The 454,853-nt window shown below is 64.3% G+C and carries 410 protein-coding genes, 1 tRNA gene, 1 other RNA gene, 4 pseudogenes and 1 riboswitch (2 of these 417 only partly in view); of the genes and pseudogenes, 209 read left to right on the top strand and 207 right to left on the bottom strand.

Going from position 1 to position 454,853, the window contains the following annotated elements; genetic code table 11:
* The 10 genes and pseudogenes from ligA to murB all read right to left on the bottom strand — a co-directional run.
* A protein-coding gene (ligA, locus tag ACVINW_RS22845) for an NAD-dependent DNA ligase LigA (protein WP_456753370.1) crosses the window boundary here: on the bottom strand, positions 1-1,714 show its 5' portion. It extends 434 nt beyond the left edge of the window; only the first 1,714 of its 2,148 coding nucleotides appear in the window; its start codon is at positions 1,712-1,714; the stop codon falls past the left edge of the window.
* A 6-nt stretch (positions 1,715-1,720) separates the two neighbouring features.
* Positions 1,721-3,391: a DNA repair protein RecN gene (recN, locus tag ACVINW_RS22840; protein WP_456753369.1), complete on the bottom strand. Its 1,671-nt coding sequence runs from the start codon at positions 3,389-3,391 to the stop codon at positions 1,721-1,723.
* 13 nt (positions 3,392-3,404) lie between these two features.
* Positions 3,405-4,313, bottom strand: a complete 909-nt coding sequence (locus ACVINW_RS22835) for an outer membrane protein assembly factor BamD (RefSeq protein ID WP_456753368.1) — start codon at positions 4,311-4,313, stop codon at positions 3,405-3,407.
* A gap of 258 nt (positions 4,314-4,571) precedes the next feature.
* Positions 4,572-5,534 (bottom strand): UDP-3-O-acyl-N-acetylglucosamine deacetylase, encoded by a 963-nt coding sequence (gene lpxC, locus ACVINW_RS22830; protein ID WP_456753367.1) that lies wholly within the window; start codon positions 5,532-5,534, stop codon positions 4,572-4,574.
* A gap of 350 nt (positions 5,535-5,884) precedes the next feature.
* Positions 5,885-7,666: a cell division protein FtsZ gene (gene ftsZ, locus ACVINW_RS22825; protein WP_456753366.1), complete on the bottom strand. Its 1,782-nt coding sequence runs from the start codon at positions 7,664-7,666 to the stop codon at positions 5,885-5,887.
* Positions 7,667-7,755: 89 nt separating this feature from the next.
* A complete protein-coding gene (ftsA, locus tag ACVINW_RS22820; protein WP_456753365.1) occupies positions 7,756-9,072 on the bottom strand; it encodes a cell division protein FtsA in 1,317 nt (438 codons plus the stop codon).
* On the bottom strand, positions 9,069-10,076 hold the full coding sequence (locus ACVINW_RS22815) for a cell division protein FtsQ/DivIB (RefSeq protein ID WP_456753364.1): 1,008 nt from the start codon (positions 10,074-10,076) through the stop codon (positions 9,069-9,071). The genes ftsA and ACVINW_RS22815 overlap by 4 nt, the downstream gene beginning before the upstream one ends.
* Positions 10,016-10,283 (bottom strand): annotated as a pseudogene (locus ACVINW_RS22810) (hypothetical protein); the annotation flags it as partial. The pseudogene ACVINW_RS22810 and the gene ACVINW_RS22815, both read right to left, overlap by 61 nt.
* 125 nt (positions 10,284-10,408) lie before the next feature.
* Positions 10,409-11,395: a D-alanine--D-alanine ligase family protein gene (locus ACVINW_RS22805; RefSeq protein WP_456753363.1), complete on the bottom strand. Its 987-nt coding sequence runs from the start codon at positions 11,393-11,395 to the stop codon at positions 10,409-10,411.
* 67 nt (positions 11,396-11,462) lie between these two features.
* Complete coding sequence (gene murB, locus ACVINW_RS22800) at positions 11,463-12,446, bottom strand: UDP-N-acetylmuramate dehydrogenase (RefSeq protein ID WP_456753362.1); 984 nt, start codon at positions 12,444-12,446, stop codon at positions 11,463-11,465.
* A gap of 20 nt (positions 12,447-12,466) precedes the next feature.
* Here murB and ACVINW_RS22795 point away from each other — a divergent pair, with 20 nt between their 5' ends.
* Entirely contained in the window at positions 12,467-12,802 is a 336-nt protein-coding gene (locus tag ACVINW_RS22795; RefSeq protein ID WP_456753361.1) for a GIY-YIG nuclease family protein, read from the top strand.
* Positions 12,803-12,858: 56 nt separating this feature from the next.
* On the opposite strand, the gene murC is transcribed toward ACVINW_RS22795, so the two are convergent.
* The 11 genes from murC to rsmH all read right to left on the bottom strand — a co-directional run bounded on the left by murC (position 12,859) and on the right by rsmH (position 27,535).
* Positions 12,859-14,262: a UDP-N-acetylmuramate--L-alanine ligase gene (murC, locus tag ACVINW_RS22790; RefSeq protein WP_456753360.1), complete on the bottom strand. Its 1,404-nt coding sequence runs from the start codon at positions 14,260-14,262 to the stop codon at positions 12,859-12,861.
* A 231-nt stretch (positions 14,263-14,493) separates the two neighbouring features.
* Complete coding sequence (locus tag ACVINW_RS22785) at positions 14,494-15,333, bottom strand: class I SAM-dependent methyltransferase (protein WP_456753359.1); 840 nt, start codon at positions 15,331-15,333, stop codon at positions 14,494-14,496.
* A 38-nt stretch (positions 15,334-15,371) separates the two neighbouring features.
* Positions 15,372-16,472, bottom strand: coding sequence for an undecaprenyldiphospho-muramoylpentapeptide beta-N-acetylglucosaminyltransferase (gene murG, locus ACVINW_RS22780; RefSeq protein ID WP_456753358.1), 1,101 nt, complete (start codon positions 16,470-16,472; stop codon positions 15,372-15,374).
* A 141-nt stretch (positions 16,473-16,613) separates the two neighbouring features.
* Positions 16,614-17,765: a putative lipid II flippase FtsW gene (gene ftsW / locus ACVINW_RS22775; protein ID WP_456753357.1), complete on the bottom strand. Its 1,152-nt coding sequence runs from the start codon at positions 17,763-17,765 to the stop codon at positions 16,614-16,616.
* Positions 17,766-18,665: 900 nt separating this feature from the next.
* Entirely contained in the window at positions 18,666-20,066 is a 1,401-nt protein-coding gene (gene murD / locus ACVINW_RS22770; protein ID WP_456753356.1) for a UDP-N-acetylmuramoyl-L-alanine--D-glutamate ligase, read from the bottom strand.
* A gap of 109 nt (positions 20,067-20,175) precedes the next feature.
* Positions 20,176-21,282, bottom strand: a complete 1,107-nt coding sequence (gene mraY / locus ACVINW_RS22765; protein ID WP_456753355.1) for a phospho-N-acetylmuramoyl-pentapeptide-transferase — start codon at positions 21,280-21,282, stop codon at positions 20,176-20,178.
* Positions 21,283-21,292: 10 nt separating this feature from the next.
* Complete coding sequence (locus ACVINW_RS22760; RefSeq protein ID WP_456753354.1) at positions 21,293-22,726, bottom strand: UDP-N-acetylmuramoylalanyl-D-glutamyl-2,6-diaminopimelate--D-alanyl-D-alanine ligase; 1,434 nt, start codon at positions 22,724-22,726, stop codon at positions 21,293-21,295.
* Entirely contained in the window at positions 22,723-24,192 is a 1,470-nt protein-coding gene (locus tag ACVINW_RS22755; RefSeq protein WP_456753353.1) for a UDP-N-acetylmuramoyl-L-alanyl-D-glutamate--2,6-diaminopimelate ligase, read from the bottom strand. Before ACVINW_RS22755 ends, ACVINW_RS22760 begins: the two co-directional genes overlap by 4 nt.
* A 123-nt stretch (positions 24,193-24,315) precedes the next feature.
* Complete coding sequence (locus tag ACVINW_RS22750; protein ID WP_456756475.1) at positions 24,316-26,073, bottom strand: peptidoglycan D,D-transpeptidase FtsI family protein; 1,758 nt, start codon at positions 26,071-26,073, stop codon at positions 24,316-24,318.
* Between the two features lie 11 nt (positions 26,074-26,084).
* Positions 26,085-26,537 carry a cell division protein FtsL gene (gene ftsL, locus ACVINW_RS22745; protein ID WP_456753352.1) on the bottom strand — a complete coding sequence of 151 codons (453 nt, stop codon included), beginning with the start codon at positions 26,535-26,537 and terminating at the stop codon, positions 26,085-26,087.
* 2 nt (positions 26,538-26,539) lie between these two features.
* The gene (gene rsmH / locus ACVINW_RS22740) at positions 26,540-27,535 is read right to left on the bottom strand and encodes a 16S rRNA (cytosine(1402)-N(4))-methyltransferase RsmH (protein ID WP_456753351.1); all 996 of its coding nucleotides are present in this window, start codon (positions 27,533-27,535) and stop codon (positions 26,540-26,542) included.
* A 582-nt stretch (positions 27,536-28,117) separates the two neighbouring features.
* Between rsmH and ACVINW_RS22735 the strand changes: the two genes are divergently transcribed.
* Positions 28,118-28,969: an N-acetylmuramoyl-L-alanine amidase gene (locus ACVINW_RS22735; RefSeq protein WP_456753350.1), complete on the top strand. Its 852-nt coding sequence runs from the start codon at positions 28,118-28,120 to the stop codon at positions 28,967-28,969.
* 248 nt (positions 28,970-29,217) lie between these two features.
* Positions 29,218-29,436 carry a hypothetical protein gene (locus ACVINW_RS22730; protein WP_456753349.1) on the top strand — a complete coding sequence of 73 codons (219 nt, stop codon included), beginning with the start codon at positions 29,218-29,220 and terminating at the stop codon, positions 29,434-29,436.
* 82 nt (positions 29,437-29,518) lie between these two features.
* Here ACVINW_RS22730 and ACVINW_RS22725 read toward each other — a convergent pair whose 3' ends face one another.
* Both ACVINW_RS22725 and ACVINW_RS22720 read right to left on the bottom strand, forming a co-directional pair.
* A complete protein-coding gene (locus ACVINW_RS22725) occupies positions 29,519-30,754 on the bottom strand; it encodes an RNA polymerase sigma factor (RefSeq protein WP_456753348.1) in 1,236 nt (411 codons plus the stop codon).
* Positions 30,755-30,870: 116 nt separating this feature from the next.
* Positions 30,871-31,224 (bottom strand): YciI family protein, encoded by a 354-nt coding sequence (locus ACVINW_RS22720; RefSeq protein WP_456753347.1) that lies wholly within the window; start codon positions 31,222-31,224, stop codon positions 30,871-30,873.
* A 147-nt stretch (positions 31,225-31,371) separates the two neighbouring features.
* On the opposite strand from ACVINW_RS22720, the gene rnpB reads away from it, so the two are divergent.
* Both rnpB and ACVINW_RS22710 read left to right on the top strand, forming a co-directional pair.
* Positions 31,372-31,786, top strand: an RNA gene (gene rnpB, locus ACVINW_RS22715) — RNase P RNA component class A.
* 160 nt (positions 31,787-31,946) lie between these two features.
* Positions 31,947-32,126 carry a hypothetical protein gene (locus tag ACVINW_RS22710; RefSeq protein ID WP_456753346.1) on the top strand — a complete coding sequence of 60 codons (180 nt, stop codon included), beginning with the start codon at positions 31,947-31,949 and terminating at the stop codon, positions 32,124-32,126.
* 22 nt (positions 32,127-32,148) lie between these two features.
* Here the strand turns inward: ACVINW_RS22710 and ACVINW_RS22705 are convergent, their stop codons facing one another.
* Complete coding sequence (locus ACVINW_RS22705; RefSeq protein ID WP_456753345.1) at positions 32,149-32,865, bottom strand: alpha/beta fold hydrolase; 717 nt, start codon at positions 32,863-32,865, stop codon at positions 32,149-32,151.
* Positions 32,866-33,072: 207 nt separating this feature from the next.
* Here ACVINW_RS22705 and ACVINW_RS22700 point away from each other — a divergent pair, with 207 nt between their 5' ends.
* Entirely contained in the window at positions 33,073-33,822 is a 750-nt protein-coding gene (locus ACVINW_RS22700; RefSeq protein ID WP_456753344.1) for a sulfite exporter TauE/SafE family protein, read from the top strand.
* A 30-nt stretch (positions 33,823-33,852) separates the two neighbouring features.
* On the opposite strand, the gene ACVINW_RS22695 is transcribed toward ACVINW_RS22700, so the two are convergent.
* The 4 genes from ACVINW_RS22695 to ACVINW_RS22680 form a co-directional block, all read right to left on the bottom strand.
* Positions 33,853-35,238 carry an MATE family efflux transporter gene (locus ACVINW_RS22695; RefSeq protein WP_456753343.1) on the bottom strand — a complete coding sequence of 462 codons (1,386 nt, stop codon included), beginning with the start codon at positions 35,236-35,238 and terminating at the stop codon, positions 33,853-33,855.
* 84 nt (positions 35,239-35,322) lie between these two features.
* Positions 35,323-37,122 carry an ABC transporter ATP-binding protein gene (locus tag ACVINW_RS22690; RefSeq protein ID WP_456753342.1) on the bottom strand — a complete coding sequence of 600 codons (1,800 nt, stop codon included), beginning with the start codon at positions 37,120-37,122 and terminating at the stop codon, positions 35,323-35,325.
* Between the two features lie 361 nt (positions 37,123-37,483).
* Positions 37,484-39,073 (bottom strand): DHA2 family efflux MFS transporter permease subunit, encoded by a 1,590-nt coding sequence (locus ACVINW_RS22685; protein WP_456753341.1) that lies wholly within the window; start codon positions 39,071-39,073, stop codon positions 37,484-37,486.
* 48 nt (positions 39,074-39,121) lie between these two features.
* Positions 39,122-40,354: an HlyD family secretion protein gene (locus ACVINW_RS22680; RefSeq protein WP_456753340.1), complete on the bottom strand. Its 1,233-nt coding sequence runs from the start codon at positions 40,352-40,354 to the stop codon at positions 39,122-39,124.
* 240 nt (positions 40,355-40,594) lie between these two features.
* Here ACVINW_RS22680 and ACVINW_RS22675 point away from each other — a divergent pair, with 240 nt between their 5' ends.
* The gene (locus tag ACVINW_RS22675) at positions 40,595-41,236 is read left to right on the top strand and encodes a TetR/AcrR family transcriptional regulator (protein WP_456753339.1); all 642 of its coding nucleotides are present in this window, start codon (positions 40,595-40,597) and stop codon (positions 41,234-41,236) included.
* Between the two features lie 318 nt (positions 41,237-41,554).
* The gene (locus ACVINW_RS22670; RefSeq protein WP_456753338.1) at positions 41,555-42,397 is read left to right on the top strand and encodes a GNAT family N-acetyltransferase; all 843 of its coding nucleotides are present in this window, start codon (positions 41,555-41,557) and stop codon (positions 42,395-42,397) included.
* A 25-nt stretch (positions 42,398-42,422) separates the two neighbouring features.
* Here ACVINW_RS22670 and ACVINW_RS22665 read toward each other — a convergent pair whose 3' ends face one another.
* On the bottom strand, positions 42,423-45,095 hold the full coding sequence (locus ACVINW_RS22665) for a flavin-containing monooxygenase (RefSeq protein ID WP_456753337.1): 2,673 nt from the start codon (positions 45,093-45,095) through the stop codon (positions 42,423-42,425).
* Positions 45,096-45,488: 393 nt separating this feature from the next.
* Here ACVINW_RS22665 and ACVINW_RS22660 point away from each other — a divergent pair, with 393 nt between their 5' ends.
* On the top strand, positions 45,489-46,820 hold the full coding sequence (locus ACVINW_RS22660; RefSeq protein WP_456756305.1) for an IS1182 family transposase: 1,332 nt from the start codon (positions 45,489-45,491) through the stop codon (positions 46,818-46,820).
* A gap of 122 nt (positions 46,821-46,942) precedes the next feature.
* Here ACVINW_RS22660 and ACVINW_RS22655 read toward each other — a convergent pair whose 3' ends face one another.
* The 4 genes from ACVINW_RS22655 to ACVINW_RS22640 form a co-directional block, all read right to left on the bottom strand.
* Entirely contained in the window at positions 46,943-47,647 is a 705-nt protein-coding gene (locus ACVINW_RS22655) for an SDR family oxidoreductase (protein ID WP_456753336.1), read from the bottom strand.
* Positions 47,648-47,714: 67 nt separating this feature from the next.
* A complete protein-coding gene (locus tag ACVINW_RS22650) occupies positions 47,715-48,098 on the bottom strand; it encodes a response regulator (RefSeq protein ID WP_456753335.1) in 384 nt (127 codons plus the stop codon).
* Positions 48,099-48,212: 114 nt separating this feature from the next.
* A complete protein-coding gene (locus ACVINW_RS22645; RefSeq protein ID WP_456753334.1) occupies positions 48,213-49,424 on the bottom strand; it encodes an extensin family protein in 1,212 nt (403 codons plus the stop codon).
* Positions 49,425-50,345: 921 nt separating this feature from the next.
* Positions 50,346-50,480 (bottom strand): hypothetical protein, encoded by a 135-nt coding sequence (locus ACVINW_RS22640; protein ID WP_456753333.1) that lies wholly within the window; start codon positions 50,478-50,480, stop codon positions 50,346-50,348.
* A 143-nt stretch (positions 50,481-50,623) separates the two neighbouring features.
* Here ACVINW_RS22640 and ACVINW_RS22635 point away from each other — a divergent pair, with 143 nt between their 5' ends.
* From ACVINW_RS22635 to ACVINW_RS22615, 5 genes are all read left to right on the top strand, one after another.
* Positions 50,624-51,382, top strand: coding sequence for a DUF2147 domain-containing protein (locus tag ACVINW_RS22635; RefSeq protein ID WP_456753332.1), 759 nt, complete (start codon positions 50,624-50,626; stop codon positions 51,380-51,382).
* A 322-nt stretch (positions 51,383-51,704) separates the two neighbouring features.
* A complete protein-coding gene (locus ACVINW_RS22630) occupies positions 51,705-52,775 on the top strand; it encodes a helix-turn-helix domain-containing protein (RefSeq protein ID WP_456753331.1) in 1,071 nt (356 codons plus the stop codon).
* Positions 52,776-52,888: 113 nt separating this feature from the next.
* Positions 52,889-53,533, top strand: a complete 645-nt coding sequence (locus ACVINW_RS22625) for an inner membrane-spanning protein YciB (RefSeq protein WP_456753330.1) — start codon at positions 52,889-52,891, stop codon at positions 53,531-53,533.
* A 121-nt stretch (positions 53,534-53,654) separates the two neighbouring features.
* Positions 53,655-53,981 (top strand): hypothetical protein, encoded by a 327-nt coding sequence (locus ACVINW_RS22620; RefSeq protein ID WP_456753329.1) that lies wholly within the window; start codon positions 53,655-53,657, stop codon positions 53,979-53,981.
* A gap of 159 nt (positions 53,982-54,140) precedes the next feature.
* Entirely contained in the window at positions 54,141-55,679 is a 1,539-nt protein-coding gene (locus ACVINW_RS22615; protein WP_456753328.1) for a FecR domain-containing protein, read from the top strand.
* 50 nt (positions 55,680-55,729) lie between these two features.
* Here the strand turns inward: ACVINW_RS22615 and ACVINW_RS22610 are convergent, their stop codons facing one another.
* From ACVINW_RS22610 to ACVINW_RS22600, 3 genes are all read right to left on the bottom strand, one after another.
* Entirely contained in the window at positions 55,730-56,557 is an 828-nt protein-coding gene (locus ACVINW_RS22610; RefSeq protein ID WP_456753327.1) for a class I SAM-dependent methyltransferase, read from the bottom strand.
* 105 nt (positions 56,558-56,662) lie between these two features.
* Complete coding sequence (locus tag ACVINW_RS22605; protein ID WP_456753326.1) at positions 56,663-57,073, bottom strand: hypothetical protein; 411 nt, start codon at positions 57,071-57,073, stop codon at positions 56,663-56,665.
* A gap of 80 nt (positions 57,074-57,153) precedes the next feature.
* Positions 57,154-57,459 carry a nickel-binding protein gene (locus tag ACVINW_RS22600; RefSeq protein WP_456753325.1) on the bottom strand — a complete coding sequence of 102 codons (306 nt, stop codon included), beginning with the start codon at positions 57,457-57,459 and terminating at the stop codon, positions 57,154-57,156.
* 155 nt (positions 57,460-57,614) lie between these two features.
* Between ACVINW_RS22600 and ACVINW_RS22595 the strand changes: the two genes are divergently transcribed.
* The gene (locus tag ACVINW_RS22595) at positions 57,615-59,429 is read left to right on the top strand and encodes a winged helix-turn-helix domain-containing protein (RefSeq protein WP_456753324.1); all 1,815 of its coding nucleotides are present in this window, start codon (positions 57,615-57,617) and stop codon (positions 59,427-59,429) included.
* On the opposite strand, the gene ACVINW_RS22590 is transcribed toward ACVINW_RS22595, so the two are convergent.
* Both ACVINW_RS22590 and asd read right to left on the bottom strand, forming a co-directional pair.
* A complete protein-coding gene (locus ACVINW_RS22590; protein ID WP_456753323.1) occupies positions 59,430-60,269 on the bottom strand; it encodes an NUDIX domain-containing protein in 840 nt (279 codons plus the stop codon).
* Between the two features lie 123 nt (positions 60,270-60,392).
* A complete protein-coding gene (gene asd, locus ACVINW_RS22585; protein WP_456753322.1) occupies positions 60,393-61,262 on the bottom strand; it encodes an archaetidylserine decarboxylase in 870 nt (289 codons plus the stop codon).
* Between the two features lie 34 nt (positions 61,263-61,296).
* Between asd and ACVINW_RS22580 the strand changes: the two genes are divergently transcribed.
* Positions 61,297-62,961 carry an aminotransferase class III-fold pyridoxal phosphate-dependent enzyme gene (locus tag ACVINW_RS22580; RefSeq protein WP_456753321.1) on the top strand — a complete coding sequence of 555 codons (1,665 nt, stop codon included), beginning with the start codon at positions 61,297-61,299 and terminating at the stop codon, positions 62,959-62,961.
* Between the two features lie 381 nt (positions 62,962-63,342).
* Here the strand turns inward: ACVINW_RS22580 and ACVINW_RS22575 are convergent, their stop codons facing one another.
* From ACVINW_RS22575 to ACVINW_RS22565, 3 genes are all read right to left on the bottom strand, one after another.
* Positions 63,343-63,960: a hypothetical protein gene (locus ACVINW_RS22575; RefSeq protein ID WP_057014961.1), complete on the bottom strand. Its 618-nt coding sequence runs from the start codon at positions 63,958-63,960 to the stop codon at positions 63,343-63,345.
* Positions 63,961-64,194: 234 nt separating this feature from the next.
* Positions 64,195-64,884: a class I SAM-dependent methyltransferase gene (locus ACVINW_RS22570; protein WP_456753320.1), complete on the bottom strand. Its 690-nt coding sequence runs from the start codon at positions 64,882-64,884 to the stop codon at positions 64,195-64,197.
* Positions 64,885-64,917: 33 nt separating this feature from the next.
* On the bottom strand, positions 64,918-65,973 hold the full coding sequence (locus tag ACVINW_RS22565) for a glycosyltransferase family 4 protein (RefSeq protein ID WP_456753319.1): 1,056 nt from the start codon (positions 65,971-65,973) through the stop codon (positions 64,918-64,920).
* A 138-nt stretch (positions 65,974-66,111) separates the two neighbouring features.
* Between ACVINW_RS22565 and ACVINW_RS22560 the strand changes: the two genes are divergently transcribed.
* The 6 genes from ACVINW_RS22560 (at position 66,112) to ACVINW_RS22535 (ending at position 74,245) form a co-directional block, all read left to right on the top strand.
* Complete coding sequence (locus ACVINW_RS22560; protein ID WP_456753318.1) at positions 66,112-67,494, top strand: TAXI family TRAP transporter solute-binding subunit; 1,383 nt, start codon at positions 66,112-66,114, stop codon at positions 67,492-67,494.
* Between the two features lie 114 nt (positions 67,495-67,608).
* On the top strand, positions 67,609-68,391 hold the full coding sequence (locus tag ACVINW_RS22555) for a sulfite exporter TauE/SafE family protein (protein ID WP_456756474.1): 783 nt from the start codon (positions 67,609-67,611) through the stop codon (positions 68,389-68,391).
* Between the two features lie 186 nt (positions 68,392-68,577).
* On the top strand, positions 68,578-69,267 hold the full coding sequence (locus ACVINW_RS22550; RefSeq protein WP_456753317.1) for a L,D-transpeptidase: 690 nt from the start codon (positions 68,578-68,580) through the stop codon (positions 69,265-69,267).
* A gap of 210 nt (positions 69,268-69,477) precedes the next feature.
* Positions 69,478-71,046, top strand: a complete 1,569-nt coding sequence (locus ACVINW_RS22545) for a DUF4403 family protein (RefSeq protein ID WP_456753316.1) — start codon at positions 69,478-69,480, stop codon at positions 71,044-71,046.
* A gap of 159 nt (positions 71,047-71,205) precedes the next feature.
* On the top strand, positions 71,206-72,420 hold the full coding sequence (locus tag ACVINW_RS22540; RefSeq protein WP_456753315.1) for an ABC transporter substrate-binding protein: 1,215 nt from the start codon (positions 71,206-71,208) through the stop codon (positions 72,418-72,420).
* A 427-nt stretch (positions 72,421-72,847) separates the two neighbouring features.
* Positions 72,848-74,245, top strand: a complete 1,398-nt coding sequence (locus ACVINW_RS22535; protein WP_456753314.1) for a glycerophosphodiester phosphodiesterase family protein — start codon at positions 72,848-72,850, stop codon at positions 74,243-74,245.
* A 67-nt stretch (positions 74,246-74,312) separates the two neighbouring features.
* On the opposite strand, the gene ACVINW_RS22530 is transcribed toward ACVINW_RS22535, so the two are convergent.
* On the bottom strand, positions 74,313-74,831 hold the full coding sequence (locus ACVINW_RS22530; RefSeq protein WP_456753313.1) for a PRC-barrel domain-containing protein: 519 nt from the start codon (positions 74,829-74,831) through the stop codon (positions 74,313-74,315).
* 352 nt (positions 74,832-75,183) lie between these two features.
* The gene (locus ACVINW_RS22525) at positions 75,184-75,561 is read right to left on the bottom strand and encodes a PRC-barrel domain-containing protein (RefSeq protein WP_021079972.1); all 378 of its coding nucleotides are present in this window, start codon (positions 75,559-75,561) and stop codon (positions 75,184-75,186) included.
* 346 nt (positions 75,562-75,907) lie between these two features.
* Here ACVINW_RS22525 and ACVINW_RS22520 point away from each other — a divergent pair, with 346 nt between their 5' ends.
* Together ACVINW_RS22520 and ACVINW_RS22515 are read left to right on the top strand one after the other, a co-directional pair.
* Positions 75,908-76,645, top strand: a complete 738-nt coding sequence (locus tag ACVINW_RS22520) for a response regulator (RefSeq protein ID WP_409902747.1) — start codon at positions 75,908-75,910, stop codon at positions 76,643-76,645.
* Positions 76,646-76,647: 2 nt separating this feature from the next.
* Positions 76,648-78,006 (top strand): ATP-binding protein, encoded by a 1,359-nt coding sequence (locus ACVINW_RS22515; RefSeq protein WP_456753312.1) that lies wholly within the window; start codon positions 76,648-76,650, stop codon positions 78,004-78,006.
* A 20-nt stretch (positions 78,007-78,026) separates the two neighbouring features.
* Here the strand turns inward: ACVINW_RS22515 and ACVINW_RS22510 are convergent, their stop codons facing one another.
* Positions 78,027-78,236 carry a hypothetical protein gene (locus tag ACVINW_RS22510; RefSeq protein WP_456756473.1) on the bottom strand — a complete coding sequence of 70 codons (210 nt, stop codon included), beginning with the start codon at positions 78,234-78,236 and terminating at the stop codon, positions 78,027-78,029.
* 366 nt (positions 78,237-78,602) lie between these two features.
* Between ACVINW_RS22510 and ACVINW_RS22505 the strand changes: the two genes are divergently transcribed.
* From ACVINW_RS22505 to thiC, 6 genes are all read left to right on the top strand, one after another.
* Positions 78,603-79,157: a transglycosylase SLT domain-containing protein gene (locus ACVINW_RS22505; RefSeq protein ID WP_456753311.1), complete on the top strand. Its 555-nt coding sequence runs from the start codon at positions 78,603-78,605 to the stop codon at positions 79,155-79,157.
* Positions 79,158-79,315: 158 nt separating this feature from the next.
* Positions 79,316-79,458, top strand: a riboswitch (TPP riboswitch).
* Complete coding sequence (locus ACVINW_RS22500) at positions 79,446-80,459, top strand: FAD-dependent oxidoreductase (RefSeq protein ID WP_456753310.1); 1,014 nt, start codon at positions 79,446-79,448, stop codon at positions 80,457-80,459. (Overlaps the previous riboswitch by 13 nt.)
* 7 nt (positions 80,460-80,466) lie before the next feature.
* Positions 80,467-80,664 carry a sulfur carrier protein ThiS gene (gene thiS, locus ACVINW_RS22495; protein WP_456753309.1) on the top strand — a complete coding sequence of 66 codons (198 nt, stop codon included), beginning with the start codon at positions 80,467-80,469 and terminating at the stop codon, positions 80,662-80,664.
* Positions 80,665-80,820: 156 nt separating this feature from the next.
* Positions 80,821-81,603: a thiazole synthase gene (locus tag ACVINW_RS22490; RefSeq protein WP_456753308.1), complete on the top strand. Its 783-nt coding sequence runs from the start codon at positions 80,821-80,823 to the stop codon at positions 81,601-81,603.
* Positions 81,590-82,198 (top strand): thiamine phosphate synthase, encoded by a 609-nt coding sequence (thiE, locus tag ACVINW_RS22485; protein ID WP_456753307.1) that lies wholly within the window; start codon positions 81,590-81,592, stop codon positions 82,196-82,198. The genes ACVINW_RS22490 and thiE overlap by 14 nt, the downstream gene beginning before the upstream one ends.
* Before the next feature lie 180 nt (positions 82,199-82,378).
* A complete protein-coding gene (gene thiC / locus ACVINW_RS22480) occupies positions 82,379-84,277 on the top strand; it encodes a phosphomethylpyrimidine synthase ThiC (protein WP_456753306.1) in 1,899 nt (632 codons plus the stop codon).
* A gap of 842 nt (positions 84,278-85,119) precedes the next feature.
* Here thiC and ACVINW_RS22475 read toward each other — a convergent pair.
* Positions 85,120-86,787, bottom strand: a complete 1,668-nt coding sequence (locus tag ACVINW_RS22475; protein ID WP_456753305.1) for a flavin-containing monooxygenase — start codon at positions 86,785-86,787, stop codon at positions 85,120-85,122.
* A gap of 157 nt (positions 86,788-86,944) precedes the next feature.
* Here ACVINW_RS22475 and ACVINW_RS22470 point away from each other — a divergent pair, with 157 nt between their 5' ends.
* From ACVINW_RS22470 to ACVINW_RS22460, 3 genes are all read left to right on the top strand, one after another.
* Positions 86,945-87,340, top strand: coding sequence for a hypothetical protein (locus tag ACVINW_RS22470; RefSeq protein ID WP_456753304.1), 396 nt, complete (start codon positions 86,945-86,947; stop codon positions 87,338-87,340).
* A gap of 129 nt (positions 87,341-87,469) precedes the next feature.
* The gene (locus ACVINW_RS22465; protein ID WP_456753303.1) at positions 87,470-87,946 is read left to right on the top strand and encodes an NUDIX domain-containing protein; all 477 of its coding nucleotides are present in this window, start codon (positions 87,470-87,472) and stop codon (positions 87,944-87,946) included.
* A 25-nt stretch (positions 87,947-87,971) separates the two neighbouring features.
* Positions 87,972-88,481, top strand: a complete 510-nt coding sequence (locus ACVINW_RS22460; RefSeq protein WP_456753302.1) for a mismatch-specific DNA-glycosylase — start codon at positions 87,972-87,974, stop codon at positions 88,479-88,481.
* Positions 88,482-88,655: 174 nt separating this feature from the next.
* Here ACVINW_RS22460 and ACVINW_RS22455 read toward each other — a convergent pair whose 3' ends face one another.
* Complete coding sequence (locus ACVINW_RS22455) at positions 88,656-89,090, bottom strand: hypothetical protein (protein WP_456753301.1); 435 nt, start codon at positions 89,088-89,090, stop codon at positions 88,656-88,658.
* 197 nt (positions 89,091-89,287) lie between these two features.
* Between ACVINW_RS22455 and ACVINW_RS22450 the strand changes: the two genes are divergently transcribed.
* Genes ACVINW_RS22450 through ACVINW_RS22440 form a run of 3 tightly spaced genes read left to right on the top strand, consistent with a single transcriptional unit; the run spans position 89,288 to position 90,571 of the window.
* Entirely contained in the window at positions 89,288-89,713 is a 426-nt protein-coding gene (locus tag ACVINW_RS22450; RefSeq protein ID WP_456753300.1) for a YeeE/YedE family protein, read from the top strand.
* Between the two features lie 2 nt (positions 89,714-89,715).
* Positions 89,716-90,180, top strand: a complete 465-nt coding sequence (locus ACVINW_RS22445) for a DUF6691 family protein (RefSeq protein WP_456753299.1) — start codon at positions 89,716-89,718, stop codon at positions 90,178-90,180.
* A gap of 4 nt (positions 90,181-90,184) precedes the next feature.
* On the top strand, positions 90,185-90,571 hold the full coding sequence (locus ACVINW_RS22440; protein WP_456753298.1) for a RidA family protein: 387 nt from the start codon (positions 90,185-90,187) through the stop codon (positions 90,569-90,571).
* 207 nt (positions 90,572-90,778) lie between these two features.
* On the opposite strand, the gene ACVINW_RS22435 is transcribed toward ACVINW_RS22440, so the two are convergent.
* Positions 90,779-91,540, bottom strand: coding sequence for an SOS response-associated peptidase (locus ACVINW_RS22435; RefSeq protein ID WP_456753297.1), 762 nt, complete (start codon positions 91,538-91,540; stop codon positions 90,779-90,781).
* A gap of 62 nt (positions 91,541-91,602) precedes the next feature.
* Here ACVINW_RS22435 and ACVINW_RS22430 point away from each other — a divergent pair, with 62 nt between their 5' ends.
* The 5 genes from ACVINW_RS22430 (at position 91,603) to ACVINW_RS22410 (ending at position 94,113) form a co-directional block, all read left to right on the top strand.
* Entirely contained in the window at positions 91,603-92,103 is a 501-nt protein-coding gene (locus ACVINW_RS22430; RefSeq protein ID WP_456753296.1) for a hypothetical protein, read from the top strand.
* Between the two features lie 56 nt (positions 92,104-92,159).
* On the top strand, positions 92,160-92,579 hold the full coding sequence (locus ACVINW_RS22425) for an NUDIX hydrolase (RefSeq protein ID WP_456753295.1): 420 nt from the start codon (positions 92,160-92,162) through the stop codon (positions 92,577-92,579).
* 85 nt (positions 92,580-92,664) lie between these two features.
* Positions 92,665-93,042 carry a TIGR02301 family protein gene (locus ACVINW_RS22420; protein ID WP_456753294.1) on the top strand — a complete coding sequence of 126 codons (378 nt, stop codon included), beginning with the start codon at positions 92,665-92,667 and terminating at the stop codon, positions 93,040-93,042.
* Positions 93,032-93,688, top strand: coding sequence for an HAD family hydrolase (locus ACVINW_RS22415; protein WP_456753293.1), 657 nt, complete (start codon positions 93,032-93,034; stop codon positions 93,686-93,688). The genes ACVINW_RS22420 and ACVINW_RS22415 overlap by 11 nt, the downstream gene beginning before the upstream one ends.
* Before the next feature lie 155 nt (positions 93,689-93,843).
* A complete protein-coding gene (locus tag ACVINW_RS22410) occupies positions 93,844-94,113 on the top strand; it encodes a hypothetical protein (protein WP_456753292.1) in 270 nt (89 codons plus the stop codon).
* A 6-nt stretch (positions 94,114-94,119) separates the two neighbouring features.
* Here the strand turns inward: ACVINW_RS22410 and ACVINW_RS22405 are convergent.
* Positions 94,120-95,455, bottom strand: a pseudogene (locus ACVINW_RS22405) (dihydroorotase).
* A 129-nt stretch (positions 95,456-95,584) separates the two neighbouring features.
* On the opposite strand from ACVINW_RS22405, the gene ygfZ reads away from it, so the two are divergent.
* The 5 genes from ygfZ (at position 95,585) to ACVINW_RS22380 (ending at position 101,140) form a co-directional block, all read left to right on the top strand.
* Positions 95,585-96,466 carry a CAF17-like 4Fe-4S cluster assembly/insertion protein YgfZ gene (gene ygfZ, locus ACVINW_RS22400; protein WP_456753291.1) on the top strand — a complete coding sequence of 294 codons (882 nt, stop codon included), beginning with the start codon at positions 95,585-95,587 and terminating at the stop codon, positions 96,464-96,466.
* The gene (locus ACVINW_RS22395; RefSeq protein ID WP_456753290.1) at positions 96,463-97,089 is read left to right on the top strand and encodes a DNA-3-methyladenine glycosylase I; all 627 of its coding nucleotides are present in this window, start codon (positions 96,463-96,465) and stop codon (positions 97,087-97,089) included. Before ygfZ ends, ACVINW_RS22395 begins: the two co-directional genes overlap by 4 nt.
* On the top strand, positions 97,086-97,697 hold the full coding sequence (locus ACVINW_RS22390) for a YfbR-like 5'-deoxynucleotidase (protein ID WP_456753289.1): 612 nt from the start codon (positions 97,086-97,088) through the stop codon (positions 97,695-97,697). The genes ACVINW_RS22395 and ACVINW_RS22390 overlap by 4 nt, the downstream gene beginning before the upstream one ends.
* 121 nt (positions 97,698-97,818) lie before the next feature.
* A complete protein-coding gene (locus ACVINW_RS22385; RefSeq protein ID WP_456753288.1) occupies positions 97,819-98,325 on the top strand; it encodes a tyrosine phosphatase family protein in 507 nt (168 codons plus the stop codon).
* 109 nt (positions 98,326-98,434) lie between these two features.
* Positions 98,435-101,140 (top strand): DUF2339 domain-containing protein, encoded by a 2,706-nt coding sequence (locus tag ACVINW_RS22380; protein ID WP_456753287.1) that lies wholly within the window; start codon positions 98,435-98,437, stop codon positions 101,138-101,140.
* A 12-nt stretch (positions 101,141-101,152) separates the two neighbouring features.
* Here the strand turns inward: ACVINW_RS22380 and ACVINW_RS22375 are convergent, their stop codons facing one another.
* The 7 genes from ACVINW_RS22375 to ACVINW_RS22345 form a co-directional block, all read right to left on the bottom strand.
* Positions 101,153-101,386 (bottom strand): DUF6894 family protein, encoded by a 234-nt coding sequence (locus ACVINW_RS22375; protein ID WP_050403167.1) that lies wholly within the window; start codon positions 101,384-101,386, stop codon positions 101,153-101,155.
* 136 nt (positions 101,387-101,522) lie between these two features.
* On the bottom strand, positions 101,523-102,101 hold the full coding sequence (locus ACVINW_RS22370; RefSeq protein WP_456753286.1) for a hypothetical protein: 579 nt from the start codon (positions 102,099-102,101) through the stop codon (positions 101,523-101,525).
* Between the two features lie 186 nt (positions 102,102-102,287).
* Positions 102,288-103,274 (bottom strand): acrylyl-CoA reductase (NADPH), encoded by a 987-nt coding sequence (gene acuI / locus ACVINW_RS22365; RefSeq protein WP_456753285.1) that lies wholly within the window; start codon positions 103,272-103,274, stop codon positions 102,288-102,290.
* A gap of 46 nt (positions 103,275-103,320) precedes the next feature.
* Entirely contained in the window at positions 103,321-104,565 is a 1,245-nt protein-coding gene (locus tag ACVINW_RS22360; protein ID WP_456753284.1) for an MFS transporter, read from the bottom strand.
* Between the two features lie 191 nt (positions 104,566-104,756).
* Positions 104,757-106,250, bottom strand: coding sequence for a cell wall hydrolase (locus ACVINW_RS22355; RefSeq protein WP_456753283.1), 1,494 nt, complete (start codon positions 106,248-106,250; stop codon positions 104,757-104,759).
* 412 nt (positions 106,251-106,662) lie between these two features.
* Positions 106,663-109,578, bottom strand: coding sequence for a pyruvate, phosphate dikinase (gene ppdK / locus ACVINW_RS22350; protein ID WP_456753282.1), 2,916 nt, complete (start codon positions 109,576-109,578; stop codon positions 106,663-106,665).
* A 91-nt stretch (positions 109,579-109,669) separates the two neighbouring features.
* Complete coding sequence (locus ACVINW_RS22345) at positions 109,670-109,825, bottom strand: DUF3096 domain-containing protein (RefSeq protein ID WP_076865695.1); 156 nt, start codon at positions 109,823-109,825, stop codon at positions 109,670-109,672.
* A 232-nt stretch (positions 109,826-110,057) separates the two neighbouring features.
* On the opposite strand from ACVINW_RS22345, the gene ACVINW_RS22340 reads away from it, so the two are divergent.
* On the top strand, positions 110,058-110,417 hold the full coding sequence (locus ACVINW_RS22340) for a DUF1236 domain-containing protein (protein ID WP_456753281.1): 360 nt from the start codon (positions 110,058-110,060) through the stop codon (positions 110,415-110,417).
* Between the two features lie 143 nt (positions 110,418-110,560).
* Here ACVINW_RS22340 and ACVINW_RS22335 read toward each other — a convergent pair whose 3' ends face one another.
* The 9 genes from ACVINW_RS22335 to ACVINW_RS22295 form a co-directional block, all read right to left on the bottom strand.
* A complete protein-coding gene (locus ACVINW_RS22335; RefSeq protein WP_456753280.1) occupies positions 110,561-111,661 on the bottom strand; it encodes a hypothetical protein in 1,101 nt (366 codons plus the stop codon).
* Between the two features lie 136 nt (positions 111,662-111,797).
* A complete protein-coding gene (locus ACVINW_RS22330) occupies positions 111,798-112,166 on the bottom strand; it encodes a GFA family protein (RefSeq protein WP_456753279.1) in 369 nt (122 codons plus the stop codon).
* Positions 112,166-112,762: a class I SAM-dependent methyltransferase gene (locus ACVINW_RS22325; RefSeq protein WP_456753278.1), complete on the bottom strand. Its 597-nt coding sequence runs from the start codon at positions 112,760-112,762 to the stop codon at positions 112,166-112,168. Before ACVINW_RS22325 ends, ACVINW_RS22330 begins: the two co-directional genes overlap by 1 nt.
* A 3-nt stretch (positions 112,763-112,765) precedes the next feature.
* Positions 112,766-114,862, bottom strand: a complete 2,097-nt coding sequence (gene glyS / locus ACVINW_RS22320; protein ID WP_456753277.1) for a glycine--tRNA ligase subunit beta — start codon at positions 114,860-114,862, stop codon at positions 112,766-112,768.
* Entirely contained in the window at positions 114,862-115,797 is a 936-nt protein-coding gene (locus tag ACVINW_RS22315) for a glycine--tRNA ligase subunit alpha (protein WP_456753276.1), read from the bottom strand. Before ACVINW_RS22315 ends, glyS begins: the two co-directional genes overlap by 1 nt.
* Positions 115,798-115,934: 137 nt before the next feature.
* A complete protein-coding gene (locus ACVINW_RS22310; protein ID WP_456756472.1) occupies positions 115,935-116,126 on the bottom strand; it encodes a hypothetical protein in 192 nt (63 codons plus the stop codon).
* Positions 116,127-116,242: 116 nt separating this feature from the next.
* Complete coding sequence (locus ACVINW_RS22305) at positions 116,243-117,178, bottom strand: S49 family peptidase (protein WP_456753275.1); 936 nt, start codon at positions 117,176-117,178, stop codon at positions 116,243-116,245.
* Positions 117,179-117,421: 243 nt separating this feature from the next.
* Positions 117,422-118,189 (bottom strand): tRNA1(Val) (adenine(37)-N6)-methyltransferase, encoded by a 768-nt coding sequence (locus ACVINW_RS22300; RefSeq protein ID WP_456753274.1) that lies wholly within the window; start codon positions 118,187-118,189, stop codon positions 117,422-117,424.
* Positions 118,182-118,409 (bottom strand): putative signal transducing protein, encoded by a 228-nt coding sequence (locus ACVINW_RS22295; protein WP_456753273.1) that lies wholly within the window; start codon positions 118,407-118,409, stop codon positions 118,182-118,184. Before ACVINW_RS22295 ends, ACVINW_RS22300 begins: the two co-directional genes overlap by 8 nt.
* 135 nt (positions 118,410-118,544) lie before the next feature.
* Between ACVINW_RS22295 and ACVINW_RS22290 the strand changes: the two genes are divergently transcribed.
* Positions 118,545-119,555: a polyprenyl synthetase family protein gene (locus ACVINW_RS22290; protein ID WP_456753272.1), complete on the top strand. Its 1,011-nt coding sequence runs from the start codon at positions 118,545-118,547 to the stop codon at positions 119,553-119,555.
* Positions 119,556-119,789: 234 nt separating this feature from the next.
* On the opposite strand, the gene ACVINW_RS22285 is transcribed toward ACVINW_RS22290, so the two are convergent.
* Positions 119,790-121,154 carry a class-II fumarase/aspartase family protein gene (locus ACVINW_RS22285; protein ID WP_456753271.1) on the bottom strand — a complete coding sequence of 455 codons (1,365 nt, stop codon included), beginning with the start codon at positions 121,152-121,154 and terminating at the stop codon, positions 119,790-119,792.
* Between ACVINW_RS22285 and ACVINW_RS22280 the strand changes: the two genes are divergently transcribed.
* Positions 121,153-121,326, top strand: coding sequence for a hypothetical protein (locus ACVINW_RS22280; protein WP_456753270.1), 174 nt, complete (start codon positions 121,153-121,155; stop codon positions 121,324-121,326). The genes ACVINW_RS22285 and ACVINW_RS22280 overlap by 2 nt on opposite strands.
* Positions 121,327-121,596: 270 nt before the next feature.
* On the opposite strand, the gene ACVINW_RS22275 is transcribed toward ACVINW_RS22280, so the two are convergent.
* Positions 121,597-122,436, bottom strand: coding sequence for an AraC family transcriptional regulator (locus ACVINW_RS22275; RefSeq protein ID WP_456753269.1), 840 nt, complete (start codon positions 122,434-122,436; stop codon positions 121,597-121,599).
* Between the two features lie 236 nt (positions 122,437-122,672).
* Between ACVINW_RS22275 and ACVINW_RS22270 the strand changes: the two genes are divergently transcribed.
* Complete coding sequence (locus tag ACVINW_RS22270; RefSeq protein ID WP_456753268.1) at positions 122,673-123,914, top strand: ABC transporter substrate-binding protein; 1,242 nt, start codon at positions 122,673-122,675, stop codon at positions 123,912-123,914.
* 305 nt (positions 123,915-124,219) lie between these two features.
* A complete protein-coding gene (locus tag ACVINW_RS22265) occupies positions 124,220-125,323 on the top strand; it encodes a mandelate racemase/muconate lactonizing enzyme family protein (RefSeq protein ID WP_456753267.1) in 1,104 nt (367 codons plus the stop codon).
* A 146-nt stretch (positions 125,324-125,469) separates the two neighbouring features.
* Here ACVINW_RS22265 and ACVINW_RS22260 read toward each other — a convergent pair whose 3' ends face one another.
* Positions 125,470-125,841 carry a hypothetical protein gene (locus ACVINW_RS22260; RefSeq protein WP_456756471.1) on the bottom strand — a complete coding sequence of 124 codons (372 nt, stop codon included), beginning with the start codon at positions 125,839-125,841 and terminating at the stop codon, positions 125,470-125,472.
* A 197-nt stretch (positions 125,842-126,038) separates the two neighbouring features.
* Between ACVINW_RS22260 and ACVINW_RS22255 the strand changes: the two genes are divergently transcribed.
* Positions 126,039-126,260, top strand: a complete 222-nt coding sequence (locus ACVINW_RS22255; protein ID WP_456753266.1) for a hypothetical protein — start codon at positions 126,039-126,041, stop codon at positions 126,258-126,260.
* 287 nt (positions 126,261-126,547) lie between these two features.
* On the opposite strand, the gene ACVINW_RS22250 is transcribed toward ACVINW_RS22255, so the two are convergent.
* Positions 126,548-126,982 (bottom strand): cupin domain-containing protein, encoded by a 435-nt coding sequence (locus ACVINW_RS22250; RefSeq protein ID WP_456753265.1) that lies wholly within the window; start codon positions 126,980-126,982, stop codon positions 126,548-126,550.
* Positions 126,983-127,301: 319 nt separating this feature from the next.
* Complete coding sequence (locus ACVINW_RS22245; RefSeq protein WP_456753264.1) at positions 127,302-127,958, bottom strand: glutathione S-transferase; 657 nt, start codon at positions 127,956-127,958, stop codon at positions 127,302-127,304.
* A 176-nt stretch (positions 127,959-128,134) separates the two neighbouring features.
* Between ACVINW_RS22245 and ACVINW_RS22240 the strand changes: the two genes are divergently transcribed.
* Positions 128,135-129,358 (top strand): polyhydroxyalkanoate depolymerase, encoded by a 1,224-nt coding sequence (locus ACVINW_RS22240; RefSeq protein WP_456753263.1) that lies wholly within the window; start codon positions 128,135-128,137, stop codon positions 129,356-129,358.
* A 193-nt stretch (positions 129,359-129,551) separates the two neighbouring features.
* Positions 129,552-130,346, top strand: a complete 795-nt coding sequence (locus tag ACVINW_RS22235; protein ID WP_456753262.1) for a substrate-binding domain-containing protein — start codon at positions 129,552-129,554, stop codon at positions 130,344-130,346.
* A 147-nt stretch (positions 130,347-130,493) separates the two neighbouring features.
* Here the strand turns inward: ACVINW_RS22235 and ACVINW_RS22230 are convergent, their stop codons facing one another.
* Both ACVINW_RS22230 and ACVINW_RS22225 read right to left on the bottom strand, forming a co-directional pair.
* Positions 130,494-132,230: a protein kinase domain-containing protein gene (locus tag ACVINW_RS22230; RefSeq protein WP_456753261.1), complete on the bottom strand. Its 1,737-nt coding sequence runs from the start codon at positions 132,228-132,230 to the stop codon at positions 130,494-130,496.
* Between the two features lie 61 nt (positions 132,231-132,291).
* Positions 132,292-133,110, bottom strand: coding sequence for a formate/nitrite transporter family protein (locus ACVINW_RS22225; RefSeq protein ID WP_050403146.1), 819 nt, complete (start codon positions 133,108-133,110; stop codon positions 132,292-132,294).
* A gap of 581 nt (positions 133,111-133,691) precedes the next feature.
* Here ACVINW_RS22225 and ACVINW_RS22220 point away from each other — a divergent pair.
* Positions 133,692-135,023 (top strand): IS1182 family transposase, encoded by a 1,332-nt coding sequence (locus ACVINW_RS22220; RefSeq protein ID WP_456756347.1) that lies wholly within the window; start codon positions 133,692-133,694, stop codon positions 135,021-135,023.
* A gap of 141 nt (positions 135,024-135,164) precedes the next feature.
* Here ACVINW_RS22220 and ACVINW_RS22215 read toward each other — a convergent pair whose 3' ends face one another.
* The 4 genes from ACVINW_RS22215 to ACVINW_RS22200 all read right to left on the bottom strand — a co-directional run bounded on the left by ACVINW_RS22215 (position 135,165) and on the right by ACVINW_RS22200 (position 139,459).
* Positions 135,165-135,911: a transporter substrate-binding domain-containing protein gene (locus tag ACVINW_RS22215; RefSeq protein WP_456753260.1), complete on the bottom strand. Its 747-nt coding sequence runs from the start codon at positions 135,909-135,911 to the stop codon at positions 135,165-135,167.
* A 155-nt stretch (positions 135,912-136,066) separates the two neighbouring features.
* Positions 136,067-136,492 (bottom strand): DUF4399 domain-containing protein, encoded by a 426-nt coding sequence (locus tag ACVINW_RS22210; RefSeq protein ID WP_456753259.1) that lies wholly within the window; start codon positions 136,490-136,492, stop codon positions 136,067-136,069.
* Between the two features lie 37 nt (positions 136,493-136,529).
* On the bottom strand, positions 136,530-138,053 hold the full coding sequence (locus ACVINW_RS22205; RefSeq protein ID WP_456753258.1) for an SUMF1/EgtB/PvdO family nonheme iron enzyme: 1,524 nt from the start codon (positions 138,051-138,053) through the stop codon (positions 136,530-136,532).
* A gap of 191 nt (positions 138,054-138,244) precedes the next feature.
* Entirely contained in the window at positions 138,245-139,459 is a 1,215-nt protein-coding gene (locus tag ACVINW_RS22200) for an MFS transporter (RefSeq protein WP_456753257.1), read from the bottom strand.
* 74 nt (positions 139,460-139,533) lie between these two features.
* On the opposite strand from ACVINW_RS22200, the gene ACVINW_RS22195 reads away from it, so the two are divergent.
* On the top strand, positions 139,534-140,346 hold the full coding sequence (locus tag ACVINW_RS22195; RefSeq protein WP_456753256.1) for an AraC family transcriptional regulator: 813 nt from the start codon (positions 139,534-139,536) through the stop codon (positions 140,344-140,346).
* Positions 140,347-140,504: 158 nt separating this feature from the next.
* Positions 140,505-141,857, top strand: coding sequence for a malonyl-CoA decarboxylase (locus ACVINW_RS22190; RefSeq protein WP_456753255.1), 1,353 nt, complete (start codon positions 140,505-140,507; stop codon positions 141,855-141,857).
* Positions 141,858-142,121: 264 nt separating this feature from the next.
* Here the strand turns inward: ACVINW_RS22190 and ACVINW_RS22185 are convergent, their stop codons facing one another.
* On the bottom strand, positions 142,122-143,174 hold the full coding sequence (locus ACVINW_RS22185; RefSeq protein ID WP_456753254.1) for a hypothetical protein: 1,053 nt from the start codon (positions 143,172-143,174) through the stop codon (positions 142,122-142,124).
* A 195-nt stretch (positions 143,175-143,369) separates the two neighbouring features.
* Here ACVINW_RS22185 and ACVINW_RS22180 point away from each other — a divergent pair, with 195 nt between their 5' ends.
* The 3 genes from ACVINW_RS22180 (at position 143,370) to ACVINW_RS22170 (ending at position 144,938) form a co-directional block, all read left to right on the top strand.
* Positions 143,370-143,591, top strand: a complete 222-nt coding sequence (locus ACVINW_RS22180; RefSeq protein ID WP_456753253.1) for a hypothetical protein — start codon at positions 143,370-143,372, stop codon at positions 143,589-143,591.
* A gap of 219 nt (positions 143,592-143,810) precedes the next feature.
* Positions 143,811-144,578 carry an outer membrane protein gene (locus ACVINW_RS22175; RefSeq protein ID WP_456753252.1) on the top strand — a complete coding sequence of 256 codons (768 nt, stop codon included), beginning with the start codon at positions 143,811-143,813 and terminating at the stop codon, positions 144,576-144,578.
* Positions 144,579-144,632: 54 nt separating this feature from the next.
* A complete protein-coding gene (locus tag ACVINW_RS22170) occupies positions 144,633-144,938 on the top strand; it encodes a hypothetical protein (protein ID WP_456753251.1) in 306 nt (101 codons plus the stop codon).
* A gap of 73 nt (positions 144,939-145,011) precedes the next feature.
* Here ACVINW_RS22170 and ACVINW_RS22165 read toward each other — a convergent pair whose 3' ends face one another.
* From ACVINW_RS22165 to ACVINW_RS22135, 7 genes are all read right to left on the bottom strand, one after another.
* Positions 145,012-146,181: a mandelate racemase/muconate lactonizing enzyme family protein gene (locus tag ACVINW_RS22165; RefSeq protein WP_456753250.1), complete on the bottom strand. Its 1,170-nt coding sequence runs from the start codon at positions 146,179-146,181 to the stop codon at positions 145,012-145,014.
* Between the two features lie 131 nt (positions 146,182-146,312).
* A complete protein-coding gene (locus ACVINW_RS22160; RefSeq protein ID WP_456753249.1) occupies positions 146,313-146,576 on the bottom strand; it encodes a DUF3297 family protein in 264 nt (87 codons plus the stop codon).
* A complete protein-coding gene (locus ACVINW_RS22155) occupies positions 146,573-147,049 on the bottom strand; it encodes a glutathione peroxidase (protein WP_456753248.1) in 477 nt (158 codons plus the stop codon). Before ACVINW_RS22155 ends, ACVINW_RS22160 begins: the two co-directional genes overlap by 4 nt.
* A gap of 1 nt (position 147,050) precedes the next feature.
* Complete coding sequence (locus ACVINW_RS22150) at positions 147,051-148,442, bottom strand: amidase family protein (RefSeq protein ID WP_456753247.1); 1,392 nt, start codon at positions 148,440-148,442, stop codon at positions 147,051-147,053.
* Positions 148,443-148,514: 72 nt separating this feature from the next.
* Positions 148,515-149,084 (bottom strand): c-type cytochrome, encoded by a 570-nt coding sequence (locus ACVINW_RS22145; RefSeq protein ID WP_456753246.1) that lies wholly within the window; start codon positions 149,082-149,084, stop codon positions 148,515-148,517.
* 118 nt (positions 149,085-149,202) lie between these two features.
* Entirely contained in the window at positions 149,203-150,477 is a 1,275-nt protein-coding gene (locus tag ACVINW_RS22140) for a PQQ-dependent sugar dehydrogenase (RefSeq protein WP_456753245.1), read from the bottom strand.
* Between the two features lie 167 nt (positions 150,478-150,644).
* Positions 150,645-150,902 (bottom strand): DUF6894 family protein, encoded by a 258-nt coding sequence (locus tag ACVINW_RS22135; protein ID WP_212021861.1) that lies wholly within the window; start codon positions 150,900-150,902, stop codon positions 150,645-150,647.
* Positions 150,903-151,226: 324 nt separating this feature from the next.
* Between ACVINW_RS22135 and pqqA the strand changes: the two genes are divergently transcribed.
* The 8 genes and pseudogenes from pqqA (at position 151,227) to ACVINW_RS22095 (ending at position 159,751) form a co-directional block, all read left to right on the top strand.
* Complete coding sequence (pqqA, locus tag ACVINW_RS22130; protein WP_035635412.1) at positions 151,227-151,307, top strand: pyrroloquinoline quinone precursor peptide PqqA; 81 nt, start codon at positions 151,227-151,229, stop codon at positions 151,305-151,307.
* A gap of 145 nt (positions 151,308-151,452) precedes the next feature.
* The gene (pqqB, locus tag ACVINW_RS22125; protein WP_456753244.1) at positions 151,453-152,382 is read left to right on the top strand and encodes a pyrroloquinoline quinone biosynthesis protein PqqB; all 930 of its coding nucleotides are present in this window, start codon (positions 151,453-151,455) and stop codon (positions 152,380-152,382) included.
* A gap of 20 nt (positions 152,383-152,402) precedes the next feature.
* A complete protein-coding gene (gene pqqC, locus ACVINW_RS22120; protein WP_456756470.1) occupies positions 152,403-153,158 on the top strand; it encodes a pyrroloquinoline-quinone synthase PqqC in 756 nt (251 codons plus the stop codon).
* Positions 153,159-153,168: 10 nt separating this feature from the next.
* Positions 153,169-153,477, top strand: a complete 309-nt coding sequence (pqqD, locus tag ACVINW_RS22115; protein ID WP_173638120.1) for a pyrroloquinoline quinone biosynthesis peptide chaperone PqqD — start codon at positions 153,169-153,171, stop codon at positions 153,475-153,477.
* Positions 153,474-154,704: pseudogene (gene pqqE, locus ACVINW_RS22110) on the top strand (pyrroloquinoline quinone biosynthesis protein PqqE). The gene pqqD and the pseudogene pqqE overlap by 4 nt, the downstream one beginning before the upstream one ends.
* Positions 154,694-155,665, top strand: coding sequence for a prolyl aminopeptidase (gene pip / locus ACVINW_RS22105; protein ID WP_456753243.1), 972 nt, complete (start codon positions 154,694-154,696; stop codon positions 155,663-155,665). Before pqqE ends, pip begins: the two are co-directional and overlap by 11 nt.
* Before the next feature lie 509 nt (positions 155,666-156,174).
* Entirely contained in the window at positions 156,175-157,677 is a 1,503-nt protein-coding gene (locus ACVINW_RS22100; RefSeq protein ID WP_456756469.1) for an ATPase domain-containing protein, read from the top strand.
* Positions 157,670-159,751, top strand: a complete 2,082-nt coding sequence (locus ACVINW_RS22095) for an ATP-binding protein (protein ID WP_456753242.1) — start codon at positions 157,670-157,672, stop codon at positions 159,749-159,751. Before ACVINW_RS22100 ends, ACVINW_RS22095 begins: the two co-directional genes overlap by 8 nt.
* Positions 159,752-159,842: 91 nt before the next feature.
* Here the strand turns inward: ACVINW_RS22095 and ACVINW_RS22090 are convergent, their stop codons facing one another.
* Complete coding sequence (locus ACVINW_RS22090; protein ID WP_456753241.1) at positions 159,843-160,223, bottom strand: response regulator; 381 nt, start codon at positions 160,221-160,223, stop codon at positions 159,843-159,845.
* 5 nt (positions 160,224-160,228) lie between these two features.
* Positions 160,229-160,570, bottom strand: coding sequence for a response regulator (locus tag ACVINW_RS22085; protein ID WP_456753240.1), 342 nt, complete (start codon positions 160,568-160,570; stop codon positions 160,229-160,231).
* 356 nt (positions 160,571-160,926) lie between these two features.
* On the opposite strand from ACVINW_RS22085, the gene ACVINW_RS22080 reads away from it, so the two are divergent.
* Positions 160,927-161,934 (top strand): PAS domain S-box protein, encoded by a 1,008-nt coding sequence (locus tag ACVINW_RS22080; protein ID WP_456753239.1) that lies wholly within the window; start codon positions 160,927-160,929, stop codon positions 161,932-161,934.
* Positions 161,935-162,235: 301 nt separating this feature from the next.
* On the opposite strand, the gene ACVINW_RS22075 is transcribed toward ACVINW_RS22080, so the two are convergent.
* The 3 genes from ACVINW_RS22075 to ACVINW_RS22065 are packed head-to-tail and all read right to left on the bottom strand — an operon-like array spanning position 162,236 to position 167,352.
* Entirely contained in the window at positions 162,236-163,429 is a 1,194-nt protein-coding gene (locus ACVINW_RS22075) for a DUF1501 domain-containing protein (RefSeq protein WP_456753238.1), read from the bottom strand.
* A 15-nt stretch (positions 163,430-163,444) separates the two neighbouring features.
* The gene (locus ACVINW_RS22070) at positions 163,445-164,989 is read right to left on the bottom strand and encodes a DUF1800 domain-containing protein (RefSeq protein ID WP_456753237.1); all 1,545 of its coding nucleotides are present in this window, start codon (positions 164,987-164,989) and stop codon (positions 163,445-163,447) included.
* Between the two features lie 35 nt (positions 164,990-165,024).
* Positions 165,025-167,352 (bottom strand): caspase family protein, encoded by a 2,328-nt coding sequence (locus ACVINW_RS22065; protein ID WP_456753236.1) that lies wholly within the window; start codon positions 167,350-167,352, stop codon positions 165,025-165,027.
* A gap of 195 nt (positions 167,353-167,547) precedes the next feature.
* On the opposite strand from ACVINW_RS22065, the gene ACVINW_RS22060 reads away from it, so the two are divergent.
* The 5 genes from ACVINW_RS22060 to ACVINW_RS22040 all read left to right on the top strand — a co-directional run bounded on the left by ACVINW_RS22060 (position 167,548) and on the right by ACVINW_RS22040 (position 174,354).
* Positions 167,548-168,219 (top strand): hypothetical protein, encoded by a 672-nt coding sequence (locus tag ACVINW_RS22060; protein WP_456753235.1) that lies wholly within the window; start codon positions 167,548-167,550, stop codon positions 168,217-168,219.
* A 241-nt stretch (positions 168,220-168,460) separates the two neighbouring features.
* Positions 168,461-170,260, top strand: a complete 1,800-nt coding sequence (locus ACVINW_RS22055; RefSeq protein ID WP_456753234.1) for an FAD-dependent oxidoreductase — start codon at positions 168,461-168,463, stop codon at positions 170,258-170,260.
* Positions 170,230-172,077, top strand: coding sequence for a 2-oxoacid:acceptor oxidoreductase subunit alpha (locus ACVINW_RS22050; protein ID WP_456753233.1), 1,848 nt, complete (start codon positions 170,230-170,232; stop codon positions 172,075-172,077). The genes ACVINW_RS22055 and ACVINW_RS22050 overlap by 31 nt, the downstream gene beginning before the upstream one ends.
* Positions 172,074-173,129 carry a 2-oxoacid:ferredoxin oxidoreductase subunit beta gene (locus ACVINW_RS22045; protein ID WP_456753232.1) on the top strand — a complete coding sequence of 352 codons (1,056 nt, stop codon included), beginning with the start codon at positions 172,074-172,076 and terminating at the stop codon, positions 173,127-173,129. Before ACVINW_RS22050 ends, ACVINW_RS22045 begins: the two co-directional genes overlap by 4 nt.
* A gap of 202 nt (positions 173,130-173,331) precedes the next feature.
* On the top strand, positions 173,332-174,354 hold the full coding sequence (locus tag ACVINW_RS22040) for an IS30 family transposase (RefSeq protein WP_456753231.1): 1,023 nt from the start codon (positions 173,332-173,334) through the stop codon (positions 174,352-174,354).
* Positions 174,355-174,357: 3 nt separating this feature from the next.
* Here the strand turns inward: ACVINW_RS22040 and ACVINW_RS22035 are convergent, their stop codons facing one another.
* The 4 genes from ACVINW_RS22035 to ACVINW_RS22020 all read right to left on the bottom strand — a co-directional run bounded on the left by ACVINW_RS22035 (position 174,358) and on the right by ACVINW_RS22020 (position 180,640).
* Entirely contained in the window at positions 174,358-175,548 is a 1,191-nt protein-coding gene (locus ACVINW_RS22035) for an ABC transporter substrate-binding protein (protein ID WP_456753230.1), read from the bottom strand.
* 225 nt (positions 175,549-175,773) lie between these two features.
* Positions 175,774-177,318, bottom strand: a complete 1,545-nt coding sequence (locus tag ACVINW_RS22030; protein ID WP_456756468.1) for a SpoVR family protein — start codon at positions 177,316-177,318, stop codon at positions 175,774-175,776.
* Between the two features lie 3 nt (positions 177,319-177,321).
* Complete coding sequence (locus ACVINW_RS22025; protein WP_456753229.1) at positions 177,322-178,593, bottom strand: YeaH/YhbH family protein; 1,272 nt, start codon at positions 178,591-178,593, stop codon at positions 177,322-177,324.
* Positions 178,594-178,696: 103 nt separating this feature from the next.
* The gene (locus tag ACVINW_RS22020; RefSeq protein WP_021080883.1) at positions 178,697-180,640 is read right to left on the bottom strand and encodes a PrkA family serine protein kinase; all 1,944 of its coding nucleotides are present in this window, start codon (positions 180,638-180,640) and stop codon (positions 178,697-178,699) included.
* Between the two features lie 521 nt (positions 180,641-181,161).
* On the opposite strand from ACVINW_RS22020, the gene ACVINW_RS22015 reads away from it, so the two are divergent.
* The 8 genes from ACVINW_RS22015 (at position 181,162) to ACVINW_RS21980 (ending at position 190,098) form a co-directional block, all read left to right on the top strand.
* Positions 181,162-181,791, top strand: a complete 630-nt coding sequence (locus tag ACVINW_RS22015; protein WP_456753228.1) for a hypothetical protein — start codon at positions 181,162-181,164, stop codon at positions 181,789-181,791.
* A 40-nt stretch (positions 181,792-181,831) separates the two neighbouring features.
* Positions 181,832-182,278 carry a DsrE family protein gene (locus ACVINW_RS22010; protein WP_456753227.1) on the top strand — a complete coding sequence of 149 codons (447 nt, stop codon included), beginning with the start codon at positions 181,832-181,834 and terminating at the stop codon, positions 182,276-182,278.
* A gap of 216 nt (positions 182,279-182,494) precedes the next feature.
* A complete protein-coding gene (locus tag ACVINW_RS22005) occupies positions 182,495-185,341 on the top strand; it encodes a bifunctional transaldolase/phosoglucose isomerase (protein ID WP_456753226.1) in 2,847 nt (948 codons plus the stop codon).
* Positions 185,342-185,352: 11 nt separating this feature from the next.
* Positions 185,353-186,336 (top strand): phosphogluconate dehydrogenase (NAD(+)-dependent, decarboxylating), encoded by a 984-nt coding sequence (gnd, locus tag ACVINW_RS22000; protein ID WP_456753225.1) that lies wholly within the window; start codon positions 185,353-185,355, stop codon positions 186,334-186,336.
* Positions 186,337-186,504: 168 nt separating this feature from the next.
* Positions 186,505-187,998 (top strand): glucose-6-phosphate dehydrogenase, encoded by a 1,494-nt coding sequence (zwf, locus tag ACVINW_RS21995; RefSeq protein ID WP_456753224.1) that lies wholly within the window; start codon positions 186,505-186,507, stop codon positions 187,996-187,998.
* A gap of 1 nt (position 187,999) precedes the next feature.
* Positions 188,000-188,752: a 6-phosphogluconolactonase gene (gene pgl, locus ACVINW_RS21990; protein ID WP_456753223.1), complete on the top strand. Its 753-nt coding sequence runs from the start codon at positions 188,000-188,002 to the stop codon at positions 188,750-188,752.
* A 54-nt stretch (positions 188,753-188,806) separates the two neighbouring features.
* Entirely contained in the window at positions 188,807-189,295 is a 489-nt protein-coding gene (locus ACVINW_RS21985) for a gluconokinase (RefSeq protein WP_456756467.1), read from the top strand.
* Positions 189,292-190,098, top strand: a complete 807-nt coding sequence (locus ACVINW_RS21980; protein WP_456753222.1) for an HAD family hydrolase — start codon at positions 189,292-189,294, stop codon at positions 190,096-190,098. The genes ACVINW_RS21985 and ACVINW_RS21980 overlap by 4 nt, the downstream gene beginning before the upstream one ends.
* A 7-nt stretch (positions 190,099-190,105) precedes the next feature.
* Here ACVINW_RS21980 and ACVINW_RS21975 read toward each other — a convergent pair whose 3' ends face one another.
* Both ACVINW_RS21975 and malQ read right to left on the bottom strand, forming a co-directional pair.
* Entirely contained in the window at positions 190,106-191,914 is a 1,809-nt protein-coding gene (locus ACVINW_RS21975; RefSeq protein ID WP_456753221.1) for a glycoside hydrolase family 15 protein, read from the bottom strand.
* A 15-nt stretch (positions 191,915-191,929) separates the two neighbouring features.
* Complete coding sequence (gene malQ, locus ACVINW_RS21970; protein ID WP_456753220.1) at positions 191,930-193,879, bottom strand: 4-alpha-glucanotransferase; 1,950 nt, start codon at positions 193,877-193,879, stop codon at positions 191,930-191,932.
* A gap of 203 nt (positions 193,880-194,082) precedes the next feature.
* On the opposite strand from malQ, the gene ACVINW_RS21965 reads away from it, so the two are divergent.
* Genes ACVINW_RS21965 through treY form a run of 6 tightly spaced genes read left to right on the top strand, consistent with a single transcriptional unit; the run spans position 194,083 to position 208,104 of the window.
* Positions 194,083-196,032 carry an alpha-1,4-glucan--maltose-1-phosphate maltosyltransferase gene (locus ACVINW_RS21965; protein WP_456753219.1) on the top strand — a complete coding sequence of 650 codons (1,950 nt, stop codon included), beginning with the start codon at positions 194,083-194,085 and terminating at the stop codon, positions 196,030-196,032.
* 10 nt (positions 196,033-196,042) lie between these two features.
* Positions 196,043-199,348 (top strand): maltose alpha-D-glucosyltransferase, encoded by a 3,306-nt coding sequence (treS, locus tag ACVINW_RS21960; RefSeq protein WP_456753218.1) that lies wholly within the window; start codon positions 196,043-196,045, stop codon positions 199,346-199,348.
* Positions 199,345-201,492, top strand: a complete 2,148-nt coding sequence (glgB, locus tag ACVINW_RS21955; RefSeq protein WP_456753217.1) for a 1,4-alpha-glucan branching protein GlgB — start codon at positions 199,345-199,347, stop codon at positions 201,490-201,492. Before treS ends, glgB begins: the two co-directional genes overlap by 4 nt.
* Positions 201,493-201,495: 3 nt before the next feature.
* The gene (gene glgX / locus ACVINW_RS21950) at positions 201,496-203,568 is read left to right on the top strand and encodes a glycogen debranching protein GlgX (protein WP_456753216.1); all 2,073 of its coding nucleotides are present in this window, start codon (positions 201,496-201,498) and stop codon (positions 203,566-203,568) included.
* The gene (gene treZ, locus ACVINW_RS21945; protein WP_456753215.1) at positions 203,565-205,316 is read left to right on the top strand and encodes a malto-oligosyltrehalose trehalohydrolase; all 1,752 of its coding nucleotides are present in this window, start codon (positions 203,565-203,567) and stop codon (positions 205,314-205,316) included. The genes glgX and treZ overlap by 4 nt, the downstream gene beginning before the upstream one ends.
* 4 nt (positions 205,317-205,320) lie before the next feature.
* Positions 205,321-208,104 carry a malto-oligosyltrehalose synthase gene (gene treY, locus ACVINW_RS21940; protein ID WP_456753214.1) on the top strand — a complete coding sequence of 928 codons (2,784 nt, stop codon included), beginning with the start codon at positions 205,321-205,323 and terminating at the stop codon, positions 208,102-208,104.
* 9 nt (positions 208,105-208,113) lie between these two features.
* On the opposite strand, the gene ACVINW_RS21935 is transcribed toward treY, so the two are convergent.
* Positions 208,114-208,422, bottom strand: coding sequence for a polyhydroxyalkanoic acid system family protein (locus tag ACVINW_RS21935; RefSeq protein ID WP_456753213.1), 309 nt, complete (start codon positions 208,420-208,422; stop codon positions 208,114-208,116).
* 166 nt (positions 208,423-208,588) lie between these two features.
* Here ACVINW_RS21935 and ACVINW_RS21930 point away from each other — a divergent pair, with 166 nt between their 5' ends.
* On the top strand, positions 208,589-208,753 hold the full coding sequence (locus tag ACVINW_RS21930; protein ID WP_082190472.1) for a DUF3309 family protein: 165 nt from the start codon (positions 208,589-208,591) through the stop codon (positions 208,751-208,753).
* A 162-nt stretch (positions 208,754-208,915) separates the two neighbouring features.
* Here ACVINW_RS21930 and ligD read toward each other — a convergent pair whose 3' ends face one another.
* A complete protein-coding gene (gene ligD / locus ACVINW_RS21925; protein WP_456753212.1) occupies positions 208,916-211,558 on the bottom strand; it encodes a DNA ligase D in 2,643 nt (880 codons plus the stop codon).
* 106 nt (positions 211,559-211,664) lie between these two features.
* On the opposite strand from ligD, the gene ku reads away from it, so the two are divergent.
* Positions 211,665-212,552, top strand: coding sequence for a non-homologous end joining protein Ku (ku, locus tag ACVINW_RS21920; protein ID WP_456753211.1), 888 nt, complete (start codon positions 211,665-211,667; stop codon positions 212,550-212,552).
* Positions 212,553-212,662: 110 nt separating this feature from the next.
* Here the strand turns inward: ku and ACVINW_RS21915 are convergent, their stop codons facing one another.
* The 7 genes from ACVINW_RS21915 to ACVINW_RS21885 all read right to left on the bottom strand — a co-directional run bounded on the left by ACVINW_RS21915 (position 212,663) and on the right by ACVINW_RS21885 (position 221,294).
* Entirely contained in the window at positions 212,663-212,905 is a 243-nt protein-coding gene (locus ACVINW_RS21915) for a DUF6496 domain-containing protein (RefSeq protein ID WP_456753210.1), read from the bottom strand.
* Positions 212,906-213,090: 185 nt separating this feature from the next.
* Positions 213,091-213,780, bottom strand: a complete 690-nt coding sequence (locus ACVINW_RS21910; protein ID WP_456753209.1) for a response regulator — start codon at positions 213,778-213,780, stop codon at positions 213,091-213,093.
* Positions 213,777-216,488 carry a DUF4118 domain-containing protein gene (locus ACVINW_RS21905; RefSeq protein ID WP_456753208.1) on the bottom strand — a complete coding sequence of 904 codons (2,712 nt, stop codon included), beginning with the start codon at positions 216,486-216,488 and terminating at the stop codon, positions 213,777-213,779. Before ACVINW_RS21905 ends, ACVINW_RS21910 begins: the two co-directional genes overlap by 4 nt.
* 39 nt (positions 216,489-216,527) lie before the next feature.
* Positions 216,528-217,133 carry a K(+)-transporting ATPase subunit C gene (locus tag ACVINW_RS21900; protein WP_456753207.1) on the bottom strand — a complete coding sequence of 202 codons (606 nt, stop codon included), beginning with the start codon at positions 217,131-217,133 and terminating at the stop codon, positions 216,528-216,530.
* A gap of 114 nt (positions 217,134-217,247) precedes the next feature.
* Positions 217,248-219,359 carry a potassium-transporting ATPase subunit KdpB gene (gene kdpB / locus ACVINW_RS21895; RefSeq protein WP_456753206.1) on the bottom strand — a complete coding sequence of 704 codons (2,112 nt, stop codon included), beginning with the start codon at positions 219,357-219,359 and terminating at the stop codon, positions 217,248-217,250.
* A gap of 24 nt (positions 219,360-219,383) precedes the next feature.
* On the bottom strand, positions 219,384-221,087 hold the full coding sequence (gene kdpA, locus ACVINW_RS21890; protein ID WP_456753205.1) for a potassium-transporting ATPase subunit KdpA: 1,704 nt from the start codon (positions 221,085-221,087) through the stop codon (positions 219,384-219,386).
* A gap of 117 nt (positions 221,088-221,204) precedes the next feature.
* Entirely contained in the window at positions 221,205-221,294 is a 90-nt protein-coding gene (locus tag ACVINW_RS21885) for a K(+)-transporting ATPase subunit F (RefSeq protein WP_016846764.1), read from the bottom strand.
* 380 nt (positions 221,295-221,674) lie between these two features.
* Between ACVINW_RS21885 and ACVINW_RS21880 the strand changes: the two genes are divergently transcribed.
* The 6 genes from ACVINW_RS21880 (at position 221,675) to ACVINW_RS21855 (ending at position 225,993) form a co-directional block, all read left to right on the top strand.
* Positions 221,675-222,139, top strand: coding sequence for a hypothetical protein (locus ACVINW_RS21880; protein WP_456753204.1), 465 nt, complete (start codon positions 221,675-221,677; stop codon positions 222,137-222,139).
* Between the two features lie 13 nt (positions 222,140-222,152).
* Positions 222,153-222,428 carry a hypothetical protein gene (locus ACVINW_RS21875; protein ID WP_456753203.1) on the top strand — a complete coding sequence of 92 codons (276 nt, stop codon included), beginning with the start codon at positions 222,153-222,155 and terminating at the stop codon, positions 222,426-222,428.
* A gap of 114 nt (positions 222,429-222,542) precedes the next feature.
* A complete protein-coding gene (locus tag ACVINW_RS21870; protein WP_456753202.1) occupies positions 222,543-222,797 on the top strand; it encodes a hypothetical protein in 255 nt (84 codons plus the stop codon).
* Positions 222,798-222,806: 9 nt separating this feature from the next.
* Complete coding sequence (gene dapA, locus ACVINW_RS21865) at positions 222,807-223,724, top strand: 4-hydroxy-tetrahydrodipicolinate synthase (protein ID WP_456753201.1); 918 nt, start codon at positions 222,807-222,809, stop codon at positions 223,722-223,724.
* A 113-nt stretch (positions 223,725-223,837) separates the two neighbouring features.
* Positions 223,838-225,232: an NfeD family protein gene (locus ACVINW_RS21860; RefSeq protein WP_456753200.1), complete on the top strand. Its 1,395-nt coding sequence runs from the start codon at positions 223,838-223,840 to the stop codon at positions 225,230-225,232.
* Positions 225,229-225,993 (top strand): slipin family protein, encoded by a 765-nt coding sequence (locus ACVINW_RS21855; RefSeq protein ID WP_456753199.1) that lies wholly within the window; start codon positions 225,229-225,231, stop codon positions 225,991-225,993. Before ACVINW_RS21860 ends, ACVINW_RS21855 begins: the two co-directional genes overlap by 4 nt.
* 9 nt (positions 225,994-226,002) lie before the next feature.
* On the opposite strand, the gene ACVINW_RS21850 is transcribed toward ACVINW_RS21855, so the two are convergent.
* Both ACVINW_RS21850 and ACVINW_RS21845 read right to left on the bottom strand, forming a co-directional pair.
* On the bottom strand, positions 226,003-226,167 hold the full coding sequence (locus tag ACVINW_RS21850) for a hypothetical protein (protein ID WP_456753198.1): 165 nt from the start codon (positions 226,165-226,167) through the stop codon (positions 226,003-226,005).
* 1 nt (position 226,168) lies between these two features.
* Positions 226,169-226,444, bottom strand: a complete 276-nt coding sequence (locus ACVINW_RS21845; RefSeq protein ID WP_456753197.1) for a hypothetical protein — start codon at positions 226,442-226,444, stop codon at positions 226,169-226,171.
* A gap of 262 nt (positions 226,445-226,706) precedes the next feature.
* Here ACVINW_RS21845 and ACVINW_RS21840 point away from each other — a divergent pair, with 262 nt between their 5' ends.
* Together ACVINW_RS21840 and lon are read left to right on the top strand one after the other, a co-directional pair.
* On the top strand, positions 226,707-227,114 hold the full coding sequence (locus ACVINW_RS21840) for an Hsp20/alpha crystallin family protein (protein ID WP_456753196.1): 408 nt from the start codon (positions 226,707-226,709) through the stop codon (positions 227,112-227,114).
* Positions 227,115-227,126: 12 nt separating this feature from the next.
* Complete coding sequence (gene lon / locus ACVINW_RS21835) at positions 227,127-229,505, top strand: endopeptidase La (protein ID WP_456753195.1); 2,379 nt, start codon at positions 227,127-227,129, stop codon at positions 229,503-229,505.
* A gap of 179 nt (positions 229,506-229,684) precedes the next feature.
* On the opposite strand, the gene ACVINW_RS21830 is transcribed toward lon, so the two are convergent.
* From ACVINW_RS21830 to mobB, 4 genes are all read right to left on the bottom strand, one after another.
* Complete coding sequence (locus tag ACVINW_RS21830) at positions 229,685-229,936, bottom strand: hypothetical protein (RefSeq protein ID WP_456753194.1); 252 nt, start codon at positions 229,934-229,936, stop codon at positions 229,685-229,687.
* A gap of 93 nt (positions 229,937-230,029) precedes the next feature.
* Positions 230,030-231,685 (bottom strand): OFA family MFS transporter, encoded by a 1,656-nt coding sequence (locus tag ACVINW_RS21825; RefSeq protein WP_456753193.1) that lies wholly within the window; start codon positions 231,683-231,685, stop codon positions 230,030-230,032.
* A gap of 323 nt (positions 231,686-232,008) precedes the next feature.
* Positions 232,009-232,278 carry a sulfurtransferase TusA family protein gene (locus ACVINW_RS21820; RefSeq protein ID WP_456753192.1) on the bottom strand — a complete coding sequence of 90 codons (270 nt, stop codon included), beginning with the start codon at positions 232,276-232,278 and terminating at the stop codon, positions 232,009-232,011.
* Between the two features lie 47 nt (positions 232,279-232,325).
* Positions 232,326-232,853 carry a molybdopterin-guanine dinucleotide biosynthesis protein B gene (gene mobB, locus ACVINW_RS21815; protein WP_456753191.1) on the bottom strand — a complete coding sequence of 176 codons (528 nt, stop codon included), beginning with the start codon at positions 232,851-232,853 and terminating at the stop codon, positions 232,326-232,328.
* A 624-nt stretch (positions 232,854-233,477) separates the two neighbouring features.
* Between mobB and ACVINW_RS21810 the strand changes: the two genes are divergently transcribed.
* Positions 233,478-233,789, top strand: a complete 312-nt coding sequence (locus tag ACVINW_RS21810) for a hypothetical protein (protein WP_456753190.1) — start codon at positions 233,478-233,480, stop codon at positions 233,787-233,789.
* Positions 233,790-233,952: 163 nt separating this feature from the next.
* Positions 233,953-236,514 carry a fused MFS/spermidine synthase gene (locus tag ACVINW_RS21805; RefSeq protein ID WP_456753189.1) on the top strand — a complete coding sequence of 854 codons (2,562 nt, stop codon included), beginning with the start codon at positions 233,953-233,955 and terminating at the stop codon, positions 236,512-236,514.
* A 130-nt stretch (positions 236,515-236,644) separates the two neighbouring features.
* On the opposite strand, the gene ACVINW_RS21800 is transcribed toward ACVINW_RS21805, so the two are convergent.
* On the bottom strand, positions 236,645-238,594 hold the full coding sequence (locus ACVINW_RS21800) for a molybdopterin biosynthesis protein (protein ID WP_456753188.1): 1,950 nt from the start codon (positions 238,592-238,594) through the stop codon (positions 236,645-236,647).
* Positions 238,595-238,603: 9 nt separating this feature from the next.
* Entirely contained in the window at positions 238,604-239,713 is a 1,110-nt protein-coding gene (locus tag ACVINW_RS21795) for a molybdopterin-binding protein (RefSeq protein ID WP_456753187.1), read from the bottom strand.
* Between the two features lie 306 nt (positions 239,714-240,019).
* On the opposite strand from ACVINW_RS21795, the gene ACVINW_RS21790 reads away from it, so the two are divergent.
* Positions 240,020-241,210, top strand: coding sequence for an ABC transporter substrate-binding protein (locus ACVINW_RS21790; RefSeq protein WP_456753186.1), 1,191 nt, complete (start codon positions 240,020-240,022; stop codon positions 241,208-241,210).
* Between the two features lie 125 nt (positions 241,211-241,335).
* Here the strand turns inward: ACVINW_RS21790 and ACVINW_RS21785 are convergent, their stop codons facing one another.
* Complete coding sequence (locus ACVINW_RS21785) at positions 241,336-242,316, bottom strand: TAXI family TRAP transporter solute-binding subunit (RefSeq protein ID WP_456753185.1); 981 nt, start codon at positions 242,314-242,316, stop codon at positions 241,336-241,338.
* Between the two features lie 119 nt (positions 242,317-242,435).
* Here ACVINW_RS21785 and ACVINW_RS21780 point away from each other — a divergent pair, with 119 nt between their 5' ends.
* Both ACVINW_RS21780 and ACVINW_RS21775 read left to right on the top strand, forming a co-directional pair.
* Complete coding sequence (locus ACVINW_RS21780) at positions 242,436-243,404, top strand: Bug family tripartite tricarboxylate transporter substrate binding protein (RefSeq protein ID WP_456753184.1); 969 nt, start codon at positions 242,436-242,438, stop codon at positions 243,402-243,404.
* A 112-nt stretch (positions 243,405-243,516) separates the two neighbouring features.
* Positions 243,517-243,592 (top strand) — tRNA-Ile (locus tag ACVINW_RS21775).
* A 238-nt stretch (positions 243,593-243,830) separates the two neighbouring features.
* Here ACVINW_RS21775 and ACVINW_RS21770 read toward each other — a convergent pair.
* A complete protein-coding gene (locus tag ACVINW_RS21770) occupies positions 243,831-244,664 on the bottom strand; it encodes an exopolysaccharide biosynthesis polyprenyl glycosylphosphotransferase (protein WP_456753183.1) in 834 nt (277 codons plus the stop codon).
* A 354-nt stretch (positions 244,665-245,018) separates the two neighbouring features.
* Here ACVINW_RS21770 and ACVINW_RS21765 point away from each other — a divergent pair, with 354 nt between their 5' ends.
* Positions 245,019-246,359 carry an O-antigen ligase family protein gene (locus ACVINW_RS21765; RefSeq protein WP_456753182.1) on the top strand — a complete coding sequence of 447 codons (1,341 nt, stop codon included), beginning with the start codon at positions 245,019-245,021 and terminating at the stop codon, positions 246,357-246,359.
* On the opposite strand, the gene ACVINW_RS21760 is transcribed toward ACVINW_RS21765, so the two are convergent.
* The 3 genes from ACVINW_RS21760 to ACVINW_RS21750 are packed head-to-tail and all read right to left on the bottom strand — an operon-like array spanning position 246,300 to position 248,305.
* The gene (locus tag ACVINW_RS21760; protein ID WP_456753181.1) at positions 246,300-247,646 is read right to left on the bottom strand and encodes a glycosyltransferase family 4 protein; all 1,347 of its coding nucleotides are present in this window, start codon (positions 247,644-247,646) and stop codon (positions 246,300-246,302) included. The two genes, ACVINW_RS21765 and ACVINW_RS21760, sit on opposite strands and share 60 nt — an antisense overlap.
* Entirely contained in the window at positions 247,591-247,980 is a 390-nt protein-coding gene (locus ACVINW_RS21755; protein WP_456753180.1) for a methyltransferase domain-containing protein, read from the bottom strand. Before ACVINW_RS21755 ends, ACVINW_RS21760 begins: the two co-directional genes overlap by 56 nt.
* Positions 247,868-248,305, bottom strand: coding sequence for a class I SAM-dependent methyltransferase (locus tag ACVINW_RS21750; protein ID WP_456753179.1), 438 nt, complete (start codon positions 248,303-248,305; stop codon positions 247,868-247,870). Before ACVINW_RS21750 ends, ACVINW_RS21755 begins: the two co-directional genes overlap by 113 nt.
* A 289-nt stretch (positions 248,306-248,594) precedes the next feature.
* Here ACVINW_RS21750 and ACVINW_RS21745 point away from each other — a divergent pair, with 289 nt between their 5' ends.
* Genes ACVINW_RS21745 through ACVINW_RS21735 form a run of 3 tightly spaced genes read left to right on the top strand, consistent with a single transcriptional unit; the run spans position 248,595 to position 252,486 of the window.
* Entirely contained in the window at positions 248,595-249,773 is a 1,179-nt protein-coding gene (locus tag ACVINW_RS21745) for a polysaccharide deacetylase family protein (RefSeq protein WP_456753178.1), read from the top strand.
* Positions 249,774-249,790: 17 nt separating this feature from the next.
* Positions 249,791-251,266 (top strand): oligosaccharide flippase family protein, encoded by a 1,476-nt coding sequence (locus tag ACVINW_RS21740; RefSeq protein WP_456753177.1) that lies wholly within the window; start codon positions 249,791-249,793, stop codon positions 251,264-251,266.
* On the top strand, positions 251,263-252,486 hold the full coding sequence (locus tag ACVINW_RS21735; protein WP_456753176.1) for an acyltransferase family protein: 1,224 nt from the start codon (positions 251,263-251,265) through the stop codon (positions 252,484-252,486). Before ACVINW_RS21740 ends, ACVINW_RS21735 begins: the two co-directional genes overlap by 4 nt.
* Here the strand turns inward: ACVINW_RS21735 and ACVINW_RS21730 are convergent.
* Genes ACVINW_RS21730 through ACVINW_RS21720 form a run of 3 tightly spaced genes read right to left on the bottom strand, consistent with a single transcriptional unit; the run spans position 252,483 to position 256,551 of the window.
* Positions 252,483-253,739 carry a polysaccharide biosynthesis/export family protein gene (locus ACVINW_RS21730; RefSeq protein ID WP_456753175.1) on the bottom strand — a complete coding sequence of 419 codons (1,257 nt, stop codon included), beginning with the start codon at positions 253,737-253,739 and terminating at the stop codon, positions 252,483-252,485. The genes ACVINW_RS21735 and ACVINW_RS21730 overlap by 4 nt on opposite strands.
* Positions 253,740-253,760: 21 nt before the next feature.
* On the bottom strand, positions 253,761-255,383 hold the full coding sequence (locus ACVINW_RS21725; RefSeq protein WP_456753174.1) for a hypothetical protein: 1,623 nt from the start codon (positions 255,381-255,383) through the stop codon (positions 253,761-253,763).
* A 43-nt stretch (positions 255,384-255,426) separates the two neighbouring features.
* Positions 255,427-256,551 carry a hypothetical protein gene (locus ACVINW_RS21720; RefSeq protein ID WP_456753173.1) on the bottom strand — a complete coding sequence of 375 codons (1,125 nt, stop codon included), beginning with the start codon at positions 256,549-256,551 and terminating at the stop codon, positions 255,427-255,429.
* 435 nt (positions 256,552-256,986) lie between these two features.
* Here ACVINW_RS21720 and ACVINW_RS21715 point away from each other — a divergent pair, with 435 nt between their 5' ends.
* Entirely contained in the window at positions 256,987-258,234 is a 1,248-nt protein-coding gene (locus ACVINW_RS21715) for a WecB/TagA/CpsF family glycosyltransferase (RefSeq protein WP_456753172.1), read from the top strand.
* A gap of 21 nt (positions 258,235-258,255) precedes the next feature.
* A complete protein-coding gene (locus ACVINW_RS21710; protein ID WP_456753171.1) occupies positions 258,256-259,485 on the top strand; it encodes a glycosyltransferase family 2 protein in 1,230 nt (409 codons plus the stop codon).
* A gap of 23 nt (positions 259,486-259,508) precedes the next feature.
* On the opposite strand, the gene ACVINW_RS21705 is transcribed toward ACVINW_RS21710, so the two are convergent.
* Positions 259,509-260,450 carry a glycosyltransferase family 2 protein gene (locus tag ACVINW_RS21705; RefSeq protein WP_456753170.1) on the bottom strand — a complete coding sequence of 314 codons (942 nt, stop codon included), beginning with the start codon at positions 260,448-260,450 and terminating at the stop codon, positions 259,509-259,511.
* A 432-nt stretch (positions 260,451-260,882) separates the two neighbouring features.
* Here ACVINW_RS21705 and ACVINW_RS21700 point away from each other — a divergent pair, with 432 nt between their 5' ends.
* From ACVINW_RS21700 to ACVINW_RS21685, 4 genes are all read left to right on the top strand, one after another.
* Entirely contained in the window at positions 260,883-261,704 is an 822-nt protein-coding gene (locus ACVINW_RS21700) for a response regulator transcription factor (RefSeq protein ID WP_456753169.1), read from the top strand.
* A gap of 580 nt (positions 261,705-262,284) precedes the next feature.
* Entirely contained in the window at positions 262,285-262,788 is a 504-nt protein-coding gene (locus tag ACVINW_RS21695) for a YciE/YciF ferroxidase family protein (RefSeq protein WP_456753168.1), read from the top strand.
* 93 nt (positions 262,789-262,881) lie between these two features.
* Positions 262,882-263,478, top strand: coding sequence for a hypothetical protein (locus ACVINW_RS21690; RefSeq protein WP_456753167.1), 597 nt, complete (start codon positions 262,882-262,884; stop codon positions 263,476-263,478).
* 23 nt (positions 263,479-263,501) lie between these two features.
* Positions 263,502-264,269, top strand: a complete 768-nt coding sequence (locus ACVINW_RS21685) for an SDR family NAD(P)-dependent oxidoreductase (RefSeq protein ID WP_456753166.1) — start codon at positions 263,502-263,504, stop codon at positions 264,267-264,269.
* A gap of 725 nt (positions 264,270-264,994) precedes the next feature.
* Here the strand turns inward: ACVINW_RS21685 and ACVINW_RS21680 are convergent.
* Entirely contained in the window at positions 264,995-266,182 is a 1,188-nt protein-coding gene (locus ACVINW_RS21680) for a DUF2252 family protein (protein ID WP_456753165.1), read from the bottom strand.
* Between the two features lie 169 nt (positions 266,183-266,351).
* On the opposite strand from ACVINW_RS21680, the gene ACVINW_RS21675 reads away from it, so the two are divergent.
* Entirely contained in the window at positions 266,352-267,731 is a 1,380-nt protein-coding gene (locus ACVINW_RS21675) for an inorganic phosphate transporter (RefSeq protein WP_456753164.1), read from the top strand.
* Between the two features lie 182 nt (positions 267,732-267,913).
* Here the strand turns inward: ACVINW_RS21675 and ACVINW_RS21670 are convergent, their stop codons facing one another.
* Positions 267,914-268,150, bottom strand: a complete 237-nt coding sequence (locus tag ACVINW_RS21670) for a hypothetical protein (protein ID WP_456753163.1) — start codon at positions 268,148-268,150, stop codon at positions 267,914-267,916.
* Between the two features lie 438 nt (positions 268,151-268,588).
* Between ACVINW_RS21670 and ACVINW_RS21665 the strand changes: the two genes are divergently transcribed.
* On the top strand, positions 268,589-269,242 hold the full coding sequence (locus ACVINW_RS21665) for a carbonic anhydrase (RefSeq protein WP_456753162.1): 654 nt from the start codon (positions 268,589-268,591) through the stop codon (positions 269,240-269,242).
* An 88-nt stretch (positions 269,243-269,330) separates the two neighbouring features.
* Here ACVINW_RS21665 and ACVINW_RS21660 read toward each other — a convergent pair whose 3' ends face one another.
* Complete coding sequence (locus ACVINW_RS21660; protein ID WP_456756466.1) at positions 269,331-270,281, bottom strand: cation diffusion facilitator family transporter; 951 nt, start codon at positions 270,279-270,281, stop codon at positions 269,331-269,333.
* A gap of 424 nt (positions 270,282-270,705) precedes the next feature.
* Here ACVINW_RS21660 and ACVINW_RS21655 point away from each other — a divergent pair, with 424 nt between their 5' ends.
* The 17 genes from ACVINW_RS21655 (at position 270,706) to ACVINW_RS21575 (ending at position 285,565) form a co-directional block, all read left to right on the top strand.
* Positions 270,706-271,230 carry an NADP-dependent oxidoreductase gene (locus tag ACVINW_RS21655; RefSeq protein WP_456753161.1) on the top strand — a complete coding sequence of 175 codons (525 nt, stop codon included), beginning with the start codon at positions 270,706-270,708 and terminating at the stop codon, positions 271,228-271,230.
* Positions 271,224-271,640, top strand: a complete 417-nt coding sequence (locus tag ACVINW_RS21650) for a zinc-binding dehydrogenase (RefSeq protein ID WP_456753160.1) — start codon at positions 271,224-271,226, stop codon at positions 271,638-271,640. The genes ACVINW_RS21655 and ACVINW_RS21650 overlap by 7 nt, the downstream gene beginning before the upstream one ends.
* A gap of 12 nt (positions 271,641-271,652) precedes the next feature.
* Positions 271,653-271,883 (top strand): hypothetical protein, encoded by a 231-nt coding sequence (locus ACVINW_RS21645; protein ID WP_456753159.1) that lies wholly within the window; start codon positions 271,653-271,655, stop codon positions 271,881-271,883.
* Positions 271,880-272,854, top strand: a complete 975-nt coding sequence (locus tag ACVINW_RS21640; protein WP_456753158.1) for a cupin domain-containing protein — start codon at positions 271,880-271,882, stop codon at positions 272,852-272,854. The genes ACVINW_RS21645 and ACVINW_RS21640 overlap by 4 nt, the downstream gene beginning before the upstream one ends.
* 1,479 nt (positions 272,855-274,333) lie before the next feature.
* Complete coding sequence (locus ACVINW_RS21635; RefSeq protein WP_456753157.1) at positions 274,334-275,605, top strand: DUF892 family protein; 1,272 nt, start codon at positions 274,334-274,336, stop codon at positions 275,603-275,605.
* Between the two features lie 90 nt (positions 275,606-275,695).
* Positions 275,696-275,818 carry a hypothetical protein gene (locus ACVINW_RS21630; protein ID WP_456753156.1) on the top strand — a complete coding sequence of 41 codons (123 nt, stop codon included), beginning with the start codon at positions 275,696-275,698 and terminating at the stop codon, positions 275,816-275,818.
* A 65-nt stretch (positions 275,819-275,883) separates the two neighbouring features.
* Positions 275,884-276,915: a cytochrome c oxidase subunit II gene (gene coxB / locus ACVINW_RS21625; protein WP_456753155.1), complete on the top strand. Its 1,032-nt coding sequence runs from the start codon at positions 275,884-275,886 to the stop codon at positions 276,913-276,915.
* The gene (gene ctaD, locus ACVINW_RS21620) at positions 276,912-278,825 is read left to right on the top strand and encodes a cytochrome c oxidase subunit I (RefSeq protein WP_456753154.1); all 1,914 of its coding nucleotides are present in this window, start codon (positions 276,912-276,914) and stop codon (positions 278,823-278,825) included. The genes coxB (ACVINW_RS21625) and ctaD (ACVINW_RS21620) overlap by 4 nt, the downstream gene beginning before the upstream one ends.
* The gene (locus ACVINW_RS21615) at positions 278,822-279,421 is read left to right on the top strand and encodes a cytochrome c oxidase subunit 3 (RefSeq protein WP_456753153.1); all 600 of its coding nucleotides are present in this window, start codon (positions 278,822-278,824) and stop codon (positions 279,419-279,421) included. The genes ctaD (ACVINW_RS21620) and ACVINW_RS21615 overlap by 4 nt, the downstream gene beginning before the upstream one ends.
* The gene (locus ACVINW_RS21610) at positions 279,418-279,771 is read left to right on the top strand and encodes a hypothetical protein (RefSeq protein WP_456753152.1); all 354 of its coding nucleotides are present in this window, start codon (positions 279,418-279,420) and stop codon (positions 279,769-279,771) included. Before ACVINW_RS21615 ends, ACVINW_RS21610 begins: the two co-directional genes overlap by 4 nt.
* Positions 279,759-280,754: a cytochrome c oxidase assembly protein gene (locus ACVINW_RS21605; protein ID WP_456753151.1), complete on the top strand. Its 996-nt coding sequence runs from the start codon at positions 279,759-279,761 to the stop codon at positions 280,752-280,754. Before ACVINW_RS21610 ends, ACVINW_RS21605 begins: the two co-directional genes overlap by 13 nt.
* Before the next feature lie 44 nt (positions 280,755-280,798).
* The gene (locus ACVINW_RS21600) at positions 280,799-281,542 is read left to right on the top strand and encodes a heme-binding protein (protein WP_456756465.1); all 744 of its coding nucleotides are present in this window, start codon (positions 280,799-280,801) and stop codon (positions 281,540-281,542) included.
* Between the two features lie 151 nt (positions 281,543-281,693).
* A complete protein-coding gene (locus tag ACVINW_RS21595) occupies positions 281,694-283,490 on the top strand; it encodes a PQQ-dependent dehydrogenase, methanol/ethanol family (RefSeq protein WP_456756464.1) in 1,797 nt (598 codons plus the stop codon).
* Complete coding sequence (locus ACVINW_RS21590) at positions 283,474-284,304, top strand: substrate-binding domain-containing protein (RefSeq protein WP_456753150.1); 831 nt, start codon at positions 283,474-283,476, stop codon at positions 284,302-284,304. The genes ACVINW_RS21595 and ACVINW_RS21590 overlap by 17 nt, the downstream gene beginning before the upstream one ends.
* A 3-nt stretch (positions 284,305-284,307) precedes the next feature.
* Positions 284,308-284,931, top strand: a complete 624-nt coding sequence (locus ACVINW_RS21585; protein WP_456753149.1) for a c-type cytochrome — start codon at positions 284,308-284,310, stop codon at positions 284,929-284,931.
* Positions 284,932-284,951: 20 nt separating this feature from the next.
* Complete coding sequence (locus ACVINW_RS21580; RefSeq protein ID WP_456753148.1) at positions 284,952-285,341, top strand: c-type cytochrome; 390 nt, start codon at positions 284,952-284,954, stop codon at positions 285,339-285,341.
* A 5-nt stretch (positions 285,342-285,346) separates the two neighbouring features.
* Positions 285,347-285,565 carry a hypothetical protein gene (locus ACVINW_RS21575; protein WP_456753147.1) on the top strand — a complete coding sequence of 73 codons (219 nt, stop codon included), beginning with the start codon at positions 285,347-285,349 and terminating at the stop codon, positions 285,563-285,565.
* A gap of 82 nt (positions 285,566-285,647) precedes the next feature.
* Here ACVINW_RS21575 and ACVINW_RS21570 read toward each other — a convergent pair whose 3' ends face one another.
* Positions 285,648-286,505 carry an SDR family oxidoreductase gene (locus ACVINW_RS21570; RefSeq protein WP_456753146.1) on the bottom strand — a complete coding sequence of 286 codons (858 nt, stop codon included), beginning with the start codon at positions 286,503-286,505 and terminating at the stop codon, positions 285,648-285,650.
* A 119-nt stretch (positions 286,506-286,624) separates the two neighbouring features.
* Between ACVINW_RS21570 and ACVINW_RS21565 the strand changes: the two genes are divergently transcribed.
* Entirely contained in the window at positions 286,625-286,945 is a 321-nt protein-coding gene (locus ACVINW_RS21565) for a low affinity iron permease family protein (RefSeq protein WP_456753145.1), read from the top strand.
* 1,285 nt (positions 286,946-288,230) lie between these two features.
* Here the strand turns inward: ACVINW_RS21565 and ACVINW_RS21560 are convergent.
* The 4 genes from ACVINW_RS21560 to ACVINW_RS21545 form a co-directional block, all read right to left on the bottom strand.
* Positions 288,231-288,542 (bottom strand): DUF6894 family protein, encoded by a 312-nt coding sequence (locus ACVINW_RS21560; protein ID WP_456753144.1) that lies wholly within the window; start codon positions 288,540-288,542, stop codon positions 288,231-288,233.
* Between the two features lie 432 nt (positions 288,543-288,974).
* Positions 288,975-289,310: a hypothetical protein gene (locus ACVINW_RS21555; protein ID WP_456753143.1), complete on the bottom strand. Its 336-nt coding sequence runs from the start codon at positions 289,308-289,310 to the stop codon at positions 288,975-288,977.
* A 176-nt stretch (positions 289,311-289,486) separates the two neighbouring features.
* Positions 289,487-289,732, bottom strand: a complete 246-nt coding sequence (locus tag ACVINW_RS21550; RefSeq protein ID WP_456753142.1) for a DUF3551 domain-containing protein — start codon at positions 289,730-289,732, stop codon at positions 289,487-289,489.
* A 259-nt stretch (positions 289,733-289,991) separates the two neighbouring features.
* Positions 289,992-290,300, bottom strand: coding sequence for an NUDIX hydrolase (locus ACVINW_RS21545; protein WP_456753141.1), 309 nt, complete (start codon positions 290,298-290,300; stop codon positions 289,992-289,994).
* A 322-nt stretch (positions 290,301-290,622) separates the two neighbouring features.
* On the opposite strand from ACVINW_RS21545, the gene ACVINW_RS21540 reads away from it, so the two are divergent.
* Positions 290,623-291,999, top strand: coding sequence for an Nramp family divalent metal transporter (locus tag ACVINW_RS21540; RefSeq protein ID WP_456753140.1), 1,377 nt, complete (start codon positions 290,623-290,625; stop codon positions 291,997-291,999).
* Between the two features lie 98 nt (positions 292,000-292,097).
* Here the strand turns inward: ACVINW_RS21540 and ACVINW_RS21535 are convergent, their stop codons facing one another.
* Positions 292,098-292,883 carry an SDR family NAD(P)-dependent oxidoreductase gene (locus tag ACVINW_RS21535; protein ID WP_456753139.1) on the bottom strand — a complete coding sequence of 262 codons (786 nt, stop codon included), beginning with the start codon at positions 292,881-292,883 and terminating at the stop codon, positions 292,098-292,100.
* A gap of 155 nt (positions 292,884-293,038) precedes the next feature.
* Here ACVINW_RS21535 and ACVINW_RS21530 point away from each other — a divergent pair, with 155 nt between their 5' ends.
* From ACVINW_RS21530 to ACVINW_RS21515, 4 genes are all read left to right on the top strand, one after another.
* On the top strand, positions 293,039-294,214 hold the full coding sequence (locus tag ACVINW_RS21530; RefSeq protein WP_456753138.1) for a zinc-dependent alcohol dehydrogenase: 1,176 nt from the start codon (positions 293,039-293,041) through the stop codon (positions 294,212-294,214).
* 43 nt (positions 294,215-294,257) lie between these two features.
* Positions 294,258-294,773: a hypothetical protein gene (locus tag ACVINW_RS21525; RefSeq protein WP_456753137.1), complete on the top strand. Its 516-nt coding sequence runs from the start codon at positions 294,258-294,260 to the stop codon at positions 294,771-294,773.
* A 34-nt stretch (positions 294,774-294,807) separates the two neighbouring features.
* On the top strand, positions 294,808-295,947 hold the full coding sequence (locus tag ACVINW_RS21520; RefSeq protein ID WP_456753136.1) for a DUF305 domain-containing protein: 1,140 nt from the start codon (positions 294,808-294,810) through the stop codon (positions 295,945-295,947).
* A 297-nt stretch (positions 295,948-296,244) separates the two neighbouring features.
* Entirely contained in the window at positions 296,245-297,042 is a 798-nt protein-coding gene (locus ACVINW_RS21515) for a Crp/Fnr family transcriptional regulator (protein ID WP_456753135.1), read from the top strand.
* Here ACVINW_RS21515 and ACVINW_RS21510 read toward each other — a convergent pair.
* Both ACVINW_RS21510 and ACVINW_RS21505 read right to left on the bottom strand, forming a co-directional pair.
* Entirely contained in the window at positions 296,946-297,977 is a 1,032-nt protein-coding gene (locus ACVINW_RS21510; RefSeq protein WP_456753134.1) for a hypothetical protein, read from the bottom strand. The two genes, ACVINW_RS21515 and ACVINW_RS21510, sit on opposite strands and share 97 nt — an antisense overlap.
* A complete protein-coding gene (locus tag ACVINW_RS21505; protein ID WP_456753133.1) occupies positions 297,974-298,282 on the bottom strand; it encodes a hypothetical protein in 309 nt (102 codons plus the stop codon). Before ACVINW_RS21505 ends, ACVINW_RS21510 begins: the two co-directional genes overlap by 4 nt.
* Before the next feature lie 336 nt (positions 298,283-298,618).
* Here ACVINW_RS21505 and ACVINW_RS21500 point away from each other — a divergent pair, with 336 nt between their 5' ends.
* From ACVINW_RS21500 to ACVINW_RS21420, 17 genes are all read left to right on the top strand, one after another.
* Entirely contained in the window at positions 298,619-299,713 is a 1,095-nt protein-coding gene (locus ACVINW_RS21500; RefSeq protein WP_456753132.1) for an inositol-3-phosphate synthase, read from the top strand.
* Positions 299,714-299,716: 3 nt separating this feature from the next.
* The gene (locus ACVINW_RS21495; RefSeq protein WP_456753131.1) at positions 299,717-300,310 is read left to right on the top strand and encodes a histidine phosphatase family protein; all 594 of its coding nucleotides are present in this window, start codon (positions 299,717-299,719) and stop codon (positions 300,308-300,310) included.
* Positions 300,307-301,410 (top strand): CgeB family protein, encoded by a 1,104-nt coding sequence (locus ACVINW_RS21490; protein WP_456753130.1) that lies wholly within the window; start codon positions 300,307-300,309, stop codon positions 301,408-301,410. The genes ACVINW_RS21495 and ACVINW_RS21490 overlap by 4 nt, the downstream gene beginning before the upstream one ends.
* Position 301,411: 1 nt before the next feature.
* Positions 301,412-302,200: a sugar phosphate nucleotidyltransferase gene (locus ACVINW_RS21485; RefSeq protein WP_456753129.1), complete on the top strand. Its 789-nt coding sequence runs from the start codon at positions 301,412-301,414 to the stop codon at positions 302,198-302,200.
* Positions 302,197-302,964 (top strand): TIGR04290 family methyltransferase, encoded by a 768-nt coding sequence (locus ACVINW_RS21480; RefSeq protein ID WP_456753128.1) that lies wholly within the window; start codon positions 302,197-302,199, stop codon positions 302,962-302,964. The genes ACVINW_RS21485 and ACVINW_RS21480 overlap by 4 nt, the downstream gene beginning before the upstream one ends.
* The gene (locus ACVINW_RS21475) at positions 302,961-303,914 is read left to right on the top strand and encodes a beta-xylosidase (protein WP_456753127.1); all 954 of its coding nucleotides are present in this window, start codon (positions 302,961-302,963) and stop codon (positions 303,912-303,914) included. The genes ACVINW_RS21480 and ACVINW_RS21475 overlap by 4 nt, the downstream gene beginning before the upstream one ends.
* Complete coding sequence (locus ACVINW_RS21470) at positions 303,902-305,110, top strand: phosphopentomutase (protein ID WP_456753126.1); 1,209 nt, start codon at positions 303,902-303,904, stop codon at positions 305,108-305,110. Before ACVINW_RS21475 ends, ACVINW_RS21470 begins: the two co-directional genes overlap by 13 nt.
* 211 nt (positions 305,111-305,321) lie before the next feature.
* Complete coding sequence (locus ACVINW_RS21465; protein ID WP_456753125.1) at positions 305,322-306,434, top strand: NAD-dependent epimerase/dehydratase family protein; 1,113 nt, start codon at positions 305,322-305,324, stop codon at positions 306,432-306,434.
* Positions 306,431-307,498: an NAD-dependent epimerase/dehydratase family protein gene (locus tag ACVINW_RS21460; protein WP_456753124.1), complete on the top strand. Its 1,068-nt coding sequence runs from the start codon at positions 306,431-306,433 to the stop codon at positions 307,496-307,498. The genes ACVINW_RS21465 and ACVINW_RS21460 overlap by 4 nt, the downstream gene beginning before the upstream one ends.
* Positions 307,495-308,781, top strand: a complete 1,287-nt coding sequence (locus ACVINW_RS21455; RefSeq protein ID WP_456753123.1) for a TIGR04295 family B12-binding domain-containing radical SAM protein — start codon at positions 307,495-307,497, stop codon at positions 308,779-308,781. The genes ACVINW_RS21460 and ACVINW_RS21455 overlap by 4 nt, the downstream gene beginning before the upstream one ends.
* A gap of 23 nt (positions 308,782-308,804) precedes the next feature.
* Complete coding sequence (locus tag ACVINW_RS21450) at positions 308,805-309,890, top strand: glycosyltransferase family 4 protein (protein WP_456753122.1); 1,086 nt, start codon at positions 308,805-308,807, stop codon at positions 309,888-309,890.
* The gene (locus ACVINW_RS21445; RefSeq protein WP_456753121.1) at positions 309,887-311,017 is read left to right on the top strand and encodes a CgeB family protein; all 1,131 of its coding nucleotides are present in this window, start codon (positions 309,887-309,889) and stop codon (positions 311,015-311,017) included. Before ACVINW_RS21450 ends, ACVINW_RS21445 begins: the two co-directional genes overlap by 4 nt.
* Positions 311,014-312,102: a CgeB family protein gene (locus tag ACVINW_RS21440; protein ID WP_456753120.1), complete on the top strand. Its 1,089-nt coding sequence runs from the start codon at positions 311,014-311,016 to the stop codon at positions 312,100-312,102. Before ACVINW_RS21445 ends, ACVINW_RS21440 begins: the two co-directional genes overlap by 4 nt.
* The gene (locus ACVINW_RS21435) at positions 312,099-313,220 is read left to right on the top strand and encodes a CgeB family protein (RefSeq protein ID WP_456753119.1); all 1,122 of its coding nucleotides are present in this window, start codon (positions 312,099-312,101) and stop codon (positions 313,218-313,220) included. Before ACVINW_RS21440 ends, ACVINW_RS21435 begins: the two co-directional genes overlap by 4 nt.
* A 10-nt stretch (positions 313,221-313,230) precedes the next feature.
* The gene (locus ACVINW_RS21430) at positions 313,231-314,295 is read left to right on the top strand and encodes a UDP-glucuronic acid decarboxylase family protein (RefSeq protein ID WP_456753118.1); all 1,065 of its coding nucleotides are present in this window, start codon (positions 313,231-313,233) and stop codon (positions 314,293-314,295) included.
* Positions 314,292-314,960 (top strand): NUDIX domain-containing protein, encoded by a 669-nt coding sequence (locus ACVINW_RS21425; protein WP_456753117.1) that lies wholly within the window; start codon positions 314,292-314,294, stop codon positions 314,958-314,960. Before ACVINW_RS21430 ends, ACVINW_RS21425 begins: the two co-directional genes overlap by 4 nt.
* Positions 314,961-315,785: 825 nt before the next feature.
* Positions 315,786-316,256, top strand: a complete 471-nt coding sequence (locus ACVINW_RS21420) for a hypothetical protein (RefSeq protein ID WP_456753116.1) — start codon at positions 315,786-315,788, stop codon at positions 316,254-316,256.
* Positions 316,257-316,519: 263 nt separating this feature from the next.
* Here the strand turns inward: ACVINW_RS21420 and ACVINW_RS21415 are convergent, their stop codons facing one another.
* Both ACVINW_RS21415 and ACVINW_RS21410 read right to left on the bottom strand, forming a co-directional pair.
* On the bottom strand, positions 316,520-319,507 hold the full coding sequence (locus ACVINW_RS21415) for an FAD-binding and (Fe-S)-binding domain-containing protein (RefSeq protein ID WP_456753115.1): 2,988 nt from the start codon (positions 319,505-319,507) through the stop codon (positions 316,520-316,522).
* A 180-nt stretch (positions 319,508-319,687) separates the two neighbouring features.
* Complete coding sequence (locus tag ACVINW_RS21410) at positions 319,688-321,457, bottom strand: thiamine pyrophosphate-dependent enzyme (RefSeq protein ID WP_456753114.1); 1,770 nt, start codon at positions 321,455-321,457, stop codon at positions 319,688-319,690.
* Between the two features lie 136 nt (positions 321,458-321,593).
* Between ACVINW_RS21410 and ACVINW_RS21405 the strand changes: the two genes are divergently transcribed.
* The gene (locus tag ACVINW_RS21405; RefSeq protein ID WP_456753113.1) at positions 321,594-322,037 is read left to right on the top strand and encodes a PPC domain-containing DNA-binding protein; all 444 of its coding nucleotides are present in this window, start codon (positions 321,594-321,596) and stop codon (positions 322,035-322,037) included.
* Complete coding sequence (locus ACVINW_RS21400) at positions 322,037-323,077, top strand: SDR family oxidoreductase (RefSeq protein ID WP_456753112.1); 1,041 nt, start codon at positions 322,037-322,039, stop codon at positions 323,075-323,077. The genes ACVINW_RS21405 and ACVINW_RS21400 overlap by 1 nt, the downstream gene beginning before the upstream one ends.
* A 41-nt stretch (positions 323,078-323,118) precedes the next feature.
* Here the strand turns inward: ACVINW_RS21400 and ACVINW_RS21395 are convergent, their stop codons facing one another.
* Positions 323,119-324,486, bottom strand: coding sequence for an alpha-hydroxy acid oxidase (locus tag ACVINW_RS21395; RefSeq protein WP_456753111.1), 1,368 nt, complete (start codon positions 324,484-324,486; stop codon positions 323,119-323,121).
* 223 nt (positions 324,487-324,709) lie between these two features.
* Between ACVINW_RS21395 and ACVINW_RS21390 the strand changes: the two genes are divergently transcribed.
* Both ACVINW_RS21390 and ACVINW_RS21385 read left to right on the top strand, forming a co-directional pair.
* On the top strand, positions 324,710-325,147 hold the full coding sequence (locus tag ACVINW_RS21390; protein ID WP_456753110.1) for a peptidoglycan-binding domain-containing protein: 438 nt from the start codon (positions 324,710-324,712) through the stop codon (positions 325,145-325,147).
* A gap of 189 nt (positions 325,148-325,336) precedes the next feature.
* Positions 325,337-326,110 (top strand): SCO family protein, encoded by a 774-nt coding sequence (locus tag ACVINW_RS21385; RefSeq protein WP_456753109.1) that lies wholly within the window; start codon positions 325,337-325,339, stop codon positions 326,108-326,110.
* Here the strand turns inward: ACVINW_RS21385 and ACVINW_RS21380 are convergent.
* The 6 genes from ACVINW_RS21380 to ACVINW_RS21355 are packed head-to-tail and all read right to left on the bottom strand — an operon-like array spanning position 326,076 to position 333,107.
* Complete coding sequence (locus ACVINW_RS21380; protein ID WP_456753108.1) at positions 326,076-327,149, bottom strand: hypothetical protein; 1,074 nt, start codon at positions 327,147-327,149, stop codon at positions 326,076-326,078. The genes ACVINW_RS21385 and ACVINW_RS21380 overlap by 35 nt on opposite strands.
* Entirely contained in the window at positions 327,146-327,676 is a 531-nt protein-coding gene (locus ACVINW_RS21375) for a c-type cytochrome (protein ID WP_456753107.1), read from the bottom strand. The genes ACVINW_RS21380 and ACVINW_RS21375 overlap by 4 nt, the downstream gene beginning before the upstream one ends.
* Positions 327,673-328,203 carry a DUF3341 domain-containing protein gene (locus ACVINW_RS21370; RefSeq protein ID WP_456753106.1) on the bottom strand — a complete coding sequence of 177 codons (531 nt, stop codon included), beginning with the start codon at positions 328,201-328,203 and terminating at the stop codon, positions 327,673-327,675. The genes ACVINW_RS21375 and ACVINW_RS21370 overlap by 4 nt, the downstream gene beginning before the upstream one ends.
* Positions 328,196-329,551 (bottom strand): NrfD/PsrC family molybdoenzyme membrane anchor subunit, encoded by a 1,356-nt coding sequence (gene nrfD, locus ACVINW_RS21365; RefSeq protein WP_456753105.1) that lies wholly within the window; start codon positions 329,549-329,551, stop codon positions 328,196-328,198. The genes ACVINW_RS21370 and nrfD overlap by 8 nt, the downstream gene beginning before the upstream one ends.
* Positions 329,548-332,454, bottom strand: coding sequence for a TAT-variant-translocated molybdopterin oxidoreductase (locus ACVINW_RS21360; RefSeq protein WP_456753104.1), 2,907 nt, complete (start codon positions 332,452-332,454; stop codon positions 329,548-329,550). The genes nrfD and ACVINW_RS21360 overlap by 4 nt, the downstream gene beginning before the upstream one ends.
* A complete protein-coding gene (locus tag ACVINW_RS21355; protein ID WP_456753103.1) occupies positions 332,451-333,107 on the bottom strand; it encodes a cytochrome c3 family protein in 657 nt (218 codons plus the stop codon). The genes ACVINW_RS21360 and ACVINW_RS21355 overlap by 4 nt, the downstream gene beginning before the upstream one ends.
* A 118-nt stretch (positions 333,108-333,225) precedes the next feature.
* Here ACVINW_RS21355 and ACVINW_RS21350 point away from each other — a divergent pair, with 118 nt between their 5' ends.
* From ACVINW_RS21350 to ACVINW_RS21330, 5 genes are read left to right on the top strand one after another with little or no spacing between them, the layout of a single operon-like run.
* Entirely contained in the window at positions 333,226-333,579 is a 354-nt protein-coding gene (locus ACVINW_RS21350) for a hypothetical protein (RefSeq protein WP_456753102.1), read from the top strand.
* 40 nt (positions 333,580-333,619) lie between these two features.
* Complete coding sequence (coxB, locus tag ACVINW_RS21345) at positions 333,620-334,558, top strand: cytochrome c oxidase subunit II (protein WP_456753101.1); 939 nt, start codon at positions 333,620-333,622, stop codon at positions 334,556-334,558.
* Complete coding sequence (gene ctaD / locus ACVINW_RS21340) at positions 334,555-336,162, top strand: cytochrome c oxidase subunit I (RefSeq protein ID WP_456753100.1); 1,608 nt, start codon at positions 334,555-334,557, stop codon at positions 336,160-336,162. The genes coxB (ACVINW_RS21345) and ctaD (ACVINW_RS21340) overlap by 4 nt, the downstream gene beginning before the upstream one ends.
* Positions 336,155-336,799: a cytochrome c oxidase subunit 3 gene (locus tag ACVINW_RS21335; protein WP_456753099.1), complete on the top strand. Its 645-nt coding sequence runs from the start codon at positions 336,155-336,157 to the stop codon at positions 336,797-336,799. Before ctaD (ACVINW_RS21340) ends, ACVINW_RS21335 begins: the two co-directional genes overlap by 8 nt.
* Positions 336,796-337,071: a cytochrome C oxidase subunit IV family protein gene (locus tag ACVINW_RS21330; RefSeq protein ID WP_456753098.1), complete on the top strand. Its 276-nt coding sequence runs from the start codon at positions 336,796-336,798 to the stop codon at positions 337,069-337,071. The genes ACVINW_RS21335 and ACVINW_RS21330 overlap by 4 nt, the downstream gene beginning before the upstream one ends.
* Position 337,072: 1 nt before the next feature.
* Here ACVINW_RS21330 and ACVINW_RS21325 read toward each other — a convergent pair whose 3' ends face one another.
* The 4 genes from ACVINW_RS21325 to ACVINW_RS21310 form a co-directional block, all read right to left on the bottom strand.
* Positions 337,073-338,302, bottom strand: a complete 1,230-nt coding sequence (locus ACVINW_RS21325) for a c-type cytochrome (RefSeq protein ID WP_456753097.1) — start codon at positions 338,300-338,302, stop codon at positions 337,073-337,075.
* Positions 338,295-340,073 (bottom strand): GMC family oxidoreductase, encoded by a 1,779-nt coding sequence (locus ACVINW_RS21320; RefSeq protein WP_456753096.1) that lies wholly within the window; start codon positions 340,071-340,073, stop codon positions 338,295-338,297. Before ACVINW_RS21320 ends, ACVINW_RS21325 begins: the two co-directional genes overlap by 8 nt.
* Positions 340,074-340,082: 9 nt before the next feature.
* Positions 340,083-340,811, bottom strand: a complete 729-nt coding sequence (locus tag ACVINW_RS21315; RefSeq protein WP_456753095.1) for a gluconate 2-dehydrogenase subunit 3 family protein — start codon at positions 340,809-340,811, stop codon at positions 340,083-340,085.
* Between the two features lie 239 nt (positions 340,812-341,050).
* Positions 341,051-341,254: a CsbD family protein gene (locus ACVINW_RS21310; protein WP_456753094.1), complete on the bottom strand. Its 204-nt coding sequence runs from the start codon at positions 341,252-341,254 to the stop codon at positions 341,051-341,053.
* Between the two features lie 215 nt (positions 341,255-341,469).
* Here ACVINW_RS21310 and ACVINW_RS21305 point away from each other — a divergent pair, with 215 nt between their 5' ends.
* From ACVINW_RS21305 to ACVINW_RS21285, 5 genes are all read left to right on the top strand, one after another.
* On the top strand, positions 341,470-341,958 hold the full coding sequence (locus ACVINW_RS21305; RefSeq protein WP_456753093.1) for a YciE/YciF ferroxidase family protein: 489 nt from the start codon (positions 341,470-341,472) through the stop codon (positions 341,956-341,958).
* A gap of 10 nt (positions 341,959-341,968) precedes the next feature.
* Positions 341,969-342,505: a DUF4142 domain-containing protein gene (locus ACVINW_RS21300; protein WP_456756463.1), complete on the top strand. Its 537-nt coding sequence runs from the start codon at positions 341,969-341,971 to the stop codon at positions 342,503-342,505.
* Positions 342,506-342,592: 87 nt separating this feature from the next.
* Positions 342,593-343,798: an MFS transporter gene (locus ACVINW_RS21295; protein ID WP_456753092.1), complete on the top strand. Its 1,206-nt coding sequence runs from the start codon at positions 342,593-342,595 to the stop codon at positions 343,796-343,798.
* Between the two features lie 82 nt (positions 343,799-343,880).
* Entirely contained in the window at positions 343,881-344,633 is a 753-nt protein-coding gene (locus tag ACVINW_RS21290) for a DUF72 domain-containing protein (protein WP_456753091.1), read from the top strand.
* 169 nt (positions 344,634-344,802) lie between these two features.
* Positions 344,803-345,234, top strand: coding sequence for a CBS domain-containing protein (locus tag ACVINW_RS21285; RefSeq protein ID WP_456753090.1), 432 nt, complete (start codon positions 344,803-344,805; stop codon positions 345,232-345,234).
* A gap of 228 nt (positions 345,235-345,462) precedes the next feature.
* On the opposite strand, the gene ACVINW_RS21280 is transcribed toward ACVINW_RS21285, so the two are convergent.
* Both ACVINW_RS21280 and ACVINW_RS21275 read right to left on the bottom strand, forming a co-directional pair.
* Positions 345,463-345,618 carry a hypothetical protein gene (locus ACVINW_RS21280; RefSeq protein WP_456753089.1) on the bottom strand — a complete coding sequence of 52 codons (156 nt, stop codon included), beginning with the start codon at positions 345,616-345,618 and terminating at the stop codon, positions 345,463-345,465.
* A gap of 170 nt (positions 345,619-345,788) precedes the next feature.
* Positions 345,789-345,947, bottom strand: a complete 159-nt coding sequence (locus tag ACVINW_RS21275; protein WP_456753088.1) for a hypothetical protein — start codon at positions 345,945-345,947, stop codon at positions 345,789-345,791.
* A gap of 201 nt (positions 345,948-346,148) precedes the next feature.
* Between ACVINW_RS21275 and ACVINW_RS21270 the strand changes: the two genes are divergently transcribed.
* Positions 346,149-346,868: a Crp/Fnr family transcriptional regulator gene (locus ACVINW_RS21270; protein WP_456753087.1), complete on the top strand. Its 720-nt coding sequence runs from the start codon at positions 346,149-346,151 to the stop codon at positions 346,866-346,868.
* Positions 346,869-347,125: 257 nt separating this feature from the next.
* On the opposite strand, the gene ACVINW_RS21265 is transcribed toward ACVINW_RS21270, so the two are convergent.
* Both ACVINW_RS21265 and ACVINW_RS21260 read right to left on the bottom strand, forming a co-directional pair.
* A complete protein-coding gene (locus tag ACVINW_RS21265; protein ID WP_456753086.1) occupies positions 347,126-347,974 on the bottom strand; it encodes a hypothetical protein in 849 nt (282 codons plus the stop codon).
* 303 nt (positions 347,975-348,277) lie between these two features.
* Positions 348,278-350,584 carry an FdhF/YdeP family oxidoreductase gene (locus ACVINW_RS21260; protein WP_456753085.1) on the bottom strand — a complete coding sequence of 769 codons (2,307 nt, stop codon included), beginning with the start codon at positions 350,582-350,584 and terminating at the stop codon, positions 348,278-348,280.
* A gap of 220 nt (positions 350,585-350,804) precedes the next feature.
* Here ACVINW_RS21260 and ACVINW_RS21255 point away from each other — a divergent pair, with 220 nt between their 5' ends.
* Positions 350,805-351,770 carry an SDR family oxidoreductase gene (locus ACVINW_RS21255; protein WP_456753084.1) on the top strand — a complete coding sequence of 322 codons (966 nt, stop codon included), beginning with the start codon at positions 350,805-350,807 and terminating at the stop codon, positions 351,768-351,770.
* 55 nt (positions 351,771-351,825) lie between these two features.
* Here ACVINW_RS21255 and ACVINW_RS21250 read toward each other — a convergent pair whose 3' ends face one another.
* Positions 351,826-352,902, bottom strand: coding sequence for a flavodoxin family protein (locus ACVINW_RS21250; RefSeq protein WP_456756462.1), 1,077 nt, complete (start codon positions 352,900-352,902; stop codon positions 351,826-351,828).
* A 261-nt stretch (positions 352,903-353,163) separates the two neighbouring features.
* Positions 353,164-353,508, bottom strand: coding sequence for a hypothetical protein (locus tag ACVINW_RS21245; protein ID WP_456753083.1), 345 nt, complete (start codon positions 353,506-353,508; stop codon positions 353,164-353,166).
* Positions 353,509-353,641: 133 nt separating this feature from the next.
* Between ACVINW_RS21245 and ACVINW_RS21240 the strand changes: the two genes are divergently transcribed.
* The 4 genes from ACVINW_RS21240 to ACVINW_RS21225 all read left to right on the top strand — a co-directional run bounded on the left by ACVINW_RS21240 (position 353,642) and on the right by ACVINW_RS21225 (position 359,756).
* Entirely contained in the window at positions 353,642-354,142 is a 501-nt protein-coding gene (locus ACVINW_RS21240; protein WP_456753082.1) for a DNA-binding protein, read from the top strand.
* A gap of 56 nt (positions 354,143-354,198) precedes the next feature.
* Positions 354,199-356,580, top strand: coding sequence for a phosphoketolase family protein (locus tag ACVINW_RS21235; protein WP_456753081.1), 2,382 nt, complete (start codon positions 354,199-354,201; stop codon positions 356,578-356,580).
* Positions 356,580-357,746, top strand: coding sequence for an acetate/propionate family kinase (locus ACVINW_RS21230; RefSeq protein WP_456753080.1), 1,167 nt, complete (start codon positions 356,580-356,582; stop codon positions 357,744-357,746). The genes ACVINW_RS21235 and ACVINW_RS21230 overlap by 1 nt, the downstream gene beginning before the upstream one ends.
* A gap of 132 nt (positions 357,747-357,878) precedes the next feature.
* A complete protein-coding gene (locus ACVINW_RS21225; RefSeq protein WP_456756461.1) occupies positions 357,879-359,756 on the top strand; it encodes a DUF4396 domain-containing protein in 1,878 nt (625 codons plus the stop codon).
* 425 nt (positions 359,757-360,181) lie between these two features.
* Here ACVINW_RS21225 and ACVINW_RS21220 read toward each other — a convergent pair whose 3' ends face one another.
* The 13 genes from ACVINW_RS21220 to ACVINW_RS21160 all read right to left on the bottom strand — a co-directional run bounded on the left by ACVINW_RS21220 (position 360,182) and on the right by ACVINW_RS21160 (position 370,803).
* Positions 360,182-360,514 (bottom strand): hypothetical protein, encoded by a 333-nt coding sequence (locus ACVINW_RS21220; RefSeq protein WP_456753079.1) that lies wholly within the window; start codon positions 360,512-360,514, stop codon positions 360,182-360,184.
* 189 nt (positions 360,515-360,703) lie between these two features.
* Positions 360,704-361,687 carry a dihydroxyacetone kinase subunit DhaK gene (dhaK, locus tag ACVINW_RS21215; RefSeq protein WP_456753078.1) on the bottom strand — a complete coding sequence of 328 codons (984 nt, stop codon included), beginning with the start codon at positions 361,685-361,687 and terminating at the stop codon, positions 360,704-360,706.
* A gap of 32 nt (positions 361,688-361,719) precedes the next feature.
* Positions 361,720-362,145 (bottom strand): hypothetical protein, encoded by a 426-nt coding sequence (locus ACVINW_RS21210; RefSeq protein ID WP_456753077.1) that lies wholly within the window; start codon positions 362,143-362,145, stop codon positions 361,720-361,722.
* A complete protein-coding gene (gene ptsP / locus ACVINW_RS21205; protein WP_456753076.1) occupies positions 362,135-363,754 on the bottom strand; it encodes a phosphoenolpyruvate--protein phosphotransferase in 1,620 nt (539 codons plus the stop codon). The genes ACVINW_RS21210 and ptsP overlap by 11 nt, the downstream gene beginning before the upstream one ends.
* Position 363,755: 1 nt before the next feature.
* Positions 363,756-364,058, bottom strand: coding sequence for an HPr family phosphocarrier protein (locus ACVINW_RS21200; RefSeq protein ID WP_456753075.1), 303 nt, complete (start codon positions 364,056-364,058; stop codon positions 363,756-363,758).
* 31 nt (positions 364,059-364,089) lie between these two features.
* Positions 364,090-364,482 carry a dihydroxyacetone kinase phosphoryl donor subunit DhaM gene (dhaM, locus tag ACVINW_RS21195; protein WP_146989240.1) on the bottom strand — a complete coding sequence of 131 codons (393 nt, stop codon included), beginning with the start codon at positions 364,480-364,482 and terminating at the stop codon, positions 364,090-364,092.
* Positions 364,479-365,102 (bottom strand): dihydroxyacetone kinase subunit DhaL, encoded by a 624-nt coding sequence (dhaL, locus tag ACVINW_RS21190; protein WP_456753074.1) that lies wholly within the window; start codon positions 365,100-365,102, stop codon positions 364,479-364,481. Before dhaL ends, dhaM begins: the two co-directional genes overlap by 4 nt.
* Before the next feature lie 21 nt (positions 365,103-365,123).
* A complete protein-coding gene (locus tag ACVINW_RS21185) occupies positions 365,124-366,149 on the bottom strand; it encodes an ABC transporter ATP-binding protein (protein ID WP_456753073.1) in 1,026 nt (341 codons plus the stop codon).
* Positions 366,142-367,239: an ABC transporter ATP-binding protein gene (locus tag ACVINW_RS21180; RefSeq protein ID WP_456753072.1), complete on the bottom strand. Its 1,098-nt coding sequence runs from the start codon at positions 367,237-367,239 to the stop codon at positions 366,142-366,144. Before ACVINW_RS21180 ends, ACVINW_RS21185 begins: the two co-directional genes overlap by 8 nt.
* Before the next feature lie 3 nt (positions 367,240-367,242).
* Positions 367,243-367,443 carry a hypothetical protein gene (locus ACVINW_RS21175; RefSeq protein WP_456753071.1) on the bottom strand — a complete coding sequence of 67 codons (201 nt, stop codon included), beginning with the start codon at positions 367,441-367,443 and terminating at the stop codon, positions 367,243-367,245.
* On the bottom strand, positions 367,440-368,402 hold the full coding sequence (locus ACVINW_RS21170; RefSeq protein WP_456753070.1) for a carbohydrate ABC transporter permease: 963 nt from the start codon (positions 368,400-368,402) through the stop codon (positions 367,440-367,442). The genes ACVINW_RS21175 and ACVINW_RS21170 overlap by 4 nt, the downstream gene beginning before the upstream one ends.
* Positions 368,399-369,373, bottom strand: a complete 975-nt coding sequence (locus ACVINW_RS21165) for a carbohydrate ABC transporter permease (protein WP_456753069.1) — start codon at positions 369,371-369,373, stop codon at positions 368,399-368,401. Before ACVINW_RS21165 ends, ACVINW_RS21170 begins: the two co-directional genes overlap by 4 nt.
* A 68-nt stretch (positions 369,374-369,441) precedes the next feature.
* Positions 369,442-370,803 (bottom strand): ABC transporter substrate-binding protein, encoded by a 1,362-nt coding sequence (locus ACVINW_RS21160; protein ID WP_456753068.1) that lies wholly within the window; start codon positions 370,801-370,803, stop codon positions 369,442-369,444.
* A gap of 84 nt (positions 370,804-370,887) precedes the next feature.
* Between ACVINW_RS21160 and ACVINW_RS21155 the strand changes: the two genes are divergently transcribed.
* The gene (locus ACVINW_RS21155) at positions 370,888-371,211 is read left to right on the top strand and encodes a hypothetical protein (protein WP_456753067.1); all 324 of its coding nucleotides are present in this window, start codon (positions 370,888-370,890) and stop codon (positions 371,209-371,211) included.
* A gap of 58 nt (positions 371,212-371,269) precedes the next feature.
* On the opposite strand, the gene ACVINW_RS21150 is transcribed toward ACVINW_RS21155, so the two are convergent.
* The 10 genes and pseudogenes from ACVINW_RS21150 to ACVINW_RS21105 all read right to left on the bottom strand — a co-directional run bounded on the left by ACVINW_RS21150 (position 371,270) and on the right by ACVINW_RS21105 (position 382,807).
* The gene (locus ACVINW_RS21150; RefSeq protein WP_456753066.1) at positions 371,270-372,778 is read right to left on the bottom strand and encodes a glycerol-3-phosphate dehydrogenase; all 1,509 of its coding nucleotides are present in this window, start codon (positions 372,776-372,778) and stop codon (positions 371,270-371,272) included.
* Positions 372,775-373,522, bottom strand: a pseudogene (locus ACVINW_RS21145) (class II aldolase/adducin family protein). Before ACVINW_RS21145 ends, ACVINW_RS21150 begins: the two are co-directional and overlap by 4 nt.
* Positions 373,523-373,557: 35 nt before the next feature.
* Complete coding sequence (locus ACVINW_RS21140; protein WP_456753065.1) at positions 373,558-374,598, bottom strand: 2-hydroxyacid dehydrogenase; 1,041 nt, start codon at positions 374,596-374,598, stop codon at positions 373,558-373,560.
* The gene (locus ACVINW_RS21135) at positions 374,591-376,171 is read right to left on the bottom strand and encodes an FGGY family carbohydrate kinase (protein ID WP_456753064.1); all 1,581 of its coding nucleotides are present in this window, start codon (positions 376,169-376,171) and stop codon (positions 374,591-374,593) included. The genes ACVINW_RS21140 and ACVINW_RS21135 overlap by 8 nt, the downstream gene beginning before the upstream one ends.
* A gap of 2 nt (positions 376,172-376,173) precedes the next feature.
* Positions 376,174-377,289: an ABC transporter ATP-binding protein gene (locus ACVINW_RS21130; RefSeq protein WP_456753063.1), complete on the bottom strand. Its 1,116-nt coding sequence runs from the start codon at positions 377,287-377,289 to the stop codon at positions 376,174-376,176.
* Between the two features lie 12 nt (positions 377,290-377,301).
* Positions 377,302-378,399: an ABC transporter ATP-binding protein gene (locus ACVINW_RS21125; protein WP_456753062.1), complete on the bottom strand. Its 1,098-nt coding sequence runs from the start codon at positions 378,397-378,399 to the stop codon at positions 377,302-377,304.
* A 4-nt stretch (positions 378,400-378,403) separates the two neighbouring features.
* Positions 378,404-379,261: a carbohydrate ABC transporter permease gene (locus ACVINW_RS21120; protein ID WP_456753061.1), complete on the bottom strand. Its 858-nt coding sequence runs from the start codon at positions 379,259-379,261 to the stop codon at positions 378,404-378,406.
* Positions 379,262-379,275: 14 nt separating this feature from the next.
* Complete coding sequence (locus ACVINW_RS21115; RefSeq protein ID WP_456756460.1) at positions 379,276-380,205, bottom strand: carbohydrate ABC transporter permease; 930 nt, start codon at positions 380,203-380,205, stop codon at positions 379,276-379,278.
* A 117-nt stretch (positions 380,206-380,322) separates the two neighbouring features.
* Positions 380,323-381,762, bottom strand: a complete 1,440-nt coding sequence (locus tag ACVINW_RS21110) for an extracellular solute-binding protein (protein ID WP_456753060.1) — start codon at positions 381,760-381,762, stop codon at positions 380,323-380,325.
* Positions 381,763-381,790: 28 nt separating this feature from the next.
* The gene (locus ACVINW_RS21105) at positions 381,791-382,807 is read right to left on the bottom strand and encodes a sugar-binding transcriptional regulator (RefSeq protein ID WP_456753059.1); all 1,017 of its coding nucleotides are present in this window, start codon (positions 382,805-382,807) and stop codon (positions 381,791-381,793) included.
* 136 nt (positions 382,808-382,943) lie between these two features.
* Between ACVINW_RS21105 and ACVINW_RS21100 the strand changes: the two genes are divergently transcribed.
* The 6 genes from ACVINW_RS21100 (at position 382,944) to ACVINW_RS21075 (ending at position 389,977) form a co-directional block, all read left to right on the top strand.
* A complete protein-coding gene (locus ACVINW_RS21100; protein WP_456753058.1) occupies positions 382,944-384,224 on the top strand; it encodes an FGGY-family carbohydrate kinase in 1,281 nt (426 codons plus the stop codon).
* Positions 384,221-385,090 (top strand): TIGR01459 family HAD-type hydrolase, encoded by an 870-nt coding sequence (locus ACVINW_RS21095; protein WP_456753057.1) that lies wholly within the window; start codon positions 384,221-384,223, stop codon positions 385,088-385,090. The genes ACVINW_RS21100 and ACVINW_RS21095 overlap by 4 nt, the downstream gene beginning before the upstream one ends.
* Before the next feature lie 9 nt (positions 385,091-385,099).
* Complete coding sequence (locus ACVINW_RS21090; protein WP_456753056.1) at positions 385,100-386,128, top strand: class II aldolase/adducin family protein; 1,029 nt, start codon at positions 385,100-385,102, stop codon at positions 386,126-386,128.
* 225 nt (positions 386,129-386,353) lie between these two features.
* Positions 386,354-387,811: an SLC13 family permease gene (locus tag ACVINW_RS21085; RefSeq protein WP_456753055.1), complete on the top strand. Its 1,458-nt coding sequence runs from the start codon at positions 386,354-386,356 to the stop codon at positions 387,809-387,811.
* Between the two features lie 32 nt (positions 387,812-387,843).
* Complete coding sequence (locus ACVINW_RS21080) at positions 387,844-389,121, top strand: CaiB/BaiF CoA transferase family protein (protein WP_456753054.1); 1,278 nt, start codon at positions 387,844-387,846, stop codon at positions 389,119-389,121.
* 22 nt (positions 389,122-389,143) lie between these two features.
* The gene (locus tag ACVINW_RS21075; RefSeq protein ID WP_456753053.1) at positions 389,144-389,977 is read left to right on the top strand and encodes a citryl-CoA lyase; all 834 of its coding nucleotides are present in this window, start codon (positions 389,144-389,146) and stop codon (positions 389,975-389,977) included.
* 11 nt (positions 389,978-389,988) lie between these two features.
* Here the strand turns inward: ACVINW_RS21075 and ACVINW_RS21070 are convergent, their stop codons facing one another.
* Positions 389,989-390,987, bottom strand: coding sequence for a LysR family transcriptional regulator (locus ACVINW_RS21070; RefSeq protein ID WP_456753052.1), 999 nt, complete (start codon positions 390,985-390,987; stop codon positions 389,989-389,991).
* A 128-nt stretch (positions 390,988-391,115) separates the two neighbouring features.
* Between ACVINW_RS21070 and ACVINW_RS21065 the strand changes: the two genes are divergently transcribed.
* The gene (locus tag ACVINW_RS21065; RefSeq protein ID WP_456753051.1) at positions 391,116-392,423 is read left to right on the top strand and encodes an MFS transporter; all 1,308 of its coding nucleotides are present in this window, start codon (positions 391,116-391,118) and stop codon (positions 392,421-392,423) included.
* Positions 392,424-392,479: 56 nt separating this feature from the next.
* On the opposite strand, the gene ilvA is transcribed toward ACVINW_RS21065, so the two are convergent.
* The 5 genes from ilvA to ACVINW_RS21040 form a co-directional block, all read right to left on the bottom strand.
* Positions 392,480-394,024 (bottom strand): threonine ammonia-lyase, biosynthetic, encoded by a 1,545-nt coding sequence (gene ilvA / locus ACVINW_RS21060; RefSeq protein WP_456753050.1) that lies wholly within the window; start codon positions 394,022-394,024, stop codon positions 392,480-392,482.
* 138 nt (positions 394,025-394,162) lie between these two features.
* Positions 394,163-395,353, bottom strand: coding sequence for a M24 family metallopeptidase (locus ACVINW_RS21055; protein ID WP_456753049.1), 1,191 nt, complete (start codon positions 395,351-395,353; stop codon positions 394,163-394,165).
* A gap of 19 nt (positions 395,354-395,372) precedes the next feature.
* Positions 395,373-396,785, bottom strand: a complete 1,413-nt coding sequence (locus tag ACVINW_RS21050; RefSeq protein ID WP_456753048.1) for an MFS transporter — start codon at positions 396,783-396,785, stop codon at positions 395,373-395,375.
* A complete protein-coding gene (locus tag ACVINW_RS21045; protein WP_456753047.1) occupies positions 396,778-397,596 on the bottom strand; it encodes an alpha/beta fold hydrolase in 819 nt (272 codons plus the stop codon). The genes ACVINW_RS21050 and ACVINW_RS21045 overlap by 8 nt, the downstream gene beginning before the upstream one ends.
* Positions 397,597-397,607: 11 nt before the next feature.
* Entirely contained in the window at positions 397,608-399,227 is a 1,620-nt protein-coding gene (locus tag ACVINW_RS21040) for an FAD-dependent monooxygenase (RefSeq protein ID WP_456753046.1), read from the bottom strand.
* A 109-nt stretch (positions 399,228-399,336) separates the two neighbouring features.
* Here ACVINW_RS21040 and ACVINW_RS21035 point away from each other — a divergent pair, with 109 nt between their 5' ends.
* From ACVINW_RS21035 to ACVINW_RS21000, 8 genes are all read left to right on the top strand, one after another.
* Positions 399,337-400,233 (top strand): LysR family transcriptional regulator, encoded by an 897-nt coding sequence (locus tag ACVINW_RS21035; protein ID WP_456753045.1) that lies wholly within the window; start codon positions 399,337-399,339, stop codon positions 400,231-400,233.
* A 196-nt stretch (positions 400,234-400,429) separates the two neighbouring features.
* Entirely contained in the window at positions 400,430-401,803 is a 1,374-nt protein-coding gene (locus tag ACVINW_RS21030; RefSeq protein ID WP_456753044.1) for an aromatic ring-hydroxylating oxygenase subunit alpha, read from the top strand.
* Positions 401,803-402,318, top strand: a complete 516-nt coding sequence (locus ACVINW_RS21025; protein ID WP_456753043.1) for an aromatic-ring-hydroxylating dioxygenase subunit beta — start codon at positions 401,803-401,805, stop codon at positions 402,316-402,318. The genes ACVINW_RS21030 and ACVINW_RS21025 overlap by 1 nt, the downstream gene beginning before the upstream one ends.
* Before the next feature lie 8 nt (positions 402,319-402,326).
* A complete protein-coding gene (locus ACVINW_RS21020; RefSeq protein WP_456753042.1) occupies positions 402,327-402,650 on the top strand; it encodes a non-heme iron oxygenase ferredoxin subunit in 324 nt (107 codons plus the stop codon).
* Positions 402,651-402,688: 38 nt separating this feature from the next.
* Positions 402,689-404,002 carry an MFS transporter gene (locus tag ACVINW_RS21015; RefSeq protein WP_456753041.1) on the top strand — a complete coding sequence of 438 codons (1,314 nt, stop codon included), beginning with the start codon at positions 402,689-402,691 and terminating at the stop codon, positions 404,000-404,002.
* Positions 403,999-404,592: a MarR family winged helix-turn-helix transcriptional regulator gene (locus ACVINW_RS21010; RefSeq protein WP_456753040.1), complete on the top strand. Its 594-nt coding sequence runs from the start codon at positions 403,999-404,001 to the stop codon at positions 404,590-404,592. The genes ACVINW_RS21015 and ACVINW_RS21010 overlap by 4 nt, the downstream gene beginning before the upstream one ends.
* A 147-nt stretch (positions 404,593-404,739) precedes the next feature.
* Complete coding sequence (locus ACVINW_RS21005; protein ID WP_021079000.1) at positions 404,740-405,021, top strand: hypothetical protein; 282 nt, start codon at positions 404,740-404,742, stop codon at positions 405,019-405,021.
* A 102-nt stretch (positions 405,022-405,123) separates the two neighbouring features.
* Complete coding sequence (locus ACVINW_RS21000; RefSeq protein WP_456753039.1) at positions 405,124-406,077, top strand: helix-turn-helix domain-containing protein; 954 nt, start codon at positions 405,124-405,126, stop codon at positions 406,075-406,077.
* 17 nt (positions 406,078-406,094) lie between these two features.
* Here ACVINW_RS21000 and ACVINW_RS20995 read toward each other — a convergent pair whose 3' ends face one another.
* A complete protein-coding gene (locus ACVINW_RS20995) occupies positions 406,095-406,961 on the bottom strand; it encodes a DUF2066 domain-containing protein (protein WP_456753038.1) in 867 nt (288 codons plus the stop codon).
* Between the two features lie 203 nt (positions 406,962-407,164).
* On the opposite strand from ACVINW_RS20995, the gene ACVINW_RS20990 reads away from it, so the two are divergent.
* Entirely contained in the window at positions 407,165-408,178 is a 1,014-nt protein-coding gene (locus ACVINW_RS20990) for a zinc-dependent alcohol dehydrogenase family protein (protein ID WP_456753037.1), read from the top strand.
* Positions 408,179-408,196: 18 nt separating this feature from the next.
* On the opposite strand, the gene ACVINW_RS20985 is transcribed toward ACVINW_RS20990, so the two are convergent.
* A complete protein-coding gene (locus ACVINW_RS20985) occupies positions 408,197-408,970 on the bottom strand; it encodes an enoyl-CoA hydratase-related protein (RefSeq protein WP_456753036.1) in 774 nt (257 codons plus the stop codon).
* A 123-nt stretch (positions 408,971-409,093) separates the two neighbouring features.
* Here ACVINW_RS20985 and ACVINW_RS20980 point away from each other — a divergent pair, with 123 nt between their 5' ends.
* Both ACVINW_RS20980 and ACVINW_RS20975 read left to right on the top strand, forming a co-directional pair.
* On the top strand, positions 409,094-410,683 hold the full coding sequence (locus ACVINW_RS20980; RefSeq protein WP_456753035.1) for a gamma-glutamyltransferase: 1,590 nt from the start codon (positions 409,094-409,096) through the stop codon (positions 410,681-410,683).
* Positions 410,684-411,506: 823 nt separating this feature from the next.
* Positions 411,507-411,821 (top strand): NIPSNAP family protein, encoded by a 315-nt coding sequence (locus ACVINW_RS20975; RefSeq protein WP_456753034.1) that lies wholly within the window; start codon positions 411,507-411,509, stop codon positions 411,819-411,821.
* Positions 411,822-411,893: 72 nt separating this feature from the next.
* Here the strand turns inward: ACVINW_RS20975 and ACVINW_RS20970 are convergent, their stop codons facing one another.
* The 4 genes from ACVINW_RS20970 to ACVINW_RS20955 form a co-directional block, all read right to left on the bottom strand.
* Positions 411,894-413,186, bottom strand: coding sequence for an NAD(P)/FAD-dependent oxidoreductase (locus tag ACVINW_RS20970; RefSeq protein ID WP_456753033.1), 1,293 nt, complete (start codon positions 413,184-413,186; stop codon positions 411,894-411,896).
* Between the two features lie 14 nt (positions 413,187-413,200).
* The gene (locus tag ACVINW_RS20965; protein ID WP_456753032.1) at positions 413,201-413,932 is read right to left on the bottom strand and encodes an amino acid ABC transporter ATP-binding protein; all 732 of its coding nucleotides are present in this window, start codon (positions 413,930-413,932) and stop codon (positions 413,201-413,203) included.
* Entirely contained in the window at positions 413,929-414,582 is a 654-nt protein-coding gene (locus tag ACVINW_RS20960) for an amino acid ABC transporter permease (RefSeq protein ID WP_456753031.1), read from the bottom strand. Before ACVINW_RS20960 ends, ACVINW_RS20965 begins: the two co-directional genes overlap by 4 nt.
* 184 nt (positions 414,583-414,766) lie before the next feature.
* Positions 414,767-415,534, bottom strand: a complete 768-nt coding sequence (locus ACVINW_RS20955; protein ID WP_456753030.1) for an ABC transporter substrate-binding protein — start codon at positions 415,532-415,534, stop codon at positions 414,767-414,769.
* A gap of 164 nt (positions 415,535-415,698) precedes the next feature.
* On the opposite strand from ACVINW_RS20955, the gene ACVINW_RS20950 reads away from it, so the two are divergent.
* Complete coding sequence (locus tag ACVINW_RS20950; protein WP_456753029.1) at positions 415,699-416,376, top strand: cupin domain-containing protein; 678 nt, start codon at positions 415,699-415,701, stop codon at positions 416,374-416,376.
* Between the two features lie 111 nt (positions 416,377-416,487).
* Here ACVINW_RS20950 and ACVINW_RS20945 read toward each other — a convergent pair whose 3' ends face one another.
* The 3 genes from ACVINW_RS20945 to ACVINW_RS20935 are packed head-to-tail and all read right to left on the bottom strand — an operon-like array spanning position 416,488 to position 420,299.
* A complete protein-coding gene (locus tag ACVINW_RS20945; RefSeq protein WP_456753028.1) occupies positions 416,488-418,755 on the bottom strand; it encodes a xanthine dehydrogenase family protein molybdopterin-binding subunit in 2,268 nt (755 codons plus the stop codon).
* A gap of 3 nt (positions 418,756-418,758) precedes the next feature.
* Positions 418,759-419,805, bottom strand: a complete 1,047-nt coding sequence (locus ACVINW_RS20940; protein WP_456753027.1) for an FAD binding domain-containing protein — start codon at positions 419,803-419,805, stop codon at positions 418,759-418,761.
* A complete protein-coding gene (locus tag ACVINW_RS20935; protein ID WP_456753026.1) occupies positions 419,802-420,299 on the bottom strand; it encodes a (2Fe-2S)-binding protein in 498 nt (165 codons plus the stop codon). The genes ACVINW_RS20940 and ACVINW_RS20935 overlap by 4 nt, the downstream gene beginning before the upstream one ends.
* Positions 420,300-420,452: 153 nt before the next feature.
* On the opposite strand from ACVINW_RS20935, the gene ACVINW_RS20930 reads away from it, so the two are divergent.
* Positions 420,453-421,100 carry a TetR/AcrR family transcriptional regulator gene (locus ACVINW_RS20930; protein ID WP_456753025.1) on the top strand — a complete coding sequence of 216 codons (648 nt, stop codon included), beginning with the start codon at positions 420,453-420,455 and terminating at the stop codon, positions 421,098-421,100.
* A gap of 105 nt (positions 421,101-421,205) precedes the next feature.
* On the opposite strand, the gene ACVINW_RS20925 is transcribed toward ACVINW_RS20930, so the two are convergent.
* The gene (locus ACVINW_RS20925) at positions 421,206-421,562 is read right to left on the bottom strand and encodes a hypothetical protein (protein ID WP_456753024.1); all 357 of its coding nucleotides are present in this window, start codon (positions 421,560-421,562) and stop codon (positions 421,206-421,208) included.
* A 453-nt stretch (positions 421,563-422,015) separates the two neighbouring features.
* On the opposite strand from ACVINW_RS20925, the gene ACVINW_RS20920 reads away from it, so the two are divergent.
* Positions 422,016-425,150: a multidrug efflux RND transporter permease subunit gene (locus ACVINW_RS20920; RefSeq protein ID WP_456753023.1), complete on the top strand. Its 3,135-nt coding sequence runs from the start codon at positions 422,016-422,018 to the stop codon at positions 425,148-425,150.
* Between the two features lie 15 nt (positions 425,151-425,165).
* Here ACVINW_RS20920 and ACVINW_RS20915 read toward each other — a convergent pair whose 3' ends face one another.
* The 3 genes from ACVINW_RS20915 to ACVINW_RS20905 form a co-directional block, all read right to left on the bottom strand.
* Entirely contained in the window at positions 425,166-425,612 is a 447-nt protein-coding gene (locus ACVINW_RS20915; protein WP_456753022.1) for a GNAT family N-acetyltransferase, read from the bottom strand.
* A 23-nt stretch (positions 425,613-425,635) separates the two neighbouring features.
* Complete coding sequence (locus tag ACVINW_RS20910; RefSeq protein ID WP_456753021.1) at positions 425,636-426,901, bottom strand: D-amino acid dehydrogenase; 1,266 nt, start codon at positions 426,899-426,901, stop codon at positions 425,636-425,638.
* Between the two features lie 106 nt (positions 426,902-427,007).
* Complete coding sequence (locus tag ACVINW_RS20905; RefSeq protein WP_456753020.1) at positions 427,008-428,336, bottom strand: aminotransferase class III-fold pyridoxal phosphate-dependent enzyme; 1,329 nt, start codon at positions 428,334-428,336, stop codon at positions 427,008-427,010.
* A 159-nt stretch (positions 428,337-428,495) separates the two neighbouring features.
* Here ACVINW_RS20905 and ACVINW_RS20900 point away from each other — a divergent pair, with 159 nt between their 5' ends.
* The 3 genes from ACVINW_RS20900 to ACVINW_RS20890 all read left to right on the top strand — a co-directional run bounded on the left by ACVINW_RS20900 (position 428,496) and on the right by ACVINW_RS20890 (position 431,137).
* A complete protein-coding gene (locus ACVINW_RS20900; protein WP_018273259.1) occupies positions 428,496-429,044 on the top strand; it encodes a cupin domain-containing protein in 549 nt (182 codons plus the stop codon).
* 67 nt (positions 429,045-429,111) lie between these two features.
* Positions 429,112-430,638: a lysozyme inhibitor LprI family protein gene (locus ACVINW_RS20895; protein WP_456753019.1), complete on the top strand. Its 1,527-nt coding sequence runs from the start codon at positions 429,112-429,114 to the stop codon at positions 430,636-430,638.
* 94 nt (positions 430,639-430,732) lie between these two features.
* Positions 430,733-431,137, top strand: a complete 405-nt coding sequence (locus ACVINW_RS20890) for a DUF4864 domain-containing protein (protein ID WP_456753018.1) — start codon at positions 430,733-430,735, stop codon at positions 431,135-431,137.
* Here ACVINW_RS20890 and ACVINW_RS20885 read toward each other — a convergent pair.
* From ACVINW_RS20885 to ACVINW_RS20875, 3 genes are all read right to left on the bottom strand, one after another.
* Positions 431,115-432,296: an alpha/beta hydrolase family protein gene (locus ACVINW_RS20885; RefSeq protein WP_456753017.1), complete on the bottom strand. Its 1,182-nt coding sequence runs from the start codon at positions 432,294-432,296 to the stop codon at positions 431,115-431,117. The genes ACVINW_RS20890 and ACVINW_RS20885 overlap by 23 nt on opposite strands.
* Before the next feature lie 384 nt (positions 432,297-432,680).
* Complete coding sequence (locus tag ACVINW_RS20880; protein ID WP_456753016.1) at positions 432,681-433,301, bottom strand: MarR family winged helix-turn-helix transcriptional regulator; 621 nt, start codon at positions 433,299-433,301, stop codon at positions 432,681-432,683.
* Positions 433,302-433,772: 471 nt separating this feature from the next.
* Complete coding sequence (locus tag ACVINW_RS20875; protein WP_456753015.1) at positions 433,773-435,326, bottom strand: porin; 1,554 nt, start codon at positions 435,324-435,326, stop codon at positions 433,773-433,775.
* 145 nt (positions 435,327-435,471) lie between these two features.
* Between ACVINW_RS20875 and ACVINW_RS20870 the strand changes: the two genes are divergently transcribed.
* Positions 435,472-436,131: a MarR family winged helix-turn-helix transcriptional regulator gene (locus ACVINW_RS20870; protein ID WP_456753014.1), complete on the top strand. Its 660-nt coding sequence runs from the start codon at positions 435,472-435,474 to the stop codon at positions 436,129-436,131.
* 131 nt (positions 436,132-436,262) lie between these two features.
* Here ACVINW_RS20870 and ACVINW_RS20865 read toward each other — a convergent pair whose 3' ends face one another.
* Both ACVINW_RS20865 and ACVINW_RS20860 read right to left on the bottom strand, forming a co-directional pair.
* Positions 436,263-437,414 carry an MFS transporter gene (locus ACVINW_RS20865; RefSeq protein WP_456753013.1) on the bottom strand — a complete coding sequence of 384 codons (1,152 nt, stop codon included), beginning with the start codon at positions 437,412-437,414 and terminating at the stop codon, positions 436,263-436,265.
* 191 nt (positions 437,415-437,605) lie between these two features.
* Complete coding sequence (locus ACVINW_RS20860) at positions 437,606-438,049, bottom strand: hypothetical protein (RefSeq protein WP_456753012.1); 444 nt, start codon at positions 438,047-438,049, stop codon at positions 437,606-437,608.
* A 268-nt stretch (positions 438,050-438,317) separates the two neighbouring features.
* Between ACVINW_RS20860 and ACVINW_RS20855 the strand changes: the two genes are divergently transcribed.
* The 4 genes from ACVINW_RS20855 to ACVINW_RS20840 all read left to right on the top strand — a co-directional run bounded on the left by ACVINW_RS20855 (position 438,318) and on the right by ACVINW_RS20840 (position 441,922).
* Positions 438,318-438,527: a hypothetical protein gene (locus tag ACVINW_RS20855; protein ID WP_456753011.1), complete on the top strand. Its 210-nt coding sequence runs from the start codon at positions 438,318-438,320 to the stop codon at positions 438,525-438,527.
* Between the two features lie 191 nt (positions 438,528-438,718).
* Positions 438,719-438,928, top strand: a complete 210-nt coding sequence (locus ACVINW_RS20850) for a hypothetical protein (RefSeq protein ID WP_456753010.1) — start codon at positions 438,719-438,721, stop codon at positions 438,926-438,928.
* Positions 438,929-439,235: 307 nt separating this feature from the next.
* Positions 439,236-441,368, top strand: coding sequence for a flagellar biosynthesis protein FlhA (gene flhA / locus ACVINW_RS20845; protein WP_456753009.1), 2,133 nt, complete (start codon positions 439,236-439,238; stop codon positions 441,366-441,368).
* Between the two features lie 353 nt (positions 441,369-441,721).
* Positions 441,722-441,922 (top strand): hypothetical protein, encoded by a 201-nt coding sequence (locus ACVINW_RS20840; protein WP_229188127.1) that lies wholly within the window; start codon positions 441,722-441,724, stop codon positions 441,920-441,922.
* A gap of 313 nt (positions 441,923-442,235) precedes the next feature.
* Here ACVINW_RS20840 and ACVINW_RS20835 read toward each other — a convergent pair whose 3' ends face one another.
* The 4 genes from ACVINW_RS20835 to fliI form a co-directional block, all read right to left on the bottom strand.
* The gene (locus tag ACVINW_RS20835; protein ID WP_456753008.1) at positions 442,236-443,210 is read right to left on the bottom strand and encodes an anti-sigma factor; all 975 of its coding nucleotides are present in this window, start codon (positions 443,208-443,210) and stop codon (positions 442,236-442,238) included.
* Positions 443,211-443,213: 3 nt separating this feature from the next.
* Positions 443,214-443,759 (bottom strand): sigma-70 family RNA polymerase sigma factor, encoded by a 546-nt coding sequence (locus ACVINW_RS20830; RefSeq protein WP_456753007.1) that lies wholly within the window; start codon positions 443,757-443,759, stop codon positions 443,214-443,216.
* 235 nt (positions 443,760-443,994) lie between these two features.
* Positions 443,995-444,414: a flagellar export protein FliJ gene (gene fliJ, locus ACVINW_RS20825; RefSeq protein ID WP_456753006.1), complete on the bottom strand. Its 420-nt coding sequence runs from the start codon at positions 444,412-444,414 to the stop codon at positions 443,995-443,997.
* A 105-nt stretch (positions 444,415-444,519) separates the two neighbouring features.
* Positions 444,520-445,845: a flagellar protein export ATPase FliI gene (gene fliI, locus ACVINW_RS20820; protein ID WP_456753005.1), complete on the bottom strand. Its 1,326-nt coding sequence runs from the start codon at positions 445,843-445,845 to the stop codon at positions 444,520-444,522.
* A gap of 367 nt (positions 445,846-446,212) precedes the next feature.
* On the opposite strand from fliI, the gene ctrA reads away from it, so the two are divergent.
* Positions 446,213-446,914 carry a response regulator transcription factor CtrA gene (gene ctrA, locus ACVINW_RS20815; protein ID WP_016848562.1) on the top strand — a complete coding sequence of 234 codons (702 nt, stop codon included), beginning with the start codon at positions 446,213-446,215 and terminating at the stop codon, positions 446,912-446,914.
* Between the two features lie 63 nt (positions 446,915-446,977).
* Here the strand turns inward: ctrA and ACVINW_RS20810 are convergent, their stop codons facing one another.
* From ACVINW_RS20810 to ACVINW_RS20800, 3 genes are all read right to left on the bottom strand, one after another.
* Entirely contained in the window at positions 446,978-448,570 is a 1,593-nt protein-coding gene (locus tag ACVINW_RS20810) for a S53 family peptidase (protein WP_456753004.1), read from the bottom strand.
* A 10-nt stretch (positions 448,571-448,580) separates the two neighbouring features.
* Positions 448,581-449,768, bottom strand: a complete 1,188-nt coding sequence (locus ACVINW_RS20805) for a hypothetical protein (protein ID WP_456753003.1) — start codon at positions 449,766-449,768, stop codon at positions 448,581-448,583.
* A 70-nt stretch (positions 449,769-449,838) separates the two neighbouring features.
* The gene (locus ACVINW_RS20800) at positions 449,839-450,198 is read right to left on the bottom strand and encodes a hypothetical protein (RefSeq protein ID WP_456753002.1); all 360 of its coding nucleotides are present in this window, start codon (positions 450,196-450,198) and stop codon (positions 449,839-449,841) included.
* Positions 450,199-450,307: 109 nt separating this feature from the next.
* Between ACVINW_RS20800 and ACVINW_RS20795 the strand changes: the two genes are divergently transcribed.
* From ACVINW_RS20795 to ACVINW_RS20785, 3 genes are read left to right on the top strand one after another with little or no spacing between them, the layout of a single operon-like run.
* Positions 450,308-450,712, top strand: a complete 405-nt coding sequence (locus ACVINW_RS20795; RefSeq protein ID WP_074132099.1) for a DUF350 domain-containing protein — start codon at positions 450,308-450,310, stop codon at positions 450,710-450,712.
* Positions 450,713-450,728: 16 nt separating this feature from the next.
* Positions 450,729-451,160, top strand: coding sequence for a hypothetical protein (locus tag ACVINW_RS20790; RefSeq protein ID WP_456753001.1), 432 nt, complete (start codon positions 450,729-450,731; stop codon positions 451,158-451,160).
* Between the two features lie 30 nt (positions 451,161-451,190).
* Positions 451,191-452,348, top strand: coding sequence for a glutathionylspermidine synthase family protein (locus tag ACVINW_RS20785; RefSeq protein ID WP_456753000.1), 1,158 nt, complete (start codon positions 451,191-451,193; stop codon positions 452,346-452,348).
* Between the two features lie 177 nt (positions 452,349-452,525).
* Here ACVINW_RS20785 and ACVINW_RS20780 read toward each other — a convergent pair whose 3' ends face one another.
* The 3 genes from ACVINW_RS20780 to ACVINW_RS20770 all read right to left on the bottom strand — a co-directional run.
* A complete protein-coding gene (locus ACVINW_RS20780; RefSeq protein ID WP_456752999.1) occupies positions 452,526-453,398 on the bottom strand; it encodes a CheR family methyltransferase in 873 nt (290 codons plus the stop codon).
* Positions 453,395-454,561, bottom strand: a complete 1,167-nt coding sequence (locus ACVINW_RS20775) for a protein-glutamate methylesterase/protein-glutamine glutaminase (RefSeq protein WP_456752998.1) — start codon at positions 454,559-454,561, stop codon at positions 453,395-453,397. The genes ACVINW_RS20780 and ACVINW_RS20775 overlap by 4 nt, the downstream gene beginning before the upstream one ends.
* A 75-nt stretch (positions 454,562-454,636) precedes the next feature.
* A protein-coding gene (locus ACVINW_RS20770; protein WP_021081912.1) for a response regulator crosses the window boundary here: on the bottom strand, positions 454,637-454,853 show its 3' portion. It continues 149 nt past the right edge of the window; 217 of the gene's 366 nt are visible here — the last part of the coding sequence; its start codon lies beyond the right edge, outside the window — the gene reads right to left on this strand; its stop codon occupies positions 454,637-454,639.

Genomic DNA, 454,853 nt, shown 5'->3' with positions numbered 1-454,853 from the left:
ACGAGCCGTAGCCGCGCGCCAGCGCCAGCGCGGTGGTCTCGCCGACATGGCGCATGCCGAGCGCATAGATGAAGCGCTCCAGCCCGATCCGGCGCCGGCTGTCGATCGCGGCGAACAGATTGCGCACCGAGGTCTCGCCGTAGCCCTCGATCCCCTCGAGCTTCAGCTTCGCGTTGCGTTTCGGCAGCGTGAAGATGTCGGCGGGTTCCTTGACCCAGCCTTCGTCGAAGAAATATTGCAGCTGCTTCACGCCGAGGCCGTCGATGTCGAAGGCGCGGCGCGACACGAACAGGATGAGATGCTCGACCTTCTGGAACGGACAGGCGAACTCGCCGCTGCAACGCAGCCGCGAGCCCTCCTCGCCGGTCGCGGTCTCCTCGCGCACCACGTCGGTGTGCAGCGGGCATGGGCACTTCTTCGGAAAATGGAATTCCTTGGCGCTCTTCGGCCGCTTGTCGAGCACGACGTCGACGACCTGCGGGATCACGTCGCCGGCGCGCTGGATCACCACGGTGTCGCCGATCCTGATGTCGCGCCCCTCGCGCAGCACCTCGCCCTTGTTGCCGATGCCCTTGATGTAGTCCTCATTGTGCAGCGTGACGTTCTGCACGATCACGCCGCCGACGCCGACCGGCTCGAGCTTGCCGACCGGCGTGAACGAGCCGGTGCGTCCGACCTGGATCTCGATGTCGCGCAGCACGGTCATGGCGCGCTCGGCCGGGAATTTGTGCGCGATCGCCCAGCGCGGCGTGCGCGACACGAAGCCGAGCCGCTCCTGCCAGTCGATGCGATCGACCTTGTAGACGACGCCGTCGATGTCGTAGTCGAGCTCGGCGCGCTGCTCCTCGATCTCGCGATGGAAGGCGATCAACTCCTCGACCGAGTGACACAGTCTGGTCAGCGGATTGGTCTTGAAGCCGCAGCGCTCGAACCAGTGGATCATGCCGGTCTGGGTCTCCTCCGGCATCGCGCTCATCTCGCCCCAGGCATAGGCGAAGAAGCCGAGCGGTCGCGAAGCGGTGATGCCCGGATCCTTCTGCCGCAGCGAACCGGCCGCCGAGTTGCGCGGATTGGCGAAGACGGTGTCGCCGGCGGCTTTCTGCCGCTCGTTGAGCGCGAGGAACGCCTTCTTGGTCATGTAGACCTCGCCGCGCACCTCGCAGATCTCGGGCACGTTGCGGCCCTTGAGCCTCTCGGGCACATCCTCTAGCGTGCGGATGTTGGCGGTGACGTCCTCACCCTCGGCGCCGTCGCCGCGGGTCGCCGCGGTGACGAGCTCGCCGCCCTCGTAGCGCAGCGACATTGACAGCCCGTCGATCTTCGGCTCGGCCGAAAAATCGATCTTGTCGTCCGGCAGCTTCAGGAAACGCGCAATGCGTCCGACGAAGTCGACCACGTCGGCTTCGGCAAACGCGTTGTCGAGCGACAGCATCGGCAGTGAATGGCGGACCTTCTTGAAGCGTCCCGACGGCGCGGCGCCGACCTTCCGCGACGGCGATTCCGCGGTGACGAATTCGGGGAAACGCTTCTCGATCGCATTGTAACGCTGCCGCAGCGCGTCGTATTCGGCGTCGGTGACGCTGGGCGCGTCGTCCTGATAGTAGCGCTTGTCGTGGCCTTCGAGCTCGAGCGCAAGCCGCATCAACTCGACCTTGGCCTGGGCCTTGGTGAGTTTGTCGACGTCGACCGGTGCCTTCTTCGCTTTGGCGGCCATCGGCGACTAACTCGCCGCCCTGAGCAGTCGTTCCGCGGCGGCCCTCGCCTCCGCGGTGATCTCGGCGCCGGCCAGCATGCGCGCGATCTCTTCGCGGCGATGGTCGGCGGCGAGCGCGTTGACGCGGGTGGCGACGCGCTTGCCCTTGTCGAGCGCATCCTTGGAGATCAAAAGATGCTGGCTGGCGCGAGCCGCGACCTGCGGCGCATGCGTCACCGCCATCACCTGCACCTTGCCGGCAAGGCGTGCCAGCCGCGATCCGATCGCGTCTGCTACCGCGCCGCCGACGCCGGTATCGATTTCGTCGAACACCAAAGTCGGCGCCGAGCCGCGATCGGCGAGCACCACCTTCAGCGCCAGCAGGAAGCGCGACAGCTCGCCGCCGGAGGCGACCTTCATCATCGGTCCCGGCTTGGTGCCCGGATTGGTCTGCACCCAGAACTCGACGCGGTCGATGCCTTGCGGCCCCGGCGCCGCCGCATTGCTCTCGACCTGGGTCATGAACTTGGCGCGTTCGAGCTTGAGCGGCGCGAGCTCGGCATTGACGGCCTTGTTGAGTGTCTCGGCCGCCTTGCTCCGCGACGCCGACAGTTTCGCGGCCGCAGCCGCGTAGCGCTTGTCGGCCTCCGCGGCGGCCGCTTCCAGCCTCTTGAGCTGGTCGGCTCCGGCATCGATCAGCGCGACGTCACCAGCGTATTGCGCAGCCAGCGCCGCCAGCAAATCGACCGGCGTCGAATATTTGCGCGAGGCGGCGCGCAGCGCGAACAGCCGCTCCTCGATGCGCTCGAGTTCGGCCGGATCGAAATCGGTCGCCGCCAGCGCGGCGTGGAGATGCTGGTCGGCCTCCTCCAGCGCGTTGATCGCGATATCGATCGCCTTCACCGCCGGCTCGATCAGCGCCGGCGCATTGGCGGCACGACGCTCCAGCCGCCGCACTGCGGCCGACAGCGCCGACACCGGCGAATGCGGGCCGCCGATCGCTTCCTGCGCCTCGCGCAGATCGGTCGCGACCTTCTCGCCCTGCATCATGGTGGTGCGGCGGTTGGCGAGCTCGGTCTCCTCGCCCTCCTTCGGCGCCAGCGTCTTCAGCTCCTGCGAGGCGTGGCGCAGATAGTCGGCCTCGCGCGCCGCGCGCTCCATGCCGGCGCGATGCTCGTCAAGCGCGGTAGCGGCGGTCCGCCTGACATCCCAGAGCGCTTCCAGCGCCGTGACGTCCTTCTCATGGCCGGCGAAGGCGTCGAGCAGCTGGCGATGGGTGGAGGCGTCGACCAGCGCGCGCTCGTCGTGCTGGCCGTGGATCTCGACCAGAACCGCGCCGACCGCCTTCAGGGTCTGCACGCTGATCGCCTGATCGTTGATGAAGGCGCGGGTGCGGCCGTCGCCGAGCTGCACGCGGCGCAGGATCATCTCACCGGTGTCGTCGAGGCCGTTCTCGGCCAGGATTTTCGCCGCCGGGTGGCCCTTCGGGACGTCAAACGTGGCGGTGACCTGCCCCTGCTCGGCGCCATGCCGAACCAGGCCGGCATCGCCGCGGCCGCCGAGCGCCAGCGCAAAGGCATCGAGCAGGATGGATTTGCCGGCGCCGGTTTCGCCGGTCAGCACCGCCAGACCACGGGAAAATTCGATATCAAGCCGTTCGATCAGGACGATGTCACGGATCGACAGACGGGCCAGCATGCGAGGACAATTCCTAGCCGAGACCTATCTTCTTGAAGGTCCTGCTGATCCAGGATCCCTGATTCTCGCTCGGCTCGAGACCGCCGGACTTTACTAGATTATAGGCGTCCTTGTACCAGCGGCTGTCCGGAAAATTGTGGCCGAGCACGGCGGCTGCGGTCTGCGCCTCGCCGACGATGCCGATCGCCATATAGGCCTCGGTGAGCCGGTACAGCGCCTCTTCGACATGGCGCGTGGTCTGGTACTGCGTGACCACGGTCTTGAAGCGGTTGATCGCGGCGGTGAAGTCGCGCTTCTCGATATAGTAGCGCCCGACCGCCATCTCCTTGCCGGCGAGCTGGTCGCGCGCGGCCTGGATCTTGTTCTTGGCCTGGGTGGCGTATTCCGAGGTCGGATATTTGCGCACCACTTCTTCGAGCGCGGCGATCGCCTTCTCGGTGCGGCTCTGGTCGCGCGAGATGTCCGGGATCTGGTCGAAATGCGACGCCGCGATCAGATACTGGGCGTAGGACGCGTCCGGGCTGCCGGGATGCAGCGTGACGTAGCGGGTCGCGGAGCCGATGCAGCTGTCATAGTCGCCGGCCTGGTAATACGAATAGGCCGACATCAACAGCGACTTGCGCGCCCAGTCCGAATAGGGGTGCTGACGGTCGACTTCCTCGAACTTCTTTGAGGCGGCCTTCAGGTCCTTCTTCTCGTTCATCATGTACAAGCCCTCATTGTAGAGCTTGTCCGCGGGCTCATCGACGAACGTGTCGTCCTTGGCCATGAACTTGTCCCACAGCGCGCCGGTGCCGCAGCCTGAGAGCGGCAGTGCCAGCACGATCAGGCCCGCCGCGAAACGCAGCGCGCGCGCGGCCTTGGTCAGGCCGGAGACGTCAGAAGAGGAGCGTGGTTCGAGCGCCATACGCATTGCCGACATGAATTGTAAAACCTGACGCCTGTGATGCGGTTAACGGCGACCCCACTCCACCCATGAACCGCGGTCATGGATGCAATATCTCTCGCGCCGTTGGTGCCGCATCAGGCAACCGCAGGCCTGTTTAACCGAAAAATGACCGTGGACCAACCGAATAGGGAGCCAATCCGCCGGGAATAAGGCGGCCTGACAAAGCACACAGCCTGCTGGGGTTATTACGGAAATTGGGCTCGACCGGCTGGGCGATCAGGATCTGGGCGATCAGGACACGTCCGGGCCGTAGGCCGGGGCAACGAGGCCACCCACGGTGCCTGCACCGGCCTCGACATGGCCGCGGACCGGCCGCCGCGCAGTCTCCGATTCGACCACCCGCCAGGCGCTGCGGTCGGCGAGCAGCGCCTTCAGCACCGCGTTGTTCAGCTTGTGGCCGCCCCGGACCGAACGGTAGCTGCCGAGCAGCGGCAAGCCGGCCAGCGCCAGATCGCCGATCACGTCGAGCACCTTGTGGCGGGCGCACTCGTCGGCGTAGCGCAGGCCCTCGGCATTGAGCAGGCGGGCCTCGTCGAACACCACGGTGTTGTCGAAGGAGGCGCCGAGCGCGAAGCCCGCGCCCCACAGCCGTGCCACGTCGCTCATGCAGCCGAAGGTGCGGGCACGCGCGACCTCGCGGCGGAAGCTTTCCGGCGACAGATCGAAGGAATAGGTCTGGCGGCCGATCACCTTGTTGGTAAAATCGATCTCGACTTCGGCGCGGAAGCCGCCGGCGAACGGACGCAGTTCGCCCATCGCATCGCCGATCTTGACCTGCACCGGTTTGAGCACCTGGATGAAGCGGCGGACCGCCGGCTGGGTCACGATGCCGGCCTGATCGATGGCTGCGACAAACGCGGCAGCACTGCCGTCCATGATCGGAACTTCCGACCCGTCGATTTCGATGGTGGCGTTGTCGACGCCCATGCCGCGCAGCGCCGCAAGCACATGCTCAGCGGTCGAGACCAGCGGCCCTTCGCGGTCACCGAGCACCGTCGCAAACTCGGTTGCGATCACAGCGTCGGCGGTGGCGGTCACTTCGCGGTCGGTACCGTCAAGACCGGTGCGGACAAAAATAAAACCTGCATCAACAGGTGCAGGGCCCAGCGTGAGACTAACAGGAAGACCGGAATGAACGCCCACGCCAGTCACGGTGGCTTGCGACCGAAGCGTTGTTTGACGGCTGAACTTCATTCGAAAATGCCCACTACCCGACTTCACTCAATACAAGTGGCCAAACTTCCCCAAGGCCGACTCGCTTGAGCTCCCCAAGTCCCGGCAGACCATAGTGATTGCCCTAAACCGCGCCAACTCACGCTTGTTTACCGATTGTTACCCCATCTCTGCCGCATTCGTGCCCGCGCTTAACCAAATTGCCGCAGCGGAAACGGCCGGCGGAGAGCCGCCATCCAATCATCCAAAGAATAATTAATCATTTAAAATCAGTTGCTTGTTTATCGAGCCGAACCGCCTGCCCGCCACAAGGAAAAGGCCCCGGCAGTTCCCCGCCGAGGCCTTCTTTGTCGCCAAGATTGTAACAAACTTCAGTTGGCCTGCCGGCGCAGGAAGGCCGGGATATCAAGATGGTCGTCACCCTGTGGCGCCGGGGCAACAGGCGCCTGGCGGCCATGTGCGTCCAACCCCTGCGGCGCGGGCCGCTTTGCATATTCCGATACCGGCGATTCGTTCGCCGAGATCTGCTGGGCGACGCTGCGGGCCGGCTTGCGCTCGGGCAGCGCCGGCATCGCAGGCATCGCCGGACCGGAGGCACGGGCCGCGATCGGCGGTTCGGTTTCTTCGTCGCGGCGGCCGAGGCCGACATTGGCCAGCCGCTGCAGCAGCGACAGCCGGGTCTTCTGCGGGTGTTCCGCCTCGCCGTCACCGCTGGCCTGGCGGATTTCCGCCTGCGCCGGCATCGGCAGGTCCTCGAATTTCGGCATTCGCGGGGCCCGCACCGGCGACCGCTCGGCTGCCTGCGGGATGAAGGTCTCGGGCGGCATCTGCTCGTGCTGCTCGGCCTTGGCCGCCTCGTGGTCCGGGAACAACGAGGGCTTCTGGGCAATCGGCCGCACCGTGACATCACCGTAGGACGCCGGCTGCATCGGAGCCTGGGGTGCGCTATCCGGGGCAACCGCCGCGGCGATCGCCGCCAGCGCGGCGCGCTCGACGGCCGGGCGCTGCTGGGCTGCGGAAGGAGCTGCGATCGGTGCAACGGTCACGCCGGTCGGCGGCTCCAGCTTCTGGGCCCGCTCGGCCATGCGCTGATTGTCGGCGCGCAGGCGGGCGGTCAGGTCGGCCAGCCGGCTCTCGGGCGAACCGCCCGACTGCTGCGCGGGAGCCTGGGCACGCGAGGCGATCGCGGCCTGCTCGATACCGGTTGCGACCACCGAGACGCGAATGATGCCGTCGAGCGATTCGTCGAAGGTGGCGCCGACGATGATGTTGGCGTCGGCATCGACCTCCTCGCGGATGCGGGTCGCGGCTTCGTCGACCTCGAACAGGGTCAGGTCCTTGCCGCCGGTGATCGAGATCAGGAGGCCGCGGGCGCCCTTCATCGACGAGTCGTCGATCAGCGGGTTGGCGATCGCAGCTTCGGCTGCGGTCAGCGCGCGCTTCTCCCCGGTGGCCTCGCCGGTGCCCATCATCGCCTTGCCCATCTCGCGCATCACGGCGCGGACGTCGGCGAAGTCGAGGTTGATCAAGCCTTCCTTGACCATCAGGTCGGTGATGCAGGCGACGCCCGAGTACAGCACCTGGTCGGCCATCGCGAACGCGTCGGCAAAGGTGGTCTTCTCGTTGGCGACCCGGAACAGGTTCTGGTTTGGGATGATCAGCAGCGTGTCGACCACCTTGTGGAGCTCGGAAATGCCGTGCTCGGCGGTGCGCATGCGGCGCTGGCCTTCGAAGTGGAACGGCTTCGTCACCACGCCGACGGTGAGGATCCCCATCTCGCGGGCGGCCTTGGCGATCACGGGCGCGGCGCCGGTGCCGGTGCCGCCGCCCATGCCGGCGGTGACGAACACCATGTTGGCGCCGGTGAGGTGATCGCGCAGCTCGTCCATGACTTCCTGCGCGGCCGCAGCGCCGACATCGGGCTGCGAGCCGGCGCCGAGACCCTGGGTGACCTGGGTGCCCATCTGGATGATGCGCTGCGCCTTCGACATCGTCAGCGCCTGCGCGTCGGTGTTGGCGACGACGAAGTCGACGCCCTGCAACCCGGCGGTGATCATGTTGTTGACGGCATTACCACCCGCGCCGCCGACGCCGAAGACGGTGATCCGCGGTTTCAGCTCGCTGATGTCAGGGGGTGTCAGATTGAGTGCCATGGTTGCCTCTCTCGATTATGCGCGCGTTGGTTCGCCCCGGCCGCTGGCCGCAGGAGCTGGTGAAAATGCAATGAGCCGGGGTGCGGTCATCAGAAGCCCTCGCGAAGCCATCGTCCGACCTTTCCGAAGTAACCGTCTGTCCCTGTCCGGAGCTGCCGCGTGCGCCGCGGTTCGACATGTTCAAGATGAGCGTATTGCGGGTAGACCAGCAGGCCCGTCGGCACCGAGAACGAGGCGCCCTTCGCCTCGTTCGGCAGCCGGCCGAAGCCGAGCGGGCGGCCGATGCGGACCTGACGGTTCAGAATGCGGGTGGCGAGCTCGACCGTGCCGGTGAGCTGCGACGCACCGCCGCTCAGCACGACGCGCGCCCTCGGCTCAGCCGCAAAGGGAGAATCCGCGAGCCGGTCACGGATCATTTCAAAAATCTCCTCGGCGCGATGCCGGACAATGTTCGCAATCGTGGCGCGGGACACGATTTGCGGTGTCTCCCGATCGTCGCCTGCAGTAGGGACGGACATCAGCTCACGCGAGTCCGATCCGCCGGTCAGCACTGTGCCGTATAAAGTCTTGATTCGCTCGGCGTCCGCAATGCACGCGCCGATGCCGCGCGCAAGATCCATCGTGATGTGTTGCCCGCCGAGCGCAAATCCGGATGCATGTACGAGGCGGCCGCCGGAATAGGTTGCGATCGTGGTCGAGCCCGCGCCCATCTCGACAACGGCTGCGCCGAGATCGGCTTCGTCGTCGGTCAGCACCGAGAGGCCTGCGACATAGGGGCTCGAGGCCATGGCCTCGACGTTGAGATGGCAGCGCTCGACCACCAGCATCAGGTTCTTGGCGACCGTGGCATCCGACGTCACCACGTTCATGTCGACGCCGAACTGGCGCGCCACCATGCCCCGGGGATCGCGGATGCCCTTGACGCCGTCGAGCGCGTAGCCGACCGGCAGCGCGTGCAGCACGGTGCGGCCGGCGCCGGCGGCATGCCGCATGCCGGCCGAGGTGACGCGGCTGATATCGTCCGAGGTCACCGAGCCGCCGCGGATATCGGCCGCGGCCTCAACCAGCTGGCCATGCTGCCGGCCGCCTGAGACCGACAGCAGGACGGATTCGACACGGACCTTGGCCATGCGCTCGGCCAGCGCCACGGCATGGCGCACCGCCTTCTCGCATTCGGCGAGGTCGACCACGGCGCCGGCCTTGACGCCGCGCGACTGGATTTGGCTGTAGCCGATCAATTCGACCGCATGGGTGCGGCCGCGCAGCGCCTCGTTCGGCGGCGACGGCTTGAGCCGCGCGATCATGCAGGCGATCTTGCTGGAGCCGACGTCGAGCGAAGCCACCATCGCGGTGCGCTTCTGCATCGGACGGGTCTTCGGGGTCAAATTGCGGTCGAGGCCGGTCATGCGCTGTCACCGGCCTTCTTCTTGGACTTCTTGTCCTTGAACAGTTCGTCGCGCGCCTTGCCGGCTTCCTCGGACAATTGCACGATCAGCCGATCGGGCAGCCGCATGTCGACGGCGACAATGTCGCGCGAGAACAGCTTCTCGTCCTTGTCGAGCTTGGAGAGTGCGGCGAGCGCATTGCCGACATCGTTCTCGGGCAGGCGGATGTCGAGGCCGTCCTTCAGACGCAGGCTCCAGCGCCGCTCACCGACGAAGATCGCGGCCTTGGTCACCGAACGCACCTGCGGATAACGGTCGAGCAGCGCCAGGAAGTCCTGCGCGCGGGTGTCGGCGCCCTTGCCCACGACCAGCGGCAGATTGAGGAAGCGGCGCGTGACGTAAGGCTCCAGCACCGCGCCGTCGGAGGCGATCACCGACAGGCGGCCGTTCTGCTGCCACAGCGCGAAGGCGGTGCGCTCGACGATGTCGATCTGCAGCCGGCCCGGATAGAGCTTGAGGATCGTGGCGTCCGCGATCCAGGGATTGGCCTTCAGCTTGGCGCGCACGGTATCGGCGTCGAGGAACAGCAGCGAGGAACGGCCGTTGACGCCGCCGATCGCAAGCACCTCGTCCTGGCTCAGCTGCTTGCGGCCGTTGATGCCGACGGTCGTGATGCGGAAGCCCGCGGAATTGGCCAGCGCGTTGCGGGTGTCGCTGAGCGCGGTGGTGAACTCCTCGACATGGCCGCCCTTGACGATGCCGAAGCCGAGGCTGCCGAACAGAAGCGCAAGCGTCGCGACCAGGCCGATGCGGCGCGGCAGATAGCGTTCGACCATCAGGATGTAGCGATTCGGCGGCTCGCGATCGATCAGCTGCGGCTGCTTGGCGGGACGGCGGCGGCGACGCGCCAGATGGGCGCCGACATACTCGCGCAGCAGCACCGCCGCTCCAATAGCGGCTGCTCTCAGGTCAGCTTGGGGCCCCAGCGATCGCAGCGATCGGGTGAGGCGTCCTGCACCATCCATTGCACGAACTCGTCACGTGTTGTGCCCGCAAACCCCGCGGGTCCCGGCACACATCACGTCTCGGCTAGACCGGTGGGATTAGAGTGGCCCCCTGTTCCCTGGTTGCGATCCTCGAAGCGGTAATCCGCGACAGCTCACGCCCCGGCAGCCAAGCGCTACATGCGCCGCCAGCGTTAACCTTCGGGCTTCCTGGTAAACAAACGGTAAATGAGTTCAGCCTGGAGTGTATTTTGATCAACGCTCTGAGTACTTTGCCGCGAACCCGTTAGCATTTTAGCAACAGGCCCCGGGTTCCATCCGGCCGAGTCGAGCGCCTTCCCGCCCGATCGGCCTTAACCTCCGGCGCGGCGGCGGGCGAGCGCGATCTGGTCGTTGAGGAAGTCGGCAAACGCGATGCCCTGTGCTTTCAAGGCTTTAGGGTACAGTGATGCCGCGGTCAGCCCGGGCAGCGTATTGGTCTCGAGGTAGACCGGGCCATTGGCCGACACGATGAAATCGCTGCGTGAGTAGCCGGTGCAGGACAAGGCACGGTGCGCCCGCAGCGCGTGGTCCATGATCGCGGTGGTCACCTCCGGCGCGAAGCGGCCGGGACAGATCTCCTGGGTCGACTTCAGAAGGTATTTGGCTGTGTAGTCGAACGCGCCCTCCCCCGGCACGATCTCGATCGGCGGCAGCGCGAATACCCTGCCGTCGGACTGCTCGAGCACGCCGCAGGTCGCCTCGACGCCCGAGACGAACGGCTCGATCAGATAGTCTTCGTGCTTCGCGGCGTTGCGGACCGCGACGAGATCCTGCTTGGCGTTGACGAAGATCAGCCCGTAGCTCGAACCGTCCTTCGCCGGCTTTGCGATCAGCCTGCCGTATTTCCCGAAGGCGTCGTCGATCTCGTCGACGGCAATGCCCTGCGGCGCGTTGAGGCCCGCGATCGCGGCGAAGCGCTTCGCCGACGGCTTGTCGAACGCCAGATGCGACGACGCCGAACCGGAGCCGGTGAACGCGACGCCGCGCATCTCGCACATCGCCTGCAATTCGCCGTTCTCGGCGCGGCCGCCGTGCAGGCCGAACACCAGCACACGCCGCTCGGCGCGCGCTTTGTCGAGCGCCTGGTCGAGCGCGATGCCGCGACCGTCGGGCTTGAAGTCGACTTCGAAGGGCCGCGTGTGGCCGAGCAGCTTCTCGGACGTCACCGCATGCACGGTGTCGTCGACATCCCAGAACCAGAGCTCCGCATCGGGCAGCGCGCGGTGCAGCGCCTGCGTGCTCGCCACCGAGACCAGCCGCTCCTTGTTAGTGCCGCCGAACAGAATGGTCACCTGCATGTTCTTTGCCTGTCGTTCGCTACGCCCGTCATTCCGGGGCGCGTGGAGCGCGAGCCCGGAATCCATTTCACCCCTTGTCTTGCGGCGCGATGGATTCCGGGTTCTCGCTTCGCGAGCCCCGGAATGACGACTCCGTTGAATTCCCGATCCGCTTGATTTCCCAGTGCAGCTCAATTCCGCTGGTTTGCCTGACCCGCTCGCGCACCGTCTCGCCGAGCGTCTCGATGTCGTGCCCGGTCGCGCTACCGGTGTTGATCAGGAAATTGCAGTGCATCTCCGACACCTGCGCGCCGCCGACCTTGAGGCCGCGGCAGCCGGCGGCGTCGATCAACTTCCAGGCGCTGTTGCCGGGCGGGTTCTTGAAGGTCGAGCCGCCGGTCTTCTCGCGGATCGGCTGCGCGGTCTCGCGATGGGTCTGCACCTCGTTCATGCGGGCGCGGATCGTCTCCGCATCGGTGATCGTGCCGCGAAAGCGCGCCGAGGTGAACACGATCGACGGATCGACACCGCTGTTGCGATAGACGAACTTCATGTCGGCATTGCCGAACACATGCTTGGTGCCGTCGCGACCGACGCCGGTGGCCTCGATCAGCACGTCCTTGGTCTCGCCGCCATTGGCGCCGGCGTTCATGCGCAGCGCACCGCCGACCGTGCCGGGAATGCCGAACAAGAATTCCATGCCGCCGATATCAGCCGCCGCCGCCGTTTCGGCGACGCGCTTGTCGAGCGCGGCGGCGCCGGCGGTGACGACATCGCCGGCCGCACTGGTTTCGCCGAACGCACGCGGCGCGAGCCGGATCACGACACCAGGCATGCCGGCGTCGCGCACGATCAGATTGGAGCCGACGCCGACGACATAGACCGGCAATTCCTGCGGCAGGCGCTTCAGGAAGTAGGCGAGATCGTCTTCATCCGCCGGCGTGAACAGCACCTGCGCCGGACCGCCGACGCGAAACCAGGTCAGCTCCGCCAGCGACTGGTTCGCCAGCAGCCGCCCGCGCAGCTCCGGCATCGCGGCTTTGAGGCCGGGCGTGATGTCGGGGAAGGTCATGCGTACCCCCTCCATCCGTCATGGCCGGGCTTGTCCCGGCCATCCACGTCTTGCAATATCTCCGCATGGCAGGGGGATACATCTATTTTCTGACCAACCGTCCGAACGGCGTGCTCTACGTCGGCGTAACGAGCGATCTCGTCCGCCGGACATTTGAGCATCGTTCTGGATTCGTCGATGGATTCACCAAGCGTTACGACTTGAAGCGGCTGGTCTATTTCGAGCAATTCGACGATATCCGCACAGCTATCCAGCGTGAACATACCATCAAGCATTGGCCTCGCGCCTGGAAGGTCCGCAAAATCATTGCAGCGAATCCAAACTGGGACGATCTGTACGACACGATCGTCCAGTGAAGACGTGGATGGCCGGGACAAGCCCGGCCATGACGGGGATGGATACGAGACCATCATCACCCCAGCGCCTTCAATTCGCCGGGCAGTGCGTAGGCCCATTGCGTGATGTTGCCGGCGCCGAGGCAGACGACGAGGTCACCGGACTTGGCGAGGCCGTGCACGATGCTGGCGAGTTCGCCGGCGTTCGGCAGCGGCACCACGTTGCGATGGCCGTGGGCGCGCAGGCCGGCGGCGAAATGGTCACGGTCGATACCTGCGATCGGCGCCTCGCCGGCCGGATAGACCTCGGCGACCACGACCGCATCGGCGTCGTTGAAGCAGGTGCAGAATTCCTCGAACAGCGATTGCAGGCGGGTGTAGCGATGCGGCTGCACCACAGCGACGATCTTGCCGTTGGTGGATTCCCGCGCCGCCTTCAGCACCGCCGCGATCTCGACCGGATGATGACCGTAGTCGTCGATCACGGTGATGCCGTTGGTCTCGCCGGTCTTGGTGAAGCGTCGCTTCACGCCGCCGAAGCCGGCCATCGCCTGGCGGATCACGTCGTCGGACACGCCGAGCTGGTGCGCGACCGCGATCGCCGCCGTCGCGTTGGACGCGTTGTGGCGTCCCGGCATCGGCAGCGTGATGTCCTTGATCTCGTGCGTCGTGCCTGACTTGCGATCGCGGATCGCGACGGTGAACTTCGAGCCGCCGCCCATCGGCGTGAGCTCCAGCAGCTGCGCATCGGCCTGCGGATTCTGGCCGTAGGTGATGATGCGGCGATCCTCGATCTTGCCGACCAGGCTCTGCACCACCGGATGATCGGTGCACATCACGGCAAAGCCGTAGAACGGAACGTTCTCGATGAAATTGCGGAACGCATCCTGGATCGCCTCGAAGGTCTTGAAATGATCGAGATGCTCGGGATCGATATTGGTGACGACGACGACGTCGGACGGCAGCTTCAGGAAGGTGCCGTCGCTCTCGTCGGCCTCGACCACCATCCAGTCGCCGGCCCCGAGCCGCGCGTTGGAGCCGTAGGCATTGATGATGCCGCCATTGATCACGGTCGGATCGAGCCCGCCGGCGTCGAGCAAGGTCGCGACCATCGTGGTCGTGGTGGTCTTGCCGTGGGTGCCGGCGATCGCGACGCAGCTCTTCAGCCGCATCAACTCCGCCAGCATCTCGGCGCGCCGCACCACGGGAATGCGCCGCGCGCGCGCCGCCATCAGCTCGGGATTGTCGCGCTTGATCGCGGTCGAGACCACGACGACATCGGCGCCATCGACATTCTCGGCGGCGTGGCCGACCGAGATCTTGGCGCCCTTCTTGCGCAGCCGGTCGAGGTTGTAATTGTCCGACGCGTCGGAGCCCTGCACGGTGTAGCCAAGATTGATCAGCACCTCGGCGATGCCGCTCATGCCGATGCCGCCGATCCCGACGAAGTGAATGGGTCCGATCTCGCGCGGCAGTCTCATGATCCGGTTCCTGACATCATCATCCGACCGGTGCGGGCTTCGCTGCGGAACGGACGATTGGGCCTCTTTGTGCGCCCCATATCGGTGGTGGCGCAGACTACTGGATGCCCCGCTTTTCCCGTGCGTGACAAGGGCTTTTTCCACTCCGCGGCCGCGGAAATGCCGCTGTTGTCGGCCAACGGCCAGTGCTTGATATCTGGCAACACGGACGTCTCCATGGCGGCCCGGGCGCTACGCCGCTCCCGGCCGCGCAGCGCGCGCGGCGAACTCGTCCTGCATCTCGATGACGCGAAGATAATTGCGCAGCCGGTTGGCCTCGAGCACGCGCAGCAGCTTGTTCTGGTGATAGGGCAGCACGAGCTCGGCCAGCTGTGCGCTCCAGGCGGCGTTCATGTCGAACAGCACGCCAAGGCCGAACACCGCGGGGATCTCGGCGAAGCCGAACTCCCTGCCCTGCGCCAGCTCCTCGCTCAGGAAATCGTCGATCGCGGTCATCACGCCGTTGCGCGCGCCGCCGGACGCGTTTGCGAATGCGGCAAGGCCCGCGCCGCGAAATCCGCGGCCCTCGACCAGCGCCGGACGATCCAGCGTGGCGCCGGCATTGAAACTGTGCGGATGACGATACGCTGCGGGAATCTGCTCGGGCGCGTAATACATGTCGCGCCGGCCGCAAGGCCAGCCGACATCGTGCAGGAAGACCAGGACCGGCTTGCCGGCGCGGCGGCTGATCGCCTCGATCAGCCGGAGCTCGTGATAGACGGTGTACCAGTTGTGATCGCCATCGACGATCCAGGCGTCGGCGGCATCCAGATCACCGAACGCGTCGAGGCTCGGCTTTGCGACGTGTCGCACGTCCGGATTGGCAGCCACCCAATCGAGGAATGCGCGCTTCGGCGCGGGATCGATGCTGGTGAGCCGGCCGCCGCGGGCCCGGCAGTGATCGGCAAGCAGCGCCGACATGCCGCCATACTCGGCGCCGATCTCGACCACATCGCGCGCCTCCGCCAGACGCAGCGCTTCGAGGATCAGGTCCGAGAACTCCGAGACGGAGTGGATCAGCAGATCCGTCATGATCTAACCCTCCCCCGGCGTCCTGCCGGATTGGCGCATCAAATGCCGGCCACCTTGGCAACCAGATCGGCGAGCCGCTCGGCGGCATCGAGCCGGCCGACGCCGCGCGCGGCCTGCGCCATCGCGGTCAGCCTCGAAGGCTCCGCGGCGAAGGCCGAGATCTCGGCGGCGAGACGCTCCGGCGTAAAATCGCTCTGCGCGATGCGCAGCGCGCCGTTGGCCTGCGACAGCACGCCGGCGTTGGCGAACTGGTCCTGATCGATCGCGCCGGGCAGCGGCACCAGGATCGAGGGCCGGCCGATCGCGGCGAGCTCGGCAATGGTGCCGGCGCCGGACCGCGAGATCACCAGCTGGCTCGAGGCGAGGCGCGCCGGCAGGTCGGCGAAGAACGGCGCCAGCTCGGCATTGATCTTGAGCCGGTCGTACACCGCGCGGACCCGCGCCATGTCCTCCTCGCGCACCTGCTGGGTGACGATCAGGCGGCTCCACAGTTCGGGCGCTAGCTTCTCGAGCGCCGGCGGCACGATGTCGCTCATCACCCGCGCGCCCTGGCTGCCGCCGACGACGAGCAGGCGCAACGGCCCGTCCACCTCGGGCGACGTGTATTTCACTGCAGCCGCGGCAAGGATCGCGGGCCGCATCGGCGTGCCGACCGTGGTCGCCTTGCCGGCCAGCGCGGGATCGCGATCGAGCACGCCGGGCAGCGAGGTCGCGATCGCGTTGACGCGGCCGGAGAGAAAACGATTGGCGCGGCCGAGCACCGCATTGGCGTCGTGGATGATGCCGGGAACACCGAGCATCCGCGCCGCCACCAACGGCGGCAAGGTCGGGTAGCCGCCGAAGCCGACCACGGCCGCGGGCTTCAGCCGGCGCACCAGATTGGCGGCAATGAGGGTGCCGTAGCCGAGCATCAGCACGGTCTGCGCCAGCGAGATCGGGTTGCGGCTGCGCACGGTGGCGCTCGGCACCAGGTCGATGCTTTCGCGGCCGAACAGGCCGGAGTAGCGCAGCGCACGGCCGTCGGTGGCAAGCCGCACCCGCAGGCCACGCCGGATCAGTTCCACGGCGAGCGCTTCGGCCGGGAACAGATGGCCGCCGGTGCCACCGGCCGCCAGCAGAATCAAGGGCGCGTTGTCCATGGCCGCCTTTTACATCGTCATTGCGAGCGAAGCGAAGCAATCCATAGCCCCGCAAAGCGGAGAGATGGATTGCTTCCGCCTTCGCCAAGGCTTCGGCGGACAGGTCGTCGCTTCGCTCCTCGCAATGACAACAAGGGTCACCTACGCGTAGGCGCGCTGGGCGCTGGCGCCTTCCATCGATTCGATTTCGGTGCGCGGCCGCTGCCGCGTCAGCGCCAGCATCATGCCGACGCCATAGGCGAGCGACACGAAGGACGAGCCGCCATAGGAGATGAACGGCAGCGTCATGCCCTTGGCCGGGATCAGTTGCAGATTGACCGCCATGTTGATGGTCGCCTGCACGCCGAACAGGATCGCAAGTCCCGACGCCGCGAAGCGCGAGAACATGTCCTCGGTGGCATAGGCCCGGGTCAGCGTGCGGATCACGATGAAGCCGAACAGCGCGACCAACATCAGGCAGAGGATGATGCCGAATTCCTCCGCCGCGACCGCGAACACGAAGTCGGTGTGGCTGTCCGGGAGGCTGCGTTTTGCAATTCCCTCGCCCGGGCCGAGACCGAACCAGCCGCCGTTCCAGAACGCCTCCATCGCGGTGTCGACCTGGAAGGTGTCGCCCGAGGCGGGGTTCATGAAGCGCTTGATGCGGCCGGCGACGTGCGGCACCAGCAGATAGGCGCCGAACAGGCCGGCGCCGGCGGCGCCGGCGAGCCCGAACACCCAGATCATCCGCATGCCCGCGATGAAGAACAACGCGCCCCACACCGTGAGGATCAGCATGGTCTGGCCGAAGTCGGGCTCCATCACCAGCAGCGTGACCAGCGTCATCAGCAGCACCAGCGCCATCGAGGTCGCCGGCATCTCCGGCCGCTTTGTCGATTCCGCAAACAGCCAGGCCGCGACGATCACGAAGGCGGGTTTGGCGGCCTCGGAGGCCTGGATATTGACGCCGAGCAGGGTGATCCAGCGCCGCGAGCCCTTGACCTCGGGCCCGACCAGGAGCGTGAGTACGATCAGCGCGATCGACACTGCGAATACGATCAGCGCGGTGCGCCGGATCTGCCGCGGCGTCATGAACGAGACGCCGATCAGCACGATCAGCGACGGCACCAGGAACATGACGTGGCGGTTGAAGAAGTGGAACGGATCGAGCCCGATCCGGGTCGCCACCGGCGGGCTCGCCGCCAGCGACAGGATGACGCCGGCCAGCATCAACGCGGCGATCGCCACAAGCAGCAGCTTGTCGACAGTCCACCACCAGTCCGAGAACGGGGTGCGTTGGTCACGGGCGAGCATGGGCGTCCCCAGATGGCAGAGATAACGTCCATTGGTGGCGCAGGATGGTTTCCAAGGGGTTAACGGGTTGGGTAACTTTTGAGGGAGGTGGATTGGGGCCCGCGGCCTCGAGCTGGCACCGTCATCCCCGCGCAAAGGCTTCGCCTTTGTCGCTGGAGGTGCGAGCAGAGCGAGCCTCGAAGGATGAACGGCCCGGCTGGTGGCCGTCGATCCTTCGAGACGCCGCTTCGCGGCTCCTCAGGACGACGGAACACAAGTTCGCATTCTCGCGACACATCTGTCCGAGCTTTGCTTGTCGTTTCGCCCTCTCCTTGAAGAGGGCGCAGGGAAAGCCGGGTGCCGATCGCACCCATGGGCCCCGTGCAATGGGTAGAAAGCACGGGGGTAGGACCACAGGTGTAACCGGAAACAACCCGGCTTTCCCTGCGCGATGGCTTACGGCTTATACGTGCTCTCCCCGGCGAGACTGGGCTTTTTTGTCACCGCCTTCACAACGCGCATTTGCGCAATCGGAAGAGACACCTACCGCTAGGGCGTCAGGCCTGCACGATTTCGCCGTCCGCTTCATGCGCATTCGTCGACTGCGCAATCGGCGTCCACCGCATCTCACGCCGCGTTCGTGACGATCGCGAAGCGCCCCTCGATCGGGTGAGACGGGTGGACTTATACACTGAGTTGCTCTTCGGATAAAGCGAAATATTTTCGTCGCGGGGGCTTGCGCCGTCGGGCAACTCAGATGTAAGGGCGCCCCTCTCTCCTTCGTCATTCCGGGGCTCGCGAAGCGAGAGCCCGGAATCCATTTCACCACACGTGATGCGGCCAGATGGATTCCGGCCTCGCGCCAAGTGGCGCGCCCTCAGATGCGCAATTGCGCATCGGGGAATGACGAGGGAATTGTGGTCACACCACCGGCTTCACGCCCGGCAGGGCCTGGACGATGTCGCGGAACGCCGTGCCGCGGATTTCGAAATTGCGGTACTGGTCGAACGACGCGCAGGCCGGCGACAGCAGCACGACGGCTTCCGCGAGTCCCGACGCCTCGGCATCGCGCGCGGCGCTGGCGATCGCGACGTCGAGCGTGCCGGACATATCATGCGGGACGCGATCGCCGAGCGTGCCGGAGAATTCCGCCGCCGCCTCACCGATCAGATAGGCCTTGCGGATGCGCGGGAAATATTCCGTCAGGCTGGTGATGCCGCCGGCCTTCGGCTTGCCGCCGGCGATCCAGTAGATGTCGGCGAACGACGACAGCGCATGCGCGGCGGCATCCGCATTGGTGCCCTTGGAGTCGTTGACGAACAGCACGTTGCCGCGGCGGCCGACCTGCTCCATGCGGTGCGCGAGGCCCGGAAAGCTGCGCAAGCCATTCTGCAACACGTCGGTGGCGATGCCCATCGCCAGCGCGCAGGCCGCGGCGCAGGCTGCGTTCTGCGCGTTGTGCAGGCCGCGCAGCGAGCCGATGCCGCCCAGCCGCGCGACCTCGCTGCGCGCCGCGCCCGATGCGCGCACGATGGTCTCGTGCTCGACATAGAGGCCGTCGGGCAGCGGGTTCTTCACCGAGATGCGCACCACGCGCTTGCCGGCGCGATCGAGCCGGTCGGCGATGTTGCGGCACCAGATGTCGTCAACACCAACAATCGCAGTGCCGCCCTGCTGCACGCCGGCGACCAGCCGCTCCTTCACCGCGGCGTAGTGTTCCAGCGTGCCGTGGCGATCGATGTGATCCTCGCTGATGTTGATCAGGATGCCGACCGAAGGATCGAGCGACGGCGCGAGGTCGATCTGGAAGGACGACATCTCGATGACATGGACGCGGCCCATCCGCGGCGGCTCCAGCGACAGGATCGCGGTGCCGATATTGCCGCCCATCTGGGTGTCGTAGCCGGCGACCTTCATGAGATGCGCGATCAGCGCCGTGGTGGTCGACTTTCCGTTGGTGCCGGTGATGGCGACGAACGGCGCGTTCGGCGCATGACGGCGCCGCTCGCGGCAGAACAGTTCGACGTCACCGATCACCTCGACACCGGCCTCGCGCGCCTTCAGCACGCTCCAATGCGGCGCCGGATGGGTCAGCGGCGCGCCGGGGGTCAGGATCAGCGCGGCGAAATTCGTCCACGACAGGTTACGCAGATCCGCGGTGGTGAAGCCGGCCTGCGCCGCCCTGGCGACGTTGTCGGCATTGTCGTCGGCCGCGATCACCTCCGCGCCCCCAGCCTTCAGCGCGTGGCAGCTCGCAAGCCCGGAGCCGCCGAGCCCGAACACCGCGACCGTCTTGCCGGAGAAGGAGGTGACCGGGATCATGGTTATCTCCCCGTCATTCCGGAAACCGCGCAGCGGTTATCCGGAATCTCGAGATTCCGGGTTCTCGCTACGCGAGCCCCGGAATGACAGTGAATGGGATGCCAAGCCATCAGCGCAACTTCAGTGTTGAGAGGCCGGCGAGTGCCAGCATCACCGAGATGATCCAGAACCGGATCACGATCTGCGGCTCGGTCCAGCCCTTCTGCTCGAAATGATGGTGCAGCGGCGCCATCCGGAACACGCGCTTGCCGGTCAGCTTGAACGAGGTGACCTGGACGATGACGGAAACCGCCTCCAGCACGAACAGGCCGCCGATCACGGCGAGCACGATCTCGTGCTTCACCGCAACCGCGGTTGCGCCCAGCATGCCGCCGAGCGCGAGCGAGCCGGTGTCGCCCATGAAGATCGAAGCCGGCGGCGCGTTGAACCAGAGGAAGCCGAGGCCTGCGCCGAGCACCGCGCCGCACAGCACCGCCAGTTCGCCGGTGCCGGCGACGTAGTTGATCTGCAGATAGTCCGAGAACACCGCGTTGCCGGTGAGATAGGAGATCATGCCGAAGCTCGCGGCGGCGATCATGACCGGCACGATCGCAAGCCCGTCGAGGCCGTCGGTGAGATTCACCGCATTGCCGGCGCCGACCATCACGAAGGCGCCGAAGATCACGAAGAACCAGCCGAAATTGATCACCAGGTCCTTGAAGAACGGAATCACAAGCGAGGTCGACGAGACGTCGCGGCCGAGCCGGACCAGCGCGTAGCAGGCGGCGAGCCCGATCACCGCCTCGATCAAGAGCCGCAGCTTGCCGGCGAAGCCGGAGTGTGACTGCTTGGTGACCTTCAAATAATCGTCATAGAAGCCGACGAAGCCGAAGCCGAGCGTCACCGCCAGCACGATCCAGACATAGGGATTGAGCGGATTGGCCCAGAGCAGCGTCGACACCACGAGCCCGGACAGGATCATCAGCCCGCCCATGGTGGGCGTGCCCTTCTTGGAGATCAGATGCGACTGCGGACCGTCGGTGCGGATCGGCTGGCCCTTACCCTGCCGCAGCCGCAAATGATCGATGATCCAGGGTCCGAACAGGAACACGAACAGTGCGCCGGTCACCATCGCACCGCCGGTGCGGAAGGTGATGTAGCGGAACACGTTCAGTGCGCTGCGGAATGCCCCAAACCCCGGAACGGTGTTGGACAGTTCGATCAACCAGTAGAACATTCAAGGAGTCCTATACCGCTTCTTCGTGCGCGGCCTTGTCGGGGAAGCGTTTTTCCAGCGCGCTGACAATGAGCTTCATCTTCGATCCGAGCGAGCCCTTCACCATGATCACGTCACCGGCACGGACCGCGGCGACCGCCTGCGCTTCGAGCGCCGCCGAGCTCTCGGCATAGCCTCCCCGCTTGCCGGTGGAAAGGGCATCCCACAGATTCCGCATCAGCGGACCACAACAATATACGAGATCGATGCGGTTGGCGGTCACGGCCTCATTGAGGCCGCGGTGCAATTCGGGCCCGGTCGGCCCGAGCTCGAGCATGTCGCCGAGCACGGCGATGCGGCGGCCGTGCGGCCCGGTCTTGGCCTGGCCGAGCACGTTGAGCGCTGCGCCCATCGAGGCCGGGTTGGCGTTGTAGCTCTCGTCGATCAGCGTCGCCTCGCCATGGCCGACCTCGAGCGTGCGGCGGAGGCCGCGGCCGGTCGGCGCCTCGAGCTGCGACAGCGACAGCGCCGCGCGCGCGACATCGGCGCCGAGCAGCGCGGCCCCGGCGAGCACCGCGAGCGAGTTCATCGCCATGTGGCGGCCGGGCATCCCGATCTTGTAGGTGATGTCGTGGTCGAGAATATCGGCATGCACCGCCGAGCAGGTCGCGTGCAGCGAGAGGTCGAGCAGCCGCGCCTCGGCGCGCTTGTCGGTGCCGAACGAGACGATCCGCGCGATGCCGGCGTTCTCGGCCTGCTGCTGCAACCGCGCGAACTGGCCGTTGTCGCGGTTGAGCACGACGGCGCCATTGGGCTCGACGCCGGAGAAGATCTCCGCCTTGGCGTCGGCGATCGCCTCGATGCCGGCGAAGAACTCCAGATGCACCGGCTCGACCGTGGTGATCACGGCGACATGCGGCCGCACCATCTTGACCAGCGGCGTGATCTCGCCGGCATGATTCATGCCGATCTCGAACACCGCAAAGCGCGCACTCGCCGGACAGCGCGCCAGCGACAGCGGCACGCCCCAATGATTGTTGAAGGATGCGACCGAGGCATGGGTCTCGCCCTGCGCCGACAGCACGCGGCGCAGCGCCTCCTTGGTCGAGGTCTTGCCGACCGAACCGGTCACCGCGATGATCTGCGCGTTGAGCCGCGTGCGCGAGGCATGGGCGAGGTCGACGAGGCCGGCGAGCACGTCGTCGACCACCAAGAGCGGCGCATCAGCGGGAAATTTTTCGCGCTGCGCGGCCTCGACCACGGCGAGCCCGGCGCCGGCCTTCAGCGCCGCCTCGACGAAGGCATGGCCATCATGGACTTCGCCCTTGATCGCGAAATACGCATCGCCCTTTGCAATGGTGCGGCTGTCGATCGAGAGGCCGGTGACGCCCTCCGGCAGTGCGCCCTGCGTCGCCGCACGCATCGCCGCCGCCATCGCATCCGAGGTCCACAACATCGTGCTCATTTTCTCTCCGCTGCTAACGCGGCGGCAACCGCCTCATGATCGCTGAACGGCAGCGTCGTGTTGCCGACGATCTGCCCGACCTCGTGGCCCTTGCCGGCGACCACCAGCGCATCGCCCGGCTCGAGGCCGGCAATGCCGGCGCGGATCGCCGCAGCGCGATCGCCGATCTCGCGCGCGCCCTTCGCGGTCGCCATGATCGCGGCGCGGATCGCCTCGGGCTTCTCGCTGCGCGGGTTGTCGTCGGTGACGATGATGTGATCGGCATTCTCGGCGGCGATCGCGCCCATGATCGGACGCTTGCCGGCGTCACGGTCGCCACCGGCGCCGAAGACCACGACCAGCTTGCGGCGAGCGTAAGGCCGCAGCGCCTGCAGCGCCTTGGCCAGCGCATCGGGCTTGTGGGCGTAATCGACGAAGATCGGCGCGCCATTATGCTCGCCGACGAATTCGAGCCGGCCCTTTGCGCCCTCGAGATGTTCGAGGCTGCCGAACACGTCTTCCGCCGCGCTGCCGGTGCCGATCGCAAGACCGGCGGCGACCAGCGCGTTCTCGATCTGGAATTCGCCGACCAGCGGCAGCCGGATCGCGTAGGTGCGGCCGCGATGCGCGATCGCGAGCTTCTGCGCAAAACCCTCGATCGCGGCCTCGGTGAGCTTGATGCCATCCGTGGCATCGGCGTTGCGGCCGACCGCGATGATGCGCAAGCCGCGCCCGCGCGCTGCGCCGATCACCTCCGGCGAGCAATCATGATCGGCCGAGATCACAGCCGCGCCGCCATCGGCGACGAGGTCGCGGAACAGCCGGAGTTTTGCGTTCAGGTAGTGCGCGACATCGGGATGATAGTCCATGTGGTCGCGCGACAGATTGGTGAAGCCGCCGGCGGCGATGCGCACGCCGTCGAGGCGATACTGGTCCAGGCCGTGCGAGGAGGCCTCGAACGCCAGATGCGTGACGCCGTCGCCGGCGATCTCGTCGAGCTGGCGATGCAGCGCGATCGGATCCGGCGTGGTCAGCGAGCCGTAGACGGTGCGCTTGTCGGAGACGAGACCGATGGTGCCGATGCTCGCGGAGGAATGACCGAGCCGCTGCCAGATCTGGCGCGTGAACGCGGCGACCGAGGTCTTGCCGCTGGTGCCGGTCACCGCCGCGATCGTCGCGGGCTGGCGCGGATAGAATGTCGCGGCGGCGAGCGCCAGCGCGCGGCGCGGATTGGGCGTCGTCACAAACGGCACGCGGAGCGCCGCCTGCGGCGGATGCTCGCCGGCAATAGCGACCGCGCCGGCGGCGATCGCCGCATCGACGAAGCGCGCGCCGTCGGTCTTGCTGCCGGCCAGCGCAAAGAACAGGTCGCCCGGCTTCACCGCGCGGCTATCGACCGCAAGCCCGCCGACGACAACGGCATCGGCACTTCGATCGCCCTTTGGATCGATCCTGGCATCGGCGCTGAAGAGGTCGCGAAGTCTCATGATCTTCCAGTCTGGCCGGCGCCGTTCTGGCGCCGTTATCTGAGCATGATCGATCCGGAACACCGCTTCGCAATTTGCGCTAACGCGGCCGTTCCGGTCCGGATCATGCTGTCACACTACGCCTTACTGGGTTGCTCTCGATGCCGCAAGAATAAGGCGGTCGGACGGCGGCAGGTCGAATCGCGGTTCGACGCCCAAAAGCGGCGCAATTCGGGCGATCACGTTGCCGCCGGTCGGCACCGCATTCCAGCCCGAGGTGATGAAACCATAGGTCTCCTTCAGGGGCTGCGGCTCGTCGAGCATGATCAGGAGCTGGTATTTCGGATTGTCGGCGGGCAGGATCGCGGTGAAGGCGTTGAGCACGCGCTTCTTGGCGTAGCGGCCGTTGATGACCTTCTCGGCGGTGCCGGTCTTGCCGCCGATATAGTAGCCCTTGACGTCGGCCTTCTTGGCGGTGCCGACCTCGGCGTTGAGCCGCATCAGATAGCGCATCTTGTCCGAGGTCTCCGGCTTGATGACGCGCTTGGCCAGCGCCATCGCCTCCTGCTCGGTGCGCTTCAGGAAGGTCGGCGGGATCAGATAGCCGCCATTGACCAGCGCGTCGATGCCCATCACCGCCTGCAGCGGCGCCACCGCGATGCCGTGGCCGAACGAGATGGTGACGGTGTTCAATTCGCCCCACTTCTTCGGCACGATCGGCGAGGCGCTCTCCGGCAGTTCGGTGCGCAGCCGCTCGAGCTGCCCCATCTTGCGCAGGAACGCCTTGTGCGCGTCGACGCCCATCGCGAGCGCAATGCGGCCGGCGCCGATGTTGGAGGAATAGTAGAACACCTCCTTCATGTTGATCATGCGGCCCATGTTGTGATCGTCATGGATCGCGAACTTGCCGTAGTGCAGCGGGCCGCGCGCATCCCACATCGAGTTGAGGTCGAACCGGCCGCTATCCAGCGCCATCGCCAGCGTGAACGCCTTGAAGGTCGAGCCCATCTCGTAGACGCCCGTGGTCAGGCGGTTGATGCGGTCGGGATCGTGCGCTTCCTTCGGATTGTTCGGATCGAAATCCGGCAGCGACACCATCGCCACGATCTCGCCGGTGCGCACGTTGGAGACGAGGCCGGAGGCCGCCTTGGCCTTGAACTTCTCCTTGGCCTTGATCAGTTCGTCGCGCAGCGCGTGCTCGACGCGCAGATCGACCGACAGCTCCACCGGCTTCTGCAGCCGGTCGGTGGCGAAGCCGGCGCGATGCAGATCGGCCAGACCGTTGTTGTCCAGCCACTTCTCCATGCCGGCGATGCCCTGGTTGTCGATGTTGACCAGGCCGATCAGGTGGGCGACCTCGTTGCCGGTCGGGTAGACGCGCTTGTTCTCGCGCAGGAAGCCGACGCCGGGAAGGCCGAGGCGATGGATGTCGAGCTGCTGCTTCGGCGTGATCTCGCGCTTCAGCCAGACGAAACCCTTGCGCGACGACAGGCGGTCGCGCACCTCGCCGGTGTCGAGATCGGGCAGCGCCCCGGTCAGAAGCTCGATCGCCTCGTCCTTGTCGATCAGGCGGCGCGGCTCGGCGAACAGGCTCGGCGCCTTGACGTCGGTCGCGAGAATGGCGCCGTTGCGGTCGGTGATGTCGGGCCGCGCCGTTGCGATCGCGTCCTGCGAGGCGGCGCGCCGTGCGCTATGGCTGTCGGCGCCGACGGCGAACAGCACGAGACGTCCGGCCAGCACGCAATAGACCGCCGCAAAGGCGATGATCGCAAGGCCGACGCGCGCGCGCGCCTTCGCGGCACGGTCGACATTGCTGCCGTACAGCAGCGTGCGGATCAGCCGCTGGCTCCAGGGCTCGGCGGATTTCGCGGCCGATTTGCTGGCGGGTGCCGGATCGGTCATGGCTGGTCCCGTCATTGCTGGTCTCCCCCGCCCTGCTCGGTGTCCTCGGTGGGCGCGGGCTGGTCGGCGGCCGGCTGGTCGGTCGCCGGCTTGTCGATCGATCCGGTGGTGCTGTCGGGCGCGGCGGCGGCCTCGATGGTGTCGATCATGGCGCCGATCGGATCGCGCGAACCGGGCCGCGTGAAGCTCGGCGGCCGTTCCGGCAGGTTCTTCAGGGAATCATACTGGTTGGCGTTGATCGGCTTCAGCGGCAGATGGCGCTCGGCAAGCCCCTGCAGCCTGAGCGGCGCATCGAGCTTGGCCCATTCGGCGCGCAAGGTGGCGATCGCATTGCGCTGCTCGCGGATCTCCGCATTGAGCTGCAGCACGCGTTCGACGCGCGCGGTCGATTCCATCTTGATGCGATAGACATACGACGCCGCGAAGATCAGCATGCCGATGACGAGGAGATGGAGAAGGCGCATCGTCAGCCTCCCCGCTTCAGGTCGGCGAGACGCGGCCAGGACGGCAGTTCGTCGTCCGCATGCGGCGGCGCCGCGGTGCGCTCGGCCGCGCGCAGTTTTGCGGAACGCGCGCGCGGATTCGCCGCGATCTCCGCATCGGATGGCACAACCGGGCGCTTGGTGAGGATCTGAAAGCTCGGCGCGGCCTGCGCGATCTCGGGCAGATGCCGCGAGCCGGCCGCGGCCTTGCCGCGCTCGGCGAGGAAGTTCTTGACGATGCGGTCTTCCAGCGAATGGAACGAGACCACCGCGAGCCGGCCGCCCGGCTTCAGCACGCGCTCGGCGGCCGCGAGCGCCAGATAGAGCTCATCGAGCTCCTCATTGACGAAGATGCGCAGCGCCTGAAAGGTCCGCGTCGCCGGATGGATCTCGTTCGGCTTGGCGCGCACGACCTTCGCGACGATGTCGGCGAGCGCGCCGGTCGTCGTGATCGGCGCCTCCTTGCGCGCGGCGACGATGGCGCGCGCAACGCTGCGCGAATGGCGCTCCTCGCCGAAGATATAGATGATGTCGGCGAGCTGCTTCTCGGAGGCGGTGGCGACGACGTCGGCCGCGGTCACCCCGCTCTGGGCCATCCGCATGTCGAGCGGGCCGCCGAGACGAAACGAAAAGCCGCGCTCGGCCTGGTCGAGCTGCATCGAGGAGACGCCGACATCCATCACGACGCCGTCGACCTTGTCGACGCCCTGCGACGCGCAGACCTCGGCGAGGTCTGAGAAGCGGTCCTCGACCAGCGTCAGGCGGCCGCCGGCGCCGTCGACCAGATCGAAGCCGCCGGTGATCGCGGTGCGGTCGCGGTCGATGCCGATGACGCGCGTGTCGGCGACGTCGAGGATCATGCGGCTGTAGCCGCCGGCGCCGAAGGTCGCGTCGACATAGATGCCGCCGGCGCGCGGCGCGAGATAAGCGACCGCCTCGCGGCCCAGCACCGAAATGTGACGCGGCGCACGCTCGCTCATGCGCAGTCCCCGGGCAGGGCCGCGTAACTGGCATGCAAGCTGGCTGCGCGCCGACTCATTGCGTCTCGAATCCTCGCGCCCGGAGCCCTTTCCGTTCCGATTGGATCGGAACGGGGCTCCGGATTCCTGCCTTGACGCGTTTTCTTCACGCGAACCGGTATCCACTTCGCTCGAAAACGCTCCAGACCGATCGTTCCGGTGAAGAAGCCGCCGCGCAATTCCAGCGCCAACTCCCGTGCTCGGCCGCAAGTCCTGATATCCGACCGGAATTGGGAGGGTTTCCATGGGATTTCGCGCAACAGCGAGGCTCAGCGTCCGTGGGCCGTCCCCCGAAACCGGTTCGGCACTTCACCTCTCAGTAACGGCACTTAACGTTAAGAAAACGTTGATGAAGGGTTAGCGGAATCGCGCGACTTTGACCCGCATTCGAGTGATAGCCTCCGCCTTCACTTCGGGCATCGTCGCAGCCCGTGGAACCGGCGGGGGCGATTGCGCGGCCCGCACGGTAAAGGAATAGTAAACGCCTATTTGTTTATCCATATGTCAAAATGCGTTCTCCTGGTTCGGGTTTGAGTGATTCGTATGGCTTCTGGTTCGTCTTCATCCGGCAACGCTGATTCGAAGCGTCAGCGCGTCCTTCCCGTTCCGAAGGGCGTGGCCGACGTGAAGACGTTCACGCCCGATTCCTCCGTTGCCTCCGATGTGATCCCGTCGGTGAATTTCGGCGATCGCGCGAACGGCCGGCAGCCCGACATGATCGTGCTGCACTACACCGGGATGCCCGACGTCGAAGGTGCGATCGCGCAGCTCTGCACCGCCGGCACCGAAGTCTCGGCGCACTACATCGTGCTCGAGGACGGCCGCATCGTGCAATGCGTGCCGGAGAGCAAGCGCGCCTGGCACGCCGGCGTCTCGGCCTGGGCGGGCGAAGACGACATCAACTCCTGCTCGATCGGCGTCGAGATCGTCAATCGCGGTCACGATTGGGGCTATCCGGATTTTCCGCTGCGCCAGATCGCGGCCGTGATCGCGCTGTGCCGCGGCATCATGCTTCGCCGCAAGGTGGTCGCGCATCGCGTGCTCGGCCATTCCGACGTCGCGCCCGGCCGCAAGAAGGATCCCGGCGAGAAATTCCCCTGGCACTCGCTGGCCAATTCCGGCGTCGGGCATTGGGTGCAACCGGCACCGATCGTGCGCGGCGACGCGCTGCAGCTCGGCGCGATCAGCGATGCCGTCTCCAACATGCAGGCCGCGTTCCGCCGCTACGGCTACAACATCCCGACCAACGGCAAGTTCGACGGCCCGACCATGGAGGTCGTCACCGCGTTCCAGCGTCACTTCCGCCCCGAGCGCGTCGACGGGATCGCCGACCGTTCCACCATGGCGACGTTGTACGCGCTGCTCGAGAGCCTGCCGCCGGATGCGGCGAGGTAGGCTCTCTCTTCCATCATTGCGAGCCAACGGGTCGCGCGAACGCGTGCCCGATGACAGGCTTCGCGAAGCAATCCATCCCGCCACTTGCGCGGACAGATGGATTGCTTCGTCGCTTCGCTCCTCGCAATGACGGATGAGATCAGGTTGCCCCTGTGCCCCTTTTTCCTGCCGATCGCGCATGCACTGATGGAACCTTTCGCGACGCGCTGTCTTCTTATTTTTGGGGCGGTCCGAGTGGAGATTCGTCCATGTTCAAAGCACTGATCGCGGGAGCTGTCGCCGTTGGCCTGATCGCCGCTCCGGCAGCCGCTATGACGACACAAGGCAAGTCCACGTCGACCATGCACAAGACCCACAAGATCCATCATGCGCAGAAGAAGATGGCACCCGGCACCACGACCGGCATGTCGAGTGGAACGACGACCGGGCAAGCGTCCGGCGGCGCCAAGGCAAAGACCGGGTACTGAGCACGTTCAAGGCCGCGCAGCACGCTGACGATCTCTGATCCGAGCTGCGTGTCCTCACGACCTCGCGCGGGCTGAGGTGATCTCACCCCAGCTCCGCGATCCTGCGGGCATAGAGCCGCCGCAACGGCTCGAGCTGGGTTGCGGCGGTGGCCGCGAGATACGCCTGCCGCGCGTCGTCCTTGCGGCCGAGGCGGCGCAGCAGATCGGCGCGCACCGCGGGCAGCTGGTCGTATCCCTTCAACGTGCCGCGCGCGGCCAGCGCGTCGATCAGATCGAGCGCGCGCGCCGGGCCGTCGACCATCGACACCGCGGCCGCGTGGTTGAGCTCGATCACCGGCGACGGGCTGATGCGCAGCAGCACCTCGTAAAGACCGGCGATCTGCGGCCAGTCAGTATCCTCATAGCTCGGCGCCCGCGCATGCAGCGCGGCGATCGCGGCCTGCACCGCATAGGATTGCGGCCGGCCCGGCATGCGCAGCGCCTCCTCGACCAGCTGCACGCCTTCGGCGATCTGCCGGACATCCCACAGCGAACGGTCCTGCTCTTCGAGCAGCACGATGTCGCCGTCGGCGGTCTGGCGGCCGGCGCGGCGCGCATCGTGCAGCAGCATCAGCGCCAGCAGGCCCTTGATCCCGCCGCGTCCCGGAATCAGCGCATCGAGCAGCCGCGCCAGCCGGATCGCCTCGCACGCGAGATCCGGCCGCATCAGATCGTCGCCCGCGGTCGCGGCATAGCCTTCGGTGAAGACGAGGTAGATCACCGCGAGCACGCCCGACAACCGCGGTTCGAGCGCCTCGCGCTCCGGCACCTGATAGGGAATGCCGGCGAGTTTTATCTTCTGCTTGGCGCGCAGCAGCCGCTGCGCCATGGCGTCCTCGCTGACCAGGAATGCGCGCGCGACCTCGACGGTCGTCAGGCCGCACACCGTGCGCAAGGTCAGCGCGACCTGCACCTCGGGCGCAAAGGACGGATGACAGCAGGTGAAGATCAGCCTCAGCATGTCGTCGTCGAGCGTCGCATCCGCCGGCTCGGGCGAGGCCTCCGCATCGAGCAGCAGTTGATGCGTCAGCTCCTGCTGCTTGCCGCGGAAGCTGACGGCGCGGCGGACCCGGTCGATCGCCTTGTTGCGGCCGACATTGACCAGCCAGGCCCGCGGATTGGACGGGAATTCGCCGATCGGCCAGCGCTGCAGCGCCACCGCGAAGGCATCCTGCAGCGCATCCTCGGCCAGATCGAAATCGCCGACGAGACGGATCAGCGTCGCGAGCGCCCGGCCCGCCTCGTCGCGAAACACCTTTTCGATCTGGCTCGGGGTCATGCCGAAGCTTTCGGAGAAACCGTCGTTCCGGGGCGCGCGCGCCGTCGCGCGAGCGAGCCCGGAACCTCGAGATTCCGGGTTCGTCCTTCCGACGCCCCGGAATGACAGCAATAAGGTTACTTGTCGTAGATCATGACAGGCCGGACTTCGATCGAGCCGGTCTTGGCGCCGGGAATCCGGGCTGCCAGGCCAAGCGCGGTGTCGAGATCCTTGGCCTCGACCAGATAATAGCCGCCGAGCTGTTCGCGGGTTTCGGCGAACGGACCGTCGGTCGTCAGCGTCTTGCCGTCGCGAACCCGCACGGTGGTCGCGGTCGACACCGGCTGCAGCCCGTCGCCGGCCTTGAAGTGGCCGCTCTGGATGATCGACTGGGTGTAGGCCCCATATTCCGCCGTCACCGCCTTACGGTCGTCGGCGCTCATACGACCATATTCCGCGTCGCTCCGGTAGATCAGCAGCAAATATTGCATCTCATCTCTCCTCTTGATCGGCTGGATCGCCGACACCCAGTCGAACGGGCGACAGGCCAAACGACATCTTGAGGATAATTTATTTCGGCCGTTTTGGCCGGTGTTATCCGCTTGACGGATCGGGCGGAAACGCCCATGCCGTTGGTGTCAGTCGGCCGGACGGCCGCTCCCGCAAGTGCCGAAAGGCCGCGGGGGAGGAAAGTCCGGGCTCCATCGACATGCGGTGCCGGATAACATCCGGCGGGGGTGACCCCAGGGAAAGTGCCACAGAGAACGAACCGCTCCCTCTCCGGAGGAAGTAAGGGTGAAAAGGTGCGGTAAGAGCGCACCGCGTTTCCGGCAACGGAGACGGCATGGCAAACCACACCGGGAGCAAAACCGAATAGGGACGGCAACGCGGTTAGTTCGCGCACGCGCGATAACACCGCAGGGCGATGTCAGGCCCGCTGTCCGGGTAGGTTGCCCGAGGCAAGGTGCAAGCCTTGTCCCAGAGGAATGGCCGTCGCGTACCATTCGCGAGAATGGTGCCCTACAGAACCCGGCTTACAGGCCGGCTGATATTCTAAAGCGTTTTCGAGCGAAGTGGATTTCCGATTCGCGTGAAGAAAATGCGTCTTGAAGATGGACCATGAGGGGCTCGGCGCAACACGCCGGGCCCCTCGCCATATCGGACACCACGATCGCGTCCCGTTTGCTAGAATGCCCCTCGCGGAGGATCGCAGATGGACCTTCAGAAGATCATGGCGAAGGCACGAGATATCGCCAAAAGCAGCGGCACAATCACGACCGAGCAACTCAACGGAATGTGCCCCAACAACATGGAGCCCGAAGATATCGCGGCGCTCTTTGCGGCTCTGCGGACTGAGGGGATTCGCCTCAAGGACGACGACGGAGAAAAGTGAGTGCGCCGGCGCGGCTCGGACGCTACGCTGCAATTTCCTGCATCAACGCCATCAGCGCCTCCGGCGCGGTGACGTTCGGCGAGTGGCTGGCGTCGATCTCGAGATAGCGCCAGCCGGCTTCGTTCTTGGTGCGCCTCGCGAACTGCCCGAACGTATCCGCCGGCGTGATCCGGGTGGCGTAGATGTAGCTGCGCGGCAGGGTGGTCTCGCCGTGCTTCAATCGCAACTTCTGCTCGAAGCATTTGATCGGCATGTCGACGCGCCGCGCAGTCAGCCATTCGACGTCGGCGGGAGACGTATCCGGCGGCGTCGGCATCGGCGGGATGCGCCAGCCGTCGTTGTTGCGGGCGGCCTCGCGCATGTTGGCGATCGCCACCTCGTTGAGATCGAACAGCGACTGGCCATCGCGCGGCACGAAGGCGTCGATATAGATCATCTGCGCGATGCGCTCACGCGCGCGGTCGGCGACGCCGGTTGCGACCATGCCGCCATAGGAATGGCCGACCAGCACGATGTCGCGCAGATCTTCATATGAGATGACGTTGAGCATGTCCTGGATATGCGCGTCGAGGTCGAGCCCCTGATGCGCGAGATGCGTGCGCTCGCCGAGCCCGGTGTAGCTCGGCGTGATCAGCCGGTGCCCGGCGGCTTGCATCAAGGGATGCATCTTCTTCCACGCCCAGCCCGCCGACCAGGCGCCGTGACAGACCAGAAAGGTTTTGGGCGAATGCGCAGTCATGGTGATGCTTCCATTTCGATTATCGTTGATGAGCCGCGATTTTGAAGTGTACCCACGGCTGCCGTCGTGTAAACGTCGCGGCAAAACACGTCCGTCATTCCGGGATGGTCCGAAGGACCAGACCTCAGATGCGCAAGGGCGCATCGGGGAATCTCGAGATTCCGGGTTCGATGCTGCGCATCGCCCCGGAATGACGATGAAGGGAGAATGCAACTGACCCCGGCAAGCTACGCGGTCCTGTTCTTCGGCGCGCTTGCCGGCGGCTTCGTCTCCGGCCTTGCCGGCTTCGGCACCGCGCTGATGGCGCTCGGCATCTGGCTCTATGTGCTGCCGCCGACGCTCGCAGTGCCGCTGGTGCTGGTCTGCTCGGTCATCGCGCAGGTCTCGACGCTGCCGTCGATCTGGAAGAGCATCGATTTCCGCCTGGTCTGGCCGTTCGTGATCTGCGGCCTCGCCGGCGTGCCGATCGGCATTTGGCTGATCGCCCGCGCCGACCCCGAGGTCTTCAAGCTGACGATCGGCGTCTTCCTGCTGGTGTTTCCGACCCTGCTGTTCCTGCAACGCAAGCCGATGTCGATTTCGTTCGGCGGCAAATGGGCCGACGGCGCGATCGGATTTGCCGGCGGCATCCTCGGCGGCCTCGCCGGACTGTCCGGTCCGCTGCCGATCCTGTGGGCGAGCGTGCGCGGCTGGGGCAAGCAGCAGCGCCGCGGCGTGTTCCAGATCTTCAACTTCACCATCCTCGCGGCCGCGCTGCTGGTCCAGATCGCAAGCGGCCTGGTGACGACAGAGCTGATCTGGCTGACTGCCTGCGCGTTTCCGGGAACCTTGCTCGGGGCCTGGCTCGGCTCACGGCTCTATCACGCGCTCAGCGACCGCAATTTCTCCGATGTCGTGCTGGTGCTGCTGTTCCTGTCCGGCGTCGCGCTGGTGTGGAACGGACTGGTGCCGAAATGATGAACCGCGGTCGCCAATTGGCTGAGCCGGTCATCCGACCGGCTCAAGACCAGCGCGTTCCGGCGCGACGTCGCGCGCCGGCGGCGCGAGACGCTTGCTGAGTTCGCGACGCAGCAGCCACACGCTCAGACCGGCCTGCAACGACGTCGATACGATCGACAGGTACCACACATACTCGATCCGGAAGCCGGGCCGCGTCGAGAGCCAGATCACCGGCACCGCATAGGTGACGAGCCGCACAACCGAGCTCAGCAGCACCGGCCTGGTGTTGCCGAGGCCCTGGAACATGCTGTTGCAGGTGAAGACCAACCCCTGCGCGACGAGGTTCATGGAGACGAAGTGCAGGAACTGGGCGGCGACCGCCATGGTCTCGCGATCGTTCGAGAAGCCGTCGAGCAACAACCCGGGTTTCCAATGCGCGAGAACGGTGAAGACGATCATCACGATGGTGCCGATCGACACCGCCTTGATGAAGGTCTCCCGCACGCGCGCGCCGTTGCCGGCGCCGAAATTCTGGCCGGCGATCGGTCCGGCGGCGAGCGCGACCGCCAATGCCGGCATCTGGATCAGGCCGAGCACGCGCGTCCCGATGCCGAACCCGGCCTGGGCTGCCGGCCCGAAATCGCGCAGCACGTAATAGATCACGCCCATCCAGGCAAAGATCAGCGCGAACTCGCCGCCGGCCGGCAGGCCGACATTGAGGATCCGCGTCCATTGCCGCAATTGCGGACGCCATTGCGCGGGATCGAACCCGACATAACGCTCCAGCTTGCGGAAATACACGAACAGCATCAGCACGCCGATCAGAACGGCGATCGAGCTCGCCAGGCCCGCCCCGGCAACCCCGAATGCGTGACCGGTGCCCCAGCCGGCGATCAGCACCGGCGCCAGTGCGATGTTGATGATGACCGCGACCGCCTGCACCAGCATGCTGGGCCGCACGATGCCGGTCGCCCGCAGCGCGGACGCCATCACCTGAATGAGGAATTGCAGCGCCAGGGCCGGCATGAACCACAACAAATAGGTGGTGCCCGCGTCGATGGTGGCCTGGTCGGCCGCGACCGAGCGCATGTAAGGGCGGGACAGCACGACGCCTGCAACAAGCGTCAACAGGGCGCACAGCACCGACAGTACCATCGACTGGTTGAACACGAGGTTGGCGTCGGCGCGATCGGTGCGTCCCACCGCGTGCGCGATCAGCGCGACGGTGCCGACGCCCAGCACCTGCATCAGCGCGTTGACCAGGAAACCGGCGTTGCCGGCCGCAGCCACGCCGGCGACGGCGGCCTCACCGAGACCGGCGACAAAATACAGGTCGACCAGCTGGCAGATCATGATCGTGATCATGCCGACCACGATCGGAGGAGCCATGGTCAGTATGTGACCCACAATGGAGCCGCGCGTAAGATCCTTCATCTCAATTCCATTCTCGAAATCGATTGTCGTATCCATTCCGGCGCGTGGCCGGCGGGACATCGCCCGCCGGCCACGCGCTCTCGCTTACTCCGCCGCCGCCTGTCCGAACTCGGTCGCCTGACGCTCGAACAGGCCGCGGTAGATGCCGCCCGGGCGAGCGGCCAGCACCTCATGCGTGCCCTGCTCGACGATCTCGCCGCGATCGAACACCAGGATGCGATCCATGCTGCGCACGGTCGACAGCCGGTGCGCGATCACGATCGAGGTGCGGCCCTTCATCAGCCGTTCCATCGCCTGCTGGATCAGCGCCTCGGATTCCGAATCGAGGCTCGAGGTCGCCTCGTCCAGGATCAGGATCGGCGCATCGGCCAGGAAGGCGCGCGCCAGCGCCACGCGCTGCCGCTCGCCGCCCGACAGCGTGACGCCGCGCTCGCCCACCAGCGTGCCGTACCCCTTCGGCAGCCGCATGATGAAGTCATGCGCATTGGCAAGCCGCGCCGCCTGCTCGATCGCCTCCCCGCTGGCGCCGGGCCGGCCATAGGCGATGTTCTCCGCCAGCGTGCGGTGAAACAGGATCGGCTCCTGCTGCACGATCGCGATCTGGCTGCGCAGTGATTGCTGCGTCGCCTGGGCGATGTCCTGACCGTCGATCAGGATTTTGCCACCGGTGACGTCGTAGAGCCGCTGCACCAGCTTGACGAACGTCGTCTTGCCGGAGCCGGAGCGCCCGACCAGACCGACGCGCTCGCCGGCATCGATGTCGACCGACAACCCGTCATAGAGCGGCCGGCGATGGCCGCCATAGTGGAAGGTGACGTCGTCGAACACGATGCGGCCACCCTGAATGTCGATCGGTTTGGCGTCGACCGCGTCGACAATGCCGAGCGGCTCGCCATGGATCTGCACCAGTTCCTCCATGTCGTTCACCGAACGCTGCAGGTTGTTGATGTGCATGCCGACATCCCGCAAGTACGCGTGGATGATGTAGTAGCTGGTCAGCACATAGGTGACGTCGCCCGGCGTGGCGCGGTCGGCCGCCCACAGCAGGATCGCGCCGCCGATCACCGAGGCACGGAAGCACAGCAGCACCACGAGCTGCGCCGTCGAGGTGTGGTTGTAGCGCAGCCAGGTCCGCCGCACCCGCCGGCGCCAGCGGCTGATGACGCCGTCGAGCCTGACGTCCTCGCGCGTCTCGGCGCCGAACGACTTCACCACCGCGTTGCAGGTCAAGGCATCAGCCAGCGTGCCGCCGACCTTGGTGTCCCACGCATTGGAGACGCGCGCGGCCGGCGCGACATAGCGCACCTGGAACACCATGGTCATCGCGACATAGATCACCGAGCCGACCGCGATCACCGCGCCGAGCTGTGGCCAGTGCACGCCGAGCAGGATCATCGAGCCGAGCAGCACCACGACCGACGGCAACAGCGCCATCAGGATGGTGTCGTTCAGCAAATCGAGCGCCCACATGCCGCGCGTGACCTTGCGCACGGTCGAGCCGGCGAACGAATTGGCGTGCCAGTCGGTCGAGAAGCGCTGCACGCGCATGAAGGCCTGCTGCCCGACATCGGACATCGTCTTCAGCGTGAACGGCACGATGGTCTGGATGCCAACGAGCCGCAGCAGCAGCGACAGCGCACCGAGCCCGACGATGGCGCCGAACGCCAGCATCGCCGCATGGCGCGCGGCGGCATCCGCCGAACCCGCGGTCAGGGCATCGACCAGATGGCCGGAGAACACCGGCATGAACAGATCGGCCGCGGTCGCGCCGAGGAATCCGGCGGTCACGGCGGTGGCGCGCAGCGGCTGCTCCAGCCAATGGCGGAACACGAATGGCAAGACGATCCGGATCGCGGCCGGCCGCTTGGTCTCGAGAGAGCTCATGACACATTCCGGCCACGCGAACATCGCGCCGGCCGGCTCCATCTGGGGCGACGTGCGGGCGGACTCCGGCCGCGGGTGTCGCGTGAAATTGTCGATAACGTATTGGGAAGTTTGGGTGATCGGGGATCAGGCCCGATCAGCGCTGGGACCTAGTGCGCGAGCGCGTCCAGCAGCATCGAACGCGGGCGCACGGTCTGCGAAACAAACGACATCATGTGCATCTCCCCGGTTCGTGAAACGATGCGCCGCTTATAAATGCATCACGCGCGATTGGCAAGATGACATAAGCGTGAGTGCGTCAATGTGTCGATCAGGCAACGCTGATCACGCCACCGGGCGCACAGCGCGCAAGGCGAAGCCCTCAATGCGCGTCGCCGCCGGCTGCGGTCATCGAGGGCGGCTTGTTGACGAACAGCACCAGCAGGCTGAGCGCGACGTAGAACAGCGACAGCATGAAGAAGGCATCGCCGTAGCTCATCACCTGGGCCTGGCGGTGCACGAGCTGCGACAGCTGCTTCATCGCCATCAGGGTGGAGTCGCCCATGCCCTGCAGGCGCTGGGCGAAGTTGTTGAGGGTCTCGACCGCCGTCGCGTTGCCCCAGGTCACGCGGTCCTGCAATCGCGAGATGTGCAGGTCGGTGCGATCGTTGAGCACCTCGTTGATCACGGCGAGCCCGACCGCGCCGCCGAGGTTGCGCATCAGGTTGAACAGGCCGGAGGCGTTCTTGACGCGATCCTGCGGCAGCGTGGCGAGCGCGATATTGTTGGTCGGCACCATCGCGCACATCATGCCGATGCCGCGCAGCACCTGCGGCAGCAGCAGTTCGTAGAAATCGTACTCGCGGGTGATCCAGGTCATCTGCCAGGAGCCGAGCGCGAAGGTGACGAGACCGAAGGCGATGATGTAGCGCAGATCGACCTTCTGCATCAGCCGGCCCACCACCGGCGCCATGAAGAACATCGTGATGCCGGAGATGAACATGGTCTCGCCGATCATCAGCGCGCTGTAGCCGCGGATCTCGGCGAGGTAGCGCGGATAGACGTAGGTCAGGCCGTACAGACCGATGCCGATGCAGAACTGCAGCACGCAACCGACCGCGAAATTGCGGTTGGAAAAGGCGTAGAGATCGACGATCGGCTCCTCCGCGGTCAAGACCCGCCAGAAGAAGGCGATCGCCGACACGAAACAGATCGCGACGCAGACCGCCACCGAGGTGTCCTGCAGCCATTCATATTGCGGGCCTTCTTCGAGGACATATTCGAGCGAGCCGAGGAAGCCGCCCATGAAGATCAGGCCCCACCAGTCGAAGCGCTCGAGCAGCGCGAAGTTCGGCTGGTCGAAATCGACCAGGATCAGCACGCCGGTCGTGATGATGACGCCGGGCACGATGTTGATGAAGAACAGCCAGTGCCACGACATCAGATCGGTGATGTAGCCGCCGACCGTCGGCCCAACGGTCGGTGCCAGCGTCGCCACCAGGCCGATGATCGGCGCCACGATGTAGAACTTGGAGCGCGGAAAGATGGTGTAGGCCGAGGCGAACACGGTCGGGATCATGCCGGCGCCGAGAAAGCCCTGCAGCGCGCGCCACAGGATCATCTGCTCGATCGAGGAGGCGAAGCCGCACAGCAGGCTGGACGCCGTGAAGCCGAACGCCGAGATCGCAAACAGCAGCCTGGTGCCGAGCGCGCGCGACAGGAATCCCGACAACGGAATCGCGATCACCTCGGCAATCAGATAGGCGGTCTGCACCCACGACACTTCGGTCGACGATGCCGACAGGCCGGCCTGAATCTCGGTGAGCGAGGCCGAGACGATCTGGATGTCCAGGATCGACATGAACATGCCGAACACCATGATGATGAACGCAACCACCCGCCTGGGCTGGAGCCGCTCGGACTCGGAGGCGCCGGTCATCATCGAGGGCGAAGCAGTGGTCGCGTCGGCCATGGGCTCATCAGGCTCCGAGCTTCGGACTGAGTCCGAGGCCGCAAGGCATCACTGCGGATGGATCATCATCGGCGAGTCGAGATCGGTGTCGGCGTCGGCATCGGCCGCACCCTCGCGGGTATCGACCGTGGTGTAGACCGACATGCCGGCGCGCAGCAGGCCTTGCCTGGCGACGCTGGCGGGCACGCGGATGCGGACCGGCAGGCGCTGCACGATCTTGGTGAAGTTGCCGGTGGCATTGTCGGGCGGCAGCAGCGTGAACACCGAGCCCGCCGCCGGCGAGATGCTGTCGACGATGCCGGTGAACTTGCGGAAGCCGTAGGCGTCGACCTTGATCGTCACCCGCTGGCCGGTGCGGATCCGCTTGAGCTGCGTCTCCTTGTAGTTTGCGTCGATGAAGACGCCGTCGAGCGGCACCACATTGCCGAGCCGCTGGCCGACATTGATGTAGTCGCCGGTGTTGACCAGGCGGTTGGAGAAGGTGCCGTCGACCGGTGCGCGCACCTTGGTGAAATCGAGATCGCGCTCGGCCTTGGCGAGCTGGGTCTGCAACTCGGCGAGCTGGGCGCGGGCCTCGGCTTGCTGCGCCTTGGTCACCTCGACATTGTCCTTGGCGGCATCATAGGCCGCCTGCGCGGACCGCACGCTGGCGGCGCCCTGGTCGCGGCCGGCTTCGGACACTTCAAAGGTGGCGCGCGAGGCAAAACCCTTGGTGCTCAGCGCCTGCTGGCGATCGTAATCGAGATCGGCGCGCTTCAGGCCGGCCTGGGCGGAGACCAGCTGGGCCTGCGCCTGCTCGACGGCGCTGACGGCGGCGCCGACCTGGCGGCCGATGCGCTCGATGGTCGCCTGCTGGGTCGCGATCCGGGTCCGCGCGGCATCGACCGCAATCTGATAGTCGCCGTCATCGATCCGGAAGATCACGTCGCCGGCCCGCACCAGCGCGTTGTCGCCGGGCAGGATCGCCGCGATGTGGCCCGCGACGCGCGCGCCGAGCATGGTGTTGTTGGCGCGGACATAGGCGTCGTCGGTCGAGATGTAGAAGCGCCCGACCATCAGGTAGTAGGTGGCATAGCTTGCGGCGGCGAGCGCGAGCAGGCCGACCACGCCCATCATCACGAATCTGCGCTTGCCGGATTTCGGTGCTGCGGCGGCGGGCGCAGCCTTCGGCTGTTCTGGCGCAGCAGCGGGCGGCGCCTCGGCGGGACGCTTGACCTCGTCACCGCGGCCCTGCTCGCCGAGATCGGCGGATGCGTCGCGCGCCTTCGCGTCCTCGGCCATCTCAGGCTCGGAACGAACAATGCGTGCAGCCTGATCCCGTGCTGCGGCCATAGCCGAGGCTCCCCACCAAAAACTCGATGCCCGCGATGGCGGAATAAGGGCCGTGCGGCGCATCGTCACCCCTAGGGATACCATTGACCGAACGGTTCGGTCAATCTACATTCCCATCGGATAGATTATAAGGCTTCGATTCTTCCCTTTCCCGTTCTGGGTTGAGTTCTTTCCCGAGAAGCTAAATCAATGGTTGCAGCGCCCCGCCCCTCCCTCCAGCCCATCGGCGAGGAGGAATCCTCGAAACGCCGCCAGATCCTGGACGGCGCCCGTAAGGTGTTCCTGGAGCTCGGCTTTGACGGCGCCAGCATGGGCGAGATCGCGCGTGCCGCCGGCGTCTCCAAGGGCACGCTCTACGTGTATTTCCCCGACAAGGCCGGGCTGTTCGCGGCGATCGTCGAGGAGGAAAAGCTCGAACAGGGCAAGGTCGCCTTCAACTTCGATCCGGCCCGCGACGTCGACACCACCCTCCCCGAATTCGGCCGCGCCTATGTCGCGCTGCTGTGCCGCCCAGGCGGCGGCTCGGCGATCCGCACCGTGATGGCGATCGCCGAGCGGATGCCCGAGCTCGGCAGCCGGTTCTACACCCATGTGATCGCCCACACCGTCGACCGCTTCGCCGCCTATCTCGAGGCGCGCGCCGCGCTCGGCGAGCTCGTGATCGACGACACCCAGCTCGCGGCCTGGCAATTCATGCAGATGTGTCAGGCGACGTTGTTCCAGGCTTTCATCTTCCAGGCCAATCCGTCGCCCTCGCCGGAGCGGATCGCGACCGTGGTCGACAGCGCGACGCGGGTGTTCTTTGCGGCGTACCGGCCGAAGGCCGGGTGAGGTCGACGCTTTTTTCGCGGACCAGCGTACTCTTCGTCCCGTCATGCTGAGGTGCTCGCGTAGCGAGCCTCGAAGCATGCGCGGCCCGGCTGGTGGCCGTCGCGCTTCGAGACGGCCGCTGTGCGGCCTCCTCAGCATGACGGACTGAGAATTTAAAGCGAGCAGCCTCCCCCACGCCGTCGTCCAGGATGATGCTGAATACATTCACACTCTCAGCATGACGGTGATGGACGTCGGCTCCTTAGACCGCCACGGGGGATTGTTCTCCGGCCGTCGATGTGCACGATCAATAACTCCGGCACGACGAGACCATCGACCATGAGCGACCTCACCATCCGGCATATGCGCCCCGACGAGATCGCGCTTGCGATCGACTGGGCCGCGGCGGAGGGATGGAATCCCGGTCTCGCCGATGCGCCCTGCTTCGCTGCCGAAGACCCGCAGGGCTTCTTGATCGGCGAGCTCGACGGCAAGCCGGCCGCGGTGATCTCCTGCGTCAATTACGGCGCGCGGTTTTCCTTTCTCGGCTTTTACATCGTGCGTCCGGATCTGCGCGGCCGCGGCCATGGCCTGAAGATCTGGAACGCGGCCGTCGCGCATGCGCGCCCGCGCGTGATCGGGCTCGACGGCGTGGCGGCGCAGCAGGCGAACTACCGGAAGTCGGGCTTCACGCTCGCCTACGCCAATGTGCGCTACGGCGGCAGCGTCGCCGCACCGCCCGCGCCGAGCGCGAACATCGTCGCGCTGACCGATCTGCCCATGGCGCTGATCGAGGCCGACGACGCCACGGTGTTTCCGGCACCGCGCCCGGCCTTCCTGCGCGCCTGGATCAATACGCCGGGACATATTGGACGCGCGCTGATGCGCGACGGCGCTCTCGCCGGCTGGGGCGTGATCCGCCCGTGCCGCAGCGGCTGCAAGATCGGTTCGCTGGTCGCCGACGACCGCGCCGGCGCCGAGGCCATTGTCTCTGCATTGCTGGCGAGCGCGGGCGGCGGCGACATCTTCCTCGATGTCCCCGCGGTCAATCGCGACGCCGTTGCGCTGGCGCAAGGCCTCGGGCTGTCACCGGTGTTCGAGACCGCACGGATGTACACCGGCGCGATACCACCGTTACGGATCGGTCGCGTGTTCGGCGTCACCACGTTCGAGCTCGGCTAGCGCCGCCGTTCTGATCCCGCCATCTCTAGTTCGCCGCGGCGTTGACCTGCGGCGCGGCGAAATTGTCCTGCTCCAGCTCCTCGGGCAGTCCGGCGAAGCGGCGCAGCGCCTTCGCCATCTTCACCCGCCCGGCGACGCCGGTGATGATGACGTCGACCATCACGAACGACGAGTGGAAGTGGCCGTTGCCCTTGAGCTGCTCGACCTTGACGCCGGCTTTGGCGAGCGCGTCGCCATAGGCATCCCCCTCGTCGCGCAGCGGATCGAACTCCGCGGTGGCGATGAATGCCGGCGGCAGGCCTTCGAGCTTGCCGCGCAGCGGCGCGACACGCGGATCGGTACGGTCGGCCGGCGAGCAGTACAGGTCCCAGAACCAGAACATCAGGCCGCGGGTCAGGAAATAGCCGGCCGCGTTGTCGATGTAGGACTGCCGGTCGAAGGAGGAGTCGGTGACCGGGCAGATCAGCAGCTGGCCCGCGATCTCCGGCCCGCCGCGATCGCGCGCCAGCTGGCAGGTGACGGCCGCGATGTTGCCGCCGGCACTCCAGCCCGCGACCAGCACGGGCCCTGCCCTGCCGCCGAGTTCGGCGGTGTGGGCCGCGATCCAGCGCGTCGCCGCATAGCCGTCCTCCGCCGCGGCCGGGAAGCGATGCTCCGGCGCGTGGCGATAACCGACGCTGACGATGATCATGCCGGTGCGCCGGCACAGATCGCGGCAGAACGGATCGTCCGACAGCTCGTCGCCGAGCACCCAGCCACCGCCGTGGAAATACACCACGATCGGATGCGGCCCCGGCGTCGCCGGCCGGTACAGTTTGTAGGGCAGCGGACCGTCCGCGCCCTGCAGCATGCCGGTGCCGACCTCGCCGACCGGCCGGCCGAACGGACGGCCCTTGTTGAACTCGGCGAGGAAGTCGCGCGCGCCCTGCGCGCCCATCGTCTCGATCGGCGGCAGGTTCATCTCCGCCAGCATGCCGAGCACCAGCTGCACATCCGGCTGCAGCCGCACCACCTCGCCATCATTGCATTGCTCGGCAACGCCAGGACCCGTGAGCCTGAAGCCGAGCATGCCGCGCCCGACCACCTCGTTGCAGATGCTGCGATACGGACCGACGCCGCCGGTGTAAGGCATCACGCCCTGCGGCTTGCCGGGCACGTTGGCGCCCGTGTACCAGGTGTTGGCGAGCCGGTGCAGCGTCAGCATCGCGCAGTCGGCCATGTGGCGTTCCCAGCCGGCCTGCGCGGTTTCGGTCGCCTCCATCGCGGTGAAGCCGGCGTCGCGCAGCGCCGCGATCCGCTCGACCACCCAGTCGACATGCTGCTCGATCGAAACCGCCATGTTCGACAGCACCGACGGGCTGCCGGGACCGGTGATCATGAACAGGTTGGGAAAACCCGCGACGGTGACGCCGAGATAGGTCTGCGGTCCATGCGCCCAGACATCGGACAGCGACTTGCCGCCGCGGCCGGAGATCGGATGCACCGCCATGATCGCGCCGGTCATCGCGTCGAAGCCGGTGGCGAACACGATGATATCGACATCGAAGCTGCGCTTGTCGGTCGAGATGCCGCCGGCGGTGATCGCCTTGATCGGCTCCTGCCGCAGATTGACCAGCGTGACGTTCGGACGGTTGTAGGTCGCGTAATAGTTGGTATCGAGGCAGGGACGCTTGGCGCCGAACGGATGATCGTGCGGCGCCAGCGCGGCGGCGGTCTCCGGATCCTTGACCACGGCGCCAATCTTCTCGCGGATCAGATCGGCCACCAGTTTGTTGCCGTCGACATCGACCGCCTGGTCGGCCCAGAGCTGGGTCAGGATGTGGACGAGATCGCCCGCCGCCCACGCCTTCTCGAACCGCTCGCGGCGCTCGGCTTCGCTCAATTGCCAGCTCACCACGGTCTGCTGCGGATAGGGCACGCCGGCCATCGACCAGCGCGCCTGCTCGCGATAGGCGGCGCGGTCGGTTTCGAAATAGGTCTTGCGATCCTCCGGCGCCGGGCCGTTGCCGGCAGGCAGGGCGAAGTTCGGCGTGCGCTGGAACACGGTGAGCTGCGCGGCCTGCTCGGCGATCAACGGGATCGACTGGATGCCCGACGATCCGGTGCCGATCACGGCGACGCGCTTGCCCTTGAGATCGACACCCTGGTGCGGCCAGCGGCCGGTGAAATAGATCTCGCCCTTGAAATCCTTGACGCCGTCGATCTCCGGCGGCTTCGGCGACGACAGGCAGCCGGTCGCCATGATGTAGTAGCGGCACGAGACGTTGGCGCCGTTATTGGTCGAGATCAGCCAGCGCGACGTCGCATCATCCCAGGTCGCCTGCGTGACCTTGGTGCCGAAGCGGATATCGCGGCGCAGATCGTAGCGATCGGCGACGAAGCCGAGATAGCGCAGGATCTCCGGCTGGGTCGCGTATTTCTCCGACCAGGTCCAGGCCTGATCGAGCTCGGGATCGAAGGTGTAGCTGTAGTCGATGGTCTGGATGTCGCAGCGCGCCCCCGGATATCGGTTCCAGTACCAGGTGCCGCCGACGTCGCCGCCTTCTTCGAGCGCCACCGCTGAGAAGCCCGCCTTGCGCAACCGATGCAGCAGATAGAGACCGGCGAAACCGGCACCGACCACCGCGACGTCGACCTGCTGCGTGGTTCCGCTCTGCGTTGAGTCCGAAGCGCGTGCTGCAACTGCTGCGTCTGGCATGCAATCCTCCCGGTTGTTTTGATTTGACGGAAGGCTAGCCCTGACCTTTCGGTTTGTCATCACGACAAACGCAATCTGAGGTCGCCGCAATTGTGACGTGCGCGCCCTGGAGCAGGATGCGCAGCGTGTGGACGCAAGTGGTGCGGTTCATGTTGCGGCAACGCATGTCAAAGTCGCGCGCTCGACTTCAGACCCGTCACCCTGAAGAGGCCGCGCAGCGGCCGTCTCGAAGGGTGGGCGGCCCCGACTGCAGCATCGGGGGCCGTGCATCCTTCGAGACGCGCGCAAGAGCGCGCTCCTCAGAGGGTGTGATTTTTTTGGGGTTTCAGCGAGCATTATAGCCGAAAGCCGGCGCGGTGTGATTCTCTGGCGATGATGGATTCGCGGGAGGTGATGTTGGCTGCCGATGAGTTGTTTGGGGACCTGCCGGAGCAGGCGAAGCCACCAGTCGAAGCGGGCTTGCCCGGCGCTCCGCGGCTGCGTGAGCCCCAGCGCGACCAGATTGCGCTGCGAGCGGTTGATATTGAGAGCCTGATCGGGGAAGACCATCCGGTGCGGCTGATCTGGTCTTATGTCGAAGAGCTTGATCTGAGTGAGTTGGAGGACCGGATCAAGGCTCGCGGCGATCGTCCCGGTCACCCCGCGACCTCGCCCCGGCTTTTGCTGGCGCTGTGGCTCTATGCCGCCAGCGAAGGCGTTGGCAGCGCGCGGGCGTTGGAGCGGCTGTGCGAGAGCCACGATGCCTATCGCTGGCTGTGCGGCGGGGTGTCGGTGAACTATCACCTGCTGGCAGACTTCCGGGTCGGCAACGCCGATCTGCTTGACCGACTGCTCAGTGAGCATCTGGCAGCGTTGGCAAAGGCCGGTCTCGTCGATCTGGAGACCTTGGCGCAGGATGGCATGCGGGTCCGGGCCAGCGCCGGGGCCGCCTCGTTCCGGCGCGAGGCGACGCTGGATAAGCATTTGGCGCAGGCTGAGGCCGTGGTGGAAGACCTCAAGCGCGAGGTCGACACACGCTCGGACGCCAGCAATAAGCGTGCCCGGGCAGCCAAGGAGCGGGCCGCGCGGGAACGCAGCGCGCGGGTGAAGGCGGCGCAGACGGCGCTCGCCGAGATCAAGCAGCAGCGCAAGGAGCGCGAAGAAAGTCGCGGCAACGGCAAGACGCCGAAGGAGCCGCGGGCCTCCACGACGGACGCCTATGCACGGGTCATGAAGATGGCGAACGGCGGCTTCCGCCCCGCCTACAACGTGCAGGTGACGAGCGTGGCCGGCGAGCAGATCGTCGTCGACACCAGAATTTGCAACATCGGATCCGATCGCGGCCTGATGCGTCCCATGCTGGAGCGGCAGCGTGCGCGGCCCGGAGGGTTGCCCAAGGACCATCTCGTCGATGGCGGCTTTGGCAGTGCCGAGGACATCGAATGGGCCTATGCCGAGGGCATCGATATCTTTTGTCCGCCCACTCAATCCAAGCACGGTACCGATCCCTATCTACCGCGGCGCGGCGACGGTCCGGGGGTGTTGGCCTGGCGTGCGCGAATGGCGAGCGAAGAGGGCAAGGCCCGATACAGGTCCCGGTCGATCTGCGAGTGCATCCATGCCCGCTGGCGCAATTGGGACCTGCGGCAATTGACCGTGCGCGGCATCGAAAAGGTCCGTGCCGTCGTGCTCTGGTACGCCCTCGTCAACAACATCCTGCAAGGCAACCGCCTCTCCAGAGCCTAAACAACGGGTCATCGCCGAACTCGAACTCAAACCTGCCAATTGCTGCGACGAACAGCCGCCAAAAACTCCGCAGGAGCCGAATCCGTCACAAGCTCTCAGGATGACGGATTCGCAGTCGTGTTTTATATCGACCGCATCAGACCGCCATCGACGCGGATGTTCTGGCCGGTGATGTAGCCGGCGCCGTCGGACACGAGAAAGCTGATGGTCGCGGCGATCTCCTCGGCCTTGCCGTAACGCTTCATCGGCACGCTGTCGCGGCGCGCGTCGGTGGCCGGCAGGCTGTCGATCCAGCCCGGCAGCACATTGTTCATGCGGACATTGTCGGCGGCGTAGCTGTCGGTGAACAGTTTTGTGAACGCGGCGAGCCCGGCGCGGAACACCGCCGAGGTCGGAAACATCGCGCTCGGCTCGAACGCCCAGGCGGTCGAGATGTTGACGATCGCGCCCGATTTCTGCGCCTGCATGTGCAGTGCGACCAGCCGCGTCGGGCGGATCACGTTCATCAGGTAGACGTCGAGGCCGGTGTGCCACTGCTCGTCGGTCAATTCGAGCACGCCGGCACGCGGGCCGTGGCCGGCGCTGTTGACCAGCGCATCGATGCGGCCCCAGCGCGCCATCACCCCGTCGACGGCGCGCTTCAGATCCTCGTTCGAGCGGTTCGAGCCGGTGAAGCCGAGGCCGCCGAGCTCGGCCGCCAGGGCTTCGCCCTTGCCCGACGACGACAGGATCGCAACGTGAAAGCCATCGGCCGCGAGCTTGCGCGCCGCCGCCGCGCCCATGCCGCTGCCGCCTGCGGTGACGAGTGCGACCTTCGCTGCTGCCATGACTTGATATCCCTGTTGATGATCGATCAGACGGCTGGCCGGCGTGATTGCCTGAGCGGCGCGGACGTCAGGCCGGCGCGCCGTTCTTGAGCAGCTTCGCCACCGCCGCAACCAGCTCGTCGGGCGAGAACGGCTTGTTCAGCAGCACGCTGTCGGGCACGCCCCTGGTCGGCCACTCGTCGCCGCCGCCGCCGGTGATGTAGAGCACCGGGAACGACGGATCGATTTCGCGGGCGCCGCGCGCGACGCGCCAGCCGTCGAGCCGGCCGAGCAGGCGGATGTCGGTGACCAGTGCGGAGTATTTGGTGCGGAACGCCTTGAGCAGCGTCAATGCTTCTTCGCCCGAACCCGCGATCGCCGGCTCGTAGCCGCCGTCCTTCAGGGCGTCCTCTACCATCATCTGAAGATCACGATCGTCTTCGATGACGAGAATGATCGGCGCGTCTTGCAAAGCTATCCCCCGGAAATCAGCCGGGAGCGCCCCCGGCTTCGAAGCATATGCAACATAAAAGTGGCCACCGTTTGCACGGTGTCACCCAGTACAAATACGGGTATCAGACGCGTCCTATTCGTCGGCGAATTCGTCTTCTTCGTTGACCCCCGCTTTACCCCGCGGAGCCGGCTTTCTGCCGCCAAGCGATCCTGTGACATAAGGTTCGCGCGTTGCATAGGGGTTACGGCCGCCGGCGCGTGCCGCGACCTCTTCGCCGGAGACGGCGGCAGGCTGGCAGATCAGGCGCCGGCTGGCCCGGCGCATCAGATCCACATGGATGTGGTCGTAGTGATAGACGTTGGAACCCGGCGCCAGCACCGTGGTGAATTGCTGGCAGGCGGCGGCCTGCACATCGCGCAGGAAGCCCTGCTCTTCCGGCAATCCCTTCCAGCCATCCTTCACCGAGATGCGGCGGCCATCGGCGAGCGTGAAGGCTGCGATATCGAGCGCATTGCCGAACGCGTGCTCGGAAATATGCGCGTGCGAATTGCCGTTCATGCCGCGGCAGGAATAGGCCGAGATCTGCTTGATCTCGACCACGCGCGCGCCGAACCAGCGCTGCGCCGCCGGCTGCACGGAATCGGCGAGCCAGCGCTCGAGCACCGAGACGATCGGGCACGCCAGCGTCGCCGCCGGCTTCACCGCGACTGGGCCGACCGTCCCCACCGGATTGCCGCTCGGCGGACCGAGCCGCGGCGGCGGTGCGTCCAGAGGCTGCTGGGAATACGGCGCCGGTGAATAAGGCGCGGCCGCACCCTCACGCTGAGGATTGCGCGGCAGGCCCGGATAATAAGGTCGCTCGCCGCTCGCTTCGGGTGAGCCGTCCGGCGGCAGGTCGATCTCGCCCTGCTGCGGCGGAACGCCGGGCGCGGACAGCGAGACCGGTCCATTGGACTGGCTGCCATAGTTCGGCTGGCCGACGGCCTGATCGGAATACGGCGCCTGCGCGGGCGTCTGGGGCTGACGATTGATCGGCCAGCGCGGCTGGTTGCCGACCGACGCCGGCGGACGCAGGCTGTCGTCGGCAAATCCGTAAGCCGAGCTGGCTTCACCGAGCGCTGCGACCTTGAGCGGGAACTCGGCACCGCAGACGCCGGGGCCCGTGATCGGATCGATGCGGACCAGATCTGGTCCTTCCTTGACCGCGCCCGATTTCAGGCATGCGGCCTCGGCCTCGGCCCGCCACGGTTCGCGCTCGGCGGTTTGGAACAGACCGCGGCCACAACCAGCAAGCGACACAAGGACCAGGGAGCCGACGAGATACAAACGAACTCCACGCGTCATGGCGCGGAGGTTCTGCGAATTTGATTAAAGACTCTTCAACGCGATTCGACTGATTGGTTTGAGGCGTTCTTAACCATGCGCTGGAACCTGGAAGGGCAGCGCGCTTCCGAGTTGCGCTTGACGTGTGACCGAGCGACTGCGCTCGCGACTGAGCGAGGTGATCCATCCTTGCTTCGCGCTCATCGAGATTCTCATCGTGATTGAGAATGCCCCAGGCGTTTCGACATCCCGCATCCGCCCCATCGAATCAACTCCAGATCGTATTGATGAACGGCGTAATCGTATTTGTGGCTGATCGGATCGAATGCGGGAGCAGCGACGCAACCCCATTCGCGCCGCCCGCGAATATATTTGCGGGCGCTTCAACGTCTTGATTCGGCGCCTGTTTGAGCCGCGCACCGCAATGCGGCATCGCTCGGGAACTTGGGGCCGGACAGCAGCGCTGACTTTTTCACTCGGAAACCCCTTGCTAGCTTCGGCGTTAATGCGGGCAGCGTTGTGAACCGAGGGAGTTTCCCAATGGACTTCGCGAGTCCTCTGCTGAGCAAGCTGAGCATTGTGGCCGCGTACATCGCGTTAGCCTTCGTCGGCGCCATCATTCTCGGCGTGTTCTAGACCAAACGACAGGCAATGAGTTCAGCGCCCGGCGGAGGCACGCCGGGCGCTTTGCTTTCAAGGACAACCTCCGTTGTCCAAACCGTCACCCCCGCGCAAAGGCTTCGCCTTTGTCGCTGGAGGAGCGCGCATCGCGCGCGTCTCGAAGGGTCGACGGCGACGATTTTGCAGCTCGGCCGTCGATCCTTCGAGACGGCGCTGCGCGCCTCCTCAGGATGACGGGTCAGGCAGAGCGCCGTGCCGATCTCAAAACTTCGAGGAGCTCGATCCGGCAATCACACGCGCCCGCGAATGCGAGACGCGCACTCAATCGGCGCCGGTGCAGTAGAAGCGGCCGATCGCGCAGGCCTCGACCCGCATGCTGACCGCGCCTTTCAATTCGACCGTCCCGTAGCGGATGCGGCGGCTGTCTTCGCTATAGATGCGGCCGTTCCAGCGCATCCTGACGGCGCAGTGATCTCGGTCACCGTGGCAGGCCAGCCGCCTGCGCCGTCAACGTGATGCAGGTCACTGAACAGGCTCCCGAGGCCGCGTAGCGTCCGGGTCCATCGCTGCACCCCGCCCAAATGCCAGGGAGATTTCAGATGAAGAAGCTCGTTGCGATCGCCGCGCTGCTGATGGCCACCACCGCGGCGCATGCCGGCGGCACCGGCATCACCTTCGAGATCGATGGCCAGCGCGTCCATGTCGAGGCGCCGCGCAATTGCAGCGCGCTGTCCTGCATCCGCGTCTCCGCGCCGGGCTATAGCGGCACGATCGGCGGCATCAGCAAGAATCTCGGCTCGAAATCCGATGATGATGACGATGTCGCGTCGTCAAACACACCGCCCCCGGCGCCGCCGCCCGCTCCCGCACCGGTTCAGGCCGCCGCACCGCGGCCGCAGCCAGCCACTGCCGCCGTCCCGCCGCCTCCTGCGCCCCCGGCGGCACCGGCCAATGTTGCGACCGCGGCCCCGACACCGGTCGACGCGGCCCCCGTTGCGCCCGCACCGGCCCCGGTCGCCGCACAGCCTGCACTGCCTCCGCAAACCGCGCCAGTTGCCGCCGCACCGGCACCGGCGACCGGACCGATCGGCGTCTGGGCCACCGAGGAGAACAAGGGCAATGTCCGCGTCGAAGCCTGCGGCGCCAATCTCTGCGGCTATTCGGAGAAGAGCAACGAGCGCATCCTGATCAACATGAAGCCCGACGGCAGCAAATGGAGCGGCCGCATCCACGATCCCGACTCCGGCCGCAACTACGACTCGACGATCGCGATGAAGGGCCCGAATGCGATGCGCGTGCAGGGCTGCGCCTTCGGCGGCATGTTCTGCGACGGCCAGACCTGGAAGCGAGTCAGCTAGGGTTTCGATCTCTGAGATCGACCCGCTTGGCATAACTCATCACAACTGTCGTCCCTGGAAAGCAGGAACCATAATCACGAATGGGCATTGTTGCGCGATGCTGGAACGACGAGTCTTGTTCATCACATCCGCCGCAGGGTATGGGTCCCTGCTTTCGCAGGGACGACACCGAGTATGCTGCGTGGCGGTGCCCAGTTGATTGTCATCCGGTGGTCGCTTCATGCGGATCGCCGGACGCGCTATAAGCGTCGCACGGTTGATTTGAACCTGCGGGCGGCTTGCGATGGCAATGATGGCTCTTGAACTCGGTCTCCGCGGCGCGGTGGTCGCGCTGTTCCTGGTGGCTTGCGCGGTGCTGTTGCTGCGCTACGCGGCAGTGCATCGCGCCGCGAACCTCGGCGCAAGCATGGGCGTGGCCGGCGCGGCCTACGCGATCAGCACCGCACCGTTTTTTCCCGCATCGACATTCGGCTGGAGCTCGCCAATCGTCGCCTTCGCGATGGGCTCGCCGGTGATTTTCTGGCTGTGGGCGCGCACGATGTTCGACGAGCGCTTTACCCTGCGCCCCTGGCATGCGGCCGCGTGGACGATCCTCGCCGTTCTTGGCGTCGTGAGCCACAATTGCTGGACGATCTGGCCTGATCTCGCGCGGAGCTGCGGCCGGGGGCTGGCACTGGCGACGATCGTCTTCGCCGTGCTGGGGATCACGCAAATCAGCAAGGGATGGCGGATCGCCGCGACAACGGCACGCGGCCGGATGTTGATCGCACTGGTGATCGGCATCGGCCTCCAGATGACCCTTGCGGCCGTGGCCGGGCTCGCCGCGATTCCGACCCGGTCCATCGGACTGAGCGGAGCACTCGGCCTTGCCGCATTCGCGCTGCTGTCGATCTGGACGATGCTGTTCGATCCGCCGGAGAACCAGCCGGCCGTCGCCGGACCGGATTCCGGCGGTCAAGCCAGCCGAGTGTCTGCATCGCTCGCGCCGGCCGACCTGCCGGCTCCGGACCGTGCCCTGCTCCACCGTCTCAAGCACCTCATGACGACCGAGCGGGCCTACCGACAGGAAGGGCTGACCATCGGCCTCCTGGCCGTCAGGCTTGGCATGCCGGAATACCGGTTGCGGACGCTGATCAATGACGGGCTCGGCCACCGCAACTTCAACGCCTTCGTCAACCGTTACCGGCTCGACGAGGCCAAGGCAGCGCTCGGCGACCCCGATCAGGCCGAGGTGCCGGTGCTGACGATCGCGCTCGATGCCGGGTTCCAGTCGCTGGCGCCGTTCAACCGCGCCTTCAAGGCGGACACCGGACTGACGCCGACCGAGTATCGGCGACAGGCGATGGCCACGCAAAAGGCTGCGAACGAGGTGGCAATCACCCGTTCGAGCTGAGAATTTGCTCCTCGATTTCGAAATTCGATGAGCCGGCGCCGATGCAATCTGCCTGATTGTGCCGATGCGGGCGCTGGTCGCGCCCTGAGATGGCAAGCGGAGTGCAACGACCGATGAAGAGTTTCCTCACTGCGGCCAGGCTGCTGGTCCTCGACCTGGCATCGACCCTTGTCTTTCTCGGTCTGTTCCTGCTCACACACAACACCGCGCTCGCGGTCGGCGTCGGCATCGCCTTCGGCGTCGCGCGGATCGGCATCCAGATCGTGCGCGGAAAGCGGATCGACACCATGGAATGGCTCAGCCTGTTCCTGGTGGTCACCGCCGGCACCGCGACCCTGCTCACGAATGACCCGCGCTTCGTGCTGTTCAAGCCGAGCGTGATCTACGCGATCGTCGGCGTCGTGATGCTGAAGCCGGGCTGGCTCAACCGCTATCTGCCCGAGATCGCGCGGACGGTCGTGCCCGATGTCGCCATCAAGGTCGGCTATGCCTGGGCGGCGTTGATGTTCGTCTCCGCCGCCGTCAACGCCTTCGTCGCGCTGACCTGCGCCATCACGACATGGGCCGTCGTGATGCCGATCTTCGGCATCGTCAGCAAGATCGTGGTGTTCGTCGGCGGCTTTGCCGCGATGCGCCTCACCGCGCGGCGCCGCATCCGCGCCATGCCCGAGGCCCAGCGTGCGGCCGTGCTCGCGCTGGAGGGCGGTCCGGCGCCGTTGGCCACAGCGCAGGGGTTACCGTCCGCGAGTGGTTCATGAAACAAACCGGCGCGCGACGAAACCATTTTGCCATGGCGACGAAGAATTGGCGAAACCAAGCCCCCCTAGTGATGGCTTCGACAACGCGCTGCTTCGGCGCGATCACCGCAAGGGGGACATCATGGCTTTCATCGCTTCCGCATTTCGTCACGGCAAACTGCTGGCCGCCACCGCGTTCACGCTCGGTCTGTTGACCTCGGCATCCTATGCCTACACCGACGAGCAGCAGCAGATGTGCACCGGCGATGCGATGCGGCTGTGCAGCTCGGAAATCCCCGACGTCGATCGCGTCACCGCCTGCATGGTCCGCCAGCGCGCGCTGCTCAGCGACGGCTGCAAGGCGGTGTTCCACTACGTGCCGCCGGCAACGGCTCCGCAGCCCGCAAGCTATGCGCCCGCGGCCAAGCCGACGAAACCGCTCAACATCGCCCCTCACAAGCGCGGCTGACAAAACCCCGACGGCGACCAAGCACCGCGCTTCCGGCAACGGGGGCGCGGTGCTTGCTTGTATCCGCGGGCCATGACAACAAGGCAGGACCGTTCATTCGGCATTCAGCCTGACGCGGCTCAATTGCCGGTCCCCAATGCCTCCCGGGAATCGATGGTGATGCGCGGCACCTTGCTCTTTGCGCTCCTGCTTGGAGCCGGCGTCACGATGGGTTGGCATGCAACGGCCAATGCCGCGCCGGACCTGACGCAGCTCGCGCAAGCGCAGACTGCGCCCTCGCCGGCCCCGGCGCCGGGCGCGACACCGGCGGCGCCTGCAACATCGACGGCTGCAACACCTGCGCCCGCGGCCCCGGCCGCGGCGCCCGAGCCGATCGGCAACGTCGCGACGCTGACCGGAACCGCCACGGTGACGCGCAACAACACCACGACGCCGCTGCAGATCCGCGACGACATCTTTGCCAATGACGACGTCGCGACAGCGGCGACCTCCTCGCTCGGCATCACCTTCAACGACGGCACCACGTTCAACCTGCGCGCCAACGCCAGGATCACGATCGACAATTATGTCTACGAGGATGGCGGCCAGCAGAACAGCGCGCTGTTCAACGTCGCCAGGGGAACGGCGGCCTTCGTCGCCGCCGCGGTCGCCAAGACCGGCAACATGAAGATCGCGACGCCGACCGCAACGCTTGGCATCCGCGGCACCACCGGCCTCGTCGAAGTGCCGGAAGGCGCCACCGCGACCAGCAACAATGTCGGCATCAAGCTCTATCCCGACGCCGACGGGCATGTCGGCCGCATCGAGGTCAATGATCGCAGCGGCGCCTCGCTCGGCGTGCTGACGCGCGGCGCGAGCGGCTTTGCGATTCGTCCAGGCAGCGGCGGCGCGCGCTTTGCGGCGGTGCCGCTCACGATCTCCCCGCAACAGGTCGCGCGCGACCAAGGCTTTGTGCGCGCGGTGCATTCGGCGCAGACGCTGGGCCGTCAGGTTGTCACCGAGCAGCGCGACTTCCGCCGCGCCAATCCGGATTTCCGCAGGACCAATCCGACGGCGCCCTATCCGAACCGCGGCCAGCCGGTGCAGCCGAACCCGCAACGCCAGAACGGCCTGCCGGGCCAGAACCGCAACGCCCCGCAGCAGCCGGGTCAGCAGCAGAACCGCCCGGGCCAGTTGCCGCAGCCCGGCCAGCAAAACCGTCCCGGCCAGCCGCAGCAACCGGGCACGCCCGGTCGGCAGGGGTCGCAACAGCCGGGCCCGCAACAGCAAGGCGGCGCACAGCACGCGCTGCCCGGCCAGCCCGGCGGCACCACCTTGCCGCACGCACCCGGTTTGCAGACGCCGGCCGGACAACAGCCCGCGGGACAGCAACAGCCTGCACGACAGGGCGGCGCGACGCAGCCCGGCGGACAGCAGCCGGCACGTCAAGGCGGTCTGCAGCCCGGACGCACGCCAGCGCCAGGCGGCGTGCGCCAGCCGGGACAACCAGCGGCTCAACCCGGCGTGCCGCGACAGGGCACGGCGGAGCCGGTGCCCCAGGCACCCGGCGAGGTGCGGCCCCGCATCCAGCAGGCCGCACCGGGCGCGCGTCCCGGCATGCAGCGGCCCGTCGTGCAGGTACGCCCCGGCTTGACGCAACGGCGCGCACCGCCGCCGCGCGCGGCCAAGCCGCCGCCCAGGGATAAGCGACATTACTGAGCGATCGCGTCGATAAACGAATGTGGCGCCGATCGACGAACAGCGGCAGGTCAGCCCCGCCTGGTGATCACCGCCTCCAGATATTCGCTTGGAATGACCAGCGTCCCGTCCTTGGCGACATTGAACTGATCCATCAGGGCGAACATGTCGGTGGCGAGCAATTGCTGCTTGACCGTGTCGATCGCGCCGAAGGCCTTCAGCACCGGACCGTAATAGGTGCGGAAGATCTCGAGGAAATGCTCCCGCGACCTGTAGCGGAAGTTGAAGTGCCTGCGCTTGGCATCGACCGCCGCCTGCGGGCCGAACAGCATGCCGAGATGCGCCTCGGTGCCCCACAGGGCGGGAGACTTCACGCCCGGGGCCGGCGGCACATATTTGCCGATGGTCCTGAACACCTGGCCGATGAACCCTTCCGGCGTCCAGTTCGCAAGGCCGATCTTGCCACTGACGCGGCAGACCCGGCGCAGTTCATTGGCGGCCTGCTGCTGATCGGCGGCGAACATGACGCCGAAGGTCGACAACACGACGTCGAAGCTTGCATCGGCAAACGGCAGCTTCTCCGCATCCGCTTCCTGGAAGGTGACGGGCAGACGCTCCGCCGCCGCCCGCTCGCGCCCGCGCTCGAGCAGCGCGCCGACATAGTCGGTCGAGACCACATCGGCAAAGCGCCGCGCCGCGGCCAGCGTCGCGTTGCCGTTGCCGGCGGCGACGTCGAGCACCATCTGATTGCTGCGCAGGTCGACGGCCTCGCAGAGCGTCTCGCCGACGATCTGAAGCGTGGTGCCGACGATCGCGTAGTCCCCCGAACTCCAGGTGGCCTGCTGGCGCGCCTTGACCGCGGCGAGATCGACGACGGGCATTTCGGCTTGAACGTTCATTGTGCATCTCCTTTGAAAATGTCGTGCGGCTCACGGCTTCACCGAAAATCCGCGACCTGCGTTGGAAAGCATCGTGTCAGTGCAATGACTTCAAGGTGCTGCGAGCTAGGTGCGATAGCCGAGAAGGACCGGGATGCTGGATGCGGCGACAACGGTCCAATCCGAGCGATGCCTGCAGCCACGCTTGCTCCGCTCAGACCAAACGGCCTGCTGCGCCAGGGTTGGACTGTTTTTCCGAACGACAGGCTGCTCTGCTCGCGTGAACACGGGTGAGGACAAACCCGCGATCATCAGCCCGAGCACTGCGCTTCGAATGATCGGCCGGGCGCAGCTTTTGCCTGCGGCCTTCGACCTTCGGCCGCCGGGCTCGCGCGGCATCAAACGGTCGGCTTGCCGTTCGCGATGTTCGAGCATGCCTGCGACCGATCGATTGACGAGCCGGCGGATGCGCAAGAGCAGGAAGGAAAAATGCTTTCGCACCGGACTAGAAATGGACTCCATGAATGAAATCGACATCATCGTTTCCTTGATCGAAGTGTGATGGCGCCCCGGATCGTGCTTCGGCCGAGATGCACCATGCGACGCCCGCGCGGGCGTCATTCGGCTGCAATGGGCGGTTCGACCGGATCGCCACGCACCACGACGGTTGCCGCGACCTTGTAGAATTCCTCGCCCGGCATGCCGACGCAGCGCGCATGGTCCCGGATCGAGTCGCCGTCGCGCGCCTCGTAGATGCAGAATGTGCCGATGCGACCATCTGCCTCATGCACCACATAGCTGCGGATCCAGCGGACACGGTCCGGCATCTGCTCGTCGCCGATCCTGGCGGACGTAGCGCCGGCGCGCTCGAGCTCGCTCATGTCTGTCCAGGCGCTCGGACGGCGAATGACATAGAGTTCCATCGAAATCTCCCTCGGTTGGGACGGTTGAACAGCAGGCGGCGGTGATCGCGGCCATGCTCAGCTATAGGCGCGGTCAACGCCAACTGTCCTTACCGCGGGCTGATCATTGTCTGATCTTTGCCTGAACCTTTTCCGGAAACCCCGGACCTATACACATGGCATTCTCATTTGGACTGTTCGAGCTTGATGAAGCTGGACGCGTGCTGCTGTGCGCGCGTCAAGAGGTCGCTTTGCAGCCACGTGTGTTCGACCTGCTGGTCTATCTCGTTCGACACCGCGACCGCGTCATCTCCAAGGACGAACTCCTCGACGCCGTGTGGCCCGATGTAACGGTCACCGACAACTCGCTGCAGCGTGCGGTGAGTTCGTTGCGCGCCGCGCTGCGCAAAGGTGGCATGGACGGCGCGATCCGGAACCTGCCGGGCAAAGGCTATCGGTTCTTCGTCGAGTCCGAGATCAGGCCGCCGGAACGCATCGACCACGCGGGCGCCGATGCCGCCGTCGGTGCAATCGGTGCAATCGGCCTTGCCCGCCGCGCAGCCGCCGGACAAATGTGGCTGCAAGCCGCAACCCTGTTCGCGAGCGCAGATGAAAACGGCGGGCTGAACGCCGACGATTTGCACAATTGGGCGCTTGCCCTGCAATGCCTCGGCAAGACCACGGCCGCCATTCCGATTCTGGTTCGCGCGGTCGCCGCGCGCAGCGAGGCCGGCGACGCTGCCGGCGCCGCGGTCGACGCGATCGCGCTCTCGGGCCTGCATTTCGAGAGCGGTCAGGCCGCGATCGGAAAGGGCTGGCTTGCGCGCGCCGAAGATTGGGCCTCGCGGATCGACGATCCTGCAACGACGGCCCTGCTGCTATGGATGAAGTCGAAACTGGCTGCGTTCGACGGCGAGCCGGAACAGGCGCTCGCATTGGCCGACGCGGCCTATTCGTCGGTCAAATACAAGGACGCGCTCAACATCGAGGCGCTGAGCCTGGCCTATCGCGGCTTCTATCGGCTCTGTCTCGGCGACACGCATGGCGGACTTGCCGATCAGGATCATGCTGCGGCCGTTGCGCTGTCCAGCACCAATTTGGACCCGATCATGGGCGGCAGCCTCTACTGCAACATACTCTGGGCAGCCCGGATGTTCGGAGATTGGGCACGGGCCGACCAGTGGACACGGAGCTACCAGAATTTCTGCTCGGGCAGCGGCATGGAACTGACGGGTTCATGCCAGCTGCACCGCTCCGAGGTGCTCGGCATCCGGGGCTCGCTCGACGAGGCGCTGGCGCGCATCCAGGACGCGCTCGCGCGGCTGACCAGCGATGCGCCGTGGTCGATGGGCGATGCCAATCGGGTGCTGGGCGATATCCTGGCTGCGATCGGTGACGATGACGCAGCACTTGAAGCCTATGACCGGGCCTACACGCTGGGCTGGTGTCCGGAGCCGGGCCGCGCCATGCTGCTGCTCGCAAGAGGCGAAGCCGAAGCCGCCTATGCAAGCCTCGAACGGAGCTTGATCGGCAAGACCTGGTGGACATTGCAACGCCGGGGAATCCTGCTCGCGCATCTGGCGCTGGTTGCCGCACACACCAATCGGAGCGGTCGGGCGAAGGCATTGATCTGCGAGCTTTCGGGAAATCCCGATCGCTGGCCGATGCCCTCGATCCGCGCACTCACCAACGAAGCGCAGGCGATCCTCGCGCTGTCCCGGCAGGATCATGAAGCGGCGATGCGGCATCTGCATCTCGCCCGCCAATTGTGGTCGAGCATTGAGGGGCGAGTTCAGATCGTACGGCTGAGATTGCAGATTTCCAGGCTCCAGCTCGAGCGTGGCGACACGCGCGGCGCCATGGCCGAGGTTCATGCGGCGCGGCTTCTGGCCGGTGAACTGGGCTCGCCCCGGCGGGTTGCCGACTGCGTGGCCTTGCAGCGTGACATTGACGCCTGGCGGCCAACCGCACGACGTCAGATGTGCGGCTGATCACGCCGCGCGGCGCAGCCAGTCGCGCACGCGCTCGATCAGGTTCTTGCGCGGGGTCGGTTGGACGGCGGTGACAGCCGGCGCGATCGTGCGCGCGGATGGCGGCAGCGCTTCGGGTGCCGCCGGCTCCACGACAGGCTCGGGCTCGACTGCCTTGCCGGCCTCGGCAGCGGTGTGCGCGGGCGCCATGACCGGCTGATCCGATGCGGCATCCGCCGCCGGCATCTCCACCAGATGGGACGTATCCGCCGTGACCGGCAGCTCTGCAGCCGCTTCGGCGTCCACGGGCGCTTGCGCGGCAACATCGGCGACGGCAGGCGTCTCGCCGGCCTCGGGCACGTCAACGATCGGCTCGTCGGCGCCAAGGCGTGCGCGGCGGCGCTCGGCAGCCGCAAGCCGCAGGCGCGCGCGCCGTTCGCGCTCGGCGTTTGCCGCGGCCTGCAAGGCGATCGGACCGACATTTTCCAGGAACACGCGCTCATAGCCGCGCGACAGGCGATCGAGCGCGTCGTCGAGCGGCAGCCAGTCCACCTCCCTGACGTCGCTCATCAACGCGCGCACCGGCTTGCCGCCGGCATCCATGCGCCAGTAGTGCACCACCTTGGAGCGCCCACCTGAATCATAGACCAGCGTGCCGAGGAATTCATGCACGTCGACGGCATGACCGGTTTCCTCCAGCACCTCGCGCTCGGCCGCGGCGCGCGCGGTCTCACCGTCGTCGAGCTTGCCCTTCGGCAACACCCATTCATTGCGCTTGCGCAGGCGCACGACGGCGAAGCGCGGCGGCGACTCCCGCCGCAGCACAATGCCTCCCGCCGCCAGAACAGGCGTCCGCGCCATCTCGTGTCCATCAGGTTTGCGATTTAGGATCGTCGCACGACGATCCCGGACATTCTAAAGCATGATCTCGAAAAGTGGAAATCGGTTTTCATGCTCAAACATTGAGCCGATGCGCGCGTGCGATCAGATTGCGGGCTTGCGCAACAAAGGTTCGCCGCATTTGATCCGCGTTCCTTCCGCGACATTGTCGCAGAACTCGAAATGATCCGGCGCCAGCACGATGATGGTCGAGCCGTGCTCGAACCAGCCGAGCTCATCACCCTTCTTCACATGCACGTCACAGGGGAAATCCACCGGGCCGCGCGACTGCGCGTTCAGCGTGACGTCGAGGAAGTGCAGGCGGAGGCTGGCCACCAGGATCGCCGCCACCGGAACCAGCGTCAGTGCCTCGCCGGTCGGCAGCTTTCCGCGCAACACCGCGCGTTCGTTCTTGCAGAACAGCCGCTCGATCCGCTTCAGCGCGATCGGATTGACGTTCCAGACGTCGCCATGAATGAATGTCACCTTGTCGATCGCGAGGTCATAGGGCGCGTGGAAGCGGTGATACATGCTGGACGTCAGCCGCAGCGTGACGAAGCGGCCGTTTTTGTGCTGCTCCACCAATGCGGGATCGCCGAGCAGGTCGAGCAGCGAATAGGGCGCGCCCTTGACCTGGAACAACTGCCCGTCCTCGATCCGGCCATGCGCGCCGATGATCGCGTCCGACGGGCTCGCGATGATGGCGGGATCGGCCGCCGCCGGGCGCAGGCCGGGCTTGAGCTCGCGGGTGAAGCAATCGTGCAGGCTCCTGAACTCGGTCTTCTTCGCCTCCGACAGATCGAGGTCGGAGAACAGCTTCCAGCAGGCGATCGAGGCGTCGCGCACCAGGGGGTTCTCGAGCTTGGAGAACCAGCCCATGAAACGGGTCAGCGCCGCCCGCGGAATCCGGTTGGTGAGCAGGAAATTGAGGTCTTCCTGCTGGGTGAATGCCGAGATCAGGCCCTTGACTGTCATGAATCTGTTAGGTGCCGAGGCTAGCGCTTCTGTCATGGAAACATCCCTTCCGATTCTCTCGCTGTCCGCCGCCGCGCTTGCCGGCGCCGCCGCAGCTTTCCCCAAAATCCAGGCCCGCCTCGCGCTGTCGCGGGCCAAGCACCGCTCCCTGACCGGACATTCCAAAATGTCCAAGATGGTCGCGCGCATGGTGCCGCACTACGAATTCGACATCGACGCGTTCTTCTGCTCCGACGGAGCGCCGAAGGACATCGCGATGCAGCGACAGGACGGCTTCTTCCGCCTCGCCGGCCTCTACCAGGACCGCTACTCGAAGGGCCGCGCGCTTACCGCAGAGGTGACCGAGCGGATCTCCGACCTGCAATTCACCGAAACCTACCGGGTGCCGTTCCAGTATAGCCGCCTGGTGCGCGAGCATCTCGGCACCTCGGCCTTCGTGCAGGCCTCCAGCGGCGTCACCGTGACCGACGTCGACGGCAATGTGGCCTACGACCTGACCGGCTCCTACGGCGTCAACATCTTCGGCAACGACTTCTACAAGGAGTGCATCGCCGAGGGTGAGAAGCGGGCGCAGGGGCTCGGCCCGGTGCTCGGCCCCTACCATCCGATCATTGCCGACAATGTGAAGCGGCTGTGCGAGCTCTCCGGCCTCGACGAGGTCTCGTTCCACATGTCCGGCACCGAGGCGGTGATGCAGGCGGTGAGGCTTGCGCGCTACCACACCAGGCGGACCCATCTGGTTCGCTTCGCCGGCAGCTATCACGGCTGGTGGGGCGAGGTGCAGCCCGGCGTCGGCAATCCGGTGTCGCCGCACGAGACCTACACGCTCGCCGACATGTCGGAGAAGACCCTGCATGTGCTGCGCACCCGCAAGGATATCGCCTGCGTGCTGGTCAATCCGTTGCAGGCGCTGCATCCGAACTCCAACGCGCCCGGCGATTCCGCGCTGGTCGATTCCTCGCGCTCCTCCAAATACGACCGCGCCGCCTACACCGATTGGCTGAAAAAGCTGCGCGAAGTCTGCACCGAGCGCGGCATCGTGCTGATCTTCGACGAGGTGTTCGTCGGCTTCCGCCTCGCCGCCGGCGGCGCCCAGGACTATTTCGGCGTCAAGGCCGACATGGCGACCTACGGCAAGAGCCTGGCCGGCGGATTGCCGATCGGCGTGGTCTGCGGCCGCAAGGACCTGATGCGGCGCTTCCGCGACGACCGTCCGGCCGACATCTGCTTTGCCCGCGGCACCTTCAACTCGCATCCCTATGTGATGACGGCGATGGACGAATTCCTGAGCCGGCTCGCCAGCCCGAACTTCCGCTCGATCTACAACGGGCTCGACGAGACCTGGAACGGCCGCGCCAAGGCGCTCAACGACCGCCTCACGGCCGCAGGCCTGCCGGTTCGCGTCGGCAACATCTCGTCGATCTGGACCGTCTATTACACCGAGCCGTCCCGCTACAACTGGATGCTGCAATACTATCTGCGCGCCGAGGGGCTGGCGCTGAGCTGGGTCGGCACCGGCCGCCTGATCTTCACCCTGAACTACACCGACGCCGATTTCGCCGAGGTTGCCAACCGTTTCGTCGCCGCGTCCGAAAAGATGAAGCGCGACGGCTGGTGGTGGCACAAGGAAGGTCTCACCAACAAGACCATCAAGCGGCAGATCCTCAAGGAGATGGTCGCCGTGAGGCTTGGGCGCTGAGCATACTGCGCCTTTCAGGCCGTTCCGCACTGTGCCGGCCAGAAAACGCAGAACAACCCCATGCAAAGTAGCCCCGTCGCCCGGATGGAGCGAAGCGAAATCCGGGATCAGTCGCGGAGACGGTGAGAGTTGCCCCGGATTGCGCTGCGCTCCATCCGGGCTACAAGCTGAGGCCACCCAGTCTGCTTTCGTTGACATTGTTAGCACCGTCATTCCGGGATGGTCCGAAGGACCAGACCACAGATGCGCACTGCGCATCGGGGAATCTCGAGATCCCGCGTTCGATGCTGCGCATCGCCCCGGAATGACGATGCTCTTAAGACCGAGATGCCCGGGACAAGCCCGGGCATGACGCAAGTTTGCTGACGCTGGGAGCAACGATCAGGCGTGCTTGACGTGCTTCTCGAGACCCGGATCGATCAGCTCGCCCTTCATCAGGAACAGCGGCGCCTTGTGATAGAGCTTCAGGTCGTTGAACGGGTCGGTGACGATCTTGGTCATCCAGACGAGGCCGGTCTCGACGTCGCGGATGAAGAACAGATGGATGGTGCGGAACAACAGGCCGCCGATGCCGACCACGAGCCAGATCTTGGCGACCTGACGGGTGAAGTCGCCCATCGTGACCCAGGGCTTGAACAGGCCGAACAGGGTCGGATCGAAGTACAGCACCATCGGCGATAGCGCCCAGATCGCCATCAGCACGACCTTGCGCTGCAGATTGTAGCCGACCTTGATGTCTTCCTTGTGCTCGTGGGTCGCCTGGTTGACGTGGTCATAGCCTTTCGGCTCGAAGAAGAAGTGACCGGCCTGGCGCGAGGTCATCGAGACCAGCCAGCCGACCAGCGCCGACACGACCGGATCGAAGAACAGCATCACATAGGCGAACAGGAAGCTCAGCGCGCTGACGAAGTGCAGGCTCTGGTTGATCCGGCTGTGATGGTAGAAGCGATGGTCATCCCAACGCTGGGTACGCAGCTCTTGCAGGAAGTTCTTGATCATTGGTTCCCCCAACATCTTTCGGGACAGGATTTACAGGGATTCGATGTATCGCGTGTGACATCATCATAATGACATATGACAATGCGGAGCGACGCCTTGACGCAACCGGAGCAGGGTTTCGCCTCATCCCGGCGAAATTTGCGGGATAAGGCGGAGAGGATCGTAGCCTCCCGGTTTTGCGGCGCACTGTGCGACCTCATCCGGGAGGACCGGCGGGCCGGGCCCGCCTGCCGCTCAGGCGGCCTTGGCGACGTCCGCCTTGCGGAAGCGGACCAGCGAGAAATGGCCGAGCGGCGGGATCAGGCGGCGCTCCGCGAGCTCCATGCCGCGCGCGCCGGCCAGCCACTTGGTGTAGCGCGACCAGGCGAATTCGGCGGTCCGGAACCCGAGCGGGCGCACCACCGGCTGCAGCTTCTGCTCGATGAAGCGGCGGACGCCGGCATCGGCGCTGACGCGGGTCAGGATGATCAATTCGCCGCCCGGACGAACCACGCGGGCGAATTCGTCGAGCGCGGCTTCCGGGTTCGGCACCGCCGACAGCACGTACTGCGCCATCACCACGTCGAACGAATTCTCGGGGAATTCGAGCTTCTCGGCGTCCATCACCGCGAGGCCCTCGACATTCTTCAGGCCCTGCCCGGCAACCCGCTTCCGGGCCTTCTCGAGCATGGCTTCCGAGATGTCGGTGCCGAAGATGCGCACGTTCGGGCTATAGAGCGGCAGCGAGATGCCGGTGCCGACGCCGACCTCGAGCACGCGGCCGCCGATCTTGTTGGTGGCCTGGATCGCAGCCTGCCGGCCCTTGCTGAACACGCCGCCGAACACGAGGTCGTAGATCGGCGCCCAGCGGTCGTAGGCCTGCTCGACCGTCTCGCGGTCGAAGTCCATGGAACGGTCGGCGCCCAGCTTGATGATTTCAGCCATAGAGAGTCTCTCGTCTTTCGTTCGATTGAGCTGTTAATTCGGAACCGCACTGCGGCCGGCGACGCGGCGTGCGGGCCGCGGCGCGCGGCTCGGCTGCAACGTGGCCAGATTGCCGATGAACTGACGCGCACTGTTTTCCCAGGAACGCTCCAACGCGAAATTGCGGCAGTCGGCGCGCGACATGTTCAGCGCGCGCAGGCAGGCGGCGCGCAGATCGTTGTCGATCGCGCCGATCGGATGGTTGGCAATCACGTCTTTCGGGCCGGTGACCGGGAACGCCGCCACCGGCGTGCCGCAGGCCAGCGCCTCGAGCTGCACGACGCCGAAGGTGTCGGTCAGGCTGGGAAACACGAAGACGTCGGCAGCGGCGAGGTGCGAGGTCAGGTCCTGGCCCTTCTTCTCGCCGAGGAAAATCGCGTCGGGATGTTTCTGTTGCAGGGCCGCCCGTTGCGGCCCGTCGCCGACCACGACCTTGGAGCCCGGCAGGTCGAGCGACAGGAAGGCGTCGAGATTCTTCTCCACCGCGACGCGGCCCATCGTCATGAAGATCGGCCGCGGCAGGTCGAGCAGCGCCGGCTGGTCGGGATTGAAGATCCTGGTGTCGACGCCGCGGGTCCAGAAGCCGAGCCGGCGGAAGCCGCGCTCGGCAAGCTCTGAGCGCAGCGAGTCGGTCGCGACCATCGTCATCGAGCCGGCGGCATGGAAGTGCCGCAGCACCGCGTAGCCGACGCTGTCCGGAATGCCGGTGCGCACGGAAACATATTCCGGAAAGCGCGTTGTGTAGGATGTGGTGAAGGCGAGCTTGTTGCGCCGGCAATAGCCGCGCACCGACCAGCCGATCGGTCCTTCGGTGGCGATGTGGATCGCCTCGGGCGCGGCCTCCTCGATCCGGCGCGCGATCTCGCGGCGGTTCGGCAGCGCCATTCGCAGGCCGGGATATGTCGGCACGCCGACCGAGCGGAAGCCGTCGGGAGTGAGGAATTCGATCTCGGCGCCGAGCGTCTCGGCGCTGCGCGCAAGCGACGTCAGCGTCCGGACCACGCCGTTGACTTGCGGATGCCAGGCATCGGTCGCAACGAGTATGCGCATTGCAGGAGATCCAAATCGTTAATCTTGATTCTGCTCGCACGACGTTCTGACATGGATGTTTCAAACGTATGACGTCATCGAAATGTTAGGTTGTTTTTCCCGGTGGGCCGCCGGTTTTTCGTGTAAGATGACAATCAGATGTCAGAGCAGAGTGAAAATCCCGGTACGGTGCGCCGCAGGCTCAGACGGCGAAACTCGTCGCTCCTGATCCTCGCGACCGGGATGCTCGTGTTCGCGATCGCCGCCGGCACGCTGTACTACGCGCTGCGTCCGGTGACGCTGTCGATCGCGGTCGGCCCGACCGGCAGTGAGGACGTCAAGCTGGTCCAGGGCTTCGCCCAGGCGTTTGCGCATGGCGGCAGCTCGGTGCGGCTGAAGCCGGTGACCACGCAGGGCGCGGCCGAAAGCATCGCGCTGTTCACTGCGAACAAGGTCGACCTCGCGGTGGTGCGCGGCGATCTCGATCTGCCGGCGAGCGCCGAGTCGGTTGCGATCCTGCGCAAGAATGTCGTCGTGCTGTGGGCGCCCGCGGGGGCGAAGGGCAAGCGGCGGTCCGCGAAGATCAAGACCATCGACGATCTCGCCGGCCACAAGGTCGGCGTGGTCGGCAGCACCCAGGCCAACGTCACGCTGCTGCGCGTGATCCTGAGCGAGTCCGGCGTCAATCCCGACAAGGTCACGATCAGCCAGTTCGCCGTCAACAAGGTCGCCGACCTCGCACGCGATCCGTCGCTCGACGCCTACATGACCGTCGGCCCGCTCGACAGCAAGGTGACGGCGGAAGCGATCGCGGCGACGGCGGCCGCGCGCGGCGAACCGGTGTTCCTCCCGATCGACGTCTCGGAAGCGATCGCGCAGAAGCATCCGCGCTATGAGTCCGAGGAGATCGCCGGCAGCATCTTCTCGTCGTCGCCGGCACGGCCCGAGGACAAGGTCGAGACCGTCGGCGTCAATCACCTCATCATCGCGCAGCACGCGCTGGAGGAATCGACCGTCGGCGCGCTCGACCGGCAATTGTTCACGCAGCGGCTCCAGGTCGCGCGCGACCTGCCGGCGGCCGCCAAGATCGAGAAGCCGGACACCGACAAGGACGCAGCACTTCCGGCGCATCAGGGCGCCGCGGCCTATATCGACGGCACCGAGCGTACCTTCCTGGAGAAATACTCCGATTACATCTGGGGCGGCATCCTGCTGATCTCCGGCCTCGGTTCGGCCGGCGCCTGGCTGCGACACTACATGAAGCGCAACGAACGCGAGCACTACATCGTCCATCGCGACAATCTGCTGAAACTGATCTCGCGGGTGCGCGGCGCCGAGACAGTGGAGGAGCTCGCGGCGATGCAGGGCGACGCGGACGCGCTGCTGCGCGAGGCGCTCGATTGCTACGACGACGGCGCGATCGAGGAAGGCGACCTCTCGGTGATCGGGCTGACGCTCGAGCAATTCCACCACGCCGTCTCCGATCGCCGCGCGGTGATCAACAGCGAGAAGCCGGGCCTGCCGCGGATGCGCGCCGGCTAGGCGCGCGCACGCCGATTGCACCGAGAGCAATGTGTACCGAGAGCAATGTTTGGATTGCGCCTGGATGCGCGCGTGGCCATGTATGAGTACGACCACAACGCCGCGCGCGACACCATGATCACGTCCATCACCGCCGACCTGCCCGCGCCCTTCGTGCTCGCGATCGCGCTGGCCGGCGTCTTCCTGATCGCCTTCATGAAGGGCGCATTCGGCGGCGGCTTTGCCATCGTCGGCATCCCGCTGCTGTCGCTGGCGATGGATCCGATCGCGGCGGGCGCGCTGCTGGCGCCGCTGTTCGTCGTCATGGACATCACCGCGCTGCGGTTCTGGCGGCCCAACACCTGGTCGCGCGTCGACCTCGCGATGCTGCTGCCGGCGCTCGTGATCGGCATCGGCCTCGGCTATTTCGTGCTGCGCGACCTCGACCGGCACGCGGTCGAGATCGTGATGGGCGCGGTGACGCTGGTGTTCGCCGCGCTGTGGTTCATCGGCGGCGGCGAGATCAAGCCGCGTCCGCGCTCGACGATCAAGGCGACGTTCGCCGGCCTCTCCTCCGGCGTCACCACGATGGTGGCGCATTCGGGCGGGCCGCCGCTTGCGATCTATCTATTGCCGCTCGGCATGTCGAAGGCGCTCTATGCCGGCACCACCAGCCTGTTCTTCACGGTCGGCAACTTGCTTAAGGCAGGTCCCTGGCTCGTGCTCGGCACTCCGTCACGCAGCCTGTGGCTGCTGATGGCGCTCTGCGTGCCGGCGGTGCCGGTCGGCGTCTGGGCCGGATGGCGGCTGCACGAACGCCTCGACCAGCGCGCGCTGTACCGGACCTGCTACGCCATTCTGGTGATCACCGCGGCCAAGCTGCTGTGGGACGGGCTAGCCGGATACGTCCACCCCTGAGCGGTCGCGCCGCGTGCCGGCAACCCGCTTTTAACCCTGCGACGAAACACGGACGAAACAAAACCCTAACGGCACGAAACCATTTTGGCGATTTGGTGCAAACGTCCTGAAACGCCTCCCCTGTACTGCTTTGATCCAACGACGCGCCGGAACTGGCGCGCAGGGCGCAAACAACAGGGGTCGACAATGTTCAATTCCGTCAAGCTGAACGCACGTCTCGCTGCCGCCGCCTTCGGTGCGCTGGCGATTGGATCAGTCGCTTTCGCGAACTCCGCCGCGGCTGCGCCGCTGCCGATGTTTCCCTTCATCCTGACGCCGCCGACCGAGGCCGTGCAGCCGCCGGTGCAGTCGATGCCGCAGGCGCAGGAAGAAGACCGCTCCGTCGAACTGCCCGCCCGGCTGCGTCGCCAGGTCGTCGCCTATCCGACGCGCGAGGCGCCCGGCACCATCATCATCGACACCCCGCACACTTATCTCTATCTCGTGCTCGGAGGCGGCCAGGCGATGCGCTACGGCATCGGCGTCGGCCGCGACGGCTTCACCTGGTCGGGCACCCAGACCATCACCAAGAAGGCGGAGTGGCCGGATTGGACCCCGCCGCCGGAAATGATCGCCCGCCAGCCCTATTTGCCGCGCCACATGGCCGGCGGCCCCGGCAACCCGCTCGGCGCCCGCGCCATGTATCTCGGCGGCACCGTGTACCGCATCCACGGCACCAACGCGCCGGAGACGATCGGCACCCACGTCTCCTCCGGCTGCCTGCGGCTCACCAATGAGGACGTCAGCGACCTCTATTCGCGGGTCAGCGTCGGCACCAAGGTGATCGTGCTGCCGATGACCGACCGCCGCGCCGACCTCGGTTCGGCCGTCCGCTAACAAGACCGACTTCCCCAAGCCCCCTCCAAGGGCTCAGGCAACGGCTCCGGCACCCCACCGGGGCCGTTGCCGCGTTCACAATCGTTAACGTCCAGGTGACCCGGACATTCGGGCTGCTTCCGCCCCTGAAGCAGCTTGATCCCGCCACACTGGCGCCCTCGTCGGCGGGCCTGTACAACCCGTCAAAATTGATTTTCATCCGGGGGAATGATGCGTCTACCGATGCATCCGAGAACGATCGCACTCGGCATCACCGTCGTGCTGATCTCGTTCGCAATCAGTCTCAAGGCCATGGACTGGCTCGCGCCGAGCGCCACCCTGCAGAAGCCGCAGCTCGCCGAGCTGCCGCCGCTGCCGCAGGCGCCGCGGTCCTCGACGATCGTGGCGCAGGTCTCGGTCGCGCTGTCGGCGATCCGCGACGCCGCCGAGCGCGGCGCGCCGAAGACGTTCGGCGGCAAGGCCGACAATCCGGTGCAACAGATCCTGCAAAATGCCGACATCGGCTGGACCGCGTCGCGCGGGCCGATCGCGGCCACCGGCGCGCAGGACGTGCTGACGCTGACGACCCCGATCAACGGCACGCTCAAGGTCACCGGCTCGCTGTCGGCGAAGGCGACGGGCGCCGTCAGTAACGCACTCGGCAGCCTGCTCGGCGGCAACGTCGCCAAGCAGATCGGCGCGGTGAACATCAAGAACATCGACGCCAATGCCGACATCAAGGGCAACGTCACCCTGACCGCACGGCCGAAGCTCGGCGCGTCCTGGCGGATCGAGCCGAACCTGCAGGCGCAGGTCAATCTCGGCGACACCAGCCTGTCGGCCGCCGGCGTCCGCATCAACGTGCCGGCCCAGGTCAAGCCGGTGATCGACAAGGCGGTGGCCGACCAGATCTCCGCGGTCGAGGCACGATTGCGCAACGACCCGGTGTTCCAGAACAACGCCCGCGCGCAATGGGCCAAGGCCTGCCGCTCGCTCCCGCTGCAAGGCACCGGCGGCACCGCATCGATGCCGCCGATGTGGCTCGAGCTGCGGCCGATCCGCGCGATCGCGGCGCAGCCCAAGGTCGATGCGTCCTCGATGATCCTGACGATGGGGATCGAGGCCGAGACGCGGATCACCGAAACACAGACCACGCCCAACTGCCCGTTCCCCGACAAGCTCTCGATCGTGCCGCCGATGTCGAGCCAGATCGCGATCGGCCTGCCGGTCGACATGTCCTTCACCACGCTGACGCAGCTGGTCGAGGCGCAGCTGAAGGGCAAGACCTTCCCCGAGGACGGTTCCGGCCCGGTCGACGTCACCGTCAAGAGCGCGAGCATCGCGGCCTCCGGCGACCGGCTTTTGATCTCGCTTCTGGTGCATGCCAAGGAGAAGAAGAGCTTCTTCGGGCTCGGCGCCGAGGCGACCGTGCATATCTGGGGCCGGCCCCGGCTCGACCAGGCGGCGCAGACGCTGCGGCTCGCCGACGTCGAGCTGGCGGTGGAATCCGAGGCGGCGTTCGGCCTGCTCGGCGCCGCCGCGCGCGCGGCGGTCCCGCACATGCAGCAGGCGCTGGCCGACCGGCTGGTCGTCGACCTGAAGCCGTTCGCGGCCAACGCCCAGCGCAAGATCGCCGCCGCCATCGCCGACCTGCAGAAGAACGAGGAAGGCATCCGCGTCGACGCCGACGTCAACAGCATCCGCCTGGCCGACATCGCGTTCGATTCGAAGACGCTGCGGGTGATCGTGGAGACCGACGGCACCATCAAGGCCGCCGTCACCGCATTGCCGGCACTGTAGCCTTGCCCTCTCCGCGCCAGCGGGGCGAGGGCAACAGCTTTCCGCTCATCGAGTAGCGGCAGCCCATATGCCCAAAAAGTCGTCTTTGCGACAGGTTGCCGCACCGGATAGAAGGTGCCCCGTGGAAGCAACCAACGAAAAGTCAGGGAGACAAACTCGATGAAATCGCTCTTGGCCGCAGCGGCGGCCGGCTTCGCGCTCGCGGTCTCCGGCACCGCAGCCAACGCCCAGATCTCCGACGACGTCGTCAAGCTCGGCGTGCTCACCGACATGTCGAGCCTCTATGCCGACGCCACCGGCAAGGGCTCGGTCGCCGCCGTCGAGATGGCGGTCGCCGATTACGGCGGCAAGGTCAAGGGCAAGCCGATCCAGGTCGTGGTGGCCGACCACCAGAACAAGCCCGACGTCGGCGTCGGCATTGCGCGCAACTGGTACGACAACGACAAGGTCGATGCGATCCTCGACGTGCCGACCTCATCGGTCGCGCTGCCGATCTCGGCGCTGACGCGCGAGAAGAACAAGATCCACATCAATTCCGGCGGCGGCTCCTCCGACATCACCGGCACCGCATGCTCGCCCAACACCGTGCACTGGACCTACGACACCTATGCGCTGTCGAACGTCGCGGGCAAGGCGATGGTCAAGCGCGGCGAGGACACCTGGTTCTTCGTCACCGCCGACTATGCCTTCGGCATGGCACTGGAGCGCGATGCCGCCAACGTCGTCAAGGAGAGCGGCGGCAAGGTGCTCGGCGACGTGCGCCATCCGCTCAACTCGTCGGACTTCTCGTCCTTCCTGCTGCAGGCGCAGGCCTCCAAGGCCAAGGTCGTGGCGCTGGCCAATGCCGGCGGCGACACCACCACCGCGCTGAAGCAGGCCGCCGAGTTCGGCCTGGCGCAGGGTGGCCAGAAGCTGATCGCGCTGCTGATGGAAATCACCGACACCCACGCACTGGGCCTGAAGGCGACGCAGGGCCTGATCGTCACCGACGCCTTCTACTGGGACATGAACGACGAGACCCGCGCCTTCTCGAAGCGCTTCAACGAGAAGGTCGGCCACATGCCGACCATGATCCAGGCCGGCCTCTATTCGGCAACCATGCATTACCTGAAGGCGATCGAAGCCATCGGCACCGACGAGGCGCCGAAGGTGATGGAGCAGATGCGCAAGACGCCGATCAACGACTTCTTCGCCAAGAACGGCCATATCCGAATCGACGGCCGCATGGTGCACGACATGTACCTGTTCGAAACCAAGAAGCCCGAGGAATCCAAGGGCGAGTGGGACCTCTACAAGCTGATCGCCACCGTGCCCGGCGACGAAGCCTTCCGCCCGCTCGACAAGGGCGGCTGCCCGCTGGTGAAGTCGAACTGACGCGCGCGCCGCTGCGCTCCCTCTCCCCGTTCTTACCGGGAGAGGGTTGGGGTGAGGGGCTGTCTCCGCGTACACGTCGATAACCGCGCTCGCGGAGGCTCCCCCTCACCCGGAATGCATCTAACGATGCATTCCGACCTCTCCCCGCACGCGGGGCGAGGTGAAGCGGTGCCCGCTGCTCGATCCGGCGCAAGGTCCTCTTCTTGTCCCAGGTGCCGCACCGTCGACGCATTCGATTGCGCACGGCGACCTCAGAAAATCGAGCTTGGAAGATCGATCGATCCACATCCTCTTTCGTTTGGATCGCGCTTCCCCTCAGTCATCCGCTTGTCAGGAGATTGAGACAAGAAGACAACAGCGTCAGCCCTGGTCGGTTCGGGCGCTCGTGGCATCAACCCGATGCCAGGCTGGAGATGGAGACTTGGCCGTGAAGCAGTTTTGTTCGCGACGAAAGATGCATGTTGGAGCGATGCTGCTCGGCGCGACGGCCCTGGCGATCCTGCTGCCGTCGATCGCGTCGGCGCAAACCGGCCCGGCACCTTCAGGCGCCAAACCGTTCCTGACCGTCGACGGCAAGCTGCCGCTGGTGATCGGGCATCGCGGTGTGCCGGGCCTGGTGCCCGAGGAGACCGAAGCCTCGTACGAGCTCGCCGCCGACCTCGGCACCGACTCGCTCGAAGAAGACCTGCATCTGACCAAGGATTGCGTGCTGGTGGCGCGCCACAATCCATGGCTCGGCGACAACACCAACGTTGCCGAAGTGGCGAAGACCAATGCGGACGTCGCCAAACGCAAACGCACGACGCCGGGCGTCCGCGTCAAGGTGAAATGGGTGCAAACCCAGACCAGCGGCCCGGCTGAATATCCCACCGACCTCCTCGATCCGGCCGATCCGAAGTCGGTGCTGAAGGCGCTGATCGTCGACAGCGATGATCACACCAACGACTGGTCGATCACCGATTTCACCATGGCCGAGCTGAGAACCTGGATCGCCGGCACCACCTATGATGCAGCCAACGAGCGGCCGAAACTGTTCAACGGCAAGTTTCCGATCATCAGCTTCCAGGACATCATCGACATCGCCAAGGCCAAGAGCAAGGCGACCGGACGTTCGATCTCGGTCTATCCGGAAACCAAGAACCCGACCTGGAACAATGCCCAGGCGATCGCCAATGGCTGCGGCGCGCCCGGCAGCCGTCCGCTCGAGGACGCCCTGATCAAGATCATCAAGGAGAACGGCCTCAATTCAAAGGACGCGCCGATCATCGTGCAGAGCTTCGAGCCCGGCAGCCTGAAATACATGCGCAGCCACGGACTGGAAACACGGCAGGTCCAGCTGATCGACGGCAACGGCGTCGACTTCAGGACGGGTAAGGTGCTGCTCAACAATATCGCCAATTCCCGCCCCTACGACTGGACGGTTGCGGGCGACAGCCGCACCTTCGATACGATGCTGACGCCGGAAGGCCTCGCCGAGATCAAGACCTATGCCGACGGCATCGGTCCGTGGAAGGCCTATATCGTGCCGTACAAGATCTCGCCCTGGACGGACGAGAGCGCCGACGGCAAGCCGACCAAGGGTTCGACGGCGGACGCCAGGACGCAGGACGCAACCAGCGTGATCGCCGACGCGCACAGGCTCGGCCTGTTCGTGCATGTCTTCACGTTCCGCAACGAGAAGAAATATCTCGCCGCCGACTACCACGGCGATCCGGCCCTTGAATATCTGAAGTTCTTCCGTCTCGGCGTCGACGGGGTGTTCACGGATTTCACCCACACCGGCGTCGCCGCCCGCGCGGCTTACCTGCGCGAGCTCGGCCGGTGAAGCCTGCGCAACAAAAGCGCGCCCGGCATCACCGGGCGCGCTTGTCTTTCACGTCATGCGCTATGCGTCAGTCGGTCGAGTACTTGAACTCGGGCATCGCCTTCAGCTCATCCTTGGTCGCGCTGAACACCGCGTGATCCGGATACCAGGGATTCGGCTTCGAGGACGATGCCGCAGGGGCCGCGCCCGTTGTGGTCGTCGACTTGTTCGTGCTGCCGGTGTTCGCAGCACCGGTATAGGCGACCGGCTCGTTGACGAACTTCACCTTGTCGATCGGCACCGCGACCAGGTGCTCGCCGACACCCAGGAAACCGCCGACGCCGATCACGACCGCCTTAATGGCACCGCCCTTGTCCATCAGGAGATCATTGATCGAGCCGACGCTCTCGTTACTGTCGTTGTAGACGCTAAGGCCGACGACCTTCGACGCGCGCCAGTCACCCTTGTAGGTGTTCGGCGAGGTGGCCGCCGTCGATGCCGGCGGTGACATCTTGTTGTCGGTCTTGTCGGCGGGCGTTTGCGCGACCGCGACGGTCGCAAGCAAAGCCGAGCCGGCAACGCCGGCGATGATTGATTTGATCAACATGGTTGCGCTCTCCTCAGTTCGCACAATCGATGCTGGGAGAACCCGTGATGTCAGCGACCGTTCCTATTGCGCCTGCGCTCAAAAGCCGCTCCGGTATGACGGAACACGGTCACGGTGCAGCATGCACCGGCAACTTTTCGATAGACGGGACGTTGCAGTGCTTGACGAAAGCGATCGCCGCATCTCAACTAGGCTGCGGTTGAGCCTCACGACTGCGCCGGACGCGCAGTCCCTGATGTGACGATGTTTGGCTCACTAAGTCGTCCCGGCGAACCGCGCGGCATGCACGCGCGCCCGAGCGGGCATCAGCGATCGACATCCGTCGATCCCGCGCGCGCCGGTCGCCGTGCGATCAGAAGCCGCCCCAATAGGGCGGCACGCCATAGAAGCGATGCAGCTCGACTTCCTGCGAGCGATCGCCCCAGTCGAAATCCTTGTCGGCGCGAAACGACGGCGCCCGCTTCAACTCGTCATCCTCGATGTCGAGTTCATAGGCCTCGAACTTCGGGTTATAGTGCAACCGGCCCCACGGCAGCGGAATCAGGTTGGTTCCGATCCCGAGGAAACCGCCGAAGCTCAGCACCGCGTATGACACCTTGCCCGAGATCTTGTCGATCATCAGCCGCTCGATGTGGCCGATCATGTCGCCATTGGCGCGGCGCACCGCGGTCCCCTCAACCCGGTCGCTTGCAATCAGCTGATGCGGCCTTGTCCTGACCTCGACAGCCATTTCACCCTCCTCAACCTGAGCCCTTATCTGAGCCCTTGCCCGAAACTTGGCCCGGACCATGGCCCGGACCTTGGCTTGAAAGAGAAATAACGCGTCGCCGGGCAAACGGGTTCCGGCCCCGATATGACAGCGAGCCTTGCCTTTTTCCGGCTGCCCTGGCCGTCACGCCTCCCGGTCCGAGCCGGTTGGAGTTCGGCCCGGATATCAACGCGTTAGCTTGATGACAGAACGCTAACTTTTCTCCCCGCCGGGGACCTGTTTAACTCGATCGGCTGGGCAAGACTTAGAAACACACTGAAACAAAATTCCTGAGCCGCTTTCCCCGAATCACGGACAAAAGATCGGTATGACCCAGGCTGCGCCCAATATCCTAGTCGTCGAGGACGATCGCGAGACGCGGTCCCTCATCGCAAAATATCTCCGCACCAATTCCTGCCACGTCACGACCGCCTCCGACGGCCGCGAGATGGCCAAGGCGATGACCGATCACCGCGTCGATCTGCTGGTGCTCGATGTCATGCTGCCCGGCGAGGACGGCCTCAGCCTGTGCCGCAAGGTGCGCGCGGAGTCGCAGACGCCGATCATCATGCTGACCGCGCGCGGTGAGGACGTCGACCGCATCCTCGGCCTCGAGATGGGCGCCGACGATTATTTGGCAAAGCCGTTCAACCCGCGCGAGCTGTTGGCGCGGATCAACGCGGTGCTGCGCCGGCAGGCCGCCGCGCGCAACGCCAGCGCGATCGAGGGCGCGACCACGCTGACTTTCCTCGGCTGGCGCATCGACATCCGCTTGCGCGAGCTGCGCAACCCCGACGGCGCGCGCGTCGCCATGACCAGCGCCGAGTTCGACCTGCTGCGGACCTTCTGCGAACGGCCCGGCCGCGTGCTGTCGCGCGACAGCCTGCTCGACCTGACGCAGGGCCGCAGCGCCGGCTCGTTCGAGCGTTCGATCGACGTGCTGGTCAGCCGTATCCGGCGCAAGATCGAGCCCGATCCGCAGGAAGCCACCATGATCAAGACGGTGCGTTCCGGCGGCTATGTGTTCACTCCGAGGGTGGAGGCGGTTGCCGCGACGAGCAACTGACCATGAAGCTGCTGCGCGTGCTGAGTCTGCGGGGGATCGGCGCCCAGATGGCGGCGCTGGTCGTCGTCTCGATCGTCGCGCTGCATCTGATCATCACCGCCACCTTCCTGATCCATCGCCCGGATCGGCCCGATGCGTCGGATCGCTGGCACACCCAACTCGCCGCCGCCGCGCAACTGCTCGGGCATGCTCCGGCATCGGAGCGGCCGCGGCTCCAGGCCGACATCGCCCGCGCATTCCCGCAGCTTGCGGTCGGCGACCTGCCGGCCGACGCCGGCGCGCTCGCCGAGACGGACGCGCCGAGCCTGCACGCGCTGCGCCGGCTCGGGGCCGGCTATCGCGTCTTCTCGCTGCCGCGCGAGGCGGGTTCTGCGCCGCATGACAGCGAGATCCGCCGCGTCGCGATCCGCCTGCCCGACGGCGCGATGTTCGCCGCCAACCTGATGCCGGATCAGCACATGCGGCCGTTCTGGGGCGGTCCGTGGATGATGACGGTGCTGTTCGCCGTCATCAGCGTCACCCTGCTCGGCCTGTGGGCGGCATGGGCGCTGACCGCGCCGCTGTCGTCGTTCGTCAAGGCGGCCGAGACCTTCAGCCTGAACGGCGCCGAAGCTCCGCTGCCCGAGCGCGGGCCAGAGGAGATCCGCTCGCTCGCCAAGGCGCTGAACCGGATGCGCGAGCGGATCACCGCATTGATCGACGACCGCACCAAGATGCTGGCCGCGATCAGCCACGATCTGCGCACGCCGATCACGCGGATGCGACTGCGCGCCGAATTCATCGAGGACGAGACCAATCGCCACCGCATGCTGCGCGACCTCGACCAGATGCGCTCGATGCTGGAATCGGTGCTGTCGTTCCTGCGCAACGACCGCAAGCTCGAGGAGATGACGCTGGTCGACATCGCGAGCACGCTGCACCTCGTCACCGACCAGTTCGTCGACATGGGACACAAGGTCAATTACGAGGGCCCGCAGCACGCGATGGCGACCGCGCGGCCCGCCGATTTGCATCGCTGCATCACCAATCTGGTGGACAATGCTGCGCGCTTCGGCGGCGAGGTGACCGTTCGCCTCGACGTCAGGCCCGACCGCCTCGTCGTCGACATCGAGGACGACGGCCCCGGCATCTCGGATGCGCACAAGTCGACCGTGATGGAGCCTTTCGTGCGCGGCGACCAGGCGCGCAACATGGACGAAGCCGAAGGCTTCGGCCTCGGCCTGTCGATCGCCAACGCCATCGTGCTCGCGCATGGCGGCACGCTGTCGCTGCACGATCGCACTCCGCACGGGCTGGTGGTCCGGATCGAATTGCCGGCGCATCAGCAACCGTTGCAGCCGCCGCAGCGAACCGCAGCCTGATCAGGCGAGGCGAGCAGCGTTCAGGCGGCGAGCGGCGTGAGTTGCGTGTGGTCGTAGATCGCGACCGCCTCGAAGCGGTAATTGCAGGCGCGACAATTCCACAGATAAGACGTGCGGCCTTCGCTGTGCTCGACCCAATCGGGGCGGGCGATCGGCTTGCCGCATTGCGCGCAGGGATTTTCGCGAGGCATATAGCCAATGTCCTGACGGACTGAATCTTGACGATTCATGGCGCATCTCCCGAATGTTGTTTCTTGCGTGCTCTGGAATGGACAGACGTGCTGACTCAACACGCGCGCTGCCTTGCCGAGAAGTGTAAACCTTCGTCGAGTCGTTTGCACGACAAACTGCTGTGGATAGCGTGCGGCATAACGCGATCGGGAAAATCGGAAGAAAAACAATTCTCGGCTGAGTCGATCGAAGCAGACAATTTGAAGCATCCGCCGCGCACGCGCGCCGTCCGCCTCGCCCACATCCGGACAATCACCGACGCAGATCGTCCGCTGATGCGAAGGTTTTGCCACATTCCTGCCCGTTCGCCGTACCAATGAGACCGCAGAACCGACGCGCGTTTGACCCACCCGAGCGTATCAGAGATGAAGACCGTTCAGACCTTCAGCCGCCTTGCCGTCAGCAGCCTTGCTGTCAGCAGCCTTGCCGCCGTTGCGTGGCTTGCGTCCTGCGCCGGCGCGAGTGCGCAATCGCGCGCGCAATACGAGGCGATGGTGGCGGCCGAGGCGCAGGCCAATCTGGTGCCGGAAGAGCTGGTCCATCGCGTCATCGTCCGCGAGAGCAAGTACCAGCCGCATTTGATCGGGCGCGGCGGCGCCATCGGCATGATGCAGATCAAGCTCGCGACCGCCCGCGGGGTCGGCTACACCGGTACCGCCGAAGGTCTGCGCGACGCCGCGACCAACCTCCGATACGGCGTCAGATACCTCGCCGGCGCCTATCGTGCCGCCAACGGCGATTTCGATCGAGCCGTGCGTTATTTCGCGGGCGGGTATTACTATGTCGCAAAGCGGCAGCGCGGCGGTCACCTCAAAGAGGCGATGCATGGCGCCGCCGGTGCACCGCCGAAGGAGCTCGCGAAGCAGGATCAGGTGACGGCCGATACCGCCGAGCCGAGGCCGGAACAGGCCGAAAAGTAAGCCTGTCGCGGCGCTGACGCGCTTGGCGCGGCTGCGGGCCCTCCCCGCGGCGAGATCACGCGTTCCTACGGCTGTAACCTCGTGTGAGGAGCTGCGGCACCACGGCGCGCCCGCTCGTGGCATACAAGTTGACACAGAGGCCCATCCGCCTACATTAGAGCCGTTCCGAGGGGTGCTCCGAAGGAGGAGCTGAGATACCGCAAGCTTGGGCGTCGCCGTCAGGCGATCAGTTCGGGACCGCGGTGACCCTTTGAACCTGATCCGGGTCATGCCGGCGAAGGGACAGGGATGTACCAGACGTCAAGACCGCGGGGGGATTCCCCCGTCTCCATCATCGGCGCAGGGATAGCCGGCGCCTGGCATGCGTTGTTGCTCGCAGCGGCCGGACGTGCCGTCACCCTGCATGAGCGCAGTGACGCTGGGATGACGGACTCCACAAGCCATTGGGCCGGCGGCATGCTGGCGCCGTGGTGCGAAGCGGAGGCCTCCGAGCCGGTGATCTCGCGGCTTGGCATCCGCTCGCTCGATTTGTGGCGCGACCATTTTCCGCAAACCGCGTTCAACGGCTCGCTGGTGGTGGCGCATCCGCGCGACCGCACCGATTTCGAGCGCTTCGCCCGTCTCACCACCGGCTACCGCAGGCTGGACGCGCAGGCCGTGAGTGCGCTCGAGCCGTCGCTCGAGGGCCGCTTCCGCGAGGGACTGTTCTATCCCGAGGAAGGCCATGTCGAGCCGCGCCGCGTGCTGCCGCAGCTCCATGCGGCGATCGCCAAGGCCGGCGGCACCATCAGGTTCGGCAGCGCCGTGGAAGCCGATGATCTCGACGGCCTCGTGATCGACTGCCGCGGGCTTGCCGCGCGCGACCGCGAGCCGAGCCTGCGCGGCGTCAAGGGCGAGATGATCATCATCGAGACGTCCGAGGTCGAGCTGTTGCGCCCGGTGCGGCTGATCCATCCGCGCTGGCCGCTCTACGTGATCCCGCGCGGCGACGGCCGCTTCATGCTGGGCGCGACCTCGATCGAGGCCGAGGATAACGGCGTCAGCGTGCGCTCGGCGCTGGAATTGCTCGGCGCCGCCTATGTGGTGCACCCGGCGTTCGGCGAGGCGCGCATCGTCGAATTCGGCGCCGGGCTCAGGCCCGCCTTCCCGGACAATCTGCCGAAAATCAGGATCGAGCAGGAACGCATCACGGTGAACGGACTCTACCGCCATGGCTTCCTGCTGGCGCCCGCGCTGGCCGAGCTGACGCTCGCCTATCTCGCGCGCGGCGAAATCGACAATGAGGTGATGCAATGCGTGTGATCGTCCAATGCGTGTAATTGTCAACGGCGAGCAGCGGGAGATCAACGCAGCCAGCGTCGACGCGCTCTTGGCCGAGCTCGACTACGAGGGCAGCCATTTCGCGATCGCGCTGAATTACGACGTGGTGCCGAAGAGCCGCTGGGCCGAGACGCGGCTTCAAGCCGGCGACGAGATCGAGATCATCACGCCGCGGCAGGGAGGGTGATGTGACGCGCAATCGCGCCCTTTACTCCGCCGTCATCGCCCGGCTTGACCGGGCGATCCAGTACGCCGCGGCTCCTCGGTTGACGGCAGGGCCTCTGGAATACTGGATCCCCGCATGCGCGGGGATGACGACCACATTTGAGGAGACGCCTCGAACATGGTGAACTTCTACGGCAAATCCTTCCCCTCCCGCTTGCTGATCGGCACGGCGCTGTATCCCTCGCCCGCGATCATGCAGAACGCGATCCGCGCGTCCGGCGCCAGCATCGTCACGGTGTCGCTGCGGCGCGAGGCCGCGGGCGGCAAGACCGGCGATGCGTTCTGGGCGCTGATCCGCGAGCTCGGCGTCACCGTGCTGCCGAACACCGCGGGCTGCCGCAGCGTGCGCGAAGCGGTAACGACTGCAAAGCTGGCGCGCGAATTGTTCGGCACGCCCTGGATCAAGCTCGAGGTGATCGCCGACAACGACACACTGCAGCCCGACGTGGTCGGCCTTGTCGAGGCCGCTACCATCCTGGTCAAGGACGGCTTTGAGGTGTTTCCCTACTGCACCGAAGATTTCTCGGTCGCCTCGCGCCTGGTCGAGGCCGGCTGCAAGGTGGTGATGCCGTGGGCCGCGCCGATCGGAAGTGCAAAAGGCATCACCAACCGCGATGCACTCAAACTGCTGCGCGATCGCCTGCCCGACATCACCCTGGTGGTCGACGCCGGGCTCGGCGCACCTTCGCACGCCGCCGAAGCGCTCGAGCTCGGCTATGACGCCGTGCTGCTCAACACCGCGATCGCAAAAGCCGACGATCCCGTGGCGATGGCCAATGCCTTCCGCTTCGGCGTCGAGGCCGGCCGCACCGCCTACGAAGCCGGGCTGATGCAAGCGCGCGACTTCGCCTCCCCCTCCACCCCTGTCGTTGGGACCCCGTTCTGGCATGCCGTATCCTGATCCATTCTATCCCGTCGTCGACAGCGTCCAATGGGTCGAGCGACTGACAAAACTCGGCGTCGGCACCATCCAGCTGCGCGCGAAAGAGCTCGACGATTCCGGGGCGTTGCAGATCGTCACCGACGCGCTCGTGGTGACCAGGGGCACGGGCACAAAACTCGTCGTCAACGACTACTGGCGCGCGGCGATCGTTGCCGGCGCCGAGCACCTGCATCTCGGCCAGGAAGACCTCGCGGCAGCCGACCTCGCCGAGATCCGCAAAGCCAAGCTCACGCTCGGTATCTCGACCCATGACGATGCCGAGCTCGCCACCGCGCTCGCCGCCAAGCCGGACTATGTCGCGCTCGGCCCGATCTTCTTCACGACGCTGAAATCGATGCGCTTCGCGCCGCAGGGCATTGCGAAGATCACCGAGTGGAAGAAACGGATCGGCGCCATTCCCCTTGTCGCGATCGGCGGCATCAAGTTCGAGCAATCAGCCGAGATCTTCGCCGCCGGCGCCTCGTCGATCGCCGTCGTCAGTGACGTCACCCAGAACGCGGACCCCGACGCGCGGGTGCGGCAATGGCTCGGCCTTAGCGCGGAGGCCGCGTGATGCACACTCTCGTTCCACACCCCCTGCCGTCATCGCCCGGCTTGACCGGGCGATCCAGCACGCCGCGGCTTCACCGTATCCCACCGCGGCCTCTGGAATACTGGATCCCCGCTTTCGCGGGGATGACAGCGGTACTCAACTCGCGCGCAGCGCTGCCAACGAACTAACGGAGAATCCCTCATGAACATCCGCTCCAACCCCGACACCACTCGCCCCGCCGTCACCACAGGCGCGCTGCCCGCCTCGCGCAAGATCTTCGCGACGCCCGCAAGCGCACCCGATCTCCGCGTGCCGCTGCGCGAGATCATCCTGTCGGAAGGCGCCGGCGAGCCCAACCTGCCGGTCTACGACACCTCGGGCCCCTACACCGATCCCGACGTCACGATCGACGTCAATGCCGGCCTGCCGCGCAATCGGCTGGCCTGGGTTAGGGAACGCGGCGGCGTCGAGGAGTATGAGGGCCGCACCATCAAGCCGGAGGACAACGGCAATGTCGGTGCAGCCCACGCCGCCAAGGCGTTCACCGCGCACCACACGCCGCTGCGCGGCCTCGACGGCCACAAGATCACCCAGCTCGAATTCGCCCGCGCCGGCATCATCACCAAGGAGATGATCTACGTCGCCGAACGCGAGAATCTCGGCCGCAAGCAGCAGCTCGAACGCGCCGAGGCAGCCCTTGCCGACGGTGAAAGTTTTGGCGCCGCGGTGCCTGCCTTCATCACGCCGGAATTCGTCCGCGACGAGATCGCGCGCGGCCGCGCCATCATCCCCTCCAACATCAACCATGCCGAGCTCGAGCCGATGATCATCGGCCGCAACTTCCTGACCAAGATCAACGCCAATATCGGCAACTCGGCGGTGACCTCATCAGTGGAGGAGGAGGTCGACAAGATGGTGTGGGCGATCCGCTGGGGCGCCGACACCGTGATGGACCTCTCGACCGGCCGCAACATCCACACCACCCGCGAATGGATTTTGCGCAACTCGCCGGTGCCGATCGGCACCGTTCCGATCTATCAGGCGCTGGAGAAGTGCGACGGCGATCCCGTCAAGCTGACCTGGGAGCTCTACAAGGACACCCTGATCGAGCAGTGCGAACAGGGCGTCGACTATTTCACGATCCATGCCGGCGTGCGCCTCGCCTATATCCACCTCACCGCCAACCGCGTCACCGGCATCGTGTCGCGCGGCGGCTCGATCATGGCGAAGTGGTGCCTCGCGCATCACAAGGAGAGCTTCCTCTACACCCATTTCGACGAGATCTGCGACCTGATGCGGAAATACGATGTCTCGTTCTCGCTCGGCGACGGCCTGCGCCCGGGCTCGATCGCCGACGCCAACGACCGCGCCCAGTTCGCCGAACTGGAGACGCTCGGCGAGTTGACGAAGATCGCGTGGGACAAGGGCTGCCAGGTCATGATCGAGGGCCCCGGCCACGTGCCGATGCACAAGATCAAGATCAACATGGACAAGCAGCTCAAGGAATGCGGCGAGGCGCCGTTCTACACCCTCGGGCCGCTGACCACCGACATCGCGCCGGGCTATGACCACATCACCTCGGGCATCGGTGCCGCGATGATCGGCTGGTTCGGCTGCGCCATGCTCTGCTATGTCACGCCGAAGGAGCATCTCGGCCTGCCCGATCGCAACGACGTCAAGGTCGGCGTCATCACCTACAAGATCGCGGCCCACGCCTCAGACCTCGCCAAGGGCCACCCCGCTGCACAACTCCGCGACGACGCGCTGTCACGTGCTCGCTTCGACTTCCGCTGGCAGGACCAGTTCAACCTCGGCCTCGACCCCGAGACCGCGAAGAACTTCCACGACGAGACCCTGCCGAAGGAAGCCCACAAGGTCGCGCATTTCTGTTCGATGTGCGGCCCGAAATTCTGCTCGATGAAGATCACCCAGGACGTCCGCGACTACGCCGCGACGCTCAACGACCCGACCGGCGTCGGAGCGTCGATGTCAGGCACCATCGAGGACGGCATGGCGACGATGAGCGCCAAGTTCAAGGAGATGGGCGAGAACCTGTATCTCGACGCGGACAAAGTGAAGGAGAGCAATCGGGTGTTGTGAGGCTTCGACCTCACCGCTCGTCATGCCCGGGCCTGACCCGGGCATCCATCTGCGAATGAGAAGCCGGGCGAAAGCCCGGCTTTTTTGTCAATGGAGCCTGGATGCGAAGCGACATCCTGGATTCCTATTCGCCCCACGTACCACTGCAGCATGCAGGCCAAATGCTACCGCGCCTCATCTTGGAACGGTCGCAGACTACAATTCATGCGGTAAAGCTTCCAAGATCTAATCGTAAGAAACGAAAAGGCGAGAAACATCACGAATACAATCGCACCAACGACCTGATTTTCGTAAAGATAGCAAAGGAGCGCTATGCCGAGCGCAGCGAAGCAAGAGCCCACTTGGGATTGCACATAGTCTGCCTGCGTCGGCAAAGGCGTCGTTGGCCTAAGAATGTACTCCGAAAAGGCAAACTTCGAATTCAACCCATCCTGAAATTGCGAAGGCAACACGTCAATGAGCGCGACGTAAGCTGTCTGGAATTTGTAAGCTGACCAGAGGACCGCAATAGTCGTCGCAATTGCCAGAATCGGGACAACAATCATCTTGCTCCGCCTTGCTAACGCTCGTTAGCCGATTTTGGTGTCTCAGCTTCTGGCTGCGACGTCAGTCAGCGACCCGGTCAAGTTAAGCTTGGTGCTGGGCATTGCGACAGAGCTTACTGCGACCGAGTTGCATAAACCACTATGGTAGGCGGGCACGATGGGAGGGCTCTCTCCCCCCCTTGCGGGGGAGAGTTGGAGAGAGGGGTACCACGGACGCCGGCGTATGCCCCTCTCGCTAGCCCGCCCCCGCAAGGGGGGGGAACCCATCTGCCGATGCTTCCCTTACGAACAATGACACTACGCAGACGCGCTAAGCGCTGTCTGCGCGCCGTGCCTCGCCCCCGTGCCAAACTCAATCTCCTGATACCCCTTCTCCGCCACGCCGTTGATGATCCCCAAGAACTTCGGCGTGCCACCGTTGTAGACGAAGTACCGCACCGTCCCCTCTTCATGCCCCGGGACGTTGGAGTTGTAGCCGGTGAACCAGCCCTTGGCTTTGCGCATCAGCATGATCTCGTACATCTTGACGACATGCGCGGTCCAGCGCTCTTGCGCTTCCAGCGTGGCGTCGGCGCGGGTCAGGCCGCGGTCCCACATGTATTGCAGCAGATTGGTGCACCAGTTGACGCCGTTCTCGATGCCGCGCGGGAAGTTCGTCGAAGCCGACGCGCTTTGCGGGCCGGTCGGCATCAAGAGGTTCGGGAAGCCGTGCACGAGCATGCCGAGGAAGGTCGACGGCGCGTGCTTCCATTTGTCGGCGAGCTTCTCGCCGCCGGCGCCGCGGATATCGATCAGGTCGTAGGCGCCGGTGATGGCGTCGAATCCGGTGGCGTAGACGATGATGTCGAAGGCATAGTCGCGCGCCGTGGTGCGCAAACCGGTCTCGGTGACGCGGACCAGCGGCGTCTCGGAGAGGTCGACGAGGTGGACGTTGTCGCGGTTATAGGCCTCGAAATAGCGGGTCTCCAGCGGCAGGCGCTGCACGCCGAAGCCGTGATCCCGCGGGATCAGCTTCTCCGCGACCTTCGGATCGTTGACGCGCTGGCGGATGCGGCCTGCGATGTACTCGGACAATTCCGCATTGGCGGCTTCATCCATGAAAATCTCGCGGAAATTCGCGAGCCAGATGCCGAAGCCGGGCTCGTCGTAGAGCTTGTCCCACAGCTTCAGCCGCTCCTCGCGGCTCACCTCGTAGAAGCCGCGCTTGTCGGGGCCATGGACGAAACTGCCCGGCGTCAGCGCGCAGGCGGCGAAGATCTCGTCGTAGCGGGCGCGGATGTCGGCCATCTCCGCTTCCGAGATCGCAGAGTTGTTGAGCGGCGCGCTCCAGTTCGGCCGGCGCTGGAACACGGTGAGCTGGCCGACCTTGTCGGCGATCTCGCCGATCACCTGAATGCCGGTGGCGCCGGTGCCGATCACGGCGACCTTCTTGCCGGCGAGATCGACCGGCTCGTGCGGCCAATAGTAAGTGTGGAAAGAAAGTCCCTTGAAGTCCTCGATCCCGGGCAACCGCGGCATGGTCGGCGCCGACAGCAGCCCGATCGCGAGCACCACGAAGCGGCAGGTCAGCTCGCGGCCGTCACTGATCCTCAATCGCCAGAGATCGCGCGTCTCGTCGAAGACCATGGTCTCGACCTTGCGGTTGAACTGCATGTGCTGGCGCAGGTCGAACTTGTCGGCGACGTAGTGGAGGTAGCGCAGATTTTCGGGCTGGCCGGAGAAGCGCTCCTTCCAGTGCCATTCGTCGAGCAGCTCGCGCGAGAACGAGAAGCCGTAGGTATAGCTCTCCGAGTCGAAACGGCAGCCGGGATAGCGGTTCCAGTACCAGGTGCCGCCGAGATCGGGCGCGGCTTCCAGCACGGTGGCATCGATGCCGAGATCGGCGAGCCGCTTGATCTGGTAGATGCCCGCGACGCCGGCGCCGACCACGATCACCTCGAAATGGGTTTTCGCCTCTCCCGTCATGGATCGCTCCAATAGTCTTCTTGATCTGTTTGAAGGGATTACAGACCGTTTTGCCTGTGCAGGCAACCGCGACGCGGCGCATGCGACTTGCGTTGAGACGCTGCAAGCGCCACATCGATCCCTGCCTTTCAACGCGCGGGAAATTCGGACGAGCGACATGGACGACAACCTCACCGGCGTCTGGGACGGCAGCTATGTGCAGCCGAGCGGCATGGTCACGTTCCTGGCGACGCTGATCGACGCCGGCGGCGCGCTCGGCGGCAGCGTGACCGAACCTTGCGTCGCGCCGGGCTGCCCGATCAGCACCCACAACGCTTCGCTGTCCGGTCACCGCTCCGGCAGCGCTGTCACGTTCGTCAAGCGCTACGAGCCGGCTGGTTACGGCTATGACACCGTCCACTATGAAGGCGCGGTCAATGCCGACGCGACCGAGATCGACGGTCGCTGGAGCATCCGCGGCACGGCGTTCTCGGGACGGTTCCTGATGGTGCGTGCGACCGGGCCGGCGCAGGCGGTCGCGGCCGAGGACGAGATCAAGGAGCCGGTGCGTTAAAGCGCGATGAGATTTGGTTGAATCGTTATCGCGCTTTAGCTTCTCTGTTTGAGCATGATCTTTTCGGAAAACCGCTTCGCACTTTTCCGGATCATGCTTTGGCATCGCGGCAAGCTTGCAGGATCGATCATGCCCCAGCGCAGCGCCGGTCTCCTGATGTTTCGCCGCAGGCACGGCCTCGAGGTGCTGCTGGTGCATCCCGGCGGCCCGTTCTGGGCGAGGAAGGACGACGGCGCATGGTCCACCCCCAAGGGCCTCCACGAGGAAGGCGAAGATCCGCTGATCGCCGCGCAACGCGAATTCGAGGAGGAAACGGGACAGCGGCCGGTCGGCACCTTCATCGCGCTTGGCAGCTTCAGGCAGCCCAGCGGCAAGCATGTCAGCGCCTGGGCCTTCGAAGGCGACTTCGACCTTGCGGCGTTCAGGAGCAACACCTTCAAAATGGAGTGGCCGCCACGGTCGGGCCGGCTGGCGGAGTTTCCCGAGGCGGATCGCGCCGGCTGGTTTGCGTTGAACGAGGCGTTCAGAAAAATCACCAGGGGGCAGCTTGCGCTGTTGCATAGCCTGGTCGAGAAGCTGGGTTTGCCGAAGGACGAGTTCGACTAAGCAAGGCCACTGGTACCGCGCTGCGATGCCCGACAGCAATCTTCACCGCCTCCCCGACCAGCTCCGCGCCGATCTGCGCCTGGTGTTCGTCGGCACCGCGGCGAGCACGCGCTCGGCCGCAGTCGGACATTACTACGCGCATCCCGGCAACCGGTTCTGGCGCGCGCTGCATGAGGCGGGAATCACGCCGCGGCGTTATCGGCCGGACGAGTTCGCGGCTTTGCTCGCACTCGGCATCGGCTTCACCGATCTCTGCAAGACCGGCGCCGGGATGGATCATGAGATCGCGCGGGACGCGTTCGATGTGATCGGCTTCAGGACGAAGATCGAGACATATCGGCCGAAGACCATCGCCTTCACCAGCAGAAAGGCGGCGAGCCTGTTTTATGGCAAACCGACCAGCGCGCTTGCGCTCGGGAGGCAGCCGGCGATGAATGGATTTCCCGATGTGTTCGTGCTGCCGTCGCCATCGGGCGCGGCGTCCGGCCATTGGAGCTTGCAGCCGTGGCGCGAACTCGCCGAATGGATCGCGTAGATATCCGGATGGAACGGCGCAGACTTCTCCGTCATTCCCCGGTGCGCAATTGCGCACCTGAGGGCGCGCCGCTTGGCGCGAGCCCGGAATCCATTGGGCTGCACAGTTAGTGGATGAATGGATTCCGGGCTCTCGCTCCGCGAGCCCCGGAATGACGAAGCGGCGGGCGGCGTCCTACTCCTTCAACGTGATCGCCAACCCGCTGAGATCGACATTGGCCATCAGGCCGACCTGCTTGCCGCTCAGTTCGAGCACCGCGCCGTTCTGGTTGGTGAGCAGGATGCCGCGCATCCCGGCGCCGAGCGCGACGCCCACGCCGGCCGCGGCATAGACGCCGGCGATATCCTGGGCGCGGCGGATGTTGCGCACCCGGCCCTGCAACGTGGTCTGCGAGCCGCCGAACACGAGGCCGTAGTCCAGCCCGCCGGCCGTGAGCCCGTAAGTCTGGCCGTGGAAGGTCAGGACGCCCTTGCCGGCGGAGCCGCCGAACACCCAGCCGCCCTTGAAGATGACGAGCGTCACCGCGCCCTCGTCGGCCAGCGCAGCGGACGATCCGGTGAGCAGCGCCAGCGCGAACAGCACGGCGCGGGCAGCGGATGACAATCTCATGGGGAGTTCTCCAGATCGAATCGCGGCAATCCGACCGGGCGGCGGCACGTCGAAATGCCTGCAAAACACGCGGGATTGCGCTTGTTCATGTTCGCGCGGAGTCTATCATCGCCCTTATAGTCGCGCGACCATTGGCGCATATGCGGCCACCGCTTTGCGCCATCGCTGAGGAGTTTGCGCAACAGGGACCCGCACCGATGCACAATTTTACCCCAGTTTCCGGCCTTGCCGGCGGCGCGCTGATCGGGCTTGCCGCGGCGCTCCTGATGCTGCTGACCGGACGAATCGCGGGGGTTACCGGCATCGCCGGCGGCCTGCTCCAGCCCGATACCAGCGATCGGGGCTGGCGCATCGCATTCATCGCCGGGCTGATCGCGGCACCGCTGGTCGCGGCCCTGTTCGGCGCGCCGCTGCCGCGGCCGGCGATGAACGGAAGCCTCGCAGTGATCGCGATCGCGGGCCTCCTGGTCGGGTTCGGCACCCGCATGGGCAACGGCTGCACCTCGGGCCACGGCGTCTGCGGCTTCGCGCGGCTGTCCGGCCGCTCGATCGCGGCGACGTTCATCTTCATGACGGCGGCGATCGCAACCGTTGCGATCACAAGACATGTGATAGGAGGCTAGCCATGCCGGTTCTCGCAAGCTTCGCGTGCGGCCTGATCTTCGGCGCGGGCCTTCTGATCTCCGGCATGACCGATCCGCAGAAGGTGCTCGGCTTCCTCGACCTGTTCGGCGCCTGGGATGCGACGCTCGTCTTCGTGATGGCGGGCGCGGTTGCGGTGGCCGCCACAGGCTTTGCGATCGCGCGGCAGCGCACCGCGCCCGCCTTGTCAGCGCGCTTCGTCTGGCCCGACCGCAACGACATCGATGCGCCGCTGGTCGGCGGTGCCGTGCTGTTCGGCATCGGCTGGGGCCTCGCCGGCATCTGCCCCGGGCCGGCACTTGTCAATCTCGCCGGGCTGTCGCTGCCGATCGTGGTGTTCGTCGTCGCGATGCTGGCCGGCATGTTCGGCAACGAGGTCTGGCGCCGGCGGGCGGCCGCGCCGCACATCATCGAAACCTCTCCCCTTCCATCTCGCGCAGACGGGTGACCTCATGACAGAGATCAAGCACTTCCCTCCTCCGCCCGGCGTCCAGGCGCCGCCGCTCTCGTTCGGCGCCCGCGTCGGCGATTTGCTGTTCATATCCGGCATTCCCGGCTTCGACGCCAACCGCGAGCTGCCCGACAGCTTCGAGGCGCAGTTCGCCAATGTCGTCACCAATTTCAAGCGCGTGCTGACCGAGGCGGGCGCGACGACGCGCGATCTCGTCAAGGTCAACGTGCTGCTGACCCGCGCCAGCGACGTCGCCGCGATGAACGCACTCTATGCCGGCGCATTCGGCCCCGCGCCGTATCCCGCGCGCACCACCTGCGTGGTGGTGGCGCTACCCAATCCGAAGATGCTGATCGAGATCGAGGGCGTGGCGCACGTGAAGGGGTAGCCACCTCACCCGTCATTCCGTCGCTCGCGAAGCGAGAACCCGGAATCCATCATGCCGCAGGGCCTGTGGAGCAATGGATTCCGGGCTCTCGCTTCGCGCGCCCCGGAATGACGACGGAGAGTATCGGGCGCCTGCGTTCGCCAGGACGACGATGTGGAGAAAACGTGCGTGAAACTCCAAATCGCACGGCGCTGCCTCAGCCAGCCGCTAGAACAACGACCCCTGCCCGTCATCCTCACGCACAGCCGCCTTCCTTGGCGCGGCCTTCTTCGCTGCCGGTGCGTCCTCCGCCGCGATCTCTTCCGCGGTCATCGGCAGCAGCAATTGCGCGTCGTCGTTGGCAACCGCGTTGACCCGCATCGTGACCTGGTGCCAAGCGAATTCGCCGACGTCAGGTCCCTTCAGCATCGGCATCACGTCGTCGACATCGTTGGGCAGGCAGTCGAGCCAGCGCGCGAACTGCTCGGGGCGGATCGTGACCGGGACGCGGTGATGCAGCTGCGCGAGGTCGGCGCTCGCCGGCGCGGTGACGATCGCGACCGTGTCCTGCTCCTCTCCGTTCGGCCCCATCCAGGTCTCGGCAAGGGCTGCGAAGGCCGTCGGATGGCCGTCGCGGCGATGGATGAAGAACGGCCGCTTGCGGCCGCCGGCATCGTGCCACTCGTAATAGCCATCGGCCGGGATCAGCGCGCGGCGCCGCTTGATCGCATTCTTGAAGGCGGGCTTCTCCCGCACGGTCTCGGAGCGGGCGTTGATCAACAGCGAGAAGGTTCTGGGGTCCTTGACCCAGGACGGGATCAGGCCCCAGCGCATCAATTGAAAATGCCGGCCGCCATTCTGCAGCAGCACCACCGGGATCGGCTGGGTCGGCGCAATATTATACCGTGGCGGAAAATTCGGCTGCTCGATATAGCCGAACATCTCCCGCAAGGCCGCCGGCGGCGAGGTTATGACAAAGCGTCCGCACATATTCCGTCCAGAGTGGTATCCGTTTATTCTGCCTTAACTTGGAGCGTTAAAGACTGCGATCAATGACCTCAACGGCCGCCATAGCGGGCTCTTCCCCGCGACCGACGTACCCCGACGAGGCGCGGGCGGCGCAATTGCGCGCTGCCAACATCAATCCCCGCACCGGGCTTGCGACCGACTACCTCAATCACTTCAACGAAGCCATCATGCTTCTGGAGATGGTGCCGGACCTGCCGGAATGCGCCGACGATTTCCTGGAATGGCAGCCGCTGTCCTATGCCGAGCATTTCACCGCGTCCAATTTCAAGGCGCGTGACCTCGCGATCGAGGCCTATGAGATGGCGAACGCCGGTATCCGGGCGGAATTCGACCAGCTCACCGACAGCATGACCAGGATCCTGACCGAGGTCGGTGCCGCGATGCGGCAGTTGCAGCAGGACAAGAGCCGGGTCGCGCTCGCCGAGCAGGCCATCGTCTGGGTCAAGCCGCTGGTGATGCAGACCGCCGGCGTCATCAACGGCGCCGCAGAGGCCGATGTCGATCGGATCATGGCGGGCGCCTGAGATATCGGGCTATATGCCTCCACGTTTCCGGATCATGCTCAAAACCGGTTGTTGCCTTGACCTCTTCCGAACCTCCGATCCGCCCGCAGCTCGCCGTATCCGGCGTGATCTTCCGTGACGGCAAGGTGCTGCTGGTGCGCCGCGCCCGCTCGCCCGGCAAGGGCTTCTATTCGCTGCCCGGCGGCCGGGTCGAGTTCGGCGAGACGCTGCACACCGCGCTGCACCGGGAGATCGACGAGGAGACCGGTCTTAGGGTCGAGATCCTGGGGCTTGCCGGCTGGCGCGAGGTGCTGCCGACCGGCCCCGGCACCGGGCATTATTTGATCATGACCTTCGCAGCGCGCTGGGCCTCCCGCGAGCCCGTACTGAACGACGAGCATGACGATTTCAAATGGCTGGCCCCGGAGCAGATCGGCGACCTCAAGGTGACCGGCAGCCTCCACGAGGTCATTGCGACCGCCCGGCGGCTGGTTTGATGGCCTTTTCGGGCGCTTTGGAGCGCCCTGCCGCCTTGCCTCGGGCGCATTGAGGGGGCATACCACGGCCATTCCGGAACCCCTGATGATCAGAGCCTTTCTCGCCGTTGTGATCCTGATGTCGGCATGCCTTGCGACGCCCGCCCGGGCGCAGGACGCGGCTGCGCCGTTCGACGGCGACCTGCAGCGGCTGGCCGAGATCCTCGGCGCCCTGCACTATCTGCGCAGCATCTGCAACGCCAATGAGGGCGCCAAATGGCGCAACGAGATGCAGGCGCTGATCGACGCGGAGACCCCGTCCGGCGACCGCCGCGCCCGGATGATCGCCGGCTTCAACCGCGGCTATAACGGCTTCCAGCAGACCTACCGGACCTGCACGCCCGCCGCCACGGTAGCGATCCGCCGCTACATCGAGGAAGGCTCGAAGATCTCGCGCGACCTGACGGCCCGTTATGCCAACTGACCGCGCGATCTTCTTCGACCTCGACGGCACCCTGACCGACCCGAAGCCCGGCATCACCGGTTCGATCCAGTATGCGCTGGAAAAGCTCGGCCGCCCGGTTCCGTCGCAGGATGAATTGACCTGGTGCATCGGGCCGCCGCTCCGTGCGAGCTTTGTGATGCTGCTCGGCGGCGAAGAGCTCGCCGACCGCGCGGTCGAGCTCTACCGCGAGCGGTTCGGCGATGTCGGGCTGTTCGAGAACGCGGTCTATCCTGACATCGCCGAGGTGCTGGCGGAGTTGCGCGGACGGCCCGGCCGCATGTTCGTGGCAACCTCGAAGCCGCACGTGTTCGCGACCCGGATCGTCGCCCATTTCGGGCTCAACCTCCATTTCGACCACGTGTTCGGTTCGGAGTTCGATGGAACCCGGGTCAACAAGGTCGACCTGCTCGCCTACGCGCTGAAACAGACCGGGGCCGATCCGGCCAAGGCCGTGATGATCGGCGACCGCAGCCACGACGTGATCGGGGCGAATCGCAACGGCATCCGCGCCGTCGGCGTCACCTATGGCTACGGCACGGCCGAGGAGCTGACCGCGGCCGGCGCCAGCCACCTCTGCGCCTCGCCACGCGCGCTGCTGGACCATATCCACAGCTCATTCGGCTGAGGGCGGCGGGAATGGCCGGAATTCCCCTTTAAATGCCGTAACGCCCGTTAACCTTTTCGAAAGAAGTGGCCTTGGCGGTACCCGCATGCGTGATACACCTCACGGGTCGCAGTGGTTCGGTCCTCGGACCGCGCGCATTCATTTTGCAGAGTTTCATGCGCCATCCAGCGTCCTTCCCCCATCATCAAGACGACCCGCGTCCCGACCACGAGCAGAAGCAGGCAGCACTGGGCTATTTGAACGAGGCCTGGGCGGAAGCGCGTCACGATGGCGTCGATGGCGACTGCCTCGCGCAGGCGAGCCTGTTTGCGGCGCTGGCCGAGCTCGTCACGACCTATGGCGAGGACGCGGTGGCAAAATTCGCCGAAGGCCTCCCCGCACGGGTGCGCAACGGCGAATTCTCGCTGGCATTGGCCCGGCAGTAAAACCCGCTACGGTTTGAGCGTCTCCAGGAACCGGACCGGCTCGCCGGTGGACGGCGTGGTCACCTCGCCCTGCCACATCACCCGCTTGCCGCGCACGAAGGTGCCGACCGGCCAGCCCTGCACCCGCACGCCGTCATAGGGCGTCCAGGCCGCGCGCGAGGCGATCCATTTGTTGGTGATGGTCTCGCTACGCTTGAGATCGACGATGGTGAAGTCGGCATCGTAGCCCGCCGCGATGCGGCCCTTGCAGGCGATGTTGTAGAGGCGCGCCGGACCCGCGCTGGTGAGGGTCGACGAACCGGGCCAGCGACAGCCGCCCGGCGTTGACGTGATCGAGCATCAGCGGCACCAGCGTCTGCACGCCGGTCATGCCCGACGGGGAGGCCGGATAGGTCTTCTGCTTCTCCTCCAGCGTATGCGGCGCGTGATCCGAGCCGAGCACGTCGATGATGCCCTGCTCGATGCCGTACCAGATGCCGGCGCGATGGTCGGCCGAGCGCACCGGCGGGTTCATCTGGGCCAGCGTGCCCAGCCGCTCATAGCACTCGGGCGCGGCCATGGTGAGATGATGCGGCGTCGCCTCGCAGGAGGCGACATCCTTGTGGTCGCGCAGATACAAGATCTCTTCCTTGGTCGAGATATGCAGCACATGAATGCGCTTGCCGGTCTCGCGCGCAAGATTGACCAGCCGCTCGGTCGCCATCAGCGCTGCGGTCTCGTCGCGCCACACCGGATGCGAGCGCGGATCGCCCTCGATCCGCAGCGGCTTGCGCTCGTTGAGGCGGTATTCGTCCTCGGCGTGGAACGCGGCGCGGCGCTTGATCACCTGGAAGATCCGCCGCAGGCTCTCGTCGTCCTCGACCAGAAGCGCGCCGGTGGAGGAGCCGATGAACACCTTGACGCCGGCGCAGCCCAGCGCGCGCTCGAACTCCGGCAGGTCCTGCACGTTCTCGCGGGTGCCGCCGATGAAGAACGCGAAATCGCAATGCATGCGATGATGCGCGCGCTTGATCTTGTCGGTGAACGCCGCCTCGGTGACGGTCAGCGGATTGGTGTTCGGCATCTCGAACACGGCGGTGACCCCACCCATCACGGCGCTGCGCGAGCCGGTCTCGAGATCTTCCTTCTGCGTCAGCCCGGGCTCGCGGAAATGCACCTGGGTGTCCATCACGCCGGGCAGGATGTGCAGGCCTTTGCAGTCGATCACCTCGCCGGCCGAGGCCTGGCCGAGCGAGCCGATCGCGGCGATACGGCCACCCGCGATACCGACATCGCGGACGCCCTCGCCGTCCTGATTGACCACGGTGCCGGATTTTAGAATGGTGTCAAAATGCTGATTCATCGGTCCTCGGCGCCCGCTTTCGGATGTCGCGCGGGCCTTGTTCGGCGCACTCTAGCGCCTTAGCTTGGCAGGGGATATCCGCAGCCTGCGCGTTTCCCAAGGAACTTGGAAAAAGAGCCAATTTTGCGAATGAAAGCAGCGTTTCTTCCAGATCGGGGCGTGATCAAGGTCTCTGGCGAGGACGCCCGCAACTTCCTCAACGGCCTCATTACGACCGACGTCGAACAGTTGCGGCCGGGTCAGGCCCGGTTCGGCGCGCTGCTGACGCCGCAGGGCAAGATCATCGTCGATTTCCTGATCACCGAGATACCCGCAGGCCATGGCGGAGGCTTCCTGATCGACGCACCGCGTGCGCTCGCCAAGGGGCTCGCCGACAAGCTCGGCTTCTACAAGCTGCGCGCCAAGGTCGTGGTCGAGAACCTCTCCGACAGCCTCGGCGTGCTGGCCGCCTGGGATGGCGAGCCGGCGGCGACCCCCGATCTTGCCTTCGCCGATCCGCGCAACCCAGCGCTCGGCTGGCGCATCCTGATCCCGGAAGAGTTGAAGCAGAAACTCGCCGATCTGATCGGCGCCGATCTCGTCGACTCCAGCGCCTATGAGGCGCATCGGATCGCAAGCGGCGTGCCGCGCGGCGGGCTCGACTTCATGTATGGCGACGCCTTCCCGCACGAGACCAACATGGACCGACTCAACGGCGTCGATTTCGACAAGGGCTGCTATGTCGGCCAGGAGGTGGTGTCGCGCATGCAGCACCGCGGCACGGCGCGCACCCGCACGGTGAAGATCATTCTCGATGGCCCCTCGCCCGAAGCCGGCGCAACGATCCTGGCCGGCGACAAGCAGGTCGGCACCATCGGCTCGACCGCGGGCGATAAAGGCCTCGCGCTGGTGCGCATCGATCGCGTCGCCGATGCGCTCGACGCCGGCCTGGCGCTGACCGCGGGCGGCCTGTCGCTCCACCTCGCCGACCCCAGCGTTGTCCGCATCACACCCAAGCAGACCGTCGCATGAGCCGTACCGCGCAACTGCATCCCGACGGCAAGACGCGATGTCCGTGGCCGGGCGACGATGCGTTCTACGTCGCCTATCACGACAATGAATGGGGCGTGCCGGAATATGACGACCGCGCGCTCTATGAAAAGCTGATCCTCGACGGTTTCCAGGCCGGCCTGTCCTGGATCACGATCCTGCGCAAGCGCGACAATTTCCGCAAAGCCTTCGACGATTTCCAGCCCGAGAAGATCGCGCGCTACACCGACAAGAAGGTGCATGCGCTGATGAACGACGCCGGCATCGTGCGCAACCGCGCCAAGATCGAAGGCACGATCGCGAGCGCCAAGTCGTATCTCGAGATCATGGAGAAGGGCCCCGGCTTCTCGAAATTCCTGTGGGATTTCGTCGACGGCAAGCCGAGGGTCAACCAGTTCAAGACCACCGCGAGCGTGCCGGCCTCGACGCCGATCTCGGTCAAGGTCTCCAAGGAGCTCGGCGCGCGCGGCTTCAAATTCGTCGGCCCGACCATCGTCTACGCCTTCATGCAGGCGACCGGCATGGTCAACGATCATCTCGTCACCTGCTTCTGCCACGAGGCTTGCAGCGGCAAGCTCCGCAGCCCGCGGCTCAAGAAGACATGACGGCACGCAGATCGACGGAGGCCAGCCGCGCCTGGCAACGGATGTTGTCCGGACGCCGGCTCGACCTGCTCGATCCGTCGCCGCTCGATATCGAGATCGTCGACATCGCGCATGGACTGGCGCGCGTCGCACGCTGGAACGGCCAAACCTCGGGCGCGCACATCTTCTCGGTGGCGCAGCACACGCTGCTGGTCGAGGCCGTGATGCGCCAGCAGATGCCGCGCGTCGACATCCGCCATCGGCTCGCCGCGCTGCTGCATGACGCACCGGAATATGTCATCGGCGACATGATCTCGCCGTTCAAGGCGGTGCTTGCGGGCGAATACAAGGCGGTGGAGAAGCGGCTGCTGTCGGCGATCCACATCCGCTTCGGCCTGCCTGCGGTGCTGGCGGACGAGATCACCCAGCAGATCAAGGCCGCCGATCGCGGCGCCGCCTATCTGGAGGCGACGCATCTGGCGGGATTTTCGCAAGCCGAAGCCAAGCGGCTGTTCGGCCGCGATCCGGAGTTGCCTGAAGCGACCGAGCGCGACTATCTGACGCCATGGACCGCTGCGCGGGCCGAAAAGCAGTTCCTCGAACGCTTCAAGGCCTTACACGCGCCTTAGGCAGCACAGCAAGACCTGCCGCGGTTGCGCCGCAAAACGAACAATCCGGCATCACGCCGTCCGCCTTTGCCCGTCCGCAAGCAGCCGTTATAATCACGGCACCCGACGGCTAAGGACCATCATGCTTCACGTCTGCTCGCTTGCCGCGCTCTCCGACACGGTTCGTGCCACCGGCGCCAGCCATGTGCTGACGGTGATGGCCAATGTCGATCAGGTGCAGCGGCCGCCCTCCGTGCTTCCGGACAACCACCTGAAGGTGTCGATGGACGACATCGTCGAACGCATGGACGGCTTCGTCGCGCCGAACGAGACGCATATCGAACGGGTGCTGAGCTTCGTGCGCGGCTGGGATCGCCGCGCACCGATGGTGGTGCATTGCTACGCCGGCATCAGCCGCTCGACCGCGAGCGCATTCGCCACCGTCTGCGCGCTCAATCCGCACCGCGACGAGATGTCGATCGCCCGGCTGATCCGCGCGGCCTCGCCGATCGCGGCGCCCAACCGGCTGATCGTCAGCCTCGCCGACAAGGCGCTGGGCCGCGAGGGCCGGATGCTGCGCGCGCTCGATGCGATCGGCCCCGGCAGCATGAGCGTCGAAGGCCGGCCCTTCCGCATCGATCTCGAATAGCACGGCCCGCACGCCCGATCGCTTGAACTTCCGGTCCTGCCAAGTGCACTACTAGGTTGCGACGGGCCGCTGGCTGGCCAAAAGTCCGGCGCGTCCTGCCGGAGGCCCGATGTTCGATTCGCCGTTCGATTTCCTCACACTCGTCATTGCCATCGTCGCGATCATCTTCGCGCGCAAGGCGCTGGGCCAGATCGCGGTCATGCAGCGCCGGCTGGATGCACTCGAGGCCGCGGGCGGTGCTGCCGCGCGAACCGCGATGCCGCCGCCGCTGGCGCCGCTCGAGGCGTTCGAGCAGACGCTTCCCGCAGCGCCTCCGATCGTACCGCCGCCGCTTCCCGAGGCTGCTGCGAGCGAGCCGGAAGCACAGCCGGCCGTGGGCGCAGCGCCGCCGCCGCTACCAGAACCGCCGCCCCCGCCATCGCCTGCGCCCGGCTTCGAGGAGACGCTCGGCACCCGCTGGGTGGTGTGGATCGGCGGCCTGACGCTCGCGCTCGGCGGCTTCTTCATGGTGCGCTATTCGATCGAGGCCGGGCTGCTCGGCCCCGGCGTGCGCACGATGCTCGGCGGATTGTTCGCGCTGGCGCTGCTCGGCGCCGGTGAATGGACCCGGCGCCAGGAGAGCATCTCCAGCATCGCAGCGCTGCCGATCGCCAACATTCCGGCGATCCTCACCGCGGCCGGCACCGCAGCGGCCTTCGCCACGGTCTACGCCGCCTACGCGCTCTATGATTTCCTCGCGCCGGCCACCGCCTTCATCCTGCTCGGCATGGTCGCGCTCGGCACACTGGCGGCGGCGCTGCTGCATGGGCCTGCGCTGGCTGGACTCGGAATCGTCGGCGCGTTCGTGACGCCGATCCTGGTCTCCTCCGACAAGCCGGACTTCTGGTCGCTCTATGTCTACCTCGCCATCGTCACCGCGGCATCGTTCGGCCTCGCCCGCATCCGGCTGTGGCGCTGGCTTGCGGTGACGACGATCGCCTTTGCGCTGCTGTGGACCTTGCCGTGCCTGCAGTGCGGGCCGGAGATGATCGCGCCGCATGTTTTCCACGTCATCGCGGGCTTCGTGCTGGCGGCGCTGCTGGTGGTCTGCGGCTTCATGTTCGGCCCCGACGGCGATGGCGAGGAGATCGAGCCGATCTCGTCCGGCTCGCTCGCGGCCTATCTGTTCGGCGCTGTTCTGATCGTACTCAACAGCGCGCACGCCGACACCGCGATGATCGGCTTTGCGCTGCTGACGGCGGGCAGCCTCTTCGTCGCCTGGCGCGCGCCGGCGGCTGCCGGTGCGATCGCTGCCGCGTCGGCCTTCGTCTTCATCGTGTTCGGCGAATGGGCAGTTCGCCGCAATGTCGACATGCTGGTGCTGCCGGGCGGCGCGATCCCGGGCATCGGCCCATCTGCGACCGACGGCTCGGTCTCGCTGCACCTCGTCACGGCGGCGCTGTTCGCAGCTGCCTTTGGCATCGCGGGCTTCCTCGCACAGTTCCGTTTTGCCACCACGAAGATCGCCGTGACCTGGGCCGCGGCGGCGGTGTTCACGCCGATCGCGCTCTTGGTCGCGCTCTATGCGCGGATCGCGCATCTCGACCGTTCGATCCCGTTCGCGGTCCTCGCCGTGCTGCTGGCTGCGGCCTACGCCGCGGCGACCGAGGCGCTGACCCGGCGCGGCGAGCGGCCAGAGCTGTCGCCCTCGATCGCATTGTCGGCGACCGGTGCCCTCGCGGCGCTGGCGCTGGCGCTGACCTTTGCGCTCGACAAGGGCTGGCTCACCATCGCGCTGGCACTGGTGTCGATGGGCACGGCCTGGCTGTCGGTGCAACGCCCGATCCCGTTCCTGCGCTGGCTTGCTGCAATCCTGGCCGGCATCGTCGTGCTGCGCATCGGCTATGAGCCGCGGATCGCGGGCGACGCCGTCGGCACCACGCCGATCTTCAACTGGCTGTTGTGGGGCTATGGCGTGCCGGCGCTGTCGTTCTGGGTGGGAGGCCATTTCCTGCGCCGCAACGGCGACGACGTCCCGCTGCGCATGGTCGAGTCCGCCGCGATCCTGTTCACGGTGCTGCTCGCCTTCATGGAGATCCGCCACGCGGTCAATCGCGGCGATGTCTATTACGCGAGCGCCGGGTTGACCGAGGTCGCACTGCAAGTGGGCGTGACGCTCGCGATGGCGATCGGACTGGAGCGGCTGCGGCTGCGCAGCGGCAGCATCGTGCACAATGTCGCCGCGGTCCTGCTCACCGCCTTCGCCGGGCTCGCCAGCCTGTTCGGCTTGCTCGGGCTGGAGAACCCGATGCTGTGGTGGCAGGACGTCGGCGGCAGCTTCATCAATCTGCTGCTGCTCGGCTATGCGCTGCCGGCCGTGCTGGCGTTGCTGTTGTCCTACGCGGTGGCGGGACATCGTCCCGCGGCCTATGCCAACACGATCGCTGCCGGCGCGCTGGTGCTTGCGCTCGCTTACGTCACGTTCGAAATCCGCAGGCTCTATCACGGACCGGTGCTGACGCGCGGCGAGACCACGGGTGCAGAGCAATACACCTATTCGATCGCCTGGCTGATGTTCGGCGTCGCGCTGCTCGGCATCGGCATCGTCGTCAACTCGCAGCGCGCGCGGCTCGCATCCGCTGCGGTGATCGGGCTGACGATCCTGAAAGCCTTCCTGGTCGACATGTCGACACTCACCGGTGTCTACCGGGCGCTGTCGTTCATGTGCCTCGGCGTCGTACTGGTGGCGATCGGCTGGCTGTATCAGCGGATCCTGTTCCGCAGGCGCGCGGCGCCGCCTGCGCCGCAGACCGGAGGATCGAACTCGCTATCCTGATCGGCAAACGCCTCAGTCGACTGACTCGGCGACCAGGCGAATCCTGAATACCGGCTTGCGGCTCTCGTCGAGCAGCTCCATGTGCCATTCGCTGTCTTGCTTCATGTTGCGCGAAATGCTGCCAAGGAAATTGCCGCAGACCTTGGTCATCTCGGCCCAGGCCACGTCACGGCTTTCGAACTCCGTCGCGTGGTCGGACGCACCAGCGTAATCGCCATCACTGATACGGAAAAAATATTGCGCCATATGACTGCTCAAATCGGTGTCCCCACCATCCCGCGTCTCGACGGACGCTAGGTATTGAGTAGCGATCAACGCGTGGAGGCCGCCATCCGTATGACTACGGCTCGGCAGCTATTCCCGCTAGCGCGCAGATGAGAAATTAGTCGGTGGAGCGGCGCAATTCCGGCGCGCTCTCGGCCTTGGCCGGCTCGGCCTTGATCGGCTCAAGCTTCGCGCTGCCGACCTGCGGCGTCTCAACGCGCGACACTTCGGTCTGCGAGGCATCCGCGGATCGGGTGCGCGGGTGCAGCGAGCGCGGACGCGCCGCCGCGCGCGCCATCAGCATCTGCTGGCCGCCCTGATGGTGGAAATCGCAATAGGCGAAGCCCATGCCGGAGACCGAGCCGCGGAAGGTGCGGTCATCCTGCTTGTCGAGATTGAAGCACGGTTCGAACGGGATGCCCTTGAGCGACGCGCAAACGCTCTGACCGCGGATTTGCAGCGTATTGCCGGGCAGGCGCACGTGGCGGATCGGACCGGAGCCGGAGAACTGGATCGAGCCTGCCGCGCCGAGATCATCGAGGATACGGCCGGCGCCGCGGGTGCCATCGAAACAGGTGAAGGCGAACACCTTGCCCGCGACGAACTTGCGGGCCTCATCTGCGTTCATCATGCCCGCGAATGCCGGCACGACCATCGCTCCGGCCGTGACGGCCCCCAACACCAAACGCGCAAGCATGAGCTACTCCACTAACGAGCGCGGGCACCCGCTCCTTGTGAGCATGATCCCCGCACCCGACGCTTCTCGACGTCTGCGCGAGGAATCCCGGCCCCCCGGGATCATGCTGCAAGCCTCTTTACCCGCTGCTTACCATACCAACCGTGGCAACATTGGAGCAGCTTGGTTGGTAAAGTCTGAACGTCCTCAGACTATTTTTACCACGATGCGGCCGCGGACCTCGCCGCCGAGGATTTTCGCGCCGTAGGGCACGACTTCGTCCAAAACGATTTCGTGAGTGATATCAGCCAGTTTTGCCTTGTCCAGATCGCTGGCGAGGCGACGCCAGGCGGTCCGGCGAAGCTCGATCGGGCACATCACGGAATCGATGCCGAGAAGGCACACGCCGCGCAAAATGAACGGCGCGACCGACGACGGCAGGTCCATACCGGCCGCCAGGCCACAGGCCGCGATGGCGCCACCGTATTTCGTCATCGACAGCAGGTTGGCGAGCGTGGTCGAGCCAACGCTGTCGACGCCACCGGCCCAGCGCTCCTTGGCGAGCGCCTTCGGGGCACCCGACAGTTCGGCGCGGTCGATCACTTCAGTGGCGCCGAGCCCCTTGAGGTAGTCCGCCTCCGACATCCGCCCGGTCGACGCGATTACGTGATAGCCGAGCTTCGACAGCACGGCGATTGCGACCGAGCCGACGCCGCCGGCGGCACCAGTGACCACCACCGGGCCGCTCCTCGGGGTCAGGCCGTGCTTCTCCAGCGCCAGCACCGAGAGCATCGCGGTATAGCCCGCGGTGCCGACCGCCATCGCGTCCCGCGCCGAGATGCCGTCGGGCAGCCGCACCAGCCAGTCGCCCTTGACGCGGGCCTTCTCGGCATAGGCGCCGAGATGGGTCTCGCCCATGCCCCAGCCATTGCAGACGACCTTATCGCCCGCATTCCAGTCGGGATGGCTGGACTGCTCGACCGTGCCGGCGAAATCGATGCCGGCGATCATCGGAAACCAGCGCACCACCGGCGCCTTGCCGGTCAGCGCCAGGCCGTCCTTGTAGTTCAGCGTCGACCATTCGACGCGGACGGTGACGTCGCCGTCCATCAATTCCGCGTCGTCGAATTGGGTGAGCGTGGCGGTGGTACCCTTGTCCGCCTTGTCGATCCTGATTGCCTTGAACGTTGCCACGATGCGCACTCCCCGTAATCTTGGTTTCGTAGGAGTGTTTAACCCATCAGGCAGGCTGCGCAACCGGGCGGGCGACCGGCGCCTCGACGATCGGCAGGTTGATCAGCGCCGAGAGCATGCCGAACAGCACCGACAGCCACCAGATCGGCGTGTAGGAACCGAACTGCTCGAACACCACGCCGCCGAGCCAGACCCCAAGGAAACCGCCGACCTGATGGCTGACAAAGGCGAAGCCATAGAGGGTGGAGAACCAGCGGGTGCCGAACATCAGCGCGACCAGCGCCGAGGTCGGCGGCACGCTCGACAGCCACAGCAGCCCCGACACGGCGCCGAAGGCAATCGCCGAGAACGGCGTGACCGGGAACGTGATGAAGGCAACCGTCGCCAGCGCGCGCGTGAAGTAGATCACCGACAGCAGATAGCGCTTCGGAAAGTAGTTCTGCAGCCAGCCGACGCTGAGCGAGCCGATGATGTTGAACAGGCCGATCGCCGCGACCACCCAGCCGCCTGTCGTCGCCGCAATGCCGCGGTCGGCCAGATAGGCCGGCAGGTGAATGGTGATGAAGGCAAGCTGGAAGCCGCAGGTGAAGAAGCCGAGCACCAGGAGCACGTAGGAGCGATGGCCGAACGCCTCCGCCAGCGCGGTCTTGAACGATTGCTGATCGGCCGGCGCGGCCTCTTTCGTCTCCGCCGGCGGCGTCGCGAGCGCCAGCGAGAGCGGCAGGATCAACAGCATCAGCGCGCTGAACACGACGAGCGCAGTCTGCCAGCCGAAATTGTCGATCAGGGCAACGCCGAACGGCGCGAACAGGAACTGGCCGAACGAGCCCGCCGCGGTGCCGGCGCCAAGCGCGAAGCCGCGCTTCTCGGGCGGCAGCAGCTTGCTGAACGCCGCCAGCACGAGGTTGAACGACGAGCCCGACAGGCCGAAACCGATCAGCACGCCGGCGCTGATGTCGAGCGACAACGAGGTGGTGGAGTAACGCATCAGCAAGAGGCCGGCGGCGTACAGCAAGGCGCCGACGATCATGACGCGCAGCAGGCCGAAGCGGTCGGCAATCGCGCCCGCGATCGGCTGGCCGAGCCCCCACAGCAGGTTCTGCAGCGCGATGGCGAGGCCGAACACGTCGCGGCCCCAGGCGAATTCGCGGCCCATCGGCTGTACGAAGAAGCCGAGGCTGGAGCGCGGGCCGAAACTCAGCAGGGCGATCGCACAGCCGCAGACGATGATCACGAGCGGCGTGCGCCAGCTGCCGGACGTCGGTCGGATATCCCCGGTGGTCACAGCCATGTTGTCTTCCCCCGCGGCTGGCGGGGGAACCGCCCCCGCGAAACGTTACGGGGAGTTAATGCAGCTGCATGAAAACCCCAAGAGGGGCAGGACAAAAACAGGAGAAAAATATTCGCTCGCAGGGCTGCATTGCAGAATCCGAGAGGATGACGGGCGTCATTCCGGGGCACATCGCCCCCGGAGTTGGCGCCCTATCGCTTGGCGCTGGCCTGCTCGGCCGAGCTCTGGGCAGCCTCGGCGAGTTGCGCCGAGATCTTGGCGGTCTCGGCTGCGCTGCCCCAGCTCGGGGCGTCGCTGCCGTCGCCCCAGGCGCGCGGGCGATAGAAGGTGTGGACGCCGAACTTGTACATCTTTTTCATCTCGCTGACCCAGGACGGCCGCACCCAATAGGCGTGGTAGTGGGTCGAGCGATCGACTTCCGGCAGCCACAATTTGCCGTCGAGCATCGCCTTCGCGATCTTCCTGGCGCGGTCCCACATGTCGGGCTCGCGGACGACGTCGGGGATGTTGTCGCAGGCGAAGGTGAACTGGCAGGCGTAGTGCCGGTTCTTGTTCTGGTAGACCACGCCGCACACCGTCTCCGGGTATTTGCCGGAGAAAGCGCGGTTCAGCACCACCTGGGCAACCGCGATCTGGCCGCGCACCGCCTCGCCGCGCGCTTCGAAATAGACCGCCTCGGCGAGACACTTCTCCGACTTGGCGCGCGACTTGTCGTCGAACAGGCCGAGCCGTTCCGCCGGCGTCTTGCTGTGCTGGTCGTCGGCGTTGACCTCGCCCTTCGGCGCGATGCTCTCGCCCATTTCGCCGGCCTTCACCGGACCGTCGGCATCGACAGGCAGCGAGGCCATCACCTTCATGTCGGGATCGGGCTGCACTGCGGGCGCGACGACGACCGGCGCCTCGCCGGGCTGCCAGCGTTCGAGATTTTCGGGCGTGCCGAGCGACGAGCCGAAGAACAGGCTCGCGGTCTTGAAGGCGAACGGATCGCGCTCGTGCGCTGCATCGGCGGGCGCCGGTGCGGGCGTTGCCGGCGCAGGCTTCAGATCGTCGAGCGGGTTGGCCTCGAGCGACATCGACACGTCGTAGTGCTGCGGCGACGGCTTGGCATATTGCGGCAGCGGCGGCGCACGCAGCGCCTCCTGCAATTCCGGATCGAGCGGCGCGTTGTCGGCAGATCCGCGGCCACCGATTGCGGTTGCGGTCTTCATGCCCTTGACCGACGCATTCGAGGTCGCGGGATCCTCGTTCGCCGGCGCGGTGTTCGCGGGCTGCGCGGGATCAAGCTGGTCGGGGCGCCTGACGACGAGACGATCGCCCTTCAGGGTGCGATCGACCTTGGGAAAATCCGATGCCGCGTAGCGCGGCGGCGGTGATGCGATCGGATTGCGCGTCACCGCGCCGGTGATGTCGCTGCTTGAACTGTCGAGCCTTGCGAGCAGGATCTGCGGATCCTGCGGCGCCGAGGTTCCGATCGGACGGCCGAAGCTGTAGGTCGCGACCTGGATCGAGCCGACGGCGGAGGCGAAGACGCGCTTCTGCCAGCGCTCGGCGACGCCGGGCTGCCGGGCCAGAAGCGAGGCAATATCCTGATATCCGATCTCGGTCGGCATCAGGGCGAAGATGCCAAGACCGAGACCGAAGAGCGCGAGACGTGCGCCCTTCGGCTGGTTACGCGACACAAACATCGTACGCTCACGCAACGCTTACTGAGTGCATCGAACGCGGTCCATCCGCGCAATTCGACCTTTCCCGTTGCTAACTTGTTTAGGTTGCCGCGGAGTTAATCGGCGTTGCCCGGGCGCTACACTCAAGCGATCGCAGCGTCTTCGCGCGCCGCATCGCGCGCCTTGGTAAATGCGCGGCGCATGAAAGTCGTAAATGTCAGGTCAACGGAGATGGTGAAGAGATCCTTACCTAGCCAGGTCCATCGTCATTGCGAGGAGCGAAGCGACGAAGCAATCCATGCTTCGACGCATGTGGCGAGGTGGATTGCTTCGCTTCGCTCGCAATGACGATGTCTTCCGGCAGCGCTCAAACGAAAAATGCCCGGGACGAGCCCGGGCATCACGTCGCTTCTGACTATGCCGGCCTCAGCGCTTACGCCTGGCTCGAGATCTCCTTGCCGAGCGCGGCCTGCGCTGCGGCGAGACGCGCGATCGGCACGCGGTAGGGCGAGCACGAGACGTAGTCGAGCCCGACCTCGTGGCAGAACGCGACGGAGGCGGGATCGCCGCCATGCTCGCCGCAGATGCCGACCTTGAGGCTCGGCCGCGTCTTGCGGCCGCGCGTCACGCCGATCTTGACGAGCTCGCCGACGCCGTCGCGATCGACCGAGATGAACGGATCGATCTCCAGGATGCCCTTGGCGACATAGGTGCCGAGGAAGCTCGCGGCGTCGTCGCGGCTGATGCCGTAGGTGGTCTGCGTCAGGTCGTTGGTGCCGAACGAGAAGAACTCGGCGGTCTCCGCCACCTCGCCGGCCATCAGGCAGGCGCGCGGCAACTCGATCATGGTGCCGACCTGATAGGTCAGCTTGGCACCGGTTTCCTTGATCACCGCGTTGGCGGTCGCATCGATCCGCGCCTTGACCAGATCGAACTCGGCCTTGGTCGCGATCAGCGGCACCATCACCTCGAGCCCGACCGGCTTGCCGGTGCGCTTGCCGGCTTCGACGGCGGCCTCGAAGATCGCGCGCGCCTGCATCTCGGCGATCTCCGGATAGGCGATCGCGAGACGGCAGCCGCGGAAGCCGAGCATCGGGTTGAACTCGGACAGTTCGCGGGCACGATCGGCGAGCCGGCGCGGATCGGTGTTCATGGCGCGCGCCACTTCCTCGATCTCGGCCTGGGTGTGCGGCAGGAATTCATGGAGGGGAGGATCCAAAAGCCGGATCGTGACGGGCAGGCCCTTCATGATCTCGAACAGCTCGACGAAGTCGGCGCGCTGCATCGGCAAGAGCTTCGACAGCGCGGCACGGCGCGACTGCTCGTCCTCGGAGAGGATCATCTCGCGCACGGTGCGGATGCGGGTCTCCTCGAAGAACATGTGCTCGGTGCGGCAGAGGCCGATGCCCTCGGCGCCGAACTTCACCGCGGTGCGCGCGTCATCGGGCGTGTCGCCGTTGACGCGGACGCCGAGCTTGCGGACCTCGTCGGCCCAGCCCATCAGCGTGCCGAACTCGCCGGACAGTTCCGGCTCGATCATCGGCATGCGGCCGGCCAGCACCTGCCCGACCGAGCCGTCGATGGTGATGACGTCGCCGGTCTTGAAGGTGCGCGAACCGACGCTCATGGTGCCGCGGCCGTAATCGACGCGGATGGTGCCGCAGCCGGAGACGCAGGGCTTGCCCATGCCGCGCGCGACCACCGCGGCGTGCGAGGTCATGCCGCCGCGGGTGGTGAGGATGCCTTCCGCGGCGTGCATGCCGTGGATGTCTTCCGGGCTGGTCTCGATGCGGACCAGGATCACCTTGCGTCCGTCGGCCTGCAGCTTGGCCGCTTCGTCCGAGGAGAACACGATCTCGCCCGAGGCCGCACCGGGCGATGCCGGCAGGCCGGTCGCGATCACGTCGCGCTTGGCGGCGGGATCGATGGTCGGGTGCAGCAGCTGGTCGAGCGAGGCCGGATCGATCCGCGTCACCGCGTCGTTGCGCGAGATCAGGCCCTCATTGGCGAGCTCGACGGCGATCCGCAGCGCCGCCTTGGCGGTGCGCTTGCCGCCGCGGGTCTGCAGCATCCACAGCTTGCCCTGCTCGACCGTGAACTCCATGTCCTGCATGTCGCGGTAGTGCTTCTCGAGCAGCGTGTAGATCCGAGTCAGCTCCTTGAAGGCAGCCGGCATCGCGGCTTCCATCGACGGCTTGTCGGAGCCGCTCTCCTGGCGCGCCTCCTCGGTGATGTCCTGCGGCGTGCGGATGCCGGCAACGACGTCCTCGCCCTGCGCGTTGATCAGGAACTCGCCGTACAGCTTGCTCTCGCCGGTCGAGGGGTTGCGGGTGAACGCAACGCCGGTCGCCGAGGTCTCGCCCATGTTGCCGAACACCATCGCCTGCACGTTGACGGCGGTGCCCCAGGATTCCGGGATGTCGTGCAGCTTGCGATAGGTCACCGCGCGCGCGTTCATCCAGGATGAGAACACCGCGCCGATCGCACCCCACAGCTGGTCGTGCGGATCCTGCGGGAACTCGTGCCCGGTCTCCTTGGCGACGGCTTCCTTGTACTTGCCGACCAGTTCCACCCAGTCGTCGCCGGTCAGGTCGGTGTCGAGCGAGTAGCCCTGGCCGTCCTTGAAGGTGTCGAGGATGTCCTCGAAATGATGATGCTCGAAGCCGAGCACCACGTCCGAATACATCGTGATGAAGCGGCGATAGCTGTCATAGGCGAAGCGGCGGTCGCCGGAGAGCTCGGCGAGCGCTTCGACCGTGCGGTCGTTGAGGCCGAGATTGAGCACGGTGTCCATCATGCCCGGCATCGAGGCGCGCGCGCCCGAGCGCACCGACACCAGCAGCGGGTTCTTGGCGTCGCCGAAGGTCTTGCCGGTCAGCTTGCCGACATAGTCGAGCGCCTTCTCAACCTGCGCCTTCAATTCCTTCGGATACGTCTTGTCGTGCTCGTAGAAATAGGTGCAGACCGAGGTCGGAATCGTGAAGCCGGGAGGCACCGGAAGGCCGAGATTGGCCATTTCCGCGAGGTTGGCGCCCTTGCCGCCGAGCAGGTCGCGCAGCGTCGCCTGGCCCTCGGCCTTGCCGTCGCCGAACGTATAGACCCACTTGCCGGCCTTGATCGCAACCGGGGCCGCCTTCTTCGGAGCGGCTGCCGCCTTCGCCGGCGCCTTGCTGGCGGGCTTTGCAGCCGGTTTGGCGGCGGCTTTCGGCGCCGCCTTCGGGACGCTCTTCGTCAGCGCCTTGCGCGCCGGAGCAGCCTTGCGGGCGGCGGCGGAGGGCTTTGATTTCGCTGCTGTTTTGCCAGCAGCTTTTGCAGCAGGTTTCTTGGACTTCGCGACGGCTTTGGCCATGTCAGACAACAATCCGGAAGGAGGGGTCGAAGATGCGCGCCTTACACCATTTTGGGGGGTTCCGCGCAAGCCGCGAAACCCCGCTTTCCCGCTACAGGTGGAGCCAGCGCAGCAGGCCCATTCCGACGAGCCCGACGAAGATCAGATAGATCGCGACGATGTAGTTGAGGAGCCGAGGCATGATCAGGATCAGGACGCCTGCAACCAGAGCCACGATGGCAGGCAGATGCCCAGCGGTGATGGTCATTGAAGTTTTCTCCGGCGGTTTTTGGAGGAGCGAATCGAGCGGCAGTTTATCCGCTGAGGGGGTTCCCACATCAAGACGCCTGCACGGCCCGGGAGTTCCCGCACCTCACGAAAATTGCTCCAAATTGCCGCGTATATGACAGCAGTTTTTCCGGAACATCACCGCCGCCGATGCATTGGCCCGCTGTGCGCATCGGCGAAGGCCGGCGCGCGCCATAAGAATGGAGCGAGCCATGCGAAACAGAATTCTTGCCGTTGCAGCGGTTGCTGCTGCGATCACGGTGCCGGCTGTTGCCGCACAGGCCCAGACCGTTGGCGTCGTCCGCGGTGGCCCGCCGGTTGCAGTCGAGGATGACGAGGGCATTGCGGTCGAGCAGCGTCCGGCATTCCGCGAATACATCGTGCGCGAGCGCGTACCGAACTACACCATTCCGGATCGCGTCGTGGTCGGCACCATCCTGCCGGATGCCGGCGTGACCACGTATGACGTGCCGCAGCGGTTCGGCGCGACGCCCTTCCGCTACACCGTCGTGAACGGTGAGACCGTGCTGGTCGAGCCGCGTTCGCGACGGATCGTTCAGGTGGTCGACTAGGGCAAATCCAGCACGATCGCCTGAACGAACAGTCCGGGCGCCGCGCAAGCGGATCTGCGCGCAGATCGACCGGACCAGAAAGCCCCGCCTGGCCTCCCCTCCAGGCGGGGCTCTTCTGTTTTGTCGGCACGAATTGTGCTGGCCTATGACTTCAGAATCGAGAGCAGCGTCGAGGTCGACTTGTAGCTCTTGATCGCGGCGTCCTGGAAATCCTGCGTCCAGTTGGTGGCCTGGCGCTCCTCCGCGCTCATCGAGGAATATTGCTTGAGGATGCCGAGTGAGAACTGGCGCGGATCGCCGGCGGTCTGGCTCTGCTTCAGCGCATCGAGCACCGCAAGCCGCGTCCGCGTGTTGAGCTCCTGCTTGGCCGCGAAAATTTCCTCGCCTGAGAACTTCTTGTCCTGGTTCAGCGAGATTGCCGACAGCGAGCGGTTGTCGAGCGAAGACAGATCGGCGAGCTGTCCCGTCTTGCGCCTGGAATCGTACACCAGTTCCTTGCCGCTCTTCGCCGCCTCGCTCTTCTGCCGATCGAGGAAGGCGCGCACGTCGCTTGCCACGCTGGAGAAGTCGCGCGTGCTCCCCGTCGCGGGAGTCGTGGCTCCCGCCAACGCAGCCGCGATCGGATCGCCGGTCATTCCCGTCGGCGCCGTGTTTGGATCCTGCTGCGTCGCCTGAACACCTTTCAGCACCGCGGCGCGTTGGCTGGCCCAGGTCGCGGTGGCCTTTTCCTCGTCGCTGGCGCCGTCGAGATAGTCGAGCGCCGCCTTGTAGCTGACGCTATAGTCGCCGGTCAGCCGCGTGGTCGCGAGCGACGGCGCCAAGGCCTTGTCGAAGCGCTGCTTCAGCTCGGCTGCGGCAACCGCCTGCTCGTCCGGCGTGAACTTGCCGCCATTGTTGGTCGAGATCGCGAACAGCGCGCGACGATCCAGTGTCGAGAGATCGATCGTGGTCTTGCCATCGACGATCGGCGCCTTGACGCCGGCCACCGTGTAGAGTCGGTCGAGCGTCGTGCGCGCATCGTTCGTCACCGTCGCGAAGTCGGGCAGCGACGTCTTGGCGAGCTGCGCACGGGCGGCGTCAGACAGCGTGAGGTTGGTTGCGGCGTTCGACGCCGGAGACGCCGACAGATCGCCGGCGGTGCCGTCGCCCGACAAGGTCGCCGCCAGCGAGGGCGTCGCGGCCGCCCGCGCATAGGCCGAACCATATTGGGCGTAGGGATTGGGCGTGGTGCCGATCGAGGTCATCGGGGCGATCCCTGCATTGGCGCGAGGGCGATTTCTTAAGAAATCGTTGATCCGGCAGGACCTTCGCAGGGCATGGTTAACAAATTGCAAATTGTGTCCAAGTATTTCCAACGTCGCGCATCGCTGCGGCGGAGGCCTATCTGTCGACGACCCAGGCGTGGCGGCGCTGCGTGAAGACCGACTGCGACGGCGCGGGAAAATCCGGGTCCGCGAAGGCGCCGACCGCAACGCCGATCAGGTCCGGCGCACGGCCGGGCTCCCAATAGACCGACGATCCGCAATTCGGGCAGAAATGAAACACTGGAGACCCGCTGCCGCCGATGCGGCTGTATTCCCGCGCCTCGCCCTGCGGCGCGACGTCCGCGCGAGGAAAGAACGCGGCGACACCATAGGTGCTGCCGGTTCGCTTCTGACACTCCAGACAATGGCACAGCGATACCCTGGTCGGCTCGCCATGACAGATGACGCGAAGCCGCCCGCAAGCGCATGTCGCGAGCCGCGCCATCATCGCCTCCCCTTGCTGGCGACCAGCCGGTGAATGACCTTGCCGGACGAGGCGCTGACGACCTCCGCATCGAGCAGCAATTCGGCGCTCGTCAGCTCCGTCCGCACCAGCGCGGTATCGAACGCCGCGTACAGCCGGCCATGCGCATCGCGCGCATCGTCGCCGCTGGTGACGCGCCAGCTCAGATAAAACACGCCGCCGGGCTTCACGAGTTCGAACATGCGCCGGACCGACGGCGCGATCAGCGCGGGATCGAGATGCATGATCACGGTCTCGCACAGCACATTGTCGAAGCTGTTGGAGGCTATGCCGGATAGCGCGGGCAGTTCGGCGCTAGTAAAGCGCAGCGCCTGATAGCGGGCGCGAGCCTCCGCGAGCAGCCCCTCGGAGGCATCAAAACCTTCGGCCGGGAAGCCATTGGCGTTGAGCCAGGCGACCTCGCGGCCGCTGCCGCAGCCGATATCGGCGGTCGCGCCGCCCTTGATGAAGAAACGCGCGACGATCTCTTGCAGATCGCGAGGGGCCGGCTGCTCGTGCCAGTCCTGCGCAAACACCGCCGCTTCCTTGTCGTAAGCGGCGAGCGTTGCGTGGTCCATCGGTCAGCCTTCGATCCTGGAGAAATCCGCCACCGCACGGGTTGCGGCGCGAATCTCGTTGAGCAGCTTCAGGCGGTTTTCACGCACTTTCGTGTCCTCGTCGTTGACCTTGACCTTGTCGAAGAACGCATCGACCGCGGGACGCAACTTCGCCATAGCGCTCATCGCGGCGGCAAAGTCTTCCTTCGCGACAGCGGCGGAGGCCTCGGCCTTCACCTGATCGATCGCCGCAGCCAGAGCCTTCTCTTCGTCGAGCTTGTAGAGCGCGGCGTCAGGCGCGCCGTCAAACGCACGCTTGTCCTTCTTCTCCTCGATGCTGAGGATATTGCTGGCGCGTTTTGTGCCCGCGAGCAGGTTCTTGCCGTCGTCGCTGTCGAGGAATTTGCCGAGCGCCTCGACGCGGCGAACGACGAGCAAGAGATCGTCCTGGCCGCCGAGCGAGAACACGGCGTCGACGAGATCGTGACGCGCGCCCTGATCGCGAAGCTGAACCTTCAGGCGATCGGCGAAGAAGGCGAGCAGATCGTTCGGCAACGTTTCGGCATCGGCCTTGGCCGACAGTCCGAGCAACGCGGATTTGGCCGCCTTCAGGATCGGCAGGCGCAACGTGTTCTCGACGATCAGCCTGATCGCGCCCAGTGCCGCTCGGCGCAGCGCGAACGGGTCCTTCGATCCCGTCGGCTTCTCATTGATCAACCAGAATCCCGCGAGCGTATCGAGCTTGTCAGCCAGCGCCACCGCGACACTGACCGGATCGGTCGGCACGCGATCGGTCGGCCCCTGCGGCTTCCAATGTTCCTCGCTGGCCGCGGCGACGGATGCATCCTCGCCCTGCGCCAGCGCGTAGTATTTCCCCATAAGGCCCTGCAACTCGGGGAATTCGCCGACCACTTCGGTCAGCAAATCCGCCTTGGCGAGGCGCGCGGCGCGTTTGGTCTTCTCGACATCGGCGCCGACCAGCGACGCGATCTCGGCGGCGAGCTTCTCGATGCGCTTGACGCGCGCAGCCTGGGTGCCAAGCTTCTCGTGGAACACGATCTGCTCGAACTTCGGCAGCCGGTCTTCCAGCTTGGTCTTGAGATCGGTCTCGTAGAAGAATTTCGCGTCGCTCAGCCGCGGACGGATCACGCGCTCATTGCCGGCGACGATGGTCTTGCCGCCGTCGGGCGCCTCGATGTTCGCGGTCAACACGAACTTGTTGGTCAATTTCCCCGTCTTGGGATCCCGGACGACGAAGCACTTCTGGTTGTTGCGGATGGTGGCGCGGATCACTTCATCCGGGATCGACAAGAATTCCTTCTCGAACGATCCCATCATCACGACAGGCCATTCGACGAGGCCCGAGACCTCGTCGACCAGGACCTGGTCCTCGACCAGTTCGAGGCCCTGCGCGAACGCCAGCTCCTTGGCGTCCGCGACGATGATGTCCTTGCGCGCCTGCGGATCGAGGATGACTTTCGCGGCCTTCAGCTTGGCCTCGTAATCCTCGAAGCGGCGAACGGAAATCGCGCCCGGCGCCATGAAGCGGTGGCCATAGGTGGTCTGCCCGGCTTCGATGCCGTCGATCGAGAATTTCACGACATCGGGCTCCTCGGTCTCAAGACCAAAGGTCGCGATGATCGAGTGCAGCGGCCGGACCCAGGACAGCGAGCCTGATTTCGCCGAGCGTTCGCCCCAGCGCATCGACTTCGGCCACGGGAAGGTGCGGATGATCACCGGCAGGATTTCGGCGATGACGTCGATCGCGGCGCGGCCGGGCTTTTCGATCAGCGCGATGTAAAAATCGCCCTTTGCATCCTTCTGGACCTTCGCTTCATCCAGCGAGGCGAGACCGGTCGCCTTCAGGAAGCCCTGCACCGCCGCATCGGGGGCGCCGATCTTCGGGCCGCGACGTTCGGTCTTCAGGTCGGGCTGGCGCGCCGGAATGCCGTGCACGGTCAGTGCAAGGCGGCGCGGCGTCGCGAAGGCTTTTGCACCCTCATAGACGAGGCCCTCGGCGACGAGCCTGTCGGTCACCATGCGGCGCAGATCGTCCGCCGCCTTCGCCTGCATGCGCGCGGGGATTTCTTCGGAGAACAGTTCGAGGAGAAGATCGGGCATCAGACCGCCCTGCCCGTTTCAGTGTGGATCCAAGCCTCGCCGCAGGCTTTCGCCAGATCGCGCACGCGCCCGATATAGCTCTGCCGCTCCGTCACCGAGATGACGCCGCGAGCGTCGAGCAGGTTGAAGACGTGGCTCGCCTTGATGCACTGGTCGTAGGCCGGCAAGGCCATCAGATGTTCTTTCATGTTGCTGCCGTCGCGCCAGCCGGCGGCGAGATATTTGCGGCAGGCCTCTTCCGCCATTTTGAACTGCTCGAACAGCATCGCGGTGTCGGCAACTTCGAAATTGTGCCGCGAATATTCCTGCTCGGCCTGCAGGAAGACGTCGCCATAGGTCACCTTCTCGGCGCCCTCGCGCCCGTTGAAGTTGAGGTCGTAGACGCGGTCGACGCCCTGCACATACATCGCGAGCCGCTCGAGCCCGTAGGTGAGCTCGCCCGCGACCGGCGCGCATTCAACGCCGGCGACCTGCTGGAAGTAGGTGAACTGCGAGACCTCCATGCCGTCGCACCAGCATTCCCAGCCCAGGCCCCAGGCGCCCAGCGTCGGGCTCTCCCAATCGTCCTCGACGAAGCGGATGTCGTGGATGGCCGAATCGATCCCGATCGCGGCCAGCGACTTCAGGTACAATTCCTGAAGGTTCGGCGGCGACGGCTTCATGATCACCTGGAACTGGTAGTAGTGCTGGAGCCGGTTGGGGTTTTCGCCATAGCGGCCGTCCTTCGGCCGCCGCGAGGGCTGCACATAGGCCGCGTTCCACGGCTTGGGCCCCAGCGCGCGCAGCGTAGTCGCGGGATGGAAGGTGCCGGCGCCCATTTCCATGTCGTAGGGCTGCAGGATGACGCAACCCTGCTCGGCCCAGAACCGCTGGAGAGCCAGGATGAAGCCCTGGAACGAACGTTCCGGGCGCATGTGGTCAGGCAGGGCATCCATCGTTGGAATCGATCTCGCGAGGGGGTGTGAAAACGCGCGGGACCGTATCGGCGGCGGCCAATGGAATCAAGGCGATGGGGGTGACGTTTGTCATTCCGGGGCGCCTCGAAGAGGCGAACCCGGAATGATAGGAGTGGCTAGCCCGGGCGATAGGCCCCGGTCACGGGGTCACGGCGCAGGGTCTTGATTTCGCTGGCACGGGTGGCCTCGGACACGCGGGACAATCGCGCCTCTTCCAGTTCCTGGTTGATCCGGACGGCCGTCTTGTATGCCCAGCGGACCACGGCCAGGCCACCCAGGACGCCTGCGAATGCAATCAGCGGCGGCATCGGTCGATCCTTGTCGTTCACGTCGGTCAGGCCCCCAATGGCAGGCATTCTCGCCCAACCGAGGCTGCGCCGCAATCGCGGTTCTGGGGCTAAATGGCGCGCTCACATCCCCGTGTTCAGAGCCCGAATCTGGCCCAAATCGCCCGTGTTTCCAGCGCCGAGATCAGATCGTCCGGCAAGCCGGCCAAGCCGTCGAGCGCGGCCAGCGATCCCGCCCCCGGCGCTCTGCGGCCGAGCAGGCCGGACAGCACGCCGCTGGCGGGCGCGATCACCGGGGTCAGCACCTTCTCGCCATAGCGGGCCCGCAAGACGGAGCGGAGATCGCCGATGCTGTCTGCAAGCCCGAGACCGATCGCGGTCTCGCCCGCCCAGTATTCACCGGTGAACAACACGTCGTCGGCGGCCTTCAGGCGGCTGCCGCGGCTCTGCTTCACCAGGTTGATGAAGGTCGCATGGATCTCGCGCTGGATCGTCTTCAGCCGGGCGACGTCGTCGGGGTTTTCGGGAAGGAACGGATCGAGCATCGCCTTGTGGCTGCCGGCCGTGTACAGCCGCCGCTCGACGCCGATCTTCTTGATCGCCTCCTGGAAGCCGAAGCTGCCGCCGACCACGCCGATCGAGCCGAGGATCGAGGACGGGTCGCAATAAATCTCATCGCCCGCGCAGGCGATCATGTAGCCGCCGGAGGCTGCAACATCCTCGGCGAACACCAGCACCGGCAGCTTCTTCTCGGCCGCCAGTTGCCGGATGCGCAGATAGATCTGGCGCGACTGCACCGGCGAGCCGCCCGGCGAATTGATCACCAGCGCCACCGCCTTGGCATTACGCGTGCCAAAGGCGCGCTCCAGCATCTTGGCAACGCCCGAGAGCGTCATGCCGGGCCGCAGCGGCGTCACCGCGCCGATCACACCCGACAGCCGCACGACGGGCACCACCGCCGTGCCGCGCCGGAAACGTGCCGGCAACATTCCCTGCACGCGTTCGAGCAGTCCCGAGCGTCCTCCGGAATGTGCTCCAGAATGGCCTTGGCGATCACTTATTTGTTCACTCATGCCGTTACCTCGAATTAACCACTTTTTATCACGCCACTGTCATTGGATTCCGTGGAACGCGTTTTGCATTTTGCCATTGGGGAAGCAACGCGCGGGCGGAGAGGAAATCATGAAGATCTATCTGCTGATTATGCTGATCGGTACGTTGCTGATGGCGATTCGCTTCACCTCGACGCCGGAACGCCAGTCGGAAACGGCTTCGCAGTGATTTAGTGCCAGTCACGCGGGCAGCTCGCCTGTCCGCTAGCGCCGCGCCAGCGGCAATTCTCCCTTTCCAGCCAAGATCTCCTGCACCCATTTATTGGGCACCCCTGACTCTTCATTGAGCAGCAGCGCGGCATGCAGTCGCGTCGGCGCCCGGCCGCCTTTGGTCGCCCGCACCAGGATTCGGATCGCAGGCCGCGCCGCCTCGCCGTGAACGGGCAGGATCTCGAGACTGCCGAAGCCGCGCTCCAGCGCAGCCAGCACTTCGGCGATCCCGTCGGCACGCCAGATCAGCGCAAGCTGCCCGTTCGACTTGAGGATCCGCCGCGCCGCGTGGACCCAGCTGGCCAGCGTGGTCGCGGTCGCGACATGGGCGCGCTGGCGTACACCGTCGGGCGAGGCGCGGTGCCTGTCGGCATCATTGAACGGCGGGTTCATCAGCACAACGTCGGCACTGTCGGGCGCAAGGCCCGCCGCATCGAAGGCTGCGGCACCGGCCTCGACATCGAGCACGATCACGTCGGCCTTGATCGCGTTGGCGGCGGCGTTATTCCGCGCCAGCTCGGCCAATCCAGGATCGATCTCGACCAGGACCAGATCGATCCCCCTCACCCGCCGCGCCACCGCGAGCCCGGCCGCACCGACCCCGGCGCCGAGATCGACGACGCGCTCACCCGAGCGCGCCGGTGTCGCCGCGGCCAGCAGGATCGCGTCATGGCCGGCGCGGTGGCCGCTGCGGGGCTGGCGCAGCCGCAATTGCCCGCCGAGAAAACCGTCCTCGGTGACATCTGCGGTCGAATTACTCATCGGCCCGCAATTCATGACCAAGGCCGGCGTCGGTCAGGAGCTGGCGGGCCTCGTGGTTGTCGTCCTCATGCACCAGGATCCGCCGCGGCAGCACGCCGAGCGAGCCCTCGATGATGCTCATGTTCTGGTCCAGAACCAAATGATGGATGTTAGCGCTGTCGAGCAGCGCTCCGATGGCGGAGACCAGCACCACGTCATTGGTCCGTACCAATTCCCGCAAAATACGCTCTCCTGTCGCCCCGGCAGTGCAGCGAATGCCTCACATGTCAACAACTTCGTGGCCTTGCCGCAAACCTTCGCAGTTTCTATTGTTATCACTGAGCATAATGCGTATTCGGCAAAATTGGAGACCAGCGTGGCGGTTATTGTACCCTTCGAAAGCCCGTCCAATGCTTCGATCGACGGGCTGGTGGGACTTGTCGCCGCCGACATGGAGCGCGTCAACGCGACGATCATTTCGCGGACCGGCTCCGAAGTCACCATGATCCCCGAGGTCGCCAACCATCTGATCTCCTCCGGGGGAAAACGGCTGCGCCCGATCCTGACGCTGGCGATGGCCCAGCTCGCCGACTACAGCGGCGACGGCCATATCAAGCTCGCCGCCGCGGTCGAGTTCATGCACACCGCGACCCTGCTGCACGACGACGTGGTCGACGAGAGCGAGCTGCGCCGCGGCAAATTGTCCGCGCGGATGCTGTGGGGCAACGAGGCCAGCGTGCTGGTCGGCGACTTCCTGCTCGGCCAGGCCTTCCGGATGATGGTCGAGGTCGGCTCGCTGCGCGCGCTCGACATCCTCTCCGCGGCCGCCGCCACCATCGCCGAGGGCGAGGTGATGCAGCTCGCCGCCGCCAAGAACACCGCGACCACCGAGGACGAATATCTCGCCGTGATCCGCGGCAAGACCGCGGAGCTGTTCGCCGCCGCCTGCGAGGTCGGTCCCGTGATCGCCAACCGGCCGAAGGCCGAGCAGACCGCCTGCCGCTCGGTCGGCATGAATCTCGGCATCGCCTTCCAGCTCGTCGACGACGTGCTCGACTATGGCGGCAAATCCGCCAAGCTCGGCAAGAATGTCGGCGACGATTTCCGCGAAGGCAAGATCACGCTGCCGGTGGTGCTCGCCTTCCGCAGGGGCAACGACACCGAGCGCCAATTCTGGATCCGCGCGCTCGAGCGCGGCGAGATCGGATCGGCCGACCTCGACCACGCGATCGGACTGATGACCAAGCACCGCGCGCTGGAAGACACCATCAGCCGCGCCCAGCATTACGGCGCGATGGCCGTCGACGCGCTGGCGCTGTTCCCGTCGTCACCGATGAAGACGGCGCTGGAACAGGTGGTCGCGTTCTGCCTGGCAAGATCGCACTAAACTCGCCACACCAACTGTGTCGTCCCTGCGAAAGCAGGGACCCATACTCCGCAGCGGGTGTGGTGAACGCGACTCGTCGTTCCAGCATCGCGCAACAACCACGCTTGGTGGTTATGGGTCCCTGCTTTCGCAGGGACGACACTGAGTATGTCGTACGGCATCGGGCGACTCTGAGCTGACGTCTCCCGCCCCCGCTCAAGCCGCGTCGCCCTGCGCCCGCGAGGCGGGCACGGATCAGCGCGCCACGCTCGCCAGCACGCGGTCGACCATCTCGGGCGCAAGGCCGAGATAGTTTCGCGGCGAGGTCAGGTGCTCGATCGTCGCGCGGTCGATGCGCGAGGAAATCCGCGGATCGGCCGCGAGCGCGTCCGCAAGCGAGATGTGCTGCTCGTTGGCGCGACGGCAGGCGTCGTAGACGACGTCGTGCGCGTCCTGGCGCCCGAGCTGCGGCGCGAGACCCATCATCACCGCTTCCGCCACGATCAGGCCGCGGCTGATGTCGAGATTGGTCGCCATCCGCGCCTCGTCGACGATCAGGCCGCCGAGCGCGAACTTGGCCTGATGCAGGGCGCCGGCGGTCAGCACGAAGCTCTCCGGGATCGCCATCCATTCGGCGTGCCAGGGTCCGGTCGCCCGCTCGAAATCCTGGATCGTCGCGTCGAGCATCAGGCCGGCGTGCTGGCGCACGCCCTTGGCGGCCGCCAGCATCAGCTCCGACGAGATCGGATTGCGTTTCTGCGGCATGGTGGAGGACGCGCCGCGGCCCTTCACGAACGGCTCATAGAGTTCGGCGAATTCGGTCGAGGCCATGATCATGATGTCGAGCGCGATCTTGCCGAGCGAGCCGGTCACCAGCGCAAAGAAGTTCACGACTTCGGCGAGCCCGTCGCGCGCCACATGCCAGGTAGACACCGGCACGCCGAGGCCGAGCTCTTCGCAGAGCGCCTGCTGAACCTCGAGACCTTTGTCGCCCAGCGACGCCAGCGTGCCGGCGGCACCGGCGAACTGGCCGACCAGCACGCGTGGCTTCAATTGCGCGAGCCGTTCGGCGTGGCGATCGAACATCGCAAGCCAGATCGCGCATTTGTAGCCGAAGGTGACCGGCAGCGCTTGTTGCAGATGGGTGCGGCCGGCCATCGGCGTATCGCGATGCCGCTTCGAGAGATCCGCGAGGATCTTGCGCAGCTCCGAGATGTCCTGCTCGATGATCTCAAGGCCGGCGCGGACCTGCAGGATCACGGCGCTGTCCATGATGTCCTGCGTGGTCGCGCCCCAATGCACATAGCGGCCGGCTTCGCCGCATTGCTTTGCCATCTGATGCACCAGTGGCAGGATCGGGTAGCCGACGATGTCGGTTTCCTGGCGCAGCAGATCGAAATCGAGCGCCGCGACGTCGGTCCGCCTTGCGATCTCATCGGCTGCATCCGAAGGAATGACGCCGCAGCGCGCCTCCGCCCTGGCGAGCGCGATCTCGACCTCGGCGTAGCGGGAGATCAGCGAATAGTCCGAGAAGATCTCGCGCATGACCGGCGTGCCGAAGGCGTCACGAAACAGAATCGAGTCGAGAACCGTCGTGGCGGTCGGAACGGTGGCGCGCATGGAAACCTCCCAAGATGACGGCCGGCATTTTTTATGTCCGGACATAATCCTTTTATTTCATGTCAGGCGCTATCTGGATCAGACGGGCAACATCGTCGAAATATCCGCGACCGTGCACCCGGCCGACCGCTTCACCTTTTCGATGCGGCTGCGCCGCGACCGCTCTGCGTGAGCGCGGCGGCCCCTCCTCCACAGGCACCCAGCCGTAGGATGGATAGAGCGAAGCGAAACCCATCAACCCGTATCCGCGGCACGATGATGGGTATCGCTGCGCTCCACCCATCCGATTCGCCTCTCCCCCGTCATTCCGGGGCGCCGCAAAGCGGCGAACCCGGAATCCATTGCTCCACTTGCTCCGCGGCCTAATGGATTCCGGTCTCTCGCTTCGCGAGCCCCGGAATGACGAGCAAGGGGGACGCGCATCAAACGAGGTAGGAAACGCCTACTCCTCCACCGGCACCCAGATCTCCAGCCCGCCATTGCCGGTGTTCTTGTCGAATTTCTCGTCGTAGCGCTCGAAGTTCGGCGCGTCTGCGACCTTCATGCCGGATTGCGGCAGCCACCTGTTCCAGATCGTGTTGACGGTGCGGCGGATGGTCGAGATGTGGTCCGCATGGGTGAACACCACATATTTCTGCGCCGGAATCCGGACGCACGCGAACTCGCGCGGCAGGTCGGAGAAATCGGCGACCTCGACACCGGCGATGTAGTCGAAATTGCCGGCGTCATCGCCATTGCAGCAGACCCCGTAGACGACCCGGCCGACCTGACGCGGAATATGCGCGCATTGCTGGTGGAAACCATGCCACTGGTTCGGAATGCCGGCCGTGCTGTCATTGGCGTGGTTGTAGCGCTCGCCGACACCGGCAACGAGAAACGCCTTACCGGTCGCGATGCGTGGCGGATCGATGTGGTCGAGAGCGGTCGAGATCATGGTGATCGGCTCCTGCAGCTTGAGCTTGGTCAGGCACGTGGTCGCGCGCACGGCTTCGGGCGTGACGCCGAAATGGTCGCGGAACGCGCGGGTGAACGCTTCGTGGGAGCCGTAATCCGCATCCAGCGCCAGCGTGAGGATATCGGGCGCACCGGCCGCGAGCTCGCGCGCGGCCTCGCTGAGACGGCGCGCCCGCACGTAGCGCATCACCGAGAACCCGGTCGCCTCCGCGAACGCCCGCACCAGATGGAAGCGCGAGACGCCGGCAACGGCCGCGATGTCGTCGAGCGTCAGCGACCTGCGGAGGTGACTTTCGATGTACCAGAGCGCCTTCTGGGCTGGATTCATGGACGACAGCTTTCCTGCAAAGCGCGGGCATCATGCATGGTTGCGGCCTGCGGCGCTTGACAATCCTTGCTGCACAGCCGCGAAACCCTGGTTCCGCTCAGCGAAATTTTAGCCCAAAGCCGTCGCTGGCAACAATGATGCAATCGTGCATACTCGCAGTTGCATCGATCCGACGGCTCATCAAGCAGCCCAAAATCAAGACTGCACGAGCCGCGGCCAGCATGTCAGGGAGGACAATGATGCACCACCAACGCTTGAGCTATGCCAACCGCGTCAAGTCGGCGGCGCTTGCGGGGCTGTTGACGATCGCCGTCGCAACCGCCGCCAGCGCGCAGAAGAAATACGATCCGGGCGCTACCGACACCGAGATCAAGGTCGGCAACATCATGCCCTATTCCGGCCCGGCGTCCGCCTACGCCACGATCGGCAAGACGGAAGCGGCCTATTTCAACAAGCTCAACAGCGAAGGCGGCATCAACGGCCGCAAGGTCAATTTCATCTCCTATGACGACGCCTACTCGCCGCCGAAGATGGTCGAGCAGGCCCGCAAGCTGGTCGAGAGCGACGAGGTGCTGTTGATCTTCAATCCGCTGGGCACGCCGGGCAACACGGCGATCCAGAAATACATGAATGCCAAGAAGGTGCCGCAGCTGTTCGTCTCCACCGGCGCCGCCAAGTGGAACGATGCGAAGAATTTTCCGTGGACCATGGGCTGGCAGCCGAGCTACCAGGTCGAGGCGCGCATCTATGCCAAATACATCCTGGACAAATATCCCGGCAAGACCATCGGCGTGCTCTACCAGAACGACGATTTCGGCAAGGACTATCTGATCGGCCTGCATGAGGGGCTCGGCGACGCGGCGAAGAAACTGATCGTCGTCGAATCCTCCTACGAGACCTCGTCGCCGACGGTGGATTCGCAGATCGTGCAGATCAAGGGCGCCAACCCCGACATCTTCGTCAACATCGCGACGCCGAAATTCGCGGCGCAGGCGATCAAGAAGGCCGCCGAGCTGGACTGGCATCCGGTGCAGTTCCTGACCAACGTCTCGGTCTCGATCGGCGGCGTGATGAAGCCGGCCGGCTACGAGGCGAGTCAGGGCATCCTGTCCACGCAGTATCTCAAGGATCCCAAGGACCCCGAGTGGAAGAACGATCCCGCCATGGTCGAGTGGCGCAGCTTCATGACCAAATGGTATCCCGAAGGCGATCAGGACGACGCCTCGACCGTGTTCGGCTACGGTGTCGCCAAGGGGCTCGAGCAGGTGCTGCGGCAATGCGGCGACAATCTCACCCGCGAGAACCTGATGAAGCAGGCAGCCAGCCTCAATTTCGAGATCGGCATCTATCTGCCCGGCACCAAGATCAAGACCGGGCCGGACGACTATGCGCCGATCGAGCAGTTGCAGATGATGCGCTTCAAGGGCGAGAGCTGGGAGCGGTTCGGCCCCGTGATGAGCGGCGAGAAGAGCTCTTAGAGCATGATCCGGAAAAGTGGAAACCGGTTTTCCGAAAAGATCATGCTCAAACAAAGAGTTGAGATCATGATGCGATTCCGTGGAAGCGCATCATGATCTGAAGGCCCACCGCCACAACTTTGGGCTTCATGATGCCCGGCACCGCGCCGGGCATCCACGTCTTCGACACGATTCACGCGCAAGATTTTCGCAAGGAAGATTTGCGATGGCCGGAACCCGGCCGATCAGCCCGGCGCCGCACTGAGGCCGGAGTGTCCGGCCATCGCGACCCAAAGGCACATCCTGCGATCGGAAGGACAACAACAATGAAAATCACCGACGTCCGCGCCCACCATATCCGTATTCCCTATGACGCAGGCCCCGCAAGCTTCCGCCAGGGCGCGTCCGCGATCTCCGCGCTCGACATGGTGCTGGTCGAGGTGTCGACCGATGCCGGCCTGACCGGCTGGGGCGATGCCTTCGCCTATGTCTGTCCGAAGACCAGCTGCACGGCGGTCGCCGAGATGATCGCGCCGCAGGCCCGCGGCCTCGAGGTGCCCGATGCCGCCCAGATTCCTGCCGCGATGGAGCAGATCCAGCGCAATCTGCATCTGTTCGGCCGCTACGGCATCACGATGTTTGCGATCTCTGCGCTCGACATCGCGCTGTGGGATCTCGCCGGCAAGGTGAAGGGCGTGCCGCTGCATCAATTGATCGGCGGCGCCAAGCGCAGCACGATCCCGGCCTATGCGAGCCTGATGCGGATCGGCAATCCGACCCATATCGCCGCCGAATGCAAGAAGGCGATCAAGCTCGGTTACTCCGCGATCAAGCTGCACGAGAGCACCGTGCCCGCGGTGTCAGCCGCGCGCGAGGCGATCGGCCCCGGCGTGCCGCTGATGGTCGACATGAACTGCCCGCTGGATGGGCCGGCGGCGATCCAGTTCGCGCGCGACTGCAAACAGGCCGCGCCGCTGTTTCTGGAGGAGCCGGTCTGGCCGCCGGAAGATTTTGCCACGCTCGCCGAGGTGCGCAGAGAAGGCCGGCTCGATATCGCGGCCGGCGAGAACGCCTGCACCGTGCATCAATTCCGCCAGATGATGACCGCGGGCGCGGTCAGTCATGCGCAGCCGTCGGTGATCAAGGTCGGCGGCGTCACCGAATTCCTGCGCGTCGCCGTGCTCGCCGACGAGTTCGGCGTCCAGGTGATTCCGCACTCGCCCTATTTCGGGCCGGGCTTCCTCGCCACGCTGCATCTGATGGCGATCCGTGACTCGGGCCTGATCGAGGTGTTCTTCATGAAGCGCCCCGCCTGCCTGTGGGGCGACCGCATCGCTGTCGACGCCAGCGGCCATGTCGCCGTGCCGCAGGGCTCCGGGCTCGGCTATGAGCCGGATCGCCACGTGATGGAGACATATCGGGTGGCGTGACGAGTGCACGGCTCTTTCCGCCGTCATTGCGAGGAGCGAAGCGACGAAGCAATCCACGGCTCGGCAAGCTGAGCGATGGATTGCTTCGCGGAGCCTGTCATCCGGCGGCGCTTCGCGCCGAGCGGGTGGCTCGCAATGACGGTGTACTATTTCGTCCCGTCCTTTGCCGCAGGCGCGGCCTCCTTTGCCGGCGGCGCGTCGGCTTTCTTCTTCAGATCCTCGGCCAGCTTGGCCTGCGCCGCCTGCAAATCGGTGGCGAGCTTTTGTAAGCTTGCCACCATGCTCTGCAAGCTCGCGATCTGCCGGTTGGCCGCGTCGAGCTTCTGTTGGTGATCCGTGGTGAGCTTGCCGATCGTCTTTTGCAGGAAATCGACATTGCTCTGCAGGCAGCTGGTGCGCCGCTCCATGGTTTTCTCGACGGTGCAGATCTCGATGCCGGGTATGTCCTGCGCGTGCGCGGTTCCGACCAGCGCGAGTGCGAGCGGCACGAGCAAGGCAAAGACAAATCGCGCGATCATCGGCATCCCCCCATCACATGCGTCATTCACAGTTTTGTGCTCGCGACGCAGAAAGCCGGGCAGACATACCACACTGAAACCGCATTCGAGCGGTGTGCTGCACTCATTACGGGGACTACTCGTGGGGACGGGGGCCTTCGGAACTTTGTTTGGTTCGACCCCTTTTGGCTCGACCTTGGGCAGTGGAGACAGATCGCATGGCAACGCGCGAAAAACGGTTGGCGCAATTCGACGGCAATGGCGAACCTTCGCCGGAACAACGCGTGGAAGTGCTTTGTGAGGATCACAGCGGGACGTATCAGCTACCGTTCGCCTGCCGCTTCGTCGACGGCCAATGGCGCAATGACACGACAGGTGGCGCGCTGGAGGCCAACGTCATCGCCTGGCGGAAGCCGCGCGAGAAGCAACCGCTGGCCTGATCCCGTGAGGCGCCGTTGTTGCGCATGGTCCTTCGGGACCATGCATGCTGTTTCAAAACGCGACGCGCACGCGCTGCGCTTTAAGATTTGGAACGCGGATGGAACGAACCGCGTCCGAATCACTGATCGAGAGCCGTACTCCGTTGTTCACGGCTAGATGTGGTCATCAGCCCGACGCGGCGCACCACATACAGAAGCATGACGATCGGCCGCAGCCAGCGGCCGACAACAAGGGTTAATTCCTCCGCAGACGACATCGCGATCCCTTTCTCCGTCCTCCTTGACGATCATTTCCACGGCGTGGTCGGCGGCACGGTCTCGGTCGCCGGCGGCACATCCACGGTCTTGAAGTCGGCGGGGCTGACGATCTCGAGGTATTCCATGTCCTTCGAGTAATCGAACAGATAGTGGGTGATGCCGGGACGCTGATGGATGACGTCGCCGGCCTCGACCAGCGTCTCCTTGTCCTCGTACATGAAGCGGGCCCAGCCCTTGGTCATGATGACGATCTGAAAATCGCACAGATGCTTGTGCCAGCCGGTGCCCTCTTCCGGCGGCATGTCGGGATTGGCCTTGACCAGGTGGCAGATCACCTGCCCGCCGGTGGCATCGGCGATCCCGAGATCGCGATACAGGAAGAAGTCGCGCAGACCTCCGCCCTTGAACTCGGTGTCACCGGGTTTGACGTGGGAGAATTTGCTGACGACGGCGTGCTGGTTCATTTCAAGCCTCCACGGTTCTCGTGTTCGCGAGATCGCGGCGCGGCTCAGCGTCCAAATTTTCGGCAGCGTCGCATCGTCGCGGTCACAGCTCGGTTGTTGCTATGCGAAATCCTTGCCAGCCCGGTCGGGCCGCGGCGATCGGTCCCGCGATGTGCCGATGTCGCGGCGGAAGCATCTGGGGCAAGGCCCGAATTTGCGCTCGGCCGCTGCCTGGCACGCCCGCCGCGCGGCGCCGATGCCTGGCGCCGATGGCATGTCGATTGAGCAAGGCTTGCCTGGAGCTTGAGCCGCCGGCCCAGGCAGGCCGGAGGCGCACTGCCTAATATTCGACCTCGAGCTCCTCGACGTCGGCCGGCTCGGCCTTCGCCGCCTCGACCCATTCCTGCATCTCGGGCATCGCCATGATGGTCCTGGCATAGGCCGCGAGGACGGGATCGAGCTTGACGTCATAGGTCATGAAGCGGGTCACCACCGGCGCATACATCGCATCCGCCATGGTGCGGCGTTCGCCGAACAGGAATGGCCCGCCGGACTTGTCGAGGCAATCCCGCCAGATCGCGCAGACGCGCTCGATATCGGCCTGCGCCCGCGACCAGATCTTGAAGCCGGGGAAGTGGCCCTTGAGATTGACGGGGAGCGAGGACCGCAGCGTGGTGAAGCCGGAATGGATTTCGCCCGAGATCGAGCGGCAATGCGCGCGCTGGATCCGGTCTTCCGGCAACAGCCCGGCATGTGGCATGATCTCGTTGAGGTACTCGCCGATCGCCAGCGTGTCCCAGACGGTTGCGCCCTCATGGCGCAGGCAGGGCACCAGGATCGACGACGACAGCAGCAGCAGTTCGGCCCGCGCCGAGGGGTCATCGGGCGCGGTCACCACCTCGTCGAACTCCAGCCCGGCGAATTTGGCCAGCAACCAGCCGCGCAGCGACCAGGACGAGTAATTCTTGCTGCTGATGGTGAGCGTCGCCTTCGCCATTTCGGTGTCCTCACGCCTGAACGCATGCTTGGCTCCCGGACCCTGCGAGCGGTCCAACCGCCGCGCCCCTCGGGAGCCGTTCGTTTTTGCAGCAAGCGACGTGCCAATTTGCCGGGCAGTCGGCCCACCTCTGGCCTCGATATTGCTTGGCAGACCAGGCCACCGGGTGGATGCGTATGATGTCAATGCTGTACCAGGCCTACCAGAACCATATGGACCTCACTGCGCCGTGGCGGACCGGCGCCGCGGCGGCATTGCGCTACCTCAATCTGGTGCCGCGGGGCACCTCGCAGCGGACGTTCGGCCGACTCGCCGCCGCGCTCGAGCTGATCTCCCGCTCCACCCTGACCTATGCCCGCCCCGACTACGCCATCGGTAGCGTGACCTCCGGCAACAGGGAGTACCAGGTGACCGAGGAGGTCGCCTATGCGACGCCGTTCGGCTCGCTGCTGCACTTCAAGAAGGTGGACGGACCGGAGCAGCCGCGGCTGCTGCTGGTGGCGCCGATGTCCGGCCATTTTGCCACCCTGCTGCGCGGCACCGTGAAGACGCTGCTGCAGGACCACGACGTCTACATCACCGACTGGCACAATCCGCGCGACATCCCGCGCAGCGATGGCCGCTTCGGGCTCGAGGATTATACCGACCACCTGATCGACTTCCTCGGCCAGCTCGGCCCGCGTGCGCATATGGTGGCGATCTGCCAGCCTTCAGTGTCGGCGCTGGCGGCGGCCGCGATCATGTCGGAAGACAACCATCCGGCGCGGCCGGCATCGCTGACCCTGATGGCCGGGCCGATCGACACACGGATCCAGCCGACCAAGGTCAACGAGTTCGCTAAGAGCAAGCCGATCAAATGGTTCGAGGACAATCTGATCAATTACGTCCCCGTACAGTGCAAGGGCGCGCTGCGTCAGGTCTATCCCGGCTTCGTGCAGCTCACGGCGTTCGTGTCGATGAATCTGGAGCGCCACATCAAGCAGCACATCGATCTCGCCGATCATCTCGCCAAGGGCGAGACCGACAAGGCCGAGGTGATCAAGACCTTCTACGACGAGTATTTTGCCGTCATGGACCTGCCGGCGGAGTTCTACATCGAGACCGTGCGCGACGTGTTCCAGGAGCACCTGCTGCCGCAGGGCATGCTGATGCATCGCGGCCGCCCGGTGAACCCGGCGGCGATCCGGCGCATGGGCCTGATGACGGTGGAAGGCGAGAAGGACGACATCTGCTCGATCGGGCAGACGCTCGCCGCGCAGGACCTCTGCACCGGCGTGCGCACCTATCGCAAGGTGCACCACATGCAGGCCGGCGTCGGCCATTACGGCGTGTTCTCCGGCAAGCGCTGGAACAACGAAATCTATCCGCTGCTGCGCGATTTCGTGCATGTGAATTCGTGAGGGCTAGGCGACACCCTTTCCCCGTCATTGCGAGCGGAGCGAAGCAATCCATCGGTCCCGCAGCGGAAGCGTGGATTGCTTCGTCGCTACGCTCCTCGCAATGACGAGTGGCGGCTAGCCACGTCTCCGCCCGCGCTATAGTCTTCCCGCCACGACGACCCCGCTTGCCAAGAATCGTCCAGGGAGAAACTCCATGCGCGCCTCGACCGCCTTCCGTGCCCTCACGCTCGCTTTTGTCGGCGCCCTCGCCTTCGCCTCAGCCGCATCGGCCGCCGAAGTCCATGTCATGATCTCGGGCGGGCTGACGGCGGCCTACAAGGCGCTGGTGCCGGAGTTCGAGCGCAAGACCGGGCACAAGGTGGCGACCGCCTTCGGGCCGTCGATGGGCACCACGACCAACGCCATTCCGGTGCGGCTGGAGCGCGGCGAGCCGGCCGACGTGCTGATCATGGTCGGCTATGCGCTCGGTGACCTGATCAAGCAGGGCAAGGTGGTGGCCGACAGCCGCGTCGACCTCGTGAAGTCGCCGATCGGCATCGCGGTGAAGTCAGGCGCGCCGAAGCCGGACATCGGTTCGGCCGACAGCGTCAAGCAGGCGCTGCTTTCGGCGAAATCGGTCGCCTATTCCGACAGCGCCAGCGGCGTCTACGTCTCGACCGAGATGTTCGCAAAGCTCGGCATCGCCGACCAGATGAAGGACAAGGCGCGGATGATCCCGGCGACCCCGGTCGGCGAGATCGTCGCCAAGGGCGAGGCCGAGATCGGCTTGCAGCAGATTTCCGAGCTGAAACCGGTCGCCGGCATCGACATCGTCGGCCCCTTGCCGGAGCCGTTGCAGAAGATCACGGTGTTCTCCGCCGGGATCGCGACGGTTTCAAAAGAGCCTGAGGCCGGCAAGGCGCTGATCAGCTTCCTCGCCTCACCAGACGCCCGCGACGCGCTGGTCAAGAGCGGGCTGGATCCGATCGCAGGCGGTGCGACGTATTAGGTGCGCGCACGTTCTCTCGCCGTCATCCTGAGGTGCGAGCAAAGCGAGCCTCGAAGGATGCACGGCCACTAGCCGGGCCGTCGATCCTTCGAGACGCCGCTTCGCGGCTCCTCAGGATGACGGGGATAGATTGGCGCGGTTGTCGCCCTACCGCCAATGGTGCGCACCATACGCCAGCAGCAGCACCACGACGAGCGCCAGCAGCAGCGTGGTCGACTTCCAGAACAGCACCGGGTTGCGTTCGATCAGCGGGGTCGACGACGTCGTCAGATATTTGGCGTTGGGATTGCGCAGGTCGAACACGAACTCGGAGAAGCTCTCGTAGCGCTTGAGCGGGTTGACGTGCACGGCGCGCTCCAGCGCGCCGTCAACCCAGGTGGGGACATCGCGGCCGCGATGCGCGGCCGGACGGTAGACCAGCCGGTTGAAATCGGATCGCGTCCGCGCACGGGCGATCCGTGCGCCATAGGGCAAGCGGCTGGTCAGCATCTGATAGGTGACGACGCCGAGCGAAAACAGGTCGGAGCGCGCGGTGCCGCCCTCGCCCAGGAAATACTCCGGCGCGGTGTATTGCTGGGTGCCCAGAATGTCCTCGACGCCCGCCGGCACAGCCTCGGCAACGCCGGCAATCCGGGTCGAGCCGAAATCGATGATCTTCACCGTGCCGGTGCTGTCGATCATGATGTTGTCGGGCCTGACGTCCTGGTGCAGCATCTCCTTGCGATGGAAGGCGCGCAATCCCTTCGCGATCTGCTCGGTGATGTCGCGCACCGTCTCCAACGCCGGCGCCGGATTGTCAGTCATCCACTGCGTCAGGGTCTGACCGTCGATATATTCCATCGCAACGTAGAGGAAGTTGCGCTTGCGCTGCGGCAGAAACGGCTTCAGCACATGCGGGCTGTCGATCCGCCGGGCGACCCACTCCTCCATCACGAAGCGCTTGAGATAGGCCGCATCGTCGCGCAGGTCGATCGAGGGGATCTTGATCGTCACCGTGGTGCCGCTGTCCTCGTCAACAGCGAGATAGATGTGGCTGCGGTGCGAGGCATGCAGCTCGCGCACGATGCGATAGCCGTCGAACAGCATCCGTGCATCGAGCAGCGGCGGCAATGGCAGCTCGGTCGGCTGGCCGAACACCTCGCTGGCATCGCCGTCGGGCAACTCGTCGATCCGGACGATCTGGGCGGTGAGATTGTCCGGACTGCCGTTGTCGTAGGCCTGCGCGACGATCGACTTCGCGGCCGCATCGAGATCGGCGGCGCCATCCCTGATCGTCTTCGCCAGCTGGCGCGCCGGGACATGCTCGTAGATGCCGTCGGTCACCAGCAGGAAGATGTCGCCGCGCGCCAGCGGAAGGTTCTGGTAGTCGATCTCGAGCTGCGGGTTCACGCCGAGCGCGCGGCCGAGATAGCTCTGCTGCGAGGAGATCACGACACGGTGGTCGTTGGTCAATTGCTCCAGGCTGTTGCCGGCGACGCGGTAGATCCTGCTGTCGCCGACATGGAACAGATGCGCCGTGGTCGAGCGGATCACGAGCGCGCTCAGCGTGCAGACGTAGCCCTTGTCCTTGTCGTAGGGGTTCTGGCTGCGCCGCGTCTGCGCGTGCAGCCAGGAGTTGGTCGCCTCCAGCACCCGCCGCGCCGAGGTCTTCACCGACCAGGATTCCGAGGTGCAGTAGTAGTCGGTCAGGAAGCTCTTGACCGCGGACTCGGCGGCGACACGGCTGACGCTGCTCGAGGAGATGCCGTCGGCCAGCACCACGGCGATGCCCTTCAGGCCGAGCAGCGGCTCCTCGGGGATCAAGACGCCGTGGAAATCCTGATTGGTGTCCTTGCGGCCCTGATCCGAGAATTGCCCGACCGATATTTTCAGTGCGCGCGGCATCGTCCGTCCAAAAAGCGAATGGGGCCCTCCGTGACAGGAGAGCCCCATCAGCGGGCCTGGATCAAGCCGCGAGACGCTGGCGCTTCGGCGCCGTCTTCACATGCGTGGTGTAGAGCGTCAGCCCGGTGAAGGCGAGGCCGCCGGCGAGGTTGCCGAGCACGGTCGGGATCTCGTTCCAGATCAGGTAGTCCATGATCGAGAACTTGGCATGCAGCATCAGTCCCGACGGGAACAGGAACATGTTCACCACCGAATGCTCGAACACCATGTAGAAGAACACCAGGATCGGCATCCACATCGCGATGACCTTGCCGGGCACTGTGGTCGAGATCATGGCGCCGACCACGCCCGTGGAGACCATCCAGTTGCAGAGCATGCCGCGGATAAACAGCGTCGCCATGCCCGCCGCGCCGTGCGCCGCGTAGCCCAGCGTTCGCGCCTCACCGACATTGCCGATGGTCATGCCGACCTTGTCGGGCTCCTGCGTGAAGCCGAAGGTGGTCACGAACGCCATCATGAACGCCACCGTGAGCGCGCCGGCGAAATTGCCGATGAAGACGAGGCCCCAGTTGCGCAGCACGCCGCCGAGCGTGACGCCGGGGCGCTTGTCGAGCAGCGCGAGCGGCGAGAGCACGAACACGCCGGTCAGGAGATCGAAGCCCAGCAAATAGAGCATCACGAAGCCGACCGGAAACAGCAACGCGCCGACCAGCGGCTGCCCGGTGTTGACGTTGATCGTCACGGCGAACCAGGCGGCCAGCGCGAGGATCGCACCGGCCATGTAGGCGCGGATCACGGTGTCGCGCGTCGACATGAAGATCTTGGATTCACCGGCGTCCACCATCTTGGTGACGAATTCGGACGGTGCGAGATAGGCCATTCGTAAAGTCCCCTTGCGCAATTCGGCCGCGCCGGTTGCCTGCCGGAAGCGACGCGGGTGGGTTGAAATGCTCGTCCGTCCGGGGAGATGGGGCTTGAACGATTGCTCGCGGCGCCCGGGCCGGGCGCCTTGGTCCCCTCGCCGCGGCCAGCGCTGGCTTCGGCAATCCGGAGAACGGCAGTCGTCGTTGACTGCTAGAACCAAAAGCAATGGATATGCCAACCGCAGGGAGCGCCGGCCGGTCATAAAACTTACGTTAATCCAATGACTTAGATAGACCGAACGGGAACCGGCCGGCGCAATGGCGCAGAATTATGCAGCATGCCCAGATGTCGCCCAAGCCGAATGCGCCACTCTCTCCCCGTCATCCTGAGGAGCGCCAACGGGTCCGCGCAAAGCGCGGCCCGATGACAGGCTCCGCGCGTCTCGAAGGATGCACGGCCCGGCTGGTGGCCGTCGATCCTTCGAGGCTCGCTGCGCTCGCACCTCAGAGGGTGTGATTTTTTTGGGGTTTCAGCGAGCATTATAGCCGAAAGCCGGCGCGGTGTGATTCTCTGGCGATGATGGATTCGCGGGAGGTGATGTTGGCTGCCGATGAGTTGTTTGGGGACCTGCCGGAGCAGGCGAAGCCATCAGTCGAAGCGGGCTTGCCCGGCGCTCCGCGGCTGCGTGAGCCCCAGCGCGACCAGATTGCGCTGCGAGCGGTTGATATTGAGAGCCTGATCGGGGAAGACCATCCGGTGCGGCTGATCTGGTCTTATGTCGAAGAGCTTGATCTGAGTGAGTTGGAGGACCGGATCAAGGCTCGCGGCGATCGTCCCGGTCACCCCGCGACCTCGCCCCGGCTTTTGCTGGCGCTGTGGCTCTATGCCGCCAGCGAAGGCGTTGGCAGCGCGCGGGCGTTGGAGCGGCTGTGCGAGAGCCACGATGCCTATCGCTGGCTGTGCGGCGGGGTGTCGGTGAACTATCACCTGCTGGCGGACTTCCGGGTCGGCAACGCCGATCTGCTTGACCGACTGCTCAGTGAGCATCTGGCAGCGTTGGCAAAGGCCGGTCTCGTCGATCTGGAGACCTTGGCGCAGGATGGCATGCGGGTCCGGGCCAGCGCCGGGGCGGCCTCGTTCCGGCGCGAGGCGACGCTGGATAAGCATTTGGCGCAGGCTGAGGCCGTGGTGGAAGACCTCAAGCGCGAGGTCGACACACGCTCGGACGCCAGCAATAAGCGTGCCCGGGCAGCCAAGGAGCGGGCCGCGCGGGAACGCAGCGCGCGGGTGAAGGCGGCGCAGACGGCGCTCGCCGAGATCAAGCAGCAGCGCAAGGAGCGCGAAGAAAGTCGCGGCAACGGCAAGACGCCGAAGGAGCCGCGGGCCTCCACGACGGACGCCTATGCACGGGTCATGAAGATGGCGAACGGCGGCTTCCGCCCCGCCTACAACGTGCAGGTGACGAGCGTGGCCGGCGAGCAGATCGTCGTCGACACCAGAATTTGCAACATCGGATCCGATCGCGGCCTGATGCGTCCCATGCTGGAGCGGCAGCGTGCGCGGCCCGGAGGGTTGCCCAAGGACCATCTCGTCGATGGCGGCTTTGGCAGTGCCGAGGACATCGAATGGGCCTATGCCGAGGGCATCGATATCTTTTGTCCGCCCACTCAATCCAAGCACGGTACCGATCCCTATCTACCGCGGCGCGGCGACGGTCCGGGGGTGTTGGCCTGGCGTGCGCGAATGGCGAGCAAAGAGGGCAAGGCCCGATACAGGTCCCGGTCGATCTGCGAGTGCATCCATGCCCGCTGGCGCAATTGGGACCTGCGGCAATTGACCGTGCGCGGCATCGAAAAGGTCCGTGCCGTCGTGCTCTGGTACGCCCTCGTCAACAACATCCTGCAAGGCAACCGCCTCTCCAGAGCCTAAACAACGGGTCATCGCCGAACTCGAACTCAAACCTGCCAATTGCTGCGACGAACAGCCGCCAAAAACTCCGCAGGAGCCGAATCCGTCACAAGCTCTCAGGATGACGGGGAGGGAGGTCAGGCAGGGTCGATACGCGCCGGCCTACTTCACCTCGGTGCGAACCGGCGTGTCCTTCAGGCCGTTGTTGTCGTAGGCCCTGCGCAGCGTGCCGTTGGCGATCGCTTCCGTCATGAATTTGCTGACGAACGCCGCCGCGAGCGGATGGTCGAGCGGGACGGCGACCGCGGTGACGGTCTGCTTGAAGGTCTCGTCGAGAACGCAGGAGCCCGGAATCTTCTTCGCCATCGCAAGGAGCTGATCGCGCGACAGCGCGAAGGCGTCCACCTCGCCATTCTCCAACAGATGGAAGATCTCGTCATAGGTCTGATAGCCCGTGACCTTGGCATGTTTGAGATGGGCGATCGCGCCGCGCATCGTCGTGGTGTTGTTGACGGCAGCGACCTTGACGCCGTCCTGGTCGAGGCTTGCAAAATTGGTGATCTTCGAGCCCGGCCTGACGATGTAGGTGGCGTCGGCGACCTCGTAGATCGGCCCGAACGTCATCCTGGTTTCGCGCTCGGGATCCCTCGGCAGGAAGGTGACGTCCCAAGTGTTCTTCGCCGCGGCGTCGGTGATTTGGCCGGAGTTCTGGTGCACGACATATTCGACGGGAACGCCGAGCTGCGCCGCCATCTCGCGGCCGAGATCGACGGGAACGCCGGCATAGCCGTTGTCGGTTTTGGTCGACCAGAAGGCGCCGCCCGCCGGACTGATCGCGATCGCGACCCGGAGCTTGCCGGTCGGTGCGATCTGATCCTTCAGGGCGTCGGCATTTGCGGATGTGGCCATCACAATCACTCCCAGAACGAGACCGGCCAGACGCAGCAGTCGAGACAACATCGGACGTCCTCCACGCCGGTCTTGCCGTCCGGCCGGCGCGCACCAAACCGCACGGCGCCGCCCTGTGCAAGCGCCGGTCTCGCAACGGAGCTATCCGTATCGGCCTATTTGACCCGGATCGTGATCTTCTCGGAGACGACCGGCGGGTTGAAGGGATAATGCTTGGCATCACCCAGCACCAGCTGGAGCGTGTGCTTGCCGGGCGCGAGATCGAGCTGCGTCTCGGTCTGGCCCGCGCCGAAGTGCTGATGCGACTTGTCCGACGGGATCGGCTCGTTCGGATTGAGCGGCTCATCGACATCGATCAGCAGATGGTGATGGCCGCTGTTCGGATAGTCGTCGCCGGCATGGGTGACACCCATGTTGTGCAGCCCGAAGCGGCACACGAACGAGCCCTTGAGAACAGCGCCGTTGCGCGGCCAGATGAAGTACAGTTTGGCGTCCTTGCCCGCCGGCTTGTTTTGCGCGACGGCGGGAGCAGCGAGCAACGCCAGTGCCGCAGCGAGCATGATCAGGCCTGCACGTCTCATAGCCCCTCCATGAAGCCCGGCGATCGCGGATGACCGCTCAGGGCGACAGCGCAACCCGGAAACCGTGGGTCGGGTAGCGCACATTGGTGTCGTAATTGTCGCGATTGGCCGGGCGCACATAGCGCGCGTCATTCTTCCAGGAGCCGGAGCGGATGACATGGGAGCCGCAATCGCCGCCGGTCCAGACCGCGCCGTCGTCCGGCGCGCCCTGGTAATTCCTGTGCCAGCAATCCTCGACCCATTGATCGACCCCGCCGCCCATGTCGTAGAGACCGAACGGATTCGGCTTGAAGCTGCCGACCTTGACCGGCTGTTCGGCGGCAGCATCACCGCCGCAATCCTTGCAGCCGGCATGGCCCGGCTGCATCTGGTCGCCCCACCAGTATTTCGACTGGGTTCCGCCGCGCGCCGCGTACTCCCATTCGGCTTCGCTCGGAAGCCGATACGGCTTCTTGGTTCGCTCGGCGAGCCAGGCGACATATTGCTTCGCATCGCTCCAGCTCACATTGGTGACCGGAACATCGTCCTTGCCGCCGGCCGTGACGCCGCAAGCCTTGGCCGCCGCGCAGGCATTCCACTCCCGCACGGTGACCGGATATTTGCCCATCGCGAACGGCTTCACCGCCACCTTGCGGATCGGCCGCTCCGACGGGTCGTCATTGCTGCCCATCGAGAAGCTGCCGCCCTTGAGCGACACCATCTCGGGTTCCGGCAACTCTGGGGTGGGGCTCGCGGATGGCGCAGGTTGCGGCGAGGCCTGCTGCACCGGTGCTGCCGGAACCGGGCTTGAACTCTGGCTCGGTGCCGGTGCCGGCTGCTGCACGGCAGGCGATGCCGCCGATGACGGCGGCGCCTTCGCCAGGTCGACCAGCTTGCTGCGCGGTTGCGCGAGCAGGTACCACAGCGCGCCGCCGGCGATGATCGCGATCGCCAGCCCGAGCAGCGTCAGCAGGATGGACTCGCGGCGCCGCCGTGTCCTCTGGTAGGCGGCGGCGTCCGGCAGCACGCGGTAGACCCGGATCGGATCGGTGATGTTCTTCACCTTCTTGTCGCCGAGCGATTCGTAGCCGCAGACCATCTTGTGCTTGATCTGCTCGTAGATGCCGCCGGAGATGAAGACGTCGCCTGGCGCGGCGATCCCTTCCAGCCGCGAGGCCACGTTGACGCCGTCGCCATAGATATCGTCGGACTCGATGATAATGTCGCCGAGGTTGACGCCGATCCGGTACTCGATCCACTGATCCCGCGCGATCGCCGCGTTGCGGCCGATCATGTTCTGCTGGATCACGATGCTGCACCGGACCGCCTCGACCGGGCTGTCGAACATCGCGATGAAGCCGTCGCCGGTGGTCTTGATCAGCTTGCCATGGTGCTCGGCAATGGTGGGCTCGATCAGATCGCGCTCGGTCCGCTTGACGCGGGTGTGGGTGCCCTCTTCATCGAGTTGCATCAGCCGGCTGTAGCCGGCGATGTCGCCGACGACGATCGCGGCGAGCCGCCGCGGCACGGCATCGCGGGGAGGCTGTGGACGGCCTGACTTGAAGTCGCGAATCTCTCCCATGGCGCTCCGGCTGCTCCACACATGCGTGCTCGCGGCGCAACCGGCGCCTTGTGCCCGAGGCACGGCCAAACCTACCACATCTGCGGTTCGGGACAAAGTTCGTGAAGCGTGACCAGGTCACGGATTGCCGTGCCTCCGCGGCCGGGCAGGCGCGGATCGTCTCGGCGGTAACCGCCGCAAAACGCCCGGTATCAGCCCCCTGGCGTGGCGGGCGTGCGGATCTCGCGCGGCAGGATGATCGCAGCCGCAATCGCCAGCAGGCACAGCGCGGCGAAGGCTCGCAGCATCATCGAAAAGCCGCCCTGGTCGTAGAGCCAGGCCACCAGGCCGACCGACGCGCCCGCCGCTGTGAAGCCGACGAAATAGCGCACCGCATAGGCGCGCGAGCGCCATTCCTCGGTCGTGTACTTGCCGACCATCGCGTCGTTCACCGTCACCTGGCCGAACGCGCCCATCACGATGCCGATCGAAACCACGATCAGCGGCAGGTTGGACAGGCTCGCGGCGAGATAGAGGAACGGTGCCAGCATGAACGACAGCGGCAGCGCCACCGTCTTCAGCGAATGCCGGTCGAGCAGCTTGCCGATCGTGTACTGCGTCATCGCGCCGAACACATAGACCCCGGCCGCGATCACCCCGAGCAGCGCCGGGCTCTTGGTCAGGTCCGCGAGCCGTTCGGCGAACAGCTTTGGCAGCGCCACCGTCACCGCGTTGAACGTGGTCGAGATCGCGATCACCACGATCAAGAGCGACAGCACCACCCGCCACATGTCCTCCTTGGCGACGCGCACCTGCGCGGCCGCCTGCCTGGAGCCCTTGCGATCCTCATGCACCACCGTCATCGCAAAGGCGATGCCGATCAGCACGGTGACCGTGCCCGGCACGATGAAGGCCCAGCGCCAGCCGAGATACTGGCCGATCACGCCGGTGACCAGCGCCGACGAGGCAACCCCGAGATTGCCCCAGACGCCGTTGATCCCCATCTGGGCGCCGAGCTTCTCGGCATAGGACACGATCATCGCGGTGCCGACCGGATGGTAGATCGAGGCGAAGATGCCGATCGAAAGCAACGCGGCGCCGAGTTGCAGCGGCGCCTGCACGAAGCCGACCGAGATCATCGACAGGCCGATGCCGACGAAGAAGATCACCATCATGTGGCGGCGGCTCCAGCGATCGCCGAGCCAGCCGGTAATGAGCGAGCCGGCGCCGAAGGCGACGAAGCCGGGCGTCGCGTAGGGCAGCAGTTCCGAATAGGCCATGCCGAGCGCCGGTCCCATGATGATGACGGCGGCGGCGAAAATCAGCATCGCGTAGTGGTCGATGAAATGGCCGGCGTTGACGAAGCTGATCACCCGGCTCGGACTGTTGCTCGGGCTATTCCTTGGGCTATTCCCTGGACCACTCATGGACACGTCTCTCACGCGATTCTTCAATTGCTCGGAAATAGGTTATAGGTGCTTGTCCTGACGGGATGTCGCCAATGACTATCGCCGAACCGCCAATCAGAGCCCTCCACGACGACCGGCGCGTCACCGGTGATGGCGTCCACATGGTCGCGCGCAACTACCGCAAGGGCGTCCGGCTCGATCCGCACATGCATCGCGAGGCGCAGCTGGTCTATGCCGCCTCCGGCACCATGCAGGTGACCACGCCTAAGGGCCGCTGGCTGGTACCGCCGGACCGCGCGGTGTGGGTCCCTGCCCTGCTGCCGCACGCAATCGACGTGCTCGCCGACATCGAGATGCGGACGCTGTATTTCGACCAGGCCTGGCTCGCGCGCGAGCGGCGCAGCGACAGTCTCGGCCATGAATTCGTGGTGCGGGTGTCGCCGCTGGTGCACCAGGCGATCCTCGCGCTGTTCGATACATCCTGCGGACGCGAGCGCACCGAGCTGTTGATCAGGCTGGTGATGCTGGAGCTGCACCAGGCCGAGGATTCCGCAACCTTCATCCCGCTGCCGCAGGAGCCGCGCTGCCGCCGCGCCGCCGACATCGTGCTGGCCGATCCGACGGGGGATCACGAGATCGATGCGCTGGCACGCGCCGTCGGCACCTCGGCGCGGACGTTGTCGCGGCTGTTCTCGCTGGAGACGCAACTGTCCTTCAAGAGCTGGTGCCAGCGCGCGCGCATCGCGGCCGCGATCGAACGGCTATCGACCGACGCCAATGTCTCGGTCAAGCAGGTCGCCTCCGACCTCGGTTATGCCAGCGTGCCGGCATTTTCCCATGCATTCCGCCAGGTCACCGGCAAGACGCCGACCGCATTCGCGGAGAAATCGTGCGAGAAAGCGTGAACCGAAGTTGTCACCGGGCGCAGCGATGACGAATTATACCGCTGTCGCGCTGCGACATATTTCCGTACGATCCATGCGCTTGATTGCAGTCTTCCCGACCTTAAATCCCGTGTAAGGTCCGGCTTCACTGAATACGACCTGCTGGATGCGACCCGCAAATGGCCAATGCCTTCTTCTCCGACCTGCTCTCGACCATCTCCGAACGCGGCCGCGTCCTGCTCGGCCGCGCCAGCCCGGCCAATGACAAGCAGGATGCGTCCGAGCTGCTGGAATTGTGCGAGGCGCTGCTGTCCGGCCGCGGCGAAGCCTCCGGCACCGCGATGGCACGCGAAGTGCTCGACCGCTACCACCATCTCGATGCCGCCGGCCGGCTGTCATTCTTCCAGACGCTGGCGCGCGATTTCGGACCCGATCACGCCCGGCTGGCGCAGGCGATCGACGCCTGGCGCGCCAACGCCAATGGCGACGATGCCAGCGACCTCCATTTCGCCTCCGAGCCGCGCCGTCAGGAACTGATCCGTCGGCTCAACCGCGCGCCCGGCGGCACCGGCGATCTGGTGTCGATCCGCTCGGATCTGCTTTCACTGATGAAGGGCAACAAGGACCTCGCCGCGCTCGATCGCGACGTCGTGCATCTGCTCTCGTCCTGGTTCAACAGGGGATTTCTCGTGCTGCGCAGGATAGACTGGTCGTCGCCGGCCAATATTCTGGAGAAGATCATCCGCTACGAGGCCGTGCATGAGATTCGCGATTGGGACGATCTGCGCCGCCGCATCGATCCGGTGGATCGCCGCTGCTACGCGTTCTTCCATCCGGCGCTGGCCGACGAGCCGCTGATCTTCGTCGAGGTCGCATTGACCGAAGCCATTCCGGGCGCGATCGCGCCGCTGCTTGCCGAAGAGCGCGAGCCGGTGCCGGTCGAGAAGGCCCGCACTGCGGTGTTCTACTCGATCTCCAACACCCAGCGTGGGCTCGGCGGCATCTCGTTCGGCAGCTTCCTGATCAAGCAGGTGGTTGAAGAGCTGCGGCGCGAATTGCCCAAGCTCGAAAATTTCGTCACGCTGTCGCCGGTGCCGGGCTTCATGCAGTGGGTCAAGCAGGCCGACGACGTGCCGCTCACCGACGAGGATCGCCAGTTGCTGGAGAGCCTCGGCAAGCCGGACTGGTTCGAGAACGCCGAGCTCGCCGCGCAGCTGCGCGGGGTGCTGGAGCCGCTCGCCGCCTACTACTTCCTGAAGGCGCGCACGCCGAAGGGCCGGCAGATCGATTCGGTCGCCCGCTTCCATCTCGGCAATGGCGCGCGGCTGGAGCGGATCAATTGGCTCGGCGATCTCTCGCCCAAAGGACTGCGCGAATCCGCCGGCGTGATGGTCAACTACCTCTACCGTCTCGACGACATCGAGAAGAACCACGAGGCCTACGCCAACAACGGCGAGGTGATCGCCTCGAGCGCGGTGAAGAAGCTGTTGAAGGGCGATGGCCGGCGGCTGCTGGACAGGCGGCTGGGGTAAGACGCTCCCTTCCCGTCATTGCAACGACGACTGGGAGCTTTCCAACCCCGTCATCCTGAGGAGCGGCCTCTTGGCCGCGTCTCGAAGGATGCACGGCCCGGCCGGTGGCCGTCGATCCTTCGAGACGCCGCTTCGCGGCTCCTCAGGATGACGGGCAGTGTTCGGCGCCTTGGCTTCGGATTGATGTCCTACTTCATGCCGAGCTCGATATTCTCGAAGCGTTGTGGGAATTCCGATTGTAGCGGTTCTAATGAGTGACCGGCATCACGCAGTCGCGGATCGCGGCCGCAGCCCGGCCGGCAGATGCGCGTCGATCCAGGCCGTGATCGTACGCTCGTTGCGATGGTAGAGCAGGCCTGCGGCGATCACGGCAATTCCGATCAGCGACAGCGAGAACGGGAACCACAGCGAGTCCTTGAACACGACGTCGGCGAGATGGCCGAGATAGAGACAGATGCCGAACGCGCCGAACACCGCATAGGCACGCCGCATCAGGATCACGGCGATCATGACGAGACCGACATTGAGCAGGCAATAGACCGCCTTGCTGAGTTCGGTCGAGCCTTCGGAGGCGCTGATGCCGCCCCAGAACGCCATCAGGCCGAACAGATGCAGCCAGAACGCAAAGTCGCCGTTGCGGCTGCGATAGTCGACGATCCACGCCACCGCGAGCACGGCAAGACCGAACCAGACCGACACCCGGCGCCGCATTTCGAAATCGGCATAGGCGGTGCCGCTGAACCACGGCGCCAGATCCATCGACATGAACCACAGCGCAACCGAGATGATCGCGACGATGAAAGCGAAGCGATAGGAGCGCAGCGCAACGATGCCGGCGGCGACGGTGGCGGTCTCCATGAAGATCCAGCTGCCCTTCACCCAGACGTAGAAGTCCTGCACGGTTCCGGGCTTGCCGAACTTGCCCCACCAGCCGAGTTCGTCCTGAATGCCATACACCGCGAGCGGCGCCATCGAGACCGCGATCGCGATCAGCAGGCCGCCGGGAACCCGCAGATTCCTGTCGTGCCAGAGGTGGTGCCCTGCCACGGCGAAACCGACCGCGTAGGCGATCGCGCAGGCCGTGAGCGCCCGGCCGCCCATCTGGGTGAAGGCCAACGTCGAGAACAGGCCCATGGCGCCGATCACGATCAGCGCACCGGCGTACCAGAGCACGTGGGCGGCATCGAATTTGGCGGCCGGGCTGGCCTCGCTGGCCGAGCTGCTGCACGCCAGGAAGGCCAGCAGGCGGTCCAAGTCGGCGGCGCTGATCACCCCGGCATCGGCGGCGTCCCGGAGATCCTTGGCTGAGTATGGCATGCGGCTATCCTTGCGGCCGGTTTCTGCGCCCTCCCCGGATGATCCGGAAGGCGCCTTCCCAAATGAGTATACGTAAATATGAGCAACGTTCAATAATTAATTGAGCGACGCTCAAAATTTTTGGCGAGCGGGACATGTTCCGGGACCCGCCGCCGCCGGGTGCCCGGGCCGCCCGCGCCAACCGGATCAGCATGAATGGCCGCTATCGCCTCGACGACATTGGGAGAGATGCACGACGAGCGTCTCGACAATGCCGGCATGATCATCGCGCGTGCGGTGAACAAGATGTGCGAGAGCGAAGACGGTCGATGCTCGACCTGCGACCGGGGTCAACGCGAACGTGCTTCGCTGGCCCCCACATGTCCGAAGCTTGTCTCGAACATTGCGCTTTGCTGCTGGCGACAACGATCAGATTGACTGATCTCAACGCAGCCGACGACGTGCGCAGAATTCACGACAGCAATCGCAAGCCTCGAAGTCGATTCCTGACACCGCGCTGACATCGCAAGCACGCGCGACGCGAAACAGTTTCACAATCCGACATTCATCGAGCTTGCGACAATTTCACGATACATCGACAGCGCTTTTCGTATGCTCGCCTGCGGGGTTGGTCGTGTAACCGCAGGGGACTTCATCATGAAAAAAATTCTGCTCGGCATTGCCGGCCTCGCAGCAATCGGCACGCCGGCCTTTGCAGCCGATCTCGCTCCGCGCACCTATATGCCGACCAAGGCGCCAGCGCTGGTCTCGCCCGCCTACGATTGGAGCGGCTTCTACATCGGCCTCAACGGCGGCGGTGGATGGGACAGGAATTGCTGGAACAACACGGCTCTGTTCGGCACGCCGGTGAGCCCAAGCGTCGGCGAAGGTTGCGCGAGCAATTCGGGCGGCACGGTCGGCGGTCAGATCGGCTATCGCTGGCAGGCTGCATCGTGGGTGTACGGCGTCGAAGCGCAGGGCAACTGGGCCGACATCTCCGGATCGAGCCAGAGCCTGCTGTTTCCCAACATCACCAACCAGACCAAGACCGATGCATTCGGCTTGTTCACCGGTCAGATCGGCTATGCCTGGAACAACGCGCTGCTCTATGTGAAGGGCGGCGCTGCCGTCACCGACAACCAATATTCCGGCTGGTCGAACGCAACCGGCATCGAACTCGGCACGGCCAATGACACGCGCTGGGGCGGCGCCATCGGCGTCGGCTTCGAATACGGCTTCGCACCGAACTGGTCGCTGGCGCTCGAATACGATCATCTCTTCATGGGGACCGGCAATGTCGCCTTCACCGGCGTCGCTCCCGCCAATCTCGGCGTCAATACGCGCAACGAGGACATCAGCCAGGACATCGACCTCGTCACTGCGCGCATCAACTACCGCTTCGGCGCGCCCGGCATCGGGTACTAGCGCGTGAATCCGCAACCGAGATTGCAAGAGACACTGCACGGGAGACGACAAGGAATGCTGAAACTGAAAATGCTGCGCCAAGCGATCCTCGTGGTTGCCGTGGCCTCGATCGCAATGCTTGCCGCCAACGCGGCCTCGGCGCGCGGCTTCCATGGCGGCGGAGGCTTCCATGGCGGCTTCTATCGCGGCGGATTTTATCGCGGCTATGGCTGGGGCTTCGGTCCCGGCTTCTACGGACCCGGCTATTACGGCTATCCGTATTACGGCTATCCCTACGATGGCGGCGGCTGCTACCTCGTCCGGCGCCGCGTGCACACGCGTTACGGCTGGCGCATCCGCACCTTGCGGGTCTGCGACTGACGCGGTCGGCTCAGCGAGGATCGCAAACCTCGCTTGGTGAACAAAGGGAGCGTCGTCGCAGTGACCGCGCTCCCTACTCCGCCAGCGCCTTCATCTCCTTGTAGAGATCCGACTTCCCCTCGAAGCCGATGCCGGGAAGCTCGGGCATCGTGATGTGGCCATTCTCGACGCGCACGCCATCCGGGAAGCCGCCATAGGGCTGGAACAGATCGGGATAGCTCTCATTGCCGCCGAGGCCGAGGCCGGCTGCGATGTTGAGCGACATCTGGTGGCCGCCATGCGGGATGCAGCGGCTCGGCGACCAGCCGTGGGTCTTCAGCACCGCGAGCGTGCGCTGATACTCGCAGAGCCCGTAGGACAGCGCGCAATCGAATTGCAGCCAGTCGCGATCCGGCCGCATGCCGCCGTAGCGGATCAAATTGCGCGCGTCCTGATGGCTGAACAGGTTCTCGCCGGTCGCCATCGGGCCGGGATAGAATTCGGCGAGCGCGGCCTGCAACGCGTAGTCCAAGGGATCGCCGGCCTCCTCGTACCAGAACAGCGGATACTCCCGCAGCATCTTGGCGTAGGCGATCGCGGTCTCCAGATCGAAGCGGCCATTGGCGTCGACGGCGAGCTGCGCGGCGCTGCCGATCTCCTTCAGCACCGCCTCGATGCGCGCACGATCCTCGGCGAGCGGCGCGCCGCCGATCTTCATCTTGACGACATTGTAGCCGCGGTCGAGATAACCGCGCATCTCCTTGCGCAAGCTCCCGAGGTCCTTGCCCGGATAGTAGTAGCCGCCGGCGGCGTAGACGAACACGCGCGGATCGGCGCTGACGCCATGGCGCTCGGCGAGCAATCGGAACAGCGGCTTGCCGGCGATCTTCGCGACTGCGTCCCACACCGCCATGTCGATGGTGCCGACCGCGACCGAGCGCTCGCCATGGCCGCCCGGCTTCTCGTTCGACATCAGCGTCGACCAGATCTTGTCCGGATCGAGATTGTCGCCCGTAGCGTCAAGCAGCGATGTCGGATCGGCTTCCTTGAGGCGCGGCGCAAAGCGCTCGCGGATCAGACCGCCCTGCCCGTAACGGCCGTTGGAATTGAAGCCGTAGCCGACCACGCGCCTGCCGTCGCGCACCACATCGGTGACCACGGCAACCAGGCTCGAGGTCATCTTGGTGAAGTCGATATAGGCGTTGCGGATCGGCGAGGAGATCGGCTTTGTCACCTCGCGGACGTCGACGATACGGACGGACATGCTTGTGCTCTCAAAGTTAGGCTTGCCGCCTCATCGTCATTGCGAGGAGCGAAGCGACGAAGCAATCCATATTTCAACTTGCGGCGCGATGGATTGCTTCGCTTCGCTCGCAATAACGCGGAGGAAGCGCCTCAGGACTTCGCCTTATCCCTAAAATACGGCTCGACCGGGCCGTGCACCTTGATCGTCAGCGGATTGCCGTAACGGTCCTTGGCATTGCCGGCGGTGACCCGCACCCAGCCTTCGCTGATGCAGTACTCCTCGACATTGGTCTTCTCGGCGCCCTTGAAGCGGATGCCGACGTCGCGCGCGAGGATCTCCGCGTTGTAATACGGGCTGTTCGGGTCGACCGAGAGGCGGTCGGGGAATTGGTCGTTGGTGTTGTCGTCGCTCATAGCAGCGCCTCGATGTCCTTCTTCAATCCTTCGGGCCGGGCGGTCGGCGCATGCCGCGCCACGACCTTGCCGGCGCGATCGACCAGGAACTTGGTGAAGTTCCATTTGATCGCCGGCCCGAGCAGGCCCGACTTCTCACGTTTCAGGTGTTCGTACAATGGATGCGCAGCACTGCCATTGACGTCGATCTTGGCGAACATCGGAAACGTCACCGCGTAATTGGTCTCGCAGAAGGTGGCGATCTGCTTCGCATCGCCCGGCTCCTGCGCGCCGAACTGGTTGCAGGGGAAGCCGAGCACGGCAAAGCCGCGCGGCGACAATCCGGCGTACAGTTCCTGGAGGCCCTTGTATTGCGGCGTGAACCCGCAGGCGCTTGCCGTGTTGACGATCAGCAGCACCTGCCCCTCGAATCGCCGCAGCGGCATGTCCTCGCCGGCGAGCGACTTTGCGGTGAAATCGTAGACTGTCGTCACGTTAGGCCACCGGATCAATGGCGGCGGACGGCGTGCCGCCGGCCTCGACCGCCTCGCCCGCGGCAAGGCAGAGGTCCTCGCGGTAGCGGGCGGCGACCAGCTGCACGCCGACCGGAATCCGTCCCACCAAGCCCGTGGAGACGACAAGCCCCGGCAGTCCCATGAAGGGGATCGCGATCTGCGGCAGCTGCGCGTGCCACACCCGCGCGAATGACGCCTCGTCCTTGCGGTCGAGATGATCGGGGAACGGCAGCTCGCCGGAGACCGGCATCAGCAGCACCGGGTATTTGTCGAGGAAGGTAAACCATTCGCGGGTCAGCGTGGCGCGGCGGGTCAGCGCCTGCGACAGGTCGAACGGATGCACCCGGGCGCGCACGCCGCGCAGGCAGGCCAGCGCGCCGGGATCGCCCTCGCGCTCGGCGAAGGCGAGCTGGGCCTCAAAGCCGTCACCGAGCCAGAGCCGGGTCTGGATCTCGGCCGCCTCGCGTAGCGATGGTGTGTCGGCGATCTCCTCGACGATCCAGCCGGCATCGCGCAGGCGCTTGCCGGCATCGGCCACCGCGGCGACCACTTCCGGCACCGGGTTGAGCCCGTCGGGATTGAGACACATCGCAACCCGCTTCTCGCGCGCTGGTCCTTCGAGCGGCACCGGCGCATACCAGGGGTCGCGATAATCCGGCGCCGACATCGCCGCCAGCGAGATGCGCAGGTCGTTGACGGTGCGCGCCAGCGGGCCCGACACCGCGCTGATCTGCGGACCGATCGGACGCTCCGGCAATGCCGCGTTAAAGGCCGGGATACGGCCCAGGCTCGGCCGCAGGCCGTGCACGCCGCAGGCATAGGCCGGATAGCGGATCGAGCCGGCGATGTCGGTGCCGTGCGCGATGTGGCCGATGCCGGCCGCGACCGCGGAGCCCGCGCCGCCCGACGAGCCGCCCGGGGTGATGCCGGGATCGCGCGGGTTCTTGGTGTCGCCGTGAATGAGGTTGGTGGTGAACCAGCGATAGGACACCGCCGGACAATTGGTGCGGCCGAGCAGCACCGCGCCGGCCTTGCGCAGATTGGCGACCACGGGGTTGTCGACCTTGGCGATCAGGTCGCGCTGCGCCTTCAGCCCGTTGGTGGTGGCAAAACCCTCCTGGTCGACATTGACCTTGATGGTGACGGGAACGCCGGCAAGCGGCCCGACCGCCTCGCCGCGCGCAATGGCCGCATCGATCTTGGCCGCCTGCGCCAGCACGTCGTCCGGCCGGTGATCGACCACCGCGTTGAGCTTCGGATTGACCGCGTCGAGCCGGGCCAGCCCGGCCTCGGCGGCTTCCTTCGCCGAGACCTTCTTCGATTTGATGAGGGAGGCGAGCTCGGCCGCCGACAGACGCCAAATATCCTGCATGAGACACTCCGTATGACGCAGGCGTTTTAGCCCCACACGAAGAGCAAGGCCAGCGGGCCGCCGCCTGATGTTTCAGCGGACATGTGCGATGTAATAGGCAAGGTCGCCGATCTGCTCCTTGCTCACCGTCTGCATCACGTCGGCCATGGTGGCGTCGTAGCCGTGGCGGCTGTTGTCCTTGTATTCGGCCAGCGTCTTGGCGAGGTAGTCCTCGCGCTGGTTGGCGATGCGGGGGACGTTGTCCTTGCCGGAAAAATCGGTGTTGTGGCAGCTGTTGCAGCGGTTCTGCTGCGCCAGCGCCTGGCCGCGCGCGATTCTAGCGGGATCGCCGGCATCCGCGGGGGGCGTCGGTTTCGGCAGCGTGGCGATGAAATCGGAGAAGGCGCGCAAATCGTCGTCGGTCATCGGCTTCGCCATCTCGTTCATCGGGTCGAACACCCTGAGCTTCTCGCGAAACATGAAGAGCTGGATCAGCGCATAGGGCGCCTGCTGGCCGCCGAGCGAGGGCGTGTTCTCGGTCTCCGACGTGCCGTGCTCGCCATGGCAGGCAAAGCACGCCGCAGCGCGCTCCTGGATGGTCTCGGCGCCGACAGGAAACGCGATTGAGGCCAATGCCAGCGCTACGGTGATGGTTTTGTACATTGGCTGCTCCCGGCATATTCCGTCATTGCGAGGAGCGAAGCGACGAAGCAATCCATCTCTCCGCACGTGGAAAAATGGATTGCTTCGCTTCGCTCGCAATGACGATGACGACTTTCAATTACTGGTTAGCGACCTTCGGCTTGCCGTAGCTGACGCGATAGACCGCGCCGTTCCAGTCGTCGGAGACCAAAAGCGAGCCGTCCTTCAGCAGCATCACGTCGACCGGGCGGCCGACATATTTGTTGTCCTCGAGGAAGCCGGTCAGGAACGGCTCGACCGACTTCACGGTGCCGTCCTTGTTCAGCCTGACGACGACGACGTCGCCGCCCTGCTTCTGCGACTTGTTCCAGGAGCCGTGGCGCGCGACGAAGATCACGTTCTTGTAGGCCTTCGGGAACATGCTCCCGGTATAGAAGCGCATGCCGAGCGAAGCGGTATGCGGGCCCATCAGGCCGACCGGCGCGGTATAGTCCTTGCAGGACTTACCCCAGCCGAGCTCCTGGTCGATGATGTTGCCCTGCCAGCAATACGGCGCGCCGAAATCCTCGCCCGCCTTGGTGACGCGGTTGAGCTCGTCTTCCGGCACCGTCTCCGACAGCCAGTCGCGGCCGTTATCGGTGAAGTACATCTGCTTGGTCTCGGGATTCCAGTCGAAGCCGACCGAGTTGCGCACGCCGAGCGCGTAGATCTCGGCGCCGGAGCCGTCGAGATTCATGCGGCGGATCTGGCCGTGATCGGCATCATGCAGCACGTTGTTGCCGGGCTGGCCGACCGGGACATAGAGCTTGTTGTCGGGGCCGACGGCGATGAACTTCCAGCCATGCGCCTCGTCCTTCGGCAGCTTGTCGTAGATCACGGTCGGCTTCGGCGGGTTGTCCAGATTGTCCTCGATCTTGTCGATCTTGGAGACCTTCGAGAGTTCGGCGATGTAGAGCGTGCCGTCCTTGAAGGCGACGCCGTTCGGGCGATAGAGGCCGGAGGCGATCACCTTGACCGAGCGTTTGCCGTCCTTGTTGACGATCGCATAGACCTTGTCGACGAGCCGGCTGCCGACGAACACCGTGCCCTTGTCGCCGAGCGCCAGCGAGCGCGCATTGGCCATCCCTGCGGCATAGACCTCGACATTGAAACCGGCCGGCACCTTGAGCTTGGCGAGCGGCAGCTTGTCGGGCGCGGCCGGCAGCGGCGGCGGCGCCACCGGCGCAAGCTTGGCGGCGGCCTCATTGTCCGGACGGCCGATCATGGGCGAGCCCGGCGGCAGCGGCTGCGCGGCAGGCGCGGCACCGGCGGCGGGCGCGGCCGCGGGCTGTTGCGCCGCAGCAGAGAGCGTGAACGCCCCCAGCATGGCCCCCGCCAGCATCAGGCTGCGTGGTGCGAACGAGCGTTTTTTCATGATGATCTCCCCTGGGTGGAAGCCGTTGTTGATTGCGCCATTAATGTGGACCGGCGCGGTTCGGCTTTCCGTTCATAGTCTTGCGAATTTGTCCGGACAATTGCAATCGGAAACATCACTGACATCGGCCAACGCATGGTTGTAGGCGGCGGCCGGGTCAGCGTGCGTCAGTGCCTCGTCATCGAGCGGTCCGGGCGATCCAGCATCGCCTCGGTGAAGGGAAACTCCAGCACGATCTCGCCCTCGTCGTCGGTCACCTCGATGACCGCGCTGAGCAGCGCACCATCGGCCCCCTCGGTCTTGAGCAGCTCGCGAATCATCGCCCGCGCCATCTCCCACGCACGATCAGGATCCCGCAGGATCTCGCCGTCGGGATCGGAAATCAGCTCGTCGCCGATACGGGTATTGAAGAAATAGCGTGGCATCGGCTGAACTCGGCTCGGTTAGTCGCTTCCCGTCGCGGGGAAGCACAATTTAGTCACCAGGACCTTGGGAGGACCGCGGGCCCCTGTTTCTTAATCCAACATCACCATTCACCGTGTGGCGAACAACAGGAAAAAGGTCTGATGGCACCGGGTTTTGACGGGAACGGCGCGCACAAATTTGTGAGTGGGCCGGAATTGCCTTCCGCAGTGCAGCATGCCGCTCCGCAGGGCTCCTTGCGAAAAATTTAAGTGGCGAACTTTTCGAACCGCAGTAGTTTACCCGTTAGGGCGGAAAGTTCGTCCGGTTGCAACAAGGAGAGCCAAATGGCCTGGAAAGCACCGAAGATCGTCGAAGTGTCGGTCGGCATGGAAATCAACATGTATATGTGCGCCACCCGCAAGTAAGCGGCAGCGCCCACTACACGTTTAGCGTTTTAGCGCAGGTGGACATCCGGGCGTAACGCGCTCCCGAACAAGGGAGTGTGTTTCAAAACCGGGGTCCACCTCGTAACGTTTCTGGGTTCGAGAAAAACTCTCCAGGGGACGGATCATGCTTCGTGTCGTCGTCCTGGGTGCCGCGGCGGGTGGCGGCGTTCCGCAGTGGAACTGCGGCTGTGCCGTGTGCAGGACGGCGCGAAGCGACCATCCGGAATTGCAAAGCACGCAAGCCTCGATCGCCGTCAGCGGCGACGGTACGCACTGGTTTCTGGTCAACGCCTCCCCCGATCTGCGCCAGCAATTCACCGCGACGCCGCAACTGCATCCCAAGCCCGGCGCGCTGCGCCACAGCCCGATCGCCGGCGTCATCCTCACCAATGGCGAGATCGATGCGGTCGCCGGGCTGCTGTCGATGCGCGAGGGCTCGCCATTTGCGATCTACGCCCATGAGCGGGTGCTGGCGATCTTGCGCTCCAACAGCATCTTCAACGTGCTGAGCGACAAGAACGTCGCCCGCCTGCCGATCGCGGTCGACCAGGCCTTCGAGCCCACTTTGCCCGACGGATCGCCGTCCGGACTCGAGGTGCTGCCGTTCGAGGTTCCCGGCAAGGGCGCCTGGTATCTCGAGGGCAAGGCGCACCCAGCCGGCGCCGACGGCGTCGGCGATACGCTCGGTCTGCGTATTGCGGACAAGCGCAGCGGCAAATACTTCTACTTCCTGGCCGCCTGCGCCCGGGTGACCGACGACCTGAAAGAACGGCTCAAGGGCGCGCCCCTGGTGTTCTTCGACGGCACGGTGTGGCGCGACGACGAGCTGATCGCGGGGGGGCTTGGCAACAAGACCGGCCAGGGCATGGGACATATCGCGATGTCCGGCGATCAGGGCGCGATCTCAAGCCTCGCCGGGCTCGACATCGGACGAAAAGTGTTTTTGCATATCAACAACTCCAACCCGGTACTGCTTGGGACCTCGGCCGAACGCAAGGCGGCCGAACAGGCGGGCTGGCAGATTCCCTCCGACGGAACGGAGATCGTGCTGTGAATGTGGTGCCCACCAACGGAATGACCGCGCTCTCGATCGGCAAGGGCGTTACGCTCGACAGTGCCGAGGAGATGGAAGCCACGCTGCGCACGATCGGTGCGACGCGCTATCACAGCCTGCATCCGTTCCACCGCCTGCTGCACGGCGGCAAGCTCAACAAGGGCCAGGTCCAGGCCTGGGCGCTGAACCGCTACTACTATCAGAGCACGATCCCGCTGAAGGACGCGATGGTGATCTCGCGCTTCCGCGACCGCAACACGCGGATCGAATGGCGCCACCGCATCGAGGATCATGACGGCGACCTCGGCAACGAAGGCGGCATCGAGCGCTGGCTGAAGCTGACTGAAGGCCTCGGCCTCGACACCGCCTATGTGGAATCCACCGAAGGCATCCTGCCGGCGACGCGCTTCGCCGTGGAGGCCTATGTGCATTTCTGCCGCGATCGCACGCCGCTGGAGGCGATCGCCTCCTCGCTCACCGAATTGTTCGCGCCGAACCTGCATGAGGAGCGCATCTCGGGGATGCTGAAGCACTACGACTTCGTCAACCCCGACATCATGAGCTATTTCAGCCGCCGCCTGACCCAGGCGCCGCGCGACGCCGGCTTCGCGCTGGACTACGTCAAGCAGCATGCGAAAACGCCGGCCGAGCGCGAGGCGGTCTGCAACGCGCTGATCTTCAAGACCAACGTGCTCTGGGTGCAGCTCGACGCACTCTACCATGCGTATGTCGACGGCCAGATTCCGCCCGGCGCCTTCGTGCCGAAGGCGGGCTAAGGACACGATCATGGCCAGCCGCAACATCAGCGTCAGCGAGACCAGCCGGCCGAAACTGCCGCGGCATACCAGGCTGAAATTCGACGAGACACGTCAGGTCTGGGTAATCCTGGCGCCGGAGCGCGTGCTGGCGCCGGACGAGATCGCGGTCGAGGTGCTGCAGCTCTGCGACGGCGTGCGCAGCGTCGCCCAAATGGTCGACCAGCTCGCGGAGAAATACGCCGCTCCACGCGAGGCGATCGCGACCGACGTGATCGCGATGCTGCAGGATCTGGCCGACAAGGGTTTTCTCACCGAAGCGCGCGAGAGCACGGCATGAGTGACACGCTCGCCGACAACAAGATCACGACGGGCCCGAGCGACGGGCTTGCGGTGCTGGAAGGCGCTCGCTCGGCGGCCGAGACCTACGGCATCCCGCTCGCGGTGCTCCTCGAGGTCACCCACCGCTGCCCGCTGCAATGCCCGTACTGCTCCAACCCGGTCGAGCTCGACCGCGGCTCGACCGAGCTCACGACTGAGGAATGGAAGAAGGTGCTGAGCGAGCTCGCCGAGCTCGGCGTGCTCCAGGTCCATTTCTCCGGCGGCGAGCCGACCGCGCGCAAGGACATCGTCGAGCTGGTGCAGCACGCATCCGATGTCGGGCTCTATTCCAACCTGATCACCTCGGCGGTGCTGCTGACCAAGGACAAGCTGTCGGCGCTGGCCGATGCCGGCCTCAGCCATGTGCAGATCAGCTTCCAGGGCAAACGAGCCCACCGTGGCCGATCGCGTCGCAGGGCTGAAGGGCGCGCACAAGAAGAAGCTCGAGGTCGCGAAGTGGACCCGCGAGTTGGAGTTGCCGCTCACGGTGAATGCGGTGATGCACCGGCAGAACCTGCATCAGCTGCCCGACATCATCCAGATGGCGGTCGATCTCGACGCCGACCGGCTCGAGGTCGCCAATGTGCAGTATTACGGCTGGGCGCTGAAGAACCGCGCCGCGCTGATGCCGACGGTCGAGCAGATCGAGGAGACCAGCCGGATCGTCGAGGAAGCGCAGGCGCGCCTGAAGGGCACGCTCGCGATCGATTATGTGGTGCCGGACTATTACGCGCTGCGGCCGAAGAAATGCATGGGCGGTTGGGGCCGCCAGTTCTTCAACATCTCGCCGGCCGGCAAGGTGCTGCCGTGCCACGCCGCCGAGAGCATCACCGGGCTCGAATTCGAGTCGGTGCGCTCGAACCATTCGATCGCCTGGATCTGGCAGAACTCGGAGGCCTTCAACCGTTATCGCGGCACCGGCTGGATGCCGGAGCCGTGCAAGTCCTGCGAATTCCGTGAGGTCGATTACGGCGGCTGCCGCTGCCAGGCCTTTGCGCTGACCGGTGACGCCGGCAATACCGACCCGGCCTGCGCATTGTCGCCGCGGCACGAGGAAATCTTCAAGCAGGCCGAGCGGGAATCCGCCGGCACGCAGAACCGCTTCCTCTATCGCAACTTCGCCGGCGGCACGCTGGAGACGGACGAACACCAGGATAAATCTCAGGACAACCCCCATGGCGCCTGACGCCGACGCCGGCAAGGCTGCGAGGCGCGGCGATCCGTTTGCGCCGCTGACGTCGGAATGGCTTGATGTCGGCTGTGGCCACAGCCTGCACGTCGAGAGCGTCGGGCGCGAGGGCGGCATCCCGGCGGTCTATCTGCATGGCGGCCCGGGCAGCGGCTGCCAGCCGGACCACCGCCGGCTGTTCGATCCCGAGCGCTTTCACGCCGTGCTGTTCGATCAGCGCGGTTGCGGCCGCAGCCGGCCGAAGGGCAGCCGCGACCACAACACGACGCAGCATTTGATCGCCGACATGGAGAAGATCCGCGAACATTTCGGCTTCGCGCGCTGGATGGTGGTCGGCGGCTCCTGGGGCGCAACGCTGGCGCTGGCCTATGCAGAGGCTCATCCGGAACGGGTCAGTGGCCTGGTGCTGCGCGCGACCTTCCTCGGCACCAGCGAAGAGCTGGACGACGTCTTTCTGCGCGCTCTGCCACGCTTCTATCCCGCCCTCTTCGAAGACTTCCTCAACGTCCTGCCCGCGGACGAGCGCGCGGCGCCGCTTGCGGCCTATTATCGCCGCATCCTCGATCCCGATGCCGCCGTGCACGCACCGGCCGCGCGCGCCTGGCACGACACCGAACGCGTGCTGTCGGAGCACACGCCGAAGCAGACGCGGCTCGATCTCAAGGCAGCGGGCGCCCTGCCTTCGACGCCGTTCATGGAAGCGCACTATTTCGCCAATGACTGCTTCATGCGGCCGAACCAGCTGATGGAGGAAGCCGGCCAGCTCGCCGGCATTCCCGGCATCCTGGTGCAGGGCCGCTACGATTTGCTGTGCCCGCCCGCGACCTCGCACGCGCTCGCCGCGCGCTGGCCGGGCAGCGAAGTCCGCATCATCGATGGCGCCGGCCACATCCTCTACGATCCCGGCATCCGCAACGCCGTGATGAAGGCGATCGCGGATTTGGCGGCGCGACAATGACTACGCGCGCACTCATAAACTGATCGCCCGCGCAGCCCATTGCTTGGACTTTGATGGCGACCTGAGCTCGTCCGGGTCCGTTGGGTTTGTGGTGCAAGGTCGTTTGCGGCGTTCTCTGTCCAATCAGGATTGTGACAAGCCAGGCGGCGCAATCGACAAGATCGGGCCGTGCGATTTCATGTGCTGCCCCACATTCCGGCTGCCCCTCTCCCACCTGCCGAATGGGTGGCCCCACGAAAAATGTTCCGCTGTTATCCGACCGAATGGCCGAAATAGAGTTCCTTGTCTGAGGGAGCCAATCGCCGTCGCGCGCGTTCTGTTCCAGGAACAATGAAGGACAGGAGCATGGGTTTGAACAGCATCGTCTTCTCTGACGTACCCTTCAGAGGCGGTGGTTGTGTTCACTAGTGAACATTTTGATCGGCGGCGGGCGGCGTATCTGGCAACAGCCCTTTGCCTCTGCCGTCTCGTGCAGAACGACAAATACTGAGCCATTTACCAAACGCGCCATGGATCACACACGCAATCGCATTTCGACCGGCAACGCCGGTTTGGACTATGTCCTTCGTGGCGGCTTGCCCCGCAACCGCTTGTATCTTGTCGAGGGAACGCCCGGTTCGGGCAAAACAACGCTCGCCCTCGAATTTCTCCAGGACGGGCAATCCAAGAACGAGCGGGTGCTCTACATCACGTTGTCGGAAACCAAGGAAGAGCTCGAAATCGTCGCGGCCTCCCATGGTTGGAATCTCGGCGGAATCGATATTTTTGAACTGAGCGCTGCGGACGAAGTCCTCGGCCCGGGCAGAGATCAGTCGATACTCCATAGCTGGGAAATCGAGCTTGGAGAAACGATCAAGCTCATCAAGGCGCAGGTCGAGAAGATCAAGCCGACCAGGGTCGTGTTCGACAGTCTCTCCGAAATGCGGCTGCTCGCCCAGGATCCGCTCCGGTATCGGCGGCAGCTTCTGGTTCTGAAGCAATTTTTCTCCGGTCTCAGTACGACCGTCCTGCTGGTGGACGACTTCACCGGATCAGGCGGCAATTCGGACAATCACTTACATAGCCTTTGCCATGGCGTCATTACCCTGTCGCGGCTGACGCTGGACTTTGGCGCGGCACGGCGGCGGCTTCAGGTTCAAAAGCTTCGAGGCGTGGATTTCATCGCCGGATTTCATGACTTCGTCATTCGGCGTGGCGGCCTGGATATTTTTCCTCGACTGGTCGCGGCCGAGCATGAAATCGAATACTCGAACGAACGCGTTCGTAGCGGCATACCGGAACTTGACGCCTTGCTGAATGGCGGCCCTGCGCGCGGCACAGGAATTCTGATCACCGGCCCCTCCGGCGCGGGTAAAACCACTCTCGGGCTGCAATACCTCGCTGCTGCTTGCGCGAGAGGAGAGAAGGTGACGGTCTATCAATTCGACGAGCGCATCGACACCCTTTTGGCGCGCGCGGAAGCCATGGGCCTCAATCTTCGAGCGTGCATCGATAAGGAGCAGCTTGTCGTTCGGCAGATCGATCCTGCGGAGATTTCGCCGGGCGAGTTTGCCGCCAACGTTATCAAGGAAGTCCAACAACGCTCCATCAAGATCCTCATGATCGACAGCCTCAGCGGCTACGTCGCCGCCATGCCGCAGGAGCAGCAACTTATTCTGCAGCTTCACGAACTGCTGTCCTACCTGAGCCAGTCCGGCGTCCTGACGCTGATGATCAACCCCCAAAGCGGCTTCTTCGGAAACCTGCAGACGAATGGCTTGGATGTTTCTTATCTGGCCGACACGGTCATCCTTCTGCGGTTTTTCGAGGCTGCAGGACGTATCAGGAAGGCCATCTCCGTGGTCAAAAGCAGGTCCGGAAGGCACGAAGATACGATCCGCGAGATGCGCATCGACGACCGGGGCGTGAGGGTCGGCGAGCCTCTGTCGGAGTTCAGGGGCATCTTGACCGGAAAACCGGAATACACCGGCGCAACCAATCCTCTCATGGAAGATCGCGGTTCAGGTGCATAGGACAGCAGCTGAGGGCCATCGCGTCCTGATCATCGCCCCTTACGGCAGCGATGCGGAGAGCGTATCGGGACTACTGCTGTCCCAGGGGTACGATACGAAGATCTGCGAAAGCTTCGTCGAGCTCGCGCCACTCGTCGATGCGCACGCGGGCGTCATTCTGATGACCGAGGAAGCACTCGGCGTTGACACGTCGGCGCTGCAATCCGCCCTGACGGCACAACCGGCATGGTCGGACATTCCGTTCATTCTACTATTCGGCCGACGAGCGGGACGCGAGCGTCCGAATGAGGCCGTCCGCCGAAAACTGCCGCCAAGCGCGACGAATGTGGTCTTGCTCGAGAGGCCACTCAGCAGCGAATCCCTGCTGAGTACGATCACGTCGGCGATGCGGGCGCGACAGCGACAGTTTCTGATGCGCGACCAGCTCGCGGAGCTAGACACGCAGCGGGCGAGGTTGACAACGCTGCTCGACAATCTTCCGGTCGGGGTCATGTTCCTTGACAAGACCGGAACCGGTCTGCTCTCCAATCCGGCATTCAGACGTTTTTCCAAGTCCGGCAAAAGCCCCGCTTTCGACCCTGGGGCAGAACATGAATGGCTTGCGCAGGACATCGACGGGTCTCCGCTCTCGCGAAGCCGTTTCCCGAGCGCGCGTGCGCTGCAGGGCGAACATGTGACCGGGGTCGAATTTCTCTACACGGGCTTGGCAGAGGGACCGGTCTGGACCCGGATCAGCAGCGTGCCAATCTTGAGAGACGGCGCGATCATGGGGGCGATAAGCGTCGTCGTCGACATCAACGAGCAAAAGCTCGCGCAGCAACGGCTGGCAAAGGCCGCCGAGACGCTCGAACTGCAGGTAGCCGAACGTACCGCGGAGCTCGAGAAGGCCTTGGCCGATCTCCGCAAGGAGACGGCAGAGCGGTCGCGGGCAGAATCCGCGCTGATCCAAGCTCAGAAGATGGAAGCTGTCGGCCAGCTCACCGGAGGCATTGCGCACGACTTTAACAACATGCTGACGGGCGTCATCGGCGCCATCGATTTGATGAAACGGCGCATTGCATCAAATCGGTTTGACGACTTGAATCGCTTCATGGACGCGGCGAGTACATCGGCGCATCGGGCTGCCAATCTGACGTCACGGCTTCTTGCCTTCTCGCGCCGGCAATCTCTAGACAGCAAACCGACCGATATCAATGCCCTCGTCCGGTCGCTCTCGGACCTGCTACATCACACGGTGGACGAGAACATCTCGATCGCCATCGAAACCAACGAGGACGTGCCCGCCGCCATCGTGGATGCAAATCAACTCGAGAACGCCATCCTAAACCTCGCCATCAACGCGCGAGACGCGATGCCTGACGGAGGCAAGCTTACCGTCGAGACGTCCGTAGTTGACCTCGACGCGACAAATACAAGGTCTCGACCAGGCATTTCGCCCGGCCGCTACGTGGTCGTGGCAGTTTCGGACACCGGTGTCGGAATGACGCCGGACCTGATTGAAAAGGTCTTTGATCCTTTCTTCACGACAAAGCCTGTGGGGCAAGGCACCGGTCTCGGCCTATCGATGGTCTACGGGTTTGCACGGCAGTCAAACGGCCAGGTCCGGATCCATTCGACGCCGGGCCAGGGCACCTCCGCGAAGATCTACCTGCCGGCTGCGGATCAAAGCGCGGTCGAGACCACCGTTCATCATGAAGCGTCTCCGCAGGGAGCCGGTCAGCCCGTTCTGCTTGTCGAAGACGACCCTTCGGTTCGTCTTCTCATCGGCGAACTGCTCTCGGAGCTGGGTTACGGAACGATCGAAGCCCCTGATTCTGACACCGCAATCAAGCTGCTGGAAAGCGGCCGCCCGATAGACATGATGATTTCCGATGTTGGACTGCCCGGCATGAACGGCCGGCAGCTCGCTGAAGTCGCTCGCAAGCATCATCCGAAGGTGCCGATCCTGTTCGTCACCGGCTATGCCGCAAACGCCGCCATTCGAGCTGGTTTCCTTGGAACGAATATGGCGATGATAAGCAAGCCCTTTCAAATTGAAGAACTGGCGGCAAAGATAGGTGAGATGCTGTCCTAGGTCGTGTACCCATAAACGACGGCTTGCGGCGACGGCTTTTGACTCCGAGCGGCCTGCTGGCGGCGATTTCCGCTACAAGTTCTTGGGGGACTCACGGCCGCTTTCGGGTCGCTAACAATTGACGGATATGGTCCAGCACGGGTCGATAGTTCAGCTTCTTTGCCGCCTGCGGGCCCTCCTCGCAAAGATCGCCAGCTAACGCGAGGACTTTGCCGACTGTAGCTCCCAGCATCGTCTTCACAGTCGGGTGGTTGCCCCTTATCCAGGCAGAAAGAGCAAACCCGGAACCGGTGGGACTACCCGCGTCGATCAAGGCAACATCGATATTGTGCTTGCCACCTTCGAGGCATTCACGCGCCTCATCGTGGTCCGTTGCCTCCACCACGCGATAGCCGCACTCGCGAAGGTACTCCGCCAGCGGATGCCGCACGAGAACGTCATGTTCGACGATCAATACAGTTGCTGCTTGCATACGTACTACAGCGCAGGACCGAGCATCTCCGCGATCAGCATTGCGATCTGCTTGGGATCGTATGGCTTGCTGATGAACCTACCTACGCGGCTCGCTGCGCCCTCCAGTTCTGTGCTTCCGGAGGCAACGAGGATGAGCAGCATCGGTTGCATGACGCGCAATTTCCTAGCTAAATCAAGACCATCAAGAGTGCCTGGCATTCGAATGTCGGTTATGAGCGCGTCGATCCGTTCGCCTGATGAGATGTAATCCATCGCATCATCTGCGGTGGCTGCCTCAACAACCCCGAACCCAGCGCTTCGAAGCTGCTCAGCTGCATCAGATCGGATTAACCATTCGTCCTCCACGAGCAAAATCCTGACCCTATCGCTCTTTAGCTGCTCTTGGGGGACCATCGTTGGCGCCTCGGATGTTGTCAGACAAACCGCAGGAGGGGTACAACGTTCCAAACCATTGAGCCCTCTGCCATTTGCGCCACGTCGACGATAACAATCACCGGCGATTCCGAGCGCACGGTAATGTCGAGAACGACTTGGAAGCTTTTGCATTGGTTAAAGGCGGATTATGGGGCCTCGGTCGAGGACCTCGTCCGTTCTAAGCTCACGTCGACTTCCGCTGCTGCCCCAACAGAGATCCTTAGGGCTTTTTGGTGCTATGATTAGCTGCTAACGGCAGTGCAGCACCTACATTTTGGGACTTCCCATTGACATCCAAAGACCAGCCGGGACTTCAACGCAGGCCTCTCGTCAACGAGCCGGCTAAGGAACGTGCCGAGCGCTTGGCCAATCTGCTGGCCTCTATAGTTGAGTCCAGCGACGACGTGATCGTCAGCAAGAATCTGGACGGCATCATTACGAGCTGGAACAAGGGGGCCGAGCGCATCTTTGGCTATGCGGCCTCCGAGGCGATCGGTCGGCCGATTACGCTTGTGATCCCGGAGGATCGACTAAGCGAAGAACGCGACATTTTAACGCGCATCCGACGTGGTGAACGGATAGACCACTTTGAGACTGTTCGCCGACGGAAGGATGGTAGCTCAATCGTCGTTTCGCTCACTGTCTCTCCCGTCAAAGATGCCCATGGCAACATCGTTGGCGCATCGAAGATTGCGAGGGATATTACCGAGCAGAAGCGGGCTCAGGAGCAGATCGGGATTCTCGCTCGCGAGGCGGAGCACCGAAGCAAGAACATCCTCTCAAACGTGCAGGCAATCATCAATCTTTCCCAGTCCGACACTTCCGAAGGCCTCAAGGATGTGATCAGCGGGCGCATCCAAGCGATGGCAAATGTTCACTCGCTGTTTGTTGAATCGCGGTGGATAGGCGCTGAAGTCTCGGCGATCGCCAGGCAGGAACTCGCCCCTTATCTCGATGAACACGGCACGCGGGTTCGGATGGACGGTCTTCAAACCATGTTAGAACCTACCGCTGCGCAGGCGATTGCTGTGGTCTTGCATGAGTTGGCAACCAATGCTTCCAAGTATGGAGCGCTATCTAACGCGAAAGGCCATGTTAGGTTGACGTGGTCGCGCAGCAAAGATGGAGTACTGGCGCTCCGTTGGACCGAATTGGGTGGTCCGAGCGTAAGTGCGCCAAAACGCAAGGGCTTTGGTAGTCGCCTCATCGAAGGAACCATCAAACCACTTGGCGGTATGGTGCGCTTTGACTGGCGTTCGGAAGGCCTTGATTGCGAAGTCGCCGTTCCGACGTGAAATCCCATACGAACTGGCTTCGCTGCTCTTCCACCGCGGCAACTTCCGTTCATGACACGAGGCCGCGGTTACGTCGGCTTCAACGTTAGCTTCTGGCACAAGAGCGGACGCGACGAGTTTATGAGTACGCGCCCCAGAGACCGCGTGAGCTCCTTTGTCGTGTCGTTCCGGGCGCGCTGTCCTGGCAATGATTTCGGAATAGTGGAAAAATAGCGTTGATTTGCCCGACGTGTCAAGTAGGTATTTTAATACTGGCTGCTCCTTTGCATGGGGTTGTTTCGCTGTTTTGGTCAGTGCCCCCTCAAACCAGGTTCAAATCCTTCGGCTTGATGCCGGGGAAGATGCGCTCGAGGCTTGCCTGCTGCAGGCCGTAAACGCGCTGGATCAGCCCGGCGAAGAACGCCTTGTAGTCGGTCAGAACCGGAAAATCGCGGTTCTGGAACAGCGTCGCTTCCGCGACCTTGACCTGCTCGCCGGCCATGCGCCCGCCATTGATGCCGCCGCCCATCACCCAATAGATGCTGCCATGGCCGTGATCGGTGCCGTGGTTGCCGTTCTCGCGGAAGGTACGGCCGAATTCGGAGATCACGACCACGACGGTGTCGCGCCACATCGCAGGCCCGATCTCCTCGGCGAAGCCGGCAAGGCCGCGGCCCAGTTCGCCGAGCCGGTTGGCGAGATAGCCGGTTGCCGCGCCTTGCGCGACATGGGTGTCCCAGCCGCCGACATCGACGAAGCCGAGGTTGAACTGCTCGCGCATCAAGTGCCCGATCCGCCGCGCCGACAGCTCGAAGCCATGCGGCGACACCGCGCCGCGGTTCGCCGCCGCCATCTCCTCGGAGACGGATTTGTAGACGTCGTCGCGGACACGAAAGCCTTCCGACACCGAGTTGGCGAGACTGCCCTGCGTGTACATCCCCTTGATCAGCTGCGCCTGGCGGTCGTCGACGCCGGGCTTGCTGACGCTTGCGATCGAGGTGTTCGGCACCTGGGTCTGGCCGCGGAAGATCAGCGGCAGCTGATCGGTGAAGGCGATCGGCTTCACCCGCGCCAGTTCATGCGCCAGCCTGCTCATGAAGCCGGAGCGGTAGTCGCGGCCACCGCCAACGGCCTGGCCGAGCTCAATCGTGTCCTGGGTCTCGAAATGACTGCGCGAGAGGTCGTCGCTGGTGCCGACGAACGGCACGAACGCGATCTCGCGCTTGGCCCACAACGGATGGATCGAATCGCGCAAGCTTGGATGCAGGCCCCATTCGGCGTCGAGCGTCAGAGCCGCATTCGGATTGCCGGCATCGGGCCGCGCGACCGCAAGCGTCGGGCGCGCGGCGTAATAGAACTCGCTGCCGACCGGCGCGATCACGTTGGCGGCGTCATAGGCGCCGCGCAGGAACACCACGAGCAGGCGCGCATCGGTCGCGGGCGCCGCCCAGACCCGGCCGGCCACGGTGAGCGAAGCGGACGCAGCGAAGGCCTTGATCAGTTCACGGCGGTTCATTGGCGAACCTCCCTTTCAGTGCATGAACTCGGGTGACGACAGGAAGAGCGTGTTCCAGTCCTGCGGCGAGACCGCCTGATCGAGCGCGGCGAGCGTGGTCGGACTCAGCGTCTGCTTGAGATTGCTGAAATAGAGCCCGTTCATGACCTGCGGAAACGCCGGCTGGTCGACCGCGTTGGGCTCGTTCGGCTTGAACAGCCCGGCCGATCCCGAGCCGATCGCGCGCGCGATCTCGAACCGCAGCATCATCTGCCCCGGGCCGTTCCAGGCCGTCGACAGCATCGAGTAGCCGTCTGGCGTCTCGTGGTTGAACAGACCTTCCGACAGGCGGTTGAGCCAGCCCTGGATCGGCATCGTATTGAGGATGACCTTGGTGTCGTAAGCGAGCCGCACGGCCGAGATCACGTAGAGCACGGGATCCTTGAACTTGGCGCCATCCTTCAGCGTCGCGGTGAACTCCGGCGCATGCACCAGCGTCGACATCACGGCCGCGATATCCCCGTCGGTCTGCTGGAAGGTCTGTGCCATGCGCTGCACCAGCGCCTCGGGCGGGTTGTCGGATACGAAGTAGGTGGCGAGCTGCCTCGAGATGTGCGCCGCGGTTGCCGGGTGATGACAGAGGATGTCGAGGGCTTCGTCGACCTCCGCGAGGCCCCGGCCCTTGATCTGATGGCCGAGGAAGGTCTTGTCGCCATAGTCATGGCGCGCCGGATTGAACTCGAAGCCGCCTTCCCGAACGAGCTGGGACTGCAGCTCCGGCTTCAGCTTGGGATCCTGCGATGCGAAGTCGACGCCGACACCCGTGAGGATCCGCGCCAGCGCCTCGACGTCGGCCTGGCTGTATCCGGATCCGACGCCCATCGTATGCAGCTCCATGATCTCGCGGGCGTAGTTCTCGTTGAGGTGGCCGGCCGCGTTGTCGGCATTGTCGAGATAGCGCAGCATCACCGGGTGATGCAGCGTCGCCGACAGCAGGGTGCGGAATTTGCCGAGTGCGTTGGCGCGGATCGCGTGATCCTCATAGTCGCCGATCAGCACGCGGATCATGGCCTTGTACTGAAACGCGTTGAAGTGGTTGTACCAGAACCAGGTCATCCGCTCGCGGAGCTGATCCGGCGCATAGAGCGCGCGCAGGATGGTGCGGGCGGCGGCCTGCTTGACGCGATCGTTCATCCCCTGCTGAAACACCGTTTGCGCCGCCCGGCGCTGCTCCGGGTCGGCGACCTGGTTGGCCGACTTGGCCTGCAGGTCGAAGGTCACCGCGATATCGAACGGGAAGCGATGCACGTCCGGCATCGCCTCGATCTGCGCATGCACGGCAGCCGGCAATACGGAGGCGGCCGGATGCAACTGCTCCTGCAACCAGCGCTCGGTGCCGATCTCGCGCAGATGCGCCGCGCTGGAGGCGCTGACGCCCCAGGTCAGGCGATCGAGCAGCGCGATGTCCTGCGCCGTGAGTTCGGCCGCCCGCGCCGGCTGGTGCAACGCCACCAGCCCCGCGATCGCACCGATCACCAGTTTCGCGACTGCCCGCGATCCGAGTATGGCCGTGATGCTCATGAAGGCTGACCTGCTCGGCTCATGGTGTCATGCCCTCAGGGTTTGCACTTGCCGGGAGGACAGGCCGGCGCGGCGCGTGCCGCGGGCCTTGGCGGCGCCGCCGGCCGCGGTGGCGGAGCCGCGCGTTGCGCCTGCATCGCCGGCCGCGGTGGGGGCGGCGCGGCGCGCGGCGCCGGTGCGGGTGCCGGACGTGGCGCAACGGCTGCCGCGCGGGGCGGCGGAGGTGCGGGGCGCGGCGGCGGGGCGGCCCGCTGTGGCGCAGGCCGGGAGACCGGCGGCGGCGACACCGCGGCACGCGCGGGCGCCGGACGCGCCGCCGGCGTCGGCCGCACCGATGTCGCGCGGTTCGTCGGCGGCGGGGCCGTGGCAGGCTTCACATTGCCGGTCGGCGCGGTCGCGGCCCGGTTGAGCTGTTGCCTTTCCGGCTTGCCGGCGGTCGCGGGCGAAGCCGGCGCGTTTGTCGCCGGGCCAGCGGTGGGCTTGGTCGGGGCAGCAGGTTGCGCGTTGGCAGGCGCCATCGCCGTCGCAGGCTTGGCGGGCGTCAGCGCGTTCGGCTTTGCGCCGGATTGCGCAGTGCCAGGCTGCGTCGTACCGGGTTGCGTGGTGCCCGGCTGCACGGCGCCATGCTGTTGCGCGGGATTGGCCGGCGCGGTCGCCGACTGCGGCAGCGGCGGTCCATTCTTCGCGCCCGGCAGCGTATGCGCAGTCGGTGCGCCCATCGCGTTCGGCGCGGCCGCTGCGTTCGGCGCGGCGGGTGCGTTCGGTGCAGCGCCCGGCGCTCCCATCGCCGCGCCCTGCGCAGGCGTGACGCCTTGCCGACCGGCCGGCGGTGCGAGGTTGGCGCGCTGCGCCGCCGCCGCCGGCAGTTGCGGTGCCGCGGTGACCGGTGCACCGCCCATCGCCGCCGTCACGCCGGCGGCACGGAGCTGCGCCGGCGTCGGGTTCGGGTTGTTGATGACCGTGTTGATCACCGTCGTGTTGTGGATGTTGTTGAACACGATGTTGTTCTGCGGCGGCACCACATAGGCCGGCGCGGCGACATAGGCCGGCATCGCCACGAAGAACGGCGTCGGCAGCACGAACAGGCCGATCGGCGGCGGCGGCGGCGGCAGCACCACGAAGTCCGGCGGCGGCGGCGGCAGGAAGAACACCGGCGGCGGTGGCGGCGGCGCGAAGGCGAACACCGGATCGCTGTAGTACAGCACCGGACGGTCGACATAGACGATCTCGTCGGGCGGCGGCGGCGGCACGTCGTAGTCGAGCGCCGTGAACTGCGGCGGCGGCTCCAGCGCGGCCGAGAGATAGGAGAGCCGGCGCCTGGCGTCATAGGCGTGCGGCCCGCGCGGATAGCGCCGCAGATACGACCAGTACGCATCGGGAGTATCGGCATTGTAGGTGCGCCGCCAGGTGATCGCCTCGCGCCGCGCCGCCACGATCGCGCGCACCCGCTTGGCCAGCGGATCGGTCGGATAGGCCTGCAGATAATCCTCGTAGCCTTGCAGCGTGTCGCGCTCGAGCGCCGCCGCATAGGCGTCCTGCGCCGGGAAATCGCGGATCGGCTTGCTGCGCAGTCCGGCATCGACCTGCTGCGGCGGGGCATCCGGCTTGCGTTCGAAGAACATGAAGGGCGCATCGACCTTCTGCGCGTTCCACGGGATCTCGGCGCCCTTGGTCATTTCGTTGACGCGCAGGCGAACGCGGTCGAACACCTCGGGCAAGGTCAGGCCGCCGGCGCGGATCATTTCCGCCAGCGCCTGCGCGTACGGCCCGTAAGGCGGCGCACCGTCAGGCGCGACGGTGCCGGGCGCCGAATTGAAGGCGATCAGCATCTTCGGATCGGGATCGACCAGCGCAAGACCGCCGGCCAGCGGCTGGCCGTCCTTGGCGAAGGGATTGCTGCGCGCTGCATCGAGCACGATCACGCCGGCCTTGATCGGCAGCGCCGAGAGCTGATGGCTGTAATCCGAGATGCGGATCGCCTCGACCGGCACGTCGGTGTCGCGGGCGATCTTGGCGTCGACCGGCACGAAGTAGTTCTCGCCGGTGAGCTGCACGCCGTAACCGGAGAGATAGACGAAGGCCACCGCATTGGGTCCCGCGTCCTGCACCTTCTGGATGAAATCGCGGAACGACTTGCGCAGCGTCTCGGCATCGAGATCGCGCGCCCCGACCACGTCGAAACCGGCGGCCTGCAAGGTCTGCGCGATCAACCCGGCATCGTTCGCGGCGGTTTGCAGCGCGCCGGCCTGATAGGCGCCGTTGCCAACCACGAGCGCGAGGCGCTTCTCCTGATCCTCCGCATGGGCGGGAAGTGACGCGAGCGACACCAGGCCGACAATCAATGCCCACAAAATTCGCGCCATGGCGGCTGTCCTTTTTTCTTCCCGGAAACGGGCGTGTCGGATGAAAATGCTACTTCCGTGAATGCGCGCTGAACAGGATTGCGGCAATTGTGGCAATCCTTGGTCTGCACGCTGCCGGGCAGCAGGAACCGGCTTCCCTGGCCCGCGCGGGTCAGCGATATTGTGCAGATAAAACAGGCAAAAAAGGAGCACTCGATGCCAATCGCCGGACAGGGCATGCTGCTGACCTCGATGGATATCGACAGCTTACACGAAGCTGAATTCAACCGCTGGTACGACCGCGAGCATCTTGAAGAACGGGTCGCGATCGACGGATTCCTCGAAGCCCGTCGCTACGTCGCCGATGACGGCAAGCCGAAATATCTGAGCCTGTATTCGACCGCGACCTTCGATGTGCTCGAGAGCCCGGCCTACCGCAAAGCGCTCGCCAACCAGACCGACTGGTCGAAGGCCAACATCGCACGCTTTCAGAACATGATCCGCGGCGTGGCCCGCATCACGATCAGCCGCGGCGTCGGCCGGGGCGCGGCGCTTGGCATCATCCGCCTGCGCCCGCCGGCCGATGGCGCCGACAAACTCCGCACTGCATTGCGGGAACACCTCGATCCGGCCGCGCGCGACGGCATCATCTCGATGCACCTGCTGGAAAACGATCCCGTGCTGTCGAAGCCGCTGACACCGGATGCCGACAAGGCCGATCCCGGCGCCGGCGACTGGTTCGTGCTGATCGACGCCACTGACGTCAGCGCGGTGCCTGCTGCCTTGTCAGCGATCACCGGCAACGCAGCCTTGAAGCCGCTGGTGGTCACCAGCGGCGTCTACAGGCTGTTGTGGGACATCGCGAAGAGCGACCTGCCGCGGAGCTGACAAACGACTTGGCGGTGCAGTCATGCTGCACCGCCGCATAACGCGATCGAGATTAACGCTGAGCGCACATCAGCCGCGCGAAAGCAGATGATCGGACAATTTAGCCTTTGCCTTCTCTGGAACGGCTCTAATAAGATAAGCCTATGATCCAATTCAAAAACCAGAACAACGCCAACATGAGCGTTCGTCGTCAACGATAAGGCCGCGCGGTCAGGCATTTTCGCGCGGGTCAAAGGTAGGAATGAAACCGACTGATATCTCGGCGCCGGATTACTTTCATAAAGTAGTCGATTGCCAATGGGCCTGCCCCGCACACACCCCCGTTCCCGAGTACATCCGGTTGATTGCTGAGGGGCGTTACAGCGACGCCTACATGATCAATTGGAAGTCCAACGTGTTCCCCGGCATTCTCGGGCGCACCTGCGACCGTCCGTGCGAACCCGCGTGCCGCCGCGGCCGGGTCGAGGACAATCCGGTCGCGATCTGCCGCCTGAAGCGCGTCGCCGCCGACTTCAAGGACGACATCAAGCATCGCCTGCCGAAGCCTGCGCCGAAGAACGGCAAGCGCGTCGCGCTGATCGGCGGCGGCCCCGCCTCGCTCGCCGTCGCGCGCGATCTCGCGCCGCTCGGCTATCACTGCACCGTGTTCGACGGCGATCCCAAGGCCGGCGGCATGATGCGCAGCCAGATTCCAAAATTCCGCCTGCCCGACAGCGTGATCGACGAGGAGACCGGCTACATCCTGGGCCTCGGCGTCGAGTTCAAGGGCGGCCAACGCGTCGACAGCCTGAAGCAGCTGCTCGCCGAGAACTACGACGCGATCTTCGTCGGCAGCGGCGCGCCGCGCGGCCGCGAGCTCGACATTCCCGGCCGCAAGGAGGCCGCCGCCAACATCCATATCGGCATCGAATGGCTGGCCAACGTGTCGTTCGGCCATGTCGACAAGATCGGCCGCCGCGTCATCGTGCTCGGCGGCGGCAACACCGCGATGGATTGCTGCCGCACCGCGCGCCGCCTCGGCGGCGAGGCCGTCAAGGTGGTGGTCCGCTCCGGCTTCGAGGAGATGAAGGCCTCGCCGTGGGAGAAGGAAGACGCCATCCATGAGGACATCCCGATCCTCAACTACATGGTGCCGGTGGCGTTCAAGCACGTCGCCGGCAAGCTGATCGGCGTCACCTTCCAGAAGGTGCGGGCCGAGTACGACACCAAGGGCCGGCGCAATCTGGTGCCCTCGGGCGAGCCGGACGAGACAATCCCCTGCGACGACGTGCTCGTTGCGGTCGGCCAGGAGAATGCGTTCCCCTGGATCGAAGCCGATTGCGGCATCGAATTCGACAAGTGGCACATGCCCAAGGTCGATCCCAAGACGTTCGTCTCGACCAATCCGAAGGTGTTCTTCGGCGGCGACGCGGCGTTCGGCCCGAAGAACATCATCTGGGCGGTGGCGCACGGCCATGATGCCGCGCTGTCGATTCACAAGATGCTGTCCGGCGAGGACATCAACGAGCGTCCGCTGCCCGAGGTGCACGTCTCCTCCCAGAAGATGGGCATCCATGAGTGGAGCTACGACAACGACATCTCCGCCGACAAGCGGTTCAAGGTGCCGCATCGCGACAAGGTGGTCGCGCTGAAGGACATCCGCACCGAGGTCGAGCTCGGCTACGACCTCAAGCTCGCGCTCGGCGAAGCGCAGCGCTGCCTGAATTGCGACGTGCAGACGGTGTTTGCCGCGCCGCTCTGCATCGAATGCGACGCCTGCGTCGACATCTGTCCGATGGACTGCATCAGCTTCACCCAGAACGGCGAAGAGGATGATTTGCGGCAGCGCCTGAAGGCGCCCTCGCCGCATCACGACCAGGCGCTGTACGTTTCCGGCGACCTGAAGACCGGCCGGGTCATGGTCAAGGACGAAGACGTCTGCCTGCATTGCGGACTGTGTGCCGAGCGCTGCCCGACCGGCGCCTGGGACATGCAGAAGTACCTTATCGATATGGTTCAAGCGGGATCAACATGTCAGTCCAAAGCCCGATCAGCAGCGTAAACGACTTCGTCGTCCGCTTCGCCAACGTCAACGGTTCGGGCTCGGCTTCCGCCAACGAGCTGTTCGCGCGTTCGATCCTGCGCCACGGCGTGCCGGTCAGCCCACGCAACATCTTCCCCTCCAACATCCAGGGCCTGCCGACCTGGTACGAGGTGCGCGTCACCGAGGACGGCCATCTCGGCGCCCGTGGTGGCGTCGACATGATGGTGGCGATGAACCCGCAGACCTGGGACAAGGACATCGCCTCGATCGAGCCCGGCGGCTATCTGTTCTACGATTCGACCAAGCCGATGCCGTCGTCGAAATTTCGCGAGGACATCACCGTCATCGGCGTGCCGCTGACCGCGATCACCAACTCGACCTACACCGATCCCAGGCAGCGCCAGCTGTTCAAGAACATCATCTATCTCGGCGCGCTGTGCGCGCTGCTCGACCTTGATCCCAAGCTGGTCGAACAGTTGATCGGCGAGCAGTACAAGGGCAAGGAGAAGCTGCTGTCCTCCAACGTCCATGCGCTGCATCTCGGCCGCGACTGGGCATTGCAGAACCTGAAAAGCCCGCTCGGGCTGCGGGTGAAGAAGTCCGACAAGGTCGGCGACCGCATCTTCATCGAAGGCAACAGCGCCGCCGCGCTCGGCGCCGTCTATGGCGGCGCCACCGTGTGCGCCTGGTATCCGATCACGCCGTCGTCGTCGGTGGCGGAAGCCTTCACCAGCCACTGCAAGAAGTACCGCCACGACCCCGAGACCGGCAAGGCGAAATACGCCATCGTGCAGGGCGAGGACGAGCTCGCCTCGATCGGCATCGTGATCGGCGCCTCCTGGAACGGCGCGCGCGCCTTCACCGCGACATCGGGTCCCGGCATCTCGCTGATGACCGAGTTCATCGGCCTGTCCTATTTCGCCGAGATCCCGGCCGTGATCATGAACATCCAGCGCGCCGGCCCCTCCACGGGCATGCCGACCCGCACCCAGCAATGCGACGTGATCGCCTGTGCCTATGCTTCGCACGGCGACACCAAGCACGTGCTGCTGTTCCCGGAAGATCCGGCCGAGGCGTTCGAGTTCGCCGCCGCTGCCTTCGATCTCGCCGAGCGGTTGCAGACCACGATCTTCCTGATGCTCGATCTCGACATCGGCATGAACCACCGGCTGTGCCGCCCGCTGAAATGGGACGACGCCAAGCAATACGACCGCGGCAAGGTGATGACGGCGGAGATGCTCGAAGAAGGCCGCGATTTCGGCCGCTATCTCGACGTCGACGGCGACGGCATCCCCTATCGCACCTATCCCGGCACGCATCCGACCAAGGGCTCCTACTTCACCCGCGGCACCTCGCGCGACCGCTACGCGCGCTATTCCGAGGAAGGCGCCGTCTACGCCGATAACATGCAGCGCCTGGTGCGCAAGTTCGAGACCGCGCAGGACATGGTGCCACGGCCGCTGCAAGCCAATGCGGCCAAGCCGACCAAATACGGCGTGCTGTATTTCGGCTCGACCTCGCCGGCGATGGACGAGGCGATCGGGATTTTGGAGGCGCGCGGCCACCAGCTCGACCGCATGCGGATCCGCGCCTTCCCGTTCCACTCCAGCGTCGCGAGCTTCATCGCCGACCACGACTTCGTCTACGTGGTCGAGCAGAACCGCGACGGCCAGCTCCGCCAGCTGATCGTCAACGAGAACGGCATCGATCCCGTCAGGCTGGTGCCGATCCTGCACTATGACGGCACGCCGATCACCGCTCGCTTCATCGCGGGCGCAATCGGCGACCACCAGGATCATCTCAAGGTGACCCCTCTCCGCAAGGCCGTGACATGACGTACATTGCAAAGCCGAAGTTTCATCATCCCGGCCTGAAGAAGAACGAGCTGGGCTATACCCATCGCGACTACGAGGGGAAGATCTCGACCCTGTGCGCCGGCTGCGGCCACGATTCGATCACCGCCTCGATCATCGAGGCCTGCTACGAGCTCTCGATCGAGCCGCACCGGGTGGCGAAGATTTCCGGCATCGGCTGCTCGTCGAAGACCCCGGACTATTTCCTCGGCAATTCGCACGGCTTCAACTCGGTACACGGCCGCATGCCGTCGGTCTTGACCGGCGCCAACCTCGCCAACCGCTACCTGATCTATCTCGGCGTCTCCGGCGACGGCGACTCAGCCTCGATCGGCTTCGGCCAGTTCGCGCATTCGATCCGGCGCGCCGTCAACATGACCTACATCGTCGAGAACAACGGCGTTTACGGCCTGACCAAGGGCCAGTTCTCGGCGACCGCCGACCGCGGCTCGAAGTCCAAGAAGGGCGTCACCAACACCGACAACGCGATCGACCTGGTCGCGATCGCGCTGCAACTCGGCGCCACCTTCGTGGCGCGCAGCTTCTCCGGCGACAAGACGCAACTGGTTCCGTTGATCGCGGCTGCGATCCGGCACAAGGGCGCGTCCTTCATCGACGTGATCAGCCCCTGCATCGCCTTCAACAATCACGCCGGTTCGACCAAGAGCTTCGACTATGTTCGCGAGCACAATGACGCGGTGAACCGGCTCGACGTGCTGGTCGGCCGCGATCCGATCAGCGTCGACTATGCGCCGGGCACCGTGCAGGTGGTCGAGCAGCATGACGGTTCCAGGCTCGCGCTGCGCAAGCTCGATGCCGACTACGATCCGCACGATCGGCTCGGCGCCCAGACCTTCCTGCAGAAGCACGCGGCCAAGGGCCAGATCGTCACCGGTCTGCTCTACGTCGATCCGGACGCCGAAGACCTGCATACCCATCTCGACACCGTCGAGACGCCGCTCAACACGCTGGATGAACAGGCGCTCTGCCCCGGCTCGGCCGTGCTGGACAAGATCAACGCCAGCCTGCGGTAAGTTCGAATTCTCGCCGTCACAATACGCGGCAGGGATGTGCAACAAGCTCTATGTCGTCCCTGCGAAAGCAGGGACCCATAACCACCGATGCAGATTGTCGAGCTGCGCTGGAACAACGAATCCCGTTTACAACTGAGGGCACGGCGTATGGGTCCCCTGAGTTCACAAACGAAGTGCAACACTTCCTTGAGGAGGTGTTGCGATGGGGCGGAGTTACGAGCAGCTATCCCTGGACGAGCGATGCGAGATTGCCCGGCTTTCAGCCAATGGCAGCTCGGTGCGGCAAATCGCGGCAGCTCTGGATCGCTCGCCATCAACGATCTCTCGGGAGCTGAACCGCAATTCTGGCGCCCAGGTCGGCTACAAACCCAGCTATGCCCAGCAACAGATGCGAGCGCGGCGCTGGACGGGCGTACGCCTCGAACGGGAGCCCGGCCTGCGCCGCGCGGTCTTGGAGCGCCTTGGTCGGGGCTGGTCGCCCGAGCAGGTCGCGGGCCGGCTGGCCCGCGAACACGGCCGCAAGGTGATCTCCCACGAGACCATCTACCGCTTCATATACGCCCAGATCCGACGCACCTCGGACTTCAGCTGGCGGCGTTATCTGCCACGCGGCAAGAGCAAACGCGGCTACCGCGGCAAGAAGGGCGGCAGTCCCGCAAGCTTCATAGAAGGCCGTGTTTCCTTGAACAAACGGCCTATCGAGGCCGCCGATCGCAATGCCCCCGGTCATTGGGAAGCCGACCTGATGATGTTCTCCAAATACGGTCAGGCGATCCTGACCGTGCACGAGCGCACCTCGCGCCTGCTGCTCGGCATCCGCATCGCCAGCAAGCTCGCGCGCGGTATCGCCCGTCATCTCGTCCGCTTGTTTGCTGCCTTGCCGGAAGGCCTGTGCCAGACCGTTACCTTCGACAATGGGACCGAGTTCGCCTGTCACCTGGAGCTGCACCGCCTCGCGATCGAGACCTTCTTCTGCGATCCGCACGCGCCCTGGCAGAAGGGCGGCATCGAGAATGCGATCGGTCGGATGCGCCGCTTCATTCCACGCAAAACCGATCTCGCGACCTTCCCGACGCGCCGCCTCCGCCAGTCGATCAACGCCTACAACAACACCCCGCGCAAATGCCTTGACTTCCAAACCCCTCTCGAGGCCTTCTCTCAAGTGTTGCACTTCGAGTGTGAATCCACCTCCCTGCTTTCGCAGGGACGACAGCGGAGTTCGTGACGGCTACCTGTCGCTCAGCACCTCGCCGAACAGCGCCCAGGACTTGCCGTCGAATCGCGCCATCTGGATCTGGCGGATCGGCGTCACATTGTCGGGCTCGGTCTGCACCTTGATGCCCGGCAGCAGCATCGGCAGTGCCAGCGGCTTCAGATTGGTCGCCTGCTTGATGATGTTGTCGCGACTGTAATCGCCGTTGCAGTTCTTCAGCACCGCCGCCATGACCTGCGCGACCGTGTAGCCCTGCACGTTGAACAGATCGCCCGCGCTCGCATTCGGCTGATACTTCTTCATCCAGGCGGAAAACTCCTGCTGCGCGGGATCGTCGGCCCAGCGCGGATCGGTCGGGTCCTTCAGATAGAGCCCGGTCACGACACCGATGACGTTCTCGAGCCCGGCCGGCTCGAGCACCGCCGAGACGGAGTTGGAGACGGTCGGCAGGATGGTGAGCGGCTTCCAGCCCATGCTCGCCGCCTTGCGCAGCGCTTGCGCCGCGAATTTCGGCGTCGCCTCGGCGAAGAACACGTCGGCGCCGGACTCCCGCATCGTCACCATCTGGGAGTCGATGGTTGGATCGGTCGTGAGATACGTGGTCTCCGCGACGATCTGGCCGACATGCTCGCCGAGTCCGTCCTTGAAGCCCCTGAGATAGTCCTTGCCGGCGTCCTCGTTCGGCGTGATGACGGCGATCTTGGCATCCGGCTTGGTCTTCAGGATGTACTTCGCGTAGAGCTTGCCTTCGAGCTCGTAGGTCGGATTGAAGCCGACCGTCCACGGAAATTGCTTCGGATCGTTCCACCGCGTCGCGCCGGACGACACGAACAGCTGCGGCACGTGCTTGATGTTGAGATACTTCTGCACCGAGATATTGGGTGCGGTGCCGACCGCGCTGAAGATCGCGAGCACCTCGTCCTGCTCGACCAGCTTGCGGGTCTGCTCGACCGTCTTCGACGGCGAATAGGCGTCGTCGAGACTCTCGAACTCGATCTTGTGGCCGTTGATGCCGCCCTGATCGTTGAGCATCTGGAAATACGCGGCTTCGGCCCGCGCGATGGTGCCGTAGGCCGATGCCGGGCCGCTATAGGGCGCGGTGTTTCCGATTTTGATCGCGTCTTCGGCTGCGATGGATGGCGAGATCGACGAGGCCGTGAGGGCGGTGACGGCGAGCAGGCCCGCCAGGCGGGAGCGAGTTGACAAGAGCGTATCCTTTTCTTGGTTTTCTTGACGCGGCGCACATTATCCATCGCGCCCGCGCAGACAATCACCAAGAACGTCTCCGTGCCATGTCCGCATGCCTGCATCACGTTTTCGCGGAACGTGATGCAGCTTCAAAATTCGCAGATGTGCCGAGAGGTTCGCCGAGCGAGACTTGCATTCCGCGCGGCGGCCTGTGCCGCGCTCATCTCCGCGAACGCGACATCCTCACGCCGCAACCGCCGCCGCGCGCGGGCTGACGACGTATTCCTTCAGCACCTTGTCGGTGCCGTCGACTTCGGTCAGCGCGACGTCGTAGGTCCATAGATCGGCGAGATGCTGCAGCACGCGCCGCGTGTCGGTCTCGTTGAGCTGGGCGCCCTTCACGGTGGTGTGACGCAGCAACAGCCGGCGATCGCCGTCGAGATCGACGTCGACGACCTCGATATTGGCGTCGACGAAGCCGACGTCGTATTGCCGCGCCAGCTCGCGGCGCACCCGGCGGTAACCGCGTTCGTCATGGATCGCATCGACCTTGATCCCCTGGCTTTCGGCCGGATCGTCGTGCAGGTGGAACATGCGGAAGCGCCGGATCAGCGCCGGGCTGAGAAACTGGTTGATGAAGCTCTCGTCGCGGTAATTGCTCCAGATCTCGCGCAATACGCCCTCGACGTCGCCCTTGCCGGCAATATCGGGGAACCAGTCGCGGTCCTCGTCTTCCGGGTCCTTCACGATCCGCTCGATGTCCTGCATCATGGCAAAGCCGAGCGCGTAGGGGTTGAAGCCGGAATAGCGTCGGTCGTCGAATTCCGGCTGGAACACCACATTGGTGTGCGACTGCAGGAATTCGAGGAAATTGCCGTCGGTGATCTGGCCCTGCTGATGCAGCCGATTCAAGATGCGGTAATGGACGTAGGTCGCGGTGCCCTCGTTCATCACCTTGGTCTGGCCCTGCGGATAGAAGTATTGTGCGATGTGGCGCACGATGCGGATGAGCTCGCGTTGCCAACCCTGCAGGCGCGGCGCGGTCTTCTCGAGGAAATAGAGGATGTTCTCCTGCGGCAGACCGAGCAGCGCGCGGCGCCGCTCGGCGGTGAGGGTAGCCTTGCTCTTGGCCTTGGTGTTCGGCACCGTCCGCCACAGATCGTTGAACACGGCTTCCTCGTGCTGCCGCCGCTCGCCGGCCCGCTTCTCCTCGGCACGCAAATCGAGCGTCTTCTTGCCGGGATAGCGGTCGACGCCATGCGACATCAGCGCATGCGCGGCATCGAGCGTCCGCTCCACCGTCTCGCGGCCATGGCGGTCCTCGCAGGCCGCGATGTAGCCCTTGGCGAATTCGAGATAGTCGAGGATGCCGTCGGCATCGGTCCACTGCTTGAACAAATAGTTGTTCTTGAAGAAGTGATTGTGCCCGAACGCCGCGTGCGCGATCACCAGCGTCTGCATCGTCGCCGTGTTCTCCTCCATCAGATAGGAGATGCAAGGCGAGGAATTGATCACGATCTCATAGGCGAGACCCATCAGGCCCTTGCGGTAGGACGCTTCCTGGAAGGCGAACTGCTTGCCGAATGACCAGTGCTTGTAGAACAGCGGCATGCCGACCGAGGAGTAGGCGTCGAGCATCTGCTCGGCCGTGATCACCTCGATCTGGTTCGGATAGACGTCGAGCCCGAGCTCGGTGCGCGCGATCTTCTCGCAGGCATCGTGAATCCGCTGCAACGTCTGGAAATCCCAGTCGGCGCCCTCGAACAACCGTTCGCCGGAAGACCCCATCAACTATACCCTTTCCTGACTGGTGGTGCGGCGCTTGAACAGGTCCTGGAACACCGGGAAGATCTCGCCGCGCTCGCTCACCTTGCGCATCGATAGCGGCGCGCCTTCGTTGCGCAGACGCTCATAGAGCGTCCAGAGCGAGGAATCCGGCATGTCGAAGGTGTAGTTGGCGGCCTCGCCGACCTCGAGATAGGCAAAGAACTGGCAGACCGGCAGGATCTTGTCGGTCAGGAGAAGCCCAGTCATCCCGCTGTCGGAGGTCATGTTGTCGCCGTCCGAGGCCTGGGCCGCGTAGATGTTCCAGTCGGCGGGCCGGAAGCGGGTGCGGACGATGTCGTTCATCGCGACCAGTGCGCTCGACACCAGCGTGCCGCCGGAGGCCGGCCCGTGGAAGAACGTATCCTCGTCCACTTCCTCGGCGCGATCGGTGTGCCGGATGAACACGATCTCGACATGCTTGTAGCGCCGCTTCAGGAACACGTAGAGCAGCATGTAGAACCGCTTCGCCAGGTCCTTCATGTGCTCGGACATCGAGCCCGAGACGTCCATCAGGCAGAACATCACGGCCTGCGCCACCGGCTTCGGCACCGTCTCGAAGCGGCGGTAGCGGATGTCGATCGGATCGATGAACGGGATCCGCTTGGCCTTGGCCTTCAACGCCTCGAGCAGCGCCAGCAGTTCGCGGCGGCGCGTCTCGTCATCGCATTCCGCAAGCTCCGCCTCGAGGGCCTCGATGTCGTCCTTGCGCGGCCGGCGCAGCGCCACGCGTCGTGCCAGCGCCCGGCTCACCGTACGGCTGATCGAGATGTTGGCGGGCGAGCCCGAGGTCGCATACCCGGCGCGCTGGATACCCTCGCTCTCGGTTTCCGCAAGCTTGCGCTTGGCGAGGTCGGGCAGCTCGAGATCGTCGAGGAAAAGGTCGACGAATTCCTCGCGGCTGAGCACGAAGCGGAAAGCGTCCTCGCTGTCGCCCTCGCCCGCACCGGAGCCCTTGGCGCCGCTCTGGTTCGGGCGCTGCAACCAGTCGCCCTCGACGAATTTCTTGTTGCCGGGCAGCACCATGTCACGGGTGCCGCCTTCGCGCCGGAACCGCGGCTCATCCATGCCGTCCAGCGGGATAGTCACCTCGCCGCCTTCAAGGACATCCTTGATGTCCCGATCCTGCGACGACTTCTTGACGGCCCCCTGCACCAGCGCCTTGGCGCGCCGCAGGAAGCGCTGGCGGTTCTCCAGGCTCTTGCTACCCGGATTCAACCGCCGATCGACGATGTGCATGACCACTTTGCATCTGCCTCGCGCCGGATGCGATCAGAGTCGCATCGCATTCTTGCTTGGACGGAACGGAAGGCCGGTTGTTGCCGGCTTTCCGGATCGTGCATCAGCCGGCCTGCTTCACCCGCATGTACCACTCGACGAGCCGGCGGACCTGGCGCTCGGTATAGCCGCGCTCCACCATCCGCTCGACGAACTCGCCATGCTTCTTCTCGGTCTCGCCGTCCTTCTTGGAACCGAACGAGATCACCGGCAGCAGATCCTCGACCTGCGAGAATATCCGCTTCTCGATCACGTCGCGAACCTTTTCGTAGGAGGTCCAGCTCGGGTTCTTGCCGCCATTGTGCGCCCGCGAACGCAGCGAGAACTTGACGACCTCGTTGCGGAAATCCTTCGGGTTGGCGATGCCGGCCGGTTTCTCGATCTTGGTCAACTCCTGGTTCAGGAGTTCCCGGTTCATCAGCTGGCCGGTGTCGGGATCCTTGAAGTCCTGATCCTCGATCCAGGCGTCGGCGTAGTCGACATAGCGGTCGAACAGGTTCTGGCCGTAGTCGGCGTAGGATTCCAGATATGCCTTCTGGATCTCGTTGCCGATGAACTCGGCATAACGGGGCGCGAGATCGGCCTTGATGAATTCGAGATAGCGCTTCTCGGTCTCGTCGGGCAGCTGCTCGCGGCGGATCGCCATCTCCAGCACATACATCAGATGCACCGCGTCGGCGCCGACCTCCGTGGTGTCGTGGTTGAAGGTCGAGGCCAGCACCTTGAAGGCAAAGCGGGTGGAGACGCCGTCCATGCCCTCGTCGACGCCGGCCGCGTCCTTGTACTCCTGCACGCTGCGCGCCTTCGGATCGGATTCCTTCAGGCTCTCGCCGTCATAGACCCGCATCTTGCCGAACAGCGTCGAGTTCTCGTGCTTGCGCAGCCGCGACATCACCGAGAAGCGGGCCAGCGTTTCCAGCGTGGCCGGCGCGCAGGGCGCGGCGGCGAGCTCGGAGCCCTGGATCAGCTTCTCGTAGATCTTCTGCTCCTCGGTGACCCGCAGGCAGTACGGGACCTTGATGACGCAGATGCGGTCGATGAAGGCCTCGTTGTTCTTGTTGGTCTTGAAGCTCTGCCACTCAGCCTCGTTGGAGTGCGCAAGGATGATGCCGGTGAACGGAATCGCACCGATGTTCTCGGTGCCGATGTAATTGCCCTCCTGCGTCGCGGTCAGCAGCGGGTGCAGCATCTTGATCGGCGCCTTGAACATCTCGACGAACTCGAGCACGCCCTGGTTGGCGCGGTTGAGGCCGCCGGAATAGCTGTAGGCGTCCGGATCGTTCTGGGCATAGGTCTCGAGCTTGCGGATGTCGACCTTGCCGACCAGCGAGGAGATGTCCTGATTGTTCTCGTCACCGGGCTCGGTCTTGGCAACCGCGATCTGGCGCAGCCGAGAGGGCTGGATGCGCGCGACGCGGAATTGCGAGATGTCGCCGCCGAACGCCTCGAGCCGCTTGTAGGCCCAGGGCGACATCAGCCCGCTCAGCCGGCGGCGCGGAATGCCGTACTTCTCCTCGATCATCGGCCCGAGCTGCTCGGGGTCGAACAGCCCGAGCGGGCTCTCGAACACCGGCGACAGCTCGTCGCCCGCCTTCAGCACGTAGATCGGATGGATTTCCATCAACGCCTTGATGCGCTCGGCGAGCGACGACTTGCCGCCGCCGACCGGCCCGAGCAGATAGAGGATCTGCTTGCGCTCTTCGAGGCCCTGCGCGGCGTGGCGGAAGAAGCCGACCAGGCGCTCGATCGTGTCTTCCATGCCGTAGAAGCCGGCGAAGGCCGGATACGACCGTATCGTACGGTTCAAAAAGATACGGCCAAGGCGTGGGTCCTTGGCCGTGTCGATCATCTGGGGCTCACCGATTGCCGCTAGTAACCGCTCGGCCGCATTGGCGTATCGCATCGGATCACTTCGACACGACTCCAGATACTCGGCCATCGACATGTCGGTCTGGCTTCGCGCTTCAAACGACCTTGCGAAGGCGTTGAACAAAGAATCGTTGTACATGATCCCTCTCTCCACGATATGTATCGCCGCACGACTGACACGAGTCGTAACAAGAGCGTCCTAGGATCGAATCAGCGTCGGCACGCTGGGTCTATTGGACACTCGACCGACTCACTTCGGCAATGCACGGCGCGTGCAGCCTCTGCCTTATCAACAGGCAGGAAGCTTAATGGTTCATCAATATCCCCCGTTGGCGGCCTGTTTTTGACGTTTGTAACCCCTCCGCCACATCCGTGGTTTAACGGGGCCCAAGCCTCCGAACAGGCTTCCGAAGCGGGCATCCGACCGAGGCGACTTCCCCGTCCGAAATGAACGTTGGGCTTCCCTGAAAACGTGTGACCGTCCAGCCTTGGCGTCAAGATGCGCGCGTCACAGATTCGGATGAACAAACATTCAGAAGCCGTTGAACGCGCCTTCTTCTCGCCGCGACTAAGGCAACGAGCCCGTGCAGTTCCGCGCGGCACCATTGCCGCGCTGTAGAGATGACACCTTCACAGCGCGGCATATTCCCAAGGCCGATCATGCAACGAACGTTCCTAGTTGTCGCACTCGCAGCCGCCGCCTGTGCCGGCGCGTCGTCAGCCGTCCAGGCGCAGGAGGAGGTCGACAAGGCGGTCGACCAGGGCCTGGCAGCCGCCTTCGACAACAGGATGTTCGCCGGCCCGCCCGGCTCGAAAGCCTACGCCTGCTTCGTGCGGCGCTACGATGCAAATCATCTCGCGCAGCACCCGAAGCAGAAGGTCAACACGATGAAGCTTCTGGTCGAGGCCGAAGACGCGCCGGAGGACAAGACCACCAACTACTCGTTCCGCCTTGGTGTCACCTACCGTCACCGCTCCGGCAATTTCGACTCCAGCGGCTACTGCAACCACGCGATCGCGACCGAATCCGGACAGGACATCCGCTTCGAATGCGGCGTCGATTGTGAAGGCGGCGGTATCAGCGTGGCGTTGTCGAAGGACGATAAATCCGCGATCGCACGCCTCGCCAGCATCCGGATGTGGAATCGCAACAAGCCCGACGATGACGCGGAAGAAGAACTGGTCGCCGGCGCCGACGACAAGATGTTTCGTCTCGATCGCGCCGGCTTGAACGAATGCGCCGAACTTGTGACCGACCGCAAGGAACTCGCAGCGCTTCGCCACAAGTGATAGGCTTGATCAGATCAGCAACGATCGCGCGAGGGACGCCATGCATCGACGCAGCATCCTGTGGGGCACGCTCTCCGCGCTCGGTGCCGCCTTCGCGGCGCCACAGGCGCAGGCTGCCACCGAGACAGCGCCGCAAAGGCTGAAGGTGGTCTACCACCTCGACGACCTCGACAAGGTCAGTTTCGTGATCGGCAATATCCAGAACCATCTCGAGGGCGTCGGCGGTCCCGGCAATGTGACGATCGCGCTGGTGGTCCACGGCCAGGCGCTGAAGGCGTTTCATGCGTCCGGAGCCAACCCCGACCTGTCCAAGCATGTCGGACAGTTCAGCCGGGATGGCATCGAGCTCGCCGCCTGCGGCAACACCATGAAATCGCAGAACATCGGCCTTGCCGACCTGCTTCCCGGCTTCGTCGCCGCCGAGCGCGGCGGCGTCGTGCGGCTCGCCGAGCTGCAATCCCAGGGCTATCTCTACCTGCGTCCCTGAGGTTCGGGCGCGCAGCGCAACGCGTCATAAAAATGTGCTGAGATCGGGGTCTGCTCGGGGTGCATCCGAGGGGATCGAACTGTTGTGAATGGCGTTATCCCTTGGGAATGCTGATATTCCGCCCGGGCCCCCAGTCATGTTGACAATCCCGCTCCGCCCCCGAAAGCTGCCCGGGAACCCAAAAATCGACCCTCGATCGAACGAGAACAGGCACCCATGAACCCCGTCAAAGCACTCGAAAATCACCGCCAGGCCGTCTGGCTGGACTTCCTGGCCCGCGGCTTCGTCGCCAAGGGCGACCTGAAGCGGCTGATCGAGACCGACGGCGTCAAAGGCGTGACGTCCAACCCCTCGATCTTCGAGAAGGCGATCGGCTCTTCGGACGAATATGACGGCGCGATCGGCCAGGCGCTGAAGAAGGGCGACCGCTCGGTTGCCGACCTGTTCGAGCATCTTGCCGTCGTCGATATTCAGCACGCCGCCGACGTGCTGCGCCCGGTCTACGACCAGAGCCATGGCGGCGACGGCTTCGTCAGCCTCGAAGTGTCGCCCTATCTGGCGATGGACACCAAGGGCACGATCGCCGAGGCCGAGCGGCTCTGGAAAGACGTCCACCGCAAGAACCTGATGGTCAAGGTGCCGGCGACGCCAGAGGGATTGCCGGCGATCGAGTATCTGATCGGCGAAGGCATCAGCATCAACATCACGCTCCTGTTCTCGCAGGAGGTCTATCGCCAGGTCGCCGAGGCCTACCTCAAGGGCCTGGAAAAATACGTCGCCAAGGGCGGCGATCCCTCCCATGTCGCAAGCGTCGCGAGCTTCTTCGTCAGCCGCATCGACTCTGCCGTCGACAAACAGCTCGACGAGAAGATCGCAAAGGCCAACGATCCGCATGAAAAGGAGCGCCTCGCCGCGCTCAAGGGCAAGGTGGCGATCGCCAATGCAAAACTCGTCTATCAGGACTACAAGCGCCTGTTCTCGGGCCCGCGCTGGGACAAGCTCACCGCCAAGGGCGCCAAGCCGCAGCGGCTGTTGTGGGCGTCGACCGGCACCAAGAACAAGGATTACAGCGACGTGCTCTATGTCGAGGAGCTGATCGGCCCCGACACCGTCAACACCATGCCGCCGGCCACCCTCGACGCCTTCCGCGACCATGGCAAGCTCCGCGACAGCCTCGAGGAGAACGTCGCGGACGCCCGCCAGGTGCTGGAGCAGCTGGAGAAGTCCGGCATCTCGCTCGACGCGATCACCGAGGAGCTGGTCAAGGACGGCGTCAAGCTGTTCGCAGACGCCGCCGACAAGCTGTACGGCGCGGTTGCCTTCAAGCGTGCCACCTCGCTCGGCGGCGGCATCGACCACCAGAAGCTGGCGCTCGGCGCCACCATCGCGAAGGCGGTCGAGAACAGCACCGAGGAATGGCGTACCTCCGCCAAGATCCGCAGGCTCTGGCACAAGGACAAGTCGGTCTGGACCGGCGACGACGAGGACAAATGGCTGGGCTGGCTGACCAGCGCCGCCTCCGCCGACGTCGCCGACTACGAGGATTTCGCCAAGCGCGTGAAGGGCCAGAACTTCACCGACGCCGTTGTGCTCGGCATGGGCGGCTCGAGCCTCGGACCGGAGGTCTTGGCCCAGACCTTCCCGCACAAGTCCGGCTTCCCGCGGCTGCACGTGCTCGACTCCACCGATCCGGCGCAGGTCCGCGCGATGGAGGAGTATGTCGACATCGCCAAGACGCTGTTCATCGTCTCCTCCAAATCCGGCGGTACCACCGAGCCGAACGTCATGAAGGACTATTTCTTCGACCGGGTCGCCAAGGCGATCGGCAAGGACAAGGCCGGCCACCGCTTCATCGCGGTCACCGATCCGGGCTCGTCGTTGCAGAAGATCGCGATCAAGCAGGGCTTTGCCCGCATCTTCTATGGCGACCCTGCGATCGGCGGCCGCTACTCCGTGCTGTCGCCGTTCGGCCTGGTGCCGGCGGCTGCCGCGGGCATCGATGTCCGCAGCCTGCTCGGCCATACGCTCGCCATGGTGCGCTCCTGCGGCGCCGACGTGCCGCCGCAGGAAAACCCGGGCGTCCAGCTCGGGCTTGCGATGGGCATTGCGGGCCTCGAGGGCCGCGACAAGGTGACGATCTTCGCCTCGCCCGACGTCGCCGATTTCGGCGCCTGGGCCGAGCAGCTGATCGCGGAATCGACCGGCAAGGACGGCAAGGGCCTGATCCCGATCGAGGGCGAGACGCTCGGCGATCCCGGCGTCTATGGCAACGACCGCTTCTTCATCGATCTGCGCACCGAAAGCGAGACCGACGCCGCGCATGAGGCGAAGCTTGCCGCGCTCGAAGCCGCCGGCCATCCGGTGGTCCGGATCGTCATGAAGTCGATCGACCATATCGGCCAGGAGTTTTTCCGTTTCGAGATCGCGACCGCGGTGGCGGGCTCGATCCTCGGCATCAACCCGTTCAACCAGCCCGACGTCGAGGCGGCCAAGATCAAGACCCGCGAGCTGACGGCGGCATTCGAGAAGACCGGATCACTGCCGGCCGAAGAGCCGGTGGTATCGGCCGACGGGGTCGATCTCTACACCGATGCGCAGAACGCCGAGGAGCTGCGCAAGGCCGGCGCCAATGGCGATCTCGGTTCCTGGGTCAAGGCCCACCTCTCGCGCTCCGGCCGCGGCGACTATGTCGCTTTGCTCGCCTATATCGAGCGCGACGGTGACACCATGGACGCCATGCAGGCGATGCGTCTCAAGGTCCGCGATGCAAAACATCTTGCGACCTGCGCCGAATTCGGCCCGCGCTTCCTGCACTCGACAGGACAGGCCTACAAGGGCGGCCCCGACAGCGGCGTGTTCCTCCAGCTCACGACCGACGACCCAAAGGACCTGGCGGTGCCTGGCCAGAAGGCGAGCTTCGGCGTGATCAAGGCGGCGCAGGCTCGCGGCGATTTCGACGTGCTCACCGAGCGCGGTCGCCGGGCGCTGCGCGTGCACCTCAAGGGTGACCTTACCTCCGGGCTGGCGGCGCTCGATGCCGCGATCTCGGCTGCACTGAACTGACGGAGGCCACGATGCAACTCGGCATGATCGGCCTCGGGCGGATGGGCGGCAACATCGTCCGCCGCCTGATGAGCAACGGCCACACCGCCGTGGTCTACGACAAGGACCCCAAGGCGGTCGCGGCGCTGGTCGCCGACAACGCCACCGGCGCCTCGTCGCTGGAGGATTTCGTGCTCAAGCTGGAAGCGCCGCGTACCGCCTGGGTGATGCTGCCGGCCGGCAAGATCACCGAATCCACCATCGAGGCGCTCGCAAAGCTGATGCAGCCCGGCGACGTGATCATCGACGGCGGCAACACCTTCTGGCAGGACGACGTCCGCCGCGGCAAGGCGCTCAGGGAGCGCGGGCTGCACTACGTCGATGTCGGCACCAGCGGCGGCATCTGGGGCATCGAGCGCGGCTATTGCATGATGATCGGCGGCGAGAAGGGCGTGGTCGACCGGCTCGACCCGATCTTCAAGACGCTGGCGCCCGGGATCGGCGACATCCCGCGCACCCACGGCCGCGACGGCCGCGATCACCGCATCGAGCAGGGCTACATCCACGCCGGTCCCGTTGGCGCCGGGCATTTCGTCAAGATGATCCACAACGGCATCGAATATGGCCTGATGCAGGCCTATGCCGAAGGCTTCGACATCCTGAAGAACGCCAATATCGAGGCGCTGCCGCCGGACCATCGGTTCGATCTCGACATCGCCGACATCGCCGAAGTCTGGCGCCGCGGCAGCGTGATCCCGTCCTGGCTGCTCGACCTTACCGCGTCCGCACTGGCGCAGAACCACACGCTCGACAATTACTCCGGCTTTGTCGAGGATTCCGGCGAAGGCCGCTGGACCGTCAATGCCGCGGTCGACGAGGCGGTGCCGGCCGAGGTGCTGACGGCCGCGCTCTACACCCGATTCCGCTCGCGCAAGGATCACACCTTCGCCGAGAAGATCCTCTCGGCGATGCGCGCAGGTTTCGGCGGCCACAAGGAGCCCCCGAAGAAGGCTTGACTTGAAGCATTGTCGAGCGAAGTGGGCACCGGTTCGCGTAAAGAAAACACGTCTAGAGCATGATCCGGAAAAGTGGAAGCCGGCTTTCATGCTCAAACAAGGAGATGAGATCATGATGCGATTCTGTGGAAACGCATCATGATCTAGAAGATAACCGCGGAAGGTCACGTGCAGAAGAAACCCGATCCCTGCTCCTTCATCATCTTCGGCGCCACCGGTGATCTGACGCACCGGCTGGTCGTCCCGGCGCTCTACAATCTCGCCGCCGGCAACCTGCTGCCGGACAAATTCTGCGTCGTCGGCATCGCCCGCAAGGGCATGTCGAGCGACCAGATGAAAGACAGCCTGCTACAAGGACTGCGAAAGTTCGCCACCCGCCCGGTGGACGAGGCGGTCGTCACGCGCCTGTTCGAATGCGTCACCGCGATCGAGGCCGATCCGAGCGATCCCCCTTCCTTCGATGCCATGAACGAACGGCTCGACAAGCTCGAGAAGGCCCGCGGTACCGGCGGCAACCGTCTGTTCTATCTTGCGACCCCGCCGAAGGCCTTCCTGCCGATCAGCGAGCAGCTCGGCCGCACCGGCATGCTGAAGGAGAACGGCGCCTGGCGGCGGCTGATCATCGAAAAGCCGTTCGGCACCGATCTGCCTTCGGCCAGAGCGCTCAACGCCGCGCTGCTGAAGCTGATGGACGAGCATCAGATCTACCGGATCGACCATTACCTCGGCAAGGAAACGGTGCAGAACATCCTGGTGCTGCGCTTTGCCAACGGCATGTTTGAGCCGATCTGGAATCGCAACCACATCGACCACGTCCAGATCACCGTCGACGAGAAGCTCGGCGTCGGTCATCGCGGCAGCTTCTATGACGCCACCGGCGCGCTGCGTGACATGGTGCCGAACCATCTGTTCCAGCTGCTGTCGCTGGTGACGATGGAGCCGCCGGCGCGGTTCGACGCCCATGCGGTGCGCTCCGAAAAGGCCGAGGTGCTGAGCGCGATCCAGCTCCAGAGCGAGCAGGAGGCGTTGTCCAACTCGGTGCGCGGCCAGTATCGCGCCGGCCGGATCGGCGACACCGAGATCGAGGACTATCTGAAGACGCCGGATGTCAGGCCCGACAGCTCGACCGAGACCTATGCCGCGCTGAAGCTGACCATCGACAATTGGCGCTGGGCCAGCGTGCCGTTCTATCTGCGCACCGGCAAGGCGCTGGCTACCAAGCGCACCGAGATCGCGATCAAGTTCAAGCAGGCGCCGTTCGCGATGTTCCGCGATACGGCGGTCGACCGCCTGTCGCAGAACTACATGGTCATCTCAACCGAGCCGACCGAAGGCATCGAGCTGCAGTTCAACACCAAGGTGCCGGGCCCGACCATCAACATCGATGGCGTCGAGATGAAGTTCCGCTACAAGGACTACTTCAAGGCCGAGCCATCGACCGGTTACGAGACGCTGATCTATGACTGCATGATCGGCGACAATCTGCTGTTCCAGCGCGCCGACAGCGTCGAGGCCGGATGGCAAGCGGTGCAGCCCTTCCTCGACGCCTGGAAGAGCGCTGGCGGACGCGGTCTGCAACCCTACAAGGCCGGCACCGAAGGCCCGGAGGCCGCCAACGCGCTGCTGACCCGCGACGGCCGCAGCTGGCGGAAGCTCGGCTGACATGACCACGAGCGGCGAGCGCAGGATCATCACGGTCGCCGATCCGGCGGCCCTGGCGAAGACCGCCGCCGAGCGGGTGATCGCCCGGATCGACCAGAATCCCGGGCGGATCGCGATCTGCCTCACCGGCGGCTCCAGCCCCAAGGCGCTCTACGAGCTGCTGGCGACGCCGGACTATCGCAGGCGGATTCCGTGGGATCGCATCGACTGGTTCATCGGCGACGAGCGGCTGGTGCCGCGCAAGGACAGACTGCACAATATGAGCATGGCGCGCCAGGCATTCCTCGACCGCTGCGCGCCGGCGGCGAATGTGCACCCGATCGCAACCGACACCGCCGATCTCAGGGATCCCGACGTCAGCGCGGCGCTGTACGAGAACGAGCTGATGGCGTTCTACGGCGCCGAGCACCTCGATCCGACGCGGCCGCTGTTCGACCTGGTGCTGATGGGAATGGGGCCGGACGGCCACACCGCCTCGCTGTTTCCAGGTTATCCCGCAGTCGAGGAAACCCTGCGCTGGGTGGTCGGGGTGCCCAAGGCCAATGTCGAGCCGTTCGTGCCGCGGGTCTCATTGACCCTGCCTGCCCTCGCCTCCTGCCGCGAGATGCTGTTCGAAGTGTCAGGCGAAAACAAGCGCGCGATCTTGACGCGCCTGTTCGCAGGCGAGAACCTGCCGGCAAACCGCGCACGATCGCTGGGCGAGACCGTCTGGCTGATCGATCAGGCCGCGCTGCCGGAGGATTTTCGTGGATGATTTCGCTGGGTGACTTTCTTGGGTGACGGGCAGAACCCCTGCGCCCTGGTCGTGATGGGCGTCTCCGGCTCGGGCAAGAGCACCATCGCCGACCGCCTCGCGATCCGGATCGGCTGGCGCTTCGAGGATGGCGACAGCTTTCATCCGCCGAGCAATGTCGCGAAGATGCATTCCGGCCGGCCGCTCACCGACGAGGATCGCTGGCCCTGGCTGCGCGCGATCGCCGCCGAGATCGACCGCACTTGCGGCGTCCGCGAGCGCGCCGTGATCGCCTGCTCGGCGCTGAAGCGCAGCTATCGCGACATCCTGGTGCATGGCCGCCGCGATATCCGCATCATCTTCCTCGACGGCACGCAGGAGCTGATCGCCACGCGGCTGGCCGCGCGCAAGGACCATTTCATGCCGCCGGGCCTGCTCGCCAGCCAGTTCAAGACGCTGGAACCGCCGACGCCGGACGAACGCCCGATCACGGTCGCGATCGACCGTTCGATCGACAGCATCGTCGAAGACATCGTCAGTCAACTGAAACTGGATCGCTCATGACCCGCATCGCACTTGTCGTATCCGATGTCGACGGCACGCTGCTCACCAAGGACAAGACCTTGACCGATGGCGCCCTCACGGCGGTGCGCAGGCTGCATGAGGCCGGCGTCGGCTTCACCATCGTCTCCAGCCGGCCGACTATCGGTATGGGCTTTCTGGTTGCACCGCTCGCGATCAAGTTGCCGATCGGCGCCTTCAACGGCTCGTCGATCGTCGATCCGCAATTGAGGCCGCTCGAGCAGCATGTGATCCCGCCGGCCGTGGCCAAGCGCAGCATCGATCTGCTTCGCGCGCGCGACGTCGACATCTGGCTGTTCACCAACGACCGCTGGCTGACCCGCAATCCGGACGGCGAGTACAACGCGCACGAAAAGCGCGCGATCAAGCATGATCCGACCATCGTCGACGATTTCACCCCCTATCTCGACCAGGCCTGCAAGATCGTCGGTGCGAGTTCCGATGCGCCCCTGCTACAACGCTGCGAGGCTGAGATGCAGCAGATGGTCGGCCCTGATGCGACCGCGGTCCGCTCGCAGACCTATTATCTCGACGTCACCCCGCCCGGCCACGACAAGGGCACTTTCGTCGAGGGCATCGCGAAACGCCTCGGCGTGTCGCTGGAGAATGTCGCCACCATCGGCGACATGCAGAACGACCTGCCGATGTTCGCCCGAAGCGGGATCTCGTTCGCGATGGGCAATGCCAGCGATGACGTCAAGGCGCGCGCCACGCATGTCACCGAGACCAACGAGCGTGACGGTTTCGCGCGCGCGATGGACGTGGTGCTGACGACAGGTCGCTAAGGCACCATCAGCTCGACCGCTGCACCGCGGGCTTCTCGGCGTGGGTCCTGGCGGCGCTGAGATTGTGCACGGTATTGATCAGCGCGATATGGGTCAGCGCCTGCGGGAAGTTGCCGGTCTGGCGGCCGGCACCGGAATCGAACTCCTCCGCCAGCAGTCCGAGATCGTTTGCGACCGCCACCACGCGGTCGAACATGGTCTGCGCCTTGTCGAGATCTCCCGCCAGTACATGGGCGTCGGCAAGCCACAGGCTGCAGGCCAGGAATGCGCCCTCGATCGGCTGGATTTCATCCGACACCTCGCGCGGATCGTGCCGCAGCACAAAGCCGTCGCGCATCATGTGGCGCTCGACCGCCGCGATCGTGGCGCGGATGCGCGGATCGTCCGGCGGCAGGAAGCCGACCGACGGCAGCAGCAGGAGGCTGGCGTCGAGCAGCTTCGAGCCATAGCTCTCGACGAAGCTGTTGAGGTCGGGATCGAAGCCGCGTCGGCAGACGTCGCGATGGATGGCCTCGCGCAGCACCCGCCATTTGACCAGTGGCGCCTTGAAGCCGAACCGCTCCGCGCTCTTGATGGCGCGATCGAAAGCGACCCAGCACATCACCTTGGAGAACACGTAGTGCCTGGGAACGCCGCGCCGCTCCCAGATGCCGTGATCCGGCCGGTCCCAGACATCTGCGAGATGATTGACGACGGTGCATTCCAGCGACCAGTTCTCCTCGTCGAGCTTGAGTTTGACCATGCGAGACTGGTGGAAGGCGTCGATCAGCTCGCCATAGACGTCGAGCTGAAGCTGTGCATGGGCGGCGTTGCCGACGCGGACCGGCGTTGCTCCCTCATAGCCGGGCAGCCATCCGGCCTCCCATTCGAGCAAGCGGCGCTGCCCCAGGATACCGTACATGATCTGCATGTTGGCCGGCGCGCCGGCCACCGCCCGCAGCAGCCAGTTGTGCCAGGCCGCCGCTTCCTCGGTATAGCCCGAATTCATCAGCGCCAGCAGCGTGAAGGTGGCGTCGCGCAGCCAGCAGAAGCGGTAGTCCCAGTTGCGCGCGCCGCCGAGCTTTTCCGGCAGTGACGTGGTCGGTGCCGCGACGATGCCGCCGGTCGGCCTGAAGGTCAGCGCCTTCAGCGTGATCAGCGAACGCATCACGAGGCCGCGCTGATAGCTGCTGTCGTAGGTCGAACGGCTGCACCATTCCTTCCAGTAATCCTCGGTATCCTTCAGCGCCGCTTCGGGATCGATCGGCTCCGGCAGCGGCTGGTAGGACGCCCCGTAGGTCAGGATGAACGGCACGGTGTCGCCCTCGCCGACCTCGAAATCGGCGATCGTGGTCAGGTCCTTGCCTGTGGTTTCGACCGGCGTGCGCAGCACGGTCATGTCCTGCCCGCAGATCGCCAACAGCCCCTCGCCGTCCGGATTCTTCTTCACCCAGGGGACATCGACGCCGTAGCCGAAGCGGATCACCAGCTCCATGTGCATCCTGACGCGGCCGCTGATCCCGCGCACGAGGCGCACCACGTCGGAGGCGTTGCCGCGCGGCGGCATGAAGTCGGTCAGCACAACCACGCCGCTTGCGGTCTCGAACCGCGTCTCCAGGATCAGCGTGTCGTCCCGATAGCGGCGCGAGGTCTGCTTGATCTCATCGGCCGGCGCCAGCAGCCAGCGGCCATTCCGCGACGTGCCGAGCAGCGCCGCGAAGCACGCCTCGGAATCGAACGCCGGCCAGCACAGCCAGTCGATCGAGCCGTCGCGGCCGACCAGCGCGGCGGTCTCGCAATCGCCGATCAATCCATAGTCTTCGATCCGGGAAGCCACACACCATGCTCCGCATTAGCCCGCGTGCAACCGCTCGCGGGTTGCGCGCTTCAGCGCCTCGATATCGATCGCCGACGCGAGCTGCTCGAGCGGGATCGGGAGCCGGCGTTTCCAGTTCGGATGCTCGTAGACGGTGCCTGGGATGTTGGGCTGCTCGACAATGCCGAGCAGATCCTCCATCGACACCGCCAGCATCCGCGACCGCGTCCGCGCCATGAAACTCACGACCGAATCAAAATCATTGCTGTGGATGTCGTGCCGGCGCAGCACGTCGTCGAGCTGGCCGAGCGCGTCCCAGCGCCCCTGGTCGGTCTCGCCGGGATCGATCCCGAGTCCGCGCTTGGTCTTGAGGTCGCTGAACGAGCGCCAGCCGGCATAGGTCGAGAGGTCGTGGGTGTTGAAGGTGACCAGCGCGTTCGGCAGATAATAGTCGGCGTTGCGGAACACGCCCTGGTCGTCGGTCTCGAACATCATCACGAGGTAGGACCAGATGCCCCAGCCGTTCATCTGCTCGCGGAACCCCGGCGGCACGGTGCCAAGGTCCTCGCCGATCACGACGCAGCGGCTGGCCGTGCTTTCCTGCGCGGTCGCCGCCAGCAGCGCCTCGAACGGCATCAGCACATAGGCGCCATTGGCCGGCCCGAAGCCGCGCGGCACCAGATAAAGCCGCTTCAGCCCGAAAGCGTGGTCCAGCCTGATCGCGCCGGCATGGTGCATCGAGGCGCGCAGCATCTGCCGGAACGGCTCGAACGAGCGCTGTTCGAGGCCCGCGGCGTTGAAGCCGGCCAGCCCCCAGTCCTGGCCCGCCGTGTTGAGCGGGTCCGGCGGCGCGCCGACACCGAGATGACGCGAGATCGCAGTCTGCTCATTCCAAGCGTCGAAACCATCCGACTGCACGCCGACGGCGACGTCGAGATAGAGCCCGACCCCCATGCCGAGCTTGTGCGCCAGCGCCTGGCAGGCGCCGAGCTGGCGCTCCGCCGTCCATTGCACGAATTCGACGAACTCGACCTCGGCGGCGCTGTCGCGCGCCTCCCGCAATTTGGCGCAAGCCGCGTCGCTGGGTTGCCGCCATTCGTCCGGCCACTCCCACCACGGCTTGTTGAACTTGTGCCGCATCGTTTCGAAGCAGGCGAAGCGCGACAGCAGTGCGCCCTGCTCGTTGCGAAAAGCCTCGAAATCCTGCCGGCGGCCGGGACCGGGATTGGCCTTGAAGGCAGCGAAGGCCGCGCGCAGCGCGGGCCATTTCAACGCCGCAACGCCGACATAGTCGACCAGGTCTTGGCCACGGAGCTGCGCCAGCGCGGCCTGCGTCGCGGCATCGATGCGGTATTCGGGAATCTTCTCGACATCGACATAGAGCGCGTTGAGGAACAGCCGGCTGCTCGGGGAATATGGACTGCAGTCGCCCGGCCGATCGTCGAATAGCGCATGCAGCGGATTGAGCCCGATGCCGTCGGCGCCGAGCTGCCGGGCGAATGTGAGCAGCCACTGCAGATCGGTGAAGTCGCCGATGCCCCAGTTGCGTGCGGAGCGCACGCCGTAGAGCTGCACCGCGATCACCCAGCAGCGATCGAACGTGCCGCCGAACGCGCCCTCCGGCGCCACCAGGAACGGCAGCTGCTCGCTGCCCGATGCGTCCGACAGCAGCAAGCGGTGCACGCCCTCCGGGAGGCCGGACGGCCACGCAACGTTCCGCCCATGCGCCTCGCCTTGCGCGAGCACCGCATCGCCGCTCATGACCTTCCATTGCACCGGAAGCTGCGCCGCCTCGGCAAGCTGCGTTTGCGCAGCCTGGCCGCCTCTGACGACCACGGGATCGGTGACGATCCGCCGCGGCGTCTGGGGCGGCAGCGCCGCCAGGATCGCCGTCAGCGCCTCCGGGGTTGTCACACGACGGTGACCGCTCCCATCGATATACTCGGTCTGGATTCCCAGGGTCTGGGCTTCGGCGTAAAGGTCCATTCGGCACGCTGTCTGCTCGCAACGGTATTGGGATCGTTGCTAAATTGTATAGATACGGGAAAGGGATAGTTGATGTTCAACGCTCTACCCTATCAAGCGTTCCCACCGGGAACCAATGCCCGGCGAGCGGCTTTCTATATGGGTCTGGCGCGCCTCCTTCCCGGCGTCGGGACGTCATTTGCTTATTCAATGGCGGCATCACCGTGAACAAAACTCTCCGGCCTGTCGAGAGTGCCCATGGCACTTTTCATATCACCGATGTCTACCCGTCGGTCGACGGCGGCCGCTTTCCGGTCAAGCGCATCGCAGGCGAACCTGTCGAGGTGTGGGCCGACATCTACCGTGACGGACATGACGTGATTTCAGCGGCATTGGTGTGGCGGCACGACGGCGACAACGCGTGGCAGGTCGCGCCGATGTCGCAGCATAGCGACGACCGCTGGGGCGGTGCCTTCGTGCCCGACCGGCCCGGCCGCTACACCTACGCGATCGAGGCCTGGACCGACGACTTCGCCAGCTGGCGGCATCGCTTCGAGCAGAAGCAGCGCGACGGCGGCGACCACACGCTGGACGCGGTCGAAGGCGCGGGGATGCTGACCCGGGCGCAGGCCGGGGGACCCGCCGCAGCCGCCGTGATCATCCGGCAGTGTGAAATCTATCTGCAGAGCGGCGAACCGGGCGCGCTGCTGGCACCGGAATTGCGCGAGGCGATGGCCGGCAGCCAGTTCCGGCGCGATTTGATGCGCTCGCCGCTCTATCCCCTCACCGCCGACCGGCCGCGGGCGCGCAGCGGGGCGTGGTACCAGATGTTTCCGCGCAGCCAGGGCAAGCGACCGGGCGTGCATGCGACCTTCAGCGATTGCATCGCGCGGCTGCCCGACATTGCCGCGATGGGGTTTGACGTCGTGCTGCTGGCGCCGATCCACCCGATCGGGCGGACGCATCGCAAGGGCCGCAACAATGCCGCGATCGCGCAGGCCGGCGATCCCGGCAGCCCCTACGCGATCGGCTCGGCCGAGGGCGGCCACGACGGGGTGCATCCGGAGCTCGGCACGCTCGACGATTTCCGCGCTTTCGTTGCGGCCTGCCAGTCGCACGGCCTCGAGGTCGCGCTCGATTTCGCCGTGCAATGCTCGCCCGATCACCCCTGGCTGACCGAGCATCCCCAGTGGTTCAAGCGGCGACCGGACGGATCGGTGCGTACGGCCGAACATCCGCCCCAGCGCTGGGACGATGTCGTCAATCCGGATTTCAGCTGCGACGATGCCGCCGCGCTGTGGCGCGCGCTGCGCGATGTGGTGCTGTTCTGGGTCGAGCAGGGCGTCAAGATTTTCCGGGTCGACAATCCGCACACCAAGCCGCTGGCATTCTGGGAATGGCTGATCCGCGAGGTGCAGGACCGCGACGCGGATGTACTGTTCCTTGCGGAAACCTTCGCGCGGCCGAAACTGATGAAGGGCCTGGCCAAGCTCGGCTTCACACAATCCTACAGCTACTTCACCTGGCGCACCCAGCGCATCGAGCTCGAACAGTATCTCGGCGAGTTGATCTCCTATCCCGAGCGTGACTTCTTTCGGCCGAATTTCTTCGTCAACACACCTGATATCCTGCCCTTCCATTTGCAAAGCGGCGAATCCTGGATGTTCAAGTCGCGTCTCGCGCTGGCCGCGACGCTGTCAAGCAGCTACGGCATTTACAGCGGTTTCGAGCTGCGCGAGCACACGCCGGTCCCCGGTCGCGAGGAATATCTCAACTCGGAGAAGTATGAGATCAGGGTGCGCGACTGGGACGAGCCAGGGAACATCAAGCCTTACATTGCGGCGCTCAACCGGATCAGGCGCGGCAATCCGGCCCTGCAACAATTCGCCAATCTGCGCTTTATCAACGTCGATGACGGCGGCGTGATCGGCTTCGTCAAGGAGGCGGTCGATCAGGGCAATGTGATCGCGACTGCGATTGCCTTGTCGGCCGAGCCGCGTGAGGTCTGGCTTCCGCTCGGCGACGTCATGGTCGGCCAAGGGGACGCCCGCCGCCCCGTCACGGAACTGGAAGACCTTGTCACCGGCGAGCGTCATGCGCTCGAATGGGGAGGCATCCGCCTGCGTCTCGATCCTGCGCGCGATCCCGCGTTGCTGCTGCGCTGTGTCGCCTGAAGGAGCCCTCATGAACGTTTTCTCCTCCGTCAACACCGAGGTGAAGATCGCGACCGAGACCGCGGACCAGCTCTGGTACAAGGACGCGATCATCTACCAGCTGCACGTCAAGGCGTTCGCGGACAGCAACAATGACGGTATCGGCGACTTCGCGGGGCTGACGGAGAAGCTCGGCTATTTGCAGGAGCTCGGCGTCACGGCGCTGTGGCTGTTGCCGTTCTATCCCTCGCCCGGCCGCGATGACGGCTACGACATCGGCGACTATGGCGACATCAATCCCGATTTCGGGACCATGAAGGACTTCAAGCGCTTCATCCAGGAGGCCAAGAAGCGCGGCCTGCGCGTCATCACCGAGCTCGTGGTCAACCACACCTCGGACCAGCACGCCTGGTTCAAGCGCGCGCGCCGCAGCCCGCCGAATTCCAGCGCGCGCAGCTGGTATGTCTGGAGCGACACCGACCAGAAGTACCTCGATACGCGGATCATCTTCACCGATACGGAAAAGTCGAACTGGACCTGGGATCCGGAGGCCGGCCAGTTCTACTGGCACCGCTTCTTCTCACACCAGCCGGACCTGAACTTCGACAATCCGCGCGTGGTGCGCGCCATCGTGCAGGTGATGAAGCGCTGGCTCGACACCGGCGTCGACGGCTTCCGGCTCGACGCCATCCCCTATCTGTGCGAGCGCGACGGCACCAACAACGAGAACCTGCCGGAGACGCATGCCATCATCAAGCGGCTGCGCCAGGAGCTCGACGCCTATGCCAAGGGCAAGATCCTGCTGGCCGAAGCCAATCAATGGCCGGAGGACGTGCAGGAATATTTCGGCCATGGCGACGAATGCCACATGGCCTATCATTTCCCGTTGATGCCCCGCATCTACATGGCGATCGCCCAGGAAGACCGCTTCCCGATCACCGACATCCTCAGGCAGACGCCGGACATCCCGTCGGCGTGCCAATGGGCGCTGTTCCTGCGCAATCACGACGAGCTGACGCTCGAAATGGTCACCGATGTCGAGCGCGACTATCTGTGGTCGACCTATGCCAACGACCCGCGCGCCCGCATCAATGTCGGCATCCGCCGCCGGCTTGCGCCGCTGATGGACAACGACCGCCGCAAGATCGAGCTGATGAACTCGCTGCTGCTGTCGTTCCCCGGCACGCCGATCATCTATTACGGTGACGAGATCGGCATGGGCGACAACATCTATCTCGGCGACCGCAACGGCGTGCGCACGCCGATGCAATGGTCGCCGGACCGCAATGGCGGCTTCTCGCGCGCCGACCCGGCGCGGCTCTACGCGCCGATGATCATGGACCCGGTCTACGGCTACGAGTCGGTCAATGTCGAGGCGCAGTCGCGCAGCCTGTCCTCGCTGCTGTCGGCGACCAAGCGGCTCATCGCGGTGCGCAAGTCGACGCTGGCGTTCGGGCGCGGCACCATGACCTTCATCCGTCCCGAGAACCGCTCGGTGCTGGCCTATGTCAGGCAGTACCAGGGCGAGGTGATCCTGTGCGTCGCCAATCTGTCGCGCTCGGCGCAGGCGACCGAGCTCGATCTCTCCGCCTTCAAGGACCGCATTCCGCTCGAGATGCTCGGGCGCACGCGCTTCCCGGCGATCGGCGAGCTGCCCTACATGATCACGCTCGCGCCCTACGGCTTCTACTGGTTCGAGTTGCAGGAACGCGACAAGTCCGAGCCGGTGACGCCGCGCGCGGTACCGGAATTCGAGACGCTGGTGGTGCCGCTCAACTCGACCTGGACCTCGCTGGCGCGGGAGCGCGGCGTGTTCGAACACGACGTGCTGCCCGGCCATCTCGCTCGTACTCGCTGGTATCCCGAGCATTCCGCCAAGGCGATCCAGCCGACGTTGGTTTCGGCGATCCCGTTCTGCGATGTCGGCGACAACCGGCCCTGGCTGATCTTCTTCGAGACCACGCAGCGCGGCACCACCAGCCGCTACGTACTGCCGATGCAGATCGAGTGGGTTCGCTTCGACCGCGAGCGCTACAATCCGCGCGCGTTCGCCGCCGTGCGCCAGGGCGCGCGCGAAGGCACGCTGCTCGACGTCGCCACCGACCAGATCTTCACCGGCCTGTTCCTGCGGAACTTGCGGGAAAACCTCACGGTCGACGAAGGCGAGCAGGGCCTGAAGCTCGAATTCCGGCCGACCAGCCGGTTCTCCGATCGGCCGGTGCGGCAGCCGGAGCGGATTCGCGTGTTCGAGAACGATCAGCCGCATTCGACCGCGCTGGTCGACAATGAATACGTCACCAAGATCTACCGCAAGCTCGAAGTCGGCATCAATCCGGAGATCGAGATGGGCCGCTTCCTCACCGAAGTGGTCGCATTTCCGAATACGCCGGCTTTGCTCGGCACCTCCGAATTGGTCGAAGGCGACAAGCGCAGCGCCGTCGCCGTGCTGCATGCGATGGTGGTCAACCAGGGCGACCTCTGGAACGTCGCGGCCTCGCATCTCGACCGCCTCATCGAGCGACAGCGCCTGCTGGCGGCGAGCGAACATCCGGAGGAGAACGGCGATCAGGCCACCTGGCTGCGCCACATGGCGCATGCGGGAAAGCGCCTCGCCGAGCTGCACATCGCGCTCGCCAGCAATCGCGACCTGCCCGACTTCGCGCCCGAGCCGACCAAGCCCGAGGATCTGCAGCGCTGGACCGATGAGATCATGGCACGCGCCGAGCGCGTGTTCGACACGCTGAAGCAGCGCCGCAGCTCGCTGAAGGAGGCAGACCGGCTGCTGGCCGATCAATTGCAGGCCCAGCACGACACGCTGCCGGAGCGGCTCAAGGCGCTGCTGCCGCGCGAGACCGACGGGCTCAACATCCGTCACCACGGCGACCTGCATCTCGGCCAGCTGCTGGTGGTCAAGGACGACGTTTTCATCATCGATTTCGACGGCGGGCCGGGCCGCACCATCGCCGAGCGGCGCCGCAAGGCACCACCCGCACGCGACGTCGCCGGCCTGATCCGTTCGATCGACTATGCGGCGACGGCGGCACTGGAACGGGCCCTCAAGGTCTCCCCCGACGAGAGCGGCAGGCTGAGTCTCGCTCTGGCCGAATGGCGCGACCAGGCGGCCGACGCCTTCCTGGCCGCCTATCGCGAGACCATGGCCGGCCAACGCCTGTGGCCCGCCGACGCCAAGGCGGCCGACCGCCTGCTCAACTTTTTCCTGCTTGAGAAAGCCTTCTACGAGATCGAGTATGAACTGGCCAACCGGCCGGATTGGCTGCGGGTGCCGCTGACCGGCCTGTTAAGGATTCTGGCGCAACAGCCGCATGAGGGTGCATGAACAAACTGCCCGCCGAGGCCTATGCCATCATCGAGGGCCGTCACTCCGATCCCTTTCACTATCTCGGCCTCCATGCCGAGGGGGATCGCAATGTCGTGCGCGCCTTCCTGCCTGATGCCACCAATGTCGAGGCGATCGGCGAGCATGGCGAGACGGCACCGCTGGCCCAGATCCATGATGCCGGCCTGTTCGCGGGCCCCCTGCCGAACGGCTCGACCCGCTACCAACTCCGCGCCCGCTTCGGTGACAACGTCGTCGAGCTGGAGGACGCCTACCGCTTTCCGCCGATCCTGAGCGATTTCGATCTCTATCTGCTCGGCGAAGGTACCCATCAGCGCGTCTACGACACGCTCGGCGCACATCCGATGACGCTCGACGGCGTCGACGGCATCGGCTTCGTGGTGCTGGCGCCGAATGCGCGGCGGGTCAGCGTGGTCGGCGACTTCAATTTCTGGGATGGCCGGCGTCACCCGATGCGGGTGCGCGGTCCCGGCTACTGGGAGCTGTTCATTCCGCGCGCCCGCGTCGGCGATCACTACAAGTTCGAGATCATCGGACGCAACGGCCAGCATCTGCCCCTGAAGTCCGATCCTCTCGCGTTCGCCGCCGAGGTGCGGCCGAAGACCGCGTCGATCGTGATCGACGAGCGCAAAATCCCGCATCCGCGCCCGGCGCCCGATCGCGTCAACGCGCTGAGCTCGCCGATGTCGATTTACGAGGTGCACCTCGGCTCGTGGCGCCGCAAGGGCCGCAACGAGTGGCTGACCTATCGCGAGATGGCCGAGCAGCTGCCGGCCTATGCCAGCGACATGGGCTTTACCCATGTCGAATTCCTGCCCATCACCGAGCACCCGTTCGACGGCTCATGGGGCTACCAGCCGACCGGCATGTTCGCGCCGACCAGCCGCTTCGGCTCGCCGGACGATTTCGCCGCGCTGATCGACGCCTGCCACGGTGCCGGCCTTGCCGTGCTGCTCGACTGGGTGCCCGGGCATTTCCCCGACGACCCGCATGGTCTTGGCAATTTCGACGGCACCGCGCTGTACGAGCACGCCAATCCGCTGCAGGGCCGCCACCTCGACTGGGGCACGCTGATCTACAATTACGGGCGCACCGAGGTCACCAACTTCCTGGTGTCGAACGCACTGTTCTGGCTCGATCGCTACGGCATCGATGGGCTCCGCGTCGATGCCGTAGCCTCCATGCTCTATCTCGACTACAGTCGTCCCGCCGGCGGCTGGATTCCGAACAAGTATGGCGGCCGCGAGAACATCGAGGCGATCGACTTCCTGCGCCGCTTCAACACCGAGCTGTTTGCGCATTTCCCGCAGGCGACCACCGCTGCGGAGGAATCCACCGCATGGCCGCAGGTGTCGCGCCCGGTCGAATATGGCGGGCTCGGCTTCGGCTACAAGTGGAACATGGGCTGGATGCACGACACGCTGAAATACATCGGCAAGGATCCGATCCACCGCAAATTCCATCACGGCGATATCCTGTTCGGCCTGCACTACGCCTTCTCGGAGAACTTCATCCTGCCGCTGTCCCACGACGAGGTCGTGCACGGCAAGCGCTCGATCCTCGGCCGCATGCCGGGCGACGACTGGCAGCGCTTCGCAAACCTGCGCGTCTATTACAGCTTCATGTTCGGCCACCCCGGCAAGAAGCTGATGTTCATGGGCTGCGAGTTCGGCCAGGAACGCGAGTGGAACCACGACTACTCGATCGATTGGCATCTGCTGCAACAGCCGCGGCACAGCGGCGTCCAGAACCTGGTCCGCGATCTCAATCGGCTCTACCGCGCGCTGCCGGCGCTGCACGAGCTCGACTGCGACCAAGCCGGCTTCGAGTGGGTCACCACCGACGACGCCAACAACAATGTGTTCGCCTGGGTCCGCAAGGGCAATGATGCGCGCGCCCGCTGCCTGGTGGTCGCAAACTTCTCACCCAACGTCTATCGCAACTACCGCGTCCGCGTGCCGTTCGCCGGCAAGTGGCATGAGGTGCTCAACTCGGATTCCTCCCACTACGGCGGCAGCAATGTCGGCAATATCGGCGAGGTCCGCGCTTCGGACGGCGCCACGCCCGAGCTGACTCTCACCATTCCGCCGCTGGCCGCGATCTTCCTCGTACCGGAAAGCTGATTGATGCGACTGACCGGAGGAACGTCCGCGCGGCTCGGTGCAAGCTGGGACGGCCGAGGCACCAATTTCGCGCTGTTCTCGGCCAATGCGGAGAAGGTGGAGCTGTGCCTGTTCGACGGCCAGGGCCGCCGCGAGCTCGAGCGGATCGCGATGCCGGAGCGCACCGAGGACGTCTGGCACTGCTATCTCAACGACGTCTCGCCGGGCCAGCTCTACGGCTATCGCGTCTCGGGGCCGTATGCGCCGGAGCGCGGCCACCGCTTCAACGCCAACAAGCTGCTGCTCGATCCCTACGCCAGGCGGCTCGCCGGCCGGCTGGTGTGGAGCGACGCGCATTTCGCCTACCGCACCGGCAGCGCGCGCGAGGACCTCTCGTTCGACCGGCGCGACAACGCGCGCGGTATGCCGAAGGCGGTCGTGGTCGACGAGACCTTCAACTGGGGACGGCGTGAGATCCGGCCGCAGATTCCCTGGTCCGACACCATCATCTACGAGGCCCATGTCAAGGGCCTGACGCAGAAGCGCGAGGACGTGCCGCCGAACCTGCGCGGCACCTATGGCGGCCTGTCGTCGCCGGCGATGATCGACCACCTCAAGCGGCTCGGCGTCACGACCATCGAGTTGCTGCCGATCCACGGCCTGATCGACGACCGCGTCCTGGTCGAGAAGAAGCTTTCGAACTACTGGGGCTACAACACCATTGCCTTCTTCGCGCCGGAGGCGCGCTACGCCCAGGACAATGCGCTGGACTCGTTTCGTACAACAGTCGCGCGACTGCACGATGCCGGCATCGAGGTGCTGCTCGACGTCGTCTACAACCACACCGCCGAGGGCAACCATATGGGCCCGACGCTGTGCTTTCGCGGGATCGACAACGCCTCCTATTACTGGCTGAACCGCGAGAACCCGCGCTTCTACGACGACTTCACCGGCTGCGGCAGCTCGGTCAACCTCACCCATCCGCGCGTGTTGCAGATGGTGATGGATTCGCTGCGCTACTGGGTCGAGGTCTGCCATGTCGACGGCTTCCGCTTCGATCTCGCCACCACCCTGGCGCGCGGGCCGAACGGGTTCGAGCGCAACCATCCCTTCCTCGCCGCAATCCGTCAGGACCCGGTATTGGCAACGGTGAAGATGGTCGCCGAACCCTGGGACCTCGGCCTCGGCGGCTACCAGGTCGGCGCCTTTCCATCGCAATGGTCGGAGTGGAATGACCGCTATCGCAGCGCGATGCGACGCTACTGGAGCGGCGAAGGCAGCCTGATCGGCGACATCTCCGGCCGCATGACCGCGTCGTCGGATCTGTTTCACCACGACAATCGCGCGACCCGCGCCAGCATCAACCACATCACGGTGCATGACGGCTTCACCCTCGCCGACCTGTTCAGCTACAACGAGAAGCACAACGAGGCCAATGGCGAGGACAATCGCGATGGCTCCAACGACAATCACAGCAACAATTGCGGCCATGAAGGCCCGACCGACGATCCCGCGATCATCGCGCTGCGCCGCCAGCTCAGGAAGAACGCGCTGGCCTGTCTGCTGCTCGCCCAGGGCACGCCGCTGATCCTCGCCGGCGACGAGGTCGCCAACACGCAAGGCGGCAACAACAACGCCTATTGCCAGGACAATGAGACCGGCTGGATCGGTTGGGACAATCTCGGCACCGACGACGATGCGACCGATTTCATCGGCCACCTCACTGCGCTGCGCCAGCGCTTCGGCCAGATCCGCTGCCAGAGCTGGCTCGACGGCCGTCGCACGGACGGCAGCTATGGCGTGCTGTGGCTGACACCAGCTGCGGAGGAGATGAAGGAATCCGACTGGAAATTCCCGGAGAGCCGGTTCCTCGCCTATGTGCTCGGTCCCATGGAACAAGGACAGGCGCCGATCTTTATCGTGCTCAACGCCGCGCCGCAGGAGATCGTGTTCAGGATGCCGAGGATGGTCGAATACAACAGCTGGCAGCAGGTTTTGAACACGACCAAGACCGAGCAGACCGGCGAGCAGTTTGCATCCGGCGCCGACACCACCGCACCGCCGCGCTCGGTGCTGGCATTCGCAGGCTCCGCATGAGCACCCAGCATTTCGGCCCTGAGCTCACTCCCGATGGCACGCGCTTCCGGCTGTGGGCGCCGGCGGCAAAGCGCGTCGACCTGCTGCTAGACAAGCCGCACCCGCTGGCGCGCGACGCGGCCGGCTGGTACGTCGCCGAGATCCCGGGCGCCCGCGCCGGCTCGCGTTACAAATTCCGCATCGATGACGAGGTCGACGCGCCCGATCCCGCCTCCGCCTTCCAGCCGGACGACGTGTTCGGCCCGGGCGAAGTCATCGATCATGCCGCCTTCCAATGGCGCGCGACCGACTGGCGCGGACGTCCATGGCATGAGGGCGTCGTTCTCGAGGCCCATGTCGGCACCTTCACGCCGGAGGGCACCTACCGCGCCATGATCGACAAGCTCGATCATCTCGTCGCAACCGGCATCACCGCACTCGAACTGATGCCGCTGGCGGATTTCGCAGGCTCGCGCAACTGGGGCTATGACGGCGTGCTGTGGTACGCGCCTGACAGCGCCTACGGTCGTCCTGAAGACCTCAAGACCCTGATCGACGAGGCGCATCTGCGCGGGCTGATGGTGATGCTCGACGTGGTCTACAACCATTTCGGGCCGGAGGGGAATTACCTCGGCCGCTATGCGCCCTCTTTCTTCAGCGACGCGCACACGCCATGGGGCAGCGCGATCGACTACCGCGTGCCCGAAGTGCGGGCCTTTGCGGTCGGCAGCGTGGTGAGCTGGCTGCACGACTATCGCTTCGACGGGCTGCGGTTCGACGCGGTCAACACCATCGTCGAAGCCGGCGAAATCTCGATCCTGCATGATTTCAGCAGGGCCGCGGGCCAGCTCGCCGCCGAGACCGGTCGCCATATCAACCTCGTGCTGGAGAATGGCGACAACATTGCGAGCCTGCTCGACGCAGTCGAGGATCCGCCGGACGGCAAATTCCGTGGCCAGTGGAACGACGATTATCATCACGCCTGGCACGTGCTGCTGACCGGCGAAGAGCAAGGCTACTATGGTGACTACCGCTCAACGAAGCAGGACCTCGCACGCGCGCTGTCGTCCGGCTACATCTATCAGGGCGAAATCTCGGAGTTCTGGGGCGGCAAGGCGCGCGGCGAGCCGAGCGGCGCGCTGCCGCCGACCTGCTTCATCAACTTCCTGCAAAACCACGACCAGATCGGCAACCGGCCGCTCGGCGATCGGCTCGAAAGCATAGCAAAGCCCGAGGCGATCGAGGCGGCGCTGGCGGTCACGCTGATCGCACCCAACACGCCGATGCTGTTCATGGGCGAGGAATGGGGCGCCACGACGCCCTTCCCGTTCTTCTGCGATTTCAAGGGCGACCTCGCCAACGCCGTCCGCACCGGGCGGCGCCGCGAATTCGCCTGGGCCTACGCCAAATATGGCGACGAGATTCCCGATCCGCTGGCCGAAGCGACGGTGCGGTCGGCGGTGCTTGACTGGGCCGCGCGCGAGCACGATCCGGGCCGCGCGCGGCTTGCGCTGGTGCGTGACCTGCTCGCCGTGCGGCGGCAAGAGATCGCGCCGCGGCTGCAAGGGGCGCGTTTCGGCGACGCCATCGTGGCGGGCGACCTTCTGACGGCGCATTGGCAGATGGGGGACGGCAGCACGCTGCGGCTGACCGCCAATCTATCGGATCGCGCCATCACCGAAGCGCCGGAGCCGAAGGGAACTGCGATCTGGGGCGGCGCGTTGTCGGGCGACCTCCCCGCCTGGGCGGCACGCTGGCACATCGGATAGCACAATGCCTCCGGCGATCCCGATCGCGACCTACCGACTGCAACTCACTGCCGATTTCGACTTCGATGCCGCAGCCCAGGTGGCGCCGTATCTGAAGGCGCTCGGCATCAGCCATGTGTATGCCTCGCCGTTCATGAAGGCACGCAAAGGATCGACCCATGGCTACGACGTCGTCGACCACACCAAGTTCAATCCGGAGCTCGGCGGCGAGGAGGGCTTTGCGCGGCTCAGTGACGCGCTGAAGAAGAACGACCTCGGCCTGATCCTCGATTTCGTGCCGAACCATGTCGGCGTGCATTTCGCCGACAACCCGTGGTGGCTCGACGTGCTGGAATGGGGACCGGTGTCGCCGCACGCGGTCTCCTTCGACATCGACTGGGATCAGTTGCCCTATCGCGCGCGCGGCGGCGTGCTGCTGCCGATCCTCGGCTCGTCCTACGGCCAGGCGCTGGAGCGCGGCGAGATCGAGCTGCGCTACGATGCCGACGAAGGCAGCTTTTCAGCCTGGTATTTCGAGCACCGCCTGCCGATCGCGCCGGAGCGATATGGCGAGGTACTGCGGACCATCGTCCGCGAGGCCGGCGCCGAAGACAGTGCGGCCGGGCGCGCGCTGCTCGAGCTCGCCGCCAGGTATCGCGGGCTGCGTCACCCGAACCGCAAGGAAGCGCCGGCGCTGAAGGTGGCGATCCGGGCGATCGAGGGCGCCGCCGAGCTCATCGCGCGCGGGCTCAATGCCTATCGCGCCGGCGAGGATCGCCCCACCCAGACGCTGGCGCTGCATCATCTCCTGGAGCGTCAGCACTACAAGCTCGGCCATTGGCGGCTTGCCTCAAGCGACATCAACTATCGGCGCTTCTTCGACATCAACACGCTTGCGGGCCTCAGGGTGGAGGACGCCGCCACCTTCGAGGCGAGCCACAGCCTGGTGAAGCGATTGATTGCGGAGGACCGGCTGCAGGGCCTGCGGCTCGATCATATCGACGGCCTGCGCGATCCCGCGCAGTACTTCCAGCGGCTGCGCCGTCTGATCCGCTCGGCGCAGGGCGCCAAGGCCAGGCCGTTCTACATGGTGATCGAGAAGATCCTCGGCGAGAACGAGAAGTTGACGAAGTTTGCCGGCGTCCACGGCACCACCGGCTATGAATGGATGAACACGATCAGCCAGGTGCTGGTCGACGGCGCCGGCCTCGATCCGCTCAACGAGATCTGGCGCCAAATCAGCAACCAGTCGCCGAACCTCGTGCCGGTGCTGCGCGCCGCCAAGCGCCGCGTGCTGGAGACCTTGCTGACCAGCGAATTCACCGTGCTGGCGCGGCTCGTCGCGCGCATCGCCAGCGGACATTACTCGACCCGCGACTTCTCCGCCGACAGTCTGCGGCAGGCGCTCGAGCTCTACGTGCTGCATTTCCCGGTCTATCGCACCTATCTCACCGCCTCCGGCCCGACAGCGCATGATCGGACGCTGATCAGCGAGACCATCGAGCGCGCCCGCGCCGACTGGTTTGCCGCCGACGACGGCATCTTCGACTTCCTGCGCGATGCCCTGACCATGGACCTGCTGAAGCCCGGCCGTCCCCCGCACAGCGCGCCGCGGGTCCGGCGCTTCGCGCTGAAAGTGCAGCAGTTCACCGGGCCGATGATGGCGAAGTCGCTGGAGGACACGGCGTTCTATCGCTATCACCGCCTGCTGGCACTCAACGAGGTCGGCGGCGATCCCGCGGCGAGTGCGATCGCGCCCGAGACCTTCCACGCCATGATGCAGGCCCGCGCCCGCGACTGGCCGCACGGTATGACGTCGACCGCGACCCACGACACCAAGCGCGGCGAGGACGCCCGCGCCCGCATCATGGCGCTTGCCGAAATCCCCGGCGAATGGACCAGCGCGGTGGCGCGCTGGAAGGTGCTGAACGCACCGCATCTGGTGCTGGACGGCGAGATGCGCGCCCCCTCGGCGACGTTCGAATACATGCTATATCAGGCCCTGCTCGGCGCCTGGGATCCGGACGACCCATCGCTGGGCGCACGCATCCAGGCCTATGCGCTGAAGGCAGCGCGCGAGGGCAAGCAGGAAACCAGCTGGCTCAATCCGCACGAGCCTTACGAGGCCGGCGTGAAGACATTCATCGCGCGGATCCTCGATCGCAACATCTCACCCGAGTTTCTCGGCGCCCTCGACACGCTGGCCGGGCGCACGGCGCTGATCGGCGTGCTGAACTCGCTCAGCCAGATCACGCTGAAGGCGACCATGCCGGGCGTGCCGGATTTCTACCAGGGCACCGAAAGCTGGGATCTTTCGCTGGTCGATCCGGACAACCGCCGTCCGGTCGACTTTGCTGCACGCGCGGACATGCTTCCAGCGCTCGATGCACCGGATTGGGATGCGCTGGCCCGGAGCTGGCGCGACGGCCGGCTGAAATTCGCGTGGACGCGGCATCTGCTGCGGCTGCGCAACGAGCTGGCCGAAATCTTCACCAGCGGCGGCTACGAGCCGTTGACGGTCAACGGCCCGCATCGCGATCATGTCATCGCCTTCGCGCGGCGCCATGGCCGCGAGGCTGCTATCGTCGCGGTGACGAAATCATTTGCGCCATTCACGCAGGACGGACGCAGCTGGCCCCGTCCTGAGGCGTTTGAAGGCGAGCTCGACCTGAGCGGATACGCGCCGCCGGGCGGGGACAGCAAGCTCCAGCTTTCGACGCTGTTCGCCAAACTGCCGGTCGCGGTGTTGAAGGCCAAGACCGCGGCAGGAACAAAGCACGCCGCAAGGCGTGCACGCGCACACAGCTAGCACCGCGGGTCAACGCTTGGTCAGCAGCAACTGCCCGCTCTTCTGGATGGCAGCCTGTGCCACTTCGGCAAAGCGTTGCAGCAGCCATGGCAGCGTAACTTCCAGGCGCACATGAGTATCCTCGACATCGACGTGTCCGGCCGCGACCTGCCCCAGTGCGCGGACACGAAAGTTCATGCGGTTATTGTCCCAGTGCTCCTCATCAACGCTCATGACAGGCACGTTCGCGGCCGCGCGCGACAGGCCCGTCTTCAAGCGGCGCATGGCCTCGTCGCGGCCGAGGCTGTGAGGGATCGAGACGATTAGCGGAGCCGACATCGCAGTGCACTCCTCCATGGATTCCGCTGATGTAGTTCTGTTCCAACCTGAACGGAAGATCACACAGGTTTATCGTTATGCCGTAAGGGGAACCTTCGTAGTTGCGAATTGTTTCCCTCCCCGAAGGGCAGAGATCAATAAGCCCACGGGGCTGAGGAGAGACTCAATGTCAATTGGAACGATCATTCTTATCATTCTGGTCATCGCACTGCTCGGTGGCTTCAGCGGCATCGGCGGCGGACCGTTCTACGGTACCGGCTATTACGGCGGCGGCGGCCTCGGCCTCGTGATCGTGATCCTGCTGATCCTGCTGCTGATGGGACGGCTGTAGCATCCCGCGACGGAGCAACTCACATAGAGATGTCATCACCCGCGAAAGCTTTCGCGGGTGATCCGGTATTTCAGAGGCAGCAGCGGCCGAACCGACAAGCCGCGGCATGCTGAATACCCCGCCTTCGCGGGGTATGACGAACTAAGCCCGCGGCACAATCTGCTAATTCCCCGCAAGCTTCTTCATCGCTGCCTTGATCGACGATGCCGCATCCTCATAGCCGTCCCAAGCCTTGGTCTTGGCGAGCAGCGCCGGCACGGTCCGTACCGTAAATTTCTTCGGATCGAGATTGCCGCGCAGCTGGCTCCAGGCCAGCGGCATCGAGACCGTGGCGCCCGGCCGCGCCCGCGGCGACAGCACCGCGACCGCTGTCGACATCCGGTCGTTGCGCAAATAGTCGAGGAAGATCTTGCCCTTCCGTTTGGCCTTGGACATGTTGATCAGATAGCGCTCGGGCTCGTCCTGCTCCATCCACTGGCAGACGGCCTGCGCGAATGTCTTGGCCTCCTTCCAGCTCACCTTGTCCCTGGCGCCGTCGGTCAGCGGCGTGACGACGTGGAGACCCTTGCCACCCGTGGTCTTGCAGAAGCTTTCGAGGCCCACAGCCGACAGTCGCTTGCGCATGTCCTTGGCCGCGTCGATCACCTCGGTGAACGCCACATCAGGCGCAGGATCAAGATCGAAAACCAGGCGGCCTGGCGTATCGTAGGCGTCAGGCGCGCAGTTCCACGGGTGCAGCTCGAGGCCGCCGAGCTGCGCGACCGCCGCGAGACCCTCGATCTGGTCGATCTGCAAATACGGTTTGCGGTCACCGGACACCTTGGCGAGCTTAAGCAGCTTCGACGTGCCGGCCATTGCGTGGCGCTGGAAGAAGGTTTCGCCCTTGATGCCGTCAGGAGCACGAACGATCGAGCATGGGCGTCCCTTCAGATAGGAGATCATCCATTCGCCGACCGCCTCGAAATAATTCGCGAGATCGCGCTTGGTCACCGGCTCGCCGTCGCCGGCGTCCGGCCATAATGCCTTGTCCGGATGCGAGATCGCGACGCCCATGACTTCGGCGGACGATTTTCCGGCCGACGTTCCGGACGATTTCCCTTTGGCCATCGGCTTCACCACGTTGGTTGCGACCGGCCGTTCGGCCTCGACCTCGTGCGCCGGCTTGTCCTGGCGCAGGCCCTTGAACGCAGCCTGACGGATATTGCGGGCGTCGGTCCAGCCGGCGAACTCGATCTCGGCGACCAGCTCCGGCTTCAGCCAATGCACGTCGCGGGTCTTCTTCGGCGCATCCTTGCCGCCGAACGGGCTGGTGTCCGATGCCGCGGCCTTCAGCGCCGGCATGATGCGGCGGACAGTGTCCTGGCCGAAGCCGGTGCCGACGATGCCGACAAAGGCCAGATGATCGTCGCGATAGACGCCGGCCATCAGCGAGCGGAATTTGCCGTTGGTGGTCTTCCAGCCGCCGATCACCACCTCATGGCCGGCGCGGATCTTGGCCTTGGTCCAGTCATCGGAACGGCCGGAATGATAGGTCCCGTTGAGCTTCTTGGAAACGATGCCTTCGAGGCTGAGCTCGCGCGCGGACTCCAGCACGGCCTCGCCGCGCTGCTCGAAATGCTCGACATAGCGGATCAGGAGGTTCTTGCCCTTGCGCGACGCCAGCAATTTCTTGAGCCGCGCCTTGCGCTCGGCGAGCGGCAGCGGACGCAGATCCTCGTGGCCGGCAAACAGCAGGTCGAACGCGTAGAAGATCAGGTGGTCAGTCTTGCCATCGGACAGCGCCGCCTGCAGCGTCGAGAAGTGCGGTATACCGTCCTTGTCGAGCGCGACGATCTCACCGTCGATCAGGACGTCCGGCAGCTTGCCTGCCTCCGTCACGATCGCACCGAACTTGTCGGACCAGTCGAGCCCCTTGCGCGTCTTCAGCACGGCCTCGCCGTCCTCGACGCGGAGCTGCACGCGATAACCGTCGAACTTGATCTCGTGGCACCAGCCCGCGCCGTTCGGCGGGCTCTCGACCGCAGCGCAGAGTTGCGGCTTGACGAAATCTGGCATCTCCGACACCTGCTTCGACGTCGCCTTTCGCGCCTTCAACTTCGCTTTCGGCGCCGGCGCCTTGGTTTTGGCGCGCGCGTCCGCGGCCATGCCGTGATTGGACTGCCAAACCGCATCCGCCTTGGCCTTCCCGTTCCCCTTGGCCAGCATGAACGGCTTCGGCGCCCGGCCTTTGCCGGCGGCGATCTGGTCCATCGAGCGTCCCGATGCGACCGAGCGATCCTCGTCGAGTATCGCCTCGCCGTTACCCTCCACGGCATATTCGTCGCGGTGCTTGATCAAGAGCCAGTTGGTGCGCTTGCCGCCGAAGCGGTCGTTCTTCATCCGCACCAGCACCCAGCTGCCGTGCAGCTTGTCGCCATGCAGCGTGAACTTGAGGTCGCCCTTCTTGAAGCCGCGCTCGGGATCGTCCGATTCCCAGGTGCCACGATCCCACAGCTGCACGGTGCCGCCGCCATACTGTCCCTCCGGAATCGTGCCTTCGAAATCGCCGTAGTCGAGCGGATGGTCCTCGACCTCGACCGCGAGCCGCTTGTCATGCGGATCGAGCGAGGGCCCGCGCGTCACCGCCCAGGACTTGAAGACGCCGTCGAACTCCAGCCTGAAATCATAATGCAGGCGCGTCGCATCATGCTTCTGGATCACGAAACGCCGTTGCTTGCTTGGCGCGACCTTGACTTCGCCCGACGGCTCGCTGGTCTTCTCAAAGTCGCGCTTCTTGCGATAGGTGGTGAGGTTTCTCAGCGACACGTGCAGGCCTCGGCGCAAATCATGGCCGCCGCCCCCGTGCGGCCTTCAGGAACCAAAACCTACGGTATCCGTTCAAGTTCCAAACTCAAGCTGTTTGGAGACGATCATGGCCGCTCCCCGCGCCTACTGGAAAGGCACGCTCAAACTTTCGCTGGTGTCGTGCCCGGTGGCGCTCTATCCGGCCTCGACCTCGGTCGAGAAAACCCGCTTCCACATGATCAACCGGGACACCGGTAACCGGCTGAAGCAACAGATGGTCGACAGCGAGACCGGCGACGTCGTCGAGGGCGACCAGAAAGGCCGCGGCTATGAGGTGAGCAAGGGCAAATATGTCGAGATCGAGAAGGACGAACTCGAGGCGGTCGAGATCGAGAGCAACCACACCATCGACATCGACAGTTTCGTGCCCGAGGGCGAGATCGACAAGCGCTATCTTGACCACCCCTACTACATCCGGCCCGACGGCAAGGCCGGAGTCGACGCCTTCGCGGTGATCCGCGACGCCATGAAGGACCAGGACCGGGTCGCGCTGGCCCGCATCGTGCTGACCAACCGCGAGCACGTGATCGCGATCGAGCCACTCGACAAGGGCATGCTCGGCACCACCCTGCGCTACCCCTACGAGGTGCGCGAGGTGGACGACTATTTCGACGACATCAAGAGCCCGAAAGTGACCAAGGACATGATCGAGCTTGCGAGCCACATCCTCGACAGCAAGGCCGCACATTTCGATCCGTCGAAATTCAAGGACGAATACGAGACCGCGTTGAAGGCGCTGGTCCGCCGCAAGGCCGCCGGCAAGCCGATCAAGGCCGCGGAACGCGAGGAGAAGCCGAGCAATGTGGTCAACCTGATGGATGCGTTGCAGCAGAGCTTGAAAAGCGGGAAGCACGGCGCCCGGCGCTCGCGCTCCACCGCGCGCCGCCCGACCTCGCACCGCCGCGCCGCCAAGAAGACGCACCGGTCGAGTGCGCGGTCGCGCAAGGCGGGGTGAACTGATTCGCCATTGCGAGCGTATCGAGGCAATCCATCTCTCCATATGCGGAGGGATGGATTGCTTCGTCGCTACGCTCCTCGCAATGACGGATGAATGCAATTCATCCGTTACTTCTTCTTCGAGCTCTTGCGCTTCTTCGCTGTCTTGCGCTTCTTCGACGCTTTCTTCTTGGAGGACTTCTTCGGTACCTTCTTGCCCTTGGCGCGCGCCTCGGACAAACCGATCGCGATCGCCTGCTTGCGGCTCTTCACCTTCTTCTTGGAGCGGCCGCTGCGCAGCGTGCCGGCCTTGCGCTTCTTCATCGCGCCCTCGACATCGCGCGATGCCTTTCGCGAATATTTTCTGGCCATGGGTTCTCCTCTCCCGGTGAGGGAAAACAAGCCTCGATGGCAGCGAAAGTTCCGTTTGGTGTCGTCGGACGAGGCACTAACGTAGCCCGCATGAGCGCAGCGACGTGGGGGAGATGCCCCGGATATCGCGGAGCCTGTCATCGGGCGCGCGTTCGCGCGACCCATTGGCTCATCCGGGCCACACGTTAGTCCGGCCCGCGCAGCCGATAGCCGATGCCGGTCTCGGTCAGCACGAATTGCGGACGTTCGGGATCGGCCTCGATCTTCTGGCGGAGCTGGCGCACATAGACGCGCAGATATTGCGCGTCGGTCAATTCGTCCCACAATTCCTTCAGCAGGAAGCGATGCGTCAGCACCTTGCCGGCGTGCTGCACCAGCACCCGCAGCAGGTCGTATTCCTTCGGCGACAGCTTGATCTCCTTGTCGCCGACCTTGACGATCCGGCGCACCAGATCGACCGAGAGGTCGCCGGAGCGGAACACCGGCCGCTCGCCCTGCACCTGCAACTGGTGGCGCAGCGCCGCGCGCAGCCGCGCCAGCAATTCGTCCATACCGAACGGTTTTGTGAGATAGTCGTCGGCGCCGAGATCGAGCGCCTGCACCTTGCCGGCCTCGTCGCCACGGCTCGACAGCACCACGATCGGGACGCTCTCGTTGCGACCGCGGATCATCCGCAGGAGGTCGTGGCCCTGGATATCCGGCAGTCCGAGATCGAGGATGATCAGCGCCGGCCCCTCGGCCAGCAGCTCCAGGGCGTTTCTCCCGTTGGAGGCTTCCAGAATATCGTAGCCCTGCGTGCTCAGCCCCATCCGCAAAAGCTTGCGGATCGGCGGCTCGTCGTCGATGACCAGGACCTTGATCGGCGTCGCATTCATGCAGCAGTGTCCAGCGCGTTGGTGTCCGCCGGGATCGGCAGGCGGATGGTGATGACGGCGCCGCTCCGGTCGGAGCGGTTGGCCGCCGCGATCGTGCCGCGCATCGCCTCGACGAAGCCGCGCGAGATCGCCAGCCCAAGGCCGGTGCCGGGGCGGACATGGTCGCCCTTCTCTGCGCGATAGAATTTGTCGAACACGCTTTCGAGCTCGGCGGCGGGAATGCCGTTGCCCTCGTCGAGGATCTGCAGCGTGACCGCGCCACGGTCGCGCGTGCCGCGGATCGAGATCGTGGTGTCCGACGGGGCGTATTTGGCGGCGTTGTCGAGCAAATTGAACAGCACCTGCTCGAACAGCACGGCGTCGAGCTCCAGCATCGGCAGGTCGGTGGCGAGTTCCAACGACACACGGTGATGCACCAGGATCTTGGCGGCGCGGCGCAGCGCGCTGCCGACGATCTCCCCGACATCGTGCCGCGCGGTGTTGGGCACGATCGCGCCAGATTCCAGCTTGGTCATGTCGAGCAGATTGGCGATGAAGCGATTGAGCCGCTCCGACTCGTCGATCACGGTGGCGAGCAGATCGTGCTTCTGGGCGTCGCTGAGGTTCGCGCCGAGATCGCGCAGCGCCGAGGCCGAGCCGAGCACCGAGGCCAGCGGCGTCTTGAGATCGTGCGAGATCGAGGTCAGGAGCGCGCCGCGCAAACGGTCGGATTCCACCGTGCGCTTGACGCGATCCATGTCCTCGACCAGCAGCACGCGCTCGATCGCCAGCGCGCCCTGATCGACCAGCGCGTCGAGCAACCGGCGCTGGTCCGGCGTCAACAGCGGCCCGGTGCGGTCGTCGTCGATGCCGATCACGCCGATCGGGCCCCGGCCGGTGCGCATCGGCAGGAACAGCCGCTTGCCGCCCGGCAGCGTGTCCGAGCCGCGGCCGGCAGGACGATCGTTGCCCCAGGCCCAGTTGGCGGCCGCGAGATCGGCCTGATCGAGCTGGTCCTCGGGCGGATAGCCGCTCTTGACGGTCAGCATGCCGCCCTCCGGCAGCAGCAGCACCACGCGGACCTTGAGCATCAGCGCGATTTGGTAGGCGGTCGCCCACAGCACGTCGTCCAGCGTCGCAGTGCCGGCGAGCTTGCGGCTGAAGGCGTAGAGCGATTCGGTGGTGCGGACGCGGCCGATCGCCGTGTCGGCCTGAGTCCGCACCCGCGCCGCGACGTTGGAGACCAAAAGCGCGATCAGCATGAAGAAGAAGAACGCCGCGACATTGGTCGGGTCGGTGATCGTGAACGTGTAGACCGGCGGCAGGAAGAAGAAATTGTAGCACAGCGACGCCGCGACGCTCGCCAGCAGCGACGGCCACAGCCCGTAGCGCGCCGCGGCGCCGACCACGGCCGTGATGAACACGAGGTCGACATTCTCGATGCCGAAGAACGGCTGGATCAGCTTGGCCGCGCCGAGCCCGATCGCGGTCAGCAGCAGCGCCATCAGATAGGGCCGCGGATTGAACGGATCCTGCCGCTGCGCGGTCTGCACCGCCGCCTTGCCGACCGGCAGTTCGTCGCCGGCGATCACGTTGACGCTGATATTGCCGGCGCGGCGCACCAGATCGTGCACGACCGATCCATGCGTCAGCTCGAACCAGCGCGAGCGCGTCGACTTGCCGATGATGATCTGGGTGACGTTGTTGGCCTGAGCGAAATTGATGACGTCGTCGGCGATGCGGCGGCCGACACCGGGCAGCGTCAGCGCCTCGCCGCCGAGCGATTCCGCCAGCCGCATGGTGTCGGCAAGCCGGTCGCGCTGCTCGTCGCTCAATTGCAGGCTGCGCCGCGTCTCGATGCTGACCGCGGTCCATTGCGCATGCAGCCGGTCGGCGAGGCGTTTGGTGTAGCGCACGAGGCCTGCGGCGCGCGGATCCTCGCTTAGGCAAACCAGGATGCGTTCGCCAGCAGCCCACGGACCCTGGATCGCATTGGCCTGCATGTGGTTGAGCAGCTGCTCGTCGACCCGCTCGGCGGTACGGCGCAGCGCCAGTTCGCGCAGCGCGGTCAAATTGCCGGGCGAGAAGTAATGCTCCAGCGCCCGCTCGGCCTGCTTGGGCACATAGACCTTGCCTTCCCTCAGCCGCTGGATCAGATCGTCGGGCGTCAGGTCGATCAGCTCGATGGCATCGGCGCGATCGATCACCGAGTCCGGCACGGTTTCGCGCACCCGCACGTGGGTGATCTGCGCGACGACGTCGTTGAGGCTCTCGATGTGCTGGATGTTGATCGCGGTGTAGACGTCGATGCCGTGCGACAGCAGCTCCTCGACGTCGAGATAGCGCTTGGGATGCCGGCTGCCCGGCGCATTGGTATGGGCGAGCTCATCGACCAGCGCGAGCTGCGGCCGCCGCGCGATCACGGCGTCGAGGTCCATCTCCTCGAGCGTCTGGTCGCGATAGCCCAGCCGCTTCCGCGGGATCACTTCGAGACCCCTGAGCAGCGCCTCGGTCTCCACCCGTCCGTGGGTCTCGACGACGCCGACCACGACGTCGACGCCCGCCTTGAGGCGAGCGTGGGCGCTCGAGAGCATCTCGTAGGTCTTGCCGACGCCGGGGGCGGCGCCGATGAAGATCTTCAGTCGCCCAGCGCGATCGGTCTCGCGGCGCGCCGCCTCCAGCAGCGCATCCGGCGAGGGTCGTTTATCGGGGTCGCGCTGATTGGCCATACCGCAATATAGTCATCCTGCGAGAGCGGGCCTACTCCCCTATTTCGCCTTTGCCGCGTCGAGCGCCAGGTTGAGCGCAAGAACGTTAACGCGGGGCTCGCCGATCACGCCGGCAAGGCGGCCCTGGGTGTTCTGCGCCACCAGCTCGCGCACCGTATCCTCCGACATGCTACGCGCCTTGGCGACACGTGGCACCTGGAACAGCGCCGCATCCGGCGAGATGTCGGGATCGAGCCCGCTGGCCGAAGTGGTGACGAGATCGACCGGTACGCTGGCGGACGGGTTCTCCGCCTTCAGCTTCTCGACATCCTCGTTGACCCGGTCGTTCAGCGCCTTGCTGGTCGGGCCGAGATTGGAGCCGCCGGAATTGGCCGCATTGTAGGGCGCCGGCACGGTCTTGGAAGCATCGCTCGGATCGGGCGCCACCGTCGCCGATGGCCGGCCGTGGAAGTATTTATCCTCCTTGAACTCCTGCCCGATCAGTGCGGAGCCGATCACCTTGCCGTCCTTCTCGATCAGGCTGCCTTGTGCCTGCTTCGGAAAGATGACGCCGGCGATCGCCGTCATGGCGAGCGGATAGGCAAGGCCGGTGATCGCGGTCAGCAGCACCAGCACCAGGATGGCGGGACGGATTTCTCTGAGCATGATAGGTCTCCTAAGTCTCTTTCGTCATTGCGAGCGAAGCGAAGCAATCCATGGTTCGGCATAACGGATGGGTGGATTGCTTCGTCGCTTCGCTCCTCGCAATGACGGTTGTGGTTACGCCAGGCCCAAGGCGGCGACGATGAGGTCGATCGCCTTGATGCCGATGAACGGGATGATGATGCCGCCTAAGCCATAGATCATCAGGTTGCGGCTGAGCAGCGCGCCGGCGCCGACCGCGCGATACTTGACGCCCTTCAGCGCCAGCGGGATCAGCGCAATGATGATCAGCGCGTTGAAGATGATCGCCGACAGGATCGCGCTCTGCGGGCTCGCCAGGTGCATCACGTTCAGCACCTGGAGCTGCGGGTAGAACGCGAGGAACATCGCCGGGATGATCGCAAAGTACTTTGCGACGTCGTTGGCGATCGAGAACGTGGTCAGCGCGCCGCGGGTCATCAACAGCTGCTTGCCGATCTCGACCACCTCGATCAGCTTGGTCGGGTTGGAATCGAGGTCGACCATGTTGCCGGCCTCGCGGGCGGCCTGCGTGCCGGTGTTCATGGCGACGCCGACATCGGCCTGCGCCAGCGCCGGTGCGTCGTTGGTGCCGTCGCCGCACATCGCGACCAGCTTGCCCTTGGACTGCTCATCGCGGATCAGCTTGAGCTTGTCCTCAGGCGTTGCCTGCGCCAGGAAGTCGTCGACACCAGCCTCGGCCGCGATCGCGGCCGCGGTCATCGGGTTGTCGCCGGTGATCATCACGGTGCGGATGCCCATCCGGCGCAGTTCGGCGAAGCGCTCGCGGATGCCGCCCTTGACGATATCCTTCAGGTGCACGACGCCGAGCAGCTTGCCGTCCTTGGCGACCGCCAGCGGCGTGCCGCCGGCCTTGGCGATCTCGTCGGCAATCGCCTGGATTTCGCGCGCCTCGGGGCTCATGTTCGCCGCGACCGCCCGGACGGTATTCCCGGAGGCCACCGTGCGGGGTGCGCCGCCGTCGACATAGGCGAGGACGGCGTCCACCGCACCCTTGCGAACCGACATTGCGCCGGCATCGATGCCGCTCATGCGGGTCTGCGCGGTGAACGGAACGAAGGTTGCGGCAAGCTCATGCATCTCTCGGCCGCGGATGCCGTATTTCTCCTTGGCAAGCACCACGATCGAGCGACCTTCCGGCGTCTCGTCGGCCAGCGAGGCAAGTTGCGCGGCGTCGGCGAGGTCCTGCTCGGAGATGCCGCGGATCGGACGGAACGCGGTCGCCTGGCGGTTGCCGAGCGTGATGGTGCCGGTCTTGTCCAACAAGAGCGTATCGACGTCGCCGGCGGCCTCCACCGCGCGGCCGGACATCGCCAGCACGTTGAAGCGCACCAGGCGGTCCATGCCGGCAATGCCGATCGCCGACAGCAGCGCGCCGATCGTGGTCGGGATCAGCGTCACGAACAGCGCCACCAGCACCACGACCGAGATCGAGCCGCCGGCATAGGCCGCATAGCTCGGGATCGTCACGGTGGCGAACACGAAGATGATGGTGAGGCCGGCGAGCAGGATGTTGAGCGCGATCTCGTTCGGCGTCTTCTGCCGCTCGGCGCCTTCGACGAGCTTGATCATGCGGTCGATGAAGGTCGAGCCCTGCGCCGCGGTGATGCGGACCCGGATCCAGTCCGACAGCACCTGGGTGCCGCCGGTGACCGCGGAACGGTCGCCGCCGGACTCGCGGATCACGGGCGCGGATTCACCTGTTATCGCCGCCTCGTTGACCGAGGCGACGCCTTCGATCACCTCGCCGTCCGACGGGATGTTGTCGCCGGCCTCGACCAGCACGATGTCGCCGACCTTCAGCGAGGTGCCGGGCACCATGCGATAGGTGCGGTCGGTACCGGTCAGGAGCTTGGCCTGGCTTTCGGTGCGGGTCTTCTTCAGCGATTCCGCCTGCGCCTTGCCGCGACCCTCGGCGACGGCCTCGGCGAAGTTGGCGAACAGCACCGTGAACCAGAGCCAGAGGATGATCTGGAAGGTGAAGCCGAGGTTGGCGCTGCCGGTGACGAGATCGCGCACGAAGATGACCGTGGTCAACGCGGCCACGACCTCGACCACGAACATCACCGGGTTCTTCGCCATCAGCCGCGGGTCGAGCTTGACGAAGGCCGATTTGATCGCCGGCACCAGGATCTTGGGGTCGAGCATGGTCGACGCCGTCACCTGCTTCTGCAGTCTAGTGGTTTCCATGGATGTCACTCCGGACAAATCAGATCAGAACAGGGTGTTGGCGTTCATGGCGAGGTGCTCGACGATCGGCCCGAGCGCCAGCGCCGGGAAGAAGGTGAGACCGCCGATGATCAGGATCACGCCGATGACGAGGCCGACGAACAGGCCGCCGGTGGTCGGGAAGGTGCCGGCCGAGGCCGGGATCGACTTCTTCTCGACCAGCGAACCCGCGATCGCCATCGCCGGCACGATCATGAAGAAGCGGCCGACGAACATCGCGGACGCCAGCGTCAGATTGTAGAACAGCGTGTTGCCGGTGAGGCCCGCGAACGCCGAACCGTTATTGCCGGTCGCTGAGGTGAAGGCATAGAGCACTTCGGTGAATCCGTGCGGACCGGCATTGGCCATCGAGGCCACCGCCGACGGCAGCACGACGCCGACCGCGGTCCAGCCGAGATACATCAACGGCAGCACCAGGATCGCGAGCATCGCCATCTTGACCTCGCGCGCCTCGATCTTCTTGCCGACATATTCCGGGGTGCGGCCGACCATCAGGCCGGCGACGAAGATCGCCAGCACGACGAACAGCAGCATGCCGTAGAGGCCGGCACCGACGCCACCGATGATGACCTCGCCGAGCTGCATGTTGATCAGCGGGATCATGCCGCCGAGCGCGGTGAAGCTGTCATGCATCGCGTTGACCGCGCCGCAGGACGCAGCGGTAGTTATCACGGCGAACAACGAGGACGCGACGATGCCGAAGCGGACCTCCTTGCCCTCCATGTTGCCGCCGATCAGGCCATAGGCCTGCAGGAGGGAGGTGCCGTTGGCTTCCGCCCAATAGGTGACGGCGACGCCAGCGACGAACAGGATACCCATCACGGCGAAGATCGACCAGCCCTGGCGCTCGTTGCCGACCATGCGGCCGAACACGTTGGTCATCGCCGCACCGAGCGCGAAAATCGAAACCATCTGTACCAGATTCGACAGCGCGGTCGGGTTCTCGAACGGATGCGCGGCGTTGGCATTGAAGAATCCGCCGCCGTTGGTGCCGAGCATCTTGATCGCGACCTGCGAGGCGACCGGCCCGAGCGCGATGGTCTGCTTGCCGCCCTCCAGCGTGGTGGCATCGACATAGGCGCCGAGCGTCTGCGGCATGCCCTGCCAGACCAGAAACAGCGTGTAGACGATGCAGATCGGCAGCAGCACATAGAGCGTGCAGCGCGTCACATCGACCCAGAAATTGCCGACCGTGCGCATCGACGAACGGGTGAAGCCGCGGATCAGCGCCATCGCCAGCGCGATGCCGGTTGCCGCCGACAGGAAGTTCTGGTGGGTCAGGCCAAGCATCTGGACCAGATAGGACAGCGTGCTCTCGCCGCCGTAGTTCTGCCAGTTGGTGTTGGTGATGAAGGAGATGGCAGTGTTGAAGGAGAGATCTTCGGCCACCGCGGTCTGTCCGGCCGGGTTGAACGGCAGCACCGCCTGCAGCCGCATCAAGCCGTAGATCAGCGCGAAGCCGCCGACATGGAACAGCAGCATGGCGACCGTGTAGGTCAGCCAATGCTGCTCGCGCCGCTCGTCGACGCCGCCGACCCAGTAAATGCCCCGTTCGATCGGGCGCAGCGCGGGCGAGAGGAAGGTATGCTCGCCGTTGAACACGCGGGTCATGTACCAGCCGAGCGGTTTGACCAGCGCGATCACGATCACGCAGAACAGGATAATTTGAATCCAACCGATGACGGTCATCGCGTCAAACCTTTCGAATGGGTGCGAAGCGCAGCAGCGACGCGAACATGCCGAGCAGCAGCCCGGTCAGCACCGCGTCGGCCAACAGAATTGTGCAAAGCGCTGACATCGACGGCCCTAGAAGCGTTCCGGCCGCAGCAGCGCGTAGGTGAGGTAGAACAGCAGGCCGAGCGAGACGAGGCCGGCGAGCGAGTAATCGAAGATCATCGCCGCCTCCGTTACAGCCGTTCGCAGGCGTAGGCGTAGCCGATGCCGGCCGCGAAGAAGCCGATCGCGAGCGCCGCCATGAGAATGTCCATCATGAGAGACTCCTATGCGTCCAGGGGCACGGGCGACGGTATAGGTGCTCCGCACCGGATCGCCGTGAAGTGCCATCCGGCGCATAGGTTTTCGAGATGTGACGCATAAGGACGTTATAGGAATCGTATAAGTGCCTCCGTAATCGTCGTCCCGGCGAGGGCGGGACGACAGCGAGGTCTTTATGGAATCCCTATATCTCCGCCCCTCGCCTCGTCTCGTTTTCAAATAGCACTCCGGCCATTTTGGGCCTGCGGCCAATGCTTTGGCACCCAGGACGAGATGATGCCATGTCCGTGCTATCCCAAACCACCTCGACCGATCTCGGCGAACGGCTGCGCGACGCTTGCACTGTCACGGCCGAGTTCATGGCCGACATCATCAGCCAGACCTGCCGGCGCTTTCCCTCGGTCGGGCAGAGCGCCAAGACCTCGCGCGTCGAGCGCCTGATCCAGTCCGGCGCCTGGACCGATGCCGCGATCGCGCTGCTCGATCTCGAACTGCCGCAATGGCAGATCCGCCGCCTGGTTTATGACGAAGGCGAGTGGCACTGCGCGTTGTCGCGCGAGCGCGAGTTGCCCGATTGGCTCGACCAGTCGATCGAGACCCGCCATGCCGATCTCGCGCTCGCGATCCTCAGCGCATTCGTCGAAGCGCAGCGGATCTCGGCGCCCGAGAATCGCACCAGCGTGCCGACCGTCCGCCGTGAGACCCGCACGCTCTACGAGCCGCTGTTCGTCGACAATATCGGCTGATGGCGGCGCGGCCGTGAACACCGAACGACTGCCGCGGCAGCTGCAATCGGTCCAGGTCATGGTCCGGTTCGGCTTCCGGCTCGCCATCATGATCGGCTTTGCCATCTTTGCCGGCGCTGGGTTCGGCAAGGGCCTGGTCACGCTGCTGTGGATGTCGGCGCTGATCTGCGCACTCGTAGGCGTCGTCAAGCGCGAGGTACCGTTTGCCGCGAACCTCAATCATTGGGACGAAATGACCGCCTATGTCGCGTTGTGCGCGCTCGGCACCGGCCTGATCCAGGGTCTCTGAACCATACCCGAAAATCCTATGCCGCCCCTATGAAGTTGCTGTCCGCTCACGCTCGATTTCATATCCGGTAACACAGACATTGATCGCGTGAATTCCACCTCAAGGACCACGTCAGTGAAACTCGTCGAACCTCCCTCGTGTAGCGCAGCGTCCAGTATTGTCTTCATCGGCCGCAACCGCCGCGGCCAGTGGGTCGCCCAGCAGCAGAACGGCCTCTATGGGGGCCTGTTCGTCAACCGCGCTCAGGCGGTCAAATACGCGCTGTTCGAGAACGGCCAGCACCCCGAAATGATCGTCGAGCTGTCGCGTGAGATCGAGCTCGATATGCGCGGCGAGACCGCAAAGCTTCCCGCAAGCCGCGTGGCCTGAGCCACTCCCATGACTGCGAAAGCTGACACGGCCGATTGGCTGTCGGGCTTCATCCCGGATCTTCCGACCCCCTTCACCCACCGCGACGAGATCGATGCCGAGGCGTTCGGCCGGCTGTGCGAGCGCCAGATCGCGGCCGGCGCCACGGCGCTGGTGGTCGGCGAGACTGCGGGCGAAAGCGCGACGCTGGAGCCGGCTGAGCGCGTGCAACTGGTTCGCACCGCCGCCCATGTCGCGCGCAGGCGGGTCCGCATCATTGCCGGTGCCGGATCGAATGCGACGGATCGAGCCGTCACCTTCGCGCAGGCCGCCGAGGCGGCCGGAGCCGACGCCATCATGTCGGTCGTGCCCTATTACAACAAGCCGATGCCGCAGGGCATGGCGGCGCATTTCCGCGCCGTCGCAGCGGCCACCACGCTGCCCGTGATCCTGCACGACATTCCGCAGCGGACGGTTAAGGGGCTTCCGGATGAGACCCTGCTCGGGCTCGCAGCAGTGCCGGCGTTCATCGGATTGCGAGACAGCAGCGGTGACGTCGCGCGCATGGTGCGCCTGCGCTCGCGTCTGCCGGCGACGTTCCGCATGTTGACTGGGGACGATGCATCATCGGTCGCCTGGCTCGCGGCCGGCGGCGACGGCTGCATCTCGACCGTGGCAAATATCGCACCCGATCTGTACGTGGCCGTTCACCGACATTTCCGCGCGGGCCGGCCATATCAGGCGCGTGAGTTGCACCAGCGCCTGGTGCCGCTCGCAACGTTGCTGGAGCGCGACCATCCCGCCGCGTTGAAGTTCGCGCTGGGTCTGCTGGGGTTCATCCAGCCGGCGACCCGGCTGCCGATCGTTCAGCTCGGCGGACCGGCGAAGGCCGAGGTCGCGCAGGCGATGGTCGGGCTTGCCGACGCGTATCTTGCAGCCGCGCGCTGAGATTTGCCAAAGCCATCGCAATGCACAATGAGATCAGTGCACGGGCCCGTGACACCGCGCCATATTGAGGTTCCCGGACGGCGCCCCATATCCACGGCAAGGGAGTGCTTGCCGTGCAGACCCTCAAGGCGGCTCTCGTTGTGGCGACCGTCCTGGTCGCCTTGGTTGCTTCCATCGGTCCCGGCGCAGCCGCGGACAACAACCGTCTTGCCCTGACCATTTCGATCGACGGCGCGATCGGCCCGGCATCGGCCAACTACGTCAAGGACGGCCTGGCCAAGGCGACCGAGCGGCACGCCGAAATCGTCATCCTGCGCCTGAACACGCCGGGCGGTCTCAGCACCAGCATGCGCGAGATCATCACCGACGTGCTGGCCTCGACCGTTCCCGTCGTCGGCTACGTTGCGCCCTCCGGCGCCCATGCCGCAAGCGCCGGGACCTACATCCTCTATGCGACCCATCTCGCGGCCATGGCGCCCGGCACCAATGTCGGCGCCGCGACGCCGGTGCAGATCGGCGGCCCGCTGCCGGGCCTGCCGGGCAGCACCCCGGACAAGGGCGGCAAGGAGAAGGACGGCGGCAGCGTATCGGAAACCAAAGATGCCATGACGGCGAAGGTGACGAACGATGCCGTTGCCTTCATCCGCAGCCTCGCCGAACTGCGCGGCCGCAATGCCGACTGGGCCGAGAAAGCGGTCCGCGACGCCGCCACCCTCTCCGCCAACGCCGCATTGCAGGCCCATGTCATCGAATTCATCGCCCATGATACGGCCGACCTGCTCAGGCAGGTCGATGGCCGCACCGTGGAGCTTTCCGGCGGCAAGACGCAGCGCCTGGCGACCAGGGACGCCGTGATCGAGGCGATCGATCCCACCTGGCTCGCACGCGCGCTTGCGGTCGTCACCGACCCCAACATCGCCTTCGTCCTGCTGATGGTCGGCATCTACGGCCTGATCTTCGAGTTCATGTCGCCCGGTGCCGTGGCGCCCGGCGTGGTCGGGACGATCTGCCTGCTGCTCGGCCTCTACGCGCTGAACATGCTGCCGATCAACTACGCCGGTTTTGCTCTGATGCTGGTCGGCATCGCGCTGTTGGCGATCGAGGCCTTCAACCCGACGGTGGTGATCGGCCTAGGCGGCATCGTCGCCTTCGTGCTGGGGGCTGCCATGCTGTTTCGGGTCGAGGCGCCCGGATACCGCTTGTCGTGGTCGGTGATCGGCATCGTCGCGGCGATGTTCGCAGGCCTCATTCTCGTCGTGCTCGGCGCGCTGCGCCGCGCACGCAACGGCCCACTCCGTGTTGGCGCACAGGCCATGCGCGGGCTGCCGGCCGAGGTGCTCGACTGGACCGGGACGACAGGTCACGTCTTCACCAATGGCGAGCGCTGGCAGGCGCGCGGCACCGAGGCATTCAAGGCCGGAGAGACGGTCGAGGTCGCCAACATTGTCGATTTGACGCTGGTGGTGCGGCGCGCGCCGGCCACCGCCGGCGAAGGAGGTAAAGCATGATGCTTGATTATTTCACCTATGCGGCGATCGCGTTGCTGATCATCGTCTTCCTGACCCAGGCGGTGCGCGTGCTGCGCGAATACGAGCGCGGCGTCATCTTCACGCTCGGCCGTTTCACCGGGGTGAAGGGTCCGGGGCTCATCATCCTGATTCCGGTGGTGCAGCAGCTGGTGAAGGTCGATCTCAGGGTGGTGGTCCAGGTGGTGCCGCCGCAGGATGTGATTTCGCGCGACAACGTCTCGGTCAAGGTCAACGCCGTGCTCTACTTCCGCATAGTCGATCCCGAACGCGCCATCATCAAGGTCAGCGACTACATGGCCGCGACCAGCCAGCTGGCGCAGACCACGCTGCGCTCGGTGCTCGGCAAGCACGAGCTCGACGAGATGCTGGCGGAGCGCGACAAGCTGAACGCCGACATCCAGGAGACGCTGGACAGGCAGACCGACGTCTGGGGCATCAAGGTCACCGGGGTCGAGATCAAGGATATCGACATCAACGAAACCATGGTGCGGGCGATCGCCAAGCAGGCCGAGGCGGAGCGGTTGCGGCGCGCCAAGGTGATCAACGCGATGGGCGAGCAGCAGGCGGCCGAGAAGCTGGTCGAGGCCGGCCGGATCCTGGCCCAGGAGCCGCAGGCGATGCAGCTGCGATATTTCGCGGCGCTGCATGACATTGCCGGCGAGCGCTCCTCGACCGTGGTGTTCCCGCTGCCGATGAATCTGCTCGAACACCTGACGCGACGAGGTGAACCGGCGACTTGATCGGAATCGCTAATGCCCGTGATGCTTGGCCCGCCAGGCCGGGCCCGGGCCGCGCATATAGTGCGCCTCGGGCCGGTACGTGCTGATCGGCTCCTCGCCGATCCAGGCGAGGAATTTGAGCAGCCCCTCTGCCGCGCTGCGCAGCAGCGAACGGATCGATGTCACGGCGCGCATCTCAGTAGTCCCACTTCTCGCCGAGCACGACCGGCGGGCGCGGATACCTTTCGGCATCGCCACCGGGCACGCCGGCATCGATGTGGGTCCGCACCCAATCGTCATGCCCGCGATGCAGCAGCAGCTCGTTGCGCAGCCGATGGATCTTGGCGGCAGCGATGGCGCGGTGAAGCGTTCTGAAGGCGAGACCGATCCGCCGGATACTCCGCCGGAACATCGCGGGCATCGCGCCGGCCGAACCGTGCGGCCGGGCATCGTGTACTTGGAGCAAGGTCATGTCCCACCTATCTGTTGGCGGCACGCGCGAGCGCCGCGTCACACCAGAAGATGCTGGGAAGGCCGTAGGAATTCGAGAGGACCCGTAGCCCTGTCGCATAGCCGCAGCATAAGCGGCCGCCGAAGGCGGCGGACGCATCGCAGCGATGCCGCAAATCGCAACATTACGGACAATTTTACCCTCAATCGGCAACGCGAGGGCCCGGTTTACGGTCGGCGGCAAGACCGGTAACCTCGCCCCCGATGCGACGTGGAGACGACCCATGCGGCCCAAAGATCAGACCAACTGGATGTTGACAGACGCGATCGAGGCGCTCGCCCGGGCGGAACGGTTGCACCAGAGTTTCCTGAACATCCACCCGCGCGCGGGCAGCAGCGAGCCGAGCTGGGAACCGCCCATGGACGTGATCGAGACCGAGCAGGAGATCCTGATCCTGGTCGCGCTACCCGGGGTCGATCCCGACGAGGTCGAGGCCGCGCTCGACGGCGGCACGCTGGTGATCTCCGGCCGCCGCACCTTGCCCGCCGAGCTCCGCAACGCCCGCATCCTGCGCCTCGAACTGCCGCAAGGCCGGTTCGAGCGCCGCATCGCGCTGCCGACGGGCCGCTACAGCATCAGCCGCTTCGCCGCGCATGGCTGCGTCGGCCTGCGGCTCGGAAAATCGAGCTGAGGGGATTTCGCCATGGCCGCATCAGACGTTTCAAGCCCGGCATCGAGTTCGACGCCAATCCCGAGCGATGCGACGATCATCGTCCCCGTCCGCAACACCGTGCTGTTTCCGGACGTCATCATCCCGATCACGATCGCGCGTGCGACCTCGATCGCCGCTGCCCAGCAGGCGGTGCGCGAGCAGCGGCCAATCGGCATCCTGCTGCAACGCGATCCCGAGACCAACGATCCCGGCCCGGACGGGCTCTACCGTGTCGGCACCGTCGCCAACATCGTGCGCTACATCACCGGCGCCGACGACAGCCATCATCTGGTCTGCCAGGGCGTGCAGCGCATGCGCGTGCTCGACTATCTGCCCGGCACGCCGTTCCTCGCCGCCCGCGTGCTGCAGATCCCCGAGCCCACCACCACCTCGCCCGAGATCGAGGCGCGCTTCCTCAATTTGCAGCGCCAGGCGCTGGAGGCCGCGCAATTGCTGCCGCAGACGCCGCCCGAATTGATCGCTGCGCTGCAAGGCACGACGTCGCCGGCGACCCTCGCCGACCTTGCGACCTCCTACATGGACATCAAGCCGGCGGAGAAGCAGGACATCCTGGAGACCATCGATCTCGTGGCGCGGATGGACAAGGTCTCGCGGCATCTCGCCGAGCGCATCGAGGTGCTGCGGCTGAGCCAGGAGATCGGCCAGAAGACCAAGGCGGTGTTCGACGAGCGGCAGCGCGAGGCGATCCTGCGCGAGCAGATGGCGACGATCCAGCGCCAGCTCGGCGAGGGCGACGGCAAGGCCGCCGAGGTCGCCGAACTGACCAAGGCGATTGTCGATGCCAAGATGCCACCGGAGGCCGAGGGCCAAGCGCAAAAGGAACTGCGCCGCTACGAACGCATGCCGGAAGCGGCGGCCGAAGCCGGCATGGTGCGCAGCTATCTCGACTGGCTGATCGACCTGCCCTGGAGCCTGCCGGAGGAGAAGCCGATCGACATAGCCGAAGCGCGCAAGATCCTCGACCACGACCACTATGGCCTGGAGAAGATCAAGAGCCGCATCATCGAATATCTCGCGGTGCGCAAGCTCGCGCCCGGCGGCAAGGCGCCGATCCTGTGCTTCCTGGGTCCCCCCGGCGTCGGCAAGACCTCGCTCGGCCAATCGATCGCGCGCGCGATGTCGCGGCCGTTCGTTCGCGTCTCGCTCGGCGGCGTGCATGACGAGGCCGAAATCCGCGGCCATCGCCGCACCTATATCGGCGCGCTGCCCGGCAACATCATCCAGGCGATCAAGAAGGCCGGCGCGCGCAATTGCGTGATGATGCTGGACGAGATCGACAAGATGGGCCGCGGTGTCCAGGGCGATCCGTCGGCGGCGATGCTCGAGGTGCTCGACCCCGAGCAGAACTCGACCTTCCGCGACAACTATCTCGGCGTGCCGTTCGACCTGTCGCGCGTCGTGTTCATCGCTACCGCCAACATGCTCGACGGCGTGCCGGGCCCGCTGCTCGACCGCATGGAGCTGATCAGCCTGCCCGGCTACACCGAGGATGAGAAGCTCGAGATCGCCAAGCGCTATCTGGTGCGCCGCCAGCTCGAGGCCAACGGCATCAAGGCCGACCAGGTCGAGATCGATCCGGATGCGCTGCGGCTGATCATCAAGAGCTACACCCGCGAGGCCGGCGTCCGCAATCTGGAGCGCGAGATCGGCAAGGTGTTGCGCAATGTCGCGGTGCAGATCGCCGAGGGCAGCACCAGCCACGTCACCATCGCGCCGAAGGACATCGCATCGCTGCTCGGCCAGCCCCGGTTCGAGAACGAGATCGCGCAGCGCACCAGCATCCCCGGCGTGGCCACCGGGCTGGCCTGGACCCCGGTCGGCGGCGACATCCTGTTCATCGAGGCCTCGCGCACGCCGGGCAAGGGCGGGCTGATGATCACCGGACAACTCGGTGACGTCATGCGCGAGAGCGTGCAGGCCGCGCTGACCCTGGTGAAAAGCCGCGCCTCCCAGCTCGGCATCGATCCTGCCGTGTTCGAGAAAAGCGACATCCACGTCCACGTCCCCGCCGGTGCAACACCGAAGGACGGCCCGAGCGCAGGCGTCGCGATGTTCACCGCCCTCACCTCGCTGTTGACCGACCGCACGGTGCGCAGCGACACCGCGATGACCGGCGAGATCTCGCTGCGCGGTCTCGTGCTTCCGGTCGGCGGCATCAAGGAGAAGGTGGTCGCCGCCGCCGCCGCGGGCCTGACCCGGGTGATGCTGCCGGCGCGCAACAACCGCGACTACGACGACATCCCGGCCGGCGCCCGCGCCAAGCTCGAGTTCATCTGGCTCGAACGGGTCGACGAGGCAATCGCCGCCGCGCTGGAGCCCGCCAAGGCCACGTCTGCGGCGGCGGAGTGAGCGCGGCGGATAACGCTCCGCGTTGATCATCTCGCCCGGGGCTCACCTCTCTCCCCAGCCCTCCCCCGCATCCGCCTTCGCCAAGAGGCTTCGGCGGACAAGAGGGGAGGGCTGGGGAGAGGGGTGCCGCACGGCGTGCTCTCTCCACTCCATGTTCAGCGCACGCGGAGCGGTGACGCTCAGCTCTTGCCCATGCAGTCTTCGATGTAGAACCATCGATCGTCGCCGGTCAGGCCCTTCTGCTTCACCTCTTTGCGGCAGGCCTTCAGCTTGGGCTTGTTGGCGCTCCACTTCGCCTTCATGTCCTTCAGCTTCTGCATGGTGATCTTGACCTTCGACGGCTTGGCCTCGGTCGTGCTCTGGGCTGCTGCGGTGTGCAGCGAGCCGGCGAGAAGCAAGGCGGCCACAACGCAGCTTGCGGTACGAAACATGGCTGAAAATTCCCTTTGATTATCTGTTGAATTGAACATGCCGGCGCAGTCGCACGCGGGACGCAAGATGTCCCGCGCGCGACCGGTCTGCGATCAGAGGATTTTGACCGCACTGAGCAGCGTCATGTAGACGCCCCAGGCCAGCGGAATGCCGACGAACAGCCAGAACAGCGCGGCCTTGGCGTCGAGCCCGCCAAACCCGATGCCGTAGGAGCCGTGCGGTCCGGCCGCCGCGGCGCTGGCGCTCGCATCCTGCAGCTTGGCGACTTCGGCGTCGCTCATGTGCCACTTCGGATCGACCGGCTTGATCAGGTAATTGCAGATCAGGCCGGCGATCAGCATGGCGCACAGGATGTACATCGTGGTGTTGTAGAGCTGGTCGCGCGGCACGCCGGCGGCCAGCTGGAATTCACGGATGTAGTTCACCACCACAGGACCGATGATGCCGGCGGTCGACCATGCCGTCAGCAGACGGCCATGGATGGCGCCGACGAACTGTGTGCCGAACATGTCGGCGAGATAGGCCGGCACGGTGGCGAAGCCGCCGCCATACATCGACAGGATGATGCCGAAGCCGAGCACGAACAGGAGCTTCGATCCCATTGCGGCAAAGGTCGGCGCCAAGGCGTAGAGCACGATGCCGAGAATGAAGAACGTGTAGTAGGTGTTCTTGCGGCCGATCTTGTCTGACAGCGATGCCCAGAAGAACCGGCCGCCGATGTTGAACAGCGACAGCAATCCGGCAAAGCCCGCCGCGATCGCGGCGATCTGCGCCTTCTGTCCGGCATCGAGCTGGTTGAAGCCGACATTGGGCAGCCCGATCAGCTTGCCCGCAAAGATCTCCTGCAACATCGGCGAGGCCATGCCGATCACGCCGATGCCGGCCGACACGTTGAGGCAGAGCACCCACCAGATCAGCCAGAATTGCGGCGTCTTGTGCGCGTTGTCGAGATGGACGTTTTTGCTCGAGATCATCGCGTTGGCTTTCGCCGGCGGCGTCCAGCCCTCCGGCTGCCAGCCGGCCGGCGGAATGCGGTAGCGGAACGCACCGATCATCATGAACACGAAGTAGATCGCGCCCATGGCGAGGAAGGTTTCCCAGACGCCGACCGAGGTCGGGGTCTTGAAATAGTTCATCAGCTTATCGGCGAGCGGGGCGCCGATCATCGCGCCGCCGCCGAAGCCCATGATCGCCATGCCGGTTGCCATGCCGCGACGATCGGGGAACCATTTCACCAGCGTCGACACCGGCGAGATGTAGCCGAGGCCGAGGCCGACACCTCCGATCACGCCGGAGCCGAGCCACATCAGCCAGAGCTGATGCGTGTAGACGCCCAGTGCGCCGATCACGAGACCGCCGGCCCAGCACAGCGCGGCGACGAAGCCGGCCTTGCGCGGACCGACCTTCTCGAGCCAGCCGCCCCAGATCGCGGCGGAGACGCCGAGCAGCACGAAGAACAGCGTATACATCCACCCCAGGCTTGCGACCTTCCAGTCGCAGGTTGTGGTGAACAATTCCTGCACCAGCGAAATATCCGGGCACGCCTTCGGCGCGGTCAGCCCGATCGCGCGCGACAGCGGCAGCCAGAACACAGAGAAGCCGTAGGCCATGCCGATGCACAGATGGATGCACAGCGCGGCCGGCGGCACCAGCCAGCGGTTGAAGCCGGCGGTCGCGATCGTGTGTTCCTTGTCGAGGAAACCTGCGCCTGCCGCAGACACGCGTCCAGCGCTGCTCATCGTCGTCATTGTAACCTCCCCTGCAGCCGCCGTTACATCGGGCGCATCTGCGTCTTCGATCCCGTCTCAGCCCTTGCGGCAACCGTAGGCTCGGCTGCTCCGCACATTCCCTCGATGCGCCGGGACCAACCACGCGCATTGTCGGAAATGCTAACCCCCGATACGAACGGTTATGCCTGGCCGTGCAGCCCGACCAGGACGCAGGCCGGCCCTTGTCCGTCCAAATGCCCACGTCAGGGCACAGCTTCACCTGCACGACCCGGCGGAGATTATCAATTCGCGCAGAAGGGGAAATAGGTGTCGATAGGCAAAAGGTAGATATTCAGCTGCATCTAGCCCGTACGCGGCGATGCAGCATTCGATTTATCTATCGTTCCATTGATCTTCTCGATCAGGAAAACGATCCGGACATCGCTGCGTTCGGTGATCTCGACCTTGTCGCCGGTCTCCTGGATCAGGGCCGGGATATCGATCACCGACAGCGGATCGGTGCAATGTACTTCGAGGAAATTTCCCGCCGTCACGCCCCTGAGCGCCTTGCGTGTCTTCAGCGCGGGCAGCGGGCATTTCAGGCCGGTGAGATCGAGCTTGGTCGTTGTCATGGTTCGACCATGGCGAAGCCGTCATGCATCGTCAACGCACCACCTGCTCAGCTTTCGACGGGCGCCGACGCACGCACGTCGTCGATCGGGATCGCGGCGCGCAGCATCAATTCGGCAACATCCTCGGTGTCGTCGAGATGCACGACCGGCAGCGTGGTCTCGACGGCAACATCGCTGGCGATCCCGACCACGCGCGGGTCGTCGGGAAACAGCAGCGGCTTGCCATTGGCGGCGCGATACACCTCGATCTTGTTGACCGGCTCGCGCTTGAAGCCCTCAACCACGACCAGATCGACAGGCGCCATCTTGGCGAGCAATTCCGGCAGCCGCGGCTCGGCGGCGCCGCGCAGCTCGTGCATCAGCGCCCAGCGCCGCGTCGAGGACACCAGCACCTCGGTCGCGCCGGACTGCCGGTGCACCCAGGAATCCTTGCCGGGCAAGTCGACGTCGAATTCGTGGTGGGCATGCTTGATCACGGAAACCCGCAAGCCCTGCCCGAGCAGATGGGGGATCACCCGCGACAGCAGGGTGGTCTTGCCGGCACCGCTCCATCCCGCGAGGCCAATCACTTTCATGCGCGTCTCCAAAGGCACTTAGCGTCCAATGCTGCTTATATCAGCGTTGAGCCCATGTCATGCCAGCCTGGGTGACGAGCGATTGGGTCCCCTAGTGGAGCGCCTTCGGAAGCTCGTGGAGCAGATGCGACCACAGCACGAGCGTGAATCTCGGCAACCGCCCGATGGCGACGAGCAGCAAGGTGCCGACTGCCGCGATTGGGGCTCATCCCGCGGCTCGCTATCCTGCAGCGATCACCCGGCCCGCTGACCGACCGGCCGTCCGGGCCTGGCAGGTCTTGCTGATCGACCCTCTCTGGCGGGTTTGCAGCGCACTCGCTTCCGCGGGCGTTGCGTGTCGGCTGCCAGCACTTCTTCCAGTGTCGTGTTCCTAAAGCGAAGCCTTCTGGACATCGCATCGCTCCCTGAACGGGTAGGAGCCCCATCAGTCGTTCAGCCACCGGCCCCGCGACCGGGTTCATGTCGGTGACCAGGGATAACCAGCGACGGAGCGCTTTGCTCCAGGAGAACAGTCGCCCTTCGCCCCACGTTACCGACCAACCGGCTATCCAGCGGATATACCTCGAAGTTTCCAATGCGCGGGACGGCCGGAACACGATAATGTGCAGCACTGGAGGATCATCCATGCCTCGCTCGCCTTCGATCGTGCCGCAGCAAGTCGACCGCGACACCTATCTGGTGCTGAACGATTTCGGCCGGCTTGGCCGTGCCTGGTGCGAAACCGAAGAGGAAGGCTCAGACCGGAAAACGCTGATCCGCCGCCTGCTGGATGACCAGTACAGCCAGCCGGTCCGCATCGTGGCCTTCAATACCAACGAGGGATGGTCGCGCGACGTCACGACCGATATCGCCGACGAGCTGCGGCGCCGTTTCGTCGAATACGATGAAGTCCCGAGTTCGGTGCGGCAGTTCGTGGAAACGGCCATGCGGCACTGAGCCGGATTGCCATGATCCAGCGCCGGCGGGCTCGAACCCCCACCCGAATCCAGATACCCCAATGAAATAAATGAGTTATTCGGCGGATCCCATGGCCGCCCCATAAGGCAATATTAACAGCATCTGCCTTACCTGTTCTCCCGGTCAACGGGAGATCCGATCAGTGCTCAATCGTGATGCTGTGCGAGACGCCACGGGCGCCAGGGACCGGGTCCTGGTCACCGCGATCTTTTTGGCGTCGGGCGCGGCATCCCTGATCCTTCAGGTGCTCTGGTTCAAGCAACTGCAATTCGTGCTGGGCAGCGCGACCGTCTCGGTCAGCGTCACGGTGGCAAGCTTCTTCTTCGGCCTCTCCCTGGGCAGCGCCCTCGGCGGCCGGATCGCCGACAAGGTCAGCCGCCCCCTAACGATCTACGGCTTTCTCGAACTCGCGCTCGCCGTCGTTTCCCTGGCGGTGACGGCGTTGCTGTCGCATTGGTCGACTTGGGTGGGCTGGCTGTCGCCGATGCTGGACCTGGAGTCGCCATTCCGGTTGCCGCTGATGGTGGCGCTGTCGCTCGCCATCCTGTCGCTGCCGACGATGCTGATGGGCGCGACCCTGCCCTTCCTGGTGAAATTCCTGACCCGCACGCAGACCGATTTGGCCAACCGCATCGGCCTGCTCTACGGCTTCAACACCCTGGGCGCCGCCATTGGCACCCTGACCGTTGGCTTTGTCCTGATGGGCCTGTGCGGCATCACGGGATCGAGCCTGGTTGCGGCGACGTTGTACCTCTGCGTCGGCGGCGTGGCCCTGCTGGTTGCGCGCAGCGCAAGCCCGATCGTTGCGGTCGCGGCAACCACGCCGGTGCCAACCGCCGCGCCGGCACACGACAGGACGTCGATCCTGATCGCGATCTTCGCATGCTCCGGTTTTGTCTCGATCGCCTATGAAGTGGTCTGGTTCCGCTTCCTGACCAATATCAGCACCTCGAGTGTCTACGCATTCTCAGGGATGCTCGGCGTCTACCTGCTGGGGCTGGTGATCGGCGCCCTGATCTGCGCCAGGCTGCTCGCCCCGCGCAAGGATCAGTTGCTGCGATACTTCGCCGTCACACAGCTCTTGATCGCAGTTGCGGCCACGCTGACCGTCGCAATCCTCGGCAAGGCGCGCACCGTCGGCGTAACACTGTCGCCGATCGTATCGGGCCTCTTGCCGGTCCAGGTGCAGGAGCTGCTGGGCGGTGACGTTCCATTCTTCCTCATTTGTGCCATTGCCCTGTTGCTGCCGACCACGCTGATCGGCATCAGTTTTCCGCTGGCCAGCGAACTGACCGTGATGCAGATGAGCGCGCTCGGTCGCAGGATCGGCACGCTCTACGCCTTGAACACGATCGGCGGCGTGCTGGGCTCGCTGGCGGCGGGGTTTCTCCTGATCCCCTATCTGGGCAGCCAGGGCGCGCTCACCGCATTGATCGTCCTCAACGTCCTGCTGTTTGTTACGACGACTTTGTCGCAACCGGATCTTCTGAAACAACGCACCCTGTGGCGGCAGGGAGCGATTGCCGCCAGCGTCATCGCCGCATCGCTGCTGCTGCTCACCCCGCATTATCTGCAGCGGGTGCTGACCGCGATCGAAGGCGGCGATGTCCTCGAATTGCGCGAAACCAAGCAGGCGACTTTTGCGGTGGTCGAGTATCGCGAGAAGGCGGCGGGCACCTATCAGCAGCTGGTGGTGAATTCGAAGAGCTACGCCAACAATCGCCCCGAGGGCCGGCGCTACATGGCCGCGATGGGCCACTATCCGATCCTGCTGCACCAGGGCCCGGTCGAAACCGCGGTCGTGATTTGCATCGGGACCGGAACCACGGTGGGCGCGATCAGCACCCACCGGGAATTGCAATCCATCGACGCGGTCGATCTGGCCTCGACAGTGTTCGAAGTCGCGCCGCGTTTCGTGCCGATCAACAAGCAGTTCCATCAGAACCCCAAGGTCCATCAGATCGTGGCGGACGGGCGCCACTTCCTGCTCGGGACCAAGGAAAGCTTCGACGTCATCACTCTCGAGCCGCCGCCGCCGCACGACGCCGGCGTCATCAACCTCTACACCGAGGAATTCTATACGCTGGCAAAGCAGCGGATGCGCCCCGGCGCCGTGCTCGCGCAATGGGTGCCGCTGGATTTCAATCGCGGCATCCTGCCGAAGATGATCCTCAAGGCCATGATGGGCCAGTTCAAGCATGTCTCGCTGTGGCTGCCGTCCAGAATGGAAGGCGTGGCGATCGCCTCCGACGAACCCCTGCAGATCGACCCGCGCACGCTTGCGATGCGGATGTCAAAGCCCGGTGTGGCTGACGATCTGACGGCAAACGGCCTGGGCGAGCCCGAGGATTTTCTGGCGACATTCATCGCCGCCGATGCAAAGCTCGCAGCCTTTGTCGGGGACGTGCCGACCCTGACCGATGATCGGCCGCGCCTCGAATATTACAACTGGTATCCGCTGAGCCCGATCAGCGTCGATGAATTGAAGCGACTGCGCGAACCGTTGGAAGCCTATCTCGCCGGCACGCGCATCGACGAGGCCCGCCTCAACACCGCGCGCACCGTCGCCAATGCGATCCTGGATGAGCACAAGGCCAGCGCTGACGGCGACGCCTCCGCCGCCCGCGCCGCACTTCGCCTCGCCGTCAAGCTCGACCCCGACAATTCCTATGTCGGCTTCCTGGACCGCAAGCTGCACGAGTGAGGCCGCCTCGGGCGGAGTCGCGAATTGCTGAACAATGCTGCAATGACGAGTCCCACTCACAACGAGCGCTGCGGCGTATGGGTCCCGGCCTTCGCCGGAACGACGGCGGTGGATCTGGCGCCGCGCGCCACTACGCCGGCCTGAAGCCCGCCTTCGTCAACGCGGCCCGCCCTTCCTCCGACGCCAACGCGTCGAGAAACGCCTGCACCGCGGGCCGCCGCTTGCGCGCCGTGACCAGCGCGAAGTCGTAATGCTCTTCGGCGAGCGGAATGAAGCCGAGCCCGGAGGCATCGGCGACCGGCGCAATCGTCATGCCCCAGTCGGCGCGATGCTGCGCTACCGCGGCCGCAACCGCATTGTGCGAGCGCGGCTGATTCCAGTAGCCGTCGGGCCGAACGCCACCCAGCAGGCGATCGATCAGGATGCGGGTGCCGGCGCCCTGGTTGCGGTTGACCATGATGCAGGCGGGATCGGCGAGCGCGGCGCGCACCGCCTCCTCCGCACTCAGGCCGGCAAAGCGCGCATCGTCGTTACGGAACACGATGCCCTGCATGCGCCGCCAGCCCGGCACCAGTTCGAGGCCGTCGGCGAGATACGGCGCGTTGTAGGTCTCGGTCTTGTCGTCGAACAGATGGATCGGCGCGAGATCGCATTCGCCGCGCTTGGCAGCCGCGAGCCCGCCGAGGCTGCCGACCGCGATCGAACGCACCACAAGGCCTGCATGCGCCAGCGGTGCGGTGACGAGATCGAGCCCGGTGCAATGGCTGCCGACGATCACAAGATCGGGCACCCGCACATGCGGCGTGAACAAGATCACCTCGGCGTCGCTGCCGGCCGCCAGGTGGTCGGCCAGCGCCTCGATCTTCAGGAAGCCGTCGGCTTGCGCGAACGAGGTGATCGCGCCCGAACCCTTGCCGCTCGGATAGGCGATCAGGCCGTCGGCGCCTTCGACCAACGACACCATCACGAACTCGGTGCGGCCGAGTTCGGAGGCGATGCGCACCGGCACCTTCGCCGCGACCTTGGCATCGGACCGTGGCGGCAGGCCGGCCATCCGCCGCAGCGTCGGCACGATCATGTCGTGGAAGGTGAACATCGCCGAGGTCGGGAAGCCCGGCAGGATGATCACCGGCTTGCCGTCGCAGACCGCAAGGCACAGCGGCTTGCCCGGCTTCAGCGCCACGCCATGCGCGACGATGCCGGGCTTGCCGAGCTTTGCGATGATGCGGTGCGAGACGTCGCCAGCGCCCTTCGAGGTGCCGCCCGACAGCACCAGCATGTCGCTGTCCGCCAGAGCCTTGCGCATCGCGGCCTCGAGCATCGCCTCATTGTCCGCGATCGCGCCAAGGAACGACGCGTCGCCGCCATTTTCGGCGATCGCCGCGGTAACGATCGCGCCATTGGTGTCGTAGATCGCGGCCGGCCGCAGCCGCTCACCCGGCTGCACCAGTTCGTCGCCGGTCGAGAGGATCGCAACGTGCGGACGGCGCACCATGGCGACTTCGGCGATGCCGCAGGCCGCGAGCATACCGATCTCGCGCGAGCCGATCATCGTTCCCGCGCGCAACAGCGCCTCGCCGCGCGCGATGTCGGAGCCGGCGTAAGACACGAACTGCCCGGGCGACGCCGCGCGCCGGACCTCGATGGCATCCTTGCCGGCTGGCTGGGTGTGCTCGACCATCACGATCGCATCCGCACCGCGCGGCACCGGGCCGCCGGTCGCAATCGCGGTCGCGGTGCCCGGCAGCACCGGCAGGGCCGGCGCGGTGCCACACGAGATGGTCTCGCCGTTCAGCGCGAGTTGCACCGGCGCGCCCTCGCCGGCGCGCGCAAGATCGGCAGAGCGTACGGCAAAGCCGTCGACATTGGAGCGATCGAACGGCGGCACGTCGATCGGCGCCACCACGTCCTCCGCCAGCGCACGGCCGAGTGCATCGGCGAGCAGCCGCGTCTCGGACGGCATTTGCCGCGGGAACAGCGCTGCCTCGAAGTGCGCGATGGCTTCCTCGCGCGACAGGATGGTCAGGAACTGGTCCTGCTCGACGGACGGGTTTGGTTTCGGCGTGAACGGTTGGGTCATCTCGGGAACTCACTCCCGCAACATATAGGCATCGACGACCGTGCCCGCAGCGAAGCCTTCCGCGGAGCCGGGCACAATCAGCAGGGCTTCGGCGCGCGCGATGGCATCGAGCGACAGGTCGGCGATCGCAAGCGCAGCCCAGTGGCTCTGCCGACGCGTCAGCAGCACGACCTCCGCCATACCGACGCCGGAGGCGATCTTGCGTTCCAGCGGCAGCGCCAGGGTCTTGCGCGGCTGCCGGCCCGACAGGCGGTCAAGCACGGGAAGCGCGACTGCCCACCAGGCCGCGAAGGCCTGATCCGGCGCGCCCGGCAAGGCGATGACCGGCGTCGCGTCGATCCGGCCGGCTGCCGCAGTCCGCCCGGGTTGCAGGGCAATGCCATGCGCGATCAGTGTCCCGCGCGTCGCCACCGCATTCACCGCCGCATCGGTGTGACCGACGCCGGTGCCGCCGATTGTGGCGATCAGATCGCAGCCTGCGGTATCGAGCGCGTCTGCGATCGCCGCCATATCTGGCGCCACCTCGGTGCAGACGATTTCGGCGCCCGCGAGGCGCGCGGTGTCCGCGATCAGCTGTGCGGTCAGCTCACCGTTCGAGATATTGACGATGCGCAGCCGCGGCCGCCGGACGCGCAACATCTCCAGCCCGGCCGCGCGCGCGAGCAGCAAACCGCGCGGCAGCAGCGGCTCTCCCGCAGCAACCACGTCGCGCCCCGCCGCAATATCGCTGCCGGCACGCCGGACGCCCTGCCCCGGGATCGCCTCAGTGAGCACCTGCGGCAGCGGACCGGAGATGTCGACCGCATCGGCGTCGACCACGCAGTCGGTGCCGTCGGGCATCGTAGCACCTGCCTCGACCCAGACCGGGAGTTCGGCCAGCGGCAGCGGCGCATAGGAGGACGCGCCGACCAGATCATCGGCGCGCAGCGCCCAACCGTCGCGGGCCGCGACATCCTGCGGCGGATAGGAGCGCAGGGCCGGCATCTCGGCGGCAATGCAGCGCAAGGCATCGGCCGGCGGCAGCTCGACCGGCTCGACCGGCACAAGGTCGCGCAGCATGGCAGCCAGCGCCATATCGAGCGGGGTAAGCGAAGCCGGAAAGCGCTGGGCAGTGACCATGGCCCGCTATGGACCGAATCGGCCCCGAAAGAAACCGCCTCGCGCCGGTCCGCCACCGCGTCATTAGACCGATGGCGCGTTGACGCGGACCCCAAACTAGTTGCAAAAGAAACTAATATAACCGGGTTCCAGAGGCCCGGGACAATCATAATGGCCAATGCGCCAGTTCAGGAGGGAGACAGAATGAACGCCACCAGAGCGCTTTCAAGCGACGTGGATACCGGTTCGCGTAAAGAAGACGCGTCAAAACAAAAATCTGGAGCCCGGCTCCGATTCAATCGGAGCGGAAATGGCTCCAGACTCGCCATGTTCGGGACGCTCGCAGCCGCGCTGCTGGCCTCCTCGGCCGCATCGGCGCAGGTATCCGATGACATCGTCAAGATCGGCGTGCTGACCGACATGAACGGCCCGGCCTCGACGCCGACCGGACAGGGCTCGGTGACCGCCGCCCAGATGGCGGTCGACGATTTCGGCGGCAAGGTGCTCGGCAAGCCTGTTACGGTGATCGTCGGCGATCACCAGCTCAAGCCCGACATCGGCGCCACCATCGCGCGGCGCTGGTACGACGTCGATCAGGTCGACCTGATCGTCGACGTGCCGGTCTCGGCGGTCGGCCTCGCGGTGCAGAACATCGCCAACGAGAAGAAGAAGCTGTTCATCACGCACTCCACCGGCGCGACCGATTTCCACGGCAAGTTCTGCTCGCCCTATGCAATGCAGTGGGTGTTCGACACCCGCGCACTCGCGGTCGGCACCGCACAGGAGGTGGTGAAGCGCGGCGGCGACAGCTGGTTCTTCATCACCGACGATTACGCGTTCGGCCACTCGCTGGAGAAGGACGCCTCCGCGATCGTGACCAAGAACGGCGGCAAGGTGCTCGGCGCGGTGCGGCCGCCGTTCGCGACACCCGATCTGTCATCCTTCATCCTGCAGGCGCAGGCCTCCAAGGCCAAGATCATCGGCATCGCCGGCGGACCGCCGAACAACACCAACGAGATCAAGACCGCGGCCGAGTTCGGCGTGTTCGCCGGCGGGCAGCAGATGGCGGCGCTGCTGGCTCTGATCACCGATGTCCACTCGATCGGGCTGTCGGCCGCCCAGGGCCTGTTGCTGACCACCTCGTTCTACTGGGACATGGACGACAAGACCCGTGAGTGGTCGAAGCGCTATTTCGCCAAGATGAACCGGATGCCGACGATGTGGCAGGCCGGCGTGTACTCCTCGGTGACCGCCTATCTGAACGCGATCAAGGACAGCGGCACTGACGATCCGCTCAAGGTCGCGGCCAAGATGCGCGAGAAGCCGGTCGAGGATTTCTTCGCCCGCAACGGCAAGCTGCGCGAGGACAATTTGATGGTGCACGATCTCTGGCTGGTCCAGGTCAAGACCCCGGCCGAGTCGAAATATCCATGGGACTATTACAAGATCCTGGCGAAGATCTCCGGCGAGGACGCATTCGGCCCGCCGGACCCGGCGTGTCCGATGGTGAAGAAATAAGATGGGCAGCGGTCATTCCGGAATGGTCTGAAGGACCATATCCGGAATCTCGAGATTCCGGGTTCGATGCTGACGCATCGCCCCGGAATGACATCAGCTGAGACGCGATAGCGTCTCCGCTGATGTCACTTCGCCACTCCGATCTCGCGGAAATATCTGAGCACGCCGGGGTGGATCAGATTGATGTCGGGCGCCGCGGCGACGGTGTTCGCCGCCGTGGTCTCGCACGCCTGGGCGAGCTTCTTGCAGAACTCCGCCTCGACGCCATGCAGCGTCTTCGCCAACCGGTAGGCGACATCGTCGGACAAGGTCTCGCGCACCAGGACGTAGCTCCACGAGCCGATCGACGCGATTGCCTCGGTCTGCTTCGGATAGCTGCCGGCCGGAATGGTCAGCGGCTTCAGGAAAGTGTGCTTGGCGCGGACGCGCGCGATCTCCTCCGTGGTCGGCGCGATGAACCGCGCTCCGGCCGCACTCTCGGCGAGCTTGGTGAAGCTCGGCCAGCCGATCCCGGCGCCCCAAAGTGCTGCGACGCGGCCATCCTCCAGCATCGCAGGGCCATCGCCGGCGCGGTCGAGATAGATCGATTTGAAATCCTCGTCCTGCTTCAGCCCAATGCCGTCGAGGATGTAGCGCGACAGGATCGGGATGCCGGAGCCCTTGGCCCCGAACGCGACCGATTGGCCAACCAGGTCCTGGATGGTCCGGTACGGGCTGTCGGCGCGGACCACGAACATGCCCGGGGCCGAATACATCGCGGTGAGGATCTTCAGTTTCGTCGCCGGCGGCCGGCCGATGCCCTTGAAGGCCTCATAGGCCGGTTCGCCCGCAACCGTTGCGATATCGACGCTGCCGGCCTCGAGCAGCGGAATGTTCTCGTTGGAGCCCTTGGTGTTGCGCGGCTCGATCGACAGCGTCGGATCGGCCGCGTTCACGACCTCGGCGAGCGCGTCGCCATAGAGCGGAAAGCCGCCCCCCGGCGTCGCGGTGGCGAAACTGATCGTGGTCTTCGAACTTTCCTTGGAAATGGTCCTGCCCCCCTCCTGCGCCGCCGCGCCGCCCGCGAGCAGCAGCGCGCCGGCGCAAATCATCACAGCGAATTTCATCCCGGGCCTCAAGCATTGCACATGAGCCCGACTATCGTCGCACGGGCAGGGTCGTAGGCAAAGCCGGCGTTTTGTGAAACCATGACGGCAACAGTCACAAGAAAATGACGGGAGAGACGATGTTCCGGTTCGCACGTGCTACGTTGCTTGGTTTGATCTGCTGCCTTGCCTCGGTTGCCCCCTCCTCCGCTGCCGACTATCCGAATCGTCCGGTGCGCTGGCTGATCGGCTTTGCCGCCGGCGGCCCGGTCGACATCGTCGCTCGCATCATGAGCCAGTGGCTGTCCGATCATCTCGGCCAGCAATTCGTGGTCGAGAACCGCGCCGGCTCCGGCGGCAACATCGCCGCCGCCGCCGCGATCAACTCGCCGGCGGACGGCTACACGCTGCTGTTCGTCGCGCCCAACAACGCGATTTCGACCTCACTCTACAAGAAGCTGCCCTACGACTTCCTGCGCGACACCACGCCGGTCGCCAGCATCATGCAGCTCACCAACATGCTGGTGGTCTCGAACGCGATGCCGGTGAAGACCGTTCAGGAGTTCATCGACTATTGCAAGGCCAATCCCGGCAAGATCGCCTATGCGTCATCCGGCAACGGCACCTCGGTGCACATGTCGGCCGAATTGTTCAAGGCGATGACCAAGTGCGACATGCAGCACGTGCCGTATCGCGGGTCGGCGATCGCCTTTCCGGACATCATCTCCAACAAGGTGCAGCTGATCTTCGACAATCTGCCGTCGGCGCTGGAGCAGTCGCGCGGCGGCAGCGTCCGCGCGCTCGGCGTCACCTCGCCGCAGCGCTGGCCGGGTGTGCCCGATGTGCCGGCGATCGCCGAGACCGTTCCCGGTTTCGAGTCGGTCGGCTTCTACGGCATCTCGGCGCCGAAGGGCACGCCGCCGGAGATCGTCGAGATCCTCAACAAGGCGGTCGGCGAGGCCTTGAAGGACCCCAAGCTGGTGGCGCGCCTCGCCGAGGTCGGCGGCATCCCGAAGCCGATGACCCCGGCCGAATTCGGCAAACTGGTCGCCGACGAGACCGAGAAATGGCGCAAGGTCGTGGATTTCGCCGGCGTCTCGGTGGATTGAGGCGTGGATGGCTGCCACGGGCCGGTCGGGGGCGGCATTGCCGAAACCCGACGCAGCCTGTAAACGGAGCCCGCACCGTTGCCGGCCGCACCATGCGGCCCGCAAGGCGGCGGGGCCTGTAGCTCAATGGTTAGAGCCGGCCGCTCATAACGGTCTGGTTGCAGGTTCGAGTCCTGCCGGGCCCACCAAGCGGATGCGATTTGTGCGGACACGTTGAAAACGACTCGATTTCACCTTTTTTGAACGACTCGATCTCGTTCCAAAAACGACTCGATCTTAGATCCCACTGAAACACCTCACGAATTTTGCCTCGATTTGTTCTCCTATTTTTGGAGCTCGAAAGATCCAGCTGCACGAGCGTGCACAACGGTCCGTCCGTTCAGTTGAAGTCGCGAAAAGCTTATGTGGCGGGCTTTCGCTTGCAATTCAGCACGCATTCCTCGGCCGAAGGACTTCTCTGACCGTCATCGCCAGGATGACGAGATCAAGCCGAAACGACCAATGGCGTATATACGCGAGATCGCGGGCGACTCGCTTCTCCATAGCCGTCAAATCCCGCGTCTCACCTCTGCATCCATTCACTTGTGCCCATCCGGTCATTCCCGGCCTCACCGAGTGACGGTAGGCGTACCTCGTGATCAGCCTGGAATACATCGCGTCGTGGACAAGAGCGTGCGGCCTTGGACCAACGACTGACATGTCGCCCCAGAGAACGTTGAAGAGTTGGGGAAGCTCGTCCAGGCTCGTCTTGCGCAGCACTCGCCCAATCCGAGTCACGCGGGAATCGCCCGGGCGCGCCTGACAAACATGTGCACCGTCCTCCATGCACGTCATCGTCCGAAACTTCAATATTTGAAAGCGTTGGCCGCCACGCCCCCCGCGCCATTGCCGAAATAAAATCGGCCCCCGAGTCTCGATCTTCACTGCTATCGCGATCATGATTATCGGCAAGAGCAGGATCACAAGCGCCGACGCCGCGACTATCAGGTCAAACGCTCTTTTGAATCTGCAGTTTGGGCCGATTTGCTCCCGCTCCCTCGCAATCCGGCTGCGGAACGTCCCTGCTCTCTTCAGCCTTAGATCTTGGGAACGCCCATCACGGCGCCCGTCTCCCGTCGTACTACGCTGAGGTTTGAAGGGATCCGACCGATCGGCTTCACCTGCAATTCCTCCACGGATCACACCGCGCCGATCTCTGTGGTTACGGGCGAGATGCCTGGCAAGCACGCCAGACGCGCCAAGGACATTAGGCCATTGCATTCCGATCCTCGCATGGAAACGACGACCATTCCTCCTGGCTGCTGTCGCATCCAGATCGTCGCGTTGGTTGTCAAAGCATCAAGGATGCCGATCGGCTCCCCTCGGATGCTCCAGCTCGGCGCCCACGCCCGTAGCGCCGGCTAGAGACAGACCTCGCATCGATGACGACGATACAGTCGATGTTCGCGGGATGGCGAGATTCCGTCGGTGTTAGGTCTGATGCGCCTACGCCGATCCGTTTGGACGCTTGCGGGACCGGCAAGACCGCCCTACTGAATGAGGCGGCATCGACATCACATCGCGCGGACGGATACGAAGCGCCATCCCATCGCGTGGCGTCGGCCCAGGAGCTCCGTGACAGCCATCATTCTGGCGGCATTCGGTTCCCTACTTCTCCTGACGCGCGTCATCGGCCTGCGCCAGATGATGCTGGCCGTCATGCTTTTGCGACCGTCCTGCGATCGCGCGTTTGATATTATAAAAGCCAGCCTTGGCGAGCATTCCGGGCCTGGTGCAGCGATCAACGCACTATTGATTGCCATGGCGCTCATCGCCGTCGTCCAACTTCCCAACGTTGCATTCTCTGCAACCTTGCTCGGATGGGGCGGCCTGCTTCTTACGAGCGCGATATCCCTCCTTCAAACGACGGATCTAAGCGCAGGCATACGAAACGTTCTCGCCCTCGCGACCTACGGGGCCGCCTTCACCCTTCCGTATGTGCTCGTCAAGAACCGGCGAATTGCGGCACAGTGTCTCGCCATTGCGCTCAGCTCGTCCGCGATACCGTCGATGTACGCGCTCGTCGAACTCGCGGCGAATCCCGCAATCCTGACCGGGGCACAGCGACTTCAGAGCACGTTCACGCATCCAAATATTTACGCGTTCTACATCATCGGCGTTCTCGCCCTCATTCTCTTCATGCATTGCTCTGCGGGATTCGGCATCTCGGCTCCAATGCGACGGGCTACGTTCGTCTACGCGCTCTATCTGCTGTTCTTGCTGCTGCTGACCAAGACCCGCAGCGCGTGGCTCGCGGCACTGCTCCTCACCGCGGGCTATGCGATAGTTGTGGACCGCCGCTGGCTCCTCGCCGTGCTCGTGGTGCCGGCCTCGCTTTTCTTGCCGGGGATCTCTGACCGCCTGGCCGATCTCGAGGTCGGCGCCGTCGATGGCGCTTACGAGCATCTAAACTCGATGGCGTGGCGAGAAGTGTTGTGGAAAGACACGCTTGAATGGCTGGCCTCCAACCCCCCAGGTCTATTCGGCTACGGGTTGGGATCCTATCAATCCTACTTTCCTCTTTTCTTCGCGCGCGGAGACGGACAGGAGGGGATCGGTCCCCACAATGCTTTCCTGCAAATCTACTTCGAAATGGGAATCGTCGGACTATCAAGCTTCCTTCTTCTGATGGTTGCGATCATGTACAGGCTCGTCTCGACCATCGGCAGGGATTTCGCTGGCTCCTTCACAATGCTCTTGTTGTGTCTCGGCTATCTCATCGTTTTCTATTCAGACAATCTTCTTGATTACTTGCAATTTCAGTGGTTCTTCTGGTTCACGATGGGAACCACGTGCGCTTCACGTCGTTTCGCCGAACCGGCATCGCAATTGCGTCACTTCCCAAGCAGCGTCGTACTATCGAGTGGCTATCCTGAGCGATCGCTCCGGAATCAAGGAATCGTTGCGCGTCGATAGCTGCTGTGTGAACAAACGTGCCAACACCGACGCCTCTCGATCCACATCGTGCAAGGCCATGACGCGCTCACGGCACCTATGTCCCATGGCTCGCAAAGTCTCAGGCTGGGCAACGAGACATTCCGTCATCGCCGAGGCGAGCTCCTCAATGCAACCCGAAGGAACGATCCAGCCCGTTTTGCGAGCGATCACCAGCTCCGGAATGCCTGCGATTTGCGTTGCCAGCACCGGACGCCTGAGCGCCATTGCTTCCATGATGACTACCGGCAGATTTTCCGCGAGGCTTGCCACGACAACCGCTCGAGCTTTTAGCATTTCATGACGAACGTCGGCGCTGCTCAACCAGCCGAGCAGATGGACCGACCGAGACAGCCCAAGCTCCACAATGAGGTCCTCGAGCTCAGGGCGCGCTTCTCCGTCTCCAATGATTGTCAGCTCAAACCGGTGGCCCGCAGCGGCCACCAGTGCTGCAGCCCGGATCAGAATGCTTTGACCCTTCTCCCTGCATAGCCGGCCCACACACAAGAGCCGCGCGGCATCGGCAGCTCCCTCGTCGGCCGCCTCATAAAACTTTCGATCTAAACCGCAACGAACGAGCTTGATCTTATTCTGATCGGCAAGGTCGCACCAACGGTAGAGTTGAGACCTCCCGTAATGGCTGACGGCGGCGACGAACGCGGCTTCACGGATCTTAATTCGCAACCCGATGAATTCAGGCTTGTCGTATTCATCGTAGCCGTGGACCGTAAAGCTGTACGTCACGCCAGAAAGACGGGCAGCGAGCAGCGCGAGTTCGGCAGGATTGGTTCCGAAGTGAGCATGAATATGTGTAGCGCCGGTTCGCCGTACAAGCGAGGCCACTCCGCACGCTTCGATGAAGTAAAGCAGATGCAGCAAAGGTCCACGATCACTCCGGCGCATCAAGCCCATGGTCGCTGCCAATGCCCTCGCAAAGCGTCGCGGATGCAGCAGAAGGGATTGAGCGACCGCACCCAGCAGGCCGAACGGCCGCTGCAGCAGGTAGGTCGTCCTGGATTCCTCCTCGATATCGCCGGGGTCTACCAAGGTCTTGCCGGCTCTTGCCGCGACGCGGACGACCTTAACGCCCAAACGCTCGAGTGCCTGGACCTCTCTCTTGATGAAAGTGTGCGTCACGGCGGGATATTGATTGATCACATACAGGACGATCGGCCGACCATTTTCCGCCATTGGCACAGGCTGAACAAGTGGATCAGTTCTTGGAATGACCGGACGCATAGGCTGGGCTCTCTCCATGGATCGCTTCATGCAGCCGCTTCCGCGGTCGGCAAACCCGGATAGTCCAGGACACCCCGGAGCTGTGTGCGATCCGGACACTGTCTTTCACGTCCACCAGACTTTCCGATCGCTTCCACGCTCGCCGCGAGTCGTCGGATTCCCAAAGCGATACGAGGAAGGATCCGTTCGGCTCGAGGAAGTTGCCAAAGCGGATCAGGATTTCTCCCGGCTGCTGGAAGTAATAGAGGACCTCATTGAGGATGATCGTATCGAACTTGCGCTCCGCGGGTGTACGTGGCGATGTCGCTCGCAACGAATGTCGTGCGCGGGTCTGCCCAGGCCCGTCTCGCGACCTCGATCGCACGGTCGGAAATGTCCACGCCGACATACTCGATGTTCGTTAGCGGGCCGAACCAATTCCGCAGAATGCCCGAACCGCATCCAAGATCGAGCACATTCGCCACACGTCCGTCATACCGGCAGTAGCCGGCAATTACTGCGTAGCGGGCCATCTCCTCGATATTGTTGAGATAGTCCCATCTACCGATCTCGTAATCACGGTTGGGGGGCTGCGGCTCAGCCGCAAGACGGCGGTGCGAGCTCTGGTGGAACACCGCCCCGGTCAGTCCGCGGACACTTTGACGTAGCCGCCCGGGGACAATCCGTTCGATCATTTGACGCGTCTGCATCTGACGTCCTCACGCCTGCGGGCCCCGCCAGGGCGAATCCGGTCAGTTCCGATTGCGGAGATTGAGTGTCGAGCCGCCCCGGTTTCTCCCTCGTCGCAAACAACTAACGCGGCGTGTGCCCATTGGACAGGCCAACCGACGGCACAATTGCGTACTAGTCCAGACAGATCATTGACGCTGCGGCCGCACCGCGGACTATCGCTGATGTCAGGCAGACCTGCGGTGATTGGTGAAAGTAACGCAGACGACATTCAACAAGGCTGCCCCCGCACACGCGAGACAATCCGTGGTGAGTCACCTTCTGCGCGAGATGGTCCGAACTACCCTTTACCGGATCGGGGCGTTGCCGCTTTATCACAGGCTTCGTAACCGGCAGACCTTGACGGTCGTCACGTTCCATCGCGTCCTCCGGCGCAGCGATCCGCGTTGGGAAACAACGCTTGCCCCTTGGACGCTCGACGACCGGACCTTCGATCGGTGTCTCGCCTTCTTCAAGCGCCACTACACCATCGTAGGGCTGGACGACGTCAGACGATCCCTGAGGCGGGAGCGCTCTCTTCCAGCGAGGAGCCTGCTGCTTACATTCGATGATGGTTTCGCCGACAATTTCGACTACGCGTTGCCGTTGCTACAAAAGCACGGCACGCCGGCCACGATCTTCGTCACTTCAGACCGGATCGGACGCGAGGAGCGGCTCTGGACCGAGGACTTGCTCTCCGCCGTCATGGTTGGACGGATCGGTCAGCAGCAGGTCGCCTCCTTGTATCAGATTCTGCTTGGTGCAAACGATGATCCGAACGACACCAGTCTCGTTTGGGACATCGTGCGTCGCGGTCCCGAGCTTGAAGGCGCGATGGTCGAGACGGCTCTTTCCGCAGCGGGGGTCGATCTGCGAAGCATTAGGTGCCCGCGCCAGATGCTAACATCTGAAGAAATCGTCACTCTCGTGCTGAACGGGATTTCCATCGGCGCCCATGGACAAACGCACACGGCGTTTCCCCTGTCGTCAAATCCTTCAGCCGAGCTTCATCAACCCCTTGCAGTGCTGAATGAAATCGTCACGCCATGCGGCGGCAGCCCGGTCGACGCCGTTTCATTTCCCCACGGAGCCTACACATCCGAGATCGCCGATCAGGCGCTCACCTCCGGCTACAAGCTGCTGTTCACCGGCGATCCGGAACTACATGTTCTCGATCACGGCTTTCTGCCGAGCCCGTACATTGGGCGGCTCGATGTCGAGGGGGAGCGGATCGCCCCCAATGGCCGGTTCCGGCCAGAGGTCCTCGCGACGTCGTTGTTTGCCGCGCGCCGGCAGTCGACGGCTCGCGTCCTGCCTCCGGATGGAAAACGTCGAAGCGCCGTCGTCCAAATCATGGCGACGAAGGCGCGCAGCTCGTCGGCGGACATTTCGCGGTGGCTAAGGTTACCGGCGAACACAGCGTCCAGCACGAAAAGCGAGGCTCGTTGATGCGCCTGCGACGGGCCATGCTGAATTCTGCCCTGCAGCAGAATGCAACCCTTCTCCTGTTTTTCGCAACAGGCGTTGTAATCGCCCACCTGCTCACGCCACGGCAGGCCGGATCCTATTCGATAGCCATAGCGGCCGCCGGCACTGTCGCTGATTTGAAGGATGCCGCGCTTGGATCCTATGTCGTCAGCGCACCACAGCTCGATAAGCCTCTGTTGAGGGCGGCCTTCGGTCTCAGCCTGTCGATCGCCGTTGGTCTCACAGTGGTATTGATGGGGCTGAGCTTTGTTCTCACCGATTTTTATGACGACGAAGCTGTCGGCCGCTCCTTGCGGATTCTGGCCTTTGCCCAGCTCGGTCCAGCCATCGCCTTTCCTGCGACGATGCAGCTCATGCGCGCCATGCGCTTCGGCGTTCTACTTGCTGTCGGCCTGGTCGCCGCAAGCTGTCAAAGTGCCGTTTCCATCACTTTGGCAAAACTCGGATATGGAGCCGATGCGCTGGCGTGGGGCTATTTCACGTCCGCAGCAGTCACGGCAGCAATGACCGTTGCTTGCATGCCCGACGGCTTGCGCTTGGCTCCGACGCTTGCAGGTACGCGGCATCTGCTCACCTTTGGAGGCTGGACTTCCGCCACCCTCCTCGTTGGAAGCGCTACAATATCTGGACCGGAACTAATGATCGGCCGAGCCGGCGGGCTCGCCAATACCGCGCTGTTTTCCCGAGCTCAGAATCTCGTCTCCTTCGTCAGAAATGGTCTTGTGCTGGGCATGACAAGACCCATGCTGCCGAACCTTGCGGAGCGCGAGAGCCGCGGCGCCGATATGGCACCGATCTACGGATCATTTGTTGAGGCAATGACGGGACTGGCTTGGCCGGTCTACGCCGTGCTGGCGATTTGGGCCGAACCCATTGTCGGGACAATCTACGGAGACGCATGGCGCTCCACGGGCCGAATGATGATTCCGATCGCCATCGCCCACGCCGTGACGCTGATGGCAGGTCCCTACTACGATATCCTGATCGTCAAGCGACGTCAGCGCGCACTTTTTGCCTGCGAAGGCGCAGTCTGCATTTTCTCCATCGCTGCGGTCGGCTTCGGCCTGACGTTCGGAATCGAGGGAGCGATCTGGAGCCTGCCGATCAGCGGCGCCTTCTTTGCAATTTGCTATTTGGCTCTGCTGCGATCTGTCATCGAGTATGATCCGATGCGGTTGTTGAAGGCCTGGGGACGCAGCTTTGCCAGCACGCTCGTGGCGCTTCCGGCTCCATTCGTCTTTCGTCACACCCTCGGCCAGAGCACTGCCGAGGTTCTCTTCGGATTTGTGGGGTCGAGCGCAATCTCGATCGCGATCTGGGTCGCCGCGATCGCATTCCTTCGACACGAGCTGTCGGATCATGTTCGCAGCCTGATCGATGACCTGTCGCGTTCCATGGGGATCAGCGCATTTCCACGGATCCTGCCGCAACCACCCGAAACGGATCGAGGATGATCTTTGCGGGACCGAGCGGAGCGCCCAAGCCCCGGGACGACCGGCCGTCCGTCGAATGCGATCACGGCCGCGAGCGCAAGGACCGACTGGATCTCCTCCGCCGCCCTCCGCATCCGGCCGCCGATGCCTCCCAGGCTTCGACAAATCAGCGGCTTCCGACCGCGGCGCACGCAACCCCGGCTCTTGACGGGCTTCGCGCGCTCAGCATCGGCTTAGTCCTGGCAGCTCATCTGCTTCCGCTCGGGCCAAAGCATCTCGCGCTGAATTCGACCGCCGGACCGATGGGCATGAGCCTGTTCTTTGCTCTTTCCGGCTATCTGATCATTCGAAGCTTGCGCTCCACGAACATCCTCGACTTCATCGTGAGGCGCATCGCCCGGATCCTACCGCTGGCATATCTCTACATCGCATTCGTGTTCTGCGTCTTTGGTTTGGGCTGGCAAGCCCTGATCAGTCATCTGGGGTTCATCATCAACTACCGGCTTGATCGAATGATCCCGGTCACCGAGCACCTTTGGTCGCTATGCGTTGAGGTTCATTTCTACGTGCTTGTGACGGTGTTGGCGGCGCTTGGCGGGCGCAGGGGCCTGATCGCAGTCTGGCCTTGCTGCGCCGCGATTACGGCCCTTCGCATCTGGTACACCGCGCCGATCGAGGTGACCACCCACCTGCGCCTCGATGAAATCCTCATCGGCGCCTGCGTCGGCACCCTGCCAACGCACCGGCTCCCCTACTCGAAGGCCGCGCTCGTTTGGGTGGTCGCGGCGGTCTCATGGGCAACGAGTTCGCACCCCGATGCTGGCTGGCTGCAATACTTGCGGCCTTATGCTACGGGCGTACTGCTCTGGGCGACGCTTGCGCAACCGTCCAACGCGCTCATCGGGATACTCAGCAGCAAGAGCCTGTCCTATGTTGCTGCGATCTCTTATGCGCTCTACATCTTTCATCCGCTCACCGCACATGGATGGTGGAACGACGGCAATGTCTACCAGCGCTACTTGCTGAAGCGGCCTGTTGGCTTGGTTATCACGTTGCTGGCGGCCCATTTCTCGACGTTCTATTGGGAGCGCATGTGGATACGGGCGGCCCGGCGTCGACTACACTCAAGAGGCTTCTCGAAAGCATCATCAGAGCTGAGGAGCGCGGCGCCCGCAGCTGCACGTATGAACGCCGAAGCCGTCCATTCGACCGGCACTGCGCGACCTGCCCGGCCGAGCTAGCGCTGCGCCTTCTCGCTTGGCGATGACTCAAGGCTCACTTCATATGGTGCAGAATGGATCGTTGGAATCTTGATGATATCATCAGGCTGCACGGGATCTGCTTCATCGGCCACGATTTCTTCCGTCGCATCACCGGTTCTCCGGACCAGCGTGAAGCCAGAGCGACGATCCTTCTGCGCCAAGCGCTCCCTCGCTTCGGCCGGAGCACCGATCTGCGCTTCGGTAAGCAGATCGCCCTGCGTCTTAATTCGCGCCCGCACCTCCGCAATGTTATCCCTCGTTTGTTCGAGGTCCCGCGTGTCGGCCTTCATTCTCTCCTGCATCCGCTCGTGAAGTTGACGCGTCGCCAACGCGACACTCTCCTGGGCCCTTACGATGCTCGTCTGTATCGTCAATTGCTCATTGACGATCTGCGCGAGAGACCGCTCCATCGAAAAGACCGTTGGCGCGAGGGCGAGACCTCGGGCGGAAAGAGCACGAAATTGCTTTAGCTGCTCCTGCGTACTGTCCCTCTCCTGAGCCAACGCGCTGACTTGCCCTCGAAGCGACTCGGTCTCGCTCTCATACAGAGCCTTGAGTTTTTCGAACTCCGCCTGTTCCGAACGGACTGCATTGTTCTCCAATTCGAGCGCCGAACGCTCGTCCTGGAGAATTGAGGAGATCTCCGGATTGTCCTTCCGATCCAGTTGCGGCGGGACCACGATATCCGTGCGCCCAGCGAGCGCCGCCGTTAGGCGGGCTTCGCGTGCGAGCAGGCGATATTGCTTCATCGACAGGGTCCGGAGCTCTCCCTGGGCCATTGCCATATCGCGATCCAAGCGAAGGAGACCAAATTCTGGCCGATAGTATCCGCCGGCGATGCTGATCGCCCCAAGGACCGTCAGGCCAGGCCGATAGGGATATTGGCCTGGGCGCTGCACATCACCCACGATGGAAAACGGTCTATACTGAATGATCTCGACCGCAGTAACCGGTCTTTCGGAGTCTTCGGAGCGACGTTGCAGCCGGTCAGAGATCTCCCGCGCCAGATCGTTCGGGCGCCGACCCGCCGCATCAACGTCTCCGATCAACGGTAAGGCAATTGCACCGTCCGCGGCGACGGTATATTCGCCGGTCAGATCAGGCCATTCCTGCACCTTGATCTTTACCCGATCCGACGCGCCGAGCTTATAGGCTTGCGCAAATGCGGACGGAATAGCAAGGATCACGGCGACGTTGATCGCGACAGCGATTAAAAGCGCCTTTCGCGGCATGATTCACACTCCTGTCGATACTTAAAGGCCGAATCTGGCCGACGCCTTTTGTTGCGCCTGCCTGCCGCTTAAATTCTCGAGCCGCAGCACTTCTCGCGGAACCTTGTTGAGAATCGTCCCAAAAACCTTTTCCCGCACCGGCCCTAGTGAACCAAGAGCATCGCTCAATTCGGCCTCGGAGGCGCGGCCCCACTCCACCACGACCAATAGATGGTCGATGATCTGGCCGGCCGACCGCACGTCGGCTGCCGTGGCAAGCGCGGGTAGATCCAGGATGATCCAGTCATAGGCGCACTCGCGCTCTGCACCGATCGCGTAGGCGAGGTTTCCCCAGAGCATATCCAGGTTGCCCAGCATGTCCCCACTCGGGAGAAGATCGAGATTCGGGCTGATCTCAGGCTGAATGGCGTCTGCCGGTGCAACCTCCCCGCGCAGCAATTCGTGCAAACCGGCTACCTGCGGCGCTGACCTTGGGGTAGCAAATCCGTTCCACTGCGCCGCATCGACCAGCAGTACACGACAGCCGTCATTTGCCAGGAACCTAGCCCAGTTGCTCGCCACGACGGTCTTGCCTTCACCGGAAAAGCAGGACGTGACGCCTACGAAACGCGGAAGCTGGCTCGATGTCTCGAGTACCGCCGAGCGGGTGCGTTGAAGTACCGTTCGTCGCAGGATCGACGTAGAGTAGGAATGGCCGGATCGAGGATCTTTCATGCGCGGAAGAGTGCCGAAGCATTCCACCGAGCTCAACGAAACCAGTTGCTCGGTGCTGCGCAAGCGCCGATCGAACAGTGCAATGCCAAGCCCAAACCCACACGCCAGCACAGCGCCAATGATCGGCGCCAGGAGCACAACGACCGCGGCCGGAAGCCCATCGCTGGAGGTCGGGGGGACAGCCTCGCTGATGATCCGCGCGGTCGGACCAAGCACTTTGATGCGCTCCCGCAGCGCCGCGCTCGTGCTGACAACCGCACTGGTATCGTTCTGCTCCTGAACAAACGATGCCGCCAGTTCGTTCGTCAGCCTCGATGCCTCTTCGCGGCTACGCGCGCGTGCCCGAACAGAAATGATAAGGCTCGCTCCGACACGAGTGACCGTCATGCCGGACCTCAGTCGCGCGAGCACTCTCTGCCTCCGCTTGTCGTTTGATAGGTCATCATCGGATGAGGTATTCGACGTTTGCAGAAGGTCGCGAGCTCGCGGCCATTTGATCCTGCCGACGGCTTGTTCCAGGCTGGATCTTGGCAAGATGTTCTCAATCTCATCCAATCCAACCTTGTCGATCACCCGTCCAAGGACTCTGCTGGACCTCAGCATTTCAATTGCACTCTGGATCAGCGAATTCTCGACCAAGATCTGGGTCACGACCGCATCAGGTCCGGACATTTGCAGTGTCGTATTCGAAATGAGTAGTTCGGAAGTCGCGCTGAAAACCGGCGCCTTGATGTCGCCATAAACGACGCCTGCCAACCCTCCGATGATGGCGCCAGCGAGCATGAATCGCAGAAGCGATCGACGACCCTGACGAATTTTTGACACTGCGATCTTGAGTCCGAGCCCGTCGTGCCAGACATCCGACCGACCTGGCGCGTCAGCAACGCGATCGAAGACGTACGTGCGATTTTTGGATGAAGCGTCGAGCATTAATGCGTCTCCTGCCTGTTCCGTCCGCCGGCCAAGCGAGTCATCATTGCTGTCGTCTCGACTGGATTGCTTCCAGCAGATGCCACGGGAAGCCACGAAGCCGGTTATTGCCGTCCGGATAGCAGGCGGCTACGGCATAGCCTTTGGGGCACTGCAAAATGCCGCCAATTCCATAGTAGGGATGATCAGGTCCCTTTGAGAGCGGGTTTTCGGCGTAAAACACGACCGCACCCGCTGTATCGCGGACGACTATTCCGTATCGCTGCGCGGCGCGTGCCAACATGGCCGCGTAGGGATCCATATCGAGATCATCGAGATCGACACTGCTCGGGATTCGGAACGTTGTGCCCTCCGGAATTGCGTCGGGATCGTCGTCCTCGCCATCAGTGCGTTGTGCGGGATCAACCCAAACCGACCGTCGCGTTTGCGGCAGGGCGATATGAAGAGCATGATTGATCTCACCGCGCCGCTGCTCCGCGACGGTGATCAAGCCCGCAAGCAAGGCGAGGCCCGTTGCCGTCGCACCAAACTTGTAGCCATCACCGGTTGTCGGGAAATACCCCGGACTGGTCGCCAGGTTATCGATCCTGCCGCCCCACGAGGCCCGCCATTCGTCCACGCTCTCACCCGCCGAGTTGGTCGTTTTTCGCCCACTCGGTTCCATTCCCCAGAATTCCCAGTAGCGCGCTGTCGACGGCTGATAGACGACAGCTTCCGCGTCAGTTCCACTCGAAGGCCGAAATCCGACGGGCAGCGGGACGCTGTCCCATTGTCTTTGCAGCGGGTCAAATTGCCAGTTCGGAGTGGTTGCGCGCTCCGCCCGCACCCGAACCGTTGGCTGATCGCGGGAAACAACATAAAGCGGCGGCGAATAGCGGTCGATATTGACCGACGCAATGCCGTAGTGGGACTTTATCTGGCTCTGGAGTGCCGCTACCCATTTATCCGAATGTGAATCACGCGGCGCATCCGGTGGCAATCCGGCGTGCACATAACTCGTGGCCGAGAATTCCCGGTCCGGCATCATGATTAGGGACGGACGATCCTTCGCATCAAGGGCTTGTCGCGACGTGCGACCGCCATCCATCACGGCGCCGGCGCAGATCCCTAGACCAAGAGCAATCATCGCGCCGGCCGAAATACAAACTTTGACGATCGGCTTTCGCATGCTCGGCATTCTCGTTCAATTTAGCGGCGTTGTATTCGCACCCGTGTACGATGCCTCCGCCCAGCCTCTCGTGTCGTGACTGAAGAGATGAGGACATGCGCCGCGGCACCGCAACGGCTTCAAAGCAACTAGTCCTTTTGGAGGTGCTCATAGAGCGTGCGCGAGAGAACCTATCGCGGCTAGCGCCGCCAACAAGGCGCCTGCGCGAGCACAGTTCCGGCACCAGGCTCCAGGATTAGTTCGACCAGATACTCGCGGTCTCGACACGAACTAGTCAGCATTGCTTGCGAACCCATCCCTGAGAGCCCCCTAGCCAAGCGCCCGCTTGGCTACACTCCGTCTTGCCTCCCAGATGAGCGACGAGGCCGCGCAAGCTGCAAGTAACGCACGCCGCGCTTGCGCGCCATTCTATCAGCGGTCGGTGGACAACGCCTGATGCGTACTGCGCTGCAAGCACAATCGGCCGCCGAAAATGGCTTTCAGAATTCGCCCTTGCCCGACTTCTCCCGGAAAGTCGTCTGCATCGAGGGATTGCTATGCGATGCAGTAACGCTGGAAGAAGCGAAACGACAGATTGTTGCGTCAATCAGGGGCGATCGCCGCTGCAATATGGTCACACCCAATACGAACTTCCTGCGCCTGATCCGCTCGGATGCAAACTTCAGGGATGCTGCGCTATCGAACGATCTTTCCGTCATCGACGGGATGCCACTCGTCTGGCTCGCCCGCTTGCTCGGACTTCCGGTCCGACAGCGCGTCGCGGGATCTGACCTGTTCGATGCACTCCGAGCAAGCGGCGAGCGCATGAGCGCTTTCTTTTTCGGTGCGACGGATGACGTCGGCTGCCGCGTACGTGAGCGCCTCAACGAAGCAAACTCGGCGATCCTGTGTGCGGGCACCCTCGCTCCGGGTTTCGGCTCAGTCGAATCGATGAGCGATCCGGAAACCCTCAGGACGATCAACGCGGCCGCCCCAGACCTTCTGGTCGTCTCGGTGGGAGCGCGAAAGGGCATGCTGTGGCTCAGTCGCAACGAGAGCCAGCTCACGGCGCCCGTCGTCTGCAATCTCGGAGCGACCATCAACTTTGTTGCAAGAGACGTGAAGCGCGCCCCCGAACTCATTCGTCGCGCCGGAATTGAATGGCTTTGGCGCATCAAGGAGCAGCCCGCGCTTTGTAGCCGCTATGCACTTGATCTTGTGACGCTGGTCCAAGTCTTGCTGCGCCAAGTTCTCCCCTGGCTCATCTACTCTCGTATCCACCGACCTTCCGATACACAGCTGGCCACGGCCCGTGTCAGGCATTATCGACGCGGCAATGACGAGGTGCTCGAGTTCTTCGGCGCGTGGACAGCGCAGAATATCCTGCCGGCACGCTCAGCTCTGACCAAAGCGTGCGTTGGCCAAGACAATCTTGTCGTCTGCCTCGACGGTGTCACCGGCGTCGACGCCGCGTTCCTGGGGCTGCTATTGCTTGCATATGGCTACCGACGCCGAATAAACCGGGGATTTTCCGTCGAGGCCTCAAGACGGCAGATCAGAAAGATGCTGCGCCTTAACGGTTGCGAGTATCTGCTTTCCGCTGGCCGAGCCGACCCCTCGATTTCGAAGTCAAATGACGTCGAACGAGCGGGCGCTTATCCCGAAAAGCGCATGAAGGCGATCGGTCCCGACGATGGGGTTTAGCGAGACCTGACCAGGTATACTATGCTGCTTTCGGTCCTTAACATTTCGCTGGAGATCGCCTCTGGCCTCCTGGCTCTTCTCACGGCAGCGTTCGCGACGCAGGCGATAGCGACGTTCTTCTTGAACGCTCGATCATTCGAAATCTCGGCGCATCGCCCCACGGTCGCAGTATTGGTGCCGGCGCACAATGAAGAGCGGAGCATCGAGGCGACGCTATCTTGCCTCAAGCAGGATCTTTCGCCGGGCGATCGGTTGCTGGTCGTGGCAGATAATTGCAGCGATTGTACTGGGGAGCTTGCCGCCCAATCGGGGGCGGAAGTCCTGATCCGAAGCAATGCCGAGCAACGCGGGAAGGGCTTTGCCTTGGCAGCTGGCCTTCAACTACTGGCTCGGACGCCTCCCCAGGTCGTCGTATTCATCGACGCTGACTGTCAAATCAGCTCGAACGGCATTGGGCTGTTGGCACAAGCCTGTGCAACGGCCGGAGCGCCGATCCAGTGCCTGGATCTCATGGAAGGGCATCCCGACAGTCGACCGCGGCCGCGGTTGGCCGAGTTCGCCTGGCGCATCAAGAATGATCTTCGTCCTGACGGCTATTCTCGGCTTGGATTGCCATCCCAGCTCCATGGGACGGGCATGGCCGTGCCTTGGGCATTGATCAACCCGGCGCTGTTTGAAACGGGGCACTTGGCTGAAGACATCTTTCTTGGACTTGAGCTCGCGATCCAAGGCCATCCTGCTCGCTTCTTTCGAGAAGTGCGTGTCACCAGCTACTTCCCAGACGCACGCCCAGGCCAAGCCCAGCAAAGGCAGCGTTGGGTCCATGGACATCTTGGACTGATAAAAAGCCACCTGCCCCGTATCGTGCGGCATGCCATGAAAACGCGCGATATCCGCCTGCTTGCACTGTCGGCAGATCTTGCAGTTCCTCCCCTCGGCGTACTCGCGATGGCAAATATCATGCTGCTGACAATCAGCTTGATCGACCTTGCCATTGCCGGTCTCAAGGCACCGCTCGTGTGCGCCATCTTCGCGTTCGCTCTTTTTTCGCTCCCGCTAGCGGTCGCCTGGCACGTCGTCGGCCGCGACCTGATAGGCTTCAAGGAACTCGCCCAGGCACCGCTGCACGCGATTTCGGTCGTACGTTCCGCTGTTACATTGGCCTGCGGCCGACGAGCGCAATGGATCCGAGCTGACCGCCTATGGTCAACAGCGCGCGTCGGCCGACACACGGATCGCACCAGCCGCTAGCGGCACAACAACCATCAGCAATCTCAGGCAAGAGCTCCGCCCTTCGTTTGCGACTCGAACAGCGCACGTCCGATCATCGTCGTCCGCGCCAGTCGCTTCAGAAATCGGCTCAGGTCATACCGGGGAATGCAGTCATGAATGAGAATAGCCTGAGCCTCGTCATAAAGGCCTGCATCCAGTAGCTGGCGCGCGTGCTCCAGCATGAGGAAATTCACGTAGCGCCTACCGGACTCATGCAGGCGGTGCGGAACGGCATGCTGACGCATTAGATCGGAAAAGCGCTGTGCAAAAGGAGGCCGCGATATCCTGCCGGAGCCACCACGAAGTGATGGCGAACCGGCGTCATTGTACGTCGCAGACGGCACAGCGTTATAATGAAACGGACCCCGGCACGCCAGCCTGCACCACATGTCGACGTCCTCGCCCATCGACACGCCTTCTGCAAACAGTCCAGCCGTCAGCAATTCGTCTCGGCGGATCATGATGGAGCTTGAACTAGCTGGATACGACCCATGTGAAAGCGCAAACGAGAAATAGTCATCGACCCTCTGTGCAGGGACGGCCGGGTCGATCAGGGGAACGCCGCCCCGGCTCTGTAGCCGCAAATTGCTGAAGACTGCGATAGCATTGTCGCCTTGCGTTGCCCACCAAAGACCCGCGAGATGATCCCGCGACCACAGATCATCTGCATCGAGGAGCGCGACCCATTTCCCCCGGGCAGCTCTAATTCCACAATTGCGTGCGGCCGAAACTCCAGCGTTTGATTGCTGGATCAGCTGGACATGCGGCACGCGAGCCGCCTTCACCAAGGTTGCGCTACCATCTGTCGATCCGTCGTCAACAATGATGAGTTCAAAATCGACGTCAATCTGCCGAGCCGCCGAACATAACGTGCGCAAAACGACGTCTGCCTTGTTGAACAAGGGTATGACGACGGTGATGGAAGGCGCCTGGCTGCCGATCACGGATGTTATCCATGGCTAGCGGACCGCGACGATGACGTGCGGCCTGCCAGCAGTATCTGGCCGACGCGCTCCGAAAGACAATCGCGGACTCGAATTAGTTCGCGTGCGTGAGCGCCAGAGGTCATGCAGAGCATTTGCAGGGTTAGGCGCAGCCAGCGTCATTTTTGGAACAAGGGAACACGCCGGACGTTCATTGGTGTTAGTTCCGGGCTAAAGGTGACAGTTGCCTAGTTTGCGGTCAATTTAGCCGTAGTGTCTCGAATACGTTTCAGGTTTCGAGAAAATTAGACAGTTCCGTAGCTCGCTTTATCTTATGTTATTGGACCATGTCCGATGTCCGGTATTTCTTCGCTCCAAACGTATTAAGAACAATTGCGCGTTCCTGAAGTAATCCGGTCAATCTCTTTGGTGGTTGCGTGAGGATAATGGGACATGTCGAGCGCTGCGATAGTACCAACGTTTATCCTCCAAATTGATGGTCTCTTTCGCGAGGGGCTTCGGCTCATACTTTCAAGAACCCGATTTTCGCCGCACGGCTGGGGGATCGAGCTCGATGAACTCAACGCCGTTCCGAGCGATGAACCGAGCCTCTTTATAGTCGGCGTCGAACAGAAGCGTGATCAGATCTTCGAACGGATACGCGCGCTCTATCCGCTGTCGTTCATCGTGGCGGTCGCCGACGAGCGCAGCGCCGACTGTCTGGCGTGCGCACTCGATGCTGGTGTCAACGCAGCTCTCTTCAACAGCGTCGCTCCGAGCGTTCTGGTTAACTGCCTTCATGCCATTACGGACGAACATCTGATCGTGATAGATGGTCGCCTCTGGCCTCTGGCTTCGGCCAAGCCGAACGCTGACGGACGGCCTTCGCTTGCCGACCAAGACGAAACAGTTTGGGAGCGAGAAGCGTCGATCATCGCCGCGCCGCTCTTGTCCGCAAGAGAGACCGGAATACTGGAACGAATCGTCCGAGGCGACACAAACAAGCACGTCGCTCGTTTCTTCCAAATTGCTGAGCCGACCGTCAAAGCTCATGTTAAGGCGATTTTTCGGAAGATAGGCGCAACAAATCGAACCCAGGCTGCCATCTGGGCACTCAACAACCGGCTTCTCGTCGGCACCCAAGAGACACCGCAGGACACTGCTGCGCCGCTTCAGCCCAATTTGGCCGGCCGAGCCCGGCGCGCAGCGCTCACCGGGTTCGATGCAGAAACCGGCGATGCGGAGATCAGAGAAGCACCGATCGCACGAAGGTGAGCTAACAGCGGGATCGCTCCGACTTCCGGATTGTGGCGCGCTTCAACATCCGAAAACCGTGATGGGGTAACGTCTTGCGAGTACCCTGTCGCGAACACGAAGGGAGTACGTTAGCTCCTGAGTTCGTCCGCGAGAGTGTAAGCTCCCTGCGCCGAGAGCGTCAGCAACGTCAGGAGCTTGCATTGGTTCCTATGGCAGATCGTTTGCTCTCAGTCGCGAACCGGGCCACCTAGAGTGCTATGACGCCCCCGCGGGCTGGCTATCATATGCTGGGCTGTCGCATATTACCTGCCTCCGAAGGGCGCACCCCAAAATACCGAAAACAACCCCATGCAAAGGAGCCGGCGGGTCCCGGTAGGCGGATCCCGGTATTCGACACGGCGCTTCACATGTCGGGCAAATCAAGATTGTTCTATTATTCCGAAATATCACACACACCTTATCTCACGTGACGTGACGTGGGCCGTAGCCACACGCGATTGCCCTGCCCGGGGAACTTGGATGGATTTGTCGCACCGTCGTTTGGAACGCGCATCGTTTGCGACCGTTGCTCCCGTAAGCTCAGCAATTGGAGTAAGCAATGGGATTTTTCACCAAAGACATCAAATCGCTGGATGACCTGTTCGTGCATACGCTGCGGGACATCTATTATGCAGAGCAGCAGATCATAAAGAACCTCCCAGACATGATCGACAAGGCAGGCGACCGATCTCTGAAGGAGGGGTTTGAAACTCATCTCGCCGAGACGAAGAACCAGATCATGCGACTGGAACGAGTCTTCAAGATGCACGGTGTCGAGGCGAAGGGGGTGAACTGCCCGGCGATCGATGGCATTCTGGAAGAAGCCAGTGACGTAGCCGGCGATGTCGACGACAAGACGGTGCTGGACGCAGCACTTATCGCCGCAGCCCAGGCTGTCGAGCACTACGAGATCACCCGCTACGGATCGCTGATTGCGTGGGCCAAGAAGCTGGGCCGAGAGGACTACGCTTCCATTCTCCAGGAAACCCTCGACGAGGAAAAGGCCACGGACAAGAGGTTGAACGATTTGGCCGTGAGCAGCGTCAATCAACGCGCTGCTTGAGTCATCCTTGCCGCACATATCGGCCCCCGTAATGGGCAGCCAGCCAACGATACGGCCTGCATGCCACGCGCAATCATTCGGAGCTTAGTGTGGATGAGCGTTAAGGACACTCTCGTAGGAACCGCCAAGCAATTCGTCGCCGAGATCGTAGGTGATGGCAGACTTGCGAATGAAGGCTCGGCCCAAGCCGGCGGGAGCCGCCTGGAAACGATCGATGCTGCGAATGAAGTGCCTCGGGAAACGCCGATGCTGCAGCCCGATGAGCAGCCTGTTCCACCGGAGGTGCCACATCCGGATGAAAACAGGTTTACTGCTTTGCTCGGCAACGCCGCGCTGGCGGTTTGGGCGGACCTTCCGCGGGACGCACAGGAGCGCTTGTTCGCAGCAGCGGCAGCCGACAGAGAAATAGCAAACGCTCTTGCCTCGTTTTTGCATGATCGGCATCCGAGAACGGCGCACCCGCCCAGACCGACCGGGCCAGCGTATGCCACAATACCCCGCGATAAGATACAGATGTCAATCAACCCCCAAAAGCGCGACATCGCTGAAGCCTTCGAAAACGGAACGCGGCGAGCGACGCGTGATCGTCAAGGACGCCGGCAAGACCGAAGACAGGACCACGATCTTGTCCATGCGGAGGGTGGGACGCTTGGGCTTGGCAAAGGCAAGGATCTCAACCATGACGACTAGCCGATGACGGAAAGGACGACCGAATGACCGGCCGTTTCGAAGGAAAGGTCGTGATCGTGACGGGCGCGGCGTCCGGCATCGGGGCAGCGGCCGCGCGCCGCTTTGTATCCGAAGGCGCGAGCGCCGTGCTTGTTGACCGCGAGGAGATGAAGCTCGCGGACGTCGCGAAAGAACTTGGGTTCGGCCGCGTCCTGGCTCACACGGCAGACGTCTCTGACCCGGACGCCGTGGAGGAGATGGTGGCGACGACGATCAAGCACTTCGGCCGGCTCGACGTCCTGGTCAATAACGCGGGCGTTCACGAAGGCGGAGACCCTGGCACCATCACGAACAATCAGTGGCGCAAGGTCATGGCGACAGACGTAGACGGTGTGTTTTTCGGCTGCCGCGCAGCGCTGCCCCATTTGGAGAAGACCAAGGGCTCGGTAGTGAACACCGCCTCGGTGTCAGGGACCGGGGGTGACTGGGGTATGAGTCCGTACAACGCGGCAAAGGGCGCGGTGGTCAATCTAACGCGCGCTCTCGCGATGGATCTGGGTAAGAGAGGCGTGCGCGTCAATGCGGTTTGTCCATCCCTGACGCGAACGGGAATGACCGCCGACATGATGGATGACCAGGAACTGCTGGCCAAGTTCGCCGAGCGGATTCCGCTCGGCCGCGTATGCGAACCAGACGAGATCGCCTCCGTGATCGCTTTCCTCGCAAGCGACGATGCGAGCTTCATGACCGGCGCCAACGTGGCCGTCGATGGCGGCGTTTCGGCCTCGAACGGCCAACCGCCGCAGCAATAGCCGGTTTAGGACCCCGCTCCGCCCGTAACGTCGTGACCGCGCTGAGGTCCGCCAGACAGACTGCAATGGCCTCGTCGGCTGGACACCGAGAACGTTTGCTGCCGCTTCAACCAACCGCCTCACGATGCGTCGGCGGCTATCCTGAAGGAAAAGAAACTCCAAGCTCTATCGCATCGGTGGCTGAAGCCCAGCCGACGAAACCCAATCATCAATGTCTGCAGCTATTTCCGCTGTGCGGGCTCGCTTCAGCAGACTGTCTCGCTCGACACCTGCCGGCATAGTCGCCGCTGTTTGAGCCAGCTCTCTGGCGAACGCAGAGAGACGATCCTGCAGTGATTTTGTTTGCTTAGCTCTATTTCGCTTTTTCGTCATACCGCACCCTTGTCTAAAACGGGAGAGCGGCAACTCTCCACCTTTTTAAGGAGCGTAGCTTGCTACGACATTATCGGCGACAACCTAGGTTTATAGGTGAGACAATCTCTTGAACGAACTGGCGCGCCAGACACTTTGACGGTGACGTCGCGATGCTCGGCTGCAAAGCCAGGCTCAGCCCCTGTCGCCTAGCCCTTTTCGGGTCGCTTACTCAATTTACCCTTTAGGCCGATGACGCCGACCGGCGATCGCCGTTGGTTTGCGATGCTAGGTTGACGGTTATAAACGCTCTTTAGCCTACGTCATGCAATTGAGATGATTTAGCGTCTTGCGTAGCAGAGCTGACGATCCGGCTACTCTGCATAGCGGCGACAGTGCTCAAGATACGCTGTTTCATGCCGAGCAATGAGAGAGAGGACGCTTGACCAGAGCCACGAAGGTGCATTGAGCGACTTGCTTCTGCCGCGGCCCAGTTCCGTTCGCCAGCTCCTGCGAGTGAGAGGGTCCATCTGGCGCGCATGCGCACGTCCGACGACCGCTGCCAGGTAACGTCCGACATGAACCGCGTCGGGCGGCTTGAGACTCTCAATGTCGAGCTTTAGGTCCTGAGGCAACAACTCTCGTACAAAGACGTCTCGACGCAGCAGTGAGGCCGCAATCATTCGGCCACCCAGAAATGGTGACAACCTGCCGGCGCCCTCCACAACGCGCTCCGCGTCGTTGTGCGGCAACTTTGCCCCTTTGCTACGAGGCGCGACCGGCTTTGCCGCTTGCTTAACGTCCAGCAAGCAGAAACTGCTATCGTCCGCGCCATCGATTCCCAACAATACGGCGCTCCGAAACAGGCCCAGCGAACTGCAGCCCTTCCTCCAGTACGCTGCGTCAAGCAAGGCGATGTCGGAATTGCGTTCTCGCGACCGCAAAAGCGTCGCGAGCCGAGCGACTTCCTCCGATGAAATCAGAGTGCGAAGCGCGCCCTCTTCTCTTCGCGACAGATCCCAGAAGGATCGACCACGCGGAATATCTGGCTTGGCGTCCCTAATCGATCGTTTGGCCAGCTTCTTCCATGAACCGGCGACAGCGGCTTTCATCGCCAACCGCATTGCTGGAGGTCGCTCTTTCAGACGCGACTTTCCAGATAATGCGTCGCGATATCCGTCGACCATCTGCTCGATCATCTTCTCCGTCACGATGCCCGGGAGGTCCGATCCGCGTGCGGCCATTGCCAAAGAAAGCGCCAACCGGATCAGATCATAGGCGGGATTGCTGATGACCGTTTGGTCGAGGTCCCGAATCTCGATCTCGACATCGTCGTCGGCGTTCGCAAGCGGGCCGAGGTTGCCGCTATGGCAATCCCCACAAATCCAAACCGCCGGACCGGATGGAATCCGCTCATTCTGCTCGGACAGAAGCTCGTAGAAAAGGGCGACACTTCCGCGAACGAAGGCATGTGGCGAGCGCGCCATTTTGTGTAGCCGGCGTTTCTCGAGGATTCTGCATCGACGGCCAAGCGATGGATTTTCATCGGGCTTGCGGGCCATGGTCCAAGTGGGGCCTCCTGACAATTCAACGCTGTCAAAGAAGATCGTTCCAAAGTCGATCGGCTAGGGAACATTTCGTCCCAGGCTGGCTTTACACGAGCGATTGGGCGGGCGTCGTGGCTTGCGAACGAGTGCCAGCCGCCCGATTTGCGCGAGATAGAGCAGGATTATGCTGGAATTCTTCACCCCCGGTTCGCCCGCGCTCTTCGTGCTGCTCATATTGTGCCTCGCCCTTGTCCTGTTCTTCGAGTTTTCAAACGGCTTTCACGACACGGCGAATGCTGTTGCCACCGTCATCTACACTCATTCCCTGAAAGCGACCCAGGCCGTCTTATGGTCGGGCGTGATGAACTTTATCGGCGTGCTAGTCGGTGGAATTGCCGTCGCCTATGCGTTGGTCGAGATCATTCCACCTGATGTCTTGACGCCGCCAGATGGTGCGCTGGCTGTAGGCATGTTGGTGGCGCTGACGCTTGCCGCATTGACCTGGAATGTCGGGACCTGGTGGCTGGGCATTCCCAACTCGAGCTCCCATGCTTTGGTTGGAGCATTGATCGGCATTGCCCTGGAGTACGGATTCGTTCAAGGACACAGCTTTACAGGCGCAGTGAACTGGCACCAAGTTGGCGGCGTTCTGAGCGCCCTATTGATATCGCCGCTACTCGGGTTCGGATTCTCATTCACCTTGTATCGTGTGATTTGCCGGCTCATACCGAATCGCGAGCTTTATCAGGCGCCGATCGACGGAAATCGGCCGACCTGGTGGCTGCGGGGGTTGCTTGTAGTGACGAGCACGGGCGTATCGTTTGCTCACGGGACGAACGATGGCCAGAAGAGCATCGGGTTCATCATGCTGGCGATCATCGGCCTGATGCCGCAATCATACGCGCTGAATGAATATGTCTCCGGCGAACAACTCGCCCAATCGCTGCAGATTCTTCCGCAAAGTATAGCGCTGTTTCAGCAGGTCGGCGATCAACAGAGAGAAGCTGCCATCAATAGTGCGCAAAAGCTTCGTGGAAGCCTAACAGATGTGCGTTCGATCGGCGCCATTCCGTCGAACGAGCGAGCTCCTCTGCGGCATCAGTTCAACGTCGTCATTGCAGAGCTGAGTGCAATCGCACAGAAGAAGTCGGTGACGGATGCACAGCGACATCAAGCGAAAACCTATCTCGATAGTTTGACCTTAGCTGTACAGTATGCACCTTGGTGGGTCCGTATCCTGAGTGCACTGTGCCTCGGCGCCGGCACGATGATCGGCTACAAGCGCATCGTTAAGACACTAGGGGAAGGCATCGGGAGGGTAAGGATGAGCCCCATGCAAGGTGGAACAGCTGAAGCAGTGGCATCGATCCTGATCGCGTCCGCCGGTTTCACAGGTCTACCGGTGAGCACGACCCATGTGGTGACTGCGGGAATCGCCGGGGCAATGGTCGGCTCGGGTGCGGGGCTGCAACCGCCGGCACTCCAGCGGATAGCGATAGCCTGGATTTTGACGCTGCCCGGGACCATGGTGCTTTCAGCGTTTTTCTTCTACGCGCTTTCGTAGGCGATGGATAATGAGAGTACCTTGGGCGGGTCGCTGATTGCGTGGCTAACATTGGCTCGTCATCGGTCGTGAAGGAGTCCGGCCGCGTTTTGCATGTTGAGCCGTGCGTTGAGGCTGCCCGCCTCGCGGCTGATTGGGCAAGATGGCACGCGCGCCGCTAACGCGGACCTGACAAGGCCGCCTTACTCTCTCAGCGCCTTGCGGATGTCGTCCCTGTGCAGAATAAACAACGCCTGACTTGCGTAGAAGCTATCCAGTATCTTTCTAGCGTCCGTTACGTTTAGACCCTGGCTAGCCATTTTTCTAATCCGCTCCTCTTGTTGAGCGATGTGTCGTTCGCCTCGGACGACATGACTTTCAGCTAGCCCCAGATGGCGAAGCTGCATCTCGTGGTAGCGTGACTGAAGCGAGCCAGCCATGACGCCCTCCCAATGCAGGCGGCAGCGCGCTCGGTCTCTCAGCCGTCACCGCCTACGGGCAGAACCTTATCACGTTCTGATGCGCCCGGTTCGTTCTCCGAGATTTATTTCCGGGATCTAGGCCGAAGGTGAGGATGGCACAGAACGCGTGAAGCGCGGGCGTCATCCGACGACCAGGAACTAGTGCCCCGCCCGACCGATGACCCGATCAGGCATGTGATGAAAACCAGCTGGACCACGTACGTGGTATCTCAGTTTGAATACCGGCCCTCGGTCTGCTTGAGGGCCTCAGGTACTCACCGTAGTCATCGGTGAAGGGCGACCAACGTTTTGGGCACCGTGAGGCTTCGGGTGGGTTCCAGGTGCCGCGCTGCGGGCTGTCGCCGCTCAGCTGCGACAGCCTTGCTGCGGACACGAGCATGTGGTTAGTCAGAGGCCATGAAATCCTTTCCGAAGCAGTTGATCGACGGTTACCTTGCCTTCGCGACCGAGCGGCTGCCGACTGAACAGTCGCGCTACCGGGATCTGTCGGAGCGCGGCCAGTCTCCCGAGACCATGGTGATCGGCTGCTGCGATTCTCGCGTCTCTCCGGAGGTGATCTTCGACGTCGGTCCCGGCGAGTTGTTCGTGGTCCGCAACATCGCCAATCTGGTTCCGGTCTACCAGCCCGACGCCAACGCCCACGGCGTCTCGGCCGCGCTGGAATATGCCGTAACGGTGCTGAAGGTGAAGAACATCGTGGTGCTGGGCCATGCCCAGTGCGGCGGCATTCGCGCCTTCGTCGACAAGATCAAGCCGCTCACGCCGGGCGACTTCATCGGCAAATGGATGCAGATGTTCATCAAGCCGGGCGAGGTGGTCGAGCAGCGCGCGCATGAGAGCATGCAGGATTTCGTCACCCGCATCGAGAAGGCTGCGGTGTTCCGCTCGCTGGAGAACCTGATGACCTTTCCGTTCGTCCGCGAGCGGGTCGAGAGCGGCGAGATGCTGCTGCACGGTGCTTATTTCGGCGTTGCCGAAGGCTCGCTATTCGTGCTCGACCGGATCGCAAAGGAGTTCATCAGCGTCGGCGATGGCCTCAAAGACTGCTAGGAGGAATCTACGCGCATCGCCGACACGGCTGGACTTCAGAGCGCTTAGCGGCTGCTGCCTCGCGTCAACCTAAGCATGATGCAAGCGTTCATCTCCTCACTGTCCGCCGCTCCGTCCGAAGGGCGTGATACCTCGCGCTGGTCTGGGGTTTGATGAACAGAGCCGAGACGCTCGGGTGCTGTCTGCGGACCTCGTTTTCGATTGATATGACGCAACGCTCGATGTCGTCGGCGCGCTTGTCGTCCGCGAACTCGACGCTCAGCGCTGCGACGATCTCGGCCGGCGACAATTGCATAGTCATCAGCCCGTTGACTCGAAGGACGCCAGGTGACTGTCGCGCAATATCGAGGATGGACTGTGACAGTTCCGAATGAGCGGGCTCGCCGATCAGGAGGCTCTTGCTCTCCCTGGCGAGCCCGACCGACGCGACCCCGAGCAGAATTCCGATCAGGATCGAGCCAATGCCGTCCCAGACCGGCTGCGCCAGCAGCACTGCTGCGGCAGTCGCGGCAGCTGCAATCCCGATGCCGATCAGCGCAGCGCTGTCTTCGAGCAGCACCATGAAAGCGGGAGGGTCCTTGCTGCGGACGAAGGCCTCGTACCAGCCGAGCCGCGCGTCCGAACGAAAGCGGCGCAATGCAAAAAGCCAGGAAGCGCCCTCGAAAAGGAACGACAATCCGAGCACGACGAAGCTGACCGTGGGATCCTCAATCGGCTGGGGCGCGGTGACGTGGAGAGCGCCCTGATACAGCGATACGCCGGCGCCGAGCGCGAATATCAGCAGCGCAACGATGAAGCTCCAGAAATACAACTCGCGCCCATAGCCGAGCGGATGAGATTCGTCGGGCGGGCGGCTCGCGCGATGGTAGCCATAGAGCAACAGCACCTCATTGGTCGTGTCGACCAGTGAGTGTACAGCCTCGCTCAGCATCGCCGAGCTTCCGGTCCAGGCTGCGGCGCCCATCTTGGTGGCCGCGACGAGAACGTTACCGGCAAGTGCGGCATAAACGATGGTCTTCGATGATCGTTCTGCGGTCATATCTCCCGTCATTTTGGCTCGGATAGGCAAGAGCGGCGCCGACGGCGTCGTCGAGCAGTGCGTTGCGGCCGAGCTCCACATATTCAGCATCTGCTGTTGAAATTCGCCGTCTCCATCGAACTCGCGGCGCGAGCCTACGTATTGCTGTATGGCGGCGACGACGAAGGCATCGCGCTGATGCTGAAGGTGCGAGCGCGGGATCGACGAATTGACTCGTGTAGCAACACTCGAAAGCCTCACACAGCAGCTCAACCGGCATGATTTTGCGAACGTCCGGTTCCTACCGTACTGCCTCCTGGATTGCCGTATTCTGATCAATCGAGCTGCTTGCATCCAGTTCCTAACCGAGGCAACCGGCGCCTGGTGGACCGACGTCGATCAGCACCGAGATAGGAACTCGTGCCGGATTGAAGCGTCAGCCAACATGGCACAGTCTCTCAAAATCCGATTTCACCAATTCGGCGGCAACGATGCGCTTCGCGTCGACTGCGTCGAGCAATCAGCTCCCGATGCACGCCAGATCCTGGTCACCGTCCGGGCAGCAAGTGTCAACCCCGTCGATTTCAAGATCAGGTCTGGCAGATATCCGTCCGTCAAGGAGGATCGCCTCCCCTACACGCCAGGGCGGGACGTCGATGGCATCGTCGACAGCTGCGGCGCCCAGGTTACGAAATTTCGCCCCGGTGACGAAGTCTTTGGAATGGTCCCGGTGTTTGGCGGCGGTTACGCCGAACAGGTTGTCCTGGACGAACGAGCGGTGGCTTACAAACCTCGTGGGCTCGACCATCTCCATTCCGCCGCTATTCCACTCGCGGGCCAAACCGCCCATCAGGGGCTATTTCGGTACGGGAAGCTAAAGGCCGGAGAATCCATCCTGATCATGGCGGATCCGGCGGTGTCGGCCATTTCGCGATTCAATTTGCCAAGGCGAACGGGGCTCGCGTGCTGACGACCGTTTCAACGGAGCACGTCGATTTCGCGCGCTCGCTCGGAGCCGACAAGGTGATCGATTATAAGACGCAGCGCTTCGAAGAAATAGCGAAGGATCTCGATATGGTCTTCGACCTGATCGACGGAGAGACGCGCGAGCGGTCCTGGCCGCTTCTCAAAAGGGGAGGACGCCTGGTATCGACTTTGACCGAACCTTCACAGGATCAGGCCAAGGCTCACGGCGTGACGGCAATGCGTTACACCGTCGAGCCTGATGGCGACGAGCTCGCTGCTATCGGGGAACTGGCCGACAGCGGCAAGCTGAAGCCGCACATTCAGGCCACCTTCCCGCTTGAACTGGCAAGCCAGGCCCTGGAAACTCTGGAACGAGGTCACACGGCCGGCACGATCGTGCTGACGTGCGGCTGACGAGGGCGTGCCATGAACAATCCCGACCGAAGATATCTGCTGGCCGCCGCCGCGGTGCTCGGTGCCACGGCAGCAGCCTCAGCGCAGCAGCGCAATGAACCCGTGGTCGGCAACAAAGGCGCGCCGATCATCGGGCCGCGCAATCCAGAGCGCGCGCTGCAGAACCCGAACATTTTGCAACCGCCGCCCACCGACCATGGCTCAATGCCGAACTTAGCTTTTCTTTCGCTGACGCGCACGTGAAGATCCGCGAAGGCGGCTGGTCGCGCGAGGTCACTCAGCGGGAATTGAAGGTCGCGACCACGATGGCCGGGGTCAACATGCGCCTGACGTCGGGAGGCGTCCGCGAGCTGCACTGGCACAAGCAGGCCGAGTGGGCCTTTATGCTGGCTGGGCGAGCACGCGTCACGGCAGTTGATAACGACGGCCACAATTTCATCGCCGACGTCGCGGCTGGCGATCTCTGGTACTTCCCGTCCGGCATTCCGCACTCGATCCAGGGACTGCCGGATGAGGGTTGCGAATTCCTGCTGGCGTTCCCCGACGGCGAATTCTCCGAGGACAGTACCTTTGCAATCACGGATCTCTTCGCTCACAATGATCCCGAGGTGCTGGCCAAAACCCTCGCTATCGACAGGAAGGCGCTCGACCACATTCCCAAGCAGGAGCGCTTCATTTTCCAGGCAGAGCTACCGCCGCCCCTGCAGGATGACGCAGCGCGCGATCCCATCGGCGCGGTGCCGCTCGACATGGTGTTCCACCTCACTCAGCAGCCACCGACCCGATCACCTGGCGGGACTGTCCGCATTGCCGACGCCCGCAACTTCCCGATCTCGACCGACGTGGCCGCGGCACTCGTCGAGGTCAATCCAGGCCATATGCGTGAACTGCATTGGCATCCGAACGCCGATGAATGGCAATATTACATCTCAGGTCAGGCACGGATGACCGTGTTCGCCGCCGAAGCCAGGGCGCGGACGTTCGATTATCGCGCAGGCGACGTCGGTTACGTCCCGATGTCGAAGAGCCACTTCATCGAAAACACCGGCAGCGAGCCGCTGCGTTTCCTTGAACTGTTCAAGGCGCCCCGCTTTGTAGACGTTTCGCTCGCGCAATGGATGTCATTGACCCCGTCCGAGCTCGTCGCGGCACATCTGAACATCGATCGGGCCGTGATCGAGACATTGCGCAGGGACAAGCAGCCGGTCGTCTAGTATCCCGAATCCGACGTTCGCATCATTTGCCGCGGTTCGGAACGAACTTCGGATAAGGACACTAGCAAACCTATGATTCTAGTGTGCTTTATGAATGCGAAGTTCGTGAAAGCGGTCGCCGCGCGAAATCGCACGAACTTCCCATTCAGCACACTAGCAGGCGCAGGATCCAGATCCGCTCGCGCGGAGCCGTTGGGTCGCTTCGCCACACGAACCATCGCAATCCCGACCGAGGTCGACAATTGCGCTGCTGAGGAACGGCGCGCGGTTCAATGCGTCTCTTTCTGCAGAGGTGGCTCATGTCCCATTGGCGCTTCTTTGCGATGATCGCGGCCTCGACCGCTCTTCCTACCATGAGCGTGGCGCCCTGCCTCCACCTGCACGGACTGACGAGAGCACCGGCATCGAAACCACCAAAATTCCCCGCTGATTGTCACCGATTCAATGCCGGGCGATGAGTATCAGATGGCTGATCCAACCGAAGCCCCGGTTCACCCGGCAAGGAATTCAGTCACCTGCTCCGAACACCGATCGCACCGTCATCACGAAAATCCCGGACAGCACAGAAGAAATTGCGAACGCCGTCCAATCCGGTCGCGCGGTCCCGGCAACAATGCTCTCAAGCAACGCTTGCGGCCACCTCAGCATTCATCCCCCGGAAGCCGCATAAGATAGGCCAATCCGAAGCTCGCGAGTTCTTCGGCGTCACCGTCGCGCGTCTCCCAGCCTCCATGCAAATGACGCTCGAGGAGGCATCGGCGACGATCCGCGTCATCGATTCCGGAGTGGGTGGCGCGGAAAACGTGCCAGGCGGTATCGACCGCTGTCCGCAGTGTCACAGCATCCGCCATTCACAAAGCTCCGAGCGCAAGTCCTCCTGCCTCGGCAACTCGGCATCGCGGCAGAAGTTGCTAGTCTTTTTCCCGATCTGGATCGCGCCAGCCGCCGTTGGCTCGCGGAGTACCGCCCTGGCAAAACTCAGCGCCTATCGGGATGGGCAACCTTCCGAGAAATGGCCCTGCTTCGCTCGGCGTGGTAGACGTCCTGCAACGGATGCACGAAGGGGTCGTTCAGCGAGCTTCGGTTCGCTGCTGCTCAACAATGCGTCGCCCGGCCTCGGCAACATACCTCTCAGCCGGCTATAGATGATGGCGCTGCGTCTCGTGGTTGTACGATGAAGTTGGCTCGCCATGGCGAAGAGCTCCATCCTTTGTAGGCGGGAGCGTTCGGTCTGTCGGCCGCCGAGACCTTCGGCCAGAACCCTGCTCGGCGATGGCCGGACGATGCGCCGCGAGACCGTGGGTTGCTGGAAGGAACTCGTTTCACCTCCGGCGAGCCATGGGCGACACCTGCGTAGCAATACCGACAACAACGAGCGATCGCGATCCGGCCATGCATCTATCTTTGGCCTCCCATAGGAACGAACGCTGCGGCACCGCCGTTCGGACCCGATCCCCGCTCAGGAAGTTGAGGTTCTCAATGTATCACCACGTCAAAAAGCTGATGTTCACCGTTCGCGTCGACGAGCCCGACCCCCGCTTTGGCAACATGCTCCTCGAGCAGTTCGGCGGCGCAAACGGCGAACTCGCAGCAGCCATGCAATATTCCATTCAGGGTCTGAACTGCGAGGACCCGGACCGCAAGGACCTCCTGATGGACATTGGCACGGAGGAGCTCAGCCATCTGGAAGTGGTCGGCACGCTTGCCCGCATGCACCTCAAGCCCTCGAAATTCGACCGCCAGGCGGCCGAGGCGGATCCGCTGATCGCGATCGCGGGCGGCGGTGGGGTCAACCTGTTCAATTCACAAGGCAATGCCTGGACCGCCGACTATCTCAAGATCACCGGCGAACTGGACGTCGATCTGCGCAACAACATCGCCGCCGAGGCGCGCGCCAAGATCGACTATGAGCGGCTGATCAATTTCACCGACGATGCCGGCACCAAGGACGCATTGCAGTTTCTGATGACCCGCGAGATCACCCACATGAAGGCCTTCTCGCTGGCCCTGGAAAGCTTGAGCAAGCCGCCTTTCAGCATCGGCCGCATCGCGCCGACGCCCGGTCTGGTCAATCAGTACTTCAACGATTCGACCGGTACGGGCGACCATGGCGAGATCGACACTCGGGGGCCGTGGAACGAGGGGGGCGACTGGGTATTCACGGAGTCCCCGGCCATCCAGGCTGGCGAACCGGGTCCCGCCAGCTCCGTCGTCACGGAGAGCTCGCCGCCGGCCGATGAGGCTGGTCTCGGCGACCTCCTGATCGACGAACTTCGCGACATTCTCCACGCCGAAAAGCAATTGACGAAAGCGCTCCCAAAAATGGCGCAGGCAGCCCGCTACGACCAGCTGCGCGAGCTGTTCGAGCAGCACCTCGCCGAGACCGAAGCTCAGATCGAGCGCATCAACGAGTGCTTTGAGCTTCTCGGCAAGTCGGCCCGCCCCAAGCCGTGCAAGGGCATGATGGGCTTGATCGAAGAAGGAGAGGAAATCATTGGCGAAGGCGAAAAGAAGGAAAATGCCGCTGCCGACCTTGCGCTGATCGGCGCCGCGCAACGCGTCGAGCACTATGAGATGGCAGGCTATACCACAGCGCGCAATCTCGCCCAGCAACTTCGCCATAGCGCTATCGTCAGCCTCCTGTCCAAGTCACTGGCAGAGGAAGAAAACGCCGATCAGTTGCTGAATCAGGTGGCACGTTCGCTGATGTCGGTCGCGAAGATGCCCGCGGCGGTCGAGCCGGCGGAATAAGCCGGCACGCTGGTTTTTGCTCACGAGAGTACTGCGGCCGGGAGTCCGAGGAGCCCGGCCGAGGGATACTGAGGGAAGGGAGATCGCACGATGCTCGAAGGGCTGCGGGTGATGACCGAGCCGGGCGCGATCATCGCGACCTTGCTCGTGCTGCTGCTGTTGGCTGCGGCAGATGTCGCGATCGTCATCGCGACCAAGGGCTGGCCGGTGTGACGATCGGCATGCGCCGCGCCTGACATAGGAACCTTTGTAGCAGCCGGCGGTTCGCCCGGGCAACCATGCTCAATGAGTGCCCATGCCTGCCTGCCTGGGTCCGATCCGGCCTTCTCCTCTCCGTCGCGTTGCCGCTCGTTGCTTGTGCCGGCTCGCAGTCGGCACTTGACCCGCAAGCTCTCCAATCCGAGCAAATCCGTCACACATTCATCATCTTTCTTGCGGTGTCCGGGGCAGTCTGGAGTTGCGTCATTGCTGCTCTCGGGGTCGGCCTGCTGCGCCGAAATCGCATCATAGACGCGCCGCTCGAACTCCGCTTTTCCTTTGAGATGGGTGCCGGGCGCATCATTCTGGGGCTCGGCATTGCCACCACATTGATCGTGCTCGTCCTGTCTTTCGTAAGCTATGCCGGCCAACGCACCCTGTTTGCCACGAACCAGGAAGCCCTGAAGCTCAGGATTGTCGCTCATCAATGGTGGTGGGAGGTTCATTACGAGGCAGACAGCCCACACAACAGCTTCGCCACGGCAAACGAGATCCGCATTCCGGTCGGCAAGCCAGTCAAGGTGGAGCTCGAGTCGGCGGACGTCATCCACAGCTTCTGGGTGCCGAGCCTCACCGGCAAGATGGACCTGATCACTGGACAAACCAACGAAATCCAGTTTACGGCGAGAAATCCCGGCACCTATCGCGGCCAATGCGCGGAATTCTGCGGCTTGCAACACGCCCATATGGCGTTCGCGGCAATCGCGCTCCGGCCCGATGAATTCGAGCGTTGGCGCGAGCACGAGAACCAGAGCGCAACCAGCCCGACCGACACGCTAGCCAAGCAGGGAGAAGAGCTGTTTCGCGGCCGCGGATGCGCGTTGTGCCATGCCGTTCGCGGCACCCTGGCAGGCGGCCAATTGGGTCCTGACCTCACCCACGTGGGGAGCCGAACGACGATAGCGGCGGGCACGCTGCCGCAAACGCCGGCGGCGCTGGGAGCCTGGATTGCCGACCCGCAGCACATCAAGCCCGGCAATCTGATGCCGAGGATGCCGCTGCAATCGGGAGAACTGATCGCGATCATTCAGTATCTGGAGCAGCTCAAATGAGCATGGCCGTCGAGCAAAGAGAGCTGCGGGACGATGCCCTCCACGGGCTGCAACTTGCAACGCGACTGGAGCGCATCTGGCGGACGCCATCGGGACCGATCGGCGCGCTCATGTCGGTTGATCACAAGATTATCGGACGACGCTACATCGTGACGGCATTCGCCTTCCTGGTTCTCGGCGGACTCCTCGCGATCTTGATGCGTATTCAGCTGGCGGCTGCCGAGCAGCGTCTGCTTTCGCCGGACCTGTACAATCAGGTCTTCACGATGCACGGCTCGACGATGATGTTCCTGTTCGCCGTGCCGGTCATGGAAGCCTTCGCGGTTTACCTGGTGCCGCTCATGGTGGGCACGCGTAATATTGCTTTCCCGCGCCTCAACGCCTTCAGCTACTGGATGTTCTTGTTCGGCGGCTGTTTCCTCTGGATCTCCTTTGCATTCAACGTCGGTCCTGACGTCGGCTGGTTTGCCTACACGCCGCTTTCCAGTCTGCAGTTCACGCCAACCAAGCGCGCCGACGTATGGGCCCAGATGATCACCTTCACGGAAGTGGCAGCGCTCGCGGTTGCCGTCGAGATCATCGTCACCGTCTTCAAGCAGCGCGCCCCCGGAATGACGCTTGACCGCATCCCGCTCTTTGTCTGGGCGATGCTGGTTACGGCCTTCCTCGTAATGTTTGCGATGCCGTCGATCATGGTCGCATCCACCTCGCTCATCCTCGATCGGCTGGTCGGCACTCGCTTCTACGATCCTTCGTCAGGAGGCAATGTGCTGTTGTGGCAGCATTTGTTCTGGTTCTTCGGGCATCCGGAGGTCTATATCATCTTCATTCCGGCAACCGGCATGGTGTCGATGATCCTCGCCACCTTCGCGCGCCGGCCCGTGATCGGCTATCCCGCGATCGTTCTCTCGCTGATCGCGACGGGATTTCTGTCGTTCGGACTTTGGGTTCACCACATGTTCGTGACCGGGCTGCCCCAGCTCGGGGCCGGCCTGTTCACCGCGTCAAGCATGTTGATCGCCGTGCCGAGCGGCCTGCAGATATTCTGCTGGATCGCTACATTATGGGACGGCCGCCCGGTGTATCGGACGCCACTGCTGTTCGTGCTCGCGTTCATCGCGATCTTCGTGATTGGCGGACTCTCCGGCATCATGGTGGCGTCGGTACCGATCGATACCCAGGTGCACGACACTTATTTCGTCGTCGCCCACTTCCATTATGTCCTGATCGGCGGCGCCGTCTTCCCGCTCATTGGGGCTGTCTACTACTGGTTTCCGAAGATCTGCGGCCGGATGTTGAGCGAGCGGCTCGGCCGCTGGAACTTCTGGCTTGCCTTCTTTGGCTTCAATATCGCGTTTTTCCCAATGCATATTCTCGGCCTGATGGGGATGCCCCGTCGGGTCTACACCTACACGCCCGAAATGGGCTGGGATCGGCTGAATTTGCTGTCGAGCATCGGCGCCGCGATCTTCGCGCTCAGCTTTGCGGTGCTGCTCGCGAATGCGATCTACAGTCTCCGCAGGGGAATGCCGGCCAGCGACAACCCCTGGGATGCATCCACTCTGGAGTGGGCGACGGCATCTCCCCCGCCACCGCAGAACTTCGACCGTATTCCTGTCGTGACCCATCGCGATCCACTATGGGCCGACCCCGACACGTTGCCGGTCATCGCAGGCCTCAGCATGGAACGCCGCGAGGTGCTGCTGACGTCGCTCGCCGAGGCCGAGCCGCAAATACGTGAGGCGTCGCCGGAACCCAGCATTTGGCCGCTGCTCACCGCGATCGCGACGACGATTTTCTTCATCGGCTCGATCTTCACGCCGTGGGCCGTGTTGTGGGGAACGCCGCCGATGGCGATCGCCTTGATCGGCTGGTTCTGGCCGACCGGCAGCAAAGAGGACGAGGAATGAAGCAGATCGTCATCCGCAACGTCGGAGAACTGCCGACCTTTGGCTTCGGCCCGCAAAGCGGACCGTGGTGGGGCGCGATGAGCTTCATGGCGCTGGAAGGCATGGGCTTCGCCATTGCGATCGGCACCTATCTCTATCTCTATGCCGTCAACCCGAGTTGGCCGATCGGCGCTTCGCCGCCCGATCTCTGGCCCGGAACGGCGGAAACCATCGTCTTCCTGCTCAGCATCATCCCCAACCAGTATACCCATCGGGTCGCGCACCAGCAGGATCTCCAAAAAGTGCGCGTCTGGCTCGTCGTCATGTCGCTGATCGGCATCCTGCTCTTGATCCTGCGTGGCTTTGAGTTCGCCCACCTCAATACCCGCTGGGACAACTCCGCGTATGGCTCGGTGGTCTGGCTGATCCTGGGCCTGCACACCACGCATCTTGCGACCGACCTCGGCGATACGATCGTGCTCGCCGTCCTGATGTTCACGGCCCACGCCAAGCCACGCCGCTTCAGTGACGTGACCGACAACGTGTTCTACTGGAACTTTGTCGTGATCGCATGGCTGCCGCTCTATGTGTTGCTCGATTGGGTGCCACGGCTATGACCGACAATGAAGCCAATGCCAGATTGCTCTATTGGGCAGGCGTAGCGCTCGGGCCCATCGCCTGGGCCGCCAATCTGCAGGCCGTCTACGCCCTCGCCCATCTCGCATGCGAGAAGGCGAAGTGGGGCGGCATCGCCTTGAGCACGTTTCTGGTGCTCGCATCGCTGGCCGGCACCGTGATCTCGGCTCGCGCGGTGCGTCGCGGTGCCGGGACCGAATGGAGCGACGCCGCAGGCGGTGGTCCCAGAGCATTCATGGCCTGGCTCGGGGTGGGTACCGGCGTGCTGTTCGCGCTCGTCATCACCGATCAGCTTCTTGCCGCGCTCATGATCAGTCCATGTTTACGTTGAGCCTCTTGCTGCTTCCAGCGCTGCTGCCATCGTCTGCTTCGGCGCATGGACTGTCAGACGTATCGGACCCGACGGCGCTGTGGAGCTACGATCCTTGGTTGCTGGTCCCGCTCTATCTTGCGGGTATTGCATACTACGTCGGAACACAGCGGCTGTGGCGGAGCGCCGGCGGCGGACGCGGCGTTACATACCGGCGGGTGACAGCATTCTGGACCGGATGGCTGGTCGTGGCGCTTGCCTTGACCTCTCCGCTTCACTGGCTCGGCGAGCGGCTGTTCACGGCGCACATGATCGAGCATGAGCTCCTGATGCTGGTTGCCGCTCCGCTGATCGCCTATGCACGGACCAACGGCCCGCTGCTGTGGAGCTTGACGCCCTCGCTTCGGCGCGCCGGCCGCCTGCTGAGCACAGCTCCGTTGGCGACGATGTGGGCGTTTCTCGGTCACCCGGTCAGCGCAACCGCGCTGCACGGGCTGGCCTTGTGGATTTGGCACGCGCCACCGCTCTATACGCTTGCGCTTGAGAATATCGCGATCCATCGCCTCCAGCACCTCAGCTTCTTTGCCACGGCGCTGCTGTTCTGGTCGGTGCTGCTTTATGGACGCGGGAGAGGGCGCAGCGAGCGGATGCGTGACGGCATCGGCATCGGCTGTCTCTTCGTGACGGTTCTGCATTCCGGCGTGCTCGGCGCGTTGCTGACCTTATCGACGCGTGTCTGGGTGCCGACCCAGGGCGCGCTCGCCGGCGATTTCGGCCTGTCTCCGCTCGAGGATCAGCAACTGGCTGGAATCCTGATGTGGGTCCCGATGGGCATTCTCTATACCGGCGCGGCCCTGCTGTTCGCCTATCGCTGGCTGACCGTGCTCCAACCGGCGAGCGTCTCCGGCACGCTGCGCGATGCGCCCCGGCGGTTAGGAACGCGGCCTGCCGACGAGCGTTCGCAGGTGATCCCTACAACGTCTTCTCTCGTGGAGGATACGTGAACAAGCTTTGGACGGGGGCAGTAGCCTTATCAGTTGCCGGTCTCCTGCTCTCGAAACAGTCTGTTGCGCAAGATCCCTCCCAGGGTGCCGGCGCATCCTGTCCGGTCGATCACGACCACCTGGCCGATATCCTGAAGAAAAGCGTCAAGCCCTCGGGCGGGCCGAGCAATGGCGGGCTCGACAATCATGAATGGGCCGCGGTGGTCAACCGGCAGGGCGTTGTCTGCGCAGTTGCATTCAGCGGCAACAAGGCCGACGATCAATGGCCGGGCAGCCGCGCCATCGCCGCGGAGAAGGCCAACACCGCGAACGCGTTCAGCCTGAAGGACAAGGCGATGGCGACCGCGAATCTCTACACCGGAGCACAACCCGGCGGCTTTCTATTCGGTGCGGCGTCGAGTAATCCGCCAATTCCGGATACGATCTATGCGGGCCAGAGCCAGGATTTCGGGACGCAGCATGATCCGATGATCGGCAAGCCGATCGGCGGTGTCATCGTCTTCGGCGGCGGATTGCCGCTCTACGACGGCAACGGCATCGGGGGCGCGCTCGGCGTCAGCGGAGACAGTTCGTGTGCAGACCATAACGTCGCCTGGCGCGTGCGCCACCTGCTCGACCTCGATCATGTGCCTGCCGGCGTCAGTCCCAACATGAAGGACGCGATCATCTACGATATCGGACCGGACGGCAAAAGCCCCTCGGGCTTCGGTCATCCGAAGTGCAACGGCAAGGAAGACCAGATTGCGGTCGATCTCGGCGCGGGCGTGTCAGGAAACGTCGTGCGTTGAGCCACCCAAGCCATTTTTGGAACCAAGCCAAGGCGCAACGTTTGTACGTCGGTGACCGGAAATGCAACGCGGCACCCGGCCTCCATCGCCGTGGAGACTTTCACCTATGTTAAACACGAACGGTCGCCGCGCCTTGGTCGCAACGGCGAGCATGGTCTGCGCTGCCTGGACCTCATTTGCTTTCGCGCAAAGCGACCTGCAGAACCGAATGAGGGATCCCGGACAATGGCCGATGGCGGCGCGCGATTACGCCAACACGCGCTATAGCGGTCTCGATCAGATCAATGCGGGCAACGCATCGCGCCTGCAGCTCGCCTGGACTTTCTCGGTGGGAGCTGACCGCGGTCAGGAGGCGGCTCCGCTTGTCGTCGACAATACGATGTATGTGGTGGGTCCCTACGCAGGCCCTTATCCCAATCGCGTCTTCGCGCTGGATGCCACCACCGGAGAGCTGAAGTGGTCCTATGCCCCGAAGCCAGAGCCGGCGGCGGCCGGCGTTGCCTGCTGCGATGTGGTCAACCGCGGCCTCGCCTACGACAATGACAAGGTTTTCCTCAACACGCTCGACAACCATACCGTGGCCATCGATGCCAAGACGGGCAAGGAACTCTGGCATACGAAGCTCGGCGAAATCAACAAGGGCGAGACCATCACGATGGCGCCGATCGTCGCCAAGGGGAAGATCCTGGTCGGCAACAGCGGCGGCGAAATGGGTGTGCGTGGCTGGCTCACTGCGCTCGACGAGAGCACAGGCGCGATCTTCTGGCGCGCCTACTCCACCGGCCCGGACAAGGACGTGCTGATCGGCGACGACTTCAAGCCATTCTACGCCAATCTCAAGGACAAGGACCTTGGCGTGAAGAGCTGGCCGGCGGACCGCTGGCAGGTCGGCGGCGGCACCGTGTGGGGCTGGGTCTCCTACGACCCGGAGCTCAACCTCGTCTACTACGGAACCGCCAACCCGAGCCCCTGGAATGCCAATCAGCGCAGCGGCGACAATCTCTGGAGCAGCACGATCTTCGCGCGCGATGCGGACACCGGGCACGCCAAATGGGCCTATCAACTCAATCCCCATGACCTGTTCGATCACGACGAGATCAACGAGAACGTCTTGGTCGACCTCGCTATCAATGGGCAGACGCGCAAGGTGCTGATTCACCCCGGCCGCAACGGCTACATGTATGTCATCGACCGCAGCACGGGTGAGGTGATTTCCGCCGACGCCTATGAGCTCATCAACGCCTACAAGGGCGTCGACCTCAAGTCGGGACGGATCATACCGAACGAAGACAAGACGCCGCTGCTCGGCAAGACCATTGAGGATATCTGCCCGGCGTCGCCGGGCGCCAAGGATTGGCAGCCCACCGCCTGGTCGCCTCGAACCAAGCTGCTCTACGTTCCGCATCAACATCTCTGCATGAACTTCAAGGCGTCCCAGGTCGGCTACATCGCCGGCACGCCTTATGTCGGTGCCGACGTCGACATGTATGCCGGGCCCGGCGGCTATCGCGGCGAGTTCATGGCCTGGGACCCCGTTGCACGGAAGAAGGTCTGGGAGATTCACGAGCGTCTCCCGGTGTGGAGCGGCGCGCTCGTCACGGCCGGCGACGTCGCCTTCTACGGCACCATGGATCGGCTCTTCAAAGCTGTGGACGCGAAGGACGGTCACCTGCTTTGGCAGTTCCGCGCCGGCTCCGGCTTCATCGGCCAGCCCATCTCTTACCGCGGCTCCGATGGGCAGCAGTATATCGCGATCCTGTCCGGTGTCGGCGGCTGGCCCGGGGTGGTCGCGAACGCAGAGGTCGATGCCCGGGTGCGCAACAGCGCGCTGGGCTTCACGGGAGCCACCCAGGATTTGCCGTTCTACACCGCAGGCGGCAGCGAATTGCTCGTGTTCAAGCTCGGCGGCACAAATGGTCAGGACAACGGTCATGCGCCGGCTCGTTGAGTGTGTTTGCACGATCCTGGCCGTTACGCTCGGCACTGCCGCCGCGGCTACGGAGCAGGCTGGCGAGCTTCGCGTGTGTGCCGATCCGAACAATATGCCGTTCTCCAATCGCGCGGAGCAGGGGTTCGAGAACAGGCTCGCCGCCATGATGGCCGAACAATTCGGGATGCGGCTCTCCTACACCTGGTGGGCGCAGCGCCGCGGCTTCATCCGTAATACGCTCAGGGCCGGAAAATGCGACGTCGTGATCGGCGTTCCGGACCGCTTCGAAATGGCGGAGACGACGAAGCCGTATTACCGCTCGACCTACGTCTTCGTGACGCGGCGGGACCGGCATCTCGATGTCGCATCGCTGCTCGATCCGAAACTGCATCAGTTGAGGATCGGGGTTCACTTGATTGGCGATGACGGAAACAATGCGCCTCCGGCCGAGGCACTCGGCGAACAGGGCATCGTCGACAATGTTCGCGGCTACTCGATCTACGGCGACTATCGCGACGCCGATCCACCCGCGCGCCTGATCGAGGCGGTCGAAAGCGGCGAGATCGATGTCGCCGCAGCGTGGGGGCCGCTCGGCGGCTACTTCGCCAAAGGATCGCCAGTCAGACTCATGGTCACCCCGGTCCGGGACGGCGAACGATTTGCGCCGCAGCAGTTCCAGTTTTCGATTTCGATGGGCGTACGCAAGGGCGATCATGCGCTGCGAGACCGCCTCAATGAATTCATCGACGGGCATCGGCCGGAGATCACCTCGCTGCTGCGCAGCTACGGCGTCCCCTTGGTCGAGACGCAAACCTCCGCCGGAGGCGGTTAGCTGATGCGGACGGTCCTCGCACTTGGCGGATTCCTGCTTTTCGCGAGCAGCCAAGCCGCGATCGGCCAGCAGAGCCTGCCGCAATCGCAGGAAGCGCAAACGCCCACGGTCTCTCCGCGCCCGGATTTCGGACAAAGCGTCGGCAACGGCCGGCCTGGCGTGTTCATGCAGGTGCCCGTCAGCCACCTCTTTCCGGGCGCTCAGCCAAGCAACCCGACGATCAAGAACCCGATGCAGGGTGATCCGAAGGCCGAGCAGCGCGGCATGACCTATTTCGTCAACTTCAACTGCGTCGGCTGCCACGCCGCAAATGGCGGCGGTGGCATGGGCCCGTCACTCAGCAACAACATCTTCACTTACGGCTCGCAACCGGAAAACATCTACCTTTCCATCTACCAGGGACGGCCGAACGGCATGCCTGCCTGGGGCGCCGTATTGCCGGACACGGTGATCTGGGATCTGGTCACCTATATCGGCAAGATCAGCAACGAACCGAGCCGCCATTGGGGCCGCACATTCTCCGCGGAACCGTTGTCACCCGAGATCGAGCAGGTTCCGACCGAGCAGGTCTCGACCAGCGATCCTTGGTCCAGCACCAAGAAATTCAGTTCGGGTCAAAAGCCGTGAGCGCGCGATGGCAGCCCCCAATGGGCGGCAGGATCGCAATGTCGGCGCGCCGCTTGCTCGTTGTGCTTTGCCTTGGATCAGCCTTGACCGCGTACGGAAACATTGCCGCGTGGGGTGCCGAAAATTTCAATGGCAGTTCGCGCCGCGGTGCAGATCTCGTGAAACGGTACGGATGCGGTGGCTGCCACGAAATTCCTGGAATCGCTAACGCCGACGGAAATGTCGGCCCCTCGCTTCGACGAATCGCCACCAGGACATATATCGCCGGATTCATCCAGAACTCGCCCGAGAACATGACGTTCTGGGTTCAGGATCCGCAAAGAATGCTGCCCGGCAACGCCATGCCGAGCTCGGGTATTTCGCAGGACGATGCGAGCGATATCGCCGCATTCCTCTACACGTTGCGATAACGGCCATGGGTCAGCCCAATCCTGCGCCAGCGGTGTGGCACGAACTGGTTGCTCGCCTCGCGCATATCGACCGCCGAATGGTCGTGGCGGAAAGCATGTTTGTTGGCGGTTGGGCATTGATGTGGGCTTCGTCGCTTAAACTTATTCCCTTCATCCTGCCGGAAATCTGGCTCGCACTGATCATCCTCGGCCTTCTCGGCGCGAAGCCGAAAAGACCGAAATAGGTCACCCACGTCGAGGACATTCTCGCGCGCTGATGACTTCAGCCACGCCGATCGTCGCTTTCGGGCAGCAACGGCATCGCTCTCATATGAAGGGTTTGCCGCCGGTGACCGCCACCGTCGTCCCCGACGTGTAGCTCGAAAGCGGATCGGCGAGCATGACGTACGCGGTTGCGAGCTCGGCGGGTTGCCCTGCGCGCTTCATCGGCACTTGCTGGCCGAACGTCTTGACCGCCTCTTCCGGCATCGTGGATGGGATGAGCGGTGTCCAGATCGGACCCGGCGCGACCGCGTTGACCCGAATTCCCCTCGCTGCAAGCATTTGCGCAAGTCCGCCGGTGAAGTTCTGAATGGCGCCCTTTGTGGTCGCATAAGCCAACAGGATCGGGTTTGGCATATCGGAATTGACGGAAGCCGTATTGATGATCGCGGCTCCGGGCTTCATGTGAGGCACGGCCGCCTTGCTCAGGTAGAACATGGCGTGGATATTGGTTTCGAACGTGCGTTGCCACTCTTCATCGCTGATGTCGCCGATATCCTTGAATGTCGCCTGATGCGCAGCGTTGTTGACGAGAATGTCGATCCCGCCCAATTCATCCACGGCGCGGCGAACGATGCCGCGACAATGCTCGGCGTTGCGAACGTCACCGGAAATCAGCACGGCCTTGCGTCCCTCTCTTTCGACCAGGCTCTTGACCTCGGCAGCGTCCTCGTCCTCGTCGAGATAGGCAAGCACCAGATCCGCCCCCTCCCGCGCATAGGCGATCGCGACCGCACGTCCAATTCCGCTATCGCCGCCCGTGATGATCGCTTTGAAGCCGGTAAGCCGGCCGGATCCCCTGTAGCTCGCCTCGCCATGATCGGGCCTTGGGTCCATCTTGCTGGTCAAGCCCGGCATCGGTTGCTTCTGAGGGGGAAACGGCGACTTGGGAAAATCGGTCATGGCGCACTCCAAGATGGAATTGACCAACCGCGGGCTCCCCACGGTCGTTCCTGCATCCGTCCGCCGAATCCGATTCGGCGCCCATTGGAACCGCTCCAGCAAATCGACGTTCCCGCAGAATGTCTTTTGCATCAGCTAAAGGTTGGCTTACCACGCTAGGCACAGCAACGGCACGGCCCGCCGCCTTCGTCATCTTTGTGCTGTACTCGATCGCCTGGATTGCGTTTGGCAATGGCCTCGAATGGCATTCATTCGCCACACTGGCGACATGGGGCATGACACTGCTCATCCAACGAGCCGAGCATCGCGACACACAAGCCATTCACGCCAAGCTTGACGAACTATTAAGGGCGAGCGGACATCCGCGCCTGATGGAAGTCGACGACGAGGACGCGGAGGAAGTTGAACGGCAGCGCGAGCACGTCAGACGAAAACGCTGACGTTCGGGGCTTGGCGGAGCCCCAGTCTATTTCGTGCGCTTGCGAGCGCTGTTGCGTCGAACCTGCGCGCCCGCTGCTTGACTGCACAGCAGGGCAAATGGCCGATGCCAGGCTTCCGAAGCAGGTGATCCATTGGCTCGAGGGATGCAGGCAGTGCAGATTTCACCAGACCACGCGGATTGGCTCGAGGACGCCCGATCGCCGGTTTATCGCACCAACGTCCGACGCTATCGACGGCTCCGCACCGGTCCGGCGGTGCCCCGCCCGCCTGGGCCGCCGCTGACCGATTGCGCAACAGATCCCGAGCCGGCCTTCAAAACCGGCTCGGGCAAACTCCCTCAGCGTCCCCGGCGCTCCTTCGTGTCATTCATGGTTGCTCCGGGGTTCGCCGAGCGCGGGCTGCTCGAGGCACCCTGACCGGTAGCTGCCGCCGGAGAGTCACCGCCGCCTGCGCCGCCAGCCGAGCCTCCGGCGCCTGCACCGCCCGCGCCTGCGCCACCTGCACCCGCGCCGGCACCGCCACCGGCGCCGGCCCCGCCTCCGCCGGCACCGCCACCGCCCCCGCCGCCGCCTTGGGCGGTTGCTGCGGCTATTGACCCGAAGATGATTGCGGCTGCCAAAGCGATTTTCGCTACTTTCATTTGAGCGCTTCCTCTGTGTTGGACCAGAGCGAGCAACATCTCTCGGGTACGGACGTTCCTAAGAGCGCTTCCTTCAGCAGGATGTGTCGCAGCGGCGATGCGTCGCGGCGAGGGCTTCAAGCCTCGCGCGCTCTGATCACGAGACTGACTGCTCCCAACATTCCGGACGGGCCGATATCGGGCTCTCCAGCAGCTTCCTGTCCAAGAAAGGGGCTTGCTGCGCGGAGAACGATGGTTATCGACGGCAGCCGGCCACAGGAATACTCTCTCATCGAAGAGATGGCCTCGTCGCCTTCCTGAGATTCGTCTTCAACGCCAGGGTGACGCCCGATGGCCACTGGCAGATGCTGTCCGCTGCAGATTCCGGGCCAAATGCTCGATCTGGAAAGTCCTCACCTCAACGTCATGGACCATGAGCTTCTAGCACTCGCCCTGCATCCTGGGCTTCGTACCACACGATGCGCTACGCTGCCGGAACAGGCAGCGCCCAAACGTTGCGGACGCGTTGCGGCGCGAGACGATCGGCGCAACGATCTTCAGAGAATTGATCGTCAATGTAGGCACCGATCGGCGACCGAGCGCATGGCCCATCTTCTCATCGAGGGCCACAGCAGATTGCCAATCATTCACGCCCGACCGAACGTCTAGCTGGGCTCGATCTCGATGCGTTTGGCACGGACGTCGATCCTGAAGACCGGGGTATCTTCGCGCGTGACCACAACCGACCACTGGTTGGACTGGTCGAGATCCAGGTTAGAATCGATATCCCGAACGGTCATCACAGCAACCTCCCAGGCTGCCTCGTCGCTTGGCAGCTCCTCGCCTTCCGGGTCATAAAACGGGTGGCCATTTGAGATATGGAAGTAATATTTGCTCATCGAGATCAAACCATGTGCAGATGGCTCGTTCCTGCCGTGCAAATCAGACGCGGCCATACCAGACGCGACGCCATTCATGACTCTGGCACCGCACCACCCTGGCGCCAACGCGCATGACGTCGAAGCTTGCGGCGCTTCACATAGCATAAGGCGGGAACCGACTTCCGGTTGCAATACAGTGGGCGGCCTGAACCGCGCTGGCTGCTCGCGTGGAAGCAGTCCTGGCGTTTTACCGCGTTAAACGAGGGCCCTGTTCAGGATTCTGTGCTTGAGCCAGAAGGCCCGCTGTCGCCATCAATGTGGTGAGCCCTGACTCCTTGCAGGGGACGGCAGTATCATCGTGCTCGAATACGCCAACGCGGATCTGGTGATGAAGGCGGCCACAAAGATTATGCAAGAGACAGGACGCCGTGTCGTTGCGTGTGATGACCAAGCGAACGCGACCGGCACGGTTCGTCGCGTACAACCCCACACGGATCGCATCACCGGTCAGTGCATTCCCACCCTCTCCTATCTCTTCCGATCGGCCGACGGCCCGTCGATCGGTTTCCGAGGCGAATCAGCGGCCATCTCGGGAGATTTCTCCTCTGAGAACTCATGGCCCCGGAATGGATTCGCGGCTTCATCGTCATAACCGCGCCTGCTGCTGAAGAACATAAGCGCCATGAGGCCGCAACCAACGACGAGGGAGAAGAAAACTCCGAAGCCCATCGCCATCCATCCGGCACGAGTCATATCGGCTGAGCTTGCGGAATTCCAGCCGGCGACCGCAAGCATGATGGCGAGCACAAGCAATCCGATCAGCACCGCCAAGATGGCGACTTGTCCTCGACCAATGCAGGGCATGGCGATCTCCTTGCTGAGGGGCGAAGCTAGCTGCCGTCACCGCTCCATCACCCGCTGCGGCGCGTCTTCTCCGGCGTTCAGCGGCAGAGACGTCGAGCCCGTTTATCATCAGTCTCGCAAGCCGATCGAGGCCGAAGACGAGCTCCAGCTAATCCCGATCGGCCGAGACCAGAACATCAATACCGATCTCGATAGCGCGGACGCTGCTGACCGAACGCCGCGCGCGGGTTAACCCCGCATGTCACATTCCTTCCGGATGCCGATGCAAGACATTGGGCGCGCGTTTGGTACATGCAGTCGCCGGGATATCCGACGCCTCTTCCCTGCACGCACCATGGGTAGTCACGTGCATTGGCGACGGTGACGTTTGTCAGTCCTGAAATTGCAAGCGCCATGACCGCGATGAACAGATAGATACGCATGCTTGACTCTCTCGAGGCGATGCTCGTCCAACCGAGCAAAACGGCTCAAGTTCCTAACGGGTCGGCAGCCGAGTTCAGCGAGCCACGGCTTGAATAGGGATGGCGTCGAGCCTGACGCCCCGATGTGGCAGGCGCCCGACGGTCTCCCGCGCCCCTATTTGCGCCACTTGTTGCGCGCAAAGCGCGCGATCAACCGGCTCAGCTCAGATTTGTGGACCAGCGCTGCGGCCCGCTTTACCGGCAGCCATTTGGTTTCGCGTTACCCACGCTCGGGCCACCGAGGCTTTCGCGCGCGAACTTTCATCGGGAACAGCTGGACGTCGCAGGCAATCCTGCGCTTTCCCTTCCGGCTATTGTGACTGTAGCGGCCGATCGGCTTTCCTCGCACTCTACCCAGCACGCCCGCCTTCTCGAAGGCTTCGATCTCGGCGGTGCGCTGCGGCTTGCCGCGCTTCGGCCAACCCTTCGGGACCGACCACCGCTGCTTGCGCCCTGTCGTGATCAGCAGGATGCACAAGTCAGCCTTGCGTCGACGGAAAGGAAGAGCCGCGAATTGCTTGTTGCCCATGCGCGAAGACGGAAATGCCTGGTCAGCGTCGCTTACCGGGAGCGGAGTGCAGCGCCGCTTTACCAGCGCTCCGGAGCTCGTCGAGAGACGGCCGCCCATTGTGCACGGCTTGCAGCAACCCGAAAGCTACGCTGGTCCGCCGGCTCGTGTCGGACCGCGGCACATCTCCGCAGACCTCGTCAAGCACCGCGCGGAGCACTGCCGCCGTCTCGCTATCGAGCATCGCTGCCTCCCTGCCTTCACGGATAGACCTTGATGGTAGCGCGAGACTGCGGGAGATGATTTTAAGTATGTTAGGATAGCGTGCAGATTTCGATCCTATTTGCTGTTTGATTTCGATCGGCACCGTGAGGAACTTCGGGGCACCGCGCGCGCTGATCTCGGCGTGCCGACCGAACGTCGGCGGTCTAGATCCGGCTGTCCCGATTTGACTGACAACAGCGAGAAAACTCGCCCAAACTGGCGCCGCGCCCTCGGGCTCGGCATCGTGGCGGGCGCCGCCGACGACGATTGCTCTGCGATCGGGACCTATGCCAGTGCCGGCGCGCAGTTCGGACTCACGCTGCTCTGGATGGCGCCCGTCACGTTTCCGATGATGTTCTCGGTCGTCTATCTCTCCTCCAAACTGGGACAAGTCACCGGCAAAGGGCTATTCCAGGTCGTCCGAGAACGCTATCCGAAATGGCTGCTGTGGCCGATGCTGATCGGCGTGCTGATCGGAAACACCATTGAGGCCGCCGCCGACATTGCTGGCATGGCGGCCTGTCTGAACATCTTTGTGCCGATACCGCCGTTCCTGACCGAGATCGCGATCGCCGGCATCATCCTGCTGTTTCAGATGTTCGGCTCCTACGACTTCATCCGCAACGTGTTCAGATGGCTGGCGCTCTCGCTGTTTGCTTATGCCGGGTCAGCGATCCTCGCCAGGCCTGATCCGGCCGAGATCCTGCGCGGCACCTTCCTGCCCCATGTCGAACTGACCAGGGATTCTCTTTCGATCCTCGTCGCCATCATCGGAACCACGCTGTCGGCGTATCTCTATACCTGGCAATCCAACGTCGAGGTTGAAGAAAAAATTGCCGCCGGCAAGACCAGGACAGCCGAGCGACGCGGCGCGAGCGATGCCGAACTCGCACGCTCGCAGCGCGACATCGTCGTCGGAATGGTATTCTCGAATATTATCATGTACTTCATCATCCTATCGACCGGTGCGACACTGCATCAGGTCGGACAGACCAATATCGAGAGTGCGGCGCAAGCAGCGGAGGCACTTCGTCCATTGGCCGGCAGCGGTGCGACCGTGCTGTTCGCCACAGGGGTGATCGCGGTCGGCTTCCTGGCTGTTCCCGTGATGACGACCGGAGCCGCCTACGATCTCGCTCAAGCGATCGGCTGGAAAAGCAGCCTTCATGCGAGGCCTCGCGAAGCCAAGGCGTTCTATGCCTTGATCGCTGGCTTCACCACGCTCGCCGTCGTGCTGAACAGTTTCGGCATTAATCCCATGAAGGCTCTGGTCTATGCCGGCATCGTACAGGGCTTTTCGACGCCACCGCTGCTTTTGTTCATCGTGCTGCTCACCAACGATCGGGAGCTGATGGGAGATAAGACCAACAGCTTCTGGCTTAATCTGCTCAGCTGGGTCACCGTGGCCGCCATTTTCACGGCCAGCATCGGCCTCGTTGTATCCTGGTTGCTATAGGCGACAAGGCAAGACCTGCTCGCCGCAACCGCCTTGAAGAACCATCCTTGCGGAGATCGAGGCCGCCAGGCTGGTTCGGGCCGGCACTCAATAGGAGCTTACTTCTTGGCAGTTCCCGGCTCCGCCATCTTGCGGTGCTGCTTGGCAAGAAGGGCGGCGGGGGTAATGTCGGCAACTGCCGACTGCAGCTTATTTTTCAGGCCGGTGACGACGTCCCCCTCGCCCTTCATCATCGCATCGAAGCCGGCTCTGGCGACATCTGCGGCATCGTCCTTCTTCGTGGTGCCGACGCTAGTATCCATCATGTCAGCGCGGCGGAAAAATTCCGTCTCGGTCGCACCGGGCATCAGGCAGGTTACAGTGACGCGGGTATCGCGCAATTCTTCCCGGAGCGCAAAAGAGAATGAGTCGAGAAACGCCTTGGAGCCATTGTAGACAGCCTGGAAGCTGCCGGGGATGAAGCCGGCGATTGAGCCGGTGATCAGGATGCGGCCGGAATCCCGGCGGCGCATCTCGTTGCCGACGCAATGGAGGAGATAGACCGTTCCGGTGATATTAGTGTCGATGACCCGCCGGATGCCGTTGAAATCCTGGTCCAGGAAAGCGCGACCGAGACCGACGCCGGCATTCGCCAGCAGAGCGTCGACCGGACGGCCCTGCGTGGCGGCACAGAGACGATCGACCCCTTCCGTCGTCGAGAGATCCGCCAGCACTGCATCCACCTGTCCACCGAATCCCCGCAGCTCAGCAGCCGCCGTTTCGATCGCGTTCTCATCGGCGGCTATCAGGAGATCGAAGCCCGCCTGCGCGCAGCATCGGGCAAGTTCCAGGCCGATACCGGTGGATGCGCCGGTGACGATAGCAAATTGACGTGCGGCTGACATGAGCAATCCTCGAACAAATGAGTTGCTCGCTCAAATCGCCGACAGTCGGCTTGTTCCTATCCGTCCCTTCCATCACCGGCTGCAAAACTTCTCGAGCGCTAGCAACCAACTTTGTCGGTTCGACTTGAAATTCATCATTCAGACCGGAGGCAGAGATGAAGGCGCTGGTTTGGCACGGCAAGGAAGATATTCGCTGCGACGAGGTCACCGATCCGCGGATCGAGGATCCGCGCGACGCCATCATCAGGGTCACGAGCTGCGCGATCTGCGGCTCCGACCTGCACCTGTTCCACAACTTCATCCCCGGCATGCTGCCCGGCGACATCATGGGCCACGAGACGATGGGTGAGGTCGTCGAGACCGGTGACGCGGTGGACGGCAAGCTGAAAAAAGGCGATCGCGTCGTGGTGCCCTTCACCATCATCTGCGGCCAATGCGAGCAATGCAAACGCGGCAATTTCTCCGTATGCGAGACCACCAACCGCAAGCGGCATCTGGCGGAAAAGGTGTTTGGCCACACCACGGCGGGACTGTTCGGCTACACGCACCTGACCGGCGGCTATCCGGGCGGCCAAGCGGAATACCTCCGCATTCCCTTTGCCGACACCACGCACATCAAGATTCCCGAGAGCCTCTCAGACGAACAGGTACTGTTCCTCAGCGATATCTTCCCGACCGGCTGGCAGGCCGCAGCGCAGTGCGACATCGAGCCGACCGATACGGTTGCGATTTGGGGCTGCGGTCCCGTTGGCCAAATGGCGATCCGCAGCGCGATCCTGCTCGGCGCCAACCAGGTAATCGCGATCGATTGCGTGCCGGAGCGGCTCAGCATGGCCGAGGCCGGCGGCGCGACCATTGTCGACTTCAAGGCCGAAAGCGTGATGGATCGATTGCAGGAGCTGACCGACGGCCGCGGTCCGGACAAGTGCATCGATGCAACTGGCATGGAATCCCACGTGATGCCGTCGCAGCCGGACACAATCCTCGATCGCGCCAAGCAGATGCTGATGCTGGAGAGCGATCGTCCCCATGTTTTGCGCGAGATGATCTATCTCTGCCGGCCGGGCGGCGTGATCTCGATTCCCGGTGTCTATAGCGGCTTCTCGGACAAGATCCCGATGGGAGCCCTGATGAACAAGGGGCTCACGGTCCGCACCGGTCAGACCCATGTCAGCCGCTGGACCGACGATCTGCTGCGCCGCATCGCCGACGGCGAGATCGACCCGTCCTTCGTCATTACCCACATCGTCGACCTCGAGCACGGACCCGAGATGTACAGGCTCTTCCGTGACAAGCAGGACAGCTGCGTCAAGGTCGTGCTGAAGCCCTGAACCCAAAGCGAGAGCTGACACCATGTACTATGTTGCCAACATCATGCGCTCGAAGGGCGATCCGAAGATCGTGCGCAGTGGACCGCGACATGCTCCTCCGGCGGACCGTCTTGCGCGCTCACTCGGCTGGTTCAGCATCGGGCTCGGTACTCTCGAGCTGCTCGCGCCTCGCCGCATCACGCGGCCCCTCGGCATGCAGGGGGACGAAACCTTGGTGCGCGCGTTCGGTCTGCGGGAAATCTTCAGCGGCATCATGTCGCTGTCCATCGACCGCAATGCCGGCCTGTGGAGCCGGGTCGCCGGAGATGGGCTCGACGCCGCGGCATTGATGTCGGCGATGACACGGGACAATCCCAAGAAGCACAACGTCGCGCTCGCCTTGCTGATGATTGGCGGCATCGCCTTGCTGGACTACCGCGGCGCACGGGAAACGACGCGGCGGCCGCAAAGCGGGCGCCGCCGGCTGTATCCGGATCGCAGCGGCTTCCCGAAGGGGTTGGCGAGTGCCAGGGACTCGGCTCGGAAGATGCTATCGCGTACCAAGGCCGCATCATCCTAAGTGCGCATGGCGTACGCCAAGACAGAGCGGACCGATGACCGCATTGGCCGAGGCAAATCGAAACACGGCAGCCGCAGCCCATAAATCGCATTGGCTCGCCGCGGTGGAGCTCGGCCTGATCAGCAGCAGTTTCTCCACTATCGTCAGCCAGTTGGCCGCCGCGAGGATTGGCCGCGACGCCGCTGTCGACTGGATGACGGTTGCCGCGATCCCGGCACGGGACGGGGTGCTCGGCCCGGAGCCGTCATGGAGCGCGATCCTCGTTGGCATTGCTTTTCACCAATGGGCCGACTTGTCCTGGGCCGTCGTATTCTTTGGCCTGCTCGGCCGTTGGACCACACACCTGACACCGACGCAGATCCTGCTTGCGGCACTGCCTTGGGCGATCCTATCGTCCGCAGCGGAATGGTTCGTTCTGGTCCCGCTGTTCCCATTCTTCCAGCCGCTCTTCACGCTTCAGCAACCCTACTGGATCGGGCTGCTGGTTCACGCCTCCTCAGCCGTGATGTATCCGCTGTTCGTTTGGCTGCGCTGGCCCGCCCGATATGTGCCGGCTCGCGATGCGCAATTCGCCCGCAGCTGGGCTACCGCAGCCCTCATCCTCGTCATCATTCTTTCCTCCGCGGCGCTGGCCAGTGTGACCGGTCGCGAGCTTCCATGGGCCGGCGGCGATCTGGATGCGGATCAACTCTACATCCGCCATATGGCGACCCATCATGCCCAGGGTATCGAGCTTGCACGGCTCGGTGCCGAACGTGCCCGCGATCCCCATCTTCGGGCACTCGCTAGACTTATGGTCGCGAGCCAGGCCGGCGAGAACCGCATATTCGAACGCTGGTGGCAAAGCTGGTTCGAGGCTTCAATGCCGGACTGCACGGGCGACGAGCGCGCCCGAATGCCAGGCTTTCTGACCGCCCAGCAACTGCAAGAGGTTCGCGACGCCTCACCCGAGGCGTTCGACGAAGTGTTCGTGCAGATGATGACGCTGCATCACAAGGGCGCGGTCAAAATGGCGGACCAGGAATGGCGCAGCCGCGGCGACTTCCGGCTCCGCATCATGGCGCAGGCCATCCGTCACGAGCAGCAGGGTGAAATCGCCATGATGCAGGGTGCAACCGGGCCGCCGGCGGTCGCAATCGCCTTCCGCAACATGTTCAACGACAATGTCAACTAAGCTCCTCCGGCAACCAGTGCAGAACCGGCCGCCATGAGGTGCACGGCATACAAGTTCACGGAGACGGCTTCACGGAGACGGCGCCCAGCTGCCGGCAATCAACTTTGCTTGAGGTTTTCGTCGCATCGAAGCTCCGGCTCGCTCAATCCGCGGACTCTGCGCCAGGGTTGCCTCGATTACAGCGCGCCGCTTCCCCGCCGCTTTCTGGCTGTATCGCGCTGTACCAATTGTCCCAAGTTAATGACGGGCCCCCTGCACTCGCTAAGCTTTACTTCTAGGCCAAGTCTGGGCGACGCCATGCAAGCAGGATTCTCGTTTTCAAGATTTGCCGATCGTTTGGCGGGTCTGGGCGAACTATCGTCCGATACTCTCGACTTCTTGGCTGGGATGCCGAGCAGTATCGGCCACTACAGCTCTCGCCATCAACTCCTGCGGAGAGGAGAGCTGCCAGCGCATTGTCACCTGTTGCTGCAGGGATATCTCTGCTGGCAGGTTCCCGAGGGGCGCGATGGCAGGATCATCTCGATCCATGTCCCCGGCGACGTTCCGGATCTCTACACGATCCACGACCCCCGCATTGATTACGATCTTGTGACGGTTGGTGCCGCCGTCGTCGCGTCGGTGCCTCAACGCTTCTTCGTGGAGCTGGCCGAACTTTCGCCGTCACTCTCGCGTTCGCTATTTCGGCTCATTCTGATCGATGCCGCGAATTCGCGGAACTGGATCCTGAACGTGAGCAGCCGCGATGCGCTCGAACGCGTCGCACATCTCATTTGCGAAATAGCCACGCGGCTGCGCGCCGTGGGTCTGGCCAGAGACTTGCGAATTCCTTCCCCCTTCACGCAATCCGAACTTGCGGCGGCCTGCGGCATATCGGCCGTTCACGCCAACCGGACCATTCAGGAGCTGCGCCGCAGCAACCTGCTGCAATGGCATTCGAAGACCATTACGATCACGAACTGGTACGGCCTGGTTCGTCTGGCCGGATTTAATCCGGCCTATCTGCGGTTGCCGGCGTGCAACGAGATCGAGCCGGCGGAGCCGCCGGCGGCAAGATCAGCCGATGCAGTCGCTGTCGCCGCCTCGCTGCGCTGACATAGAGCAGTCCGGACTTCTTCGATAACGGGCGCCCAATCGCCCGGCCTTCTCTGCCGAAACAGCCTGGCCATCGGGTACCAGATGGAGCGTTGACCCGATGCAGGCCAGCGCCAGTCGCAGTCGGCATGCAGAAGCACCCACACCTCGAGCCCGAGCGCGCCGGCAAGATGCGCGATCATCGTGTCGACGCAAACGACCAGATCGAGCTGGGCTATCCGCCGGCCGAGCAAGCAAATATCCGCCGTGCTGATGTCCTGCGCGCCGATATCTCGTGACATCGCAGCGCCGGGTCCCAGCTGCAAAGAGTACAGGTCAAGATTGGACGAGCCGAGACGGCGCAGCTCGGACACTGGAATTTCTCTCCGCTTGTCCCAGGCGCCCACTTCCCAGACCAAGCCCACCGCCAATCGACCGCTTCCGCTTCGTCGAAATCCCGAAGGGCCCGGCGACAGGCTCAGATAGGGTCCCTGCAAGGCAATTTGGCTGCAGGTGGCCCTGATCGCGTGCGGTACCTCCATGATCTCGATATCGGTATCGAATTCAGCGTCCGGCCCACCATCGTGAAGTGGGATAGCACGATCGACGCCATCGGCGTGGGCGATAACCGGAAGCAATGCCGGCTGGCATAACAGCGTCACCTCGCGCGCAACCGCGCGCAATGCCGGCATGAAGCGAACGAACTGAATTGTGTCGCCAAGTCCGTGATAGCAACGAACCAGAACGTTCTGGCCGCGCAACTTCTCGCCCCGCCAGATTCGCTGCAAATGCCGCGGTCCGCTGTACTTGTCTACGTCAGACCGCCACAATTGCAGCAGGTAGCGATCATTGATCGTCCACGCTCGCTCGAAATCGCCCGCGCGCATCGCATCGATCCAGTCCTGTCCCGGCTTCTCGCCGGGTGACCGATCGGATGGCGTAACGCCATCGCTCATTTGGCGCCGGTGCGCCGAACGAATTTGTGAAAGCGGCTTGTCTTTCCGTCCTTGGTGCGATCCTGATAAAGGAACGCAAGGTCAGCCTCGTCGAACTTGCGGAAGAATTCGTCCCAGCCGATCCGGTCGAGTCCCTCGTCCGGCGGATCGAAGTCGATCCGTAGGATTCCTGCATGACCATCTCGTTCGGTCGCCTCCACCGTTGCCGGACGGCCGCTCCGCGATTCCACCCAGTGCCGGATTGCGTTGTGGTCTGTGGTGGTGTGGGCTTCAGGCTCTCCCGCCTTGGGATGGCTTTTCGTCATGGTCGTATCTCGCGTGCTTACTGATTTGATGGAGTACATAACTCAACTCGGGCTCTTCGGCGCAACGCCGCTTCGTCCGTTTTGTTCTTAGCGAGTTGCCGCGGACGCGCAGGTGCTTGCCCGCATCTGGAGCATCATCTTCTTCATCTTCATCCAGAACGAAGATCGTTCCATCTGGCGGGCTTCCGACACTAGCCTGAGTTAAACTATTTCGATTTATTCGGCCTGAGCCGCGATGTTGTCGCTCCCAACGGGATCTACTCAGGAACGAACATACCTGCGGTACGTTCGCCGACGTACTTACGTTCGTGCAAACTTCCCGGAGGATCATCGCAGATGCATTCACGCCTTCAGGACCGGCGGCGCGTTCGCGTCGGCATCGTTGGAGTTGGCAACTGCGCGAGCTCACTCGTGCAGGGCCTCGCCTATTACAGAGGCGCCGAGTCGAATGAGCCGGTGCCCGGCCTGATGAATGCGAACGTCGGTGGGTATCACATCAGCGACATCGAGATCAGTTCCGCGTTTGACGTCAACAGCAACAAGATCGGTCGCGATGTGGCCGACGCGATCGGAGCGGCCCCGAACAACACGCACCGCTTCTGCGATGTCGAGCGGACTGGCGTCGTCGTCCAGAAGGGCCCGCTGCTCGACGGGGTTGGCCGCTACCTCGAAGGCGACATTCCAGTGGACCACACGCCGCCGGTCGATGTCGTTGATACCCTGATGAAATCGCGGACGGATGTGCTGGTGTCGTATTTGCCGGTCGGCTCGCAGCGTGCCGGTGAATGGTATGCCGAACAGGCAATCGGAGCGGGCTGCGGATTCGTCAATTGCATTCCTGTATTCATTGCCTCCAACCCGTCCTGGCGCCGTCGTTTCGAGGAAGCCGGCCTTCCGCTGATCGGCGACGACATCAAGAGCCAGGTCGGCGCCACGATCGTGCACCGCGTCCTTGCCAATCTGTTTCGCGAACGAGGCGTCCGGCTCGACCGGACGTACCAGCTGAATGTCGGCGGCAATACCGACTTCAAGAATATGCTGGAACGCGATCGGCTCATATCGAAGAAGATCTCGAAGACCCAGGCCGTCACCAGTCAATTCGACGTGCCGATGGATGCCGACAATGTTCATGTCGGTCCGAGCGATCATGTCCCGTGGCTGACCGACCGCAAGCTCGCCTTCATCCGTCTCGAGGGAACGACGTTCGGCGGCGTTCCGCTTTCGGCCGAAGTCAAACTTGAGGTCTGGGACTCGCCAAATTCCGCAGGCGTCGTGATCGACGCGGTCCGCTGCGCCAAGCTCGCGATGGACCGCGGGATCGCCGGGGCTCTGACCGGTCCTTCAAGCTACTTCATGAAATCACCTCCACAGCAGTTCACCGACGATGAGGCCCGTCGGCGCACGCGTGCCTTTATCGAGGAGGGGCAGTGACTGATGGCGAAGACCATTCACCTTATCCGGCATGGCCACCACCCGCTGCTTGGGCGGTACCTCTGCGGCAGGCAGCCGGGAGTATCGCTTGACCTGTTGGGGCGCCGCCAAATGGCACATTGCGCCGAATTGATGCACCCGCGACCGGACATCGTCCGCTCGAGCCCTCAACTCCGCGCCCGGCAATCGGCCAATGTTTTGGGCGGCGCACTGGGCTTGCGGGTCGAGGTTGCCTCTGAAGTCGACGAACTCGACTACGGCGAATGGACCGGGCAGCAATTCGCGGATCTGCAAAGCGATCCGGCCTGGTTGCGGTGGAACACCCAGCGCAGCAGAAACCGCCCGCCAGGCGGCGAGAGCATGGGCGCGCTGCAAACCCGGGTCGTCGCATATCTTGACCGATTGCGGAACGATCCTGCCGGGACCATCGCCCTGGTCAGTCACGCGGAGCCGATCCGGGCGGCACTACTTCACTACAAGGGCCTCTCGCTGGACGAATTTCTCTCAATCAAAGTCGAACCGGCCAGCATCAGCACACTGTCGCTCGAGGAGGACCGCGTTCAGGTCGGCCACAGCAACGATGGGGTGGCAGCGTGAAGATCGTGATCTTCGGCCTGACGATCTCGTCGTCATGGGGCAACGGCCATGCGACCCTCTGGCGCGGCCTGTGCAAGTATCTCGCCCGTCACGGTCACAGTGTTGTGTTCTATGAGCGGGACGTGCCCTACTACGCGGCAAACCGGGATATGTTCGAACTGCTCGGCGGTCGCCTGGAGCTGTTTTCGTCCTGGTCCGAGATCGAGGATCACGCGCGCGGCGACGTGTCGGATGCGGATGCCGCGGTGGTCACCTCCTATTGTCCGGATGCCATCGCGGCGACCGACTTGATCCTTCAGCACGGGAGCGCGCTTCCCGTCTTCTATGATCTGGACACGCCCATCACCATGGCTCGGCTGAACGCCGGACAACCCGTTTCCTATATCGGAGCGTCAGGCCTCCGAGGTTTCAAGCTCGTGCTGAGCTTCACCGGCGGTCCACGGATACTAGAGGAATTTCAGCGACGGTTGGGCGCCGAAAAGGTTTGCCCGCTCTATGGTCACGTTGACGGCGAGGTGCATCACCCTGCGGCTCCCCAGCCGCACTATCGCGCCGCCCTGTCATATCTTGGAACATATTCCGAAGACCGTCAGAGGGTGTTGGAGGATTTGTTCGTCACTCCCGCGCGCAAGAGACAGGATCTGCGGTTCCTGATCGGCGGCGCACAGTATCCCGAAAACTTCCCATGGTCGCCGAATGTCTTCTTCGTTCGTCATCTGCCTCCTTCGGAGCACGCGCCGTTCTTTGCATCCTCGCGCCTCACGCTTAACGTCACGCGCAGGGCGATGGCGGAGATGGGCTGGTGTCCGTCGGGGCGGCTGTTTGAAGCTGCCGCCTGCGGCGCACCGCTCATCAGCGACGCCTGGATGGGGATCGACGAATTCTTGACGCCGGGCGACGAGATATTGCTCGGGCATGACGCTCACGACGTGCTCGCAGCGCTCGACATGGACGATTCCGAGTTGCAGCGGATGGCTCGCCGTGCCCGAGAACGCGTCTTGGCTCAACACTCGTCGGAGCGGCGCGCAAGCGAGTTGGTCGCTTTGCTGGAGCAAGCGACGCAACGCGAGATTGATCAACCCGAGCCTATGGAGGCCTGACATGTGGGGCATCGTGCCGGCCGCCGGCCGCGGCAGCCGTATCCAGCCGCTGGCGTTTTCAAAGGAGTTACTGCCGGTCGGGAGCCGGCATGACAACGGAGCGGATCGTCCCTGCGCTGTGGCGGAATATCTGGTCGAACGGCTGATCCTCGGAGGCGCCGACAAGATCTGCTTCGTCATTGCGCCCGGCAAATCCGACATACTCGAGTATTTCGGCGACCACTACCATACTGCGCAGCTAGCCTATGTCGTCCAGCCCGACGCATCGGGCTTGTGTGACGCTGTCTTCCGGGCGAGCACTGTGGTCGGGGATCGCGAGGACGTCGTGGTCGGCTTACCCGACACGATCTGGTTTCCCAAGACTGCGCTGCGTGCGCTGCCTGAGGTCGATCTCTCGTTCCTTCTGTTTCCTGTCGAACATCCGGAATTTTTCGATGCGGTGGTGCTCGAAGGCGAGCAGGTCCAGGAGATCCAGGTCAAGCGTCCGGATGCGGCGACCAACTGGATCTGGGGCGCCTTTCGGATGTCGGCGGCAAAGTTTCGGGACTTGCGGCAGCTTTGGGGACTGCGCGATCGTCGCGACGAATATTTCGGGACATTGGTGAACGCCTACCTCGCGGCCGGCGGCCGCGGCGTCGGGGTGAAGGCTGGCGATGCTTATGTCGACGTAGGGACCGTCAACGGCTACCGCACGGCGATGGCGCTGCTTTCCAATGGCGCCATCGAAGTCGCGGACCATGGTCGGCCACCTCCACACCCATTAGCGACCAACAAACGAGGAACCGCATGACGAGTGCTCCGCTTTCTCTGGAAGAAATTCGACAGCGAGTCGATGCACTTGGACCGTGGTTCCACAATCTCGACCTCAACGGGATCAGCACCGCTCCGTCGCATTTCCTTGGAGACTATCCGCGTGTGAAGTGGCTTCACTTCGCCGAAGTGATTCCCGACAATCTCGAAGGCAAGACCGTCCTCGACATCGGCTGCAATGCGGGGTTCTACGCGCTGGAAATGAAGCGCCGCGGCGCCGCGCGCGTACTCGGGCTCGATACCGACGAGGAATACCTGGCGCAGGCACGCTTTGCCGCTGAAGTGACTGGCCTCGATATCGAATTTCGCAGGCTCTCGGCCTACGACGTCGGGCAGCTTCGCGAAAGATTCGATCTCGTGATTTTCATGGGAGTCTTGTATCACCTGAGGCACCCACTGCTCGCGCTTGACATGATTCACGAGCACGTCGCGGCTGACCTGCTGTTGTTCCAGTCCATGCAACGTGGCGACAGTGGCGTCGATCACATCGACAGCGACTACGACTTCTGGACGACCGACCAGTTCGACTCGCCCGGCTATCCCAAGCTGCACTTCATCGAGCACAAATATGCCGAAGATCCTACCAACTGGTGGATACCGAACCGCGCCTGCGTGGAAGCCATGCTGCGCAGTTCCGGCTTTTCGATCACTGCCCATCCCGAGGATGAAGTCTACCTCTGCAAACGGCTGGCACAGCGTGAGCCCGCGAGGTGTATCCTTTCAGAAGAGGCTGCCGTGCGATGATCGAAGCGGCAAAGATTTGGAACGAACCAAACAATAAATCGCATTGGGACATATTGCTCGATCCGGATTGGACAAGATTCGCCGAGTTGGCCATCGCCGCGGGCAAGGCCATTCGGAGCGCGCACCCCACATTGCCGAGGGTCCTCGGCGGCATATCGCCGATTGATCCCGGCTTCATGCGCTCCATGCAGGCGCGCGGCGTGCTGGATCAGGTCGATGCGGTGGCGGTGCACGGCTTCCCGTTGGACTGGAATCTTTGGCAGATCGACCAATGGCCGAGCAAGCTCTCCGAAATTCAGGCCGAAGTCGTCGCGCTTCCCGTCTGGGTAACGGAAGTGGGCGTATCGTCGTTTGGCGCCGAGCAGGTGCAGGCATGGGGCCTCGAGCGCACCGCCGATCTGCTCATCGGCCGCACGCCGCGCATTCACTGGTACAGCCTGTATGATCTGCCGTCGACCTGGGAAGCGACAACCCGGCACAGGGAGGCGGAAGGCTCGTCCTACTACAGGCATTTCCATATGGGCCTACTGCGCGAGGATGGATCGCCCAAGCAGGCTCTCAAGCTCTATGAGCGATACGCGCCGGTTATGGGATTGTGTCAGTGGTTCCACTTCGAGGACCACCGATTGGAGGACGCGGCCAGCTGGATGCGCCGGCTCGGCGTAAGACATCTGCGAACCGGGCTGTCATGGGCCGATAGCTTTCGCCCCGGCGCGCTCGCCTGGTTCGACCGACAGATGGAGACGCTCGCCGAGTTCGACGTTACCCTGACATTCTGCTTCACACCGGAACATCGCGGCATCGCATCGCACCACACCAGTCCGCCCCTTGATGCGAACGAGTTCGCCGACTTCTGCGCGCAGATGGTCGAACGCTATTGCGCGAGGACCGGTGTAACATCGCCCCCAGTGAATGCAGATCCGGAAAGCAAGCCGATATGCGTGCTCTAATCCTCGTGATGGATTCGGTCGGGATTGGGATGAGCCCCGATGCCGAGCTGTATGGCGATGGCGGCGCCGATACGGTCGGTCACATCGCTGAAGCCTGCGCGCGTGGTACGGCCGACAACGATGCTCGCAAAGGTCCGCTTGCAATACCGCATCTGGTCGGGTTGGGACTGGGTCAGGCCTGTCGGCTCGCCACTGGCCGTATTCCGCCGGCGCTCGGCGGACCGGTCCATCCCCTTGCCATGTTCGGCTGCGCCAGCGAGCTTTCGAAGGGCAAGGATACACCCTCGGGGCATTGGGAGATCGCCGGCGTGCCGGTTCCGTTCGACTGGGGCTACTTTCCAAAGATCAAGCCATGCTTCCCACAAGACCTCGTCGAGCGTCTTTGCGAAGAAGCCGGCGTTAGCGGCATCATTGGGAACTGTCATGCCTCTGGCACGGAGATTATCCGCGAACTTGGCGAGCGCCACATGCGCAGCGGCGAGCCGATCTGCTACACGTCTGCCGACAGCGTATTCCAGATTGCCGCCCATGAGCAGACGTTCGGGCTGGAGCGCCTCTATCATGTGTGCGCGGTCGCTCGCCGCCTGGTCGACCGATTCAATATCGGCCGCGTCATTGCCCGCCCCTTCGTCGGTCCAGCGGCCGCGCACTTCAAGCGAACAGCACATCGTCGCGATTTTTCCGTCTCGCCGCCCGAACGGACGGTTCTCGATTTTGCGACCGATGACGGCCGTGATATCGTTTCGATCGGCAAGATCGACGACATTTTCGCGCACCGCGGCACCGGCCGCAACGAGCGCGGCGACGGCAACGATGCGCTGTTCGACTGCACGCTGGATGCGATCAACGATCTCTCGGACGGCGGGCTGCTATTTGCAAATTTCGTCGATTTCGACACGCTCTACGGCCATCGACGTGATGTCGCCGGATATGCCGCCGCACTCGAACAGTTCGACCGTCGCCTGCCCGAATTGCTGGCGCGCCTGAAAGCCGACGATCTGCTGATCATAACTGCCGATCACGGCTGTGATCCCACCTGGAGCGGGACGGACCATACCCGTGAGCAGGTGCCGATCCTGGCGCGAGCGAACGATCGGACGATGGTTATCGGCAGGCGCACCGGCTTCTCGGACATCGCAGCAACCGTTGCGCGCCATCTTGGCCTGCCTGCCGTCACACACGGCACGGCATTCTAGCTTGCGCGTCGTGCGCTTCACCAAGGTTATTGATCCAGGTTAGGCGAAGCATCGTTTGTACATTTCGCAGGAACAAACATTCCTCCGCGGGCGTCTTTCCTCCAAATGTGATTGGCGCGCGGTCAACCGACCATTTTCGTAGCGTGCTTCCACTCTCATCTCCCGGCCAGACACGCGGTCTGGCCTCATCCCGGATAGGGAGCAACGGCGCATGACTCGTGTTTTGATTACTGGCGGCGCAGGGTTTATCGGCTCGCATGCTGCCGACGCGCTGCTTGCCGCAGGCCACGAGGTCCGGCTGCTGGACAATCTGTCGCCGCAGGTCCATGGCGCGGATGGCGAACGCCCGCCCTACCTGAACAAGGACGCAGACCTTATTGTCGGCGACATCACGGATGGGTGCGCCATTGAGCGCGCGTTACGAGGCGTGGACAAGGTGCTGCATTTGGCTTCATCGGTCGGCGTCGGTCAGAGCATGTATGATATCGCGTCCTATGTCAGGACCAACGAGCTCGGTACGGCGCAGCTGCTCCAGGCTTTGTCGCGGTGCCCCGTGGAGCGTCTGGTCGTCGCTTCCTCGATGAGCGTCTACGGGGAGGGATTGTATCGAGTCGTCGATCATGGCGCCCATGCCGTCGGCGATCGCTCGATCAATCAGCTCCGCGACGGTGAATGGGAGTTGCGAGACGGCGCAGGCCGGAGCCTCGAGCCGGTGCCTACTCCCGAATCCAAGCCCCCATGCCTCAGCTCGATCTATGCCCTGAATAAGTATGCGCAGGAACGGATGTGCCTGATCACGGGAAAGGCCTACGGTATCCCGACCGTCGCACTCCGCTTCTTCAACGTATTCGGTCCGCGCCAGGCTCTATCTAATCCCTACACGGGCGTTCTGGCGATCTTCGCCGCGAGGCTGCTTAACAACAGGTCGCCCCTGGTGTTCGAGGACGGACTGCAGCGCCGCGACTTTGTTCATGTTAGCGACGTGGCGCGAGCTTGCAGTCTAGCGCTCGAGTCGAACCACGTTTCGTCTATCTTCAACATCGGTTCAGGTCAGAGCCGAACAATCCTGTCCGTCGCAAAGAGCCTCGCCGAGGTCATGGGGCGCACCGATATCGCGCCCGAGATTACCGGAAAACATCGTGTCGGTGACATCCGTCATTGCTTCGCAGATATCGGCAAGGCAGCTGCGGAGCTGCGCTTCACGCCAAGCGTCACCTTCGAGGATGGCCTTGACGAACTGTCCAGTTATCTTGCCGACCAGATCGCCGACGATCATGCCGAGCGAGCTCGCGAAGAATTATCACGCCGGGGCCTCGTGGCATGATGGGCGCACAACAGAACAAGCCCGTGTTGGTAACCGGCGGCTGCGGCTTCATCGGCTGCAACCTTGCTGATCGCCTGGCCGCCCGCGGCGATTCCGTTGCCGTATTTGACAATCTCGCCCGCGTCGGCGTTCGCGAAAACGCGCATTGGCTCAAGTCGCGACATGGTGGGCAGGTTGAGATTGTCGTCGCCGACATCCGCGATCCCATTCCCGTCATCGACGCCGTTCGTGACGCGCGCGCCGTGCTGCACCTCGCGGGCCAAGTGGCCGTTACCGACAGTCTGTCCGATCCAGCGGGCGATTTCGAGACGAACGCGCGCGGAACCGTCAACGTGCTCGAGGCCGTCCGCTTGCACAATCCGGCAGCGCCTGTCCTGTTCGCTTCGACGAACAAGGTCTACGGCCAGCTTGGCGATGAGCGCGGCGTTGCGCGCGTGGACCGGCGCTACGTGCCGGTCGCCGACGGCCTCGCGCAGGGCATCTCTGAAGGCGCGCCGCTCGATTTCTATAGTCCGTACGGCTGCTCGAAAGGAACCGCCGATCAGTATGTCCACGACTACGCCCGGGTGTTCGGGTTGCAAACTGTCGTGATGCGGATGAGCTGCATCTACGGGCCGCGGCAGTTCGGTACCGAAGATCAGGGCTGGATCGCTCATTTCCTCAGAAGCGCGATCGAGAACCGGGCCCTAACGATCTACGGTGACGGATATCAGGTGCGCGACGCGCTGCACGTCAGCGATGCCGCCGAGGCCTGGCTGTCGGCGCTCGATCGGATCGCTATCACTCACGGCTGCGTGTTCAATCTCGGCGGTGGCGCTGCCAACGCGGTAAGCCTCCTGGAACTGATCGATGAGATCGCGCGGCTGATCGGCCGTGAGGTGGAATACGGGTTCGCCGACTGGCGGCCCGGCGACCAGCCCTGGTACGTCACTGACACCACTGCGCTCTCCAAGGCGTTGGGCTGGACGCCAAAGGTCCCGCTGCGCGAGGGCCTGCAGTCGCTGCACGCCTGGCTTGACGGCCGGTTCGGGCCAATCGTCGCACACAAGGAGGCGTCGGCATGACCCGTGTCGCTCTGATCAATCCAAATTGGAATTTCGACGGCAGCATCTATTTCGGCTGTCGCCAGCCTCACTTGCCGATCGAATTCGGCATCTCGGCCCACTACCTGCGCAAAGCCGGACATCCGACGCTGCTGCTCGATGCGCAAATGTTCGACCTTTCGTATCGCGACATCGAGGCCGAGCTCCGGGCCTTCAGGCCTGATCTGATCGCGGTCACCACTGCTCCGACCTATCTTTTCTGGCGCTGTGCGCCGCCCGAGCTGCGCATCCCGCAGGAACTGCTGCTCTCGCTGGTCGGTCTGGCGCCAACACTGGTCGCCGTCGGCCCGCACGGATCGACGACGCCAAGGACGGCGCTGCGCAAACTCGGCGTCGATATTGTCGTGATGGGCGAGTGCGAGCAGGCATTGGTGCGCCTTGCCAACGGTGAACGGGATTTCGCGGGGCTCTGCTTCCTCGACGGCAGAACCGTTCGGGTCAACGGCGGACCGCAGGCGGTCGCCTTCAAGGACCAACCCGCACTGCGATGGCCGGCCGAGATGATCCAGAGTCACCATCACCATCATCACCGCTTCGAGGCGGAACCGGTCGGCCCCGGCGCCGAGGTCGAGGCCTCGCGAGGTTGCCCCTACAACTGCACGTTCTGCGCCAAGGAGAATTTCCGCAATGCTTATCGCCGGCGTCCTGCCGCGACGGTTCTCGACGAGATCGACGGCCTGCGGCGGCACGAGATCGAGTACCTCTACTTTATCGACGAGATCTTCCTGCCGAACGCCGAACTTCTGCACGGGCTGACCTCCCGCGGCATCAAGTTCGGCATCCAGACCCGGATCGACCTCTGGAAGCCCGAGATGCTGGCGCTGCTCGGTCGCGCCGGCTGCGTGTCGATCGAGGCTGGCGTGGAGAGCCTGACGCCGGAGGGCCGCGAGGCGCTGGCCAAGAACTGCAAGATGACAACGGAAGAGCTGGCGGACCGGCTGGTCGAGGCGCGCCGACACGTTCCCTTCGTCCAGGCCAACCTGATCGAGATGCCCGAAGACGATGATCCGGTCGTGCAGCGTTGGCGACGGCAGATGCAGGATGCGGGCATCTGGGCCAACGATCCAGTGCCGATCTATCCTTATCCGGGTTCGCCGGATTACCGAAAGCTCTGGGGCGAGCCGGACGACTTCGCCTGGGAGCGAGCGCACCAGCACTACCTCGCGATATTCGATCGGTTCAGCGACGTCCAGGATGAACGTCCGGTCCCGCTCGCCGCGCTCGAGCTGCAGGTTGCGCCATGACCCGGACTTCGTGCCTCACGGTTATGATGACCACCGATGCCGTTGGCGGCGTCTGGAGCTTTTCGTGCACGCTCGCCACGGCATTGGTCAGCATGGGTGCGGATGTCCACCTCGTCACGCTGGGCCCGCCTCCGAGCCCCGAGCAGCGCCGCATGTTGCGCGACTTTCGCGTTCACCTGATCGAGACCGATCTCGCGCTGGAATGGCAGGACCCGGGCGGAATCGACGTACCCAATGCCAAACGCGTGCTCGCCGGTCTGGAATCGCATATCCGGCCCGACGTCATTCACCTCAACAGCTTCCGCGAGGCCTCGTTCGAATGGACGGCACCGACAATCGTGGTTGCGCATTCCTGCGCAAATTCGTGGGCGCTCGCGTGCAACGATACGGCTTGGCTCAATGACCCGGCATGGCGGCATTACACCAGGGCAGTCCGGCAGGGCCTTAATGCCGCGAACAGCTGGGTAAGCCCCAGCCGAGCACTACAGCAGGTCATCCATGAGCTTTACTGCCCAAGCGCCCCCGGCGTCGTGATCTGGAATGGCACGCTGCCTACCTCTCTGCCGACACCCAAGCGCGCCTTTCTGCTGGCCGCCGGACGGTTTTGTGATCGTGCCAAGAACCTCTCGGCTGTCGTCGAGCTCGCACGAGGATTGGAATGGCCGGTGCTGATGGCCGGTCCAACCTTGAGCGAAGTCCCGGCCGGCCCGATTTGGCTCGGGTCGCTTGATTATGATGCGTTGCAGGCGCGCATGAAGCAGGCCGCGATCTTTGTAAGTTTCGCGCTTTATGAACCGTTCGGCCTCGCGGCGCTCGAAGCTGCCTCGGCCGGTTGCGCGCTGGTTCTCTCGGACATTCCGACGTTTCGCGAACTCTGGGATGACGCCGCTCTCTTCGTCGATCCAGCAGATCAACGCGAGCTCAATTGCACGGTGCGCCGGCTGTGCGCCGACTACGATTGGCGCGCACGACTTCAACACGCAGCATACGAGCGGTCGCGGCGTTACTCGTTGGCGCAAATGGCCGGTGCCTATCACGATCTCTATGCCGCTCTGCCGACGGCTCGAATTGCCCAGCCCCACTCGCCTGCCTTGGAGATGATGGCATGAAATGCGTCTTGTTTTGCCATGCACTCACCTCATGCTGGAACAACGGCAATGCGCATTTTCTCCGCGGAATCGCCCGCGAGCTCGATGCGCTCGGGCACGACGTCGTCGTCTACGAGCCGATCGACGGCTGGAGCCGGGTCAACGCGCTTCAGGACGGCGGCGAACGGACTTTCCAGGAAGTGGTCGCTCTGCTGCCCGGAGTCGATATCAGGCAGTATCATCCCGGCTTCGATCTCGAAGGCGCTCTCGATGGCGCGGGACTGGTGATTGTTCACGAGTGGAATCCGCCCGAACTGGCCAAAGCGATAGGTCGGCATCGTGTCCTGACGGGCGACTACACCCTGCTGTTTCACGACACACATCATCGCGCGGTCACCGCGCCGCAGGAACTCGCCCGCTTCGACCTGTCCGGCTTCGATGGCGTGCTAGCCTTTGGCGAAGTCCTACGGGAGATCTATCTCGGGCTCGGGTGGGCTGATCGGGCTTTCACCTGGCACGAAGCCGCCGACACCAGGCTCTATCGGCCGATGCCGCAGATCGCACGACGGAACGATGTGATCTGGATCGGAAACTGGGGAGACGGCGAGCGGGCCGCCGAGCTCATCGAATTCCTGATTGCCCCGGTATCCCAGCTCGGATTGCGCGGCGAAATTCACGGCGTTCGATACTCGCGCGACGCGCTGCGCGTGATCGAGGCCACCGGCATCGACTATTGCGGTTGGTTGCCGGCGCATCGGGCGCCGGCGGCATTCGCCACCGCACGCGCAACAGTCCATGTGCCGCGCGGCCCTTACGTGCAGGCGCTCCCTGGCATACCGACCATCCGGATGTTCGAGGCGCTCGCCTGCGGCATTCCGATCGTGTCCGCGCCTTGGAGCGACGTCGAGGGCCTGTTCCCGGAAGGCAGCTACCTGAGCGTGACCAAAAGCGATCAAATGCAGGCAGCGCTAAAGGGGCTACTGCACGATCCGGCGCTCGCGCAGGCAATGGCGAACTCAGGCCTTGACGTGATTGCAGAACGGCATACGTGCCGCCATCGCGTCCTTCAGCTGCTCGACATTGTCGAGCATATCCGCGGACCTCGGCGGCAAGTAGCCCAATCGCAGCGGGAAGGAGCGCTCACATGAAAATCTGCTTCTTCGGCTCCAGCCTGGTCTCTTCCTACTGGAATGGCGCCGCCACTTATTACCGCGGCTTGCTCAAGGAACTCGCAGCCCTCGGTCACGATATTACGTTCTTCGAACCTGACGCCTTCCAGCGCCAGCAGCATCGCGACATCGCCGACCCGCCTTGGGCCAAGGTTCTGGTTTACCCGCCGACGTCCGAAGGATGGCAAAGTTCGCTGGAGACTGCCGCGCAGTCCGCCGACCTTCTGATCAAGGCAAGTGGAGTCGGCGTGTTCGATGAGGAACTCGAGAATGCGGCCGTCGAGATCCCGTCCCGCGCGATTCGTGTTTATTGGGACGTCGACGCGCCGGCGACGCTCGATGCGATGTCGCAGCAATCGCACCATCATCTGCGCAAGGTGATCCCGCATTACGACCTGGTCCTGACCTATGGCGGCGGTGACGCTGTTGTAGCCGCGTACCGCGCGGCCGGTGCGCGTGATTGCGTTCCGATTTACAATGCCCTGGACACGTCGACGCATTTTCCAGCGCCGGCGAGCCCGAGGTTTGCCTGCGATCTCGGCCTGCTGGCGAACCGCTTGCCCGACCGGGAGCAACGGATCGACAGCTTCTTCCTCGAGGTTGCGCGCGCCATGCCGTCAAGGCAGTTCGTGCTGGGCGGCTCGGGCTGGGACAACAAGGACACACCCGCCAACGTGCGCAGCGTCGGTCACGTCGGCACCAGCGATCATAACGCGTTCTTCTGCTCCGGCCTCGCGACGCTGAACGTCAATCGCGAGAGCATGGCGCGGTATGGCTTCTCGCCGCCGACACGCATTTTCGAGGCGGCCGGCGCTGGCGCATGCCTGATTACCGACGACTGGAAGGGCATCGACACCTTCCTGGAGCCGGAACGCGAGGTGCTGATCGCATCGAGCGGCGCCGCCGTCGCCGAGCACCTGGACTCACTAACAAACGATAAGGCGCGCGCAATCGCCTCTCGCGCCAGAGCCCGGATCCTTTCGCACCACACTTATCGGCAGCGCGCGCGCCAGTTCAACACTCTTTTTGCGGAACGAACGATGAGAATCGAGGCAGCGGAATGACTCTCAGCATTGTCGTCATCGGACTATCGGTCACTTCGTCTTGGGGCAACGGTCACGCCACCACCTACCGCGCCCTGATCGAAGCCTTGGCGCAGCGCGATCATCGCGTGACGTTCCTGGAACGGGACATGCCGTGGTATCGCGAACATCGCGACCTTGCCAACCCGTCGGCTTGGTCCGTTGAGCTCTATCAGTCACTGCCGGACCTTGCATTCAGATTCGGCAAGCTTATCAAAAGCGCCGACCTCGTGATCGTCGGATCGTACGTTCCCAATGGCATCGCGGTCGCGGATTGGGTGACGACCTACGCCCGGGGTATAACGGCCTTCTACGATATTGATACGCCTGTTACCCTCGCGGGGCTCGATCGAGGCCTGCCATATCTTTCCGCGGCGCTGATCCCGCGATTTGATCTTTATCTGTCGTTCACCGGCGGCCACGTGCCAAGCCATGTCGAGACTGAATATGGCAGCCCGCTCGCGCGCGTCCTCCATTGCAGCGCCGACATTGACATCTATCAGAGCCAGCAGCGGCAGCCGAAGTGGGAACTGGGTTATCTCGGCACTTACAGCCTCGACCGTCAACCGTCGATCGAACGGCTATTGATTGCCCCAGCCCATGCCATGCCGGACTTGCAGTTTGTCGTCGCCGGCTCGCAGTATCCTGACATCAGTTGGCCGGAAAACGTCGCGCGGATCGATCATCTCGCTCCCTCCCTCCATGCGGGATTTTACTCCGAGCAACGCTTCACGCTGAACATCACACGCGCGGACATGCGAGCCATCGGCTTTTCGCCTAGCGTGCGGCTTTTCGAGGCAGCGGCGTGCGGAACGCCGATCATCTCAGATCGCTGGACAGGTATCGAGACGATCCTGGAACCGGAGACCGAAATATTGCTCGTTGACGACACCAGCGACGTTATTGAGATCCTGCGCGAGATGCCGGACGACGCTCGCCGATCTCTCGGAGCAAGGGCACGCCGGCGCATCCTAAGCGAGCACACCCCGACACATCGAGCACGCCAGCTCGAATCCTATTTTCAGGATGCGCTTGCCCAGCGTCGGCGGAGACCGGTCGACCGACCAGCCGTCCGTACTAAGCACGCCGTCGAAATCTGAGGAGGATCAATTGACGTACCAAGCACAAATCCCGGGCGTGCTGCCTTCACGCACCGTGCTGATCACGGGTGGCGCCGGCTTTATCGGATCGCATCTTTGCGACGCACTCTTGCGGCGCGGAAACCGCGTGATCTGCGTCGACAATCTTTTCACCGGAACGCTCGACAACATCAAGCCGCTTCTGAATCATCCCAAGTTTGACTTCATCCAGCATGATGTCCGCGAAGCCTTGAGCATTCCCGGGGAAGTCGACCAGATCTATAGCCTGGCCTGCCCGGCCTCGCCACGTCATTATCAGCGGGATCCGATCGGCACCATGAAGACATGCGTCATCGGCACCATGAATGTACTCGAGTTGGCTCGACAGAAGACCGCGCGCATCCTGCAGGCTTCGACCAGCGAAGTCTATGGCGACCCTGAGGTGCATCCGCAACCGGAAAGCTATGTCGGTCATGTCAACATGATCGGCCCCCGCGCCTGCTACGACGAAGGGAAACGCGCGGCGGAGACGCTGATGTTCGACTACCAACGGACGTATGGTGTAGACGTGAAGGTCGCACGCATCTTCAACACCTATGGACCACGCATGCTCGAGAATGACGGACGCGTTGTCTCGAATTTCATCGTCCAGGCGCTGCGCGGCGAACCGATCACGATCTACGGTGAGGGTCGCCAGACGAGAAGCTTCTGCTTCATCGACGATCTCGTCAGGGGACTCGAAATGCTGATGCAGAGTCCGTCAACGGTGACAGGGCCTTGCAACCTCGGCAATCCTCAGGAGATCACCATCGAGGCCATCGCGCGAACGGTTCTTGCATGTACCCAGTCGGCCTCGCCGCTGCGGTTCGAATCGCTCCCGGAAGATGATCCCAAGCGCCGAAAGCCCGTCATCGAAACCGCCGAGCGATTGCTTGGCTGGCGTCCACGCGTCACATTGCAGGAGGGGTTACAGGCGACGATTGCCTACTTCTCGCTCCGCATGGCGACACCTTCTCCCGCGCTGGTGAGCGCGCGTCCGTCGGCGAACTCTGCACGGCGCAGGCGGGCGCAACTGACCCTGGCCGGTCATCAATGACACTGCCAGAGACGGTCTGGATCGGCGACCGCGAACCGCGATCGATCACTGTATCTTCTCCACAGCTGATCGGTCGCGGCTATCGCGACTATCATCGATTTGCCATTGCAGACCGGCGAAGCGCCGAAGCCGGCTTTCCGCTCGAACGCGACGTACTCCGTTCCGGTCGCGTCGTTGGCGTGCTGGCGCTCGACCTTGAGCGCGATGAAGTCGTTCTGACCCGTCAATTTCGGATCGGCGGTCATCTCGCCACCCGACGCAGCGAGATGGTCGAGATCGTGGCTGGTCGGGTTGATCCCGACGAGATGCTCGAGGCGGCAGCACGACGCGAGTGCATCGAAGAGATCGGGCTCACGCCGTTGTCGATGTTGCGGCTATTCGACTTCCTGCCGGCGCCAGCTCTGGCTGACGAAGTCATGACGCTCTTCTTGGCTCACATCGATGCCGGTGCAGCGCCTGTTCGGGCGGGTGCATCGTACGAAGGCGAAGACATTGAGGTCGTCCGCTGCCCGATCGGGCAAGCCATTCAACTGATGAAGCAAAATAAAATCCAAAGCGGTCCAACGATCATTGCCCTACAGTGGCTGCAACTGTCATTCGCGTCGCTCCATGATTCGATCCCGCAGCCACACGGCGACGAGGTTTCGAGTTCTGCTCCGCGCTGACGGGCGTGCATGCACTCACAACCAACAGGAATGGCCGGTGAATTTGCCATTCGCACCTACTCGACGATACGCCTTGCCGAAGCACAGCAACGTTCTGACGCAGGTCTGAGGGGAGCTTGATGGGCAACCCTATGCTTGGGCCGCCGCCGCCCGAACGCTGCACTCGGCCCGTCCCCCCGGCAGGGTTATGTGCTACAGAACAAAGCGCGGTCGACTACCTCGCGTAAAAGAGGCACGGATCGCCATGCATCAGGTTATGGCAGCTCGCAGCAAAAGATGAAAAAAACTCCGTTAGTTCAACATATTATGCAGTTCGACGGTTATCAAATGAGAGCGCCGATCGGAAAACAAACGAGGGAATGAGCAGATGGCTCGCGAGAACGATGGCGCGGCGGGCAATCGTCCATGGCGCTGGGGAACCTCGCCGAGATTTCTGACGTGATCGGCGGCCCGCGAGGATCGCATAGCGACGAAGCGAGGTTGCTTGGCTGAAAGCACGGCCGGTTAGCCCCTATCCGCGGCAGCGATTGGAATTCACGTCTCTGGAGCGCCTCCAATATGCTAATGCGGGAACTCTCTGGGTCAGCATCAATCAAGGTTGCCTGTATCCAACACCTCAACCCGGATGTTCAGGCAACGGCCTCAGCACTGGCCTCCGGCCCCCAGAAGTGTTGAGGCCGTTTCGCTGCGCGCATTGGCCGCATGCAGCCATTCCCGCGACGAGGCGATATTCCCGTACCTTCCCGGTGCAATTGGCGCGCGCGGATCGCTATAGAACGCGCAGCGAACCGACACGGTCGGCCGCTTTCAAAGGGCGGACAAACCATGCCGAAGCACTGGTCAACGGAAGAAGAGCGGCGACTGCTCGAACTGCGCGAAAACGGGCTGACATGGATCCGCGTGGCCCGGCTTCTGGGCAGAACCGAAGCCTCGGTCGTGGGCCGCTATCTCAAGCACCTGAAAAACAAGAGGCAGCCGCGCAAAATCGTCTGCAGGCCAAAATTGCGCCTACCATCCCGGAATCCGCTGCTCGAACTTGCTGCAGCGGTGTTGGCCCGAAACAGGCAGCTACGAGCCGAGTTGATCGACAGACGATGGAGAGCCGTGGCACTCGAAAGCCGGCTGCAAGCGCTTAGTGATAACTTAGCCAGAGAAATGCAGCGCGCCAAAGATAACGTCGGCATGCGATCAACCCTCACTGCGGGTTCAGCAGAGCATATTCTCTGTATCACCGTTTCGCGCTCGGTATCCTCAAGCCCGCCGAACGAGAGCGAAATCCTTGTCGACGAATGGTGATCTGCTTGACTCTTCGTCGGGTTTTCACATCACGCGCTCCAGTTGGAAGCAGGAGCGTCAGCACTCTCGCTGGAGTTGCGACGACAACCTCGAGCGGACCGGCAAAGCATGAGCCTCATTGCGTCCGGACGCATTCAAGTATGAAGCGGGTCCAGCGAGCAGGCCGACGATAGGAACGGCGGCACGTGTGAATCGGCACCACATCGAACCGCGAGGGATTTCCGGCTCGGATGGTTTCAGTCCGGATCCTACCTCCGACGACATTATGCTACCGGCCTGGATACGCCAGTCGAGTTCGCCAACAGTTCCGCGACGTGCATCGTCTTCCGGCCAGTGCATTGCTCGATCTGCTCTCGGCAGCTGAACCCGTTGGCCAGAATTGAGGTGCCACTTGGCGCATTCCTGATCCTTGGCAAAAGGGCACGTTCGGCCGCAGTGACGGATAGGTCGTACTTGTCGCGTTCGAATCCGAATGCTCCCGCCATTCCGCAGCATCCTGACTTCATGATCTGATAATCCAATCCAAGGTGATCGAGAACGTGTCGTTCTGCCGACGGCGTGAGCACCGCGTGATGATGGCAGTGAAGCTGCACCAGCGCCGCGCCTGACATTCGGCCGAGTTGCTCGCCCGAGACGTGGCGATCCAGGAACTCGGTGAAGTATAGCATCTGCCGCGACAGCCGTCCGGCGTGCTCGTGGCCTGGAAAGAGGTTCGGCAATTCATCACGGAATGCGCTAACGCACGCCGGTTCAAGGCCAACGATCGGCATACCTGCCCTCGTAGCCGCCGCGAGTGACGCAAATGTGCGTTCCCAAAGCGTCTTGGCACGATCGAGCATACCCCAATCGTAGAGCGGCCGCCCGCAACACAGAATCTTGTCCGGAATCGTCACTGTGAATCCGAGCGCTTCCAGAACCTGCGTCGCCGCTATCGCGGTTTGCGGCCTGAAATAATTGTTGAACGTGTCCGGCCACAGCATGACCCTGTTGCTGCCGGTTCGCTCACCGCGGGCTTGAAACCATTGGACGAAGGATTGGCGAGCATAGCTTGGAATCCTGCGTCGCGGCGAAATTCCTCCGGCCCATTTGGCCGCTGCTGATAGACCTGGCGATTGTAGCACCGTGTTGACCAACCAAGGCATGGTGCTTGCCAGCCGCGACCATTGATGGATCAACCCCATGGAATAGGCGGCGCGCGGACGCATACGCCCCTTGTAGTGATGCGCGCGGAATTCGGCCTTGTAGGTCGCCATATCGACCTGCACTGGGCAGTCCCTCTTGCAGCCCTTGCAGCCAAGGCAAAGATCCAGCGCCTCCTCCACCTCCGAGCTGCGCCACAGGTCGTCGATAGGTCCGCCATGCAGCATCTCGAACAGCAGCCGTGCGCGACCTCGTGTCGAGTGTTTCTCCTCGTTAGTTGCCATGTAGCTCGGACACATCACGCTCTTGTTGCTGTCGCGGCGCCGGCAAGCCCCGACGCCGACGCATCGGCGCGTCGCCTTCGCAAAGCTGTTGTGGTCGTCCCTGTAGGAGAAGTAGGTGGACACATCGGGCGGCTGATAGTTCGGCCCGATCCGCAAATTCGAGGTCGGCGGGAACGGATCAATCACCTTGCCCGGATTCATCCTGCCCGACGGATCCCAGATAGCCTTGAATTCCCGGAACGCCTGCATCAGTTCCGGCCCGTACATCTTCTCCAGCAAACTAGCGCGAGCCTGGCCATCGCCGTGCTCGCCAGACAGCGAACCTCCGTAGCGAACGACGAGATCGGCGGCTTCGTCGAGGAATCGCTGCCAGTTGGCAAGGCCAGCCTCGGTGCGCAGGTCGAACGGCACGCGGCAATGGATGAGGCCATCGCCGAAATGTCCATAAACCGATGCTTCGTAGCCGTGCTTGTGGAAGAGCGTCTTGAGCTCGCGCAAATATCGGCCGAGGTCTTCACGCCGGACGGCGCTATCCTCCCAGCCAGGATGCGATTCCGGAAAGTTCGGCACATGGGCGGTCGCCGCCAGCGCCGCCTCCCGCACTTCCCAGATCTTGGCCTGCTCCTTGTGATCGGCTACCAGCTTCGTAGCGTGCCCGCGTCGCCGAAATTCCTCGGCCAGCGGATTGGCCTTCGCCGTTGCTTCGTCGCGCGTGTCGGTCCCGAACTCCGCGATCAGCCAGCCGCCTCCTGACGGCAGCGCCTTCACATTCTCAGGATGAAGATGCTTCCGCTGGACGAACTCGACCAGCAAGCGGTCGATCCCCTCCAGCCCGATCGGGTTGTAGGGCAACATATCGGTCACGGCATCCGCCGCGAGATAGATGTCCTCGAAGCCGACGATGACAAGTACACGGTATCCCGGGCTGGGCATCAGGTTGAGCCCGGCGCGCAAGACGATTGCACAGGTGCCCTCGGTTCCGACAAGCGCTCGCGCGACGTTGAACCCGCGCTCCGGCATCAGCTCATCCAGATTTTCGTATCCTGACACGCGGCGCGGAATTCTGGGATACTTCGCCAGAATGAGATCGCGGTAACGGCCACGAAATGCATCCAATTGCCGGAATATCTCTGCTCGGCGTCCGCCTGCGGCGAGATGCTGGCGGAATTGCTCCTCGCTGGTCGGGCCGACCTCGAGGCGAACGCCGTCATAGGTGAGGATATCCAGCGAATGGACATTGTCCGAGGTCCGGCCCGCTATCACCGAGTGCACGCCGCACGAATTGTTGCCGATCATGCCGCCGATCGTGTTGTGGTCGTGCGTTGCGGGATCGGGTCCGAAAGTGAGTTGATGGCGTTCGGCTGTCGCGCGCAGATTATCGAGAATACACCCGGGCTCGACCTCGGCAATCCGCGAAACCTCATCGATTGAGATCACGCGGTTGAGGTATTTCGAACAGTCGATCAGGACTGCAAAGTTGCAACCCTGCCCGGCGAGACTTGTCCCACCGCCGCGCATGACGATCGGGGCGTCGAACTTGCGACAAATCTCGAGAGTTGTGGTGACGGCCGCCGCCGAACGCGGGATCACCACGCCGATCGGCACCTGCCGATAGTTCGATGCGTCCGTGGCATAAAGCGCTCGGCTGCCGGCATCGAACCGCACCTCTCCATCGACTGTACCGGCGAGTTCGCGGCCGAGGTCCCCATATTGACCTGGGGGGCGAGGCGCCACTTCCTCGCTGGTGATCCGGCCGCTCGGCGTTCGCTCGATGCGCCGCTGTGAGCCCCGCGCTTTGCGATGGTCGATTTCCAGAGTGTGGCTCATCGAGCCTCCTGTGCTCAGAAACGCGTGGCCCGACCGAGATAGCCATCGGCCAAGGCCACGCCCGCGTCGACAGGGCGAGGCGCGTTGCAGATTTGACTAGGCGGCCGATCGCCACGATGGCCCCCGGATCCCCCGCCATGGGCACCAGAACGCGTACGGTATTCGTCGCCGGCGTTCGGGTCAGATGATCTCGCGGACCACGTCGGACGCCACCGTCAGGGCGATCTTCCCGCCTGCCGGGGTGCCTCGAACCAGCGATTCGGCGAGGTTCTTGAGCTGGCTCATGCTCGCCTTGGGCGGCATCGGCGGCTCGTGCGGATCGACGGTGGCTTCGACCAGCACTGGGCCACGGGTATTCAGGGCCTGATGCAACACTTCGCCACAACGCTTCGGGTCGTCGACGCCAAACGCATTGAGCCCGAAGCCGCGCGCCACGGCAACAAAGTCGATAGGTTGCAGATCGCAGACGTATTCCGGATTGCCCAGAAACACCATCTGCTCCCATTTGATCTGGCCGAGCGTATTGTTCTTGATCACGACGATCTTCACATCGAGGCCATATTTCATGCAGGTTGCGAGCTCGCCCAATAGCATGGTGAGGCCGCCATCGCCGACGAAGGCCACAACCTGCCGCCCCGGATGAGCGACCGCGGCGGCAATCGCATAAGGCAAACCGCAGGCCATGGTCGCGAGATTGCCGGAGCACGAGAACATCATGTTTCCACGTATTACGAGCTGACGTGCGATCCAGGTCGTGATCGTTCCGGAGTCGGTTGTCACGATCGCATCGTCGGACAGCAGCTTGTTGAGCTCATGCGCGACGACCTCAGGCTTCATGGGTTTGTCTTCCCTGGTGCCCCGCTCGGTCATCAGCTGGGTCCATTCCTTCATTCCACTCTGGACTTCCTCCAGGAACGAGCGGTCGTCCCGATAGTTCAGCCGGCGCAGCAGCGCCTGGAGGGACTTGGCGGTGTCGCCGACGAGACCTGCTGCGACGGGATACCGTAAACCGATCCGCTTCGGATCAAGCTCGATTTGGACCGCCTGCGCCTGTCCGGGCTTGGGATAGTACTCAATATAGGGAAACGTGCTGCCGGCGATCAGCAGCGTGTCGCAGGCCTCAATCGCCTCCTGTGCCGGCTTGGTGCCGAGCAGACCGATACCTCCTGCCGAGAATGGACTGTCGTCCGGGATTACGCCTTTGCCCAGCAGCGGCTTGATCACCGGCGCCCCGAGGCGCTCCGCCACGGCCAACACCTCATTGCGTGCGTCAAGCGCGCCGCGGCCGGCGAGAATGGCCGTCTTCTTGCCGGCGTTGAGAATGTCGGCGGCACGGCCGAGTTGCTCGTCACTCGGCGCCTGTGCGGAATGGACCATCAAGTCGGAAACATGACGGGGGATATTGCGCTCCGACTTTCTAGCGGTCTTCACGGGCTGAGACTGCATGTCGACCGGGACCGTCACATGCGCGACACCGCGATAGGCGAGCGCAGATCGACAGGCCAGCTCCATCACGTTCTCGACATGCTGTGGCCCCATGACGCGGCTGTTGTAGACACAGACATCCATGTAAAGCTTGTCGAGTTCCACGTCTTGCTGGGTGAATGTGTGGAGCAGATCGTGGAATTGCAGTCCGGTGATCGCAAGTACCGGCTGCCCATCGAGCTTGGCGTCATAGAGACCGTTGAGGAGATGAATGCCGCCGGGGCCGGACGTTGCGAGGCACACGCCGAGACGGCCGGTCCACTTCGCGTAAGCGCAGGCATTGAATGCTGCCGCCTCCTCATGGCGCACCTGAACGAACTTGATCTGGCCCTGACGCGTCCGCAGCGCTTCGATGATTCCATTGATACCGTCGCCGGGGATGCCAAAGACGGTGTCCACGCCCCAGTCGAGCAGCGTTTCGACCAGCACGTCTGATGCAGTCGGAGATGCCATGGTTTCTTCCATTCCTAGTCGCCCGCTGATCGGAAAACAGAATGCGGCGAGGAGCGTTCCTAGCGACCTCCGGTGAACTGCAGTGGCACCGAGCTTCTGGAACCCTTCCTTGCCGTGCGCTGTTGGCTTCGCAACGGGAGGACGGCACATGCGACACAGGCTTTTGCATGAAAGCAGCGGACAGAAGACCTATGCGGTTATCCTCGATACCGACGAGGAGGTGATGGCGTCGCTCAAACGTTTTGCTGCCGCCGAGAAGGTGCGCGCGGCCCAAATCACGGCCATCGGTGCCTTCCGCGATGCCGTCCTGCTGTACTTCGACTGGAGCAAGAAGGAGTACTTGCGGATTCCGGTCTCGGAACAAGTTGAAGTCGCCTCCATGATCGGAGACGTCGCCGAGGGGCCGTCCGGCGAGGCGGAACTTCACATTCACGTCGTACTCGGCAAGAACGACGGCAGCGCGATGGTCGGACACCTCGGTGAAGCGCACGTGCGGCCGACGCTCGAAGTCATCGTTACGGAAAGCCCCGCTCACTTACGCAAGCGAAAGGATCCGGAAAGCGGCCTCGCCCTCATCCGGCCGGAGGCGTGATGATTCCGATGTCGCGCGCGCTTCGAAATCGCACAGTCGTGATAACGGGCGCATCGGCAGGCGTCGGAAGAGCTGCCGCGCACCGATTCGCCCGCGCCGGCGCGAGGATCGGTCTGATTGCCCGCGACGAAGCTGCCCTGAACGGCGTGAAGGAAGAGATCGAGAGCCTGGGCGGCCGCGGCTTCGTGGCGTCGGCCGACGTTGCGGATGCCGACCAGGTCTTCGCGGCAGCTGATGCCATTGCGCAGCATTTCGGGTCCATCGATATCTGGATCAACGATGCGATGGTCACCGTCTTCTCGCCGGTGTGGGAGGTGACGCCGGCCGAGTTCCAGCGCGTTACCGATGTCACCTATCTTGGTGTCGTCCACGGCACGATGGCCGCCTTGCGCCACATGCGCCCGCGCAATCGTGGCACGATCGTTCAGGTCGGCTCCGCCCTGGCGTTTCGGGGGATTCCGCTGCAAGCCGCCTACAGTGGCGCCAAGCATGCCATCCGCGGCTTCACGAATTCGCTGCGTGCCGAACTCATCCACGCGCGGTCGCACATCAATGTCACGATCGTGGAGCTGCCGGCCGTCAACACGCCGCAGTTCGATTGGGCTCGCACCCATATGGCGCATCAGCCCCGCCCGGTCCCGCCGGTCGTCCAGCCGCACGTCATCGCAGACGCGCTCTATCGCGCGGCTCTGCGCCCGTCGCGGGAATATTGGATTGGCGTCAGCACGCTGGTGGTCATCCTTGCAAATATGCTGGCGCCAGCGCTTTTCGATCACTATCTCGCACATGCGACGGTCGACGGGCAGCAGACCAAATTTCCCGTGGTTCCCTACCGAAAGGACAACCTGTTGGAACCCGTCCGTGACCTGCATCGCACCCGCGGCAGCTTTGGCGACGAGTCACGAGATCACGCGATTCTGATACGAGGAACGATCGCCCGGATCGTTCCGGTCGTCGCAGGCGGCGCCGCGCTCTTGGTGGCGGGTCTGCTGGCCCGTCCACGTTCGCGTCGAGCGCTCCCGGCCCGGCACCGGTGGTAGAAGCCGGTCACGAGCTTGACCATTCGCCAGTGAAGGCGGTCTTAGGTGACCCGTCCCCTATATGCCAGCAGATGCGGCCCGAGTTCGTCAATTCGACTCGCACCGAGCAGCCCCATTGCATCCAACGCCTCCGATTGGAGGATTTCGAGTGCACGCAAAGCACCTGAGGTTCCAGCGGCACAGAGGCCATACAGAGGAGCGCGCCCGACCCAAACGGCGTCGGCGCCTAACGCGCAGGCCTTGAGCAGGTCGGTTCCTCTCCGCACTCCACCCGACATGTAAAGTGCGATCTTGTGCCCGACGACATCCCGCGCAAGCGGTAGCAGATCGAGCGGTGAAATCGTCCAGTCCAGTTGCCGGCCGCCATGACTGCTCAGCACGATCCCATCCACGCCACTGTCGCACGCACGGCGCACGTCCTCGAGACAGAGCAGTCCCTTGAGGATGAACGGCTTCTTCCAGCGCCTCCGTATCTTCGCGACAGTATCCCAGCTCAACGACGCCGGCTGATGGGCGCGCACCCAGTTGGAAGCCGCGAAGAAGCTGCGCTGGTCTTTGGGCACGAAGTCGATGATGTTGGCGAAGCTAGGAATCCCGTGCGACAGCGGGTTCCGCGCGAGCCACAGCGGGTGCGCAAGACTTTCGAGGGCCGCGGACGACGACAGCCGCGCTTTTCCGACCTGGTTGCGGCGCTGCCACTCGCGGTCGCCAAAAATCTGCGCATTAGTCGTCAGCACCAGCGCTTCGCAGCCCACCTGGTCGGCACGCTGCAGCAGCTCCTGCCAGATTTCATCTCCGCCAAAAACATAGAGCTGCCACCAGTGGCGTACGCCCGGCGCGGCGCGGGCCACCTCTTCCATCGTGTCATTCGACATCGTGCTTTGCACGAACGGAACGCCGGCACGCGCCGCGGCCTGGGCCAGCATGCAATCCCCATGGGAGCGAAAGATGCCGTTGAGCCCGGTGGGTGAGACCACCAGCGGCATCGCCGCTGAGCGACCGCCGATCTCTGTCGCAAGCGTCCGCTGCGAGACATCGACCAGGGTACGAGGCATCAAGCGCCAATTGGCGAAGGCGCGCTGCTCGCCGTCCATCGCGGCTTCATCCTGCGCCCCACCTTCCAGATATTCGAGCGCAAAGCGCGGCAGCCGCTTATGGCTCATCGCGCGCAGATCGGAGATGGCGACGGCGCGTTGCGGGTTGAAACCGGTATAGTAGCGGCGCGCCGGTGTCCCATCGAGCTGCGCCAACTGCGTGTGTCGATTGGGCTCGCGCCCGGCCGGCCGCGATCGGCGCGCCAGCGCAACGCCGGCAATGCCGCCAGCCAGCCCCGCGACGGCGCACGCCAGCATCTGAATGAGACAACGTTCCGATTTATCGTGAGCAAGGGGCCGATCTGGAGCCTGCATGACAGCCTCAAATTTGCGCGTTCTTGAACAGCGGCGGCCTCTGCTTCGGACCAAGCTTCCTCGCGCTTCGTTTGTTCCTGTTTCCGAAGCCGGCGCGCGACCTTCGCCGATCCTCGGACGTTACGATTTTTTCATCTCGCCCTGGCCCGTGTTCCAGCAACACGCCCGTTCTGCACGCGTTGAACGGCAAGGGCAAACGTCGTGTTCAAGAAGAGGAAGCATCATGAAGAAGTTCGCTGTCGCGCTCCTCGCGACCACCGTCTTGGGCGCTCCGGGCGCCTTCGCTGCATCCGACAATCAGCAGCCACAGCAAAGCAAGCAGATGCAGCAGAACCAAAACGGACAGCAACGCCAGAGCGGCGAGAACGCTCAGAACCAGTCGAGTCAGCAGAATGGTCAGCGGCAAGCGGCCCAAAATGACCAGATGATTTCGCCTGACAGCCTTTCGCGGGGCGAGATTCGGCAGATTCAGCAGGCGCTCGACAAGGACGGCTTCAAGGCTGGCCGGACCGACGGCCGTTGGGGCCACGAAACCGAAAATGCTGTGAAGCAATTCCAGCAGAGCAAGCAGCGCCAAGCGACTGGACAGCTAGACCGGCAGACCGTCGCCGACCTTGGCCTGGACAGCTCGCAGTTCTCGCAACAGAACCAGCACAAGTAAGCCGGCCTCGCCGACTGCGCGGATGAGATCCGCGCAGTCGGTGTAGCAACGGGATACGTGAGTCCCAGGCATATAAGCGCGTGTCACTGGAACCATCTCGGCTATCCGTGCTTCTCGTACGGGAGAGAGCGGTTCACCACAATGCGCGGTCGGCCAGCCACACCGTCAGTTCTCTGGATTTGCGCAGGAGTGTTCGTTGCCCTCGCGAGCCTCGCGCCTAGCGCGCATGCCACGCTCAACGAAACTCAGTTGGAGCAGGTGGGCGTCTCCTCGAAACCGGGCGAGCAATTGCCGCTCGACATGGGGCTCACGAATGAGCTGAACTACACCAAGCCTCTTAGGGCATGGTTGCAGGCGATGCCGACCGTTTGGGTCAGCGCCGATTACACCTGCTCGACGCTTTGCGGACCGCTCCTGTCGATTGTATCTAACGCGCTGGCCGATACCGGACTGCGGGCGGGTGCCGATTTTCGGCTCGTGGTGTTCGGCCTCGACCCAAAGGACACGATCGCGGACGCCCAAGCCATGAAAGCCGAGCAAATCACCACCCGCGGAGCGGTCGCGGACCATGCGACATTCTTGCGAGGAACTCCTGCCGGCGTGAACGAGCTCTTGGCAGCTTTCCATATTCGGACGAGTTATGATAGCGAACGCGATCAATTCGCCCACCCAGTTGCCGCGTTCGTGGTTACGCCCGAGGGCCGCATCTCGCGCGCGCTGTCCGGCCTCGCGATCGATCCCGGAACTCTGCGACTAGCGCTGGTCGAGGCCGGCCGCGGCCACGTCGGTAGCTGGTCGGATCAGGCCCACCTGCTCTGCTACGGCTTCGATCCAGCAACCGGCATCTATACCCTGGCAATCCAGCGAATGCTGACTGGCGCAGTGACGATCACGATGGCCGCGCTCATGGTGCTGGTAGCCCTTCTGATCAGGCGGGGTGGCGCCTCACCCAAGCCGGGCTGAAGAGGCGACCCTCATTGGCCAGCGCCCGGTCGAAAGCCAGCCAGAGCAGCGTTCCAATGAAGAGCACCGCGGCGAGCAGCATCAGCGCCGTCATCAGCGGCGCGATATCGTGGATCGCCGGCAGAATTAGAATGGTGGCTTCGCAGCAGCGCATCAGCAGGGTCAACCCGCAGAGCATCATCAGAGCGCGGGGATCGGAGCGAACCCTCGCGCTCAGCAGGCCGAAGAACGGTAGCACGAACTGGCCGAAGGCCACAGCAGCAAGCAGATATTGCCAGCCCTGCTCCGATCGGGCCTGATACCACGACACCTCGTCCGGGATGTTGCCCGACCAGATCACGATGTACTGCATGGCATGAAGGTAACCCCACAGCAGGATCAGCGAGAGCAGCAGTCCGCTATAGCCGGCGCTGCGTCCCGTCGGGCGTCCCGCGAGCAGACTGACGCCGAGCACAAACGCAAAGCTGCTGAGCAGCGTGAAGCTGAGATAAAGAAGGCCGTAGACCGAGGAATGAAACTCCGGCTCGAGCGATTCCATCCAATCGATGCCGGCGAGCGATACGGTCAAGGCGTAGACGACCAATCCGGTCGACGCCGCACGCACCATGGCGACGTCGTCGCGCCATGCCCGGCGGAGCCAAACCGCAAGCCCGATCCAGAGCCCAAAATAGATCGCGCCGCGCAATATGAGGAACCAGGGTGCAAGATAGTGCGCCTTGAATGATGGCAAACCGCTCGGATCGACCATTGCCGGATAAATCTGCTTCATGAAAGGCAGGACCGGCACCGACGCCAAGGCAATGACTGGCAGCAACCCCGCTGCGGCGACAAATTGCGCGTGCAGCGCTTCGGTCCAGGCGCGACGAACCAGATAGCTGGTCATCCACAGTGCCAGAGCTCCGATCGGAACCGCACCCCACGTCACCCACGCCACGAGATACGCCGATGCGGTGGAACGGCCATCGAGAATAAAGCCGGTCACCAGGGGCAATCCCGTAACGACGAGAACGATCGACCTGATATCGCGGCGCATGCTCATGGCTGCCCCGTGAGCTTGGCGCGCGCGTCCGGCGGAACGTCTTCGATCGAAGTACGGCGGCTCAGCTGCAGGGCGCGGAGATAGGCCACGATGGCCCAGCGGTCCTGGGCTGGCACGCGCGCGGCGTAGGAGTACATCGCGCCATAGCCGTTGGTGATCACGTCGAAGAAGTGCTGATCGTCCGCCGCCACCAACCGGTCGACGTGGTAGCTGGTCGGGTGCGGCATCCCGCGACGAACGATGATGCCATCGCCGTCGCCGCCCGCGCCGTGGCACGGCAAGCAGAAGATCGCAAATCGCTGCCGGCCCCGGTCCAGCAGTTCGGCCGATAGTGCGGGTTTGGTCGTCGCCGCCCTCTCCCGCTCCGGATCGTCGCGCGCCACGGTGTTGGCTGGAGCAGGACGCAATACGCTGCCACGAAACAGTGGCGCCCGGGAATACTCGCTGTATTTCGGCTGCACATCCATATTCTGGTCGCAGGCCGCGAGGGCAAAGGCGAGCGTGACGGTGAACACCGACCTGATCATGGCGGCACGCGCTCCACCGACGCCGCGCCTACGCCGGTCAGGAACGCTGCAGTCGCCCGGTCGTCGAACATTGGGTCCTCACCCTTGATACAAAGGAAGAAGCGGTCCTTGCTGGCGAGGTGGAAGCGCGACGCCGAGAAGACTGGATAGTTGAGCCGCGGCAGGCCGTTCCAGCAGAGCATGGCGACCACCATCGCAAGTGCTGAGAACAGGATAGTCAGCTCGAATGTGACCACGGCGAATGCCGACAACGCGTAGATCGGTCGGCCCCCGACATTCAGGGGATAGTCATAGCTGACGAAAATCTGCATCAAGAGCGCGGTGCCCGCTCCTGCAAAGGCGCCGACCAGGCCGACCACGGAGATCCAGGGATGCGGGATATTCAGGATGCGCGCCAGGCCCTCGACGGGAAACGGCGTAAATGCATCGAGCTTGCGATAGCCGGCGGCGCGCGCGTGCCGTGCGGCGGTCAATAGCGCTTCCGGGCTCTCGAACTCTCCGAGCATTCCGTAGGCGCGCTCAGCCATGATGCGCCTCCGCCTTTTCCTCGTGGAGGAGCTCCTTGGTCTCGAAGACCGAGATCATCGGGATCAGCCGCACGGCGATCAGGAACGGCACCAAGAACAGACCGATCGTGCCAAAATAAGTCGACCAGTCCCAGAAGGTCGGCGTGAACTTGCTCCACGACGACACCAGGAAGTCGCGATAGAGGCTCGTGACCAGGATCATGTCCCGCTCGAGCCACATCCCGACCGCAACCGAGATCGAGATTAGGAGCAGCGCCCAACCGGAGCGCCGCACGCCGCTCCACCACAACGCTTGCAGTGGGACGAAGTTGAACAGCACGGCGCCCCAATAGGTCCAGGCGTAGACACCGGCGACGCGGTCCAGCAGCGTCCGCATCTCGTGCGCCTCGCCCGAGTAGAGCGCATCGAACACCTCGAACACGTAGCCGTAACCGGTCATCAGCCCGGTCGCGAGCAGGACCTTGCCGAGCACATCAAGATGATCGTCGGTGACCAAGTTTTGCAGCCCGAACCAGGAGCGCAGCGCGACAGCGATGATTGCGACCACTGCAAAGCCGGAGAACGCGGCACCCAGCACGAAATACGGCGGGAAGATCGTCGAGTGCCATCCCGGGATCTGCCCGGCTGCGAACAGCAGCGACACCTCGCTGTGAACGGACACAACCAGCGGCACGGCGAGCGCCGCGGTTACCCGATAAGCCTGCGACCAGCGCAGCCAATGTACGGCAGAGCCACGCCAACCGAGCGACGTGATGCCGAAGAAGATCTGCCAGCCCCGTTTGGTCGCGCGGTCGCGCGCGGCGGCAAGGTCCGGGATCAGCCCGGTGTACCAGAACAGCAGAGAGACCGTCAGATAGGTCAGCACCGCCCAGATGTCCCATTCCAGCGGGCTGCGGAACTGCGGCCAGACCCCCATCGTCGCGGGATAGGGAAACATCCAGTAGACGTACCAGGGTCGACCAAGGTGCAGGATCGGGTAGATACCGGCGCAGACAACCGCGAACAGCGTCATGGTCTCCGCGAAGCGGTTCAGCGAGTTGCGCCACTCGCTGCCGGTCAGCAGCAGCAGCGCCGAGATCAGCGTGCCGGCATGACCGATGCCGAGCCACCAGACGTAATTGTGGATCGCAAACGCCCAGTTGACAGGAATGTTGATGCCCCAGATCCCGACGCCACGCGTGAACAGCTCGGTCACCGAGATCACCAGCAGCAACAGCAGAGCGCTCGCCAACGCCATCGCGATCACCCAGCGGCGTTCCGCCGGAAAATGCAGCGGAATGCCAGTGAGCTGGTCGGCGATGCCCCCCATGCTCTGGCGCCTTGGCAGGATGTCGGAACGATCGCTCATCCCTGCCCGCTCCCAGAGCCGTCCTCGCGCCAACGCGCCAGATATGTGGTGCGGGGACGGGTACCGAGTTCTTCGAGCAGGGCATAGTGCCGACCATCGCGCTTCAGCCGCGCCACCTCGGAATTGGGATCGTTGATGTCGCCGAACACGATCGCCTTGGTCGGACAGGCTTGCTGACATGCGGTCACGACCTCGCCGTCGCGCAGTGAACGGCTCTCCCTATCGGCCGTGACATGGGCCGCCTCGATGCGCTGGACGCAATACGTGCACTTCTCCATCACGCCGCGCGAGCGCACCGTCACCTCGGGGTTGTGCGCGGCCTGAGTCGGGGAATCCGCCGGCGCCCGGTAGTCGAAGAAGTTGAAGCGTCTCACCTTGTAGGGGCAATAGCTCGAACAGGTCCTTGTGCCGATGCAACGATTGTAGACCATCTGGTTGAGCCCTTCCGGACTGTGCGTGGTCGCATGCACCGGGCATCCCATCTCGCAGGGCGCGGCCTCGCAATGCATGCATGGCACCGGCTGAAAATAGCTTTTTGGCTCATCGATGCTGCCGTCATAGTACCGGGCGATCCGCAACCAATGCATCTCGCGGCCAACCTTGACCTGCTCGGCCCCCACGACGGGCACGTTGTTCTCAGCCGTGCAGGCTGCCACGCAGGCATTGCAGCCGATGCAGGCGTCGAGATCGATCACCATGCCCCATGCGTTCTCCGAGGACGCCCATTGCGGATAGAAGCTTGCCTGCTCGGACGACGACGACTTCACTGCTTCGCCGGGGCCCACTTCGCGAACGAGATCGAAACCTTCCATGCGGTGGTGCAGCTGCGTCACCGCGAGCGTCTCGGTCCCATCGACCTTCCGCAAGCTGCCCCTGGCGAGCCACAGTTGATCCGCCGGCCGCAACCGGTAGGCATCGTAACCAAGACCGTCGCCAACCCGCCCGGCCCGGGTGCGGCCGTAGCCGAGATAGAGCGCGACCGTATTGCCAGCCTGGCCCGGCATGATCCAGACCGGACCGGTGACACTGCGCTCGCCAATTCGCACCTCCACGTGATCGCCATTGGCGACCGGGATGCGCCTCGCCAGATCGGGAGCGATCGCGACAATATTGCTCCAGGTAACCGTCGTGAGCGGCTTCGGCAGCTCCTGCAGCCAGCCGATATTGGCATACTGGCCATCCCAAATGGTCGGATCAGGCCGGAAAACGATATCGATTTCACCATGCGGCAAGGGCGCGGTAACAGTTCCACTTGCCGGCCGTGCGTCCACAAAGGACGCTGCGCCCTGCACGAAACCATTATGCAGCGCCTGCTTCCAGCGCGTCGAATACGTGTCGCCGAATCTGGCCCGCCAGGTTTCACGGACGGCGGCATCAGAAGCTGGATCGATCTCGCCGAGCAGCATCGCGATGATCTGGTGGATGGTTCTCACGTCGTAGAACGGTGCGATCACCGGCTGGATGATGGTCGTCGTCCCATCGACCGCACGCGCGTCGCTCCAGCTCTCCAGCGCATGCGCCATCGGCAGTTGCCATTCGCAGAGCGTGCCAGTTTCATCGCGCTGCAAGCCGAGATGCAGCGAGGTTCTGACGCGCTGAAGCGCCTCCGCCGCCTTGAGCTCGCCGGGCGCACTGTAGGCCGCATTGCAATCGATCACGATCAGCGAATGGACTTTTCCAGCGTCGATGTCGGAGACAAGCTCCGTGAGCGTCCCGGCGTCCGCCGGACCAGCAATCGGCTCTGTGAACTTCAGAGTCTGCCCGGCATTGCCGAGAGCATCATTGATCCTTGCCACCCAGATGGCTGCCGCCTGTCCTGCGACCGGGCCGGCGACGATCAAGGATTTGCCGCGCGCATTGCCGCAGGCATCAGCCGCGCGCTTGATCCAGTCGCGCTCACGTTCCGTGATCTCGCCCGCGGCGGCGCCCGAAACGCCAAGCGCGTGCGCCAACGCTTCCGCGAGAACGGGCATACGCGAGGCGTCGGCGATCAGCCGGGCAGCAGCAATGGCGCCAGTCGCCGAAGGCACGCTTTCTGCCATGAGCAATCGATTGCCGGGACGATCGCCAAAGCGATGCCGCGATGCTGCCCAGCCCCGCGCATTGCGCACCTGGTCGAGGCCGGGGCCGAGGACATCATCGTCGAGGCTAACGATGACGTCGCATTGTTCCAGCACGTAGTGGAGGTCTAACGGCTTTCCATAAGCGGCGTTGGCGAGCGATCGCTGGGGAGATGTCGCGACGGGAGCATGGAGATGAAGCCGTGCCTTGGGAAATTGCTTCATCAATTCATCGAGCTGTCGCAACAGGGTCGGCGAGGTAATCGGACCGGCCAGCAGTCGCAGCCCCTCGCCTCCGTCCTTGCTGAACCCCTCGCGCAGGACACCGACCGCCGCAACCACGTCGTTCCAGCTCACCGGTTCGCCGCGGCGTGTCGGAGCCTGGGCGCGGTCGGGATCGTAGAGCCCAAGCACTGCGCTCTGCATGAAGATGTCGCTTCGCCCGCCAGTCACGGGGTGGTCGGGATTGCCGTCCAGCTTGGTCGGCCGGCCCGAATAGGTCGTGGCGATCACCGGCTGCGCATAGCCGTCAAGGACGACAGCGGTGGCGTAGCGACGCGGCACTCCGATCGTCGCGTCGTCGGGTTGATCGACATAGGGTAGCGCCGCCACGAACGGACTCTTCTCGCAGCCCGCGAGCCCGGCGAGCGCGAAGGATGCGCCCATCAGCTTGAGGAACTCGCGCCGCGCGGTCGGCGAGAATGTCCGAGCGGCTGGATATTCGGCATCGACGAAGGCCTGGAACGCGGGATCGTGAGAGAGTTCCTCGATGCCCGACCACTGGCGCCGCCCACCGTCCGGCGCGATGGGCTGGTTGTGGTATTGGCGGGCGTTGCGCGTCATCGGTGACACACCGTGCAGTGGGTAAGTTCGCCGAAGCGGATCTTTTCGTGCGCCGCGATGGTCTCGCCCTTGGCGCGAGCATCCGTCGGCGGCACCCATGCCATATCGGTGATGTGCTCCGGCGGCCGCAGCTTCGGTGCCGGGTCGCGATGACAATCCAGGCAAAACTCCATGGTGAATGGCTTGGCGCGATAAGTCAGCGCCATTTGATCGATTCGGCCGTGACAGTCTGCGCATCCAACGCCTTTGGCGATGTGGATGTCATGGCGGAAATAGACGTAGTCCGGAAGCTTGGCGACGCGCGTCCATTGGATCGGTGTGTGGCGGGCAAGGCTTTGCCGGACCGGTTCCAGCATGGGGGCGTTGGTCCAGATCTGCGAATGGCAGGTCATGCAGGTTTCCGTCGGTGGCAAACCGGCCTGGGGGCCGCTCTCGACATTGCTGTGGCAGTAGCGGCAATCGATCCCGAGTTCGCCCGCGTGGTGGCGATGACTGAACGGCACCGGCTGACGTGGGCGGACGCCGGTCGAGGTCATGTAGGACGACCGCGCGAAGCCAATGATGCCAACCGTGCCACCGGCCATCAGCGAAAGACTTCCGACAAGGAACAGCCGCATCCACGTATCGGCGGCGGGTGAAAAGAGCTGAGCCATCCGTGGCCGATCAGCTGGCGGGCACCTGATCGTCAAGCTCGGCTTCGTCGATTGGTTCCTAATCGAGGAACGCCAGGGCCCGCTCGGCATTGACCATGGGCGCGCTAGGACCCGGAACATGGCTCAGACCAGCGGATTCGACTTCGAACGGTCGGACATCGCGACCAATGCCGTCGCCTGGATCGCAGCCGGTCTGGGTGCGTTCGTGCTGATTGTTCCCATCGCAATGCCGCTGATCTTTCCGCAATCGTTACGCCACGCCAGTCCCGCCGCGCGGCCGGCACTGAGCTCAAACGCTCCGCCACTCGAAGTCACCCCATCGGACGAACTCGAACGCGCGCGCCGTGAGGATGCCGAGATGACCGGCAGCTATGGCTGGGTCGATCGCGACCGCGGGATCGTGCGCGTGCCGATCGAGCGCGCCATTGAGATGCTGCTGCGAAAGGGCCTGCCGGGATGGCCTACCGCATGAACTGCGATCTCTCCGCCTTGTCACCGGCGGTGACCTGAGCATGTGGCGCCAGTGGATTCCGTTCTGGCACCCCGGCGTGTCTCCGGAAGGCGGCGACGTCGATCTGCTGTTCGCCGGCCTGTTGATCGCCAGCGCGCTCGTGCTGGGACTGCTGTTCTTCCTGCTAGCGCTGTTCTGCGTACGCTACCGCGCCGGCAACGAGGTCGACCGCGAGAACCACGAGGCCAAGAGCTGGCACTGGGAGGTCAGCTGGACCACGGCGTCCCTGCTCTGCTTTCTCGCGCTGTTTGTCTCGGGCGCCGGCGTCTACTTCGAAATCTACCGCAGGCCACCTGACGAGCTGACGGCTTTCGTGGTCGCCAAACAGTGGATGTGGAAAGTCCAACACCCCGGAGGCCAATCCGAGATCAACGTGTTGCATATGCCGGTCGACCGGCCGATCCGGCTGGTGATGGCCTCGCAGGACGTCATTCACAGCTTCTTCGTTCCCGCGCTCCGGCTGAAGCACGACGTGGTTCCCGGCCGCTATCAGGACCTCGAACTCACCGCGCAGAAGGCCGGGCATTATCACCTGTTCTGTGCCGAATATTGCGGCAGCGCGCATTCCGGAATGACCGGCGAAATCGTGGTGATGGAGCAAGTCGAGTTCGCCGACTGGCTCACGCAGCAGGCGCCTGCGAGCCCGCTCGCGGATGAAGGCGGCGCCCTGTTTCGCGAACTCGGATGCAGCGGCTGTCATAGCGCAGGCAGCAAGATCCATGCTCCGCAGCTGGACGGGGTTTACGGACGCCCGGTGCCGCTGTCCGACGGCAGCACTGTGATTGCCGACGACAAATATATCCGCGATTCCATCCTGCTGCCCCGCAGCCAGATCGCCGCGGGTTACGAGCCCCTGATGCCGTCTTTCGCGGGGAAGGTCACCGAGGACCAGTTGCTTCGTCTGGTCCTCTACATCAAATCGCTGGGTCGAGTGCCATGACCGAACCCGATTACCTCACCGTCCACTACACGCTTCGTTCGTGGTTCTTCACCACCGACCACAAGCGGATCGCGATCCTCTATTTCGCGAGCCTCACCTTCTTCTTCTTCGTCGGCGGCGCGGCAGCGACCGCCATGCGGATCGAGCTTGCCACGCCCCAGGCCGATCTCGTCAGCGACGACACATACAACCGCCTGTTCACCATGCACGGCATCATCATGGTGTGGTTCTTCCTGATCCCGTCGATCCCCAACACGCTCGGCAACTTCATCGTGCCGCTGATGATCGGCGCGCGCGACCTCGCCTTCCCACGGCTGAACCTGCTGAGCTGGTACATCTTCATGCTCGGCGGCAGCGTGACGTTGTTTGCGATCCTGGCCGGCGGCATCGATACCGGATGGACCTTCTACACTCCGTTCTCGACGCTCTATTCCAACAGCTACGTCATGGTCGCCGCAGCAGGCGTCTTCATCGCGGGCTTCTCGTCGATCCTGACCGGGCTCAGTTTCATTGTCACCATTCACCGGCTGCGCGCGCCGGGATTGACCTGGTACCGGCTGCCGCTGTTTCTCTGGTCCCTCTACGCGACGTCGGTGATCCTCGTGTTAGCCACTCCGGTACTGGCGATCACGCTGGTGCTGATTGCGGTCGAGCGCTTCTTCGGCGTCGGCTTCTTCGACCCGCGGATCGGTGGCGACCCGTTGCTGTTCCAACATTTGTTCTGGTTCTACTCGCACCCCGCCGTCTACATCATGATCCTGCCCGGAATGGGCGTGATCAACGAGTTGATCTCATGTTTCTCTCGCAAGCAGGTGTTCGGCTACAAATTCGTGGCCTGGGCCAGCCTTGCGATCGCAGCGCTCGGCTTCCTGGTCTGGGGCCACCACATGTTCGTGACCGGGCAATCGCTGCTGGCAAGCCTCGTATTCTCCTTCATGAGCTTCGTCGTCGCCGTCCCCTCGGCGATCAAGGTGTTCAACTGGACCGCCACGCTGCACAAGGGCTCGTTGCGGTTTGACGCGCCGATGCTCTATGCGCTCGCCTTCATCGGTCTGTTCACGATCGGCGGGCTCACCGGCCTGTTCCTCGCCTGCCTTGCCTTCGACGTGCACGCCACCGATACCTATTTCGTGGTCGCGCACTTCCACTACATCATGGTCGGCGGCATGGTGACGGCCTATTTCGGCGGGCTGCATTATTGGTGGCCGAAGATCACGGGCCGGCTCTATTCGGAGTACTTGGCGCGGGCCGCGGCAATCCTGATCTTCCTCGGATTCAATCTGACCTTCTTCCCGCAATTCATCCTCGGCGTGGAAGGCATGCCGCGGCGTTATCATGTCTATCCGCCGGAATTCCAGGTCTGGAACGTATTGTCGTCGGGAGGCGCGACCATCCTGGCCGCCGCCTATCTGCTGCCGCTGTTCTATCTCGGCTATTCCGTTTTCTTCGGCGCGCGCGCGTCGGCAAATCCGTGGGACGCGCCGGGGCTCGAATGGCAGACCTCGTCGCCTCCGCCGGAGCACAATTTCGACGTCCAGCCCGTCGTGACACGTGCGCCCTATCAATACTCCCGCAAGTTCGAAGCGGAGCCGCAGAATGCCTGAGAGTCCCGCCTTTGCACCGCAGTTCACGTCGGTCAGCCATCGCGATGAGTCCGCCGAACTCGGCATGTGGGTCTTCATCGCGACCGAGGTTCTGCTGTTCGGCGGCCTGCTGCTCAGCTATTTCGTCTATCGTCACGCCTATCCACAGGGCTTTGCGGCAGGCAGTCGACACACGGAGATCGCGGTTGGAACGGCCAACACCGCGATCCTGCTCACCTCGAGTTTTCTGGTCGCCTGGGCCGTCGAGATATTCTCGGCGGAGACGCGAAGATTGGCCGCCGGGCTGCTCGCCGGCGCGATCTGTCTCGGGCTCGCCTTCATCGCGCTCAAGGGCTTTGAGTATCATGGCGAGTACGAGGAGCACCTCGTGCCGGGTGTCGACTTCCAATTCAAAGGCGACCTCGCAAACGGTGCTCAACTGTTCTTCATCTTCTACTTCATCGCGACCGCAATCCACGCGCTCCATATGGTCATCGGCATCGGTCTGTTGGCAGTGCTCGCTCTGCTCTGCCGCAATGCCCCTTCGACTCGGCATCGCGCGGCACTGCACAGCGCGGCACTGTACTGGCATTTCGTCGACATCGTCTGGATATTCTTGTTTGCGCTGATCTACCTGCCGGGAAGGTCGACCGCATGACGCAATCCCGCCCCTCGCTCCCACTGGTCGCCGCATGGCTTGGCCTGCTTGGCCTGCTCGCACTGACCGTGACGATCGCCTATGTTCCGCTCGGCAGCGCGAATGCAATCGTCGCCATCGGGATCGGCACCGCCAAGGCGGCCGTGGTCGCCGCCATCTTCATGGAGCTGCGACATCGCGGCGCCCTGACCCTTTTGTTTGCCGGCGCCGGATTGTTCTGGCTCGGCATCCTGCTATGGCTCGGCTTGATGGATTTCCTGACCCGGACCTGAATTAGTTGGTTCTGGCTTGCAGCGCCGCGCGTTCCGTCCTGGCCTGTGCCTCGCTGACGGCCGGCCCCTTGCCCAAATGGTTGCGGACATAGGTGGCAACGGCGGCGACCTGCGCGTTGTTGAGCTGCCAGCCGAACGCCGGCATCGCGGGCCCGGTCGGCTCGCGATCGGTCGCCACGCTCTGCGCACCCTGCAGGATCACCCGCAACACGGTCGTCGGGTCGCCGGTGTCGACGGTTGCCGCGTGCGAGAGATCAGGGATCAGGTTCGGCACGCCGGTGCCGTCGGATTTGTGACAGGCCGAACAGAGGTCCTGATAGATCGCGCCGCCGGCCGTAAGCACCTTTTGGTCAGTCGAACTGTCCACCGCGGCCTTGGGTCCGCTGACGTCCTTGAGATACGTCGCCATCGCCTTGACGTCCTCGTCCTTCAACTTCGAGGTCGAGAGATCGACGACCTCGCCCATCAGGCCGGCGGCCGCGGCAAAGCGATTGTGGCCGGTCTTGAGGTACTGCGCCAGATCGTCCGCGGACCACGATGCAAGCGGCCCCTCTCCACTGGTAATGTCGGGTGCCACCCAACCTTGCAGCGTATAGCCCTGCAAGGACGCTGATGCCTTGTCGCCGCCAAGCAGCGTCTTGGGCGTATGGCAGGCCCCGCAATGGCCCGGCCCCTGCACCAGGTAGGCGCCTCGATTCCAGTCCTGCGATTTGGCAGGGTCGCCGTGAAACTCACCCGGCGCAAAGTACAGCCTGTCCCAGGCGGCCATCATGAACCTGATGTTCAGTGGAAACGGCAGCTTGTTGCTGGCAACGGCATTGCGCGCCGGTGCGATCGTCGAAAGATAGGCGCGAACGTCCTTGACGTCCTGGCGCGACATCCGGGTGAAGTACGGATACGGCATTGCCGGATACAGCCTCTTGCCGTCTCGGCGGATTCCCTGTCGCACCGCCGCATCGAATTCTGCATCGCTCCAGGCGCCGATGCCAGTGTCGCGGTCCGGCGTGATGTTCGGCGCGACCAGTACGCCGAATGGCGTCTCGATCGGTCGGCCGCCGGCGAACGGCTGTCCGCTGCCCGGCATGGTGTGGCAGCTGCCGCAATCGGCGGCATTGGCGAGATAACGGCCGCGCTCGATGGCGGCAAAGTCCTGCGAGCCCGCGCCAATCGCCGCTCCGCCGCTTGCCACCAATGCAGCAGCCATCAGCGCGAGTTGCGGCGGCCTAGGCATCGATCAACTGTCCCGGGCTCTTCAGATACTTGCCGCGGATCGCGTCCGCGGCCCAATAGGCCAGCGCCGCGACCGTGCCGGTCGGATTGTAGCCGGCGTTCTGCGGAAAGGCGCTGGCGCCCAGCACGAACAGATTCGGCACGTCCCAGCTCTGCAAATAGCGGTTCAACGCGCTGGTCGCAGGATCAGTGCCCATGATCGCGCCGCCGCACAGATGCGTGGTCTGATATTTCGTGATGTCGTAAGGCCCTCTGCGGTACTCCTTGTGCACCTGTCGGGCGCCCATCGCCTGGAATATCTCGGCAAACTTGTCGGTCAAGAACCTGTTCTGCTTGATCTCGTTGTCATGGAAATCCATGGTGATACGCCCGAGCGGGCGGCCGAAGCGGTCCTTGTAGGTCGGATCGAGATCGACATAGACATCGCGGTAGCTGTACATGCTGCCGTGCACGCCGGTGCCCGGCTTCAGGGCGCTCTGATAGTTCTCCTTGACCGCCTTCTTCCATTGCGCGCCCCACAGCGGCGTTCCCGGCGGCACCGGGGTGGTCTCGATCGGCCGGCCGTTGGTCTGCACCTGCCCCATATAGCCGCCGCCGACGAAGCCATGCGGCCCGTGATCGAAATTGTCGCCGTTGAATTCGTCGATGCACATCCCGATCGCACCCGATGCGATGAAGGGATTGAAGATAAATCTTGCCGGGTCGAAGAAGCTGACGACATCGGAGATGGTCTGGTGGGTGAAGTTGCGGCCGATCACGCCGCTCTTGGCATTGGGATCGTAGGGTTTGCCAATCCCGGACAGCAGGAGCAGTTGCACATTGAAGATCGTATAGGCCGACAACACCACGAGGTCAGCCGGCTGCTCCCACTCGTTGCCGTCAGTGTCGACGAAGGTGACGCCGGTCGCGCGTTTGCCCGAGCTGTCGCGATCGATCCGTACCACCTCGCTGTTGTCCCGCGCCGAAAAATTCGGCTTGCGGATCAGCGCCGGAAGGATCGTTGTCTGCGGCGAGGCCTTCGAATAGTTGCCGCAGCCGAACCATTCGCAGAAGCCGCAATAGGTGCAGGGTCCGAGCCGAACTCCGAGCGGATTCTGGTAGGCGCGTGACATGTTGCCCGATGGCTGCGGGAACGGCTTGTAGCCGAGGTCGCGGGCTGCCTTGGCGAACAGCGTGGCACCGAACGGCTGGTCCTGCGGCGGATTTGGATAGGGCCTCGATCGCGGTCCCTCGAAGGGATTGCCACCCTCGATGATCTTGCCTTTGACATTGCCAGCCTGCCCCGATGTGCCACACAGATACTCAAACTTGTCGTAATGCGGCTCGAGCTCGTCATAGGGGACGCCCCAGTCCTGGATCGTCATATCCTCGGGCATGAAGTTCGCACCGTAGCGCTCGGTCAGATGCGTGCGCAGCACGAAATCCGACGGCAGAAACCGCCAGGTCTCCGCATTCCAGTGCACGCCGCCGCCCCCGACGCCATTCGGCGGCATGAACGCGCCCCAGCTGCGGATCGGCAGCGCCGTCTGGTTCATCTTGTTGCGGAAGGTGAAGGTGGTTTGGTCCGGACGCAGGAACAGCTCATGACGGATGCGGTAGCGCAGCTCGTCCGCCGCATAACCCGGCGGAAAATCGGTCGCGGTGTTACGCCACGGGCCGCGCTCGATCGCCACCACGTCGAGCCCGGCCTCGGCGAGTTCGTGGGCCATGATCGAGCCGGTCCACCCTAAACCGACGATCACGACATCCTTTCTTGGCAGCTTGCGGGCCATGGTTGGTGCTCAAGATTTTGCAGGTGTCCAGTCGGCGCGGCCGGCAATGCCGACGGGGGGATAGGGATAGCGTTCGTTGTGCCGCTTCACCCAGTCGCGATAGTCGTAACGGATGCCGGGAAAGCCGATCATCTTCCAGCCGACCATGTCGCGGTTGCCGCCATGGATCGGATCCGAGAAGAAGCCTTCCGGCACGTCCTTCAATAGGGCGTCGAAGAACCCCTGCGCATCCACACCGTCGAACTTGGCCTCGCCGGCCTCAATCTTCTTGAGCACCGCGTCCTGCTGATCGGCGCTCAACTCGGCAAATGGCCTGCCGCCCTGGCTTGACCGGCAGAAAGCATCGAGCTCCGCCAGTCCCTTGCGATAGAGCTCGGCATGCGGGGTCTGCGATTGCGGTCCCTGCTCCTTGCTGCCCTTGATGTAGGGACCGAGCATGTATAGACCCTCATTCGCGCCATAGGCGCCCTTAAGCTGACGATCGATGAACACGGCGCAGCCAGCATCTTTGCCACCTGGTGTCTCGGGATCCGGCGGAATGATCCGATCGACGATCGCTTCCATAGCGCGCGCCTCGTCGGCGGTGAAGAATTGCCAGGGGCCCAGCGGCTCGATCGTCGGCACCGACATCGGGTGCGGAGCCCAGGGCACGTGATCGCGGATCAAAGCCGCCCGGCTCAGCGATGTCGTGCTCGCCAAGGAGGCTGCCAGCGAAAGCAGGAATGATCGACGCTGCATGGGGGAAGCCCGTCGCACCCAACCCTTGGCAAACGTGGGCCACTTGCGCCGGTTCCTATGCTGCGGCTTGGTCGGGATACTCCTTTCGGACCATTCTTCATGCCCGCCTTCATGCCCGCGCGCGCCCGCCGACGCCTGTTACTTGCCGGGTCAGCCGCTCGCCCCGTATCAAGCTGCGCCTCGAATTCGGCAGCATGGTACGCAGAGGCCCCGCCAAGGCGGGGCCCCGAATGCGATGCTCACCATTTCTGGCGGCCATACCAGTCGTTCACTTCCCTTGCGGCCTGATCCTTTGCATAGCCGTAGCGCTGCTGCAGACGGCCTTCGAGCTGGTCCTGCTTGCCGGCGATCACGTCGAGGTCGTCGTCGGTAAGCTTGCCCCATTGCTCCTTGACCTTGCCCTTCATCTGCTTCCAGTTGCCTTCGACACGATTCCAGTCCATCGCGGTTCTCCGTTGAAAGATGAGACCATCCAACTGGCCCGCTGAAGCTTCGTTCCGCAGCTGACTTGCGGCAAGACTTCGCAACGAGGCGAGACCTCGTACCACGCCGAACCGAGAGACCCGGCGACGCCTTGTCGCGCCGCAACCAGCGATAGGAACTTGCTCTCCGCAACCGTGTTGAGACGTCCGGACCACCCCAACCCACGGAGCGAGCTATGCCGGAGAAAGACCTCAGCGCCCTTTTCCTCGAAACCCTCAAGGACATTTATTACGCCGAGAAGCAGATCCTCAAGGCGCTGCCGCGCATGGCGAAGGCGGCCGATTCCGACCAGCTGCGCGCTGCCTTCGAGAAGCACCATGACGAAACGGAAGGACAGATCGAGCGGCTCGAGCAGATCTTCGATCTGATGGGCAAGCCCGCGCGCGGCAAGAAGTGCGATGCCATCGAAGGAATCCTCGACGAAGGCAAGGAGATCATGGAGGAGTACGCCGACACGCCCGCGCTCGATGCAGGCCTGCTCTCGGCGGCCCAGGCGGTCGAGCATTACGAGATCGCCCGCTACGGCACTTTGAAGGCCTGGGCCGGCCGGCTCAGCATGAAGGACGCCGTCAAGCTCATCGACCAGACCCTGGCAGAGGAAAAGAAGACCGATGAGACGCTCACCAAGCTCGCGGTCAGCGCCATCAATGCCGAAGCGGCTTGAGGAGCGGGCGATGAAGAGAACCATCATGGCTCTTGCAATGTGCTGTGCTCTGGCCCCGCCGGCGCTGGCGCAATCGGTGAGCGAGAAGACCGGCGTCAATTCCGTGCTTGGCGTTGCACCGAAGACGGCAGACTTCATCAAGGAAGCCGCGACCAGCGATATGCTGGAGATTGAGGCAGCCAAGATCGCCCAGCAGAAGGGCAATGCCGCGGAGAAGAAATTCGCTGATCAGATGGTGACCGACCATACCAAGACCAGTACCGAGTTGAAGGGGTTGGTCAGCGGCGAGATGAAGACGGCATTGCCGACGGGCCTGGACGACAGCTCTCAGAAGAAACTCGACGTGCTGCGCAACACCAAGCCGGACGATTTCGCCAGCGAATATGATCCGATGCAGGTCAGCGCCCACAAGGACGCAGTCTCTCTGTTCGAGCGTTACGCCAAGGGCGGCGACGATTCGAAACTGAAGGACTGGGCCGGAACGACCCTGCCGACACTGCAGCACCATCTCGCGATGGCGCAGGACCTGAATAAGAACCGGAAGTAGCAGGCCGGCGGTGGCCGGTCGTTTCGGTTGGAACGAACGGCCACATGACGGATTGCCTTACCATCCCGGCTTCGTGAGGCAATTCGAATGGCGCAGCTCGACGCCATGCGCACCCAACGAATGGAACTCCGGCATACCGCGGCGCTCGCCGCGGTCGGCATGCTGCTTGGCACGGCCTTCGCTCTCAGTACCCTGATCACGCCGCTATACCTGATCTATCAGAAGGCCTTTGGCTTCTCGCAGATCACCCTGACACTCATCTATGCGGCCTATGCGATCGGCAATATCGCCGCGCTGCTGTTGTTCGGTCGCGTCTCCGACCGCGCAGGCCGGCGGGTGACGGCATTGTCTGCGACCGTGGTGCTGATCGTCGCCGCTTTGGTCTTCCTGTTTGCCGACGGTATCACCTGGCTATATATCGGCCGTGTCCTCAGCGGGCTTGGCATCGGCCTTGCGAGCGGCACCTGCAATGCCTGGCTCGCCGAACTGGTCGGCGAAGCCGAAAAGGGGCGCGCGGCCACCATCGGCACCAGTACCAACTTCATCGGCCTCGGAATTGCTGCACTGCTGTCAGGGCTGCTGGCGCAGTACGCGCCGTGGCCGCTGCAGCTCTCGTTCGTGATCTATCTCGTGGTGGCGTGCGCGGTTGCGGTGCTGATCTGGTTCACCCAGGAGACCGTGCGGAATCCCGATCATGGCCAGATCGAGATGCGGCCGAAATTGGCGCTACCGCGAACGATCCAGGCGCAATTCGTGGCTCCTGCCATCACCGGCTTCGGTTTGATGGCACTGGTCGGCTTCTATGCCTCATTGATGCCCGCGATTCTTTCGCACGATCTTCATATCGAGAACCGCGCTGCCGGCGGAGCACTGTTGTTCGAACTCGCCATTGTCGTTGCGCTGGTCATCGTGGCGACCCAGACGCTTGCCAGCCGGACCTCGATGCTATGGTCGCTCGCGCTGATGATCCCTGCAGCCGCGGCGATCGTGATCGCTCAGGTTTCCGCGTCGCTTTGGGTCATGCTGGCAGCGACTACCATCGTGGCCGTATCCGCCGGGCTGGGTTATCGCGGCAGCCTTCAGGTCGTCAATCAGATCGCGCCCGCCGACCAGCGCGCGGCCGTCGTCTCGACCTATTTCGTGTGCTGCTTCATAGGCAACGCGGTGCCCGTGATTGGTGTCGGCGTGTTGTCGAGCCTCACCGATACGATCGTCGCCGACATCGCATTTTCCGCGACGATCGCGGCTTTCGCGCTGGTCGCGCTGATCTTCGGCGCCATCTACCGACGCTGACCACAGCCGCGGCTGAACTTGTCGTGCGCAAACGCATCAGCAAGTCCTCGACGATGGCTCGATCGGGAGGTTAGATCATCGCATGGCGCGCATCCTGATTGGTACATCCGGCTGGCACTATCGGTCATGGCGCGGTCCGTTTTTTCCCGAGGGATTGCCGCTCAAGCGACAACTCGACTACTACGCTCGCCAGTTCCCGACCACGGAGCTCAATGGCGTCTTCTATCGCACGCCCACGGAGAATGCGGTCGTGGCCTGGCGCGAAGCCACCGATAAGGATTTCGTCTTCGCCTGGAAGGCATCAAAGTTCATCACGCACTGGAAGCGCCTCTCCGATAACTCGATCAACAGTCTCGAATTGTTGGAAGATCGTCTGTCGTTGCTGCGCAACAAGGCCGGCCCGATCCTGTTTCAGCTGCCGCCGAATTTCACGGTTGACGCCGACCGCCTGGCGTCGTTCCTTAAATTGCTGAAACGGCGACGGCGTTACGCCTTTGAATTCCGTCACCCGAGCTGGTACGAGCCGCGCATCCTTAAGACTTTGGCAGCACGCAACATCGCTCTGTGCATATCCGATCACCACGACGCACCCGCGCCCTGGAGGCGCACGGCCGACTTCGTCTACGTCCGCGGCCATGGTCCAGGCGGACAGTACCGCGGCCACTACAGGCCAGCCGAGCTTTCGGAGTGGGCGAAGCGCATCCGGAGCTGGAAGAGGCAGGGATGCGACGTGTATGTCTATTTCGACAACGACCAGAAAAGCGCGGCGCCGGCCGATGCGAAACGCCTGCGCGAATTCCTTGGCTCGGCTGGCCCGCAGCCGGCCGGACGATAGGAGCCAAGCGTTCTGGTCCGTTCGCGGTGATGGACTTGATGCGGCCCCCGCTCGGCGTCCTGACCGGCGTCGCCACCGAGAACGGCAAGTAAACGCCGCACAGAGTTAGGAACGCCGCTCCGGACCGCCTCGTTGGGCCAGTACGCACCAATCAAATGGAGAGGCGATCATGAAAATATCCGACGCAATGACGTCCGAGGTCCAGCTGTGCACTCCCGACGACACGCTCCGCGACGTTGCCGAAGCCATGGGAACGCTGGGAGTTGGCATGCTGCCGGTTGCCGACGATGATCGTCTGGTCGGGATGATCACCGATCGTGATATCGCGGTTCGTGGCATCGGAACGGGCCGCGGCCCGGAGTCACGGGTCGGCGACATCATGACCGCTGAAGTGAAGTATTGTTTCGAGGATCAGGAGATTGAGGACATCGCGCAGAACATGGGAGCGATCCAGGTTCGACGCCTGCCCGTGTTGGACCGTGACAAGCGCCTGGTCGGCATCATTGCGCTCGGAGATATCGCCCAAATCCAGCCGAACGATGGCACAGGTGCGGCTCTGAGCCAGATCTCCCGGCCGACGACCCAACACGCACAATTCTAGCTACCCGATGTTCCATGCTCCGCTTCGCGAATTGGCTCGCGGAGCAGAGCGCTGGTGATGGACCAATGGCCGACTATGTAGCGTGGATTGCAATTGCCGCTGGAATCGTCGCGCTCGTCGCCGCCGCACTGCTTTGGCGCGCCAACTACGTCAGCTCCGATTGAGCTGGATTGAGTCCGATTGAGCTGAACTGACGATTCTCCATTAGCCGATCGCACGGCTTGCTCTTCACGTCTCGTTCCGCTCGTATCGTTCGCGGACGACCTCATCTCCTGTCTGCACCGCCCGTCTGTTGCGGAAGTGATACTGCAGCACTCCGAAAATCAAGGCTGTGAGGAGAACGAAAGCTGCGATGCCATAGATGATTTCCAGGCCCATATCCATCAGTCTTCTCCATGCGTTCCGACCACGAGTTCCCGGTCCGCCCTCACCGGCCGTCGCAACGGTCTAACCACAATCATCGAGCGGCTGACCGGTTTGGTCGATCACAGGCTTATCGTTGACGATCGCGAAGTGAAAGGCTGCCCTTGGGCCAGCCCTTCTGTTCTCGTCCACTATTGCGTGTTCGATTCATGCCATTTTTCCAAGTCGGGCTTCTCGTCTCCGGAGCGCTGTTCCTTTTCGGGATTGCCTTTCCAGGGTTTATCGGTTTGCGCATGTGAACCCCAGTCGTTCGAGCGGCCGGAATCCTGCGTCACAGGCTTTCTATTCATGTCGATCTCCATAGGAACAGAAGCGCAGACGAGGCGATGGGTTCCTAAGCTGCCGCCGGAGGCCGCGCGCAATCTACCGGCTGCCAGGATTCTCGCCTTTCGCACGTAAGGGTTCCGAACTTAACTTATGTAAATCCCACAACTGCGGCGGTTCAATACAAGTCTTCAGAGTTGCCGAGTTCGACGGGCGGGGAGCCGAAGATGCCAATTGATATGATGATCCGCAAGGTCAGGCTTCATACGGCTCTCGCCGAAGAGGACATCGTGGCTCTGCGTTCAATCGTCTCAAGCGTCAAAGAGCTTGGCCCTGGGACATCCATCGTCCAGGAAGGCAGCATCAGTAGCCATTGCTGCGTCATGTTGAGCGGCTTCTCCTACCGCGCGAAAGTCTCGGACGGTGGCAAACGGCAAATCCTGTCGTTTCACATTGCGGGCGACATGCCGGATTTGCATGGAATGCTCCTCAAAAGAATGGATCATGACCTGACCACGCTGACGGACGCGCGCGTCGGCTTTATTGAGCATCGAGCCCTGAGGAAAGTCATCGATGCCCGGCCTGCGGTAGCCGAGGCCTTGTGGCGAGAAACCTTGATTGACGCAGTGCTGTTTCGTGAGTGGATCGTCAGCCTTGGCACGCGCACCGCCGCTGCGCGCATGGCTTACCTTGTCGCTGAACTGCGTCAGCGCCTCGCCGCGATCGATATGGTCGCCGAGGATCAGTTTCGTTTCCCCGTTACGCAGGCGAAACTTGCCGAGGCCCTCGGCTTGAGCACGGTGCACGTTAACCGGGTTCTCCAATCATTTCGGTCTCGCGGCATTCTCGACATCAACGGTCAGCTCGTGACGCTACGCGACATTGAAAAGATCGTCGAAATTGGCGGGTTCAACGAACTGAACTTGCAACTTCCGAATAGCCTCTAGGAGAATACGGATCGGACTTCCGCCATGGCCTCGATGACTTCCCAGTAATCCAGGACGTATCAATATAGGTGAGCCTCCGTCCGGCACATCTCCGAGCAGGCGAGCTAGAGTCGGTAGGCATCGTGCTGACGATCCCGCGGCCTCGATCTTTTCATAGGTATCCCAACGATTCCGGCTCGCAACCACAATCGCGCACGCCGTGCGGACAGGACGCCGCAGTACTGATCACAGAAAGACATCGCGCAGACCGAATTACATCAGACCACCGGCACAGCCGTGGTCGGCCTGCCGCCCATCCACTCCGGCAGCGCGGCACCGTCGCGATGCCTGCCGCCCGCACAGGCCGCGGCCCAGGCGGCGACCGCGCCGAACAGCAGCGCTGCGGCAATCGAGAATGCTAGGATCACCGCACTGCGCCGCGACCGCTGGATGGCGGTTCGGGCATCGCCAATGACGCTGTCGACACGCTTCTCAGCCTCGGCGGCGGCGAGCCCGGTCGCGGCGGCAACCTGCTGGATCAGATAGCTGTGATCCTCGGCGCTGATCCCGCTATGGCCGGAACTGGTCAGTAGAATGCGGCCGGCTTCCGCGCGCTCGTAGCCGATGTCGATATTGGCGGGACGCCGCGCCGATCGATACAGGTGGTCGAGCTCGGTGCTCAGCAACGGCTCCGCGGCCGTCGCGGAGGGGCGGCTCTGGACCACTGGGCGCGCGGCGGACAGGCCGACCAGCGCCACGATCGTCGTCCCCAGAATGACAGCGATCGCCCAGGCTGTCAGGCCATGCAATCCATCGCTGCCCTCGATCATGTCGGACGGTGTCGCTCCGATGATGCGGTGCGCGCGGCCGGCGATATAGCCGCCGACGCCGAAGCTGGCCAGCGCCTGCAGGATCAGATACAGCCCGGACAGCAGAGCAAGCGCCGCCGATGCGTCACGCCATGACGGCGAGCTGGAACTCACGCCCAATCCGAGCGCCGCACCAAATCCGATCAGGATCACCGACAGGGCCGTTGCGACCAGCGCACCGGCGAACACGGGGCTCCATTGCACCCGAAGGCCGGTCCTGCGGTCGGCCGACGCGGCAAGCTCTCGCTCGTTATTCATGATGCGCCTACCGCAATCCGAAGAACGACAATATCGCGAGAATGACGACGATCAGTCCCACCAGATAGATCAGCTGGTTCATGCAAGCCTCCTCAGCTCGAATTCGCCATGACAAGCTGGCCGCCATGCCAAAGTTCCTATGCGGACACGCGGTCAGCAACAAAGCCCAATCTCGCCGGGGAGAGCACGAATAAGCCCCATCGCACAGGCAAAGCCGGATCGCTCCGGTTACACTTGCGCGTTTGCAGTGGAGGCCTCGACGCAGACGGGCTTTTTGACGGCTTTGCCCACGTCTGAGGGACCTCAGGCAGCAGGAGCATCCGCCCTCACCCGCACCGGGATCGATTTCGCCGCCGGTGTCTTCGCCTTCGTCTCGTGATGCCATAGCGGCAACAGCGGATTGCACTCGGGATAGTAGCCGGCGATGCATCCCGGTGGAATGTCATAGGCCACGACGCGCAGCCCGCCAACCTCTCGTGTCACACCATCGCTCGCCGCAGTTGCCAGCGTCACCATCGCGCCTTCCCTCAGCGCAAAGCGGTCGATGTCCCTTGGGTGCATCAACACGACTTGGCGCGAGCCATAGATGCCGCGGAACCGATCATCATAGCTGTAGATCGTCGTGTTGAACTGGCCGTTGCTGCGCAACGTGATCAACTGCACCACGTCGGGGTCGCGCGTTTCCGCCTTTGGATCGCTGGCGAGCGACGTCGGCACAACGAAATTGGCTTTCCCCGTCTTCGTCTTCCATTGCCGTTGACGCGCCGCGAGCGGCCGGTGAAAACCACCGGGTTGCCAGAGCCGTGCGTTGAAGTCGTGGAAGATCTCGGGATAGATCGCCGCGATCGCGTCGCGGATCCGGCTGTAATCGGCCACCCAATCGTCCCAAGGAATACTCGAGCGTCCTGGCGCCGCCGCCTTGGCCAGTTCCGCGATGATCCTCGGCTCCGACAGCAAATGCGGGCTGGCCGGTGCCACCTGGCCTCGGGAGCCATGCATGCAGCCGGTCGAGTCCTCCATCGCCACCGCTTGCCGGCCGCTAGCCTGCTCATCGAACTCGATACGGCCGAGGCACGGCAGAATGAACGACACCTCGCCGTGGACCAGCGCGGAGCGGTTGAGCTTGGTCAGGATGTTGACGGTCAGGCGCAGCTTGCGCCATGCCGGCTCGACCAGCCGATGCTCCGGAACGGCGCGGACCAGATTGCCGCCGAGCAGCACCATCGCCCGCACCGAGCCATCGATCACCTTGGCGCAGGCCTCGACCGTCGTGACACCCCTATTTTCCGGCACGGCGAAGCCGAACTGCTGCTTGATCTTGTCGGCCGGCACCATCGAGGGCTTCTCGGTGATGCCGACGGTCCGTTGCCCCTGGACGTTGGAATGGCCGCGCACCGGAGTGATACCGGCACCGGGCTTTCCGATGTTGCCGCGCATCAACGCCAGGTTGATCAGGGTCTGCACGGTCTCGACGCCTTGCTCGTGCTGCGTCAGGCCCATGCCGTAGATGAACATCACGGCCTTGGCCTGCGCATATACCGCGGCGGCCGCTTCGAGCGCATCCCGCTTCAGGCCGGATCGTTTTTCGATCTCCGACCATTCGCACAGATTCACAGCTTCAGCGAAATCGTCCCAGCCGTGGGTGTGCTCGTTGACGAAGGCCCAATCGATCACAGGATCCTTCGGATCGGCGCGGTCCTCCCGCGCCAGCAGCGCCTTCGCAATGCCCACGATGGCGGCGGTGTCGCCCCTGGACCTGACCTGGTGATATTGCGAGCTTATCCGGGTCGGCGCGTCGGCCAGCATCTCGCCGGGTGCCTGCGGGTTGACGAACTCCTCCAGCCCGCGCTCGCGCAGCGGGTTGAAGGTGACGATCGGCACGCCGCGCCGCGTGGCGTCCTGAAGCTGGTGCAGCATGCGCGGACTTGACGTGCCGACATTCTGCCCGAAGAAGAAGATGCAGTCGGTCTGGTAGAAATCGTCCAGCGTGCAAGTGCCGACCGGAACACCGATGCTCTCCGGCAGCGCCACCGAACTGGTCTCGTGACACATGTTGGAGCTGTCGGGCAGATTGTTGGTACCGTAGGCGCGCGCGAACAGGCCATACATGAAGGACGCCTCGAGCGAGGCGCGGCCGGAGGTGTAGAACACCGCACTATCCGGGTGCAGCGCCCGCAGTTCCCGCCCGATCTCGGCAAAGGCATCTTCCCAGCTGACCGGCACGTATTTGTCGGTCCCCGCGTCCCAACGCATCGGATGGGTCAACCGGCCGGCGGCTTCGAGGTGATGATCATCCCAACTTTCGAGCTCGGTCACGGTCCTTGTCGCAAAAAATTCCGGTGTGACGCGCTTGTGTGTGATCTCCCATGTCGTGGCTTTGGCGCCGTTCTCGCAGAACTCGAACACACGGGGGTCTGCGGGCTTGGCCCAGGCGCAGCTCACGCACATAAAGCCGCCGGTCTTGTTCTGCTGGAACAGAACACGGCTGCCTTTGAACGGGACATGCTCCCGCGTGAGGCTGTTCGCCAGCGATCGCACCGAACCCCAACCACCCGACGGTCCCGAATAGGGCTCGACCTCGAGCGTCTCGCTCAGCCGCTTCCTCGTCATGATCTATCCTTGATGAACTGCGTCCGCGGACGTGACCATTGGCATGTCCGGCAAAAGCTTCACGGATCGACCAATCAAGGTCGGCGATGGTCAAACGTTCCTATCGCGATGGGCTGACTGATGATCGGCTCGTGCGACAGGAACGGTTCAACAGCCTGGGAATTAGCGAGCGATTGACAAAGCCGCATTGCCGGTTCCGCGATAACGACACGAGGCGTCCATGACCGACTCGATAGGAGAACAGCGACCGAGGCGGGCCCTCACGGCCAACACCGGTCTTCGGCGCGGAGCGGAAGCGGGGCACGAAGGCTTGACGGACCCGACCATCCTCCATCCGAAACCACCGTTCCGGAAGCAGTCGCAACCATGGCCGGGTCTTGCGTGCCGGATGGACCCCCGTCCCGATCACGGCGAGACCAGCTACAAGGGGTCGGATCGGCTGGCAGGCCGCAAGGCGCTGATCACCGGCGGCGATTCCGGCATGGGCCGGGCCGCGGCCATCGCGTTTGCGCGCGAGGGCGCCGACGTTGCGATCAACTACTTCCCGAGCGAGCAGCCCGACGCACAGGAGGTCATTGGTCTGATCGAGGCGGCGGGCCGTCGCGGCCTCGCGATCCCCGGCGACATCAGGAGCGAGACCTTCTGTCAGGAGCTGGTGGCGCGCGCCGTCGAGGGGTTGGGCGGTCTCGACATCGTCGTGTGTAACGCTGCCCGCCAGCAGTCACGAGAGTCCATCCTTGATGTCTCATCCGACGACTTCGACGCGACGATGAAGACCAACGTCTACGCCCCGTTCTGGATCATCAAGGCTGCGCTGCCTCACTTGAAGCCCGGCGCATGCATCATTGGGACGACCTCGGAGCAGGCCTACGACCCTTCACCCGAGCTCTACGACTATGCCCAGACCAAAGCCGCAACCATGAACTATGTGAAATCGCTGGCCAAGCAACTCGGCTCGAAGGGAATCCGGGTGAATGGTGTCGCGCCCGGTCCGATCTGGACCCCGCTGCAAGTCTCCGGCGGCGCGTCGATGGAGAAGCTCGAGCAGTTCGGCGGCCAGACGCCGCTCGGTCGTCCCGGCCAACCCGCCGAGCTCGCATCGATCTACGTCCAGCTCGCTGCTGGTGACGCCAGCTATGCGACAGGTCAGGTTTATGGATCGGCTGGCGGATCTGGGCAGCCCTAGCGCTGACGGATGACGTCCTTCCCGGTCCGGGCGCCGATCGGGTTTGACGGGAGCATCACTTCGGAATCGGATCGGAGATATCCGCGCCTGGATTTTCCAGCTTGCCCGCGCGGGCGAGCTGCACGGCGTTTCCGAGCGCACGGGCAACGTTCACGACCTCCTGCTGGAATGCAGCATCCCTGTCGAGCGCCTGGTGTGACGTTGCGTAGGGTTCCATATACCCGACGTAGCCGTCCGCCTCACCGGTGCGCCCGCTCGAGAGGAGACTCATGTCGGTGAGCCAATCTGACAATGATCGACGCAGCGTCTCGGCGCCAACGCTATCCCCATGGACCACGAGGCCGAAATGGCGGCCGGCCAGATGGCGCGGATACGACCAGCCTTTTAGCTCCAGCGCCTTGGCCTCATCAGCTCGCTTGCCGTGCGTCGACGACGGATCCGGATTTCCGCCGTCGGCGCAGACCAGCCGGTCGATCATCGCCTTCAAGCCCGCGGGAGCGTGGTACCAGTTCACCGGTGTAATGATGAGAATTCCGTGGGCCGCCACCCAAAGCGGATAGATGTCGTTCATCCAATCGTCGGTTTGCCCCAGTGAATAGTTCGGGTAGCAGCTGCATGGCCAGTGGCAAAGCGGCATCGCGGTCGCGACGCAGGACTTGCAAGGATGGATCTGCTTGCCGAATTCCGAGGTCAGTCTCGACAGGTCCAGAATATCCACGGCAAGACCCATTTGCCGAAAGACCGGCTCGGCCAATTCGACAAGCCGCCACGTCTTCGACATCTCACCAGGACAGGTGTGGTCACTGCGCGGTGATCCGTTGACGATGAGAATACGCATCGGCTCGTCAACCTTGTCATGACGGCGCTGTGCCTCCAGGATCGCCTGCCGTGCCACCAGCCAGTCGTTCGCGATCTCATAGGACGGATCGGCAAACCCGGGCCCCGCTTGACGCGTCGCCGGCGCTTTGCGCGAATGACTATAGCCGTCCCACGCCGCAGCGACGATCGCATCGACCTCCCGAGTCAACAGCTTGAACGCAGGATCGACGAAGCGACTTCGATACCGCCGCTCAAATTCGTCGCGCGACAGTTTGACAGAAGGCATGCCCTTCCGGACGTCGGGTTGCATCATAGGGGACCAATTATGGTGTCCCGGCATCAATGCGACGGCAACCTCGACCGTTCCAATATCGCGCATGACCATGGCGTTCCGGACCCGATCGTTAGAGACAGTGGAACGCAGCTTGTTTCAACATGAGGAACCTGCTCAAGCAGGCGCGTCAACGACCGGCCACTAATGGGCGCGGTGCGCACCGTACTCCGGCCGAAACCAGCATAGGAACGAGTGCCCCGTGTTGTAGTTGGAGCCAGATCGCGCCGCCAGTATCGATGCTCAAGGCTCCGAGATGAGATTTCCAAGTCGAAGGATGATCCTGGCCGGCGGCGGTGGCTGGCCGAAAACCTCGGATTCCCCACGCCGACCTTCGATCGGATACCCGGAGAGGAACTGTTCATCTTCCGGAGTGAGGTCCCGCCTCCGCTTGCACAAGATGCCGTCGATGGCGCGCGCGCGCATGTGCGGCAAAACATGGTGTTCAAGTTGATGGAGTTGCCGCCAATGGCGTCGCCGGGTGGCCGCGTACGCATCGCCGACACCCGCAACTTTCCGATTTCGACCGACGTCGCTGCGGCACTTGTCGAGGTCGATGCTGGCCGTATGCGCGAGATCCACCGGCATCCGAACGCCGCACGAATTGGTCGCGGCGCATCTGAATATTCAGCGCGGGGTGCTCGACGGACTACGCAGCGACAAGCGGCCCGTCATCTGAACGACATTGCATCATTCCCACAATGAGACGCGGAGACCGTCGATGCCAGAACGCAGGACAATTCAAAAGGCGAAGCAAGACCGGCGCCAGGGCAAGTCTGCAACCACCCAGGCCGGAGAGTTCGTGCACGAGGAGATTCGCAAGGTCCGGCGCGGGCAACACGGAGCGAGATCACCGCAACAGGCGATCGCAATCGGCTTGTCCAAGGCGCGGCGCGCGGGTGTTCCGCTCCGGCCCCCCAAGAAGGGCAAGGCAAAGGCGAAAACCCGCAAGAGCGCCGAATATGCCTATGAGGCAGGTCAAGGCAAGCGGAAGCCCCGCCGCCGGCCCGGTGCTTCGCGTGCCGTATCTCGCGCCCTGAAGCGGGAGCCCCACCGCACAGCATCGCGGTCCGCACTGTCGAAACAGGCACGACAGGCGGCGTCGCACCGCTCGGCCTCGGCGCGCTCGGCCGCCTCCCGCAAGGCAGCCAAGACCAAAGGATCGGCGCGCCGCTCCGCCGCGGCAAAAAAGGCGGCCCGGACGAGGGCGCGTCGACGCTAGGCAACGGTTCAATCGTCTAAGATTGGCCTGCTGATGCTTCTCCAAGGACGCTTCCGATGGACGCCAGCCCACTCGACAAAGCCGACCTGACCGCACTCGACCAGTACTGGCAGGCAGCGAACTACCTATCCGTCGGTCAGATATATCTGCTGGACAATCCGCTTCTGCGAGAGCCGCTGCAACCCGAGCACATCAAGCCACGGCTGCTCGGGCATTGGGGGACAACGCCCGGGCTCAATTTCATCTACGCGCACCTCAATCGCGTCATCAGGGCGCGCGATCTCGACATGATCTACATCTGCGGACCGGGCCACGGCGGACCCGGCATGGTCGCCAACACCTACCTTGAAGGAACCTATTCGGAAATCTATCCGGATATCACGCGTGACAAGGACGGCTTGCGAAAGCTCTTCCGGCAGTTCTCGTTTCCAGGCGGCATTCCGAGCCATGCCGCTCCCGAGACGCCCGGATCTATCCATGAAGGTGGCGAACTCGGGTATTCGTTGCTGCATGCCTACGGGGCGGCCTTTGATAACCCGAACCTCATCGTTGCCTGCGTGATCGGCGATGGGGAAGCCGAGACCGGTCCCCTCGCCGCATCCTGGCATTCGAACAAATTCCTCAACCCGGCGCATGACGGCGCCGTCCTCCCGATCCTGCACCTCAACGGCTACAAAATAGCCAACCCCACGATTTTCGGGCGCATGCGCGACGAAGAGATTGCGGATCTGCTCAAGGGGTATGGCTATGACCCGCTTTTTGTCGAAGGCAGCGATCCCAACGACATGCATCCAAAGATGGCGCGGGCTCTCGACGAGATGCTCGATTGCATCGGCGATATTCAGGATCGAGCCCGCGATCACCAGCGTGGAGGCCGCCCACGCTGGCCGATGATGGTCTTGCGCACTCCGAAGGGATGGACCGGTCCGAAAGAAGTCGATGGCAAGAAGATCGAAGGCTTTTGGCGTGCGCATCAGGTTCCCATCGAAGGGGTCCGAACCAACCGCGCGCATCTCGGGATTCTCGAGACCTGGATGCGGAGCTACCGGCCCGAGGCATTGTTCGACGAGGCTGGCTGCCTGCGCGCCGACCTTCAGGCGCTGGCACCAGCGGGCCCGCGCCGGATGGGCGCCAACCCGCACGCCAACGGCGGAACCCTCAAACGAAAGCTGACGCTTCCAGATTACCGCAGCTACGCAGTCGATCTCGTGTCGCCCGGCTCCCAAATCGGCGAGGCCACGCGGACCGTGGGCGGTTATCTCCGTGATGTCATCGGGCTGAATGCGGCGGACAGGACATTTCGACTGATGGGGCCGGACGAAACCGCCTCGAACCGGCTCGACGCGGTTTTCGAGGCCACCGATCGCGTCTGGATGGAAGACATTGAGCCATTCGACGTGGGCCTTGCCCCCGATGGCCGCGTCATGGAGGTGTTGAGCGAGCATCTGTGTCAGGGCTGGCTCGAGGGCTACCTGCTGACCGGACGCCACGGTCTCTTCAACTGCTACGAAGCGTTCGTTCACATCGTCGATTCCATGTTCAATCAGCATGCCAAATGGCTCGAGGTCTCTCGCCGCCTGCCCTGGCGGCGACCGATCGCATCGTTGAACTATCTGCTCAGTTCGCATGTCTGGCGTCAGGATCATAATGGATTCACGCATCAGGATCCGGGCTTCGTCGACCTCGTCGCGAACAAGGATGCCGACATCGTTCGCGTCTACTTTCCACCCGATGCGAACACCTTGCTCTGCATCACGGATCACTGTCTCCGCACCTACGATCGTATCAATGTCATCGTCGCCGGGAAGCAGCCGTCGCCGCAATGGCTCTCGATGCAGGAGGCTGAGTCGCACTGCAGGGACGGCATTGGTATCTGGCAATGGGCGACCTCGGAGGGGAGCGATGAACCAGACCTGGTCATGGTCTGCGCCGGCGACATTCCAACGCTCGAGACCCTGGCCGCGGTCAGCCTGCTCCGCGAGGCGATGCCCGATCTGAAGATCCGCGTCGTCAACGTCGTCGACCTGATGACGCTGCAGCCGCGCGAGCAGCACCCGCACGGCCTCTCCGACAAGGAATTCGATCGTCTGTTTACGCGTGATCGACCGGTAATCTTCGCCTATCACGGCTATCCCTATATGATCCACCGCCTGACCTACAATCGCGCCAACCATGACAATATCCACGTGCGCGGCTACCGGGAAAAGGGAACCACGACCACGCCATTCGACATGGTGGTGATGAATGAGCTCGACCGCTTTCATCTCGCGATAGAAGCGGTCGAACGCGTTCCCGGCTTGCAGGCGAAGGCGACCGCGATCCGACAGCTCTGCGAGGCAAAGCTGACCGAGCATCACCGCTATATTCGCGAGCATGGTGAGGACATGCCGGACATCCAGAACTGGCGCTGGCGTCCCATCTCCGGGCAGGACGAGTGATGGCCAAGGCAATTCTCGCTCTGAACGCCGGCTCATCGAGTATCAAGTTCGCAGCCTATCGGGCCGATGGAGATGATCCTGGGCTCTCGTTGATTTGCAGAGGGCTTTTCGACCGGCATGCTGCGAGTGCAGGGTTCACCATCAGGGATGCCGCGGGCCGGATACTTGATCAAGCGCGGCCTGCCTCCGATGACCAGGCTGATTCCATTTCCTCGTTGCTTCCGCGGCTGCAACCCATTCTCGGCAAGGACGTCCTGGCTGCGGTCGGACACCGGGTCGTGCACGGAGGCGCGCACTTCTCCGCTCCCGCCCTGATCGAGGGCGACGTGCTGCAACGGCTCGATGCGCTGACGCCGCTGGCGCCACTCCATCAACCTGCCTGCCTTGCTCCGATTCGGGCCCTGCAACAGGCGCGTCCCGACCTTTTGCAAATTGCCTGCTTCGACACTGCATTTCACGGCGATATGCCCTCGGTCTACAAGCGGCTGCCAATTCCGGACGTCGGAGACGGCATTCATCGATATGGATTTCACGGCCTCTCGTTCGAATACGTTGCTACCCGACTTCGCTCCCCCCAACAGCGCACTGTCATCGCGCACCTGGGCAACGGATCGAGCGTATGCGCGCTTCAGAACGGCAGAAGCATCAACACGAGCATGAGCCTCACGCCTCTGGACGGCTTGATGATGGCGACACGGTGCGGAGCCATTGACCCGGGCGTTCTGCTCTACCTGCAGAAGTCGAACAGACTCTCGGTCCAGGAACTCGAGGATATTCTTTATCGTCGATCAGGATTGCTCGGCGTCTCCGGTATTTCCGCCGATATGAGGGCACTTCTCGCGACAACCGAGCCTAACTCGAAACTGGCGGTCGATCAGTTCTGCGCGCGAACGGCGGAGTACGTTGCGGTGATGGCGACTAACCTCGGCGGCCTTGATGTTCTCGTGTTTACCGGCGGCATCGGCGAGAACAGTTCGCGAATTCGTGGCGATATCTGCGCGAGACTTCGCTGGATCGGCATCGAAATCGACGAGATTGAAAATGAGCGGGGCTCGACCACGATTTCCTCGCCCGGTAGCCCGATCGAGGTTCGGAGGATCCCCACGGATGAAGAGGCAATGATCGCCGAGCACACTCTGGTTCTGCTCGCCGGATTGAGCCGATGAGGCCGTCGGCGTGGCCGTCTGCGCTGCGCCTCCATATCGCAACGACCAAGGGCTTCTGGGAGACAAGTTCAGGAATGAGCCCCGGGGGCCGAGTTGCGACAGTGAAGTGACCCCGACCGGAAAGTGATCACGATGATCGCAATGCCCTATGACTATTTTCTGATATCGTGGTTCGCACTCGCCTTCGCTTCGACGGCGTACGTCGCTTACGATCAGTTTGCTGGCAATCCCGAACCTACCGTGATGAAATGGGGCTTCATTCTCATCACGCTCTACATGGGGCCGTTCGGGCTTCTCCTCTATGTCCTGACGGACAAGGAGCCGCGGCCGGGCGAGCATGAGGCATTCACCGCTCCCTTATGGAAGCAGGGCGTCGGCAGCACGATCCATTGCGTCGCGGGCGACGCAACCGGTATCATCCTGGCGGCGGTGATCACCGCATCGCTTGCCCTGCCGATGTGGGTCGACCTGATCGTCGAGTATCTGACAGGGTTCTCGTTTGGCCTGTTCGTCTTCCAGTCGCTCTTCATGAAACGCATGATGGGTGGCAGCTACTGGGACAATGTCAAAGCGAGCTTCATGCCCGAGTTCATCAGCATGAATGCGATGATGGCCGGTATGGCCCCCACGATGAGCACCTTGATGATGGGCCGCGACATGCGCGCGATGGACCCGCTCGAGCTTGTCTTCTGGGGCGTGATGTCAATTGGCGTCATGGTCGGATTCTCGACCGCGTATCCCTTTAACGTCTGGATGGTCAAGAATGGCATCAAGCACGGCCTGATGACCGAGCGCCCGCATGCGAAGCAACAGCAGCACGCACATCAAGACCACAAGCAGCATCGCCACGGCGAACAGCAGAGCGCCGGGCAAGAGCACCGCGGGATGGCTGGCCGAGGCATGAAAAAACAAGCAACGATCGCACAGCAGGCCGCCCTCGCCGCTGTCACGTCATTGCTCCTGATCTCCGGAATGGTCCTGCCGGGCTTCTCGGTCAATCTCGGCCTGAGCGGGCACGATGTCGATGATGCGATCATGCCGCCGGGCATGATCGGTACTTTCGATCTCTCGGGCGATGCGATGAAGGACATGGCGGCCGTCAAGCCGCGGCAGGTCGGCTATGTGGCGCCAGCCGACGCCCGTGGCGACCGGGTGCTGGAGCCGCGGATCGAGAACGGCGTCAAAGTGTTCGATATCGATGCGTCCGTCATTCGCTGGAACATCCTGCCCGATGTCGCGGTGGACGCCTATGCCTACAACCGCCAGATCCCCGGGCCGCGCTTGCAACTCACCGAGGGCGATCACGTCCGGATCAACTTCCACAACAATCTGCCGGAATCGACGACGGTCCACTGGCACGGGCTGATCGTACCGAACGCGATGGACGGCCCGGCCGAGATTACGCAGCCGCCGATTCCGCCGGGTGGCTCGTACACATACGAGTACGAGGTCGGTCAGCACGGAACCTATTTCTATCACAGCCATGATCGCCCGGATCGCCAACAGGCGCTGGGGCTGTATGGCGCGCTGATCATCGCGCCGAAAGATCCGAACTCCGAAGTCGCGGCCGATCTCGACTATGTCGTCCAGTTGCAGGAATGGCTGAAGCGCGAATGGCGCACTTACCCGGCGATGCTGATGGAAGGCGAGATGCCGAACTATTTCACCATCAACGGCAAGGCCTATCCGGCGACCGACACGATATCAATGAAGGTCGGTCAAACCATCAAGGTCAGGTTCATTGGCACCAACAACAATTTCGTGCACCCGATGCATATCCACGGCGGCCCCTTCGAGGTCGTGGCGGTTGACGGGGTGACCCTGAGTGACACCGCGCGTTACCAGGCCGACACAATCAATGTCGGACCAGGGCAGCGTTACGATGTGATCTGGACGGCGCGCAAGCCGGGCAAATGGCTCGTGCATTGTCATATCCCGCATCACACCGAGAATAACAACACCGAGCAGAATGGCGGCGGTGGCTTGATGCTGGTCTTGAACGTTGAATAAGAATCTTCGGGGCATTCGCCTCAAAGCCGCGCGATGGCATCCATTTTCTCGAGAGTTGACGTCTCACATGATCTCGACCATCCCATAGCGTCTGCACCGGGTTTCAGCCACTCCCTCCCGACCTCGTTCCATCATTGAGCGCACCGATGCCCCGGTGCGGAACCTGATGAGGCGAATGATCGCTCCATGCCGCGGCAGAGCAATCGGATCCGGCTACAGCCGCGCCAATCGCGCGGGGGCACGGCATCATTTCGGAATAATAGAATAGTACCGCTGATTTGCCCGCCATGTCAAGTTCCGTGACGAATGCCGGATCGAACACCGGGCTACCGCCCGGCTCCTTTGCATGGGGTTGTTTTCGCTGTTTTGGCCGTGCGCCCCGCGAACGAAGATCGGCGATAACCTCGGCCTGTCGCGGGGCGGATTCAGGCGCGCAGCCGCAGCGAGATCTCGGTGCTGGCGAACGTCCTGTCCGGCGTCAGCACCACCATGTCGACGACGGTCATCGAGCCGGGCTGGCTGTAGACATATTTGACGTGCCAAAGCGGCCCGATATCGGGCGAGATGACAAAATCACCGGATTCGAGCGCCCTGGCGATCGTCCTGACCGCCTCGCTATTCCTGATCGGAAGCGAAAACACCGCGTCCATCAGCGCAGCAAGGCTGACGCCCTCGGCGAGGAAGGCGCGCGCAACATTGTCCCCGTGCGCCTGTCGAAGGGCCGACACGATCGCGGCGACAGCTTCCGGGTTCCTCACGCGACGCGCCTTGTTGAGCAGAGTTCGCCGGCCCTCGACTCAACGGGCTGGCTCCAGGCATCTTATAATGCAGGAAACGGCCCGTTGGTAAGGCTTCCGAAGTGCGATTCGCTGCGGCGATCACGCTTCCGTTGACACGCCTTCAACGGACCGCTCGTCACGGTTCGGTTCAGGATTCGAGAGGCGCGATCACCATTTCAACGCTGCCGTGCGGACCGGGTCGTCCCACAACGCGGCCGTCTCGGCATCGAGCAGGCTCACCGTGAGCGAGCAGCCGGCCATATCCAGCGAGGTGACGTAGCTGCCGACCAGCGAGCGCGCGATGCGCAGCCCGCGCTGCTCGAGCATGCGGCGCGCCGCATTGTACATCAGATAGAGCTCGATCGTCGGCGTGCCGCCGAAGCCGTTGACCAGCAGCAGGGCTTCGGAGCCCGTGGGCGCCGCAAGATCGTCGGCGATGGCGGTCGTCATTTCCGACGCGATCGCGTCGGCGGCTTCGAGCTTGACACGGCGGCGGCCCGGCTCGCCGTGGATGCCGACGCCCACCTCCATCTCGTCCGCACCGAGCGCGAAGGTCGGCGTGCCAGCGGCAGGCACCGTGCAGCTGGTCAGCGCCACGCCCATCGAACGCGTCCGCGCGTTGACGCGCTCGCCGAGCGCCACACAGGTCGCGAGATCGGCGCCCTTCTCAGCGGCCGCGCCGACGATCTTTTCGACGACCAGCGTGCCGGCGACGCCGCGGCGGCCGATGCTGTAGGTCGACTTCTCGACCGCGACATCGTCGTCGGTCACGATGGTGGCGGTGCGGCATTCGGCGATCTCGTCCGCCATCTCGAAATTCATGCGATCGCCGGCATAGTTCTTGACGATGAACAGCACGCCGGCATCGCCCGCGACCGCCTGCGCGGCCTCGACGATCTGGTCCGGCGTCGGCGAGGTGAACACCTGGCCGGGACAGGCGGCATCCAGCATGCCGTGGCCGACGAAGCCGGCATGCAGCGGCTCATGCCCGCTGCCGCCGCCCGAGACCAGCGCGACCTTCCTGCGGTTCAGCTCGCGGCGGCGAACGAATTTGCGCTCGGCGCCCAGCGCGACCAGATCGGCATGCGCGGCCGCAAAGCCGTCGAGGCTCTCTGCGAGAACGTTGTCGACCGCATTGATGAACTTCTTCATGGTGTCCTCCCCGCCTCGTTCGGCGTTTTCGCCTATTTTTCCCGCATGACGGCAATCAGGCGCCGCGTGAACTCCTGCAGCAGCGCGTCGAGCTCGGCATTGCGCTTGGAACTGCCGAGATCCGGCAGATGCAGGGTCAGCGTCCGCTCATGCGAGCCTTCGCTGAGCCGGCCGACGCGGCGCGGATGCGCGCGGGCATAGGCGCGCAAGAAGGCCGTCTTGGCCTGCGGCGGGAAGTGGCAGACATCGAAGATCGTGTTGAGATGCTGCACCGGGATCGGCACCGGATAGGCCGGGTTGCTGATCTGGCTGACGAAGCTGCGGTTCTTGCCGATGGCATGGGCCAGCCGCAGCCGCATGCCGGACGGGCGGCTCTCCAGCACTTCCTTGAAGATGCGCTTGTAGACCGCAACCGCGCCGGCTTCGGGCGCTTCATCGGCCGCCGTGTCAGCCAACACTGCCTCCGCTGCTCAGCCGATCGATGGTCTGCTTGATCTGCGCCAATGCCGAGGCGTTCACCGACAATTCGCGCAGCCCGCAGTTCAAAAGCGCGGGCAGACAGCGCGAATCGCCCGCCATGTCGCCGCACAGGCTGACGCTGACGCCGGCGCGGCGGCCGTGCTCCGCGGTCCGCGCGATCAGTTCGAGCACTGCGGGATGCAGCGGATCCATCAGGGGGGCGAGAGCTCCGTTGGAACGATCGCAGGCCAGCACATATTGCGCGAGATCGTTCGAGCCGATCGAGAAGAAGGCGGCCTTGAAGCTCGAGACCGCCAGGGCCGCCGCCGGGACTTCGACCATGATTCCCAGTTCGGGAAGCATTGCGGCAATGCCGTCCGCCTGCAAGCGCTGCACGGTATCGGCGAACAGCTTCCGCCCCGCCTCGAGCTCGTCGGCCGAGGTCACCATCGGGAACATGACCTTGAGATTGCCGCGTACCGCGGCGCGGGCCAGCGCGCGCAGCTGCACGGCAAAAATCTCCGGCCGCGCCAGGCACAGCCGCAGGCCGCGCACGCCGAGGAACGGATTGGCCTCGCCATCCAGCGTGAAGCCGGGCACCGGCTTGTCGCCACCGGCATCGAAGGTGCGGATCGTCACCGGCCGCTGGCCGGCCCAGCGCAGGACCGCATCATAGGCCTGGAACTGGGTTTCCTCGTCCGGTAGCTCGCTCCGACCGGCGAGCAAGAATTCGGTCCGCATCAGGCCGATGCCGTCGGCATATTGCGCGTCCGCGTGATCGAGGTCGTCGACGCGCTGGATATTGATCAGCAGCTTGATGTGCTCGCCGCGCCACGACGCCGTCGGCCGCCGCAGGATGGCGCGCGCGGATGCCCTGCTCTTGCGATGGCTCTCGCGCCGCTTCTCGAAGATGCGCACCTGCTCGGCGCTGGGATCGAGCTCCAGCGTCGCGCCCTCGCCGTCGAGCAGCGCCGTGGTGCCGGCATCGGGAATGCTGCCGAGCTGGACCACCATCGGGATGCCGCGCGCGCGCGCCAGCATCGCGACATGGCTGGTCGGACTGCCGTGCAGCAGCGCGAGACCGCCGCCGCCGGACCAGTCGATCTCCAGGAAGCGCGACGGCGGCAGGTCGTCGGCACAGACCACGCCGCCGCTCGGAATCTTCAGCGGCTCGCCCGCGTCGCCGCGCAGGATGTGGACCACACGGTCGCGCAAATCCGCAAGGTCCGACGAGCGAGCCTGCAGATACTCATCCTCCGCCGCATTGTACTCCGCGATCTGCTCGTCGAGCGTCGAACGCCATGCGAGGTCGGCCGGGCGCCCCTCGCCGATCGACGCGAAGATCGCCTCGATCAGATCCTCATCCTCCAGCAATGCGACCTGAAACTCGAGGATCTGCGCGGCTTCGCCGCCGGCGCTGGCGGCAAGATCGGCAATCTGCCCGCTTGCGAGATCGATCGCCTTGCGCAGCGCGAGCGCCTCCTCGACCAGCGTGCCGGCGACCCGCTCGCCGCCCGCGCCGGCGTCGACGCGGACGAGCGGACCATGGGCAAAGCCGATCGAGGCGGTCCTGCCGCGGTAAGCCAGTCCTGCAGCGCCGCCCTGCATGCTAGCCCGCTCCATCCGGAAAATCGCTGGCGACCAGATCGACCAGCGCGGCGACGGCAGCCTCGGCATCGCTGCCGGACGCCTTTATCTCGATCGTGCTGCCGTGCGTGGCACGCATCGCCATGATCTTGGCCACGCTCTTGGCATTGATCCACTCCGGTGCACCCGCGACCCGCACCGAGATCTGGGCCTGGAATTTCTTGGCGAGCTTGGTCAGCTTGACCGCGGGGCGCGCATGCATGCCCACCGCGTGCACCAGCCGCACATTGCCGGTGAAAATCTGTTCGTCCGCTTTATCAAGCATGCTCATCATCCATCATCGCTTCGCCGACATCTCAGTCGGCCGAGAGTTCTTCGGCCACCGCCTTGACCTGGGCCAGCGTGCTGCCGCCCGCCGCTTCGGTCGCCGCCATCACGGCGCCCTCGACGATCGGCGCGTTGCAGACGACAACGAGATCGCGCCGCGCAGGCTCCAACATCTCGACCGCCATTTCACTGTTGGTCTCGGCACCGCCGAGATCGACCAGCACCGCGACGCCCTTGGGAGACCAGGCGGCATTGATCGCGTCGATGATCAGCGGCACGCTGGTGCCCAATCCGCCGTCCGGATTGCCGCCACAAAAGGCCACCTTGACCTCGCTGCCGACCATCTGCCGCACCATGTCGGCGGTTCCCTTGGCGATGTCGCTGGAATGCGAAACGATCACGATTCCCACGGTGTCGGTCATGCGCGTGCCTCCAGGCCCGCGCACACCGCCTGCACCAGCACGCAGCTCGACCGCGCGCCGGGATCGACATGCCCGACGCTGCGCGCACCGAGGAACGACGCGCGTCCCTTGGTGGCCTGCATCGGCGCGGTCCGCTCGACCGCCTCGGTCGCGGTGCTGCGCACCCGCGCGATCAGATCCGGCTGGCCGGCCGCCGTCTTCAACGTCTCCAGCACGGGAACCAGCACATCCAGCATCGTCTTCTCGCCAACCTGCGAGCGGCCGCGCGCGCTTACCGCGTTGACGGCGCTGCCGAACACATCGGCGATATCCTCGGGCAGCTGCTTGTCATGCGAGAGCGCCTCGCCCGCGGCCAGAAAGAAGCTGCCATAGAGCGGCCCGGAGGCGCCGCCGACCGTCATCACCAAGGTCTTGCCGATCATCTTGAAGGCCTCGTCGAGCGGCTGCGCCGAGATGACATCGAGTTTGCCGAGCACGGCTTCGCAACCGCGCTTCATGTTGGTCCCGTGGTCGCCGTCGCCGATCGCCTGATCGAGGCTGGTCAGCTCCGGCGCGCTGGCGATGACCTGCTCTGCGGCCGCCTTGACCAACGACTTGAATGTCTCTGATGGCACCGACATCTGTTCGATCCTCTCGCCCCTCTAATGAACCGCAGCGGGAATGCGCTGCCCCGCACGGTCGAAATACAGCGGATGCACGAAGTGCAAATCGACCTCCTGGCCGGCCTGCAGCGGCCGATGCGGATCGGCCAGCGTCACCAGCGTCTCGCCCTTATAGTCCAGGTGAATATGATTCTGCTCGCCAAGGTGCTCGACCCGATGCACGCGGCCGACCATCTGCCCGCCATTGCGCGCAGCGAGCTGAAGATGCTCGGTGCGAATGCCGATCGTCTCGGTTCCCGGCGGCACCATGACATCGGAAAGCAGCCTCGCCGGCAGGAAATTGATCTGCGGCGTGCCGAGCCGCGAAGCGACGTAGCTGCTGGACGGGCTTTCGTAGATCTCCCGCGGCGTGCCGAGCTGAAGCAGCTGTCCGTCCCGGATCACGCCAATGCGCGAGGCCATCGTCATCGCTTCGACCTGATCGTGGGTGACGTAGAGGATCGTGGCGCCGAGCTCGATCTGGATCCGCTTGAGCTCCAGCCGAAGCTCGCTGCGGAGTTTTGCGTCCAGCGAGGACAGCGGCTCATCCATCAGATAGATCGAGGGGTCGCGGACCAGCGCCCGGCCGATCGCCACGCGCTGCATCTCGCCGCCGGACAGCCGGGTGGCGCGGTTATTCAGCTTGCTTGCGATGTGCAGCAGCTCCGCGGTCTGCTCGACCCGCTTGCGGATGATCGGCTCCGCCACCCGCCGCGCCGGCGAGCGCAGCGGAAACGCCAGATTGTCGTAGACCGTGAGATGCGGATACAGCGAATATTGCTGGAACACGAAGGCGATGTCGCGCGAGCCCGGCGGATCGTGCGTCACGTCGCGCCCGTCGATCACGACCGAGCCCGCATCGGGGGTCTCCAAGCCGGTAATCAGCCGCAGTGTCGTGGTCTTGCCGGCGCCGCTCGGTCCGAGCAGCACCAGGAATTCGCCGTCCTTCACCGCCAGCGAGAGGTCGCGGACCGCGTCCACCGCGCCGAAGCGCTTGGTGACGTTGCGCAGGGTGACGTCAGCCATGGCGCAGGCCCTCGTCGCTCGCGGTCCTGATCGCAAGGCCGCTGCCGATGTCGAACAACGCCAGCCGCGCTGCGTTGAATTCGAGGCCGATGGTCTCGCCGATCCGCACCGACGCACTCGACGGTAGCCGCGCCGCGACCCGGCCGTAGGCCGTGTCGACGGTGACGATCTGGGTGGTGCCGAGATATTCCGCGCCGAACACCTCGCCGCGCACGGCGCCGGCGTCGGCGAAGCGGATATGCTCCGGACGGACGCCGAGCGCCAGCGGCGCGTTGGCGCGGTCCTCGCGGATCTCCGGCACCGCAAGCCTGGTTTCGTGGAAAGAGATCGCGCGATCGCCGGAGCGCAAGCCGCCCTCGAAGCGCAGGAAGTTCATCGGCGGCGAGCCGATAAAGTCGGCAACGAACATGCTGGCGGGCCGGTCATAGACCTCCTGCGGCGTGCCGATCTGCTCGACGCGTCCCTTGTTCATGACGGCGATCTGGTCGGCCATCGACATCGCCTCGAGCTGGTCATGCGTGACATAAACCGTGGTCGCCTTGATGCGATCGTGCAGGTCGCGCAATTCGCCGCACATCAGATGGCGGAATTCGGCGTCAAGCGCGCCGAGCGGCTCATCCATCAGGAACGCCTTCGGCCGGCGCACCATGGCGCGCCCGAGCGCGACGCGCTGCCGGTCGCCGCCCGAGAGTTTCGAGGTCTTGCTCGACAGCAGATGCTCGATCCGCAGCATCCGCGCGGTCTCCTGCACCCGCTCGCGAATCTCGCGCCTCGCCATGCCCTGGCACTTCAGCGGGAAGCCGATGTTCTCGCCGACATTCATGTGCGGATAGAGCGCGAACAGCTGGAACACGAAGGCGATGTCGCGGGCGGCAGCGCGGTGGAACGTGACGTCCTCGCCGTCGAGCAGGATCTTGCCTTCGGTCGGCAATTCGAGGCCGGCGATCATGCGCAAGGTGGTGGTCTTGCCGCAGCCGGACGGCCCGAGCATCGCGAAGAACGTGCCGTCGTCGATCGTGAAGGTCGAGCCTTCCACCGCGGTGAACTGATCGAACGACTTGCGCAGGTTTTCGATGCGGATCTGTGCCATGGCCTATTCCGGAAAATGGCTGACGATGACGAAGCCGACCGTGCCAGTCAGGATCGTCACGAAGGAGTAGCTGTAGAGATCGATCGACCACGGCTGCACCAGCATGAAGATGCCGCCTCCGATTAGGGTCATTGCGACGGCCTCCCACGGCCCGCGACGGAACCAGCGCGCTACATAACCTTTGGCAACCACAGAGCCGCTCATTTGCGCACCGCTCCGAAGGTGATGCCGCGCAGCAGATGCCTGCGCAACAGCACGGTGAACATGACGATCGGGACGACGAACAGCGTGGTCGCGGCCGCAACCGCCGGCCAGTCCTGCCCGCCTTCGCCGATGATGAACGGGATGAAGGGCGGCATAGTCTGCGCCTCGCCGCTCGTCAGCAGCACCGCGAACGCATATTCGTTCCACGAGAAGATCAGGCAGAAGATCGCGGTCGCCGCAATGCCGGTAACGGCCTGCGGCAACACCACCTTGCGCAGCGCCTGCAGCCGCGTATAGCCGTCGACCAGCGCTGCCTCCTCGTACTCGCGCGGAATCTCGTCGATGAACCCCTTGAGCAGCCAGACCGCGAGCGAGACGTTCACCGCGGTGTAGAGCAGGATCATGCCGAGCCGCGTGTCGGTCAAATTGAGCTGCCGGTACATCAGATAGATCGGGATCGCCACCGCGACCGGCGGCATCATGCGCGTCGAAAGGATGAAGAACAGCAGATCGTCCGCCAAGGGTATGCGGAAGCGCGAGAATGCGTAGGCCGCGAGCGTGCCGAGGAAGACCGCAAGGAAGGTCGAGCCGAAGCCGATGATCAGCGAGTTGACGAAGCGCGGCACGACTTTCGACGGCCCGGCGATCACCATGTCGCGCTGCCGCACCAGCTTGTCGTACCAGGTCTGTGGCGGCGGCAGCTTGGCAATGAAGTCTGGCGTCTGGCGGGTGCGCACGGTGAACAGGTTGACATAGCCTTCGAGGGTCGGCTCGAAGATCACCTTGGGCGGATAGGCGATGGCATCGCTCTGCGACTTGAAAGCGGTGGCGACGATCCACAGCAGCGGCAGGATCGTGATCACCGCATACAGGATGACGAGACCGCCGGCGAACGCCTTGGCGCACGGCGAGGCCTCGACGATGGAATGCGCGGTGGATCTGGCGGCGGCAGCGGTCATCGTTGCTTCACCTTGTTGAGCGTCTTGACGTAGATGTTGGCGGCACCGAACACGGTCACGAACAGGATGATGGCGAGCGCCGAGGAATAGCCGGTGCGCCACTTCTCGAACGCCGCGCGCTTCAACGAGATCGACACCAGCTCGGTGGTCGAGCCCGGCCCGCCCGAGGTCAGCAGGTTGACCATGTCGAACATCTTGAAATTCTCGATGGCACGGAACAGTACCGCGAGCATCAGGAACGGCACCGTCATCGGCAGCGTGATCGACCAGAACTGCCGCCATGCCGAGGCACGATCGACTTCCGCCGCCTCATAGATGTAATCGGGGATCGAGCGCAGCCCGGCGAGACAGATCAGCATGACGTAGGGCGCCCACATCCAGGTATCGACCAGCACGATGGTCCACGGTGCAAGCGACACCTGCCCGGTCATGCTGAACGAGCTTGGCGGCACGCCGGTAAACAGGCTGATCAGGTAGTTGAACGGACCGATCTGCGGCTGCAGCAGCAACGTCCAGAAATTGCCGACCACCGCCGGCGACAGCATCATCGGCAGCAGGATGATCGTGGTCCAGAAACTGTGGCCGCGAAACTGGCGGTTGATCAACAGCGCCAGGCCGAAGCCCACGACCACCTGCAACGCCACCGACGAGATCACGAACTGCGCCGTGGTCTGCAGCCGGAACCAGACGTCCTCGTCGTTGAGGATGTCGCTGAAATTGTCGAGACCAACGAACCGCAGCGGCAGATAGGACATGCTGAGGTTGAGGTTGGTGAAGGACAGCCGGATCATCCAGATCAGCGGAAAGATATTGATCGCAAGCAGCAGCGCGATCGTCGGCGCGACGAACAGCCAGGCGATGGTCCGATCCGACAGACCGTGGCCGCCCCGGGCGATGCGGGATGTAACAGGCTTGCTCACGCCTGGGATCGTAGCATGATCGGGTTGCAGGATCGTCGTCATCGTGTCCATCAGCTGGCTGGATCGGCTTCCCCGAGATCTAGTCGGGGAAGCCAGTTCAGGTGGAGTGTCGGCGCCTTCTATTGCGAGGAGGCGACTTCCTTGCCCTGCTCCTTGAACACCTTGGTCCAGTCCTTGACCAGGAGATCGAGCGCTTGCTGTGACGTGCCCTTGTCGGCGACGACGTAGTCATGCACCCGCTTCTGCATGTCGAGCAGCAACTGCGCGTAGGACGGCTCGGCCCAGAAGTCCTTGACGATGCCCATCGACTCCAGGAATTGCGGCGCGAACGCCGCGCTCTTCGGGAAGTCGGGCGCATCGACCACCGCCTTGAGAGCGGAGTAACCGCCGATCTGCCACCATTTCTGCTGCACGGCGGGCTGCGCGAACCACTTGATGTAGGTCAGCGCATCGTCCTTGTGGTCGGAGGTTGCCACCACCGAGATGCCCTGCCCGCCGAGCTGGGTGAAGTGCCCCTTCGGACCGGCCGGATTGACGAAGAAGCCGATCTTGTCGCCGCCGACATTCGGATCCTTGTAGAGGCCGGGGAAGAAGGCGAACCAGTTCATCTGCATCGCGACCTGGCCGGACTTGAAGGCATCAAGGCCTTCCTGCATGTAGGCGTTGGTCATGCCGGGCGCCGTGCAGCACTTGTAGAGCTCCTTGTAGAACTCGAGCCCCTTGGCCGCGTCGGCGGAGTTGACGATGCCCTGCATCTGATACGGCTTCTTCGGATTGTCGTAGGCAAAGCCGTAATTGTAGAGCACATTGGTCACGCCCATCGTGATGCCTTCCGAGCCGCGCTCGGTGAAGATGTAGGCGCCGTAGACCTTCTTGCCGTCGATTTCGCGGCCCTGGAAGAACTCGGCGATCTGCTTGAGCTCGTCATAGGTCTTCGGCGGCGCCAGGTCGCGGCCGTACTTGGCCTTGAACGCGGATTGGATCTCGGGCCGCGAGAACCAGTCCTTGCGGTAGGTCCAGCCCACCGCGTCGGCCATCGCCGGCAGCGCCCAGTAGTTCGGCGTGTTCTTCGGCCACTGCGAGTAGCCGACGACCGTCGCCGGGACGAAGTCGTCCATCGAGATCTTCTCCTTGTCGAAGAAGTCGTTGAGCTTGACGTACCACTTGTTCTCGGCGGCGCCGCCGATCCACTGGCTGTCGCCGATGATCAAATCGCAGAGCTTGCCGTGGGAGTTGAGCTCGTTGAGGAAGCGATCGGCATAGCTCGTCCAGGGCACGAACTCGTACTTCATCTCGATGCCGGATTGCTTGGTGAAGTCCTTGCCCAGCTCGACCAGCGCGTTCGCCGGATCCCATGCCGCCCAGCACAGCGTGAGCTGCTTGCCTTGTGCTGCGGCTTCGCCGCCGCCGAAACCGGCGAGTGCCGCGGCCGCAACAACCGCGGACGCCGCCGTACTGCGTAACCATCCCAGTGTTCGCATATCCATTCCTCCCTATCGTTGAAGCACCTAACCCGCTCGACGCATCCCTGCCGGATCGACGCCGAGGATTTCGAAACCGAGTTGATGAGCGATGCTGGAGGCGAGACAGAGCGTTTCCGGACGTTGGGGTCCGGATCGGCTGGGCTCCTCCCACACATCTGCTCGATGCGCGATGTTTATCGTTTTTGTAATACTAAACGTATTACTAAATTCACGAAGTCGTCAAGCCGGTTTTGCAAGCCCGGCGAAAAGTCGGTCGACACGCGCACAGAAGACGAGCCGATTGCGGTGCAGCAAAGGCCTTTTGGCTCTTTCAAATCCACGCTCACGACGCGCGGCGCATTCGGGCAACCACTGGCGAACAGCGAGGCGCTGTTCGCCATTCTGTTTAATAAATTATTTTACTGAACGTTCAGCGCGCCGTGGTGCATGGCGACGCGTCACGGCATGCGAGGTTTGCGATCGCCTAGAGATAGCTTGCGAATGCGAGCCGCTGCGCCGGTGTCAGATGCAAGCCGTGCTTGGTGCGCCGATCCAGGAAGTCGGCAGGACGTTCCGCCCATTCGTTCTCGCGCAGATACACCGCTTCGCGTTCATAGAAGTCGCCGCCGAAATGACGGCCGAGATCGGTCGCACTGCGGGCCGAACCCAATAGCTCGCGCGCACGCGTGCCATAGAGCCGGGCATAATGACGGACGAGCGTTCGCGGCAGATCGGCATAGGCGCGCGCCAATCCCTTCTCGAAATCAGCGAAGCTGCCGCCGATGTCGCCGCCCGGCAGCGGCCGAATTGCGGTCCAGGCAGGTGACAGCTTCGGGAACCACGGTACGAGGCGCTGCATCGCCTGCTCCGCCAGCCGGCGATAGGTCGTGATCTTGCCGCCGAAGATCGAGAGCAGCGGCGGCGCCCCTTCGGCGCCGTCAACCTCGAACACATAGTCGCGCGTCACGGCCGACGGATTGTCGGCATTGTCGTCGTAGAGCGGCCGAACGCCCGAGAAGGCGTGCACGATCTCGCTCGCCTGCGGCGGCGTCCGGAAATAGCGGCGCAGTACCTGCAACAGATAATCGGTCTCGTCCGCGCCGATCGCGACATCCTCGGCGCGGCCCTGATAGGAAATGTCTGTCGTGCCGACCAGCGCAAGATTATCTTCATAGGGATTGACGAAGATCACCCGGCGATCGGTATTCTGCAGCAGATAGGCCTGCGGCCCGTCCCAGAATTTCGGCACCACGATGTGGCTGCCCTTGACCAGCCGCACGCTCTGCGCCGAGTTCAGCCCGGCCACGCCCTGGATGACATCCTGAACCCACGGCCCGGCGGCGTTGACCAGCGCGCGCGCCCGCACGATCTGCGCGGTGCCGTCGCCGCCCTGCATCTCGAGCCGCCAGGTTTCGCCGTCGCGGCGCGCGCGCACCGCCCGCGTCCGCGGCAGGATGCGGGCGCCGTTCCGCGCCGCATCGATCAGGTTGAGGATCACCAGCCTGCTATCGTCGACCCAGCAGTCCGAATATTCGAAGCCTCGCCGGAATTCCGGATGCAGCGGCGCACCCTCGGGGGACCGCGCCAGATCCAGGCTGCGGCTCGCCGGCAGCTGCTTGCGGCCACCAAGATGGTCGTAGAGCAGCAGCCCGGTGCGGACCAGCCAGGCCGGCCGCTGCTCCGGCGAATGAGGCAGCACGAATCGCATCGGCCAGATTATGTGCGGCGCGGACGCCAGCAGCACCTCACGTTCGATCAGCGCCTCGCGCACCAGGCGGAACTCGTAATATTCGAGATAGCGCAAGCCGCCATGGATCAGCTTGCCGGAACGCGACGAGGTGCCTTCGGCGAAATCGTCCTTCTCGCAGAGCAGCACCTTCAACCCGCGGCCGGCGGCATCGCGGGCAATGCCGGCACCATTGATGCCGCCACCGATGACAGCGACATCGACCAGCCCGTGATCCGTGCCTGCGACCGGCGCAGTGCCCGTCATCGCTTGCTGCTACGCCGTTTCTCGGCGCGGCGCGGCGCCGCCTTGGCCGTCGCGCGAGCCTTGGTTGTCGCGCGAGCCTTGGCGGGCTTCGGCGCCTGCAAGCCGTAGGTCGAGAACCCCTTCGCGGGTCTCGGCGATCTCCTCGTCGGTCAGGATGACGCGCGAGTCCAGCGCGAGCGAGAGGTAATACTGCTTCGCGATGGTCTCGAGCTCGACCGCGAGCCACATCGCCTTGTCGAGATTGGCGCCGAGCGCGATCATGCCGTGGTTGGCGAGCAGGCAACCGTTGCGGCCTTCGAGCGCGGCGATCGCGTGATCGGACAATTCCTTGGTGCCGTAGCGCGCATAGCCGGCGCAGCGGATCTCGGTGCCGCCGAACGCCGCCATCATGTAGTGGCAGGCCGGGATCGGCTTGCGCGCGATCGCCAGCACGGTCGCATAGGTCGAGTGGGTGTGGACGATGGCGCCGACATCGGGCCGGGCGCGCGTGATGTCGAGATGGAAGCGCCATTCGGTGGACGGCTGCAGCGGCCCTTCCCAGGCGCCGTATTCGCCCTCGAGCGGCATCGAGGCGATCATCTCCGGCTTCATCGAATCGTAGGGCGTCGCCGACGGCGTGATCAGCATCCGGTCCTTGTAGCGCGCGGAGATGTTGCCCGATGTCCCCTGGTTCAGACCCGACGCGTTCATCCATCGGCACTTGGCAATGATCGCCTCGCGCAATTGTCGTTCCTCACGGGTCATACGGACTGCCTTTCTCTTCAGCACGGCTTGCCTCTTCAGCACGGATTGCGCGGCGGTTCGCCGGCCAGGTAGCGGCGAACCTCCTCGGCCGCCTGCTCGGCGGCCACGGTGACGGTGCGCACGGAGGCGCCGGCGATGTGTGGCGTCAGCGTGACGTTGGGAAGCCGCAACAACGGCCAGTCCGCCGGCACCGGCTCGACGGCGAAGGTGTCGAGCATGGCGCCGCCGAGATGCCCCGATGCCAGCGCATCGTACAGCGCCTCGTAATCGACCAGCGGACCGCGCGCGGTGTTGATCAGGAACGCACCTTGCTTGATCCGCGCCAGCGCGTCGCGTCCGATGAAATGGGTGGTCTCGGGCGTCACCCGCGCATGCAGCGTGACGACGTCGGCGCGGCCGAGCAGTTCGCCGAGCGCGACATGCTCGACGCCGTCATTGCGGTCCTGGGCGCTGAGCTGGACATAGGGATCGGCGACCAGGATCTTGCAGCCGAACGCCTTCAGCAGCTTGACCACACGGCTGCCGATTGCGCCGTAGCCGACAATGCCGACCGTCATCTCGCCGAGCTCGCGCCCGGTGCGGTCGGCGCGATAGAGATCGCCGCGCCATTCGCCGCCGCGCAGCGCCTCATGGCCGCTTCGGATCAAACGGGTCTCGGCGAGAATGGCGCCGATGGTGAACTCCGCCACGGCGCTCGCATTGCGGCCGGGCGTATTGACCACCAGCACATTGTGGTCGCGCGCCGCCTGCATGTCGATATTGACCGGGCCGCCCCGCGACACCGCGATGAATTTCAGCATCGGCAGCCGCTCCAGCATCGATCGCGAGATCGGCGCCAGATGGGTGACGAGCAGTTCGGCGTCGCCGATGAAGTCGATGATCTCGTCCGGCTGCCCCATGAATTCCTTTAGGCCGTCGAGCTTCGAGCCGGCATAGCCGTGCTCCATCGGCTCGTCCGGCCAGGGCTGCTCCAGCGAGCGGATATCGACGCCGTTGCCGCAGGCTGTGCGGATATGCTCGGCGAACACCGAGGGCAGCATGAAGCGGTCGCCGACGATGGCGATGGATTTAGACATGGTCGCCTCCGGCGCGCAGTGCGGCGAGTTGTTTCCAGACCGGTCGCGATGCCAGCCGGGCATCGAGATAGGTCGGGAAGATGCTGGCATAGCGCTTCGCCAGCGCGGCGTCGGGCGATTGTGGCGCACTCAGATGCGGCGCAACCCACCGCTCGGCGCAGGCGCGCATGTCGGGATAGGCGTCGGTCGCGACCGCAGCGATCATTGCAGCGCCCGCGGCACCGGCCTCGGCGCGGCTGCAGATGCGGACGTCGCAATCGAGCGCAGCCCCGAGAATGGCGCCGAGCGCACGGCTCTTCGCCGCGCCGCCGGTGATCCTGAGATCGCGCGGCAGCGACCCCATCGCGGCGTAGCAATCCCGTGCGGCGAAGGCCAGGCCCTCCATCACGCCGCGCATCAGATCGCCATAGCGGTGGCGCGTGCGCAGGCCGAAAAACTGCGCGCTGGCCTCGTGCGCGACGAACGGGCCGCGCTCGCCGGCATCGGAGATGAACGGATGGAACAGCACCTCGCCGGGCCTGGCCCGCAGCACCTGATCGTCGAGCCGGCGGATCAATTCGGCGCGCGTGCGCGTCACGCCTTCCGCCGCCAGCATGTCGCAGGCGAGGTCGAGCATCCAGTCGATGTTCAGCGTCGCCGCCATGTTGGACTGCATCTGGGCATAGTGACCCGGCACCGGGAACGGCATGGTGTAGCCGGTGGCCTCGCGGTTCAGCGTCACCGCGTCTGCGCTAGGCACCAGCCGCATATGCATGCCGGTCGAGCCGATGATGGTGCAGCCGACATCGGGTGACGGATCGTACAGCCCGGCCCCGAGCGCATTGCAGATCACGTCGACATAGCCGAGGCAGACCGGCACGCCTTCCGGCAGGCCGATCTCCATGGCCGCTGCGGCTGAGAGCGGATGCGTCGTCACCGCGCCGTCCACGACCGGCGGGAAGAGATGCGTCAGCTCGGCGATGCCGATCAACCGCGCGGTCTCGGCATCGAAGCCGCGCTTGCGGAATTCACCGCAGGAGAAGGTCGCCTCCGACGGATCGGTGGCGCGCTCACCGGTCAGCAGGAAGTACAGCCAGTCCTTGCAATGGAACGCCGTTGTCGCCCTTGCGATCGTCTCCGGCATATACGCCTGCAGCCAGGCCAGTTGCGGGCCCTGCTGGCAGGCATTGAGTCCGGAGCCGGTGCGGCGGTAGAGCGGCGCGTTGCGCTCGCTGGCGCGAATCTCCTCGACCAGCCGGCCGGCGCGCGAGTCGAGCCACAGCAGCGCCGGTGCAACCGGCCGGCCGTCGTCATCGATCAGCCAGGTGCCGTCGCCCTGCCCGGTCACCGCAATCGCCGCGATCCGTGCTGGCAAGTCGGGCACAGCGTTCGCAAGTGCGCGAATCACTGCGACCGTATCGCTCCAGGTCCGCGCCATGTCCTGCTCAACATGGCCGCCGGGCGCGCTGCTATACGCATTCGGCCGCGAGACATCGGCAAGCTGCTCGCCGGCCAGCGTGAACGCCACCGCCTTGATCAGCGAGGTGCCGGCATCGATGCCGATGACGACGTCGCGGCGTGCGGAAGCGGCCATGGTCAGGACACCTCCGCATGTCGGATGCAGGTTTCGTCGCTGCCGAAGATGTGCAGGTGACGCGGCTCCAGCGCGAACGGAATCAAGTCGCCCGGCCGCGCGGCGACGCGGCCCGGCGTGACCGCGATCAGCACGCGACCGCCGCAATCGCCGGCGACATGCGACTGATCGCCGAGCCACTGGTTGGAGACGACCTTGACCCTGACGTCGCCGGTCCCGACTGCGATCTTCTGCGGACGAATGCCGATCCGCACCCGCGGCGTGCCGGCGAGCGCCTGCGCCGCCTCGCTATCCAGCCCCGCACCGCCGATATCGAAGTGCATGTCGGCGCCAACCGACAGGCGGAAGCCGCCATCGGATCGCGCCACGCCAGCGTCGAGCAGGTTCATCGGCGGCTCACCGATGAAGCTCGCGACGAACAGGTTGGCGGGCCGGCCCTTCAGCTCCTTCTCGCTGGCGAACTGCTGCAGCACGCCACCTTCCATCACCGCGATGCGGTCCGCCAGCGCGCTGGCTTCGGTCTGGTCATGGGTCACGAAGATCGCGGTCATGCCACGCTCGGCGAGCAGGCTCTTGATCCGGCCGCGCAGCACCGCGCGCAATTGCGGCTCGAGCTGCCCCATCGGCTCGTCGAGCAGATAGAGATCGGCGTCGCGCACCAGCGCCCGCGCCAGCGACACGCGCTGCTGCTGGCCGCCGGAGATCGCGCGCGGATAGCTGTCGAGGATGTCCTCGATCTCGACCAGACGAGCGATCTCGTCGACTCGACGCGTGACCTCACTGCGCGACAGCTGGGCCGACTTCAGCGCGAAGGCGATGTTCTCGCGGACCGTCAGCGGCGGATAGAGCGAATAGCCCTCGAACGCCATCGCGACCCTGCGGCGCGCCGGCGGAAGCTCGTGGATCCGCCGGCCGCCCAGCGCGATCGATCCGGCCGAGACGTCCTCGAACCCCGCGATCATCCGCAAGGTCGAGGTCTTGCCGCAGCCCGACGATCCCAACAGCGCGACGATCTCGCCCTTCTCGACCGCCATGTCGAGCGCGCGCACCGCATGCACCGGCGGCTTGCCGTGGCTCTGGTAGACCTTGTCGATGCCTCGAAGCTCGAGCATGTCCATGACCATCCGCTCCTATGCCGCCTTGAGCCGGTGCGTCTGCCCGATCCTCAGCCCGGTCGCGCGATCGAACAGCATCGCAGCCTCAGGCGCGAAGCGGACGAACACGTGATCGTCGGCCGCGCCTTGCGGGGCATCCGGCGGCAGCGCCGCCAGCCATTCCGTTCCGTCGGCGAGACGGAGCAGCAGCACCGCCTTCTCGTGCATTGGCGTGATCGCGAGGATACGCGCCGGGATGGCGTCGTCGCCGGACGCGGACGACACCGAAAGATCCTCCGGCCGGACGCCAAGCCAGCATGCGCCGGGCGACGCCAAACCATCGGCGGCCCCGAGCCGCATCCTGGCGCCGGCGACGTCCGCCGACAGCATGCCGTGCTGCGCGACCGGCGAGACCTCGGCGAGGTTGATGGTCGGATCACCGAACAGCCGCGCGATCGCGACCGACGCCGGCTGGGCGTAGATATCGGCCGGCGTCGCGACCTGGACGAGCCGGCCGTCGATCAGCACTGCGATGCGATCGGCGATCGCCATCGCCTCGCGATAGTCCTGGGTGACGTAGAGCACGGCGGCCGTGCCGCGCCGCAGCAGGTTCGGCAGCTCGAGCCGCATCTCGTAGCGGAGCTTGGCGTCGACGTTGCGCAGGGGATCATCCAGCAGCAGCACGTCCGGATTGCCGATCAACGCGCGGGCCAGCGCCGTTCGCTGCTTCTGCCCGTTCGACAGTTCGCGCGGCGCATGGCCCAGCACGTGCTCGATCTTGAGCAGCTTGCTGATCGCGGCGACGCGGCCCGCAACCTCGCTGCCGCCGCCACGCAGGCCGCTTGCGATATTGTCGCGGGCGGTCATGTGCGGAAACAACGCAAAATTCTGGAACGCCATTCCGATGCCGCGCCGCTCCGGCGGCGCACCGACGACCGAGCGACCGCCGACCAGGATGTCGCCGTCGTCAGGCTCGAACATGCCCGCGATCATCCGCAGCAGCACGGTCTTGCCGCTGCCGGAGGGGCCGAACACCGCGACGATCTCGCCGGGGTCGACCGCCAGCGACAATTCGTTGGCCGGCCGTGTCGCACCGAATGCCTTGCTCACCGAATTGATTTCGAGACGCGCCATCGGATCAGCCTTTCACCGCGCCGAGCGAGAGCCCCTCGACCAGGTAGCGCTGCGCATAGAGCGCCAGCAACAGGGTCGGCGTCACCGACAGCACGATCGCCGCCGCGATCTGGCCGTACTGGATTCCCGACGCGGTGACGAACGCGAGCGCGCCGACCGTCACCGGCTGCTTGTCGGCGGAGGCCAGGATCAGCGCGAAGACGAAATTGTTCCAGCAGAAGATGAATGACAGCAAGCCTGCCGCGGCGATCCCGGGTCCTGCCAGCGGCACCGCGATCCGGGTGAACGCCTCGCGCCAGGAATGCCCGGCCAGCCGGTAGGCATGCTCGATATCGGGGCTGATGTCCTCGAAATAGCCGCGCACGATCCACAGGATCAGCGGCAGCGCGATCAGCTGATAGACCCAGACGATGCCGAAGTAGGTGTCGTTGAGGCCGAGCTCCTGGTAGTACAGCGACAGCGGCAGCAGCACGAGCAGCGGCGGCGCGAAGCGGAACGACAGCAGCGTGAAGGCGATGGTCTCGCCGAGGCGGAATTTGAAGCGTGCAAAGGCATAGGCCGCCGGCACGCCAAGCAGCAGCGCCAGCAGCACCGCCGCGCTCGACAGCACGACGCTGTTGAACAGATTGCGCATGAAGGAGATCTGCAGATTGCCGGCCGCGGTGCGCAGCTGGCCGGAGATCAGCGCCTCGTAGTTCGCAAGCGTCGGCTCGAACAGGATTCGCGGCGGAATCCTCAAGATCTGATCGTTGTTCTGGAACGACATCATGAAGATCCAGACGATCGGGAACATGAAGAAGATCAGGATCAGCGTGAGCGCCACGCCGCGGAAGATGCGACCGGCAAGGCTGGAATGTTCCATCGCGCCCCTCCCCGTCACGCGTGGCCGTGCGCACGCTCGCGCAACCGCAGCCAGTTCTTGATGAAGATGTTCGACAGGATGTTGGTGATCAGCCAGAGGATCATCAACAGCGCCGCCGACCTGCCGACATTGGTGTACTGGAAGAATTCCAGATAGGCCTGGACCTGGAACACCATCAGCCGGTCGCCCGGCCCGCCCTGCGTCATGGCATAGATGATGTCGAACTGCTGGATCGAATCGAGCAGCCGGAACAGCGACGCCGTGATGATGTAGGGCGCCAGCATCGGCAGCGTGATGCGGAAGAACACGAAGCTCGCCGGCACGCCGTCGAGGGCCGCGGCCTCGAACGGCTGCCGCGGCAGCGAGCGCAGGCCCGCCAGCAGCAGGATCATGATGAAGGGCGTATAGACCCAGACGTCGACCAGCACGACCGTGAACAGCGCGCTCGACGGATCGGACGCCCATTTGAAATCGGTGACGCCGAACAGGCTGACCATGTAGGACAGGATGCCGAAGCCCGGATTGGTCATCAGCTTCCACATCAGCGCGGCGATCGCCGGCGCCGTCATCAGCGGCAGCAGCAGCATGATCGACACCGCATTGTGGAAGCGGGTCGGCCGGCGCAGCAGCAGCGCGATGCCGAGGCCGAGCAGCAGCTCGAGCACGACCGTCAGCACGGTGTAGGTGATCGAGATCTGGAACGTATTCCAGAACGCCGGATCGGACAGGAAGTCGATGTAGTTTCCGGCGCCGATGAAACCGCGCAGATAAGGCAGGTTCAGCCGGTAGCGTTGCAGCGAATAGACCGCCGCGGTCACGAACGGAACCAGGATCGCCACGCAGACGAGCAGCGCCGGCAGGCTCAGCAGATAGGGCAACAGGCGCACGCGCGGCTTCGGTTTGGCCGGCGCTGCCTGCGCGTTCGTCGGGAGGGTTTGGACCATGCTCATGATGATAAGAGATCGCGTTCCGCTGGCAAACGCCGCCGGCTCGGATGGGACAAGGGTCCGAGCCGGCGGATGGACGCGGTGCGGGGGATCATGCACCGCGGGTTTGATCGGTCAGCCGAGACCGGCCTGCTTGAGCTGGCGGTTGATGCTGTCGGCGAGCTTGTCGAGCCCCTCGTCGACGCTGACCTCCTTCGCCACCATCTTCTGCAATGAGGCGGCCCATTCCGTCGTCAAGTCGAAGAATAGCGGCTGCGCGGTGAAGTAGATCTTGGCGCCGGGCGACGACATATCGTGCTGCTCGAGATAGCCCGGATAGGATTTCGCGATGCGGTCGCGGAACTCGCTGTCTTTCCACACCGACGCGCGCACCGGATTGACGAAGTCCATCTTGCGCGCGCCGAACAGGTCGTGCTCGACGGACGCCGCCCACTGCATGAACAGCCATGCCGCGTCCTTCTGCTTGGAGAAGGTCGACATCGCGAGCGACCAGATCCAGACATTCGGGGTCGGGGCCTTGGCGGCCGGATTGGCGGCAAACGGCGCATAGCCGAGATGCCCCTTCTCCTTGTTGTCGCCGCCGTTCATGAAGTAGCCGAGGATGTCGGCATCGAAGATCATGCCTGAGGCGCCGGCGCCGACGTCGGTGCCGACCTGGTACCAGGTGTAGGTCGACCAGTTCTTCGGGCCCGAGGTCTGGATCATCTTGACCCATTTGTCGTGGAATTCCTTCGAGGCCTTGGTGTTCATCGCGGCCTTGAGCTTGCCGCCCTCCATCACGAAGTCCTTCTGGCCGAAATTCGAATAGGCCGACAGGAAACCGGGATGGATGGTCGCCCAGGAACGCGAGCCGCGCACGCCGACGCCGTAGGGGCCGCCGGCGTCCTTGGTGATCTTGGCCGCGACCTCCAGCATCTCGTCGAGGTTCTTCGGCGGCTTGACGCCGACCTTGTCGAAGATGTTGCGGTTGTAGGTGATGTTGTTGAGCTCATAGCCCCACGGGATGCACCACTGCTTGGCCTTGCCCGAGCCGAGCTCGGAGCCGGCGACGCCGTCCCACGCCGTGGAAGCGCGCAGGCCCGGCAGCACATCGTCCCAGGCGAAGGCCGGGTTGGTCTTGGCCGGATCCTTGATGTAGGTGTTGAGGTCCTCGATCCAGCCCGCCGGACCATAGGTCCAGGTCATGTAGGCGCCGGTCATGAAGGCATCGTACTGGTCCGACTTCGACGACAGCGCCGCCGTCACCTTGTCGAAATAGACGTCCTCCGGGAAGATGTCGTAGGTGACGTTCATGCCGGTGAGCGACTTGAACGCCTCGATGTCGCCGATCATCGCGTCGACGTAAGGATGCTTGTTGAGCAGCAGTTTGACGGTCTTGCCGCTCTGCGTCTTCCAGTTGAAGTCCGCAGCCATCGCCTTCGACATCGATGAGGCGAAAGCGGCGTTTGCGGCGATGCCCGCGATGCCGAGCTTGGCCGCGCCGTCGAGGAGATCGCGGCGGCTGATGCGTTTGGCAGCGTAGGAGTCGAACAGATTCTTCTCGCGATCGAACATGTATTTCCTCTCCTTGTTGACGCTTGTTTTATGTGTCCTTCCGGGTCTTGCTTCTTGTCTTGCCGGATGTGGTCTCCGGCTTGTCTGTTGCGAGCGCCTTTGCGGTCGCCTCGTCGATGATGAGGCCGTGCAGAACGCCGCTGCGCAGCACCCCGCGCAACGCGGTCACCTTGGCCGGCCCGCCGGCGATGGCGACGATGCGGTGCTTCCTGAGATCGGCCATGCTCATCGAGGTGGCGCGCGCCGACAGGTCGGTGTCGAGCACCGCGCCGTCGGCGCTGAAGAAATGCCCGAGCAGGTCGGCACAGGCGCCGACGCGCTTCAGCTCGGCGACCTCGTCCGGCTTGATCATGCCACTCGACACCAGAAAGCCGTCGCGGCTGACCTGGCCGATGCCGACGAACAATAGCGAGGCCTGGCGCGCCAGCGCGAACACTTCGGCGATGCCGAATTGCTGCATCAGCACGGCGCGATCGGCGACCGAATTGGCGAACACCGGCACCGGCAACAGATAGGCTTCCGCGCCGGTGCGCTCGGCGAGGCGATGAATCACGTCGAACGGATTGGCGGCAAACTTCCGCGTCAGTCCGCCGAGCAGCGACACGAACTGCGCATCGCGCGCCGGCGTCTGCGGCATCTGCTCGACCACGGCGGCGAGCGTGCGGCCGTGGCCGACGCCGATCACCTTGTCGTCGCCGCGCTCGAGGATCTGGCGCAGGAAGCTTGCGCCTTCCAGCGCCAGCGCCTTCAGCGGCAGATCGCTCTCGCCGAGATCGGGCGCGACGCGGCAGAACGCAAGCCCGAAACGCTGCGTGAGATCATTCTCCAGCGCGACGCATTCGGCGACCGGTCCCTCGACGAACACCCGGATCATGCCCTCGCGGCTGGCGCGGGCGATCAGGCGGTGCGCCTTGGTGCTCTGGATGTTGAGGCGGTCGGCGACCTCCGATTGGGTCAACCCCGCCGCGAAATACAGCCAGGCCGCTCGCGTCGCGAGCGACGCCTCGCCGTCGATCACCGGCAGCCTGTCGGGCGGAGGAGCCATGTCCGGAAAAGTCCGCTTGCAAATTTCTTCACGTCCTGCAAAAAATTGCAGAGGCCGAACGGGGCGTCAATCCCCCAAACGTGCTGCAGCGCAACCAATGTCGACGCGCGCCGGCACCAGAGAGCGGTGAAGTCGGATGGGAGGTTTGTATCTCGGCATCGATGTCGGAACCGGCGGCGTGCGCGCCTGCGCGATCGATCCGCAGGCCGGCATCCGCGGCTTCGCATCGGTCGCGATGCCCGCACCGCGCGTCGACGGCAACGCCATCGACCAGAACCCGGAGCTGTGGTGGCAGGCCGCGGAGGCCGCAATCCGCAAGCTCGGCGAGACAGTCGGTCTCGACGACGTCACGCGCATCGTCGTCGACGGCACATCGGGCACGTTGCTGCTGGTCGATGCAGCCGGCCGCCCTTGCTCGCCGGGGCTGATGTACAACGACGCGCGCGCCACGCATGAGGCCGCGCGCGTCGCAGCGGTCGCGCCGCGCGAGAGCGGCGCGCATGGCGCGAGCAGCGCGCTCGCCAAGCTGCTCTATCTCCAGAATGACGGCTATGTCGGCGATGCGCGCCACGCGGTGCACCAGGCGGACTGGATCGCCGGCCGGCTTGCCAACCATCATGGCGTCAGCGACGAGAACAACGCACTGAAGCTCGGCTACGATCCGGTCGCGCGCGCCTGGCCGTCGTGGCTCGACCAGCTCGGCGTGCGTGACGATCTGCTTCCCGAGGTGCTGGAGCCGGGAACGCCGTTTTCCGAGCTGGATCCGCAGATCGCGCGTGCGCTCGGGCTGCCCGCCACGGCTCACGTCGCGGCCGGCACCACCGATGGCGTAGCAGCGTTCATCGCGACCGGTGCCGACCAGCCGGGCGATGCCGTCACCTCGCTCGGCACCACGCTGGTGGTGAAGCAGCTTGCGACCCAGCCGATCTTCGCGGCGGACCAAGGCGTCTATTCCCATCGGCTCGGCGAGCGCTGGCTCGCCGGCGGCGCATCGAACTCCGGCGGCGCCGCGCTGCTGATGCATTTCAGCGCAGATGAGATGGAGCGGCTGACGCCGCAGGTGATACCGGACCAGCCGACCGGGCTCGACTACTATCCGCTGCCCAAACCCGGCGAGCGCTTCCCGATCGCCGATCCGGCGTTGGCCGCGCGGATCACGCCGCGGCCTCCGGAAGATTGCCGTTTCTTCCAGGGCCTGCTCGAAGGCATCGCCGCCGTGGAAGCCCTCGCCTACCGGCAGTTGGCGCGGCTCGGCGCACCGGATCTGCGCCGCGTCATCGGGATCGGCGGCGGCGCGAGGAACGATGCGTGGACCAAGATCAGGCACCGCGTTCTCGGTGTCCCGGTCTCGGTCGCCGAGCAGACCGAAGCAAGCTACGGCGCCGCGCTGCTCGCACTGAACGGAGGTCCGCCATGAAGGCCGATGCGACTGCGATCGCCGGCCTTCACGCCATCGCCGACCGCTTCGATCACGTGCTGCTCGACCAGTGGGGCACCCTGCATGAAGGACTGGCGGTGTTCCCCGCGGCACTGGACTGCGTGGCCAGGCTGCGCGAGGCCGGCAAGCATATCCTGATCCTGTCCAATTCCGGCAAGCGCGCCGGCAGCAACCAACGGCGCCTCGCAGCACTCGGCCTGCCGCCCGAGGCCTATGACGGCGTGCTGTCTTCGGGCGAAGTCACCTGGCGCGGCTTGCATGCGCGCGAGCAGGCGCCCTTTGCCGAGCTCGGCCGCACCTGCTTCCTGATCTCGCGCGATGGTGACCGCTCGATCGTCGACGGCACCGGCCTCACGGTCGCTTCGACCGTCTACGAGGCAGACTTCATCCTGCTCGGCGGGCTCGACGATGATGCGGCGGAGCCCGAGCGTTGGCGCGCGCGATTGACCGCGGCCGCCGCGCGGCACCTGCCGATGCTGTGCGCCAATCCCGACCTCGTGATGTTCGGCGCCGCCGGACTGATTCCAGCGCCGGGCGCGCTCGCCGCGTTCTATCAATCGCTCGGCGGCGCCGTGCTGTTCGTCGGCAAGCCGCATCCACCGATGTTTGCCGCCGCACGCGATCAATTGGGACATCCCCCGCCGGAACGGATCCTCGTCATCGGCGACTCGCTCGACCACGATATCGCCGGCGGACGCACCGCCGGCATGCTGACCCTGCTGATCGGCTCCGGCGCGCACCGCGCATCGCTTGCGCAGACGAGCGATCTGCCGAACGCGATCAAGAGCGTCGCCGGCACAGCGGCGCGCACGCCGCACTGGACGATGGACCATCTGACCTGGTGAGAACAGCCGATGCAACCGCCTGAAACACTCAACGAACTCCGCCGCATGTCGGCGCGCGTCGGCAGGAACATCGAGCTGGTGCAAGGCGCCGGCGGCAACTCGTCGATCAAGGATGGCGACGTGCTGTGGGTGAAGGCCTCGGGCACCTGGCTGGCCGATGCCGAGGACAAGGAGATCTTCGTGCCGGTCGCGCTGTCGGCCGCGCGCGCGGCGCTGACGCAAGGCGACGAGCGCGTGCCGCTCGCGCCTGACGCCGGCACCACGCTGCGCGCCTCGATCGAGACCTCGCTGCATGCGCTGATGCCGCACCGGATCGTGCTGCATGTCCACTCCGTCAACACCATCGCATGGGCGGTGCGGACCGACGCCCGCGATGAATTCGCCCGGCGACTGGATGGGTTGGCATGGCGCTACCTCGACTATCATCACCCGGGGCTGCCGCTCGCCCGCGCCGTCGGCGAGGCCATCGCGCAGGATGCGGTCGACGTCCTGATCCTCGGCAATCACGGCCTGGTGGTCGGCGTAGACACCTGCGACGCTGCGGAGGGTTTGGTCGCCGAGATCGAGCAGCGCCTCGCGCTGGAGCAGCGTCACGCACCGGCAGCCAATCATGACGCGCTTCGAAGCATCTACGCAGGCACGAACTATCGCCTGCCGCGCGATCCTCGCAGCCACGACATTGCCACCGACCGCTACAGCCGCGCGATCGCGACCAGCGGCTCGCTCTATCCCGATCACGTCGTTTTCCTTGGCCCGGGCCTGCCGGTGCTGGAGCAGCACGAGAGCCTGAACGCCATGATCGCGCGGACCGCCGCGAACGGACTACCGCCGCCGGTTGCGCTTCTCGTCCCCGATATCGGCAGCCTGATCCGCGCGGATGCAAGCGACGGCGCGGAAGCCATGCTGAGCTGTCTTGCACTGGTCACGTGTCGGGTGCCCCTGACTGCGCGAGTCCATTACCTGACGGCAGAGAATGAGCATGCGCTGCTGAACTGGGACGCCGAGCGCTATCGCCGGCAACTGACCGCGGATCGCTGATCCGCCAGCCAATAAGTCCTGCGTCAGGCCGAAGCCGCTGAGACCAGGCGCCCGATCGCGACGGCCGCGGTCGCGGCCGGCTGAGCACATTCCCGCCGGTTATCGTCTCCTGAAAACTTGCGATTGGACGCTGGTTCGACCCGCGCGCTAATCCCACCACGAAGCACAAATCAAAAGCCGCGCTGGCAGCGATCCATCGCCGAAAGCTTCGTCAGGGAGAAAACATTGTCAGCTCACGCGCACGCGGAGACCAGCGACGACGCGCCCCGTTCGCTGGAGGCCACGCTGAAGGCGATCGGTGTGCCCCTCGCCCTCGTCGTCGCCGCCGCCATCTGGTTCAGCCCGACTCCGGAGACGCTGTCCTTGCAGGGCCACAAGGCACTGGCGCTGTTCGGCGGCATTTTCGTGCTCTATTTGACCGAAGCGATACCCTTGGCGATCGCCAACCTGATGGTCGTGCCGCTTGCGGTGCTGACCGGAACGGCGCCGCTGCGAACCGCGCTCGACGGCTTTGCCGCCTCGCCGGTGTATCTGATCGTCGGCGCCTTCATCCTCGCGACCGCCATGGTGAGGACCCGGCTTGCCGAGCGCATCACCTACATCATCCTGGCGAAGTTCGGCAGCGCGCCGACGCGGATCACCCTCGGGGTGACGCTGGTCAATATCGCGCTTGCCTTTCTCGTGCCGTCGTCGACGGCGCGTACCGCAATCCTGCTGCCGGAATGCCTCAGCATCCTGACGATCTTCGGCGCAGCCGCCCGCTCGCCATTCGCGATCAACCTGCTGCTGACGCTGACGATGACCAACGCGACGATCGGCGCCGGCGTGTTGACGGCGACGGTGCCGAACCCGGTCACGGTCGAGTTCGTCGCCAAGATGAGCGGCCACACAATCACCTATGCCGAATGGCTGCTCTACGGATTCCCTCCGGCGCTGCTGATGACCATGTTCACCTGGTGGGTGATCCAGCGGGTGTTTCCGCCGGAGTTCACCGCCGGCCATGAGCAGGCCGATACACGGATCTCGCAGAACCTCGCTGCGATGGGACGGATGTCGTCCGCCGAGTGGCGCGCTCTGACGGTGTTCGTGCTGGTGACGTGCCTGTGGGCGACGCAGGGGCTGACCGGGCTCGACACCACGGTGGTCTGCCTGATGGGCGCCTGCCTGCTGTTCCTGCCGCGCTTCGGCGTCATGGACTGGAACGACGCCAACAAGGGCGTCTCCTGGCAGGTGCTGCTGATCGCCGGCGGCGGCGTGTCGCTCGGCGATATCCTGCTCAAGACCGGCGCCGCCAACTGGCTGGCCAATTCGATCTTCCACGCGCTTGGCCTCGCCGGTGCATCGGCGCTGGTCGTCATCGTGGTCGTGATGTTCATCGTGCAGTTCATGCACATCATGTTCGTCGGCACGACCGCCATGGCGACCGCGCTGTTGCCGATCATCCTGGCGATGGCAGGCACCGCGGGCGTCAACCCCGTCGCACTGGCGCTGCCGGCCGGCATGATCATCGGCGGTTACCCGCTGCTGATGTTCTACAACACGCTGCCGAACATCCTCGTCTACGGCACCGGCCGGCTGCGCGTCGAGGATTTCCCGCGCGTCGGCGTGATCGTCTGCGTCGTCGCCTGTCTGCTTTATGCCCTGTGCGCCGCGACCTGGTGGCACTGGCTTGGACTTGTCTGATCCCTCAAACATCGTCGTCCGGAGAACATCACATGACACTGCCCCTCGCCGGCATCCGCGTCCTCGATCTTTCGAACGTGCTTGCCGGTCCGTTCTGCGGCTATCAGCTCGCCCGCCTCGGTGCCGAGGTGATCAAGGTCGAGAATCCCAAGGGCGGCGATCTCGCGCGCCGGCTCGGCGCCGATCCGGCGATGGCGAAGCACCTGATGGGCCTGTCGTTCGTCGCTGTCAACGCCGACAAGCAGTCCGTCGCGATCGACTTCAAGGCCGACGACGGCAAGGAGATCTTCCTGCGCCTGGTCGAAACCGCCGACGTCGTTCTGGAGAATTTCCGGCCGAAGGTCATGGAACGGCTGGGGCTCGGCTATGAGGTGCTGGCCAAGCGCAATCCGCGCATCATCTATTGCGCGATCTCGGGCTTCGGCCAGGACGGTCCGTGGGCCGGCCGCCCGGCCTACGATCAGATCGTTCAGGGATTGTCGGGCGTCATGAGCGTCACGGGCGATGCCGACAGCGCGCCCCTGCGCACCGGCTTCCCGATCGCCGACACCATCGCAGGTCTCACCGCATCCTTCGCGATCACGGCCGCCCTCGTCGAACAACGACAGACGGGACGCGGGCGGCAGATCGATGTCTCGCTGCTCGAATCGACCTTGGCCGCGATGGGCTGGGTGGTTTCCAACCACCTCAACGGCAATGTCGATCCGCAGCCGATCGGCAACGAGAACTTCACCGCCGCTCCCTCCGGCACGTTCGCGACGGGTTGCGGACCGCTCAACATCGCGGCCAACGAACAGAAGCAGTTCGAAGCGCTGTGCGACATCGTCGGACGGCCGGAGCTGAAGACCGATCCGCTGTTTCGCGAGCGGCAGTCACGCAAGGACTACCGCGTCGCCTTGAAGCGCGAGCTCGAGGTCGCCCTCGCCGCCAAATCCGCCGCCGAATGGGAAACGCTGTTCAACGCCAAGGGCGTTCCGGCGGGATGCGTTCTGACCGTGCCGCAGGTGCTGAACGAAGCGCAGATCGTCGGCCGCAAGTTCGTCGAGAGCCTGAAGGCCGAGGTCTCGGGTGGCCAGACCATGCGGGTCACGCGCCCCGGCTTCCGGCTCGAGACGGACTATCCGGAACCATCGCCGCCGCCCAGCCTCGGCCAGCACACCGAGAAGTGGCTCGGCCAGCTCGGTTTCACGCGCGACGAGATCCGGGCGCTCGGCGAGCGCGGCGTCGTCGCCATCGACAACCGGCCGACGGTGAAGGAGAGCGCCAGGATACCGGACCTGAAGGCGCGCGCCGAGACTTCGAGCACCTGAGAGGACATCGAGGACAGTTGTCATGACCAATCAAGATCCCGCAGACCTGCTGCAAAAGGCCACCCAGTGGTGGTCGACCGACATCATCGACATGAAGCCCGGCGTGATCCGCTTCCGCGGCTTTCCGATCGAGCAGTTGATCGGCCGGGTGTCGTTCCCGCAAATGATCTGGCTGATGCTGAAGGGCGATCTTCCATCTCCCGAGCAAGGCGCGCTGCTGGAAGCAGCGCTCGTCTCCGCCGTCGATCATGGTCCGCAGGCGCCGTCGATCGCGATCGGACGGATGGCCGTGACCTGTGGCCTTCCGCTCAATGGCGCGATGGCGTCGGCCATCAACGTGCTGGACGACATTCACGGCGGCGCCGGCGAACAATGCATGGAGCTGTACGCCGACATCGCGCGCCGGCAGGATGCGGGCGTCGAGCTGAAGGCGGCCATTCAGCAGGGCCTCGACGCTTTCGCGGCGACGAATGGCAAGATCGTGCCGGGGTTCGGTCACCGCTTTCATCCGGTCGATCCGCGCTCGCCCCGGCTGCTCGAGCTCGTCGATGCCGCACGCAGCAACAACATCGTGTTGGGACGTTTCGCCGAGATCGGCCGCGGCGTCGAGGCCGAGATGCAGCAGCGCAAGGGCCGCAAGATTCCGATGAACATCGACGGCGCGACCGCTGTGATCTATTCGGAGCTCGGCTTTTCGCCTGCGCTGGGCCGCGGCCTGTTCATCCTCTCGCGCTCGGTCGGCATCCTTGCGCATGCCTGGGAGCAATCGCAACAAGGCGGCCGGATCAAGGGACCGATGCCGCCGGGCATTCCCTATCGCTACACCGGCCCTGCTCCCCGGGATTTCGCGAAGTGATCCGATCGCGTTCAGCGGGACTGCCGCACGCGTTTTTGGGCTCGCTCGGTGCGGCTGACCACGATGGCCGGCATCGCGGCTGCGCCATCGGTCATGCCGGGCAGCGTGACTTGCTCGAGGAAGTCGCGCCCCCTGGATTTGAGCAGGCCCACGACCCGTTGCGCAGCCGGCGACAGATAGCCATCCCTGCGGGTGACGAAGCCCAGCGGCCTGCGCATCGTGGTGGCGTCGATCATCAGGCGGTCGAGCTGGCTGCCCAGCCGAAGCGGATGCAGGTTCCGCGTCGACGTGAAGCTGAGCAGCGCCGTGTCGGCGATCAGCTTGGGCAGCGTCGTGATCGAATTGGTTTCGATCTGCACCGTCGGCGGTGCAAGACCATGCGCTTCGAACACATTATCGAGCCACTGACGCATCGCGACGGTGCGGGCCGGCAGCACCCATTTCGCGGCGACCAGGTCCTCGATCGCGAGCGGCTTGCCGCACAACGGGTGGTCCTTTGCCGCGACGACGACGACATCGTCCATGCCGAACGCCTCGTGACTGAACTCCTGCTCGTCGGATGGCAGGATCGGGCCGATCGCAAGATCGAGGGTCCGCTCGCGCAGCGCCGCCCTGACCACGCCGCTCATGCCGATCTGCACCTCGATCGCCAGCCCCGGCGCGTCGGCGATGATGGCGCGGCAGATCTGCGGCAGCAGATACTCGCCCATCGTCGCCCCACAGCCGATGCTGACGCGACCGGCCGCACCGGCAGCGAAATCGGTGACCTCGCGCAGCGACTCTTCCATGGCCTCGCGCATCCGCCGGGCCCGCGCCAGCAGCACTTCGCCGACCCGCGTGAGCGTGATCCCGCGCCCGGTCCGCTCGAACAGGTCGGCACCGACGGCTTCCTCGAGGCGCTGGATGCATTTGGTCAGTGCGGGCTGGGTGCGGCCGAGCTTGTCGGCAGCCCGGCCCATATGACCCAGGTCGGCAATCACCTCGAAATAGGTGAGGTCGCGAAGGTCCACGTCTTCCTCCCGGTTATCGGTTCTTGAACATTAGCGATTGGACCGCTGCCCGCTGTTTCTGGCACTTTTGAACCTAACACAGCCGGGCCCCATCGGGGTAACCGGCCACATGCAGGGAGGATCGGCAGATGACCGAGATCGCGGCCAACGGATCGCTCGCGGAAGGCAATCCGGATGCAGGGTTGCTCGCCAGCGCGCTTGCCAAGAACACCTGGCGCCTGGTCCCGCTGCTCGGCCTCGCCTATCTCTTCAACTATCTCGATCGCACCAGCGTCGGCTTTGCTGCGTTGCAAATGAACAAGGACATCGGCCTCAGCGCCACGCAATTCGGCTGGGGCGCCGGCATCCTGTTCTTCAGCTACTGCCTGCTGGAAGTACCCAGCAACATGATGATGTACCGGTTCGGTGCCCGGCGCTGGCTCGCCCGCATCATGATCACCTGGGGCCTTGCGGCTGCGGCGACCGCGCTGGCGACGGGACCCTACAGCTTCTACCTGATCCGCTTTCTGCTCGGGGTGTTCGAGGCCGGCTTCTTTCCGGGCGTGATCTGGTACCTCTCGATCTGGTTTCCCGAGAAGCACCGCACCGGCGTGCTGGCCCTGTTCATGGCCGCAACGCCGCTCTCCTCGCTGCTCGGCAGCCCGATCTCGGCGGCCCTGCTCGGGATGGACGGCTTCTGGGGGCTCGCAGGCTGGCAGTGGATGTTCCTGCTCGAAGGCCTGCCGGCCTGCGTGCTCGGCATTCTCTGCCTCGTCCTGCTCGCCGACACGCCCGAGCAGGCGGGGTGGCTCACCCGCGAGGAGCGGCAAGCGTTGCTCGCCGCTCTGGCTAGCGACAAGCACGACAAACCGAAGAAGGATCTGTGGGCCGCGATGCAGGATGTGCGGGTGCTGATGCTCACCGCGATCACCTTCGCCTTCACGATCGGTTCTTACGGCATCGGCATCTGGCTGCCGCTGATCCTGAAGAGCCACGGCCTCTCCAACATGCAAGTCGGCTGGCTCTCGGCGATCCCCTATTTGTTCGCGACCATCGGCATGTTGTTCTGGGCGCGTCTCGTCGACCGCAAGGGCCGGAAGATCTACAATCTCATGGCCGCGTTGATCCTCGGCGCGCTTGGCCTTACGCTCTCCGTTGTCTTCAGCTCGCTGGTTCCGGCGCTCGCCTGCCTGACGCTGGCGCTGGTCGGCACGATTTCGGCACGCACGGTGTTCTACACGATCCCGCAGAGCTTCCTGACCGGCGCCGCGGCCGCCGGCGGCATCGCGTTCATCAACTCCGTCGGTGCATTCGGTGGCTTTGTGGGCCCTTACATGGTCGGCTTCCTGAAGGACGCGACAGGCTCGTTCAACGCCGGGATGATCGGGATGGCTGCGATCCTTGTGGTGGCGACGGCAATTGCCGGCTCGCTCAAGCTGGTCGCCGGCAAGATGTGAGTATTATGGCTGGCGAATATCGCCTAGCCGACCAGCCCGTAACACCGGCCGAGTCATCACTGCTCGGCGGAGAGGAACAGGCGATAGGCCGGATTCTCGCTCTCGTTCCAGTAGGGATAGCCGAGTGCATCGAGCGCTTGCACGAACCTTGCGCGCTCCCCGGGCTTGACCTCGATGCCCGCCAGGATGCGTCCGTAATCGGCGCCGTGATTGCGGTAGTGGAACAGCGAGACGTTCCAGTCGGGCGCCAGGCTCTCGAGGAATTTCAGCAACGCGCCGGGGCGCTCCGGAAACTCGAAGCGGTAGATCACTTCGTCCCTGAGCAGCGGCGCGCGGCCGCCCACCATGTAGCGCACATGGTCCTTGGCCATCTCGTTCTCGCTCAGATCCAGGATCGGATAGCCCTCGCGCCGGAGCAGCTCCATCACTTCGCGCTTCTCGGCCTCGCCGCGGCTCAGCGCGATGCCGACGAACAGTTGCGCCGGCGCGGTGGTCTCGGCGAAGCGGTAGTTGAATTCGGTGATGGCCCGCGAGCCGAGGATCCGGATGAAGTGGCGATAGCTGCCCGGCTTCTCCGGCACGGTCACGGCCAGCAGCGCCTCGCGATGTTCGCCGACCTCGGCGCGGTCGGCGATGGTGCGCAGCCGGTCGAAATTCAGATTGGCGCCGCTGTTGACGGCGATCAGGCCGCCGTCGCTCAGCGCGCCGCGCTCGGCATAGGCCTTCAGGCCAGCGAGCGCCAATGCGCCGGAGGGTTCGGCCACCGATCGCACGTCGTCGAAGATGTCCTTGATCGCCGCGCACATCGCGTCGGTGTCCACGGTGACGACCTCGTCAAGCAGGTCGCGGCAGAGCCGGAACGTCTCGGCTCCGACCTTGCGCACGGCAACACCGTCGGCGAACAGCCCGACCTGGTCCAGCGCGACAACGCTGCCCTTGGCGAGCGCTGCCGCCATGGACGCCGCGTCGGCCGGCTCCACGCCGACCACCTTGATCGCGGGATTGAGGAACTTGACGAACGCGGCCACGCCGGCCGCCAGCCCGCCGCCGCCGATCGGCACGAAGATCGCCTCGATCGGATCGGGATGCTGGCGCAGGATCTCCATCCCGACGGTTCCCTGGCCGGCAATCACATCGGGATCGTCGAACGGATGCACGAAGGTCAGGCCGCGCGCAGCCTCGATCTCCCTGGCCTTGGTTTGTGCATCGTCGAACGTGTCGCCATGCAGCACAACGTCGCCGCCGAGGCGCCGCACCGCTTCGACCTTGATGGCGGGTGTCGTCCGCGGCATCACGATCGTCGCGGGAATCCCGAGCTTGCGCGCCGACAGCGCCACGCCCTGCGCATGATTGCCCGCCGACGCGCAGATGACGCCCAATTTGCGCTGCGCGTCCGGCAGTCTGACGATCTTGTTGTAGGCGCCGCGCAGCTTGAACGAGAAGATCGGCTGAAAGTCTTCCCGCTTCAGCAGCACGGCGCGCGACAGGCGCTCCGAAAGCCGCGGCATCGGATCGAGCGGCGTCTCGACCGCTACGTCGTAGACGCGGGCGGTCAGGATGCTTTGGGCGTAGTCGCGGAGCGCGTTGTCGGCAGCAGTCATCTCATGTGCTTCTGTCGATGGGGAAGCGATCGATATCGATCGCGTGCATCAGGCTCGAAGCATCGCATGACGGGAGGCCGGAGTGAAGTAGAGACAGCCGGGACAAACACGCCGGTCCATCAGCAGCCCCTAACCGCTTCACGCCGTGAGCCGCGGCGAAGTCCACTCCCGGCCATGATCTCCGGGCGCTTCCCAGCCCGATTCCGTGACGATCAGCGTGTCCTCGAGCTTGATGTAGCCGCGCGCCGGATGCAGCAGCGCCGTTTCGATCGAGATGACCATCCCGCAATCGAGCAGCCGGTCGGCGTCATACGGCGCGTAAGGCACCGGGCCGGTCGCGGTCAGGCGCGGCGCTTCGTGACTGACAAGCCCGATGCCATGTGCGGTGAAGTCCAGCACGGCGCGATGCGGAGAAGCTTTGACCGCAGCCTCGCCCGCCGCGATGATGTCGCCACCCAATGCGCCCGGCCGGATCGCGCGCCGGGCCGCCTGCTGGATGTCCTCGATTTCCTGCAACAACTCGCGCAACTCGCTGTCAGGCTCACCCAGAATGCCCATGCGGCTGAGGTCGCCGATATAGCCGCGATAGTTTCCTCCGGAATCAATCGAGATCACGTCGCCCTTTTCGAGACGCTGGTTCGACGGCGCGCGGTTATGGCTCTTGCCTGCGGCAATCAGGCAATATTCGAAGACGAGATCACGCTCCTGCTCCTCACGGCGCAGACGAGCCACGACATCGTTCTTGGTCATCCCCGGCGCGCAGGCCTTGAAGGTCGCCATCATCGCATCGACGACCCGTTCGGAAGCTTCCCGGATGAGGTCCAGTTCGGCGGGAGACTTTATGGCGCGGAGGCGCTCAAGCGTGAAGTGGGCCTCGCGGAACGCGACATTGTTAAACCCGGCAAACAGATGATCCCTGGCGTCGGCCGGGAGGAAGCTTGCCTCGATGCCGACGCGCTTAGCTGCGCCGCCCAGCTTTCTCACATGATCGATCGCAAGCCCGATCGCGTCGATCGTTCCCCAGCTACCTGTCTTGACGATCGGCGTCCATATCCGTCCGAGCTCGTGCTCGAACTTTTCCATGCGGTTGCCGATATAGGCGGAATGTTCCGGACGCCCTTTCTGATAGACGAACACCGGCAGATAGCGGCTGGTGCCGATCGCCTCCATGACGTCGAAGAAGAAGAAACGATATCCGCCGAGCAAGTACTGCACATTGTGACGCGAGGTGACGATCAGGATATCGAGTCCGGCCTCGTCCATCAGCCGATCGAGTTTTGCGGTGTCGAACGGCGCCGTCGTTGCGATCGTGTCGAGTGCATTGTCCATGGGTTGACCTTCCGTCCTGTCAAGTTGCGGTTTTCGCCGCCAGCGGCTTCGATGTGGCGCCCAAGCCGGCGCTCTCGCCGAACAGCGCCACCGGGCGTCCGTGCGGCTCGACGCCGAGGAACGTGAAGGCAAGCCCGATCAGGAGACCCGCGCCGGCAAGAAAGCAGAACGCCGGCATCACCGCCGCGGCGGTTGCGTTCGGATGCACGAGATTGTCCGCGCCGGCGATCAGCGCGAGACACAGCGGGCCTACGATCTTGCCGACCCCGTTCGAGAGCTGCGCAAGGCCGACCGCGCGTCCCGACAGCTGGACCGGAAATATCTCCGCGGGATAGGGTCCGATGTTCGAAAATCCGCCGTCGAAGAACACGGCACCAACGATCAGGAAGACCAGGAATAGCGGCACCGAGCCGACAAAGTCGTTGTGGAAATAGGCGGCCAGCGCCAGCGAAACCGCGGTGCCGTACCCCATCAACTGCCCGCACGGCTTGCGGCCGATCCGGTGCGCGAGGAAGGCGAAGCCAGTCCGGCCGAGCACGCCGGCGAGGCTGACATAGATGAACATCTTTGCCGCGTCCTGGGGCGCGACGCCAAGCAGCAGCGCCACGATCGTCGGTCCCCACAGGAACACACCGTAATTCGCCGTGCTCGCGCCGAACCAGATCAGGACCGTCAGCCAGAAGCGGCGCTGCTCGGCGAAGAGATCGGCGAAGGTCGCCGGGTTCGCCGGCGGCAGCGTGGGCAAGGCGGCCCCATCGCTGCCGACCCGATAGAGCTTTCGGATACTGGCCTGGGCCTCGCGCACACGGCCCTTGCTGATCAGCCAGCGCGGCGATTCCGGCATGATGATCACGGTCAGAATGGCGAGGATGATCGGCAGGAAGCCGACCGCCGCCAATCCGCGCCAGCCGACCAGCGGCAGCAGGAAGCTCGCCGTGACCGACGCCGAAAGCACGCCAAAGGCGACCGGGACGACCACGAGGCTTGTCACCAGCGTCCGATGGCGGGTGGGCGCAAATTCAACGATGGCCGGGACTGCCGCCGCGGCGCCGGCGGCAAGGCCGAAGCCGACGAAGAAGCGCAGGATTGCAAACGCAACCCAGCCGTCTTCGGGAATGAACGCGATCGCGCCCGAGGTCATGCCGCAGAGCAGAACGCCTGATATCGCCAGCGGCTTGCGCCCGAAGCGATCCGCGAGGACACCCGCGACGAACGCCCCGAGCATCGCCCCGATGCCGGCGCTCATCAGCATGATCGAGGTTTGCCCGAACGTCAGATGCCACTTCGGCGCCAGCACAGAGACCAGGAATCCGACCACAAAGAAATCGAAGAAATCGACCACGCCGGTGACGGCGAAGATGATGATCGATAGCCAGTAGCGCGTCGTCACCGGCGCTTCGTCGAACGGCACCGCATTCGCCTGCTCAGGCATGGTCTCCCCCTGTTGTTGTCAAGCCGCCTTCTTTTTTGAATTCAGGAATGCCGTCACCGCCTCCGCCACCCGATCGGGGGCCTGGATCGACGCGACGTGGCCGACACCCGCGATGGTCCCTGGTCTCGACGCGCGCGAGATCGCGGGCGAGCGCGAATGTCTCCGCATTGGGGATCAGGCAGTCGTCGCCACCCGCCAGCAGAAGCGTCGGGCGATCGAAGCCGGTCAGGTCGGCGGCGACCGGCTGCGCGAGCAACGCGCCGCGTCGCGCCTTCTGGCGGTCGTCGCGGGCCGAACCACGGAAGATGTCGATCAGTTCGGGCCGCGCGCGCAAGTAATCCGGCGGGAAAAAGAACTCCGCAATCTTCGGCGCATTGGCGATGGTGTCCGCGCGGTAGGACGCGAGTTTTCGGAAGACATCCGCATTGATGTCCAGCGGGCTTCTGTTGACCTTCCAGGTGCTGCTGAGGATCAGGCGGTCGATCCTGCCGGGATGGCGGGCCGCCAGCACTTGCGCGATCTGCCCGCCCAGCGAGGTTCCGAAGACTTGGGCGCGATCGTAGCCGAGCCCGGTGATCAAGGCCGCAGCATCATCTGCCAGATCGGCCAGCGAATAGGATAACGATGGATTCGTGGTGGCGCCGGAATCGCGCTGGTCATACGCGATCACGGTGAAATCAGCCGCCAACACCGGCACAAGGCCATCGAACATCGAATGGTCGGCCTCACCGCCGTGCAGCAGCACGATCGGCTCGCCACGTCCCATCTTCTCATATGCCGTGACGACGCCGTTGGATTCGAACGATTGCATCGGAGCCCCCGCTAGTGCAGCAGCGTTGAAAGCGCGCCGGCCAACTCCTTCGCCGGGTCCGACGGCAGCCACGGCATCCGCCACGCCACATGACCGTCGGGACGCACCAGCACAGCGCCGCGCATGCCCAATTGGAAACCGTCCGCCGGATCGGCTGACGGCAACTGCTTCAGCGAGAGCGGCAAGCGGATCTTCTCCGACACCTGCTTCCCCGCCTCCAGCCACTCGCCGCCGAGCGGCCCCGTGACGACGGTGAACTCCTTGTCGAACCAGTCGAGCGTGGATTTCTTGCGCGACGGCTCGAGCCACATATGCGGAAAGCGCGCCCCGGGACGATCTGTCGGCGTGTAGTAACGGGAGTTCAGCGCCTTCGCGACGGTGCCATCGGGGATCACCGCGCCCTCCTCGTAATTGTGTCCGAGGTTCTGGCCGATGCTGTGCAGATGATTGTCCATGTCGTTGATCCAGAACTTGATCCGGTCCGGATCGCGCGATCGCACGGCGTCGTCGGTCAGACCAAAGCGCAACCGGTTGCCGTAGCTGAAATTGGCGTTGGACTGCGCGATCGGGCGGCGCTCGCTCGAATAACTGTCGAGCAGCTTTTCATTCGCGAGTCCCTTGAGGACGAAGGTGAGTTTCCAGGCGAGATTATGCGCGTCCTGAACGCCGGAGTTCAGGCCGAACCCGCCGGTCGGCGGAAAGCGGTGCGCGCAGTCGCCGACCAGAAACACCCGGCCCTTCCGAAAGGTCTCCGCCACCTGCATGCTGACGCGCCAGATCGAACGGTTCAACAGCGTGACGTCGAGATCCGGAATGCCGGCATGGCCGCGCGCGATCTCAACGAATTCCTGGTCGGTCCACGGCCGCTCGCGATCGTCCTTGGTGAGGCCGATCTGCGTCACAGTCAGCCAGCGATCCCGGCCGTTGGTGTTCAGGATGGCGGCGCGCGGCAGATCGGGTGTTTCGGGGACGATGATGAAGCCGGCCGCCTCGCGCGCGATCGGCAGCCGCGACAGATCGGCGCGCCAATATTCATTCGACATCACCGCCAATGTGGACGGTCCGACCATGTCGATCCCGGCGCTGCGGCGGGTCTGGCTGCCCGCGCCATCAGCGGCGATCAGATAGGTCGCCGTCCACTGCGTCACCTCACCGGTCTTCTGGCAACGCGTCGTGACATGAACGCCGCTGTTGGTCTCCTCGAACGATTCACAGGCCGTATTGAACAGGACGGTGGCGTGCCGGGATTTCTCGACCACCCGCAGAATTTCCTCCTCGACGGCGTCCTGGGCGACCAGACTCTTCCAGGCCGGCGTATGACCGACATTCGGTTCGGGACGGGTGCGGCCGAACTCCTGTCCCGCGATGCTGTCGAGGAACACGAACATGTCGGAATTATCCTGCAGGCCGCGGTTGCGGATCGCCTGCTCGATCCGCCACTGCCGGAAGATCTCCATGGTGCGGACCCAGCAGCCGCGCGACTTGGGATGGTCGGTCGTCGTCGCGCTCTTTTCGACCACCACGCAGTCGATGCCGAAGCGATCGAGCAGTAGCGACATCGCCAGCCCAACCGGCCCGCCGCCGGCGATGAATACGGATGTCTGGCGTGCCTCCTCGGTGGCGATGCCCATGCGCGCGTCTCCTCGGTTTGATCGTTGCGAAGAGACTGCTCTCTTTTCGATATCTCACAAGAATATGTTTGATATGGTATCCATCTCAATCTGAGATGGAGCGACCATCATGGACCTGCGGCAGATCCGCTATTTCGTTGCCGTCGCCGAGCGTGGCGGCTTTGCTGCGGCCGCGAGCACATTGAACGTCGCCCAGTCGGCGCTCAGCCGCCACGTCAAGGAGCTCGAAGTCGAATTGGGCGGCGCCCTGCTCGAACGCGGCGCGCGCGGCGTCTCGGTCACTGAATCCGGCAAGGTTTTGCTGGCACGGGGACGCTGGCTGCTTGGGACGATCGACGACATCAAGGCCGAGGTGCGCACCGAAAACCGCGAGCCCAGCGGCACGGTGCGGATCGGCGCGCCGCCGAGTCTCGGCGATATCCTCTACCCGCCGCTTGCCCAGACATTCGTGAAGCAGTTTCCGCGCGTGCGGCTCGAGTTGAGCGAGGGCCTGACCGAGAATGCATCCGAACGCCTGCTGCGCGGTGAGCTTGATCTGGGAATCGTGACGACGCCGTCGCCCAACGATCACCTCGACTATGAAATGCTGATGGTCGAACAGGTGTTCGTGATCGGGCCGTCGCGCGATCCGCTGCTCAAGCGCGGCCGGCTGACGCGCAGGGAGTTCGACGCCCTGCCATCCGCCGTGGCCCCGCTCAGCCGCAACCCGTTCCCATCGACCATGCTGTGCGCGGTACGCGTCGACAACAGCACCCCGATGAAGCGCATGGTGGCCGCGGGCCTCGGCTACGCCTTGCTGCCGTTCTCCGGCATTCACCAGGAAGTGGCGAGCGGAACGCTATCGGCGGCGCTGTTGCCGTGGATGCGCGCCGAGCGCGTGCTGGCGCTGCCGCGCGGGCGGCCGGTGAGCCGGGCAACGCGGGAAGCGATTGCCGTGCTGAAGACCATCTGCTGCGCGCTGATCGATCAGGGCATCATCCTGACCGCGCCGACGCGCAAGACCTGAATGCTCCCCGGCTTCACCCTCCCGGTCGACCAACCATCTTGACCATAGTTGTCATGACAACTATAGAGTCATTCCAAGATTGGCGATCAAGCCGGCTGTTCCCGTCGCGCAAGGACGGGAGCCGTGAACTGCAATGGCTCAGCGGGCGACCTTGGGGTTGCCTGTGCAGCCGGCGGTGGATCGAAGGGAGGACGTGATGAATGCTGCTTCGCAGAACCGCGCGGCCAAGCTGCGGGAGATTTCCCGCCTGATTGACGATCGCCCCGCCGAGCGCATCTTCCAGGTCGATCGCCGGATCTTCACCGATCCCGATGTGTTCGACGCCGAGCTCCGCCATATCTTCGAGGCGACGTGGAATTTCGTCGGCCTGGAATCCCAGGTCGCCCGGCCCAATGATTTCGTCACCACCCATATCGGCCGGCATCCGATCCTGGTGATGCGCAGCGCCGACGGCAAGGTCGGCGCGTTCCTCAATACCTGCCGGCATCGCGGAACGATCGTCTGTCCGTTCAAGCAGGGGCGGCAGAAGTTTCACGTCTGCCGCTATCACGGCTGGGCCTACGATTCGAGCGGCCGCAACATCTCGGTGACGGAGGAAGCGAGCGGACAGTATCCGCCGTCCTTTTCGAACCAGAATCACGACCTGCTTCCGGTGGCGCGGCTCGGCTCCTATCGCGGCTTTCTGTTCGCGAGCCTTTCGGCCGATGTTCCGCGGCTGGAAGAGTTTCTCGGGGACACCCGCGCCTTCCTCGACCTCATCATCGATCAGAGCGACAGCGGCGAAGTCGAGTTCGTGCCCGGCGCCAGCACGTATACGTTCGATGGAAACTGGAAACTGCAATTCGAGAACGGTCTCGACTACTATCATTTCGCAACCACCCACAGCTCCTACGTCGACATCCTGAAGAAGCGCAATGCCAGCGCCGGGCCGGATGCCGGTTTCACCGTCGAGCCGGAGGGCGAGCAGGAAGGGCAAGGCAGCTTCAGCTTCGATTATGGCCACGCCGTCAACTGGTCGATCAAGCGCACCCAGCTCTATGGCCGGCCGCTCGGCATGGATTCGGCGCGGCTCGATGCCGTGCGGCAGCGCGTCGGCAGCACCCGCGCCAAGTGGATGCTGCGCCAGCGCAACCTCACGATCTTCCCGAACCTGCAGGTGATCGACATCCTGTCGGCGCAGGTGCGGACCTGGCGGCCGCTGGCGCCGGACAAGACCGAGATGGTGTCGCATTGCCTTGCGCCGATCGGCGAGAGTGCCGCGGCGCGCACGCTGCGCATTCGCAATTACGAAGATTTCTTCAACGCCTCCGGGCTCGCCAGCTCCGACGATAACGTCATGTATGAGTTCTGCCAGACCGGCTACGAGGCGACGACCGCCGCGCCAACCCAAGGCTATCTGCGCGGCGTCGCCGAGATCGGCCACGGCGACAGCGTCCATACGCGCGAGCTCGGCGTAGCCCCATCCGAATGGTCGTTCGGCCCGACAAGCTTCGGCGGCGAGACCAATTTCCATCCCGGCTATCGCGAGTGGCGCAGGCTGTTGCAGCGCGCCGCGGGGGAGATGGCGTGATGGCTGGCAGCGCAATCAAGCAAGCAGATGCTCACGCGGTGGCCGCCGCGACCATCTACCGCGAGGCCCGCCTGCTCGACACCGGCGAATGGGCCGATTGGGTCGCCATGTACAGCGAGGATGCCGTCTATTGGGTGCCGGCATGGCTCGACGAATACAACACCACCGGCGATCCCGACACGCAGGTCTCGTTGCTCTACCACGATGCACGGCGCGGGCTGGAAGAGCGGATCGCGCGCATCGAATCGCGCAAATCGATCACGGCGCTGCCGCTGCCGCGCACGGTGCACCAGATCTCGAACCTCGAAGCAGCCGAAAGCGGACCCGACGAGATCGTTTGCCACTCGGTGTTCTCTGTCCACGTCTACGACCAGCGCGTCGCCAAGGAACACCTGCGCCACGGGCGCTACCACCACACGCTGCGGCGTGAAGGCGACACCTGGAAGATCGCACGCAAGGTCATCACGCTGGTCAATGACCGGATTCCGACCGTGCTCGATTTCTACAGCATCTGAGAGAGGACATGACAGATCAGGGGACCTGGCACGACGCTGCCGCACTCAGCGCGCTGAGCGAAGGCGAGCCGTACGGCATCGAAATCGGCCAACAACACATCGCGCTCTATCGCGTCGGCAATGAATACTACGCCACCAGCAACATCTGCACCCATGCGGAGGCGCTGCTGTCCGACGGCCTGCTGGACGGCTGCGAGATCGAATGCCCGCTGCATATGGGCCGCTTCGACATCCGAACCGGCGAGGCACTGACCAGCCCGGTCGAGATCGACATCCAGACCTATCCGGTCCGCGTGGCAGGCGACCGGCTGGAAGTCTGCCTGCCGGCATAGAACGACAATCAAGAAAACAACAATCGGGGGCAACGGCAATGACCGAAGTCGTGATGGACAAGGCGGCGATCGCGACCGCCGATCCGGAGATCGAACGCACCGCGATCCGCAAGGTCGCACTGCGCCTGATGTGGTTCGTGATGGCGATGTACTTCCTGGCCATTCTCGACCGCGGCAACATCTCCTTTGCCGCGCTGCAGATGAACAAGGAGCTCGGGCTCAATGCCGAGAAGTTCGGCATCGCGGTCGGGATCATGTACCTCACCTATTCGATCTTCGAGATCCCGAGCAATCTGATCCTCGCCAAATACGGCGCACGGATCACGCTGACGCGGATCGCGATCCTGTGGGGCATCGCCACCGTGCTGATGGCCTTCACCCAGGGCCCGCTCAGCCTTTATACGTTCCGCGGCTTCCTGGGCTTTGCCGAGTCCGGCCTGTTTCCCGGCGTGATGCTGTTGCTGAGCCTCTGGTTTCCGTTCAGCTACCGCGCCCGCTACAACGCGATGTTCAACTATGCGGTGCCGATTTCCTACATCTTCGCCTCGCTGATCTCGGGCGCGATCCTCGAGCTCAACGGATTGTTCGGCATTTCGGGCTGGAAATGGCTGTTCATCCTGGAAGGCATGCCGCCGATCATCCTGGGGATCGTCGGCATCTTCTACCTGACCGACCGCCCGCAGCAGGCGAGCTGGCTGTCGGCCGCTCAGCGCAACTGGCTGACCGGCGCGCTGGAGCGCGACGCCAAGGCGACCGGCGTGGTGCATGCCGAGGGCGTGTTGCGGACCGTCACCAAGCCGATGGTGCTGCTGTTCGGCCTGTGCAATTTCGGCCTGTTCTGCGGGCTGGCCTCGCTGTTCCCCTGGCTGCCGCAGATCATCAAGTCGTTCGGCCTGCCGAATTCGCAGGTCGGCTTCGTCACCGCGATCCCGCCGATCGCCGGGCTGATCGGCATGATCGCGTTGTCGCGGCACTCCGATCATGTCGGCGAACGCTTCCATTATGCGGCAATGACCTTCGTGATCGCGGCCGCGGGCTTCGCGATCGCCGCCTTCTCGACCTCGCCCGCCTGGATCATCATCGGGTTCATGGTCGCCAATGTCGGCGTCTACGGCACGCAGGCCGTGTTCTGGACCATCCCGCAGTCCTACATGTCACGGCAGAGCGCGCCGGGCGCGATCGGCCTTGTCAGCACCATCGGAAGCATCGGCGGTGCGACGATCCCGATCGTGATCGGACGCGCCAAGGACGCCTCGGGCAGTTTCACCACCGGATTCCTCGTGGTAACAGGCGTTCTCCTCCTCGCGGCGGTCCTGGTCTTGATCGCCCGCTCCCAGCTCGTGAAAGAATGACAAGCCGGACTGCCACAAGCCGTACCAAGCCCGCTGCATCGCGCCGCGCCCCGCAGGAGGACGCGCGCTCCGAACTGGTGATCGATTTCGAGCGCTACGTGCCGACCGTGCTGTCGAGCCTGGTCGCGAAGCTGCGCGCCAACGCCAACGCATTCTTCCCGCAGGCCTATGGCGTGTCGCTGGCGGAGTGGCGGGTGCTGTCGTTCCTCAGGGAGCATGAGCCCGCCAGCGCCTACGACATCTGGACCAACGCGCAGCTCGACAAGGCCGTCGTCAGCCGCGAGACCACGTCGCTGAAGAACAAGGGACTGATCGAGCTGACCCCGGTTCGCGGCAGCGCCCGGAACCGGACCGAGATCCGGCTGACGGCCGAGGGCGTCGCGCTGCTCGACCGCAGCCTCGACGAAATCCTGCGCCGGCACAGCAACCTCACAGCCGGCCTCGACGCCAAGGCGCTCGAGGCCTTCTTCCGTGTCGTCGATCACATCGAGCAGCGCATTCCTCACATGGCCGACCAGCCCGGAGAGACCGTGCCGGCCCACGCACCGGTCAAGCGGATTGCGAAGCGAACGCCGCCGCGCGGCGCCTGAAAGCGGCAGGCCGGGACGACGGCGATCGCGCGGATCGAAATACGAGTCACGTGGCGGTGAGTGCACAGGGGAACCGGCCGTAATTTATGTTTCAGTAAGCAAGTTGTAGCAAGAATCGATCAGTGAGTTGCGTATAGGAGACTTCCAGTGATCGACTTTGACGAACTTCGTAGTATCGCCGCGGATGTTCGTATCTTCATCGACGCCTCGGAAGACAAGGGTGGCGCCCTGAAGGCCATCGTCGATGCCTACGACGTCGTTCTCGGCATCTTCCCGGCCGGCCCTGGCATGGATCTTCACGTGGTCAAGGGCAACGAGGTGCTCAACCACATCGCGCAGACCCAGGCCTCGTCGGGCTTCACGCACACCGCCATCGCATTCCAGACTCGCGAGCAGGCTGTTGCACTTGAGCAACTGATGGCGGCGTAGCCACCGGCGCCGCGGCCAGGTGAGCCGGCGCGGGGGACACTTTGTGCAGGCTCCAAGCATTTGATATGATTCGGCCAATCGCGCTATATTGCGAGCGTGGATATGGGCGAGCACCTGACGGTTCATACCGGCGAGCTTCATGGCTTCGAGGGACTCCACGATGCCGTGAAAGGCTCGCATGTCGAGGTCATGCAGCTTGAACGCGGCAAGCTGCGCGGCACGCTGTCCCATGTCGGGATCGGCGATTTCTCGCTCAGCATCGGTGCATTCAATGTCGGGGTGCGCACCCAGCGCATCTCGACCGATCCCAAGCTGATCATCGGAATGCTGCTGAACGCCACCGACCGCGTCACGCATTTTGCCTTCGACATGCAGCCGGCCGACGTACTGGTGATTCCTCCGCTGGTCGAGCATGACGGCGTCTTTCACAAGGCCTCGTCCTATGCGGCAATTCGCTTCGACATGGCGGATCTGCCCGACGTCTTCGGCGGCGAGCCGCGGCTGGCCGATGCCGAGACGTGGAGCGCGAAGAACCACTTCCGCGCCGACCCTACCGTCGGCATGGCCGGGGCGGACAGGCTGCCGCAGATCATCGCGCATCTCGCGCGCTATCCGGACGCATTGTCGCAGACCTCGGCCGAATTCTGGAAGCGCGCGATCCTCGATTGCGTGACGGCAACGGTCGTCACCTCGCTGCCGCCGGACGGATCGAGCTACCTGCCGTCGGCGATGAAGCTGGTGCGCGATGTCGAGGACTATCTGCACGCCGCCGGCACCCGCCCGGTCCATGTCTCGGAAATCTGCACCGAGCTGCGGCTGTCGCGACGCAGTCTGCACCGCGCCTTTCACGAGGTGTTCGGCGTCGGCCCGGTGACGTTCCTGCGCTACAAGCGGCTGTGCACGATCCGCTCGATCCTGCGCGAAAGCACGCCGGAGCAAACCACCGTCTCCAAGGTCGCGATCGAACAGGGTTTCATCGAACTCGGCCGGTTCTCGCAATACTACCGCGCGATGTTCGGGGAATATCCGTCGCAAACGCTCGGCTACGCCGGCTAGAGCGTTTTCGCGCAAGCTCATTTCGACCGCCCGGGATCGCCGTTGCCGGACAACACCTGCGCGGCGCCGCCGATGCCGCGGCGGAACGCTTCATCGAAGGTGACGCCGCGGAACTGCCATTTGTAGTCCCGGCCGTGCCAGGCCATCCGCCATTGCGTGACCCAGCCGAGATCGTTGTCGTCCCAGACCAGCCGTCCGATCAGGACGGCCTCGCCGCCCTGCGGCGCGACGATCGCCGCCAGCTTCGCCGGCGGCATCTTCAAGAGCTCGCCTGCGCTGAGGCTGGCGCTCGTCAACGCCGCGGCGGCCGGCAGCACGACGCGCATGCCGCGCTTGCCGGCCGCCGCCGCCAGCGCGTCGCGCTGCAAATCAGATTGCGTGCCGTCCGAACTAACGATGTAATCCTTCGGACCGTGCTGCATCTCGACGAAGATGCCGAGCACCGGACGCTGCGACCGCCACGGCTTGAGGCCGAGCTTGGCGAGAATGCCGTCGATCTTGCTTTCGTCGAAAGCAACCGTCAGGTCGTAGGGCCGGTCGCGGGTGCCCTGCTCGTCATGATGCGGCTTGCCGGCATACTGGTCGTGATAGTCGAAACTGCTGACGAACGCCTTGGCCTTCGATTTGTACGCGGCCAACCTGTGGTCGCCTGCGAGTGCCGGCTGACCGGAGACCTTGATCAGGACGTCCTCGAGGCATGCAGCGAAGCCGATGATCCGGTTCGGCTCACCCTGGCCGGTGACCACGGTCTGCGCCCGATAGAGGCTGTCGTCCGCCGCCATCGCAGCACCGCAACAGATCAACGCGGCGGCAAGCAGCGCTCGAACCATGCCGCGCGCGAGCGCGGCAAGCGGATTGAGTGTCGTCTCAAGCAAGCCTGCCATGGTCACCTCCGCACGGTCGCTGCACCGTCCGGTACAGATTGGCGGTATTTTCCGCGGGCGCCAACACGTTCAGGCATGGGCGCCATTCCATTGGCCCCGCCGCGCGCTCTGGTCACGCGCGGCAAGCCTGACATATGCTGAGCGGATGCACAGCGGCGGTGGTTGCGTCGCCCAAGATGAGAACAGTCAGCAGGAGACGTCCCGTGAAATGCTACGAGTTGCAAGGCCCCGGCGGCGTCGATGCGCTGGCGCTGGTCGACAAGCCGATTCCGCAGGCCGGCCCCGGAGAGGTCCTGGTGCGGCTGAAGGCAGCGACGCTGAACTATCGCGACCTGCTCACGGTCAAGGGCGGCTACGGCTCGCGCCAGAAATTTCCGCTGGTGCCGGTCTCCGACGGCGCCGGTGTGGTCGAGGCGGTCGGCGCCGGCGTAAAGAATTTCGCGCCCGGCGACCGCGTGATCGGCAGCTTCTTCGAAAGCTGGCTCGGCGGCGAGCCGAGCGAGGCGCGGATGCGCGCCGCACTCGGCGGCAGCGTTGACGGCGTGCTGACCGAGTACCGCGTGTTTGCGGCGCATGCGCTGGTGCGCACGCCGGAGCATCTCAGCGACATCGAGGCCGCGGCACTGCCATGCGCCGGGCTCACGGCGTGGAGCGCGGTGGTCAAGCTCGGCGGCATCAAGCCGGGACAGACGGTGCTGACCCAGGGCACCGGCGGCGTCTCGCTGTTCGCGCTGCAATTCGCCAGGATGTGCGGCGCCCGCGTCATCGCGACCTCGTCCAGCGACGCCAAGATCGAGCGGCTCAAGCAACTCGGCGCCGATGTCACGCTCAACTACAAGACCACGCCCGACTGGGGCAAGAAGGCGCGCGAAGTAACCGGGCGCGGCGTCGATCTCGTGGTCGAGGTCGGCGGCGTCGGGACGCTGAACGAGTCGATCCGCGCCACCCGGATCGGCGGCACCATTGCCTTCATCGGCGTGCTTGCCGGTCCCGCCTCGTCCGATTCGCGGCTGCCGCTGATGGTGATGCAGCAGCAACGGCTGCAGGGCGTCACCGTCGGCTCGATCGAGGATCTGCAGGCGCTGTGCGACGGCATCGGCATGCACGGCGTCAAGCCCGTGATCGACAAGGTGTTCGCTTTCGACCAGGTCAAGGATGCGTTCGCCCACATGGCGAGCGGCGCGCATTTCGGCAAGGTCGCGATTGCGATCGGCTAGCGTACCTGCGATCAAGGACTACCTTCCCGTGAACTGGGCCTTGCGCTTCTCGACGAAAGCCTGGCGGCCCTCCTTCGCGTCGGCGCTCTCGCGGATCACCTGCTGCAATTCGATCTCGCGGCGGAACTGGTCGGCATAGCTCGTGTGCTCGCTTTCCTCGAGCAGTTGCCGCGTCGCGACCAGCGCGCGGGTCGGGCCGTCGGCGAGGCGGCCGGCGAGCGCTCTGGCTTCGTCGAGCAGCTTTGCGTCGTCGACGACATCGCGCACCAGGCCCCACTCCTTGGCCCGCTCTGCCGACAGCGGCTCGTTGAGCAGCATCAAATCGAGCGCACGCTGACGGCCGACCAGCCGCGGCAGCAGCCAGGTCGAGCCGAGATCGGGCACCAGGCCGATCCGGCTGAACACCTGGATGAAGCTCGCCGAGCGCGCGGCCAGGATGATGTCGCCGGACATCGCGAGGCTGAAGCCGCCGCCGGCGGCGACGCCGTTGACCGCGACCACCACCGGCGTGCGGCATTCGCGCAAGGCCTGCATCGCCGGCCAATAATGCCTCATCACGCCGATGTAGATGTTGTCGCCGAGCGAGTTGAACGCCTTGAGGTTCTGCCCCGAGCAGAAGCCGCGTCCCGCCCCGGTCAGCACCAGCGCGCGGACGGCAGGATCGATGCTCATCTCGCCGACGGCGCGCGCGAGATCGCCGAGCAATTCCGGCGTCATCGCGTTCAGGCTGGCGGGATCATTCAGCGTCAGAATGCCGACCTTGCCGTCCCGTTCGCGCGTCACACTGCTCATTTTCCTCTCCCTGGAATTGCTTGTTATTGTGCTTATCGTGCCGCTCTATTGCGCTTAATGTGCCATGCTTGGCATGCTACGCCAACGTGCCCCGCCCGCAACAAGAACAGCGAAAGCAACGCCATGTCCGACCAGTTCTCCAACTCGCAAGTGATCCGTAAACCCGCCGTCCAGGCCAAGGGCGGCATCGTCGCGGCGCAGTCGCGCAGGGCGGCCGAGGTCGGCGCGGAGGTATTGGCAGCGGGCGGCGATTGCGTCGACGCGGTCATTGCAACCACCTTCGCGCTCGGCGTGCTGGAGCCGTGGATGAGCGGCGCCGGCGGCGGCGGCGCCATGGTGCTGTACCGCGCCAGGGAGAACCGCGTCGAGGTGATCGACTACGGCATGCGTGCGCCCGACGGCCTGCGCATCGAGGATTATCCGCTGACCGGCGGCGCGGCCTCCGACCTGTTCCCCTGGGCGCGGGTCAAGGACGACCGCAATCTGCACGGTCCCGGCTCGATCGCCGTGCCAGGCGTCGTCGCCGGCATGGAGGAGGCGCATCGCCGCCACGCCAAACTGCCGTGGAAGGAGTTGCTGGCGCCAAGCGTCAGGCTCGCCGGCGAGGGCCTGCTGGTCGATTGGTGGACCACCGCGATGATCGCCAGCTCCGTCGCCGATCTGCGGCGCTATCCCGCGAGCGCCGCGGCCTATCTGCAGGACGGCCTGCCGCCGAGCGCGCCGTGGGGCATCAAGTCCGTGGTCCGCATGCCGCAGGACAGGCTGAAGGCGACGATGGCGCAGCTCGCCGCCGCGGGGCCGCGCGATTTCTACCAGGGCGATCTGGCGCGCAGCATCGCCGACGACATCCAGGCCGCAGGCGGCGCGCTGTCGGTGCGCGATCTCGCGTCGTTCCGCACCCATCTGCGCGAGCCGCTGAAGATCCCCTATCGCGGCGGCACGGTCTATGCGACGCCGGAACTGACCGCGGGTCCGACCATGGCGCGCACGCTCGGCCTGTTGCAGAAGGCGCTCGCGCCGGCGCAGGGCGGGCCGGATGCGGTCGCCTACGCGGCCTATGCCGAAGCGCTGCAAGCCGCCTATCGCGAACGGCTGAAGGACATGGGCGATGTCGACGGCCGCCGCGCGCTCGGGGCCGAGGCGATCGCACCGAGCTGCACCACGCATTTCTCCGCAGTCGACCGCGACGGCAACATGGCCGCAGTGACGCAGACGCTGCTGTCGACCTTCGGATCCAGATTCGTGACGCCGAACACCGGCCTCACCATGAACAACGGCATCATGTGGTTCGATCCGACGCAGGGCGCGCCGAACTCGCTGGCGCCCGGCAAGCGCTGCCTGACCAACTACACGCCCGTGGTGGCGGAAGCCGCCGATGGCCGCCGGCTTGCCGCCGGCGCATCGGGCGGCCGCCGCATCCTGCCTGCGGTGTCGCAGCTGTTGTCGTTCGTGATGGATTTCGGCATGGATCTCGATGCCGCGATCCATCAGCCGCGGATCGACGCCAGCGAGGGCGCTGTGGTGATCGGCGATGTGCGCCTGCCGCAAACCGTGCGTGACGCGCTGCGCGGCCGCTTCGACTATGAGGAGGCGCGCATCCAGACCCAACCGAAGAAGTTCGCCTGCCCCAGCATCGTGCTGCGCGATGGCACCACAAACAGCGGCGCCAGCGAGCCGTTTCATCCGTGGAGCGATGCGGTGGCGGAGGGATGACGACGCTGAGGAAGTTTCTCGATTCAATTGGCCACACTCTCGGTGTCATCACCCGCGAAAGCGGGTGATCCAGTATTCCAGAGGCAGTAATGCTTGAGCCGAGAAGCCGCGGCGTACTGGATCGCCCTCCCGTCTTCGCCAAGGCTTCGACGGGGCTTGCGGTCTTGGGCTCGCCGAAGCTTCAGCGGAGGCGGTGAGCCGGGCGATGACAGTGTGAATGAGGACGCAGGCTTCGCGTTCTCGCGACATCATCTGTCCGAAGTTTTGCATCTCGTTCCGCCCTCCTCTCAGTGAGGGCGCAGGGAAAGCCGGGTGCCGATCGCACCCATGGGCCCCGAGCAAAAGGGTAGAAAGCTCGGGGGTAGGACCACAGGTGTAACCGGAGCAATCCGGCTTTCCCTGCGCGATGGCTTACGGCTTATACGTGCTCTCCCCGGCGAGACTGGGCTTTGTTGTCACCGTCTTCGCAACGCGCGTTCGCGCAATCGGAAGAGACACCTACCACTAGGGCGTCAGGCCTGCACGACTTCGCCGTCCGCCTCATGCGCGTTCGTCAACTGCGCAATCGGCGTCCACCGCATCTCGACCCGCGTTCGTGACGACCGCGAAGCGCCCCTCGATCGGGCGAGACTGGAAATTCATACACCGAATTGTGCTTCGGATAAAGCGAAATATTTTCGCGAACGGTGATTGACAGGTTTTGCTGAGTTGCCCGTCGTGTCGAATGGGCAACACTATCGGGCGAACACCGCTGCGTGGTGAGAACTCCGCCGCTGCGCTATAGTGAGGGGCCCTGGTCAACGATGGATTGGAGCATTGCGGAATGATTACCTGTTACCTGCGCTATGAGGTCAGGCTGGGCAAACTCGCCGAGTTCGAAGCTTACGCTGCCATGTGGCTCGAGCTGCTGCCGCGGTTTGGCGGCATCCATCACGGCTACTTCCTGCCATCAGAAGGCGCAAGCGACGTCGCGTTGGCGATGTTCAGCTTTCCGAGCTTCGCCGCCTACGAGCAGTATCGAAAGGATTCCGCCGCCGATCCCGACGTTCAGAAGGCGATTGCCTTCGCAAAGGAGACCGGCTGCTTCACGCGCTATGATCGGTCGTTCTTCCGGCCGTTGTTTCCGAAGGCGGCTTGAGGTCTGAGACCTGCCGCGCGATCAGTCGCCCCGATCGACCGCGTTGCTCTATCACCTCGCGATGTCCATCGCCTACACCCCGAGCTTGTCCCGCACCCGCCCGGTGAGCACCGCGGCGGTGACGCCGACCCGCCAGAACGCGTGCATCGGCATCGGCTTGATGCCGGTCACCGGCATGTCGATCTCGGCCTTCGGCCCGCCGATCAGGCGGCGGGCGAGTTGCGCGCCCATTGCGGTCGAGAGCGCGACACCGCGGCCGTTGCAGCCAAGCGAGATCAGGAGATTCTCCGCCGGCTCGTGCACATGCGGATAATGATCGGGGGTGATGGCGAGGCGGCTGTTCCAGCCGTGGGTCCAGCTCATGCCCTTGAGCTGCGGCCACAGCCGCTCGGCGTAGCGGATCAGATAGGCGACGTCGGTCGGCTTGCTGATCCAGCGCATCGGACCGCGGCCGCCCATCAATAGCCGGTTGTGCTGGTCGATGCGGTAGTACACCGTGATGTGGCCGCTCTCGTAGAGCACCGGGCGGCCCGGCATGATCGCGCGCGCGATCTCCTCGGGCAGCGGCGCAGTCGCTGCGATCGACGAGAACACCGGCACGATGCTGCGGCGAAGCGCCGGCCAGAGATCATCGGTAAAGCCGTTGGTCGCGAGCAGCACCTTGTCGGCGTGCACGACGGCGCGCGGGGTCTCGATCCGCCAGCGGCCGCCGTCACGGCGCAGCCGCAGCGCCGGCGTCTCGCCATGGACGGCAACGCCCGCCCCGATCGCGGCGCGCGCCAGGCCCCGGGCGTAGCTCAGCGGATGCAGATCGCCGCCGCGGGCATCGAGCATCGCGCAGAGATAGCGATCGCTGCCGGTCATTGCGCGCAGCTCGGCGGCGTCGAGCAGCTTCACCGGCATGCCGCGCCGGATGCACTGCTGCGCCGTCGTCGCGATCGCGGCCGCGCTGGCCTCGTTGTAGGCGGCGCGCAGCGTACCGTTCTGCCGCGCCTCGCACGGAATCTGGTAGCGGCGGATCAGGTCATGCGTGAAGTTCGTGGTGCCGTAGGAGAATTCGATCATGCGGCGGCCGAGATCGGCGCCGAAATCCTCTTCGATCCGGTCGGGGTCGTGCTTCAGCCCGGGATTGGTCTGCCCGCCATTGTTGCCGGAGGCGCCCCAGCCCGGCTCCTGCGCTTCCAGCACGGTGGCGAGCACGCCCTGCTCGGCGAGATGCAGCGCAGTCGACAGACCGGTGAAGCCGCCGCCGACGATCGCGACCGGCACGTTCTTGTCCGACACCAGCGGTGGTGTCGGCGTCGCCTCCACCGCGGTGTCGGCGTAAAGGCTCGGCGGGAGAGGAAGGCGGGTGGAAGCGTTCATTGCAGGAGACCGGATCACAACGGATGCAGCACGCGGCGCAGGAAATCCTGGGTGCGCGGGTGCTGCGGTTGGTTGAGGACGGATTTGGCGGCGCCCTGCTCGACGATGACGCCGCCGTCGATGAACAGCACGCGGTCGGCGACGTCGCGGGCAAAACCCATCTCGTGGGTGACGACGACCATGGTCATGCCGTCGTCGGCGAGCTTGCGCATCACCGACAGCACCTCGCCGACCAGCTCGGGATCCAGCGCGGAGGTCGGCTCGTCGAACAGGATCGCTTTCGGCTGCATCGCCAGCGCCCGCGCGATCGCGACGCGCTGCTGCTGGCCGCCGGAGAGTTTTGGCGGATGCACCTCGGCCTTGTCGGCGAGGCCGACCTGCGCGAGCAGCGCGCGGCCGCGCGCGATCGCCTGCTCGCGCGGCTCCTTCTTCACATAGAGCGGCCCTTCGATGACGTTCTCGAGCGCGGTGCGATGCGGAAACAGGTTGAAGCGCTGGAACACCATCGAGACCTGGGTGCGGATCGCTACGATCGAGCGGTCGTTGCTGTCGACGCGCGCGCCCTCGACGCTGATCTCGCCGCGGTCGTAGCTCTCGAGCCCGTTGATGCAGCGCAGGATGGTCGACTTGCCGGAGCCGGACGGGCCGATGATGCAGACCACCTCGCTCCTGGCGACCGAAGCGGTGATGCCCTTCAGCACCTCGACCTTGCCAAAGCTCTTGTGGACGTCGTTGAGGTCGATCATTTGCGGTTCGCCTTATTCTCGAAGTGCCGAACCAGCAGGATGAGCGGGATGCTCATGGTAAGATACATCAGCGCCACCAGCGTGAACACGCTGGTGTTCTTGAAGGTCGAGGAGGCGATCAGCTTGCCCTGCAATGCGAGCTCGGCGACCGTGATGGTCGAGGCCTGCGAGGAATCCTTCAGCATCATGATCATGATGTTGCCGTAGGGCGGCAGGATGATCCGCACCGCCTGCGGCAGCACCACGCGGCGCATCGTGAGCCACCAGCCCATCCCGATGGTCTGCGCCGCCTCGATCTGGCCCTTGTCGATCGCCTCGATGCCGGCGCGGAAATTTTCCGCCTGATAGGCCGAATAGGCGATGCCGAGCCCGATGATCGCAGCCTGCAACGCCGACAGCGCAATGCCGAAATCCGGCATCACGAAATAGATGTAGAACAGCAGCACGATGATCGGGATGCCGCGGATCACATTGATCAGCGCGGCGCTGAGGCCAACGAAAACGCGGATGCCGGACACCCGCATCAGCGCCCACACCAAGCCGAGCACGGTCGACAGCAGCAGCGAGCCGACGGTGACGACGATGGTCAGCCAGACACCCTGCAACAGGATCGGCACGAACTCGACGGCGTCATGGAAGAATTTTTGCATCGGCTCTACGTATCTGTTCCGTCACCGGCTGAATATTCCGTCGCCCTGAGGAGCGCGCAGCGCGTCTCGAAGGGTCGACGGCCACCGGCCGGGCCGTGCATCCTTCGAGACGCGGCGAAGACGCCGCTCCTCAGGATGAGCGGTCATTGACCTTGCGTAGCCCGGCAGGTTCAGTCGCGCACGCTCACGACGCGCCGCCCTTCTGGCCCCATTTCTCCAGGATCTTCGCGATCGTGCCGTTGGCCTTCAGCTTCGCCAGCGATGCGTTGATCTTGGCGAGCAGTTCGGTGTCGCTCTTGCGCACGCCGATCGCGACGGTACCGACGGTGACCGGCTTGTAGCCGTCGACCAGCCGGACGTCGGCGAAATTGCCCTGCTGCAGATTGTAGGCGAGGATCGGATAATCGGCGAAGCCCGCCTTGAGGCGGCCGGCATTCACATCGCGCAGGATGTCGGGAATGGTGTCGTAGACCTTGACCTCGCTGAACAGCCCGGTCTTCTTCAGCGCGTCGACGAACGCAGTGCCGACCTGGGCGCCGACCACCGTGCCCTTCAGATCCTCCTGCGAGGCGTAAGCCTTGGTGTCGGACTTCGGCACCACGAGGCCCTCGCCATAGGTGTAGACCGGCTCGGAGAAGTCGATCACCTCCTTGCGCGCGGCGGTGGCGAACATCGCGGCGGCGATGATGTCGATCTTGTTCGATGTCAGCGAAGGGATCAGCGCGGAGAACTGCATCGGCTCGATCTGCACGGTAAAGCCGGCATCCTTGCCGATCTCGGTGGCGAGATCGACCATGATGCCCTGGATCGAGTTGGTCTTGGTGTCGAGGAAGGTGAAGGGGATGCCGGTCGGCGTCGATCCGACCTTGAGCACCTGCTGCGCCGGCGACGGCGCGCTCACGGCAAGGGCAAGCGCCGCGACCGCGGCCTGGACGAAACGCTGAAAGGACATCGCACCACCTCCCGAGATCGGCCCCGGTGCCGCTGCGCCCGCTGTGTCAGCGCTTTGGGTTGCGGGCGACGCCGTTCCGGCCTATTTTCACCAATATGAAATTGTGGTCACGAAACCGCGGCCAATGCAAGCGGTTTTCATGCACATGAAGGAAGCGGACTGACGTGAGCGGCAGCAGGAGATTGCGCAAAGGCGCGGCAGCGAAGCCCGTGACAGCCCGCCGCACGGCCAAAAAGCCCGTCAAGAAGCTGGACAAGAAGCCGGCCGAGCCCGCGATGGATCTCGCGGTCGGCCGCCGGATCCGCGACCTGCGCCGCGACAAGGCAATGTCGCTGGAGGCGGTCGCCGCGCGCACCGAGCTGTCGATCGGCTTCGTCAGCCAGATCGAGCGCGGTCTGTCGTCGCCGTCGCTGCGCGTGCTGGCGACGCTCGCCGACGTGCTCGGCGTCGGCATCGCCGCGCTGTTCGGCGCTACGCCGAAAGACGGTGGCGCCGGCGGCGTCGTGACCCGCGAGGTGCAGCGCGCCGAGCTGAAGCTGTGGCGCACCGGCATTTCAAAGCAGCTGCTGAGCCCCGCCGGCAGCGAGAGCCGGCTCAATCTGTTCCTGGTGCATCTCGACCCCGGCGGCAACACCGGCGACGAGTTCTACACCCATGACGGCGAGGAAGCCGGCCTCGTGCTTCAGGGCGAGATGACGCTGACGGTCGACACCGAGACCTGGACGCTGAAGCAAGGCGACAGTTTTAGATTTGCCAGCCGGCGGCCGCATCGCTTCTCCAATCCGGCGCGCGATGCCAAGGCCGTGGTGCTGTGGGTGAATTGCGTGACGGCGGCGGGGTAAGGCCCCACGTCGTCCCGGCGAAGGCTATCCCACGTCGTCCCGGCCTAGTGCGCAATTGCGCACTAGGCCGGGACGACACCTGTTATTGCGGAGCCCTCACGTCACGCCGCATCACCTCAACCCCATCACGACGTCCTCGATCTTGATCGGGAAATTGCGCACGCGGATGCCGGTGGCGTGGAACACGGCGTTGGCGACGGCGCCGGCGCTGCCGGTGATGCCGATCTCGCCGACGCCCTTGATGCCGAGCGGATTGACGTGCGGATCGTGCTCGTCGACCGTGATGACCTCCATCGGCGGCACGTCGACATTCACGGGCACATGATACTCGGCGAGGTTGGCATTGAGGATGCGCCCCGAACGATGGTCCATCACCGCCTCCTCGTGCAGCGCAAAGGAGAGGCCCCAGATCATGCCGCCGCGGAGCTGGCTCGAGACCATCAGCGGATTGATGATGCGGCCGGCGGCGAACGCACCGACCAGCCGGGTGGCGCGGATCTGGCCGAGCTCGGGATCGACCTTGACCTCGGCGAACACCGCGCCATGCGCGTGCATCGCATATTGCGATTGCGCGGCAGGATCGGCCGCGCCGGTGCCGGAGGCCTCGACCTCGGCGACGCCGGCGCGCGCCAGGATCTCGGCATAGCTCTCGCTGCGTGCATCGTCGTCGCGTCGGTGCAGCCGCCCGGCCCGCGCCACCACGCCGGCATTGCCGGCGCCGAACAGCGGCGAGCGCTGGTCCGAGGTCGCAAGCTCGGCGAGTTTTGCGATCACGGCCGCACCGGCATTGTGGATCGCGGCGCCGACCGTTGCGGTATGCGCCGAACCCCCGGCGATGCCGGCATCCGGCAGATCGGAGGTGCCCGAGCGGAACGATATCTGATCGAGATCGAGCGCGAGCGCATCGGCCGAGATCTGCGCCAGTGCGGTCCAGGCGCCCTGCCCCATGTCATGCGCGCCGCTCTCCATCACGCCGCGCCCGTCGGCGCGGATCACGGCGCGGGCATTGCCCTGGAACATCAGCGCCGGGAATGTCGCGGTGCCCATGCCCCAGCCGACCAGAAAGCCGTTGTCGTCGCGCATCTGCCTGGGTTGCAGCGGACGTCCCGCCCAGCCGAAACGTTCGGCCGCTCTCGCGTAGCACTGGCGCAGCGCCTTGGAGGAGAACGGCTTGCCGGTGGTCGGCTCGACCTCGGCGTAGTTCTTCAGCCGGAATTCCAAGGGATCGATGCCGCAGGCGAACGCCGCCTCGTCGATCGCGCTTTCCAGCACGATCGATCCGGTGGCCTCGCCCGGGGCGCGCATGAACAGCGGCGTGCCGGTGTCGACGCGCACCGCTTCATGCGCGGTGCGGATCGCAGGGCTGGCATAGAGCGTGTGCGAGGCGTCGGCGGCGGGCTCGTAGAAATCGTCGAAGCTCGACGTCGTGATGCGCGCCTCGTGATCGATCGCGGTCAAGAGGCCTGCATCGTCGCTGCCGATCCGGATGCGCTGCCTCGTCGCCGAACGATGGCCGACCGGGCCATACATCTGGCTTCGCCGCAGCACCAGCTTGACCGGACGCCCGACCAGCTTCGCCGCCATGACGCCGAGCACCTGCGGCCCGGAGACCAGCCCCTTGGAGCCGAAGCCGCCGCCGAGGAACGGGCTGTTGATGTGGATGTTGCCGGGCGGAATTCCGAACAGCCCGGCGATCCGCATCTGCGCCATCGCCATGCCCTGGCTCGGCGTGTCCAGGAACAGGCGGTCGCCGTCCCACACCGCGACGATCGCGTGCGGCTCCATCGCGTTGTGATATTGCGCCGGCGTCTGGTAGGTCGCATCGATCCGTTTCGAGGCCGCGGCGAAGCCCGCATCGATGTCGCCGTGGCGGACTTCGGCGGGATTGCCGATCCCGACCGCCGGCGGCACATAGGCCTCGGTGGCGTCGAGGCCGACGCGTGCGATCTCGACCTGGTAGCGCGGCGACAGCAGCGCCGCGCCTTCGGTGGCGGCCTCCAGCGTCTCGGCGATCACCACCGCGATCGCCTGGTTGGCGTAGCGCACCTCGTCGCTCTGCAGCAGTTCCATGCGGAACGCGAACGGGTTGCCCTTGGCGTCCGGGTCTTCAGCAAGTTCCGGCTTGTGCGCCGGCGTCATCACGTCGATCACGCCGGGATGGCGCTTGGCGGCGGCGACATCGAGCGATTTGACGCGGCCACGCGCGATGCAGCTGGTCGCGATCACGGCATAGACTATGCCGGGCGGATGATTGTCCGCGGCATAACGCGCCTTGCCCGTCACCTTCAGCACGCCTTCGGTGCGGGTCAGCGGCTGGCCGATGTTCGAGCCGTGCCTGAGATGGGCGGGGTCGCGGGTCAGATTGAGTTCAACCGTCATGCGTTACGCTCCTGCAACGGATGAGAAGGGAGAGCCCGGCAGCGCGGCAATGCGGTCCGGCGTGCCTGCGGCGGCAAGGGTGAGCGCGCGCACGACGATACGTTGCGCGAGCTCGATCTTGAAGGCGTTGTCGCCGGACGGTTTTGCCTCCGACAGCGCAGCGCGCGCCGCCTCGCGGCAAGCCGCGGCATCGGGCGCAACGCCTGCGAGCACCTGTTCGGCCTCCCGCGAACGCCACGGTTTTGCGGCGACGCCGCCGAGCGCCAGTCGCGCCTCGCGGATCCGGCCGTCCTCGATGCGCAGGCTAGCGGCGGCCGAAACCACGGCGAAGGCATAGGACGTGCGCTCGCGGACCTTGATGTAGCGCGCATGCCCGGCGAAGCTGTTCGCATCGGCCGGCAGCCGCAGCGCGACGATCAAATCGCCCTGCTCCAGCGCGGTCTCGCGCTCCGGCGCATCGCCGGGCAGACGATGCAGCGCCTCCAGCGGCAGCTCGCGCCGGCCGCCCTTGCCCTCGATCTCGACGATCGCATCGAGCGCCACCAGCGGCACGCAGAAATCCGACGGGTGGGTCGCGATGCAGCCCTCGCTCCAGCCGAGCACCGCGTGCAGGCGGTTCTCGCCCTGCAGCGCGTCGCAGCCGGCGCCCGGCCAGCGCCGGTTGCAGGCGCTGCCGGCGTCGTAGAAATAGGCGCAGCGCGTCCGCTGCATCAGGTTGCCGCCGACGGTGGCGGCGTTGCGCAGCTGGGCGGATGCACCTGACAGCAGCGCCTCGGCGACCGCCGGATAGTTGCGCGCGAACTCCGCGTCATGCGCGAGATCGGCGTTGCGCACCAGCGCGCCGATGCGAAGCGAACCGTCGGCGAGACGTTCGATGCGATCGAGCCCGGGCAGACGCGTGACGTCGACCAGCCGGCTCGGCCGGCTGACGCCGCCCTTCATCAGGTCGAGCAGATTGGTGCCGGAGGCGAGATAGCTCGCGCCCTTTTCGGAAGCCGCCGCGATCGCGTCCGCGACATTGGCCGGCCTGACATAGTCGAAGTTCATCATGCGGAGCGCCTCTGCCTGCTGGCGGTCATGTTGGATTGGGCCTCGAGCACGGCTTCGGTGATGCCCTGATAGGCGCCGCAGCGGCAGAGATTGCCGCTCATGCATTCGCGCACCCGCTCCGGGTCGGAGCCCGCCTGGCCTTCCTCGATCAGGCCGATGCCGCTCATGATCTGGCCCGGGGTGCAGAAGCCGCACTGGAAGCCGTCATGGGCGATGAAGGCGGCCTGCACCGGATGCAGCTCGCCGTCGCGCGCGACGCCTTCGATCGTGGTGATCTCGGCGCCGTCATGGCTGACGGCGAGCGCAAGGCAGGAATTGATGCGGCGGCCGTCGACCAGGATGGTGCAGGCGCCGCACTGGCCGCGGTCGCATCCCTTCTTGGTTCCGGTGAGGTCGAGCCGCTCGCGCAGCAGGTCGAGCAGCGTGACGCGGGGGTCGTCGAGGACCATTTCCCGGCGGACGCCGTTGATGGTGAGACTGAGTGGGAGATTCATGCAAGGCGCTCCGATCCGTGTATGGTCGGGTTGAATCGAGGCAGCGCGAACCCGTGGCCGCCGATCCAGGGGTCGGCGCGCCTTGTCGGGCCCGGTGCTGGTCGCCATATACGGAGGCATCCTCCGTTTACAAGGGAGGGGAAAAGAAAAAGGATGGCCGGCTCGTCACCAGAAACTGTCCGCAAGCCGCGCGCCGATGCCGTGCGCAATCGCGAGCGCGTGCTGGAAGCCGCCAAGGCCGTGTTCTCGGCCGGCGGCAGCGAGGCGAGCCTGGAGGCCGTGGCGCGCCATGCCGGCGTCGGCATCGGCACGCTGTATCGCCACTTCCCGACCCGCGAGGCGCTGTATGAGGCGGTCTATCGCCGCGAGGTCGAGCAGCTCGGCGATCTGGCCGAACAATTGCAGAACGCCCCCGAGCCGGTCGCGGCGCTGCGGCGCTGGCTGCGCGCCAATGTGGAATTCGTCGCCACCAAGAAGGGCATGGTCTCGGCGCTTGCGCTGGTCGCGGCCGGCTCGACCGAGCTGCACGCCTATTCGTTCGATCGCCTGACCAAGGCGATCGGCACCCTGCTCGCGCGCGCCGTCGCAGCCGGCGCGATCCGCGACGACATCAGCGCCGAGGACGTGCTGCGCGCGCTGATCGGCATGTGCTACATGCACGACCAGCCGGGCTGGCAGACAAACGCGCTCAGGCTCCTGGATGTGTTCGTGGACGGCTTGCGCGTGCAGCCGGCAGCGAAAGCGGCAGCGGCAAGGCCTGCGAAGAAGGCGGAACGAAAAGCCCCGCGCAAAGCGCGATGACATGAAGTTCAATCGTCATCGCGCTTCCGCTCCTTGTTGGGCATGATCTTTTCGGAAAACCGCTTCGCACTTTTCCGGATCATGCCTTAGGCGGGGCTCTCGCGATCACCGCGGATTGGTCCGCGTTCCGCTGTTGTTGCCCGGCAGGCTCGACGTCCCGGTGCCGGTCGCGGAGTTGTTATTCGGGTCGGTCGAGTAATTCGGCGTCGAGGTGTTCGGGCTGTTCATGTTGCCGGTGGTGCTGCCGGGCGGATTGCTCATTCCCGAGCCCGTTCCCATGCCGGTGGTGCCGCCGGTGCCGGAAGAGCCGGTGCCGGTTCCTGTGCCCGAACTTCCCGTTCCCGCGCCCGTACCCGCGCCGCCGGCCGATCCGCCTCCTGAGCCACCACCGCCCTGCGCAAAGGCGAGTGACGTTGACAGCATCATTGCCGCCGCCAACCCGATCGTTGCCAGTTTCTTCATGTGAACTCCTTTCCTGGTTCGAATCGGAGCAACGGGTTCCGCGAGGCCATCGTTCCTAGGCGGTCGGACGCGCGTCCGGCTCCCATGGGACGAGGAACATGACCGGACTCCCGGCGGCCGGCGCGAGACTGCGTTGGATGAGGCAGAAGAAAGTGTACTTGGCAACACCGCCGGACCAACCAGCTTCTGTAACTATGTCGTAATCCGACATATCTTGTGCAACTGCACGGATTCCGACGATTGAACGAAGGTCGAATGGGCCATTTTGACGTTTCCATTCGCGCGCCGTCCCTGAGAATGATTATGCTGGCGAAAAACAGGTAGACGCGAAGCTCGGCTCCGCGATCTTCCGATTGGCCATGGCGAGGAAAACGCGCGTTCGCGCTCGAGCTTTCGAGGACGACTCCCGGCATTCGGGAAAAGATGCGCCTGCCGTTCATTTGGATTGCAGAAATGAACGAGAGCATCTCATCTCCGTTTATCCGCTACCCGATCGGCACGTCGCTGCTGATGGCCGGCATTCTGTTCGTCGGGATGGTGGCCTATCCGCTGCTCCCGGTCGCGCCGCTGCCGCAGGTCGACTTTCCGACCATCCAGATCTCCGCGAGCTTGCCCGGCGCCAGCCCTGAAACCATGGCGTCTTCCGTCGCGCAGCCGCTGGAGCGGCAGTTCGCGCAGATTCCAGGCATTGCGCAGATGACCTCGACGAGCTCGCTCGGCTCGACCGCGGTCACCATTCAGTTCGACCTGAACCGCAACATCGACGGCGCCGCCAACGACATCCAGGCCGCGATCAATGCCGCAGGCGGCCAGCTGCCGAAGAACCTGCCCTCGCCGCCGACCTATCGCAAGGTCAATCCGGCGGACTCGCCGATCCTCCTGTTGTCGGCGACCTCGGACACCTTGCCGCTGATCAAGGTGAGCGATGCGGTCGACGCCCAGCTCGGCCAGCAGATCAGCCAGATCTCGGGCGTCGCCCAGGTGTTCATCGGCGGGCAGCAGAAGCCCGCCATCCGCGTGCAGATCGATCCCGCCAAGCTGGTCGCCAAGGGGCTTTCGCTGGAAGACATCCGCAGCCAGATCGCGATCACGACGGTCGACAGTCCGAAGGGCAACATCGACGGCACGACACGCGCCTACACGGTCTACGCCAATGATCAGCTCACGGAGGCCAAGGACTGGAATGATGTGATCGTCGCCTACCGCAACGGCGGCCCGTTGCGGATTCGCGACATCGGCCAGGCCGTCGCCGGGCCGGAAGACATGAAGCAGGCCGCCTGGGCTGACGGCAAACGCGGCGTGTTCCTGGTCATCTTCAAGCAGCCCGGTGCCAATGTCATCGGCACGGTCGACCGGATCAAGGCGCAACTTCCAAGGCTGATCGCCGCGATCCCGCCGGCCATCAAGATCAAGATCATCAGCGATCGGACGCTGACCATCCGTGCCGCGGTGGAGGACGTGCAGATCACGCTGCTGATCACCATCGTTCTGGTCGTGATGGTGATCTTCATCTTCCTGCGCAGCTTCTGGGCCACGGTGATTCCCGCCGTCACCGTGCCGCTCGCGCTGCTCGGCGCCTGCGCGCTGATGTGGGTGTTCGGCTATACGCTCGACAACCTCTCGCTGATGGCGCTGACGATTGCGGTCGGATTCGTGGTCGACGACGCCATCGTCATGCTGGAAAACATCACGCGATATGTCGAGCAGGGCATGCGGCCGCTCGCCGCGGCATTCCAGGGCGCCGGCGAGATCGGGTTCACGATCCTGTCGATCAGCATCTCATTGGTCGCGGTGCTGATCCCGTTGCTGTTGATGGGTGGCGTGATCGGCCGGCTGTTCCGCGAGTTCGCGGTGACGCTCGCGATGGCGATCTTCGTTTCACTGGTGGTGTCGCTGACGCTGACGCCGATGATGGCATCGCGCTTCCTGCGCGCGCATGGCGAAGCCAGGCACGGCCGGCTCTACCAATGGAGCGAGGCGGCATTCGAGCGGATGCTGCGTGGCTATGAACGCGGGCTCGACCTGGCGCTGCGCTGGAGCCGGACCACGCTGTGCATCTTCTTCGCGACGGTGGCGGTGTCGGTCTACTTGTTCGTGATCATCCCCAAGGGCTTCTTCCCGCAACAGGACAACGGCTTCCTGAACGCCGTCTCGGAGATGGCCCAGGACATCTCGTTTGCCGACATGAAGCAGCATCAGGAGGAGCTCAGCAGGATCGTCCGGGCCGATCCCGCGGTCGAGAGCATGGCTGAGTTCATCGGCGGCGGCGGCACCGCGCTGAACTCGGGCCGCATGTACATCACGCTGAAACCGCACGAAGAGCGCAACGCCAACGCCCAGCAGATCATCGCGCGGCTGCGGCCGAAGCTCGAAGCGGTCGAGGGCGCACGCCTCTACATGCAGGCGTCGCAGGATGTCCGGCTCGGCGGCCGCGCCACGCGGACGCAATTCGAATACACGCTGCAGGACGCCAACCTCGCCGAGCTGAACGAATGGGCGCCGAAGATCCTGGCAAGAATGAAGACCCTGCCCGAACTGCGCGACGTCGCCACCGACCAGCAGACCGAAGGGACGACGGTGACGATGACCATCGATCGCGACACCGCGTCGCGTTTCGGCATCCAGCCGCAATTGATCGACGACACGCTGTACGACGCGTTCGGCCAGCGCCAGGTGGCCCAATACTTCACCCAGCTCAACAGCTACCATGTCATCCTGGAGATCCTCCCCGAATTGCAGGGCAAGCTCGACACGCTCAACAAGCTCTACATCAAGTCACCGACGACGGGCGACGAAGTGCCGCTCTCCGTGTTCGCCAAGTGGACGACGGTTCCGGTGCGCCCGCTCGCGATCGCCCATCAAGGGCAGTTTCCTGCGACCACGATCAGCTTCAATCTCGGGGAAGGCGTCGCGCTCGGCCAGGCGACCGATGCCATTCAGAACGCCGTCGCCGATCTCGGCGCCCCGGCCACGCTCAGTTCAAGCTTCCAGGGCACCGCGCAGGCCTTCCAGCAATCGCTGAGTTCGGTGCCGCTCTTGATCGTGGCCGCACTGGTCGTGGTCTATCTGATCCTCGGCATTCTCTACGAAAGCTACATCCATCCGCTCACGATCCTGTCCACGCTGCCATCGGCCGGGGTCGGTGCGCTGGCGATCCTGATGGCGTTCGGATTCGACTTCAGCCTGATCGCCCTGATCGGCATCATCCTCCTGATCGGGATCGTGAAGAAGAACGGCATCATGATGGTCGACTTCGCGATCGCCGCCGAACGCGAGGAGCATCTGTCGCCGCAGGAATCGATCCGCAAGGCGGCGCTGCTGCGTTTCCGCCCGATCATGATGACGACGATGGCAGCCCTGCTCGGCGGTGTCCCGCTGATGCTGGGCACCGGAACGGGATCGGAAATCCGCCAGCCGCTCGGCTATGCGATGGTCGGCGGCCTGATCGTGAGCCAGGCGCTCACCCTGTTCACCACGCCGGTGGTGTATCTCTATCTCGACCGGCTCTCGAACGCGCTGTCGAACTGGACGGCCAAAAGAACCGACCGCGACGAAGAACCGCCGACGATCAGGAACGCTGCCGAATGACGACGGACGAAGCCATCAACGCGCGCGATAGATATCCGGCCGGAGGATCTCCATGAAACGCGACGGGTTGCCGATCGGCTCGAACCCGAACTGGCTGTACAATCCATGGGCGTCCGAGGTCAGCAGCAGGAAACGCCGCAGGCCCTGCAGGTCCTGATGCTCGACGACGCTGCGCATCAGCCGCTTCGACAGGCCCTTGCCGCGATGGGCTTCGAGGATGAACACGTCGGCGAGCAGCGCGAAGGTGGCCTTGTCGGTGACGACACGCGCAAAGCCGACCTGCGACGCGCCTTGATAGACGCCGAAGCAGAGCGAATTTGCGATCGCGCGCGCCACGATCGATTTCGGAATGCCCTGCGACCAATAGCTCTCCTGCGCCAGGAAGCTGTGAATGACCTCGAAGTCGAGGCGCTTTGGATCGGCTGAAATCTCGTAGTCGGCAAGCTCGTGCAGCAACGGCATTTGCGCCTCCTTCGATCAGGCCATCACCCGAATCGATGGTCGTAGCGGGTGATCGACAGGTCCTTGGTATCGATCTCGGGCGTCTTCCCGGAGAGCATGTCGGCCAGCACCCGGCCCGAGCCGCAGGCCATGGTCCAGCCGAGCGTGCCATGGCCGGTGTTGAGATGCAGATTGGCGTAGCGCGTCGCACCGATCACCGGCGGGCCGTCCGGCGTCATCGGGCGGAGGCCGCACCAGAACGTGGCCTTGGCGAGATCGCCGCCGCGCGGAAACAGGTCGGTCAGCGAATGATCCAGCGTCGCGCGCCGCGCCGCATAGAGTTTGGTCGAATAGCCTGAGATCTCGGCGGTGCCGCCGACGCGGATGCGATCGCCGAGCCGCGTGATCGCGACCTTGTAGCTCTCGTCCATCACGGTCGATTCCGGCGCGCCGGACGCGTCCTTGATCGGTACCGTGATCGAATAGCCTTTCACCGGATAGACCGGCAACGAGATGCCGAGCGGCCGCACCAGATGCGGCGAGTAGCTGCCGAGCGCCAGCACATAGGCGTCCGCGGTCATCATGCCGGCGCTGGTCGCAACGCCGGTGATGCGGGTTGCGTCGGCGTTCAATCCGTCGATGCCGACGTTGAAGTTGAAGCGCACGCCGAGCTTCTCGGCTTCCAGCGCCAGGGCCTGCGTGAACATGTGGCAGTCGCCGGTCTCGTCATGCGGCAGCCGCAAGCCGCCGGCGAACTTCTGCTTGACGCCGGCGAGCGCCGGCTCGGCTCTGATGCAGCCCTCGCGGTCGAGCACCTCGAACGGCACGCCGTACTGCTTCAGCACCGCGATGTCGTCGCCGGTGCCATCGAGCTGCGATTGATAGCGAAACAGCTGCAACGTACCCTGTGCGCGCTCGTCGTAGCGGATGCCGATCTCGCTGCGCAGCGCCTGCAGACAGTCGCGGCTGTATTCGGCGATCGGGATCATCCGGCTCTTGTTCACCGCGTAACGCTCCGTGGTGCAGTTGCGCAGCATCTTCAAGAGCCACAGCCACATCACGGGATCGAGCTTCGGGCGGATCACCAGCGGGCCGTGCTTCATCAACAGCCACTTCACGGCCTTCACCGGCACGCCGGGACCAGCCCAGGGCGACGAATAGCCCGGCGAGACCTCGCCGGCATTGGCGAAGGAGGTTTCAAGCGCGGGCTTCGGCTGGCGGTCGATCACCGTCACCTCATGGCCTGCACGCGCGAGATAATAGGCGGAGGTGACGCCGATCACGCCACTGCCGAGAACAAGGACCTTCACTTTTCCTCACATCCTGCAGCGAAAACGCAATCGCCGCTGCGAAACCACTCTGCTTCGCAACGGCGACAGCAATTTGTAGAGCTAGCTAGAAATCAGCTAGCAATTATCAGGCCACGCGCTTGATCGAGTCGCCGAGGATCGAGACGATGTCGTCGATATGCGACTTCTCGACGATCAAAGGCGGCGACAACGCCAGCGAGTCGCCGCTCATGCGGAAGTAAAGACCGCTGTTGAAGCAATCGACCATGACGTCATAGCCACGCGCGCCGACGACGCCGTCACGCGGCGACAGCTCGACCGCGCCCATCAGGCCCTGGTTGCGGATGTCGACGACATTCGGCAGGCCCTTCAGCGAATGCAGCGCATCGCGCCAGTAGTCGGCGATCGAAGCACCGCGGGTCAACAGACCCTCGTCCTTGTAGATGTCGAGCGTGGCGAGACCCGCCGCGCACGCCACCGGATGCGCCGAATAGGTGTAGCCGTGGAACAGCTCCATGGCGTTGTCGGGGCCGACCATCAGCCCGTCATGAACCTGGCGGCTGGCGAACACCGCGCCGCACGGCACGGTGCCGTTGGTGATGCCCTTGGCGGTCGTCATCATGTCGGGCGTCACGCCGTAGAAATTGGCGGCGAACGGGGTGCCGAGACGGCCGAAGCCGGTGATGACCTCGTCGAAGATCAGGAGGATGCCGTGCTTGGTGCAGAGCTCGCGCAGGCGCTGCAGATAGCCCTTCGGCGCCGGCAGCACCGCGGTCGAGCCCGGCACGGGCTCGACGATGACGGCCGCGATGGTGTCGGCACCATGCAGCGCGACCATCCGCTCGACATCGTCGGCGAGCTCGGCGCCATGATCCGGCTGGTCCTTGGCGAAGGCGTTGCGGGCGAGATCATGGGTATGGCGGATGTGGTCGACACCGGGCAGATGGGTCGCGAACTGGCGGCGGTTGGCGACCATGCCGCCGACCGACATGCCGCCGAAGCCGACGCCATGATAGCCGCGCTCGCGGCCGATCAGACGGGTGCGGGTCGGCTGGCCGGCGGCGCGATGATAGGCCAGCGCGATCTTCAGCGCGGTATCGACCGATTCAGAGCCCGAGTTGGTGAAGAAGATCCGGTCCAGCCCCTTCGGGGCGATCTCGGCGAGACGCTCTGCGAAATCGAACGCCAGCGGGTGGCCCATGTTGAACGAGGGCGCGAAGTCCAGCGTGGAGAGCTGCCGCTCGACCGCGGCCGCGATCTGCGGGCGGCCATGGCCGGCATTGACGCACCACAGGCCGGCGGAGCCGTCGATCACCTGCCGGCCGTCGACCGAGGTGTAGTACATGCCCTTGGCGGAGGAGAACAGCCGCGGCGCTTTCTTGAACTGCCGGTTGGCCGTGAAGGGCATCCAGAACGAGTCGGTCTTGATGGTGTTCGGAATCTGATGAACGGTCACGGCGGCGCTCCATTATGGGTTTCCATAGTCGGACCACGCTTCCCAGCACTCAACAAGTCCTTTTCTGCCGCAGTACAAGCCATTGATCTTGTTGAGGCGGTCTGCGACTATTTGTTCGATCCGCAACACCTGCAACAGCGGCTTGCCAAGGGAATTGTCATGAGCGTCGATATCGGCGGACGGCTGCGATTCATCCGCGCACGGCACAAGCTGTCGCAGCGCGAGCTCGCCAAGCGCTCCGGCGTCACCAATTCGACGATTTCGCTGATCGAATCCAACCAGATGAACCCGTCGGTCGGCGCGCTGAAGCGGATCCTCGACGGCATCCCGATGGGGCTCGCCGAATTCTTCGCGATCGAGCCGGAGCGGCCGCGCAAGGCGTTCTACCGCGCCGACGAGCTGACCGAGATCGGCAAGAAACCGATCTCCTACCTCCAGATCGGCGACAGCCTGTTCGGACGCGCATTGCAGATCCTGAAAGAGCGCTATGAGCCCGGCAGCGACACCGGGCGGGTGCCGCTGGTGCATGAGGGTGAGGAAGGCGGCATCGTGGTCTCGGGCCGGCTCGAGGTCACCGTCGACGACGAGCGGCGCGTGCTCAACGCCGGCGACGCCTATTATTTCGAGAGCCGCCGCCCGCACCGCTTCCGCTGCATCGGCGCGAAGCCGTGCGAGGTGATCTCGGCCTGCACGCCGCCGACATTTTGAACCCGGCGCGCACGGCCGGCGACCCAAGGCGCAGGGGCCGCATGGCGCGGCCCTGCGGATGACGTCGATGCCTTGTGGTTCACGGCTTGCGGCCGCCGTCGCGGCCATCGCGGTCCTTGCCTCCGGCCCGTCGGCTGCGATGGACGATGATCTGCGCGCCTCGAGCAGCGCACCGACCGCGATCAGGCTGTGCGGCAATAGCGGCGATGACCGGATCAAGACCGCCGACTGCAAGAAGGCCGGCTATGACAGGCTGGTGGCGCAGATCGACAAGGCGTTCGATGCGGCAATCGGCAAGTTGCCGGCCAATGTCAGGCCGCTGCTGAAGCGCGACCAGGCCTGGTTCAACGAGATGATCATCGACGCAGCGGAGGTGCTCACGGACGCCAACGAGGACGAGCTGAAGCAGGCATTTGCCGAGGCGTTGCGACGCCGGGCGGCAGCCCTCAACGGAATCGCATCCGGCCGGCCCGGCCTGTCAGGCACCTGGGTCAATGCCTTCGGCAGCATCACATTGACGCCGGCCGATAATGGCGCCTATCGCCTCGCCGCCGATCTGCGCGGCGATTATGGCGGCGACCGCAAGCGGAGCTGCAAGCTGACCGCCGCGCTGAAGCCGTCGGGGACTGGCTGGCTCGCCGGTCCCGCGGTGATCGAAGCCGACGCCTCCGCCGACAAGGCGAAGACCGACGCAACGGCCGCTCCAGCCAAGCCGCCGTCATTGAAACTGCGCCGCCAAGGCGAGACCCTGCGGATCGTCGGAAGCATCGATGACGAGGATTGGGACGGGCTCAACGACTGCTCTTCGATGTGGCAGATCACCGGCAGCTATTTCGCCGCCGGCAAGGACAACGCATTCGACAAGGCCGACACCGCCTTCGTCGCCCCGACCTTCGACTGCACCAGACCGGAGAGTGCGACCGACGAGGAAATCTGCGCCGACCCTGATCTCGCCGACAACGACCAGCGGCTGAACCGCGCCTGGAAGGCGCTGCAGCCGCGGCTCGACGACGCGACGCGGCGCGCGCTGATCGACGACCAGCGCAACTGGGTGAAGAGCCAGGCCGCGCAATATCCGGAATTCCTGCATCCGGCCTGGAATAAACAGAGCTCGCAGGTCCACTTCACCGTCGACGCGCGCGATCACGTCAACGGCTTGCAGCGGGAGCGGCTGGCGCTGCTCGAGGGCTTTGACGACAAGCGCAGCGGGCTTGACGGCATCTGGCTCGCCTACAACGCCATCATCAAGGTCTCCACCGACAAGGACGGCACGATGAAGGCGGAGGGATGGAAGTGGGACCAGGGCGACTGGAAGGCCGGCTGCGACTACGAGATGACGGGCAAGATGGTCGGCGGCGCCTTCCGCTCCGACGAGCCGCGCAAGAATCCCGACACGCTGGAGCGCGACCACGCCATGCTGATCGTCAACCGGCAGGACGACGCCTTCGCCAGCAAGCGCACCGGCAAGGACGGCACCGAGGACAGCGCCGACGAGGCAAAATGCAAGCGCCGGCTCGACAACTCCTCGACCGCGCGGCTGTTTCCGGCCCGTCCCTCGCCCGACATCGACAATTTCAAGGGCTCGATCCGCTGACGAGGCAGCGAGCGCCCTGCCTGCGTCATCTCAACCGACGGAAACCAGCCTGTGATAGGGTGCGTATCTGCCGGTATCCGAGAAGGAGCCCCGCATGCGCGCGATCGCCCGCATTGCCGCCATTCTGTTCGCCCTCGCCGCGCCGGCCATCGCCGACGACCTCAGCGCCGCGCAGGACGTGATCCGCGCCCAGGAGCAGGCGTTCGGCCGCGACGATGCCGCCGGCGCCTATTCCTACGCCGCGCCCGCGATCCGGCAGATCTTTCCGCAGGCCGACATCTTCATGTCGATGGTGCAGAACCAATATGCGCCGGTCTATCGACACCGGAGCTTCGAGTTCGGCGAGGCGCAGAGCGCGGGCGACCGGATCGCGCAACGCGTCCACATCGTCGACGCCGATGGCGAGGCGTGGGAGGCGCTTTACACGCTGGAGCGGCAGGCGGACGGCAGCCTGAAGATCACCGGCTGCTCGCTGCTCAAGGCCGGCCAGGCGGTGTGATCGCGGGATCGGATCGCTGCGCGTGGCCCTTTCCCGGCCCGAGCCTGTCTTCGAGCCAGTCGAAGATGACCTCATTGGCCAATGTCGGGTTGTCGATATGTCCCTGCATGGCGGCGGTTTCGCCACGCCGGAACAGGATCAAGCTGGCGTCGCGATGGACGCTGCTCAGCTGGTCGCCGAATTTGGCCAGGGCACCCGGCAGCAGCCAACCGGCTTCACCGGCGGTGACGAGCAACGGGCAGTCGATGCCGCGTGAAATCGCGTTGGCTTCTTCGATCCAGCAGATCTGCCTGTCGTCGCCGACCTGCCGATGGAAGAAACTTCTTTCGTGCAGGTCCCACATTCCGGCGTCGCAAACCGCCGCGGCAAACCGGGCATCGCTGGCCGCCGCGCGGGCGACGAGCGAGGAATTGCAGGCATCCGCCACGATGGCGATCCGCGTGCGATCGACGCCGGGCATTTCCGAAAGAAAGTCCAGCACACGGCTCATGGCGGCTTCGAACTTGTGGCCCTCGAGCCGTTCCGGCGGCAATGCCGTCTGGCTACCCAGCAGATCCACCGCGAGCAGCGCGAAGCCGCGCTCGTTGGCGTGAGCAGCGTATTTGGTGATCAGCTCTTCCTTGTAGGAGCCCGGCTCGCCGATGCAGACGATGACCGGTCCATCGTCGCGAACAGCCGGCGGCAGATAGCAGGCCTGAAGCGACAGGTCGTCGGTCCAGGGAATCGAGAGCAGCCGGCCGGCAGGAACGCGGTTCTCCAGGAACTTGACCGCGCATCGCCGCATGCCGTCGACGGCACGCTTCAACAGATCGTTGGAGTAGCCGGGAGGTCTCGCGGCGGCGTGAAAGTAAGTCGTGGCGCGAAGCCAGTTGCGACGGGCGGTGATCATGTTGCCGCTCAGCGACGACAATTCGGCCCTCGCCTCGTTCAGCTCCGCGGTCTTGATCCACTCCGCCGACCACGAACTCTCCGAAGCGAGGTCGATCTTGCTGAGGGTCAACCAGCATTCGGAAACCGTCGAGCCGCCCTCCTGTGCGGCGGCCAACAGCTTGATGAACTCCACCGACAGATCCTCGCGATCCGGCCAGGCGGGCCAGCCCTTGTCATCGAACTCGACGCTGCTCGACGAGACGCCTTGCGCTTCATGGTGGTCATGCATGTTTCGTCAACTCGTTCGCACCCGGCTCCGCTGCCGGTACGCGTTATCGATACGAGTCCGCCAAATCGCGTCGACGATCCACCGCTTCGGCTGCCGCGCGACGTTGGCGGCGAAATCGCAAACGCCAGTCACCCAGCTCTCCTAAGAAATTATTCCAATGCGGCTTCATATAATTGAAGTAATTCAGCGGCAGCAATCGTCGATATGGCGGCGCAGGAATGCATTGCGCTTATGCCTGAGGGGCCGAATGTTGCCGCAGCAATCATTTGCCTAGTGGATGCTCAATACACCTCCCCTGCGTTGTCCAGCTCGCCTGTCGCGTGTGGCGAACCTGCTCTCGGCGCAGGCACCCTCACGGGATCGCGAGAATTGGTAGGCCGCCGGTCACTCGACTGTGACTCTGCCGCGCAGCCCCACGGACGCGCGACGGCATTGCGCCGTTCGATCAGCACCGGACAGCTGGAAAGCGACGGTATTGTTGTCCTTGACGAGGTAGCCTTGCACCGCCAGCGCACGATCGCTCGACTTAATGAATCGTTCGACAAGATCGAGGAAGATCGAGAATTCCTCATCGTTCATGCAATCGAGCCAAACGTCATTGACGTCGGACTGCATCGGCGCCAGCGAGTCGAGAAGGGCGCAGCCGGCCGGCGTGACGGTCAGCTTGGTCCGGCGCCGATCATCCAGATCACCGGCCTTTTCGACCAGCCCCAGCTCGGTCAGGTGCTGGATCGCTTTGGTGACACCCGCGCTGGTCAGCCGGAGATACGCAGCGACGGTGACCGGGAAGACGTCGCCGCTGGTCTCGAGATAACGGATCGTGGTCAGGACCGTGTACTGAATGCCGGCGATGCCGGCTTGCGCCGCGTAACCCTGGGTCAGGTGGTGATGGCGCGACGACAACGAATGCAGGCAACCCGTGAGGCGCTGCACTTGCAGCTCGGTCGTCTTCACGGGTCGACCGGTTCGCTGCGCCGAACCAGACGCCGCCGCGGAATGGGCCATCGAAGGTCTGCGGTGGCGGTTCGATCTCGCAATTGCCTTCGGCATACTGTGCCGCACTCCAACCCTAATTAGATGATATAGTCATATAATATTCTGCTCGTATCGCACATCACGATGCGGAGCAGTTTTCGATGCCGGGCTTCACGAGTCCGTGCGCCGCGGCAGCGCGACGGTTTTGCACCGTGGGATCGGTTCACAGCCCTGAAGCGCGCGCGATCGGATCGCTCAAAATGAAGAACCTCCGGCAGGGCATTGCCGGAGGTTCTGGAGGTTAGTTCATGAAGATGTGTAATGTCTCCTCATCATCATGGCCGGCAGAGCAACCGACGCTTGGTTTGTACATGATACACTAATGTTAGTAAATCATACAACAGGCTCTTCTTTCAAATTCGGAAGACGCTTTCAAAATCAAAGCCCCGACAGTTTCCCGTCGGGGCTCTGTTTGGCGATCAAGTCCGGATCAGCCGGATATTACCAGTTGCGCTGCGCGCGGAGCAGCAGGGTCAAGGTGTCCTGATCCTTCAGCTCGTACACCGCTGCCGGCTTGCCGATCGAGGCGCTGCCGGGATAGGTGATCGTGCCGGCGTACTTCTGATCGAGGTGGGTGTAGGTCAGGTCTGCCGAGAAGGTCAGGTTCTTGACCGGAGTCCACTGCGTCTGCGTGCCGATCTGCGCAATGTTGTAGTCCGGGTTGCACGAGGTCAAGCCGGCGGTACCGAACACCGCGCCGAACGAACCGCCAACACCGCTGCCGGTTGGTCCGCAGATCGCAGACTTCGCCGTATCGTTGTAGTGAATGCCCGCGTAAGCACCGTAGATGCTGGTGTTCCAGTTGGGGCTCCAGTTATGGATATACGCACCGCGCATGCCCCAGGTCTGGATCAACTGCTGCTGGCCGCCGTTGACGAACACGCTGTCCGGAGCCATGCCAAAGCCGATGCTCTGATAAGCGCCAGGAATGTTGGTCCCGCCGAAGTAGGTGACAGCGCCGGCGATCGACAGATCCTGGATGTTGTAACGGGTTGCACCGTCGGTGTAGACGCCCTGAATGTTGATGGTATCGCCAGGTCCGGTCGGGATGTTCTTGATCGACAACGCCAGCTGAGCAGCCCAGCCCCACTTGTCGTCCGGATGACCGGTCAACTCGGTGCCGCCATAGTATGCTGCGTGGTTGTCATGCGCCGCGAACGACGCCTGAAACAGGCCCCAGGCCTGGTCGACACGGAGAGCCGCGACGAGGTCGGGAGAAATCGTGCCGGCATAGTCGCTCGCGCCATAGGCACCGAGGGCACCGCTACCGAGCGTACCGAGATTCTGCACGCCGGCCTGATAGTAGGCCGACTGATCCTGAGCCGACAGGGCGAGCGACACGCCGTTGCCGAACTGCGCGGTGTAGGTGAACTGGTTGACACCCGTGACCGTGCCGCCGCCGCCGACGAGACCGTCGAAGTTGTTGCCCGGATAGTTGGTCCACGGCGCCGAGAACTGCGAGACCGCCTTACCGATAGTGAAGCCCGCGAACTGGATAAAGGCGTAGTAGACGCCAAGCGTACCGGCAGCAACGCCGCCCGAGGTCGCGTTGTTCGGAGCGGCCGCCGTTCCGATCGGCGAGTAAACCGTCGCGCCGTTGCCTTGCCCACCGTAGGTGTCCGACGTCCAGCTGAAGGTCAGGTCGACATAGGTGCGAACCACGCCGTACTCGGTCGCGGTGCGGGTGTCGACGTTGAGGTCTTCACGCGAACGCCAAGTGTAGCCGTTGGTGAAGCGATTCTGTGCGCCACCAGCACCTGACGTGTTGCCGGAGGCGTCCGAGTTCGTGTTCGCGAGAACGTCGGCGCGCAAATAGCCGCCCAGCTTGATGCAGGTGTCGGTGCCGGGGATGAAGTAGAAGCCCGGACCATAGAGCGAGCAGACCTTCACGTATTCGACTGCCTTGGCCTTGACCGGAAGGTCGGCCGCCATGGCGCCGCTGCTTGCGACGAGAGTTGCCACCGAGCCCAACAAAAGGCCCTTAACGATCTTCATGCTATCCTCCAAGTGATGCCTTGCACTGCTGGCAAAGCGACAAAAGTTCCCGTTCCCGAAAACCGCTGCCGCGCAGCCATTTTCAAGATGCTCGTGGTCAACTCGGCCACTGCAGGCGTGAGATGGTGGATGCCCCCCATCTACGATGCGGAACAATGCAATTGGGCAGTCACATATTCAACTTATATTAGTTAGTCATTCTATCTTTGCGCACCCCTGTGTCATTCAGGCAACGCATCAACCAACATTTTTGTCAGGCCAGCTTCAAAAATCGCTCGATATCTGTGAAGATGAATTTTTGTTAAGGATGGTCATGACCGAGCGCAGATCGACCGACAAACTGCAAGACGCGGCCGAGCGACTGGCTTGGGAGATCGTCTCGACCAGCATGCGCCTTGAGGAATTGCGCAGCATCTGGGCCAAGATGATCGGAATCACCGGCCCACAATGGATGATCATGACCGTGCTGGCGAATGCCGAGGACCGCAATGTCGGCCTGCCCGTCGGCGCGGTGTCACGGGCGCTACGCGTCGATCAATCGTTCGTGGTGACGCAGTCAAAGCTGCTCGAAAAGAAGAACCTGCTGCGCCGGAAGAGTTCGACCGAGGATGCCCGGGTCGTGAACCTGTCGCTGACCGAGCACGCCAAGAAGCAGATGGCGAACCTGTCTTCGCAGCGCAAGGAATTGAACGAGTTCGTCTATGCCGATCTCGATCTACGTGAATTGCTGCAACTGACGGGCAAGATGGATTCGATCAAGAATCGCCTGGAAAAAGCGATCGCGAAAATCTCGGTCGATCTCTAACCGCTGCGCACTTTTCCGGATCATGGCATTTGCTGGGCATGATCTCCTCGGAAAACCGCCGCGCACTTTTCCGGATCATGCCAGTTGCTTGGGCATGATCTCCTCGGAAAACCGCCGCGCACTTTTCCGGATCATGCCAGTACCAGCCGATGTCGCGCCCGCATCAGCAGCAGCAGGATGATGCTGACATTGAGCAGGTTCCAGGCGAGGCCATTGGCGAAGGCCGCGGCATAGGAGCCGGAGGCGTCGAAGATCACGCCGGAGATCCAGCCGCCGAAGGACATGCCGAACACCGAGGCGAAGATCACGATGCCGATCCGGGTCGCGGCCTCCGAGGCCGGCATCGCCTCGCGCACGATGATGGCGTAGCTCGGCACGATGCCGCCCTGGAACAGGCCGAACATCGCCGAGATGATGTAGAGCGAGGTCAGGCTGTCGAAGAACAGGTAGAACAGCAGCGCCGCGCCCTGCGCGATCGAGCCGATCAGCAGCGTGCGGATGCCGCCGATCCGGTCCGCGAGGAAGCCGGAGCCGATCCGGCTGATGATGCCGAATCCGAGCATCAGCGACAGCATCTCGGCGCCGCGCGCCACGCCGTAGCCGAGATCGCCGCAATAGGCGACGATGTGAACCTGCGGCATCGACATCGCCACGCAGCAGGAGATCGACGCCAGCGACAGGATCGCGGTCAGCGCGTTGGTGGACAGGCGAAGGTCGACGCGCGGCGGCGGCGCGTTGACATGGCTGCGCCGGGTCGCCGCCCCCATCAACACACGGAGCACCATCAGCGCGAGCGTCATTGCGACCGCGGTGAAGATGCCGATCGCGATATGGGTGGTGCGCCAGCCGACACTCTGGATGCCGAAATTGACCAGCGGCGGCCATACCGTGCCGCCAACATAATTGCCGCTGGCGGCGATCGCGACCGCGAGGCCGCGGTAGCGCTCGAACCAGTGCGAGGCTTCCGCCATCAGGGGGCCGAAGGTCGCGGCCGACGACAGGCCGATGGCGAAATGCAGCAGGATGAAGGTCCAGATCGACGGCGCATAGCCGGCGCCGACATAGCCGAGGCCGAGGATGCCGATCCCGGCGCCGATCGCGGCGACGATGCCATAGCGATCGCTGATCTTGCCGGTTACGACCTGGCCGATGCCGAAGCCGAGCATCACCATGGTGAAGGCGAGCGAGGCCGTTCCGCGCGTCGCGCCGAAGTCGGCTTGCACCACCGGCAGCGCCACCACCACCGACCACATGCCGACGCTGCCGAGCGAACCGATCACCACGGCGACGACAAGACGGAGCCATGCCCGACGCGAGTCGGGAATGAATGATGCGACTTCAGGAGAAAATTCAGAAGAAATTGCCACGGCAGCCGGAACTTCGTCGGCATTTGCCTCAAGGTCAAGCGCATTGCCGAGAGATTAGGCATGCAGCAGCAAGGGGACGCGCCGAACTCACCAACGCGTGAAGTGCCTCAATTGCCGTAGTTCGGATCCTGCGCCTGGAACGGGCCGCAGCTCGCGCCGATGCCGAACCGCTGATCGAAATCCACGATGCCGCCGCTGACCGGGATGCGGGTCGGCGGCAGGCCGCGGGTGTACTGGTCGACCGTGACAGATTTCTTGTCGGCGCTCATCGTCACATGCACCGGCTCAAGGCCCTTGCCCTTGTTGAGCTCGGTCAGATCGAGCGTGTAGAAGCCGTCCGCTGTCTTGCCGGCAGCCATGCCGCCATGCGGCGCGAACACGACCGATTGCGGCAGGTAGACCTCCATCAGAACGCCGTTCCCCTTGCAGGAGATCATGCGGATCAGCCAGGTCCGGTCGTCCGGCAGCGTTGCGGCCGATGCCGGCACCGAAAGCAGCGCAATTGCCGCAGTAAGAGCTGCCGTGACGGTTCGTCCGGCCCGGTTCGACATGGAGGCCTCCGGCGGCTGAGTGGCGTTGTTGGCGTTTGGTCGGAGACTGCGCCGCGAAAGTTCAAACGGCGTCGTGCACTGCAGCGGTCGCGACGACCCGATCGACCGGGAATATCGCCCATCGTTCCGCGATCCATGCTGACGAGAAAACTGCTACAATGCGAGCCGGTTCACATTGGCGTCCCGCCACCCGGACCTATCATCCCGCCGGATGGCGCGCAGCTCGCAAGGTATCAGGATCGAAGCGCTTAACTGTCGGAGGGTCATCATGCATTCGTCGTCAGCAGAGTGGTTGCCCGTTGCGTCGGCGCCATCGGACCGGGAGCTCGAGGTCTGTGTCCTCGACTATGATGGCATGGTGCATGCGCTGATGTTCCCCTGCCACCGCGACGGCGCCGCGTGGGTCGACCATGCCGGCAGCAAGCATCCCGACATCCAGCCGACGCATTGGCGCAAATGGATGCCGTCCGCCAACTAGCGCCATCATGACCGGACCGAGACGGCCACCGCCGATCTCGCACCGCTCGTGAAATTGAGCTAGACTTGCCGTGTGAGGTTCAAGGGTGGGCCAGGAGGCTCGTCATGGAATCACACGTGATCCCTTTTGAAAATCGCTGGACCAACGGCAAGCATGCCTGGGAGTAGCATTGCGAGCTCGAATGGCTGGGCGTGCCGGTCGTTCGGACGATGTATTGCGAGCATGAGACGCACCGTCCCAACAAGTCGGCCGTGGTGTTCGATATCCCTGCGGGCTTTGTCCACGACTGGCTGGCCTTCCACGACCGGCGCGACGCCCGGCGGCAATTGCTGTGGCGCGCCAGCGTCATCACGCTCGGCCTGATCGCCGCGTCGGGCGCGGTGCTCGGTGTGCTGAGATAGGCCGCGATCCCGCCCCGGAACAGCCGGACGGTCCGCCCCGCCCTTTCCGGCCGGGAATCCTTAGGCCAATCCCCTGCTCGAACGCCTGCGACGTCCGGCGCGGCCCTTCCACGGCACTTATTAACCCTTTGCTAACCATACACCCGGCAAGAATTGCCGAGTGAAGTCGAGTGTCGTCGAACGCGTCTAACGGGCGGAGATCCCCGTGAACGCCAGCGCGGTGCCTCACTTTCGGAACGGCGGCCCTGCGGCCGTCGCGCAGACGCTTGGCGGCCGCGGCCGCCAGTCGCGGGGGAGAGCGGCTACCATGGTCGACGTCACGGCGGGTCAGGGCACGGCAGGCAAGAGCGGATTGCCGAGCCTCGGCGAGATCGGCGACATCCTCAAGCGCGGCGACCTCGCGCTGGCACTCGGCGTCCTCACCATCCTGGTGGTGCTGATCCTGCCGCTGCCTTCGATCGTGCTCGACCTCTTCCTGGCGGTCTCGATCACGGTCTCGATCCTGATCCTGATGACCTCGCTGTTCATCCAGGCGCCGCTGGAATTCTCCTCGTTCCCGACCATCCTGCTGATCTCGACCATGCTGCGGCTGTCGCTGAACATGGCCTCGACCCGGCTGATCCTGAGCCATGGCCACGAGGGCACGGCTGCTGCCGGCCACGTCATCGAGGCGTTCGGCAATTTCGTGATGGGCGGCAACTTCGTGATCGGCATCATCGTGTTCGCGATCCTGGTGATCGTGAACTTCGTGGTCATCACCAAGGGTTCGGGCCGCATCGCCGAAGTCGCGGCGCGCTTCCAATTGGACTCGATGCCCGGCAAGCAGATGGCGATCGACGCCGACCTGTCCGCCGGCCTGATCGACGAGAAGGCCGCCAAGGAGCGCCGCAAGGCGCTGGAGGACGAGAGCGGCTTCTTCGGCGCGATGGACGGTGCCTCGAAATTCGTCCGCGGCGACGCCATCGCCGGCCTCCTGATCGTCGGCATCAACATCGTCGGCGGCATCATCATCGGCGTCGCCCAGCAGGGCCTCTCCTTCAGCGAAGCCGCCCGCACCTACACCGTGCTGACGGTCGGCGACGGCCTCGTCACCCAGGTGCCGGCGCTGATCGTCTCGACCGCGGCCGGCCTGTTGGTCTCCAAGGCCGGCATCACCGGCGCCGCCGACAAGGCGCTGATGCGCCAGCTCTCCGGCTATCCGCAGGCGCTCGGCATGTCGGCTGGCGTCATGCTGGTGCTGGCGCTGCTGCCGGGCATTCCGACGCTGCCGTTCCTCGCGCTCGGCTCCGGCGCCGCGGTGTTGGCCTGGAACGCGCGCAACCAGAAGCGGGCGGCGAAGGCGGCCGAAACAGCGGCAGCGGCTGCACCGGCTGCGGCCGCGGCCGCCGCCGCTGCCGCCGCGGAGGAGCCGATCGCCGCCGCGCTGAAGATCGACGACCTCAAGATCGAGCTCGGCTACGCGCTGCTGCCGCTGGTCAACGGTCCCGACGGCACCGACCGCCTCACCGAGCAGATCAAGGCGCTGCGCCGCTCGCTTGCGATCGAGATGGGTTTTGTGATGCCGGCGGTGCGCATCCTCGACAACGTCCAGCTCGAGGCCAACAGCTACGTCATCAAGATCAAGGAAGTCGACGCCGGCACCGGTAAGATCTGGCCGAGCCAGTTCATGGTCATGGACCCGGCCGGCAACCAGGTGCAGCTCCCCGGCATCCACACCATGGAGCCTACCTTCGGCCTGCCCGCGACCTGGGTCGACGCCGGCCTGAAGGAAGAGGCCGCGCTGAAGGGCTACACCGTGGTCGATGCCGCCACCGTGCTGTCGACCCATCTGACCGAGCTGCTCAAGACCAACATGGCGGATCTGTTGTCCTATGGCGAGGTGCAGAAGCTCCTGAAGGACCTGCCGAAGGAGCAAGGCGAGCTGATCAAGGACATCGTGCCGAGCCAGGTTACGGTGTCAGGTATCCAGCGCGTGCTGCAATTGCTGCTCGCCGAACGGATCTCGATCCGCGACCTTTCGACCATCCTCGAGGGCATCGCCGATGCGCTGGCGTTCTCGCGCAACCCGGCCACCATGGTCGAGCATGTCCGCGCCCGGCTGGCGCGGCAGATCTGCGCCCAGAACACCTCGCCGAACGGCTATCTGCCGCTGATCGCGCTGTCGGCGCGCTGGGAGCAGGCATTCGCGGAGTCGATCGTGGGCCAGGGCGACGACCGCAGCCTGGCGATGCAGCCCTCGAAACTGTCGGAGTTCATGACCGCGGTGCGCAATGCCTTCGAGCAGGCGGCGCGCGAAGGCGAGGCGCCGGTGCTGGTGACATCGGCCGCGATCCGGCCGTTCGTTCGCTCACTGGTGGAACGGTTCCGCTCGCAGACCACCGTCCTGTCGCAGGCCGAGATCCATCCCCGGGCCCGGCTGAAGACCGTCGGCAGCGTGTAGAGCGTGCGTTCTGATCGGATCGGAACGCTCTAGCGGCCGCAAATCATTTGCGTTTTCGTCTGTGTTTTCTCGCCACAGGCAACTGATTTATGTGGAACGGACCGGATCGGCCCCATCTGGAATGCAACATTCCAGCGTCAGACCAAGCTACTGATATTACAAAGCTTTAGTTCGATCCAGGATTACCAAAGCGTCATTTTTGATCGCGACCGATCACGTCTCATCACGCCCTTGTGATGGCCTCTAGGGAACGGAATCGGCAAATCCTACGTTAGCGAGGCACGAGACGTTGAACCGGGCAACAGACCAGACCGACAGATTTACTGAGAGCAGGAAGGCGGCAGGAGACTTCCATGAACCACTCGATCTACAGCGCTGATCGTACGACGCACCTGAAGATTGTGGTCGTGGCCTTGGTCGCCGGTATCCTGGTCGCTGGTTTCGGCATCTCGGCGCACAATTCGTCGGACGAGGGTTACACCCAGACCGCACGTGTGATGAAGGCCGGTAAGCCGGTCGCGATCACGAGTTCGGGCACGTCGCTGGTCCGCTAACAGGAGAGTTTCACGAATTCACGTGGTGTTCTTTACAGCCCCCCAAAGTCGCTACGTGGATATTTAAGACCCCCAACTACCCCCAAGTTGACTATCGAAAACGCCCGCTCCCCACGGGCGTTTTCTTTTTTGTGCGGATGGTGGGTTCAACGCCGGTGCCGACTGACGGCGCGCACAGCTCTCTCCACGTCATTGCGAGCGTAGCGAAGCAATCCATCGTTCCGCGTGCTGGGTGACCATGGATTGCTTCGCTTCGCTCGCAATGACAACGAATAGCCAATGCCCACGGCCGCGCATGAGGGAGCGGCAACGCCTACCGGGGCGGCGTGTTCGTCCCGCCCGGCACGGTCTCGATCAGCTTGCCGGTGAAGATCGGCGCCGAGGTCGGCTGGCCGTTCGGCGAACCGCCGGCCTGTTCCACCGTCACCGCGTAGGTCGCGCCGTTGACCACGTCGGGGTCGTAGCCCGACAGCACCGGCCGCGCGGTGAACTCATCGGCGCCGATCACGCCGAGCGAGCGCGGCTGCGGCAGCTTGTCGGAGATCAGCCAGAGCTCAAAGCTCTTGCCGGGCTCGGCGGTGGCGCCGACCTTGCGGACGGTAAAGTTCTTGGTCGCGCCGTCGATGGTCATGATGAAGGCAGGCCCGCCATTCGGCCCCTGCAGCAGCGCGACATATTGCGCCGAAGGCGTGAGTGCCGGCGCCGGCGTCTTCACTTCCACGGTCTGGATCCGCGGCTTCGGCCGGATCGCATTCGGCAACGCGTCGGGCTTGTAGATCTGCAGGCCAAGCGTCACCAGCAGTGCCGCCGCGATCGCGGTCGCCGCCGACGCGATACCGCGCCAGCGCCTCACGCGGCCCGCCAGCGCGATCATGTTGGTGCCGTCGTTGACGCCAAAACGCGGCTGGACCGGTGGCCGCCGGATCTCGGCCGGCTGCGGGATTTCTGACGGCCGAGACGGCTCCGGATCGAACGCAGAGCCGAATTCGGGATCGTCGGCAAGCGGCGGCGCTGTCGTCGCGGCCGGCGTCTCCGGCAGCACCAGCGGCGCCTGCGGCGCGCCGGCATGGCCGATCGCCGTCTTGATGTTCTCCCAGACCACCGGACGCGGCTCGACCAGGCCGACCATCTGGTTCAGCGGCCCCAGCCTGAATTCCCAGGCCTGCACCAGCGCGGCGAATTCGCTGTCGACGGCCATCATGGTCTCGACCCGGGTGCGCTCATCGGCATCGAGCGTACCGAGCGCATATTCCGCGGCGAGCGCGATATGGTCTTCGCTAATGGCCATCAATCAGAGTCCAAGACACTCCCGGATATCCATCAGGCTGCGGCGCAGCCAAGTCTTCACCGTGTTCACCGGCGTCTCGAACTTTGCGGCGAGTTGCTCGCGGCTCCAGCCGTTGTAATAGGCGAGCAGCACGAGCTTCTGACGATCCGGCTCCAAACGACCGACGCACTCCAGCAATCGCTTCAACTCTTCCGTCATCTCACGCCGCGCCAGCGGATCGGGCGAGTCGGCGGCAACCTCCGTCGCAGCCGGCTCGTCCTCCAGCGAGGTTTCGCCGCGCTTGCGCACCACGTCGATGGCCCGATTGCGCGCGATCGACGTCATCCACGTGATCGGGGAAGACAGCGCCGGATTGAACTGCCCGGCGCTGTTCCAGATCTTGACGTAAGCCTCCTGAATGACCTCCTCGGCGAGGTCCTGTCGCCGCAAGATACGGAGCACGACACCGAAGAGTTTCGCGCGGGTGGCGACGTACAGCCGCTCGAAGGCGGCCTCATCGCCCTTGGCGACGGCGGCGATCAGCCAGACCAGCTCAGCCGGCGTCAGCATCTTGCGCCCCCCAAGCCCGCCCCCAAGCCTGCATCCCCCATCGCTTCCTTGCCACCCGCGCTGCCGATCATGGTCTGGACCGGTGGTAGCATATTTTGGGACACCGCCATCCGCCAAGTGCGCTGACGAGTGCTGACAAGTGGCTGAGAGGCGGCCGGCTTGTGGACAGTGCCCAGCAAAAAGCCCGGGCGATCGGCCCGGGCTCGCAAATCTGGTCAGCGGAGGGAGCGAGACTTCAGGCGATGACGCCGAGACGGGCCCGCATCAGGCCGATCGAATCCATGTCGGCTTGCTCGCGGGCGCTCTCCTCCGCACGTTCGCGCGCCTGGTCGCGCTCGTCGAGCAGTTCGACCTTCTTCAATTCCTCGAACGCCTCCGACAACAGCGCCTTGGCGTCGTCGAGCTGGGCGCGCAGTTCGTCGGCCGAGCGGGTCAGGTTTTCCCGGCGCTGGATCGCGGCCTTGGCATAGGTGGGATAGGCGAAGTGCGTGGGGTCGTTGATCCCGGCGCGCTCCTGCTCGGTCTGGATCTCGCGCTCGAGTTCGATGGACATGCGCTGGAAGTCGGCGATCATGCCCTCGATCTGGGTAACCCGGCGGCGCTTTTCATCGACCTGAAATTTCTTCAGGCGGATCAGCGTTTCACGTGACTTCATCGACTCATACTCCCCAGAAGTCCCAAATCTGAACGCGGGACAGAGCCGGCTCCCCGCTGGGCCCCGCCGGCATAGCTATGGTCCGGAGATGATGGCCTGACAAAGTTAGCGTTCCGTTTCCAAACCCGACAGGATTTGAGCGAGTTGCCGGTAGCCGTCGCCGAGGCTGGTCGCCTCCTCCTTGGCCTGGCGCAGATAGGCCTCGAGCGGCTCATGCAGCCGGATCGCCTCGTCGACCTCGGGGCTGGAACCCGGCCGGTAGGCGCCGAGCCGGATCAGTTCCTCCATGTCGGAGTAGGTCGCCATCACCTGCCGCGCCTTGTTGATGAAGGGCAGGAAGTTGGGATCGGCCGATTTCGGCATGGTGCGCGAGACCGACTTGAGGATGTTGACCGCGGGGTAGCGGCCGCGCTCGGCGATCGCCCGCTGCATCACGATATGGCCGTCGAGGATGCCGCGCACCGCGTCGGCGATCGGCTCATTGTGATCGTCGCCGTCGACCAGCACCGTGAAGATCGCGGTGATGGTGCCGTTGCCGGTGCCCGGCCCCGCCCGCTCCAGGAGTTTCGGCAATTCGGTGAACACGGTCGGCGTGTAGCCTTTGGCGGTCGGCGGCTCGCCGGCCGAGAGCCCGATCTCGCGCTGCGCCATCGCAAAGCGCGTCACCGAGTCCATCAGGCACAGCACGTCCTGGTCCTCGTCGCGGAAATACTCGGCGATGGCGAGCGTCAGATACGCTGCCTGGCGCCGCATCAGCGCCGGCTCGTCGGAGGTCGCGACCACCACGACGGAGCGCGCCAGGCCCTCCTCGCCGAGATCCTCCTGGAGGAATTCCTGCACCTCGCGGCCGCGTTCGCCGATCAGCCCGATCACCGAGATCGCGGCATCGACATTGCGTGCCAGCATCGACAGCAGCACCGACTTGCCGACGCCGCTTCCGGCGAAGATGCCGAGCCGCTGGCCGCGGCAGCAGGTGAGAAAGGTGTTGAGGCCGCGGACGCCGAGATCGAGCGGCGGACCGACCCGCTTGCGCGAATGCGCCGGCGGCGGCGAGTTGCGGTAGGACATCGGCGAGGCGCCCTGCGGCAGCGGGCCCTTGCCGTCGATCGGCTCGCCCATCGCGTTGACGACGCGGCCGAGCCAGGCGGGCGACGGCCGCACCTGGCTCGCCGCATTGGCGATCACGGCGCGGCAACCGCGCCTGACGCCCTCGAGCCCGCCGAACGGCATCACCACCGCGTTCTCGCCGGAGAAGCCGATCACCTCGGCCGGGATGAAGCGGCCTGCGCCGACGTCGATCACGATGCGGGCACCGACCGACATCGCGTGAATCGGGCCAGCGATCTCGACCATGAGGCCGCGGACGCCGACCACGCGGCCATATATATTGACGCCGTCGATGTCGCCGATCTGCTCCGCGAGCGCCTTCATTGCGAAAACCTTAAGTTTCCGCGATTTTGCTCCAGCCGCTTAACTTCGTGTTTACCCGCATCATTAATCATTGCGTCACTGTCTTTGGTGACTGAGGTCGCTTGCCCATCAGAAGAAGGGCGAGTCGCGAGAGTCGGTTAGGCCCGGCTCTTAATGTGGAATCTGAACGGGCACGGTTAGGAAAAGCTTCTTCTACGCAATATCTTAGGGCGATTCGACAAAAATTGCACGGTTAGAGCTTGCGTGAAGGAATCAGTTTTTGTTAACCATATCTCGTCAGGATCCGAATCAGTTGTTCAAAGGCGTTTTGTGAGTGCCGCAAGTGCGGCCGACCTGACGCCCGGAGCGGCGACTATAGGGGACTGGCATGCGCGTTTTGCTAATTGAAGATGATAGCGCCGTCGCGCAGTCGATCGAATTGATGCTCAAATCCGAGAGTTTCAACGTCTATACGACGGACCTCGGTGAAGAAGGCGTCGATCTCGGCAAGCTTTACGACTACGACATCATCCTGCTCGACCTCAACCTGCCCGACATGTCCGGCTACGACGTGCTCAAGCAGCTCCGGGTCTCGAAGATCAAGACCCCCATTCTGATCCTCTCGGGCCTCGCCGGCATCGAGGATAAGGTCAAGGGTCTCGGCGTCGGCGCCGACGACTACATGACCAAGCCCTTCCACAAGGACGAGCTGGTTGCCCGCATCCACGCGATCGTGCGCCGCTCCAAGGGGCACGCCCAGTCGGTGATCCAGACCGGCGATCTCGTGGTCAATCTCGACACCAAGACGGTCGAGGTCGGCGGCCAGCGCGTGCACCTCACCGGCAAGGAATACCAGATGCTGGAGCTGCTCTCGCTCCGCAAGGGCACCACGCTCACCAAGGAAATGTTCCTCAATCACCTCTACGGCGGCATGGATGAGCCGGAGCTGAAGATCATCGACGTCTTCATCTGCAAGCTCCGCAAGAAGCTCGCCAACGCCTCCGAGGGCCGCAACTTCATCGAGACCGTGTGGGGCCGCGGCTACGTGCTGCGCGAGCCGCACGAGGCCGACGAGCGCATTCCCGCCTGACGCTTTCTACAGCAAACCTCCTCAGCCCCGCCGCAAATGGCGGGGTTTTTGTTTGTGGCGATGTCATGCCACCGGGATCGCGCTCAGGACGGAAACCAGATCCGCCCCCCTGGGAACGCCGAGCCCGGTGCAGGCGCTCCAGCCGGGACCGGCATCGTAACCCTTGCCGCCGACGCGGTTGTTGCCTTGCTGGACCGCACGGAAAGCGCCGGGGTTGGCATAAAGCGCCGAATTGAGCATGCCGATCTGCGCGCCGCGCGCGGCGACCGCGATTGCGACCAGGGCCGCCCATAGCGGTGTCGCGGCGCTGGTCCCGCTCATCGCCATCGCCTGTCCGTTGACGATGATGCGATAGCCCGGATTCGCCGCGGCGGCGCAAGCGACATCCGGGACGCCGCGCCTGACGGCGCCGTCGTTCTGCGACATCGGCAGCGTCAGATGCGACTGATAGTCGGGGACGGGATAGGCGTCGCTGATGCCGCCGCCGGTGCCGATCGCGCCGGCATTCCAGACCGCCTCCGCCGCGCCCGACGCTGCACCTTGGGCAAGCCCGGGCTGCGTGCCGCCGCAGCTCGTCGCATAGGGGCTCGAGGCGGGAAACCAGACATGGAGCTTGCCGTCGGTCAGGCCGCTGGTCGCGAGCTGATCGCCGCTGGCGAACAGCACGCTGACGCGCAAGCGCGCCGCATCGGCCAGCACGGCCTGCATCGCGTCGCGCCCCGGCGCGGTCCAGAATTTCTCGGCGCTGCCCCAGCTCACCGAGATCACCTGCGGCGCGTGCACGTCGTCGAACACCGCCCGATGGATCGCGTCGGTGAGGCCGGCGGCGGAGTTCTCGGCGAAGTAGACCACGATCCTGGCCTTCGGCAGCAGCCCGGCGAGCACCTGGAGATCGAGCGCGAGCTCCTGATCGGCGACATCGTTGCTGCCGAGACCGCCATTGCCGGCCTGCGGCACGTTGACGACATCGGGCGGCTGCCTGTTCATGCCGGCCAGCGCCATCGCGAGGTCACTCTCGAGATAGCCGCCGCCGAGGGCGACGATGCCGACGCAGATCGACGACACGTCGCGATCCAGCGGAATGCCGTAGCGGGCCGCGATGTCGGTCGGCCACAGCCCGTCGCCGCCGCCGGGGTCGGCCTGGGCCCGCGCCAGCGGCGCTCTGGCCCGCAGCGACCGCAGCGGCCGCTGATCGAAGCCGAGGATGGCGCGGGTCCATGGCGCGATCTCGGCAGGCACGGTCAGGCCGCCGACGCGCGCACGGAACTCGCGCGTGCCGTCGCGATAAATCCGAAGCGTCGCGCCGAAGATCTCGGCCATCTGCCGCGCGGTGCCTTGCAGTTCGACCGTGCGCGCGACCGGATCGCTGCGGCCGACAATCAGCCTCCGCGCTTTCGCCAGCCGCACGATGCGGGCGATCGCGGGGGCATGGCTGCGATGGCGCTGCGTCGCAAGCTGGCGCCGGGTGACCGGCTTGGCGAGCCGGGCGAGGTCACCGGCGCTGCCGGGCTGAAACGCGTCCGGCGTGCGCCGCTTCACATAGACCACGATCGAGATCGGTTCATCGGGATCGACATCGCCGACCAGCGTCGCACCGTCAGGCGCAGCGCGGTTGCTGCCGGCCAGCGGAATCCTGTGTTCGCGCGAGCCCGCCATCGGTGCGGCCTCACTTGCCCGCGCACGGGCTCGGCTGTGCGGGTGTCTGCGTATCGTCATAGGCGCAGAACGGGATCGACCAGACGAAGTCCGCCGCGGTCGCGATCCGCGTGAGGCCGGGCTTGCCTTCGAAGATCGGCGGCTGGCCCGAGAACTTCCAGTACCATTCCGGCAGCAGCGGCCCGAGCGGCGCGACCGGGCCGTTGGGGCCGAACGACAGGAAGCCGGCCTGCGACGATGGCGTGCCGTCCGCCTTGAAGGCCGCCCGGCCGTGGCAGGTGATGCAGGACGAGGTGGCGACGAAACCGTCCTCGGTGACGGAATTGCCGAGCCTGATGTCGAGCCCGACATTGTCGACGAAGTCGGCCTGCGAACCCTTCAGGCAGTAATTGCCGTAGACGGGATCGATGTCCGCGCCCGACAACATCGCCGTCAGCGCTGATGTCTTCGCGCAATCCGGATAGCCCTGACCGGCGGTGCGGTTCGACGGCACGAACGCGGTCTGCGCGCCGAAACTGTCGCGACAGCCGATGATGTCGCAGCGGCCCGGATTGAAGCGATGCTCGAATGTCGCCCAGGTCCAGTTCGGCACCTGCTTGCTGATCACATGCATCGAGACCAGCGCGTATTGCACGCCGGCCGCGCTGTTGACGTGATAGAGCTGCGGCACCTGCGCCGCCGTCACCTTGTTGTTGGTGAATTGCGGGATGTCGCTGACCGGCACCCAATTGCCCTTCACCTCGATGGAATCGACCGGGAACGACAGCGCCTTGCCGAACGCGGCCTTCACGCCCGACAGCTTGTAGAGGTTGTTCTGCACGATGAAGTCGAAGGTCGGCTTGTTGTGACGGGTCTCCTCCATCTGGCCCTGCCCGGCGCCGGGCGGCAGCGCCGGCAGCAGGCCGCCGCTCTGCTGCACGCCTTCGCGCGCCACCTGCGGCAGGATCGGCGGGCGCAGCACCAGCGGCGTCGCGGCTGCCGGAAACTGCGGATTGGGCTGGAACAGATCGGTGTCGCTCGCCCAGGTCTCGAATGTCGAATTGCTGCCGCCGGCACGGGTGTTGGCCTGGATGAACAGCTGCCAGGCGACCTGGTCCGGCGCGGTCATCGCCGGGTTCGGCGGCGATTGCGCCGCGGCCGGCAGCGCGGGAAGCAGCAACAGACCACAGACGAGCAGCGTGTCGATCGACCTTCTCATCTTGCTCTCCACATCCGGTTCAAAAAAGCTTGGGGTTCAAGAAAGGCTGGCGTTCAAGAAAGGTTGGGGCTCAAGGTTGGAATCCGTCCCCTATCCAGCTCGCATAGATATCGAGCTGGTCCTGCGACCAGCGGTGACCTGGCGGCATGAAGCCGGACGACAGCGCGGCGAAGACGCGGCGTGCATTGGCGTGATCGGCAAAGTCGTCATTGCCGGCCGGGTCGCCCATCCAGTCGGCGTCGCTGATCCGAACGCCCTTCGCCGCCATGCAGGCGATGTCGCCCGGTCGAAACATCGGGAGGATGTCGTTGCCGAAGCTGGTCGTCATGGCGATCACCGTGCCCATTCGCGACATGAACTTCTGGTTGCATATCGTATAGACGACCATCGCAGCGGCCGCTGTGAAGCGGCTCACACCGCCGCGCAGCAATTTTTCCGTGGCTCGCCACCGGAGCCCACAGGTCACATCGAACCGAAGCTTCGCGAACCGCGACCAATCAGCTATAGGATGGCGATCTAGGGCAATTCGGGCGCATCACATGATCCTGCAATCCCTCGCCGGCCTGCCGGCGTTCCTGGTCTATTTCTGCACGGCGCTGATCGCCGTGGTCGCCTATTTGTTCGTCTACACGCGCGTTACCCCGCACGACGAATTCCAGCTGATCCGCGACAATGATTCCGCGGCGGCGATCGCGCTGGGCCTCAGCCTGCTCGGCTTCGTGCTGCCGGTGGTCAGCGCCATCGCCCACTCGGCCAACGTGATCGACTGCCTGATCTGGAGCATCATCGCGCTGATCGTGCAGATCATCGTCTATTACATCGTGAAGATCCCGGTGCCGAACCTGTCGGCGCGGATCGCCTCCGGCGAAATGGCGGCGGCGATCTGGCTCGGGCTGTCCTCGCTGGCGGCGGGCGCGCTGAACGCGGCCTGCATGATCTACTGAGCCGTTGAGCCGAAGCATGGCGCGCAAACCCAACCCGGAATTCGGCAAGCGGCGGCCGGTCGTGCCGGCGGTGGCGCCGCGGCCGGATCAGCCGTCCAAGCGCTCCAACCATGTCGCGCTGCTGATCATGGGCACGCTTGCGGTCGGCGGCAGCGCCTATGCGCTGATGCCGCGGCAGAATTGCCAACCCGTGCAGCCGGCGCCGCCCGGCGTGACCGCACCGGGGGTCACCGCGCCGGTGCCGCCGCAACCCGGTGCCGATTGCGCGCCGCGCAGTTCATCATCCGGGTCGGGCGGCGGCGGCAGCAGTTCGTCACGCAGCAGCTTCTACAGCGGCGGCTCCTCGTCGAGCGGCGCGTCATCCTCGTCGAGCTCGTCGTCAAGCTCGTCGGTGAGCCGCGGCGGCTTCGGCTCGTTCGCGCATGCGTTCGGCTTCGGTGGCGGCTGATGCGAAGCTGACAAACATCACGGTCCCCTCATGCAACGCATCGCATGCCCCGAACGCGACGATTGGCAGGCCTCCGCCGAAAACGCCGGCTTCACCTTCCACACCATCGACGGCGAACGTTACTGGGACGAGCGCGCCTATTACGCCTTCACGCTCGACGAGATCGAGCGCGACATCGAGGCTCCGACCGGCGAGATCGATGCGATGTGCCTCGAGCTCGCCGGACGCGCGGTCAAGGATGAACAATATCTGCGCCGGCTGAAGATACCGGAGGCGTATTGGGATCTGATCGCGGCGAGCTGGCGCCGCAAGGACCCGAGCCTGTACGGCCGGCTCGACCTCAAATTCAGCGGCAGCGGCCCGGCCAAGCTGCTCGAATACAATGCCGACACGCCGACCTCGATCTTCGAGGCCGCGGTGTTTCAATGGACCTGGCTCGAACAGGCGATCGAACGCCACATCATCCCGAAGCGCGCCGACCAGTTCAACTCGATCCACGAGCGGCTGATCGAGACCTGGAAGACGATCGGCGCCAACCATCCGCTGCATCTCACCGGCCTGACCGGCAACGCCGAGGACGCCGGCACGCTCGCCTATCTCGAGGACACCGCGGCGCAGGCCGGGCTGAAGACCACCCTGCTCGACATCGAACAGATCGGGCTACGCAGCGACAATCAGTTCGTCGATCTCGACGAGATCCCGATCAGGCTCGCGTTCAAGCTCTATCCGTGGGAGTGGATGTTTCACGACGCGTTCGGCAAGAATCTATCGACCGCACCGACGCAGTGGATCGAGCCGCCGTGGAAGGCGATCCTGTCCAACAAGGGCATCCTGCCGCTGTTATGGGAGATGTTCCCGAACCACCCCAATTTGCTGCCGGCCTATTTCGAGGACGACCCGCAGGCCGCGCAGCTCGGCAGCTCGTTCGTGCGCAAGCCGATCTATTCGCGCGAGGGCGCCAACGTCGAGCTGGTCAGCGCCGGCCTCACGCTGGTCGCGGAGCAAGGTCCCTACGGCGCTGAAGGCTTCATCCGCCAGGCGCTGGCGCCGCTGCCGAATTTTTCCGGCCAGTATCCCGTGCTCGGCAGCTGGCTGGTCGACCACACGCCGTGCGGGCTCTCGATCCGCGAAGACGAGAACCCGATCACCGGCAACGCCTCGCGCTTCCTGCCGCACGCGATTTTGTGATTCGTGTTCGTGGAAACGAAGGCAGCTTTTTCACCGTCATCCTGAGGAGCCGCGAAGCGGCGTCTCGAAGGATGCACGGCCCGGCTGGTGGCCGTCGATCCTTCGAGACGCGCGCAAGTGCGCGCTCCTCAAGATGACGGAGCAGACAGCACCGGGCTCGTAGGTCGGAAGATGGGGCTAGCGCGCCGCAGACGCGACCGCCTTCAGCGCATGAACCGCGGCACCGGCGCGCGCGACCGGGACGATGCTCGGCTGATAGAGCCCGCGCCGGTCGGGATAGGGCTTGAACAGGGTCGTGATGCCGACCACCGATTCCGCCGCGCCGAGCGCCAGCACGCCGTCGGGCTCGAGCATTCGTGCGATCTTGCCGAAGATCGCGGCCTTGGTGCGCTGATCGAAATAGATCAGCACATTGCGGCAGAAGATCACGTCGAAGGTGCCGAGATGCGAGAGATCGCCAAGCAGGTTGAGCTGGCGATGCTGCACCATGCCGCGGATGTCGGCGTTGAGCTGCCAGTGCTCGCCCTGCTGCACGAAGTACTTCACCAGCAGCTGGATCGGCAGGCCGCGCTGCACCTCGAACTGGCTGAACAGGCCGGCCTTGGACTTTTCCAGCACCGCCTGCGACAGGTCGGTGGCGACGATCTCGATGCGCCAGCCGGCGAACAGCGCGGTCATTTCCTTCAGCAGCATCGCGATCGAATAGGGCTCCTGCCCGGTCGACGACGCCGCGCACCAGATGCGAAGGCTGCGGCGCGCGGCGCGGGCCTGCGCAAGTGCCGGCAGCACGGCGTCCTTCAGATGGTCGAACGGGATCTTGTCGCGAAAGAAGAAGGTCTCGTTGGTGGTCATCGCTTCGACCACGTCAGACGTCAGCGCCTCGGCGCCGCCCTTCAGCCGCTGCACGAGCTCGGCAATGCCGGCGAGGTTCGACCGGCGCGCCAGGGGCAGCAGGCGGCTTTCGACGAGATATTGCTTGTCGGCGGACAGATCGAGGCCGGAACGCTCTTTCAGCAGCCTACGCAGATACTCATAGTCCAGCGGCGTCACGAACGGTCTCCCGCAAACACGCGAACAAGCTTCGGTGCGATCTGATTGAGCGGCAGCACCGCGGCGCAGATGCCGGCATTGACCGCAGCACCCGGCATGCCCCAGACCACGCTGGTCGCTTCGTCCTGCGCAATCACGCTGCCGCCGGCGGCGACGATGTCCTTGCCGCCGCGCATGCCGTCGGAGCCCATGCCGGTCAGGATCACCGACATGATGCTGCCCTGCCAGACATCGATCGCGGAGGTGAACATCGGATCGACCGCGGGCTTGCAGAAATTGACCGGCGGCCCGTCGTCGAGCGCGATCACCGCATCGATGCCGTGGCGCGCGATGCGCATGTGCCGTCCGCCCGGCGCCAGATAGATCCGGCCCGGCTTGATGCTCTCGCCGTCGATTGCCTCATGCGCCGGCCGCTTGCTGGCGCGCGCCAGATGCTCGGCAAGAATGGTGGTGAAGGTCGGCGGCATGTGCTGGGTGATCAGCACCGGGACGCGGTCGATCACCGGACCGATCTCCGCGACCAGCGACATCAGCGCCTGCGGGCCGCCGGTCGAAGAGCCGATCAGCAGCACCTTCGGTGCCAGCAGGCCGAACGAACGGCGCGCGATCGGAGCCGGTGCGAGATGCGGAGCCGCGGGCGCCACCGTGCGCACCTTGTCGTGACCGGGCGCGAGCGGTGGGCTTGCCGTGGTGTGCGCGGTGCTGCGGCGCGCCTTGGCGCCGAGATGCCGGATCTTCTGGATCAGGTCGTGGCGGAAGATTTCCGCGGCGGTAGCCTCGCGCGTGCTCTCCGGCTTTGGAATGTAATCGGCTGCGCCGAGCGACAATGCCTTCAGGCTGATCTCCGCGTTGCGGCGGGTCAGCGTGGAGGCCATGATGATGACGAGATCGCGCTTCTTCGCGAGCAGCTGCGGCAGCGCCGAGATGCCGTCGAGATCGGGCATCTCGATGTCGAGCACCGCGACATCGGGATTGATGCGTTCGAGCTGGTTGACGGCGTCGAGGCCGGTGCGCAGCGAGGCCACGACCTCCATGTCGGGCTCGGCACCGATCCAGCGCGAGATCATCCCGCGGATCACCACGGAATCGTCGACCACCATCACCCGCACCTTGTCGGTACGGGTCGAGGTCGGGACCGCAGAACTTGTCAACGCAACACTCATGACTTCACCAGCGACGCAACACGACGCACAACAACCGTTGAGCCGAAGGCATCTGCCGCCGGATCGAACAGAAACCTAAATGAGCCCGACTTCCTGGAACTTCGCGGTGACGATGTCCCGGTCGAACGGCTTCATGATGTATTCGTTGGCACCGGCATGCAGCGCGCGGGCGATATGCGCGACGTCATTCTCGGTGGTGCAGAACACGACCTTGGGCTGATCGCCACCGGGCATGCGGCGGAGATTGCCGAGAAACTCGTAGCCGTCCATGACGGGCATGTTCCAGTCGAGC

The organism is Bradyrhizobium sp. USDA 4461 (assembly GCF_054055655.1).
Note: the sequence above shows the minus strand (reverse complement) of the source record. Positions and strands in the feature narration are given on the sequence as shown.

What these genes read in the sequence shown, in the direction of transcription:
- kdpB (WP_456753206.1), bottom strand. Translation starts at nt 219,359, where the DNA reads ATGGAAACCACTAGACTGCAGAAGCAGGTGACGGCGTCGACCATGCTC.
- ACVINW_RS22540 (WP_456753315.1), top strand. Translation starts at nt 71,206, where the DNA reads ATGAAATCGCTCTTGGCCGCAGCGGCGGCCGGCTTCGCGCTCGCGGTC.
- ACVINW_RS22720 (WP_456753347.1), bottom strand. Translation starts at nt 31,224, where the DNA reads ATGCAATATTTGCTGCTGATCTACCGGAGCGACGCGGAATATGGTCGT.
- ACVINW_RS20955 (WP_456753030.1), bottom strand. Translation starts at nt 415,534, where the DNA reads ATGTCCTTTCAGCGTTTCGTCCAGGCCGCGGTCGCGGCGCTTGCCCTT.
- ACVINW_RS21610 (WP_456753152.1), top strand. Translation starts at nt 279,418, where the DNA reads ATGACCGACAATGAAGCCAATGCCAGATTGCTCTATTGGGCAGGCGTA.
- ctrA (WP_016848562.1), top strand. Translation starts at nt 446,213, where the DNA reads ATGCGCGTTTTGCTAATTGAAGATGATAGCGCCGTCGCGCAGTCGATC.
- ACVINW_RS21605 (WP_456753151.1), top strand. Translation starts at nt 279,759, where the DNA reads ATGTTTACGTTGAGCCTCTTGCTGCTTCCAGCGCTGCTGCCATCGTCT.
- ACVINW_RS21615 (WP_456753153.1), top strand. Translation starts at nt 278,822, where the DNA reads ATGAAGCAGATCGTCATCCGCAACGTCGGAGAACTGCCGACCTTTGGC.
- ACVINW_RS21310 (WP_456753094.1), bottom strand. Translation starts at nt 341,254, where the DNA reads ATGGACTGGAATCGTGTCGAAGGCAACTGGAAGCAGATGAAGGGCAAG.
- ACVINW_RS21235 (WP_456753081.1), top strand. Translation starts at nt 354,199, where the DNA reads ATGGACGCCAGCCCACTCGACAAAGCCGACCTGACCGCACTCGACCAG.
- ACVINW_RS21155 (WP_456753067.1), top strand. Translation starts at nt 370,888, where the DNA reads ATGAGCGATGCTGGAGGCGAGACAGAGCGTTTCCGGACGTTGGGGTCC.
- ptsP (WP_456753076.1), bottom strand. Translation starts at nt 363,754, where the DNA reads ATGCAGGGCGGCGCTGCAGGACTGGCTTACCGCGGCAGGACCGCCTCG.
- ftsA (WP_456753365.1), bottom strand. Translation starts at nt 9,072, where the DNA reads ATGACCGGCCTCGACCGCAATTTGACCCCGAAGACCCGTCCGATGCAG.
- ACVINW_RS21820 (WP_456753192.1), bottom strand. Translation starts at nt 232,278, where the DNA reads ATGACAACGACCAAGCTCGATCTCACCGGCCTGAAATGCCCGCTGCCC.
- ACVINW_RS22580 (WP_456753321.1), top strand. Translation starts at nt 61,297, where the DNA reads ATGGAAACATCCCTTCCGATTCTCTCGCTGTCCGCCGCCGCGCTTGCC.
- recN (WP_456753369.1), bottom strand. Translation starts at nt 3,391, where the DNA reads ATGCTGGCCCGTCTGTCGATCCGTGACATCGTCCTGATCGAACGGCTT.
- ACVINW_RS22510 (WP_456756473.1), bottom strand. Translation starts at nt 78,236, where the DNA reads ATGAATCGTCAAGATTCAGTCCGTCAGGACATTGGCTATATGCCTCGC.
- treS (WP_456753218.1), top strand. Translation starts at nt 196,043, where the DNA reads ATGAACGTTTTCTCCTCCGTCAACACCGAGGTGAAGATCGCGACCGAG.
- ACVINW_RS20795 (WP_074132099.1), top strand. Translation starts at nt 450,308, where the DNA reads ATGATCCTGCAATCCCTCGCCGGCCTGCCGGCGTTCCTGGTCTATTTC.
- ACVINW_RS21390 (WP_456753110.1), top strand. Translation starts at nt 324,710, where the DNA reads ATGAAGAAGTTCGCTGTCGCGCTCCTCGCGACCACCGTCTTGGGCGCT.
- ACVINW_RS22705 (WP_456753345.1), bottom strand. Translation starts at nt 32,865, where the DNA reads ATGACTGCGCATTCGCCCAAAACCTTTCTGGTCTGTCACGGCGCCTGG.
- ACVINW_RS21295 (WP_456753092.1), top strand. Translation starts at nt 342,593, where the DNA reads ATGGCGCAGCTCGACGCCATGCGCACCCAACGAATGGAACTCCGGCAT.
- ACVINW_RS22500 (WP_456753310.1), top strand. Translation starts at nt 79,446, where the DNA reads ATGTACCAGACGTCAAGACCGCGGGGGGATTCCCCCGTCTCCATCATC.
- ACVINW_RS22410 (WP_456753292.1), top strand. Translation starts at nt 93,844, where the DNA reads ATGCGCCATCCAGCGTCCTTCCCCCATCATCAAGACGACCCGCGTCCC.
- ACVINW_RS21655 (WP_456753161.1), top strand. Translation starts at nt 270,706, where the DNA reads ATGGCACAGTCTCTCAAAATCCGATTTCACCAATTCGGCGGCAACGAT.
- treY (WP_456753214.1), top strand. Translation starts at nt 205,321, where the DNA reads ATGCCTCCGGCGATCCCGATCGCGACCTACCGACTGCAACTCACTGCC.
- ACVINW_RS22340 (WP_456753281.1), top strand. Translation starts at nt 110,058, where the DNA reads ATGCGAAACAGAATTCTTGCCGTTGCAGCGGTTGCTGCTGCGATCACG.
- ACVINW_RS22465 (WP_456753303.1), top strand. Translation starts at nt 87,470, where the DNA reads ATGCCCCAGCGCAGCGCCGGTCTCCTGATGTTTCGCCGCAGGCACGGC.
- ACVINW_RS22075 (WP_456753238.1), bottom strand. Translation starts at nt 163,429, where the DNA reads ATGAACCGCCGTGAACTGATCAAGGCCTTCGCTGCGTCCGCTTCGCTC.
- dhaL (WP_456753074.1), bottom strand. Translation starts at nt 365,102, where the DNA reads ATGTCGGTGCCATCAGAGACATTCAAGTCGTTGGTCAAGGCGGCCGCA.
- ctaD (WP_456753154.1), top strand. Translation starts at nt 276,912, where the DNA reads ATGAGCATGGCCGTCGAGCAAAGAGAGCTGCGGGACGATGCCCTCCAC.
- ACVINW_RS21315 (WP_456753095.1), bottom strand. Translation starts at nt 340,811, where the DNA reads ATGCAGCGTCGATCATTCCTGCTTTCGCTGGCAGCCTCCTTGGCGAGC.
- ACVINW_RS21785 (WP_456753185.1), bottom strand. Translation starts at nt 242,316, where the DNA reads ATGAAATTCGCTGTGATGATTTGCGCCGGCGCGCTGCTGCTCGCGGGC.
- ACVINW_RS22310 (WP_456756472.1), bottom strand. Translation starts at nt 116,126, where the DNA reads ATGCCGCCGCTGATTGCATTCGCAGGCGTCCTGGGTGGCCTGGCCGTG.
- ACVINW_RS21335 (WP_456753099.1), top strand. Translation starts at nt 336,155, where the DNA reads ATGCCTGAGAGTCCCGCCTTTGCACCGCAGTTCACGTCGGTCAGCCAT.
- ACVINW_RS22660 (WP_456756305.1), top strand. Translation starts at nt 45,489, where the DNA reads ATGTTGGCTGCCGATGAGTTGTTTGGGGACCTGCCGGAGCAGGCGAAG.
- dhaM (WP_146989240.1), bottom strand. Translation starts at nt 364,482, where the DNA reads ATGACCGACACCGTGGGAATCGTGATCGTTTCGCATTCCAGCGACATC.
- ACVINW_RS22440 (WP_456753298.1), top strand. Translation starts at nt 90,185, where the DNA reads ATGACAGAGATCAAGCACTTCCCTCCTCCGCCCGGCGTCCAGGCGCCG.
- ACVINW_RS21720 (WP_456753173.1), bottom strand. Translation starts at nt 256,551, where the DNA reads ATGCGAAAGCCGATCGTCAAAGTTTGTATTTCGGCCGGCGCGATGATT.
- ACVINW_RS22195 (WP_456753256.1), top strand. Translation starts at nt 139,534, where the DNA reads ATGACTATCGCCGAACCGCCAATCAGAGCCCTCCACGACGACCGGCGC.
- ACVINW_RS22415 (WP_456753293.1), top strand. Translation starts at nt 93,032, where the DNA reads ATGCCAACTGACCGCGCGATCTTCTTCGACCTCGACGGCACCCTGACC.
- ACVINW_RS22515 (WP_456753312.1), top strand. Translation starts at nt 76,648, where the DNA reads ATGAAGCTGCTGCGCGTGCTGAGTCTGCGGGGGATCGGCGCCCAGATG.
- ACVINW_RS21395 (WP_456753111.1), bottom strand. Translation starts at nt 324,486, where the DNA reads ATGCAGGCTCCAGATCGGCCCCTTGCTCACGATAAATCGGAACGTTGT.
- ACVINW_RS21685 (WP_456753166.1), top strand. Translation starts at nt 263,502, where the DNA reads ATGACCGGCCGTTTCGAAGGAAAGGTCGTGATCGTGACGGGCGCGGCG.
- ACVINW_RS20980 (WP_456753035.1), top strand. Translation starts at nt 409,094, where the DNA reads ATGTCCGACCAGTTCTCCAACTCGCAAGTGATCCGTAAACCCGCCGTC.
- ACVINW_RS22450 (WP_456753300.1), top strand. Translation starts at nt 89,288, where the DNA reads ATGCACAATTTTACCCCAGTTTCCGGCCTTGCCGGCGGCGCGCTGATC.
- ACVINW_RS21380 (WP_456753108.1), bottom strand. Translation starts at nt 327,149, where the DNA reads ATGAGCATGCGCCGCGATATCAGGTCGATCGTTCTCGTCGTTACGGGA.
- ACVINW_RS22420 (WP_456753294.1), top strand. Translation starts at nt 92,665, where the DNA reads ATGATCAGAGCCTTTCTCGCCGTTGTGATCCTGATGTCGGCATGCCTT.
- ACVINW_RS21985 (WP_456756467.1), top strand. Translation starts at nt 188,807, where the DNA reads ATGGGCGTCTCCGGCTCGGGCAAGAGCACCATCGCCGACCGCCTCGCG.
- ACVINW_RS21545 (WP_456753141.1), bottom strand. Translation starts at nt 290,300, where the DNA reads ATGGGCAACAAGCAATTCGCGGCTCTTCCTTTCCGTCGACGCAAGGCT.
- ACVINW_RS21740 (WP_456753177.1), top strand. Translation starts at nt 249,791, where the DNA reads ATGCTGAATTCTGCCCTGCAGCAGAATGCAACCCTTCTCCTGTTTTTC.
- ACVINW_RS22590 (WP_456753323.1), bottom strand. Translation starts at nt 60,269, where the DNA reads ATGGCGCGGACGCCTGTTCTGGCGGCGGGAGGCATTGTGCTGCGGCGG.
- ACVINW_RS21460 (WP_456753124.1), top strand. Translation starts at nt 306,431, where the DNA reads ATGATGGGCGCACAACAGAACAAGCCCGTGTTGGTAACCGGCGGCTGC.
- ACVINW_RS20970 (WP_456753033.1), bottom strand. Translation starts at nt 413,186, where the DNA reads ATGAACGCTTCCACCCGCCTTCCTCTCCCGCCGAGCCTTTACGCCGAC.
- coxB (WP_456753101.1), top strand. Translation starts at nt 333,620, where the DNA reads ATGTGGCGCCAGTGGATTCCGTTCTGGCACCCCGGCGTGTCTCCGGAA.
- ACVINW_RS20940 (WP_456753027.1), bottom strand. Translation starts at nt 419,805, where the DNA reads ATGATGAACTTCGACTATGTCAGGCCGGCCAATGTCGCGGACGCGATC.
- ACVINW_RS21040 (WP_456753046.1), bottom strand. Translation starts at nt 399,227, where the DNA reads ATGGGCATCGCCACCGAGGAGGCACGCCAGACATCCGTATTCATCGCC.
- ACVINW_RS22235 (WP_456753262.1), top strand. Translation starts at nt 129,552, where the DNA reads ATGCGCGCCTCGACCGCCTTCCGTGCCCTCACGCTCGCTTTTGTCGGC.
- lpxC (WP_456753367.1), bottom strand. Translation starts at nt 5,534, where the DNA reads ATGAAGTTCAGCCGTCAAACAACGCTTCGGTCGCAAGCCACCGTGACT.
- ACVINW_RS22300 (WP_456753274.1), bottom strand. Translation starts at nt 118,189, where the DNA reads ATGAGTAATTCGACCGCAGATGTCACCGAGGACGGTTTTCTCGGCGGG.
- ACVINW_RS21095 (WP_456753057.1), top strand. Translation starts at nt 384,221, where the DNA reads ATGAAGGCCGATGCGACTGCGATCGCCGGCCTTCACGCCATCGCCGAC.
- ACVINW_RS22135 (WP_212021861.1), bottom strand. Translation starts at nt 150,902, where the DNA reads ATGCCACGCTATTTCTTCAATACCCGTATCGGCGACGAGCTGATTTCC.
- ACVINW_RS22005 (WP_456753226.1), top strand. Translation starts at nt 182,495, where the DNA reads ATGAACCCCGTCAAAGCACTCGAAAATCACCGCCAGGCCGTCTGGCTG.
- ACVINW_RS22730 (WP_456753349.1), top strand. Translation starts at nt 29,218, where the DNA reads ATGTTCAAAGCACTGATCGCGGGAGCTGTCGCCGTTGGCCTGATCGCC.
- ACVINW_RS21830 (WP_456753194.1), bottom strand. Translation starts at nt 229,936, where the DNA reads ATGTTTCGTACCGCAAGCTGCGTTGTGGCCGCCTTGCTTCTCGCCGGC.
- ACVINW_RS21850 (WP_456753198.1), bottom strand. Translation starts at nt 226,167, where the DNA reads ATGCGCGCCGTGACATCGATCCGTTCGCTGCTGCGCAGCGCGGCAGAG.
- ACVINW_RS21255 (WP_456753084.1), top strand. Translation starts at nt 350,805, where the DNA reads ATGACCGACTCGATAGGAGAACAGCGACCGAGGCGGGCCCTCACGGCC.
- ACVINW_RS22205 (WP_456753258.1), bottom strand. Translation starts at nt 138,053, where the DNA reads ATGGGAGAGATTCGCGACTTCAAGTCAGGCCGTCCACAGCCTCCCCGC.
- ACVINW_RS22710 (WP_456753346.1), top strand. Translation starts at nt 31,947, where the DNA reads ATGGACCTTCAGAAGATCATGGCGAAGGCACGAGATATCGCCAAAAGC.
- ACVINW_RS21845 (WP_456753197.1), bottom strand. Translation starts at nt 226,444, where the DNA reads ATGACCTTGCTCCAAGTACACGATGCCCGGCCGCACGGTTCGGCCGGC.
- ACVINW_RS22835 (WP_456753368.1), bottom strand. Translation starts at nt 4,313, where the DNA reads ATGTCGGCAATGCGTATGGCGCTCGAACCACGCTCCTCTTCTGACGTC.
- ACVINW_RS21055 (WP_456753049.1), bottom strand. Translation starts at nt 395,353, where the DNA reads ATGGACAATGCACTCGACACGATCGCAACGACGGCGCCGTTCGACACC.
- ACVINW_RS22190 (WP_456753255.1), top strand. Translation starts at nt 140,505, where the DNA reads ATGGCCAATGCCTTCTTCTCCGACCTGCTCTCGACCATCTCCGAACGC.
- flhA (WP_456753009.1), top strand. Translation starts at nt 439,236, where the DNA reads ATGGTCGACGTCACGGCGGGTCAGGGCACGGCAGGCAAGAGCGGATTG.
- ACVINW_RS22175 (WP_456753252.1), top strand. Translation starts at nt 143,811, where the DNA reads ATGAAAAAAATTCTGCTCGGCATTGCCGGCCTCGCAGCAATCGGCACG.
- ACVINW_RS21350 (WP_456753102.1), top strand. Translation starts at nt 333,226, where the DNA reads ATGGCTCAGACCAGCGGATTCGACTTCGAACGGTCGGACATCGCGACC.
- ACVINW_RS20965 (WP_456753032.1), bottom strand. Translation starts at nt 413,932, where the DNA reads ATGATCGACCTCAACGACGTCCACAAGAGCTTTGGCAAGGTCGAGGTG.
- ACVINW_RS22355 (WP_456753283.1), bottom strand. Translation starts at nt 106,250, where the DNA reads ATGTTTGTGTCGCGTAACCAGCCGAAGGGCGCACGTCTCGCGCTCTTC.
- ACVINW_RS21300 (WP_456756463.1), top strand. Translation starts at nt 341,969, where the DNA reads ATGAAGAGAACCATCATGGCTCTTGCAATGTGCTGTGCTCTGGCCCCG.
- ACVINW_RS21590 (WP_456753150.1), top strand. Translation starts at nt 283,474, where the DNA reads ATGCGCCGGCTCGTTGAGTGTGTTTGCACGATCCTGGCCGTTACGCTC.
- ACVINW_RS21035 (WP_456753045.1), top strand. Translation starts at nt 399,337, where the DNA reads ATGGACCTGCGGCAGATCCGCTATTTCGTTGCCGTCGCCGAGCGTGGC.
- ACVINW_RS20895 (WP_456753019.1), top strand. Translation starts at nt 429,112, where the DNA reads ATGCCTTGTGGTTCACGGCTTGCGGCCGCCGTCGCGGCCATCGCGGTC.
- ACVINW_RS21000 (WP_456753039.1), top strand. Translation starts at nt 405,124, where the DNA reads ATGGGCGAGCACCTGACGGTTCATACCGGCGAGCTTCATGGCTTCGAG.
- ACVINW_RS22220 (WP_456756347.1), top strand. Translation starts at nt 133,692, where the DNA reads ATGTTGGCTGCCGATGAGTTGTTTGGGGACCTGCCGGAGCAGGCGAAG.
- ACVINW_RS21855 (WP_456753199.1), top strand. Translation starts at nt 225,229, where the DNA reads ATGATGCTTGATTATTTCACCTATGCGGCGATCGCGTTGCTGATCATC.
- ACVINW_RS21575 (WP_456753147.1), top strand. Translation starts at nt 285,347, where the DNA reads ATGGGTCAGCCCAATCCTGCGCCAGCGGTGTGGCACGAACTGGTTGCT.
- ACVINW_RS21375 (WP_456753107.1), bottom strand. Translation starts at nt 327,676, where the DNA reads ATGATCAGGTCGGTGTTCACCGTCACGCTCGCCTTTGCCCTCGCGGCC.
- ACVINW_RS22345 (WP_076865695.1), bottom strand. Translation starts at nt 109,825, where the DNA reads ATGACCATCACCGCTGGGCATCTGCCTGCCATCGTGGCTCTGGTTGCA.
- ACVINW_RS22795 (WP_456753361.1), top strand. Translation starts at nt 12,467, where the DNA reads ATGGCCGGGCTTGTCCCGGCCATCCACGTCTTGCAATATCTCCGCATG.
- ACVINW_RS22735 (WP_456753350.1), top strand. Translation starts at nt 28,118, where the DNA reads ATGGCTTCTGGTTCGTCTTCATCCGGCAACGCTGATTCGAAGCGTCAG.
- ACVINW_RS22475 (WP_456753305.1), bottom strand. Translation starts at nt 86,787, where the DNA reads ATGACGGGAGAGGCGAAAACCCATTTCGAGGTGATCGTGGTCGGCGCC.
- ACVINW_RS21050 (WP_456753048.1), bottom strand. Translation starts at nt 396,785, where the DNA reads ATGCCTGAGCAGGCGAATGCGGTGCCGTTCGACGAAGCGCCGGTGACG.
- ACVINW_RS21930 (WP_082190472.1), top strand. Translation starts at nt 208,589, where the DNA reads ATGTCAATTGGAACGATCATTCTTATCATTCTGGTCATCGCACTGCTC.
- ACVINW_RS20835 (WP_456753008.1), bottom strand. Translation starts at nt 443,210, where the DNA reads ATGGCCATTAGCGAAGACCATATCGCGCTCGCCGCGGAATATGCGCTC.
- ACVINW_RS22560 (WP_456753318.1), top strand. Translation starts at nt 66,112, where the DNA reads ATGTCAGAGCAGAGTGAAAATCCCGGTACGGTGCGCCGCAGGCTCAGA.
- ACVINW_RS22670 (WP_456753338.1), top strand. Translation starts at nt 41,555, where the DNA reads ATGAGCGACCTCACCATCCGGCATATGCGCCCCGACGAGATCGCGCTT.
- ACVINW_RS22245 (WP_456753264.1), bottom strand. Translation starts at nt 127,958, where the DNA reads ATGGCGAAGGCGACGCTCACCATCAGCAGCAAGAATTACTCGTCCTGG.
- ACVINW_RS22160 (WP_456753249.1), bottom strand. Translation starts at nt 146,576, where the DNA reads ATGAGCGACGACAACACCAACGACCAATTCCCCGACCGCCTCTCGGTC.
- ACVINW_RS21185 (WP_456753073.1), bottom strand. Translation starts at nt 366,149, where the DNA reads ATGGCTGACGTCACCCTGCGCAACGTCACCAAGCGCTTCGGCGCGGTG.
- ACVINW_RS22280 (WP_456753270.1), top strand. Translation starts at nt 121,153, where the DNA reads ATGGAAACCTCCCAAGATGACGGCCGGCATTTTTTATGTCCGGACATA.
- ACVINW_RS21505 (WP_456753133.1), bottom strand. Translation starts at nt 298,282, where the DNA reads ATGACGAAAAGCCATCCCAAGGCGGGAGAGCCTGAAGCCCACACCACC.
- ACVINW_RS22200 (WP_456753257.1), bottom strand. Translation starts at nt 139,459, where the DNA reads ATGAGTGGTCCAGGGAATAGCCCAAGGAATAGCCCGAGCAACAGTCCG.
- ACVINW_RS21130 (WP_456753063.1), bottom strand. Translation starts at nt 377,289, where the DNA reads ATGGACATGCTCGAGCTTCGAGGCATCGACAAGGTCTACCAGAGCCAC.
- ACVINW_RS22240 (WP_456753263.1), top strand. Translation starts at nt 128,135, where the DNA reads ATGATGTCAATGCTGTACCAGGCCTACCAGAACCATATGGACCTCACT.
- ACVINW_RS21455 (WP_456753123.1), top strand. Translation starts at nt 307,495, where the DNA reads ATGACCCGTGTCGCTCTGATCAATCCAAATTGGAATTTCGACGGCAGC.
- ACVINW_RS21910 (WP_456753209.1), bottom strand. Translation starts at nt 213,780, where the DNA reads ATGAATGCGACGCCGATCAAGGTCCTGGTCATCGACGACGAGCCGCCG.
- ACVINW_RS22185 (WP_456753254.1), bottom strand. Translation starts at nt 143,174, where the DNA reads ATGCCATACTCAGCCAAGGATCTCCGGGACGCCGCCGATGCCGGGGTG.
- ACVINW_RS20775 (WP_456752998.1), bottom strand. Translation starts at nt 454,561, where the DNA reads ATGAGTGTTGCGTTGACAAGTTCTGCGGTCCCGACCTCGACCCGTACC.
- ACVINW_RS21475 (WP_456753127.1), top strand. Translation starts at nt 302,961, where the DNA reads ATGATCGAAGCGGCAAAGATTTGGAACGAACCAAACAATAAATCGCAT.
- ACVINW_RS20810 (WP_456753004.1), bottom strand. Translation starts at nt 448,570, where the DNA reads ATGGCGGGCTCGCGCGAACACAGGATTCCGCTGGCCGGCAGCAACCGC.
- asd (WP_456753322.1), bottom strand. Translation starts at nt 61,262, where the DNA reads ATGACAGTCAAGGGCCTGATCTCGGCATTCACCCAGCAGGAAGACCTC.
- ACVINW_RS21025 (WP_456753043.1), top strand. Translation starts at nt 401,803, where the DNA reads ATGGCTGGCAGCGCAATCAAGCAAGCAGATGCTCACGCGGTGGCCGCC.
- ACVINW_RS22530 (WP_456753313.1), bottom strand. Translation starts at nt 74,831, where the DNA reads ATGTTGATCAAATCAATCATCGCCGGCGTTGCCGGCTCGGCTTTGCTT.
- ACVINW_RS21165 (WP_456753069.1), bottom strand. Translation starts at nt 369,373, where the DNA reads ATGGACACGATGACGACGATCCTGCAACCCGATCATGCTACGATCCCA.
- ACVINW_RS21110 (WP_456753060.1), bottom strand. Translation starts at nt 381,762, where the DNA reads ATGTTCGATCGCGAGAAGAATCTGTTCGACTCCTACGCTGCCAAACGC.
- lon (WP_456753195.1), top strand. Translation starts at nt 227,127, where the DNA reads ATGGCCGCATCAGACGTTTCAAGCCCGGCATCGAGTTCGACGCCAATC.
- ACVINW_RS22655 (WP_456753336.1), bottom strand. Translation starts at nt 47,647, where the DNA reads ATGGCAGCAGCGAAGGTCGCACTCGTCACCGCAGGCGGCAGCGGCATG.
- thiC (WP_456753306.1), top strand. Translation starts at nt 82,379, where the DNA reads ATGAACATCCGCTCCAACCCCGACACCACTCGCCCCGCCGTCACCACA.
- ACVINW_RS21725 (WP_456753174.1), bottom strand. Translation starts at nt 255,383, where the DNA reads ATGCTCGACGCTTCATCCAAAAATCGCACGTACGTCTTCGATCGCGTT.
- ACVINW_RS22725 (WP_456753348.1), bottom strand. Translation starts at nt 30,754, where the DNA reads ATGACCCCGAGCCAGATCGAAAAGGTGTTTCGCGACGAGGCGGGCCGG.
- ACVINW_RS21305 (WP_456753093.1), top strand. Translation starts at nt 341,470, where the DNA reads ATGCCGGAGAAAGACCTCAGCGCCCTTTTCCTCGAAACCCTCAAGGAC.
- ACVINW_RS22030 (WP_456756468.1), bottom strand. Translation starts at nt 177,318, where the DNA reads ATGGGGTCTTCCGGCGAACGGTTGTTCGAGGGCGCCGACTGGGATTTC.
- ACVINW_RS21230 (WP_456753080.1), top strand. Translation starts at nt 356,580, where the DNA reads ATGGCCAAGGCAATTCTCGCTCTGAACGCCGGCTCATCGAGTATCAAG.
- ACVINW_RS21010 (WP_456753040.1), top strand. Translation starts at nt 403,999, where the DNA reads ATGACAAGCCGGACTGCCACAAGCCGTACCAAGCCCGCTGCATCGCGC.
- ACVINW_RS21530 (WP_456753138.1), top strand. Translation starts at nt 293,039, where the DNA reads ATGAAGGCGCTGGTTTGGCACGGCAAGGAAGATATTCGCTGCGACGAG.
- ACVINW_RS21880 (WP_456753204.1), top strand. Translation starts at nt 221,675, where the DNA reads ATGTCCGTGCTATCCCAAACCACCTCGACCGATCTCGGCGAACGGCTG.
- ACVINW_RS20855 (WP_456753011.1), top strand. Translation starts at nt 438,318, where the DNA reads ATGCATTCGTCGTCAGCAGAGTGGTTGCCCGTTGCGTCGGCGCCATCG.
- ACVINW_RS21240 (WP_456753082.1), top strand. Translation starts at nt 353,642, where the DNA reads ATGCCAGAACGCAGGACAATTCAAAAGGCGAAGCAAGACCGGCGCCAG.
- ACVINW_RS20790 (WP_456753001.1), top strand. Translation starts at nt 450,729, where the DNA reads ATGGCGCGCAAACCCAACCCGGAATTCGGCAAGCGGCGGCCGGTCGTG.
- ACVINW_RS20900 (WP_018273259.1), top strand. Translation starts at nt 428,496, where the DNA reads ATGAGCGTCGATATCGGCGGACGGCTGCGATTCATCCGCGCACGGCAC.
- ACVINW_RS21080 (WP_456753054.1), top strand. Translation starts at nt 387,844, where the DNA reads ATGACACTGCCCCTCGCCGGCATCCGCGTCCTCGATCTTTCGAACGTG.
- ACVINW_RS20925 (WP_456753024.1), bottom strand. Translation starts at nt 421,562, where the DNA reads ATGAAGAAACTGGCAACGATCGGGTTGGCGGCGGCAATGATGCTGTCA.
- ACVINW_RS22370 (WP_456753286.1), bottom strand. Translation starts at nt 102,101, where the DNA reads ATGCTTGCGCGTTTGGTGTTGGGGGCCGTCACGGCCGGAGCGATGGTC.
- ACVINW_RS21100 (WP_456753058.1), top strand. Translation starts at nt 382,944, where the DNA reads ATGGGAGGTTTGTATCTCGGCATCGATGTCGGAACCGGCGGCGTGCGC.
- ACVINW_RS21700 (WP_456753169.1), top strand. Translation starts at nt 260,883, where the DNA reads ATGTCGAGCGCTGCGATAGTACCAACGTTTATCCTCCAAATTGATGGT.
- ACVINW_RS22265 (WP_456753267.1), top strand. Translation starts at nt 124,220, where the DNA reads ATGAAAATCACCGACGTCCGCGCCCACCATATCCGTATTCCCTATGAC.
- ACVINW_RS22070 (WP_456753237.1), bottom strand. Translation starts at nt 164,989, where the DNA reads ATGAGCATCACGGCCATACTCGGATCGCGGGCAGTCGCGAAACTGGTG.
- ACVINW_RS21595 (WP_456756464.1), top strand. Translation starts at nt 281,694, where the DNA reads ATGGTCTGCGCTGCCTGGACCTCATTTGCTTTCGCGCAAAGCGACCTG.
- dhaK (WP_456753078.1), bottom strand. Translation starts at nt 361,687, where the DNA reads ATGAAGAAGTTCATCAATGCGGTCGACAACGTTCTCGCAGAGAGCCTC.
- ACVINW_RS22390 (WP_456753289.1), top strand. Translation starts at nt 97,086, where the DNA reads ATGACGGCACGCAGATCGACGGAGGCCAGCCGCGCCTGGCAACGGATG.
- ACVINW_RS22690 (WP_456753342.1), bottom strand. Translation starts at nt 37,122, where the DNA reads ATGAGCTCTCTCGAGACCAAGCGGCCGGCCGCGATCCGGATCGTCTTG.
- ACVINW_RS21265 (WP_456753086.1), bottom strand. Translation starts at nt 347,974, where the DNA reads ATGAATAACGAGCGAGAGCTTGCCGCGTCGGCCGACCGCAGGACCGGC.
- murC (WP_456753360.1), bottom strand. Translation starts at nt 14,262, where the DNA reads ATGAGACTGCCGCGCGAGATCGGACCCATTCACTTCGTCGGGATCGGC.
- murB (WP_456753362.1), bottom strand. Translation starts at nt 12,446, where the DNA reads ATGACCTTCCCCGACATCACGCCCGGCCTCAAAGCCGCGATGCCGGAG.
- ACVINW_RS21935 (WP_456753213.1), bottom strand. Translation starts at nt 208,422, where the DNA reads ATGTCGGCTCCGCTAATCGTCTCGATCCCTCACAGCCTCGGCCGCGAC.
- ACVINW_RS22275 (WP_456753269.1), bottom strand. Translation starts at nt 122,436, where the DNA reads ATGAATCCAGCCCAGAAGGCGCTCTGGTACATCGAAAGTCACCTCCGC.
- ACVINW_RS21045 (WP_456753047.1), bottom strand. Translation starts at nt 397,596, where the DNA reads ATGCAATCGTTCGAATCCAACGGCGTCGTCACGGCATATGAGAAGATG.
- ACVINW_RS22455 (WP_456753301.1), bottom strand. Translation starts at nt 89,090, where the DNA reads ATGAGATTGTCATCCGCTGCCCGCGCCGTGCTGTTCGCGCTGGCGCTG.
- ACVINW_RS22180 (WP_456753253.1), top strand. Translation starts at nt 143,370, where the DNA reads ATGGCCGCTATCGCCTCGACGACATTGGGAGAGATGCACGACGAGCGT.
- ACVINW_RS22055 (WP_456753234.1), top strand. Translation starts at nt 168,461, where the DNA reads ATGAAACCGACTGATATCTCGGCGCCGGATTACTTTCATAAAGTAGTC.
- ACVINW_RS22700 (WP_456753344.1), top strand. Translation starts at nt 33,073, where the DNA reads ATGCAACTGACCCCGGCAAGCTACGCGGTCCTGTTCTTCGGCGCGCTT.
- ACVINW_RS21585 (WP_456753149.1), top strand. Translation starts at nt 284,308, where the DNA reads ATGCGGACGGTCCTCGCACTTGGCGGATTCCTGCTTTTCGCGAGCAGC.
- ACVINW_RS21405 (WP_456753113.1), top strand. Translation starts at nt 321,594, where the DNA reads ATGCGACACAGGCTTTTGCATGAAAGCAGCGGACAGAAGACCTATGCG.
- thiE (WP_456753307.1), top strand. Translation starts at nt 81,590, where the DNA reads ATGCCGTATCCTGATCCATTCTATCCCGTCGTCGACAGCGTCCAATGG.
- ACVINW_RS21425 (WP_456753117.1), top strand. Translation starts at nt 314,292, where the DNA reads ATGACACTGCCAGAGACGGTCTGGATCGGCGACCGCGAACCGCGATCG.
- ACVINW_RS22395 (WP_456753290.1), top strand. Translation starts at nt 96,463, where the DNA reads ATGAGCCGTACCGCGCAACTGCATCCCGACGGCAAGACGCGATGTCCG.
- ACVINW_RS22215 (WP_456753260.1), bottom strand. Translation starts at nt 135,911, where the DNA reads ATGGCCACATCCGCAAATGCCGACGCCCTGAAGGATCAGATCGCACCG.
- ACVINW_RS22380 (WP_456753287.1), top strand. Translation starts at nt 98,435, where the DNA reads ATGTTCGATTCGCCGTTCGATTTCCTCACACTCGTCATTGCCATCGTC.
- ACVINW_RS21275 (WP_456753088.1), bottom strand. Translation starts at nt 345,947, where the DNA reads ATGAATAGAAAGCCTGTGACGCAGGATTCCGGCCGCTCGAACGACTGG.
- ACVINW_RS22330 (WP_456753279.1), bottom strand. Translation starts at nt 112,166, where the DNA reads ATGGCGCGGCTCGCGACATGCGCTTGCGGGCGGCTTCGCGTCATCTGT.
- pqqB (WP_456753244.1), top strand. Translation starts at nt 151,453, where the DNA reads ATGCTTCGTGTCGTCGTCCTGGGTGCCGCGGCGGGTGGCGGCGTTCCG.
- ACVINW_RS22145 (WP_456753246.1), bottom strand. Translation starts at nt 149,084, where the DNA reads ATGTACAAAACCATCACCGTAGCGCTGGCATTGGCCTCAATCGCGTTT.
- ACVINW_RS21780 (WP_456753184.1), top strand. Translation starts at nt 242,436, where the DNA reads ATGTTCCGGTTCGCACGTGCTACGTTGCTTGGTTTGATCTGCTGCCTT.
- mobB (WP_456753191.1), bottom strand. Translation starts at nt 232,853, where the DNA reads ATGAAAGTGATTGGCCTCGCGGGATGGAGCGGTGCCGGCAAGACCACC.
- ACVINW_RS20960 (WP_456753031.1), bottom strand. Translation starts at nt 414,582, where the DNA reads ATGCAAAAATTCTTCCATGACGCCGTCGAGTTCGTGCCGATCCTGTTG.
- ACVINW_RS20985 (WP_456753036.1), bottom strand. Translation starts at nt 408,970, where the DNA reads ATGAGCAGTGTGACGCGCGAACGGGACGGCAAGGTCGGCATTCTGACG.
- ACVINW_RS22210 (WP_456753259.1), bottom strand. Translation starts at nt 136,492, where the DNA reads ATGAGACGTGCAGGCCTGATCATGCTCGCTGCGGCACTGGCGTTGCTC.
- ACVINW_RS22435 (WP_456753297.1), bottom strand. Translation starts at nt 91,540, where the DNA reads ATGTGCGGACGCTTTGTCATAACCTCGCCGCCGGCGGCCTTGCGGGAG.
- ACVINW_RS22470 (WP_456753304.1), top strand. Translation starts at nt 86,945, where the DNA reads ATGGACGACAACCTCACCGGCGTCTGGGACGGCAGCTATGTGCAGCCG.
- ACVINW_RS21020 (WP_456753042.1), top strand. Translation starts at nt 402,327, where the DNA reads ATGACAGATCAGGGGACCTGGCACGACGCTGCCGCACTCAGCGCGCTG.
- ACVINW_RS21435 (WP_456753119.1), top strand. Translation starts at nt 312,099, where the DNA reads ATGACTCTCAGCATTGTCGTCATCGGACTATCGGTCACTTCGTCTTGG.
- ACVINW_RS21150 (WP_456753066.1), bottom strand. Translation starts at nt 372,778, where the DNA reads ATGACGGGCACTGCGCCGGTCGCAGGCACGGATCACGGGCTGGTCGAT.
- ACVINW_RS20880 (WP_456753016.1), bottom strand. Translation starts at nt 433,301, where the DNA reads ATGGCCCATTCCGCGGCGGCGTCTGGTTCGGCGCAGCGAACCGGTCGA.
- ftsZ (WP_456753366.1), bottom strand. Translation starts at nt 7,666, where the DNA reads ATGGCACTCAATCTGACACCCCCTGACATCAGCGAGCTGAAACCGCGG.
- ACVINW_RS22360 (WP_456753284.1), bottom strand. Translation starts at nt 104,565, where the DNA reads ATGGCTGTGACCACCGGGGATATCCGACCGACGTCCGGCAGCTGGCGC.
- ACVINW_RS21015 (WP_456753041.1), top strand. Translation starts at nt 402,689, where the DNA reads ATGACCGAAGTCGTGATGGACAAGGCGGCGATCGCGACCGCCGATCCG.
- ACVINW_RS21290 (WP_456753091.1), top strand. Translation starts at nt 343,881, where the DNA reads ATGGCGCGCATCCTGATTGGTACATCCGGCTGGCACTATCGGTCATGG.
- ACVINW_RS21250 (WP_456756462.1), bottom strand. Translation starts at nt 352,902, where the DNA reads ATGATGCAACCCGACGTCCGGAAGGGCATGCCTTCTGTCAAACTGTCG.
- ACVINW_RS22315 (WP_456753276.1), bottom strand. Translation starts at nt 115,797, where the DNA reads ATGGATGCCCTGCCTGACCACATGCGCCCGGAACGTTCGTTCCAGGGC.
- ACVINW_RS21285 (WP_456753090.1), top strand. Translation starts at nt 344,803, where the DNA reads ATGAAAATATCCGACGCAATGACGTCCGAGGTCCAGCTGTGCACTCCC.
- gnd (WP_456753225.1), top strand. Translation starts at nt 185,353, where the DNA reads ATGCAACTCGGCATGATCGGCCTCGGGCGGATGGGCGGCAACATCGTC.
- ACVINW_RS21840 (WP_456753196.1), top strand. Translation starts at nt 226,707, where the DNA reads ATGCGGCCCAAAGATCAGACCAACTGGATGTTGACAGACGCGATCGAG.
- ACVINW_RS21105 (WP_456753059.1), bottom strand. Translation starts at nt 382,807, where the DNA reads ATGGCTCCTCCGCCCGACAGGCTGCCGGTGATCGACGGCGAGGCGTCG.
- ACVINW_RS21470 (WP_456753126.1), top strand. Translation starts at nt 303,902, where the DNA reads ATGCGTGCTCTAATCCTCGTGATGGATTCGGTCGGGATTGGGATGAGC.
- ACVINW_RS21635 (WP_456753157.1), top strand. Translation starts at nt 274,334, where the DNA reads ATGTATCACCACGTCAAAAAGCTGATGTTCACCGTTCGCGTCGACGAG.
- ACVINW_RS21900 (WP_456753207.1), bottom strand. Translation starts at nt 217,133, where the DNA reads ATGCTCAGAGAAATCCGTCCCGCCATCCTGGTGCTGGTGCTGCTGACC.
- ppdK (WP_456753282.1), bottom strand. Translation starts at nt 109,578, where the DNA reads ATGGCCAAAGCCGTCGCGAAGTCCAAGAAACCTGCTGCAAAAGCTGCT.
- ACVINW_RS22040 (WP_456753231.1), top strand. Translation starts at nt 173,332, where the DNA reads ATGGGGCGGAGTTACGAGCAGCTATCCCTGGACGAGCGATGCGAGATT.
- ACVINW_RS21400 (WP_456753112.1), top strand. Translation starts at nt 322,037, where the DNA reads ATGATTCCGATGTCGCGCGCGCTTCGAAATCGCACAGTCGTGATAACG.
- ACVINW_RS21515 (WP_456753135.1), top strand. Translation starts at nt 296,245, where the DNA reads ATGCAAGCAGGATTCTCGTTTTCAAGATTTGCCGATCGTTTGGCGGGT.
- coxB (WP_456753155.1), top strand. Translation starts at nt 275,884, where the DNA reads ATGCTCAATGAGTGCCCATGCCTGCCTGCCTGGGTCCGATCCGGCCTT.
- ACVINW_RS22640 (WP_456753333.1), bottom strand. Translation starts at nt 50,480, where the DNA reads ATGCGCTGGAACGGCCGCATCTATAGCGAAGACAGCCGCCGCATCCGC.
- ACVINW_RS22625 (WP_456753330.1), top strand. Translation starts at nt 52,889, where the DNA reads ATGAAGAGTTTCCTCACTGCGGCCAGGCTGCTGGTCCTCGACCTGGCA.
- ACVINW_RS20785 (WP_456753000.1), top strand. Translation starts at nt 451,191, where the DNA reads ATGCAACGCATCGCATGCCCCGAACGCGACGATTGGCAGGCCTCCGCC.
- ACVINW_RS22285 (WP_456753271.1), bottom strand. Translation starts at nt 121,154, where the DNA reads ATGCGCGCCACCGTTCCGACCGCCACGACGGTTCTCGACTCGATTCTG.
- ACVINW_RS22760 (WP_456753354.1), bottom strand. Translation starts at nt 22,726, where the DNA reads ATGAGCACGATGTTGTGGACCTCGGATGCGATGGCGGCGGCGATGCGT.
- ACVINW_RS20875 (WP_456753015.1), bottom strand. Translation starts at nt 435,326, where the DNA reads ATGAAGATCGTTAAGGGCCTTTTGTTGGGCTCGGTGGCAACTCTCGTC.
- ACVINW_RS22170 (WP_456753251.1), top strand. Translation starts at nt 144,633, where the DNA reads ATGCTGAAACTGAAAATGCTGCGCCAAGCGATCCTCGTGGTTGCCGTG.
- ACVINW_RS22460 (WP_456753302.1), top strand. Translation starts at nt 87,972, where the DNA reads ATGCCCGACAGCAATCTTCACCGCCTCCCCGACCAGCTCCGCGCCGAT.
- ACVINW_RS22680 (WP_456753340.1), bottom strand. Translation starts at nt 40,354, where the DNA reads ATGGCCGAGGACGCGAAGGCGCGCGACGCATCCGCCGATCTCGGCGAG.
- ACVINW_RS20805 (WP_456753003.1), bottom strand. Translation starts at nt 449,768, where the DNA reads ATGAGAAGGTCGATCGACACGCTGCTCGTCTGTGGTCTGTTGCTGCTT.
- ACVINW_RS22785 (WP_456753359.1), bottom strand. Translation starts at nt 15,333, where the DNA reads ATGACGGATCTGCTGATCCACTCCGTCTCGGAGTTCTCGGACCTGATC.
- ACVINW_RS21450 (WP_456753122.1), top strand. Translation starts at nt 308,805, where the DNA reads ATGATGACCACCGATGCCGTTGGCGGCGTCTGGAGCTTTTCGTGCACG.
- ACVINW_RS21495 (WP_456753131.1), top strand. Translation starts at nt 299,717, where the DNA reads ATGGCGAAGACCATTCACCTTATCCGGCATGGCCACCACCCGCTGCTT.
- ACVINW_RS21675 (WP_456753164.1), top strand. Translation starts at nt 266,352, where the DNA reads ATGCTGGAATTCTTCACCCCCGGTTCGCCCGCGCTCTTCGTGCTGCTC.
- thiS (WP_456753309.1), top strand. Translation starts at nt 80,467, where the DNA reads ATGCGTGTAATTGTCAACGGCGAGCAGCGGGAGATCAACGCAGCCAGC.
- ACVINW_RS22305 (WP_456753275.1), bottom strand. Translation starts at nt 117,178, where the DNA reads ATGAGTGAACAAATAAGTGATCGCCAAGGCCATTCTGGAGCACATTCC.
- ACVINW_RS21510 (WP_456753134.1), bottom strand. Translation starts at nt 297,977, where the DNA reads ATGAGCGATGGCGTTACGCCATCCGATCGGTCACCCGGCGAGAAGCCG.
- ACVINW_RS20920 (WP_456753023.1), top strand. Translation starts at nt 422,016, where the DNA reads ATGAACGAGAGCATCTCATCTCCGTTTATCCGCTACCCGATCGGCACG.
- ACVINW_RS22815 (WP_456753364.1), bottom strand. Translation starts at nt 10,076, where the DNA reads ATGGATGGTGCAGGACGCCTCACCCGATCGCTGCGATCGCTGGGGCCC.
- ACVINW_RS21800 (WP_456753188.1), bottom strand. Translation starts at nt 238,594, where the DNA reads ATGACCCAACCGTTCACGCCGAAACCAAACCCGTCCGTCGAGCAGGAC.
- mraY (WP_456753355.1), bottom strand. Translation starts at nt 21,282, where the DNA reads ATGTTCTACTGGTTGATCGAACTGTCCAACACCGTTCCGGGGTTTGGG.
- ACVINW_RS22045 (WP_456753232.1), top strand. Translation starts at nt 172,074, where the DNA reads ATGACGTACATTGCAAAGCCGAAGTTTCATCATCCCGGCCTGAAGAAG.
- ACVINW_RS21075 (WP_456753053.1), top strand. Translation starts at nt 389,144, where the DNA reads ATGACCAATCAAGATCCCGCAGACCTGCTGCAAAAGGCCACCCAGTGG.
- ACVINW_RS21560 (WP_456753144.1), bottom strand. Translation starts at nt 288,542, where the DNA reads ATGAATGGCGTCGCGTCTGGTATGGCCGCGTCTGATTTGCACGGCAGG.
- pqqC (WP_456756470.1), top strand. Translation starts at nt 152,403, where the DNA reads ATGACCGCGCTCTCGATCGGCAAGGGCGTTACGCTCGACAGTGCCGAG.
- treZ (WP_456753215.1), top strand. Translation starts at nt 203,565, where the DNA reads ATGAGCACCCAGCATTTCGGCCCTGAGCTCACTCCCGATGGCACGCGC.
- ACVINW_RS21710 (WP_456753171.1), top strand. Translation starts at nt 258,256, where the DNA reads ATGCTGCTTTCGGTCCTTAACATTTCGCTGGAGATCGCCTCTGGCCTC.
- ACVINW_RS21065 (WP_456753051.1), top strand. Translation starts at nt 391,116, where the DNA reads ATGACCGAGATCGCGGCCAACGGATCGCTCGCGGAAGGCAATCCGGAT.
- ACVINW_RS21825 (WP_456753193.1), bottom strand. Translation starts at nt 231,685, where the DNA reads ATGACGACGATGAGCAGCGCTGGACGCGTGTCTGCGGCAGGCGCAGGT.
- ACVINW_RS20890 (WP_456753018.1), top strand. Translation starts at nt 430,733, where the DNA reads ATGCGCGCGATCGCCCGCATTGCCGCCATTCTGTTCGCCCTCGCCGCG.
- ACVINW_RS21570 (WP_456753146.1), bottom strand. Translation starts at nt 286,505, where the DNA reads ATGACCGATTTTCCCAAGTCGCCGTTTCCCCCTCAGAAGCAACCGATG.
- ACVINW_RS22020 (WP_021080883.1), bottom strand. Translation starts at nt 180,640, where the DNA reads ATGTACAACGATTCTTTGTTCAACGCCTTCGCAAGGTCGTTTGAAGCG.
- ACVINW_RS21715 (WP_456753172.1), top strand. Translation starts at nt 256,987, where the DNA reads ATGCGTACTGCGCTGCAAGCACAATCGGCCGCCGAAAATGGCTTTCAG.
- ACVINW_RS21550 (WP_456753142.1), bottom strand. Translation starts at nt 289,732, where the DNA reads ATGCGTATCTATCTGTTCATCGCGGTCATGGCGCTTGCAATTTCAGGA.
- ACVINW_RS21730 (WP_456753175.1), bottom strand. Translation starts at nt 253,739, where the DNA reads ATGCCGCGAAAGGCGCTTTTAATCGCTGTCGCGATCAACGTCGCCGTG.
- ACVINW_RS22060 (WP_456753235.1), top strand. Translation starts at nt 167,548, where the DNA reads ATGCCAATCGCCGGACAGGGCATGCTGCTGACCTCGATGGATATCGAC.
- ACVINW_RS21360 (WP_456753104.1), bottom strand. Translation starts at nt 332,454, where the DNA reads ATGACGCGCAACGCCCGCCAATACCACAACCAGCCCATCGCGCCGGAC.
- ACVINW_RS22090 (WP_456753241.1), bottom strand. Translation starts at nt 160,223, where the DNA reads ATGCAAGCAGCAACTGTATTGATCGTCGAACATGACGTTCTCGTGCGG.
- ACVINW_RS20945 (WP_456753028.1), bottom strand. Translation starts at nt 418,755, where the DNA reads ATGACGGTTGAACTCAATCTGACCCGCGACCCCGCCCATCTCAGGCAC.
- ACVINW_RS21695 (WP_456753168.1), top strand. Translation starts at nt 262,285, where the DNA reads ATGGGATTTTTCACCAAAGACATCAAATCGCTGGATGACCTGTTCGTG.
- glyS (WP_456753277.1), bottom strand. Translation starts at nt 114,862, where the DNA reads ATGCCCGATCTTCTCCTCGAACTGTTCTCCGAAGAAATCCCCGCGCGC.
- fliJ (WP_456753006.1), bottom strand. Translation starts at nt 444,414, where the DNA reads ATGAAGTCACGTGAAACGCTGATCCGCCTGAAGAAATTTCAGGTCGAT.
- ACVINW_RS21770 (WP_456753183.1), bottom strand. Translation starts at nt 244,664, where the DNA reads ATGCAATGGCCTAATGTCCTTGGCGCGTCTGGCGTGCTTGCCAGGCAT.
- ACVINW_RS22260 (WP_456756471.1), bottom strand. Translation starts at nt 125,841, where the DNA reads ATGATCGCGCGATTTGTCTTTGCCTTGCTCGTGCCGCTCGCACTCGCG.
- ACVINW_RS21630 (WP_456753156.1), top strand. Translation starts at nt 275,696, where the DNA reads ATGCTCGAAGGGCTGCGGGTGATGACCGAGCCGGGCGCGATCATCGCG.
- ACVINW_RS21170 (WP_456753070.1), bottom strand. Translation starts at nt 368,402, where the DNA reads ATGACCGCTGCCGCCGCCAGATCCACCGCGCATTCCATCGTCGAGGCC.
- ACVINW_RS22325 (WP_456753278.1), bottom strand. Translation starts at nt 112,762, where the DNA reads ATGGACCACGCAACGCTCGCCGCTTACGACAAGGAAGCGGCGGTGTTT.
- ACVINW_RS22635 (WP_456753332.1), top strand. Translation starts at nt 50,624, where the DNA reads ATGAAGAAGCTCGTTGCGATCGCCGCGCTGCTGATGGCCACCACCGCG.
- ACVINW_RS21225 (WP_456756461.1), top strand. Translation starts at nt 357,879, where the DNA reads ATGATCGCAATGCCCTATGACTATTTTCTGATATCGTGGTTCGCACTC.
- ku (WP_456753211.1), top strand. Translation starts at nt 211,665, where the DNA reads ATGGCCGCTCCCCGCGCCTACTGGAAAGGCACGCTCAAACTTTCGCTG.
- ACVINW_RS20840 (WP_229188127.1), top strand. Translation starts at nt 441,722, where the DNA reads ATGAACCACTCGATCTACAGCGCTGATCGTACGACGCACCTGAAGATT.
- ACVINW_RS21500 (WP_456753132.1), top strand. Translation starts at nt 298,619, where the DNA reads ATGCATTCACGCCTTCAGGACCGGCGGCGCGTTCGCGTCGGCATCGTT.
- malQ (WP_456753220.1), bottom strand. Translation starts at nt 193,879, where the DNA reads ATGGACCTTTACGCCGAAGCCCAGACCCTGGGAATCCAGACCGAGTAT.
- ACVINW_RS21810 (WP_456753190.1), top strand. Translation starts at nt 233,478, where the DNA reads ATGCCTCGCTCGCCTTCGATCGTGCCGCAGCAAGTCGACCGCGACACC.
- ACVINW_RS22605 (WP_456753326.1), bottom strand. Translation starts at nt 57,073, where the DNA reads ATGTCGATTTCATTCATGGAGTCCATTTCTAGTCCGGTGCGAAAGCAT.
- ACVINW_RS21200 (WP_456753075.1), bottom strand. Translation starts at nt 364,058, where the DNA reads ATGCTTGATAAAGCGGACGAACAGATTTTCACCGGCAATGTGCGGCTG.
- ACVINW_RS21750 (WP_456753179.1), bottom strand. Translation starts at nt 248,305, where the DNA reads ATGCAGACGCGTCAAATGATCGAACGGATTGTCCCCGGGCGGCTACGT.
- ctaD (WP_456753100.1), top strand. Translation starts at nt 334,555, where the DNA reads ATGACCGAACCCGATTACCTCACCGTCCACTACACGCTTCGTTCGTGG.
- ACVINW_RS21660 (WP_456756466.1), bottom strand. Translation starts at nt 270,281, where the DNA reads ATGACCGCAGAACGATCATCGAAGACCATCGTTTATGCCGCACTTGCC.
- ACVINW_RS22140 (WP_456753245.1), bottom strand. Translation starts at nt 150,477, where the DNA reads ATGAAAAAACGCTCGTTCGCACCACGCAGCCTGATGCTGGCGGGGGCC.
- ACVINW_RS21580 (WP_456753148.1), top strand. Translation starts at nt 284,952, where the DNA reads ATGGGCGGCAGGATCGCAATGTCGGCGCGCCGCTTGCTCGTTGTGCTT.
- ACVINW_RS21420 (WP_456753116.1), top strand. Translation starts at nt 315,786, where the DNA reads ATGCCGAAGCACTGGTCAACGGAAGAAGAGCGGCGACTGCTCGAACTG.
- ACVINW_RS21520 (WP_456753136.1), top strand. Translation starts at nt 294,808, where the DNA reads ATGACCGCATTGGCCGAGGCAAATCGAAACACGGCAGCCGCAGCCCAT.
- ACVINW_RS22230 (WP_456753261.1), bottom strand. Translation starts at nt 132,230, where the DNA reads ATGCCGCGCGCACTGAAAATATCGGTCGGGCAATTCTCGGATCAGGGC.
- ACVINW_RS21795 (WP_456753187.1), bottom strand. Translation starts at nt 239,713, where the DNA reads ATGGTCACTGCCCAGCGCTTTCCGGCTTCGCTTACCCCGCTCGATATG.
- ftsL (WP_456753352.1), bottom strand. Translation starts at nt 26,537, where the DNA reads ATGCGCCTTCTCCATCTCCTCGTCATCGGCATGCTGATCTTCGCGGCG.
- ACVINW_RS22520 (WP_409902747.1), top strand. Translation starts at nt 75,908, where the DNA reads ATGACCCAGGCTGCGCCCAATATCCTAGTCGTCGAGGACGATCGCGAG.
- glgX (WP_456753216.1), top strand. Translation starts at nt 201,496, where the DNA reads ATGCGACTGACCGGAGGAACGTCCGCGCGGCTCGGTGCAAGCTGGGAC.
- ACVINW_RS20915 (WP_456753022.1), bottom strand. Translation starts at nt 425,612, where the DNA reads ATGCCGTTGCTGCACGAGCTTGCCGACTACGAGATTTCAGCCGATCCA.
- ACVINW_RS21140 (WP_456753065.1), bottom strand. Translation starts at nt 374,598, where the DNA reads ATGTCTAAATCCATCGCCATCGTCGGCGACCGCTTCATGCTGCCCTCG.
- ACVINW_RS21245 (WP_456753083.1), bottom strand. Translation starts at nt 353,508, where the DNA reads ATGCCGGTGGATCTCGCGCATACGGCCAGCATCGACCTCGACAAGTGC.
- ACVINW_RS22255 (WP_456753266.1), top strand. Translation starts at nt 126,039, where the DNA reads ATGGCAACGCGCGAAAAACGGTTGGCGCAATTCGACGGCAATGGCGAA.
- dapA (WP_456753201.1), top strand. Translation starts at nt 222,807, where the DNA reads ATGACTGCGAAAGCTGACACGGCCGATTGGCTGTCGGGCTTCATCCCG.
- ACVINW_RS22165 (WP_456753250.1), bottom strand. Translation starts at nt 146,181, where the DNA reads ATGTCCGTCCGTATCGTCGACGTCCGCGAGGTGACAAAGCCGATCTCC.
- ACVINW_RS21370 (WP_456753106.1), bottom strand. Translation starts at nt 328,203, where the DNA reads ATGGCTGAGCGCGCCTACGGAATGCTCGGAGAGTTCGAGAGCCCGGAA.
- ACVINW_RS22225 (WP_050403146.1), bottom strand. Translation starts at nt 133,110, where the DNA reads ATGGCCTATCTCGCACCGTCCGAATTCGTCACCAAGATGGTGGACGCC.
- ACVINW_RS22335 (WP_456753280.1), bottom strand. Translation starts at nt 111,661, where the DNA reads ATGACCTCGATCGGCACCACGCCCAATCCCTACGCCCAATATGGTTCG.
- ACVINW_RS21260 (WP_456753085.1), bottom strand. Translation starts at nt 350,584, where the DNA reads ATGACGAGGAAGCGGCTGAGCGAGACGCTCGAGGTCGAGCCCTATTCG.
- ACVINW_RS22575 (WP_057014961.1), bottom strand. Translation starts at nt 63,960, where the DNA reads ATGATCAAGAACTTCCTGCAAGAGCTGCGTACCCAGCGTTGGGATGAC.
- ACVINW_RS20860 (WP_456753012.1), bottom strand. Translation starts at nt 438,049, where the DNA reads ATGTCGAACCGGGCCGGACGAACCGTCACGGCAGCTCTTACTGCGGCA.
- ACVINW_RS22805 (WP_456753363.1), bottom strand. Translation starts at nt 11,395, where the DNA reads ATGCAGGTGACCATTCTGTTCGGCGGCACTAACAAGGAGCGGCTGGTC.
- ACVINW_RS22015 (WP_456753228.1), top strand. Translation starts at nt 181,162, where the DNA reads ATGCAACGAACGTTCCTAGTTGTCGCACTCGCAGCCGCCGCCTGTGCC.
- ACVINW_RS21465 (WP_456753125.1), top strand. Translation starts at nt 305,322, where the DNA reads ATGACTCGTGTTTTGATTACTGGCGGCGCAGGGTTTATCGGCTCGCAT.
- ACVINW_RS22565 (WP_456753319.1), bottom strand. Translation starts at nt 65,973, where the DNA reads ATGCGCATACTCGTTGCGACCGATGCCTGGCATCCGCAAGTCAACGGC.
- pqqA (WP_035635412.1), top strand. Translation starts at nt 151,227, where the DNA reads ATGGCCTGGAAAGCACCGAAGATCGTCGAAGTGTCGGTCGGCATGGAA.
- pqqD (WP_173638120.1), top strand. Translation starts at nt 153,169, where the DNA reads ATGGCCAGCCGCAACATCAGCGTCAGCGAGACCAGCCGGCCGAAACTG.
- murD (WP_456753356.1), bottom strand. Translation starts at nt 20,066, where the DNA reads ATGATCCCGGTCACCTCCTTCTCCGGCAAGACGGTCGCGGTGTTCGGG.
- ACVINW_RS22675 (WP_456753339.1), top strand. Translation starts at nt 40,595, where the DNA reads ATGGTTGCAGCGCCCCGCCCCTCCCTCCAGCCCATCGGCGAGGAGGAA.
- ACVINW_RS21120 (WP_456753061.1), bottom strand. Translation starts at nt 379,261, where the DNA reads ATGGAACATTCCAGCCTTGCCGGTCGCATCTTCCGCGGCGTGGCGCTC.
- ACVINW_RS22610 (WP_456753327.1), bottom strand. Translation starts at nt 56,557, where the DNA reads ATGAACGTTCAAGCCGAAATGCCCGTCGTCGATCTCGCCGCGGTCAAG.
- ACVINW_RS22525 (WP_021079972.1), bottom strand. Translation starts at nt 75,561, where the DNA reads ATGGCTGTCGAGGTCAGGACAAGGCCGCATCAGCTGATTGCAAGCGAC.
- ACVINW_RS22600 (WP_456753325.1), bottom strand. Translation starts at nt 57,459, where the DNA reads ATGGAACTCTATGTCATTCGCCGTCCGAGCGCCTGGACAGACATGAGC.
- ACVINW_RS21440 (WP_456753120.1), top strand. Translation starts at nt 311,014, where the DNA reads ATGAAAATCTGCTTCTTCGGCTCCAGCCTGGTCTCTTCCTACTGGAAT.
- ACVINW_RS21535 (WP_456753139.1), bottom strand. Translation starts at nt 292,883, where the DNA reads ATGTCAGCCGCACGTCAATTTGCTATCGTCACCGGCGCATCCACCGGT.
- ACVINW_RS21180 (WP_456753072.1), bottom strand. Translation starts at nt 367,239, where the DNA reads ATGGCACAGATCCGCATCGAAAACCTGCGCAAGTCGTTCGATCAGTTC.
- ACVINW_RS21160 (WP_456753068.1), bottom strand. Translation starts at nt 370,803, where the DNA reads ATGCGAACACTGGGATGGTTACGCAGTACGGCGGCGTCCGCGGTTGTT.
- ACVINW_RS21670 (WP_456753163.1), bottom strand. Translation starts at nt 268,150, where the DNA reads ATGGCTGGCTCGCTTCAGTCACGCTACCACGAGATGCAGCTTCGCCAT.
- ACVINW_RS20975 (WP_456753034.1), top strand. Translation starts at nt 411,507, where the DNA reads ATGATTACCTGTTACCTGCGCTATGAGGTCAGGCTGGGCAAACTCGCC.
- ACVINW_RS21690 (WP_456753167.1), top strand. Translation starts at nt 262,882, where the DNA reads ATGAGCGTTAAGGACACTCTCGTAGGAACCGCCAAGCAATTCGTCGCC.
- ACVINW_RS21915 (WP_456753210.1), bottom strand. Translation starts at nt 212,905, where the DNA reads ATGGCCAGAAAATATTCGCGAAAGGCATCGCGCGATGTCGAGGGCGCG.
- ACVINW_RS20885 (WP_456753017.1), bottom strand. Translation starts at nt 432,296, where the DNA reads ATGCATGACCACCATGAAGCGCAAGGCGTCTCGTCGAGCAGCGTCGAG.
- ACVINW_RS21415 (WP_456753115.1), bottom strand. Translation starts at nt 319,507, where the DNA reads ATGAGCCACACTCTGGAAATCGACCATCGCAAAGCGCGGGGCTCACAG.
- ACVINW_RS21090 (WP_456753056.1), top strand. Translation starts at nt 385,100, where the DNA reads ATGCAACCGCCTGAAACACTCAACGAACTCCGCCGCATGTCGGCGCGC.
- ACVINW_RS22595 (WP_456753324.1), top strand. Translation starts at nt 57,615, where the DNA reads ATGGCATTCTCATTTGGACTGTTCGAGCTTGATGAAGCTGGACGCGTG.
- ACVINW_RS22430 (WP_456753296.1), top strand. Translation starts at nt 91,603, where the DNA reads ATGACCTCAACGGCCGCCATAGCGGGCTCTTCCCCGCGACCGACGTAC.
- ACVINW_RS22065 (WP_456753236.1), bottom strand. Translation starts at nt 167,352, where the DNA reads ATGGCGCGAATTTTGTGGGCATTGATTGTCGGCCTGGTGTCGCTCGCG.
- ACVINW_RS20830 (WP_456753007.1), bottom strand. Translation starts at nt 443,759, where the DNA reads ATGCTGACGCCGGCTGAGCTGGTCTGGCTGATCGCCGCCGTCGCCAAG.
- ACVINW_RS20930 (WP_456753025.1), top strand. Translation starts at nt 420,453, where the DNA reads ATGGCCGGCTCGTCACCAGAAACTGTCCGCAAGCCGCGCGCCGATGCC.
- ACVINW_RS21330 (WP_456753098.1), top strand. Translation starts at nt 336,796, where the DNA reads ATGACGCAATCCCGCCCCTCGCTCCCACTGGTCGCCGCATGGCTTGGC.
- ACVINW_RS21885 (WP_016846764.1), bottom strand. Translation starts at nt 221,294, where the DNA reads ATGATCTTCGATTACTCGCTCGCCGGCCTCGTCTCGCTCGGCCTGCTG.
- ACVINW_RS22570 (WP_456753320.1), bottom strand. Translation starts at nt 64,884, where the DNA reads ATGGCTGAAATCATCAAGCTGGGCGCCGACCGTTCCATGGACTTCGAC.
- ACVINW_RS21680 (WP_456753165.1), bottom strand. Translation starts at nt 266,182, where the DNA reads ATGGCCCGCAAGCCCGATGAAAATCCATCGCTTGGCCGTCGATGCAGA.
- ACVINW_RS20995 (WP_456753038.1), bottom strand. Translation starts at nt 406,961, where the DNA reads ATGGCAGGCTTGCTTGAGACGACACTCAATCCGCTTGCCGCGCTCGCG.
- ACVINW_RS21175 (WP_456753071.1), bottom strand. Translation starts at nt 367,443, where the DNA reads ATGAGCGGCTCTGTGGTTGCCAAAGGTTATGTAGCGCGCTGGTTCCGT.
- ACVINW_RS21280 (WP_456753089.1), bottom strand. Translation starts at nt 345,618, where the DNA reads ATGGATATGGGCCTGGAAATCATCTATGGCATCGCAGCTTTCGTTCTC.
- ACVINW_RS22750 (WP_456756475.1), bottom strand. Translation starts at nt 26,073, where the DNA reads ATGACCGATCCGGCACCCGCCAGCAAATCGGCCGCGAAATCCGCCGAG.
- ACVINW_RS22050 (WP_456753233.1), top strand. Translation starts at nt 170,230, where the DNA reads ATGTCAGTCCAAAGCCCGATCAGCAGCGTAAACGACTTCGTCGTCCGC.
- ACVINW_RS21320 (WP_456753096.1), bottom strand. Translation starts at nt 340,073, where the DNA reads ATGGCCCGCAAGCTGCCAAGAAAGGATGTCGTGATCGTCGGTTTAGGG.
- ACVINW_RS21270 (WP_456753087.1), top strand. Translation starts at nt 346,149, where the DNA reads ATGCCAATTGATATGATGATCCGCAAGGTCAGGCTTCATACGGCTCTC.
- ACVINW_RS21565 (WP_456753145.1), top strand. Translation starts at nt 286,625, where the DNA reads ATGTCTTTTGCATCAGCTAAAGGTTGGCTTACCACGCTAGGCACAGCA.
- kdpA (WP_456753205.1), bottom strand. Translation starts at nt 221,087, where the DNA reads ATGACCGTCATCGGTTGGATTCAAATTATCCTGTTCTGCGTGATCGTG.
- ACVINW_RS22490 (WP_456753308.1), top strand. Translation starts at nt 80,821, where the DNA reads ATGGTGAACTTCTACGGCAAATCCTTCCCCTCCCGCTTGCTGATCGGC.
- glgB (WP_456753217.1), top strand. Translation starts at nt 199,345, where the DNA reads ATGAACAAACTGCCCGCCGAGGCCTATGCCATCATCGAGGGCCGTCAC.
- ACVINW_RS21485 (WP_456753129.1), top strand. Translation starts at nt 301,412, where the DNA reads ATGTGGGGCATCGTGCCGGCCGCCGGCCGCGGCAGCCGTATCCAGCCG.
- ACVINW_RS21135 (WP_456753064.1), bottom strand. Translation starts at nt 376,171, where the DNA reads ATGGCCGCTTCCGCACGCCGCGACGTCGTCATCGGCATCGATGCCGGC.
- fliI (WP_456753005.1), bottom strand. Translation starts at nt 445,845, where the DNA reads ATGAAGGCGCTCGCGGAGCAGATCGGCGACATCGACGGCGTCAATATA.
- ACVINW_RS22755 (WP_456753353.1), bottom strand. Translation starts at nt 24,192, where the DNA reads ATGAGACTTCGCGACCTCTTCAGCGCCGATGCCAGGATCGATCCAAAG.
- ACVINW_RS21355 (WP_456753103.1), bottom strand. Translation starts at nt 333,107, where the DNA reads ATGGCTCAGCTCTTTTCACCCGCCGCCGATACGTGGATGCGGCTGTTC.
- ACVINW_RS22620 (WP_456753329.1), top strand. Translation starts at nt 53,655, where the DNA reads ATGGCTTTCATCGCTTCCGCATTTCGTCACGGCAAACTGCTGGCCGCC.
- ilvA (WP_456753050.1), bottom strand. Translation starts at nt 394,024, where the DNA reads ATGACTGCTGCCGACAACGCGCTCCGCGACTACGCCCAAAGCATCCTG.
- pip (WP_456753243.1), top strand. Translation starts at nt 154,694, where the DNA reads ATGGCGCCTGACGCCGACGCCGGCAAGGCTGCGAGGCGCGGCGATCCG.
- ACVINW_RS22150 (WP_456753247.1), bottom strand. Translation starts at nt 148,442, where the DNA reads ATGCAGGATATTTGGCGTCTGTCGGCGGCCGAGCTCGCCTCCCTCATC.
- ACVINW_RS22270 (WP_456753268.1), top strand. Translation starts at nt 122,673, where the DNA reads ATGATGCACCACCAACGCTTGAGCTATGCCAACCGCGTCAAGTCGGCG.
- ACVINW_RS21115 (WP_456756460.1), bottom strand. Translation starts at nt 380,205, where the DNA reads ATGGTCCAAACCCTCCCGACGAACGCGCAGGCAGCGCCGGCCAAACCG.
- ACVINW_RS22695 (WP_456753343.1), bottom strand. Translation starts at nt 35,238, where the DNA reads ATGAAGGATCTTACGCGCGGCTCCATTGTGGGTCACATACTGACCATG.
- ACVINW_RS21980 (WP_456753222.1), top strand. Translation starts at nt 189,292, where the DNA reads ATGACCCGCATCGCACTTGTCGTATCCGATGTCGACGGCACGCTGCTC.
- ftsW (WP_456753357.1), bottom strand. Translation starts at nt 17,765, where the DNA reads ATGCTCGCCCGTGACCAACGCACCCCGTTCTCGGACTGGTGGTGGACT.
- ACVINW_RS21125 (WP_456753062.1), bottom strand. Translation starts at nt 378,399, where the DNA reads ATGGCGCGTCTCGAAATCAATTCGGTGAGCAAGGCATTCGGTGCGACA.
- ACVINW_RS22010 (WP_456753227.1), top strand. Translation starts at nt 181,832, where the DNA reads ATGCATCGACGCAGCATCCTGTGGGGCACGCTCTCCGCGCTCGGTGCC.
- ACVINW_RS21645 (WP_456753159.1), top strand. Translation starts at nt 271,653, where the DNA reads ATGAACAATCCCGACCGAAGATATCTGCTGGCCGCCGCCGCGGTGCTC.
- ACVINW_RS22025 (WP_456753229.1), bottom strand. Translation starts at nt 178,593, where the DNA reads ATGCACATCGTCGATCGGCGGTTGAATCCGGGTAGCAAGAGCCTGGAG.
- nrfD (WP_456753105.1), bottom strand. Translation starts at nt 329,551, where the DNA reads ATGAGCGATCGTTCCGACATCCTGCCAAGGCGCCAGAGCATGGGGGGC.
- ACVINW_RS21325 (WP_456753097.1), bottom strand. Translation starts at nt 338,302, where the DNA reads ATGCCTAGGCCGCCGCAACTCGCGCTGATGGCTGCTGCATTGGTGGCA.
- ACVINW_RS20870 (WP_456753014.1), top strand. Translation starts at nt 435,472, where the DNA reads ATGCGGAACAATGCAATTGGGCAGTCACATATTCAACTTATATTAGTT.
- ACVINW_RS21760 (WP_456753181.1), bottom strand. Translation starts at nt 247,646, where the DNA reads ATGAAGCGATCCATGGAGAGAGCCCAGCCTATGCGTCCGGTCATTCCA.
- ygfZ (WP_456753291.1), top strand. Translation starts at nt 95,585, where the DNA reads ATGAAAGCAGCGTTTCTTCCAGATCGGGGCGTGATCAAGGTCTCTGGC.
- ACVINW_RS20935 (WP_456753026.1), bottom strand. Translation starts at nt 420,299, where the DNA reads ATGAATCTCCCACTCAGTCTCACCATCAACGGCGTCCGCCGGGAAATG.
- ACVINW_RS21735 (WP_456753176.1), top strand. Translation starts at nt 251,263, where the DNA reads ATGATCTTTGCGGGACCGAGCGGAGCGCCCAAGCCCCGGGACGACCGG.
- ACVINW_RS22505 (WP_456753311.1), top strand. Translation starts at nt 78,603, where the DNA reads ATGAAGACCGTTCAGACCTTCAGCCGCCTTGCCGTCAGCAGCCTTGCT.
- ACVINW_RS22385 (WP_456753288.1), top strand. Translation starts at nt 97,819, where the DNA reads ATGCTTCACGTCTGCTCGCTTGCCGCGCTCTCCGACACGGTTCGTGCC.
- ACVINW_RS22100 (WP_456756469.1), top strand. Translation starts at nt 156,175, where the DNA reads ATGGATCACACACGCAATCGCATTTCGACCGGCAACGCCGGTTTGGAC.
- ACVINW_RS21555 (WP_456753143.1), bottom strand. Translation starts at nt 289,310, where the DNA reads ATGCCCTGCATTGGTCGAGGACAAGTCGCCATCTTGGCGGTGCTGATC.
- ACVINW_RS22645 (WP_456753334.1), bottom strand. Translation starts at nt 49,424, where the DNA reads ATGACGCGTGGAGTTCGTTTGTATCTCGTCGGCTCCCTGGTCCTTGTG.
- ACVINW_RS22665 (WP_456753337.1), bottom strand. Translation starts at nt 45,095, where the DNA reads ATGCCAGACGCAGCAGTTGCAGCACGCGCTTCGGACTCAACGCAGAGC.
- ACVINW_RS21665 (WP_456753162.1), top strand. Translation starts at nt 268,589, where the DNA reads ATGAAATCCTTTCCGAAGCAGTTGATCGACGGTTACCTTGCCTTCGCG.
- ACVINW_RS21480 (WP_456753128.1), top strand. Translation starts at nt 302,197, where the DNA reads ATGACGAGTGCTCCGCTTTCTCTGGAAGAAATTCGACAGCGAGTCGAT.
- ACVINW_RS21905 (WP_456753208.1), bottom strand. Translation starts at nt 216,488, where the DNA reads ATGGCCAATCAGCGCGACCCCGATAAACGACCCTCGCCGGATGCGCTG.
- ACVINW_RS21410 (WP_456753114.1), bottom strand. Translation starts at nt 321,457, where the DNA reads ATGGAAGAAACCATGGCATCTCCGACTGCATCAGACGTGCTGGTCGAA.
- ACVINW_RS21030 (WP_456753044.1), top strand. Translation starts at nt 400,430, where the DNA reads ATGAATGCTGCTTCGCAGAACCGCGCGGCCAAGCTGCGGGAGATTTCC.
- ACVINW_RS22555 (WP_456756474.1), top strand. Translation starts at nt 67,609, where the DNA reads ATGATCACGTCCATCACCGCCGACCTGCCCGCGCCCTTCGTGCTCGCG.
- ACVINW_RS21790 (WP_456753186.1), top strand. Translation starts at nt 240,020, where the DNA reads ATGTTCGGGACGCTCGCAGCCGCGCTGCTGGCCTCCTCGGCCGCATCG.
- ACVINW_RS22685 (WP_456753341.1), bottom strand. Translation starts at nt 39,073, where the DNA reads ATGGCCGACGCGACCACTGCTTCGCCCTCGATGATGACCGGCGCCTCC.
- ACVINW_RS22445 (WP_456753299.1), top strand. Translation starts at nt 89,716, where the DNA reads ATGCCGGTTCTCGCAAGCTTCGCGTGCGGCCTGATCTTCGGCGCGGGC.
- ACVINW_RS22550 (WP_456753317.1), top strand. Translation starts at nt 68,578, where the DNA reads ATGTTCAATTCCGTCAAGCTGAACGCACGTCTCGCTGCCGCCGCCTTC.
- ACVINW_RS22615 (WP_456753328.1), top strand. Translation starts at nt 54,141, where the DNA reads ATGCGCGGCACCTTGCTCTTTGCGCTCCTGCTTGGAGCCGGCGTCACG.
- ACVINW_RS22545 (WP_456753316.1), top strand. Translation starts at nt 69,478, where the DNA reads ATGCGTCTACCGATGCATCCGAGAACGATCGCACTCGGCATCACCGTC.
- ACVINW_RS22375 (WP_050403167.1), bottom strand. Translation starts at nt 101,386, where the DNA reads ATGGCGCAATATTTTTTCCGTATCAGTGATGGCGATTACGCTGGTGCG.
- murG (WP_456753358.1), bottom strand. Translation starts at nt 16,472, where the DNA reads ATGGACAACGCGCCCTTGATTCTGCTGGCGGCCGGTGGCACCGGCGGC.
- pgl (WP_456753223.1), top strand. Translation starts at nt 188,000, where the DNA reads ATGACCACGAGCGGCGAGCGCAGGATCATCACGGTCGCCGATCCGGCG.
- ACVINW_RS22250 (WP_456753265.1), bottom strand. Translation starts at nt 126,982, where the DNA reads ATGAACCAGCACGCCGTCGTCAGCAAATTCTCCCACGTCAAACCCGGT.
- ACVINW_RS21525 (WP_456753137.1), top strand. Translation starts at nt 294,258, where the DNA reads ATGCGCTCGAAGGGCGATCCGAAGATCGTGCGCAGTGGACCGCGACAT.
- ACVINW_RS21445 (WP_456753121.1), top strand. Translation starts at nt 309,887, where the DNA reads ATGAAATGCGTCTTGTTTTGCCATGCACTCACCTCATGCTGGAACAAC.
- rsmH (WP_456753351.1), bottom strand. Translation starts at nt 27,535, where the DNA reads ATGAGCGAGCGTGCGCCGCGTCACATTTCGGTGCTGGGCCGCGAGGCG.